This window comes from Hyphobacterium indicum (genome assembly GCF_003129605.1).
Classification (GTDB): Bacteria; Pseudomonadota; Alphaproteobacteria; order Caulobacterales; family Maricaulaceae; genus Hyphobacterium; species Hyphobacterium indicum.
This window is the reverse complement of sequence record NZ_QBDX01000004.1, coordinates 445,166-906,538: the sequence shown is the minus strand read 5'-3', so window position 1 is coordinate 906,538 and position 461,373 is coordinate 445,166. Positions and strand designations below refer to the sequence as shown.

Below are 461,373 nucleotides of genomic sequence, written 5' to 3'. Positions count from 1 at the left end.
GTCCGAAACCGGCGTCCCGGAGCTCGGCTGCAAAAGCGTCCTGATGCGGAAAGCGGCGGATGGATTCGACCAGATACTGATAGCTGTCGCGGTCCTGCGCGATTTTCTCGCCCAGAACCGGGATCGCATTGAATGACCAGGCATCATAGATGCGCTCCAGCGCCCGCGTGGTCGGGCGCGAGAATTCCAGGCACAGGAAGCGGCCGGCCGGTTTCAGGACGCGGCGCATCTCCCTCAGGGCGGCCATCCGGTCGGTTACATTGCGAATCCCGAAGGCAATGGTCACGCAATCGGCGCTCTTGTCGGCAAAGGGCAGGCATTCCGCATTCCCGACCGCCCAGGTCAGATGGCCGGCGTCGCCGCGCCGGAGGCCGGCCAGCAACATCTGCTCGTTGATATCGGTGACAATCGCGGTGGCAGGAGGACCGCCGCGCAGTTTGCGGCGCTGTTCGGCTTTTGCCACGAAAGCCCGGGCGAGATCACCGGTGCCGCCGGCCACGTCGATCAGCTTGTGCCCGGGTTGCGGACTGGCGCGCTCGATTGTCATGTCCTTCCAGGCGCGGTGAATGCCCAGAGACATCAGATCATTCATCAGATCATATTTGCGCGCGGACCGGTCGAAGACGCCGCGGACCAGCGAGGCCTTCTCGGTTTTCGGAACATCCCTGAAGCCGAAGGATGCGGTTTCTGATTGCGGTTCGGTCATGGGAACGGAAGATAGGGCAATGACGAGGTTAGCACTAGCGCGACATCATGCCCGAGCTTCCTGAAGTTGAAACCGTCCGCCGGGGGCTGGCCCCGGTTATGGAAGGGCACGTGATCGAGCGGGCGGAAAACCGCCGCCCGGATCTGCGCTTTCCGTTTCCGGACCGGTTTGCCGGGCGGTTGACCGGTGTGCGGGTCGAGCGACTGGACCGGCGGGCCAAATATCTTCTCCTCCGGCTGGAAAACGGCGAAACCCTGCTGGCCCATCTGGGCATGTCGGGCCGGTTCACGATCCATTTGCCGGACCGGGCCGCAAAGCCCGGCGATTTTGCCCATGCGCCCGGAACGTCGGAAAAACACGATCATGTCGTGTTCGACATGGAGGGCGGTGCACGGATTGTGTTCAATGACCCCCGCCGCTTCGGCTTCATGACACTGTTTCCCACAGAGGCGGAAGAGTCGGTGCCGTTTCTGGCAGGCCTCGGGCCGGAGCCGAATTCCAATGCTTTTTCCGGTCCCTTCCTGCAATCGCGCGTGACGGGCAAGAAAGCGCCGCTGAAAGCTGCATTGCTGGACCAGCGCGTCGTGGCGGGGCTGGGAAATATCTATGTCTGCGAGGCGCTGCACCGGGCCGGTCTGTCGCCGCGGCGCCTGGCCGGGACGCTGGGTCCGAAACGTGCCGACAGGCTCGCTCTGGCGGTGCGGCAGGTCATAGACGACGCCATCGCCGCGGGCGGATCCAGCCTCAAGGATTTCGCCTCGGCGGAGGGCGAGCTGGGGTATTTCCAGCATGCCTTCCGGGCTTATGGCCGCGAAGATGAGGACTGTTTGTCTCCGGCTTGCGGCGGAAAGATCATGCGTATCGTGCAATCCGGGCGGTCGACATTTTTCTGCCCGACTTGTCAGCGATAGGGGGAGACGGCGGTCTGGCTGTTCCCGGTAGGCTTTGTCCGCCAGCAAGGCAATAAAAACCGAAACTGGCCGGAAACGTCTTTCAGGACTGGAGAATGAAATGAAATTGATCGGGACATTTTTGTGCGGATTTGCATCCGCCGCGCTGTTGACGAGCACGGCTGCCGCAGACCCCACGCTATGGCACATCCAGGATGAAGACAGCGATATCTATGTGTTCGGCACAGTGCATATCCTGCGGCCCGGAATCGAATGGCAGACCGAAGAGGTGATGTCCGCCTTTGAAGCCGCTGATACGGTCTATTTCGAAGCGCCTGTGAACGATCCGGCTCAGGCACCTGCCATGCAGCAGGCGGTGTTTGCCAATGCCATGAACCCGGCCGGCGTGACATTGTCCTCACTGGTCAGCGAGGACACCTGGGAGCTGATCGAGACGTTTGCCCCCCAGGTCGGCGCGTCCGCCGCCCAGCTCGAGCCGCTCCGGCCCTGGATCGCGACCATACAGCTCAGTGTCGGCTTCATTATCGCGTCCGGGTTCGACCCGAATTCAGGCGTGGAAGCCACGCTGTGGCCGATGGCAGAATCGGCGGGGAAAACACTGGCCTATTTCGAAACCGTGGACGAGCAGATCGGCTTCTTTGCCGACTTGCCGCAGGATGTGGAAGTCCGTCTGCTGGAGCAGACCATGACGGATTTTGAAACCGCTCCGGGACAGCTCGACACGCTGGTGACGTCCTGGGCCGAGGGTGACCAGAACGCCATTGACGCGGTGATGAATGGCCAGATGCGCAGCGATGCGCCGGAAGTGCATGATATTATCATTGTCCAGCGCAATGAGCGCTGGGCCGAAGAGATCGCCGATATTCTGGATGGGTCCGGCACGGTCTTCATCGCCGTCGGGTCCGGGCACCTTCCGGGCGAGCAGGGCGTGATTTCGCTGCTTCGGGATCGCGGGATCGAGGTGGCCGGACCGTAACCGCAAAGCCGCCATGAAAACCGGACCGGTATCGGGGTGGTGACCCCGGTCCTCCGATGCGTTATAGCGGCGCGCTCGATACCCCGGCGGCGGACAAGCCGCGCTCAGATGGAGGCCTTTCGTGGGCTATAAAACAATTCAGGTGAAGACCGAAGGCCGTGTCGGCGTGATCACGCTGGACCGCCCGGAAGCACTGAACGCGCTGTGCGACGAGCTGACAGCCGAGCTGGCGGCCGCCCTGGCGAAGTTCGAGGCCGATGCCGATATCGGCTGCGTGGTTCTGACCGGATCGAAAAAGGCGTTTGCCGCCGGTGCCGATATCAAGGAGCTGGTCAGCAAGGACTTTGTCGGCCTCTATATGAATGACCCGTTCGAGAAGACGTGGGAGTCGGTTGCGCGCTTCCGCAAACCGATCATTGCCGCGGTATCGGGATATGCGCTGGGCGGGGGCTGCGAGATTGCCATGATGTGCGATTTCATCATCGCCTCCGAAACCGCGAAATTTGGTCAGCCAGAGATCAATCTGGGCGTCATGCCGGGTGCTGGTGGCACGCAACGCCTTCCGCGGGCTGTCGGCAAGGCGAAAGCCATGGATATGTGCCTGACCGGGCGGATGATGGATGCCGAGGAAGCCGAGCGCGCGGGACTGGTCAGCCGCATTGTGGCGGTGGATGATCTGATGAGCACAGCCCTCGAGGCGGCCGAGTCGATTGCTGCCAAATCCCTGCCGATCGCAATGATGACCAAGGAGGCCATCAACCGCTCGTTCGAGCTGGGCCTTGCGGAAGGAGTTCGCTGGGAACGCCGTGTTTTCCAGTCGCAATTTGCGACCGAAGACCAGAGCGAGGGCATGGCGGCCTTTGCCGAGAAGCGGGCGGCCCACTTCAAGCACAAATAGCCTGCGCAAAGAGTTGACGGGCGCGGCCCGGACGAGTATACGCCCCGCCTCACGCGCGATCCGGCTTTCCGGAGCGCGCAGACACAGAATTATAAAGACAACGGACAGACCTTCATGGCGAATACGGCCTCTGCCAAGAAAATGGTGCGCAAGATTGCCCGCCGCACCGCGATCAACAAGTCACGCCGCTCGCGCGTGCGCACCTTCATCAAGAAGGTCGATACCGCAATTGCGGCCGGAGATTCCGGCAAGGCCCGCGAGGCTCTGGTCAAGGCGGAATCGGAAATGATGCGCGCCGTGACCAAAGGCGTGTTCCACAAGAATACCGCTTCGCGGAAAATCTCCCGCATGTCGGCGCGTGTGAAAGCGCTTTCCGCTTAAATCACCGCGCGAAAATGAGAAATCTGGAGACGCTCCGGGCGAGAGGCCCGGGGCGTTTTTCTTTGCCTTTCTGCGAGTCATTTCCGGGGGCAAACCGGCACTGTGTCCGGATAAAAAAGATGCAGATGCCAAATTCCTATCCCGTCACACCTTTTCCCTTGTCAAGGGAAGAATCACGGGAATCAGGGGGAAAGTTCGGTTGACCGGGAAGGGTCTCTGGTTACTCTACGGGACATCAGGTGGTCATTCCTATGCGGATCAAATCATGCGCTGCCGCTGTTCACATGCGTGAATGGCGAACGGGGAAGCTTTGCCTGTAAAAACAATTACATGGCCTGGATTTGACAGGCCCAATGAGAGGGTGTGGGGGACATGTCGATCGTTTCTGGCGGTGCGTTGAAATCCCTTAACAAGGTGGCTGAAGTGAAGACTGCGGGGGCTGTCTGGCGTGAAGTGCGCGCTCATCTTCGCCGCGAATACGGGGATACGGTTTTCTCATCCAACATGGCCCGGCTGCGGGTCCGCGAGGAGGAGGATGGCGGCCTTCTGGTCATCGCTCCCAGCCGGTTCTACCGGGACTGGGTCGAGGATCATGCCGGGGCACGGTTGCAGGCACTCTGGACCCAGTTCGACCCCGAAAACCGTCCGCTCCGGCTGTTGTCGGAAGAAGACGTGGTTCCGCGGCCTGTTGCGGCCGTTCCGATGACAGCGGGGGCGCCGGCTTCGCCGCCGGCCGAGGCCAGCCCGTCCCGTCCTGTCAGCGACCGGTTCACATTCGACACCTTCATGGTCGGTCCGTCCAACGAAATGGCCTCGGCGGCCGCCCGGGCGATCGTCAATGCCTCGCCCTCGCCCTTCAATCCGGCCTTTTTCTATGGCGATTACGGCGTCGGCAAAACCCATCTCCTGAACGCCATCGCGCATTCGGTCGAGCTGGGCGCGGCCCGCCGCAAGGCGCTGTATCTCACGGCGGAGGAATTTCTCTCCGGCTTTGTTTCGGCCATGCGCAAGAAAGACACGATCGGATTCAAGGAATCCGTGCGCCGGGTGGATGTATTGTTGATTGATGATGTCCATTTCATCGCCGGCAAGCCCAAGACCGAAGACGAATTCCTGCATACGGTGGCGTCTTTGATTGCGGATGAAAAACAGGTGGTTCTGGCATCGCACCGGCCGCCGGCCGAATTGAATGTCACGGATCAACGTCTTGCTTCGCTGCTCAAGGGCGGGTTTGCCTGTGAATTGCGCAAGCCCGATCTGGATCTGCGCCGCAAGATCCTCGATTGCAAGATTGCCCAGGCCGGCTGCCATTATCCCGAGTTATCGGTTCCGGAAACAGTGCGGGATTTCCTCGCCGCGCGGATGACGGCGAGCGCCCGCGAACTGGAAGGCGTGCTCAATAATGTCATCGGGCGGACGGCACTTCTGGGGCGGCCGGTGACAATGGAGGCGGTCGAATCCGCACTCCGGGAATTGTCGATCGTTTCGGAGCGCCGCGTCACCGTTGATGTGATCCAGAAAGTGGTGGCCGAGCGCTTTGGCGTCAAAGTGGCCGACATCCTGTCCAAGCGCCGGACAAAGACGGTGGTCAAGCCGCGCCATGTGGCCATGTATCTGGCCAAGACGATGACCACACGGTCGCTGCCGGATATCGGCCGCCGTTTTGGCGACCGGGACCACTCGACCGTGATCCATGCCGTCAACAAGATCAGCGAGCTGATCAAGGCCGGCGATCCGGTGAAGGACGAGATTGAAAGCCTGTCGGCCGAAATCCGCGGGTAGACTTATCCCCGGCTCGCTGCATTCAGGCGAGCCGGGGCGTATTGCACTTTAAAAAATTTCGCTATGCTCGCCTCCCCGGGGATGAGGCGATTCATTATTCTGTCGCGATTTGCCCTCCTTCCGGACAAGAAGGCAGGAAGACGGATACGATATGAAACTCACGATCGAACGCGCAGCTCTTCTGAAGGCTCTGGGCCATGTTCAGGCCGTCGTCGAGCGCCGGAACACCATTCCGATCCTGTCCAATGTGCTGATCACGGCCGGGGCCAATGGCGCAAGTTTCGCCGCGACAGACCTCGATATTGAAATCCAGGAAAGCGCGGCCGCACAGGTCGAGCGTGAAGGCATGGCCACGGCACCGGCCCACACGCTCTATGAAATCGCCCGCAAACTGCCGGAGGGCGCGGATGTGACGCTGGAGCTGGATGGCGAGGATCCACGGCTGAGCCTCAAGGCCGGCCGCTCGGTCTTCTCGCTGCCATCACTGCCGCCGGGAGATTTCCCGATGATGCCGTCGGAAGATTTGCAGCACTCCTTCACGCTGGAAGCGGATGCGCTGGCCCGCATTATCGACAAGACGCGCTTTGCAGTGTCGACCGAGGAAACCCGCTATTATCTCAACGGTATTCATCTGCATGCCGCGGATGAAAAAGGCCGCAAGACCCTGCGCGCCGTGGCCACGGATGGTCACCGGCTGGCGCTGTCGGAATGCGATCTGCCGGACGGCGCGGGCGGTATGCCGGCTGTCATCGTGCCCCGCAAGACGGTCCAGGAAGCCCGCCGTCTGCTCGAAGATGCCGATGATGATATCCGCATCTCCGTTTCCGACGGCAAGATCCGCTTCGGCTTTGGCCGCGCGGTGCTGACATCCAAGCTGATCGACGGCTCTTTCCCGGATTATGAGCGGGTCATCCCGCGCGGAAACGAGAAACTGATGTCGGTGGAGAACAAGCGTTTCGCCGAGGCGGTTGACCGCGTGGCGACCATCTCGATCGAGAAATCGCGCTCGGTGAAGCTGTCGCTGGATGACGGCACGCTGACACTGGCGGTCAACAATCCGGAGTCCGGACAGGCGACCGAAGAAGTCCCGGTCGACAGCAAGGAAGGCGGGTTCGCCATCGGTTTCAATGCCCGTTACATTCTGGACGTGGCCGGTCAGATCGAGGGGGACGAGGCCCGGTTCCACTTTGCCGATCCGGCGTCACCCACGCTGGTGACGGATTCCGGTGATGCGGATTCACTCTACGTCCTGATGCCGCTCCGGGTGTGACGCGAAAGCCATCTGACACCCGGAAAGTGGCGGCGCTGAAACGATTGCGGCTGACGGATTTCCGCAATTTCGAAACGCTGGATCTTGATCTGGACGCACGCCCGGTCTGTCTGGCGGGCCCGAACGGGTCCGGCAAGACCAATATTCTTGAAGCCATTTCCCTGCTGGCCCCGGGCCGCGGCCTGCGCGGTGCCGAAACCGAGGAGCCGCTGCGGCGGCTGGACGGCCATGTGGCACCGGCCTGGGCCGTGTATGCGGAAACCCTGTCGGAAACCGGGGATGATGTGACGCTGGCCTCGGGCCTGCTCGATGGCAGCCGCCGCCAGACGCGCATGGATGGCAAGCCGGCCTCGCGGGGCGATCTGGCGCGGTGCCTGCCGATGATTGTGCTCTTGCCAGAGCATGACCGGTTATTTGCCGGTCCCCGCTCTGACCGGCTCAAATTCTTTGACCGGCTTGTGGCTGCCAGTGACCCGTCGCATGGCGAAACCCTGGGCAGTTACGAAAAACTCCGGTCCCGGCGTCAGCGGCTGCTGGATCAGGGCCGGGCGGATCCGGTCTGGCTGGACGCGCTGGAAACCGATATGGCCGGGCATGGGGTGGCGCTGGCCGCGGGACGCCTGCATGCGCTGTCGCGTTTGCAATCGGCGATAGACATGGCGGGAGACGGCGTTTTTCCGAAGGCGGACCTGGCGCTGGACGGGCTGGTCGAAGCCGCTCTGGCGGAGGGTGCGGAGCTGCGCGATGCAGAGGACCAGCTCATCGCTGCGCTTGCCGAAGGACGCGGCCGCGATGCCGCGGCAGGCCGCACGCTGACGCGCGGTCCGCACCGCAGTGATCTGGGCGCCCGCCATCGCGAGAAAAATCAGCGGGCCGCCCTGTGTTCCACGGGTGAACAGAAGGCGCTGATCCTGCGGCTGGTGCTGGCCCAGGCCCAATCCCTTGCCTCGCGGGGCGGCAAGGTGCCATTGCTCTTGCTGGACGAGGCGTGCGCTCATCTGGACGCAATGCGGCGGCAAGGACTGGCGGGTGCGATCCTGGAACTGGGCGCACAAGCCTGGCTGACCGGTGTGGAGGCCAGCCTGTTTTCAGCTTTTGGCCAGCAGGCGCAGCAATTTTCGGTCGAGCAGGGCCGGGTTTCAGTGCAGACGGCGGCTCATGTCCCCTGATAGCCTGACGCTGTTTGCCGCCGCACTGCTGATCCTGTTTTTTACACCCGGTCCCGGCAATGTCGCCATGGTGGCGCGGACGCTGGATGCCGGCCCGGCGCATGGCTTCATCTACGGGGCCGGCATCATTACCGGTGATATTTTCTGGTTTACCGTCGCTGTGACGGGGCTGACAGCCGTGGCCGACCGGATCGGTCCGGCGGGCTGGATTTTCAAGATTATTGGCGTGGCCATCCTGCTGTGGTTTGCCTGGACGGCCTTCCAGTCCTTCCGGAATCCCCAAGCGGCAAAAATCCGCAAGCCAACACGTATGGGGCTGGCGGCGACCTATCTGGCAGGCATTGCCATGCCGCTGACCAATCCCAAGCCAATCATTTTCTATCTGACCCTGCTGCCCAGTTTTTTCGACCTCAGCCAGGTCGATCTCACCGCCTGGCTGGTGATGGTGTCGATCATGCTGGCCATGTATCTGCTGACCGCCTCGGTACATGTCGGGCTGGCGCACAAGGCCCGCAACTGGCTGCAGGAAAAGGGCGTGAAACGCTGGGCGGATGGTGTCACCGCGCTGGTCATGCTGGGGATTGCGATCCTGCTTGTCCTGCGCTGATTCTGCGGTTTTCAGGCCAAATTTGCCGGCTTTTTTGTAGCTCTCTGCCAGAGGCCCATAAGCCATTGAATATATTTATATAATGCTATCATAATTATGTAGTTGAAGCATGGCGCGACAGCGGCGATTCGGATAGACTGACGGCATGAGCGACGAACCCAATCAGGAATATCTCGCGGGCTCCATCAAGGTCCTGAAAGGACTGGATGCTGTCCGCAAACGCCCCGGCATGTATATCGGTGATACCGATGACGGATCGGGCCTCCACCACATGGTCTATGAGGTGGTTGACAACGCAATTGACGAAGCGCTTGCCGGCCATGCAGACGAGGTGCGCGTGACTCTCCATGCGGACGGCTCGGCCAGCGTGTCAGACAATGGCCGCGGTATCCCGGTTGACCTGCATGAAGGCGAGGGCGTGTCTGCGGCTCAGGTCATCATGACCCAGCTTCATGCCGGCGGGAAATTCGACCAGAATTCCTACAAGGTGTCCGGCGGCCTGCACGGTGTGGGTATTTCGGTGGTCAATGCGCTGTCGGAATGGCTGGACCTGCGGATCTGGCGCAATGGCAAAACGCACGAAATGCGTTTTCTGCTGGGCGATCCCGAGAATGGTGAAGACCTGAAAATTGTCGGCGATGCGCCGGACGTCAAAGGCAAGAAGCTGACCGGGACGGAAGTCCGTTTCATGCCGTCGGACAAGACTTTCACCAATATCGAATTCAAGCGCGACACGCTGATCCACCGTCTGCGCGAGCTGGCGTTTCTCAATTCCGGCGTGCTGATCCTGTTCCGCGACGAGCGCGAAAGCGAGCCGTTCGAGGAAAGACTGTTCTATGAGGGCGGTGTGGCGGCTTTTGTCGAGCATCTAGACCGCGCCAAGACTCCGATTTTCGAGCCGCCTGTGCTGATCGCCGGCGAGCGTGAGGGGGTGACGGTTGAAGCCGCGCTGGAATGGAATGACGGGTATCACGAGAATGTCCTGTGTTTCACCAACAATATTCCCCAACGCGATGGCGGTACCCATCTGGCCGGTTTCCGCGGCGCGCTGACGCGGGTGATTAACACCTATGCAGCGTCCTCCGGACTGGCAGCGAAATCGAAAGTGACGATCACCGGTGATGATGCGCGCGAAGGCCTGACCTGTGTCCTGTCGGTGAAGGTGCCGGATCCGAAGTTCTCGTCCCAGACCAAGGACAAGCTGGTGTCATCGGAAGTGCGTCCGGCCGTTGAGGGCACCTGCTATGAAATGCTGTCGGACTGGTTCGAGGAACATCCCGCCGAAGCCAAGCAGATCGTCTCCAAGATCATCGAGGCGGCGGCTGCGCGTGAGGCCGCACGAAAGGCGCGGGAATTGACACGGCGGAAATCCGCTCTGGACATTGCCTCCCTGCCGGGAAAGCTGGCTGACTGTCAGGAAAAAGACCCGTCCAAGTCCGAACTTTTCATCGTCGAGGGAGATTCCGCCGGCGGTTCTGCGAAGCAGGGCCGTGCACGTGAATTCCAGGCGGTGCTGCCCTTGCGCGGCAAGATTCTGAATGTCGAGCGGGCGCGATTCGATAAAATGCTGTCGTCCGAACAGGTCGGGACGCTGATTACGGCGCTGGGAGCGGGGATTGGCCGGGATCAGCTGGATCTCGACAAGCTGCGCTACCACAAGGTCGTGATCATGACCGACGCCGATGTCGATGGCGCACACATCCGCACCCTGCTTCTGACCTTTTTCTACCGCCAGATGCCGGAGCTGATCACCCGTGGTCATCTCTATATTGCCCAGCCGCCGCTCTACAAGATCACCCGTGGCCGCTCCGAGCGCTATGTGAAGGACCAGGCGGAGATGGACAGCTATCTGATCGAGGAAGGCTGTTCGGAAGCGCTCTTGAAGCTGGCCAACGGGTCCACCATTGGCGGTGCCGATCTGGCCGACCGGGTCGAGAAAGCCCGTCTCGTCAAGCTGGGGCTCGACCGGATTGCGGCGCGCGCTCCGATCTTTGCCGCCGAGGCCGCCGCGCTGGCGGGGGCGATGGTTCCGGACGTGACACAGGCAGCGGCTGACAAGGCGGCTGAAATCCTCAACCGCTTTGCCGAGGAAGGCGAAGACAACTGGACAGCGACACTGACCGACGATCATGCCCTTGTTTTCAAACGGGACGTCCGCGGTGTGACCGAGACAGCCATCCTGGAAGAATCGCTGCGGGTCTCCCCGGAGGCGCGCCGTCTGTCAGACCGTGCCATTGCCATTGCCGGCGACTTTGCCGGACCGGCCAATTATGTCACCAAAACAGTGGACACGCTGATCCATACGCCAAGCCAGCTGATGGCGGCTGTCACGGCGGCGGGGGCCAAGGGCATGAAAATCCAGCGCTATAAAGGTCTGGGTGAGATGAATGCCGAACAGCTCTGGGAAACCACCCTGGATCCGGACGGCCGGTCCCTGCTGCAGGTCAAAATCGAGGAACTGGCCGAGGCCGATGACCTGTTCTCCAAGCTGATGGGCGACCTGGTCGAGCCGCGGCGCGAGTTTATTACCACGCACGCGCTTGAAGCCGAGGTGGATGTCTAGCATCTCTCTTAAAGTCCTGATTACCGTTTCGCGCTAATGTTTGCCATGGGCTGTCATTCCGGCCCGAAGGTGTTTTTCGCGATCAGGAGTCTCGTACGCATGGCAGGTTTTGGAAAACGTGGTCTGGCACAGAATGCGGCAACGCAGCGCCGGAGCGAAGTCCGGAATCCCGGTGACACGACCGGTTTGCGCAATGCCACAACGCCACGAATCCAGACTGGCGGTACGCTGCGATGGAGCCATGCTATCAAGCTTGATCGTGCGAATATCCAGCAGGTTCCCGTTATTCCCGGCGTTTTTGCGCTGGTCGCAGGCATACATGATGAAGACGTCGTCTATATCGGCGGCGCCAAGAATCTGCAGGATGAATTCCTGGAAGAAGTCCGGACACAATCCGCACTCGACATTCCGCGCGCCAATGCCTTTTGCTTTGCGGAAGCCAGTTCGCCTTATGAACAGGCTGACAAGGAAATCCGGATTTTCCGCCGCCGGTTTGGCGAAAAACCGCTCCTGAATAGCGGATTCTGACGTTCACATCCTTCGCTGACGATTATTTAATGCCATGAGCCGTCGCCTTTTGATGGTGACCGGGTTAATGACAGGCTGCGTTTCCCCACGGAGCTGAAACATGAAACTCATGGCCCAGACCGACCGCCCCGCTTATGGAGCGGCCAGTATCCGGTCCGCGCAATGGCGCACGGGCCTGATCGCCGTGGCGACCATCGCGCTGGGTTTTGTGTTTTCGGCCACAGCCCTGGCCAGTGATGTGTTTGATCGCCCCGCGCTTTTGAGTGCCGCCAGTGCCGCGGCCCGTGCTGATATTGCCAGCGCTGACCGCCATATCCTGATCGTCCGCCATGCGCGCAAGGCGGACGAAAGCTGTAATGCGCTGGATTGTCCGCTGGGCGAAAGCGGGCTGGCCATGGTCGAGCGCCTGGATACTCTGCTCGGCGAGCCGGATTTTGATGCCGTCTTCTCCTCCAGCGCGTGCCGGACCTATCAAACCGCCCTGGCTGCGGGCGATGTCTTGCAACATGCCGCCGCCCCCTCGGCTGCGGAAATGTGCGGCGGCGGTGTAGCAGACCGCACACGGGCAGAGGCCCTGGATGCAGCGGTCTCATCCGATGTGCGCTGGACGTTTGTCGCCGAGCATTCCAATACCAGCTGTGGCTGGGTCGCCGGTATCGCCGGACCGGAAATGCTTGAGGGAACACTGTGTGCGGGCGGTCGGCTCGAATCCGGTGATTATGGTGATATTTTCTGGCTTTACCGGACGGACGGAAGCTGGCGTCTCGACGTCCTGGAGGCCGCCTTCGATATTGATGGATAGAGCCGGTCTCCCATGATGCGCCCCGTCATCCCTCCGCCTGTCATCCTGGTTTTCTTCATCGGGATTGTGTTCGGGATAGACGCATTTTCACCACTGGATCTGCTTCTGGGCCGCTCCGGCCTGGTGGCCGCCCTGATCGCCTCCGGAGCGGGTCTTCTGATCGCCGTGACGGGCGTCATGGCATTCCGGCGGCATCAGACCACGATCAATCCACACACGATCGACCGGGCCAGCGCGCTGGTGACCAGCGGTATTTACCGCTTAACCCGGAATCCCATGTATCTCGGCATGTTGCTGGTTCTTTTCGGTGCCATCTTCCTGTCGCGCGATGTCCTGGCGCTGCTGGTTGTGCCAGCCTTTATTGTCACACTGAACCGCTTGCAGATTCTGCCGGAAGAGCGTGCCTTGCGGGCCAGGTTTGGCGCGGCATTCGACGCCTATTGTGCCCGAACCCGCCGCTGGATCTAGATTAGCGGATATTCGGCTTCGATGCGGTAGGGATTATCACCGCGCCCGCCTTTCAATGACGAGTAGAGATAGAAGCGGTCCGCACACCAGTCCGGGCTGCGGTAGAGCGCCAGCCGGCGCTCGAAGGACAGTAGCCGGTCCAGCCGGGTTTCTCCCAGATAGGCCATGGTGACATGCGGGCTGAATCTCCGCTTCTCGACCGGAATACCGATGCGCCGGGCCGCCCTTTCACAGGAATTTGCCAGCAATAGAAGGGATGGATGCGGTTCAACGCCCATCCACAGGACGCGGGGCGCGGCCCGTCCGAAATGGCCCGCCCCCTTTATGGCCAGATCAAAAGGTTTGCAGCGGATCCCGGCCAGCCCGGTATCCAGTTCTTCCGCGGCGGCGTCATCCACCTCTCCGAAAAAGGCCAGCGTGATATGCATGACCTCTGCGCTGCGCCAGTTTGCCCCGGGCACGCCCTTTTGCAGGGCGGTCAGACGCAAGGCGATCGCTTCGGGCACAGGCAGGGCAGCAAACAGGCGTAGCAGCATGGGACAAGAATGCCGGGTTTCGCGGCGCGGATTAACCCCGCGACTGCGAAATATGCAGCAGCAGGGGGATTCGGCGCGCGCCCGTCTCCCCTTGTCAGACGGCCGCAATACACCGATATTCGCGGCAGCGGGTTTTGCCTATGTGGCAAAGGCCCCTTTCGTGTTGAAGGAAAGAGAATTGCTATGAATGACAGCTATCGTGGTTATGGAAATGCCGTCGGTACGATGGACATGTCCGTCGATGCCGGCCTGCGCAGCTTCATGCTCGGCGTCTATAACAAGCTCGGCCTCGGCCTTGTCGTATCCGGCCTCCTGGCCTTGGCGACCTCCCAGGTGCCGGCTGTTCGCGACCTGTTTTTCCAGGTGGTCACGACGCCGGAAGGCTCGGCGATCACCTATACCGGCCTTGGCATGATCGTTTCATTCCTGCCGATTGCCCTGCTTCTGGGCTCCATGTTCTTCATGCGCAATCCCAGCAAGGCCGGTAGCGGCCTCCTGTACTGGGCCGTGGTGGCCTCGATCGGTGCCTCGCTCGGTATCGTGCTGTTGCTTTATACCGGCCAGAGCGTTGCGACGACCTTCTTCGTGACCGCGGCTGCCTTCGGTGGCCTTTCGCTCTTCGGTTACACGACCAAGCGCAATCTGACCGCCATGGGCAGCTTCCTGATCATGGGCGTGATCGGCCTGATCATTGCCATGGTCGTCAACATGTTCCTGCAAAGCGAGATGATGGCCTTCATCATTTCCGCGATCGGCGTGCTGGTTTTCTCGGGCCTGATTGCATACGACACGCAGCGCCTGAAAGGCACATATTACGCTCTGGGCGGTGATCAGGCGCAGATGGCCGTGGCCACCAATTTCGGCGCGCTCTCGCTCTACATCAACTTCATCAACCTGTTTCAGTTCCTGTTGATGTTCCTCGGTTCCCGCGAATAGGTTCCCGAGCGATCACATTGGCAAACCCCGGCTCTCCGGAGCCGGGGTTTTTCTTTGTGCGGATGTCCGGTCATTCGACGACCCGGAACCGCTTCCTGTCGAAGAATTTCAGCAGAGATGCGAGTTCGTGACCGCGCTTCAGTATGGTGCCGCCCGGGGCGAGTATCTTCCAGGCGCCCTGCTTTTTGGCATTCGCCGGGACTTTCTCGATCCGGTAGAGGGGAAATTCGCTGGTGCGGCGGAAGATGGAGAAAACCGCGCGGTCCGCGAGGCCGTCAATCGCGTAATCCTTGCAGTCGCCGCTGGCGACCAGCCGACCATAAACACTGAGGATGGCATCCAGTTCGGGGCGGGCAAACATGACGGTGTCTTCGCGGGCCGAAACGGACATTCCCCTCATAAGCGAACCCTGGCTCCCGTATGTACGCCGGAACGGAATCACCCCGGCTTCGTTACCAAGTATTCACGCATCGCCACAAATCCGTCAAATTTCGGTCTTGCGAAGGCCGCATCCTGAAAACAGCTTGAACGTGTCGGCCGGACGGTTTCGAGCGGCTGCATGATCCAGGTTTCAGACAGCCCCCCCAGCCCCCCGGATCAGCAGCGCAGCCCCCGGCCGACACCCTTCCTTCAGCCATTCATCATTCCCGTCTGGTCAAGCCCGGCGACACAAGTTATCGCTGTAGGCCTCTGCATTCTGGTCTGACGAGGAATATCTTCACGCAATGCTGACCGTTGACTCAGTGGTCAAGACTTTCGGGCGCCGTCCCGCGGTTGACCGGGTCAGTTTCAAGCTGGCGACGGGCGAAGTGCTCGGATTTCTGGGCCCCAATGGTGCCGGCAAGACCACAGTCATGCGCATGATTGCCGGACGGCTGGAGCCGGATTCGGGCAGGGTGCGGGCCGGCGGTCACGATATGATAGAGGCGCGGAGGGCCGGACAACGGCTGGTCGGCTATCTGCCGGAGGGCGCACCCGCCTATGGCACCATGACTCCCCGCGAATTTGTCGGTTTCTGCCTGTCGGTGCGGGGGCATGCCGGACGGGAGCTGCGGATGGCACAGGAACTGGCGCTGGACCGCGCCCGGCTTGGCCGCGAGGCCAATCAGCAGATCGGGACGCTGTCGAAGGGCTATAAGCGCCGTGCCGCGCTGGCCGCCGCGATTGCCCATGATCCGCCGCTTCTGGTTCTGGACGAGCCGACCGACGGGCTGGATCCCAATCAGAAGCACGAAGTGCGGGCATTGATCCGGGAAATGGCGGCGGACAAGGCCATCATCGTTTCCACGCATATCCTGGAAGAAGTTCCGGCAGTGTGCAGCCGCGTCATCGTGATCGACAAGGGCCGGATTCTTGCCGATGAAAGCCCGGACGAATTCTCCGGCCGGTCGCGGTCAGGGCGGCTGGATGAAGCCTTCCGGTCCCTGACCCGGCAGAGCGGCGAGGCGGCCGCATGAGCATATCTCCCGCAGGATTTCTGGCCATTTACCGGCGCGAGATGCGCGCCTGGTTCACCACACCGCTGGCCTATGTCTTCCTGGCCGCCTTTGCCTTTGCCGCCCCGGCCTTTGCGTTCAATGCCGGACGGTTTTTCGACACCAATCGCGCCGATCTGGCCCCACTGTTTGCGTACATGCCCTGGCTTTTGATGATCCTCATGCCGGCCCTTGCCATGCGGGCCTGGGCCGAGGAACGTGACCGGGGTACGCTGGAAATCCTGCTCAGCCTTCCGGTATCGGTGTCATCCATATCGCTGGCCAAATTTGCGGCGGCTTGGACAGTTGCGCTCGGCGCCCTGGTCTCCACCCTACCGATGTGGATCGCGGTCAATTATCTCGGCAGTCCCGACAATCTGGCCATTGCGATCGCCTATTTCGGAACTTTCCTGCTGGCGGGCAGCTATCTCGCTATCGGGCAGGCCCTGTCGGCCGCTTCCGGCAGCCAGGTTACGGCCTTTGTCCTGTCCGTGCTGGCCGCGCTTCTGTTGACCATGGCCGGTCTGCCGCTGGTCACCGAGTCTCTTTCCGGCACCGCCCCGGCCTTCGTGGTGGAGGCGTTGGCCTATATCAGTGTGCTGGAGCGGTTTGCCGCGTTTGAGCGGGGCGTTGTGGGCGTCGGTGATCTTGTCTATTTTCTCTCGCTCATGGCCTTCGGCATCGCCGCTGGTGGATTGCAGGCCGGCGCCAGCCGGGAGGGCGGACGATGATGAGCCGCCGCTGGCATCTCGCCGCTTTTCTTGCCGCCCTCCTTGCCGGGCTGGCCGGTCTCAACCTTCTCGCCTCGGCCTGGCTGTCCGATGTCAGGCTGGACATTACAGAGGGCGGGCTCTACCGGCTGTCCGAGGGCAGCCGCAGCGTTATCCGGGATATTGAGGAGCCTGTCCGCTGGACGTTCTACTATTCGCGCCGCACGGCTGCCGATTATCCGGCCGTGCGGGCCTATGGATCACGCGTCCGGGGTTTGTTGCGCGCCTATGCGGCCGAAGCCAATGGCCGTATTCTCCTGACCGAGATTGATCCGGAGGCTTTTTCGGCCGAGGAAGATGCGGCATTGGCGGCCGGCCTGACACCTGCGCCCGCCGGGGAAGGCGAACGCATCTTTTTCGGCCTGGTCGCCGAGAACGCGGTCGATGACCGGCAGGTTCTGGCCTATTTCTCGCCGGAACGCGAAGCCCTGCTGGAATACGATCTGACGCGGTCACTGGCTGAATTATCGCGTCAGGAAAGTGGGCAATTGGGCGTTCTGACCAGCCTTCCCATCCGTCCAGGCGAAATCGGCGCGCGTCCGAGCCATATCATCGATGAAATCAGCGCGGCCTATGAGCTTTCCTGGCTGAATTCCGGTTTTCGGGAACTGCCGGCGGTCGATGCCCTGCTGATCGTTCACCCGCCGCGCCTGACAGAAGATCAGCTTTATCTGCTCGACCAATACGTATTGGCTGGCGGGAGGCTGATCCTCGCGCTGGACCCGCTGGCGCTTGCCGCTTTCCGTCCCGGTCCTGACGGACTGCCGCCCCCGGGCGCCCGCCGGTCGTCAACAATGCCGGATCTGCTCTCGGCCTGGGGGGTGGAGATTCCCGCCGGCCAGATTGCCATGGACCGCAATCTCGGCCTCCCCGTCCAGATTTCCGAGGGCGGGCGAAACCAGGTTCGAAATTACCCCTTGTGGTTTTCCGCCGGACCCAGGCAATTATCGGCCACTGATCTTGCCACGGCTGATCTGCAGAGAGGGATCAATTTCGGTTCGGCCGGGCTTATCCGGTTGAGCCCTGTTGACGGACTCGGCGTCCGGATACTCGCGCAAACCAGTGATGACGGCGCAATCACCGATACGGAAACCGCGTCAGGAAATCCATCACCGGCGGCATTGCTGTCCGACTATATGCCGGCCCCCTCCCCGCCCGTTCTGGCCGTCCGGTTGAGCGGGCTTTTCCCGACCGCCTTTCCGGACGGGCCGCCGTCCAGTTCCGGTCCGGACACACATCTGGCCGCCTCGCAGCGGTCCGGCGATGTGGTGATCTTTGCCGATGTTGACTGGCTGGATGATCCCTACTTCCTGCGCGAGGATGCCGCGTTTGGCCTGTCGATTGTCTCCGACAATCCGGCCCTGTTGCTCAATCTGGTCGACCTTGCGCTCGGGGACCCGGCGCTTCTGGAGCTGCGTTCGCTGCCATCTTCGGCGCGCCCGATGACTCGCGTGGACGCCTTGCGGGCAGCGGCGGAGGCCGAGTATGCCGAAGAACAGGCAGCGCTTGAGACGCGCACGCAAGACATTCAGGCACAGCTGGATGCGTTGATGTCGGGCCGCCCGCCGGTGGCGGGTATCGAGGCTTCCACCTCGCTCGAAGGCCGGATTGGTGCACTGCGGGCGGAAATGACGACGGCGCGTGCGCGGCTGAGGGCGATCGAACGGGATTTCCGCGAGGACATTGATGCGCTGGAGGCAAGCCTGCGCTTCTGGACAATGTGGATGCCGCCCATTCTTATCCTTATCGCAGGCTTCGCGATTGGCATCTGGCGCCGCCGGAGCACTTTGTCATGAGCGCCCCGGCCAAACGCCGCGGGCAGGTCCTTGCCGCGCTTGCGATTGCCGGTGTGCTGCTGGTGACCGGACTTGCGGCGACTTTCCTGGAGCCGTCCGCAGCCGTGAGCGGGGCCCCGCCTGCCACCTTGACGCCGCTTCTGGCGGCCGCGCCGGAGTCCGTGGCTGAAATTTCGGTGACGACATCGACAGAGACATTTCAGCTTCGCCGGACGCTGGAAGGCTGGGTGCTGGCGTCTCATGATGATTACGAAGCCGATGCCGCTCTTGCCGGCCGGCTTGTCGCAGCGCTGGCCAGTCTGGAGCCGATCGGAAAACGGACGCGCCTGGCACGCCGGCATGTGGCGCTTTCACTGGGCGATCCGGAAAATGGCGGCAATGCGACGCGGGTCACCCTGCTGGATCATAATCAAAGACAGCTGGCAGACTTCCTGATCGGAAGGCAGCGCCCTGACGGACAGATCTATGTGCGCCGGGCCGATGATGACCAGACCTGGCTGGCCGGGGGCTATTTGCCCGAATTCGCGAGCGCGGCCGACTGGATGCAGCTTGAATTCCTGTCTCTGGGCCGGGAGGCGATCCGTGAAGCCTGTATCATGCCGGAAGACGGCCCGGCCTACTGCCTTGAGCGCCGTTTATTATCGTCGCCATCATTTGATCTTGTTTCTCCACGTGGCTGGACATTGGTCTCACCGGGTGCGGGCGACGGGGTTGCAACGGTTCTCGGCCGTCTCCGATTCCGCGATGTACGCCCCTTGCGGGATGTGCGCGGGCCGGATATTGCCGGGCACCGTGTCACCACGATAAACGGGCTGGAGGTGACGCTGTCCATTCGCCAAGCCGACAATCGATACTGGGCCCATATCGTCGCTGTCGCTCATAGCGACGCAGCGCGTCCGGACGCTATCCGGTTGAATGAACGTGCCGACCGGTTTGCTTTCGCATTGAGCGATCTGAGTCTTGACCGCCTGATCCGGCCATTGGCGGACATCGCCATTCCGGATTCCGGGGAGGATCGGCCATGAAACTCAATCAGCTGACGCTGGATGTGAGCGATATTTCCCGGTCGAAAGCCTTTTACCGGAGGCTCGGATTCCGGTTGCTGGTCGACAGTCCGCACTATTGCCGTTTTCTGGCGCCGGAGGGCGGCACAAGTTTTTCGATTCACCTTGCAGAAGAGGTCATTCCGTCGGGCGCGACGCTGTATCTGGAAACCGATCATGTTGATGCCGACAAGGCGCGGCTTGAAGCCGCGGGCATCACGTTTGACAGCGAGGCGGCAGATCAACGCTGGTTGTGGCGGGAGGCTGAATTCCGGGATCCGGACGGTCATCGCTGGAAGCTCTATCATGCCGGGGAAAACCGCCTTGATCCGCCCTGGCGCGTCCGCCCGGACGAGGCGTGAGCGTCGCGATCAGTCCGTCATTGAGCGGCGGAAATCTGCCGCACCATAGATTGGCCCGCCCTGTCCGCCCTGGACGAAGAAGACGCCGGCCAATCCTTCGGGCAAGGCGGCTCCGTAACTGTCCTCGCCCTGCTGCCATTCGCCGAGCTCGAAAATCGCGGTGACCGGGTTGTAGACGCGGATTTCACGTCCGGCATTGCGTCCGCCCTCGACATTGACCGTCCGCCAGCCCGGAACATAGGCCGCGATGTAAATCGTGGCCGGATCGGCTGATGGAACGGAGCCGTCAATATCGATCGTGAAATTGCCTTCACCATGATGCTGGACGGCGATCTCTATGGAATCGGTCATCGTCAGCTGCCGGTTGGTGATTTGCGACAGAATGCCGTCGGGCTCGGATCCGGCGGCTTCGGCTGTGCCGTCGATCACAAATTGCGGCGTATAGACCCGCGCGAGGTCCATACGGGATTTGTACGCCCGCTGACGGTCAACGAATTCCGGGCGGGCATAGGTGTCCTGCCAACCATAGATATCCCAGTAATCAACACTGAAACTGAGCGCGATAATGTCGTCCCTCCGGTCTAGGCGCCCGAGATATTCATTCGCCGCGGGGCATAGCGGGCAGCCCTGGCTGGTATAGAGCTCGACCAGAACCGGGCGTGCAGGTGCGCTGGCCGGCTCATGAGCCGGTCCGGCAAGCAGCGCGGCAAAAACGAGGCTGAGCAATCCGTTGATCATGTCTATCTAGATAGTGCCCCCGCCGCTGACCTGCGAATCACATCGCCGTGACGCGTGTGCCCAGACGTCAAGATTCGGATTGAACCTTTTCAGGGTCAATAGCGGCTTACCGGGAGGCATGGCAAGCAAGCCAGAGTATCAAAAGGCGATCTGGCTGAATATCCGGTCCGGGGCGCGGTCTGCACCGCACCCCGGAGATCCGGATCAGGCTGCGGCCAGGCGCCGGAGAACATAATGGAGAATGCCGCCGCTGCGGTAGTATTCCAGCTCGTTCTCGGTATCGATACGGGCCCGCGCCTTTACGGTTTCGGTGCGGCCATCCGGGAAGGTGATCGTCACGTCCAGCACTTCGCGCGGTTTGAGGGTTTCGATGCCTGCGACCGAGACCTGCTCATCACCGGTCATGCCCAGCGTTTCCCAGTCCGTGCTTTCGAACTGAAGCGGCAGGACGCCCATTCCGATCAGGTTGGAGCGGTGAATACGCTCGAAACTCTGGGCGATCACGGCCTGAACGCCAAGCAGGCGCGTGCCTTTGGCGGCCCAGTCCCGCGAGGAGCCGGTGCCGTATTCCTTGCCGCCGATGATGACCAGTGGCGTATTCTCGGCCTTGTAGTCCATGGCGGCGTGATAGATGTCGGTCTTCTCCCCGCCCGGCCATTTCTTCGTATAGCCGCCCTCGAGACCGTCAAACATCCGGTTCTTGATGCGGATATTGGCGAAGGTGCCGCGCATCATGACCTGATGATTGCCGCGGCGTGAGCCGTAGGAATTGAAATCGCGCGGCGCGACCTGGTGCTCCTGAAGATAGGTGCCGGCCGGGCTGTCCGCCTTGATCGATCCCGCTGGAGAAATGTGGTCGGTGGTGATGGAATCGCCAAAAAGGCCCAGTATTCGTGCATTTTCAATGTTTTGTGGAGCAACCGCATCCATCGTCATGCCTTCGAAATAGGGCGGATTCTGGATATAGGTCGAGCCCATATCCCAGTCATAGGTCTGGCCGCCGGTCACCTCGATATTCGCCCAGATATCGTCCCCTTTGAAGACGTCGCCATAACGCGAGGCAAACATATCCGGCGTCACGGCGGTGCGCACCGCTTCACTGATCTCCGCCGTGGTCGGCCAGATTTCCTTCAGGAAGACCGGCTCGTTCTCCTCATCATAGCCAATCGGATCATTCAGGAGGTCCACATTCATGGAACCGGCGATGGCGTAGGCGACCACGAGTGGCGGAGAGGCCAGATAGTTGGCGCGCACATCCGGGCTGATGCGGCCTTCAAAGTTGCGATTGCCGGAGAGCACGGATGTCGCGACGAGGTCAGCTTCCTTGATGGCTTTCGAGATCGGCTCCGGCAGCGGGCCGGAATTGCCAATACAGGTCGTGCAGCCATATCCGACCAGCTGGAAGCCCAGCGCATCCAGATCATCCTGCAAGCCAGCCCGGGCGAGATAGTCGGTCACGACCTGGGACCCCGGTGCCAGTGAGGTTTTCACCCACGGCTTGACCTTGAGCCCGCGCTGAATGGCATTGCGGGCCAGAAGACCGGCGCCCAGCATGACAGACGGGTTGGAGGTATTGGTGCAGGAGGTGATGGCCGCGATGACGACATCGCCATGGCCGATCGAGTATTCCGTCCCTTCGACCTTGGCCCGCTTGTGGCCTTCCGACAGCTTGTCGAATTCATCGTGCAGGACCTGGGCGAAGGCATCTGAGGCTCCGTCCAGCGGCACGCGGTCCTGCGGGCGCTTCGGTCCGGCAAGGGAGGGCACCACTTCGGACAGGTCCAGTTCCAGCGTGTCGGTGAAGACAGGATCGGTTTCGTATTCCGGACGGAAGAGTCCCTGCGCCTTTGAATAGGCTTCCACGAGTTTGACGCGCTCCGGGTCCCGGCCGGTGTCGGCGAGATAGGCCAGGGTTTCGTGGTCGACCGGGAAGAAGCCGCAGGTGGCGCCATATTCAGGGGCCATGTTGGCGATCGTGGCTTCATCGGCCAGCGTAAGATGGTCGAGGCCCTCGCCATAGAATTCGACGAATTTGCCGACCACACCGCGTTCACGAAGCATCTGCACGACCATCAGGACGAGGTCAGTGGCCGTTGCGCCCTCCGGCAGTTTTCCGGTCAGCCTGAAGCCGATGACTTCGGGGATCAGCATGGAGACGGGCTGGCCAAGCATGGCGGCTTCCGCCTCGATCCCGCCGACACCCCAGCCGAGAACCGACAGGCCGTTGACCATGGTGGTGTGGCTGTCAGTGCCCACCAGCGTGTCGGGATAGGCGATGGTTTCGCCATCTTCTTCCCGGGTCCACACGGTCTGGGCGAGATATTCGAGATTGACCTGGTGGCAGATGCCGGTGCCCGGCGGGACAACGCGGAAATTGTCAAAGGCGCTCGCGCCCCATTTCAGGAATTTGTAACGCTCGCCATTGCGCTCGTATTCGCGTTCGACATTGCGCTTGAAGGCGTCTTCAGACCCGAACACGTCCACCATCAACGAGTGATCGATGACGAGATCGACCGGCACCAGCGGATTGATCTTCTCCGGGTCGCCGCCCAGCTCTTTCACCGCATCGCGCATGGCGGCCAGATCGACGACGGCTGGAACGCCAGTAAAGTCCTGCATCAGCACGCGGGCGGGGCGATAGGCGATCTCGGTCGTGGACTTGCGCTCCTGGACCCATTTGGCCATCGCCTCGATGTCCGACTTCGTCACCGTGGTGCCATCCTCGTTGCGCAACAGGTTTTCGAGCAGAACCTTCAACGAGGCGGGCAGTTTCGAGACCCCGTCCAGCCCGTTGCGCTCAGCCTCCTTCAGATCGAAATACACATAGGTTTTTCCATCCACATCGAGGTTGCGGCGGCAATTGAAGCTGTCGAGTGAAGCCATTGAGAGCATCCTTATCGGTTGGAATGCGAACGAGTATCGCAAACGGGGCCTGTCTGTTTGAGGGGGTTTTAGACCCCGCTGCGTCCGGCTGCAATGCGGTCTGTTAGCCAATCCGCCTTGACCCCGGGGTCAGGCCGGGTGAAATCGCAGAAGATGACACTTCCGGATTTTGACCCCTTGCCGCTGACGGTCAGCGATCTGTCGCTCGAGCGCGGCGGAATCCCTTTGATTTCCGGCCTATCGCTGCGCGTGGAAGCCGGTGAGGCGCTGGTGCTTCTCGGCCGCAATGGCGTGGGTAAGACCACCTTTTTACGCGCACTGTCCGGAATTCTGCGGCCGGCATCCGGCGATATCCGCTATGGGGATGTCCCGGCGATTAAGGCGGCTCCCGCTGTTTGTGCGTTTCTGGGCCATGACAATGCCCTGAAACCGGATGAGAGCCCGCGCCAGTCATTGGCCTTCTGGTCAAAACTGTCGGGAATGACTGCCAATGTGCCCGGTGCAATGGCTGCAATGGGACTGAAAGCGCTGGCCGACCGGCCATCCCGGCGCTTGTCCCAAGGTCAGAAACGCCGCGCGGCGCTGGCGCGAATCCTGGTCCAGAACCGGCCGGTGTGGCTGTTGGATGAGCCGGCCGCCCCGCTTGATGCAGAGGGGCGGGAGAAGCTGTCTTTAGCCGTCACGGCGCATCTGGGCCGCGGCGGACTGGTGGTCGCCGCCACGCACCAGGCGCTGGACTGGCCCGATGCCCGCATTCAAGAGCTGACACGGTGAGGGCGGGCGCGATTTTCCTGCGCGAGGCGCGGCTGGCCTTTGCCGGTGGTGGTGGACCCGCAGCGCCCGCTGCCTTTTTCATCGCCAGCCTGACACTGGCACCGCTCGCCATCGGCCATTCACCGGCCACGCTGCAGGCCGCGGGGCCGGGCGTGATCTGTTTTGCCGCCTTGCTGGCCGTGCTGCAGGGGGCTGAACGGCTGTTCGGTGAAGATGTGGCCGACGGGACGCTCGAGACCTATGGCCTGTCAGGCCTGCCGCTCTCCGTGGTCGCTCTGGCCAAGGTCCTGGGTACAGCACTGGCAACGCTGTGGCCGCTGCCGCTGGTGGGTCTGGGCGGCGGCATTGCTTTCGGACTGCCGGCCGAAGCTGCAGGCATGCTGGCGCTGGCGCTGGCCGCGGCCATACCGGGCCTCGCCTTTCTGGTGGCCATCGCAGCGGCGCTGTCCGCCGGTGCGCGGCGTGGCGGGCTGGTCATCGCCCTGATTGCCGCGCCCCTCGCCATTCCGCTGATGGTCTTTACTGCCAGCGCCGGCCGCGCCGCAGGCCTTGGAGATGCCGCAGCGTCCGCAAACCTGCTTCTGACATGTGCGGTCAGCCTTTTTGTGACGGCTTTGGCGCCTTTTGCGATTTCGGCGGCGCTAAAGGCGCGTCTGGAATAGTATGCCGCCCTGTGCTTCTATTCCGTCCATGAAGAATCTGATGATCAGCGCAATACTGATTGCGGCCATGCCTTCGGCTCTGGCGCAAACAGAGCCGCCTCCGGAAAGTCTACCAACTGCAGAAGTGATCGAGGCCCGGATGCCGGGTTTCTATTCGGCATCGGTAGAGATTGACTCGCGGCTTGCCGAATATCCGGCCATTTTGACCGCGCTACGCGAGGACGAACTCGGCAACATGGGCGAGTTTGCAATGATGGCGCTCGAGGACCACCGGAGCTGGACAGAAGACGCCCCGTCCTGGAGCTGGAATCCCTATTTCAGTGACACCGGGATTGCCGTGACCTTTGCGCATCCGGAGGTTTTGAGCCTGAATCGCAATACGTCCTACTATACGGGCGGTGCACACCCCAATCAGGGGAGCAACCCGATCGTGACACGAACGGACCGGCTCCGCCCGGCCGGACTGGCTGACCTGTTCGAGGACACGGTGACGGATTCGGCCGGGCTAACGGCGCTGTTCTACGCCGTCTACCGCGAGTTGATGGCGATGAAGCGTGAACGTCTCGGTGCCGATTTCAATGAAGCGATGGAGCGTGAAACCTGGCTGGCGCCATTGGCGGCCGAACTGTCAGCCTTTCCCGGTTTCACGCTCATACCCAATCCGTCAGGGGATGCCGCGGGCGGCCTTATGTTCCATTTCGATCCCTATGCCGTCGGATCCTATGCCGAGGGTGGATATGATGTTCCTGTTCCGCTTTCAGTGTTCGAGGAATACCTTGCTGACGCCTGGACCGATGTATTTGACGGCTTCCCCGCGCACGACGTCTTGAGCGAATCCGGCGATGCGTTCGAACCCATGCTTCCGGCCGAAGCGGATTAAGTGCGGCCATCTGGCGCTTGCCCGCCGGATCAGGGCAGGCTAACGGGTGCAAACATCATGTTCAGCTATCTCGCCAACCCCCATCGTTTTGAGACATTTGCGCGCATCGCCATTCCGGTATGCGGCTGGCTGGCTGTGGCGCTGATTGCTGCCGGGCTGTGGTATGGCCTGTTTTCATCGCCCGTCGACCGCTTCCAGGGCGACACAATCCGCATCATGTATGTGCATGTGCCGTCGGCCTGGCTGGCGCTCGCACTCTATTTCGCGATGGGCGTGGCCAGCTTTGTCTACTTTATCTGGCGCCACAATCTGGCGGATGTTGCGGCGGCCTCGATTGCGCCAATTGGCGCAGTTTTCGCAGCGCTGTGCCTGATTACCGGCGCGATCTGGGGCAAGCCGACCTGGGGCGCGTGGTGGGTGTGGGATGCCCGGCTGACCTCCATGCTGATCCAGTTTCTGCTGTTTCTGGGCTATATCGCGCTTCGCGCCGCCATTGAGGATGAACGCCTGGCGGCACGGTCCGCGGCGATTCTGGCCATGGTCGGGCTGGTCAATCTCCCCATTGTCCGCTTCTCGGTGGAATGGTGGGATGGCATTCTGCACCAGGGGGCGACGGTGTTTCGTGCGGATGGCCCGGAAATTCACGGCAGCCAGCTTCTGCCACTGGCCTTGATGGCAATCGGCTTCACCTTGCTGGCCGGCTGGATGGTACTTTACCGCATGCGCAGCGCGATCATGGCGCACAAGGCCGCCAATCTGCAGCGGCTCAGGGAGGCGCGTGCATGAGCGGTGTCATCGAACCCGGTGCCTATATGGAATTCGTCTGGATTTCCTATGCGCTGACAGCGCTGGGTGTGGGCGGATTGCTGCTCTTTATCCTGCAGGAGCGTATGTCCGCCAAACGGCATCTGAAACGTGAGGAAGACGAGGCCGGGGAATGAGTTGGCTCCGGCTCGTCCCCGTCATAATATTGTTCGGCCTGGCCGGCCTTCTGGCCTTCGCCCTCATCACCCGTACCGAAAGTACCCAGACGATGCGGCTGGTCGGTGAGAGTGTGCCGGAATTCGAACTGGAGGCGCTGAACGGGCATTCCGGTTTCACACCGTCCGGCCTGGCGGGCGAAGCCTATCTTCTGAATGTCTGGGGATCCTGGTGTCCACCGTGTGAAGTCGAGCATCCGGTTCTTGTCGATCTGGCGCAATCCGGCATTCCGATCTACGGCATTGCGTGGCGCGACAGCGATGCCAATGCCAATGCCTTCCTGACCCGGCTTGGCAATCCGTTTTCCGGAATCGTGCGGGATCCGGCGGGAGTCGCGGTGATCGAGCTGGGGGTGACGGGAGCTCCGGAAACCTTCGTGGTCGGTGCTGATGGCGTGATCCGCGCGCGTTGGGCCGGGCCCCTGACCGACGATGTCGTGCGCCGGGTGATCCTGCCCGCGCTTGAGGAGGGCCGTTAGGCCTCCTTGTCTTTCTTTTTCTTTTTGGCCTGCTTCTTGGCCTTTTTCTTGGCTTTCTTCTTGGCCTTTTTTGCGGCCTCTTTCAGCTTTTTAAGCTCGGCCTTGGCCTTGGCTTCATCCTCTTCGATGGTCATCGCAATGCGGCGAAGCGTGACGAGGAAGCTGGCGCGCTTGTTCTTGGGCAGGGAGGACAGAATGGCATCATCAGCCAGCCGCGCTCCGGTCAATGCCCGTTCGTAAATGGCGCGCCCGTCATCGGTGAGGAAAATCGCGTTGGCCCGCGCATCGCCAGCGACCGCTTCGCGGCGGATCAGTCCTTTGATCGCCATGCGGGCGACCAGCTCGGCCAGGGTCGAGCGGTCAATGCCGGTTTCCCTGACCAGATCGGTCTGGGTCAGGCCTTCATTGGCCGCTGCGGAGGCCAGAACGGCGAATTGACGTTGGGTGAGCTTGTCTCCGGAGGACAGATTCGTGGCAAACCGTTCCGCTGCAAACTGTTGCGCACGGTGCAGGAGATGACCGGGAGATTCCGACAAATTGAAGGTCTTGTCGCTGCCCATGATCACTCCCCTCCGGTTCACGGATGCGGGCAGCTTAACGCAAGAGTGTCACGGATCAATGACATTGATCCGGATACGGAAGTTGCGGATATCAGGCCGTTCCGGCCGGGGACGGATCATCCTGTTTGTCTTCATCGTCCGGCTGATGCCGGAGCGCGATCGGGATGTTCGCCATCGCAAAAATGAATGTCAGCGCCATGATTCCCAGCTTGCCGTTGGCCCAGACGCTCTCGCTCCAGGCAAGGCCGGGAAACCAGCGCGCGCTCTCCAGAACCACGGAGTCATTGATGTGACGCCACAGGAATTCATTGATCAGCGCGAGAATCTGGAAAAACAGGGCCCAGCGGACCGCCAGAATCCACCAGACCCGGTCCGGCAGGGTAAAGATGGAACCGAAAAGGGCTTTCCAGACATTGAAGCCGAAGGCGAAGCTGCCCAGTATGGCGAAGGAGTAGAGCAGGTTGATGATGGTCGGTTTGACATAGACGAAAATCGGATCCTGCAGCCAGATGGTCAGCCCGCCGAAGGAAAGCACGATCACGGCAGACACGACGAGCATGGGCGGAAAACGCTTCTGCACGATGGCGGCATAACCCAGCGCCAGGCCGACACCCGCCATGAAAACGCCGGTCGCCCAGTAGATGGCCTGATCGCCGACAAAATTCCGACCGATATTATAGACCAGAATGAAGGCAATGACGGGACCGACATCGGTCAGTAATTGTGCGCCCTGTCCCGCGGTTTTCCGTGCCTGATTCATACCTGCCATCTCCGATTCACATCAGCCAACCTGAAGCATTACGAGGCCGGCGGCCAGAAAGATTGCCAGAAGGCTGCGTTTGATCCCGAAGGGTTCTTTCAGGATGAGTGCGGCGAGGATGGCGCCGAATACCACCGATGTTTCACGCATGGCCGCCATCGGCCCTATTGCGGCAATAGAAAACGCAAACAGGGCCAAGCCATAAGACGCAGCACCCAGGACTGCCGCAGGTGCGGCGCTGCCAAACTGCCGCCGGGCGAGGTCCGGCCAGCGCCGCCCGCGCCGGACCAGTGCAGTCACCAGAATCGGCAGGGCCGTAACGAGAGAAAACCATGCCAGATAGGTCAGCGGATTTCCTGTGGCGCGGACGCCGGAGGCGTCGTTGACCGAATACAGAGCGGTCATCAGCGCAGCGAGCGCAGCGAATGCCAGCGCAGTGACTTTTGGTGCCTTGCTGCGATCCGGCCAGGCAAATCCGATAATGGTTGCCGAGGCGAGCGCCAGCCCGCTGATCTGCAGTATGGAAAGAGCTTCACCCAGGATGAGGAAGGCAAAGAGCGCCGCCAATGCCGGTGCGGCACCGCGCATGACCGGATAGACCAGATTCATGTCGCCGCGCTCAAAGGCGGAGATCATCGACATCTGGAAAACGAAATGCAGGCCCATGCCCATGATCAGAAAGGGCCAGGCCTCCGCGGGGGGCGGCGGCAGGAGGAAGAGAAGCGGCAAAAAGAGGATCGCACTCGTCGACATCATCACCGAACGGAAGACCAGCTTGTCCGATGAGGACTTGGTCAGCATGCCCATTACTGCATGGGTCATGGCCGAGCCGAGCATGGCCGCTGCGCCGGCAATTTCGGGCGTCACGCCTCGTCAAGCCCCGCAAGCGCCCGTGCAAAAGCGCGGGCGTCGAAGGGTTGAAGGTCATCAATACCTTCGCCAATCCCGATGGCGTGGATGGGCAGGGCGAATTTTTCGGCGACCTGGACCAGTGCGCCGCCTTTCGCGGTTCCATCCAATTTGGTCATGATGAGGCCGGTGACACGGGCCGCTTCCAGAAAGGCTGCGGCCTGCGACATCGCATTGGAGCCCACCGTCCCGTCCAGAACCAGAATGACCTTGTGGGGGGCGGTTTCATCCATCTTGCCCAGAACGCGGACGATCTTGCGCAATTCATCCATCAATTCGGTACGGTTCTGGAGGCGGCCGGCCGTATCTATCAGCACGGCATCCAGGTGTTCGCGCCTGGCCCGCTGGACCGCATCGAAAGCGAGGCCGGCGGCATCTGCGCCGATTTCCCGCCGTTCGACCGGCGCGCCCGCGCGCTCGCCCCAGACAGCGATCTGCTCAACAGCGGCGGCGCGGAAGGTGTCCCCGGCCACGAGCAGGGGCGACTGGCCGTCACGCACCATGCGGGCCGCAATCTTGCCCAGTGTCGTGGTCTTGCCCGATCCGTTGACGCCAACGAACAGAACGACTTCGGGATCCGAACCGCCTCCGATGTCCAGGGGCGCTTCAAGCGGCCGAAGGGTTTCAGCGATGGTCTCGGCGAGAACGGTTTTCACCTCCTCATCCGTGACCTCCTTGTCGAAGCGGTCCTTTGCAAGGCGTTGGGTGACGCGCAAGGCGATCGGCGCGCCCAGATCCGCGGCGATCAGGGCGTCTTCAAGCGCTTCAAGGGTTTGGCTGTCGAGCTTTTTCTTTGTGAAAACAGCGGTGACGCTTTCCGAGATTCCACTGGACGAGCGGCGCAGGCCGGCGGCCAGCCGGGAGAAGAAGCCCTTTTTCTTTTCCTGATTTCCGCCATCGCTCATACGGGCATCCCCTGCAGCACCTTGCCGTCATGACCGGTGATACGGATCGGCAGTATCGCCCCGGCCCGGGCCGTCATTGTGCTCATGCTGATGCCCGCGAAATTGGGGGCGCGCGCGAATCCGGGCTTTTCCACCAACCCGCTCTGAACCGATCCGGTCATGGTTTCGAGATGGGCGGCCAGCACCTCATCGGCCTTCTGCCGCAAACGCGCGGCGCGGGCCTTGATAAGGGTGCGATCCAGCTGCGGCATGCGTGCAGCCGGTGTTCCGGGGCGCGGCGAATACGGGAAAACATGCAGATAGGCGAGACCGCACTCATCAACCAGCCTCAGCGAGTCTTCAAACATGTCGTCGGTTTCGGTCGGGAATCCGGCGATGATGTCCGCTCCGAAGGCAATGTCCGGGCGCGCGGATTTCAGGCGCTGGCAGAGGTCGATAGCATCGGCGCGCAAATGCCGCCGCTTCATCCGTTTCAGGATCATGTCGGCCCCGGCCTGAAGCGAGAGATGCAGGTGCGGCGCGATGCGTGGCTCGGAGATGATGGCGTCAAACAGGGCGTCATCAATCTCTATGGCATCAATGGAGGAGAGGCGAAGCTGTGGGAGGTCCGGCACATTTTTCAGAATGGCCTGTACCAGGCGCCCCAGTTTCGGCGTTCCCGGAAGGTCGCTGCCCCAACTGGTCAGATCGACGCCGGTCAGCACGATTTCCTGATGGCCGGTGCCGACCAGTGTCTTGACCTGCTCGACGACATCGCCGGCGGGCACAGAGCGGCTGTCGCCGCGGCCATAGGGAATGATGCAGAAGGTGCAGCGATGATCGCACCCGGTCTGGACCTGGACATAGGCGCGGGCCCGCCCGTCCAGCCCGTCTACCAGATGGCCGGCGACGTCCCTGACCTGCATGATATCGGAGACGGAGGTTTTCTCGTTTCCAGCCAACAGGATATGCGGCCGGAAGGTCGCCTCCTTCATCTTGTCGGCATTGCCGATCACGCGGGTGACTTCCGGCATGCGGGCGAATTCATCCGGGTTGATCTGGGCGGCGCAGCCGGTGACGATGATGGGCGCTTCGGGGTTGGCGCGGCGGGCCTTGCGGATGGCTTGGCGGGCAGTGCGCACGGCTTCGCTGGTCACGGCGCAGGTGTTGACGAGGATGGCCCCTTCAAGCCCGGCTGCTCTGGCATGTCCGCGCATGACCTCGCTCTCCCAGCTGTTGAGCCGGCAGCCGAAGGTGAGAATTTCATTCCCGCCGGCTTCCGCCGGAGCTTCCGGCTGCGAGGTATGGGCATCCTGATCAGACATAAGCCTGCCTAAGTGGTGGAAAGGTGAGTTGTGGTCAAGCGCCGGGCCTCAGAGCGTGACTTCGCCTTCCAGCTCGACCGGACCTTCCAGCCAGACATGATTGTCCTCCCGCCAATCAATGGCCAGTTTGCCGCCATCCACTGCGACCAGACACTTCCGGTCGACCAGGCCCTTGCGGTGCCCCGAGACAATGGCGGCTGCCGCGCCGGTTCCACAAGCCTTGGTCAGGCCAGCGCCACGCTCCCACACCCGGAGGCGGATATGCGACCGGTCGCGGATCTGCATGAAACCGGCATTGACCCCTTGCGGAAAAAGCGGGTCGGTTTCTGCCATCGGTCCGAGCACCTCCACCGGCAGGTCTTCCAGCTCCGGAACGTTGAAAACGATGTGCGGATTGCCCATCGAGACGGCACCGGGTTGCGACAGGCGGATACCGCCGCTTTCCAGCGCATAATCCAGCGCCACCGTGCCCATTTCCCGGGCAAGCGGGATTTCCTGCCAGCGGGTCAGGGCCGGGCCCAGATCAACGCTGATGCGGAAATCGCCGGTCCGGCGGGCTTCGGTCAAACCATAGGCGGTGTCGAGAAGCGCCGTGTCCGTGGCGGACTGTTGTGTCAGATACCAGCCGGCACAGCGTGCGCCATTGCCACATGCACCAACTTCGCCGCCATCCCGGTTCCAGATGCGATAGTGCGCAGCGGCCCGTTCGCTGGGCTCGAGCACCAGGAGCTGATCAAATTCATACGCCTCCGCCAGATCGCGCACGCCCCCCGGCGTTACGGCGAAGGCCTGTTCGCGCGCATCAACAAGGAGGAAGGCATTTCCCGTCCCGTTCATCTTCAAGGCGCGCATAACAGCTTCCTTACAGAGGGTTTAACTTGAATCCGCGCGCCCAGGCGCTAGGGATACAGGCAACATTATCCTGGGAGATATCCAGATGCTGCAACGATTTTTGACTGCCACGGCCGCCGGGGCCTTGCTGATGGCCTGTTCTTCGGAATCATCTGACACAAACAGTGCCGAAACGGAAACCGATATGCCGGAAGCGTCCGGGACGATGGAGTCTGCGGACATGACCGAAGAAGCCGATATCGTCCAGATCGATCCGGAAAACGATCCACGCGTCTGGCTCGAAGAGGTCGAGGGTGAGCGGGCTCTGGAATGGGTTGAAGGCCAGAATGAGCGCACATTTGACCGCCTGCAGGGCGATCCGCGCTATGATGAATTGTATAATGCGGCGCTTGAAGTCTATCAGAGCAATGACCGCATTCCCTATGGCTCCTACCAGAACGATTATATCTGGAATTTCTGGCAGGATGCGGACAATACGCACGGTCTGTGGCGCCGGACCAGCCTCGAAAGCTATCTGTCGGATGCGCCCGAATGGGACGTGGTGCTGGATCTCGATGCGCTGGCCGAGGCAGAGGATACGAACTGGGTGTGGCAAGGTTCCAATTGCCTGGCGCCCGAGTACAACCGCTGCATCATAACCCTGTCGGATGGCGGCCAGGACGCTTCGGTCCGCCGCGAGTTTGATCTGGAAAGCCGTACCTTCGTCGAGGATGGCTTCATCTCCCCCGAAGCCAAGGGCGGCATGAGCTGGATTGACGAAGACACGGTTCTGTTCGGCTTTGCCACGAGTGACGAGAATTCAACGACATCGGGCTATCCGTCTATCATCTATCGCTGGGAACGCGGCACGCCGATGGAAGAGGCCACCGAAATCCTGCGCGGTGACCGAGAGGATGTTGGCCTGTTTGCGTTCCGGACCGAGGATAATGCGGGCAATGTCTACATGATGGCGTCGGAGGCCGACACCTTCTTTGAAACGACATGGTGGTATTTGCCGGAAGGTGCCGATCCGGTTGCGCTTCCAATCCCCGCCAAGTCCTCCCTGTCAGGCCTTTATGACAACCAGCTCCTGTTCACCCTGGAAGAGGACTGGACGCGCGAGAATGGCGACAGCTTCCCGCAAGGCGCGCTCTTGTCTTTCGACATGGGTGACTTTGCAGCGACCGGCGAAATCGGCGATGTGGCGACGGTCTTCGTGCCAGGGGCGCGCCAGTCGATCGGCGGGGTCGGAATCTCGCAAGACACGGTGTTGATCCAGATTGACGATAATGTCACCGGACAGCTCTGGCGCTTTGATTTCGATGGCAATGTCTGGTCGTCGTCGCAGATCGACACACCGGAAAACCTTACCCTCGGGCTATTCGGAACGAGCGTTTATCATGACCTTGCTTTTCTGAACGCCGAAGGCTTCCTGACCCCGGATTCTCTTTATCTCGTGGACATCGAGGCCGGAACCGTGGAGCAGGCCAAGTCAACACCGAGCTGGTTTGAGGCCGAAGATCTGGTCGTGGAACAGCTGGAAGCTGAATCCAGCGATGGCACAATGATTCCCTATTTCGTGGTCCGCCATCGTGACACCGTCATGGACGGCACAACGCCGACCCTGCTCTATGCCTATGGCGGTTTCCAGGTGTCGATCCAGCCCAGCTATTCGGGTGTGCGGGGCCGGCTCTGGCTGGAGCGTGGCGGGGCTTATGTGTCCGCCAATATCCGCGGCGGCGGTGAGTTCGGCCCGGCCTGGCACCAGGCGGGTCTGAAAATGGACCGTCAGCGCATCTATGATGATCTGATTGCGGTCGCAGAAGATGTGATCGAGACCGGCCTCACGACGCCGCGCCATCTGGGCGTTTATGGCGGATCGAATGGCGGGCTTCTGACCGGCGTGATGTACACCCAGCGGCCCGATCTGTGGAATGCGGTCGTGTCGGCTGTACCGCTGCTCGACATGTTGCGCTTCAACCAATTGCTCGCCGGCGCGTCATGGATGGGCGAATATGGCGATCCGGCGGATCCGGACGAGGGCGGTTTCCTGCGCTCGATCTCGCCCTATCACAATGTCGATGCCAATGGTGATTATCCGGAGATATATCTCTACACCTCGACCAAGGATGACCGCGTCCATCCGGGCCATGCCCGCAAATTCTCGCACCTGCTCGAGGAGCTGGGTCATCCCTATCTGTATTATGAAAACACGGAAGGCGGACATTCCTCTGCGGCCAATCTTGCCGAGAGCGCGCGCCGTGATTCCCTGCTCTACACCTTCCTCAGCCAGCGGCTGATGGATAGCGAGTAGGCAATAGAATTGACGCAATGAGCGAATTTGAAGAGTCTAAGCAAGTTGGGCGAAAGAGGGCGATAACCTTCGGAGTTGGCGGCCTGATCATCGCCATTTCCATGGGAACGTCACTAATCATTTTGATGCAACCGAGGGCAGTGCCTTGCGGAGAAACCTTGGCGACCGTTGTGGAAGAACGACACAGCGTTGCCAATACAAGTCGCGGCGCTGTTCCCCTTTCGCAGCAAGTCTTGCAGGGAGATGATGGCAATGAGTACGTCTCTGAATACGCTTCGGAATATTTTCGCGTAGGGGAGCGAGTGCGGGTTTATCGGCGCTGCGCGAATGATGGGGATGTGCAAAGCATGCCTGACTTGGTTGAGCGTCTTTCTGCAGATCTCGCTGCAGGGCTAAACTAATCGCTGGAATGAAAAGCCCCCAGTCAGCGCCAGGGGCTTTTATATCACCTCTTTCAGCGATTCAGCGATCAGCCGGGCTTCGGCCTCACGTGCCGAGCCCTTGCGCCAGGCGATGCCGATCTCGCGGCCGATGATGGCCGGGGTGAAGGGCTTGACCACAAGACCCAGCCCGTCGGTCACGCCGCCTTCCACGGCAAGGCGCGGCAGGAGCGTCGCGCCGAGACCGGATTTCACCATCTGGGCCAGCGTGTGCAGGCTGGTCGCAGCAAAATCCGACCGCGATGCGGCGGCCGCGCAGACCGAGAGCGCATGGTCACGCAGGCAATGCCCGTCCTCGAGCATGAGCAGCTTTTCTCCGCCCAGATCACTGACGGACAGCGTGGTCTTGTTCGACAGGGGATGATCAGGCGCGGCGGCAAACAGAAATTCGTCGGCCCCGACAGCAATCGCCTCAATCCCGGCGGCATCATAGGGCAGGGCGATGAGCGCAGCATCAAGATTGCGCGAGCGCAAACCATCCAGCAGCCGGTCGGTCAGGTCCTCGCGCAGATAGAGCTGAAGCTTTGGATGGGCGTTCGACAGCACGGGCAATAGCCGTGGCAGGAGAAAAGGCGCGATCGTCGGAATGACGCCCAGACGGAAAGGACCGTTCAACGGCTCCCCCGCCGCGCGGGCGGCCTGCACCAGATCCTCGGCTTCTGCCAGCGTGGAGCGGGCGCGGTCCAGGGCGGCTTCTCCCGCCGGTGTGAGCGTCGTGCCGCGGGCACCGCGCTCGACCAGAGTCACGCCAAGGGTTGTCTCCAGCTCCTTTATGGCCGCCGACAGGGTCGGTTGGGTGACATGGCAAACCTCCGCTGCACGAGAGAAATTCCCCTCATCAGCAAGGGTGACGAGAAAGCGGAGCTGGCGGAGCGTCGGCAAGGGAATTGTCATGACGATATTGATATAGCCTATGTCTTATCCAAAAACAATTCATTGGATTTATGACGCTCGGCCTCTTATCTCTGACCCTGTCGATTGGGTGAAGAGCCCGAAAATCTGAAAACAAGAAACGAGGTCAGTATCATGATGGGAATAGGCGAAAAGCTCCCCGAATTTGCAATCACAGGCGTCAAGCCCGGTTTCATGCAGCACGAGGAAAATGGTGAGAGTGCTTTCGAACCGGTCAATCAGGACAGTTTTGAAGGCAAGTGGAAAGTGATCTTCTTCTATCCGAAGGACTTCACCTTTGTCTGCCCGACCGAGATCAAGGCGTTTGCCGATCTCAACGAGGACTTTACCGACCGTGATGCGGTGGTTCTGGGCGGCTCTGCCGACAACGAGTTCTGCAAGCTGGCCTGGCGCCGGGATCATCCGGATCTCGAAAAACTGCCGATCTGGCAATTTGCCGACACCACCGGTTCGCTGATCGATGCGCTGGGCATCCGCTCGGATGAAGGCGTTCCGCTTCGGGCCACCTTCATCGTCGATCCGGACAATGTGATCCAGCACGTCTATGTGACCAATCTGAATGTCGGCCGTAATCCGGAAGACACGCTGCGGGTCCTGGATGCGCTGCAAACTGACGAACTCTGCCCCTGCAACCGCGCTGTAGGCGGCGAAACCCTGGCCGCGTAACCCATCGCGACCTGACCGGAGATGCGTCCGCCCGCCTCCCCCGAAGGGCGGGCGCATCTTTCCTCTTTCAAATGGAGAAATATAATGAGCCTTGAAGCTCTGAAGACGGCAGTGCCGGAATACGCCAAGGATCTGAAGCTCAACCTGTCCAGTCTGGCGCGGGAAACGATTCTCGACGACCAGAAGAAATGGGGCACATTCCTGGCTTCGGCGCATGCAGTCGGCGTGCCGGCGGTTGTCAGAGCCGTTGAAGCAGAAATTGCGGACACACTCTCGCCCGAAGCAATTTCCGCTGCCAAGTCTGCTGCGGCGATCATGGGCATGAACAATGTCTATTACCGCTTCGTGCATTTGTCGTCCGCGAAGGATTACAAGACCCTGCCCGCCAAGCTGCGGATGAATGTGATTGCCAATCCGGGTGTGGACAAGGCCGATTTCGAGCTCTGGTCACTGGCGGTCTCGGCGATCAATGGCTGCGGTGCCTGCATCGACAGTCATGAGGCCGAATTGCGCCGGCATGGTGTCAGCGCCGAGCAGATCCAGACGGCGGTGCGGATCGCCTCGACCCTCAATGCCATTGCGGCGGTGCTGAAGGCTGAAAGCGCACTGGCCGCATAACATCCGTACCCGGACTGACATGTTTTTCTCCTAAAAGGCGGCCTCTGGGCCGCCTTTTCACTTTTCATTAGCATTCATTAACCCCTGTAAATACCTCCTTACCTATTGTTTTTTGTGCTTTAATACGAGTTATCCAGAGGGCTTTGACTTTCAAAAAAAAGTCCGTATAGTCACTTTCATGGCAATGTTCCAGAATCCATACGAGGCGGTCGTTTCTCATGATCGAGATGGTCATGATGGCGGCGAAGCTGCGCGTGCCAGCCACTATTTTTCGGCCGGAACGATGCGCCGGGCTCTGGGCTACCGGGATGTCAGCTGGCGCCGCCTTGGCGTCCAGGCGCTGATCGCTCTTCCCTTGATGTCGGCTCCGCTGATTGATGTGATGGGGGATCTTGGCCCGTTTGCCATGATTGCAGGCGCAGCCCTGGCCGGCGTGACCGGCTATGTCGTGCTCGCCAAGCTTCTCGACGCAACACGCGCCCGTTGACGCCGCCCTGAACCGGCCTAGTCTGCCGCCATCATAATGGCCGGGCGGGAGGCGGTTTTCATGTTCAATTTCTGGTTTGGAATCACCTTGTGGAAGCGCGTGCTCGGCGCGCTGGTTCTGGGGATCGGCTTCGGCTTGCTGATTCAGCAGCTCATGGGCGATCAGGCCGAATCCTTCCTTGATGGCTATATCCGCCCCTATGGCGAGATTTTCATCGCGCTGATCCGGATGATGATCGTGCCGCTCATCTTCACCACGCTGGTCGCCGGTGTTGTGGCGATGAAGGAGCCCGCCAAGCTGGGCACGCTCGGCCTGATGACGGTCGGGCTCTATCTTGTCACAACCTTCTTCGCCAATGTCATCGGCCTTGTCTTCGGGACCATTATGCGCCCCGGTGCCGGTGCGGCCGAAGCGCTGGCCGGCGCAACACCGGAAGCGATTTCCCAGGCGCGCCCGTCGGGATGGGACCAGATCCTCGAGATCATCCAGAATCCCGCTGCGGCGATGGCGGACGCCAATATCCTGGCGATCATCTTCTTCGCGCTTCTGTTCGGAATCGGTATTCTTCTGGCGGGCTCGAAGGGCGAGCTGGTTGGCAAATTCTTCGAAAGCGCCTCCGAAGCCGTCCTGAAAGTCACCACCATCGTCATGGAGTTTGCGCCGTTTGGCGTTTTTGCGCTGATTTCCTATACGACGGTGGCTTACGGGATCGAGGCTTTCCAGTCGATTTTCTGGCTGATCCTGACGGTCTATCTCGGCCTTTTCACCCACATGATCCTGATCTATGGCGGGCTGATCAAGGTGGTTTTGCGCCTGCCGGCGATCCGCTTCTTCCGCGGTATTTTCGATGCCCAGGCGGTGGCCTTTTCCACCTCGTCCAGCTCGGCCACCCTGCCGGTGACGATCACCAATGCGCGCCGCAATCTGGGGGTGCCCAAGGGTGTGGCGGGTTCGGTGCTGCCGCTGGGCGCGACGATCAATATGGACGGTACGGCGCTTTATCTCGGCATTCTGGCGCTGTTCGCCTCGCAGGCTTTTGGCATCGAATTGACGCTGATGAATTATTTCATGATCGCGCTCACCGCCGCAGTGGTGTCGATCGGTGCGGCGGGCATTCCCTCGGCCTCGCTTTTCCTGCTGGCGACGGTGCTCAGCACGTTCGGCGCGACGCCGGAGCAGATTGCCCTGGTCGTCGGCTTCATCCTGCCGGTGGACCGGGTGATGGATATGGCGCGCACCGTGGTGAATGTGACCGGCGATGCCGCAGTCGCCACCACGGTGGCGAAATGGGAAGGCGAGCTGGACGAGGAGACGTTCCGCGATCCGGCCACGATCTAGGCCATGAGACTGACGACAACACGTATGATCGAGCTGACCGTGGCGGTCAGCGTGGTGGTGATTTCGGTGGCGTCGCTGTTCGTCGCTGTCGAGCAGAGCCGTGTTCAGCGGCAGACGCTGGAAGCCAGTGTGTTGCCCGTCATCCAGTACGGGACCGGCAATTACAATCTGCCGATGGAGGAGTGGCGGCTGACCCTCAGCTTCACCAATACCGGAATCGGACCGGCCGAAGTCCGATATATGGAGCTGATCTGGGATGGCGAGCCGGTCCGGGATACGTCGGAATTCATCGCCCGCTGCTGCATACCGGATGACATTCCGCCGCAAGACCGGCTGTCTTATGTCCACCAGGCTTTCCGTGACGGGCAGATGGCCTTCCTGTTTGATTCCGTGGAGGGCCGCTTTTTCGCACCGCAGGAAGAGGTGGAATACATTGTCTTCCGCCGGCCGGATGCCGAGGCCCAGCCTGTCGGCTACGCGATCTGGCAGGAACTTGACCGCGCCCGGCAGGATGTCTCGGTCGAGGTCTGTTATTGTTCGGTTTTCGAGGATTGCTGGATGGCGCGGTTTCCGGCGCAAACCCGTGAGCCGGTCGATATGTGCCCGGTTCGCGAACCGGAAGACGGCTGACCGGCCCGGCTTTGCCACAATTTTCCAATTTTCCGGAATTTTGTCTCCTACTACTACTACGATTCCGGTTTTATCCACGATCTCAGCGATGGCGCGGAAACTCACGGGGCGGGGCAGGGGACCGGTCATGCCCGCAGTCTAACCCCGGACGGACGCGTGGGGATTGGTGCGGTCCTCCGGACCCGCGTTTTCACGAGGGCAGGCAAGCCGGGGGAAGGCGGAGGTGGGCCATCCAGATGTCACCCCACCCCGCCGATCCGAACGGATCGCCGACCCTCCCCATCAAGGGGAGGGGAAAATACGCTCAGCGTCGAGACAATTCTTTCCCCTCCCCCCAATGTGGGGAGGGGTAGGGGTGGGGGGTATCCCGCCTTCGCGGGCACAGACGCCCGGCAGGCTTGCCGGATGAAGTCATCGGGCGCATGCAGGCAAACAGCCGCGGATGGAGGACGGACGCAATTGAGTGGCACGGACACCCCTTCGCTGATGACGGCCGCCTGGCGCGGCTTCCGGCGGATCTGTCCGCGCTGCGGACAGGCCAATCTGTTTTCCGCCTATCTGAAGCCGGTCGGGACCTGCCCGGTCTGCGCCACGGATTATTCGGGGATCGAGGCGGAAGACGGCCCGGCCTGGCTGACGGTCCTGTCGCTGGGCCCGTTTCTGGTGCCGCTGGCTTTCGGCGTGGCGGTGTCGGGCTGGCCGGCGGTGATCACCTATCCGGTTCTGGCGGTGGCGATTACCGGTGCCGTCCTGCTCTTGCTGCCGCGCATGAAGGGCCTGTTCCTGGCCGTGCTCTGGGTCAGCCGGCGGGGCCCTCCGATCAAGTCGGAGGGTGACGGGTAGAAGGAAATCCACAGCCCTTATTCAAAGCGCCTTCCTCCGGCCGCGCCGGCGCGGAACCGGAGGATCTCGATGTCAAAGAGCCCCCCTCGTCGCTACGCGACACTCCCCCCGCAAGCAGGGGGAGAAAGAGCGAGCCGGAGGATGACGGCGTGATGACTGATCCATCCCTGCCGCTGCAGCGTAATCATCCCCGGCAGAAAAGGCGGACGGGATGATGATATTGCGGCTACTGACGGCGCTGGGCGGGCTGGGGCTCGGCGTGTTGATCGTGCTCGCGGTGAGCGGCGGGGATTTCGGCGCGGCCGGCAGCTGGCTGATGAGCGACCCGTGGGGGCGGGTGACGCTGTTTGATCTCTATCTCGGCTTCTTCTTTCTGGCCGTGATCATCGCCCTGTTCGAAAAACAGGGCTGGCGCGCCGCGCTCTGGATCATCCCGCTGCCCCTTCTCGGCAATATCTGGGCGGCGGTGTGGCTGGTCTTCGCCCTGCCGGAACTCGCCCGGCGGCTGCGCGCCTAACCGGTTTTCTCCATCAGATAGCCGAGGCAGTCGGCGCGGATGGCCGCTTCATTCGTGGTCAGCATGGCGGGCGTGAAATCCCGCTTCAGAATCAGGCGGTCGCCCTCGCGGGCAAAGCAGAGACCGGTCACGTCCTGGCCGGTTTCGGTGGTCACGCGCACCGGATTGCCGCCATTGAGAATGCGGGCAAAGGTGGAGCCGGCCGGGCGGTCGAAGAAATTCCATTTCTCGAGGCTGGCCGGAAATTCGACATCCCCCTGGGCGCCATGTTCGAAGACCATGCGGGCCTCCGGATCGATCAGGATGCGCCCCATCACGGTATAGACATCCAGCGGCCGGTCCGGCGCGCCGCGCCAGTGGTCGAGATGCAGAATATCCCGCACCAGATTGAAGGCGGCCTCCTCATTGGCGGCGATGCCGGAATGGCCGCATTCCGCGGTGATGGCCGGACAGAAGGCCGACATGGCTTCCGAGCAGGTGCCGGGCGGATTGCGGGTCAGCATGGCATTGGGCGAAAACAGGCTGGTCAGTTGCAGATCTTCCGCCCGGTCATGATGGACCAGCGCATAGTGCGGATTGGCTCCGGTATTATTGTGCAGATCAATGGCGGCAAAGGGTCTGGCACCGCGCACGATCTCCGTGACCTGAGCGGCCAGATCATGTTCGGGCGTCTCTCCGGCGCGCCAGATGCGGTTGTAATCAGGGCGTCCCGGCACCATCCGGGCTTGCCGCTCCGCGGCGCGGACATTGCCGATAAAGATCAGCAGGGAGCGCGGCAGGGGATGATCCGCCAGCCAGGCCTGAAGCCGTTTCAACGCTTCCCAGCCGACGGTTTCATTGCCGTGGATCAGAACAGACAGGAAGAGCGGCTGTGTGTGGCGACCCTCCAGCGCAATCAGCGCGCTTTCCGGAAACACGGAGCGGACATCGCGCGCGGCAATCGCCGACAGATCCGGCAGGGCATCCAGGCGATGGAGGGGCAAGTCTAGATCCGCCATGTATGTACCGGACGCCCGCCCTGCTGATTGCCGTAATAGGCTTCTACCAGACCCTGAAAATCACGGCCATGACAATTGACCCAGCTGCGTTGCCAGGCCGCCCCGTTCTGACCGGATTTGGCCCGCTCGCGAATGGGGCTCAATACAGCTTTTGCTTCATGTTCCGGCACGCCCGCTGCGGTCAGCCCGTCCTGCGCCGCGCCCACCAGCTGATCATAAATCAGGCGTTGGACATCATGCAGATCGCCATCCAGCCACTGCACCGAAGCGCCCAGCCCGCGCCGGGCACAGGCGTAGAAATTCGCGCGCGCGGCTGCAAATTCCATCCGTGTTTCCGGGGGCGTCTCCAGCGCGGCGATAAAGCGCGTCAGGCCGATGAAGAAGGCGGCATTGGCCACCATGTCGATGGCGGTCGGTCCGGCCGGTGTGACCCGGTTTTCGATGCGCAGATGCGGTGTGCCCTCGCAATCGCCGCCAATGATCGGCCGGTTCCAGCGCCAGAGCGTGCCATTCTGCAGCTTGAAATGGCGCAGTTTCTCCGGCGCCGCGGCCTCGATGATCGGCAACAGGGCCTCATGGCCGTCGAGATTTTCCAGGAAAAGCTCCATGAAGCCCTTGCGCAGCCAGCCCGCCCCGAAAGTGACGCGGCCGACCTTGGCGCCATCGCGCGCCCGGAAAGACGGAATGCCGATGGCCTGTTCAAAGGCGGGAATGCGGGTTTCCTCCCACAGGCGGCGGCCATAGAGAAAGGGCGAATTGGCGGAAATGGCGGTGACGGGCCCGGCGGCGATCTGGGCGGCATTATAGAGCCGGGCCTCTTCGCCGGGGTTGACGGTGAGATGGGTCTGCAAGGACGTACAGGCCGCCTCGATCATCAGATGGTTCTGGGCGAGTGCCAGCTGTTCGCGGCGGGCGATCCCGACCTGTGTAGGTTTGCCTCTTACCGCCATGACGCGCTCGTTGAGTGCCTTGTAGCGGTTGGAGGGTGTCATCGTGTCCTCGGACAGCATGTCCTGGATCAGGGTTGGCGGAATACCGATCATCAGCGGTTTCAGGGCATGGCGGCTGGCCGCTTGCGTGCAATCGGCCCAGAGCTTGCCGATCTGGTCTTTCAGCTTCGGCAGGCCGCCGGGCAAAGCGTGCGGATCGAGATTGAGCTCGAAATTGAAGCGGGCGAGCTCGTGCGTGGCGAGCGGATCGTGCAGCGTCTCCAGAAAGGCTTCGTTTTCCGGCGCGGGCAGCCAGTTGTCATCGAGCAGCCAGGCCTCGACCTCGGCACCGATCATGGGCGGGTCAAAGGTTTCAAAGCGCTCGTCCCGGAAACAGTCAGAGACAAGACGGGTTTCCGCCCGCAGGCGTTTCAGGAATTCCCGCTCGTCGACATAGTCGCGATCTTCCAGCTCCTGCCCCATCCGCATCCTCCCTGTGCGCATCCTAGCCGCGGGCCTGACCGGTTTCCAAGTGGCGGATGGCCGCATTTCTTGACATCGGGGCCGCGGGCGCGTAACTCCCGCCGCTCACACGTGCAAGCAGGGATGCTTGCCTTGACCGGTGCTGAGACACCGGCGAGGTCCCGCGGTCGGCGAAGGCTCGCTCACCGGGGTGGTATTTCCCGTGTCTTGTTGGCGTGATCCTTCGAGGCTGACCTGCGGTCAGCACCTCAGGATGAGGTGAGAAACCATACCTCACCCTGAGGCGCGAGCGAAGCGAGCCTCGAAGGGCGGAGCAGAGATTGGAGACCGGCGAACACATGTTCGACGCATTGACAGAACGGCTTTCCGGGGTTTTTGACAGCCTCACCGGACGCGGCGCGCTTTCAGAGAAAGACGTCGAGGCCGCGCTGCGCGAAATCCGCGTGGCGCTGCTGGAAGCCGATGTCGCGCTGCCTGTGGTCAAGGATTTCATCTCCCGGATCAAGGAGCGCGCCGTCGGCGAGGACGTGATCCGCGCGGTGGCGCCGGGCCAGCAGGTCATCAAGATCGTCCATGACGGGCTGGTCGAGCTTCTGGGCGGGACCGGCGAGCCGGAAGGCCTGTCATTGGACGGCGAACCGCCGATTGTCATCCTGATGGCCGGTTTGCAGGGCTCGGGTAAAACCACGACCGCCGCCAAGCTGGCGCGCCGCATCCAGACCCGCGACAAGAAGAAAGTCCTCCTCGCTTCGCTCGATACGCGCCGTCCGGCGGCGATGGAGCAATTGCAGCAGATGGCCGTCCATGCCGAGGCCGGCTTCCTGCCCATCGTCAAGGGCCAGGGCGCGGTGGATATCGCCAAGCGCGCCCTGCAATCCGGCCGCCTTCAGGGCTATGACGTGGTCATCCTCGATACGGCGGGCCGCACCTCCATCGATGAAGAGATGATGGCGGAAGCGAAGGCGATTTCGGACGCCACACGCCCGCGCGAAACCCTGCTGGTCGCCGATGCGCTGACCGGTCAGGACGCGGTCGAAACCGCGCGGCGCTTCCATGAGCGCCTGCCGCTGACCGGCCTCGTCCTGACGCGGATGGATGGGGATGGCCGCGGCGGTGCGGCGCTGTCCATGCGCCATGTCACCGGCCTGCCGATCAAGTTTGTCGGCACGTCGGAAAAAGTCGACGGGCTGGACGGGTTCGATGCCAAGCGCATGGCGGGCCGGATTCTCGGCCGCGGCGACATTGTCGCGCTGGTGGAGCGCGCCGCCGAAGATGTCGACCAGGAAAAGGCCGAACGCCTCGCCCGCAAGATGGCGAAGGGCAAGTTCGACATGGACGATCTCGCCGAACAATTGAAGCAATTGCAGAAAATGGGCGGTCTGGGCGGAATCATGGGTCTTTTGCCCGGCATGAACAAGAAGATGCAGGCGCAGGCCGCCGCTGCCGGCATGGATGACAGCCTGCTGAAAAAGCAGGGCGCGATCATCTCCTCGATGACGAAGCAGGAACGCAAGAAGCCGGAACTGATCAAGGCGTCGCGGCGCAAGCGGATTGCCGCGGGCGCCGGCGTCGGCGTGCCCGAAGTCAACAAGCTTTTGAAAATGCACCGCCAGATGGCCGACATGATGAAGAAGGCCGGCAAGAAAGGCCCGCGCGGCATGATGGCCGGCTTTACCCCGCCGGGGGGCGGCGGACCGGATCCGGCGCTGCTGGAACGCATGAAGGGCAGCGGCAAATCCGGCGGCCTGCCCGGCCTTCCCGGCGCGGACAAGCCGGCGTCCGGCGGCTCCACCCTGCCGGGGCTGGGCGGCAGCGCACCGCAACTCGGCCCGGATGGCCTGCCGATCGGGTTCGGCAAGAAATAATCATCTCAGTTCAATCGTATAACACTCAAGGAAACAAACACATGGCACTTAAAATCCGTATGTCGCGCGGCGGCTCCAAGAAGCGTCCCTTCTACCGTATCGTGATCTCCGACTCGCGCTCCCCGCGCGATGGCCGCTTCATCGACCGTGTCGGCTCCTACAATCCGATGCTGCCGAAGGATGCCGAGCGCGTGAAGCTCGATCTGGAAAAGATCGCCGAATGGTATGCCAAGGGTGCCCGCCCGACCGACCGCGTTGCGCGCTTCATGCATGAAGCGGCGCCGGAGACCTATGCCTGGAAGCATGGCGACAACCCGAACAAGGGCAAGCCGGGCCAGAAAGCCCAGGAACGTCTCGCCGAAAAGGCCGAGAAGGAAGCCGAGCTGAAGGCGGCGGAAGAAGAAGCCAAGGCGGCGGCTGCGGCACCGGCTGAAGAGGCTCCGGCCGAGGAAGCTCCGGCTGAAGAAGCTCCGGCCGAGGACGCCCCGGCTGAAGAAGCGGCTGCAGAAGCTCCGGCCGAGGAAGCCGCTGCTGAAGAGGCTCCGGCCGAAGCGGCAGAAGACGACAAGAAAGAAGGCTAGTTTTCCTCGACGCCATTCTTCCCCTCCCCCTTGTGGGGAGGGGCAGGGGTGGGGGTCGTGGGAACATCACCCCACCCGGCCGGACCTGACGGTCCGTCCACCCTCCCCCTCAAGGGGAGGGGTGGGAGCCACACCGCAAATGGCAGAGAACAAACTCATCACCATTGCCCGGATCAAGGGCGCGCATGGCGTGAAGGGCGAGGCCCGGATACAGTCCTTCACGGCGGACCCGGCGGCCTGTTTCGGCTATGGCCCGTTTCTGGATGAAGCGGGCAAGGTGATACTGACGCCGGTGAAATGGCGGCCGGTGAAGGACGGCTTTGTCGTCACCTTCCGGGAAAGCCTGCAGCGCGAGGCCATTGCCGCCCTGCGCGGCACAAAGCTGTTTGCCCCGCGCGCGGCCCTGCCCGCGCCGGAGGATGACGAGTTTTATGTTACCGACCTCCTGGGCCTCGATGCCGTCTCGCCGGAGGGGGATGCGGTGGGGAAGATTGCCGCGGTGCAGAATTTCGGCGCCGGTGACCTGCTCGAAATCGATACGCCGTCGGGCCGCGTCTTTGTCGCCTTCACACGGGCGGATGTGCCGGAGGTCTCGCTGCGCGAAGGCCGGGTCACGGTGATCCTGCCGGAGGAAGACGCGGCGGAGGGTGCGGATCCGGACGGATCCGGGCCGGATGGCGGAAATCCTGAAAAAAGCTGACACGCCCCGTTCTGTATTGCTAGGGTTGTACTCCAGCACAGGGGAGAGTGTGTCATGGTGTGGATTCTGGGCCTTCTGTTGTCGGCGGCGTTTGTGCCACCGGAGGGGGCGGCCCCCGCGGCCGATACTGTCTATTGCGATGCGGTTTTCCAGACCCGCAGCGGGCGCGCCTTCCGCATTGTTCCCGACTGCCCGGATGTTGAAAACCGCGAATTGATGGAAGACCAGGTGCGCCGCCAGATCAGAGACGCAACGCCCGTCCTGAATGATCTCAGCGTGCGCGGCATGACCGGCCGGGTCTTCTTCCGTCCCGAACAGGTTGATGGCGAAACCGTCTGGCGCGTCCAGCCCGGCGTGATTTCGCGCATCAATGCCTATTATCCGCTGAATGCCTATCGCAGCGCGGTCAGCGGGGCCTGTACGGCGACTTATGACGTGATTGAAGGCGTGCCGGAGAATATCTGCATCCGTTGCCGGGCGAGCGATTTCCGCGGCGAATTCATCCGCGAGATGCGGCGCGCCATCCGCCGTTCGCATTACGTCAATACGGGCACGCCCCTGCCGCAGACCTACCGGGTGGATTTTCCGCATCCCGAAAACCCCTCGCCGGGATTTCCCGATGTGCCGGATTGTGCCGATAGCGGGGAGGATTGATGATGATCGGGACGCTGCCGGCAAGTTTGATGTTATTCGCTTCCTCACTCCAGGGCGTTGGTGTGGAAGGCGATCCCGGCCTTGCATACTGCGATGTCCGCTTTGACATGCTTTACGGGCATCCCGTGCGGATTCGCTCCGACTGTCCGGACGTCGAGAATGCCGAGGCCATGCGTGAACAATCGTATGCCCAGCTTCGCGATGCGCAGCCGGCCCTGATGGACATCAACCGCCGGGACAATGAGGGGCGAGTCTATTACCGCTTTGAAGATCACGGGGATTTTGTCTGGTGGCGCCTGCAGCCCGGAGTGATCACTCAGATAGAACCTGAGTATCCTGACTATGCCCGCCGGATGGGTGTCACGGCGGCCTGTTCGGCATCCTATGATATTGTTGAAGGTCAGCCTCGGAATATCTGTATCAGCTGCCGGGCCAGCGAGATGAGGGGGCGGTTCATTGACGAGATGCGGCGGGCGATAAGGCGGACCTATTACGTCAATCATGATGCGCCTGCAGCCATGACTTATCAGTATTCATTCGAACAGGACCAAGCGGGCGCTCCGGAGTTTCCAGACATTCCCTTCTGTTCGGAGGCCGGGGAGGATTGAATATGATTGAACTGGCCCTTGCCCTGCTATTGCAATCTGCCCAGCCGGCCGAAACGGCCTGTATCCTGGATGTCAAAACGCGCCGCCGGGGCGATGAATACCGCATCATCGAGGTCGATGTCGGCTGTCCGCCCGATGCCGGGGATGCCGCCGCCCTGCAGGCGGTTGCGGAAAGAACGGTCAGCCTCATGGACACGGGCCGTATCCGTCATGCCGGATTGCTGACCGCCCGTGAGGTCCGCTTCCGGCGTGCAGACGATGGCAGCTGGCAGGCCGTACCGGGGCAGATGGTAATTTCCATTCCGGCCACCATGCCGGTGCGCATGATGATGGACGGCTACCGCACCCTGTCCTGTTCCTGGGCCACCGAGCCCGATTTTCGCGGGCGCCCGGCATCGCCGCGCGTAACCTGCTATGTCGATGGCAGCGTCGGACCCGGACACGCCATCCGCGCAGGTGAAAACATGGTTGAGGAGGTGATCCGCAACACGCGGTTTTTGCCGGCACCGGCGGCGTATTGCTTCCAGGACGAGGTCCGCGTCGTCTCGACCGCCATCGATGTGACCGGCGGGCGTTACAACAATGACAACGCAATCACGCCCGATACGCGGCCCCTGCCGCAGCTTTGTGGGTAGGGGCGGGGATGATTGAACTAAGGCGGGAACACACTTTTCGCGCACTAATAAGAGACAACTTCATTCTCTCGTCTAAAATCGCCGACGAATTTAGCACTTCGTGAGCCCAGAGACATGAGAGAAGACGGCTTCAGGGAATGGTTGGACCGCAGAGGCATTGCGCCGAAAGCCGCGCGCACCCGTATCTATGCGGTGCGCACGATCGAGAAAAATCTTGATGCCTTGGGATTTTCCTACGCCGACCTGGGGGAGGCATGGCAGGCCGACGAATTTGAAAGCTTGCGGCAACGCCTGAAGGCCCTGCGGGATGATTTCAAATCGGGCGGCCACGATTTCCAGATTCTGATGCGGGAATCGGAAAAACCGGTCGGCCGATTGACCAGTTGGTCGAGCTGGCTGGCGCAGTATGGCCGCTTTCTGGCCGGCGATCCGCCGGGGCGTCTGAAAGATGCCGACCGGATTCGCCAGTATGTGCTCGATGACATCATCACGCCGGCGCGGCTACGCGGCGAGCGCGAGGCCGAAGTGAGGGTCAGCGAAGTCAACAGCGCGCTGGGCCTGAATGAGGCCTGGCCAAATATCTGTCAGGCGCTGGCCGGTAGAAAATTTCAGGATATCGCGCAAATCCCGGAACCGGAACGCTTGGGCAAGGATCAGAGCTCCGCGACGGTATTCCGGTTCAATCTGGCCGCGGATGTCATTGACCGTGCAGCCCTCGAAAAGATGCGGCGCGCCTTTCTGGCGGAGAGCCCGGATTTCAAGAGTTTCACCAATCCCGGAGAGGGTTGGGCGCGCGGCGAGAAAGCCTACAAACTTGCCGCGATGGACCGTGTGCAGGCCGTTCTGGCCGAAGCGCCGGATGATGAAGACCTCGGCAAACAGGTTTTCGAGATTATGAAAACTGCCGGCAAGGACAGTCCGTTTGTCCGCTGGCAAACTGAAGATTCGGTCGCCAAGGCGGGGCCGGACCAGCTCGGCGAATTCCACCGCATCATCGGGCAGCTTGTGCGGTCGCAAGAGGACGCTGGCGACTCGCTACAGATGGCCTTTGAGGCCCTCGGAGGGCTTGAGACGAAAGGCGGCCGCCACATCACGCAAGGCGAACGGGTCAATATTCTTTTCTCGGCTCTTGCCATGGTCCGCCCCATGGAGGCCGCTCCGGTCAAGGTGACCCGTTTTGATTGGGCATGGCGCTTCCTGACAGGAAATAAGCTGTTTTCCGGCGGCCTGCGAAACATGGCCACAGACTATCAGCGCTTCCGATCCGTTTTTGCGCAGCTGTTTGAAATCATGCGCGATGATTGGGGCTGGGATCCCCAGGACTGGCTGGACATCCAGGGCTTTCTCTGGATCGCCTCTCACCAGCATTTCAGCGCCGGACTCAAACCGGAAGACGCCTTGTCTCTTGAACAAGCGCGGGAGAACGACATGACGACCCGTCCCGAAAACCTCATTCTTTACGGCCCGCCCGGAACCGGAAAGACCTATGCGACCGCCGCTGAGGCCTTGCGCCTTTGCGGGGTGGATGTGCCCGATGACCGCGAGGCGGTGATGGAGGCCTATCAGGAGCTGGTCAAAGCCGGTCGCATCGAGTTTGTGACTTTCCACCAGTCCATGTCCTACGAGGATTTTGTCGAAGGCCGCCGGCCCGAAACCGGATCAAGTGAAGGCGAGGAGACCAACGCGTCCGGATTCAGGCTGGAGACCAAGCCCGGCATATTCAGACGGATTGCGAGGCGGGCGGAGTCCAGTCGCGGACGGCGGCTGGGTGCCGACGCGATAACGCTCGAAGGCAGGCGGGTTTTCAAAATGTCGATCGGTGAGGCGAGCAATCCTGATAACGCGCACCTTTTCGAGGAAGCCATCGATGAGGGCTGCACCATTCTGGGGTATGCCGATATCGACTGGACGGACGAAAAATACGCCGACCGCCACGAGATCATGAAAGCGGTCAAGGAGCAGGCCCCGGAATTCGAAGCAAACAATAACAGCTCTGGCGCGGTTCGAATGCCGGCAACTTTCCGGAACGAAATGGCCGAAGGCGACCTGATCGTTGTATCAAAAGGCAATCACTATTTCCGGGCGATTGGAGAGATCACAGGCGATTACCAGTTCCGGCCCCGGGAAGAAGGCGGGTATGCGCATCGCAGGCCCGTAAACTGGCTTTGGGTTGACCGTGAAGGTGTTCCCGCCACTGAAATTCACGACACCAATTTCACCCAGTCGACCATTCACAGTCTAAAGGCCGGACGGCTGAACACTGCCGCTCTGGAGCGCTATATCAACAGCCAGCGCGAGGATGGCGTTTCATCCGAACCCGAACCCTTTGTGCTAATCATTGACGAGATCAATCGCGCAAACATCTCGAAAGTGTTCGGCGAGCTGATCACCCTGCTGGAGGCTGACAAACGCCTCGGCCAACCCAATGCCCTTAGGGTTCGCCTACCATATTCGGAACAGCCATTCGGGGTGCCTTCCAACCTTCATATCATTGGCACGATGAATACGGCGGACCGGTCAATTGCTCTGCTGGACACCGCGCTCCGGCGGCGGTTCACCTTCAGAGAAATGATGCCGGACCCGTCGATTCTGGACGAAGCTGCAGAGGCATGTGGTCGGAATTTGCCCGTCATTCTCGAAACCCTGAATGCCAGGATTGAATACCTTTATGATCGCGAACATCAGATCGGGCATGCCTATTTCACCGGATGCCGGTCGCGGGCGGAGGTCGATGGCGTCATGCGGCACAAGGTGATTCCGCTGCTTGCCGAGTATTTCTTCGAGGACTGGTCAAAGATCGCCGCTGTGCTGGGCGATCTGGAACCGGGTGAAAACGAAATCCGGGGCGGATTTCTGAACCGGATCATCCTCCATCCGCCGCCCGGATTTGAGGACGTTGATGCCTCTCCGCAATTCAGATGGTCGATCCGCCCGGAGGCGGAGGGTTTTGACTATTCCGGACTGGACGACTCATGATCCGCCGCACTGTTCGTGAGTGGCAGCGGATCGGTTATGGCGACGATGATGCCACGATCCCCGAAACACAGGCCGACCGGCTGGCGGCTGCAGCGCGGCAATCGGGCTTTGCCGGGAAAAGCGGCACGGGCGTACTGGACCACGGTCGGAAATCCCTGCGGGCCAAAGGGGTTGTCGGCGTTATTTCGGCGCCCGGATGCCAGCTGGAAATCCTGCCGAAGATCGAGAGCGGCGGCGAAAGCGAAGTCGCAGATTCGGTTCTTCGCGAGCGGCTGATTCACATGCTGGCTGTGGTTTATGACTTGCCGGTTGAGTCCGGGCCTGTCGCGAAGCTGGGCTGGCAACGCGACACTGTGCTGGAAATTCTGATCCGGTTGTTTGGCCGGAAGTTGATGGACGCCGTCCGCCGGGGCATGCCGCGCCAATATCTAGAACATCAAGATGAATTGCCTGCGATGCGGGGACGGCTCGATATCACCCGGCAGTTCTCGCGGCTGGCCGCCTCGCCGCAGATCCTAGCCTGCACTTTTGATGATCTTTCGCCGGACCACGCGCTCAATCAGGTGATGAAGGCGGTTGTGACCAAACTCTCCCGGCTGAGCCAGTCTCCAGATACGGCGAAAATCCTGCGGGAATTGAGCTTCATCTATTCGGACGTAACAGCCGTTTCCGCTGCGGCGCTGCGGTGGGACAGGATTGTCATTGACCGAACCAATGAGCGCTGGCGTGATCTGCTCTCCTTCGCCCGGCTTTTCCTGACGGACCGGTATCAGCAGACACAGTCGGGTCTGGTTGATGGGCACGCGCTGTTGTTCGAAATGAACATGCTATTCGAAGCCTATATTGCCCGTTTGCTGAAACGTGCGCTGGCTGGAACAGGGTATCGGGTGGCGTCCCAGGGCGGCTTGCGGAATTGTCTCTACGAGGGCGAAAAAGGCCGGTTCCAGACCCGGCCGGACATTCTGGTGTCTCAGGGCCGTCAGATCAGGCTGGTCATCGATACCAAGTGGAAGCGGCTGTTTCCGCAGAGCCAGGATCCCAAGCTGGGCATCAGCCAGTCAGATGTCTATCAATTGATGGCTTACAGCCAGCTCTACGAAGCCGAGCAGGTCATGTTGCTGTATCCACATCATGGCGGACTGCAGGCTGGTCCTGAGGTCCGGTCATACACAATCGGTTCTGCCAATGCCGATGAGCGGCTGAATGTCGCGACGCATGATTTGACCACGCCCCGGGAGAACCAGCGAGCCTGTATCGCTCGAATGATGCTGGGCATTCTTGATGTCGGCGAAGACAAGGTCACCCTGCCACCAGAAATGATGAGCACGGCCGGAGTGCCCTAACACCCCCGACTCGCCAAGCTCACCGCCCTCTGCTAAACGCCGCGCACCATGTTCACCGCCAGCGTTCTCACCCTCTTTCCGGAGGCCTTTCCGGGGCCTCTCGGCGTCTCCCTGATCGGGGCTGCGCAAAAGAAGGGTTTATGGGCGCTAGAAACGGTGGACATCCGGAAATTTTCCCGTCATAAGCACGCCTCCGTTGACGACACGCCTGCTGGCGGCGGGGCCGGAATGGTCTTGCGCCCGGATGTGGCGGCAGCGGCAATTGATGCGGTGGACGCCTCTTTTGAAGAGGAACGGCCGCGGATCTATCTGACGCCACGGGGCCGTCCGTTCAGCCAATCCCGCGCAAGGGAGCTGGCCGCGGGCCCCGGCCTTGTGGTGTTTTGCGGGCGTTTTGAAGGCCTTGACGAAAGGGTCATCAAGACGCGGCAGCTGGAAGAGATCAGCGTCGGTGACGCGGTTCTCGCCGGCGGCGAAGCGGCCGCGCTCTGCCTCATCGAGGCGTGCGTGCGTCTGATCCCCGGGGTTTTGGGGGATCCGGCCTCGGCCGAGGAGGAAAGTTTCGAGGGTGATCTCCTCGAATACCCCCAATATACGCGTCCGCGCGTGTGGGAGGGGGAGGAGATCCCGGAAGTGCTGTTGTCTGGTGATCATGGCCGCGTGGCCAGCTGGCGCCGGGAAATGGCGGAGAAAGTGACGCAGGAGCGACGTCCGGATTTGTGGGAACGCCACATCCGCCGGCAAGGAGACAAGCGATGAACCTCATCGAGAAGATTGAAAAAGACGAAGCTGCACGGGTGATCGGCGAGAAAACCCATCCGGACTTCGATCAGGGCGATACGCTGAAAGTGCATGTCCGCATCAAAGAGGGCGAGCGCGAGCGGATCCAGGTGTTTGAAGGCGTCTGCCTCGGCCGCTCCGGTGCCGGCCTGCAGGAGAGCTTCACCGTCCGCAAGATTTCCTTCGGTGAAGGTGTCGAGCGCGTCTTCCCGCTCTACTCGCCGAATGTCGAGCAGGTCGAGGTTGTCCGCCGGGGTACGGTGCGCCGCGCCAAGCTGTATTATCTGCGCAATCGCCGCGGCAAGTCCGCCCGCATCGCCGAGCGCACGACCGGCCGCAATATGGAAAACGGCCGCGAGAAGAAAGCCGAATAGGTTTTCCGGTACCGCCGCGCTGTTCCGCAGTTGCGGATAACAGAATAGAAAAGCCCGCCCTCACCGGCGGGCTTTTTGTTTTTATGCCCTTGCCGCTATCCGGGGTTTCGGGTTCAGCCCGGCGGGCTCAGAGAATTTCCAGAACCTTTTCCGGCGGCCGGCCCAGCGCCGCCCGCTCGCCATGGATCACCACCGGGCGCTCGATCAGCTTGGGGTGTGCGGCCATGGCTTCGAGCAGTTTTGTCTCGTCCTTGACATGCTTGAGGTCCAGCGCCCGGTAATCGGCCTCCCCGGTGCGCATCCAGTCGCGGGCCGAGGCAAAGCCCAGTTTTTTGAGCACGGCCTTCAGCTCGTCCACGGACGGGACATCCTCCAGATATTCGCGCACATGCGGCTCAACGCCCTTCTGGCGTAACAGCGCCAGGGTTTCGCGGGATTTTGTGCAGCGGGGATTGTGCCAGATTTCAAGTGTCATCCTGGTCCTCAACCTGTTTCAGCATGGCTTCGGCCTCGGCCAGATGCAGGCGCTCGGCCATTGTGCCTTCAAAGGGAATGGCGCCCTTGCCCGCGTTCTCCGGCAGGGCGAAAGCCGCCACCAGGCGGCGGGCGCGGGCGATCTCGTCCGCATCCGGCCCGAAAGCGGTATTGGCACCGGCCACCTGCGAGGGATGGATCAGCGTCTTGCCGGCAAAGCCCAGCGCCTTTCCGGCGCGCGCCTCGGCCATGAAGCCGGCCTCATCTGTATAGGCGTTATAGACGCCATCCAGCGGGACAAGGTCCCAGGCCCGGCCCGCAGCCAGAATGGCGGCGAGATGCGGGATCAGCGCTTCGCGGGCCTTGGCTTTCATCGTCTTGGCGAGGTCATTGGTCCCGGCGATCAGCCCGGCCAGGCCCAGAAGGGCGGCGGCCTCGCCGATCTCGCGCAGGTAAAACAGGGCTTTCGGGGTCTCGATCATCGCCCACAGGGGCGGGCCGTCAGGGATCAGAAGGCGTGCGGCCTGCAGATTGGCTATGGTTTCCACCTTGGGCAGGACGATGGCATCGGCCTCACATGCGGCAGCGATATCCCCACCCTCCAGGCCGGAGCCGATGGCATTGACGCGCACCGCGCGGATCGCGCCGCTGCCGGACCATTGCTCCAGAGCCTCAGAGACGCGGCCGCGGGCTTCGATTTTCTCGTCAGGACCTGCCGCATCCTCGAGATCGAGGATCAGCATGTCCGCGCCCAGCCCGGTGGCCTTTTCAATGGCGCGCGGCCGCGATCCCGGCACGAAAAGGGCGGAGCGGACCGGTCGAATCGGCATCTGGTCAGTCATGAATCTGCCTATAACATGGGGAAATGCCGCACGTCCTGATTCTCTCTTCTCTTGTTGCAGGCAGCCGCGTGGGCGGGCGCGTGGCGGTGTCGGCGCTGGAGGCGCGCGGCATCGACACGGTGTTTGTGCCCACCGTGCTTCTGGGCCGTCATCCCGGCCATGGCGCGCCGGGTGGCGGGGCGGTGCCGGCCGAACAATTCGGCTCGATGCTAGAAGGTGTCGCCGCGCACGGCCTGTTCGGGCAGTTTGATGCGGTTCTGACCGGCTATTTTGCCAGCGTGGAGCAGGTGGAGATCGCCGCGGTCGCGATTCAGGAAATCCGCACGGCGTCGCCTCACCCCCTCATCGTTATCGATCCGATCATCGGCGATGACGGGACGCTCTATGTGCCGGAAGCGGTGGCCGCGGCGATCCGCGATCTTCTGCTGCCGCTGGCGGATATCATCACCCCGAACGCGTTCGAGCTGGGCTGGCTGGGCGGGCGGGAAATCACGACGGCGGAGGATTTCATCGCGGCTGCCGGCGCGCTATCTCCCGTCACCTTCATGACTTCGGCGCGGTTTGGCGGCCGTTTCGGCACGGCCTATCATGCCCAGGGCGAAGCGGCGCTGGCGAGTCATGCCGAGCTGGAGGCGCCGCCCAATGGCACCGGTGATCTTTTCACCGCGGAATTACTGGCCGGACTGGTGACCGGCACGCGCCCGGGCGAGGCGTTCGAGACGGCCGCCCGCAATACGCTCGATACCGTCCTGAAAGCCCGTGACGGGACAGCGTTTGAATTGCCGGACATTTCTGCACGCCAGCATTCCCTTCACCCTGACGCCAGGATTGATCTGCACCCGCTGAAGGACTAGCAAACCGCCATGACCGACACACCCGATATCAGTGGCTATACGGCGCCCGGCCTTGAACCCGTCCGCGAGGTCTTTGCCTCGCTGTGGGAGGGCGCGGATGAAATCGGCGCCGCCTTCGCCATTGAAATGGATGGCAAGCCGCTTGTCGATCTCTGGGGCGGATGGACCAGCAAGAAGCACGAGGCCGAATGGGCAAGGGAGACGATTGTGCCGGTCTTCTCGACCAGCAAGGCGATTACCGCTCTCGTTATGGGCTGGCTGAAGGATCAGGGTCATTTTGCCTTCCGCGACCGCGTCGCCGATCACTGGCCGGCTTTCGCGCAGGCGGGCAAGGGCGAGATCACCATTGCGCAAGCGCTCTCGCATCAGGCGGGCCTGCCGGGACTCATCGAACCGATGGAAGCCAGCGACTGGTTTGACCGAGACTTTATCGAGGCGCGCATTGCCGCCCAGGCTCCGCTCTGGCCACCGGGGCAAGGCTCCGGCTACAGCCCGCTCGTCTATGGCTTCATCGCTGATGCCATTGCCCGGCGCACTGATGGCCGCTCGATTGGCGATATCCTGAAAGACGAAATCGCCGGTCCGCGCGGCATCGATTTTTTCATCGGCACGCCGGAAAGCGAGCATGCGCGCACCGCCGAGCACCGCCTGCCTCCCAAAGCGCCCGATCTGGGCGAGATCAATGACGTAACAAAGCTCGCCTTCCTCAAGCCCTGGTCCAGCCCCGGCCGCCGCGGTGCAGTCGAATGGCGCAAGGCCGAATTTCCCGCCGCCAATGGTCATGGCAATGCCCGGTCCATCGCCACGCTGATGGGGCTTTACGCCAATGAAGGCCGGCTCGGCGGGGACCAGATTGTCTCGCCTGAGACAATCGCCGAACTCATGGCTGAACAGGTGCGCGGACCCGACCGGGTTCTGCCCTTTGAGCTGTCGCTCGGCATGGGCGTGATGCGCAATACGACCAACGGATTTTACGGGCCGGAGACCGCCAGTATCGGTCATTACGGCATGGGTGGATCGTGCGGTTTTGCCGATCCGGTGCGCCACCTCTCCGGCAGCTATACGCCCTGCCAGCTCAGCTTCCACCTCGCCGGTGATCCGCGCGCGGTGAAGCTGATCAATGCGGTTTACGGGTGTTTGTGACGATTTGCGTGCTTCGAGGCGTTGTTTTCCTCCCCCGTTCACGGGGGAGGTGGCAGCGAAGCTGACGGAGGGGGCCAGCCCCCCTCGTCCTGGAGCCTGTCCTCGGGCCGACCAAAGGTCGGACCCGTGGAGGCCACTCCCCCCGCAAGCAGGGGGAGAAAGACTGAGCGTGTGCCCGAGGGTGAGGTTTTCTGTGGCGTTTCCCTCCGACTTGATTGGAGGGTCTCAGGAGATCATCCCGCCCCCTCCACCGCTACGCGGTCCCCCTCCCCCGTAAACGGGGGAGGAAAACGGTCATAGCTTTCACCCAAACCGCCTTGTCACCCATTCCTCGATGAAGGCGGCGAGCTCATCGGGCTTTTCCCACATCGTCCAGTGGCCGCAGCCTTCCAGAACATGGGATTCGAGATCCGAACACAGGGCCGGCATCCATTGCATCAGCATGGGCGGCAGCATGAAATCGGCATCCGCCGCGATCATCAGGCAGGGCAGGGACAGGCGGTGATCGACCCCGCCCATGCGCTCCCAGTTGCGGTCGAAATTGCGGTAGACATGGGTGGGCGTGACCGCCCCGGTTTTCGCATAGGCTTTTGCATAGACGCTGCGATCGGCGGCCGGCACGACCAGCTCCGTTTCCGGGCGGCCGGGGTGTTTTTTGAAATTCCGGATGATGTGGGTGACGCCGGGAAAGAGCCTGTCCAGCATCTCCGCGGGCGGCGGGGCGGCGAAGATGTAGTTGAAGAAGGCCTCCTCCCTGCCTTCAAATGCTTCGCGGACCGTCTCCGGGTCCTGGAAGCGGAGAATGTAGTGATCCTCACCGCCCATCATTTTGAAGGCCTCCGAAGGCGGGGTGGAGGGGCGCGGCAGGTGCGGGGTGTTGACGCCGATCGCGCCGAGAAAGCGCTCCGGTTTGAGGCAGGCGGCCTGCCACATGATGATGCCGCCCCAGTCATGGCCGCACCAGACGGCCTTTTCGATCCCCAGCGTGTCCAGCAGACCGGTCAGGTCCGCCGTCATTTCGTCAATGCCGTAAAGATCCGGATCCTCCGGCGCATCGGAGGCGCCGAAACCCTTGAGGTCGGGTGCGATCACCCGGAAGCCGGCCTTGACCAGATGCTCCCAGACCGGCTTCCAGGAATAGCCGAGCTCCGGCCAGCCATGGATCAGGAGGAGGGGCAGACCGTCCTCCGGCCCGCCGATATGGACGGACAATTCGATATCATGGCTTCTGACACGGACCGGATCGGGAAAAGAGGTCATGAGGGCATTACCTTTCGTCGGCGCAGCATGGAGACGGTGAAACAGCCCAGCCCCGCCCAGATGAAGGCGAAGGTCAGCGCATGTGCCGCCGTGAACGGCTCACCATAGGCGACGGCGACGGCAAATTGCAGGCTCGGCGCGATAAATTGCAACAGGCCGACGGTTGCAAAGTGCAGCCCGCGCGCGCCGATGATGAAGAGGAGGAGCGGGGCGACCGTCATCGGTCCGGCCATGATCAAAAGGAAAGCCTGCAGCCACCCGTCGGTGAAATGCCCTGCCGGCGAGGTCTCGATGAAGGTCAGGACGATCAGCGAGGGCAGGAAGATGACCAGCGTCTCGACAAAGAGGCCGACCCGCCCGTCCACGGCAATCGTCTTGCGGATATAGGCATAGACCGTGAAGGAGCCGGCCAGCGCCAGCGCGATCAGGGGCAGGCTGCCGACGGCGATGATCTGGTTGATGACGCCGATGGCGGCCAGCAGGATGGCGGCGGCGCGCCACCAGCCGAAGCTTTCGCGGAAGACGAGGATGCCGACGGCGACATTCATCAACGGGTTGATGTAATAGCCGAGCGAGACTTCCAGCACCCGGTCGACCTGGACCGCATAGATGAAGAGCCACCAGTTGGCGGCGATCAGGAGGCCGGAAAAGACCAGCAGGCCCAGCGTTTTCGGCCGGGTCAGGACCGAAATCACGGTCCCCCAGCTGCGCGCCAGCCAGATGACCAGCGCCAGGGTCGGCACCGACCAGACGGCGCGGTGGAGCACGATCTCCGCCGCCCCGGCAAAGCCGAGCAGCTTGTAGAAAACCGGCGACAGCCCCCAGATCGTATAGGAGGCGATGGCGGCAGAGGCGGCGCGGACGGTCGAAGTCTCGGAATCAGGCATGCACAGCCTCCGGTCAGGAGAGGCTGTTTAGGCGGCCCGGCCCGATCCGGCGACCCGGAAATTGCGGTCAGGGGATCACATTTCTGCGCGCCCTGTTTCAGGGGCGGCGGCACCTCGCCAGCCCGGTGATGGCCCGGCCTGCCAATGACGCTTAACGCCAAAAAAGGCTTTGATTAAACGGCCTTGTTCTGATCGTGTATGCCGGTCAGCCCGGAAGCCCTGCCCATGACCCTCCCCCAGATACTTGTCTTCGCGATCCTCGCCGCCACGATGGGTCTGTTCCTCTGGGACCGGGTCCGGCATGACATTGTGGCGCTTGCCGCATTGATGGCCTGCGTGGTGGCCGGGCTGGTGCCGACGGCCGAGGCCTTTTCCGGCTTTGGCCATCCGGCGGTGATTACCGTGGCCAGCGTGCTGGTCCTGAGCCAGGGATTGCACAATACCGGCGCCGTCGACTGGCTGGCGCGCACCGTGCTGCCAAACAATGCCGGGCTTCTGGTCAGCATGGGCGCGCTGATCGGGCTGGGCGCGCTGTTGTCGGGCTTCATGAACAATGTTGGCGCCATGGCGCTCCTGATGCCGGTCGCCCTGCAGGTTTCCAAACGGCTGGACATGACGCCCGGGCAGGTGCTGATGCCGCTGGCCTTCGGCACCATTCTGGGCGGCATGACGACGCTGATCGGCACACCGCCCAATCTGATCGTCTCGGGCTTCCGGGCCGAAGCCGGTCTGGGACATTTCGGCATGTTCGATTTCGCGCCCGTCGGAGTGGCGGTGGCCCTGGCTGGAGTGGTCTTCATCGTGCTGGCCGGATGGCGGCTGGTACCCGCGCGCAAGACGACCGGGGCAGAGGGTTTTGACACCGGCACCTATCTGACCGAGGTGCGCGTGCCGGAGGACAGCAAGGCAGTCGGCCAGACCCTGCGCGCCTTTGAGCGCGGCATCGAGGACAGTGAGGCGCAAATCGTCGGACTGGTCCGCAATGAGGTGCGGATGACCGCGCCCCATGGCGGACGGCGTATCCTCGCGGACGATATTCTGGTGCTGGAAGCCGATGTCGAAACGCTGGCCAAGGCCTTGTCGGTCTACGGCATCCGGCTGGAAGAGGAGGGGTCATCCTCGCAAGACAGCGAAACAGATGCGGAGACGGCCGCGAAATCCGCCAGATCCGTAGATGACACCGTAAAAGCCGAGGCGGCGAAAGACGACGACGAGGAGGACGATGCGAAGCGCGACGAGGATATCGTGCTGCGCGAACTGGCCGTCCTGCCCGGGTCCACGATTGTCGGCCGTTCGGCCACCGATTTGCGCCTGCGCACGCGCTACGGACTGAACCTGCTGGCGGTTTCCCGCGAGGATCACCCGCCTAAGGCGCGGCTGCGGACGCTGAAGCTGAAATCGGGCGATCTGTTATTGATGCAGGGTCCGGCCGAGGTCATGACGGACTTCATCAATGACACCGGCTGTGTGCCGCTGGGCGAACGCGAATTGCGCATCCCCGACAAGCGCATGGCGATCATCGCCGGCGCGATCATGCTGGGATCGGTGGGCATCGTCACCGCCGGTTTGTTGCCGGCCGCGGCCGCCTTTGTTCTGGGGGTGATTGCGTCAATGCTCCTGCGCACGGTTCCGCCGCGGCAGGTCTATACCACGATTGACTGGCCGGTGATCGTGCTTCTGGCGGCCCTGATCCCGTTTGCGGGCGCAATGCAGGTCACGGGTGCCGCCGACGTGCTGGCGCGGTTTCTGGTGGAGACCGTCGCGCAGGGCAATGCCATTGCCGCGCTGGCGGTTGTGCTGGTGACCACCATGTTCCTGTCGGACGTGATGAACAATGCCGCCACCGCCGCCGTGCTCTGCCCTATCGCCCTTGGCATTGCCGGCACGTTGGGGGTCAATCCGGACACTTTCCTGATGGCCGTGGCCATCGGGGCCTCCTGCGCCTTCCTGACCCCTATCGGTCACCAGAACAATACGCTGATCCTCGGCCCCGGCGGGTTCCGCTTCGGCGATTACTGGCGGCTGGGCCTGCCGGTCGAGGTGCTGGTGGTCGCGGTCAGCATTCCGATGCTGCTGATCATCTGGCCCTTGTGAGCCTCAGATCAGGCCGCGATTATTGAGCGCTTCGGCGATCTGCACGGCATTGAGGGCTGCACCCTTGCGCAGATTGTCGGCCACCACCCAGAAGGCAAGGCCGTGCTCGACGCTGGGGTCCTCGCGCACGCGGGAGACGAAGACGGCAAATTCGCCGACGCTTTCCACCGGCGTGACATAGCCATCATCCTCACGGCTGTCGATCAGCATCAGGCCCGGGGATTCGCGCAACAGATCGCGCGCCTCCTTGGCGCTGATCGCCTTGCCGAATTCGGCGTGCACGGACAGGCCGTGGCCGACAAAGACGGGCACCCGCACGCAGGTCGCCACCACGCGGATGGCCGGATCGAGCATTTTATGGGTCTCATCGACCATTTTCTGCTCTTCGGTCGTCACGCCGCCTTTGAGCAGATCGCCAATGCGCGGGATGACGTTGAAGGCGATCTGCTTGGTGAATTGATGCTTTTCTACCGGATCATTGACGAAAATGCCGCGCGTCTGCCGCCAGAGCTCATCCATGGCCGCATGGCCCGCGCCGGAGACCGACTGATAGGTCGAGACCGAGATCCGGTTGATGCCGGCCCGATCATGCAGCGGTTTCAGGGCCACGACGAGCTGGATGGTCGAGCAGTTCGGATTGGCGACGATGCGCCGTGTCTTCGCGCCGTCGAGCGCCTCGGGATTCACTTCCGGCACGACGAGCGGTACGTCGTCATCCATGCGGAAAGCCGAGGAATTGTCCACCAGCATCGCCCCGGCCGCGGTGATTTTCGGCGCATATTCGCGCGCGACATCCGCCCCCGCCGACATCAGCACCAGATCGACCTTCGAGAAATCGAAAGTGGCGGCGTCCTTCACCTTCAGGTCGCGGTCGCCATAGGAGACTTCCACGCCCATGGATTTGCGCGAGGCCAGGGCGTAGATCTCGTCGGCCGGGAAGAGGCGCTCTTCCAGAATGGTCAGCATTTCCTTGCCGACCGCGCCCGTGGCACCGAGAACCGCAACTTTCAAACCCATGATGGCCATCCTTGTCTTTGAACATGTGATGCGGGGCATATACCCTTTGCCGGCGTTTAGGGAGAGGCGATGTGAATCTCCTGCCTGAAAGCCTGCATTCCGGCAGGTATTCCGCCGCGCAAGCGCCGGACTGTCCAGACCACGCCGAGGGATGTCTTGCGGCCGGATTCAAACGATACCGCTCCGCCCCGAAGCTGAGGCATTGCGGCCGGCCTGATCCCTGTTTTCCGTATTCCGGATACGGTCTATGATAATGGTATGTCTGTCTGGTCCATTCTCGGTGTGCTTCTGAACGCGGCCATTTTTACCGGCCTGTGGATGATCGACGCCCGCCCGCGGCGCGAGGCGGATGCGGGCTCTGATCCCGGGCCTCACCGCGAAGATGGCGGCTCCGCCTCGTCCTCGTCCTGAGGCCCGGGCCGCGACGAGCGCCACAGCGCCCAGGCGGCATAGATCACAATCACGAGGATGAGCGCCCATTCCAGCACCGAACCGCCAAGCAGGACCGGACGGGTGATGGCGTCCAGACTGGCAAAATTCTGCATCCAGCCGGCTTCCATCCGTTCGGAATCAAAGCCGATGAAGACGGCAATCCCGATCAGAACCGCCGCCACCAGCCCCGCCAGCCGCATCATGGCGGCCGGATTGATCAGATCGCGCGACTGTTTCGCCTTGCGTTCCCGCGCCCTGTAGGTGCGGTCGAGGAAATCCCTGCGGCGGTTCATTTGTCCTCCATCCGGTTCAAAACACAGGACTGGCCAGTCCTGCAAAGTCGCGGGTCAATGCCGGTTTGAGACCTCACAAAGACTTTGATTGCGTTGTCATACATTTTCAGGCATAAGCCGCCTTGCACGGGCGGCCTTGTTTTTAGGCCCGGCGGAAACACAGACTGTCCTATTTGCTTTCCTGAGTCATCAGGCACTTAAGACTTCAGACTTTCCCCGATACAGCATGTCCGTCGCCCCGCCGGGACGCCGGCTGGGCTATGATTGCTAATGTGGTGGACGCACCGCTCGAGGAAGGTCCTCTATTATGGCCCAAGGTACGGTCAAATTCTTTAACCACAGCAAAGGCTTCGGCTTTATCACCCCGGACGAGGGCGGCGCGGATGTGTTTGTTCACATCTCTGCGGTCAACGCATCGGGTCTGCCAGGTCTCGAAGACGGTCAACGTGTCACTTTCGACACCGAGCCCGATCGCCGTGGCAAAGGACCCAAGGCTGTGAACCTGCAATACGCAGAGTAATCACGCCGCCGTTCTGGTTCCAGGACAGGCAAGCGGCCGCCGGATCATCCGGCGGCCGTTTTCTTTTGCGCACCTATTGCTCCGCCATGTCCTGACGCACCTCGACCGGCGTGGCCGGAAAATCGGTGAAGACGGCATCGACGCCGAGCGTATAGAGGGCGCGCAATTCATCCTCCACCGTGTCGCCGACCAGCGGGTCCCGGTCATCGCGCACGGTCCAGACATGCACATCCAGGCCCAGCGCATGGGCCTCTTCCAGCAATCCCGTCGATGCGCCGTCCGGGCCCAGCAGCAGGGCCTTGTTCGCCCCGAGCGCGTCGGCAAACTGCGCGATGGCGTGCAGCGGATAACCGTTCATATTGCCGCCCGGCTCGTCCGGCGCGGAATAGAGCATGGCGAGACGGACGGGCGATGTTGCCTCCATCCGGATCAGGAAAAGCGGATCAAAGGACTGTACGACGACCGGCGCGTCCGCGGAAAACAGATCATGATCCCGCAGCGCCTGATTGAGGAGCGGCAGGGGATCGAGACCGGCGGCGGCGAACCCGGCGGGATGTTTGACTTCCGGTTCGAGGCCGATGGTGCAGGCGCATTCGGCCTCCGCCTCATCGACCAGGGTCAGGATTTCCTCGAAAGTCGGTATATTGAACAGGCCGTTGAATTCCTGGGCCCGTGTCGCAATGGGCTGTATGGCGCGCAGCGTGCGCAGCTCCTCCAGCGTGAAATCAAACACCCACCAGTCCATGCGTCCGCCGAATTCATGCTGGCGGTCCGCAAATTCGGGATGGTCCGCAACATTTGTCGTGGTCGACAGATAGGCGTCATGACGCGCCACAAGCACACCATCGGCGGTGACGACAAGATCGGGTTCAATGACATCCGCGCCCTGTTCAATCGCCAGCGCATAGGCTTCCAGCGTGTGTTCCGGCAAATCGCCGCTGGCCCCGCGATGGGCAATGACGGCGGGCTGAACGCCCGTGCGTGTATTCCATATCACGGGTTGTTCCGAAGATGAATCCGGGCCCGGCGTACAGGCCATCACGCCCAGGCTGACCAGCAAAATTGCGATACGCATGATGGCACTCCCCATTCCTGTGCCAACAGGTTAGCCTGTCTTTATGACGAATGGGAGGCAGAGATGAGTACGCCGACACGTTTTGACACACTGGCACAGGCTGCAGGCCGCTATGGCGAGGCGAGTCTGGAAAATTACGCCCTTGTCCGCTCCCTTGCCGAACGGATCTCGACCGGCTTCTGCAAATATCTCGGCGACAAGAAGAAATGCGTCCATCTGGTGCCGCCCGAAGGGCCCTTCTCGCCGATGGAATACGGGTCCGGTGCCTTTTCCGTTTCCGGCCAGCGCTTTCTGCCCCTGGGGGCCATCGGGTTCGGCCTGGCCGTTCGGGTTTCGCATACCGGCGACTGGATCCGCATCGTATTGTCAGCGGAGAAGGAAGGGCCGGACCTGGATGTGGCCATTGCCGGCGGGCGAAATTTCGCATTCCGCCTGCCGATCAGCGAAGAGCGGCTGGAGGAATTCTTCGCCCTGATGTTCGAGCACCTTACCGACTGGTTCAATGATCAGGCCGACCATTATGCCAATGGCGTTTATGGCGGGGGCGGAATGGGCTTTGAGTTCATCCACGCCGACCAGAGTGCCTAATCGCGCGCCGCCTCCAGCCATTGCGCGGCCCCGGTCAGGCCGGAAACCTGCGACTGGAACCAGCTGACGGCGTCGCCCATTTCGACCGGCTGGACGCCAAGGGCGCTGGCCGCGGCCAGTCCGGTTGAGGCGGCCGCCCCGAGAAGGGCGGTCGAGACGCCGCGGCGGCGCAGGACAAAGCCGACGATATGCCGGAGGCTGTCAAACAGCCATCGCGACCCGAATAACCGTACGGCGCTGCCGATGATCAGCGCGGCGCCGGCCGAAACCAGAACCAGATCCATTTCCGTTGGTAAAAAGGACATGCCTGCCTCCCCTGTTGGTGAAGCCAGACAACATGATGACGCTTGAGCGAAAGCTGAAAACCTTGCTCATCCCGCATTCATGAAAGCGCCGGCCTCAGGGCCAGTCCGGAGGCTCTCCCCCGCCGGGCTGATCGCCCGAACAATAGGGCCAGTTCGGATCACTCGGACCATTGCCTTCGCAGGTGGCGGGCCGGCCCTCATAAGGTGTGATGCAGCCCGAAAGGGCGAGCGCGCCGGACGCTGCCAGAAGAATGACGCTGATACGCTTCAACATGAAATCCCCTCTCAGCTCCTGTTGAAGGAGCTGCAGCCATGGTGGGGCAGGGCTGGCGGACGCGCAAGGGGCGCAGATGATGAATTGCCTTATTCACGCCGCCTTAACGCCGTCAGGCGATCAAGCTTGCAGGAATAATCACGGTGAGTCCTGACAGGAGCCAGACCTTCCTTGAGCGATAACAGAAAACCCCCCGCCCCCTGGCGGCGGCGTCAGAGCCCGCGGCGCAGACCGGCGCGTGGAAACGGTCCGGGCTTTGGCTGGATTCGTCTGGTCCTGTCGCTGGCGGTGATCGGTTTTCTGGCCGTGTCCGCCTTTCTGGTGGCGATTACGCGTGATCTGCCCAATGTCTCGGAAATCGATCTGGCGCAGCCGCGTCTCGGCGGCGAAGTCTATCTCGACCGCGACGGACAGGTGATTTCGCGGCGCGGGGCCAGCCGCGGCGTCTCGTTATCGGTGGACGAGTTGCCGGACTATCTGGTCAATGCGGTGCTCAGCGTCGAGGACCGCCGCTTCTACGAGCATTCCGGCATTGATCTGCGCGGCGTGGCGCGTGCCATGCTGGCCAATCTGCGCGCCGGCCGCGTTGTCCAGGGCGGCTCGACCATCAGCCAGCAGCTGGCCAAGAATCTGTTCCTGACCCCGGAGCGGACATTCGTGCGGAAAATCCAGGAAATGGTGCTGGCCTGGCAGCTGGAGCAGCGTTTTTCCAAGGACGAGATCCTCGCCCTTTATCTCGACCGCGTCTATTTCGGCGCCGGAGCCTATGGCGTCGAAGCCGCCGCCCAGCGCTATTTCGGCCGCTCGGCACGCCATGTCTCGCTCGGAGAGGCGGCGCTGCTGGCCGGGCTGTTGAAGGCCCCCTCCCGCTATTCGCCGGCCAATGATCTGCAACGCGCCGCCGCGCGGGCCACCGTGGTGCTGGATCTGATGTATGAAACCGGCCGCATCACCGAGGCAGAGCGCATCGAGGCGGCGCAAACTCCCATCCGCGTCGCCCGCGCGGCCTCCACGCCGGGCGCGGGATATTTCATCGATTCGATCGAGCAGGAGGCCCGCACGCTGGCCGGTGACCGGGCAGCCGATATCATCGTCTTCACCACGCTGGACATTGACGCCCAGCGCGCCGCGGAAAATGCCGTACGGTCTGTGATGACCGATCCGGACACTGCCCGCGGCGCCGGTCAGGCCGCCCTGGTGGCCCTGTCCGGAGACGGGGCGATCCGGGCCATGGTGGGCGGGGTGGATTATGCCGCCAGCCCCTATAACCGTGCGCTCAATGCCCGGCGGCAGCCCGGCTCGGCGTTCAAGGTTTTTGTCTATGCGTCGGCGTTTGAAGGCGGGTTACGCCCGGAAGATGTGCGCGACGACATGCCGGTGTCCTGGGGCAATTGGTCACCCGCGAATTACGATGGCCGCTATTCCGGTCCGATGACGCTGGAAACCGCGTTTTCAGAATCCTCCAATGTGGTCGCCGCGCGGGTGGCGGAAGAAACCGGGCACGGCTTTATTGCCGCCCTTGCCCGCCGTCTGGGCATTGAAAGCGAAATCCGCGTTGACCGGTCGATGGCGCTGGGCGCGTTCGAGGTGACGCCGATCGAACTGGCGACGGCCTATGCCGCCTTTGCCAATGGCGGGCTGCGCGCGCATTCCCATGCCATCGAGCGCATCGAAACCGTCGAGGGTGAGGTGTTGTGGCAATATGAGGCACCGCCCGCGGAAACCGTGCTCGATCAACGCACCCTGTCCTGGATGCGGCGCCTGCTGGAGACGACGGCGCGCTCCGGCACGGCGCGCTTCGCGGCTGTCCCGGGCACGGTGACCGGGGCGAAGACCGGCACGACGAATGACAATCGCGATGCCTGGATTGCCGGCTATACCGGCGGCCTGACGGCAGCTGTCTGGGTCGGCAATGATGATTTCTCACCCACCGACCGCGCGGCCGGGTCCGGCCCGCCGGCCGCCATTTTCCGGGCTTTCATGGCGGACGCCCCGCCGGAAGCCGGTATCCCGGCCAGCTGGACGCCGCCGGTCGTGGAGGCCGAAGAGGAACGCGATCCGATCTCATCCCTCTTGTCGCGCATCGGTGTGGGCGGCTAACCTTCATATCAGCCTTTTCCAATTGCATGGATGACGCCCGCGCGCGTCTGTGCTTGTCTATCCATCTGAATTTTTCCGGGGACCCTTCATGAAAAATGCCTTGATCATATCCGTATCCGCCCTTGCGCTGGTGGCCTGTAATGATGATTCCGCCAGCAATGGCGATATCGCCATTACGCCGGTGGACGAAGCCACCGCCGCCAGCGCGCTGGAAGCGCTGCACCTGGCCAATTCCGGGGATGGTGTTGTCAGCTGGGACAGCCGCAGTTTTGATGACGGCGTCTACACCTTCACCGGGCTGACCTTTGTCTTTCCTGAAGACGAGGAGAAGCGCGAGGGCGAAGAGGAAGAGGGCGCTTCGGCCGGTGTGGAATTCTCGACCAATACGATGACCGCCGAAAGCATGACGCTGGCCTCGCCGCGCTTTGATGCCGACGGCAATGTGATCTTCGACCGGCTGGCCATCAATGCGATGACGCTGGGCACGGATGATGACGAATTTGACGGCACGATTGACGGGTTTGTCATCGAGCAGCCCAGTGCCGACCTGGTGGCCACGCTCGCCCACGGATTTTCCGGCAATGCTTCGGAAGATGACGGATTTGATGAAGGGGACTGGACCTATGGCCTCTTCGCCGTCGAGGGCGTGAACATTGCCGGGACGGAAGATGGCAACAGTTTCACGGCCCGTCTCGGCCGTCTGGCGATTGACGATCTGACCGAGTTCACGATCGGCCGGTTCGAATTGCTGGATTTCGCCGTTGAAGGCATGGATGACGAGGTCGGTATCATCAATTTCCGCGTCGATGAAATGTCGGTAGACGGGATCGGCGAAGGCATCACCTATCCGTTCGCGGCGCAGTTCGCGATGATGGGCTCGGCTTTCTCGCCGGACACGCCGAATGAGGACGTCACGGCCGGGATGCCGGAAATGCCGGAAGATTTCGATCCGCTGGATGCCTATGACAGCGCCACGATCCGCGGCCTCAATGCCAATATCGGCGGCATCAGGGTGACGCTCGATTCCCTGACCGCCAATGCCGATGATGATGGTGATGAGGTCCGCTATGTCAGCGAAATGACGCCGCTGGTGATCGCTCCGGATGCGAATTATCCGCTGGGCGCGCAAATGCAGATGGGCCTCGGCATGCTGGGCTATCAGCAGCTCGAATTCGTTTCCGAAGGGGCCTCTGTCTATGAGCGCGAAGCCGACCGCGCCTATACCGATGGCGGCAATTATTTCGAGATGCGGGACGGTTTCCGGGTCGAGGTTGAAAGCGACATGTCCGGGCTGATGGCTTATTCCCTCGCGGCCCTGCAGATGGGCTATACGATGGACGAGCCCGATCCGGAGCAGGTGCTGAGCCTTCTGGACCCGCTGGTGCTCAGGAATTTCGTGTTCCGGCTTGAGGATTTGTCGCTTCTGGACCGCGCCCTGACGGCGGCGTCTGCCATGCAGGGCATGCCCAAGGAGCAGCTGCGGATGCAGGCCGGCGCAATGATCACCATGGGCACGATGGCGGCACCGGCGGAAATTCCGCGGGCTCTGCTGACGGAGTTTTCGACCGCGATGACGAACTTCATCGCCAATGGCGGCACGGTCGAAGTGCGGATTTCACCGGATAATCCGGTCCGCATTGCCGATCTTGTGGCGCAGGCGGAAGCCGGCACTCTGGATTATGAAGCGATGGGGATTTCCATCACCTCGGTGGCCCCGGAAGGCGACGCGGAATAGGTTAGCGCGACAGGCGGATGACCGAGCCATTATTGGCGTCGGTCAGCACATAAAGGCTGCCATCGGGTGCGGTGCGGATATCCCGCATGCGCGCGCCGAGATCGCCGAGAATAACGGTCTGCCCCTGTGGCAGGCCGTTTTCATTCAGATCGACGATGCGGATATGCCCTGAAGCGGTGTCCGCATTGCCCGGCTGCAGGGTGGCAATCAGGAGATCGCCCTGCCATTCCGGAAACATGTCTCCGCTATAGAGCGTCATGCCCGCCGGGGCGATGGACGGGTCCCACACCACAATCGGGTCGCGCATGCCGGGATAGGTTTCATAGGGGCTGATAATGGCCCCGGAATAATCAATGCCGAAGGTCGCAATCGGCCAGCCATAATTGACGCCGGGCGCGATGATGTTGACCTCGTCCCCGCCGCGCGGGCCGTGCTCGTGTGAAATAATCCGGTCCGTTTCCGGATCATACAGAATTGCCTGCGCATTGCGGTGACCCCAGGAATAGACGCCGGGTGCGCCATCCTCGATCTCCGGATTGTCTTCCGGGATGGACCCGTCCGCATTCAGCCGCACCGTCGTGCCGAAATGATTGGAAGGGTCCTGGGCTTCCTCGCGATAGTCAAAGCCTTCGCCGATGGTGACGATGAAGGTGCCGTCGGGCAGGAAGGTCATCCGCCCGGCATAGTGGGCGTCGGTATCCTTGGTGATATTGGCCTCGAAAATTGTCTCGACCTCGCTCAGCGCCCCATCGGCATAGCGCCCGCGCGCAATGGCCAGACGATTGGCCCGGCGATGGCCGGACGCATAGGTCAGATAGACCAGGCGATTGTCGGCAAAATCCGGGTGCAGGACGACATCCAGCATGCCGCCCTGGCCGGCGACATAGGGCTCCGGCGCACCGGACACCGGATCGGCCTGAAGACCGTCTTCTGTAATCCGCCGCAAATATCCACCGCGCTCGGTGACCAGCAATTCTCCCTCCGGCAGGAAAGCCAGCGACCAGGGATGCACCAGACCGGAGGCGATCACCTCGATTTCGCCATCAAAGGCGCTGTCGGGCAGCGCGTCCTGTGCCAGTGCCGGCGCGGAAAGCGTCAAAACCATCAGGGCGGAGCGGAACCACATAGTGTCACCTGTCTTTTATCGGGTTACAGTCGGGTTCGAAGATAGCGCACAAAACGGACTTTAACATGCCCGCCCGGATCAGACCTGTTATCGCCTACCTTGCCGCCGTCGTGACGGGCGGACTGGCGACAACCATCCTTTCCACCCAGGTCGTGTTGCAATATCTGGTCAATGCCGGAGCGGCCATGCCTCTGGACGCGCGGCTGGACGCGACGCTGGCGGACCTTGGCGGATTTGCGCCAACGCTGACCTTGCTGACGGCGATCGGCTATCTGATCGCCTTTCCGGTGGCGCGCCTTGTGTCCCGCCGGATCGGTGGCCTGCGCAGTTTCGGTTATGTCCTCGCCGGTTTTGTCACCATCATGGTGATGATCTATGCGATCGAGGTCTTCTACCAGGCCGTTCTGGCGTCCACGATCACGCCGATCGGCTCGGGCCGCGACTTATGGGGCCTGTTGATCATCGGGCTGGGCGGCGCGCTGGGGGGCGCCGTGTTTGCGCAGCTTGCGAAACGGAAGTCCTAGGCCCTGCGGCCCTTTTCAGCCATGAAGGCTTTCATCCGCGGCGCGATTTCGGTTTCAAACCGGCTGCCATTGAAGACGCCGTAATGGCCGACTTTCGGCTGCACCCAGTCCAGCCGGATATCGGCCGGAATGTTCGCGCACAGATCATGCGCCGCCTGGGTCTGGCCGATGCCGGAAATATCGTCATTCTCGCCTTCGACCGTCATCAGCGCGATATCGGTGATTCTTGACGGATCCACCTTGCGGCCGCGATGCTCGAATTCGCCGCGCGGCAGGGTGTGGTCCTGGAAGACGTCCCTGATCGTCTGGAGATAGAATTCCTCGGTCAGATCCATGACGGAGAGATATTCATCATAGAACTGACGGTGCTTGTCGGCGCTGTCGCCGTCTTCCTCGACCAGGTGGTTGAAGAATTGCCAGTGGGCATCGACATGGCGTTCCCAGTTCATCTGCATGAAGCCGGAAAGTTGCAGAAAGCCCGGATAGACGCGGCGCATCGCCCCGGGATAGGGGGCGGGCACGGTGTGAATGGCGTTGTTCTCGAACCATTCGAAAGGTTTTTCTTCCGCCAGCTTGTTGGGCACGGTCGGCGACAGGCGCGCATCGATCGGCGAGCCCATGAAAGTCATCGAGGCCGGGCGCAGCGGATCCTTGTCTTCGGCCATCAGTGCGCAGGCGGCCAGGGTTGGCGGGCCGGGCTGGCAAACGGCCACGACATGCACGCTTTCGCCGGCGGCGCGGATCATGTCGGCCACATGGTCGACAAAATCATTGAGATCAAAACGGCCCTCCGTAACCGGCACGGCGGCGGCATCGATCCAGTCGGTGATATAGACCTCGGCATCCGGCAGGAAGGTCTTGACCGTGCCGCGCAGCAGCGTGGCGTGATGGCCTGACATCGGTGCCACGAACAGAACTTTGGGCTGGCCGGACGGTGCCTTGTCCCGCTTGAAGTGAACCAGATTGCAAAACGGCGAGGACCAGACTGTTTCCGGGGTCACCGCGACGGTCTTGCTGTCAATCTCCGTGGTGGGCAGGGCCCAGTCCGGCTTGCCATAGCGCCGGGTCATGGATTCAAACAGATCGGCCGCCGCCGCAGTCGTGCGTCCCGCCAGCGTGTCGCCCATCGGATTCCACGGCGCGCGCAGTGTGCGGCGCGTGGCATTTGCAGCGGCGCGCCAGGGCGTCATCGCCAGTCTGCTGATCTCGATCATGCTGTAGAGCATGGAAACACCTTTCATGGCCACGCGGAATTATCGCGGGCTTTCCTCAAGGAAGTCTTGCAGCCCTTCAGCCAGCTGTGCCGGCGGCGTGCCATGGGCGTAAACGCTGTGGAATTCACCCTGCCGGTCCATCAGATAGATCAGCGAGGTGTGGTCCATGGTATACGTGTCTTCAGGCGCACCCGGTTCCAGGGCGCGGCGATAGATCACCCGGTATTCGGCGGCGGCCGCCGCAATCTGTTCCGGTGTGCCGGTCAGGCCGACAAGATTGGGGGGAAAGGCCGGGCTTTCGATATATTGCGCCAGCTGCTCCGGCGTGTCGCGCTCCGGGTCCACTGTGATCAGGACGGGCTGGAATTCATTGCGCCGGTCTTCGGGCAATGCTTCCAGCGCGGCGGCCATCACCTGCAGGGAGAAGGGGCAGATGTCCGGACAATAGGTGAAGCCGAAATAGATCAGCATGGGCCGTCCGGCAAAATCCGCCTCGGTGACCGTGGTGCCGGTGTGATCGACCAGTGTGAAAGGACCGCCGATATCGGCCCGTCCCGAGGAGATGACTTCGCCCTGTGCCGGTTGCGGACGCGCATCCAGCGCCATCAGAATGGCGAAGACCAGAACCAGGGCGCCAATTCCCGCTACCAGCGGGAAGACCCACATCGGAATGGCTGAACCTTGCTTCACACGACCTCCAGAATTCGGGACCGGAAGATGAACCCGTCTGCGCCATTGTGCAATGCAGCAAGGTGTAATCTGTCTGGTCACATTTATGCGATGCAGGATATAGAGGCGGTGATGGTGGATTCCTATGATCTGAGCCAGGAGGCGCCGCCGCCCGGCATTGCGCCTTTCTTTGGGCGTGTGCGGCTGCGCACCCTGATCGTATTGCGCTGGCTGGCGATTTTCGGCCAGGCGGCCACACTGCTTTTTGTCAGCCTGGTGCTCGATTTCGAGCTGCCACTGGCCCTGTGCGGCGGCGTCGTTGCGGCCAGTGCCGTACTCAATCTCGGCCTGATCATCACCCGCGATATCCAGAGGCTGACCTCGCATCATGAAGCCTTTGTCCAGCTTGGTTTTGACGTATTGCAATTGTCCCTGCTGCTGTTGCTCACCGGCGGATTGCAGAATCCCTTTGTGGTGATGCTGGTGGCGCCGGTGACGATCGGCGTGGCGGCCCTGCCGCCCCGCCATGCGCTGGGGCTGACCGTCATCGGACTCGCCGGGATGGCGGCGATGGCGGTCTTTGCCCTGCCGATGCCCTGGATACGGGGAGAAACCCTGCATCTGCCGCTGCTCTATGAGGCCGGCCTTGGCGTTGCCTTTGTCATCGCCGTGGCCTTTACCGCCGCCTATGCCTGGCGCATCGGGCGGGAGGCCAAGCGCATGGGCGCCGCCCTCGCCGCGGCGCAGGCCATTCTCGCGCGTGAACAGAAACTGTCCGCCGTCGGCTCGCTGGCGGCCGCGGCGGCGCATGAGCTGGGGACGCCGCTGGCCACGATCCAGCTGACGGCAAAGGAGATTGCGCACGGGGCAAAGGACCCGGCGCTGAAGGAAGATGCCGAATTGCTGGTGTCCCAGGCCAAACGCTGCCGTGACATCCTGCAGCGGCTCTCGGCGCAGCGCGAAGCCCATGACAAGATGCATGACCGGATCGCATTCCGGGACGCGCTGGATGAGGTCTGTGCGCCGCTGCGCGGGCTCGGCACCTCCATCACCCTGCGCGCCGATGGCGAAGGCACGGCGCCGTATCTGGCGCGCCAGCCGGAATTTCTCTACGGGCTCGGCAATCTGGTCGAGAATGCGGTTGAATTTGCGGCCTCGGCTGTCACGGTTGAAGGCGAATGGAATGAAAAAACGGTGCGCATCACCCTCAATGATGATGGCAAGGGATTCGCGCCGGATGTGCTGAGCCGTATCGGCGAGCCTTACATCTCCCGGCGGTCGGGCGAAGTGGGCGGCGGTATGGGGCTGGGCACTTTCATCGCCATCACCATGATTGAACGTCTGGGCGGCAAGGCCCGCTTCGCCAATGGCGGCCCGCTGGGCGGGGCGCTGGTCCAGATCGAATGGCCGCGCAACCGGGTGGAAGCGCCCGCCGAACCGGTCTAGATATTCAACAAAAGATCAAGAGTAAGCGATATGACCGATATTCCGCTCGACCTTCCGGACGACAAATCTCTTCTCATCGTGGATGATGACGCACCTTTCCGCACGCGGCTGGGCCGTGCCATGACCAGCCGCGGTTTCGTCGTTTCGGCGGTCGGCACAGTGTCGGAAGCCTTAGAGATTGCCCGCGGAAATCCGCCGGCCTTCGCAGTCGTGGATCTGCGGCTGGAGGATGGCGACGGGCTGGATGTCGTCCGCGCGCTGCACGCCTCGCGCGATGATTGCCGCGCCGTCATGCTGACCGGCTATGGCAATATCGCGACCGCCGTGGCTGCGGTGAAGTCCGGCGCGATCGATTATCTCGCCAAGCCGGCCGATGCCGACGATGTGGTCAAGGCGTTATTGTCGCCGGGTGAAAAACCGGCCCCGCCGGAAAACCCGATGTCGGCCGACCGGATCCGCTGGGAGCATATCCAGCGCGTCTTCGAGCTCTGCAATCACAATGTCTCGGAAACTGCCCGGCGGCTCAACATGCACCGGCGGACCCTGCAGCGCATCCTCGCCAAGCGCGCCCCGCGCTAGGGTTCCAGCCGCCCCAGCCGCTCTGCCGCGCAGCGGGCAAAGCGCAGCATGACCGATTTGCGCCGCGCCGCATTGACCGGATCGTGCGGGCTTTCGCGGACAATGGCGGCCCCGAATCCGTCGGCGATGATCAGACCGGCCTGCTCCGGCAGGACATCGTGCGGGAAGCGGTCGGACACCGCAAAATAGAGCCGGTCGCACCAGCTCCAGTATTCCATCCACTTGGTATCGGCGCGGAAATCCGCGAGGCCGGACTTGATCTCGACGACCGTCATCTCGCCCTTGGGGCCGAGCGCGAACAGATCGGCGCGGCGCCCGGATTTCAGGGAAAATTCCGGGATCGCCGTATAGCCCATATCATAGAGCAGGCGGGCCGCGCCGCGTGCCAGCAGGCGGGCATCATCAATCGCCGGATTGGCAGCAGAGGCGAGCGGACTATCCATCGGGGGTCTCCTGCCGAAGGGCGCGGCGGCGTTCAGCGAACTGTTCATACTGGGCTTCTGCGTGCCTGTCCGCCTCTTCGCGGGTCACACAGCCCTTATGCTCGAGCACGGGCCGCTCGTTGAATTTCAGGAATTCGGCCAGCTTGGCTGCTGCGGCGGCCATCGTTGTCAACCGGCCCTGGTCGAGCCGGTCCTCGAAGAAATCGAGCAGCATGATGGTCAAACGGTTCTTTTCCCGGATTTCGGAATCACCGAGATAATTATGCGCGACAATGACATCCTGCTTGCGGATGTCGGTTTTGGGCCAGTTGGTCAGACCCATATTCTCGATGCCGGCATTGGCGCGGTCCAGAATGATTTCCGGCGCGGTCAGGCTGGTCACGGCCCACAACAGACGATTCTGCATCATCGCAAAAAAGTCCCGCGCAGATTGCGACCGACCATCGTAATCCTGACACAGGGAACAGATTTTACGGACTTCGCGGAAGACATTGGCTTCAGACGCCCGGATATCACGGATGATGTCCCGGAGTTCGCGGATGCGGTCCTGATCTGCGGCGTCGCGCAGCCGTGGCTGATCTATAACAAAGCCCTTCGTCGCAAACTGAACCAGCTTGTCCGTTGCCCAGCGCCGGAACAGCGTCGCCTGTTTCGAGGACACGCGGTAGCCGACCGAGATGATCATATCGAGGCTGTAGAGGGTTGCAGGGCGGCCCATACTTCTTTGCAATTTATGCAAAGAAGTCGCTTCTTCCAGTTCGCCTTCTTCCAGAATGTTGCCAATGTGCCGGGATATGGTGGCAATATCCCGCCCGAACAGGTCAGCAATCTGGGCCTGGGTCATCCAGAGTGTCCGGTCCGCATAGCGGAATTCGGCAATGGGACCGTCCTTACCCTCATAGAAAAGGATGCGGTCGCCGGTCCGGTCATCCTCGACCAGCCGGACCGGTTCGTCGGGCGCATCGCTCATTTCCATGAGGGCGCTCAGCCTGTCCTGCTCTTTCGTCAAAACTCAGCCCCGGCGCGCAAAAAGAAACCGATTAGCATGTTCCCTGTATGTTCGCAATGGCATGGCCGCCCGTCCAACCTATATGGGCAGGATGAGCCCACACCCGGATATCGATGAATTCGCCGGCCTCGCCGAAGAGGCGCTGAACGAATTGCCCGCAGGCTTCCGCAAGATGTGCGGCAATGTCTCCATCCGCATTGCCGATTTTGCCGACAGGGAAACGCTGGCGCATTTCGGCATCGCCGATCCCTATCAGCTCTCCGGCCTCTATCACGGCATTGATCTGACCCAGAAATCGGTCATTGATCCGGTGACCTTCCCGGATCAGGTCTGGCTCTACCGCAAGCCCATTCTTGCCGAATGGCAGGCGCGCGGCGATGTCAGCCTGAAATTCCTGATCGCGCATGTGCTGGTGCATGAGATCGGCCATCATTTCGGCCTGTCGGACGAGGATATGCACGCCATCGAGGATGCGGCCGGCCCGTAGCTCACCCGCCCACGGTCAGTCCGCATACCCCCAGCGCTCCGCCCAGGGGTCGAGCACGGGGCGGACGGATTGCAGGGCGAAATCATAATCGCGCCAGCGTCCGGCCGAGCTCTGATAGACGGGCTGGACAATCTGCGGCGCCGACGGGGTCGAGATGAAGCGGTCCCGGGCTTTTTCGCGATAGGCTAGAACCTCATCGCTCCACTCCCGCTCCAGGAACGCAATCACCCGCCGGGCCTGCGCTTCGAGATCCGCGACGCAATCTTCATATCGCACCTGCAGGAGCCGGTCGCCGGGCAGGGTTTCCAGACCTGTCAGCCCGGCCTGCATGGCCGCGTCATAATAGGCGGCGGCATCATCCAGACTGAGCATGCGGTACATGGCGGCATTCATGCCGAAGCGCTGTTTGAAGGCTGACAGCACACAATCGCGCGGATCACGCAGGGCCAGCAGGAATTTTGCCTCCGGAAACACCGCCGCGAGTACGGGCGTCCATGCCAGATTGAGCGGCAGCTTGTCGATGAAGACGCGGCCCGCCTCCGGCGCGCCCGCACGCCAGCCGTCCCAATAGGCCTGCCGCAATCCGGCGCGTTTTTCCGGCAATGTCCCGAAAAAGGCGCGCCAGGCGTCCGGGTTGTGACCGGCGGACTCGATCAAGGGTGTCGAGAGCGGCCGCTCGTCACTGGTGTCAATGTCCGGATGCGCGGCGAGCACACTCTCCATCAGGGTCGTGCCCGAGCGCGGGAATCCGATCAGGAAGACGGGGGCTGGTCCTTCAAGCCCCGTTTCGCGGTCAAAGTCCGGCACGTCAAAATCCGCCCATTGCTGCACGGCCGGAAGGGCAAAGCCGGTCTTCACCGCCTCGAAGGCGGGGGCGTAATGTGTGCGCAAGCCGTCATTGGCGCGGGCCCAGGCGGCAAAGGCGCCTTCATACTCGCCGGCGTTCTCGAGCGCCTCTCCCATCTTGCCCAGCGCCAGCGCGGCATTGACCGGCTGGGCATCGGCGGCCAGCCGGGTCGAGACCAGCTCTGCGGCATCGGCATACGCGCCGTCCGCAATCAGGGCCGCGGCCTTGACCGACAAGGCCAGCGGGTCGCCGGGTTGCTGGGCCAGCGCGGCATCGGCTTCCTTGCCGGCGGCGTCGAGATCATGGATCTGCTGCAGGCACCAGGCGAGATTGCGGCGGCTGGGGAGGTGATCGGCTTTCGCTGCGAGCGCCCGGCGATAGGCCAGAATGGCGGTCTTCATCCGGCCGTCATTGGCCAGGGTGCGGCCCAGATTGAAAGCGGCATGGACAAAAGCTGGATTGATCGAGAGCGCCTGTTCGAAGGCGGCAACGGCCTGATCAATCTTGCCAAGATCGGCCTGGCAGAGGCCAATCAGATTGGGAAAATCGGGCACCAGCGGGTGGGTGAGGGCCAGCACCTTGAACGCGCCCAGCGCGGCATCGGTTTCCCCCATGGCGCGCAAGGCCAACCCCTCCAGATACTTGGCATTCGGATCGCCCTCCGCGGCGCGCGCAATTTCCAGCGCTTCCAATGGCCGGCCGGCCTGCAAGCGGGCGAATCCCTGCTGGAGCCTGTCACTCATTCTGCTTCATACCCGTATCGCTCGATCCAGGGTGCCAGCATGCCCTGTACCGGCGCCAGTGCAAACGCATAGGACCGCCATTTCCCGATCGAGGAGGCATAGAGCGGCTGGACCACTTGCGGCGCCGATGGCGTCTTGATGCGTTTGGTTTCCGCTTTCTCGCGATAGTCCTCAATGGCCGGATCCCACTTGAGGCCCAGAAAACGGATCAGGGGCTCCATCACCGCCTTGTAGTCCGCGACCACATCTTCATAGCGCACGGTGTGAACCGGCACCGCATGATCAGACGCCAGAGCGGCCTGACCAGCCTGCATGGCGGCCTCATAGAGCCGGGCACAGTCGGCCATCTCCAGCGTCCGGTACATTTCCGGATTGACGGCAAAGCGCTGCTGGAAGGCGGAGAGCACGCAATCGCGCGGATCCCGCAGGCAGAGAATGATTTTCGCATCCGGGAAAATCCGCATGAGCGGACCCAGCCAGACCAGATTCATCGGGTATTTGTCGATGAAGACCTGCCCGGCCTCCGGCGCTCCTTGCGGCCGGGCGCTGCGCCAGTAGGCGGCGCGCAGGGCGTTGATCTCATCGCCGCCAAGCGAGGACAATCGCGCCAGACGCTCCGGCGTATCGCCGATCGCCTGGATGATGGGCCCGATCGCGTCCTGTTCCTCCAGCGTCTCGATGCCGGGATGGGCATCCAGCATCTGTTCGAGCAGGGTCGTTCCGGAGCGCGGGAAGCCGACCTGGAAGACCGGTGCCGGGCCGGTCAGGCGGGTTGTCTCTGCCGGAGCCGGATCATGCGCGGCGAACCAGTCCGCCAGACGCTGGGCCGAGGCCAGCGAGCGCGGGCCCTCATATCCGGCAAAGCGAACCTCCCAGCTTTGCCGCTGTATCCGGTTGGCCTGCGTCCAGGCCTCGAAAGCCGCGCGATGATCTTGCAGCCTGTGACAGGCCTCCCCCAGCCGGCCCCAGGCGACGGCCAGTGGGGCTGGCGCACCGCCTGCCGTTTGCAGAAAGCCATCCAGACGCGCCCGCGCGCGGGCGGCATCACCTTCGGCCAGGGCCAGCCCGGCCTGCGCCGACCGGACCGGCAGCGCATCGGCCTCAATGGCTTCGGCCCGGGCCAGCCAGGCTTTCGCCCCGGGCAGGTCGCGCAATGACAGGCACAGCGAGGCGGCCAGCGCCGGGGGTTCGGGGTTTTGCGGCTGCAATGCGCCCAGCTTTTCATAGACCGCCAGCGCAGCGTCCGGGCCGGTTTCGGCGAGGAGGCCGGCCAGATTGCCCAGCGCCGGAATGTGCTGCGGGGCCAGTTTGGCGGCCCGCTCGAAATCGCGCCTTGCGCCTGTGGTATCGCCCATATCCCGGCGGCACAGACCGGCCATGTTGATGAGATCCGGCTGGTCCGGCAGGGCCCGGTTCAGGCGGTCGAGAATGGCCAGTGCATCGCCGGACCGGCCCGCCATCCGCAAAGCGGCGGCGCAGAGATAATGTGCGTTGGCGTCATTGGGATTGGCGCGCGCGGCGGCCTGGGCGGCCTGCAGGGCGGCTTGCGCATTTCCGGCATCGAGCGCCGCCCTTGCCTGTTGCAGAAGCGCGCTCATGCTGCAAACGCCCGGGCGATGACCGTCTCGCACCAGTCCGGCACGGTTGCGGTCGCCTTGCCGTAAAGGGTGTGATGGAAATTGTGCCCGCTTTCGCCCGCTTCCAGCGAGAGCTCCCAGGTCTCTGCTCCGGCGCGTGCCGCCTCTTCGGCAAAGCCCGCCGCCGGCCAGACCGCGCCGGAGGTTCCGATGGCGGCGAAATGCGTGGTGCGGCTTAAACGCTCGAATATCTCTTCCATGCCCATCGGCATTTCCCCGAACCAGACGACGTGCGGCCGCAGCCGGCCCTCGCGGCCGCAGGCCTGACAACTCATCGCGATCGACAGATCGGCGGTGCACGCCGTGAGGTCGCCACAGGCGGCGCAGCGGGCCCGCAGGAGCTCACCATGCATGTGAATGAGACGTTCCGACCCGGCGCGCGCGTGCAGATCATCAATATTCTGGGTGACCAGCAGAAATTCTCCGCCCGAGCGCACCCAGGCCGCTTCCAGCGTGGCCAGCGCGGTGTGGGCGGCATTGGGCTGTGCGTCCAGCAATCCCTTGCGGCGCGCATTGTAGAAGGCGTGAACCATCACTGGATCTTCGGCAAAGCCTTCCGGCGTGGCCAGCTTCTGCCAGTCGAATTGTGACCATATGCCGTCCGTATCCCGGAACGTGCCCAGCCCGGATTCAGCGGAAATACCGGCGCCGGTCAGTATGAGAAGCGATGGTGTCATGGGCCGCAGTCTGCCGTCCCGCTGCGGCGAGGCCAACCGCAAGCGGCAGCGGGCTTTCAAGGCTGCCCTGTCCCCGCAAGGGCCGTGTCCGTGGCAGACACATCGGGGAACCGGGTCAGGCCAGCTCGCCCATGGCCCAGTCCGCGGCTTCGGCGACGACCGGGTCGAGGTCGGCGCGGAGCGCTTCCACCAGTGGCGAGAGGTCGGCATCACCGGAATTGCCGGCGGCGATCAGGCAGTTGCGGATGAAGCGGTTGCGGCCGATGCGCTTGACCGGAGAGCCGGAAAACAGGGCGCGGAAGGCGGCATCGTCCAGCGCCAGCAGCCCGGCGAGGGGCGGGCGGTTGAGATCCGCGCGCGCGGCCAGTTTCGCCTCGCTGGCGCTATTCGCAAACTTGTTCCAGGGGCAGACGGCGAGGCAATCATCACAGCCATAGATGCGGTTGCCCATGGGCTTGCGGAATTCCTCCGGGATCGGGCCGTCATGTTCGATGGTGAGGTAGGAGATGCAGCGCCGCGCATCGAGCTGATAGGGCGCAGGAAAAGCATCGGTCGGGCAGATATCCAGACAGGCGCGGCAGGAGCCGCAATGATCGGCTTCCGGCGCGTCCGGTTGCAGCTCTGCCGTGGTCAGCATGACGCCGAGGAAGAGCCAGGAGCCATGGGTCCGGGAGACGAGATTGGTGTGCTTGCCCTGCCAGCCGAGGCCGGCCTTTTCCGCCAGCGGCTTTTCCATCAGGGGCGCGGTATCGACAAAGACTTTGACCCCCTCGCCGGTCTCGCGCGCAAATTGCTGGGCGAGCTGTTTCAGCTTGCCCTTCATCACGTCGTGATAATCGCGGTGGCGGGCGTAGACGGAGATATTGCCGGTGGAGGCGTGTTTCAGATCGTCGAGCGGGTCGGTCTCCGGCCCGTAATTCATGGCGACGATGAGGGCGGATTTCGCCTCCGGCCACATATTCGTCGGCTGTTTGCGGCGCTGGAGCGTTGTTTCCATCCAGCCCATCGTGCCGTGACGGCCTTTTTCGACAAATTCTTCCAGCCGTCCCGCCGCCGCCCATGCCTCATCGGCGCGGCAGATGCGGACCGCATCGAAGCCGAGCGCGGTGGCGGTCTGCTCGAGCGCGGCTCTAGAAGTCGAGATCATCATAATGCTTTGCCGGGGGGACGCCGGGCAAGCGGTCATTGAGCAGGCCACGGAAGGCGGGGCGGCATTTGATGCGGGTATACCAGGCCTTCACCGCCGGAAATTCCTCGAAGGGCGCATCGCCGAGATAATCCGCGCAGGAGAGATGCGCCGCGCCGACAATATCGGCAAAGGTGAAGCGGGGGCCGGCCAGCCCGTCGCGCTCGTCCAGAAGGCCGGTCAGATAATCCATGTGCCAGCGCAGATGATCGCGGCCATCGCGGATCGCCTGCGGGTCGGGGGCGCCGAGCGACTGCGCCCGCTTTTCCAGCTTTTCATGGAGCAGATAGGCATTGACCTCGCCATCATATTTCAGCTCGAACCAGCCCATCAGGCGGCGCACTTCGGCGCGCTCCACCGCACCGCGCGGCATCAGCGGCTGTCCGGGATAGGCGTCTTCCAGATATTCCAGCACCGGGCGCATTTCGGCGATGGCGGCGCCATTGTCCTGCAGGACCGGCAGGCCACCGGCCGGATTGAGGCGGAAGAGCGGTTCCGGCCTGAGCCAGGGGCGTTCTTCCTCGAGATCGAAATCCAGCCCCTTTTCCGCGAGCGCAAATCGCGCCGCGCGGGATCCGGGATCAAGGGGCCAGTGGTGAAGCCGTCGCATGACGTCAGGCTAGGGTGATTTTACGCCGCGATTAAGTGTCTTTGGCTGTATCCGGTTCATTTTCCGAGCGGAAGAAATCCAGACCGTGCGGTTCGGCTCTCCCGTGCGGGTCGGCATGGATGAGGATATCCGCCGCCGGATAGCGTTCCAGCAGGCGTTTTTCCGCCGCGACGACGATTTCATGGGCCGCTTCCAGCGTCAGCCTGGCGTCGAGATCCATATGCATCTGGATGTGGATGAGCGGGCCTGCGGCTCGGGTGCGGACCTGGTGCACGTCGATGACACGCGGATCGTCCTCCGCAATCTCGATGATGCGGCGGCGTTCCCGGTCCGGCAATTCCTGGTCCAGAAGATGAGTGAGCGCACCGCGCCCCACCTGGATAGCGGACCAGAACAGCCAGAGGGCGACACCGGCGCCGATGATCGGGTCAGCCACAGGTATGGACAGGAAGGCGGCTGCGCCGATCCCGGCAATGACGGCAAAATTGGAGGCCAGATCGGCGGCGTAGTGGGCGCGGTCGCCTTTCACCGCGACCGAGCCGGTCTGTTTCACGGCCTGGGTCTGGGCCCAGACAAGGCCGACGGTGAGCACGATGGAAAGCACCATGACGGCGATCGCCCATCCGCCATTCAGCACCGGGCGCGGGTCGACAAAGTGCCGCCAGGCTTCGTGCAGGAGCAATACAGCCGAGATGGCAATGAACAGGGCCTGCAGGAAGCTGGCAAAAGCCTCCGCCTTGCCATGGCCGTAACGGTGTTCGAGGTCTGCCGGTGCCGCGGCATAGCGGACGGCCAGGAAGGTGGTGATCGACGCCGCCAGATCCAGCGCGGAATCCGCGAGGGAGGCCAGAAGGGCGACCGAGCCAGAGGCGATCCAGGCGGCGAGCTTGGTGATGACGAGCGTGGTTGCGACGAGCACGGACAAGGTGGTCGCGCGGCTGGTGATCTTGCGGGCCTCGCCGGGCTCCATGCGCCCCGGACCGGCGTCGAGATGGGAATGATCGTGTGGCATCGCACCTGTTATGACGCGATGTGGATTACAGCGTCAAACGGCATGTTTGCGACGGATACTGATTTACAGCACGTTTTTCTTGCGCCGACCCGGCTTGCTGCGCGAAGATGCCGGTATGAGATATTCCCTACCTGTCCTCGCTCTCGCCCTGGGCCTCGCGGCCTGCGGCTCCACCAATGACCAGGCTCCGGCTTTTCGCGGCGGGGCTGGCGGCGATGCTGCCTATGGACGCGGATTGCGCGCGCTGGACGGTGGCAATATCGAACAGGCGAATGAATATTTTGCCTGCGCGGCGCAGTTTGGCGGCGGTTATGAAGTGGCCTGGTATTATGCCGGCACGACGGCGCTGGACCTGGCCGAGGCTGGAGGACCGGACGCCGGGGATTATCGCGAGGATGGCGAGTTCTATCTGACGACATCGGGCAATGCCGGCTGGGGCGCCTCACAGGCGGCGCTGGCCCGCTATTATCATGATCTCGGCAATGCCGAGGAGGCGGTCTACTGGACCATGCTCTACACCAATAATGTGCGGGAGATGTCGCTGGGCCTGACGCGGATGGAGACCGATCTGATCACCGAGATCCGGGACAGCGTGTCCGCACAAACATTTGCCGAAATCCAGGGCCGCGCCGTGCGGTTTGTTCCGGAACCGATTCCGGCGGGGCGTCCGGGTGAGGAATGCAATGCCGCTATCCAGGGGGATCGCGAGCGCGAGTCGAGCGACCGGCCGCAACGCCCGATCCGTCCGCAGCGCACCTCTCCGCCGGGCTCGCCGCGCCGTCAGCCGGGATCGCCTTACTAGGGCTCAGCCCCGGGCAAATCCGGCTTTCGTGCGGTTGGCGATGGCGACCAGTGACAGCATGACCGGCACTTCCACCAGCACGCCGACCACGGTGGCCAGCGCGGCGCCGGAATTCAGGCCATAGAGACCGATGGCGACGGCCACGGCCAGCTCAAAGAAATTCGATGTGCCGATCAGCGCACACGGCGCGGCGATGGCATGCGGTGATTTCAGCGCCCAGGCTGCGCCATAGGCGAGGAAGAATATGCCATAGGTCTGGATCAGCAGCGGCACGGCGATCATGGCGATCAGCAGGGGCTGTTCCAGAATGACATCGCCCTGGAAACCGAAAAGCAGGACCACAGTCAGGAGCAGGCCGGCGGCCGACAGGGGTTTGATCCGGTCCGAGAAGCGTTCCAGGCGCTGTTCGCCCTGCGTCTTGCCTCCGCGCAACAGCAGGGAACGGGTGGCAATCCCCGCAGCGAGCGGCGCGGCGACGAAAAGCCCGGCCGAGAGAAGCAGGGTTTCCCATGGCACGGTCAGCCCGGTCACGCCGAGCAGGAAGCCGACAATCGGGGCAAAGGCGATGATCATGATGAGGTCATTCACCGTGACCTGCAGCAGGGTGTATTCGGCATCGCCCCCGGTCAGCCGGGACCAGACAAAGACCATGGCGGTGCAGGGGGCGGCGCCCAGAATGATCAGCCCGGCGATATATTGCTCGGCATCGGCGCTCTCCATGAAGGGGGCGAAGACATAGCGGAAAAACACAATTCCCAGCGCAGCCATGGTGAACGGCTTGATGGCCCAGTTGACGATGATGGTGATCAGCAGGCCTTTGGGCCGGTCGCCGATGCGGGCGAGGCTGGCCGGATCGATATTGACCATCATCGGATAGATCATCACCCAGATCAGCACGCCGACGGCGAGATTGACCGAGGCGATTTCCAGCGTGCTGAGGAAAGCGAAAGCGCCGGGGACCAGATTGCCGAGCAGCAGGCCGAGGCCGATGGCGCCGGCCACCCAGACCGAGAGCCAGCCCTCGAACAGACCCATGCGCGTATCCGGCGCGGCAGGTGCGGCGACGGGTTCGGGACCGGGCGTCATGATTTTCCGATCCGGGCTGTGGCGCGGCGCAGGGCGAGCCGGTCGAGCGAGTCCATGGGCAGGTTGACGAAAGCTTCGATGCGGCGGGCCAGAGCCTTGTAGGTATTGAGGAAAGCGACGCGCTTTTCGGCATCGCTGCCGGTCACGGCGGCGGGATCGGGCAGGCCCCAATGGGCGGTCACAGGCTCACCCGGCCAGACCGGGCAGGATTCCGCCGCAGCGGAATCACAGACGGTGAAGACAAAGTCGATATTTGCGGCATCCGCGCCGGCTGCGAATTCATTCCAGTTTTTCGACCGCAGGCCGGACGTGTCATACTCCAGCGAGTCCAGCAATTCGCGGGCGAAGGGGTTGACCTGTCCGGCCGGCAGGGAGCCGGCGGACATCGCATGGAAGCGGCCCTGGCCGAGCCGGTTCATCAGGCATTCGGCAAGGATGGAGCGCGCCGAATTGCCGGTGCAGAGAAACAGAATGGATTTCATCAGACCTTGTCCGTTTGCGCGACGGGGAGCGGTGTGCCGCACAATTCCGGGCGGCCGCGGCAACAATCGCGGACCAGAAAACCGACAATGGACTGCACGGTTTCGGCCCGGACGGAATAGAGAATGGAGCGCGATTCGCGGCGCGACCGGATGAGACCGCTGCGCTGCAATGTCTGCAGATGCGATGTCAGCGTCGAGGGCGGGATGTCCAGTTCGAGCGCCAGCACGCCGGCGCTGATGGCCTCCGGCGCGGACCGCAACAGGCGGCGGAAGAGAGCAAGGCGGGTTTCATGCCCGAGGGCAGAGAAAATTCCGGTGGCGTCTGTCAATTCCATGTTTCGAGTATATTCGAAATATGGAAAGGGAAAAGCGGATTTTCCGGTGTCCCTCGGTCAGCGTCCGGGTCCGGTCAGGCCCTGCGGCGGAAGACGGCGACCTCGCCGGCAATGGTTTCGTCCAGACGCCAGGCCATGTCGTGGCTGAGCTGTCTGAACAGGGTTTTTCCGACCTCGTCATCAATGCCCTCGACAAAAAGCCGGCCACCGGTTTTCAGACGGCTGAGCGCATGGCGGAAATGGGCGGCGAGCACGGCCAGCGATGCGGTTTTCGACAGCCAGACGGTGTCGACTTCGCCGGCGGAACCGGAATGACCAATGCTGGAAAAGACCCTTAGACGCGAGGCGCTGCAGCCGCGCAGCTGGCAGATGGCTTCCACGGTTTCAGCCGACGCGGCCGGGGCGACCAGATGGTGAAAGACGCCGCGGTCGAGAAAGGCCGCCGCGACGCCGTCGGACACGCCCAGCTGCAAGACCTTGTCTCCTGCGTGTGCGGTTTCGCCCAGATAATCCTCGAGTGCGGCATCCAGCGGACCCCGGCGGCGCAGGGCAGAGCGCTGCATCCGGCGCAAGGGTGAAGCGAGGCGGGTCAGGAATGACGGGGCAAAAGCGGTGTCGACAGCGGCCATGATCGTCCCAATCGTGTACAGTGTATTAACGTTGGAACATTCCCTCGCAAGGCGAAGGCCAAGTCTTGCCAAGAGGTTAATGCCGATCCGGCTTGCACGTCCGTCCGGTCGTGCGATGAATACGGGATGGAATATGCCTATGCCCCGCCCAGTGACGATATGAGCCGTCATATCGTGGACCGCCTGATCGAGGAGCGCGCGCCGCGCCTGATCACGCGTCCGCGCCTGTGGGCGGCCATCCGCCAGTTCGGTTTTCCGATGCTGGGCTATAAAAAAGCCGTGGCCATTGCCGATGCCATTGCCGAAAGATCCGGCGACGAGACGCTGCGCTGGGTCAGCGAGTATCTGCAATTGCGGCCGCAGCCGGTGAATCTGGATGTGGTGCCGGACAAGGGCGGGTGTGTGGTGATTGCCAACCATCCCGGCGGGATTGCCGATGGTGTGGCGGTCTGGGACACGCTGCGGGAAAAACGCCCGGATGTCTGCTTCTTTGCCAACCGGGATGCCTTGCGGGTCAGCCCGGGCCTGTCCGACCTGATCATTCCGGTGGAATGGCGGCAGAATTTCCGCAGCCGGGAGAATGCGCGCGAGACGCTGCGTTCAGCGCTGGATGCGTTCAAGTCGGACCGCTGCGTGGTGATTTTCCCGGCCGGCCGGATGGCGGAATGGAACTGGAAGCGCTTCACGCTGGATGAAAAACCCTGGGCCCCGACAGCCGTCAGTTTTGCGCGCCGCTTCAAACAGCCCATCATTCCGCTCGGCGTCGCCCAGCGTATGCCGATCCTCTATTACGCGCTGGCCCAGGTGCATACCGAGCTGAAGGACATGACCGTGTTTCACGGCTTCATGGGCAAGAAGGGCGCGCATTATCCCTTACGATTCGGCGACCCGATTGATCCCGCCACCCTGCCGGAAAGCGAGGCGGAGGCGACGGCGCTGGTCCGGGCAGCATGCGAACAGCTGGCGTGGCAGCGCTAGGCCCGGTGTCCGTCAGGTATCGTCCGGCCCGGTCGCTGGGGTGCGGGGCGACAGGTCGATGTCGTCGCCGTCCGGGATTCCTCTGGTAATCGCCAGCCGCTCGCCTGTGTCTGCATCGTGCATGACAATGGCATCCAGGCCGGGCAGGGTCGCGTAGAGACGGCGGTTCTCAGCGTCCAGCGCCATACCGAGCACAAAACCGCCGAGTGCGATCACCTGCTCGACCTCGCCGGTTTCGATGCTGATCGCCGCCAGATCATGTTCCATGAGGCGCGCCACCCAGACCACATTGCGCACAGGGTCCTCGGCGAGGGCGATGGGAAAGCGCCCCTGCGTTTCGTGACAAAACGCGATGGCCCGCTCCGGCTGGTTAATGGCGCAAAACCGCGCCTCGCCGCCCGCGGCGACCCACAGCCGGCCGGCATCGGACGAGGCGGCCAGAGCCTCCGCGCCATTGCCGACATGGATCGTCGTCACCGTACCATCGGGATCAATGAAATAGGCTTCGCCCGTGCCGGGATTCGATGCGGCCAGTGTTTCGCCATCCGGCATCAGCATGACCTTGTGAACCCCTTCCCCGAGCCGGTGACGCGCAATGACGCTGCCGGTGTCCAATGCGATCTCGATGATGCTGCCGTCCACTTCACACGTCACCCACAGCCGCTGTCCTGCCGGATCAATATCCGCCCCGTGCGGTCTGGCGCAGTTCTCCAGCGGCCGCAAAATCGACTCACCGGTTGCCAGATCGATGGTGAAATAGCCAAGACTGTCGACTGCCCCCCAGCCGGCCCCTGCGCCGGTTTCCGGGTCGCGATCGCGGAAACGGCCGAAATGCGGACTGATCACGGTTTGAGAACCGGGTATGATCTCGACATCATTGACGCCTTGTGCGGCATCGTGCCGGGACCGGACTTCCAGTGTTGCGGCATCCATGACGACAATCTCGCCGCCATAGCGTGAGGCGGCGACCAGTACGCCGCCGCTATCCGGCACAGCACTGGATTGAAGGACAAGGCCAAGAAGTAGCGAAAGCATGAGGCAGCTCCTTTGAGAACCGGCTCAGGCTAGACACCGGTGTCTAGCCGGTCTTGTAAAATCGTGCCCGGGACGTCGTGACCGTGGTCAGCGATGCTGGTCGATCAGGATCGGGTTGCCGTCCGGATCCGTCAGGGTGAAATGCGCCGGGCCTGAGCTTTCGGGATCGATGGGCTCTCCGGTGTCCAGCCCCGCTGCGGCAAACCGTTTCTGCAGGCTGCGCACATCCTCGAAGTCCTCGAGATTCTGCGCATCCTGGTTCCAGCCCGGATTGAAGGTCAGCATGTTCTTTTCAAACATGCCCTGGAACAGGCCGATAATCGTCGGGCCGTTCTTCAGGATCAGCCAGCCTTGTGACTGATCGCCGCCCATTTTGGTGAAGCCGAGGGTTTCATAGAAAGTTTTCGACGCCTCGATATCCTTGACGGTGAGGCTGATGGAAAATGCGCCCAGAGAGCTTTGTGTCATGATGTGTCCTTTCGCGTTTGTGGAGATACGCTAGCGCAAAACGCGCGCAGGACATCACCCGATCGGGTGGAATCGGCACGGATCAGCCGGATTCCGGCGCTTTTCCCTTCAGGCCTAGCCAGATCATCGCGACCACGCCCGGCACCCACAGCAGGGCCACCATCGACCACATCTGCGTTGTCTCGCCGGAGAATACCGGGAAGATCCGCCAGGCCTCGCCCCAGGCGTTGAACCCCTGATGCAGCAGGTGAACCAGCAAGACGCTGCCCGCCGTGCGATTGAAGACGGCGCCCATGATGAATCCGATCGGGATCACCATGGCGATGAAGACGCCGACGCCGTATCCAGCCGGATGACCGCCCGGCATGGCGAACAGGGGCAGGTGAAAGACCAGCCAGATCCCCGTCAGCAGCGCGTTCGCCGGCAGGGGCGCCAGCCGGGACTGCAATTGCGGCAGGGCGTAGCCGCGCCAGGCGATCTCCTCGGTGTTGAACAGGAGATAAAAAACCAGCAACTGGCCCGCTGCGGGCAGTACCACCGAGAGGATGTCGGGCGGGGGAGCCGAACCGCCTGCGAAGCCGCTGACCGGCCAGACGAGCGCCATGACCGCGGCCGGAAGGATCAACACCAGCGCCCACCAGCGCAGGCCAACACTCAGGCGGAAAGCGCGCTTGAGGAAGGTCCAGATGCCGGCGGGCCGGTCATTCCAGGCCAGCGTAATGGCAGCGGCGATCAGCGGTCCGAACAGCATCAACAGTTCCAGGGGGGCGAGGGCGGCGATCCAGCCGGCCTGTGCCCAGCCGGCGCCGGTTTCGGCATGGGCCGAGAGCGCCACGGCGGCGGCGCCCGTCCAGGACAGGCCGAATGCCAGGACAAAAAAGCCGGTCAGCCCGATTGGATGCCGCGCGCGTGGCCGATCAGCGCGTACGATTCCCTCATTGATATTCAGCATTGTCATGTCCTCCGATGAGGCGGCAATGACACGGTTTCAGGTGCCGGGCGTTCGCGGACGCGTATTCGAACCGGCGCGATTGGCCCGCCATTGTGACGGCGTCAGCCCGGTCTCGCGGCGGAAGGCCGTTATGAAAGACGATTTCGACGAGAATCCGCTGTCGAGCATGACTTGCGTGATGGTGTCGCCGGGCCGGTCCAGAAGACGGGCCTTGGCGTCCGCCACCCGCCAGCGGGCGATGAATTCATAGAAGGACTGGCCGAAGTGGCGGTTGAGGGTCTGTGACAATTCCCGCGATGTGAGCGGCAATGGACGCGCCAGCGCCTCGAGGGTGAGCGCCGGATCGAGATGCGGTCTGGCTGCTGCCATGTAGGCGTTGACCGTTTCGGCAAAATCCGTGAGCTGTGCCTCATCGATCCGGTGTTCGCCGTATTTCGCGGCTTCCAGTTCGCCCGCAGGCAGTGGCGCGGCGGCCTGCAGGCTACGGAAGGCGGAAACCAGGAAATAGAGTCCGAGCACAAGCCCGCCGGCGCCCAGGATAAGGGCAAGCGCGAGGGCCAGCCAGGCTACCGGATAGAGGTTGGTAAAGACGTAGTGCGCAATGCTGAGCCCGGCGCCGGCTGCCAGCCCGGCGATCGAGACCAGCAGCCAACGCATTTCCCTTCCGTCGCTGGAAGACCGGGTGGCGCGGGAGGCCTGTTCATAGCGCCGCACCAGCAGCGCGGTCGCGGTCAGATAGGCCAGCGGGTAGGCGAAGATGGCCAGCACGAAAACCGGGCTGTTCAGCCAGCTGCCCGATGCCGCGCCGGTGAGGATGGCGATCTGATCGGCTTCGGGCCGTGCATGGTATTGCCAGATCACGATTGCCGAGATGACCGCCAGCGGTACGAAATGGCGAACGTGCTGCGGTGACAGCCGGAAGCCCTCGGACGCCATGGCATGGGCAAACAGGTAGAGCAGCGGCGCGGCGGCGAGGCCCAGCGTGTTGCCGATGAAGATCAGCCGCGGCTGCATCATTGCGAGGCCGCTATCGACAATGACGAAATTGACGAGGCTGAGGCTGGCGGCGGAGAGGAAGGCAGCAAACAGGCGCTGGCGCAGCCCGCCATGGCGGGCGGTCAGGAAGGCCATGGCCAGGAAAAGGACCGCGCCAATGGCCGCGAGCAGGCCGGCGGGTCCGAAGGTCACCTGGCCGGTCTCAGCTTTCGCGCTCGACCATCAATTGCTTGATCTTGCCAATGGCCTCGGCCGGATTGAGGCCCTTGGGGCAGACCTGGGCGCAATTCATGATGGTGTGGCAGCGATAGAGTTTGAACGGATCTTCCAGATCATCCAGGCGCTCGCCGGTCATCTCGTCGCGGCTGTCGGCAATCCAGCGATAGGCGTGGAGCAGGGCGGCCGGGCCAAGATATTTGTCGCCATTCCACCAATAGGACGGGCAGGCCGTGGAGCAGCAGGCGCACATGATGCATTCATACAGCCCGTCGACCTTGGTGCGGTCCTCTTCGGATTGCCGCCATTCCTTTTCCGGCGCCGGCGTCTTGGTCTGCAGATAGGGCTGCACGAAGGCCTGCTGGGCATAGAAGTCGGTGAGATCGGGGATGAGGTCCTTCACCACCGGCTGGTGCGGCAGGGGCGCGATGGTGATGTCGCCCCTGAACTCGTCCATACCCTTGGTGCAGGCAATGGTGTTGCGGCCGCCGATATTCATGGCGCAGGAGCCGCACACGCCCTCCCGGCAGGAGCGGCGGAAGGCGAGCGAGGAATCGACATTGTTCTTGATCCACAACAGGGCGTCGAGCACCATCGGGCCGCAATCGTCGAGATCAACGGTATAGGTGTCCCAGCTGGGATTGCCGCCGGCTTCCGGATCATAGCGGTAGACCTTGAAGGTGCGGGTGTTCTTCGCGCCTTCCGGCTTGTCCCATGTCTTGCCCTTTTTGGGCTTTGATCCGCGTGGCAGGGCGAGCTCAACCATTTCCGTGTCCTCTTAATAAACCCGCGCTTTGGGCTCAATGTACGCTATGTCGTTCGACATGGTGAAATTGTGGACGCCGCGATAGTCGAGGCGGACATTGCCGGTTTCGTCAATCCAGGCGAGGGTGTGCTTCATCCAGTCCTTGTCATCGCGATCCGGGAAATCCTCGCGGGCATGGGCGCCGCGGCTTTCCTCGCGCGCGACCGCGCCATTCACGGTGACGGCGGCCTGGGCGACGAGATTGTCCAGCTCCAGCGTTTCCATGAGATCGGTGTTCCAGATCAGGCTGCGGTCGGAGACAGCGATATCGGGCAGGCCGGCATAGACCTGCTTGATGCGCTCGACGCCCTCATTCATCACCTCGCCGGTGCGGAAGACGGCACAGTTTTCCTGCATCGCGGCCTGCATCTGGTCACGCAGTTTTGCGGTGGGCGTCTTGCCCTTGGCATTGCGGTATTTGTCGAGGCGGGCGAGGGAATTGTCGCCTGCGCCTTTCGGCAGATCCGGCTGGCTGGCGGCGGCATTCACGGTTTCGCCGACGCGCAGGCCGGCGGCGCGGCCAAACACCACCAGATCGATCAGCGAGTTGGAGCCGAGGCGGTTGGCGCCGTGGACCGAGACGCAAGCGGCTTCACCGACGGCCATCAGGCCCGGCACGGTGATTTCCTCGCCCTTGCCATTCAGGGTCAGAACCTCGCCATGATAATTGGTCGGGATGCCGCCCATATTGTAGTGGACGGTCGGCAGGACCGGGATCGGGTCGCGGGTCACATCAACGCCGGAGAAGACGCGCGCGCTTTCGGAAATGCCGGGCAGGCGCTTGTGGATGATCTCCGGATCGAGGTGATCGAGATGGAGATAGATGTGGTCTTTCTTCGGCCCGACGCCGCGGCCCTCGCGGATCTCGATGGTCATCGAGCGCGAGACGACATCGCGGCTGGCCAGATCCTTGGCGGAGGGCGCATAGCGTTCCATGAAGCGCTCGCCCTCTGAATTGGTCAGATAGCCGCCTTCGCCGCGCACGCCTTCGGTGATGAGCACGCCGGCGCCGTAAATGCCGGTCGGGTGAAACTGGACAAATTCCATGTCCTGCAGGGGCAGGCCGGCGCGCAGCACCATGGCATTGCCATCGCCGGTGCAGGTATGCGCCGAGGTGCAGGAGAAATAGGCGCGGCCATAGCCGCCGGTGGCCAGAATCACGGATTTGGCGCGGAAACGGTGCAAAGTGCCATCGTCCAGCTTCCAGGCGGTGATGCCGCGGCAGACGCCATCCTCGTCCATGATCAGGTCGAGGGCGAAATACTCGATGAAGAATTCGGTCTCTTCCTTGACGCACTGGCCGTAGAGCGTGTGCAGGATGGCATGGCCGGTGCGGTCGGCGGCGGCGCAGGTGCGCTGTACCGAGCCTTCGCCATAATTGCGGGTCATGCCGCCAAAGGCGCGCTGATAGATCTTGCCGTCCTCGGTGCGCGAGAAGGGCACGCCCCAGTGTTCCAGCTCGTATACGGCGGCGGGCGCATTGCGGCAGAGATATTCGATGGCGTCCTGATCGCCCAGCCAGTCCGACCCCTTGACGGTGTCATACATGTGCCAGCGCCAGTCATCCTCGCCCATATTGCCAAGGCTGGCGGAAATGCCGCCCTGCGCTGCGACCGTGTGGGAGCGGGTCGGGAAGACTTTCGAGATGCAGGCGGTTTTCAGCCCGGATTGCGCCGCGCCCAGAGCGGCGCGGAGCCCGGCGCCGCCGGCGCCGACCACAACAACGTCATAGGTGTGATCAATCCACGTATAGTCGGACATGTTGTTTCTCTTCTTCCCGTATCAGGCGGCCAGGGCGAGGCGGAAAAGCGCGTAAACGCCCGCCAGCCACAGCCCGTAAGCGATCAGCGTATTGCCGATCAGCAGGGTGAATTTCAGCCCTGCCCCGTGGATGTAGTCCTCGACCACGACCTGCAAACCCAGCCGCATGTGATAAAGCGCCGCGGTCAGGGTGATCAGCGTCAGCAGGGCGCCCCAGGCGGAGCCGAAGAAGCCGCGCGCGGCATCCGGATCCGGCGCGCCGGAAAAGGCCAGCGCCAGAACGAAGAGCGGCAGGGCGATGGCCAGCGCCACGGCGCTGACGCGCTGGGCGATGAAATGATGGGTGCCGGACTTGGCCGAGCCGAGGCGGTTGGTGCGCTTGGCCGGGGTCATCATCGACTTCATGAGGCGCCTCCGGTGAGGGCGAAGAACCAGATCACCGCCGGCAGGACAATGGACAGGGCGATGATGATCACCGAGCGCTGGTTCGAGCCTTTCGGGTCGAACCCCTTACCGGCATCCCAGATCAGATGACGGAGGCCGTTGAGAAAGTGATAGCTGGCCGACCAGGTCAGGAGGATGAGGCCGATGCGGGTCAGCCAGGCGAGCGATCCGGTGGTCAGGATTTCGACGGCCCCCTCGGCCCCTGTTGCCAGCAGGACCAGCCAGACGGTGAGGGCGATGGCACCGAGATAATTGCCGATGCCGGACACCCGGTGGAGGATGGATGACAGCATGGTCGGATGCCAGCGCCACACCTGCAGGTGCGGCGAAAGCGGCCGGGTGTCGGTATTTCCGCTGGCCATTGAGATATCCCTGATCAGACAAAGCCCTGTTCGGCGCAGACAATAAGCCGCGCCGGGTCAGGGTCAACGCGGAGTGTCGGCTTCGGGCTGTTCCCGGCGCTCTATCCGAATAATTCGATCCCGCACGAAAGACACACGAAGCTCCATCCCACTTTCAATTTCAGAACCATCCGTGAAGCGACCAGTAAATCGGGCATCAACCCGGTTTTCAGTATATTCGAAATTCCGGCCATCAATGGAAAGCCTGATAGTCTTGGGCTCATCGTTGATAACCGTCATAACGGCGATTCCATCGACGGTTCGGAAATGTTCATCGGCAACCGCGGAACGAAGATTGAGATAGCTTATCAAATTAACGGTCACCACAATCAGACCGCCTGTCAGGGTAACTACCAAAAAGGGAAGTCCGATAATTCTGAAAATCCTAACGACGGTTTTTCCGATGAATCTCCTGACGAAATTCATATAGGAACCAAAGAACCAGCCAAAGAAGAATAACCCTGTCAAAAGTCCGGCCGGACCAATCGCCAGATACCACGGAAAGGCATCCCGGAAATCCCAGACAATGATCCAGCCGGTCTCTGTCATGCCTTATTCAACCCGCAAGCTCTCCGGCAGGCGCTCCTCGATGACATTGCCGTCCTCGACGTAAACCACGCCGCCCTTCATCACGAAATCGACGCTCTGCAGGAGGGCGGGATAGGTGAGAAGATCGCCATCCACGGCGATGATGTCGGCATAATGGCCTTCCTGGATGCGGCCCCATTCATCCTGCACGCCCATCAGGACGGACGGCCAGTAGGTGGCCGAGCGGATGACATCCATCACCGGCACGTCCAGCTCGCGGGTCCAGACATCAATCTCGTTCCAGGTGGACTGGCAGTGGAATTTCGTCGGGATGCCCGAATCCGTGCCCACCAGCATGACCACGCCGGCTTCGCGCAATTGCTCGAACTTGCGGCGCAGTGTGGGGCGGCGCAGGGGTGTGAGCTGCATGTATTCCAGCTGGTCAACATGTTCCAGAGAGGCGGCAATGTCGGCAATCGTGTCGGGCTGCAGGCCGCGATGCCAGCAGGTATTGTCCAGACGTTCGGGATTGTCGCGCGTGCGCTCGTAATTCCACAGCCCCTCAATGGTCGGCGTCCAGAACAGCGGCCCGCCCCGGACCCGGCCTTGCGAGGTGCGGCGGCGCAGGGCCTCGATCACTTCGGGCGGATATTCCGGCGCGGTGGTCAGGCCGGTATGTTCGAAATTGTCGACGCCGACGTCCAGCCCGACAAGGATTTCATCGGCGCGGTGGGAGTGGCCCACCACGCGCAGGCCGTGGGCGTGGGCCTCGTCTACTAGAGCACGGACGATTTCCAGTCCGATCTCGTCCTGATCGACCAGCTTGATGACATCCACGCCCGCCTCGGCGAGTTCGCGGACACGTGCGCGGGCTTCACGAACCGAGGAAATGCCCCAGCGGTAATTTTCCGTGCCGGGATAGGGTTCGTTCTGCAGGAAGGGCCCGGAGACAAAGAGGCGCGGGCCGGGCAGTTCGCCGGAATTGATGCGGTCGCGGATCGACAGGCTGATATCCAGCGGTGCGCCGAGATCGCGCGCCGTGGTGACCCCCGCCAGCAGGAGCTGAACCGCCGAGGCCGGCATGATCTCGTCTTCCATGCGATCGGCATAGGTGGGGTGCCAGTGCGAGTAATCGGCATGGCCGGTCAGCATCAAATGGGCGTGCATCTCCCACAGGCCGGGCAGGACGGTCATGCCTTCGGTGGAGATGATCTCATAGCCCTCCGGCACGGCCAGCGAGTCCTGATTGCCGACGGCGGTGATGCGGTCATCCTCGACCAGAATGACCGAGTTGTAGACGGGCGGGCCGCCATTGCCGTCCAGCAAGGTGCCGCCGACCAGCGCCTGACGCTCCTGCGCCATCGCGGTGCCGGTGAATGTCAGACTGACAGCGAGTGTGAGTGTGCGAATCATCATGACGGGCCCCTCCCAAAGCTTTGAATTGACGCTAACCTGTCTGCCAGATTGGTCAAAAGCAATCCTTGCGCCCATGTTGAGCGTATAGAGGTAAAGAAAACCAGCCGGGGAGCTCACATCATGACCCTCACCAAACCTGCCGCCGTTGTCACCGGTGCCTCGACCGGCATCGGTCATGCCACAACGCAAGTGCTGATCGAGAAGGGCTGGCACGTCTTTGCCGGAGTGCGCAAGGATGAGGATGCCGCGCGGCTGAGCCAGGAATTCGGCGACAGTGTCACGCCGCTGAAGATGGAAGTGACGGATTCGGACTCCCTGAACGCCGCCGGGGAAAAAGTGCGTGAGGCGCTGGGCGGAAAGACGCTACAGGGCCTGGTCTGCAACGCCGGTGTCGCGGTGACCGGGCCGATCCTGCACATTCCGGTCGAGGAGTTTGAACAACAGCTCGACATCAATGTGCTGGGTGTGGTGCGCACGGTGCAGGCTTTCGGGCCGCTTCTGGGCGCGGACAAATCCCTGACCGGCAAGCCGGGCCGGGTGGTCACCATGTCGTCCGTCGCCGGGAAAATGGGCATGCCCTTTGTCGGCCCCTATGCGGCGTCCAAACACGCGCTGGAAGGCCTGTCGAAATCCCTGCGCAAGGAGTTGGCGCTCTATGGCATCGGCGTGCACATCATCGGACCGGGCGCGGTCGCCACGCCGATCTGGGACAAGGCGGATGATACCAGCGAGCTCGATAAATACCGCCACACCGATTACATCAAATCCATGGAGCGGGTGTTTCACTGGATGCTGGATCGTGGTCCGAAAGGTCTTCCGCCCCGCCAGATCGGGACACGCGTGCATCACTGCCTGACGGCGGCCAATCCGAAAAACCGCTATGCTGAAGTGCCGCAGCGGTTTGAAAACTGGACCATGCCGCGCCTTCTGCCGGAAAAATTCGTCGACAAGCAGGTCATCAAGCGACTCGGCCTGCGTCCGGAAGACCTCAAGCGCGGCTAGGACGTCCTGACCCTCAGGGCTGACATCTGAAGAATCTGGTCTAGTCTCTCCGGCGAACACTCGGGGAGAGAGACATGCTGCGCGCCATTCTGGTTTCAGGACTTCTTTTTACGGCTCCGGCCCTTGCCGATGATGCCGAGGATTTCGAGGCGCTGATTGCCGACTTCGAAGCGCATGAAAACCGCGATGATCCGGACGAGAATCCGGATGCGGCCGGGCGCTGGGACGATCTCTCGCCGGAACGCTTTGCCGAGGATCGCGCCGCTGATGTGGTGTTCCTTGAGCGGCTGGAGGCGATCGAGGAAGACAATCTGCCAGCCGCGCAGATCGTCAATTTCGCCACGCTGGACTATCTCCTGCGCTTCCGTGTCGAGCTGGCGCAATATGACATGCAGCGCGCGCCGTTTTCCAATGATAGCGGCTTTTTCTCGACCCCGCTTTACGTTGCGTCCTCGACCCGGCCCTCGAATGTTGAGGAGGCGGAGAACTGGATTGCGCGGCTGGAAGACCTGCCGCGTTATCTGGACGAGAACATCTACTGGATGCGCCAGGGCATAGAGGACGGCCATACCCAGCCGGCCAATATCATTGGCGGGGTGCGTGACCAGATTGCGGCGATTGCGGCGATGAGTGTCGAGGACACCGGCATGGTGGCACCGATCGATGCTCTGCCGCGCGGCGTGCCGCAAGCCGAACGCGACCGGTTGCGCGCGGAGGCCGTGGCGGCTGTGGAAGATCATGTCCTGCCCGCCTATCGCGATCTTCTCACCTTCATGGACGAGGAATATGTGCCGGCGGCGCGCGAAGATCTGGGCATTTCCTCGGTTCCGGGCGGGCGCGAGCAATACCAGGCGCTGGTGCGCTATCACACCACGCTGGATACCAGCCCGGAGGAAGTGCATCAGCGGGGTCTGGCCGAAGTTGCCCGGATCCGCTCGGAGATGGAAGCCATCATCGAGGAAGTGGAATTTGACGGCACATTCGCGGAATTCCTGAATTTCATGCGGACCGATCCGCAATTCTATGCCGAGAGCGAGGAAGAGTTGCTGATGGTGGCCGCCTGGATTGCCAAGCGGGCGGATGATGCCATGCCGCGCTTTTTCGGCCGCATGCCGCGCCTGCCCTATGGCGTCCGGCCCGTGCCGGCCTCGATGGCGCCGACCTATACGACGGGGCGCTACTGGCCGGGATCGCTGGAGAATGGCGTGGCCGGCGGATATATGGTCAACACCTATAACCTGTCGCAGCGGCCGCTCTACAATCTGCCGGCGCTGACCGTACATGAGGCCGTGCCGGGCCACCATCACCAGATCGCGCTGGCGCAGGAGCTGGAAAATGTGCCGGAATTCCGGCGCAATACCTATATCACCGCCTTTGGTGAAGGCTGGGGGCTCTATACCGAGTTTCTCGCGGAAGAAATGGGCATGTATTCAACGCCCTATGACCAGTTTGGCCGGCTCACTTACGAGATGTGGCGCGCCTGCCGGCTCGTGGTCGATACCGGTATCCACTATATGGGCTGGACACGGGACCAGGCCGAGGCCTGCTTCCTCGAGAACTCCGCTCTCGCTCCGCACAATATCCGCACTGAAGTCTCGCGCTATATTTCCTGGCCGGGACAGGCGCTGGCCTACAAGACCGGTGAATTGCTGATGCGGGATTTGCGGGCCCGCGCCGAGGCGCGCCTCGGCGAGGCTTTCGACATCCGCGATTTCCATGACGAATTGCTGTCGGAAGGGGCCGTGCCGCTGGGTTATCTGGAAGACCGCACCATGGCATGGATCGAGCAGGCGCAGGCGGAAGCAGAGGCGGCGGAGGAAGGCGAATAACCCAGCTTAATGCTGGGTTTTTAGCAGCAGTAAATTCAACGATTTGGAATCGAATCGCTAACCGTCATGATTCTGTCATGTTGACGCTGATGCCGGGTGTCTTGATATAAAGCAAGTTCCGCGTCCGCGCCCGCCCGGTTCGGGTAGCGCGGGGATCGCAGGATATAAGCTGCTCCGGTATGTTGGCCGGTCATTATCATGTCTTCTCAGTCTTCTGCCGGACTCTCGGATAAAGTCCGGACGCTTCTGACCCAGTCCGACGCTCTGGATATCGGGCAGATGGAATTCATCAATCTGGATGAAGTCCGGGCCGTCTGCGGCGAGAATTGGGGCCATTGGCGCGAACGGATTTTCATCGCCGCGGATTCCATCATTGCAAAACACACAAGTCCGGCGGATCTGGTGATCCGTTGCAATGCCGGCTTCATCGTCATATTTGCCGAGCTTGATCAGGCCGATGTCCGAAAGGTCTGCGATGAAATTGCAGCACGGGTGCGGGCGTTTTTCCTTGGCTCGGAGGAATTTGCGCATCTCGGCCTGCGCATGGAAGCCTCGCGGGTTTCGGCGAATGAGTTCGCGCGGAAAATCCAGCAGGCCCGGGCAGAGATTCTGCCGACGGCGGCGACGGCCCATCCCGAAGATGAATTCCAGGACGCCCATGCCGCCACGCCACAACCGGTTCTGCGGGGGCAGGTCCCGAAAGTCATGATCGCCTTTCTGCCGGTCTGGTCGGCCACAGCCGAGGCCGTTGGCACATTTTTCTGTGTGCCCTACCGCAAGACACGCGATGACGGCCTGATCTATGGTCAGGAGGTCCTGAACGGGAGCGCCAGTCCACAGGACCGCCTGACCCTGAATGTGCATATCGTGCGGCGCGCCATCGAGTCCCTGCACGCCCTTGATGAACGCGGACTGAAGTCCGCCATCGGGCTTTCGATCAGCTATTCCGTACTGGCCATGGCCCGTACGCGCGTGCCGCTGATGCAGGAACTGGCGGCCATTCCGGACCATTTCAAGCGGCAGGTCCTGATCCGCATTGATGGCACACCCGTTGATGCGCCGGCCTACCAGATTTCCGAACTGACCCGGATTACTGCACAATATTGCGGGCAGGTGATCATGGAATTGCCGCTGCGGCCGCCCTCTTTCGAGCGGTTTGCCGGGGCAAAAATCGATGTGGTCGGGCTTCAGCTGCTGAATAGACAGGACACGCTCTATCAGCACCGGCCGGAAATCGAACGGCATGTGCTGGATGCGCGGCGCCGCAACCGCGCACTGTACCTGGCCAATTGCCAGTCCAGAGCGGTGGTGCGGGAAGCCGCGGCGCACGGTCTCAACTTCTTTGCCGGACCGGCGATCGGCGCGCCGCTGGACATGCCGTCGGCGCCTTACAGGCTATCTTGGGATCAGGTCGGACAGTTGCGGGGTGCTGCGGATCAGGCGGGCCGGCATCAGGCGAAGGGCTAACCGCCCGTGCGGCGGGCCTCGTTGATGTGACCGCGGATCAACAGCGCGGCCACGGCCTCTTCATCTGTCGTGGCCAGATCCAGTGCGCGCTGCATATCCGCTTCCGCGGCATTCAGATCCCCCAGCTCGTAACGGGCTTCGGCGCGGGTGCGCCAGGCGTCAAAACTCCGCGGTTCAAACGAGATCGCCTGTGCGGCATCGGCTTCGACCGCTGCCCAGTCACCCATTCCGGCAGCCGCGCGGGCACGCCCCAGCCAGAGCGGCGCGGATTGCGGAGAGAAATCCAGGGCCCGGGCATAGACGCGGCGCGCTTCTTCGGGATGTCCGGCGCTCATCCAGGCTTCACCGGCCTCGGCCAGATAGACGACTTTCATCGCCGTCGGGCCGCCATCCGGGGCTTCGGCCAGCGCCTGCAGGCGGAAAGCGCCTTCCTCTTCCTCGCCCAGCGCAATCAGCGCGCGGGCCACGCAATGGCGGGCGGGCCAGCCGCCACCTTCATAGCGCCATGCCAAAGCTTCCTCATAAGCCGCATCGGCATTGACTTCTATGCCGGTGAGACAGGCTTCATACCGGTCATGATCACGGGCCTGCGCGAAGGCCATGGAGGTGGCGGCCGCGCTGACCGCAGCTGCAAAAACAAGACGCTTCATGTCCGGGACTCCCCAATGCTCAGTGGACCCAGCATAGGCGGGGGCTAGATTGGCGTCCATGACACACACCCGCTCAGCCTTGTTATTGGGTTACGGCTATGTCGCAAAAGCCACGGCACCGCTCCTGCGGGCCCGGGGTTTTGCCCTGTCCGGGACCACGCGGTCGCCGGTAAAGGCCGGCGAAATGACAGAGCGGGGGATCACGCCGCTTATCAATCCGGACGCGGTGGCCCTGCGCACCGCGATGCGCGAGGCGAGCCATATTCTGGTGTCGGTCCCGCCGGGAGAGGGCGGTGATCCGGTCCTCGATATGCTGATGCCTTGTCCTGCCCTTCCGAAGCTGGAATGGCTGGGATATCTCTCCACGACCGGAGTTTATGGCGATGCGGCCGGGGGGTGGGTCGATGAGGACACACTACCCCGTCCCGATGAAGCGCGCTCGCAGCGGCGGCTGGCGGCGGAGCAGGGCTGGCAGGTGTTTTCTGCCCGGACACGCATATTCCGGCTGGCCGGTATTTATGGGCCGGGCCGAAGCGCTCTGGACCGGCTGAAGGACGGGACGGCGCGGCGCATCGTCAAGCCGGGGCAGGTGTTCTCGCGCATCCATGTCGACGATATCGCGGCCGCGCTGATGGCCTCGATCGCGCGCCCCGAGCCGGCCGGCCCCTTCAATCTCTCAGATGACGAACCCGCGCCGCAAGCCGATGTCATCGCTCACGCAGCCGGATTGCTTGGCGTGGATCCGCCACCAGAGGAGGCGTTCGACACCGCTGAGATGAGTGCGATGATGCGCAGCTTCTTTTCGTCCTCGCGCCGTGTCTCGAGTGAGAAAACCCGCACACAGCTGGGCTGGACGCTGCAATACCCCACCTACCGGGAGGGCCTTGCCGCGCTTCACTCCGACTCGACCCGGGCGGCCAGCGCCTCGGCCGTGGCGACCAGCCGGGCCAGTTCCGGACCGGATGACAGGCGGTGATCGCCTGACTTGATCAGGGTGAAGACGCAGTCTTCGCTGGTCAGCACGTCCATGCATTTGCGGGCATGCTCCCAGGGCACGCTCTCATCCAGCAGGCCTTGCAGGATGTGCACCGGGCCATCAAACCGGAGGGGCGCGCCGAGCACGGACCAGTTCCGGCCGTCCTCGATCAGTTTCCGCGTCACGATGAAGGTTTCATCATCATAGGGCGAAGGCTCTTCATAGCGCCCCGTGCTGAGAATCGTCTCGCGGACGGAGTCGGAAAATCCCGGCCACATCAGTTCCGAGGTGAAATCCGGTGCCGGGGCGATGAGCAGCAGGCCGGCCAGCCGGCTGGCGCGCTCGCGGGCGGCGAGCAGGCTGATCCAGCCGCCCATGGAGGATCCGACGAGGATTTGCGGGCCGGTGGCCAATTCGTCGATGACGGCGAGCGCATCCTCGCGCCAGCGGCTGATCGTGCCGTCCTCGAAATCACCGGATGACTGGCCGTGCCCGAAATAGTCAAAGCGCAGAAAGCCGCGGCCCGTCGCTGCCGCCCAGGCGTCCAGCGCGAGGGCTTTCGTGCCGTTCATGTCCGACTTGAACCCGCCGAGCCAGAGAAAGTTGGCCTTGCCGGGCTGCGCGCCGCGCCGGACATAGGCGATCTGTTCCCCGTCCGGGCGGTCAAGATACCGGATGACCGGCGAATTTGTCATGATCCAAGTCCTGTGAAACAAGAATGTCGACCTTTCCCGCAAACCCTATATGCGGGTCAAGACCTGTCACAGGAGAAGCCGATCCGATGAAAGTGCTGCAGGTCATTCCCGGTCTGGACACCGGCGGGGCGGAACGCACCACGATCGAGATCGCACAGGCCCTGGTCCGCGCCGGTCATGGCGCGCTGGTGGCCAGCGAGGGCGGCACGATGGAGGCCGAGCTGGCGGCCGCGGGTGGCGAGCTGATCCGCTTGCCCCTGGCGACAAAGAATCCGGTGACGATGCTTGCCAATGCCGGCCGCCTGAAGAAGCTGATCCGGGAGCGCGGTATAGATATTGTCCATGCCCGTTCGCGCGCACCGGCCTGGAGTGCGCTGTGGGCGGCGCGGGCGGCGGGTGTGAAATTCGTGACCACCTATCACGGCACCTATAATGCCCGATCCGGCCTGAAGCGTTTCTACAATTCGGTAATGGCACGCGGGGACCGGGTAATCGCGAATTCGGAATTTATCCGGGATCATATTGTTTCCGAGCACGGGCTGGCCGCCCGTGACATCACCGTCATCCCGCGTGGCGTGGATGTGGAGCGGTTTGCAATAAATGATGCGGTCAGGCGGCGGAGCCGGGATCTGGTATCGGAATGGGCGCTGCCGGACGCGCGCTTCATTGCCCTGTTGCCGGCCCGGCTGACCCGCTGGAAAGGCCAGCTGGTGGCCATCCGGGCGCTGGGGCATCTGAAAGCCGGCGGGCAGGACCTACCGGTGCTGGTTCTGGTCGGCGGCGATCAGGGCCGCACCGCCTACCGGGAGGAAATCGAATTGCTGATCGGCCGCCACGGGCTGGAGACAGACGTCTGGATCGTGGGGCATTGCGAGGACATGCCGGCCGCCTTTGCGGCTGCGGATGTGGCACTGAATCCGTCGACCGATCCGGAAGCCTTCGGGCGGACGGCGGCAGAGGCCAGTGCGGCCGGACTGCCGGTCATTGTCGCTGATCATGGCGGTGCGCGCGAAGTTGTGGAGGACGGGGTCACCGGCTGGCGGACGCCGCCCGGCGATGCGGCCGCGCTCGCAAAAACATTGCAAGCGGCGATGGAGCTTGATATCGCCGCGCGTCAGGCCATGGGTGAGGCGGGCCGGCAACGGGTTATGAACCGTTTTACGGTCACTTCGCTGCAGACTTCCACCTTGCGGGTCTATGGCGAGCTTCTAGAGTGAGTGCATGAACGACGCGGTCAAAGACATTATCTACGTCCTCCTGTGGGGCGATCTGCCGTCGACGGTGCGCGGACTGGCCTCCTGTCAGCGGATCCGCGAGGCGCATCCGCGCGCGCGGCTGATCCTGCTCACCGCGCCCGACTATGAAGCGCTGCTCAAACACTGCCCCTATTTCAGCCAGATCGAAACCGATGCGGCGGCCACCGGCCCGGCCGGAAAGCTGACGGCCAAGCGCATCAAGGTGACGAAGCCCAAATATGTCTATGACCTGGTGGGCGATGCCGATGCGCGCCGGATCAAGGGCGGGTTGCGGTTTTCGGGCGTCAAATGGATCGATGCCGCGCCGCGCGAAATGGCTGGCGTCCATCCCGTGGAAGCGGCCGCCGCGGCGCTGGGCCGGTCCGGGCTGGGCCGCGAGGACTACCGGCTCGGAGAAGCGCCGGCGCCGGATGTGTCCTGGGTCGATTATCTCGCCCGCACTTCGCGCATGCTGGAACCGGAATATTTCGGCCTGAACGGGCCCTTTGCCCTGCTGGCCCCCGCCGGTGAAGAGGTGAAAGCCAATCTGCGCTGGCCGCGCGAGCGCTGGGCCTCGCTGGCCGCGGCGCTGCTGGAGGTCGGTATCACGCCGGCCATTGTCGGCGGCCCTTCGGCCCGGGATGTCGGGCGTTTTGTCGCCGAGACGGTTGCCAATTCGCGCGATGTGACGGGCAAGGCCAAGCTGGTCCAGCTGGCCGGGCTGGCGCGCCGAACGCGTTTTGTCTTCGGCGAGGACACCGACCTTTTACATTTGCTGGTCGCGGCCGGACCGCCGGCAGCAGCGCTCTATCCGGATGGCGAAGATCCAGTGCTGAAAGCCCCGCGCGGCGCCTCGCCTGTCGTGCTGCTGCACGCGCCGGTGCTGGCGCAGGTGACCGCTGCGGAAGCGCTGCAGGCCATGCGCGTGGCCGGCGGATTCGAGGAATCACCGCGTGCGGCTTGATTTTCTTCGCCCGACCCTCATAACACCTCACCGCTGCAGTGCGGAAAAGGGGGCTGTCTCTTGACCGTCGCCTTTTTCAAAGTCTGTGGTATTTTTCTGTTTCAGGCCATTAGTGGAGAAGTTACATAGCTCGCCGACCATTTGCCGCGCCCGCCCCCAAAAAAGAGGGCCCCCGCATAAACGAAGATATTCGCGTTCCCCGCGTCCTGCTCATCGATGAACACGGTGAAAAGCAGGGAATCATGCCGACTGATGCGGCCATTGAAGCTGCACTGGAGGCGGGGCTTGATCTCGTCGAGGTGTCGCCGAATGCCGATCCGCCGGTCTGCAAGATCCTGGATTACGGCAAGCTGAAATACGCCGAACAGAAAAAGAAGGCGGAAGCCCGCAAGAAGCAGAAGACGCAGGATATCAAAGAGATCAAGATGCGTCCGAACATTGATACTCATGATTATGAGGTCAAGACGCGAGCCATGACGCGCTTTTTCGAAGACGGCGACAAGGTCAAGGTGACGCTGCGCTTCCGGGGCCGTGAAATGGCCCACCAGGATCGCGGCATGGACGTGATGAACCGCGTCAAGGAAGACTTCGCCGACATCGCGAAAGTCGAATTCGAGCCCAAGCTCGAAGGCCGCCAGATGACGATGGTGCTCGCACCGCGCTAGAAAGCCGCATCAATTTCCCGCCACACGCGAATTGTGGCGGGAGTTTGCGGATTTTCCGCCCGTGCGACGATTTTTCCGTTCAACTGGGGTTCACGTATTACCGGGTTTTAATGCTAGTCTCTCTCGCGAGTCTGGAAGGGGAGGACCTTTCCAGTCCGCGCCGCCTCCGATGGTCGGAGGCGGGCGATCAACAGGGGACAGTATCATGCTTCGTAAACTCACACTTTCTGCCGCGGCTTCTGCTCTGGCTGTCTTTGCCATGGCTGGCGCCGCCGAGGCCCAGGACTGGCGTCTCAACCCGTCCTATGGCAGCGTTTCTCTGGTTTCCGGTTTTTCTCCGGACCCGTATCTGGTCAGCCTGCAATCCGGCGGCTCCATTGATGCCTCGCGTTCCATTGGCGGTTCGTGCCGCGGTTTTGTGGCCAATGCGCCTGATTTCCGTCTGCAATACCAGGCCGGGAATGTGCTGCCGCTGATCATCTCGGTCAGCTCGAATGCGGACACCACGCTGGTCATCAACGCACCGGATCAACGCTGGTATTGCGATGATGATGGCGGCCAGGGCCTGAACCCGTCCCTGCGCTGGAACAGCCCGATGACCGGACAGTACGACATTTATGTTGGCACTTACGGTAACGCGTCCTACCAGAATGCGACGCTGTCGATTTCCGAGCTCCGCTCTTACTGATCGGCAATCAAACGGACCGGGGAGGCCCATCATGAAATCCATCCTTCCGGCCCTCGGCGTGGCGGCTCTTGCCGCCGCGTCTGTGGCCGCCCAAGACATCACCCAGCCGCCAAGCTATGGCTCCATCACGCTGGATTCCGGCTTCCTGCCGGATCCGCACAGTGTTCAACTCCGGGCCGGGGGCAGTATTCCCGTCAATGTGAGTGGCAGCGGAGCGTGCCGGGGTCATATTTCCAGCGCGCCGGATTTCAATGTCTATTACACGGCCGGTTCGTTTGATCTTTTCATTTCCGCCATGTCGCAAAGCGATACCACGCTGGTCGTCAATGATCCGCGCGGTAACTGGATCTGCGATGATGATGGCGGCGAGGGGGCCTTCAACCCGGGCGTCCAGATCGAGCGTCCGGCGTCCGGGCTCTACAATGTCTGGGTCGGCACCTATTCCAGTTCCGGCGGTACACCGCCGACAACGCTCTTCGTCTCCGAAATCGGCTTCGGCCCGCGCCCGGTCGGCAGCGGCGGCGGACTCGATTTCACCTTACCGGCCAATTATGGCGGCCAGTCCCTGCAGACCGGCTTCATTCCCGATCCGGTCAATATCCAGATTGCGGCCGGCGGCAATATTGATGTGTCGGAAGCCGGGATCGGCGATATGTGCTGGGGCTATGCATCTGCGGCGCCGGATTACGAGCTGACCTATTCGGCCGGCAATTCGTTTGATCTGTATCTCTCGGCCACGTCCGACAGTGATACCGTCATTATCGTCAATGGCCCTGATGGCCGATGGGCGTGTAATGATGACGGTTCGTCCGGTCTCAATCCGGGCCTGATGTTCGAAAACCCGCAATCCGGCGTCTATGACATCTGGGTCGGGACCTATTCATCCAGCGCGGGCACGCCTCCGGCAACACTGCACATTTCCGAGCTGGGTTTCGGGCCGGATGGCACCGATACGGATGATTTCTACGAGGATTATGAAGGCCCGGGCTCATCCGCCGCGCTCGATTTCTCATTGCCAGCCAATTATGGCGGCCAGTCCCTGCAAGCCGGCTTTGTGCCGGACCCGGTCAATATCCAGATTGCGGCGGGCGGCGACATTGATGTGTCTTCCACGTCCATCGGGGACCGCTGCTGGGGTTATACAACCGCGGCACCGGATTACGAGCTGACCTATTCGGCGGGCAATACATTCGACCTCTACCTGTCGGCGACGTCCGACCGGGATACGGTGATGATCGTCAATGCCCCCGATGGCAGCTGGCATTGCAATGATGATGGTGCAGAAGGCCTCAATCCGGGCCTGGTGTTCGAAAACCCGCAATCGGGTGTCTACGACATCTGGGTCGGAACGTATTCGTCGTCGGCGGGCACACCTGCGGCGACCTTGCATATCTCCGAGATCGAGTTCGGCGGCGCGCCGGTGGCCGACGTCAATCTGCTCGATTATTCACTGACCTCGAATTATGGGTCCGTGTCTCTGCAAAGCGGTTTCACGCCGGACCCCTACAATGTCCAGCTTGCCGCGGGCGGTGATGTGAATGTCCGCGAGAATGGCCCGGACGGATGCTGGGGCTATACAACGGCCTCACCGGACTTCGAGCTGAACTATACGGCCGGCAGTGTGTTCGACCTGTTCATCTCCGCCACCTCCGGCAGCGACACCGTGCTGATTGTCAATGCGCCTGACGGCAGCTGGTGGTGCAATGATGACGGGGCGGAAGGCCTTAATCCGGGGATTGAGTTCACCAGTCCGGACTCGGGTGTCTATGACATCTGGGTGGGGACGTATTCGTCTTCGGCGGGAACACCGCCAGCGACGCTGCATATCTCCGAACTCGCCTTCGGCGACAACTAGACCCGGAACGGATTCCGGCGTGGAAAGGGCGGTCCTGCGGGGCCGCCCTTTTTGCACAGCGAAACGGCAAACAGTGCTTTGAATTCCTGTAATGTTATATTATATCATTTCAGGACAAGGATGAGCACGCCGCCCATGACCCACCGTACCCGATCCCTTCTCGACATGTCCGGCACCGGGCTATCGCTGATCTGCCTGCTGCACTGCCTCGCCTTGCCGACGGCTGCGGTGGCGGCGCCGGCACTGGCTCCGGAACTGGCCGAGCGGCTGTCACTGGTCGATGGCCGGGCGCATCTGATCCTGTTTCTTCTGGCCGCGCCGGTGACCTTGCTGGCCTTTTTCTGGGGCGAGCGGACAATGCGGGCCGGGCGCTGGACGATGGCTTTTGCCGGGCTCGGCCTGGTCCTGATGCTGACCGGGGCCTCGCATATTGCCGCCCAGCCGATGGAAACCGTTCTGACGGTAACCGGTGTCAGCTTCCTTATTGGCGCCCATGTCGCAAACTGGCGCCGCCGCCAGGCTGCTGGTCATAACCACGAACGCGATTGCGGGATGTGCGAGGACTAGTCCAGCCGCCGCCGCGCCATCATCCGTCCCAGCCAGGGGAAAAGCAGGACAAAGCCGAACAGGCTCATGCCGAGGGCAAACAGGCTGGCGAGGATCAGAAGCGGATGATTGAAATCGGTCCGCTCGCTGTAATCCATGATGTGCAGCATCCAGAAGAAATCGAAAATCCGCCACACATCATTGCGCCTGGCCACCACTTCTCCCGTGGCCGTGCTGACATAGAGCCGCGTGCCTTCGCCATCGGCAAAATCCACGCGCCAGGTCGGCATGTCGCGCCGCGATTCCCAAGTCGGTTCGGCAAAGAAGGTGACCGCCCCGATCTCCGCTTCACCGGCATAGTCGGCCCGTGCGGCCGCGATCGCGGCTGCTTCGTCAATGGGTGACAGGACCTCGCCGGAAACGGCATCGACAATCAGCGCGGCTTCGCCGTCGCGGCCGAATTCATAGATGGTCCGCCCCAGCCAGGGCCGCAATTCGGCGCTTGATGGCGTGATGCCAGCGCTTGCTGCCGCATCCTGCGGCGCCATAACGCCAGCCAGATCCAGCGCGGCGTCCGGCTCGGCAATATTATGCTCGCCGCGCACCCGCTCGATGGGGATGGCGCTCATCACCAGACCACCTGCGACCCAGGCGAGCACCTGCAAGCCGATAATCAGCGCTGCCCATTTGTGCAGGCGGACCAGCCAGCGGGTCACCGGGCGCATTATTCCGAAGATTCCGGTTCGGCGGCGATCACGGTCAGGCCGTCAGTGCCCATGACGGCTGTGATCATCAGAGCTGCTCCGGGTTCGAAGAGGGTGATGTCCACCGTGTCGGCCAGCGCAAATTCCATTACCATGGACGGCATGCCCAGCTCCGGCATGGCCTCATGCCGCAACAGGGCTGTGCGCGCTTCCGCATCGACGGTGCGGACATCGGCGGCAACCGTTGACCGGGCCGTTACTTCCCCGGCCTGATGGTGATCATGTCCGTCTGTTCCATGATCCGCGGTGGATACGAACAGGGCAAGCGCAAACAGGATGTGCATGGACAGCTCCTAGTGGCAGCATTTCAGCTGGCGTTTCAAGAGATAATAGTTCACGGGCCAGGCCGCGAGGAAGCCCGCCGGTGCAGCGGCGGCAATACCGGCCCAGAACATCGGCGCGAGAACCGATCCAGCCGTCATGCCGCCCACCGCATAATCAACGCCATTCATGGCAATTTCCATTGCACCGATGGAAATGGCTTCGCCCAGCCAGATGACGGACATGGCCTGTCTGAATGTCAGGCTCTCCCGCTTCATCAGGGGAAAGACGGCGAGTGTGAAACCGGAAATGTAGGCCAGCACAACGGCGAGCACGATGGTCCAGAAGACGCCGATGCCCAGAGTGGTACCGATGGCGAGGCCTGCGACTTCGCCGATGATACAACCGGTGAGGCAGTGCAGGGTGGCATGGGCTGAAGAGACGAGCGTCGTGCTGTCCTGCCCGTCATGGGCGTGATGATCGTGATGCGATGCGGCCATGATGGCCTCCTGAAATCAGCTTCTGCGGTCCGGATTGATTCCGTCACGCTGCAATTCGGCGGCGGTGGCTTCGCGGGCCTGTGTGCCGTCAGGTGCCTGATACCAGCCCGGATCCGTATCTCCGTTCAGGTGATCGCGGACTTTGAGGATGGTGAACATGCCGCCCATGGTGATGTAATCATGGGGTCCGCGCGCGCCGACCATGGGAATGGAATTGTCCGGCACGTCCATATGGCCCATCTCGATATGCGCCCCATGCTCGCCCATACCGTCCTGCCCCATCGTCATATAGCTGGGCAGGAGCTGGCCAACGGCGCGGTCAATGCGCCGGGCATTGACGCCGATCAGGTTGGGCAGGCCGTGTCCCATCTGGTTCATGACGTGATGCGTCATGTGACAATGCATGGCCCAGTCGCCGGGATTGTCGGCAATGAATTCGATTGTGCGGGTGGCCCCGGTCGGCACCAGAACGGTGGTGTCCGGATGCTGTGCGCTCGCGGGGATTTCCCCGCCATCGGTCTCGGTAATGCGGAACGCGTATCCGTGCAGATGGATGGGGTGGTGATCCATGGCCGAGAGATTGCCGATGCGGATGCGGACCCGTTCGTTGCGCTGGGCCAGTAGCGGCGTCGTTCCGGGATAGACGCGCGCATTCATGGTCAACAGGTTGAAGTCCGTCATCTCGTTGGGATCGGGACGGCGCGCGCCCGGCTCCAGCTTCCAGGTCGAGAGCATGATGGCGTAATCGCGGTCCGGAAGCGGTCCGCGCGGGCGGCGCGGATGGACGACAATCATGCCCATCAGACCCATCGCCATCTGGGTCATTTCGTCATGATGGGAATGGTACATGAAGGTGCCGTGCTGGCGGAAGGTCCATTCATAGACAAAGGTTTCGCCCGGATGGATGGCGCGCTGGGAGAGGCCGCCGACCCCGTCCATGCCTGATGGCAGGATGACGCCATGCCAGTGTACGGTCGTCGGCGCGATCAGCCGGTTGGTGACATAGATGCGGACGCGGTCGCCTTCGACACATTCGATGGTGGGACCGTGGGTGCGGCCATTATACCCCCAGGTACGTGCGGTGAGGCCCGGTGCAAATTCATGCTCCACCTCCTCCGCGATGAGGTGAAAGACCTTCACACCGTCGACGATGCGATAATCCAGTGTCGCGCCATCAGGGGTAATGACCGGGCGATAGTCCTCGCCCGGGCGTCCGGGGCGGTATCGTGTGCCGTGATCGACAGAGGTGGAATGGGCGTAGCTGGTACGTGTCTGCGCTGACGCCGATGCCGTAACCAAGGGAGCCGCGACGAGGCCTGTTGCGCCAGCCAGCAATGCGTCTCTGCGCGAAAAGCTCATATCAGTGTCCCTCCGCGCCGGAATTGCCTGCGTCCAGGCCTTGTGATTCTGTCATGCCCATGGGCGATCCGCCCTGCATCAGGGCGGTCAGGGCGATGCGGGCGCGGTGATAGCGCTCCAGCGTATCGACATAGGCCCGCCCGGCCTCGACCTGGCTATTGAACGCGTCCAGCAGGGCATAAACGCCCAGCTGCATGCCATTATACTGTTGCAGGGTTTGTTCGAGCGCGAGCGTGGAGGCAGGTAACCATTCATCGCGTATCAGGGTCAGGCGCGCGGCTGCGCGTTCCATCTCCATCACATGCATGCCCGCCTCGGCGGCGATTTCTGCCTGCAGGGCCTGATAACGGTCAGCGGCTTGCTGCGCACGAATGCGGGCGGCCGCGCGTTGCGGATGGCCGAAGCCGTTTGTGGGGATGTCGAAATGCGCGGAGACGCCGCGTTCGGTTTCGCCATCCTCGATATCGAGCGCGATGCCGAGCTCACCATGGAGCAGGCTTTCAATCCCGGCATATCCGGCGGCCCGGGCGGCAGCTTCGGCGTCGGCACGGGCGGCAGCAAGGAGCAGGCTCGTGCCAATGGCGGTGGTGCGAGCCGAGCCGGGATCGGGCGGGGAGGCCGTGTCCGTGGGCAGGCGGCCGGGCAAGTCCGCGGTGCGGGTCATCAGGACTTCCAGCCGGATACGCGCTGTTTCCGCGGCCTGATCGGCGTCCTCGGCGGCGGCTTGCGCGGCGAGGACGTTTACGCGCTGGCGGGTCAGATCAAGAGGAGGCGCATTGCCCTGATCATCAATTTCTTCGGCGATCAGCAGGGCGGCCTCGGCCGACTGCCGGATGCGGGCATACATGTTGGCGCGTTCGCGGGCAGCGACGGCTTCCACCCAGGCCCGCCGGGTTTCGGCGGAAAAGTCGATCAGACGCTGAAGCGCGCGGGCCTGAGCCGCATCATAACCGGCGCGCGCGGCGGCGCGGCGTTGCGGCCAGCCAATGATGGCGGCGACGGGCGCACGAATGTCGGCATCGAGAATACCGCCAGCCCCTTCCGGATTGAAATATGTCAGTTCGGCGATGAGGTTGGGCGGCAAGATGGCTGACGCCCATTCCGCCCGCGCCAGTCCGGCCTCGGCCAGATCGGCGGCGAGGCGCGGATTGCGCGAGACGGCAATCGCCACCGCCATGTCCTCGGTGATTTCACCCGCGATAGTGTCCGGGGCCGCCAACGGGATTTCGCGTTCGGCGGCCTGCGCCTCGATTTCTGCGCGTTCGGTGGTCATATCCACCGTGACGCAGCCTGCAAGGAGAAGGCTTCCCGGCAAAAGCATGATGGCAGCACGAATTGACATGGCGGGAGCCCTAACATACCCCTAGGGGGTATTCAAGGAGGCGTAATCAGCGATGACGGATGTATGCGAAGGCCATGTGAAAGCCGCGGACCATTCCGCACTTCTGGGCCGGTTGAAGCGGGTGGAAGGTCAGGTCCGTGGTGTGGCGCGGATGATCGAGGACGAGCGCTATTGCATCGATATCCTGACGCAGATCTCGGCGATCAAGGCGGCCCTGACCTCGGTCGAGCGAGAAGTCCTGAAAACCCATGCCGATTATTGTGTCGAGAATGCGCTGGCGGCGGGCGATATCGAGGATCAGCGGCAGAAATTCGCCGAACTGATAGATGTCGCCTTGCGGCGGCCGGTCTGACTTGCAATCGCGCGGCTTTTCCCATATGACGCCCGCTCTTTGAAACACCGGCCACCCGGGCCAGATCGACATGCCCGGCAGCCGACGAACGCAAGGCGGAGTCTATCCCGCCGGAAATGGAGCGAAAATGTCGAAGTTGAAGACCAAGAGCGGCGCCAAGAAGCGCTTCAAGCTCACGGCGACTGGCAAGGTGAAAGCCGGACAGGCCGGAAAACGTCACGGCATGATCAAGCGGACCAACAAACAGATCCGCAACAAGCGCGGCACCACCGTCATGGCGGATGCCGACCAGAAGATCGTGAAAAAGAATTACATCCCCTACGGCCTTTAAGGCCCGGGATTACCCGTTACGGAGCTTGAATCATGGCACGAGTTAAACGCGGCACCGTCTCCCGCGCCCGCCACAAAAAAGTTATTTCCCAGGCCAAAGGTTATTATGGCCGCCGGAAAAATGTTTACCGCGTTGCCGTACAGGCGGTCGAAAAGGCCGGTCAGTACGCCTATCGCGACCGCCGCGCCAAGAAGCGCAATTTCCGCGCTTTGTGGATCCAGCGGATCAATGCCGGTGCGCGCCTGCACGGCACGACCTATTCCCGATTTATGGCCGGCCTCACGAAGGCCGGAATCGAAGTGGACCGCAAGGTGCTCTCCGATCTGGCCATTCGGGAACCCGAGGCCTTCAAAGCCCTGGTCGACCAGGCACAGGCCGCGCTGGACTAACGTCTGATGGCCCTCGAGATGAAGCCCGCTTGCCAGACGTGCGAGCGGGCGCTTCTCCCGGACGGCCCGGCCTTTATCTGCAGCTTTGAATGCTCCTTCTGTGCACCCTGCACCGGGGATGTTCACAAACATGTCTGCCCGAATTGCGGCGGCGAGCTCGTGGCCCGGCCCAAACGCATAAAGCGGTCCTGATCCCCTCGCCATTTCCGTTTCCGGGCGGTAGACCAGCGCACACGCGCTGTGTGATGCGAGGACGAGACCCATGGCCGGACCCGGCGATATCGACGCTCTGAAAACCGAATTGCTGTCCGCGGTGGACGCCGCCGCTGATGAGGCCGCGCTGGAAGCCCTGCGCGTTGAAGCGCTCGGCAAAAAGGGCAAGATCTCCCTGATGATGCGCTCGCTGGGCCAGATGAGCCCGGAGGAACGTCAGACGATGGGGCCGGCGCTCAACGGGCTGAAGGACACGATTGGCGAGGCCATTGCGGCGAAGAAGGCCGCGCTGGAGGATGCCGCACTGGATGCGCGTCTCGCCACCGAGCGCGCCGATGTCACCCTGCCCATCCGTCCCGAGCCGCGCGGCAAGCTGCATCCGGTCACACAGGTGATGGAAGAGCTCGCCGTCATCTTCTCGGATATGGGCTTTACCGTCGCGGAAGGCCCGGATGTGGAAGATGATTTCCACAATTTCACCGCCCTGAACTTTCCCGAAGGCCATCCGGCGCGTGATACGCACGACACCTTCTTCATGAAACCGCGTGAAGATGGCTCGCAGATGGTTCTGCGCACGCACACCTCACCGGTGCAGATCCGCACGATGATGACGCAGAAACCGCCCATCCGGATCATCGCGCCGGGCCGCGTCTATCGCTGTGACTGGGACCAGACCCACACGCCGATGTTCCATCAGGTCGAGGGCCTGGTCATCGACAAGGGGGCTCATATGGGCCACCTCAAGGGCATCCTCATGGATTTCCTCGCCGCCTTCTTCGAGACCGATACGGTCGAGGCGCAATTCCGCCCGCACCATTTCCCCTTCACCGAACCGTCCGCCGAGATGGACGTCAAATATTCCCGCGTTGGTGATGCCGTGAAGATCGGCGAAGGCGAAAGCTGGATGGAGATTCTCGGTTGCGGCATGGTGCATCCGAACGTCATCCGGTCCTGCGGGCTGGATCCGGATGAGTATCAGGGCTTTGCCTGGGGGATGGGTGTGGACCGCCTCGCCATGCTGAAATATGGCGCACCGGATCTGCGCGATTATTTCGCCAATGACACGCGCTGGCTGGCGCATTACGGCTTCTCGCCGCTCTTGCAGGCGAATCTGGCGACGGGGCTGAGCTGATGTGTTTGCTGTACTCTTTCTCCCCCTGCTTGCGGGGGGAGTGCCGCGAAGCGGCGAGGGGGGCAATTCCCCCCTCCACCACTGCGTGGTCCCCCTCCCCCGTAAACGGGGGAGGAAAAGGGAGGCGCTGATGCTCAAGTGGTTCAAATCCAATCATCAGGCGCTCACCGCCATCGGCGCGATGGTCGTCGGTCTCGCGGCGCTGTACGTGGCGTGGGATCAGGCGCGGGTGATGCGCGCCCAGCAACATGGGGCAGTGGTCCCCGCCCTGCAGGTCGATGCCTTCACGCGGACCGTTGACGATCAGCTCACGCTGGGCCTGCGCGTGGCGAATAATGGTGTCGGTCCGGCTTTCATCCGCAATGTCACACCGCTGCAGGATGGTGAGCCGGTCGAGCGCATTGATGGCATGTTCAGCGGCATGCCCGAGGGGCAGGTCGACCGGTCCTGGGTGACGTTGACCGGACGTGTGATCGCGCCCGGCGAGCTGGTCACGCCGATCTCGGCTGCCTGGCCGGCGGACGAGGTGGATGCGGACAATATTGCCGCGCTGTTCGCGGAATGGGAACGTTGGGATGTCGAGATCTGCTACTGCTCGGTCTTCGACCGCTGCTGGGTCGCCACCGTTCAGGTGCGGGACCGGCGGCCCGTCGCTTCCTGTCCCGATCCCGGGGTCGATGTCTTCGAACGTTATGGTTCGGAAGCCTTCATCCCGCCGCCATCACTTCAAGATGATACTCCAGAAACGGCGGGAGCCGATCAATGAAATTCACCCTCTCCTGGCTGAAAGCGCATCTGGAAACCGATGCCTCCATCGATAACATTGTCGAGGCGATGACCATGGCGGGTCTGGAAGTCGAGCATGTCGACAATCCGGCCGAAGCCCTGTCCGCCTTCACTGTCGCGCATGTGATCTCGGCAGAAAAACATCCTGATGCCGACAAGCTGAAAGTCTGCACGGTGGAGACGTTTGAAGGCACCAAACAGATTGTTTGCGGCGCGCCCAATGCGCATGCCGGGATGAAGGCGGTTTATGCGCCGCTCGGCACCTATATTCCGGGCGCGGACTTCGCGCTGGATAAAAAACCCCGGAAGATCCGCGGCATTGAATCCCACGGCATGCTGTGTTCCGCGAAGGAGCTGAATGCCGGCGAGGATCATGACGGCATTATCGATCTGAAAGGTGATTGGCAGGTCGGCGCCCCCGCCGCCGAGGCGCTGGGCGCGAATGATCCGGTGATTGATTTTGAAGTGACGCCCAACCGGCCGGACTGGCTGGGCGTGGACGGGATTGCGCGCGATCTGGCCGCTGCCGGGCTGGGCAAGGTGATCACGCCGGCACCGAAGCAGATCAAGGGCGCTTTTCCCTGTCCGGTCGAGATCCGGCTGGAATGGCCGGAAGCCTGCCCGGTGTTTGCCGGACGCTATATTCGCGGCGTGAAGAATGGTCCCTCGCCGGACTGGCTGAAGCGGCGGCTGGAAGCCATCGGCCTGCGTCCGATCAACATCCTCGCCGATATCACCAATTTCGTATCCTATGACCGCTGCCGCCCCTTGCACGTCTATGATGCCGGCAAGATTGGCCAGACGATTATTGCGCGCCGGGGCAAGGGCGAGGCGGACCGGTTCGAGGCTCTGGATGGCAAACACTATACGCCGTCCGCCGAACACTGCGTGATTGCGGACGAGGAGCACTGTCTCGGCCTGGGCGGCGTGATGGGCGGGGAGATGTCCGGCGTCACTGACGGCACCGTCAATGTCTTCCTCGAATGCGCCTGGTTCGATCCGGAAATCACCCGCGCGACGGGCCGGGCGACCGGGATTGAATCGGATGCGCGCTATCGCTTCGAGCGCGGTGTCGATACCGGTTCCATCGAGACCGGAATCGATCTGGCCACGCAGTTGATCGTCGAATTGTGCGGGGGCGAGGTGTCCGAAATCCGTATGGCGGGTGAAGCCCCATCAGCGCCAGAGCCGATCGAGTTTCCGGTCTCCGAGGTCAAACGCCTGACCGGGCTGGACCTGCCGGGCGGTATCGTCACGAAAATCCTGATGGATCTGGGCTTCGGCGTCGCCGGAAGCGGCGACAAGCTGCATGTGGAAGTGCCGACCTTCCGCCGTGATTGCACGATGAAGGCCGATCTCGTCGAGGAGATTGCGCGAATTCACGGCTATAACCGGATCGAGGCCGTCTCGCTGCCGAAACTGCCGGGGCGGCGCGAGCCGACCGCCACCGAGGGCCAGAACCGGGCGCGGCATGCGCGCCGGGCGCTGGCGGTGCGCGGTTATCATGAGGCCGTCACCTGGTCCTTCTGTCACCGGGATCAGGCCGCCCTGTTTGGCGGACATGGCGAGGGGCTGGAACTGGCCAATCCGATCTCTTCGGATCTGGATGTGATGCGGCCGACCGCGCTTATCCATCTTCTGACCGCGCTGCAGGAGAATGCTGACAAGGGCATCGAGGATCCGCGCCTGTTCGAGGCCGGTCCAATCTATCTGACCGACAAGCCGGACGGCCAGCGCATGGCTGTCGCCGGTGTGCGCTATTGTGCCGCCGGCCGCCACTGGGCCGGGACGCGCGAAGCCGATCTGTTTGACGCCAAGGCGGATGCGATCGCGGCGCTGGAAGCCGCCGGTGCGCCGGTGGAGTCGCTACAGGTTGCAGCCGAGGCGCGCAACTGGTGGCATCCGGGGCGCTCCGGGGTTTTGCGACTGGGGCCGAAAAACGTGCTGGCCGAATTCGGCGAGCTGCATCCGCGGGTGCTGAAGGCGCTGGGCGTCGAGGGCCGCGTCATCGGGTTTGAAATCCTTCTCGACGGCATTCCGTCACCGAAGAAGAAGGCGGAGACCAAGGCACGTCCGGCGCTTGACCGGGCCGGGCTGACACCGGTGAAGCGTGACTTTGCCTTCCTCGTTGATTCCGCCGTGGCCGCGGACACGCTGGTGCGCGCCGCGAAAGGTGCCGACAAGGCGATGATCACGGATGTCTCGGTGTTTGATGTCTATGCCGGCAAGGGCGTGCCCGAGGGCCAGGTCTCACTGGCCATCGAGGCCGTGATCCAGCCGCGTGAGAAAACCCTGACCGACAAGGAAATCGATGCGGTCGCGGCGAAGATTGTGGCGTCGGTTGAAAAGGCGACGGGGGCCGCTCTGAGAGGGTAGGTTTCTCCCCCCGCAGCAGGGGAAGAAATCTTTACTTTGCACGACGCGGCGCGTCAGGCCGAGCGGCGGTTTTCACCATTGGGACGCGGCGAACGGGACTGACCCGGCTTTCCGCCACCGGCTGGTTTGAACTTGCTCTTGCCGAAGCGTTTCGGCGACGCATTGCCATTGCCATTTCCGGCCGCTGCGTTGCCCTGACCGTCCGGACGCGGGCCGCGATTGCGGTTACGGCCGCCGCGGGGACGGGATTTCTTGACCGGCGCCGGACCGCGCGGCTCTTCGGTGAAGGGCTTGGAGGGGTGCTGCTCCACGCCATCCTCATTGGTGACGGCAAGACGATAGCCGATGAGGCGTTCAATATCCTTCAACAGCGGCTTTTCTTCCTCGTCACAGAAGGCGACCGCGATACCGGTATTGCCCGCACGGGCCGTCCGGCCAATGCGGTGGACATAGGATTCCGGTACATTCGGCAATTCGAAATTGATGACGTGCGAGACGCCGTCGATATCAATGCCGCGTGCCGCAATATCGGTGGCCACGAGGATCTGGGTCTTGCCTTTCTTGAAGGCATCGAGGGCCCGCTGGCGCTGGTTCTGGCTCTTGTTGCCATGGATGGCGTCAACACCGAGACCGGCCTTGGCCAGACGCTGGGCCACCTTGTCGGCCCCGCGCTTGGTGCGGGTGAAGACAATGCCGCTGGTCATTTCCGGCACGCTGAGCACGCGCACGAGGCGCTCGAGCTTCTGCGGCCGGTCGAGGAACTGGACGGACTGGGTGATCTGTTCGATCGGACGGGCGACCGGCGCGACCGAGATCTGGACCGGATCGGTGAGGAAATCATGCGCCAGGGCGCGGATCGGTTTCGGCATGGTCGCGGACAGGAGCGCGGTCTGACGGTTTGACGGCGTGGCGGCCAGAATCCGGCGGATGGCCGGCAGGAAGCCGAGATCCATCATCTGGTCGGCCTCGTCGAGAATGACGGTCTTGACGCTGCCGAGATTGATCGCTCCGGTCTGCATGTGATCCATCAGGCGGCCCGGCGTGGCGATGAGGACATCGACGCCGCGCTGCATGGTGCGGATCTGGGCACCGGGTTTCACACCGCCCATGACGACGGCGAGGGTGGGGCGCACATGGCGGCCATAGGTTTTCACCGATTCCGCAATCTGCAGTGCGAGCTCGCGTGTGGGTGCCAGGATGAGGACGGTGCAGGACTTGCCTTGCGCGCGGCTCTTTGATTTCACGATGGCATCAAGGATGGGCAGGGTGAAGGCCGCAGTCTTGCCGGTACCGGTCTGGGCGGTGCCCAGAAGGTCGCGCCCGGCCATCAGCGCCGGAATGGCTTCGGCCTGGATCGGTGTGGGTGTGGTGTAGCCTTCATCTGTGAGGGCTTTGAGAATCGGCTCGGCAAGGCCGAGATCTGTAAACTGGGTCAAAAATTCAACTTTCATGGTCGTATCGCGCCGGAACGGGCCAAGCCGGTTCCCGCGCGGTGCGGTTTTTCAAAATAGGGAGCTTGCGTAGACCAGCCGCCTGATGGCCCCTCATCAAAAGTGAGGGTGGGGCTTACGGCGATCCGGCAACATGCAGGATGGCTCGGCCTATGGCGTACCGCCTGACCGGTTGCCCGGACATCTACGCGCGGCACGAAGACCGGCGCTCTCTCACACGGATTGCCGCCAATAGCAAATGATTTCACTCACAGTTCAAAAGCCGGGTGATAGCGTACAATGCCATGGCCTGCGGGCAGTGGCCGGGGCAGGCGGATCTGGAAGGCCTGCGCCATTTCCGGAATGGAGCCGTCATCGGCGAACCAGCGCCAGCCGCGCTCGATCGCCGGGGTGAAGCCGAAATGGGCATAATAATCCGGCGCGCCCAGCACACAGAAGAAGGCGACGGGATAGGGCAAAAAATGCTCCAGCCCGGCTTCGATCAGGGCGCTGCCGATGCCCCTGTTCTGATGGTCCGGCTTCACGGCGACGGGGCCGAGGCCCAGCCCCCGCAACAGGGTGCCATCGTCGAGATGCGCACTGGCGGGCGAGAACATCACCATGCCGGCAATGTCGCCATGATGATCGGCGACGAGTTCGAGACTGTCGGCATCATCGTTACGCAGGCGCTCGACAATGCGGCTCTCATCGGGCTGATCGAAAGCTGCGTCCAGAACTGCCTTTATGCCGTCATGATCGTCCTCGACGGCGGTCCTGATCTGCATGGGAAAGCCTAGAAAGGCAGCCAGTTGCGGCGGCGGGAATAGGCGAGATAGCCGATATTGGCGCCCGCGCGGAGGCCGACGCCCGAGCGGATCGGGGCCAGCGTGATGCCATCGGCGCGCTGATAATTCACACCCATGCCGCCGACGAAATAGGCCGAGCCCTCGACGCCGGGAAAACGGCGGAAAATCTGGTCCGGATCATTCATGCGGTAGACCAGCACGAAGACGCGGCTGGCATTGCCGCCCGTGTCAAAGCCGATGGAGGGGCCCTGCCAGTAGACATGCTGGCGGCGGCCATCTCGCATGGTCAGATATCCTTCACCATAGCGCAGGCCGACCCCGACGGCGCCGGCCACTTCCTCGCCGGCCACATAGCCCACCGGACGGCCGAGATCGGAGAAGACGCGCTCGACGACGGCGGCGGCCGCTTCGGCAGTGACGCCGAAAAAGTCGGACACGGCATCGACCACTTCTTCCTGGGAATAGCCGTCGACATCTTCGGAATAGCGGCTGGGCTGTCCGTAATCGGTTTCTTCCTGGGCATGGGCGGCAAAGGCGAGGCCGGTGGCGGCCAGCAGGGCCAGGGCGAGGCGGGGCAAGGTCATGGCAATCTGTCTCCTGACAATCAGCGCATATTCGCATATGAATCTGCGCGTCAATTCGGGCAAGACAATGGCGCTTCGGTTAGGGCGAGGTTAAGCGCCGCAAATCAGCGCAAACGGCGCTTGGCGGAACGCTATCCCGATGCTACGTCCCGCCTCATGAACCAGGACCAATCCCTTATCCGGAATTTCTCCATTGTCGCGCATATCGACCATGGGAAGTCCACGCTTGCCGACCGGCTGATCCAGATCACCGGCGGGCTGACCCAGCGCGAAATGAAGGAGCAGGTGCTCGACAATATGGAGCTGGAGCGCGAGCGGGGCATTACCATCAAGGCCCAGACCGTGCGGCTGGAATATACGGCCAAGGATGGCAAGACCTATATCCTGAACCTGATCGACACGCCCGGACATGTCGATTTCGCCTATGAAGTCTCGCGCTCCCTCTATGCCTGTGAAGGCGCGCTGCTGGTGGTCGATGCCGCGCAGGGCGTGGAGGCACAGACGCTGGCCAATGTGTATCAGGCAATTGATGCCGATCTGGAAATCGCGCCGGTGCTGAACAAGATCGATCTGCCGGCCGCCGAACCGGAGCGCGTCAAGCAGCAGATCGAGGATGTGATCGGCATCGAGGCACAGGACGCCGTCGAGATCTCGGCCAAGACCGGGCTGAATGTCGACCAGGTGCTGGAAACCATCGTCACCCGATTGCCACCGCCCAAATATGGCGACCCCGGCGCGCCGCTGAAGGCGTTGCTGGTGGATAGCTGGTATGATCCCTATCTGGGCGTCATCTGCCTGGTGCGCGTGATCGAGGGCCAGCTGAAAAAGGGCATGCGCGTGCGCCTGATGGGCACGGGCGGCAGCTATCATGTGGATGGTGTCGGTGTCTTCACACCGGCCAAGACCAGCGTGGAGGCGCTGGGTCCGGGCGAGATCGGCTATCTCAATGCCTCGATCAAGCAGGTGCGCGATGCGCGCGTCGGCGACACGATCACCGATGAAAAGCGCCCGACGGACAAGATGCTGCCCGGCTTCAAACCGGCCATACCGGTCGTGTTCTGCGGGCTGTTCCCGGTGGACAGTGCCGAGTTCGAGGATTTGCGCGATGCGATCGAGCGGCTGGCGCTGAATGACGCCTCCTTCTCCTTCGAGATGGAGACCTCGGCGGCGCTGGGATTCGGCTTCCGCTGCGGATTCCTCGGCCTTCTTCATCTGGAAGTCATCCGCGAGCGGCTGGAACGCGAATACAATGTCGAGCTGATCACGACGGCGCCATCCGTGGTCTACAAGCTGACCCTGACGGACGGGACCGAGCTGGACCTGCACAATCCGGCGGACATGCCCGATCCGGTGAAGGTGGCCTCGATTTCCGAACCCTGGATCACGGCGACCATTCTCGTTCCGGATGAATATCTGGGCGGTATTCTGAAGCTGTGCGAGGACCGCCGCGGCATCCAGCAGCAACTGACCTATGCCGGGTCCCGCGCCATGGTGGTCTACGAATTGCCGCTGAACGAGGTGGTGTTTGATTTCTATGACCGGCTGAAATCGGTGACCAAGGGCTATGCCTCGTTTGACTATCAGTGGAAGGATTACCGCGAGAATGATCTCGTGAAGATGTCCATCCTGGTCAATGACGAGCCGGTCGATGCGCTCTCCATGATCGTGCACCGCACCCGTGCCGAAGCGCGTGGCCGGTCAATGTGCGAGAAGCTGAAAGACCTGATCCCGCGGCACATGTTCAAAATCCCGATCCAGGCCGCCATTGGCGGGCGGATCATTGCGCGTGAAACGCTCTCGGCGCTGCGCAAGGACGTGACCGCGAAATGCTATGGCGGCGATGCGACGCGCAAGCGCAAGCTTCTGGAAAAGCAGAAGGCGGGCAAGAAGAAGATGCGCCAGTTCGGCCGGGTCGAAATCCCGCAGGAAGCCTTCATCGCCGCGCTGAAGATGGACGGGGATTAGGGGAAGCGCTCGATTCCCTAGCCCTTGAAGCAGTTCTCTCTATGCCAGTGAAGAAATGTCGGGCTCGGTCTGTCTCGCTCTCGATCTGGTACGGTGATCTCACCGCTCATATTGAACAGGCGGTCCACTCCTTCAGGCAGCAATTGGGGAACAGTCAGCAATTTGTAATCATCGTCGATGCTGATTAGTCCTCGATCAAACATCCAATGAACCGTTCGAGATAACGCTAAACCGTTTCGTACGAAATCTGGGCCGCGGTGTTCTACAGGCTGAATGTGCGCAGCTTCCATTTCTGCCCGGCCGCCACCGTTGATGATCTTCAGCCCCGTTATTGCACATCTTGAATCATAGGCATCACGGATATGCTTTGCGAATATCCGGTCGCGAAATTTTCGATTCACAAGGGTTGGAATAGTTGGGCGCTCGAAAGGTGTTTGCTCCTCTTCAAGCGCGGGAAAGGGGTCAATTGGTTCCCCTAAAGATGGATCATACAAACCCGCCTTGAATCCCGCGGCGCAAATGCTGAGAAATTCATCCTCTTTGATGGGCCTGACAGATCTTCGGATAGTGCCTTTGTTTAAGGCGCCGTCATTATCGAGGCGCGACTCCCAAAAACCACTAATTTCCGACTCCAGCGGGACAGGGTTGGTAAATTCAAGAAAATGCTCGAGGTCTGCATAGTAGTGATCGGCTAACGCCGGGTCGGGGCGAATTTCCCGGATAATCGCCGTCGCCCAGTAGGCCATTCGGTGAACCCCGTGGCCGCCTCTTTTGGGTGCATAAAATAGACAAGCATCGCCGACCGCAGAGTTGGCCGCTTTTAAATACGTGGCGGGAAAATGGTATACTTCTCCGGGAACATCCTTGTACCCGCTATCGTCTTTCTGGGTGAGTACAACTTTGGCCAAACAACGCCCCCAAGACCTTCGAGAACTATCGGCAATTCTGTTGTTAAGGTCTAGGTGTTTATTCCAATCGAATAGGAAGGCCCTTCACCCCGTTGGGTCGAGCCCACCGCCGACGCCGGGATTGATGCGGAACCAGCCGGCGAGGCCCAGACGCGGCGTGACCGTTTCGCGCATGGGAAAAGCGCCTCACCCCGCCTGCCGTATCTGAACACCCTCAGGTATGTTAGGGTCTTTCCACACATTCAAAGGACAGAGGCGGGCAGGGAGAGGCAGGCATGCGGTCAGGGAGAGCGCTCTGGATCATCGGCATGGGACTGGCATGGGCGATGGCCTCGCCCGTCCTGGCCAATGAGCCGAAATTCACCCTGTTCGGCGGCGAAGACATCTTGCGCGGCGATCCCTGGCACCATGAAGACATGACCTGCCGGGCGGCGGCCGGCGACGCCAATTGCAGCGGCAATCGCGACACGCACCTCTATCCGGGGACGGGATTCAGCCCGGAAGCCGCCCACGCCATGGCCTGGCATGCCGATTATATCGACAGCTATCTATACAGCCCGCTCTGGTGGGCGCAGGCGGTCAATCCCGGAGGTGTGCTGGACGGCGAATCCGGCATTCTCAACCGGTACAAGGCATCCATGTCGCAATACTGGCATCTGGCCAGTCTGCATTTCGACGATCTCAACTCCGGCGCCGAGGTCGAGGCGACCTGGCAGCGCTATCTGGCCGGTGTGCTGATCGGGCTGAACTGGGCGGCGGACAATGATGATGTCGATGCCGCGCATCACCTTCTGGGCCTGTCGCTGCACGCGGTTCAGGATTTCTACTCGCACTCCACATGGATTGATCATCCTGACCGCCGTGGCCGGACCTATCTCGACACGCCGCCCGTCCAGCGGCGCAGCTTCGCGGTGCTGACCGGTGCCTATGAAGACGAGATCGCGCCGATCCAGCATGGCCAGTTCAACCTCGCCTGCTCGCTCTATGACCGGCCCGCGGCGCGGCGCGCACTCGACGTTCTGTGCACACGCGGCCTGCCGACTTCCAGCATTTCCTTTTGCGAGGCGCACCGCGAATGCCAGCAGTCGGATTCCGAAACCGTGGGCGTTGTTGTGGCCGGACGGGAAACCAATATCGCGGTTCTGGCTCCGCCGGGCATTGCCATGGATACCACCTGGCTGGCGCAGATTGCCGCGGATCAGCGCGGGCTGACCACGAATAGCGGGCGCGACGCCGTCCGCAATCCGGTCAGCCTCGCCGAGCGGGTGGAAGGCGCGCTGCCGGACAGTCCGCTGGACACACGGATCGACCGCCGCACGCAGGAAAGACTCGGCCGCGTGGCCGGCGATATCGAATCCTCCGGTTCAGACCGGTCCGACCGGCCGCCGGAAGCGGCAATGTTCAACCCGCGCGAGATGTGCCGCGATGTGGCCGGCCATGGTGCCGCCTGCGAACGCGAATCCGACTTCCTGTTCTCTGAGGCCAAGCATCTGGCCATCATTTCTTCCCAGCAATGGCTGCGCCTGATCGGTGAGTACATGTCGGACCGCCATCCGGATTTCTGGCGCCAGGTGCGGACCTGCCGCAGCGCGTCCGGCGTGCCGGTCTGCCATGGCGATTTCAGCTATAGCCGCCCGCCGCGGGAGATCACCGGCCAGTTCGAGCATTATGCCCAGCTGCCCTTCCAGTTCCTGACGGGCGGGCATGATGCGCCAGCGGCCAACCCGTTTTCCGATGGCTGGTATCTGCGGGTGCGCATCGACACGGCAAACAGCCGCGGCGCCGGGACCGATGGCGATATCTATCTAGAGGCCGGCGGCGAGCGCTTCCTGCTCGACTATCTCAACACCCGCAATCCCGACAGCCCGGTCCGCCAGTCAATCCTGACCTATAATGATTTCGAGGCGGGCGACTCCCAGGTTTATACCGTCGGTCCGTTTGCCGAGCTCCCGGGCGCGTTTACCCTGTTCAATGACAGCGCCTCGCGGCGGGAGGTCCGACGCGCCTTTTTCCGCAGCTGGGGCAACCGGATTCGCGACCGGCTGGAGGGGCTGCGCCACACCTTCCGCAATGATCAGGACTATATCGGGCACATCATCTGGTCGGTCAGCCGCGACGAGCTGGATGAGCTGATCCGGTCGGGCAATTCGGTCACCTATCGCGGCGAAACGGTCCGCTCGCAGCCCGGTGAAGCCTATGTGCTCATGGATGGCGGGGCGGAAGGGGTTTATCGCATCCGGCTGACCGTCCGGCGCACCGCCTGGGACGGTGACAATACCTACCGGCGCTGGGGCGAATACGAGATCGGCATCCGCGGACTGACCGTGTTGCGGGAATCGCGCGTGGACGGGGCGACCCGCACGGATGAACCCTTCTTCTTCTTCGCGCTGAGCGCCTATGGCATCAGCGAGCCGGAAGCGCGCAGCTTTGGTCCTTATTCGGGTATCGGCACTGATTCCAGAGACCGGCGGCTGGTGTCCCTGTCACATGTCTTTGCGCCCGTCCGCCTGCCGCCGGACGGGATCGTCACGCTGGCGGGTCAGGGCTGGGAAAGTGACAATGAACGGTCAAGCGACCGCGATAATCTGTTCGCCCAATTCTCCACCGGTGTCGATCCCGCCGATGCTGACGATTACAACCAGTTCCTCTACGAATTCGGCCGCACGCTGGGCGGGGATTGGCGGATCGAGAACCTGACCGTTCATGCCTTCTATCGCGGTGAACGCCCGCAATACGGTCCGGTACTGGATGCGCGCATTGCCGGCTGGATCGATGAGGAAGAACGCCGCAGTATTTCACTGGATACAGGTGCGGTCCATTCCATCGGTGTGGACCTTGCCGCCTTCGGCGTGACCCGTTCGCTCAACGGACAGCGCCGCGTTCCGGACTGGACAGCACGCTGGGCGACGCTGCGGCCGCCGCAAGCGACGGCCAACACGCAGCTGTCCCCGCCCGGCCGGCCCGGGCTTCCGGCCGAACCGGCAATATCCGCGCCGGCCCGGACGATTGACCGCGATTCACTTGCGGCCGTCCGCAACACCACACGCCGCTCCTGTGCCGGGCAGGTGCAGGGACAGATCGCCTGGAATGCGCAAGGCACGACGCGCTGGGCATCAGGCAATATTGAACGCCTGTGTGCCGGAGCGGAGAACAGTGGCGCACCGGCCCGGTGTTTCGAGATCGCGCTTGCCGGGCTGAACGGTGAAAGCTGGACCTGGCAGCCGGCGCTCGAATTGTGTGCCGGCACGTTCAATGCCGGGGCGCGGACGGATTGCTATCGTCAGAATCGCGCCGCGGGGCATGATCGCCCGTCGGCTATCGCCGCCTGTACGCCGGACTGATCACCCCGCCGGGTCGAGCACGCCACCGACGCCGGGATTGATGCGGAACCAGCCGGCGAGGCCCAGGCGCGGCCTGACCGTTTCGCGCACGGCATGAGGGATGGTTTCCGACATCATCAGCAAAAGATCGCCGCCGCGCGGCGGCAGAGTGGCGACGGGCGGGTCGGTGTCATCGGGGCCGGACCAGAGATCGAGCTCGCCGCCATCGCCGGCCTGCCAGTCCCTGTTCAGCCAGGCGACGAGCGAGACGACGCGGTCGCGCGGCCGGTCGGCAAAGGCATCGAGATGACGGGCATAATGGCCCCCGGTCGGATAGCGGGCGAAATGCGCCTCGAACTCGAACAGGCCGGCAAAGAGGGTGCGGTTGATCTCCCGGCGCAGGGATTCGCAGCCCTCGAGGAAGGCACGCTCTGCCGGATCCTTGCCCTCCAGCCAGCGGATCTGGGTCCGGCGGATGGCGGCGGCCCGGATCTGGCTGTCACCGCGGCCAATGGCGGCCGGTTTCAGCGCATCTGCGGCGTCCAGTGTTTCCAGCCGCAGGCGCAGGGCATGGGTCAGGGCGTCCGGCAGCGCAGCTTCAGCATGCGCCCAGCCCCTTGCCGCCAGATCCTCGATCAGCGCGGCGGTCCGGTTGTCGCCGAAGAAGGGGGCGGGCGCACTGCCTGCCGGAAGATCGAGAGCCATGTCCGCCATCGCACAAAGGGCCTGCGCTCTAGGGTCAATGCGCTGGTGTGGCAAGTGAAATATAATCGGAAGCGCCTCATCGCATTGCGGACCGGGGCGGGCCCTCGCCAAACCGGCCGCAACGCCTATATTCATAGGCAGAACAAAACGGAGTGACCCCATGTTCCGCACCTTACTTGCCGCCTCGGCAGGCCTGCTTGTCTCTGCTGCCGCCCTTGCCGATCTGGAGCCGGGCGAAGCGGCACCGGATTTCACGGTTGACGGCTTCCAGGCCGGGGAACCGGTCAGCTTCACCCTGTCGGAGGCCCTGTCTGAAGGGCCGGTCGTGCTGTTCTTCTTCCCGGCCGCCTTCACCGATGGCTGCGAGGCGCAGGCTGCGAGCTTTGCCGAAAGCATTGGCGAGTTCGAAGCACTGGGCGCGCGGGTGATCGGCGTCACCGCCGGCAATACCGACCGGCTGGCGGATTTCTCCACACAGCATTGCGCTTCGGCCTTCCCGGTGTTTGCGATCGCCGACGGCATGATGGGCGATTATGAAGTACGCCTGCTGGCGCGGCCGGGCTGGACGGAACGGACCACCTATGTGATCGACCAGAGTTCGAATATCGTGATGACGCACAATGCGCTCAGCCCGTACGAGCATGTCGACCTGTCGCTGGCGGCACTGCGCACGCTCTCCGCAGACGAGTAAAGATGGCTTCACCCCGGGCCGGAATCGGATTTTGCTGCCCTGCAGCGAAACAGGTCCGGCCCGATGAAGACACTCCTGCTTGAAAATGTGCATCCCGATGCGGACGAGGTGCTCCGCCGCATTCCGGGTATCGAGATCGAACGCGCCGGCCATGCGCTGGATGCTGGCGAGCTGAAGGCGCGGCTGGCCGGTGTACAGCTTCTGGGCATTCGGTCGCGCACAAAGATCACCGATGACATCCTCGCCGCGGCGCCGGATCTCCTGGCCATCGGTTGTTTCTGCATCGGCACCAACCAGGTCGATCTGGACGCGGCGGCCCGGCGCGGTGTTGCGGTTTTCAATGCGCCCTTTGCCAATACGCGTTCCGTGGCCGAGCTGACACTGGCCTCGACGGTGATGCTGATGCGCGGCATTCCGCAAAAACTGGCCGCCATCCGCCGCGGCGAATGGCAGAAAACGGCCACAGGTGCGCATGAAGTCCGTGCCAAGAAGCTGGGCATTATCGGCTATGGCAATATCGGCTCGCAATTGTCCGTACTGGCCTCGGGCCATGGCATGCACGTCTATTTCTATGACACGGAGCCCAAGCTGGCGCATGGCAATGCAAGGCCGGTGGCGTCGCTGGACGAGCTCCTGGCGCTCAGCGATGTGGTCACGCTGCACGTGCCGTCCACGCCGCAAACGCGGATGATGATGGATGCGGCGGCGATCGCGAAAATGAAGCCGGGCAGCTTCCTGATCAATCATGCGCGTGGCGATCTGGTGGATGTCGATGCACTCGCGGCGGCGCTGCATTCCGGTCATCTGGCCGGGGCGGCGGTGGATGTTTTCCCGGTGGAGCCGGCCTCGAAAGAGGAAGAGTTTGTCAGCCCGTTGCGCGCCTGCGATAATGCGCTTCTCACCCCGCATATTGGTGGCTCGACCGAGGAAGCCCAGGCCGCCATCGGCATGGATGCCGGCATGAAGCTGGCGCGCTATGCGGTCAGTGGCGGATCGGCAAAATCGGTGAATTTTCCGGAACTGGAGGCCGGCGACCTCGCAGCCGGACGCTCGCGTATCCTCGCGCTGCATGGCAATGCGCCGGGCTATCTCTCGGCGCTGACCCGCATTGTCAGCGAAGCCGGCCTGAATATCGCGGCCCAGTATCTCAATACGGCAGGCGGGCTGGGTTATGTGTCCACCGATGTGGAAGGCGCGGTTCCCGACGGCGTGCTCGATCAATTGCGCCGCGCGCCCGGAACGGTCCGCATCCGCACGATAGCCAGCTAACCCAGCAGCAGGCCACGCAAATCATCCAGTGTTCCGGCATAGTCCGGGGCGCGCTCCACGACCGCGTCGCGGCGGGCAATGCCGCCAAATCCGATGAAGTGATCCGCTGCCCCGGCGGTCAGGGTTTCCAGATCGGTGACGCCATCGCCGACCATCCAGACAGCGGAATACTGCGTGTTCGACCGCAGGCCCGCGAGAATGCGGGGCTTGCCACCATTGTCCGACAGGGGATTGCCGGTATCGATGCCGGCAACGGTTTCACCCTCCCACACAAGGCGGTTGGCGAAAATTTCTTCTCCGGCAAAGCCGAGATCGCGCAGCGCCGGCACCAGAACGTCCGAAAATCCGCCGGACACCGCCCTGACCTGATCGCCGCGCTGGCGCAGATCGCCCAGCAATTGCGCCATTCCCGGCGTCAGATGCTGGCGCAATTCGACCGCCGCGGCGGTAATATCGCTGCGCTTCAAGGGGGTCAGGTCGAGGCGGGCCATCAGCGACTGGCGGAAAGACAGCGTGCCATTCATGCCGCCAGAGGTGAGCGCCTCGATCTTTTCCGCGGCGGCGGGGCCGAGCTTGCGGGTCAGGACGAAGTCAAGGCTTTCCACCGCCAACAGCGTTGAATCCACGTCGAAGCAGACAAGGCGGGGCGCATCAATCAATCAGGCCGGCCTTTCGTCCCCAACCGCTATAATCGCCCTCGCGCCTTGCTTTCAGCTCGTCTTCGGACGGGGCGCTGAAGACCGGCTTGGGGTCGATCCCCGCACCCTCGAGAATGCGGTTCATATAGGCATAGAGCGCTGCCACGGCGACCGCATCATAGAGCGCATCCTCGCTCCAGCCCGCCGCGTAGACGGCCTCGGCCATGGCGTCAGTCGACTTGCCGGGATCGACCGTGACCTGCCGCACATATTCAAGGAGAGGGACCAGCTTCCGGTCAATGATGGCGTCGGCCGGGCCGGATGTAACCAGCGCCTCGATCAATTCCGGATCAACGCCGAAAGCCTGGGCCATCGCCTTGTGCGCGCCATAGCAGAAGCGGCAGGCATTGAGGCCGGAGACATAGGCGGAAATCAGCTCCCGGGTGGCGATGTCGAGCTCCGACGGCTCACGCATCAGCGCGTCATGCAGTTCCAGAAGCGGTTTCACACCGCGTGGAAAGCGCCGGAACAGGGCTTCCAGATAATCATCCTTCCCGAGGCTTGGATAGCGGGGCATGGCGGTCTCCGTCTGGCGACACACTCCGTGCGGCGAGCGGATTGTCAACTCGCCGCACGTCAATGTGATTGGCTAGCGCGACGCCATGGCCGGTGGCGATGCTGACATTGCGTCCAGCACGGCCTGATCGCGCCCGTAGATATCGTTCAGGAAGCGGACGCCCGAGACCTCGTCGGGAACAACCGTGGAATACAGGATATGCACCGGAATATGGCGGGCGAGTGATACCCGCGTTTCGGTGTTCCCGCCCGCAACGGACATCAGCCTTTCCGGCGTCCATCCATCGGCATCGGCAGCGACCCATTGCGCCAGTTCCAGCGGATCCCGTACGCGCACACAGCCGGATGAAAAATTCCGCTGGCGCTGGGCGAAAAGGCCGCGTGTCGGCGTATCGTGCAGATAAACATTGTGCTGATTCGGGAACATGAATTTCACTTCGCCAAGCGCGTTCAATGGCCCGGGAGCCTGTCGTATACGGTAAGGAAAGGGCGATGCCGGAACCGTTGCCCAGTCAATGGTTTCCGAATCTACAATATTGCCCACACGGTCTATGACCTGAAAGCCAAGCCTGTTGACAGCTGATGGATCGCGCCGGAAAGCGGGCAACTTGTCCCTCACGGTCAGGCTTGGCGGAGTCTCCCACCAGGGATTCAAGACGAAATAACTCATATTTCCGGAAAAGACCGGTGTTCGCCGGTAGAGCTGGCCGACAATCACCTCATGTGTGCGCTCGATCGCGCCATTATTCCAAGCTTCCAGCTGATAGTCGGCAATATTCACCCGAATATGCCGGCGGCCCAGATCCTCCGGCAGCCAGCGCCAGCGCTCCAGGTTTGCCTCGATCTGGCGGACCCGGCCGGAGACAGGCGTATTCAGCTGGGCCAGGGTTTGCGCACCAATAATGCCGTCAGCATCCAGGCTGGTGCGATTCTGGAAAACCCGGACCGCTTCGGCCAGAGCTTCATCGTATAATTCGGGTGTCTCGCTCTCAATGGCAATATCACCCGTGGCGGCCAGCCGCGCGCGCAATTGTGCGACACGCGGTCCAATGTCGCCGGGGCGCAAGGTTCCACCGGCCTCGACAGTTGGCCATGAGCCTTCAGCTTCGAGCGCCCGATAGAAAACAAGCGCGTCGCGCAAGGTCTGGTAACCGGGTTGTGCCGGGGCAAGGGTTTCAAGGCTTTCCCTGATAGCGCCATTGCTGACGGCTCCTTGAAGATAAGCTGCCAGATCACGGCCACGGCGGGCGGCGGTCCAGTCCGGTTCAACAGATACCGGATCAAGACGGCCCGCCAGTAGGTGTGCCGCGAGGGTCAGATAGGAATCGGTGGCCAGTTCATCCGCGGCCTGGTCGGCTATTTGCGGATCAATGGCCTCCAGTGACGTCAGATGATAGTCTTCCGGCGACAGACCATGTGTGGATGCGCCTCGGACAGCCTCGACCAGATCTTCAAGAAGGTGGGCATTGGCCGGACCGGTCCAGGCCAGCGCCTCTTCCCGGGCTTCGTAAAACCGTTCAGCTGTTTCACAGGCCCGGCAGTCGAATGACGTGGCCGCGCTACCGGGCGATGAGAGCATGAGAAAGACTGCGCATACGCCCGCCGTCATTTTCAGGGTTTCATGTATCATGTCAGAACTCCGGCTCCGGTTTCCAACACGATACATGTATTCGGCGCTTTCCTGTAAGGAATTCAGGCTCCGGGAGGATGTGGCTCGTCCGCGGCACCCTGTGCCGCCCACTGGCGGCGATTGAGGCCCACGACAAGAAGCCAGCCCGCGAAGACGAATTCCGGCAAGGCGGCGGGCAGAAGCAACAGCCCCCCGACACCGCTGAGCGCCGGTATTCCGAAATGCACTACGCCCAGCGCCAGATAGCTGATGCCGGACAGGCCCATGAGCAGCCCCAGAAAGGCCGGAAAATAGCGGGCGCGGGCCAGCAGGATCCCAAGGGCCCCGCAATGAAGCCCGAACAGCATCAGGCCAAGAATATAGCCTTCATTGTGCAGGCCCAGGAAGATCAGGCTCACCGCGTTTGCGGTGTCTGCATCAAGCTGGCCGGCTATCGGCGTCTCACCCAGAAGCAGGAGCGGAGCTGTTTCCGCCAGCAGCGCCGTGACCATGACGGCGCTCATGACCAGCCGGGCTGACAAGGCGAACAGAGCAACCCCCCGATCGACGGGGGCCAGCAGGCGATAGAAGGTCACTGCCAGCAGGATATCGAGTGCGAAGACCAGAAAGTCGGCCAGCAGGCCAAGCCGGAACAATGTGTCTTGTGACATAATCGCCGCCGCCGTGGCATTGGCGTCCTGCCAGTCGATCAGATTACCGCGCACAACAATCTGGGCAAAAATGCCGCTCAGAATGATTGCGAGATAGGCAAGGCCGGACAGGCGGGCGAGCGTCACCGGGTGACGGGGCAGGGATGAGAGGGGCATGCGGGATCCTTTTTGAATTGGTTCCGGCCACTCTCTCTTTCCCACACTCCGTCGTCCTGCCGATTTGCAAATCGGCGAATTGTTTTTTTGCGAATATGCGGATTCCGCCATTCCGCATCATGTGAAGATGGCTTTGAGCGTTCTTCCACCCGCCGCCGGACCGGGATCACATCAAGGATATCACCGAAAGACACAGGGCCTGTCAGCGGCCGATGGGACATGTCACGCCAGTACCGCCAATGCCGCAATAACCGCCGGGATTCTTGGCCAGGTATTGCTGGTGATCATCCTCGGCATAATAGAAGGGGGCCGCGGGCGCGAGTTCGGTGGTGATGCGGCCGCGGCCGGCCTGCTCGAGCGCTTCGGCATACATGGCCGCGCTGTCCCGTACGGCGGCTTCCTGTGCGGGCGTCGTCCAGTAGATGGCCGAGCGGTACTGGGTGCCGATATCATTGCCCTGGCGCATGCCTTGCGTCGGGTCATGGCTTTCCCAGAAAATCTTCAGCAGGCTTTCCAGAGAGACTTTCGATGGTTCATACACCACGCGCACGGATTCGGCATGGCCGGTGCCGCCGGTACAGACTTCCTGATAGGTCGGGTTTTTCGTGTGGCCACCCTGGTAGCCGACGGCAGTGGAGACCACGCCCGGCGTTTCCCAGAACAGGCGCTCGGCGCCCCAGAAACAGCCCAGGGCAAAGAAGACCACGTCCTCACCCGGCTTCACTTCGGTGAGCGAGGCTCCCGAGACATAATGCGGGCGCGGCGCCATGATGGCCTGATCGCGGCCGGGCAGGGCCTGGGCCGCAGGGATGATGTCCGTTTTCCAGCGCTTGTCGAACCAGGCCATGATCTTTGTCCTCAAAACATAAACCGGCCCCCAAGATAGGTTGCCGGCGGCGCAACACCAGAGTGCCGGGATCACGATTTGCGGCGCGCTGCAGACGGTCAGCGGCCAGTCGTGGCCTGACACGTTTCCGGTTCCGCACCTTCCGGGTTGGCGGGGCCTGTCTCCGGGCCGATCCGCCCGTTTTGCCGTCTGTCAGTGTATCGCCACCGGCTGCGGCGGGACACGCTTGACCCGCAAGGGCGCTTGGCTATTGTGCGCGCCTTCCAGCGGAGAGGTGGCCGAGTGGTCGATGGCGCACGCTTGGAAAGCGTGTAGGCGGGTAACCGTCTCGAGGGTTCGAATCCCTCTCTCTCCGCCACTGCACTCATCGAACCAGTCTCAGAGCTTAGTTCCCGAGCGCCGGGATCCCAAGCCATGCGGGATAATCGGTCGAAACCTTAAGACTCGCCCGTCATGTGCATTGCCGGGGTTCTGGCCAAAATTGCCCTGTTTTCTCAAAACCTGAAGACTCAGAGAATCTCGTACGGCAGCCGGCAAGGGCCATTCAGGACACCGATTTCAAACGGTTTTTCGAATTGCGAGTTCGCCCGGTCTAGCGACGGCCGTTTGAAGTGATCCATTGGGTGGATCGGACACTAGGCTCGAAATTCAGCGGATCAGGCGAACCAGTTGTCCTGTTCTGACCAGTCCAGAGGAAAAGGCTCCAGCGCGGTCTTGAGCGACAGCCCAGCTGGCGGGTTTCCGGCCAAGACGGCTTCAACCAGCTTTGGCGACAGGAGCGTCATCCGAACCACGCGCGCGAGATAGGTCTCGGAGATACGCTCGGCGCGGGCCAGATGGCGAATGGATTCAAATTGCCCGGCGTCGAGCATGGCACGCCACCGATGAGCGCGCGCGATGGCTTTTAGGAGTGTGTGGTCAGGCTCGACGGATGGGGAGTTGGTGCCGGGTGCACGGATCTCCTTGCGGCCCCGATGCTTGCGAAAGCTGACGGGCACCCGGAGGATAAGCCGGTTGCCGATGCGTTCGCCTTCTATCCGGGCCAGGCGTTCCATGGATCATGCAGCCTCGCGTACTTCGCCAGCAAGTCGCTGCAGACCATCAAGGCGCAAAGTGATCTCGACATGCTCGAGATGGACGACGACCTTTTCGACGAGGAGATTGACCAGGCGGGCCTGTTCCTCCGGAAAAAGGTTCTGCCAGATCGGCGTCAGCTCCTCGATTAACTCCGCGAGCTCCTCTTCGCTCGCCGTTAGCCCGATCACTTTCGACGCAGAGCCTGCGCTGAACAGGATCTCCGGTTCATGGAGGAGTCCCTTGATGCGTTCGATCACAAGGCTTTCGATCTCGGTCGCGCTGATGCGCCCGATCGGACAGGCGCCAGCACCATTCGCCAGCACGGTCTGGCTGACGTAATAGCGATAGCGCTTCTTGCCCTTGTTCGTATGGCTGGGGGACATCGGCGCGCCATCAGGTCCGAAGAGGATCCCCTTCAGCAAGGCCGGGGTTTGCGCGCGTGTTCGGGCGGCTCTTTGCCGATTGTCGGTTTTGAGGATGGCCTGAACCTTCGCCCAGGTGATCTCGTCGATAATGGCCTTGTGGCGCCCGTCATAGACCTCACCCTTGTGACGGATCTTTCCGATATAGATTGGGTTGGAGAACATCTTGTAGAGGCGGCTTTTCGCGAAGTCCGGCATCGACGATGATGCCCGTGTTTCTTCGGATAGGCGCTGGACCGAACCGAGTTCAACAAAGCGCTTGAAGAGGTGCCGCACAATCCGCGCTTCCGCCGGCTTTTGCACCAGCTGCTTGTCGCGGCTGATGTAACCAAAGGGCAGGGGTCCACCCATCCACATGCCGCGCCGCTTCGAGGCGTCGATCTTGTCGCGAATACGCTCGGCTGTGTTCTCGCGTTCGAACTGGGCAAAAGACATCAGCACGTTGAGCAAGAGCTTGCCCATCGCATCGCTGGTGTTGATCGACTGCGTTACGGCAACGAAGCTGACATCATGTGCCCGGAAGAGTTCGATGAGATGCGCAAAGTCCATGATCGACCGGCTGAGGCGATCGATCTTGTAGACGACGATGATGTCGACCTCGTCGCGCTCGACGAGCTTGATCAAACGCTGGATAGCAGGACGCTCGAGCGTGCCGGCGGAATAGCCCGGGTCCCGGAACTCTTCGTCGATCGCGACCCAACCTTCATGGCGCTGACTGGCAATGAAGCTGCGGCAGGCTTCGGCTTGCGCATCGAGGCTATTGAACTCCTGATCGAGTCCCTCTTCCCGGGATTTGCGTGTGTAGACCGCGCAGCGTTTCGGGCCAGTAGATTGCGATGCGAAATTCATCGCCGCCCCCGGGAGTCTGAAAGCCCGAAGAAACTCCAGCCATTCCAGCGCGTGCCGGTAATCGCAAAAGCGATGGCTGAAAGGGATTTGTAGTGCTTGGCATTGAACTCATAACCGTCGCGCCGGACCGTCACGAGATATTCGACGCCCTTCCATTCGCGGACCAGGCGGGTGCCGGCAATGGGCTTGTTATCCGCTCGCTTGCGCCGTTTCGTGTGGTCACCGCCATCAAGTTCGTCGGCGAGGGCCAGAAGCCGCTTGTGCGACCGGTCCTTCAGCCCGCCATGCTCGAATTCCTGAATTCGATAAGCGAGGCGCGCTTCGAGCGAGCGCCGATTGAAGACTGGCGGGGGAACTTCAAACAGGGAATGCCAACTTGCCTTCAACTCCGCGAATGAGAGGGCGCCAAGACTTGCGATCGGGGTTCGGGTTTTCGTTTCCATGGGTCATTCACCGTAAACAGCACCGCTCGACGTCGCTCCAATGTCCAGTCGAATTGTCACGTGTCTGTGGGTGTAAAGCCCTGGCGGCTCCGATCGCCAGGAGCTGCCCAATCTCGGTGATCCGTTCAGCAGTTGAAAGCTGTTCGACCGCCAGCGGATTGGTTCCGGTCAATGGTGACGTCAACTTGTCAACGTCAACGTCAACCATTTTGGAATCCTGTGTGTCTGGCGAATTTAAGCGCTTCGCTCCCCCGCATACCGATTTGCCCCAAGAAGGACCCGTGGATTGCTTGTTTTTGATTTGGGTCATTGCGCGGACATCGCTTCGCGAAGAACGGAAAGCGGAACCGGAACGATTAACTTGCCCTCATTTCGCTCCTGGTAGCGCCGCAGACCCCTTGGAGACTTCATCCTGTCCTTGTCGAAGCCCAAAGTCTTGCAGACAGAAAACAGGGTTTTTGACTTCCCGATTTCGTCCAAATACCAGACTAAAAAGAAGCCGTGATAGCCGGGTTTTGGGCATTCCTTCGGATCGTGGAATAGGCGGAATCCCGGTTCGTCGCCGCCTGCGAGAAGGTCGGCTTGTTCACTGTAGCCTTTCTCTCGGACCAACTCCGCGAAGGCCAATTCTGCGTCGACCCCATGCTGACGGTTCAACCTTTCGAGCTCGAGCAAGGCCGTCTCGCAACCATGGTATTTATTGGTATTTCTAGATTCATTAGGGTTCGCAGCGGTCGCGGTTTCGTACCTGTCTGAGCCAACCCCGGGTCTATCGTTATCAATTTCATCCGGCGAGGGATCAGACTGACCCTCGTGTCTTGTCGCCCACTTAGCCTCCAGACGATCAAGCCGGCCCCACTGGATATAATACTTGCTACTGGTTCCGCTCGTGTTGGCAACTCGGAGCAATCCAACGCTTTTCAGGTGGTTGATCGACCTTTTAACCGTGCTGACCGAATAACCACTCTCCCAGGCGATGCGGCGGATTCCAGGATATGCGTATCCTTTTCTTGAATCGACACGCATGGCGATTGTCAGCAACACACATTTGTCGGGAGATCTGATCGACCTCGCATCACGGATGTCGAAGAATGACCGGCGTTTCTCTACTGGCATGACACCTCCTCATTGCCCGTTTCGGGCGATCGCTGAGAACGTCATGGCAAGCTGCGCAGATTCCGATCGACGCCGGTTGCATGACGTAAAGACCAACTCAAATGAAGCAGGGCAGGGAAGGGCGCAAACGCCAAATCCAACCATTAAGGGCGGAGATTTCAGCGGTTGATTTTGTTGGATTGCAGTTGACGCTCAGGATTTAGATCTATGATCCAACCACATAGGCCAATGGTCTTGTCCATACTCAGCGAGAATCTGGGCGTCAGCGTCATATCCTCTAGGTCTCGCGAAATCCGGAAGCTCTTGGTTCCATCGCTGGCTGATCTGTTGGCCGAGCTCGAAACAGATTGCCAGATTCCGGCAATCTCCCTCGGAGAATTCGGAGGCTACTTGGTAGGAAATTGTGGCTTCCAATCGACTGGATCTGATATCCTCGAGCCTTTCACGGATCGCTTTCATGGCTGTTGAGAGGCGTTTCTCAGCTGTCGTGACCGCGAGACTCTTTTCACCCCAAACGCTCCTGATCATTTCGATCAAGAAGGTGCGCCCATAATTCCACCCGCTTGGCATGAACTTCTCGAAGTCGACGCGTTCGTGGCAGGTTGCATCGAGCCAATATACTAACGCTTGCTCAACGTGATGGTCTTTCCAGAATTCCTTATGGTGTCCTTCTGGCAGGTTTGAACTGACCATTTTCTCGGCAGCTACTAACGAAGCGCGAGTTGCAGATAACGAACCATCGAGCGTGTTTTGCCGCGCTGTTCTGGGCCCGGTATTGCCACCGTAATGGCGTAGAAGAGCGTGATCCTCGAAGCTTGGAATATCGTCCGCAATGTGTGCGGACGCTTGCCAGGCTAGAAAATGCCTGCACGCTTCCTGCCAGGTGGTTGGCGCAAAAAGGTTCACGCCATGCGGCGCCTTGCTGCCAACAGCATCCGACAGACCGGAAACAAAGTTGTCGAATTTATCGATGGCTTTTCTGTATTTCTTTCGGAGGTCTTTCAGGCCGCCGTCGCCGAATGCCAGATCGTACCTAGCCCTGTATTCAGAACATTCATCGACATAATCGTCCCAGAATATCTCGAACTCACCACCTGTTTGTTTCTCGACTCTTTTACGGATATCCTCGAGCGACTTGCTTGGTTCGATCTGCCGGCGAATCTCGGCTTTACGTACTTGAACAGCCTTCCCGGCAGATTCGAATACGACGTTGAGATCTGGATGGTCCGCGTACTTGAAGGCGATGCGCCTATGTTGGCTAAGGAATTGGTGCGCCAAACGACGCATTTCCAGAGGGTGTGATGGACGGTCCATTGGTAAGCGAATTTAAGAGGCGATGGAAGTGAACGCTAGCTTCAAGCCTGATCCGTGCGACCAGACTGACAAATTGTCTATTTAATAATGTTTGAATTTCAATGGAGCGTCGGCTTCGCAATATTTTCGCATTATCTTTTTCTGGCCATAGTGACCTGCGCCCCTTGGCTCCCTCGTTTATTTCGAGAGTCTGATCCTTTCATAGTCCATGGTTTAAAGGTTGGCGAGCGTGCCGGGAGCGGAGCCCTCGGTTAGCTCGAGCGACCGGCACGCTGCGGGCGTGAGCCCGCCCAGTGATGAGTGGGGCCGGTTGTGATTGTAGTCATGTCGCCAGTGCGCCAGCACCTTTCTCGCGTGGGCTAAGCTGTCGAACACTTCTTTGTTGAGGCATTCGTCGCGAAGCTTGCCGTTGAAGCTTTCCACAAAGCCGTTCTGCTGGGGCTTGCCCGGCGCGATGTAATGCCATGCAATGCCGGTCTGGTTCTGCCATTCCAGAACGGCGCGGCTGGTCAGCTCTGTGCCGTTGTCGGACACGATGGTCTCAGGTTTGCCGTAGAGCCGGATGCAGCGATCAAGCTCGCGAACCACACGCGCACCTGACAGCGAAATATCTGCCACCAGCGCCAGACATTCCCGGGTATAGTCGTCGATCACATTGAGCATGCGGAAGCGCCGGGCTGGACCGAAGACGTCGGATACGAAGTCGAGACTCCACCGCTTTGTGGGACCATCCGGCACCGGCATTGGCTCCCGGGTTCCCGTTGCCCGCTTGCGGCCGCGGCGGCGGTTCACCGCCAACCCTTCTTCTTTATAGAGCCGGCGAAGCTTCTTGTGGTTCATCGTGATGCCCTCACGTTCAAGCATCAGACCGTTCCGCCGATAGCCGAAGCGGCGGCGTGTGGCCGCGATCTCACGCATGCGAGCACGCACGTCCGGGTTATCCGGCTCGGCTTCCCGCCGCACCGTCTTCAGATCGACGCTGACCAGACGACAGGCCCGGCGTTGGGAGATGGCATAAATCTCCATCACCTTACACGCCGCGTCCCGCTTCATCCGGGGCGTCGTCAGGGCTTTCCCAGCAAGTCCTTCAGGATCGAGTTATCCAGCAGGCTGTCGGCCAACAACTTCTTGAGCCGCGCATTCTCTGTCTCAAGCACCTTCAACCGGCGGGCGTCCGAAACGTCCATGCCGCCGAACTTGGCCTTCCACTTATAAAACGTCGCCGAACTCACCCCGTAACGCCGGCACACCTCCGCCGTCGCCATGCCGCGTTCCTGCGCAGCAAGGATCGCGATGATCTGCTCTTCCGTGAATTTGCTCTTACGCATCGTCTGTCTCCGTATCGACAGACTTTCAATTCAAGTGAGGGACCAAATGGGGCTCAGGTCACCTGACGTTTTGTCATAGGGAATGGTTATTATCATTTCGCGGCTTGCTCCAGGGCGTTCGACAGCTTGCTCAGTACAGTGACCACACGGCTGACCTCTTCCGTTGATATATTAGCAAACACCTCGTCAATCAGCTTGAAGGCAACCTCGGTCAGTTCGGGAGCGATTGCGTATCCCAGATCGGTTGCAAACAAATTCCAGGCCCGGCTGTCTTCGGCGTTCTTGCGGCGCTCGACCAGACCTTCCTTGACCAGATAGGCGCTGATCTCTCCGGCCGCCGCACGTCCGATATCCAGATATTCCGCCAGACGTGACTGGGACAGGCCAGGGTCACGCAGGATGTAGATCAGCGCGCGCCATTTCGTTCGCGTCGCGCCCTCGGCCAGCATGGCAGTGTCGAAGGTCGATTTGAGCAATCGGGATGTGTCCGCAATCAGGAAACCCATCTGAACGCGTGGGTCAGCCAAAATCGCCTCGAAATCATCCGCCATCATCACCACCTAGGGCGTGAAAATTTATATTGTATGGCACCATATTATTGTGTGATACCTCCTGTCGTGTAAATTGCCACGGTAGTTAGAATGCACAAGCCTCTTGTCGACATACTGAATGATTTCTCGGCCATTCGACGCATATTATCTCTATTAGCGTTGGGGCTGATTGTTGGGTGTAGTGATGCGCCTGACACGGCTGAAATCACTGAATCGACAGAGCGGACGCCAGTAATTGCAGCGCCGGTTTCCGTGGTTGTTGGCGTGACACAGCGACAGTCCGTGCTTCGTACGATCTCCGCCACAGGCACGATCACACCGAAACGTACCAGCGACCTCGGCTCGCTGGTTGATGGGGTAATTTCCGAGGTCCTGGTCAATGTCGGCGACCACGTGCAGCAAGGCGATCCGCTATTTCGCACAAGTGATGTGAACTACCAGCATGATGTGGCTTCGGCGGTCGCAGCCCACCAAATGGCTCTGGCCCAGGCGACACAGGCACAACGTGCCTATGAACGCGCCGCGCAGCTGGCCGAGCGCGACATCATTTCTCCGGCGCAACTGGAACAACGCGAAACGGAAATGAGCGTTGCCAATGCGGCGGTGACCCAGACAGAGCAAGCGCGAAATGTTGCCCGTCAACGCCTTGCCGATACCCTGGTAACAGCGCCCTTTGACGGAGCCATCATCGGCCGTTTTGTCGATGAAGGCACCTACATGTCGAGCCGCTTTTCCGGCATGGGATCATCTGCAGTGGTTCGTTTGGCCGAGTGCCAGATCGGTGTCGCCGTTGCACGCTTCCCGGAATCCGAACTAACCAGCGTGCATGAGGGCCAGACCGCACAGCTCTATATTGGCTTCCGGACCGAGCCTATCAGCGCGCCAATCCTGGTAGTGAATGACGCCATTGATGTGCAGACGCGTACAGGTGAGCTACGCGCGCCCTTCCTGAATCCTAATTGCGGCATCCAGACCGGTCAGTTTGTGCGCGTTGAAATCGAAATCACAGATGAGAATATTCTGACCATTCCACAGTCGGCAATCGTCAATACCGGGCTGGGGCAGCGGGTTTTCATCGTCGAAAATGGTCACGCCGTTCGCAGAAGCATCGAAGCAATATCTATCGACGGTGTGCTCTCGCGCGTGGTCACGGGCCTGAACGCCGGTGACGCAGTCATCCTTTCACCTCCCGACACAATGACCGATGGTGTTGTTGTCGAGGTCATTCAGCCATGATGGGGCTTGTCGAAACGTCGCTGAAGCGGCCGGTATTTGCGGTCATGATCATCGCTTCACTGGTTGCCTTGGGTTGGCTTTCCATCGGTCGGTTAGGCGTTGATCTGTTTCCCGATGTCGAGTTTCCTTATGTATCCGTGACAACACCGCTTGAAGGCGCATCCCCGGACACCGTCGAATCCGAGATTAGCGACGTCATCGAAGGCGCGGTCAATACCATATCCGGTATCGAGCAATTACGATCCTCCAGCTCGGACGGGCTATCGCAGGTTTTCATCGAGTTCTCGCTAGATGAAGACATTGATGTGAAGGCTCAAGACGTCCGCGACCAATTGCAGACGATCATCCGCGAATTACCCGTCGGGGTGGAGACGCCGGTCGTAGCCAAAGTCGATCCTGACGCCTCACCCATTCTCTCGATCATCGTCTCCGGTGATTTGTCGATCCGTGAGATTACGCAATACGCCGACGACGTGCTCAGGGAACGCATACAGACTTTGCCTGGTGTGGGTTCGGTCCGCCTTCTTGGCGGGCGCGAACGCGTCATCCGAATCTGGTTGAACAATCAACGCCTGCGCGCCTACGGCCTTACAGCTATCGACGTGCAACGCGCAATCCAGGCAGAGAACTCTGACGTTCCCGGCGGCAGGCTGGAGATTGATAATGAACGAATCGACTACAGCGTCAGAACCATGGCCGAGGTGCAAAACCTCGTTGAATTTCGTGATCTGGTCGTTGCCCACCGCGCCAACGGCGCACCGACCCGCCTGGGTGATGTGGCACGTATTGAAGATGGTCTAGAAGACGAGCGCTCACTGGCCCTGCTCAACGGCCAAACAGGTGTTTCACTGGAGATACGCAGGCAATCGGGACGCAATACCGTGGAAGTCGCCCACACGGTGGTTGCCGCCCTTGATGAATTGCGGGCCAATGCGCCTGAGGGAATAGATATCATCGTTGCGCGCGATGTGACTCGTTTCATCGAATCCTCAATCGAGGACGTTTCCCACGAGATCCAGATGGCAATGATTCTCGTTGTCATCGTTGTCTTCGCCTTCCTGCTCAATTTTCGCGCGACGTTTATCGTCGCCATCGCCATTCCGACCTCACTGGTCGCGACATTCTTCGCCTTTTACATGTTTGGTTTCACCATCAATCTGCTGACGCTGCTTGCGCTGACGGTCGCCATTGGTCTGCTGGTGGACGATGCCATCGTCGTCATCGAGGCCATCGCCAAGGAGCTGGAACATGGTGCAGACCCATTGACCGCTGCCCGCGAAGGCACGCGCAAGGTGGGACTGGCGGTACTGGCCGGGACCTTTGCGACCCTCGCCGTCTTCGTCCCGATTGCCTTCATGAGCGGCATCGTCGGACGGTTCTTTTTCCAGTACGGACTGGCAATTGTGTTTTCGGTATCCGTATCACTAATCGTCGCGCTTACGCTGACCCCGATGCTGACTTCGCGCTGGCTTCGACACTCTGAACCGACTGCTCTGCTCAAGCCCATACAGAGCTTCTGGAACGGTCTGGACCGAGTCTATGGGGGCATCGTCAACTGGTGCGTAAAATGGCGTTATCTGGTCATCGTGCTCGGTTTTGCAACCCTGCCAATCGGCGGATATTTTGCGGCTCTAGTGCCATCAGGCTTTACATCCAACGCGGATCGCAGCGAATTTCAGGGAACACTGGAACTTCCGCTCGGTATCGGCATCACACAAGCGCGCGAAACCGCACAAATCATGTCCGATGCTCTCGCGCAACTTCCGGAAGTTGAAAACGTGTTCGTGACTGCCGGTGCCGGCGCACGCAATGCGCTCAACCAGATTGACTTTCTTGTCTCCATGACGCCCAAACAGTCCCGGGACATGACTCAGGAAATGGTCATGGCACTGGCGCGACAGGCCCTGTCCGAGGCCGTTCCACAAGCACGAGACATAGCCGTGGTGGAAGTGCCCTGGATTTCCGGCGGCGGCATCACCTCCTTTGAGATCGACCTTCGCATGAGAGGCGCCGATCTCGATCGAATTGATGCCTACGCACAGGCTCTGATGGGCGATATGGACCAAACTGATTTCTTCGCCGATACCCAGTCCAGTCTCAATGGCGGACGCCCCGAAGTTCAGGTTCAATTCGACCGGTTACGCGGCGGCGATATGGGCGTGCCTGCGAATGAATTAGCGATGGTCACTCGCATTGCGATCGGCGGGGCGGATGTTTCGACCTTTGAATCGGATGGTCACCGATACGACGTGCGCCTGCAGCTGGAGGATGTGCAGAGGCAGGACCTCGCCGCACTGAGGCAAATCCAGGTGCGTTCAAGGTCAGGCGAGCTGGTTGATTTGGGAAATGTTTCCAATATCGAGATCGTCCAGGGCCTGTCACAGATTGACCGACAAGACCGGTCCCGGATGATTTCAATCCTGACCAATACAGCGCCCGGCGTAGCGCTGGGGGATGCATCTGACGTATTGGAAAGCATAATCGAAGCGCGTCCGCCACCAGCGGGCATAACGCTGACGGTTGAAGGTCAGGCGCGCCGCATGCAGGATTCCATCGAGGCCATCGGCTTTGCCTTCATGCTGGCCCTGATCGCGCTCTACATTGTGCTTTCCAGCCAGTTCAACAGTTTTGTACAACCCCTCCTGATTATGATTACAGCTCCGTTGAGTTTCTCCGGGGCCTTTGCCGCGCTGTATTATGCGGATCAGGAAATGTCGCTGTTCGCCCAGATCGGTATGCTCGCGCTGATGGGGATTGTGATGAAGAACGGTATCCTCCTGGTAGATCGCGCAAACCAGCTACGTGAGGAAGGGCTCGATCCGGTCGCCGCCATCCGCAAAGCTTGCCCGGAACGCCTGCGGCCGGTCTTGATGACGGCGTTTTCTGCGATCTTCGGTTTGATACCCGTCGCTCTGGCCCAGTCCGATGGCGCGGAGTGGCGCAACGCGCTTGGCTTCATCATCATCGGTGGGCTGGCATCCTCAACGGTTTTGACCATGCTTGTTCTCCCATCCGCCTATGCAGCGATGGCTGATGTGGGAAAGGGTGTCAGCGCTATCCGGACGATGTTTGGCGGCCTGATTACCCGACAGCCGAACAAGACATCATGACCGAAACCTCAACCGGCAAAATCGAACTATCACCCTGGCTCGCTGGAGCCCGGCAATTCTTCACCGAGGAGCATCCGCTATTTGCCCGCTTCCACATCTATCCGCTCGATGTCGGCGAAGGTGAAGTCACCATCAGCGCGGTCCTGGATGATGCCTTTTGCTTTCGGCCGGGGTCCAACGAGATTTTCGGCGGAGCCATGGCAATCATACTCGACACCGTTCTCGGATTTTCGGTGCTCACCCGGCTCAAGGACCTCGTTCCCATCGCCACCATAAACCTGCGAACCGAATACTTGGCCAAAGCGGTTTCCGGAACAAAAATACGCTGTCACGCCCATTGTTATTCACGCCGGGATAGCGTGGCATTCGTTCGCGGAGACATCACCGATTTCGAAACAGGCGAAACACTCGCGACCGCCCTTGGTACGTTCATGATCGGGACCCGTGGTCCCAAATATGACGCCATGGCAACGACCAAATCCCAATGACCGATAATCTTGGCAACTGGCTGGGCTTCGACGCCTCCACCGAAAATGTCCGCCGCATCTATTCCTTGACCTTTAGTGAAGAGCATATCGGGAACCCGCTTATCCGAGCTCTGCACGGCGGCGTGCTCGCAACCTTCATGGAGTATGCTGCACTAAGCGAACTCGAACAGCTGTCCGTTAGACCTATCGTGTATAAAGCAATCAATGTCAGCGTCGATTATCTGCGATCTGCAAAAGCCCGAGACCTCAAAGCGAGTGTCGAAATGGTCAAGAAAGGTCGAAACCTCACGGTCGTCGACGTAACCACCTGGCAATCAGACCAGGACAAGCCGATTGCACGGGCTACATGCAGCTTTGTAGGCCGGTTGGCGCCTTCGGGAAACGCATCACAATAGCTGACCCAGCCCCCTGATCCGGGCCATTCGTTAGTAGAGTCTGTTCGCCTTTGAACTTGACCCCGTTTTCGGGCCACGAGGAGTTGGAAGATCCCCGTGTCATGGCGCCAGGGCGGGCTGCGTGAGCCCTGACGCTTTTCGTGCCTCCGCAGGCGTTCGGTAGCCGATGGCGCTGTGCGGACGCTCGAAGTTGTAGTCTCTACGCCATCGCTGGTACTGTCAGATTAAACGCCCCGTTATCGGTTTGCCGGTGAAATGCCGGAATGAACAAGAACCCGTTTCGGTATTTCAAGACATCGCCTGAGATCATCCACCTGGCGGTGATGATGTATGTCCGGTTTCCGCTTTCGCTACGGAACGTCGAAGATCTGCTCCACGAGCGCGGCATTGATATTTGCCATGAGACGGTGCGGTTCTGGTGGAACCGTTTCGGTCCGATGTTTGCGGCGGAGATTCGCCGCAAGAGGGCAGATCGCCTTCGTGCCTGGCCTCAGTGGCAATGGCATCTGGACGAGCTGTTTGTGAAGATAAACGGCGAGACTCACTACCTATGGAGGGCCGTCGATCACGAAGGCGAAGTACTTGAAGCCTTCGTCACCAAGCGTCGGAATCGCCAAGCCGCATTGAAGTTTCTGCGCAAAGCTATGAAGCGCTATGGCCAGCCCAAGACCATCGTGACGGATCGCTTGAAGTCCTACCGCGCGGCAATGAAAACTATCGGCAATGAAAACGATCAGGAAGTCGGGAGGTGGCTCAATAATCGGGCCGAGAACAGCCACTTACCTCTTAGAAGACGAGAACGGGCGATGCTCCGGTTCCGACGAATGCGAAGTCTCCAGAAATTTGCCGCCGTCCATTCTTCCGTCCACAATCACTTCAATTTCGAACGCCATCTCAATCACCGCGACCGGTTCAAGGAGAACCGGCAGACCGCGCTGGAAGAATGGCGTGGTATGGCCTCCTAAAGTACGCTTGTGCTAGAAAACTGAGACCACTTCGCTTTCGTCTGACAGCACCAAAATGAGCGCAAACTTGCTGCTACGATCAGAACGCGCTGCCTTTCGCGCATAATGTTCAATATGAGGATACTCCGTGTCGCGCTTTTCGGCCGCTAGATCTGCCGAGCGTAGGCGAGGTCGTCGTGCTCGAAAGCCGTCGTCATGCGAGCGATCTCAGATGCTGGTGCTTGCCGGCAATTTGCGAACTCTCGCCACTGGCTGACCACGGCTGCGCACTCTCGAATGATCTGATTGCCGTCATCGAGACGAAGAAAGAATTCGGCGACCTGCTGAAGAAGTTGAAGAGACGCGGTGGATTCATCGTAATCAATACGCGTTTTCAGGATGCGTGCGCCGTCCGGCACAGGGTTCAGATCGTAGCAAGGACTTAGCTGCCAGCCTTGGCGACCGGTCCAGAGAAATCCGTGATTGCGCAAATGGTCATCGGTATTGCTGATGAGTATTGTGAAGGCGATCCGACGAAAAAGTTCGATACGATCCCTCTCCGGATAGGCTCCTCGGCTTGTGATGATATCAACGATCTCTAAATAGCTGCCATCGCGGTCGCCATCTTCATGTTCCGTCATTGCCATGGCGCTGATAAACGGAATGCGTTGATCGCCGTTCCGATCGAACCGTTTCGTGACGAATATTGGACCGTGGGCGGAAGGCAGCAGCTCGTGCTCAACCGTCGTGATGCCACATGCTTGCGCCATGTCGAGCGCAATCGCTTCCCATCGCGATATAGAATACTGATCCGTTTCCTTCGGGAATTTCGCGATTGAAAGGCGTCCATGCTGATCAAAGACAGATGCCTTCGGGCGGGCACCGCCCAGGGACGAGCCGGGCGCGAAAATCAGTAACAGATCCTCGTCGGTCTCCTCGCCGTTCAGAATGCGCTGTGACGCTTGGAGCAGATCGCCAAGCGCTACCGTTGTCGGGACGCCCCGTGTTTGCGGAGATAGGAATTCCTCCTGCCCTTGCAGCTTGAACCGTAATGCCCCTAACCGGGTGAAATCAGAGACGCCGAGCAAATAATCCGTTTCGTGCAAGGTTCGAACAGGTCGCCTCTCGCGTTCGGCAGACCTCCGCTCTGCTCGCCGCATGAGCTCTCGGCCCCACGTGTCAGGAGCGCTATCGCCTAGGGTCCCGAACATTTCCCTATTTGCAGGGGGAGTTATTACGCCGGCGACCATCGGAATAGTTGGGTCGAACTGAAATGCCTCCGGTGCTTTGAGCCACAGTTCGTCGTGCTCATAGGTGACCCGCTCTCGGCGGGCTCCTGCGTGACGACGCAATGTTCCCACGCGACGCTGTTGGCCAAACGCGTCCAGATAGACTTCAATATCAGTCACGTTGACGGACTCTCTTTGGAAGTTGTTCAGTGGCAAGGCGTTCTCCGAGTTCATCGTTGAACTCGCCGATGCCATTGAGAATGCCCAGTGCCTGCATGACCAACAGGTAGGCACCTATCCGAACATTCGGATCACCTTTTTCGATCCGGTACAGTGTGCTTCGAGTAGATCCCGCGCGCTTGGCAACGAGCTCCATGGACAATTTACGCAAGATGCGCGCTTTTTTTAAACCGGCGCCCAGTGTCCGGAGCTCCCGTTTGACAGCCGGGGTTACATTCAACGTTGGGGCAACCATTTGTATCATCCATAACTCAATAAGCTTCTTTATGTATCACGTATTATACACTTAAGAAAGTTGATAAAGAGTGCGCTTCGCTGTGGCCTGGGACGGCTCAAAGCTCCGAACGCCAGATCTAGGCTGGTTATATCAAGCGGCCCGCTACCGGTTCCGCCGCGAAGAGTTTGTGATGAGAAAGCCGTCTAGCTACTCCAAGGCGCTGATGTCTTGAAGAAAGCTGCGTGCGCAAATGCCACTGGTATCAGAATTGCCGACAGTTGGCGCATAATATCGAGTATAAGATATGGTTTCGGGGAATGGGATCGGTGCAATAGGCCGGTGCAAATCGGTCTCAGCGGTCTTATGATTTGCTGGCGGCATGAGGGATAATATACTCTAGCCCGTAATCCGTACTCATGCTTACGGTTCGAGAGCGATAGGGCTGAACTCCTACAAATGGCACGGCTGACTTCAAATCTGGCAATTGGCTTGCCCACGCGTTTTTTTACGTGGGTGGTGATTGCCTTGATGGCCCTTCCAATTGTCGGCACTGAGGCATCGGCAAATCAGAACCCGCGCGATGCAACATCGGTCGAGATGCCGATGGAATGCGATCATGACGCGGCTGTGCAAATGACTTGGTCGCATTCGAGCGAGGCGTCGAAGCAAGAACAACCGCCCTGTTGTTCAGATTGCGAAATGCCTGATTGCGCCACAGGTGCGAGCACGCCTGTTTTGACCATTCTTGTGCCTGCTGCGGAGGAGTTACCCTTACCGACTCTCCAAGGTCACGCATTGGCCAGAAACCGTTCTCTGTTTTCCGCAGAGTCCAGCGCCCCGCGAAAACCTCCACGCGTTTGATGGATCGCCCGCCAAGGGCATCCATTCCTGATAACGCCTGGAGAAAACTATGCTTGTGCAAATTCTGGCTCTCGCAGCCTCTTTCGCGGTCGTCGCCGATGACGAGCTGCGCCCGCTCAGCCTACCTGAAGCGGTGCTGATCGCTCAGGAGGCCAGCGAGCCATCATCATCTGTTTTCGATGCACGCGCCGATGCGCTTGAACGCCAGGGGGCTGCCGCCGACACCCTGCCGGATCCGGTATTCTCTGCCGGTATAGCCAATGTGCCGCTCTCCGATCTTGATCCGAACCGCGAACCCATGACACAGGCGCGTATTGGTGTGCGCCAGATGTTTCCACGTGGTGACACGAGACGGCTGACACGTGCGCAGCGTTCGGCAGAAGCCAGAGCCCTGCAGGCTAGCCGTGCCATGACCGACAGGCAGATCACCCTGTCCGTCCGGGAGGCCTGGCTTGAAATTTATTATCTGGATCAATCCGCTGACCTGACGCGTGAGCGCCTCGCCGTAGTCCAAGACCTCGCAGAGGTGGCGTTGTCGGCCTATTCGGCAGGCCGCAATAATAGCCATGATGTGACGCGGGTCGATCTCGAACAAAGCATTCTTGAAGCGCGCTTGATTGATATTGAACGCAGCCGAGATATGGCCGTCGCTGATCTATCGCGCTTTGTCACTTTGCCTGTCGCGCGCCGGCCCCTACCGGATGTTCTGCCCGTGCTCCCACCGGTTCCCGAGAGAGAAACAGCACTGGAACGTCTTGCCGGTCACCCAATGATCCGGTCTCACAATGCACGCATAGACGCTCGTGAGCTGGGTATTGATCTAGCGCTCCAGGAATACCGGCCTGCCTGGGGTGTTGAAGCCGGATATGGCCTACGGGGTAGCCGGTCGGATATCGCCAGCATTGGCGTAAGTGTTCAAATGCCCCTGTTCAGCCGGGATCGGCAAGATGAAACGGTCGCCTCTGCACGTGATCTTCGCCGCGCCGCTGAACTAGAACGCGCCGCAACCCTCATGGACATGGCGCAGCGCCTGGAGCGCGAACTAGCCCAGCTGAACCGGTTGGGAGAAAGCGCACGCCTGTATGAAGAGACAGTTCTTCCGCGGGCCCGGGAAACTGCGGAATCTGTTCTCCTCGCCTATCAGAATGAAAGTGCGGATTTTGCCGAACTGGTTCGGTCCGAACTTGCGCATCTCGATGCCGATCTCGCTCTTTTGCGCATTGAAGTCGACATGTTGTTGGCACAGTCGCGAATTCTCTACCTTACCGGAGATGTCCAATGAAACAGGCCTGGATGATATTTGGAGTCTCGCTGTTCTTATTGGGTTTGCTAGCTGGCATTGGCGCCATGCTGATATTGCACCCCGAAGGCGGGGGGGCCGGTTCGTCGACCGGATCAGCCACCAATAATGAGCCGCGCATTCTATATTGGGTTGCGCCGATGGATCCGAACTTTCGCCGTGACGAGCCAGGCCTTTCACCCATGGGAATGGAGCTCATTCCGGTCTATGAAGGCGAGGAAGGGTCCGGCAGCCATGTCGAAATCAACCCCGCCGTCATCAATAATATTGGCGTGCGTACGGCTCGGGTCCATCGACAAACCTTTTCACAGAACGTGAACGCAGTTGGCTATGTCCGGCTTGTCGACGACCTGACATCGGTTGTCGACGTCCGTTCTGAAGGCTGGATTGAAAGCCTGCCTGTTGCCGCCATTGGTGATCAAGTTGAGGCTGGTGATCTCCTGTTTTCGATCTACGCGCCGGATATCGCAACGGCCCAGAGCGAATACCTTCAAGCGGTCCGAACCGGGCGACAGGCGCTGATTGATGCGTCAGCATCGCGCCTGACGGCACTGGGCATGTCGCGAGGACAGATACAAGCGCTCGCCCGTCGCGGCAGCCCATCGACACAGACCAACATCCTTTCGCCCCGCGCCGGCATTGTGACCGAACTGACCGTCAGGGAGGGAGCATTTGTCCGGCCTGGAGATCACATCATGACCATTGCCGATCTCACGGAAGTCTGGGTGATTGTCGATGTGTTTGAAGACCGGATTGCGCAGATCGAACCCGGTCAATTGGTCCGAATCACAACCGGTGCCCAACGCGGGCGCCAGTGGATTGGTGAGGTCGAATACGTTTATCCTACAGTCGATGCCCAGAGCCGCACAATCCCGGTCAGAATACGTCTGGACAATGCTGATCTGAGCTTGCGTCCTGATACCTATGTCAACGCGGTGATTGAAGCGCAGCCCCGCTCCAATGTCCTGATGGTGCCGCGCGAAGCGGTCATTCGCACCGGCCAGTCAGAGCGCGTTATTATCCAAGATGGCGAGGGTCGGTTTCAGCCCGCCCAAGTCGTTACGGGCGCGGAATCCGATGGTATGGTCGAAATCCTCTCGGGCCTTGCCGCTGGCGAATTGGTTGTCGTTTCCAGCCAGTTCCTCATTGATTCCGAAGCCAGCTTGCAAGGCGTGATGCTTCGCATGTCGCCGCCCGGCGAGATATCCGGTTCAGGCCATCAGACCGACCCATCCTTGCGCGCCATCCCCGTTGAAGGCGTTGGCGTGGTTGAGTCCCTCATGGCCGGTCACGGCATGATCGACATTACGCACGAGCCGATCGAGGCGCTCGACTGGCCAACGATGCGCATGTCCTTCTTAACGCTTGAGGGCGTGTCGCTTGACGGCATCGCGGTCGGCGATCGCGTCGCCTTCTCGCTGAGCCAAGACGGTAGCAACTGGCGGATCAGCGCAATTGCCCCACGTGAAGATGATGCGATGGATCATGGCGCACACCAGATGCCACCCGACGAGGCTGAAACAGAAATCGATCCCCATGCCGGACATGGAGATCACCAATGATTGCCGCTATCATCCGTTGGTCGATCAGCAATCGGCTCATTGTTATTCTTATGGCGGGCTTCCTGACGGCGGGGGGAATTTGGTCGCTTTCACGCACACCGTTGGATGCGATCCCCGACCTCTCGGATGTGCAGGTGATCATCAAGACGACCTATCCAGGCCAAACGCCACAGGTCGTCGAGGACCAGGTGACTTACCCGCTGACGACGGCCATGCTGGCTGTGCCGGGTGCCGTGACCGTTCGCGGTTACTCTTTTTTCAATGACAGCTATGTCTACGTTATTTTTGAAGACGGAACTGACCTGTATTGGGCCCGATCGCGGGTTCTGGAGTATCTCAGTCAGGTCGCGCCCACTCTTCCCGAAGGCGCTGCACCGGCGCTAGGGCCGGACGCGACGGGTGTGGGCTGGATTTACCAGTACGCCTTAGTCGACCGGACAGGCCAGCATGACCTCTCTCAATTGCGCAGCATTCAAGACTGGTTCCTGCGCTACGAGTTACAGACCATTGAAGGCGTTTCAGAAGTCGCAACGATTGGCGGCATGGTGCGTCAGTATCAAGTCATCGCTGATCCCGACCGTTTGCGCGCCTATGGCATTCCGCTTTCCCATGTTCGGATGGCGATTCAGCGCGGCAATCAAGAAACAGGCGGACGCGTCATCGAAATGGCGGAGGCCGAATATATGGTCCGCGCATCGGGCTATATTCAGGGCGAGGACGATTTGCGTGCCATCCCCGTCGGCCTCAGTGACAATGGCACGCCCGTTTTGTTGTCTGATATCGCTGAAATACAAGTTGGCCCGGAACTCAGACGTGGTGTCGGTGAGCTCAATGGCGAAGGTGAAGCTGTCGGCGGTGTCGTGATCATGCGCTATGGCGAGAATGCTATGGCGACAATCGAGCGCGTCGAGGAACGTCTTCACGAGTTACAGGATTCGCTGCCAGAGGGCGTCGAAGTGGTCGTGACCTACAATCGGGCGGGATTAATCGAGCGCGCCATTGATTCCCTGAAAGAAAAGCTCATCGAAGAGTTTTTGATCGTCATCATTGTCTGCGCGATTTTCCTTTTTCACTTTCGCTCGTCATTGGTCGTTCTGTTCAGCTTGCCTGTCGGAATCCTGGCGGCCTTCATTGTCATGTACATGCAAGGCATCAACGCGAACATCATGTCGCTCGGCGGAATCGCCATTGCTATCGGAGCCATGGTTGATGCGGCCATTGTGATGATTGAAAACCTTCACAAGCATATTGAGCGTGAGCCGCTAACACCGGAGAACCGATGGCGAATTGTGAGCGAAGCTGCTAGCGAAGTCGGGCCTGCGCTTTTCTTTTCGCTATTGATCATCACAGTCAGTTTCGTCCCAATTTTCGCGTTGGAAGCTCAGGAAGGGCGGCTCTTTCATCCATTGGCCTTCACCAAGACCTATGCGATGGCCGCAGCGGCCGGATTATCGATCACGCTTGTGCCGGTTCTCATGGGTTGGTTCGTACGCGGCAAGATCACGCCAGAGCATAATAATCCGATCAATCGCGGGCTAATTGCCGGATACAGGCCGTTCATTAACGGCGTACTCAAGCACCCTTGGCTGATGATCGCTGTCGCAGCGATTGCTCTGGCCAGCGCAGTCATTCCCTATTCGCGCATGGGTAGTGAATTCATGCCGGATCTTGATGAGGGTGATCTTCTTTACATGCCGAGTGCTTATCCGGGAGTTTCAGCGAGCGAGGCCGCAGAAATTCTGCAACAGACCAACCAGCTGATCATGACTGTGCCTGAAGTCCTGACCGTCCATGGCAAGGCCGGCCGCGCCGAGACGGCAACGGACCCAGCCCCCTTGACGATGATCGAAACGACCATCCAGCTTCGACCGCGCGACGAATGGCGACCTGGCATTACCATGGACGACATTCGAGCTGAGCTAGATGCGCTCATTGATGTACCCAGCCTGACCGACGTCTGGATCATGCCAATCCGCAACCGCATCGACATGCTGGCGACCGGGATCAAGACGCCCGTGGGCATCAAGGTTTCAGGCCCTGATCTGGATGTCATTGCCGAAATCGGCCAGCAGATCGAGGATGTGATCGGTGATGTGCCAGGCACCGCATCGGTCTATGCCGAGCGCGTCACAGGCGGCCGCTTCATCAATATCGATGTGAACCGGACAGAAGCCGCACGCTTTGGATTGAATATAGCCGATGTCCACGATTTCGTCCGCACGGCGATCGGTGGGATGACCATCACCGAAAGTGTGGAGGGCCTTGAGCGCTATCCGGTCAATCTGCGTTATCCCCGCGATTACCGCGGTTCACCGGATGAATTGCGGGCTCTGCCGCTAATCACGCCGACCGGCGCCGAGATCCCGCTTGGCCGCGTCGCAGACATATCCATCTCCGATGGGCCGGGTGTGATCAGAAGCGAGAATGCGCGCCTGAACGGCTGGATATATATCGACATAGCCGGCGTGGATATCGGAACCTATGTCGCTGACGCCCAACGGGCTGTGACCGAACAAATCGACCTGCCGCCAGGCTATTCGATCAATTGGTCAGGCCAGTACGAGTTCATGCAACGCGCGCAGGCCAGACTTTCTCTGGTTGTACCGGTAACGCTTGCCATTATTGTTCTTCTGCTTTTTCTGAACTTCAAACGTATCGTTCCGGTGATTTTGATCCTGGGTACGCTTCCGCTATCGCTGGTCGGTGGTTTGTGGTTGCTCGATCTGCTTGGCTACAACATGTCGGTGGCGGTTGGCGTGGGCTTCATTGCGCTCGCTGGAGTCGCGGTCGAAATCGGCGTGATCATGATCGTTTATCTCGAACAGGCCCTGAACAAGCGGCGAGAAATCGCTATTGGCGAGGACCGCGATGTCACCCTGGATGATTTGCGAGAGGCGGTTGTTGAGGGAGCTCTGATGAGGGTTCGCCCGATCATGATGACGGTTGCCGTTATAATCGCCGGTCTTTTGCCGATCATGTTGGGGTCAGGCACCGGCTCTGAAGTCATGCGCCGTATCGCAGCCCCGATGGTGGGTGGAATGACCAGTGCGACCGTCCTGACCCTGCTTGTCATTCCGGCAGCTTTTCTGATCTGGCAAAAAATTGTGCTCACACGGACCAAGCGGATCGACCAAGCAGATCCGGATGCCGAAAGGTCGGTCGAATGAATATGAAACAAGCCTCGGGACGTACTGGTTTGCCCGCGAAGACAATCCGCTACTATGAGGATATCGGCTTACTCTCGCCTGCAAGAGGCGAGAATGGCTACCGCAGCTTTTCTGACTCCGATCTGCACAAGTTGACATTCTTGGCGCGATCCCGGTCGCTGGGGTTTTCTCTCGACGACTGTCGGCAACTCCTTTCGCTCTATGACGATGATGAACGTAGCAGCGCCGATGTTCGCGAACTCGCTGTACGGCACATCGCGGATGTTGATCGTAAGCTCGGAGAATTGAAGGATATCCGCCGCGTTCTCTCAAAACTTGTGAGTGCCTGTGATGGTGATCACCGTCCTGATTGTCCGATTATGGACAGCCTTTCAGGGCATGAGAAAACCAGCTGAGCAATCGATGCGGTTCAGACCGAATGCGTCGCTAAAATATGTCCTTGACCTTCCAGCCGCTGGAAGGTGCAGGGTCGCGACCTAAAAGTCGAAACCGTCAGATTCTCGGCGTTGAATCGAGGAGCGCAGATCATGGCACGCGAACACAAACACAAACACGAATGCTGCGGCGGTGAAGGCCTGCCCGACAGTGCTGGACACAAGACGCCAAAGGCCGAGGATCATTCGGGGTGCGCGACAGACATTGAGTCGCCCGTGGCGGCAAAGAACGAAAAATACGATACCGTTCCGGCCGGCCATCAAGGCGTTGTCTATACTTGCCCGATGCATCCGGAGGTCCGCCAGACCCACCCCGGTTCATGTCCGCTGTGTGGTATGGGGCTGGAGCTGGAATCAGCCACCATGGTTGAAGATGGCCCCAATCCGGAACTGGTCGATTTCACGCGGCGCTTCTGGATCGGTACGATCCTCACCATACCGCTTCTTGTGTTGACCATGGGGCCGCTGATTGGCTTTCCTGGTGTTCGCGAGATTCTTGGCGAGCGCGCCACACTCTGGATCGAGCTGATTTTGGGCACTCCCGTCGTCCTCTGGTGTGGTTGGCCGTTTCTTGAGCGCGGCTGGAACTCATTTCGTACGTTGAATCTCAACATGTTTTCGCTCATCGCGATGGGCGTCTCTGCAGCATGGATATTCAGCGTTGTGGCTGTATTGGTGCCGGGCATTTTTCCGGACGGTTTCCGCAGTGCGGACGGTCATGTCGGCGTCTATTTTGAGGCCGCCGCGGTCATCGTTGTCCTGGTTTTGCTGGGCCAGGTGATGGAATTGCGGGCTCGCGAGGGCACCGGCAAAGCCATTCGAGCTTTGATGGATCTGTCCGCCAAGACGGCGTTCGTCATTCGTCCGGATGGTTCAGAAGCTGAAATCCCGCTTGAAGACGTTCAGTTGGGCGACCATTTGCGAGTTCGGCCTGGTGACAAAGTGCCCGTGGACGGCAGGGTCGTTGAAGGGCGCTCTTCGGTCGACGAGAGCATGATTTCCGGCGAGCCGATGCCGGTTGAAAAAACGACCGGCGATGCTGTGACTGGGGCGACGATCAACGGCACTGGCAGCCTGATTGTTGAAGCCACGCGCATCGGCGCAGACACGATGCTGTCCCAGATCGTGGAAATGGTGGCCAATGCCCAACGGTCCCGCGCTCCCATCCAGAAATATGCCGATCAGGTGGCCGGATTATTTGTACCTGCGGTCATCGGTGTTGCGCTTATTGCCTTTGTTTCGTGGGCGATCTGGGGCCCGACGCCTGCGCTCTCCTATGCGCTGATTTCGGCAGTGGCGGTTCTGATCATTGCATGCCCCTGTGCGCTGGGACTGGCGACGCCGATGTCGATCATGACGGCGACGGGGCGCGGCGCCCAGGCCGGCGTCTTGATCAAGAACGCCGAAGCGCTCGAACGGTTTGAGAAAATCGATACGCTGATCGTCGACAAGACCGGAACGCTGACCGAAGGCAAGCCGAAACTGGTCGCGGTTTTGCCCGAAGCCGGACATGACGAAACGGAGGTTTTGCGTCTAGCTGCGTCGTTGGAGCGCGGATCAGAGCATCCGCTGGCCGAAGCCATCGTACGGGGTGCCGAAGAGCGCGACATTTCAATCGCCAAGGCTGATGATTTTGAGGCGATCACCGGCAAGGGCGTTAGCGGCGTCGTCGAGGGCCGCGAAGTCGCGCTCGGTAATGCCCGCCTGATGTCGGATATGGGCCTGGAAAGCTCAAGGCTGGCCGAGACGGCCAATGCCCGTAGAGACGACGGCGAGACGGTCATGTTTGTCGTCGTGGATGGGTTGATCGCTGGTCTTGTCAGTGTTGCTGACCCGATCAAGGAGACCACGCTTGATGCGCTGGACGCCCTGCATCAGCTCGGTTTTCGGATCATTATGGCGACGGGCGACAACGAGCGCACCGCGAAGGCCATTGGAGCCAGGCTCGGCATAGACGAAATCCGCGCTGACGTGCTTCCCGCCGACAAAGCGGAGATCATTCGCGACCTTCAAGCAAAGGGCTGCAAGGTGGCCATGGCCGGAGACGGCGTGAACGATGCGCCCGCGCTGGCCCAGGCCGATGTCGGTATCGCGATGGGCACCGGCGCCGATGTTGCCATTGAAAGCGCCGGAATCACGCTTGTGAAGGGTAATCTCGACGGCATTGTCCGCGCGCGGCGGCTGGCCCGCGCAACGATGGGCAATATCCGTCAGAATCTTTTCTTTGCCTTGATCTACAATACGGCGGGCGTGCCCGTTGCGGCAGGGTTGCTATTCCCGTTCTTCGGCATCCTCATCAGCCCAATGTTTGCGGCTTTTGCCATGAGTGCGTCTTCTATCTCCGTTGTGTTGAACTCGCTGCGGCTGCGAGGGGCGCGTCTGTGACAGACAGCAAAAGCACATACACGCCGCCATTGAGATATAATTGGCTGACGCCAATTTATGATACGGTTATCCGGGCTTTGACGCGGGAGACGGCGTGGCGTTCGGCGTTGATCCAACAGATCGACCCGTCGCCAGATGACAGGATCCTCGATGTAGGATGCGGAACCGGGACGCTTGCCGTCGAATTAAACAAGCTCGTGCCAGAGGCGGAGATCATTGGGATTGATCCCGACACCGCAGCGCTGGGACGTGCTCTCGCGAAGGTCGACCCAAGAACCCAATCCTTGCGCTTTTTGGAAGGGTTTTTATCTGAATCGTCTCTGCCTTTGAACTGGAAGCCGAACAAGATCGTTTCCAGCTTGGTGTTTCATCAGACGCCAGAGACCATGAAACGCGAATTGCTTTTTACGATGCGCGACCTGCTCGCCGAGAATGGCGAAATCCATATCGCCGACTATGGATTTCAAAAGGGCCCTGTCATGCGAGCTCTGTTTCGCATGACGGTCCAAATGCTCGACGGTGTCGCGGACACCCAACCTAATGCTGACGGCATTTTACCCGAACTTATGCGTGAGGTCGAGTTGACGGTCGACGCGGGACGAACATTGCCAACCCCCACCGGTTCGATTTCGCTCTACCGCGCCATGCCGCGCGGCATGCAACAGCCATAAAGGGCTAAATGATGCAGGCATCATACAAAGCAGGCAGTCTGACTCTTGCCGGAGCCGTCGCGATGGGTACCGGTGTCATGATCGGGGCCGGAATATTCGCATTGACAGGTCAGGTTGCGGAGCTGTCTGGCCCGCTATTCCCGTTGGCTTTTCTGCTGGCCGCCGTAATCAGCGGCTTCAGCGCCTACACCTACATCATGGTCTCCAACAAATATCCCTCAGCCGGTGGGATCGCCATGATCCTCAAGAAGGCTTACGGGCCGGCTACCATTACGGGCGGCGCGGCATTGCTTATGGCTTTCTCGATGATCATCAATGAGAGCCTCGTGGCGCGGACTTTTGCCACCTACACGCTACGGCTGTTCGATGTGGGACAAAGCGAAGTGCTGATCCCCATCCTGGCGCTGGGCCTGATCGTCTTTGCCTTTCTCGTAAACATTGCGGGCAATCAGATCATCGGAGGCTTGTCCAAAGTTGCGGCCATCGCCAAGATCGGCGGGATTCTGGTGTTTGCGACGCTCGTCTTGTGGGCAGTAGGATTCAGCTTTCAACCCGCGGATACAGGCGTCGCTGGCGAAACGACTGCGATGGGATTTCTGGCTGGAGTCGCGCTGGCTATTCTTGCCTTCAAGGGATTCACCACAATCACCAACAGCGGCGGTGAAGTGAAGAACCCGAACCGGAATGTTGGCCGCGCGATCATGATCTCCCTGGCGATCTGCCTTGTCGTCTACATGCTTGTTGCTTTCGCGGTGGGGTCGACACTCTCGATCAGTGAAATCGTACAAGCGCGAGACTATTCTCTCGCCGAAGCTGCTCGGCCTGCTTTTGGCGAAGCTGGCATCTGGTTCACCGTCATCATTGCCATCATCGCGACGGCATCCGGGGTGATTGCGAGCATTTTCGCGGTCTCGCGCATGATCGCCATGCTGACAGACATGAAGCTTGTTCCGCACAAGCATTTTGGCATGCCTGGTAACATTCAAACGCACACGCTTGTCTACACCGTTGTCGCGGCGGGCACCCTGGCCGCGTTCTTTGATCTTGGCCGCATTGCCTCCATGGGGGCGATTTTCTATCTCGTCATGGACGTGATCATTCACTGGGGCGTTCTGCGCCGACTGCGGGAAGATGTGGGCGCCAATCCGGTCGTATTGATCTGCGCCATTCTTTTTGATCTCGTTGCGCTGGGGGCTTTCCTTGTGATGAAGGCGATGAGCGATCCGGCCATCATTGTGATCTCAGCGATGGGGATAATCGCCATCTTCGTCTTTGAAAAATTCTATCTGTCACGTCGACGAGAGAAGCGCGAAACCCATGAAACCGGGCACCAAGAATGACAGCATTACAAGTCGTACTGTGGCGTTCCCGGATGCAGTCATTTGCTGACGAGGCTCTGCCGTCCGTTTGAGGGAATGAACCCGTCATTGCGTAATCCTCCATTCCGGTAGTGTGGAGTGATGAGTTGACCATTCGCAGATTTCTGAGCGCGCTGGCGCTGACACTGGCGATAGGGCTCATGAGTCCAAATGCCATGGCCCATCCGCCTGCTGAGCACGATGAAGCCGGGCAAACATCAGAAGCCGCGAGCGATACGCCGCCGAACGCCGTTGAGTCGCATGACGATGCGGGCTCGCCGCCCCATGAGCATGGCGATGCAGTCCCATATGATGACAGCGATAGCACACCGCACGGACACGATGCGTCCGCAACGGCAATTGACTATCATGGTCCGGATCCGGAGGCACGCGCGACTAACGATCACCATGCCGGAGACGAAGGCGGTGCTGTCGATGACCACCATGCCCAGGGTGCAGAGACGGGTGGACATGCGCATTGGGGCGACAACGGTCCACAGACCGATCTGGAGCGCGCCATCGCAAAGGCAGGAGCTCTGCATTCAGTTGCGGTCCACTTCCCCATTGCTCTTGTCCTGGCGGCCGCTCTGGCTCAGGCACTGGGTTTGATGACAGGCCGTGCCGGATATGCCGACATCGTGCGTTTCCTGGTCTGGACGGCAGCCTTCGGCGGACTGGCTGCAGGCTTGCTGGGCTGGGCGCATGCCGGGCCTATCGCTTCAACCGAAGACGGCATCATGTCCATACATCGCTGGCTGGGAACCAGCCTGACTGTCGGTCTCTTTGCTGTGGCCGGCGCGGCGGAGTGGAAGCACCGCAGCGGCCAGCCGGTCGCGGTGATGAGTCTGACTGTACTGCTATTTGGTGCCGCAGCAGCCGTCGCTATCAACGGCTTTCTGGGCGGCTCTCTGGCGCATGGCGGTCTGGCCCATCTGATGGGCAGCTAAATCACAATGTCTGTTTACCCAGCCGATCTTCCATCATTGACCCGGCTCCGCTTTTTTGCGGCGCTGTGGGTGGTTTTCTACCACTGGCGCGAGCCTTGGGCGGTGAATGTCGATGCGGTCACAGATTTTTTTGCGATGGGCCGTTTCGGCGTCGACCTGTTCTTCATCCTGTCGGGTTTCGTGCTGGCGCATGTCTATCTTGCGGCACGTGAAAAAGGGCAATTCGACTTTCCAAAATTCATTATTGCCCGGTTCGCCCGGATTTATCCGTTACATGTCGCCACGATAGCGCTGCTCGCCCTAGTGGCGCTGGGTGCCTGGTTCATGGGTGTTCCGTTCAGCCCACAAGACTTTCCGCTGGCTGACTTGCCGGCCAATTTCCTGATGGTTCACGCATGGGGCTTTGCCCCCAATCCGGGCTGGAATGGTCCTTCCTGGTCAATCAGCGCTGAATGGTTCGCCTATCTGGCATTTCCAGCCTATTTGATGATTGCCATTGCTTTGGCCAAACGACCCATCATCTTGGCCGGGATCGCTATCGCGTCGTTTCTTCTCTTTGATCAGCTACATCAGAGTCTGTTTGGCGAAAGCCTGCCGATGGCGACCGAGCGATTTGGCGTATTGAGGATTATCCCTGAATTTCTGATCGGCATAGCCATTTACCGGCTGGGTTGCCGCTACACCCTTGGCTGGAATACAGCCTTGGCAGGCTTTGCGGTGAGCCTCGTCGTCTATCTGTTGGCGGCGCATTGGGCATGGGACGACCGTGTTATTGCCCTTCTGGGGGCACCGCTCATCTATACATTGGCTGAATTGGATCGGCATGCGCACAGCGTGCCCAAGAGGGACCCTGTGCGGTATCTCGGTGAGATATCCTATGCGATCTACATGCTTCATGTTCCATTCTTCATGATCGCTTTTAATTTGTTGCAGGACGTTTTTGGTCTGATCGACGCAACCGTCGGTACTGTTGCCCTTCTGGCAATGCTCGTGGCCATGCTGGCAGCGTCCAGCGCCACCTATGAATGGCTTGAAAAACCATCAAGACACGTCATCCGCCGTTGGGGCGATACCTGGCTCTCAAACCATCGCGCGAAATCAGTCGCGCGCTCACAAGGAGACTGAAATGATCAAACTTGTTGTATTGACCCTCGCTGGAAGCCTTCTCGCCTCGGCTCCCGCATTCGCTCACGAAGAACATGATATTGAAGCGGCACTTGAGGCCTATTCTGCTGCTCTTGCTGCAGAAGACGTCACAGAAGCCGAAGCCTGGGTATTAGCCGATGGCGAAGACTTCACGATCTTTGAGGGCTCGGGCACCAATATCGGTTGGGCCGATTACCGCGACCATCATCTGGCACCGGAGTTTGCCGCCGAAGGCTTTGATATCGATGTCTATGACTGGCATGGCTACGAAATCGCGATTGATGGCGATCTGGCGGTTGCGACATTCACCATCCGGATGGAATATGTGTCGCATGGCGAAGCCCGTGAACGCGACGCGCATGGCACGGCTATTCTGACGCGAACAGAGAGTGGATGGCGGCTGCGCCATCTCCATACATCCTGAGGGGTTTTAAGACATGACGATGGATCCGATTGATCGACAATTCGAGGAAATGGCCGCGGCGAAACCGGAGTTTGACGAACGCGCCTTTGCCGCTTCGGTCTGGCAACGCATTCACCACCGTCCGAAACGATGGCGCGGATTGATGGACGAACTCCGGTCCGTCAGCCCCGGTGTCGCATGGCGGGCCGCCCCAGCGGCCATGGCGCTTGTTGTCGGCAGTGTCTCCGGCGCGGCTCTGGCGACTGATCGCGATGTCGATGACCTTGCCGTGTTCACAAGCCATGCGCCTTACTCGATTTCGGCGCTTGCAGATTTGCCCAAGGCGGGGTCCTGATGCTTCGTGCTGGTATCGTTGCTGTAACCCTGGGCGTTCTCGGCGGGCTTGCCGGGGTCTGGATGGGTATCACGCTGTTTGCATCCGATCAGGACGATGCCCCCAGCCTCCATGCCATTGTCCATCATGAATTGCACCTGTCACCAGAGCAGGACGCCTTGATTGAGGAGCTGGAAGCCGCCTTTGCCATTCGGCGAAACGCGCTGGAAGCACAAATGGCGGAAGCGCGCCAGGCCATGGGTGAGGCTTTGCTGGAAGATCAGGAGCTGTCCGATCAGGTATCCATACATGCACAGGCAATCCATTCTGCGATGGGCGAGCTCCAGGTTGAGACGCTGAGCCACATTTTGGCGATGCGGGCGGTACTCACCGACGATCAACGCGCATCCTTTGATGCCCGACTGGCAGACGCATTTGATGCCGGACGATGATACCCGTCAGCTTGATGACAATGCCGTTGATGTTGACCTCGTAACACAGGCCCACAATGGCAGGAGTCAGGCCTTCGATCTGCTCATGCGGCGCCACTCGCCCATGGTCGTGCGATATTTGACGCGCCTGCTCGGAAACATGGATGATGCGCAGGATGCCGCACAAGAGACCTTTGTCGCTTTGCATCGCAATCTTCACCGTTTCGACTCAAAGCATCCTTTCGTGGCCTGGCTGTTTCACATTGCCCGCAACAAGGGGCGTGATGCCTTGCGAAAGCGAACGGCCATGCGTTGGCTGGGCGGTGATGAATCCGTGGAGCAGTTCGCAAGCACGGCTCCCGCACCGGATATAGAAGTTTCCGACCGGCAGACGCTTGAGCAGGTCGACAGTGCGATCCAGGACTTGCCGGAAGGGTTGAAGACCCCGTTGCTCTTGTCAGCCATTGAGGGCTTGTCTCATGGGGAAATCGGCACAGTCATGGGCCTGACATCTAAAGCGGTTGAAGTGCGGATCTACAGAGCCCGATCCAGATTGCGTGATTCAAATGCAGTAAAAGGTGAGGGGGTCGAATAGCCCTCACGTAGTCAGACATAGTTTGCGCTTGCTGGTCTCGTCGGTTTCCTCCTTTCCTCCCCCTTTTGGGCAAACCGTTCCGGCAGCGCAAACACCAATTCAAGATTCGGAGTCAGGCCTTGTTTTCACGCCGTCACTTTCTGCAAACATCTGCTGCGTTGGGCGGAAGCCTGGCGGCGTCATCCATGCTGCCGGCCTGGGCCCAACCGGGTCCGGCGGCCAATCTGGCGGGACTTCAGCCTCTGTCGGGCACCGAGTTTGACCTGACGATCGGACGGTCGCAGCTGGCGATTGACGGACGAACGGGCCCGGCCATCACGGTTAATGGTCAGGTGCCGGCTCCGCTGCTGCGCTGGCGCGAGGGTGATGACATCACGCTCAGGGTCCACAATACGCTGGACACAGACACGTCCATTCACTGGCACGGCATCCTGCTGCCGAACGAGATGGACGGCGTACCGGGCGTCACCTTCCCCGGCATACGCCCCGGCCAGACCTTTACCTACCGCTTCCCGGTCACTCAGGCGGGGACCTACTGGTATCATTCGCACTCCGGCCTGCAGGAGCAGATGGGTCATTATGGTCCCATCGTGATCGAGCCGCGCGGCACCGACCCGGTCGGGTATGACCGCGAGTATGTGATCGTGCTCTCGGACTACACGTTTGAAGGGCCGCACCACGTCTTTCAGCGCCTGATGGCGTCGAGCGACACCTATAATTTCCAGCAGCGCACCGTACCGGAATTCTTCCGCGATGCGTCGCAGAACGGCTTCATGACAGCGCTGCGCGACCGGTTGATGTGGGGACAGATGCGGATGAGCCCGACTGACATCTCGGATGTCACGGCGGCGACGCTCGACTTCCTGATGAACGGGCATGGTCCCGGCGACAACTGGACCGGCCTGTTCGAACCCGGTGAACGAGTGCGCCTGCGCTTCATCAACGCCTCGGCAATGACCTTCTTCAATGTCCGCATTCCCGGTCTGCCGATGACGGTGGTTCAGGCCGATGGTCTGGATGTGCAGCCGGTTGAAACCGACGAATTCCAGATTGGCGTTGCCGAAACCTATGATGTGGTCGTCCAGCCTCGCGAGGACCGCGCTTACACGCTGATGTGCGAGACCATCGACCGCAGCGGCTATGTGCGTGCCACGCTGGCCCCGCGCATGGGTATGGTGGCTCCGGTCCCGGCCCTGCGTCCGCGCCCGACGCTGACGATGCGCGACATGGGCATGGATCACGGCTCGATGGCGGGGATGGACCATGGTGCCATGCCTGCGGCGGATCCTCACGCCGCGATGGGTCACGGCCGCCAGCCAGACCCGGACCCGCACGCCGCGATGGATCACGGATCGATGTCCGGCATGGACCATAGCGCGCATGGCGCACCGGCTTCACCCGCATCTGCTGCCAACGATCATGGGGCTCACGGCGGCGGTGAAACGATGACCCGCCACGACCATCCGCAAGGACCGGGGGTGGCGAACGTCGCCATGCAGCCCGTCAGCCGGCTGCATGAACCGGGTGCCGGTCTGGAGGACGTGCCACACCGGGCTCTGGCCTATACCCAGTTGCGCAGCCTGGCTCCCAATCCCGACCAGCGCGCGCCTGCACGCGAGATCGAGGTGCATCTGACCAGCAATATGGAACGCTATATGTGGTCGTTCGACGGCACCCGTTTCAGCGAGGTCGTCGAGCCGATCGAGTTCACTGAAGGCGAGCGCCTGCGTCTGACGATGGTGAATGACACCATGATGGTTCACCCGATCCATCTGCACGGCATGTTCTTCGAGGTCGTGAACGGCGAGACGTCCCACAAGCCGCGCAAGCACACGATCAATGTGAAACCCGGCGAGAAGCTGTCGGTCGATGTGACGCCCGAGCATGTCGGCGACTGGGCCTTCCACTGCCATCTGCTCTACCACATGCATGCGGGCATGTTTCAGGTGGTTTCGGTGCGGCCCGGCGAGGCGCCGCCCGCGCTTTCCGGTCACCATATGCACCACGGAGATCACTGATGCGCGCGACCCTTCTTTTCACCGCCGCTGCCGTGATTGCTGGCTCAGGCGCCGCCCATGCGCAGGATTATGCGCACCAATTTTATCCGCCCGAGGAGATGGAGCAGTCGTTCGAAGAGCTTCGCCATGAAACCGGCGGGCAAAGGCAATTCTTCTTTCAGACCGACCGGTTCGAGTATCAGGTCCGCGACGATGAAGAGACGCTGCTGTGGGACATCAACGCCTGGTATGGCGGCCGTCTGAACCGCCTCTGGATCAAGAGCGAGGCCGAGTATTCTTTCGATCATGGCGCGTTTGAGGAAGCGCGCGTCGAAGCGCTGTGGTCGCGCGCGATCTCGCCCTATTTCGATGTGCAGGGCGGGCTTGCCCATGACTTCGAGGATGGAAACGGACGCACGCATGCCGTTGCCGCCCTTCAGGGGCTGGCGCCTTACTGGTTCGAAGTGGATGTTTCGGCCTATCTGTCCGACCGGGGCGAGCTGACCGGCAGTGCGGAAGCCGAATACGAGCTGCTCTTGACCCAGCGCCTGATTCTGCAACCGCGCGCCGAACTGGCGTGGTCGGCCGAGGATATACCGTCGCTGGAGACCGGAGCGGGGTTCACCAGCCTTCAGGCCGGGCTGCGCCTGCGTTATGAGATTGTCAGGCAGTTCGCGCCCTATGTCGGCGTGGAATGGACGCGCCAGCTTGGCGAGACCGCTGACTATGCCCGCGCGGCGGGTGTCGATCCGGAATCAACCGCCATCGTGGCGGGCGTCCGGGTCTGGTTCTGACGACATTTTTCAACCCACTGGAGTACTGACATGAACAAGTTCACAATCGCATTCGGTAGCGCGACCTTTCTGATCGCTGCGGGATCGGCCTTTGCCGATCACCATGAAGAGGCGCAACCCGCCGCCAATGACAATCCGCAGCACACGGCCTGCATGGAAATGCAAGACTGGATGATGACCCGCCACGAAGCCGGCGAAGACCACGACACCATCATGAATGCCATGTCGGAAGAAGATCAGGCGCTGGCCGAATCCTGCCACGCCATGATGCACGCTGACGGTCACGGTGAAGGCCACGGGGACATGGAGCATGGAGCGGATCACGGCGACATGGACCACGGCGACGGTCACGGCGACGGTCATGGCGATGGACATGGTGATCACGCCGAGACCGATGCCGGCGCTGCGGGTCATGGCAACGAAGACTGATCGCCTCTGAGACAAACGCGATTTGATCCGCCGCGCGCTCCGGTCCGGGCGCGCGGCGGTTTTACGAGGAACTGACCATGACGGCATTGCTGCGCTGGACGATCCGGATCCACAAATGGGTCGCGTTGCTCGTCGGCATCCAGATCGTGCTCTGGGTGACGGGCGGCGTGGTGATGAGCGTCATTCCCATCGAGACCGTCCGGGGCGAACACAATATCGCAGCCCCGGCTCCGGTCCCGATCGAAGCTGCGGCGATCATTCCGATCGGGCAGGCCGCGGAGGCGGTCTTTCCCGGCCAGACGATCCGCGCCGCCACCCTGCAAATCTGGCAGGGACAGGTGGTGTGGAATGTCACCGGACCGAGCGGCAACAGTGAGCTCGTCGATGCGATTACGGGGGAGGTGATCACGCCGATCAGCCGGGAGCGGGCGATTGAAATTGCCGTCGCCGACTATGCCGGTGACCCGGAGATTGCCGAGATCGAGTATTTTGAGGATGCGACATGGGAGTCCCGCCGCCCCGGCCCGGCCTGGCGGGTCTCGTTCGATGATGGCGAAGGCACACGCATCTATGTGTCACCCGACTCGGGACTGGTGACGGCGCGGCGCAACAACGCCTGGCGCTTCTATGATTTTTTCTGGATGCTTCACATCATGGACTATCAGGAGCGCGAAAACTTCAACAATCCGCTCGTAATCACCGCCGCGTTATTTGCGCTGGTGACTGTATTGGCAGGATTGGTGCTGCTCGTTATTCGCATGCAGAGACTGCTCAGGATGGCACTTGCCCAGCGTTCGATTTCACGCGAATAGCTTGCCGGGCATCACTAGCGCCAAGACACTACACCTCTATGTTTCTGAAAGGGCGTCGATAACAGCGCAATCGGGCGAGTTTCCCCGATGGCATTGACGGGTGATCTTTGTCAAATTGCGTTCAAGCTTTTCGAGGTCATTGATTTTCGCCTGAATGGTCAAAATGTGCCGTTCGGCCACCTGGGCAATCTCGTTGCAAGAATAATCACCACTGTTGATTGTCTGGAGCAGGCTACGAATATCGCCGATGGAAAACCCAAGCTGCCTTAATCGCAGAACAAATCGCAAGCGGTCAGCATCGGCTTTGTTGTATAATCTGTGTCCGCTGGCGGAGCGATCAGCAGGCCCGATCAAACCAATGTTTTCATAGTATCGGATTGTTTCAATGTTGCAGCCGAGCGATTGGGCCAACTGTCCGCGTTTGAGGGCGTCTCTCATTTTTGTGATCGATCTTCCAAATTTTACATCTTGCACCTGTACTAACTACAGGGAGTAGGACTCCTTTATGTCAAGGGACACGTCATCTTCGGCCAAAGCCATACCGCTTCTTCACGGCGGCGGTGTGTTCGGCAGTTTTCTGGCCCTGATTGGAGCATCCTGTTGTGTCGTTCCGATCCTGCTGGTAAATCTGGGTGTGGCGACCAGTCTTGTCGCAAAGCTGGCCTGGTTGACTCGGATACAACCTGTCCTGTTCGGCATATCGACAATTATCCTGATCGTTGCTGCTGTGCTGGCTCTCCGTCGTGGCAGCGCCCGATGGATGTTTTGGGCCTGGTGGAGCGTCGGTGCCCTTTTCCTGATCATGACAATGCTCCTTCCACTATATGAATTCCAGATACAACGAGCGCTGCTGGAATGGATGAGAGGATAGATGAGCCAATCATCGCCAACATTCGGGTTTGCGGAGCGCAACACCATTCCGCCACCGGGTCCGATTGGCCAGCTTAATAGGTGGGAGGTCTCAATGAGGTCGGGCAACCGCAATGAGTGACCAGCAGCGTTTGGCGATGGAAATGAATTTCAAGTCAACTCTGACATGCCCTGAATGCGAGACCATTCACCCGGATTTACTCATGCCAACGGACGCATGCCAGTATTTCTGGGACTGTCCCTCCTGCAAGATGGTCATCAAGCCGCTCGCTGGCGACTGCTGCGTGTTTTGTTCCTATGGGAGCGTTGACTGCCCACCCATCCAGTCTGGCACTTGTTGCGAGTAATCGAGCGGTCACAGTCCTTGATCAACCCAAACGGCAGGCTCGACCGTTCATTCCGTTATTTGTGGAAGAATCGATGCAAGGGTACGAAGACGATGGCGATAAACCAGCCGTAGGAGAAGGCCCCGATTGCGCCGAACAGGAACCCTGTTGGGGTCAGCCACTCGAAACCGGGCAATAAGGGCGCCCAGGCTTCATGCATGTGAAATTGTTGTGGAGCGAGCAATCCAAAGCCGACACAAGTCACGAATGTGATCAGCAAGAATGTCGACAGGGTGAGCCCAAGCGGAATAATGCGCATCGGCGCACGAGTTGGTTCAGACATCAGATAAGTCCCCTAATCGCTAAGTTCTCATCCACTTACGAATAGCGGGGCGCGAACCCTCATTCCGCGTGATAACAGTCATCGTGAGGGGTCTTATGCTTGGCGGCGTATTACCTTGTGTCAGCATGTGGGGAGACGGCGTTATAATTACGTCCACAATCGGGAGCGCGTTCACCGGACGCGATAATCGGCTCACTCTGATACGCTTGGTGTTGGCAACAGCCGTTATGATTGAACACATCTTTGTGGTACCGCACGGCATTGCAGGCGGTCCGTTCGTCGCAATTCATGGCTGGTCAATTGGCTATGTTGCCGTGAATGGGTTCTTCATTCTCAGCGGATTTCTAATAGCGGGCAGCCTTGAGCATCGCGCCAATGTAGCGAGCTACACGGCGTCGCGCGTGCTTCGCATTCTTCCGGCTCTGCTGGTACTCGCGATCAGCTCCACGCTGCTGATCGGGCCAGTTGTGACGACCGCAAGCATGCCCGAGTACTGGACCAGCGCACAGACTTGGCTCTATCCGGTCAATGTCATGCTGTTCATGGACACGTCGCAAGGTCCGCTGGGGGTGTTTGGCAACAACCCGGCGCCTGGAGAATTTTCCGCCACACTCTGGACACTGCGCTATGAAGTGCTGGCCTATATTGGCGCGGCCGTGCTGTTTTTTGCCGGTTTTGCCCGTGGCTGGCGGGCCTATCTATTTTTGCTCGTCGTAGCGACGGCCGGATATCTGGTGATCAAATTCTACTCGCCCGATATTCCGGTGATCATAACACTGACCTTGCGGCTCGGAACGGCCTTTCTGCTCGGCATGCTGATGTATTCGGCAAGGCACCGATTACCGCTTCTGCCGATCGTTGCCGTCTTCGCGTTGCCAATCTGGTATTGGATGGGATCATCGCCGCTGGCCGAGACATTTCTGAATCTTGGCCTGGCGTCGATATTGTTCTGGCTAGCGTTTTCAAAGCTGGGGGGGCTGCCGACTTTCGCGAATATGCCGGATTGGTCCTACGGGATCTATATCTGGCACTATCCGGTCATGCAGACGCTCTGGCATTTTGACTTGGCTCGCACGCCATTGGGCCTGTTTCTTTGGTCTGTGCCGCTTACCTTTTTAATCTCGGCGCTGTCGTGGCACTTCGTCGAGAAGCCGGCGTTGTCATGGAAACAAAAGTTTCGAGATCAGAATGCATCGTGTCGGAGGTTATAACATAATGTATTCGTTGCTTGTTACTGTGAATTCACGCGTCGTATACATACGAGTATGAATTTAGGCGTCAAAATTTTGTTGGTCACCGTAGCATTCTTCGCGTTGGCAAGCGAAGTCGCAAGTTCAGCTGCGCCTGACCACGATCATCATTCGGATGAGAGATTTGTCGAGATTGATGTAGGTCAATCTGAACCGGCATCATCGGCACACGCCGCCCATATGTGCGTTGCGTGCCATAACTTGATGGACCCCCGCGCGGGCTTTGAGGCTTCTATTGAAGTTTCATCAACCCCATCATTTGTTTTTCCGGACGTCCGATTCAGGACGCGAGCTCTTGAGCCGCCGTTTCAGCCACCGATTGAGATTTCAGCCTGACAACTTTGTCGAACTGAAACCAACAATCGGAATTACACTAGATGAATTCAACATTTATCGCCCGGCCAAATTGGCTGGGGCGGATGACCATGGCAGCAGTCCTGCTGGCCTGGATCTCCATAAGCTCTGCCGAGGCGCAATCCGCTTCTGCAGTCCCATTCACCTTATCCGATGCGCTGAACCTCGCATTGGAAAACAACCCAATCACCGATGCAGCGCGCGAGGAAATACGCGCCGCCGAATCCGACGCTCTACAAGCCGGGCTGTGGGACAATCCCATCCTGGGCGCAGAAATAGAGGAATTTGGTTCTGATCGTGGAGGTCTCGGCGACGCCGATACCACATTGTCGATCAACCAAACAATCCCGCTAGGCGGCGATCGCGGACGGGCTCGCGATGCGGCGAGCGCTTGGGCGCGAGCAGCAACGGCAGACTTAGCGCTTCAACGTACCCGCCTTTTAGCAAGTACTGCTCAGGCCTACGTTGACGCCCAGGCGGCGTCAGAAACTCTCTCTCTTCGTACAGAGCTTCTGGAAATCGCGAATAATTCCGCAGAGGCAATACGTTCGCGTGTTGACGCCGGCCGCGCGTCTCCAATTGAACGCAACCGCGCCGAAATGCTTGTCGGGTTGGCGACAATCGCTGCCAATGATGCTGAAAGTGCTCAAGCCGCAGCCAACGATCAGCTTGTGGCAATTTGGTCTGGCGACGCCTTCAGTGAAGAGCTCACCTCGCCACTACAATCGCTTGATCTCAGCGCCTTTGCGGACGCAAACCCGGTTGAATGGATTTCGAACAACCCCGGACTCATTCAACTTCGAGCCATAACACGAGCTCGTGGCCTAGAAATTCGACGCGAACGCGCAGAAGCCATTCCTGATGTGACTGTGGGTGCAGGGGTGCGCCGGTTTGGCGCCACCGACGAGACGGCTTTCGTCGCAACGCTTGAAATTCCAATTCCTATCATAAACAGAAACCAGGGCGGTGTCGCTGCGGCAGCCTCGCGAGAGACTGCAGCCCGATTAAACGAAGAAGTCATGCGCCGGTCATTGATCGCGCAATATGCTGCATCAGCTGGTCGCTTTGCACGCGCTCAGTCGACCTACACACAACTCAATCAAAATATCCTCCCGGCGTCTGAAAACGCATTATCAGCAGCTCAAGAGGCCTACCGCGAAGGCGCCATGGATATCCTCAATTTCCTGGATATCCAGCGTTCCTATTTCAATGTTCGAGTTGATCTGATCGCCGCCCGTGCCGAGTTGGCGCGTGCGGCTATCGAACTCGATGCAATAGCTGGTGCGCCTCAACTTACTCGACTGGTCCAAACGACCTCAGAGGAGGCAGCACAATGACCAAACATAAAATCAATCTATTGCTGATTACGGCCAGCGCACTGGCGCTCGCAGCGTGTTCTGCCGAAAGTCCGGGTGAACAAGACCAAAATAGCGAACCATCTGCCGTTGCAAGCAACATCGAAACTGAAACTAGCCACGACGACAATAGCGACGATGATGGGCATACTGATTCAGAAGATGGCGACCATGATGAGGCGGTCGAAGTTCACCTCGACGCAAGCCAGATATCTGAACTTGGTATCGTCGTCTCGGCTGTAACAAGTGGGCCAGTCGATGGGATTTTGGAATTGCCTGCAGAAGTGGGTTTTGATCAAAACCATCTGGCTCATGTTTCGCCACGCGTGTCCGGCATCGTTAGCAGTGTGAACGTAACCGAAGGTGATCGCGTCAATGCTGGCGATATTCTCGCGGTTTTGAATAGTCGGTCACTTGCAGATGCCAAGGCGGCCTATCTTTCGGCGCGGGCAAGATTGGATCTTGCAGAAAGCTCCTTTGAACGCGAAGAGCGCCTTTGGGAACGTCAGATTTCAGCCGAGCAAGATTATCTCAACGCGAGACGGGCGCTCGAGGAAGCACGAATTGAGGTTCGCAGTGCCGGTCAGCAGCTGGACGCTCTTGGTGTTGATGTTGCCACTCTGCCTCGGATGGTTGCGTCGTCAGATATTTCGCTAACCCGATATGAGCTGACTGCACCGATCGCCGGAACAATTATTGAGCGCCATGCTGTTCTTGGTGAGGTTCTTACCGAAGGCGCACAGCCGCCAGCCTTTATTGTCGCTGACACTGATTCTGTTTGGGTCGATGCTGCGATTTACGGCGCCGACCTGGGTCGACTTCGTGCTGGAGCTGCAGTTTCTATTGATCCGGGCGACGGAGGCCGACCAATCGAGTCGACGATTGATTTCGTGAGTCCTCAAATCGGCGAACGAACACGAACGGGTAGAGCTCGAATTGTCATCGACAATCCCGGCGACCGTCTGCGTCCAGGCATGTTTGTAACCGTGATTGCGGCTGCGTCTGACGCGCAGCCTACGTTACGCGTACCGGTGTCGGCGCTTCAAACCGTTGAAGGTGAATCCGTTGTGTTCGTTCGAACCAGTGATGGATTTGAGGTTCGCCATGTTCAGATCGGACGGCGTTCGGATCGGTATGCAGAAATCCTGTCTGGCGTTGCGATTGGCGAAATGATCGCCACGACCGGAACATTTTCTTTGAAAGCCGAATTGCAGAAAGAGGAGTTTGATGATGGACACGCACACTAACTCTTCACAGCAAGTTTCTGGTTTAACCGGCCTGCTACATCGAATAGCGGGGGGAAGACTGCTCGCTGCACTCGCATTTGCATTCGTACTCATTGGAGGGATCGTCACATTCAGGTCGATGCCTGTCGATGCGTTCCCGGATGTCACACCAACACTTGTGCAGGTGTTTACAGAGACGGAAGGCCTCGCCCCGGAAGAAGTCGAACGATACGTCACGTTTCCGGTTGAAACCTCCATGAATGGATTGCCTCGGCTTCGAGAAGTGAGATCGACATCGAACTTTGGTTTGTCCGTCGTCAACATCTATTTTGAAGATGGCGTCGACATATATTGGGCGCGCCAACTTGTCGGAGAACGCCTTCAGCAAGCCCGAGAAGAAATACCCGAAGGGTTTGGCGATCCAGGTATGGGGCCGATCACGACCGGCCTAGGCCAAATTCTCTTCTACTTCCTCGAAACGTCGGATGAAAATCTTGATGGCGTTCAGTTGCGGACGTTGCAGGATTGGCAGGTCAAATTTGACCTTCAAACCGTCCGAGGTGTCACCGAAGTTCTATCGCTTGGAGGTTTCGAACAGCAGTATCAGATCAATGTTCGACCCGAGGCTTTGTTGAGATACGAACTGTCCATCGAAGATATCGTAACGGCTGTTGAGTCCAACAATGCCAATGCCGGGGCTCAGTTTTTGATCGAAAACAGCGAGCAATACACGGTTCGTGCGGTCGGGCTGGCTCAGGGCATCCATGACCTTTCAGATATTATCGTGAAAGTCGAAGACGGTGTGCCGGTGCGTGTTCGCGATATCGCGAACATAGAGATCGGCGGCGCGCCTCGGCAAGGCATGGCGACCATGGATGGTCAAGGCGAAGTGGTTGCTGGGCTGGTTCTCAAACTCCTTGGTGCCAATACCAACGAAGTGATCGCCCGCGTTCATGACCGTCTTGAACGGATCAACGAAACATTGCCGCCAGGCGTGAGGGCTGTTCCCTACTATGATCAGTCAGAATTGGTAGGAGCCGCTGTGGGCACCATGACCACGGCCTTGTGGCAGGGCGCGCTACTTGTCGCCATCATATTGCTCTTCTTCCTGCGAGGATGGCGACCTAGCCTTATTGTCGTGGCTTCAATCCCGTTTTCAGTGGGTTTTGCCTTGCTCGCAATGCAGCTCTTTGGCGTATCCGCCAACCTGATGTCACTAGGTGGAATCGCTATCGCTATCGGGATGATGGTGGATGGTGCGGTTGTGATCGTTGAAAACGCAAACCGTATCCTGACCGCTTCGAAAGAGGGCGACGACAAACGCGCTCTTATCGCTGGCGCATGTGCGGAAGTCTTACAGCCGCTCGTCTTTGCAATCCTGATTGTGGTGATCGTGTTCGTCCCAATTTTGACGTTGGAAGGCGTCGAAGGCAAAACGTTCCGACCACTGGCCTTCTCTGTTGTTTTTGCGATGGCAGGATCATTGGTGTTCGCCGTGCTTCTTGCACCGGCTGCATCCATGCTCGGCTTGAAAATTGGCAAAAAGTCATCGGGTGAGGATGAACCTGATTTCTACGAACGCCGGTTTGCACCTTTGGTACGCTTCTTTGTTCACAAGAGATGGGCAGCACTCACGCTAGCAGCAGCAATGCTGCTTGTTGGCGGTGCGATATTCCCGCGATTGGGCTCTGAGTTTACGCCCCGCATGAACGAGGGTGATTTGCTGGTCCGGCTGACCATGGCGCCATCTATCTCGTTGCCGGAAGCCCGAGAAACGGTAACGCGCTTTGAGCAACAGCTACAATCCAACTTCCCTGAGGTTGAGCGCATCGTCACGCGTATTGGCCGCGGCGAGGTTGGTGCCCACGCAGACCCGGTAAACAGTGCGGAGGCCTTCGTGGCGCTTGCGCCGCGCGGTGAGTGGGAATCTGCCCGGACACAAGATGCGTTGCTCGCGATGATGAGCGAAAGCTTTGAATCCTTTCCGGGGGCTCGCTTTAACTTCACGCAACCGATTGCGGCAGCAACCGACGAATTGCTGACAGGTACTAAAGCGGACTTGGCGATCAAACTGTTCGGAGAGGACATGTCGGTCCTTGAGGAATACGCGGCGCAAATTGCAAATGTCATCCGCGATATTGCCGGTTCGGCGGATGTCCAGACAGATCAGGTGACCGGCGCTCCGCAGCTTAGGATTACCGTCAACAGGGAAGCGATCAGCCGTTATGGCCTGAACGTGGAAGATGTTTTGTCAGTGGTTCGAACAGCGATTGGTGGCTCGCAAGCTGGCCAGGTATTCGAAGGTGTCCGACGCTTTGACATCATCGTCCGTTACCGCGAACAAGATCGGGTGAATGCCGAACGCATCAGTCGTATCGTATTGAATGGCCCCGAAGGAGAAATCATACCCCTCGGCCAGGTCGCAGTCATTGAACGTATCGAGGGGCCTCGGCAGATCACGCGTGAGAATGGCCAACGGTACATTGCCATTCAAACCAATGTCCGCGAACGCGACATAGGCTCGTTCGTCCGAGAAGGGCAAAATGCCGTTGCCGAAAATGTCGCGTTACCGCCAGGGTATTTTATCGAATGGGGCGGTCAGTTCGAACTTCAGCAACAAGCAAATGCGCGTTTCGCCGTCGTCATCCCAGTCACACTGGGTGTCGTGTTCCTCTTGCTACTTTTTAGCTTTGGACGGCTTAAAAGCGCACTCTTGATCATCGCCAACATCCCGTTGGCGCTGGTCGGTGGTATCGCGGCGCTGTGGCTAACCGGTCAGAACCTATCGGTTCCAGCTTCCGTTGGCTTTATTGCTCTCTTCGGCATTGCCCTAGGTAATGGCATGGTTTTGGTCTCATTCCTCGACCGCTTCGCAAAGGAACGCTCGGACGTTGACGTGTTCAGCGTGGAGGCAGCAGTGCGTCGTGCTCAGCCCGTTCTGATGACCGCGACAACTACCGGCCTTGGCTTGATGCCGTTGCTTTTTGCGTCCGGCATCGGCTCGGAGGTTCAACGACCTCTCGCAGCCGTAGTTATCGGCGGATTGGTAACTTCGACCGTTTTGACATTGCTGGTTCTACCGGCGGTCTACAAATGGTTTGCGCCTCATCCGCAAAGACCTGGGCCAAAAGGATCGCTTGGCTAGCAGAAGGCAAGTTTGGAAATGGCAGGAAGATACGCCTGCCATTTCCATTACCGAAGACGGAACCCATTAACTGACGGCGAGTCACTCGCAAAGTAGGCTTTCTCCATGTCGATTTTTAAGACCACAATTTTTTCGCGCCACCGCTTTGGACCAGGCAAAATTCACGGCGGCCTACTGGTTATGTTGCCCGCTATGATCGCTCTCGACCTTTTGGTGAAACTCAAAATTGAGCGATTTTTGACCGAAGTTGGCACGTCGATATCGATTTTTCCTGGCTTTAACCTTACCTTGGGCCACAATCGAGGCGTTAGTTTTGGCATTATGGATAGTTCGCATTGGATTGCGCCCTATCTGCTTTCAAGTTTCGCCATCATCTTGGTTGTTTTTGCTTTAATTTGGGCCGCCCGGCAAAGCTCAAAACTCATCCACGCTGCCAGCACCTTTTTTGCGGCTGGTGGACTTGCAAATGCGATTGACAGGCTCGGCGATGGGGCCGTCACGGACTATTTGGACTTTGGATGGCAGGCGACTCGTTGGCCAACATTCAACCTGGCCGATGTTCTCATATTTGTCGGCGTTGCTCTTTTACTTCTTGGCTGGAGATCGGGCGCTGCAAAGCCAAATAGCGACCAATAATCGTTATGATGCCTTCGATGCTTTCTGTTTGTGGTCAGCCAGGCATTTGGAGTGGTCGAACAGGCTTGTGACAATTTCGCATGTTCCGACTTCTCCGCCGGAACAAGTGTCGATCATGCGTTCTAATTCACGTTCGAGCACCCTTAGCTGCTCAATGCGCGTTTGCGTATCGACGAGGTGCCGCCGGGCAAGTTCATCGGCTTTGGCGCAATCGGTGCCAGGGTTTTCCTGAAGATCGATCAGGTCGCGAATGGCATCGACGGTAAACCCCAAATCACGTGCGTGCCGAATGAAGCCAAGTAAGTCTACGGCCGCTTGCCCGTAGATTCGTCGACCGCTTTCAACGCGGCGCGGTTCGGGCATCAAGCCGACGCTTTCATAATAGCGAATGGTGGTCACTTTGACGCCCGATGTTTTCGCCGCTTGGCCGATGGTGAATTCTTTTTGCATTTTGCTCTTGCTTCTACAGTCGCTGTAGAAATTAGACTCCATCTTGAACTTAGGAGTCAAGAAAATGAGTTGTTGCGAAAACGACCAAAAATTTGATGGTACCTCAGCCGCTTATCGCCGCGCGCTTTGGGCTGTTATTTTTATCAATCTCGTCATGTTTGTCGTCGAGATAACCGCAGGTTTTGCGTCGGGCTCCCAAGCCCTCAAGGCCGATGCACTGGATTTCGCGGGCGATACCATGACCTATTCCATCAGCCTTTTGGTCATCGGCTCTGCCATTGCGGTTCGAGCCAAAGCCGCATTGTTCAAAGGCGGCCTTTTGTTCGCGATTGCGATTTCCGTCCTAGCTATGACACTGATGCGGGCTTTGTCGGGAGAGCCACCTGTTGCAGAAACCATGGGCATTGTTGGCTTTGCGGCGCTTCTCGCCAACGCGGCCAGCGTGCTCATTCTGCTAAAATGGAGAGACGGCGACGCAAACGTTCGCTCCGTCTGGCTTTGCTCGCGCAATGACGCCATCGGCAATGTCGGTGTGATGATTGCTGGCGGTCTTGTGGCCGCCACCGGATCAGCCTGGCCCGATCTGCTACTCGCCTTTGTGCTCGCCGGCATCTTCAGCCGGTCGGCATGGTCGATCTGTAAACAGGCGCTCGATGAGCTTCGTGAACACTCAGCCATGGCCAATACAGGAGACGCGTAATGTCACCCCTGCTCATCGGAGTTATTGCTTATGTGGTCATAACAGCAACGCTTTCGCTTCCCTTTATGCTTAGGGCGAAGGCCGAGTTTAAACACCAAGGCAAATGGTCACCTCAAACCGCGATTATGTCTGGTGTCATCATGCATGGTCATTTCATCGCGACACTCGCGCTATCATGGCTGGATCGCGGCAGCCTATTTGCGCCATCCCCCATCATAGTCGCCATCGGAACAGTGATGTTCATCGGTGGCGCCGCTGTCATCTATCTGGGACGATATGCCTACGGATCGCAACAGCGGGTCTACGGCTTACTTGAAGACGAGCTGATCCAGCACGGTATATACCGTCATACACGCAATCCACAGTATGTCGGTTATGCGGGCATGTTCCTCGGAGCGGCCATCATTGCGGGTTCCGAACTGGCTTTGGCTTCCACGCTCTTTTTTATGGCGATCATCCATGTGTTCATCACATGGGTAGAGGAGCCGCACATGCGTAGAACCTTTGGTGAGGCTTTCAATCAGTATGCGCAGAAGGTGAGGCGATATATTTGATCCGACTAAGCAGTGGCACAATCTTGCTGGAAAAAGCTCGGCACTGGTGGAGCCGTCAGACTAGACCGGTTCGCAAGCTCAGTCTGTCTTGCGATGTTTCCGGCTGTTTATAATGCCTAATTGTCATCACAAGTGCGCATTAGGCGGGTGGAGTAAAAACGGCCGTATCTGATCACAGAACTGCGATTTCGATCTTGGTTTCTCATCCACCGCCACTACACTCATCGAACCAGTCTCAAAGCCAAGTTCCCGAGCGCCGGGATCCCAAGCCATGCGAGATAATCGGCTGGAACCTTAAGACTCGCACTTTCGATAAAGTGGCAGGGTTTGGCCGAAATTGCCCTGTTTTCTCAAAACCTGAAGACTCAGAGAATCTCGTACGGCAGCCGGCAAGGGCCATTCAGGACACGGATTTCAAACGGGTTTTCGGATTGCAAGTTCGCCGGTCAAGCGACGACAGTTTGAAGTGATCCATCGCGTGGATCGGACACATGTCCCGACCTTACGGCGATCAGGCGAACCAGGCATCCTGTTCTGACCAGTCGAGAGGAAAGGGCTCCAGCGCGGTCTTGAGCGACAGCCCAGCCGGCGGGTTTCCGGTCAGGACGGCTTCAACCAGCTTTGGCGACAGGAGCGTCATTCGAACCACGCGGGCGAGATAGGTCTCGGAGATACGCTCGGCGCGGGCCAGATGGCGGACAGTTTCAAACTTACCGCTGTCGAGCAATGCGCGCCATCGATGCGCGCGTGCTACCGCTTTGAGGAGAGCGTGGTCCGGTTTGGCGATTACCGGACCGGCGCCAGCTGCATGGATCTCCTTGCGGCCCCGATGCTTACGAAAGCTGACCGGCACCCGAAGGATAAGCCGGTTGCCGATGCGTTCGCCTTCTATCCGGGCTAGGCGTTCCATGGATCAGGCAGCCTCGCGTGCTTCGCCAGCAAGTCGCTGCAGACCATCAAGGCGCAAAGTTATCTCGACATGCTCGAGGTGGATGACAACCTTCTCGACGAGGAGGTTGACCAGGCGTGCCTGCTCTTCCGGAAAGAGATTCTCCCAGATCGGTGTCAGCTCGTCGATCAATGCGGCGAGTTCCTCCTCGCTTGCCGTTAGCCCGATCACTTTCGACGCACGGCATGCGCTGAACAGGATCTCCGGTTCGTGGAGGAGCCCCTTGATGCGCTCGATCACAAGGCTTTCGATCTCGGTCGCGCTGATGCGCCCGATTGGACAGGCGCCAGCACCATTCGCCAGCACGGTCTGGCTGACATAGTAGCGATAACGCTTCTTGCCCTTGTTCGTATGGCTGGGAGACATGGGCGCGCCATCAGGTCCGAAGAGGATCCCCTTCAGCAGGGCCGGCGTTTGCGCGCGCGTCCGCGATGCCCTTTGGCGATTGTCGGTCTTCAGGATGGCCTGAACCTTTGCCCAGGTGATCTCATCAACGATGGCTTTATGGCGTCCGTCATAGACCGCACCCTTGTGGCGGATCTTCCCGATATAGATGGGGTTGGAAAACATCTTGTAGAGGCGGCTTTTCGCGAAGTCCGGCATCGAAGCCGAGGCCCGTGTTTCTTCCGACAGGCGCTGGACCGAACCGAGCTCTATAAAGCGCTTGAAGAGGTGCCGCACGATCCGGGCTTCCGTCGGCTTTTGCACCAGCTGCTTGTCGCGGCTGATATAACCAAAGGGCAAAGGTCCGCCCATCCACATGCCGCGCCGCTTCGAGGCGTCGATCTTGTCGCGGATGCGCTCGGCCGTGTTCTCACGTTCAAACTGGGCAAAGGACATCAGCACGTTGAGCAAGAGCTTGCCCATCGCATCGCTGGTATTGATCGACTGAGTGACCGACACGAAGCTGACGTCATGCGCATTGAAGAGTTCGACAAGCTTGGCAAAGTCCATGATCGACCGGCTGAGGCGATCGATCTTGTAGACGACGATGATGTCGACCTCATCCCGCTCGACCCGCTTGATCAAGCGCTGAATAGCAGGGCGTTCTAGTGTGCCGGCTGAATAGCCTGGATCCCGGAACTCCTCGTCGATCGCGACCCAACCTTCATGGCGCTGACTGGCAATGAAGTTGCGGCAGGCTTCGGCTTGCGCATCAAGGCTGTTGAACTCCTGATCGAGTCCCTCTTCGCGGGATTTTCGTGTGTAGACCGCGCAGCGTTTCGGGCCAGTAGATTGCGATGCGAAATTCATCGCCGCCCCCGGGAGTCTGAAAGCCCGAAGAAACTCCAGCCATTCCAGCGCGTGCCGGTAATCGCAAAAGCGATGGCTGAAAGGGATTTGTAGTGCTTGGCATTGAACTCATAACCGTCGCGCCGGACCGTCACGAGATATTCGACGCCCTTCCATTCGCGGACCAGGCGGGTGCCGGCAATGGGCTTGTTATCCGCTCGCTTGCGCCGTTTCGTGTGGTCACCGCCATCAAGTTCGTCGGCGAGGGCCAGAAGCCGCTTGTGCGACCGGTCCTTCAGCCCGCCATGCTCGAATTCCTGAATTCGATAAGCGAGGCGCGCTTCGAGCGAGCGCCGATTGAAGACTGGCGGGGGAACTTCAAACAGGGAATGCCAACTTGCCTTCAACTCCGCGAATGAGAGGGCGCCAAGACTTGCGATCGGGGTTCGGGTTTTCGTTTCCATGGGTCATTCACCGTAAACAGCACCGCTCGAGGCATTGTCAGATTAAACCGGTCATTATCGGTTCGTCGGCCAAACTGCCTGGATGAAAAACCCATTTCGCTACTTCAAGACATCACCTGAGGTCATCCGTCTCGCGGTGATGATGTATGTCCGATTTCCGCTGTCGCTTCGAAACGTGGAAGATCTGCTGCACGAGCGCGGTATCGATCTCAGCCATGAGACGGTGCGGTTCTGGTGGAACAGGTTCGGCCCGATATTCGCTGCGGAGATCCGGCAAAGGCGCGCCGATCGGCTACGCGCCTGGCCCCAGTGGCAATGGCATCTGGACGAAGTGTTTGTGAAGATAAACGGTGAGACGCACTATCTCTGGCGCGCTGTCGATCACGAAGGTGAGGTGTTGGAAGCTTTCGTCACCAAGCGCCGTAATCGCCAAGCAGCGTTGAAGTTTCTGCGCAAAGCCATGAAGCGATATGGCAGCCCGGAAGTCATCGTGACGGACCGGTTGCGCTCTTACAAAGCTGCCATGAAGGTCATCGGAAACGAAGACAAACAGGACGTGGGGAGGTGGCTCAACAACAGGGCCGAAAACTCACATCAGCCCCTACGAAGACGAGAACGGGCGATGCTCAGATTCAGGCGAATGCGAAGTCTCCAGAAATTCGTCTCCGTCCATTCGTCCGTCCACAACCACTTCAATTTAGAGCGCCACATCAATGACCGAGACTGGTTCAAGGAGAACCGGCAAATCGCGCTGGCCGAATGGCGGCAACTTGCCGCCTAAATCGACGAAACCCTGCCAATCTGAGACCAGTTCGCTTTCGTCTGACACCACCCCCTGAAGTTCACAGAAGCCGGTCATGTGCATGTGACCGCCCATCCGGGTTTTTGCGCAGCTGGCGGCACCTGCCTGGAGATTGCAGTCGAAGACACCGGGATCGGAATCCCGGAGGAGGCTCAGGCGCGGATTTTCGACCGTTTCATGCAGGCTGACAGCTCCACGACGCGTGAGTTTGGCGGGAGCGGACTGGGGCTCGCAATTGTGAAGGGGCTGGCGGAAGCACAGGGGGGAGATATTGAGGTCCGGTCCGAGCCCGGCAAGGGTTCCTGCTTCACTGTTCATTTGCCGCTTCGCGAAGCTCATCTTGCTGAAACCCGGCCCGCCGAAGGGATGGGGGATGCCGCACAGCTTGGCGATATTTCCGTGCTCCTTGTTGAGGACAATGCGCTGAATATCGAAACCATGAAGCTGTTGCTGGGCGAGTTCGGCATCACCCCCGATATCGCCAAGACCGGGCTTGAGGCGCTCGACAGGGTTGCGGCGCAACGTTACGACGTTGTCTTTATGGACATCCAGATGCCGGAAATGGATGGAGAAATCGCCATCAAACACTTGCGCGAACGGGAATCCGCGGCCGGCGGAAACCCTGTCCATGTCCTGGCCTTTACCGCTGATGTTGTCGGGGAGCGTGTCCGGCATTTCGAGTCCATCGGTTTTGATGGCGTACTGGGAAAGCCGGTGAATGCGCGCAAGCTCTATGAAGCGCTGGTGGCCGTCGCCGGCCAGGATTCGGAAAAGGAAACGGCCTGACCGGGGACTCGCGAATACTGCGCTCGCTCCCGATTCCCGAAAGCATCGCAGGATCGCGGCCGCTTCGCGGCCAAGGCTTGGAACCCGCCCTTGAAAGGCGGGTCCGTGCCGGGTCCGCTATTCTTCGTCTGAAGCCGCCTCGTCCTCACCGGGAATGATGAAGTGCCGGTCGCTGAAGCGGAAGGCCGCCGCCGGCATGGCATCGCTGGCGTCTGACAAATCAAGTTGATAGCGTTGTCCGCGGCATTCGCCGGGCGCAGACGGAATGGATGTGTTCAATACCATCAGTCCGGCATGTTCCCATTCGGCCGGGTCGATGGTGCCGGACTGACCAAGGGGAATGACCTGGATTTCGCCGCCGCGCTGGCCGAGAACAAAGAGTTCAATATTGTCTGCCCGGCTGACCGAGAGATTGGCCGGCCCGTCCAGATCGAGCGCAAAGTAATTGACGCCCAGCTCTTCCACGCTGCCCTTCCCTGAAGTCTGGCCAGTGGTGCCGAGCGTACCTGAAATCTCCACGGTGCGGTTGAAAACCGGCGCCAGATCGTAATCCAGCGCATAATTCCGGGCCCGCCAGCGGGTGATGGCTTCAAGCAGGTGCGAGCCGTCTTCGCGCAGGGCTGTGTCCATGACCTCCAGCCCGTCCATGTGCGCGGCGTTTTCCCAGAAGCGGACGATCATCCCGTTGCCATGACTGTCGGCAATGGATTGCAGCAAGGTCCACTGGCCGTAATCCAGCCCCTCGCCCGATGTGCTCCAGCACCGGCCGGGCCGGGCAAAATCGGCCGACACATAGTCGGTGGCGTCCTGATCATCGCCAACGGTGACGGTCTCGATCCAGGAAGCGGTGGATTCATAAAGCCAGTTCAGTCCTTCGACCGAGTCATACCCGTACTGGACAATGTGATTCAGCTCGTGCGTCGCGGTGGCGCGGATCAGGCTGGACGGGGGGGCATCGCCAAGGCCGACGAAATCATTATCAATGACGAAAATAGCGCGCGACGCCGCTTCCTCCCGGACATCGGGCGTGTAGGGGTTGTCGAACACGGTCTCGACCGGACGCGCAAATCCCAGCGCTCCGCCGACTTCCGACACATAGGCGCGGTAAAGCCCCTCTTCATCGCGGATAGGCTCGGCAAACCCCAGGGCCCGCTGTGCATCGAGGTTTTCCTGCAGGGCCACGCCGACTTCGCGTGCATAGGCTTCGGAGGAGGCATCGCTTCCCTCGAGCGTGTAATAGACAACAAAGTCCTCGGTGCGGATCGACAGGCGCTCCCCGCTCAGCGAGATGTTTTCGCGCAGCGCTCGCAACTCGTCGACGATGCCGGCATCGACCAGCGACATCACGAGGCTGTATTCGCCGGCGCTGTTGCCGCCGCGATAGCGCTCCATGATCACTGTATATTCGGCCGTCTCTTCTACCGTCAGCGCAATGGCGGAATTCAGCGATCCGTCGCCACGGTCATCATTCAGCGATACCGGTTCGCCATCGGGGCCCAGGATGCGCAGTACCGGGTCGAGATCTCCCGACAATGCGTCGGCCAGGACCAACAGGGTCTGACCGGCTTCGAGCGCGACAGGGTATTCGCGGGACGGTTGGTCATTGTCGATCACACCGGAATGACGGGCGATCTCTGTGCCTTCGATCGCCGTAAAATCATAGGGAATTTCCGCGTTCGGATCGATCGCGACCGACACCAGAACATCGCCGGTTTCGGTGCCAGAATAAGACCCGACCACGATGTCATAGCGGCCCGCCGCACCGATCTGCAGGATGATCTGGGAGTTGAGCGTGCCGCCGGCCCGGCTGTCATCATTCTGCGCGATGATGCTGCCCGATGGCGACCGCAGCTCCAGTGTGGTGTCGAGCCCGGGGCTCACCGCATAGGTATTGGCCACGATTATGTCGCCTTCAGCGAAATCCGCACTGACGGACCGCGTCGGATTTGCATTGTCGAGCGTGACAACGTCCTGAACCCGGATTTCGGCCGCGTCCGACAGACCAAAATCCACGCCCTCGCTGACCACCAGTTCGAACGCGCCGAAGGCGCCGCCATATCCGGTGACCGATGCCGTGTAGATGCCTGGCTGCGGCGGCTGGAAGATGATCTGCGACTGCAGGCCGCCGCCGGAATAATCGTCATTCTCGGCCAGCGTGCGGCCATCGGTGCCGGTGACCCGGAGCACGGTGTCGAAATTAGTATCCGAGCGGGTTGTCAGCGTGACCAGCTGGCCGCCGGTCAGATCGATCTGGAAATCGGCGCTGGGCTGATCCTCGCTGACGGTGCCGGGGCGAACATCCTCTGCAGCCGTTTGAGCCATTGCCGACGCTGTCGCGCAGGCCAGAATAAGTGGGAGAAACCCGTAACGCATGAACGCCCCTTTGCCTGGAATATAACAAACCCTGTCCGGAAACGGGTTTAGCCACGGCTGGCGGCGGCGGCAAGGGCGGGGTGCTTGCCGCAGGCGCTGTTTCCGTCATCGTTGGCGTTCAGGGCGTGTCCGCTTGCTGGTTGCACCCCGGGTCTTCTGAGCCGGCTTTTGCAGAATATCTGCCCGCGCCGGGGATTGGAGATGGCCGGTTCCGGCTGAGGGGATGGCTGCCGTGCCGGATCTATTCCTCACCCCGCGCACGGCGCCGGAGAATGATGATTGCGCCGGCGGCCGCACTTGCGAGCGCCAGTCCCAGAATCAGCCAGATAATCCGGCCCTGACCGCTCGAACCAAACCCTTCGCCCCGGACGACTTGCCCGAGCTCGGCGGCCACGCGGTCCGCTTCATCGGCCGCCCGTACGTCCATGCCGAGCGCTTCGCCAACCAGATCAAGCTGAAAAAAGGACGGATTGTCGGTTTCCACGCTGAGCGTAATCAGGCGTCCGGATATCCCGGTGACTGGCTCGATCCGCCGGATTTCCAGTGTCTTGAAGCCGTCCGGTTGCTGTTCGGCCCAGGGCGAGGAATCCGTGACACCCACAAAGACCGGCCCCCTGTCCACGCGGACATAACGCATACCATTCCACCCCCCCGTCCCCGGCGGGCTGACGTAAAGCTCAAGACCGGCCGCATCAACAACGCGGATCTGCGGGCCTTCGTATGGCCCCCGGTTACCCAGAAGCTGGACGCCCAGGATTCCGCTGCCGCCCGGATCGACCCGGAACCAGTCCCAGTCGCCGTGCGACAGGCGGACCAGGCGGTGGAAGGGCAGACCGGCCTGCCATGCCGTATCCGGTGTATCGTTCGGCTCGAACGCGTCATTTGGTGGCAGGAATTGCGGCCGGACCTGTATGACGGTTTCGGTTTCTCCCACCGGCCCGCCTGAGACAACCAGATCGTGACGGCCAGAAGGCAAAACGAGTCGTTGTGCCGGGGTCCTGTCTGCTTCTGCGGCCGGCGCGATGAATACCGCAGTCACCGCCTCCGGACCCGCGAAGACAGGGAGCTGAACCTCTGACGCATGATCCAGATCAATCCGGACACGGGTCTCACCCGCGTCATTCAGCCGTAAAATCGCCACTTCGCCGGCCTCCAGCCGTTGCTGGGCCGCGGCTGAGACGGAAAGCAGGAGGGCGGCGGCGAGCGCTGGCAACAGGGTCCGCATCATCCTTCCTCCGGCTCCGCTGCGCGAACCGCCTGCTCGATCTCCCGCCGTGCCGTGGGAAGATCAACAAGGCCTGCAGCGGCTGCGTTGGCAATGCCCCTTACCCGTAACAGATCGGCCTCGCCGCGTGAGCTGCGGCCTATCAGCGTCTGGCTCTCGCTGGGCTGGCTGTTGATCCCCCATCGCAAGCCCGAGCTTCGCGTGCGTCCGTAATAGACTCCGTATTCACGGGTCTCGAACGAGGCGATGCAGCGCCCGTCGGGCAAGGCGCGTTCGAGATAGACACGTTCCACCAGTGTGATCCGGTCGAGATGCCGGCCGCCATCCCTGACCTCGACCGAATAGCCGGTTCCGGTGGTCGCCCGGCAATCAACGGCGCGCTCCGGAGCGGGTGCCTGTTCCGGTTCCGGCGGCGAGCGATCGGGTGCCCGGTGACGGCTCAACACGGCCTCAAGATCCCGGATCGCGCCGGCGACATTTCCATCGCAGGTTTCAGCGCCATCCGTGAAACTGGCATAGCGCCATTCAGCCGCGCGCGGATCAGCCTGAGACAGGAATATGGCGCGCGCCTGATCATGCGCGGCCGCCAGCGGTGTGCCGGAAAGTGGTGTGATCGATGTCAGGAAGCTGCGGATCGAGTCGGCATCCCGGGTGAAGGTGCGGGTGCTGAAAGATCCGCAATCCTGAAACGCCACGGCGGCAAATTCGATGACCTGGTCTTCCGGCAGGGATTCGAATGTCTGGTTGATGCCGGATCGCGCATTTGCCATCCGGCCGCTTTCTCCCATCGAGCCGGACGCATCAAGAATCACCAGAAGCGACAAGGCTGGCGGTTCGCCGAGCCGGTGCCAGAGGTCTGGCCCGCCATCCGAGCCTTCCGGTCCGCCGCGGCGTTGGTCCAGGCTTGTCCAGTAAATCCTGTTTGACCACTGATCCGGCGGGGCGATGGCTGCAGGTGTGGACGGATCAGCGTCAAGTGCCTGACCGGTCAGCGTCACTGTTATCTGGATATCGCCATTGGCGTCCTGGAGTGACGCTGCCTCTTCCAGATCGAAGCGTGCGCGCCATCGCCGCCCCTCCCCGCTGACGTCTGCGTCTGTTCCTCCGACGCGAATTGCCGGCGCGGTATCCAGTTCAGCGGAAAATTCGAGACGCATCTGACCCGGGCCGCTGGCGGGTGCTGCGCGGGCTTCCGCCACGTCCAGAGTCCGCGCCTCCGGGTCCAGTGCCGCCAGGGTGAGATTGCGCGCGCTTTGATAATCCGGCCCGTCCGTCCAGACTGCGCTATAGATATTCCGGCCGGCACCTCGCACCCCGATGGATTCCAGAACCACAGGAATCCGGTCAAACAACAGAACGGTTTCGCGGTCCGGCTCGGAACCGGGACGTTCCGGATCACCATCCGTCCATGCGCCTCGTTCTGACTGCACATAGACTTCCAGTGTCTGGGCGCCTCGCAAGGCGTTGAAGGCATCCCCTTCCGGAATCGCGCGTTCGCCGCGCCAGTGACGGCGGCTGGTCCATCGGCCTTCCAGAGGGTCGCCACCAAGGCTGATAATCTGCCCGTCGGCATCGCGGTCAATGTCTTCATCAAAGGTCAGTTCAATCACCAGCCGGGCCCCAGGCCCTACGGGCCGGAAGGCCGTATCCGTATCCTCATGCGAGTCTTCCGTGCTTGGCTCGAACAACCAGTCGGCATCCTCGTCCAGGCTGGTAGAAGGTGCGGGTCGCTGCATGAAATAGACGGGCTGATCTTCACCGCGTGCCGTGATTTCGACCTGCACCAAGCGCGGCGGCCGCACTTCCCGCCGGATCACGAACCGCCCGGCACTGGCCTGTCCGGGATCTTCGGCCGCGTCTCCGGACCGGGTGACGAAAACATAGCTGTCGCTGAAACGCTCCACGCTTGCCGCCGACTCGCGAAAGGCCAGCTGGCCGAATTCCGCTTCCACGCGGAAACGGATGCGGGTATCTGTCCAGAACAGGATGTCGCTGATCGGGATGGCGGAGCCGGGCGTCAGGCCGATCGCCAGCTGACCCTGTGTGCTGCCAAAATGCTGCCCGCGGATTTCGAGTGTGTCGCGGGTGTTCTCGATGACGGTCACCACACCTGCTGCACGGAGGTCCTCTTCTTCCTGCGCGTCGATCACCGGAGTCCGGTCGCACCAGTTGGCGACTGACTGGTAAGACAGCTGGGCGTCATCCATCGCAAAAGCGCCGGATTCGTCCGACGCGAAATTCCAGGGAACATAGCCGGGATGCAGGATGTCGATCCGATCGCCCCCGAAGCGTGGCGCGGACCAGGCTGTGGAAGCCAGACGGCAGAGGGGTTCGGTACGCTCGCGCGACCCGTTGAGCATGACGGACGAATATTCTTCCACGTCCGGACTGTCGCCGCGTGCCTCTTCATAAAGCCGCTGAGCCAGTATGCGGCAGGTTGCGCGTTCTGCCTCCTCTGACGAGCCCCGGAGCGACTGAAGCAGCTCTTCGGACCGCGTGCAGAAATAGTCGGCGTGCGCCCGGTTGTAGAAACCGAATACAGTTTCCGCGTCGCGTCCGCGCGGATCGGAATCCGGCAGGGTGGTCAGATCTGCCGGTTCGAAATAGCTGGCGATCGGATAGGTGTCGCCGGTCGGAATGTTTGACAGATTGCCGAGTCCCCCCTGGGCCAGGTCAATCCCGTTGGAATCGCGGAAGGCCGCCAGCCGCGCCCGTACATAGATGCGGGTCAGCGAAAGCGTGTCATTGCGCGTGTAGACCAGGCCCCGCAGCTCCTGCGGCAGCGCATTGCGCGACCCCCGGCCGGACGCCTCGGCGGCATAGGTTCCGATCCGCACAAGTGCCTGGGACAGGGTAGCGATGCCGCCGGCCGCTATGAATTCCGGCCCCATGCCAGCCACCATGGATTCATTGGTCGCCCACATGTCGAAACAATGGCTGCCGAGCGATTCACCGGAGGCCGGGCTGAGCGCGACATCATCAATACCGTACCCGCTTGTGTTCTGCCCGAAGGCGGCGATCACTTCGCGATAGCCGGCTGTCGAACAGGCCAGCAATTCCCGCCGCTGACGCTGAACCGGCAGAGCGGTTTCCGAATTGTATTCCAGCAGATGACCGGCCGCATCGAGGCGCGCGGCATAACGCAGGCGCATCATGTCCCAGGCGCGGTAATCACCGACGCCGGGATGGGTTTCCTCCTCATTGGCGTGGCGCCAGACCGGTATGTAGATGGATGCGGCCGGCGGTTCGGCGTCATCATCGACCAGTCCCACAGCCTGCCCCAGCGAGATCAGTGCCCGCGCTGTGAGATTGGTGAGGGTGGACGTCACCCCGACTTCTGGCGAGGACAGGGCGTCGGGAATGTGGGTCACGGATTGATGGCCGTGAATAATGCCGGTGAATCCGCCCGCCAAAAGGGCCCGGGTCGGATCCCAGCCAATGCCATTGGCGTTGTATTCCGGAGAGCCCCAGCGTTCGAACATATGCCCCATCGCCCACCGGTCCTGGAGAAAATGCTGGGCGTAGGCTTCGTATGCCAGCGCTTGATGCTCGGCTTCCCGGATCACATCACGATAGGCTTCGAGATTGGCCGGCTCTTCCGAAATCCGGCTCCGAAGTCTGCTGGCGCGCGCGGCAAGGGACAGCGCGGTCTGGTGCAGCCGGAGATAGGATCGCGTCGCCTGGGAGCCGAAATGGGAGGCGTTGAAACCACCCCCCTGCCAGTAAGTGTAGTTGTGACAATCGCCGGGCACGCCGCCGGGCATGGTGCCGCCCGGCGCCGGCGGGCAGTCCGTATTGCGGTTGATCCAGTCATAGATTGTGTAGCTGAAATCCGGAATGCCGGCGAAATTGGCCGGACCCGGCAGGCGGCGCCGGGGCAGGCCCATCACATTATCTGGATCCCAGGAGGATCCTGGCCGTTCGCCGATTTCGGGCCGGAAATAGCCGGTCGCCAGATCCCGGACAATCAGGTCATTGTCGGCCGAGAAATTCCATGGCGAGCCGGGGGCTGCACGGTCCAGCGCTGTCTGCGCCAGCCAGGCATGTTCGTTTTCCCGGCAATTATCCAGCGTGCTGCCATGGCAGTAATAGATGGCGTGCCATTTGTCGCGGTCCGCGACATGCCCCGCAAACTCACCGACCCGTGCCGCATCTTTCGTGTCATGGGCGCTGGCAAAGAATGCGATACCTATCACTGCGGCCATGCGAGCGGCGCGGAGCGCATATGCTTTCAGCCGGGCTAGTCCTGTCGCGGTGCGCACCATGCATCCTCCGCTACGAAAATCCGCTCGAATGCAGTGACGGCGGCGTCAAGATCGCCGCCCGCCTGTCCGGCATATCGATCCAGACAGGCCTGCGGGCATTCGGCCCCGGCCACGCAGGCGCGCAACCGGCCGGCACGCTCTTCTGCGCTGGCGTTATCCGGCGGCCCGAGACAGGTGAATACGGTGTCCATGCAACGCCCCCATTGGGCGATGGGGTCATCCAGATCCGGGTATGTCACCAGGGAGATCGCCGGGCCGCTGCCGTCCGAGCCATGGCCGGCCGGGACGGGCGGCAGGAGTATATCGCATCCGGCTGTTTCCGGATCACACTCGGGGTCCGCCGTGACAGTGGCTTCCGCCCAGAGATCATCCGGCGGGGCATCCGCCTTCTGAAAATACAGGAATAACCCGGCAATGAGCGCACTCACAGCCACCAGTATGGCAAGGCCGGCAAGGACGGGAACACGCCAGCCACGGCTTCCGCCGGGCGCGGTGCCATCTGCTTCCGGTGTTTCTTCCTTTGTCTTCATTTGCACTCCCGGCAATGAAGGCAGGCGACGATTGCGTCAACCTAACAGCAAAATGCGGCTTTGACAGTAAAACCATTATTCGAATGTATTTCTCCGGGGACAAATGTATGAGCGAATCGCGCTCCGGAATTGGCTTTTCCGGAACATTAAACATGACGGTGGCGCAGGCCGGGCTGTCGCTCAGGCCTGAGCGGCGGCATGGGCGCTGGCCCAGGCCCACTGGAAATTATATCCGCCCAGCCAGCCGGTGACATCGACGCATTCGCCGATGAAATAGAGCCCCGGAACCCGCCGGCTTTCCATCGTTTTCGATGACAGCTCCTGCGTATCAATGCCGCCTGCCGTGACCTCGGCCGTGCGCCAGCCTTCGGTTCCCGCGGGTTTGATCCTCCAGTCTGACAGACGCGCCACAATGTCTTCAATGGCGGTATGGGACAGGTCAGCGAGGCGCGGAACGCCGGGAATTTCGCCGCGCTCTGTCAGCAGGGCGACGAGCCGGTTCGGCAGAAGGGTTTCAAGGGCGCTGGCCAGGGATTTCTTCGGGTGCTCTGCCTTGAAGGCGGTCAGGGCCGCAGCGGCATCCCGGCCGGCGAGCAGGTCCAGGGAGAGCGCTTCGCCTTCCGACCAATAAGAGGATATCTGCAATATGGCCGGACCGGACAGGCCGCGATGGGTAAACAGCATGGCTTCCTCGAAAGCGGCGCGGTCATTGCGCGCCTGCACCGGACAGGCAAGGCCGGCGATGGAGGCAAAATCGCTCTTGTCGCGTCCTTCAAATACGAAGGGAACGAGGGCCGGGCGCGGGGCAATGATGTTATGCCCGAACTGGCGGGCGACATCATAGGCAAAACCGGTTGCGCCCATTTTGGGTATGGAGAGTCCGCCACTGGCGATCACCAGCCGGCCGGTCTCGAACACGCCGCCCGCCGTGCTGACGCGGAAACCGTTACCGGTCCGGGAGACGTCCTGGACAGACGTGCCCAGGCGCAATTCTCCGCCGGCGCCGTGGAGCTCGCCGAGCAGCATGTCGATGATCGCACCCGAACGGCCATCGCAAAAGAGCTGGCCCAGCGTCTTTTCATGCCAGGTGATATTGTGCCGCGCGAGCCGGGCGATGAAATCCTGCGGGGTGAAGCGCGCCAGAGCCGACTTGGCGAAATGCGGATTGGCGGAAATGAAATTTCCGGGGGCCGTGTGAATATTGGTGAAATTACATCGTCCGCCGCCTGATATCCGGACCTTCTCGGCGGGGCGGGTGGCATGATCAATGACCAGCACCCGCAAACCTGCTTCGCCGGCGCGTGCGCCATAGAACAGGCCGGCCGCACCGGCCCCGATGACCAGGGCATCAAAATGGTTTTCTGAATCTGCGGCGATCGACATGGACCTTGCTGTCGAGTGCCGGGCGCGCCGCGTCAAGAGCGCATTGCCGGATTGTCAGATCAGACGCGGGCGGATTCGCGATGTCCAGCCTGCCACAGGCCGGAAGCCTGTGACCTGAACGGGCTTTCAACAGGCAATATGAGCCCGCTTCGCATTCTTCAGCCGGTCATCAGGTATAGCCGATCCAGACCGCAACCATCAGCGCTATTGCTGCAGCAATCGTCAGCTTGATCATCAATGGAAACACAAAGCGGAACCAGCGGTCATAGGGAATGCCGGCGAGGCCGAGAATGCCCATGAGCACCGCATTGGTCGGCACGATCATGTTCGAAAAACCGTCGCCAAATTGATAAGCCAGCACGGTGACCTGGCGGCTAACACCCACCAGATCGCCAATCGGCGCCATGATCGGCATTGTAGCAAAAGCCTGGCCGCTGCCGGATGGCACAAACAGGTTGAGCAGGCTTTGCAGCAGTAACATGCCAACGGCAGAGAATTCCGCGCGCACCTGTTCCAGCGGCATCGCCAGAGAATTGACGATCGTATGCAGCACCATCCCGTCTTCGAGGATCAGCGAGATCGAGCGGGCGAAGCCGACCAGCAGCGCGGTGGCCGTCAATTGTGCCGCACCGGCGATAAAACTCTCCGCTGCGTCATCGAGCCGGAGACGTGCAAAAACAACAGCCGCAACGGCGAGGCCGAGGAAAACGGCTGCCAGTTCTGTCAGCCACCAGCCTTGCAGTGTGACTCCGAGCACAAGGCCGACCACGGTCGCGCCGAGCGCCAGCAGGACCAGCCGGCGCGGCCAGTTCATCGGGGGGTAGTCTTCCGGAGGCGGCGCGACCGCGCTCGGAATTCCTGCCACCAGACTTCTGGACGGATCGGCTCGTACCTTCTTTGCATAGCTGTAGACGTGATGAAAACCGATGGCGAAAATCGGGCCAGCGATCAAAAGCCGGTACCACCAGCCGGAAAGCGGCTGAAGCTCGGCAATGTCCTGAGCGACCATCACCGTAAACGGGTTCATGAAGGACACCCCGTAGCCGACACCATAGCCGACCACCATCATCCCGACTGCCGTCATGGAATCCAGCCGCAGCGCGGCACACAGCGCCACCAGTATACCGACAAAGGCAATGTATTCTGCTGCCATCCCGAAGGCGGCGGAGAATGTGCCGAAGACAAACATGGAGGCCAGGACAAGAAGGGCAAGCCGCTCCCGGAAATGCTGCAACATGCCGCCGATCGCGGCATCAATCGCGCCTGTCGAACGGACCACGCCCAGAACACCGCCAATCAGGAAGACGAAGAAGATCACGTCAGCGGCTGATGCCATCGCCCTCGGCACTACGCTGAGAAGGTGCCAGGGAGCCAGGACCGGTGCGTCCTCGACAACCTCATAGGTTCCGGGCACCACCATCATCCGGCCGGCCTCGTTCGGACGCATCTCGAAATTGCCAGCCGGCAGGATCCAGGTCATGGCCAGGGCCGCGGCCATCATGATGACCATCAATACGAGCGTGTGCGGTATCCGCAGCCAGGAACGCCGGGTCCCCTTTTCCTGTCCGGCCATCAGCCATCCCCTGTCGCCAAATTCTCCCGGGTGCCATTGGTGATATCCGGACGCGCAAGGTCAAGTCCCTGATGTCGCGGTCCGCTTGAAACCAAACGATCCCAAGCCATGGCTTACAATCCCGGTCTGGCGGTCGGGCAAATCCCGGCGTTGCGCTCATGGTATGAGTTCGAGGCCTGACGCGCTTACCGGCCCGCCTCATCGGACGGAGCGTTGGCATTGTGCAGTATTTCGGGATCGAAGGGTTGCGGCCCGCCCGAACGGATCACTGGCCAGAGCAGCGGCAGATAGAGTAGCGCCAGCCCGATGAGGGCTGCCGCCGGAAGGCTGAACACGCCGCGCGCCATCATCAGTGTCCCGCCACCGGCAATAATGGACATCGCCAGCACACCCACGATGCAGGTCGCAATCCATTCGTTCCGGCCCGGCCCCGTCTCGAAAACGGCATTTGGATTGGCTTTTTTCAGCCGCCGCGCCAGAGTAAATGTCAGGCCCCGGAATGTGGCCGTGCGCCGCTCGTGATGACCGAAACGATGGCGCTCCTGCGGTGTCCATCGCCACCAGTAGCGATCCGATATTTTGTGCCGGAGCCCGGATTTGCTGACCAACACGCATTGTGCGGTTACCGCTTTTCCCCCTTCGGGAAGATAAAGGCGCAGGGCGCTGATTTCCGAGAGTGGAAGGTGCCCTGACTGATTGCCGATGCGCCAGTGGAGCACGGCCCCGTCAAGCCAGTAGGCCCGGTGCCTGTGAAACGGTCCGGGGCGGAAGACGTGGCCGTGTTTGCTGTTTTCGCGGGCGTTGACCATTCCGGACCCCGGTCTGTCAGTTTGAATTTGCCAGCTTGCGTAATATTGCACACCCCCTGTTCAGGGGATGCCTGGGCCGCTGCGGCCCTCATATTGCTGCCGGATTTTGCCTGTGGCCGGTCCGGGCGGCTGCATTATAGTGGTGATAAGGAAACAGGGGCAGGTGAGAGTGCGCATGGCAGACGCGGCATGGCAGACGCGGCAGGGCATTCCTTCTGCAGTATTGTTCGGTGTGCTGGCGGGAGCCATCATTGTGGCAACGGCCGTGGCCGTGCTTGCTCCACTCGACCTTTTCGTGCAGGGGCCGGAGGCCCTGCTGGCGCTTGATGTCCGGATCTGGCCCTGTCTGGTCACCGGGCTGACCGCGGCCCTGCTATCGGCCTGGATCCTGATCCTGCGGCCTGCGGACTGGACGGTCCGGATTTTTGCGGCCGGAGGGCTTTTCACCTATCTGTTCTGCATGGGCGCGGCCGGATTTTTCCTGCCGCTGGATTTCAGCCCGGCGACGGTTTCCACCCTGGCCATGGTCAATTCGCTGGGCGCCACCGCTTTCGGCCTGGCGATGATCGCCCTGTTCTCACTCTACCCCAGGCGCTTGCCGGGGGCCGCCGCCATAATCGCCTCAAGCCTGGTGATTTTCGGCGGATGGGCGCTGCTGTCGGTGTTCGGGCCGCTGGATGCCTTTATCCAGGTGCACAGGGTCACGCTCGCCGAAATGGTTCTCATTATCGTGCTGACCCTGGTCCAGATTCTTGCAACACGGAACGATCCGGTCCGGCGGGCCATCGCCGTGTGGCTGGGGGCTTGTGTCGGCTTTGGCGCCGGCGGATTCATCGCACTGGTTGCGGCCCCATCAGCCTTCGGCCTGAACCCTTTCATTCCCAACCAGTTCGGATTCCTGTTCTTCATTCTGGTCTATGCCGGGCTTGCAGTGGGTCTTTTGCGGTATCGGGTTTTCGGCCTTGGCCGCTGGGCTTTCCAGATCCTTTTCAATGTCGCCGCGGCGCTATCCGTTCTGGTGCTGGATGCGGTCCTGATCCTCACGCTGTCACTTGATCCGGGGCGGGCCATCGGCGTGTCACTTTTCCTGGTCGCGCTGGCGTATCTTCCCGCCAGGGGCTGGGTCTGGCACCGCTTTTCGAGCCGCGCCCGGCCGGACGAGGCCCGGCTGTTCCGGGCGGTGATCGATGTCGCGCTGCAGCCGACAGGTGACCAGCGCGAAGCTGCCTGGCGCAAGCTGCTGCGCGACATGTTCGCACCGCTGGAAGTCGTGCCGCTCGGTGAAAAGGATGTCTCGCCCGGCACGGAGAAGGATGGCCGCGCCATGCGCGTCCCCGGCCCGGAAGGATTCGCAGACCTTGTCCTCCATGACCGCGATCAGGGCCGCTCCCTGTTCTCACCGGAAGATGTCGAGACCGCCCGGGAACTCGCCGCGCTCGTGGCGTATCTCGGCGAAAGCCGCACGGCCTATGATCGCGGTGCAGCCTTTGAACGTTCCCGGATTGCCCGCGATATTCATGACAATATCGGGGCCCAGCTGCTGACGGCCCTGCATGCGCCTCCCGGGAACCGCAAAAACGAACTGATCCGCGCGACGATCGGTGATCTGCGTGATGTGATCCGCAATGCCGAAGGCGAGCCGGTCGGTCTGGACGCCATGCTCGCCGATCTGAGAGCCGAGACGGCGGATCGCGTCGAAATGGTGGATGTGACACTGGACTGGCGGGCGGACTTTATCCGTACCGATCCGCCGCGCCGGGTCAGCGTCCAGGTGCTCCGCGCGGTGGTTCGCGAGTCGGTCAGCAATACGCTGCGTCATGCCGGGGCGTCGCGGATTTCCGTGAAAGTGGGAACGGCGGGCGACCAGATCCGTCTGGAGGTCGCGGATGACGGTCGCGGCTTTGATACCCGGCCGATGAAAGAGGGGCGTGGTCTCGCGAACATGAAAACCCGGGTCGAGGCGCTCGGCGGGTCGTTTTCCATTACATCCGGGCCGGCGGGAACCCGGGTCGAGGCTGTCTTCCGCGCCTTCGAGCCGATGCCGGATAGGCCAGTGTCCTAAAGTCCCAGGCGGGCGGCATGCCAGGCGGCTTCCGCGCGCGACGAGATGTCGAGTTTCCGGTAAACAGACTTGATGTGGGCGGCGACGGTGTGCTCGCTGATACCGAGCGCGGCCGCGGCTTCATGGTTTCGCAGACCGCGTCCGATCTGTGCGAGCACGTCGCGCTCGCGGCTGGTCAATTCCGCATCCGGTGCCGCCGGGCCGGTCTTGCGGAAGTGATCCATGATGCGGCGTGCGATTGCCGGTGACAGCGCGGGCAGCCCGTCGAGAATCTGGCGAATATGGCGGGCCAGAAGATCACCCGGCTGGTCTTTCAGCAAATAGCCATCTGCACCGGCCGCGAGCGCCCCGACAATGGAGGCATCATCGCCCAGTATGGTCGCGACAACACAGAGTGTTCCCGGGCTTTCCGCCTTGATCGCCCGCAGGACATCAAAGCCCGACCCGTCTGGCAGGCCAAGATCCACAAGTGCGAGATCGTAGGGCTCGCGGCCCAGGCGGGCCCGGGCAGAGCGGGTGTCGGCAGCGGTTTCGATCCGTGCGTCCGGACAGGCGCTGATCATGACGTCAGACAGCCAGGCGCGTACATCCGCAATGTCCTCGACGATCAATACGCGCGTCATCGCTTCTGTTTTCCTCTCCGATCCGGCCCGAAGTCTGGCGGAACCGGCCCCCGGGCTGCGGTTTTGCCATATGCCCATGCTTTCCGGAGGAAGATTATCACCGGCCTGACGGAGCCGCCAGAATCAGACTGTCAGGGGCAAAGACCGCCATGACGATCAGAAGGATGATGCTGACGGTTCCGAATATCAGATCCGGGAGATGGTTGCAGATCGTCTTCATGGCTTCGCTCCATAGAGGGCAACTGCCGGGACGGTCCCGGCTGCACCCGGCAACAGGTCAGGAGCATGGTCCGGATTGACCGGCTTTCCTCTCCCCCGATCAGGGGATGACAGGCTCGCGCTGCCGCGGTCTCAGACGCTGACGGAATGACGGACCGCTGTGCCCTGCGGCAAACGGTCATCGAAGCGGGCGGCCACGATCCGGGCCAGCAGGCGGCAGTCTTCGGCCAGAGCGATGTGCGAGCCGTCTCTGCGGATAATGCCGTCGGCTTCGAGATCCGCCATTGCCGGAAGGTCCAACCGGGCTTCAAAGCGGGCCGCCACAGCCTCGACATCGACTTCCAGTTCGCACATCAACCGCTCAATGATCTCCCCGCGCAACCGGTCTTCTGCGGTCAGGGCGATGCCGCGCGCCGTGGCGGGCCCGCCGGCCCCGATCGCCGCGGACCAGGCTCTCACATCCGGTGTATTCTGGGCGTAGCCGGCGTCGAGCTTGCTGATGGCGGAGGCGCCGAGACCGATCAGGAAGCCGGCCTGATCCGTGGTATAGCCCTGGAAGTTGCGCCGCACCTTTCCGTCTCTGGCCAGCCGGTCCATCTCATCCCCATCGCGTACATAGTGGTCGATCCCGACCGGCCGGTATCCGGCCGCCTCTGCCGCCGCAGCGATCGCCATGGCCTGTTCGACCCGCGCTTCGGGTCCGGGCAGATCGTCTGTCCGGATCAGTTTCTGATGGCGCTTCATGTGGGGGACGTGCGCATAGCCGAATACGGACAGGCGGTCGGGCTTCAGCGTCAGGGCGGCCTCCAGCGTTTCGAGACAGCTGCTGCGTGTCTGTCCGGGAAGCCCGTAGAGAAGGTCGAAACTGATATTGGCGATCCCGGCCGCCCGGAGATGGTTGACGGTGTCTGCGACCACCGGCAGGGGCTGGATGCGGTTGATCTTTGCCTGAACGCCGGGATCGAGCGTCTGGACGCCGATGCTGGCCCGGTTGATGCCGTTCGCCGCCAGGTGCTCTGCCATGGCGCGGGTAAAGATGCGCGGGTCGATCTCAATGGCGATCTCCGCGGATTCCGGCACACTGAAATGTTCGCGCAGCCGGGTCATCACCGCTGTGAACTGGTCCTGCGTCAGAATGGTGGGCGTTCCACCCCCAAAATGGATATGGTTTACGCGCGGCTTGCCCGGCAATAGGCCGGCGGCCAGATCGATTTCCCGGAGCAGGGTTTTCACGTAGGCGGCGACGGGTTCATCGCGCTGTGTTGCCCGTGTGGAGCATCCGCAATACCAGCACATTTCCCGGCAATAGGGGATGTGCAGATAGAGCGAAGCGGACTGTTCCGTATCCTGTGTGCCGAGCCAGGCCGCATAGACATCAGCATTCACACCGTCATGAAAATGCGGGGCTGTCGGATAGCTAGTGTAGCGGGGCGTGTTTCGCCCGGCATAGGCGAGCTGGGTGGATGAAAGCGTCATGATAGCGTCCCGGGGTGTGCGGATATGCGCATTGACAATAATCAATTCCTGTCCGGATAACGCATATCAGATAGAGGCCGTATCAGAAGGTGGCATGGTGCCGCAGGCGGCCTCCACAGATGGCTGCGGAGGGACGTTTTTGGCGGAGTTCATGGAAACGGGGCCATGGGCGGTCTGGCGCCTTGGTGGCCGGTCGCGGCCTTTCTGCCGACCTGAATTTGCCAAGGGCTCTTGAAGGAGACAGTCGTGTCCACACGCAATATCTGGAATGAAAGCGCCTATTTTCTCGGACCCAAATCCGAGAATGCCGCCTGGTTCCGCGCCGAATTCCAGTCCATTCTTGACCAGTGGTTCGACTGGCGGCGGGCGCTGTTCGGCTCGGACCCTTCGCCGATTCCGCCGGACATGCGGCTGACGGCCGGTTTTCTCGCCGAACGGGAGCTCATTTCCCAGAAAGTGCACGAACTTGGCGTGCTGATGACCGGTGAAGTGCCGAAATATACCCCCCGCTATATCGGCCACATGGTGTCGGAGTTGTCGATACCGGCGCTGTTGGGGCATTTTGCGACCCTGCTTCACAATCCCAACAACACCTCACGCGATGTGTCGCGGGTCAGCGGCGTGGTCGAGGATGAGGCCATTGCCATGCTGGCCTCGATGGTCGGATATGATCCGTCACAGGCCCAGGGGCATTTCACCAGCGGCGGAACGCTGGCGAATTTCGAGAGCGTGTGGCGCGCCCGCTACCGGATGGACCATTTCCTGGCCATGGGGCTGTGTGTTGCGGAGACAACGGGACAGCCCCTCGATCCGGTCGGGGCGGCGCATATGGGATGGGAAGCATACGCGCAACTTTCCGCCGCGCACTCGATTGCGGAATCCGATCTTCGTTCCGCCAGCAGCGTTCTCGGCAATCCGTTCGAAATTGCGGCGCGCATCGGTGCTGCAGCGGGACGCGAATGGCGGGGCCCCGTGTTGCTGGTTCCGGGCAACAAGCATTTTTCATGGCTCAAGGCGGCCAATGTGTTCGGGCTGGGCGAAGAGGCATTCTGGCCGATTGCGCTGGATGCGCAGGGACGGCTCAGCATCCCGGCCCTGAGGGCGGCCATTCACCGGGCGCACGAAGCAGGACGGCCCGTGCTCGCCGTGGTGAGTGTCGCCGGGACAACGGAGGCCGGCGAGATCGACCCGGTTGATGCGGTCTGCGACGAGCTGGAGGAGTGGCGGGTGTCCGGTGTGGATATCTGGCATCATGTCGATGCGGCCTGGGGTGGGTTTCTGTGCGCAATGCTCGGGGACGAGGCAGAGTCTGTGCTTGAGACACATGGCCGCCGTGCGCTGGCCGCAATCCGGCGTGTCAATTCGGTGACCCTGGATCCCCACAAGCTGGGCTATGTGCCCTATGCCTGCGGTGCCTTTCTTGTCCGCGACAAATCCAATTATGCCAATTCGGCCTTTGCCGCGCCCTATATTGACCGTGCGGCGTCCAATGACCGGTGGATGATGACGCTGGAAGGGTCGCGCAGCGGCGTCGGAGCGGCTGCCATCTGGCTCACCGGGAAAACGCTGACCTTCGGGCCGGACCGATTTGGCGGGATCATGGCGGGCACCATTGAAAGCCGCCGGTTTTTCTCGGAAGCCCTGGAAGCGGGCGAGGATCTGGTCCGTGTCCTCGAACCGGCTGATTCCAACATTCTGTGTTTTTCCCTCGCCCGGCACGGTGAACGCCTGAGCGACTCCAACGCCCGAACCGCAAAAGCGTTCCAGGGGTTCGCCGCCGATCCCGAGTTCTCGGTTTCAAAAACGGTTTTGTCGCGGGAAAATTACGGCGAATTGATTAACGCGCATGTGGGCCGTTACGGGGGGGAATGTGACACGGATTCGCTGGTGCTCTTGCGCTGTGTTTTCATGAACCCGTTCTGGCGCAACAAGAAAATCCGGGCCGCTCTGATGCCGCAATTCATAGCCCGGCTTCAAACTCACATAGATTGATAAATGTCAAGTCATTCCGGGTGCGTCCTGGAGCCGCGCGGCAAGCCGCCGCGATGACGGATTTATCCAAAAAGCACAATATGTGGCCTGTTTTGAAACCAGCACCACAATATGTCGTGCAATTGAGGGCGGGCAAATGGATTCGGCGGAAGCGGACTGGCAGAGATCAAACGAAGGTCCCGTGATCCCCCTGCAGAAAATCTCCACCGATATCTGGGACATGAAATACCGCTTCAAAAGTGCGGATGATGCACGTTCCGACGAGACGATCGAAGATACATGGGACCGGATTGCCCGTGCGTTATCGCGTTGTGAAGGCAAGAAGGCCGGTCATTGGCAACGGCACTTCAGGCACGCGCTGGATGATTTCCGCTTCCTTCCTGCCGGACGTATCCTGTCCGGAGCCGGAACCGGCCGCAATGTGACGCTGTTCAACTGCTTTGTCATGGGGACGATCCCCGACAGTCTGAGCGGCATTTTCGATATGCTCAAGGAAGCCGCTCTGACCATGCAGCAGGGCGGCGGGATCGGCTATGACTTCTCGACGATCCGGCCGAAAGGCAGCCGTGTGGCCGGTGTGGATGCTGATGCCAGCGGTCCTTTGAGCTTCATGGATGTCTGGGATGCGATGTGCCGGACGATCATGAGTGCCGGCTCCCGCCGCGGTGCCATGATGGGGGTGATGCGGGACCATCATCCCGATATCCTGTCCTTTATCGAGGCCAAGCGTGAACGTGACCGCCTGCGGATGTTCAATCTCTCCGTCCTTGTCAGTGATGCCCTGATCGACGCCGTGGATCAGGATGCAGACTGGCCGCTTCACTTTGATGGCACGGTTTATGACACCATAAGCGCGCGTGAGCTGTGGGATGCGATCATGCGGGCGACCTACGATTTCGCGGAACCCGGCGTGATCTTCATCGACCGCATAAACCGGTCAAACAATCTTGCCTGGCTGGAAGATATTGCGGCGACCAATCCTTGTGGTGAACAGCCCTTGCCGCCCTATGGTGCCTGCCTGCTGGGGTCGGTCAATCTCAGCCGCTTCGTTGCCGAGCCATTCAGCCCATCCGCCCGTCTCGATCTGGATGCCGTCAGGTCCTGCGTGGCGACGGCCGTGCGGATGATGGACAATGTCATCGATGTCAGCAATTTTCCGCTCCGCAAACAGAAAGAGGAAGCCGTGAACAAGCGGCGGCTCGGGCTCGGCGTGACCGGGCTGGGTGACGCCCTGATCATGAGCGGAATCCGCTACGGGTCACCGGAAGCTGTGGAAGCGGTCGGGGCGTGGCTGGGCGCGATCACGAACGAGGCTTACCGGACCAGCGCGATGCTGGCGTCAGAAAAGGGAGCCTTCCCTCTTTTTGAAGCCGAACACTATCTCAAGACGCCGATGGTCCAGGCGCTGGATGCAGATGTGCAGGCGCTGATCGCCGAGCATGGTATCCGCAACAGCCATCTGACATCAATTGCGCCCACCGGGACAATCTCATTGCTGGCGAACAATACCAGTGGCGGCGTCGAACCGGTGTTTGGCTACACGTTCAACCGGAGGGTCCGCCAGACTGACGGAACCCATGTTGACGAGGAAGTTCAGGACTATGCCTATCTGGTCTTCCGTGAACTGTTCGGCAGCGACGCCGAACTGCCGGACTATTTTGTGGAAGCCGATGGCCTCACCCCGCGCGAGCACGTCATCATGCAGGCCGCGGCGCAAAAATGGATCGACAGCTCGATCAGCAAGACCATCAATCTGCCGCACGACATCGATTTCGACGCCTTCAAGGATGTCTACCGCCTGGCTTATGATCAGGGCTGCAAGGGTTGCACCACCTACCGGCCGAATGACACGACGGGTGCGGTTCTGTCCAAGCCGGCCCCACCGCCGGCAGAGGAGAAAACCGTTGCAAAGGAGGAGTCTGCCGCTGTCGCCCCCCGGCCCGAGGAATTGCCCGGACAGACCTACAAGATCCGCTGGCCGCACAGTGAACATGCCATCTATGTGACCATAAATGACATTGTGGAGGAGGGCGTTGATGATGCGGGCGAACCGGTCCGGCTGCGCCGCCCCTTCGAGATTTTCATCAACTCGAAAAACATGGATCACTATGCCTGGACACTGGCGCTGACGCGGATGATCTCGGCCGTCTTCCGCCGTGGCGGAAATGTGAGATTCGTCGCCGAGGAACTCGGAGCGGTCTTCGATCCGCAAGGCGGTGCATTCGTCAATGGCCGCTATGCGCCCAGTCTTCTGGCCGTGATTGGCGGTGTCATCGAGCGCCATCTCAACGCGCTGGTAGACGGCAGTCCAGAGGTGAAAATCCTGCCAGACCAGGACCGGATAACCGCCAGCCGGGCCGAGGTGGCGGAGATCACATCACCGCCCGCGGGATTGATGTGCCCCAAATGTCATCAACCGTCGATCATGCAGCTGGAAGGCTGCAACACCTGCACCAGCTGCGCCTTCTCCAAATGCAGCTGACCGCCATAACGGGGCGGATTTCGCCAGACAGCGCAGCACCACCGGCGTGGCAATGCGTCTCATATGCAGAAGGGTTGTCACTACTAGACTTAAAAAATATCAATTAGCGGGACGCCCCTGTCATGACCGAATCTCTGGATCGCGGCGCAAAACGCCGCTCCGCTCCACCTATTCTGCAGAATGCCTTCCGCCCGTTTTTCCTCGGCGGCGCGGTCTGGGCGGCTTTGCTCGTGCCCCTGTGGATATCCGAATATCTCGGCTGGACCGGATTCCTGCATGGCATGACCGGCCATGCGCATGAAATGCTCTATGGTTTTCTGGCCGCTATCATTTGCGGATTTGCACTCACCGCGATTCCGAACTGGACGGGACGGGCACCGGTCGCGGGGGCCGGGCTGGCGGGACTCTTCGGGCTATGGCTGGCCGGACGGGCCGCGTATCTGGCAGATGGCGGGCCGTGGGTCAGCTGGCTGGACCATGCCTTTCTGCCGGTCCTGTCTGCGGTTGTTATTCGTGAAATCCTCGCCGGGAAGAATTGGCGCAACCTGCCGATCGCAGTGCTGATCGGCCTGTTCACCCTGTCCCATCTGGCCTTTCATTTTCCGGAATTCAGCGGCGCGGCCATTCGGGCGACATTTGCGGTGACTGTGCTTCTGATCGCCCTGATAGGCGGCCGGATCGTGCCGAGCTTCACGCGCAACTGGCTGGCCCAGCACCAACCGGCAGCGGTAGAGGGTCTCGCTCCTCCCATGCAGAGGTTCGACATGCTGGTGATCGGTCTGACGGCCATTGCCGTGACCGGCTGGACAGTCTTTCCTTGCGCCGCCCCTACCGGGCTGGTGATGATGGTGGCCGGTGCCGGACAGTTTGCGCGGCTGGCGCGATGGAAAGGCTTCCGGACGTTCGGTGAACCGCTGGTGTGGTCGCTGCATACCGGCTTTCTCTGGCTGCCGGTGTCGCTGGCGCTGACCGGAGCCAGCATCGTCCTGCCCGGTTATGTGCCGGCCGCGGCGGGTCTTCACGCCATTGCGGCGGGATTGATTGGTAGCATGACGCTGGCGGTGATGACGCGTGCCAGCCTGGGCCATACGGGCCGGCCGAGGACTGCCGGCCGGCTGACAACACTGATCTACGGGCTGGTCCATGCGGGGGCTGTGCTGCGCGTGATCTCCGCTTTTCAGGCAAATGAGCCCGTATTGTTGATTTCTGCTGCTGTTTTGTGGAGTAGTGCCTTTGCGCTGTTTGCCGCCGGATATGCCCCCATGTTGTGGGGCGCCAGACCGCCCGTTCGCGCCCCCGGCTAATTGCGCCGGTGTCTGGCCTCATCTGCAATCAGAGTCCGGCAGGTTTTTACGAAGTGATGTGAGATACAGGCGGTTAACGTAGAATTCGGGCGGCAGATTCGTCAGGCTGTAGACCGGCACCTTCCGCCCGGCGATGCGGCGATGCTGAGCGGCCCGACCGCTAGCCGTTTTTCCGGAACAGCCGGGCGACGCGGCCGGTCAGCCCGCCCGATGCGCCGCGTTTCGCTCCGGCGTGGTGACCCTGTTCATCGATCAGCTCCAGCGAGCAAGGGCACTGGCGTGTGAGGCATCCCGGGAGAGGCAGGATGGGGAGATCAGCCAGAGCATACACCTGACCATCACAATCGAGACTGTCGACACAGGACGAATCCGCAGCGTGCAACCGGACCGACAACCTTCGTGTTGCGGTATCGTTCCGGCGTCCGAGCGCCCGTAGCAGAATGCAGCGGTAGCGGGTTTGCAATTGCGAGAATATCTGACCGATAAAGCGGATCGCCATAACGCCCCGAAGGTCGCGCACAGTGCTGGCAAAGGCCGACCCGACCGTTATGCCCACACCCAGGCCGAGCCGGCGGTTCTCCTCCGCGGCCGCAGGCGGGCCTTCCATTATGACGGCCTCGACCGTTGGTTGGACCAGTATTGATTCCGCGATCACCTGTATCGCAGCCGGTTTGAAAATCTCCGAATGGCGGACCCGGTCATCAATAATCAGCTTGATCTGCCGATCCGCCTCGGCGCATTCGGCCTCGGTCAACCGCCGACGTATCTCCGCCGCCGGCGTGTGCTCGATGCCCGGATTGATCCTGCGCCGCTCCGGTTTCTGGTTTTCAGCAATTGCCAATGTAAAGATCCTCAATGCCCTTGGCCGGGATAGACAATCGGTGTTTATATTTGACTAATATCAATTATGACGGCCGGGTGGACGCGGGCGGCTCATGACGAATAAGCCGCAGAGCGGTAGAATGACAGCTTGGATGAGCACGGCATGCGGCGGCGCGCCGAGCTGTAGAGAGATAGCAAACACGGCAATCAGCGAGGCCAGCCCGAGTATTTTGGCGCGCCGGCTGATGGCGCCATAGCGCCGCCAGTTCTCGATCAGCGGTCCGAAAATGCGATGGCGGAGCAGCCAGTCATACACGGGTTTTGATGAGCGCGCGAACGAATAGGCTGCGAGCAGAATGAAGGGCGTGGTCGGCAGTAAAGGCAGGACGATACCGAGCACGCCAAGGGCAAGTGCAGAACAGCCGAGCAGCGCCCAGAAGATGCGTACGGAGTGCCGGATCACTTCAGAGGCCTGACGCCCGCCAGAGCAGGCGGACCGAGACGAAAAGTACAAGCAATGCGGTCAGGCGGATCAGCCAGGTTTCCGATGTCCGCGTCCGGCCCAGCCAGACGCCGATCTGCCCGCCAATCAGTACCGCAGGCAGAAGTGGCCAATAGCTGATCACCGCACCCAGATCGCCGGAAGCGGAAAGGCGCTGGATCTGGCCGCCGAGCCCCGCCACTGAATTCACCAGAATGAAAACAGAAGCCGCCGCCGCAATCTCCCGCGCCGGACCCCAGCGCAGGAAGTGGAGGACCGGTGCCAGGAATATGCCGCCGCCAATTCCGACCAGACCGGCGAGGAATCCGATGCCGCCACCCAAGGCAGGCCCGGACCAGACGGGCAGATGTTCCGGCTGGCCGCCAGGGGTGGGTCTGCGGAAAACGAGCGCGGCTGCAGAGGCCAACAGGGCCAGTCCCAGAAGCGTAATGAAGAGGCGTTCGGGAATTTCCATCCGCCCGCCCAGCCAGGCCATGGGGACCGAGAGGGCCGCGAGTGGCAGGAGCCGTTTCCAGCGGATCAGCCCGGACAATCCATACTGGATGACGGAACCGGTCACGACGGTGATATTGCAGGCCAGAGAGATGGCGGGAAGAATGCGGTAATCTGTGTCTGCCAGCACCAGCAGGGCAGTATAGGTCGACCCGCCGCCAAAGCCGACCATGGCATAGGCCAGCGCTGTCAGAAAGAACAGCGCCGCCAGTCCCGCCAGCGCGGTCATCCGGCATCCAGCGGCAGGAAGCTGACGCTCTCGCCGGCCGCAGCGGCAGGGGCATTGGCTGGACGCCGGATCAGGGCGTTGGACGCCACCAGGGCAGACAGGGCCGAAGAATCCTGATTGTCCAGAGGCGCTATCTGTCCTGTCACTGCATCGAAATGCGCGCGGATCATGTTCTCGCGCGGACCATTCGCGGGCAAATCAATGCCGAGCTGCGCGCTGAGGAAGAGCGCCGGATTTTCCGATCCCAATAGACGGTCCATCGCCGGTTTCAGACAGAGCCGGGCCATGACCATGGCCGAAACCGGATTTCCCGGCAGGCCGAGGACCAGCGTGGATCCAAGTCGGCCGAACCAGGTCGGCTTGCCTGGCTTGATGGCGATTTTTTCGAACACCAGTTCGCCGCCCAGCGCCGCGAATTCCCTGCGCAAGTGGTCGTGATCGCCGACCGAGGCGCCGCCAATGGTGACGAGGAGATCAAGCCCCTCCGCCGCCCGCAGTTTTTCGCGGACATCTGCCACATCGTCGAGGGCAATACCGAGGTAGCGGGGCAGGCCGCCCCATGCCTGGACCAGGGCGGTCAGTCCCGGGCCGAGTGAATTGATGATCTGGTCCGGTCCGGGTGCCGCGCCGATCTCGACCAGCTCGTCACCGGTCGACAGAAGACCGACCTGTGGCCGGCGGTAGACGGATACGGTGCTCAGGTCGGCGCTGGCCACAAGCGACAGACCTGCGGCAGACACTTTGCACCCGGCATCAAGAAGTCTGTCACCGCTGGAAAAATCGACACCCGCCTTGCGGATATTGGCGCCCGGGCGGGCCGGTTCAGCGGTGATGATGTTATCTTTGTCACGCTGGCAGTTTTCCTGGATGACGACCTGATCAGCGCCCTCAGGCACAGGCGCGCCGGTGGAAATCCTGAAGGCTTCGCCCGCGCCGACACGGGCCGGACTGGCATGACCGGCCGCGGATTCGCCGCTCAGGCGCAAGTTGACGGGTCGTCCTGTCAGGCTGGACGAACGGACGGCATAGCCGTCCATGGCAGACGCGGCGAAGGGCGGCTGGGTGCGGGCGGCGATGACCGGCGCGGCCAGTGTGCGCTCGTGCGCTTCGGCCAGAGGCAGTGCTTCCGCCTCCACAGACTCGAGGCCGGTCCGGATGAGGTGCAGGGCTTCGTCCAGGCCGATCATGTGCCGGACGGTGCCCAGGTGTAATCGCCGGATCGTCCGCCACTCTTTTCCAGCAGGCGGATGGCGCTGATGGTCATGGCCTTGTCGAGTGCCTTGGTCATGTCATAGAGCGTCAGCGCGGCAATAGAGGCGGCCGTCAGCGCTTCCATTTCAACGCCGGTTTTGCCGTCGCATTCGACCGTGGCGCGGATATCAAATCCCGTTCCGGCATTGTCCGGCTCGATGACCAACTTGACCGATGTGAGCGGCAGGGGATGGCAAAGCGGAATGAGTCCGGCGGTTTGTTTTGCGGCCATGATGCCGGCCAGCTCGGCCGTGTGCAGGGCGTTGCCCTTGGGGCCCTGACCTGCACTTATCGCCGCAAATGCGGTTGCGGACATGGCGATATGGGCACCGGCGACGGCGCGGCGTCCGGTGACCGGCTTGTCCGCGACATCGACCATATGAACACGGCCGTGTGCGTCCTGATGGGTGAGGGCGGGGCTCATCTCATGTCTCCGTCAGCCGGGGGATCAGTTCGACCAGATTACACGGTCCGTGTGTGCGGTCGAATTCATCACGCAAGACGTGGTTCCAGGCATCGCGGCAGCCGCCCGAGGAGCCCGGTATGGCAAAGAGATAAGTGCCACCGGCAATGCCGGCGATGGCCCGCGACTGGATGGTGGAGACGCCCACGGATTTGAAACTGACCTGATGGAAAACGGCCGCAAACCCGTCCATTTCCTTATCGAATAGCGGGCGGAAGGCTTCCGGCGTCACATCGCGGCCGGTCAGGCCTGTGCCGCCGGTGGCGATAATGGCATGAATACCGGGATCGGTGATCCAGGCTTTCAGCTGGGTCTGGATGGCGGAGATGTCATCGGGAATGATCGCATGCCCGATCACGGCATGGCCTTCGGCGGTGATCTGTTCGCGCAGCCAGGGCCCGGTCTTGTCGGTTTTGGCATCGCGTGTGTCCGACACGGTCATGACGGCAAAGCCCACGGTTTCGGGAATTCCGGTCATTGCATTGCTCCCAGCCATTGTGCGGTCTTCTCATGGTCTTCTTCGGTCGGCTCGATCCATTTGCCGGTGTCACCCTGCCATTCGCGTTTCCAGAACGGGGCCCGGGTTTTGAGAACGTCAATCGTGTAGCTGACAGCGTCGAGCGCGGCGCGGCGATGCGGGGCCGCTGCGGCAATGTGGACAATGGGTTCGCCAACGGTCATGCGCCCGAAGCGGTGCGCAATCAGCAGGGCCAGGAGGTCGAAGCGTTTCATGGCTGTCTCACCGATCACGTTCAGGGCGGACAGTGTCAGGACCGGGTGATGCTGCAATTCCAGAGCGGTGAGTGCGCCATTGCCGCGGACCAAGCCTGTGAAAGTTGAAACCGCCCCGGTTCCGGCGGTGGCCGGCAGACGCGCATTCAGCTCGGCGGGATCCAGTGGTGCGCCGGTGAGAAGGATATCTGCCGTGGGCATCATCCGCCCGAAAACGGTGACAGAATGGCAATCCGGTCTCCATCACCGAGCGTGATTTTTCCGTCCGCCGTGACCAGCTCGTCATTGATGGCGAACCGCAGATGGGGGTCGCGCAAGACGCTGCCATTCTCCAGCCGGTCTTCGAGCATCAAGATCAGTGCGTCAAATGTGTGTGGCACGGGATCAAGGGTCAGCGTGCCGGGGCTGTCGCTCATCCGGTCGCGGACAGGTCCGAAAAATTCCAATATCACCTTCATGTCCTAGCCTCCGGTCCGGGCCATGTCGCGGGTGACAGTCGAGGTGGCGCCCGGCGAGACATCGAAATCATGCTGCAAGGGTTTGGTGGCCATGGCCCGGTCGAGCGCCCGGTCAACGGCATCCGGGCCGCCGTCACGGATGGCCGCTCTCAGATCCACTGATCCGTTCTGACCGAGGCACATGAAGAGCTCCCCCGTACAGGTCATGCGGACACGGTTGCAGCCGGCACAGAAATTCCCGGTGAGCGGCGAGATGAAGCCGAGCCGCCCGCCGGTTTCCTGCACCCGCACATAGCGGGACGGACCGCCGGTATCATCGGGCAGGTCGGCGAGCGTCCAGCGTGTTTCCAATGCCTTGCGGACATCCAGTAGTGACAGGAACTGGCTGGCGCGGTTCACGCCGATTTCCCCGACCGGCATGACCTCGATCAGCGAAATGTCATGGCCTTGCCCATGTGCCCAGGCGATCAGATCGGGCAGATGCGCGCCATTGGTGTCATTCAGGGCGACGGCATTGATCTTGACGTGAAGTCCGGCAGCCGTGGCGGCTTCGATCCCGTCCAGTGTCTGCCGGAGCTTTCCGCCCCGTGTGAGCTGGCTGAAGATATCCGGATCAAGCGTATCGAGCGAGACATTGAGGCGGCGGATGCCGGCGGCCGCCAGCCGGTCTGCATATTTCGGAAGCTGGGTGGCGTTGGTGGTCAGGCAGAGCTCTTTCAGACCGGGCTTGCCGATGCGCGCGCCCAGATTCTCGATCAGGGTGAGGATATCCTTGCGCACAAGGGGCTCGCCGCCGGTGAGGCGGATTTTCTCAACGCCGCGGGCAATGAAGGCATCGCACAGGACGGTCAGCTCTTCCAGGGTGAGCAATTCCGACTTGGGCAGGAAGTCCGGCCGGGCCTTCATGCAATAAACGCAACGCAGATCGCAGCGGTCGGTCACGGACAGGCGCAGATAGGTGATGTGCCGCCCGAACTGGTCGATCAGCTTTGGCTTGTCAGAAAGTTGGATCGTGCGGTCCAAAACCGGCTCCGTGAATTGCGTGTTTCTTGACAAACATCAAATCTGTGCACTTGCCAAGTGACGTCTCGTCGCACGTCACTCCGAACGCGGCAGGGATGTCAAATCCGCAGGCGAATTGATATTGCTGAATCGCCCGGCCTGTTCAGCGTGCGGCTTCAGCCAGGTCGCGTCAAACCGGGCGAGGAGACTTTTTACCGAACGGATTTCTGCCTGAGCCGGCATTATTGTGCCGGCCGGAAGATAGGCGGGCAATGGATGGCCGGCCCATGCGCAGGCCCGCGCCGGATTGTTTGTCATCAATGGCAAGAGATCGTCCGGCTCGAGGAGGGGCATATCGACGGGAATAAACAACGCGCCGGATGATGTGTCCGATATCTCGGCCAGCGCGTCCAGTATGGCCCGGGCCGGACCCTGGCCGGGTTCCCGGTCGGGGATTCCATCCGGCAAATCCGGCCGCCCGCTCACCCGCACAGGATTGCAGCCGGTTGCGTACAAAAGGGCCGTAGCGCGCTCCAGAAAAGTCTGGCCGCGATAGCCGATGTCCGCTTTGTCCTGACCCATGCGCCGCGATTGTCCGCCGGCCAGAATGATACCGGCGGTGTTGGCGGGGTCAGCTGCGCGGGTCATCAATGAGCGGATTCGGTTTGCAGATGGCTTCGAGCGCGGCGCGGTCCGTTATCTCGATCCGCGCACCATCCATCAGGATACCGTGTGACTGCAGGGCACCGAAAGCCCGGGACAGATTTTCCGGCGTCATGCCGAGAATGGAAGCGAGATTCCTTTTCCCGAAAGGCAGCTCGACAATGTCGGCGTGACCGGATTTGTCATGCAGGCGCACAATATAATTGCCGACCCGCTCGATTGCGGTCCGGAGTTTGAGATTCTTCATGGACTTCACGACGCCGCGGTAACAGGTCGCCAGCTCGGTCACGATCGCCCGCGCGAAGGCGGGATCATGATCGAAGGCCTCACGCACATTACCGGATGGCATCAGAAGCAGTTTCGACGGCGCGATGGTCCGCGCCGACATCAGATAGGGCGCGTCCTTGATGGTTGCCGCGAGGATGAAGGTGGAAACAGGCGTGACGATCGCCAAGGACGATTCGCGCCCATGGCTTGCTGAAAACAATTCCACGCAACCTTCCAGCACCACATACAGAAAGTCGGCGGGTTCACCTTCCCGGATGAGATCAACATGGGCCGGAAACTGCTGGGCATAAGCTGCGGTCAGAAGCGCTTCGAAGCGTTGCGGCTGCATGTCACAAAACAGGTTCAGATTCCTGATGATGTCCCGGTCAGAGTCTCGCATCGTGATCCCGCAGCTGTTTCCAATGCGTCGTTACACTGCCGATTGATCAATATCAATGTATGAATTGCAAATTGGGTTTTATAGTAATGACATAAAACAAATCATAACAAGAAATTGTCGATAACTTCAATTATATGTGCGTATATTTGCCGCGCGACATGTAATCATGTTTCGAGGGTCAGTTATTATCGCTATCAATTATTCATCGCTTGTATCGGCAAGCTTTGAAATTGGGGGCGATCATGCACTCGCTGGAAGGCGTCACACCCGGACAACAACACCGAGCGCTCGGAATGAGCCTCCTGGCCTTTACGGTCTGTTTCGCAGTCTGGACCATTTTCTCGATCATCGGCGTCCGCATCAAGCAGGAGCTGGGCCTGTCGGAGACCCAGTTCGGATTGCTGGTGGCGACGCCGGTTCTGACCGGCTCCATCAGCCGCGTGTTTCTCGGTATTCTGACGGAACAATATGGCGGCCGGATCATGTTCCCGATCCAGATGGTCACGACAGCGGTCGCAGCCTTCCTCCTGTCGATGGCGGACACCTACCCGATGCTCCTTCTCGCCGCGCTCGGCGTCGGGCTCGCAGGCGGTTCCTTCATTATCGGTATCGCCTATGTGTCGCGGTGGTATGAGGCCAAGGCACAAGGCACGGCGCTGGGTATATTCGGCGTCGGCAATATGGGCGCGGCGGTTACCAATTTCGGAGCGCCCTTCCTTGTTGTCGCGTTTGGCTGGCAGCAAACCGCGCAAATCTATGCCGGTGTCCTGCTGGCGATGGCGGTGATATTCTGGGTGTTCACCAAGGACGACCCTGTGCTGGTTGCGCAGCGCAAGTCCGGTGGCAAACGTCCGTCCGCCCTGATGCAGCTGGAGCCGCTGAAAGACCCGCAGGTCTGGCGGTTTGCGACCTATTACTTCTTTGTTTTCGGCGCCTTCGTTGCGCTCGCTTCCTGGCTGCCACGCTATTATACCGGTGCCTACGGGCTGGACCTGCAAACGGCCGGCATGCTGGCCGCAGCCTATTCGCTGCCCGCCTCGATTTTCCGCGCTCTGGGCGGCTGGATGTCGGACAAGTGGGGCGCACGTTTCGTGATGTACCTCACCTTCATCATCTCCCTGGTTTGCCTTTTCGCGCTCAGCTATCCGGAAACCCGCTATATTGTCAGCGGTATCGAGGGGCCGATCGAGTTCAGCTTCGGCATAGGTGTCGTGCCGTTCGCCATCCTTACCATCGGGCTCGGTTTCGTGATGTCCCTTGGCAAAGCGGCCGTCTACAAACACATCCCCGTCTATTATCCCCATCATGTCGGATCCGTCGGCGGGCTGGTCGGCATGATTGGCGGCCTTGGCGGATTCGTTCTGCCGATCAGCTTCGGCATCATGAATGATCTCACCGGCGTCTGGACCAGCTGCTTCATGCTGATGTTCCTGATCGTCCTGGTTTCGACGATCTGGATGCATCTGGCGATCCGCCGGATGGAACGCCGCAAATATCCGCAACTGGCAGATGAGCGACATCTCAGCGACATGCCTGACGCGCCTTTTCCTGCGAGCCAGGCCCGCTGAGACAGGGCTGTGGTGGCCCGCAACCCCCTGCCGGTGCCACCACGGCCAAACTGACAACAAGGACGACCCGAATGGCCAAAGACCTCTTGAACTGGAACCCCGAAGATCCCGCCCAATGGGAATTGACGGGCAAAGCCATCGCCAACCGCAATCTGTGGATCTCGATCCCGGCGCTGCTTTGCGGCTTTGCGGTATGGCTCTACTGGGGAATCATCACCGTCCAGATGATCAATCTGGACTATGGTTTCAGTCAGACCGAATTGTTCACACTGACGGCGATCGCCGGATTGTCGGGCGCAACACTCAGAATTCCCTCCACCTTCTTCATCCGGTTGGCGGGCGGGCGGAATACGATCTTTTTCACGACCGCCCTGCTGCTGATCCCATCTGCGGGAACGGCGATCATCCTGCAAAACCCGGACACTCCCCTCTGGCAATTCCAGCTGATGGCGCTTCTGTCCGGCATTGGCGGCGGGAATTTTGCCAGCTCGATGTCGAATATCAGCTTCTTCTTTCCGAAAAAGGTGCAGGGCTATTCGCTGGGCATGAATGCCGGTCTGGGCAATTTCGGCGTCACGACCATGCAGATCCTGATCCCGCTGGTCATGACGGTCGGCATGTTCGGCGGAACCTCGATGGTGTTGCAGAACACATCCGGCACGCTGATCGGGCGCATTCCTGCCGGCACCGAAACATTCCTGCATAATGCCGGATTTATCTGGGTGGCTATCCTGATCCCGGTCGTTGTGGCCACCTGGTACGGGATGAACAATATCCGTGACGAGCATGTCTCGCCGAATATCGGTTCCCCCATTGCCTCTTTCGGGAAAATTGCGGGCATGCTGGGCATCGGCCTGGTCATGGCGGCCGCCGGCCTCTGGCTGATGCTGCCAGCGGATGCCGGTGGTTCGGGCTGGGGCGTATCGAAATGGATCGTGCTTCCCGCCGTGATCGCGGCGACGGTGTTTGCGCTGAAGGCCATACCCGGCGCGATCCGGAAGAGCCTCGACCGGCAGTACCGGATCTTCCGCAACAAGCACACCTGGGCGATGACGGTCATCTATACGATGACCTTCGGTTCCTTCATCGGCTATGCAGCGGCCTTCGGGCTCGCCATCAAGGTCATATTCGGTTTCCAGCATATCGAGGTCGACGGGGTGATGACGCATGATGTCATCAATCCGGACGGTCCCAGCGCCCTCATGTTCGCCTGGACCGGTCCCTTCATCGGCGCGCTGATCCGGCCGATCGGCGGCAAGCTGGCCGACCGGTTCGGCGGGGCGCTCGTTACCCAGACCATCTCTGTTGTGATGGTCATTTGCGCACTCGGTGTCGCCTGGTTCATGAAGCTGGCCTATGGATCGGCCACGCCGGAGATTTTCTTCACGCCTTTCCTGATCCTGTTCCTGATCCTGTTTGCCGCTTCGGGCATCGGCAATGGATCAACCTTTCGTACCATTGCCGTTGTGTTCGACCGCGAGCAAGCCGGGCCGGTGCTGGGCTGGACGTCCGCGGTTGCAGCCTATGGCGCCTTCATCATCCCGCAAGTGTTCGGCGAGCAGATCCGCGCCACCACGCCCGAATACGCCCTCATCGGATTTGCCATTTTCTATGCCGTCTGCATCGCCATCAACTGGTGGTTCTATCTGCGTCCGGGCGCAGATGTGAAAAACCCGTAAAGGATTGTTATCATGAGTCATCTTCTCGACCGCCTCACCTTCTTCACGCGCCCGTCTGAGCGTTTCTCCGATGGTCACGGCATCACCACCACCGAGGACCGGAAGTGGGAAGATTCCTACCGCAAGCGCTGGCAGCACGACAAAGTCGTCCGCTCGACCCATGGCGTGAACTGCACCGGGTCCTGCAGCTGGAAAATCTATGTCAAGGGCGGGCTGGTCACCTGGGAAACACAACAGACGGACTATCCGCGCACGCGCCCTGATCTGCCCAATCACGAACCACGCGGCTGTTCGCGCGGGGCCAGCTATTCCTGGTACATGTATTCGGCCAACCGGCTGAAATATCCGATGATCCGTTCGCGCCTGCTGAAAGCCTGGCGCAAGGCGCGGGAAACGATGACACCCATGGCCGCCTGGCGGTCCATCCAGGCCAATCCCGAGACGCGGCAGTCCTATGTCTCGAAGCGGGGTGCGGGCGGGTTTGTCCGCGGTGACTGGGATGAAGTCAACGAAATCATCGCCGCCGCCAATGCCTATACGGCCAAGGAGTACGGACCGGACCGGGTGTTCGGCTTCTCGCCCATTCCCGCCATGTCGATGGTGTCCTATGCGGCCGGATCGCGCTATCTCTCGCTTCTCGGCGGCGTGTGCATGTCCTTCTATGACTGGTATTGTGACCTGCCGCCGGCGAGCCCGCAAACCTGGGGCGAGCAGACCGATGTGCCGGAATCGGCGGATTGGTACAATGCGGGTTTCCTGCTGATCTGGGGCTCGAATGTCCCTCAGACCCGGACGCCGGATGCGCACTTCTATACCGAGGCCCGCTATCGCGGTGCCAAGAGCGCGGTGATCTGCCCGGATTATTCCGAGGCCGCAAAATTCGGGGATATCTGGCTGAATCCGAAACAGGGCACGGATGCCGCGCTGGCGATGGCGATGGGGCATGTGATCCTGCGCGAATACCATCTAGACCGGCAGGCCGAATATTTCGAGCGCTATGCCCGCGAGAATACCGACATGCCGAATCTGGTGCGGCTGGAGATGAAGGACGGCCGGCTGATCCCCGGACGTTTGCTCCGCGCCTCCGACTTCGATGACAGCCTGGGCGAGGACAATAATCCCGACTGGAAGACCATTGCCTATGACTGCAAGAGCGGCCGCTATGTTGCACCGCTGGGATCGGTGGGCTTCCGCTGGGGTGAAACCGGCAAGTGGAATATCGAGCAGAAGGATGGAAAGGGCGGCGATGTCGAGCTGGAATTATCCTTCATTCTCGATGACCGCCATGACGAACAGGTCGATGTCGGATTCCCCTATTTCGGCAGCCGGCATCATGATCATTTCGCGGGGACGGATCACCCGGATGTCGTCACCCGCAAGCTGCCGGCGCGCCGCGTCACGCTGAAGGATGGCGAGGCTCTGGTCGTCACCGTTTTCGATCTTTTGTGCGCCAATTACGGCCTGGACCGGGGGCTGGGCGGAGACAATCTGGCCGAGAGCTATGATGATATTGCGCCCTACACGCCGGCCTGGGCGGAGCAGATTACCGGCGTTGACCGCAAGAAAATCATCGCCACAGCCCGGGCGTTCGCAACCAATGCCGAAAAGACCGAAGGCAAGTCCATGGTCATCCTCGGGGCGGGGCTGAACCACTGGTACCATATGGACATGAATTACCGGGGGATCATCAATCTTCTGGTGATGTGCGGCTGTATCGGCCAATCCGGCGGCGGATGGGCGCACTATGTGGGGCAGGAGAAATTGCGGCCGCAGACCGGCTGGCAACCCCTGGCCTTCGCGCTCGACTGGAACCGGCCGCCCCGGCATCAGAATTCGACGTCCTGCTGGTATGCGCATACGGATCAGTGGCGCTATGAAACCCTCGATGTGAAGGAAATCCTCTCTCCGACCGCGCCGGATGGCGACTGGTCCGGGACGATGATCGACTGGAATGTCCGTGCCGAACGCATGGGCTGGCTGCCGTCTGCACCGCAGCTGCAGACCAATCCGTTCGAAGTTTCAAAGGCCGCCGCCGCCGCCGGTCGGGATCCGAAGGACTATGTTGTCGAGGGCCTGAAATCCGGCGATCTGCGCATGTCGTGCGAGGCGCCCGACAATCCGGCAAACTGGCCGCGGAACCTCTTTGTCTGGCGCTCCAACCTGCTGGGCTCCTCGGGCAAGGGGCACGAATATTTCCTCAAACATCTCGTCGGAGCCACCAACGGGCTGATGTGTGATGAAGTCGGCCCCGAGCACCGGCCGGACGAGGTTGAATGGACGGACAAAGCGCCGGAGGGAAAGCTCGACCTTCTGGTGACGATCGACTTCCGGATGTCAACGACCTGCATGTATTCGGACATCGTTCTGCCGACAGCGACCTGGTATGAAAAGGATGACCTCAACACATCGGACATGCATCCCTTCATCCACCCGCTGACGGCGGCGGTTGATCCCTCATGGGAGGCGCGCAGCGACTGGGACATTTTCAAGGGTCTGGCGAAAAAGCTCTCCGAGATTGCGCCGGAAGAGATCGGCGAGGAAACCGATATCATCCTCTTGCCTATCCTGCACGATACGGCGGGGGAAATCGCGCAACCCTTTGATGTCAAGGACTGGAAGAAGGGTGAAGTCGAGGCCATTCCGGGCGTCACCATGCCGCAAATCCTCACGGTGAAGCGGGATTATGCGAACCTCTACAAGAAATTCACCTCGCTCGGCCCGTTGATGGATACGCTCGGAAACGGGGGCAAGGGCATCTCCTGGAATACGGAGCACGAGATCGAACACCTTGCCGCGCTGAACGGTGTCGTGCTCGAGGACGGGGTCTCCCGAGGGCGTCCGAAAATCAATACGGCCATCGATGCCGCAGAAGTCATTCTCATGCTGGCTCCGGAAACCAATGGTGAAGTGGCCGTCAAAGCTTGGCAGGCGCTGGAGAAAAACACCGGTCGTGAACACGCCCATCTGGCCCTGCCCAAGGAAGACGAGAAAATCCGGTTCCGCGATGTGGTCGCCCAACCCCGCAAGATCATTTCTTCGCCCACATGGTCGGGAATCGAGAGCGAAAAGGTCTGTTACAATGCCGGTTACACGAATGTGCATGAGCGCATTCCGTGGCGGACACTGACCGGCCGCCAGCAGCTTTACCAGGATCACAAATGGATGCTGGCGTTCGGGGAGGGGCTGTGCGTCTACCGCCCGCCGATCGATACCGCGACCATCGCGCCGGTGATTGATTCCAAGCCGAATGGCAACCAGCAGGTGGTTCTGAATTTCATCACACCGCACCAGAAATGGGGCATTCACTCCACCTATACCGACAATCTCCTGATGCTGACATTGTCCCGGGGCGGGCCGATTGTCTGGCTGTCGGAAGATGACGCGGCTGCCGCCGGCATCGTCGATAATGACTGGGTGGAAGCCTACAATTCCAACGGTGCGCTCGTGGCGCGGGCCGTGGTGTCCCAGCGTATCAAGCCGGGCACGCTGTTCATGTATCACGCCCAGGAAAAGATCGTGAATGTGCCGGGGTCGGAAATGACCGGCCAGCGCGGTGGAATCCACAACTCCGTGACGCGGGCAACGCTGAAGCCGACCCACATGATCGGCGGCTACGCGCAGCAATCCTACGGATTCAATTATTACGGCACGGTGGGGTCCAACCGCGACGAGTTCGTGATTGTCCGCAAGATGGACAAGATCGACTGGCTCGAAGGTCCCGCCGCCGACGCTCTGGAGGCAGCAGAATGAAAATTCGCGCGCAAATCGGTAAAGTTCTCAATCTCGATAAATGTATCGGCTGCCATACCTGCTCGGTGACTTGCAAGAATGTCTGGACCAGCCGCGAAGGCGTTGAATACGCCTGGTTCAACAATGTCGAAACCAAACCCGGTGTCGGCTATCCCAAGGACTGGGAAAATCAGGGCCGCTGGAATGGTGGCTGGAAACGCTCCGGCAATGGCAGCCTGCACCCCAAAATGGGCTCGAAATGGCGGATTCTGGCCAAGATCTTCGCCAATCCGGACCTGCCGCAGATTGATGATTACTACGAACCTTTCACCTTCGATTACAACCACTTGCACACCGCCGGTGAATCGCGCGCTTTTCCAACGGCGCGGCCGCGCTCGCTGATCTCCGGCGAGCGGATGGAGAAGATCGAGTGGGGTCCGAACTGGGAGGAAATCCTGGGAGGAGAGTTTTCCAAGCGGGGTGAGGACTACAATTTTGAAGGCATACAGAAGCAGATCTATGGTGAATTCGAAAACACCTTCATGATGTATCTGCCGCGCCTGTGCGAGCATTGTCTCAACCCGACCTGTGCGGCGGCCTGCCCGTCCGGTGCCATCTACAAGCGCGAGGAAGACGGCATTGTCCTGATCGACCAGGAAAAATGCCGCGGCTGGCGGATGTGTGTCTCCGGTTGCCCGTACAAGAAGATCTATTTCAACTGGGCGAGCGGCAAATCCGAGAAATGCACCTTCTGCTATCCGCGGATCGAGGCGGGGCAGCCGACCGTCTGTTCGGAAACCTGCGTGGGCCGTATCCGCTATCTCGGCGTGATGCTTTACGACGCTGACCGGATCGAGGAAGCGGCCTCGATGGAGGATGAAAAGGACCTGTATCAGGCCCAGCTCGATATTTTCCTCGATCCGCATGATCCGGAGATTCAGGCACAAGCGCGCAAGGATGGTGTGCCCGAGGCCTGGCTGGAAGCGGCAAAACAATCACCGGTCTACAAGATGGCCATTGACTGGAAAGTCGCCTTCCCGCTGCACCCCGAATACCGCACCCTTCCCATGGTCTGGTATGTGCCGCCCCTGTCACCGATCAATAATGCGGCCGAATCCGGTGCGCTGGAAATCGACGGCGACATGCCGGATGTCCGCTCTTTGCGCATCCCGCTGCGCTATCTGGCCAATCTCCTGACGGCCGGAGACGAGGCACCGGTTGCCGTTGCCCTGGAACGCATGCTGGCGATGCGAGCCTATATGCGGGCGAAAACGGTCGAGGGCGTGATTGATCCGTCGATTGCCGAACGGGTGGGACTCACCCGCGAGCTGATCGAGGACATGTATCACATCATGGCGATTGCCAATTATGAGGACCGGTTCGTGATCCCGACCTCCCACCGCGAGGAGGCGGAAGAAGCCTTCGATATCCGTGGTGAGTGCGGCTTCAGCTTTGGCAATGGTTGCTCGGACGGCTCCAGCAAGGCGTCACTCTTCGGTGGCCCGCGCCGCCGTGCCCAGGTCACACCCATGGAGAAAAGCTGATGGCCAAGACCTTCAAAATCCTTGCAGCGCTGCTCAGCTATCCGACGCAGGACATAGCGGATGCGGCCGGCGAGTTCGCCGGCGTTCTGGAGGCCGAAGCCCTGTTGCCGCGGCGCGACCAGACTGCGGTCAACCGGCTGGCGGCCCAGCTGGCTTCCCGCGATCTCTACGATCTTCAGGAGCGCTATGTTCAGCTCTTCGACCGGTCGCGGACCCTGTCGCTTCATCTGTTTGAACATGTTCACGGCGAGAGCCGGGACCGCGGGCAGGCCATGGTCGATCTGCTGGCGCTTTACGAGCAAAGCGGTCTGGAAATGGTCGCCGGCGAATTGCCGGACTTCCTGCCGCTTTTCCTGGAATACCTGTCGACCCGGGATGTCGGCGAAGCGCGCGCCTTTCTGGGTGAAACCTCGCATGTCCTTGATGCGCTGGCGGAGCGGCTCCGCAAGCGCGACAGCATCTATGCCAGTGTGTTCCGGGCGCTGGGCCAGCTGGCGGACCGCTCGGCGGCCGTCGATGGCACGGTCGAAACACCGGCCTCGGAAGACACCTCGCTGGAGGCCATCGACAAGGCCTGGGCGGAAGAACAGGTGGTCTTCGGACCGGATCCGGATGCGGGCTGCCCGGCCGCAAGCGACATGCTCGGCCGCATGGCCGTGCCCCCTGAAACCGGTCTCAACAAGGGAGACCAGCCATGAGCGATTTCCTTCATACTGCCGTGTTCGGATTCTATCCCTATATCGCCCTGACCGTGCTCGCGGTCGGCTCCATCATCCGCTATGACCGGGAGCCCTATTCCTGGCGGGCCGGCTCGAGTCAGCTTTTGCGCCGCAAACAACTGATCTGGGGTTCGGTGCTGTTTCACCTCGGCGTTCTGGTGATTTTTTTCGGCCATCTCGTCGGCCTTCTGACGCCGATTGCGGTCTTCGATGCGCTGGGTATCGGACATGGAGCCAAGCAGGTGCTTGCGATTGTCGCAGGGGGTGTGGCCGGCGTGTTCGCGCTGATCGGGGCGAGTCTGCTGCTTCACCGGCGGCTCTTTGATGCCCGGATCCGTTCGACCACCAGTTTTGCGGATATGGTGATCCTGCTCCTGCTCTATGCCCAGCTTGTGTTGGGTCTCGGCACCATACCGGTCTCCATGACTCACCTGGATGGCCATGAAATGGTGACTTTCATGAACTGGGCGCAGGGCATCTTCACCTTCCAGGCGGATGCGGCCCAGTACATCACGGGTGCGCACTGGATTTTCAAGCTGCACATCTTCCTCGGATTGACGATCTTTCTCGTCTTCCCGTTCACGCGGCTGGTCCATATGTTCAGCGCGCCGGTGCGTTATGTGTTCCGCAGCGGGTATCAGATTGTCCGCCGTAAACCCGCCAAGGGGGCCGGCAAATGACGTCTGCCTCACTGATCTCCAACATGCCCGGCAAGGCCGTTCCCGTTTCGGTGAATGGCGTTGAAATCGCCGCCAAGGCCATTGCGGATGAAGCCCAGAACCATGATGCCGACCGGCCGGAGAAAGCCTGGGCAGCGGCCGCTGAGGCGCTGGTCATCCGCGAGGCCCTGTTGCAGAATGCGCGCGCTACAGGACTGACGGCCCAGCCACACTCTGACGAAGCCGGGCGGACCGAAACGGATGATGATGCCCTGATCCGTCAATTGCTCGAGACGCAGGTCTCGACACCGGAGCCGGACGAGGAGTCCTGCCGCCGCTATTTCGAGAACAACCGGAAACGCTTCCGGACCGCCGACCTCTATGAGGTGGCACATATCCTGTTGCAAGCCGACAAGCGGGATGCGCTGGTCTTTTCCCGCACAAGGAAAGAGGCGCAGATTCTGGCCAGCGAGCTTCAGAGGCGGCCGGGTCAATTCGAGAAAATGGCGCGGGAGCGCTCCGATTGCGCGTCGGCCAATGAAGGCGGGCGTCTGGGACAGATAACGGCAGGTCAGACAACCCCGCTCTTCGAGGCCGCACTGGCCGATATGTCGCCGGGCGACATCACGCCTGACCCCGTCGAAACGCCTTACGGATTCCATATCATCCGGCTGGACGAAAAAGCCGATGGTGCGATTCCGGAATTCGAGGCGGCCCGGCCGCTGATCGAGGAATTCCTCCGGGATGCCAGTTGGCGGCGCGCTGTCTCCCAATTCATTTCGCTGGTCATTGGCGAGGCGAAAATCACCGGTGTCAATCTCAACGGCGCGACATCGCCGCTGGTTCAATAGCGCTAACGGAAGGGTGTGGATTATGCAGGGTGTTGTCAGAGGGCTGGTTCTTCCCGCAAGCATGGTGACGCTTCTGGCGTCATTCACAGCGCCGGTTGTTGCCGACCCCGCTTTCACGCTGGATGCGCGTTTGCGCTATGAGGCAGTTGATCAGGATGGCTTCGCCGAGACCGCGCAAGCCCTGACCCTGAGGACGCGTTTCGGCCTTGATAGCGGACCGGTGAATGATTTCCGCTTCCTGATCGAAGGCGAAAATGTGCTGCACCTGGTTGACGACTTCAATTCAACCGCGAACGGGCAAGCGGCCTATCCGGTGGTCGCCGACCCCGAAGCCACCGAACTCAACCGTGCACAAATCGCCTATAGCGGTTTTGAAGGTGCCACTCTGACGCTGGGCCGCCAACGGGTGATTCTGGGCGATGCGCGCTATATCGGCAATGTCGGATTCCGGCAGAATGAGCAGACTTTCGACGCGTTCCGCGCAACATTCGACGGTATCGAGAACCTGACCGTCAACTATCTCTATCTTGACCGGGTCAACCGGATTTTCGGCCCGGATCACCCGGCTGGCGACTGGGATCTCGACGGGCATGTTTTCTCTGCGGATTATCAGGCCCCCGCCGGGCAATTGTCGGGCTTTGCGTTTCTCATCGACAATCAGGATGCCGCGGCCCAGTCATCAGCAACCTATGGACTGCGCTGGCAGGGCGCGATTGCCACCGAAGGTGCGCCGACCTTTACCTATTTTGTCGAATATGCGCACCAAACAGACTATGGCGACAATCCCGCCAGCTTTGACCTGGGCCTGTTCCGGGCTCGCGCGAACATCGCCCGGAATGGGCTTTCCGCCGGGATCGGGATCGAGAATCTGGAGGGGAATGGTGTTGTCGGTTTTTCAACGCCGCTGGCCACGCTTCACGCTTTTCAGGGATGGGGCGATGTCTTTCTCGGCACGCCGGGAAACGGTGTGCGCGATATCTATCTGACAGGCGGCTGGAATGTGCCGGAGCCACCTTTCGGGCAAACGCTGTCACTGGCGGCTTTCTTTCATGACTTCGAGGCAGAAAACGCTGGTGGATCACTGGGATCCGAATTTGATCTCGTCGCCACGTCGCGGCTGACCGAGCATGTCTCGCTGCAGTTCAAGAGCGCTTTCTATGATGGCCCGGCCGGCGGGCCCGCGGATCGCAACAAATTCTGGTTTGCCATCACGGTAAGCCGATAAAACAGGAGGCCGGACAACCGGGCAGGCCGATGATCAGCGATCTTCTTGAGAACAATCTGGCCTGGGCGGAGTCCAAGACCCGGAAAGACCCGGACTTCTTTCACCGCCTGGTCCGTCAGCAGCATCCCGATTATCTCTGGATTGGCTGTTCCGACAGCCGTGTGCCGGCGAATGATATCGTCGGGCTCGACCCGGGTGAGTTGTTCGTACACCGCAATGTGGCAAATCTCGCACCGGCGCAGGATGCGAATTTCCTGTCAGTGCTCCAGTTTGCTGTGGAAACGCTGAAGGTCCGGCACGTCATCGTATGCGGTCATTATGGCTGTGGCGGGGTTGCTGCAGCGATGTCCGGCGACCGGCATGGTCTTATCGATCACTGGCTGCAGCCTATTCGCGATGTGTCGGATGAAATGGCCAGCCATCTGTTGCGGATCAATGATCCGGTTCAGCGTCTGAATGCCTTGTGCGAGGCCAATGTCGCGGCCCAGGTCCGCTCTGTTGCCTGCAATCCGATCATCCATGATGCGTGGGCGAGGGGGCAGGCAGTCACGATTCACGGCTGGATCTATGCGATTGAAAACGGGCTGATCTGTGATCTCGACCTGTCGGTCTCAAATCGCCGGGAGGCGTCGCAGCAATTTCCGGACCGGTTGTCGGTCTGGCTGGGTGCGGGTTTCGGGGATTGCGCGGAGATGTGCCCGCACACGGCATGATGGCCGCCGGCGGTTCTGCCGGGGCTGGAAATGCGCCGCCAACGGTGTTTGTCTGTCGCTGTAGTGATACGACAGCAGGGGCAGGCGAATGCACAAGGATTTTGCACCGGATTCCCCACGGGCGGACGAGATCGGATTTGACGACTTTCTGAAGGTCGATATCCGCGTTGGAGAGATTGTCCGGGCTGAAACATTTCCGGAAGCCCGTAATGCCTCCTACAAGATATGGATCGATTTCGGGCCTGTCATCGGCGAAAAGAAAAGTGCGGCGCAGATCACCGTGAATTACACGCTGGATGAGCTCGCCGGCCGCCGCGTCATGGCGGTGGTCAATTTTCCACCCCGCCAGATCGGACCAGTGCGGTCCGAAGTCCTGGTCCTGGGATTTGCCGACAAGGACGGAGCCATCCGGCTGGCGCAGCCGGATGGCGATGTGCCGCTTGGCGCCCGATTGGCCTGATCAGGTCGCGAGGTGATAGAGCCATTGCAGGTGGCGCTCATACTGGCGTAGCACGTCGCGGATCACCTGAAGCTTGGAATAGCCGTATATATCATAGTGTTGACCGCCTTCTGACAGGAAGACCTCGGCGCGGGCAAAACTGTCCTCGGACACCTGGTCGGTCGGCTGGAAGTGTGGCTGGTCGAATTCCCGCCTTTCGACGCGATAGATGAAATAGGGCTCTTCATATCCCTCGACCTTCATCTCGGCCCAGCCGATTTCATCGGTCAGGGTGACATTGTACCCGTTGTTTTCGAGTTCGTCGCCGACCTCGCGAAGGGCGGGAACGACCGATTGCCTTATGTAATCATTGACCTCTTTGACCTTTGGCCGGGTGAACATCAGCTTCAACCGTGTTTTCCACGGCACGCTGGTGCCATCGACCGGAATCTGGGCCGCGGTCTTGAATCCGGCCCGCCGCGCCGTTTCCATCGAGAAGGCGCGGAGCAGACCGACAAAGGCCAGTATCACGACGATCGTGAAGGGCAGGGCGGCGGCGATCGTCACCGATTGCAGCGCTGCCAGGCCGCCCGCGACCAGAAGCGTTGCCGCAACGACGCCTTCCAGCACAGCCCAGAAGAAGCGTTGCAATAGCGGGGGTTCGAGCGATCCGCCTGATGCCAGCGCCGATTTCACCAGCGAGCCGGAATCCGACGAGGTCACAAAAAAGGTTGTCACCAGAACGATGGCTGCCACCGAAGTGATCGTCGAGAAAGGCAGCGTGTCCAGCAGGCCGAACAGCGCCAGTTCGCTGGTCCCGCTGCGCACGGCCTCGACCATGGGCTGCGCCATGTCCATGAGAGCGAGGCGCAGGGCCGAGTCGCCATAGATGGTCATCCAGGCAAAGGTGAACAGGGTTGGCCCGATCAGCACGCCGAAAATGAATTCGCGAATGGTCCGGCCACGCGAGATGCGGGCTATGAACATGCCGACAAACGGCGACCAGGAAATCCACCAGCCCCAATAGAAAAGCGTCCAGTCATTGACCCATGCGCCGTCGCCAAAGGCGTCGACATTGAAGGTCAGGGTTGCGATCTGATCCAGATAGTTGCCGATATTCTGCACATAGGCGCTGATCAGATACATGGTGGGGCCGAACATCAGGACAAACACCATAAGGCCGATGGCCAGGTAGAGATTCCATTCGCTGAGCCGTTTGATTCCGGCATCAAGGCCGGCCAGCACTGACAACGTCGCCATGCCCGTGATCACAACAATCAGGACAAGCTGGACATTGGTGTCAATGGGTATGTCGAAGAGCGTGTTGAGCCCGGCATTGATCTGCGTCACACCGAATCCAAGCGAGGTGGCGACACCGAAAAGCGTGCCGAGAATTGCGATCGTGTCCACGGTATGCCCGATCCAGCCATGGATCCGGTCTCCGATCAGCGGATAAAGCGCCGATCGAATGGTCAGCGGAAGACCGTGCCGATAGGTGAAATAGGCCAATGACAGGCCGACGACGACGTAGATTCCCCACGCATGAATGCCCCAGTGGAAAAAGGTGAGAACAATCGCCTGGCGCGCAGCTTCCAGCGTTTCGCCTTCGCCAACCGGCGGGTTGATGTAGTGAGTCAGCGGTTCGGCGACACCGAAAAACATCAGCCCGATGCCCATGCCGGCCGAAAACAACATGGCAAACCAGGGCATGAAGCCATATTCGGGGCGTGAATCGTCCGGTCCAAGGCGGATCCGGCCCCAGTCCGAAAACGCCACGATCAGGAGGGCGACGAGGAAACCTCCCACGCTGACGGAATAGAGCCAGCCCATTGAATCGGTAATGGCCTCACGGATCTGGGTGAAGACTGTCTCGGCCTGATCTCCCGCGAACACTGCATACCCAACCCCCACGGCAACCAGAATGGCGGCAGGAAAAAACACGGCAGGTTCGATGCGTTTCATAGAGGCAGTCTCCTCAGGTCTTAACGAGTTCCGGCCCCAGCGCGCTTTTCAACGGGTCGAGCCAGGGTTCGAAATGACGCCATTGTTCAACGCCATCCTTGTAGATGGGCTGCCGCACCTGCTCGGATGATGCGGTGCGGACAGCGCGCCGGGTTTTGTGAAAATCTACGCAGGCCTGCTCGAAGGGCAGTCCGCAAAATTCCAGGATGCGGCGGACCTGGGTTTCAAGATCATTGACCACGTCCTCGTGATTCACACGCAGGATCTCTCCGGGCAGGACATTGTCCCAATGTTCCATCAGCCGGACATAGGCTCTGTAATAGCGTCCGATTTCATCAAGCCCGTAGGTGAATTCCTGGCCTTCGGCGAAGAGTTGCTTGAAACCGGAAAAACAGCAGGCCATCGCGCCGCGCCGCGCATCAATGATTTTCGCATTCGGCAGGATCAGCTTGATCAGACCGATATGGCGGAAATTGTTCGGCATCTTGTCGGTGAAAAAGGGCGCGCCCTGGCGGTGAATACGCGTGTTTTCGATGTAATCCTCACCCAGCGCCTGCAGTTTTTCCGCGTCCAGATCATGCAACACGCGCGGGTAGAAAGTCCGGTCACTCACCCGTTTGCGGCCGCGCAGCCGATGCGACAGCGCCAGGATGTTGGGCAGTTCCAGCGTGCCATCGACCAGGCTGTGGGAGGCGAGAATCTGTTCGATCAGTGTGGAGCCGGCCCGCGGCAGGCCGACGATGAATATCGGATCCGGAGCCGGACATCCCTTGCCCGCCTGTTTTTCAAACAGATCCGGCGTGCAGATGCTGGCCTGTGCCTGTAATTCCTCTTCCATCTGATCGGATTTATAGCGCGTCTGGACCCGTTTGAGATCATTTCCGCGCTCATAATATTCAAACGCCGTGGCGTATTCCTTGCGGTCCTCGAACGCCTTTCCGAGCGCAAAGCAGAGATAGATCCGGTCCTGAAAACCAAGATCGGATCCGGCTTCCCGAGCTCGCATCGTGGCCAGCTCGTCATCGGAAAAGGCATAGGTCTTGAGATTGGCCAGGGCATACCAGGCGTCGCCATGATCCGCCTTGATACGGGCGGCTTTCCGGTAGGAGGCAATGGCCTCGTCTTGCTCGCCCAGCGTTTTCAGCGCATGGCCGCGCGAGGTCAGCGTGGCGGCGTCATCGGGCAATTTTTCGAGAATGGTGCGGAACAGGGCGAGGGCTTTTTCGTAATCGCCCGTCTGCATGGATTCGATGGCGAGATGGGACTGGAAGAGCGGATTGTCCGGCTCGCGGTCATAAAGCAGTGTGGCCTGGGTGAGCGCGGCCTCGAATTTCTGACGCTTGCGGAGCACATCAATGAAGTCAAGGCGCAACTGGATATTGTCCGGATCCAGCTCGAGCGCGGTCTCCAGCAAAAAGTCCGCATCCTCCAGCACACCAAAGCGTGTGCCGATGGCCGCCAGCAGGCGCATGCCCTCGATGTCGTGCGGGTTTTTCTGCATGTAGGCACGGCAGAGTTGCTCGGCTTTCAGCAGTTTGCCCTCATGCAGCAAGTGCGTGACGGCGACCAGGTCATTCGGCAGGCTTTCCAGCCGGCGTGCCTGGGCTTCGGCCTGTTCCGCCTCTGCCTCTTTTCCCAGTGACCGGAATGCGGCGGCCTGGCCTTTCCAGCTGGCCAGCAGGGCCGGATTAAACTGGCAGGCACGCTGATAGGCAAGGAGGGCGCGCGACCAATCGCCGGTGTCACGGTAAAGATGGCCTTCTTCCTGATAGGCCCGGCCGAAATCGGGCACGATCCGCTTGAGTGCATCGAGATCGGCGCGGGCTTTTGCCGGATCTTTCAGATACCGGAAACAGACCGCCCGCATATAGCGGGCATCAACCGAGTCCTCATCCTCTGTGAGGACCTGGTTCAGCGCTTCGATTGCCGCGCTGAAATCGCCTGCATACATGCGGGATTGCGCGGTTTCGAGAGGAGCGGTTTCGGTTGCGGTTTCGCTGGGCAAGTGATTTCCGTCCGATGAAAGTGAGCGCCCCGCAAATATTTGCGAGGCGCCCACCTTAAGCATCAGCTGAGTTCAGCCAAGGTCCGGGTCAGTATTGAACCCGCACACGCACGCCCCATGTCCGCGGCCGGGCGATTGTTACCCGTTCCCGGTCATAGACAAAGTTGTTGCTCAACTCGGCGCGTTCATCCGTGAGATTGTCGACGAAGGCCTCGATGCTCCACTGATCGCCGGTCAGGCCGGTCGAAAAGCCGACCATTGTATAGCCCTCAAGGTCGATCTTGTTGATCTCGACGACGTCGCTGACCGAGTCGCCGGACACCATGAGCTGCGGCATGACATGCGCCCGGAGCCCGTTTTCCAGGTCCCATTCATACCGGGCCCGGATATTGCCCTGGAAGCCCGGCGCAAACGCCAGCTCCGATCCGACCAGCACATCATTGGTGGGCGTCAACACTTCCGTGATTTCAGTGTCAAGGAAGGAGAAGGCGCCGGTGACAGTCAGGCCCGGCATGTCCGACGGAGCCCATGTGACATCACCTTCTACGCCGCGGATTTCCGCGTTGGCAGCATTATCCGAGAAGAAGAGATTGGTGATCGACGGGTCGAAAATCGTCGTCTGCAGATTCTGCACATCCACGAAGAAGGCATTCCCGTTGAAGCGCAGCTGATTATCCAGAAGGTCCAGCTTCCAGCCGAACTCATAATTGGTCACTTCGTCGGTATCGAGGGCGAAGGGAACCGTAAATCCGTTCGGTCCGGCGGCACCGCCAGGGCGGTTCAGGAGGCCCGGACGGAAACCTTCCGAATATGTTGCGTAGAGAAGGATTCCTTCACGCGGTGTCCATTCACCGGTTGCCTTGTAGATCACGCCATCCGTCGATGCTGTATCAGGTGCACCCAGCGCCGCCGCTGCGGCTGCCGGGATTCCCGGCGCATTCGGGTCGGTGTAGGTGATGCGGGCCGCGTCATTACACGTTCCGATAAAGGTGAAGGACCCGTCTCCGTCATAGAGATCGGAAATATTCGTGCCGAAGGCGTTTTCATCAACACCGCTCGAATTACAGAAAGACGAATTGGCACCGCCTTCCATATCCACCTCGATATCATAGGCACGGGCACCCAGTGTGAGGGCGAACTGCTCATTCAGATCGAAAGTCACCTCACCGAAGAGACCCATTTGCAGGTCCGTGCGCAGAACATCGTTGCGGAAAATCACCCCTGCCGGGAATGGTCCCGGGTCGGAATTGTATACGCCCGGGAAGGGGAAGTTGTCCGGGAAGCCGTTCAGGCCGAACAGGTTGATGTTTTCAGAACCCGGATAGGTAAAATCATTCCGTTCCGCGAGTTCAAGATCGCTGTAGAATCCGCCGAAAGTTGCACGAACCCGGCGATCTTCCGGCGTGGTGAAGCGGAGCTCCTGTGTGAAGACGGTGGTTTCGGTCGTGGATCGCACATACAGATTCGGGGCCTGGCATGTGCCCGTCGGGTTATTGCCCGCGCCCGGATAGGATACCGAGCCGTCACAGATATAATAGGGCAGGTACTGGCCGACGAAGAGATAGTCGGAATAATCGACGCGCTGGTCGGTCTGCCGGTCGGTATAGGCACCGGTGTAAACCGCATCGAGCATGCCGAGGCGGCCTTCCAGCGTCCAGGCCGTATTGTGGAAGGAGTCTTCCAGCTCATCCTGCTCATAGCGCTGGATTTCGAGATCGCCGAGCGTGGGGTCAGAGAAAAAGACGCCATCGCTTTCCAGGCTTTGCTGGGTATGGGTGACCCGGAGGCTGAAGTCGGCGTTGATGTCCCACAGGCCGCTGACGCGGAAGCCCTGATATGTCGTGTCGTTGAAATCTTCCTCGACTAGGCCGGAATTGTCGGCGGTCAGGAAAGTGACTCCGGTCAGATCGGATGCGGCCTGGAAGCCGGCCCGGTTGTTGTTCACCGGTACACCGTTGGCGCGCATGGTTCCAGCAGGGCGGAAGCGGGCGCTTTCCCGCGCGGTTCTCGTTCCGGCGACATTGTCGATATAACCGCCCTGGTTGTCAGCATAGACAACCCCGCGGAGGGCGAAATTGTCGGCAACCGGGAAGTTGACAACGGCTTCGACATTATTGCTCATCTCACCATTCTCGGTGAAGGATGTGCCGAAGCTGGCCGAGGCTTCGAACTCGCCGATGACCGGCTCGTTCGTGATCATCCGGACGGTACCGGCCTGCGAGCTGGCGCCGTATAGTGTGCCCTGCGGTCCGGGCAGAACCTCGACACGATTGATATCGGCAGCGTAGACGTCCAGATTCCGGCCAGGTTGGGCGAGCGGCTGTTCATCCAGGTAGAAGGCGACATTGGGGGCCAGGCCCGCAACGCCAGCGGTTGTCAGGTTCGGCGTCGTGGAGGCGAGGCCGCGAATATAGATCGTGTTCTGACCCGGGCCGGACCCGCCTGCCGTCACGCCGGGCAATTGCTGGAGATAATCGGTAAAGACATCGACGCGGAGCTCATCGAGTGTGCGCTCGCCCAATGCATTGACCGCTATCGGAATGGTCTGGGTGCTGGATTCCCGCTTGGTCGCGGTCACGGTGATGGTTTCCACCTGCGCGGCGGCCAGGCCGCTCGCGGCCGTCGCCAGGGCGGCGGAAGATAGAATGGTTGTCGCAAGCGCGCGCTTTTTCAGCATGGCTCTCAATTACCTCTTGTTTTTGCTAGACGGGCGGGGGTTTAGGCGATGGCGCGCGGCATGGCTAGACAAGGTTAGTCATCAAAGTAATTCAAGGTGCGGCCATCAGAAATGAGTGATCAAAAAGATCGCTTAAACCATATTAATAACAGTAACATGAGGTAGTTGTTGTAATTTCGCAACGATTTTCACGCGTGTTTTTTCACGACTTCACAGAGATGGGTGTGGAAAGACTTTAGATAACTAAAGATGGATCGGGCATGTTCCGGTTTTGCAAAAACCGCTAGTCTGCAGGCGGACAACAGGGTGCGGAGACAGCAGATGAGCCGGGAAGATGATGTGCTGATTGCGGTCCGCCGGATTGTCCGTGCGGTTGATCTGCATTCCAAGAAACTGATGAAGGCCAGTGGCCTGACATCGTCGCAACGGATTGTGTTGCAAACGCTGGCCCGAAATGGACCGGCCACACCGAGTGTGCTCGCGCGCGAAGTGTCACTAAGCCAGGCAACGGTGACGGTTATTCTCGACCGGCTTGAGCAACGCGCCCTGATTTCGCGGCACCGCAGTCAGTCGGACCGCCGCAATGTCGTTGTTGATATCAATGATGCCGGCCGGGACTGCCTCGCAGCGGCCCCGCCTGCGCTACAGTCCGGCTTTGTGAAGGCGTTCGGTGAGCTGCCCGACTGGGAGCAGCAAATGCTGATCGCCTCCCTGCTCCGGATTGCAGAGCTGATGAGTGCGGAGGATGTCGATGCCGCGCCGATTCTGGATGTTGGCGATGTCGGGCGGACCGGTGAAGTGAATGATGACAGCGATCCGCCGGTGTGAAGATACGCCTCACAACCGGCTTGATTGATCATCGCAGCAACCAGCCTGCCCGGCAATCAGGACCGCCCCGGACGTGGCCCCTTGCGCTTCACGCGTTTGAAGGATTGTTGACCGTCATCATAGTTGGCGCGGTGTGGTTTGGGCTTGCCCTTGTATTTCCCGCCTGGTGAGGCGGTGGCAGGCTTTGCCGGAGTCTGGCGGCCCGATGGGCGGGCCTCATCTGCCGCAGGTTTCCTGAAACCGGGCTTTGCCGCTGCCGGACGCTTGGCGGCCCCGCCTTCGGCGCGGTATTCCGGTTTGCTGCCATAAGCCTTGCGGGGCCGGTCCTTGCCGGTTTGTGCGTCTGATGGCTTGCCGGTCTTGCGGAATGGCGGCTTGCCGCTTTCGGGACGTTGCGCTGCTGCTGAAGCGCTTTGCGGAGCGTCTGCTATTTCACGCGGCGCACCATCGTCAGGATCATAGCGGGGTGCGCGCGATTGCGACACCTCGTCATTGGCCCGTGGTTTGCGGAAAGGCCTGTCGGGCCGGCCTTCCGGCTTGCCCTCGAATTTGCGCTTGGGGCGCTCTTCACGTTTGCGGTCCTGCGGCTTGTTCGCCGGAGCGTTGGCCGGATGGATGTAGATCGAGCCTTCCGCGCCGCCGGATGCCTTGACGTGGGCGGCGAAGCGCTCGGCATGATCAGCGGAAATTTCAAACAGAGTTTCACTGTCGGCAATCTCGATAGCGCCGACCTCGTTGCGGGTGACATCGCCCATGCGGCAGATCATCGGAAGCAGCCAGCGCGGCTCGGCGCGCTGATTGCGGCCTGCGGTCAGCTTGAACCAGACACCGCCGGAAAACGGCTCGCGGCGGGCGGGCCTGGCGCGCTCACCGGCGGCGGGCATGGCCATGAGGTCTTCTGCGGAGGGCGTTGTGGCTTGCATGCGGTGAAGGAAGGCCGCGGCTATCTTTTCCGGACTGTGCAGGGCGAGAAGTTCGCGGGCCCCGGCCAGGGCGTCTTCATCATAATCCTGATGCAGGCTGGGATCATTCAGCAAGCGTTCCCGGTCGCGCTCTTTCACATCATTCAGGCTGGGGGCTTCGCCCCATTCGGCCTCGATATTGGCGCCGCGCAGGAGCCGGTTGACGCGGCCGCGCTGGTTTTGCGGCACAATCATCACGCAGACACCCTGCCGGCCTGCGCGTCCGGTGCGGCCGGAGCGATGCTTCAGGACATCGCTATTGGTGGGAAGGTCGGAATGCACCACGAGTTCCAGGCCGGGCAGGTCCAGCCCGCGTGCGGCCACATCGGTGGCGATACAGACACGGGCGCGGCCATCCCGCAGCGCCTGGAGTGCATGGGTGCGCTCTTTCTGGGACAGTTCTCCGGACAACGAAACCGCGGCGAATCCGCGATTGCCAAGCCGTGCGGCCAGGCGATTGACGCCTTCGCGGGTGGCGCAGAACACCAGCGCACGTTCGGCCTCGTAGAAGCGCAGAACATTGATGAGCGCATTCTCGCGATCTGCCGGTGATACGGTCAGGGCGCGGTATTCAATATCAGCATGCTGCTCGCGTTCGCTGACGGTCGACAGGCGCACAGCATTGTTCTGATAGCGCCGTGCAATGTCGGCAATGGATTTGGGAACGGTGGCCGAAAACAGCAGGGTCCGCCGGTTTTCCGGTGCGCCTTCGAGGATGAATTCCAGATCCTCCCGGAAGCCGAAATCCAGCATTTCATCGGCTTCATCCAGAACAACCGCGCGCAGCGAGGACATGTCCAGGGATTTGCGTTCGATATGATCGCGCAGCCGCCCCGGCGTGCCAACGACGATATGACAGCCCCGCTCGAGCGCCTTGCGTTCAGAGCGGGCATCCATGCCGCCAACGCAAGAGACGATGCGGGCACCGGCCTCGCCATAGAGCCAGAGCAATTCACGCTGGACCTGAAGCGCCAGCTCCCGCGTTGGAGCGACGACCAGCGCCAGCGGCGCGGCGGCATAGTCGAAACGATCTTCTTCGCCCAACAGGGTCGGCGCAATCGCAAGGCCGAAGGCGACGGTCTTGCCCGAGCCGGTCTGGGCCGAGACCAGAAGGTCGGCGCCATCGGCTTCGGGGGCCAGTACGGCCGTCTGGACTTCGGTCAGCGTTTCATAGCCCTTGCCTTCAAGAGCGCGCGCCAAAGCCGGCGCGATGCGGGAATTCATGGTCATTACGGTCATTTTCCAAATGGGCGCGGCGCATTGATCCTTTGTCGGATCAAGGCTCCGGTGTGTTGTCAAAGTGCGCTCTTCAAGCGTCACCCCATACCGAAGCTCTCTCGCGCGGGGGGCGTCTAACACAGGCTTGCGCCAAAGGCGATAGACCTTCGCCGGAATCGAATTATCCAGTGACCATGTCAAAACTCTACTTCACCTACAGCGCCATGAATGCCGGTAAGTCTGCCATCCTGCTGCAAGCGGCGCACAATTACCGCGAATGCGGGATGGACGTCATGCTGTGGACGTCTGTGCATCACGCAAAACATGCGGATGCGGAAACCGGCGAGATTGAATCGCGGATCGGCCTGAAGGCTCCGGCGCATCTGTTCCGGCCGGAAACCGACCTGTTCGAGGCGGTTCTGCGCCGCAAGACGGAGGGGCAGCTGGATGCCGTTTTCGTCGATGAAGCCCAGTTTCTCTCCCGCGGCCATGTCTGGCAATTATCGCGCGTGGGTGACGAGCTCGGTGTGCCGGTCCTGTGCTATGGCCTGCGAACCGATTTCCAGGGGCGGCTTTTTGAAGGATCGGCCGAGCTTCTGGCCATTGCGGATGATTTGCGAGAGGCGCGGACGATCTGTCATTGCGGCCGCAAGGCAACGATGAATTTGCGTCATGATGCCAGCGGTGAAGCGGTGACAGAGGGCGCGCAGGTGGGCGTGGCGAAATCGGATTATGACTCCCTGTGCCGCAAGCACTGGCGGGAACGGGTCGAGCGTCACCAGGCCGATCGTGCCTGAACAGGCCGGGCCCGCTCCCTTCGTCTACACGCCGCCGCCCAAGGGTGAGTTGCCGGTGATCTTTGCGGATGAGCACATTCTGGTGCTCGACAAGCCGTCCGGTTTGCTGACAGTTCCGGGCAATCATCCCGGCCGCGCCGATTGTCTGGAATCCCGGGCAAGGGAGGTTTTCCCGACCGCCCGCATCGTTCACCGGCTGGATATGGATACCTCCGGTGTCATCGTTCTGGGACTGACCATTCCGGCCCATGCCGCGCTGGGCCGGCAGTTTGAAAACCGTCAGACCGGAAAGCGGTATATCGCCCGGGTCTGGGGGGAGATGAAGGTGGCGGAGGGGCGTGTGGAGCAGCCCATCATCACCGACTGGCCCAACCGGCCCAGACAGATGATTGACCCTGTCAGGGGCCGCTCCGCTGTCACAGACTGGCAGGTTCTGGCCATTGAGGGTGGTCACAGCCGTGTCGCTCTAATGCCGCTAACCGGCCGCTCGCATCAGTTGCGGGTTCATATGGCACATCTGGGGCATCCGGTGCTGGGCGATAAATTCTATGCCCATGCCGAGGCGCGGGCCGCCAGCGGCCGTCTATGCCTGCATGCGCAGTCGCTTGGCTTCCGCCATCCTGCCACCGGTGAGAAGATGTCATTCGAGAGCGCCGTTCCGTTCTAGAACAACCGATATAAAGCCCGCCTTCGGGTGAAAATATTAGGCGGCTACCTGACCGCGAGAATCGCACGACGTCCTGATCCAGCATATAGATTCCCGATGTCTGACTCTGACCCCTTTGAAATCTTTCTGACCGTACCGCCCGGCCTTGAACCGGTTCTCGCCGGGGAGATGCGCGAGAAGGGATTTGCAACACCCAAAATCGTGGCGGGAGGCGTGACGATAGAAGGGACATGGCCCGAGGTCTGGCGCGCGAATCTGGAAATCCGCGGGGCCAGCCGGGTTCTGGCGCGGATGGCGCAATTCCGCGTCGTCCATCTGGCACAGCTCGACAAGAAAGCCCGCGCCATCGACTGGCGAAATACGCTGCGGCGTGATGTGCCGGTCAAGGTGGACGCTTCGGCGCGGCGGTCGAAACTCTACCATGCCGGCGCGATCGCCCAGCGGGTTGAGACCGCAATTGCCGAGACATTCGGCGCGCCGGTTTCGAAGGACGCAGACGTGCGTGTCCTGGCGCGCATCGATGACAATGTCTGCACGATCAGTGTCGATACATCCGGCGGTTTGCTGCACCGGCGCGGATTCAAGGAAGCGGTCGCCAGGGCCCCGATGCGCGAAAACCTCGCCGCGCTTTTCCTGCGCCAGTGTGGCTATACCGGCAGCGAGCCGGTCTATGATCCGATGTGCGGGTCGGGGACTTTCGTGATCGAAGCTGCAGAGATGGCGGCCGGGCTGGCGCCCGGGCGTGAGCGTCGCTTTGCCTTTGAAGCGCTGGCCGGCTTCGATGCCGAATCTTGGCAAACACTGAAAGCGGATGTGCCATCGTTGACCCCGTCTGTCCGCTTTGCCGGATCTGACCGGGATGCCGGGGCGGTCCGGGCCAGCCAGGCCAATGCCGCGCGGGCCGGTGTTGCCGCGTTCACGGCTTTTGAACAGAAGGGTGTGGCGGATATCACGCCGCCAGAGGGAGTGCCGGGTCTGGTGATCGTCAATCCGCCCTATGGCGGGCGGATCGGGAATCTGAAAGGCCTTTACGGCGTTTATCATGAACTGGGGCAAAGCCTGCGGGAGCGGTTTCCTGGCTGGCGGGTCGGGCTGATCACCAGTGAGGACAGGCTCGCGCGGGCCACACGCCTGCCCTTCGGTGCGCCCTCGCGGCCGGTGGATCATGGCGGCATCAGGGTCCGGCTTTATCAGGCCCGGATCGGCGGCTAGGTGCAATCAGGCCGCCTGATCAACCCGGGTTGCGAATCAACTGGCTTCGAAACCGCTTTCGCAGCCGCGGCCAGTATGTCTTGCCAACCGGAAACACCTCCCCGTTCTCGAGTCTGACCTGATGGCTGTGCCGCGTCGTATTCCTGACTTCACGAATACGACGCGCGGGGACGATGTGCGAGCGGTGAATTCGGACAAAATCTTGCGCATTGAGCTCATCCTCGAGTGTTGCAAGTGTTGCGCGAACCAGCAGCGACGCGTTCGGCAGTTCGATGATAGCGTAATCCTTGTCAGCCGATATCGAGCGGATTTCATTCAGAGAAATCCTGCGTTCTGCATAGCCTTGGCGCACCCAGATATCTCCGGGCAGCTGCGAGGCTCCGGACTTCGGTCCCCGGTATTTCCGGGACGGATCAGCCAGATATGCCAGAAACCTGGTTATCGTAGCGCGGATCTGGTCGAAATCCCGCGATATCAGGATAAATTCGCGCGACGCCAACTCGAACAGAACTTGTGCGGAGCCGCACTGTCCCAGTGCGAGCATGTAGGGAATATCGAGCGTATCCACATGTTTCGCCAGACCGATTGTGTCGCTGTCCGCTTCGTCGGCGAATATCAGCACACCGTCCACATTGCCGGACCTGGCCATTGTCTCGGTCAGTTCACGAGCCAGACGTGGAGGTGTTGTCGTGACCTCACTGACACTGGAGATAAAGCCCGTCAGCTCGCGGCGGATATCGCCGTTGGACGACAGGATTACATTCAGGCGTGGCGACGGCATGGTCTAATCCCATTCTGACACCACATTTCCCCGCTGCAGACATAGGCCCTGTCCACGGACACACAAACTCAAAAAGCGCTGCCAATAAACACAAAAACGTGAATACGCTTGGCCACTGGACAGCAAAATTCGCCATTCAACGCATTATTCCATGCGTTCAACGCATCCCGTCCCGACATCGTCGCTACGCGGTTCAGAGCTGTTTTTCTCTCCCGTATGACTTCGGCTTCGTACGCCTTCCCGGCGTCCGGAGGGGAAAAATGGAGACTCTAATGAAGATGAATGAACGGCGCTTACGCGTCTCTTTGAAAACATTGACCTTATCGTCTTGCGCGGCGATGGCTCTCACAACGGCCCTGGGGGGCGGCGTTGCCTTCGCTCAGGATGGCGCGTCGGAAGACCGCATCATCGTGACCGGTTCACGGATCGGCCGCAGCGAGCTGACCTCGGTCAGCCCGATCACAGTCGTCAGCCAGGATGACCTGAATGTTCAGGCTGTCCGGACGCTGGAAGACTTTGCCGACCAGATCACATTCGCACCGGGTGGGGAAACCTCTTCGCGGATGAATAACGGTTCGGGTGGTCAGGCGACCATCTCGCTGCGCGGCCTTGGCCCGCAGCGGACACTGGTCCTCGTCAATGGCCGCCGTACAACCCCGGCGAATACCGGCGGTACGGCTGACCTCAACCTGATCCCGGTCTCGCTGATCGGCCGTGTTGAAGTGCTGCGTGACGGCGCCTCGACGGTTTACGGTTCCGACGCGATTGCCGGCGTGGTCAACATCATCACCCGTGATGATGTCGAGGGCTTTGAAGCCTTTGGCCAGTATGATGTGACGGGGGAAGGCGATGGCCAGATCTATCGTTACGGCCTGACCTTCGGCCGCTCCTTCGATGGTGGCCGTTTTACCGCCAATCTCGAATATTTCGATCGTGGCACGATCATGCAGGGTGACCGTCCGTTCTCGGCCTGTCCGTGGACTGAAGTCGGTGGCCAGTTGATCTGTGGCGGTTCGGGCACATCCTATCCGGGCCAGATCTTCGGTAATGGTGCGGCCTCGCCCAACTTTACTGCTCAATTCGGCACTGCCGGTGCGATCCTCGATCCGGCGACGGGCGTTCTTCGCGCCTTCACCCCGGCCGATGGCTATAATTTTGCTGCCGTGTCCTACATGGTGACGCCGCAGGAAGTCTTCTCCGGCTTCTTTGATGCCGAGTATGATGTTCTGAACTCTGACCGCTTCGGTCAGGCGACGGCCTATGGTGAATTCATGTTCGCCCAGCGGTCCTCGCAGCAGCAGCTCGCCCCTGTGGGCACGTTCTGGTTTCCGCTGGTTCCGGCCTTCCACCCGAACAACCCGACCGGTGAGGGCGTCTTTGTCGCCCGCCGCCTGGCGGAGCTGGAAAGCGGCCGTTTCTCTACCCAGGACGCGACCTCCTGGCGGTCGATCTTCGGTCTTGAAGGCATGCTGCCGGCCGGTATCTTCTGGGATACGTCGCTGTCCTATGGCCGCTATGTCGATGCCCAGGTGGTCGATGGGCAGGCCAATCCGGTCCGTGCGGCCCAGGTGCTGTGTAATGACCCGGCGTCTCTTGCGGCCGGTTCGTGTCAGACCCCGGCCAATCTGATCTGGGACCCGTTCCGGACGGATACGCTGACCGATGCCATTGCCAACTACATGCTGGTGCGTCACTCACCGGTGTCCCGTCAGACCCGTTTGTCCTTCCAGGCCAACCTGTCGGGTGATCTGGGTGGCCTGCAGCTTCCGGGCGGTGAAATCGGCTGGGCTGTGGGTTATGAGCGCCGCCGGGATACCGGCGAGTTCATCCCCGATGGTGCGGCACAGATCGGTCAGATCTTCTTTGTCTCCGGCAATGCCACGCAAGGTGAAACCACGTCGCAGGAATTTTATGGTGAGGTCCGCCTGCCCATCCTGTCCGGCGTTGAATTTGCCGAGATTCTGGCGGTTGAGCTTTCGGCCCGTTCGTCCAACTATGACGTGACCGGCACGGGTGTGAACTCGTCCTTTGATGCCAATACCTATGCCATCAAGGCCGAGTGGGCACCGAATGACCAGGTTCGTTTGCGCGGGTCGTTCTCGACCGGCTTCCGGGCTCCGTCGATCGGCGAGCTCTTCGCACCGCAGGCACAGTCCGCTGTTCAGTACACGGATCCGTGTACGAATTACGGTACCAATGCCTCGGCCAGCGCCGCGCTGGTGGCCAACTGTCAGGCTGATGGTCTGCCGGGCAATTTCACCCTGACCTCGACGCAGGCTTCGGGTGTTGTGGGTGGTAATCCAAACCTGACACCGGAAGAATCGGAAGGGTATACCTTCGGTGTGGTGTTCACGCCGTCGGGGACGCCGATCCTCGAGGACTTCACCTTCTCGGCGGATTACTTCTCCTTCGAGATCACGCAGGCTGTGGGTTCGGCTGATGTCAACACGATTGCCAATTCGTGCTACAACTCGCCGAACTTCTCGGATCCGCTCTGTGCCCTGATTGCAGGCCCGGGTTATTCGGGCGTCGGTGGAACGCCTCTGGCCGCTCCTTTCCCGGGACCGGGCGGGGCGCGCCGTTCAGCGGTTGGTGTTCTGGCCGGCGTGCTGCTGACCAATGCCAACCTGTCGACCTATGAGACGTCCGGTGTCGATGTCGGAATTGATTATTCCGGTCCGACCTTTGATATCTTTGAGTCGACGGCACAGTTTGTGGCCGGCCTGGACATCACCTATCTGGAAAGCTTCGCCTATCAGGTGCTTCCGGGTGGTGCGGTGTCTGAATATGCTGGCCGGTTCGCTCAGGATCCGTTCACCACGACTCCTGCCGCCTTCCCGGAAATCACCGCCCTGCTGCGTCTGGGCGTGGTCTCGGATAACTGGCAGTTCAACTATGTTGGCCGCTATATTGACGAAGTCACCGACTTCTCGTCGAACCCGGCCAATGTGTCGAACACGGCAGAGCGTGTCTTCTATCATGACGTCCAGGCTGCTTACGACTTTGTCGACAGCGGTGTTGGCCTGACCTTCGGTGTGCGCAATCTCGCCAATGAGACGCCGCCTTATGTCACCAATAATGATGACATGAACACACTGAACCAGACCTACGACACGGCTGGCCGCTACTTCTACGGCCGGGTCACGATCCGCCGCTAGGCCGGTCTGAACAGAGGAATACGCGACACTCAGGAGCTGGTTTCCGGAGCTTCTCTGAGTTCTCCGCTCCGGATGCTGGCTTCGCCCTCCGAGTACAGTGTCACGTATCTGGGGGCGGGTCTTCGGACCCGCCCCTTTTTTATTGTGCCCCTTATTGTTTTCCGGAATACCGTTGTCGCAATTCGCGCTTCAGCACCTTGCCATTGGCGTTGCGCGGGAGTTCGTCAATGAAGTGTGCGCCGCGCAGTTTCTGCTGCTTGCCCAGCCTGCCATTGGCCCAGCCGATCAGGGTGGCCACATCGGGCCGATGGCCATCTGCGGGAACAATGATCGCGACGGGAGTCTCGCCCCATTCGGGATCGGGGACGCCGATAACGGCCACATCGGCCACATCGGCGTGTTCGATCAGAACGCTTTCAAGGTCGCGCGGATAGATATTCTGGCCGCCGGAGACGATCATGTCTTTCTTGCGGTCGACGATATAGAGGAAGCCGTCCTCGTCGAGCTGTCCGATATCGCCGGTGCGCAGCCAGGCCTGTCCGCCATCGTCAATCCAGGTCGCTTCTGCGGTTGCGTCTGGCCGGTTATGATAGCCGGGCATGGCGATGCGGCCCCGTCCGACGATTTCTCCGGCCGTGCCGGGGGGGCATTCCCGGTCAGTATCGTCAAGGATTTTGATGTCGGTGCCGGCGACGGGCTTGCCGACGGAGGCCAGCCGTCCCGGCGCATCCTCGGGATCGAGCGTGGTGATGAGCCCTTCGGTAAGCCCGTAAAGCTCGATGACGCCGGGGCAGATTTCCAGCCAGGCGGATTTGGTGTGGGCCAGAAGCGGTGCGCCGCAGGACATCACATATTGCAGCGATGCGAGTTTTTCCGGATCGAAGGCCGGATCGTCGAGAATGCGCTGGTATTGTACCGGGACCATGGCGGTGTGGGTGATGCCATTCCCGGCCGTCTGTTCCAGCACATCCTCGGCCGAGAAGCTTTCGCGGATGAAAAGCGTGCCGCCGCACAACCAGGTGCAGAGCATCATCACCCAGCTGATATTGGAATAGAGGCCGAGCGTGACCAGCGTCCGTGCGCCGGAATGATAGCGCAGGGCAATGGCAAGATCATAGGCCCAGTCCAGACGTGTCCCGTGGGTGTGGAGAATGCCCTTGGGCATGCCGGTCGTGCCCGAGGAGTAAATGATGTTCAGCGGATGGTCGCGGTCCGGCGTCCAGTCCGGCTCGGCCGGATCAGATTCTTCAATCAGGCTGGAAAGCGGCCGCCACCCGTTCAGGCTTCCCCTGTCCAGCAGACGGAGCGGAGGCAATTCGCAGTCTCCGCCGGTGGCTGACGATTCGAGCGCTTCCGCGAAGCCGGGAGAGGCGATCACCGCTCTGGCGCCGGCATCCCCGATCATGCTGATCATGGCGGAGGGCAGAATGCTGGTATTCAACGGGGCTGTGACCAGACCCGCCTTGATGGCGGCGGCGATAACCACAGCCATATCCACGCTGTTCGACATGACCAGAGCGATGGCATCGCCGGGTTTCAGTCCGCAGGCAGCAAAACCGTTGGCCAGCGCATTGGTGCGGCGGTGGAATTCTGCCCATCTGAGTGTTTCATGGTCTGAAACAAGCGCCGGTGATGTGCTGCGCCAGCGCGCATTCAGGCGCAAAATCTCCGGCAGAAGCGGAGAGGGAGAGGTCAGGCCGGGCTGCATTCCTGTCGTCAATTCCCTGCAATCGGACCTGCAGGGGAGCGAAGGAAATCGCCGCCGTCAACAAAATTTATACAAGCGTTGAAATTAAATCGCTCAGTTTTTGGGACCACCGGTCTCGCACAAACGCCGGAATCCGGCCGCAATGAAGGGCGGCATGCGCAGTTGCACGGCGTCCAGATCGCTGGAATGGACCTTGCCATCGGAAAGATTGTCGATGCGCCCGGTTTCCGCGTAGGTCAGCACCAGCGCGCCGGAAAAGAAATGATAGCTCCAGTAGATGTCTTCCTCGCGCGCCTCGGGCAGTGCCCGCTTCAGGGCGGCGATGAAGCGTCGGACCAACGGATCGAAATACTCGGTCATCAGCTTGCCGCCCCATTCCGGCGAGTTGTTGATCTGGGCAATGAGCGCAAAATAGCTTTTCCACCCCGGCCCGCCGCGCTCGGACCGGTCCAGGAGCGGGTGCGAGAAAGCGTCGATAATGTCCTCGAGGCTGGCGACGCCGTTTTCAGCGGCCGCCTCGATCTCTTCCAGTTTTTCCAGCCTGACCTTGTTGAGCTCTTCGGCGCGCCGCAACAGAACCGCATCAAACAGGTTCCGCTTGCTGCCAAAATGGTAGTTGGCCAGCGCCGTATCCACTTTCGCGTCTTCGGTGATCTGGCGGATGGTGACGCCGTGATAGCCGCGCCTGGCGAAAAGCTTTTCCGCCGAATCGAGGATTTTCTGCCGGGTCTTCTCACCACGCTTCGCCAAATTGTCTCCCCCAATCAGCGATTTGAAACAAGCCTTGCACCGTAGACGCGATCGGGCAAGCGCGTTCACGCACTGTTGCATTCCTGCCCGGACATGAAACTTATTTCAACGTTCATTGAATTTCATTTGACATTTCAACCAGCGTTGAATTTGTTGTGCCGCATCACAAAGGAAATGACCTCGAATGGAGGCGGGCCGGATCGCGGAAAATCCGCGGTAACGGCAAGTCCGGAAAGGTCAAAGGGAGAGCACCATGACCATACGTAACCGTTCCGCACGGCTGACCGCACTGTTGGCCAGCGCATCTATGCTGCCGGTACTTGCCGCACCAATGGCGGTGGCCCAGGACGAATCAGCCAGCACACCGATGCAACAGGACGTCATCACGGTGACGGCCCGCCGGCGCGAAGAATCCATCATGGATGTGCCCTTGTCGGTGACGGCGATTTCCGGTGACCAGCTGGAAACCCAGGGCTCTCCGGACATCACCTATGTTGGCCAGACCACGCCGAATGTGACGCTGGAAGTGTCGCGTGGAACGAACACAACACTGTCGGCCTTCATCCGGGGTGTGGGCCAGCAGGATCCGGTATCCGGGTTTGAGTCGGGTGTCGGCCTCTACCTTGATGATGTCTATCTCAACCGCCCGCAGGCTGCTGTTCTGGATATCTATGATGTCGAGCGCATCGAGGTGCTGCGCGGACCGCAAGGCACGCTGTACGGCCGCAACACGATTGGCGGCGCGGTCAAATATGTGACCCGGCGGCTGGACCCCGATGCGCCGACCCTCAATGCCCGCCTGAATGTCGGCAGCTATGAGCAGATCGATGCCATTGTGTCCGGCTCGGTGCCGCTCAGCGACACCTTCCGAGTCGGCGGTGCGGTTGCCAGCCTCAATCGCGGCGGTTACGGGACCAATCTCACCACCGGTGAGGACAATTACAACAAGGATGTTCTGGCCTTTCGGGCGTCGGCAGAGTTCGAGCCCAATGATCAGTGGTTCTTCCGGCTTTCAGCGGATACGCTGGAAGACAATTCCGCACCGCGCCAGGGGCATCGCCTGATCCCGGGCGCGCTGAGCGGCGCACCTGTGCTGAATAATGAGTTCGACACACGGGCCGGACTGAATGTGATTAGCCAGAACGTCGAGGCGTCGGGTGTCTCCTTGCTCGCCGAATATCGTCATAATGATCAGTGGACCTTCCGCAACATCCTGTCCTACCGGGATGATGAATCTGCCACCCCGATCGATTTTGACAGCCTGCCAGCAGCCGATCTGGATGTGCCGGCCATTTACACGAATGACCAGTTCTCCGAGGAATTCCAGGTCCTTTATGAAGGTGACCGGATCAGCGGTGTGGCCGGCTTCTATTATCTGGATGCCAATTCCAGCACGGTGTTCGACGTGCTTCTGGGCACCACCGGTGCGCTGATCAATCTGCCGGGCCTGAACGCGCAGACCTTCGGCGATGTCTCGACGGAAACCTGGTCGGTGTTCGCGGATGTGAGTTTCGACCTCAATGACTGGGTGAGCGCATCCATTGGCGGCCGTTACACGAATGACCAGCGGAGCTCGACGGTTTTGCGGCGGACCTATATCGGCGGGTTCTCGGAATTCTTCGGCGGAAATCCGACACTGATTGCGACAACGTCGAACTTCACCGGAACAAATGAGTGGACCGATTTCAGCCCGCGCGCGTCGCTGAATTTCACGGTCAATGACCAGAACAGCGTGTATTTTTCCTACAGCCAGGGCTTCAAGGGCGGCTCATTCGACCCGCGTGGCCAGACATCTGCCGCTCCGGACTTCGACAATAGCGGTGCGGTTACAGCCGACGAAGTCTTCCGCTTCATGAGCTTTGATCCCGAGGAAGTCGATTCCTATGAAGTTGGCTGGCGTCTGGACAATGGCCGCTACCGGCATGCTGTCGCCGTGTTCTTCATGGACTATCAGGATGTCCAGATTCCCGGTTCGGTCGGTGTCGATACCAATGGAGACGGCATCAACGATACCTTCACAGGGGTCACCACCAACGCCGCAGCCGCCACCATTCAGGGCGTGGAATATGAGGGTTCTGTTCTGATTGCCGATGATATGAGCGGCAACGGAGACACGCTCTCACTGAACTGGGCCGTGGGTCTTCTGGACGGGGAGTATGACAGCTTCATCAACGCGTTCGGTGTTGATATCTCCAATCAGGTCCAGATCCAGAACACGCCCGACATGACGGCATCCGCCACCCTGACCTATACGGTGCCGGTCCGGCAGGGAGAGCTGACGATCCTGAACACGCTGTCGCACCGCGGGGACTCCAGCCAGTTCGAGATTCCGTTCGCGGCCATCGACCAGGAAGCCTTCACATTGTGGAATGCCAGCGTGGTCTGGGATTCCGATGACGGGCGCTGGCAGTTTGGTGTTCACGGGCGCAATCTGACGGATGAGCGTTACCGGGTTGCCGGGTATGACTTCGTCAACAATGCCACCCTCGCACCTGAGCTCGGCCTCGAAGGCACATTGACGGCCTTCTATGGCGATCCCCGCACGGTAACCGGCACCATCGCCTTCCGTTACTGATGCAGCACCTCGCGGCTCTGGCCTCCGGGCCAGAGCCGTGTAGGGTAATTCCATGCGCGCGATTCTCATTCTTGCCGGCGTCTTGCTGGCTTTCATCGCCCTCGTTCTCGGAGCGGGGTATGTCTGGTATCTGAATGCCACGGGCGGTGAAGCGGCGGATGCGCTGGAAGCCGAATACATGACGGCCAGTGACCGTTTTGTCGATGTCTCCGGGGCCCGCGTGCGGGTACGTGAAGAGGGCCCGACAGACGGCGAAGTCATCATCCTGATCCATGGGTTCAGTTTCTCGCTGGAAAGCTGGGATGGCTGGGCGGAGCGCTTGTCAGAAGACTATCGCGTCATCCGTTATGACCTGCTGGGTCACGGCCTGACCGGGCCCGATCCGCAGGAGCGCTATGCGCCCCAGGCGAGGGCGGAGTTTCTGGCCGAGCTGATGGATGCGCTGGACATTGAACGTGCCACTCTGGCCGGCAGTTCACTCGGGGGCACGATTGCCTGGCGATTTGCGGCGGCCTTTCCGGATCGCGTTGATCACCTGATCCTGGTCGACCCCGGTGTCTTTCCGTTCAACGAGGTGGGTGACACGCCGGTCGAGCCGCCGGCTGCCATCCAGGCCTTCCTGCAGCTGGCGCCTGAAGCAGGTGTGCGCCAGAGCCTTGCTTTCAGCTATGCCGACCCTTCGGCGGTCAGCGAAGCCCGGGTTCAGACCATTATCGACATGATGCGGCGCGAGGGAAACGGGGACGCCTTCATTGCGCATATCCGCCAGTTCACCATGCCTGATCCCACCGAATTGCTGTCGCAGATTACCGCGCCGACATTCATCCTCTGGGGTGGCCGCGATCTACTGATTCCGGCCAGTCATGGACCGCGCGTTGCCGCTGCCATCGCGAATTCACAGCTGATCGTCTATGACGAGCTCGCCCATGCGGCGCATGAAGATGATCCCGAGCGCACGGTTGCCGATGTGCTGACCTTTCTGGAGACAAGCGAATGAATGAAGCCACGGCTCCGGCCCGACCGCCAGCAGCAAGCGAGACGACGGCAGGCTATCGCGCCTGGGTGCTGGTCATGTTGTTCATTGTCTATGCCTTCAATTTTCTTGACCGGCAGATCATTTCCATTCTGGCGATTCCGATTCAGGACGAGCTGGGCCTGTCGGACCGGCAACTCGGCCTTCTGGGCGGGATCGCCTTCGCGGCGCTATATTCGACACTCGGTGTGCCGATTGCCTGGCTGGCCGACCGGAAAAGCCGAACCTCGATCATTACGGTTTCTCTGGTGGTCTGGAGCGGGTTCACGGCGGTTTGCGGTATGGCGCAGAGTTTCTGGCAGCTCTTCCTCGCCCGGGTTGGCGTTGGTGTAGGTGAAGCGGGGGGCGTGGCGCCATCCTATTCGCTGATTGCTGACTATTTTCCGCCCGAAAAACGGGCTCGCGCTTTGGCGCTCTATTCGCTTGGTATACCCATCGGCTCGGCCTTTGGGGTGATCGCCGGGGCGCAGATCGCCGGCGGCAATCTGGGCGAAAGCCTCGACTGGCGCGCCGCCTTCATCATCGTCGGGCTTGCCGGCATTGCGATCGCGCCGATTTTCAAGCTCACCCTGCGCGAACCCAAGCGCGGCGGACTCGACGTGAAACCGCAGACGCAAGCGGCGAAGCTCCAGCCCGAACCCGGCGAAGCGGCGAGCGCCGCGGTGCCGGCCGAGGCGGCCGACGAGAAAAAGCCCGGCTTTTTCGGCGTGTTCGCCGTCCTGGCGAAGAAGCCAAGCTTCTGGTTTCTGGTGTTCGGCGCGTCGTGCTCATCCATGATGGGCTATGGCGTGTTTTTCTGGGTCCCCAGCTTTTTTGCGCGCAGCTTCGAGCTGGACATCATCACCACCGGCTGGCTGTTCGGCGGCGTGCTGTTCGTGGGCGGTTCGCTCGGGATCATCCTGGGCGGCGTTCTTGGCGATCTCATGGGCAAGGGGTCGAAGAAGATGTACGCCATCGTGCCTGCAATCGCCTTCTTCTGCACCTTCCCGATGTATATCGCCGGCACGATGGCCTCGACGCCTCTGATTGCGGCGTTGCTGTTCGTCATTCCCACCGGTCTGGGCCTCGCCTGGCTCGGGCCGACGCTGTCGGCCTTCCAGCATCTGGCGCCGGCGAACATGCGCGCCATGGCGTCCGCCGTCTTCCTCTTGATCAACAATCTCCTGGGGATCGGGGTCGGGGTGTACGTGCTGGGCGAATTGTCGACCCTGCTTACCCCTGCATTCGGCGCCGACGCGCTGCGCTATTCGATCATGATCGGCGCGTCGCTCTATCTGGTCGCGGGCCTGTTATTCCTGCTGGCGTCCCGGACGCTGGCCAATGACTGGGAGAAATAGTCCATGGCAGGCGGCTTTTCCGATCAGATGTTCGAGACAGCGGACGGGCTGAAGCTGCATTACCGGATCTATCCGGCGACAGCGGAAGAGACCGGGCCGCCGGTTCTCTGCCTGCACGGGCTGACACGCAATCTGAAGGATTTCGAGGAACTGGCCCCGAAGCTCGCCGCGCTCGGCCGCAAGGTCATATCCGCGACCCAGCGGGGGCGGGGCGGATCGGACCATGATCCGCAGCATGAGCGCTATAATCCGGCCGTCTATACGCAGGACATGATTGGCCTGCTGGACCATCTCGGCATCGACAAGGCGGTTTTTGTCGGCACGTCCATGGGCGGGCTGATGACGATGATTGCGGCGACCATGGTGCCGCAGCGCATTGCGAAAGCGGTGCTGAACGATATCGGTCCCGAGCTTGGCCCGGCGGGCATTGCCCGCATCCGCACCTATGCCGGAAAAACCGATGGCCGGTTTGCCAATTGGAAAGCGGCCGCGGACGCGATCCGCGCTATCAATGGCGTTGCCTTTCCGAAAGAGACCGGCAATGCCTTCTGGATGGATTTTGCCCGGAAGACCTGCCGCGAAGACAATGGCGTTGTCGTGCTCGACTATGACCCAGCCATTGCCAAATCGGTCGCCGAAGGCGGGGATGTCGATGTCGACCTCTGGCCGTTGTTCGATGCCTTGAAGGATATTCCAACTCTGGTCGTCCGCGGCGGCATTTCAGACCTTCTGATGATGTCCACGGTTGAAGAAATGCAACGCCGCAAGCCGGATCTCGCCTTTGTCAATGTCCCGGATGTGGGCCATGCGCCTTTCCTGACCGAGCCAGAAGCCTGGGCCGCGATCAAGGCTTTTCTCGACTGACCGAAGGCTTGCGCGCGCGTCCCGCCCTGAATAGGACAGAGACGATCTCTGACCGCTGAAGGACCGTTGTGCCATGCCCGCCTTCCGCATTGCCGCCTTTTACAAATTCACGCCCATGGAGGCCGGAACGGCGCTCCAGAAAAGACTGTTTGACATTTGTTCGGACAATGCGGTGATCGGCACCATCCTGATTGCACCGGAAGGCATAAACGGAACGATTGCCGGTCCGGCGGACGGGATGGAGCGGGTATTGGAGGCCATTCGCGCCCTGCCAGGTTGCGCCGATCTCGAGCACAAGGAAAGCTTTGCTGACGAGCAGCCCTTTTTCCGGCTGAAAGTAAGGCTGAAAGAGGAAATCGTGACGCTAGGGGTTCCCGGAGTTGATCCCAACAAGGCGGTTGGCACCTATGTGGAACCCGAGGCATGGAATGATCTGATCTCTTCGCCGGATGTTGTGACGATCGATACCCGCAATGATTATGAAGTCCGCATCGGCCAGTTCAAAGGCGCGATCAATCCGGAAACCGTCAGCTTCCGCGAGTTTCCCGGCTGGTTCCGCGAGTTCAGAAAGACGCGCCCGAATGCGCGGATCGCCATGTATTGCACCGGCGGGATCCGATGCGAGAAATCCACCGCCTTTGCGCTGGCCGAAGGCGAGCCGGAGGTCTTTCACCTCAAGGGCGGGATTCTGAAATATCTGGAGACCATCGCTGAAGAAGACAGCCTTTGGCAGGGCGAATGCTTTGTTTTCGATCGCCGCGTTGCGGTCCGTCACGGGCTGGACGTCGGCGAATATGTTGCCTGTCATGCCTGCCGCGAACCGCTGGCACCCGAAGATCTGAAATCACCGCTGTTTGTGAAGGGGGAATCCTGTCCCCATTGTCACGACCTGACCAGCGAAGCGCAGCGCGCCAGGTTTGCCGAGCGGCAGCGCCAGCAGGAGTTGGCAGCGGCACGGGGCGAGGTGCATCTGGGCGCAAGATACACGGAGGAGGCAAAGGATTGAGCGGACCCCGCCCCATCCTCTACTCTTTCCGGCGCTGCCCCTATGCGATGCGAGCCCGGATGGCGCTGAAAGCTTCCGGCATTGCCTGTGAACACCGCGAAATCCTGCTGCGCGACAAACCCGCCTCGATGCTCGCAGCTTCACCCAAGGGCACGGTGCCGGTGGTCATTTTGCCTGATGGCGAAGTGATTGATGAAAGTCTGGATGTCATGCGCTGGGCGCTGGCGCGGAATGATCCGGAAAACTGGCTGGCACCGGGTGACATCATGTTTGATCTCGTCGCGGAAAATGACGGCCCGTTCAAACACCATCTCGACCGCTATAAATATTCCAACCGGTATGAAAATGCCGATGCAGCAGTCCATCGCGCGGGCGGTCTGGACTTTCTGAAAAAACTGGATGACCGGCTGACGGGACAAAGCCAGCTCTTCGGCGATGCGGTCAGCCTTGCCGATATCGCCATCTTTCCCTTTGTCCGCCAGTTCGCGAATGCCGACCGCTCATGGTTTGACGCGCAGGACCTGCCGCACCTTCAGGCATGGCTGTCGGCGCATCTGGCATCACCACTGTTTACCGCCATCATGGAAAAGCATGAATTGTGGAGCGACGGAGCGGCGTGAGTTCGCCGATGGCGGACATTGCGCCGCGCCGGAAAATCCTCAAACTGTGCGCAGCTGGCTGACCGCCTCCGGCTGGAAGGGACAAGAGCCCGCGTGACGCAGAATGCCTTTACCACGAAGAATCTCACCAAGGTCTATGGTGAAGGCGAGACGGCTGTACATGCGTTGCGCGGCGTTGATCTGGACATTCCGGCAGGTGAATTTGTCGTGCTTCTGGGGCCATCGGGAAGTGGAAAGTCGACCCTTCTGAACATTATCGGCGGACTGGACCGTGCGAGCGGCGGGCAGGCCTGGTTTCTCGACCGGGAATTGACGGCGATGAGCGACCGCCAGCTGACCCGCTACCGGCGGGACCATGTCGGTTTTGTTTTCCAGTTCTACAATCTCATGCCCAGTCTTACCGCGCTCGAGAATGTCGAACTGGTCACCGAAGTGGCCGAAGACCCGATGACGGCCGAGGCGGCGCTCGCCATGGTGGGCCTTTCCAATCGCGCCGATCACTTTCCATCGGAGCTTTCCGGCGGGGAGCAGCAGCGTGTCGCCATTGCCCGAGCGATCGCAAAAAACCCGACGGTTTTGTTCTGTGACGAGCCAACCGGCGCTCTGGATTCCGAGACCGGACGGACCGTCCTGACCGCATTGCGCGATGTGAATGAGCGGCTGGGTGCGACCGTGCTGATTGTCACCCATGCGGCTGCCACAGCCAATATGGCCGACCGCGTCATCTATTTTTCGGACGGCAGCATTCGGGAGGTCGTCCGGAACCCCACCAAGCTCTCGCCGGACGAAATCGAATGGTAAGCCCGCTGGACCGCAAGTTGCTGCGCGATCTCTGGCGGATGAAGACGCAGGCCCTGGCGATCAGCCTGGTCGTCGCTGTGGGCGTCATGCTGCTGGTGATGATGTCGGGTCTGGTCAACTCCCTCGATGAGACGCGGCGGGCCTATTATGAACGCTATCGGCTGGCGGACGTCTTTGCACCGGTTGTGCGTGCGCCTGACCGCGTGCTGACCAGCCTGGCGGGCATAGAAGGGGTGTCGGCCGCCGAAGGGCGTATCACCGGGAGCGCTCTGATCGATATGCCCGGGAGCGATCTGCCGGTGCAGGCGCGTGCCGTTTCGCTGCCCGATTTCGGCCAACCGCGGCTGAATGCGGTCTATCTTTCGGCTGGCCGCTGGATCGACCGGCGGCGGTCCCATGAAATCCTGTTGCTCAAGAGTTTTGCGGATGCCCATGGTCTGGAGGCCGGCGATATCCTGTCAGCCACAATGCATGGCGCGCGGCGGAGTTTTGAAATCGTCGGCATCGCCCAGTCTCCCGAGTTTCTCTACACGACCGCGCCGGGCGAACTGGTGCCGGATGATTCCCGTTTCGGTGTGATCTGGATGAGCCGGACGGCCATGGAGGCGGCCTATGATCTGGACGGGGCCTTCAATGAGGCGCTGCTGGACATTGGCCGGGAAGAAGATCTGCCGTCGGTTCTGGCAGCGGCAGACCGGATTCTCGATGATTACGGGGCCGTCGGCGCTTACGGGCTCGCGGATCAGTTCTCGAACCGCTTCGTGGCAGAGGAAATTGCCGGATTGCGCGCCTCCAGCGCCGGCGTGCCGCCGATATTTCTGGCGGTGGCCGCCTTTCTGCTGAACATTGTGATCTCGCGGCTTTTGCAGGCCGAACGCCAGCAAATCGGCCTGATCAAGGCGTTCGGCTATACCAATGCAGAGGTGACGGCTCACTATTTCAAACTCATCCTCACCATCGCGGCCGGAGGTGCCGTGCTGGGTTGTCTACTCGGGCTGGCGGCCGGTGCAGCGCTCATCGGTGTTTATGTCCAGTATTACAAATTTCCGTTTCTGGTCTTCGAAATCGACCCCGCTTCGTTCATCATTGCGGTATCTGCAAGTGTGGCGGCCGCCGCGTTCGGTGGCCTCTTCGCACTGCGCCGGATTTTTGCCCTGACGCCCGCCGTTGCCATGCGGCCGCCCACACCGCCGGACTATAGCGGGACAGGCCGTTTTGGCGGCTTGCTGAAGCGGGTGCTGGATCAGCCGACCCGCATGGTGCTGCGCCGCTTTGTCCGGCATCCGGGACGCAGTCTGGGGGCGATTGCCGGGGTTTCCGCCGGCATGGCGCTTTCAGCGGGGATGATGACGGTGCTGGCCGGATTTGACGAGGCGGTCGAGACCACATTCAGCGTCATCGACCGCAGCGACATGTCGGTTAGCTTCATCGAACCCTTGCCGGACAGAACCCTGCACGCGCTTGCACAGCTCGATGGAGTGATCGAGGTGGAAGCCTCGCGGACAATCCCGGTTATCCTGAGGAATGGTGTTCATTCCTATCGGGGCGGGGTGTCCGGTATTACGTCCGGTGCCCGGCTCCAGCGGGCGGTTGATGCAAACGGTCAGGCACTGACACTGCGCGGGGATGGCATCATTCTCACGCCTGCCCTGGCAGATATTCTGCAGCTTCAGACCGGAGACCGGCTGCGCGCTGACATCCGGCAAGGACGGCGTCCGCAACTGGACCTCGTTGTCACGGGTATTGCAGAATCCCTTCTGGGCGCGCCCTCCTATATGGAATTGTCGGCATTGAACCGGGCGCTGGGCGAACCGAATCGCGTATCAGGTACCTATTTGCGGATCGATCCGCTGCGGCGAGATGCGATCTATGCCGCACTGGATGCCATGCCGGTGGTTGCGGGCATCTCCGTGAAGCAGGATGCGCGCGAAGCTTTCCAGCGCATGATGGACAATGGGGCCGGTGCCATGCGGTTCGTGATGGCAGCGATTGCGGCATTGATCACATTCGGCATCGTCTACAATACGGCCCGTATCGCCTATGCCGAAAGTGCGCATGATCTGGCCAGCCTGCGCGTGATCGGATTTTCCAAGGGAGAGGCGGCTTTTGTGTTACTCGGTGAGCTTGGCCTGATCGTCCTGCTGGCATTGCCAGCCGGCGCGGTCCTTGGCTATGGGCTGAGCCATGCGATTGCCGCGGGCTTCAGTACGGATCTTTATCAGGTGCCGGCCATTTTCTCGCCGGACAGTCTGGGTGTGGCGGGATTGGCGGTACTGGCCGCTGCGATATTTTCCGGATGGATGGTCAAGCGCGAGAGTGATCGCGCCGATCTGGTTTCCGCGCTAAAGTCGAGGGAATAGGGGTAAATGATCAAGAAATATTCGCGCACCATACTCGTCCTCTTGGCCGCCATTCTGCTGGTGGCCGTGCTGGCATTTGCCTTCTGGCCGCGCCCTGTCCCGGTTGATATCGGAGAGGTGGTCCGGGAGCCCATGCTGGATACGGTCACAGAAGAAGGGCGGACACGGGTTCATGATGCCTATGTCGTCTCAACACCGGTGTCGGGCCGGTTGCGCCGTGTCGAGGTCGAGCCCGGTGATCCGGTGGAGCGCGGCGAGGATATCGTGGCCTATATGGCACCGTCCAATCCGGCTGTGCTGGACGTAAGGACGCGCGAGCAGGCCCGCGCCAATGTCAGCGCTGCAGAGGCCGCTCTGCGGCTGGCGCAGGCTGAACGCAACCGGGCGGTTGCTGACCTTGAACTGGCCGAATCGGAGCTGGAACGGCAGCGCTATCTGCGGGAGAATGACGTCGCCAGCGAAGCCGCGCTGGATCGTGCGGTCCGCGAGGCGCGTTCGGCAAGTGCGGCACTCGATTCCGCTGATGCTGCAGTCTCGGTCCGGCAAGCCGAGCTGGCGAATGCGCGTGCCATGCTTGATGGCATCCGCGGAGATCGCGAGGATGCGCCACAGCTTATTGCGGATATTCCGATACATGCGCCGGCTTCCGGACGGGTGCTGCGCCTGATCCAGCAAAGCGAAACCACTTTGCCGGCCGGGTCCCCAATTCTGGAAATCGGCAATGTCGAACATGATCTGGAAATTCTGGTCGAGCTCCTGTCTACCGATGCTGTCCGGGTTTTGCCCGGTCAGAGGGTTTTGATCGCAGACTGGGGTGGTGAAACCGATCTCGACGGCGTGGTTGAACGGGTCGATCCGTGGGGATTTACGAAATTCTCGGCCCTGGGCGTTGAAGAACAACGCGTCAATTCGGTGATACGCTTTGCCAATCCCGGCGAGCGACCGCAAGGGCTGGGCCATGGTTATCGCGTCGTGGTCCGCATCGTGATCTGGGAGAATGATAATGCACTGGTCGTGCCGTCCAGTGCGCTCTTCCGGGATGGTGATGACTGGGCGGTCTTTGCCGTCCGCTCCGGCCGCGCCCGCCGAGTGCGGGTAGAGATCGACCGGAATAACGGCCTGCAGGCCCATATTGTCTCGGGCCTGGAAGAAGGCGATCGCGTCGTGCTGTATCCATCGTCGGCAATATTTGAGGGAGCCGCCGTTGTGGCCCGGAATACGATCGAGCGATAATCGCAGGGTCGCGATCCTGTCACGCCGGATCACGTCTGATCACAAGTTTTGAAGGCGGCGGGACACGCGTGCTCATCGTGCTATGTCCATGATGAGTGAGAACTCATCGAAGGGATCAACATGCTGATCAGGAAACCGCCACTGGCGGGCGTGACCGAAAATGATGTGACGCCCAGACACCTCTATCTCAACCGCCGGGCCATCATGGCAGCGGGCGGTGCACTTGCATTGACCGGCATGACGTCTGCCTGTTCGGCCCAGGAGCCGGAGCAAACGCCGGCGTCCGGCCGGGTGACCGGCGGACCGCTGGAATTCTCTGAAACATCCTATCGCGTCACGGATGGCGATCTGACGCCATATGATGCGGTGACAGGATACAATAATTTCTATGAGTTCGGTACGGGCAAGGATGATCCGGCGCGTTATGCCGATGCGATGACGACTGACCCCTGGTCGGTCCGGGTCGATGGCCATGCCGAGCGTAGGGGCACATTCAATGTCGAGGACCTGATCGATTTCAATGCGCTGGAAGAACGCATTTACCGGCTGCGCTGCGTGGAAGCCTGGTCGATGGTCATCCCCTGGATCGGCGTGCCCCTGAGCTCGGTCCTGAACCGCTTCCGGCCGACATCCGAGGCCCGCTATGTGGCCTTCGAGACTTATCTGAACCAGTCGGAAATGCGCGGCACACGCTTTCCGGTGCTGGATTGGCCCTACAAGGAAGGTCTTCGCATGGACGAGGCCATGCACCCGCTGACATTGATGGCCGTCGGGCTCTATGGCGAAGTCCTGCCCAATCAGAATGGCGCGCCGATGCGGCTGGTGGTGCCGTGGAAATACGGATTCAAGTCGATCAAGTCGATTTCACGGATCAGCTTTGTCTCCGAACAGCCGCAAACCAGCTGGAAACAGTCGGCGCCGCGTGAATACGGTTTCTATTCCAACGTCAATCCGAACCGGTCTCATCCCCGGTGGAGCCAGGCGAGCGAGCGGATTATCGGCGCTGGTCCCTTTGCCCGGCGCGATACGGAAATGTTCAATGGCTATGACGAGGTCGCCTCGCTCTATGCCGGCATGGATCTGGAAGAAAACTACTAGAGCCAATGACGCAAAGATCCGCTTTTCTGCGCAGCTTCGCCCGGCACTGGCTGAAGCCGGTGACGCTGTTTCTGCTGGTCTTGCCGTTCGCCTGGATTGCCAGCCAGTGGGCCTTGCTGTTCGCCGGGATGGAGCATGATCTCGGCTTCGAGCCAGTGGCCGCGACCCATCATTTTCTCGGACAGACCGCCTTGCGCATCCTTCTGATCTCGCTGGCGGTGACGCCGTTCCGGGATATCACGCGCTGGGCTCCGATCCTGCAGGTGCGGCGGCGGATCGGGCTGGCGGCCTTCTGGTATGCCCTGATGCATCTGTTCGCCTATTTCGGGGCGGACCTGTTTTTCTCGCTGCCGGCACTGTGGGAAGATATCGTTGAGCGCACCTATATAACTTTCGGCATGGCGGCGCTGATCCTGCTGGTGCCGCTGGCGGTGACATCGTTCAATTCCATGATCCGGCGGCTCGGCGCGCAGCGCTGGAAACGCCTTCACATGCTGGTCTATCCGCTGGCCATTCTGGCGGTGACGCACCATTTCTTTGCCGAGAAGGGCCTCCAGCCGGGACCTTTGATCCATGCCGGTATCCTCGCCCTGCTTCTGGGCTGGCGGATATGGCGGCATTGGGGACATAAGCTGGTGCCGCGAAAACCCAGGATATAAGTAAACGGCTAGGCAGGCCCTGTAATTCGTGGCCTATTACTGTCATGACCGGACCCGCCAATCCTGTTTTGATGAGCTTTGAAGCGGCTGAAGCCCTTTATGACACGCTGGAAGCTGTCCCGACCGACTTCATGCTGGGCGAGTGGTGGGGACGCGAAGTGTCGACCGGTCACAATATGGATGGTTCGCTGGCCCTCGCGCGCTGGTATGGCAAGACGTTTCTGGATGAAGAGAACGTCCATCCGCTGGTTCATCTTGATGGTCAGGGCCGCAAATACTTTGCGGATCCTGGCAAAATGCCGATGGGACCGCGCATGAAGACGCCTCGCTATCCGGACTGGATGTTGCCGGTCCTGCGCCAGGGCATGAAGGCGTATATGCAGACCACAAAAAGCCGGGCGCGTCTGCGGATGACCGAGTATCGCGGCAAGGTGTCGGCGACCATGTGTTATGATCAGCTGCCGATTCACGATGTTTTCCGCAAGCTGGATGACGACAATGTGCTGGGCTTCATGGATATGAAGCGCATGTCGCGGCCCTATGTTTTCACGCTGACGCGCGAGGGCAGAACCGGCTTTGATTTTCCGGCCTGACTTTTGCGCGCCCGGCTGAGGCGACAGGGCCAAATCGGCCTGCTAGTCTCCCCGCAACAATTCGGGGGAGAATGACATGAATTCGATCAGATTGAGCCTTCTGGCCGGCGCGGGCCTTATGCTTGCGGCCTGTTCACCGGCAGCAGAGGACCCGTCAGCGACGACGCCGGCGACAGATTCGCAAACGGCTGGGTCAGGGGCGGAGACGGCACAGATTGCCGAAGCCGATGTCTTTACCATCATGGTCGGTGGCACCGTGATTGGCGCGCTGGAGATCAGCGAGATCGAGGATGGGTATTCGGTCGAATACGAATTCCGGAATAATGGCCGGGGCCCGACCATCAGTGAGCGTGTGCTGCTCGATGAAAACGGGTTGCCGGTCAGCTGGACGGTTGCGGGCAATACGACCTTTGGCAATGCCGTCAACGAGACCTATGGCTATACTGACAGCCAGGCGAGCTGGACGGATGCAACCGGTTCGGGCGAGGCGGTGATGGAATCGCCGGGCTTCTACGTTCCGCAAGATGGCAGCCCCTACTGGCTGGCAATTGCCGCGCGTGCCCTGATTGCGGACGAGGATGGCGTCTTGCCGGCCATTCCGGGCGGTGAATTGCGGATGACCCCGATCGAGACGCTGACGCTCTCGAATGGTGAAGCGACGGTCGAGGCGACAAGCTATGCGATGTCCGGCACGAGCCTGAACCCGACCTATTTCCTGATGGCCGGCGAGGCCTTCATGGGGCTGATGACGCCGCGCTTTGCCATTCTCTCGGAAGGATTTGAAGGCGAGGACGAGCGGCTGCGCAATCTGTCCGCCGATTATGGCGCGCGCCGGTTCGAGGAGATCCAGTCGCGGGTGATCCGTGATTATGATGCGCCGGTGCTGATCCGGAATGTCCATGTTTTCGACGCCGAAACGGAAACCAGAGGCGACGCGGCGTCGGTACTGGTCGAGGGCAACCGGATTGCCGCAATCGGAGCCGCCGACATGGCGGCGCCGGCCGATGCCGTCGAGATTGACGGGGCGGGTGGGACATTGCTGCCCGGCTTTTTCGAAATGCACGGCCATATGGGCGAAACCGCCGCTTTCCTGAATATCGCGGCCGGCGTGACCTCCCTGCGCGATATGGGCAATGACAACGAAGTGCTGGATGCGCTGGTCGAGCGGATTGAATCCGGCGAGCTGGCGGGCCCGCGCATTCACCGCTCCGGTTTCATTGAGGGGCAGAGCGATTTCAGCTCGAATAACGGCATCATCGTTTCCAGTGAGGAAGAGGCGGTCGCGGCGGTCGATACCTATGCTGATGCGGGAATTTTCCACCAGATCAAGATCTACAATTCAATGACCCCGGAATGGGTGCCGGCCATGATTGCGCGGGCGCATGAGCGCGGCCTGCGTGTGGCCGGGCACGTGCCCGCCTTTACCAATGCCGACGCCATGATTGCAGCCGGTTATGATGAGATGACACACATCAACCAGGTCATGCTGGGCTGGGTTCTGGAAGAGGGTGAGGACACTCGGCAACTGCTCCGTCTGACGGCTCTGCGGCGTCTGCCGGCGCTGGATCTCGACAGTGCGCCGGTTCAGGCGACGCTGGATGCGATGGTGGAAAATGGTGTGGCGATCGACCCGACCTTTGCCATTCACGAGGCGCTATTGCTTTCACGCAATGGCGAGATATCGCCGGGAACGGTCGATTATATCGACCATCTGCCGGTCGACGCACAGCGGCAGGCCCGTTCGGCCTGGGCGGCGATCGAGACGGAAGAGGATGATGTCAATTATCGCGGCGCGTTCGACCAGATCACCGAGACGCTGCGGCGCATGCGTGATCGCGGCATTTTCATCGTGCCGGGCACGGATCTGGGGGGCTCCTTTACCTATCACCGCGAGCTGGAGCTGTATCAGCGGATCGGCATGACGCCGCCGGAAATCCTCGCCTGGGCCAGCCATGGCATGGCGGAATATCTGGGCGTGGGGGATGAGGTGGGCCTGATCGAGGAGGGCTATCTCGCCGACTTCCTTCTGGTGCCGGGCGATCCGACACAGGATCTGCGCGAGATCAAGACGATTTCGATGGTGATGGCGGATGGGCGGGTCTATTTCCCGACCGAAATCTATCCGGAATTCGGCATCCTGCCCTTCACCGAGGTGCCGAATGTGACCGAACCGGCCGAGTAGAGAGAGACTGATGAAAACACGCGCTGCTGTTGCCTTCGAGGCCGGTAAACCGCTGGAAATTTGCGAGGTCGATCTTGAGGGCCCGAAGGCCGGAGAGGTCCTTGTCGAGATCAAGGCGACCGGGATTTGCCACACGGACGAATTCACCCTGTCGGGTGCGGATCCGGAGGGGGCTTTTCCGGCCATTCTCGGCCATGAGGGTGCAGGCGTCGTGCTGGAGGTTGGGCCCGGCGTGACCGGTCTGGAACCGGGCGATCATGTCATTCCGCTCTATACGGCCGAGTGCCGGGAGTGCGAATACTGCCTCAATCCGAAGACCAATCTCTGCCAGAAAGTCCGTGCGACACAAGGCCAGGGCGTGATGCCGGACGGGACCAGCCGGTTTTCCTACAGGGGGCAGAAACTTCTGCACTATATGGGTTGTTCGACCTTCTCGAACCATACGGTCCTGCCGGAAGTCTCGCTCGCCAAGGTCCGCAAGGACGCGCCCTTCGACAAGATCTGCTATATCGGCTGCGGGGTGACGACGGGCATTGGTGCGGTGATGTTCACCGCCAAGGTGGAGCCCAATTCCACCGCCGTTGTCTTCGGGCTCGGCGGGATCGGGCTCAATGTCATCCAGGGGCTGAGACTGATCGGAGCGCGCCAGATCGTCGGCGTTGATTTGAATCCCAAGCGCGAGGCGATGGCACGCCAGTTCGGCATGACGGACTTCGTCAATCCCAAGGAGATTCCCGGTGGACATGACGGGCTGGTCGGTCATCTGGTCGAGCTGACTGGCGGCGGGGCGGACTATTCGTTTGAATGCATCGGCAATGTCGATGTCATGCGCGCGGCGCTGGAATGCTGTCACAAGGGCTGGGGCGAGAGCGTGATTATCGGTGTGGCCCCGGCGGGGGCCGAGATATCCACGCGGCCCTTCCAGCTGGTCACCGGCCGGGTCTGGCGAGGCTCGGCCTTTGGCGGGGCGAGAGGGCGTACGGACGTGCCGAAAATCGTCGACATGTATATGGATGGGCGGATCGATATCGACTCGCTGATCACGCACAGGCTGGACCTCGAAGACATCAACACCGGCTTCGACCTGATGCATGCGGGCGAGAGTATTCGAAGCGTGGTGGTTTATTGATGGAGGCCGTTTCCACCTTCCGCTCCTTTGGCGGCACGCTGTCCGTCCATGATCACGACTCGGCGGTGACCGGGTCGGCGATGCGGTTTGCCGTCTATGTACCGCCTCAGGCGGAGAACGGCCCGGTGCCGGTGCTATGGTATCTGTCGGGCCTCACCTGCAACTGGTCGAATGTGATGGAGAAGGGCAATCTCCAGGCTGCGGCGGCGCGCCATGGGGTGATCGTCGTTGCGCCGGATACGAGCCCGCGCGGCGAGGGGGTTCCCGACGATGAGTCTTACGATCTCGGGCAGGGGGCGGGCTTCTACCTGACCGCCACGCAGGAACCGTGGTCCAGGCATTTCGCCATGGATCGCTATATCACTGAAGAACTGCCGGCTATCATCGCTGCGAACTTCCCGGCGGACATGAGCCGTCAGGGCATTTTCGGGCACTCCATGGGCGGGCATGGCGCGCTGACCTTGCATCTGAAACACCCCAAGACCTACCGGAGCTGTTCCGCCTTTGCGCCGATCGTGGCACCGGCGCAGGTGCCGTGGGGGATAAAGGCCTTCGCCGCCTATCTGGGCGAGGACCGCTCCGGCTGGGCGCAATATGATGCCTGCGAGCTGGTGCGGAAACAGGTGTCAGGCGCCCACATCCTGATCGATCAGGGACTGGCGGACAATTTCCTGGAAGAACAGCTGAAGCCGGAATTATTCGAGGCGGCCTGTGCAGAAGCCGGTCAGAAACTGACCCTCCGGCGGCAGGCCGGGTATGATCATTCCTATTATTTCATCTCCACCTTCATGGACGATCACATCGCCCATCATGCAAGAGCGCTGGGCTGATCCGTCGCGAAAGCGTCATCGCGCTGCGATGAAAGCGACACAGCCAGCGGGCAAAAAGGCCTTGCGCGATGTCTCCCCAAGAGTCTCCCATTTCGCGTCTGACCGGGCGAGTCTCCGGGCCCGCCCGCTTTCCCTGATTTTATTTCGAGACAGGAATGGGCGGTGCTGTTAGCCCGCCGGGAGCTGTACGCCGGAGGGCCGGTTCTGGCGGCGCAGCATGGCACGAATACGGGGCCAGTAGGTCCGGCCGACCGGAAAGGCCCGCCCGTTCTTCAGCCTGATCTGGTGACGGTTCGGACCCAGCGTCCGCACTTCACGAATGTCGTCTGCCGAAACGATATGCGATCTGTGAATGCGGACGAAATCGTTATCCGGCAGTTCTGCTTCCAGTGACGACATGGTCGCCCGGACGAGCAGGGATGTGTCGTCGAGCTCGATAATGGCATAATCCTTGTCCGCCGAAATCGATCTTATGGCGGAATGCAGGACTTTCCGCTCGGCATGGCCGGTTCTGACCCAGATCGCGTTCGACTCTGTCATGAACGATGCGGTGCCATTTGCTGCGACCGGGCTTTGGTCCGGAACAAGGCTTTTCAGAAACCGGATGAGTGCATTTCTGATATGATCATCGGGCATTTTCATCAGCACATAGTCGCGCGCGGTCAATTCAAACATCAGATGTGCCTGGTGTTCCGAGTTCACTGCGAGCAGGTAGGGGATGTCGGCTTCCTCCAGCCGGGCGGCGAGTTGCCTTTCCGTCCGTCCGACCTGATGCGCAGCCAGTAATGCTCCGGCCGCACCGCCGTCCCGGATCAGCTCATCAAGTTCACGGGGTGTACTGACGTTTGAAATACGCAAGAGCTTGCACCTGTCAGCAATGAAAGATTGCAGACGGACGCCGAGCGCATCAGGCGCACACATCACCAGAACGGGACGGTCTCCACACATACTCATCGTATTAAACTGGCGTCCTCCCATAACTTCCAATGGTTGAGAATTCCGGGCTTCAAAGGAAATCACGATCGGCTGAATTCCGGTAACAGAAACGTGATATGTGGACTCTTTTTAATATGAAATATCAGTAAGATAGCGTTCATTTATTACGCTTCGTCGTGCTTTTTCTACGGTTCATCGCTCGGGTCTTTTGATCCTGTTCCCACTCGTTTAGGGGGATCAGTTCCTGCGTCGTCATGACGTTCGGAGGGGAAAAATATGGAGACTCAGATGAAAGTGTTTGAACGGCGCACACGCGTCTCGTTGAAGACTCTGGCTCTGTCGTCCTGTGCGGCAGTGGCTATGGCTTCAACTTTTGGGGGCGGCGTTGCCTTCGCTCAGGATGGCGCGTCGGAAGACCGCATCATCGTGACCGGTTCACGGATCGGCCGCAGCGAGCTGACCTCGGTCAGCCCGATCACAGTCGTCAGCCAGGATGACCTGAATGTTCAGGCGGTCCGGACGCTGGAAGACTTTGCCGACCAGATCACATTCGCGCCGGGTGGGGAAACCAACTCGCGCGTCAATAACGGTTCGGGTGGTCAGGCGACGATCTCGCTGCGCGGCCTCGGCCCGCAGCGGACGCTGGTCCTCGTCAATGGCCGCCGTACAACCCCGGCGAATACCGGCGGTACGGCTGACCTCAACCTGATCCCGGTCTCGCTGATCGGCCGTGTTGAAGTCCTGCGTGACGGCGCCTCGACGGTTTATGGTTCCGACGCGATTGCCGGCGTGGTCAACATCATCACCCGTGATGATGTCGAAGGCTTTGAAGCTTTCGGCCAGTATGATGTGACGGGGGAAGGCGATGGCCAGATCTATCGTTACGGCCTGACCTTCGGCCGGTCCTTCGATGGTGGCCGCTTTACCGCCAACCTCGAATATTTCGACCGTGGTACCATTATTCAGGGTGCGCGTCCGTTCTCGGCCTGTCCGTGGGCAGAAGTTGGTGGCCAGCTGATCTGTGGCGGTTCGGGTACGTCCTATCCGGGACAGATCTTCGGAAATGGTGCGGCTTCGCCCAACTTTACTGCTCAATTCGGCAGTGCCGGTGCGATCCTCGATCCGGCGACGGGCGTTCTTCGCGCCTTCACCCCGGCGGATGGTTATAACTTCGCGGCACGCTCCTACATGGTGACACCGCAGGAAGTCTTCTCCGGCTTCTTTGATGCCGAGTATGACGTTCTGAACTCTGACCGCTTCGGTCAGGCGACGGCCTATGGTGAATTCATGTTCGCCCAGCGCTCGTCGCAGCAGCAGCTTGCCCCTGTGGGCACGTTCTGGTTCCCGCTGGTTCCGGCCTTCCACCCGAACAACCCGACCGGTGAAAGCGTCTTTGTCGCCCGCCGTCTGGCGGAGCTGGAAAGCGGCCGTTTCTTCACCCAGGATGCGACCTCCTGGCGGTCGATCTTCGGTCTTGAAGGCATGCTGCCGGCTGGCATTTTCTGGGATACGTCGCTGTCCTATGGCCGTTATCTCGACGCTCGGGTGATTGATGGTCAGGCTAATCCGATCCGCGCGGCTCAGGTGCTGTGTAATGACCCGGCGTCCCTCGCGGCCGGTGCGTGTCAGACCCCGGCCAATCTGATCTGGGACCCGTTCCGCCGCGATACGCTGACCGATACCATCGCCAACTACATGCTGGTGCGTCACTCACCGGTGTCCCGTCAGACCCGTTTGTCCTTCCAGGCCAACCTGTCGGGTGATCTGGGTGGCCTGCAGCTTCCGGGCGGTGAAATCGGCTGGGCTGTGGGTTATGAGCGCCGCCGGGATTCCGGTGAGTTCATCCCCGATGGTGCGGCACAGATCGGTCAGATCTATTTCGTCTCGGGCAATGCCACAGAAGGTGAAACCACGTCGCAGGAATTTTATGGTGAGGTCCGCCTTCCCATCCTGTCCGGCGTTGAATTTGCCGAGCTTCTGGCGGTTGAGCTTTCGGCCCGTTCGTCCAACTATGACGTGACCGGCACGGGTGTGAACTCGTCCTTTGATGCCAACACCTATGCCATCAAGGCCGAGTGGGCGCCGAATGACCAGGTTCGTCTGCGCGGGTCGTTCTCGACCGGCTTCCGGGCGCCGTCGATCGGCGAGCTCTTCGCACCGCAGGCACAGTCCGCTGTTCAGTACACGGATCCGTGTACGAATTACGGTACCAATGCCTCGGCCAGCGCCGCGCTGGTGGCCAACTGTCAGGCTGATGGTCTGCCGGGCAATTTCACCCTGACCTCCACGCAGGCATCGGGTGTTATTGGTGGTAATCCAAACCTGACACCAGAAGAATCGGAAGGGTATACGTTCGGTGTGGTGTTCACGCCGTCGGGGACCCCGATCCTCGAGGACTTCACCTTCTCGGCGGATTATTTCTCCTTCGAGATCACGCAGGCTGTCGGTTCGGCAGATGTCAACACGATTGCCAATGCGTGCTACAACTCGCCGAACTTCTCGGATCCGCTCTGTGCCCTGATCGCAGGCCCGGGTTATACCGGTGTGACTGGCACGCCGCTGGCCGCTCCCTTCCCGGGACCGGGTGGAGCCCGCCGTTCCGCGGTCGGTGTTCTGGCCGGTGTTCTGCTGACGAATGCCAACCTGTCAACCTATGAGACGTCGGGTGTCGATGTCGGAATTGATTATTCCGGTCCGACCTTCGACATCTTCCAGTCGACGGCGCAGTTCGTGGCCGGTCTGGATGTGACCTATCTGGAAAGCTTCGCCTATCAGGTGCTTCCGGGTGGTGCGGTGTCTGAATATGCCGGAACGTTTGCTCAGGATCCGTTCACCACTAATCCTGCCGCCTTCCCGGAAATCACCGCCCTGCTGCGTCTGGGCGTGGTCTCGGATAACTGGCAGTTCAACTATGTTGGCCGTTATATCGATGAAGTCACCGACTTCTCATCGAACCCGAACAATGTGTCGAACACGGCAGAGCGTGTGATGTATCATGACATCCAGGCTGCTTACGACTTTGTCGACAGCGGTGTTGGCCTGACCTTTGGTGTGCGCAATCTCGCCAACGAGACGCCGCCTTATGTCTCCAATAATGACGACATGAACACGCTTCAGCAGACCTATGACACGGCTGGCCGCTACTTCTACGGCCGGGTCACGATCCGCCGCTAGGCAGATCACAACGGAGTAATACGCAGCACTCAGAGGTTGGCATCCGGGACTTTGGTGAGTTCTCGGTTCCGGACGCCGGCCTCGCCCTCCGAAAACAGTGTTATGCGTATGCTGGGCGGGCCTTCGGGCCCGCCTTTTTTTATCCGGACGTCAACTCTGCCAGGATTTCGGCCCGGTGTTCATCCAGCCGAGGCGAGGGTTTGTCGAGCGCAAGTTCGCTGCCGGTAAAGGTGATGGGTGTCCGGACCCCTGGTACGCCGTCGACAAGGATAGCCATTTCGCGCGCAATCGTCTGGGGGTCGTTGAAGACTTCTGCGAGGGTGTTGATCGGGCCGGCCGGAATGGTGTGATCCTCGCACGCTTGCAGAAGATCGGCACGTGACCATTTGCGTGTCTGCTCCGCGATCAGCGGGACGAGCCGGGCGCGATGCTCGACCCGGCCGGAATTCGTTGCAAACTCCGGCGCGCGTCCGGCCTCGAGCTCGAGCAGTTCGACCAGCCGCTGATACTGTCCATCATTGCCGACCGCGATGATGAGATATCCGTCCGTAACCGGAAACGCCTGATAGGGCACGATGTTGGGATGGGCCGGACCCATCCGGCGCGGGCTTTTCTTCGTCACCAGATAGTTCATGGCCTGGTTGGAGAGGACGCCGGTCAGGCAATCCATCAGCGCCATATCAATATGGCGGCCCTTGCCGGTTGTCCCGCGCGCGGCCAGCGCGGCCTGAATGGCGATCACCCCGTAGAGACCGGTCAACAGATCGGCGATGGCGATACCGATTTTCTGTGGCGCGCCATCGGCTTCACCGGTCAGATCCATCAGGCCGGACATGCCCTGGATGATAAAGTCGTATCCGGCATAGTCAGCATAGGGTCCGGTATGGCCGAAGCCGGTCACCGAGCAATAGACAAGCCGTGGATTGAGGGCGCTGAGTGTCGCATAATCAAGCCCGTACTTCGCCAAACCGCCATGTTTGAAATTCTCGACCAACACGTCGGACCGCGCCGCCAGCTTCCGGACGAGTTCGCGGCCTTCTTCCGTCCGGAAGTCGGCCGTGATCGAGCGCTTGCCCCGGTTGCAGGCATGATAATAGGCGGCGGCCCGCTCGCCCTTGTGGTCAATCCAGGGCGGACCCCATTGCCGCGTATCATCGCCTTGCGGGGCTTCGACCTTGATCACGTCGGCCCCCAGATCGGCCAGCGTCTGTCCGATCCACGGACCGGCCAGAACACGGGCCAGTTCCAAAACCCTTAAGCCTTTGAGGGGCGCTTCGGTCATCTGAGTCTAGTCTCCCTGTCGTGCAGTCTTACGGGCCACGGCGGTCTGCCAGATCATGATCAGGGGAAGAGCGAGCTCGATCCCAATGCCGGCCACCATTTCCGGTGCTGGCGCGCCGACATTCAGGTAGGAATACAACCGCGCCAAACCGCCCAGAAAGATTGCCAGCGTGACAGGGCGAAACAGCCAGACATGGCGGTCGACATTGGGAATGAACCACCAGATGATGGCGGCAAACCCAATATAGAGGCCCGAAAGGTAGCGGAACTGACTGTCGATCTCCGGTGTCACATCGCCCGGAGGCATGAGGCCTGCCGCCCCGAAGAAGACGCCGGTAATCCCGAAATACAGTGGGGCGAGGCTGAAGACAGCGAGGAAAATCTGAAGTCCGCGTTTCATGTCTGGTCCTTTTCTGACCGATTGAAATCCGGCGTGCGTTTTTCGAGGAAAGCACGATAGCCCTCAGCGAAATCGGCGCTGTCGAACGCCTGACGGAAGAGCGCCCGGCTTTCGGGCGTGTCATTCCTGACCCCTCCGGCAATCTGGCCGAGGATCAGCTTGAGGCCATGCAGGCTTTCCGCAGAGCGTGAGGCGATCATATCCGCCATTTCCCCGACCTTGCCCCCGAGCGTCTCTGCCGGGAAACAGGCATTTACAAGGCCTGTTGCGGCCGCTTCATCTGCCGTCAGGTGACGGGCAGAAAACAGCATGTCGCGGGCGACAGCCTGGCCGACTGCATCGACCAGCCGCCGCGTATCATTCAGCGGGTAGAGCAGGCCGAGCTTGGCCGGCGTGATCCCGAATCTGGCTCCATCGGCCGCGTAACGAAGATCGCAGGCCAGCGCGAGTCCGCATCCTGCGCCGATACACGCCCCCTCGATCCGGGCGATGGTGGGCAGCGGAAAGGCGGCGAGCGCATCCAGGGCTGTAGCCACTTCCTGCGAAAAAGCATCGGCGCTTTCCGGCGTGGCATAGATATCGGCAAATTCTGCAATGTCGGCTCCGGAAGCAAAACTTCCACCTTCACCCCGTACAACCAGCACACGCAGGGCAGTATCGGCTCTGGCCTCATCCAGAAGCCCGGGCAGAGCCTGCCACATGGCCCGGGTCAGCGCATTGCGCTTGGCGGGGCGGTTGATGACCAGTTCACCCGTCTGCCCATTGCGGTGAAAAAAGAGCGGCTGATCCATGGTGTCCGCCGATCAGTAGTCGCCACTTGGCGGCGTGATCAGGCGGGAAAAGAAGACCGCATTCATGAACATGCGCTCTGTACCCCGAAAGGTTGCGCGGAAATTGGGATTGTCGGCGAACAATACAATCGTGCCGCGGCCCATACGTTGAGCGATGACCGCCGGTGTGCCGCCGATTTCCTCGCGACGGCGCTCCGAGGCATAGCCTGACAGGAGCGGATCATCGGCATAGCGGACAACGACGGCAAACGGATCCTCCTCCGGCCATTCCAGTGTCTCCACCATGTTGCGGTGCAGGGCGATAAAGCGATCCGGATAGCCAAATCCGATCGGGTGGGTTGGATCAAGATCGCCTTCGAAAATGGCGCCGCCGATAATGTGTTCGGCATCATCCACGGAGAGATCGGCATAATTGCGCCGGTCCGGTCCGCTATCATCGTCCGCGCCGTCCGCGTTCTCCTCGCTGTCCCCCTCGTCCGGCTCGACGCCAAGGAAGACGGACTGCGCCATCAGCGCGGCCTGGCGGCTGGCGATGATCACACCGCCATCCTCGCGCACCCATTGGCGGACACGTTCAGCATCGCTCTCTGACAGGCGGGTATTGCCGCCGCCGACAATCACCAGATGTGTATAGCGCGACCAGTCGAGACCACCGAGCTCGTCCTTGCGCCGCAGAGTGACCGGTATGTGCATGCGATAATCGAGCTGGTGCCAGACCTCGCCGGCATCATAGGAGGACAGGCCATCGTCAAACAGGACGAGTATCTGTGGCTGCTCCACGGAGCGGAACCCACGGCTATCGCCCAGATCGGGCGTATTGCCCGGCGTTGATCCGGACACCACAGCATGAACGGATACACCATCGTCGCGGGCCGCTTCGGCAACCAGTTCGTAAATCCGGTCGGCGGAGACATCCTGGCCCACCAGCGGCACAAAGACGGCCCCCGGTCCGAATGATTGCGGCCCGCCCGTGACCGGAATGGTCACATCCTCGGTAGCGATGCGGACGCGGACCTCATGGTCGAGCAGGCGATACAGGCTGCGCGGGGCATAATAGTCAGACCAACGCAGGACATATCCATAGCTGGAACGTTGCGGCGGCGCTGAACCGGGACGGCGGGGTGCGACTGCTTCGCCAATCAGGTTTGCGGAAAAAGCCCGGCCCAGAGCGGCATATTCGAGATCGTAAGCCAGCGGCAGGGTCCAGCCGGAGACGTCGTAGAAGATGTTTTCCTCGAAGTCGGTAACGCGATCGAACAGGCTCCGGATCATGATATATTGCGGCTGATCGAGGCGGACGATCATGGCTTCGCCAGCGCGGTAGTCGCGGCCACCGGCACTGACATCACGCGCCAGCGCATTTACGGTTATGTCATGCCGGTCCAGCAGATCGACGAAATGGTTGAGCCGTTCCGGATCTCCTTCGGCCGTGAAGACATAGGCACGGTCGGCATCGCGTGCCGCCCGGGCCGCGGCCTCAGCGAAGAACTGGCGCTGATAATCCGCGATGGCCTGCCGCTGCGCCAACGCGCCTTCTATTGTGGTCAGGCTGGTGCGGAAATGCGTACGCACATTCTCGGCATGGCGGACGAGACCACGTTCGGCCTCGATCAAACCGCCGCGCGCGGCTCCGATTTCAAACAGAATGCCGAGTGACCCATTGACCTGCGGGTAGGTTGACCCCTTGCCGACATAGAAATTGTCAAAGCCTTCCGCGGAGGTATAGAGCCGCGCCTCACTGTCGAGAAACCGCACATGGTATTGGGCAATTCCCTCGGTGAGTTCACGCGCGCGCTCGGGAATCAGCGGGTTGCGGCGCAGTGGCTCGCCCGGATGGAAATAGAAAGTGGCTTCGGTCTGCATTTCGTGGAAATCCGCCGAGACCTGCGGCTTCCAGCGATGCCATTGTTCCAGCCAGGCTTGGCTTTCCGGCTGGGTCTGGAGCAGCCATTGGCGGTTCAGGTCAAACCAGTAGTGATTGGTGCGCGCTTCGGTCCAGAGTCTGTGCTGTTCGTGGCCGGGGTCCGTGACCGGGACTTCCGACCCGAATGTCTCGACATGATTGACGCGTCGGGAATGACCATCCGGATTGAAAACCGCGGTTATCAGAATGACGCTGTTGGCCAGCGTTTCCTCAATATCCGTCCCTTGAGCGGCCGCGAGATGGTAGAGTGTGGGAATGGCGGCATCCATGCCGGCACTTTCCGCGCCGTGGACGCCGTAATTCAGCCAGATGATGGCGGGTCCGGTTGCTGCAGCCGATTGCGGGCTCAGCGAGGCCAGGTGCTGCTGGCGTATATCCTCGATGCGGGCGTGATTGTCCGGCGCCGTGACGGTGAAGAAGAGAATCGGTCGATGTTCATGGGAATAGCCGATGGTCTCGACAGAAATGCGGTCCGATTGCCCGGCGATTTCGGTCAGATAGGCGACCATGGCCTCATGCCGTACCGGGCGGTCGCCAACACCGAAACCGAGCCGGTCTTCAGGTGCGGGAATCGATTCGTCATAGGTGACGCCCTCGACCTGGAAATAGGCAATCGGATCGGCCAATGCCGTCCCGCCGAGGCCCAGGATGGCACATATTGCCAGAAGATATTTCTGCATGATTCGTCCCCCACTCTGATGCTGTCAGACTTATCGCGCCGTCAGCGCGAATCCAATGCATTGGCAAATATCCGCTGTGTCCTGCCGCCGATGCGCGTCAATAATTCATAGGCCGAGAGCCCGGCTGATGCCGCCTGGGCATCCACTGTCAGATCCGGGCCATATATTTGCGCCAGTTCATGGACCAGGCTTTCCGGATCGGGATGTGCCGAAATATCGGCGGCCAAAGAGTCCATAGATATACGCCCGATAATGGGCGCTTTTATGCCTCCGAGCCAGATATGCCCCCGGTTTGACAGGCAGCGCGGCACGCCATCCGCATATCCGGCGCCAATGGTTGCGGAACACCCGCCGGACTTTGCGCTATGCGTGCCGCCATAGCCGAAGCTTTCGCCTTCGGAAAAGCGCCGGACCTGCAGTACAGGCGCCTCAAAGCGATAGGGAGTGGCCAGATCTACCCACCTGTCAGAGACAGGTTGCGCGCCATAAAGCGCAAGACCCGGACGTGCGACGTCAAACCGGTATTCCGGCCCGAGAAAACATCCGGCGGAATTCGCGAAGGATTTCGTGATGTCGCCGAATGCAGCAGCGCGTTGAACAAATCGGGACAGCTGAGCCCGGTTTTCCGCCCGCTGTGGCTCGTCAGCGCAGGCAGGGTGGCTCATCAGGTGGATCAGGTTGAGGCCGTCAGTTTTCAATTCCAGGACCGCCGCGTCATGCGAAGCTGGCAGGCCAAGCCGGTTCATACCGGTATCCAGATGCAAGCCAGCAGGTGCGCCCCCGGCCTCCCGTGCCCAGTGACGTGTTTCTTCCAGCGTGTTCAAAACCGGAATGATGCCGGCTTTCAGAAAGGCATCAACCGGATAGAGGCCCGTGCCATTCAGCGTAAACATTGTACCGCCCGCCTGATGGATTTCGGGTGCCAGCTCGAGCGCTTCGGAAAGGTGTGCGAAAAAGAATGTACGGCAGCCCTCTGCCAGCAATCTGCGGCCAATCGCGTTCGCGCCCAGGCCATAGGCGTTGGCTTTTATGACAGCAGCGCATTCTGCCGGAGCCACTGTTTCCTGCAGCAGGCGGTAATTGGCGGCTATGCCATCCAGATCAATGGTGAGGCGGGGTTGCGCAGACATTTGCCGAGTGTTTCAGGCTGCACAGCGGCAAGCAATCGGCAAATCCACCCGGGATGCAAATTCCCGGGCGTGGCAGGCCGTCTGCAAGCCGGTCCGGTCTGCTTCAGGTGAAGGCCTGTATGCCGGTCTGGGCCCGTCCGAGGATGAGCGCATGGATGTCGTGCGTCCCCTCATAGGTGTTCACGGTTTCCAGATTCACGGCGTGGCGCAGGACATGATATTCCTCGGCGATACCATTGCCGCCGTGGATGTCCCGGGCCTCCCGGGCAATCGCGAGGGCCTTGCCGCAATTATTGCGCTTCATCAGGGAGATGGTTTCCGGGATCCACGCGCCTTCATCGAGCTGCCGGCCCAGCCGCCAGGCGCCCATCAGACCGAGCGAAATTTCGGTCTGCATGTCGGCGAGCTTCTTCTGGACAAGCTGGGTGCCGGCAATCGGCTTGCCGAAGACGACACGCTCCAGCGCGTATTCCCGGGCCGCATGCCAGCAAAAGGTTGCGGCGCCCATGGCGCCCCAGGCAATGCCATAGCGCGCCTTGTTGAGACAGGAGAACGGGCCGCGCAGGCCTTTTACATCCGGCATCAGTGCGTCTTCACCGACCTTGCAATCACTCAGGGTGATCGAGCCGGTGATGGAGGCGCGCAGGCTCATCTTGCCTTCGATCTTCGGCGTGTCGAAACCGGGCGTCCCGCGCTCGACGATGAAACCGCGGATGGCGCCATCCAGCTTGGCCCAGACGACGGCGATATCGGCGATCGGCGAATTGGTGATCCACATTTTCGAACCGTTGAGGATGTAGCCATCCGCAACTTTCGTCGCCGTGGTGCGCATGGCACCCGGATCGGATCCGCCATCCGGCTCGGTCAGGCCGAAACAGCCAACCCATTCGCCGGTGGCCAGTTTGGGCAGATATTTCCGCTTCTGTGCCTCGGAGCCGAAAGCGTAGATCGGATACATGACCAGCGATGACTGGACCGACATGGCCGAGCGATAACCGGAATCAACCTTTTCGACTTCATGCGCGATCAGGCCGTAAGCAACATGGTTGAGCCCGGCCCCGCCATATTCCTCCGGCAGGGTGGCGCCCAGAAGTCCCAGCTCGCCCATTTCGGTCATGATGTTGCGGTCGAATTTTTCCTCGCGGGCCGCATCAATGACGCGCGGCATCAGTTTTTCCTGCGCATAGCCCCGCGCGGTTTCCTGAACCATGCGCTCTTCCTCCGTCAGGAGGCCGGTCAGATCCAGCGGGTCTTCCCAGTTGAAACTCTTGGCATCGACGGTCTGGTGCGTGTTCATGGCGGTCGTCCTGTATTCGTCCGGAATATGGAGTGTCTGATGGCATTTTCACGCGCAGGCGTCCATTGGCGAGGGCACTATTCGCATCGGGAATGCCGCGCTAGGGTCGGCGCAGGGGAGACACCATGAACACCGATACGCTGATCATTGTTGTGACACTCATTGTCTACAAGCTGGCGCTGATCGGCATTGGCCTGTGGGCGTCGCGGCGCAACAGGACCGAGGATGATTTCTTCCTGGGCGGCCGCGGTCTCGGGGCCTGGGTGGCCGGGCTATCCTATGCCGCATCGACATCATCAGCGTGGGTGCTTCTGGGCTTTACCGGCTTCGTTTACACCAACGGTCTCAGCGCGCTCTGGATGGTGCCGGGTATTCTGGGTGGATATGTCGTGGTGTGGCAGGTCTTTGGACAACGCCTGCGGGAAGAGACGGTGGCCCGGAATCACATGACGCTGACCGACTTCATGACCGCCGAAACCGGCGGGAGCATGAAAACTGTGATCGCCATGACCAGCGCGATCCTGATCATCTTCTGTTTCATTTTCTATATCGCCGCCCAGTTCGGCGCGGCGGGGGCCGCATTTGAAACCCAGCTCAACCTGCCGCATTTCGAGAGCATTCTGATCGGCGCGGCGGTCATCCTTATCTATGCCCTGCTGGGCGGGTTCTGGGCGGTCAGCGTGACCGATATGCTGCAGGGCGCATTGATGGCTCTGGTCGCAATCCTGTTGCCAGCTGCCGCACTGATCGCGGCCGGCGGTCCGGGCGGTGTGTGGGAGACGCTCGGCACGTCGGCTCCCGAGGGCTATCTGTCCTGGACCGGGCCGCATGCCGGCTTCATCTTCATCGGGTTCGTGCTCGGCATTGCCGCGATCGGACTGGGGCCGTTTGGCCAGCCGCACCTCATCGCCCGGTTGATGGCGGTCAAGAATGAAGTGGCGCGCAAGCAAGGGTTCCGGATCGCCATCGGCTGGGCCGTTATCGTCTATACCGGCATGATTACACTGGCCTTGTCCGGGCGGGCGCTGACGGGCGGGATGGCAGACGGCGAAAGCCTGCTCTATCTGCTGGCCGGCGATCTCTTCCCGGCGATGATCGCTGGCCTGATCATCGCTGCGGTGTTGTCAGCGGTGATGTCGACGGTGGATTCACTGCTGGTTGCGACCTCGGCGGCGGTGGCACACGACATGGGCGTGGCGCGCCAGTTTCCCGGCCGTGAAGTGCTGATCTCGCGCATCGTCATGGCGGTGCTGGTCGCCCTGGCGGTCGTGTTGGCCCTGGCTTTGCCGGCAACCATATTCAGCCGGGTCCTGTTCGCCTGGTCGGCACTCGGGGCCGCATTCGGACCTGTGGTTCTTGTCCGGGTCTTCAAGCGGGAACCAGCCGGATGGGCGATTCTGGCCGCCATTCTCTCCGGTTTTGCGATGACGGTTTTCTTCTATCTTGCCGGTCAGACCGGAGGAGACAGCTGGGCCGGAATGTTGGCGCGTCTGCCGGGCGATCCGTTCGAGCGCATTGTGCCGTGGGTGTTGCCGCTCATCCTGCTGGCCGCAGGGTCGCGTGGCGTGCGTCCGGCCATTAAAACCACGAGTGCGCCATGAGTTGCCGGAAAATCAGACTTCGCCTACACATGGATTGATGGCGGATCCTGTTGCCCTTCTCGAGACGGCTGGCTTGCGTATCACGCAGCCACGAATCCAGATTGCCCGGATGCTGTTTGCAGACGGTCAGGACCGGCATGTCACAGCTGAAAATGTCCACGACCAGCTGGCAAGCGAGGGTGTGACGATCGCACTGGCGACCGTCTACAACACGCTGGGCCATTTCGTGGATGCGGGCCTGTTGCGGCCAATTTCCTCCAGCCGGTCGGAGGCAACGCTGTTCGATACCAACACAGGTCCGCATCATCATTTTCTGAACGAGACGACGGGAAAACTGACGGATATTCCGGCGGGTGCCATTCCGCTGGATCTGCTGCCGCAACCGGCTGATGGCAGCGAAATTGTTTCCTGCGAGCTGGTGATCCGGACCCGCTCCAAATGAGAATAATTCTCATTTTTTAGAATGATTCTAAAATGTTGACTTCGCCTGAGGGGCGATTAGGTTCGGCCTCATATTCATGCCGGATATCCGGTTCACAGGGAGGAAGATCATGTCGCTCAAGGGTTCGAAGACCGAGGAAAACCTCAAGGAAGCATTTGCCGGTGAAAGCCAGGCCAACCGCCGCTATCTCTATTTCGCGCAAAAGGCCGACATTGAAGGCTATAACGATGTGGCATCGGTTTTCCGCTCCACAGCGGAAGGCGAAACCGGCCACGCACACGGTCATCTCGAATATCTCGAAGAAGTCGGTGATCCGGCCACGGGTGAGCCGATCGGCAATACCGAAGCCAATCTGAAATCCGCGATTGCCGGTGAAACGCACGAATACACCGATATGTATCCGGGTATGGCACGCACGGCCCGCGAAGAAGGGTTTGACGAAATCGCTGACTGGTTCGAGACGCTGGCCAAGGCCGAGCGCTCTCACGCCGGAAAATTCCAGAAAACGCTGGACGAACTGGCCAGCTAGGCCACCATTCCGACAGTAATACAATGCGCCCGGGCTGGCCAGACGGCGGGCTCGGGCGTTTTTATTCGGGACAGGCCGGGGAGGCACAGGCTTGAGCGAGACACCGACACAACCGCGCGAAGGATCTCTGGATGCACCGGTCCGGCATCCGGTCGACTGGCAGAACCCGGATTTCTACGATGAAGAAAAATTCGATGCCGAATTCCGGCGTCAGGCAGAAGTCTGTAATTCCTGCCGGCGTTGCTTCAATCTGTGCGACAGCTTCCCGACACTTTTCGATGCGGTCGATGAATCAGAGAGTTTCGAAGTCGACGATCTGACCGCCAATGACATCAAGGCCACGGTCGATGGCTGCACGCTTTGTGACATGTGCTTCCTGACCAAATGCCCCTATGTGCCGCCGCATGAATTCAATATCGATTTCCCCCATCTGATGCTGCGCTATCGTGCCATTCAGCAGGAAAAGGGCGAGATTCCCTTTGCCGACAATCAGCTGGTCAAGACCGACCGCAATGGCACGCTCGCCCGGCCTGTCGCCGGTGTGATCAACTGGGCGACAGACAAGAAGAACACGGGTGTTCGCACGCTGATCAATACGCTGGGTGATATCAGTCCGGACGCCGAGCTGCCGAAATTCAATACCCGCACGCTGACCAGCCGGGCGAAAGCCAAGCGGGACATCAACGCGGATGCACCCGCTTACGGCAAGCGCAAGGTCGCGGTCTATGCGACCTGTTTCGGGGAATACAACAAGCCGGAAATCGGAGAGGCGACCCTCGGCGTGCTGGCAAAGAACGGTATCGACGCAAAGGTGGTCTATCCCGGATGCTGCGGCATGCCCGAGCTGGAACACGGCAATCTGGCAAAAGTCGCGGCCAATGCCCGCAAGGTTGCCAAAGCGCTGCGCCCGCTGGTCGATGACGGCTATACGATCATGGGGCTGGTACCGTCCTGCTCACTCATGCTGAAATTCGAGTGGCCGCTGATTCTCCCGGAGGATGACGACGTCAGGGCGCTGGCAGCCGCGACAATGGATTTTGATCAACTGATCGTCGATGTGGCCAAAACCGAAGGGCTTGCCGAAGGGCTCAAGCCGCTCAAGGGCGGTATAACGCTGCACCTTTCCTGTCATTCACGCGCCCAGAATATCGGCCAGAAATCGACCGAGCTCCTGAAGATGATTCCCAACACCGAGCTCAATGTCATCGAGCGGTGCTCGGGACATGGGGGCACGTGGGGCATCAAGAAGGCCAATCACGACACGGCCATCAAGGTAGGAACGCCGGTTTTCCGCAAGGCACTCGACCATCACAATACCTTTGTGTCGTCGACCTGCCCGCTCTCCTGCGATCACATCAAGACCGGGATCAATACGATTCAGTCTGATTCCGCCCCCGCACGGACCTGGCATCCGATTGAAATCTTTGCGAAAGCCTACGGACTCTAGAAGGACCAGAATGATGGGAAATATCGTCAATCTATCCGAAGCCCGGCTCCGGACCGAGGTGAAGGCCAGCGATCTCATGGACATGGCCGAGTATGGCAAGGTCCGGAAACAGAAACGCGCCGAGCTGGTACCGCACAAGAAATCGCGCCGCGTACCCATCGGGCCGCATGCGACCTTCTATTTCGAGAGCTATGAGACCATGTGGCTTCAGATCCATGAAATGCTCTACATTGAGAAGGGGGGCGCGGAACAGATTCCCGACGAGCTGGCAGCCTACAATCCGTTGATTCCGAAAGGCCGCGACCTGTCAGCGACCCTGATGTTCGAAATCGATGATGAAAAACTGCGCAAGAGCGTGCTCGGCCGGCTGGGCGGTGTCGAGGAGACCATTTTCCTCAAATTCGGGGATCACGAGATTCAGGCCCGCGCGGAAACCGATGTCGACCGGACGACGGCCGAAGGCAAGGCCTCTTCCGTCCAGTTCATCCATTTCGATTTCAGCGATGAACAGGCCGCCGCTTTCAAGGGATTTGAGGGGGACGTCATGCTGGGAATCCGGCATGAGAATTATCCCCATATGACGATGCTCTCGGCTGAAACCAAAGCCACGCTGGCGGCTGACCTGGTCTAGCCAAAACCAGTTCAGGCCTCCCCATTTCCCGCTTTGTGTGATTGTCTGGCGCAGACGGTTTCGGGGAGGCTTCGGTCCATGAAAATTGCCTGCATTGGAGGCGGCCCTGCGGGGCTTTATTTCGCCATCGCGATGAAATTGCGGGACCCGTTCTGCGAGATCGATATCTATGAGCGCAATGCGCCGGGCGATACGTTCGGCTGGGGCGTGGTCTTCTCCGATCAGACGATGGCCAATCTGTCGGCAACCGATCCGCAAAGCGCCAAATCCATCGCCGACTCGCTGGCTCACTGGGACGATATCGATGTCCATTTCAAAGGCACGGTCGAAAGCTCGGGCGGCCACGGATTCTGCGGCATTGGCCGCAAGCGCCTGTTAAGCATCCTGCAGGAAAGAGCGGCCGAACTCGGCGTCAACCTGCATTTTGAAGCCGAGATCGACCCGGCGAACCTGCCCCCTGCGGATATCGTGATTGCGGCGGACGGGATCAATTCCCGCATCCGCGAACAATATGCCGATGTGTTCAAGCCTGACATTGATGTGCGGGCCAACAAATTTGTCTGGCTTGGCACGAAGAAGGTTTTTGATGCCTTCACCTTTGCCTTCAAGGAAACCGAACATGGCTGGGTATGGGCGCATGCCTACCGTTTTGATGATGACCTCTCGACCTTCATTGTCGAATGTTCGGAAGAAACCTGGCGCGGGCTGGGTTTTGACCAGATGGATCAGGACGAGACCTGCCGGGCCTGTGAGGCCCTGTTTGCGGACCAGCTCAATGGCAACGCCCTGATGAGCAATGCGCGGCATCTGCGCGGCTCAGCCTGGCTCAATTTCCGGCGTGTCCTGTGTGAAAGCTGGACGCACAAGAATATCATCCTGCTCGGCGATGCAGCCCATACGGCGCATTTTTCCATCGGCTCCGGCACCAAGCTGGCGTTCGAGGATGCGATCATGCTGGCCGAGGTGCTGACCTCTACGACCAAGCCGGTCGAGGAGGGGCTGAAAGACTATCAGGACGTGCGCACGGTCGAAGTGCTGAAACTGCAATCGGCGGCCCGCAATTCGACCGAATGGTTCGAAACGCTGGAGCGCTATCTCGATTTCGAGCCGATCCAGTTTGCCTATTCACTGCTGACTCGCTCGCAGCGCATCAGTCATGAAAACCTGCGCGAACGCGATCCGAAATGGATGGCGCGCATGGAGGACTGGTTTGCGAAGAAGCACGGCGTATCGGTGCGGCCGCCGATGTTCGTGCCCTATGCCCTGCGCGGGATGGAGCTCAAGAACCGCGTCGTGGTTTCGCCGATGTGCATGTATTCGAGTGAAGATGGGCTGATCAATGATTTCCATTTCGTCCATTATGGATCGCGCGCCATGGGCGGGGCCGGACTGATCTATACCGAAATGACAAATGTTGCTGCCGATGCGCGGATTTCACCGGGATGCGCAGGCATCTATACGGATGAGCATGTCGCGGCCTGGAAGCGGGTTGTTGATCATGTGCATGCCAATAATGCAAAGATGGCCATCCAGATCGGGCATGCGGGCCGCAAGGGTGCTACGAAGCTGTCCTGGGAAGGCAATAACGAGCCGCTTGAACATGGCAGCTGGGAGCTGATCGGGCCGTCTCCCATTCCCTGGTCAGAGAATAACCAGATTCCGCGCGAGATGACCCGCGAGGATATGGACCGGGTGAAGGATGAATTCGTCACGGCGACGAAGCGGGCGCTGGAGGCGGGATTCGACATGGTCGAGATGCACGGCGCGCATGGCTATCTCTTCTCCTCCTTCATCACGCCGGTTTCGAACCAACGCACGGACGAGTATGGCGGCTCGCTTGAAAACCGGCTGCGCTATCCGCTGGAAGTGTTCACCGCCATGCGCGCGGTCTGGCCGGCGGACCGGCCGATGGCCGTGCGCCTGTCGGCAACGGACTGGGTGGGTGCAGACGGCATTACCCCGGACGATACGGTGCAGGTGGCAGAGGCCTTTGCCAAGGCTGGTGCCGATCTGATCGATGTTTCTGCGGGGCAGACAACGCCGGCGGGCGAGCCTGTCTATGGCCGCATGTTCCAGACGCCGTTTTCCGATCAGATCCGCAATACCTTGCATTGTTCCACCATGGCGGTCGGCAATATCTATGAGGTCGATCACGTCAATTCGATTCTCGCTGCGGGCCGGGCCGATCTGGTGGCGCTGGCGCGGCCCCATCTCTCCGATCCCTACTGGACGCTGCGCGCGGCGGCGGAGCTGGGCTATCGTGGTGTGGACGTTCCGAACCAGTATATTGCCGGTCATGTGCAGCTGGCGCGCAATCTGAAACGTGCCGCGGAAATGCAGGAGATGAAGGTATGAATCCCGCCACGCACAATCCGGAACATTTCCTGTGGTCGTTTGATAATGGCGTCGGGACGGTCACGCTGAACCGGCCCGAGAAGAAAAACCCCCTGACATTTGAAAGCTATACCGAGCTGCGTGAATTCTTCCGTGCGCTGGTTTATGCGCCGGACGTCAAGGCCATCATCCTGACCGGCTCTGGCGGGAATTTCTGTTCCGGCGGCGATGTGCGGGAGATCATCGGGCCGCTGACCGAAATGGACATGCCGCAACTCCTGGAATTCACCCGGATGACCGGTGATCTGGTGAAGGCCATCCGGCATTGCCCGCAACCGGTCATTGCCGCGGTCGACGGGGTCTGTGTCGGGGCCGGGGCGATCCTTGCCATGGCATCGGATCTGCGCATCGCCACACCGGACGCCAAAACCGCCTTCCTGTTCAACCGGGTTGGACTGGCCGGATGTGATATGGGTGCTTGCGCCATTCTGCCCCGCATTATCGGGCAGGGACGGGCCAGCGAATTGCTGTTCTTTGGCCGTTCCATGAGCGCTGAAGAAGGCCAAAGCTGGGGTTTCTGGAATGCGCTGGTGGCTGCCAATGAGTTGATAAACGAGGCCGGGAAGTGGGCTGAGCGGATTGCCACCGGACCGACTTTTGCCAATGGGATCACCAAGACCCAGCTGAATGCGGAATGGGATATGGGGATCGATCAGGCGATCGAGGCCGAAGCGCAGGCACAGGCCATCTGTATGCAGACCGAGGATTTCCGCCGTGCCTACCGGGCCTTCATCGCGAAAGAGAAGCCTGTCTTCGAGGGAAATTGACCATGGCGGACCGGACGTTTCTGGACTGGCCCTTCTTCGAGGATCGGCATCGCGATCTGGCTCATGCCGCCCGCGGCTGGTGTGCTGCAGAGATCGGGACAAGCGGCTTTTCCGAACATACCGATATTGATGAGGATTGCCGGATGCTGGCCCGGAAAATGGGTGAGGCTGGCTGGCTGAAAAATTGCGTACCCGGCGAATACGGCGGAACCAACGCGACACTGGATCTCCGTTCGCTCTGCCTCATGCGCGAGACGCTGGGCTATCATTCGGGGCTCGCCGATTTCGTCTTCGCCATGCAGGGGCTGGGGTCGGGAACGATTTCTCTTTTTGGCTCTCATGAGCAGAAAGACGAGTGGCTGCCGAAAGTCGCGTCCGGCGAGACGCTGGCCGCTTTTGCCCTGACCGAACCGGCAGCAGGATCGGACGTTGCCTCGCTGGCCATGAGTGCGACACGCGATAGCGATAGCTACATTCTCAATGGCGAAAAGACCTATATTTCCAATGGCGGGATTGCCGGTTTCTATGTCGTCTTTGCCCGGACCGGCGAGGCGGGTGCGCGCGGTATTTCCGCCTTTGTCGTTCCAGCGGATACGCCCGGCCTGTCGGTTGCCGAACGGATCGAGGTGATCGCCCCGCACCCGCTGGCGCGGCTGAAATTCGAGGATTGCCGCATCCCGGCTTCGGCGCTGATCGGGGAGGAAAATGCCGGGTTCAAATATGCGATGGGAACGCTGGATGTGTTCCGCTCTACAGTCGCTGCGGCTGCGCTGGGCTTTGCCCGACGGGCGATGGATGAAGCCCGGTCGCGGGCGCAGTCGCGAGAGTTGTTCGGTGCCACGCTGTCCGACATGCCGGTCGTGCAATCGCAACTGGCCGAGATGGCGATTGATATCGATGCCAGCGCCTTGCTGATCTATCGTGGGGCCTGGATGAAAGATTCAGGCGTTGGCCGGATATCGCGCGAAGCGGCGATGTCCAAATTCTACGCGACGGAAACTGCACAACAAACGATCGACAAGGCAGTACAGATTTTCGGTGGGCAGGGCGTCACCAAAGGTTCGGTTCCCGAAGCGCTCTATCGCGATATCCGGGCTTTGCGGATCTATGAAGGGGCATCGGAAGTGCAAAAACTGATCATTGCCCGCCACATCCTGTCGGAGACGGCCTCATGAAAGTGCTCAATCCGGAAAACTGGCCGCGCCCGAAAGGCTATTCCAACGGGATCGAGGCGACAGGCCGGCAGATCTTCGTCGCCGGCCAGATCGGTTGGGACGAGACAGAGACGATCGTCTCGGGTGATTTCGCCGATCAGTTCGAACAGGTCCTGAAAAACACGCTCGCGGTGCTGGCTGAAGCCGGGGCCGGGCCGGAGCATATCGCACGCATGACCGGCTATATCACCGACCGGCAGGCCTATCTGGATGCCGCGCCGAAACTTGGCGCGATCTGGAAAAAGCTGATGGGGAAAAATTATCCTGTCATGGCCTTTGTTATCGTCGCCGGGCTCATTGAGCCGCGTGCGCTGATCGAGATCGAGACGACAGCGGTGATGCCGGACTAAACCCGCTCCAGCACCATGGCCGCGCCCTGGCCGACGCCGACACAGAGGGTGACGAGGGCATAGCGCCCGCCCGTTTCCTTCAATCGATGTGCGGCTGTGAGCACGAGCCGAGCACCGCTCATGCCGAGGGGATGACCCAGAGCAATCGCTCCGCCCCAGGCATTCAATCGCTGATCATCATCGGCGATGCTCCAGCTGCGCGTGCAGGCCAGAACCTGTGCCGCGAACGCCTCGTTGAGCTCGATCACGTCCATGTCGCTCAGAGTCAGACCCGCCAGCGCAAGCGCCTTCCGGGTTGCCGGGACCGGACCGATGCCCATGGTGCGCGGCGGCACACCTGCCGTGGCATAGGAAACGATCCGCGCGAGTGGTTCGAGGCCGATCCTCTTGCCTGCGGCTTCATCCCCTATGATCAGAGCTGCCGATCCGTCATTCACACCCGACGCATTCCCGGCGGTCACGCTGCCACCCTCCCGGAAAGCGGCGGGCAGTTTCGCAAGACTCTCCGTGGTGACGTCCGGACGCGGGTGTTCATCCTCGCTCGCGATAACCGGATCACCCTTGCGCCGGGGACTGGCGACTGGCGTAATCTGATCTTCAAGCTGAGGCGCGGCTGCACTTGCCAATGCTTGCGACCGGGCGGCAAACGCGTCCTGGTCCTCGCGGGAAATGTTGAATTCCTCCGCCAGATTTTCGGCGGTTTCCCCCATGGAGTCGACACCGTAGAGCCGCTCGATCCCGGGATTCACAAAGCGCCAGCCGATCGTTGTGTCTTCCAGTTTTGCCGATCGCGAAAAACCGGTATCGGCCTTGGCCATGACAAAAGGCGCACGCGTCATGCTCTCCACGCCGCCAGCAACAATACAAGATAGCCCCCCACTCCGTATACGGAATGAAGCCTGGGCCACTGCTTCGAGCCCGCTGGCGCAGAGCCGGTTCACAGTCACACCGGGCACGGTCTCGCCAAGACCCGACAGGAGCACGGCCATTCGGGCGACATTGCGATTGTCCTCACCGGACTGGTTAGCGCAGCCCAGAACGACTTCCTCGACGACTTCCGGCAGCTCCGGATGGCGTTCGGCCAAGGCCCGTATCGGCAATGCCGCAAGGTCGTCCGTGCGGACAGATGACAAGCCTCCGGCATATTTGCCGATGGGCGTTCGCAGGCCAGTGTAGAGAAAAGCTTCCGTCATGGGGGTGTCCTCGTGCACAATAACCGCAATGACAGCGCGGCGACTCGAAGCGAGACTAAACAGCTGCGCGGCAAATGGGGAGAGATGCCATGCCGATGGCGCCATCAGGCTATGCGGACGGATTTGCGCGTGACAGCCTGCCAGCGGAAAGTGACTGGCCGGATTTCCGTTTTGACACTCCAGCCGTTGATTATCCTGAACGCCTGAATGCTGCCGCCGAATTACTGGACGCCGCGCTCGCGAAGGGCTGGGGGGACCGGGTTGCGGTCTATTCCGAAGCGCGAAGGCTGACTTATGCCGAGCTGGCGGCCGAGGCGAACCGGCTAGCCCATGTGCTTGTGGATGATCTCGATCTGGTCAGCGGTGAGCGTGTTCTGATCCACGGCCCCAATTCCATCGACATGATGGTGGCCTGGTATGGCGTGCTCAAGGCCGGAGGTATTGCGGTGATGACCATGCCGCTTCTGCGCGAGCCCGAAATCACCAAGATTGCCAAGAAAGCGAAAATCCGTCTGGCACTGTGTGCCGCGCCGCTTAAAGAGGCGGTGGAGAAATCAATGGCCACTGGCAGCGGCCTTGAGCGCCTGGTCCTGATGGGCAAGGGCGAAGAGATGGCTGTGCTCATGGCCACAAAGCCGGACAGCTTCGATGCGTGTGATACGGCGGCAGATGACATTGCCCTTCTGGCTTTCACATCTGGAACGACGGGCGAACCGAAGGCCTGCGCGCATTTCCATCGCAGCGTGCTGGCGATGGCCGACACGTTCGGCGCGATGCTGGAACCAGAAAAGGGCGATATCTATGCGGGCACGCCACCCTTTGCCTTCACGTTCGGGCTTGGCGCTTTCGTGGTCTTTCCAGCCCGGGCCGGTATCGCGGTTGCGCTGGCGCCCAGACCGGGTTTCGAGGCGCTGTGCGAAACGATTCAGCGCTTTGGTGTGACGCATACCTTCACCGCGCCGACCGGCTACAGGGCGATGATCGCGCTGAAAGACGCCTACGATCTGTCTTCGCTGCGTAGCGGCGTTTCGGCGGGCGAGCATTTGCCGGAAGCGACCTGGCGGGCGTGGAAAGATGCCACCGGTGTCCGTCTGGTTGACGGTATAGGCGCTACCGAAATGATCCATATTTTTATCTCCGCCACCGGGCGGGATATCCGGCCCGGTGCGACCGGAAAGGCCGTTCCCGGGTATGAGGCATGTGTCATTGGCGAGGACGGTGAACCCGTACCGGATGGCGAAATCGGAAAACTTGCCGTGCGGGGTCCGACGGGCTGTCTCTATCTCGCGGATGACCGGCAAAAAACATATGTCAGGAATGGCTGGAATATTACCGGTGATCTCTATCGCCGCGATCCGGATGGATATTTCTGGTATGTCAGCCGGGCTGATGATCTGATTGTGGCCTCCGGCTATAATATTGCCGGGCCAGAGGTCGAACAGGCTTTATTGATGCATGAGGCCGTAGCTGAATGTGCGGTCGTTGGTCAGGCCTGTGACAATCGCGGCACCATTGTCGCCGCGCATGTCGTTCTGAAACAACCGCTTCTCGCGGGGGAAGAAATGGCAAAGGAGCTGCAGGATTTCGTCAAGCTGACCATTGCGCCGTACAAATATCCGCGGGCGATTCATTTCACTGATGCCCTGCCGAAAACCCAGACCGGCAAGATTCAGCGTTTCCGGCTGCGAACCTAATCGTATTCTGTCCGCCAGCGCAGCGCGATGGACGCCTGGGTGTCGCCGGTCAGACGTGAGAGCAGCGTGAAATCCGGGGTCAGCGTCCATTCGAGACGCGCAGACGATAGCGCCGAGCCGCTGCTTTCCAGTTCCAGATAGACATCATCGGTCAATTGCTGGCCCCCGGTAATGACGATCTCGCCATTTTCACCGGCCGCAAAGTCCAGCCGGTCGAGCCCGGCTGCGCGCCGTAAACCGCCGACAATGCCGAACAGGTTCTGGCCGGAGAGCTGGGCGGCGATTGTCGCGGTTTCCAGCGGGCTCAACTGGCCGGAGTTGCGGTCGAACAACAGACGCGCGAGGATTTCATCCTCGGGCAGGGATGGCTCGCTCGAAAGCGTTAATTGCGGTGCGGAAACCGGTCCGGAAATACGGGCATCAACCGTCAAGCCTTCCCGCTGGTGCCGGGCCAGCAAGTCTATTTCCGCCGAACTGACGGGACCGGACAGCGCGACCCGCCCTTCCTGAAAACGGAATGCCCGATTGAGCAGGAAGGCCCGCCCGTTGACGAGAATGGCATCGCCATTGATATGCGGTGCGGACGGACTGCCTGTGACATGCCAGCTGCCGCGCCACTCCGTCGAGAACGCTTCGCCAGAAACAAAAATACTGTCATCGGCACGAACGCGAATATCATGGGTGACCGGAATGCGGCGTGCCGGTTGGCCGCTGCTGCCGTCCGGCCGGTTGATCTCGGTGACCTCGATTTCTGAAAAGGACGGCGCAGAGGCTTCCGGCGGGCGGGCATTGACGCGGTCGAGCACGACATCCCCGGTAATGTCTATCCCATTTCGCGATAGCACCACATCAGATGTGCCAGAGGCAATAACGGACAGATCCGGGCGTTGCACGGCGTTGAACCCGGAAAATTCGGCGCGCGCCGATGCTTCCCAGCCATTCTGACCCAATCCGCCTTCTCCTGAAACACTGAGCTCGCCGCCGGCAGGGCCCGTTGCGGTAAACTGCTCAATCCGAAAGCGGTCATTGTCCCATCGGGCGATTGCCGCGACATTCTCGATAGCCACGCCCAGTTCTTCAGAGACATAACGGCCGTCAGAAATAATTGTCTCGCCACGCAATTCCGGACGGAAAACGGTTCCGGACACGGCGAGATCCGCGCTAACTCTTCCGGCGAGCTGGCGGGAATCGGCGATGACCAGCGCCAGCAGTGGTTCGATGGCACCGGACATTGTCATCGTGCCGGACAGCGGCGCATCACTGCCCAGTTCCCGGAGATCGCCAATTGTGCCAGTCCGGGCCAGGTCCGCTTCGCCCGTCAGATCTACTCCTGCCACTGTGATCGCCAGATCCAGATTGTTGCCGAGCCGCCCGGTCAGGCCCAGATCAACAGCTCCGCTTTCCGCAAAGCGGCGGACAATTAGCTGGGTGGCACTGGCTTCCAGCGTCCCTGTCCAACGCCGGTCTGCGTAACCGAGGGCCAGATCAAGATCGATATTACCATCCAGCGCCGGCAGCGCTGCGGCCGTGGCGACAATCCCGGCGGGCAGATCCCTGATGGAGACCCGCAATTGCTCTTCTGCTGTCCAGCGGATGCGCGTCTCGCCGCCGCCTGTGATCAAATTGCCGGTCAGGGAGGGCGTGTCTCCGCTGAACCGGTAGATGACCGGCCCGGACGTCGAGATCGCGATACCGGCCCAGTCGGCTATCAAACGGGTTGCGACCTGATCTTCCGTCACTCTTGCCTCGGCCGAGAGGTTAAACGGGTCGCGGAACTCGCCGTTCGCTTCCACTGTGATCGCAATATCGCCAGAGCGGTTGGAAGCTGTCAGATCGACCCGGCTCAGCTCGCCACTCGAAAAACGCCAGTCGCGGCCAGCCACGGAAGCGGTGAAACCTTCGTCATCGAGCCGGGCACCGCCGGTAAAGCCGAAGCGGTCCAATTGCCCCTGGTCCAGGGTCAGAACCACAGTGCCGCTGCTGCGGAGCGCTGTGCCGGTGGCTTGCAGGTCCCCATGACCGGACCGGGTCTCCAGCTGCCAGTCCGCGGTCTGCTGGTCCGGACTATAGGCAAAGTCCAGACCAAGGCGCGGTTCGGCGAAAGCCTGCCCGGCCAGTTCGAAGCGTGGTGTGGAAATGACAATATTTCCCGTGGCGTTCTGGCCTTCCCCCGCTATTTCGAGCGCAAAGGCCGCGCCGCCGCCAATCACGGCATTTGCCAGGGCAAGGTCAGTATTGACCGCTGCGTCCAGAGCGGCGGTCCAGCTTTCTCCCGCGCCGCTGGCCTCACCCCGGAGGACGGTTTCTGTGCTCTCCAGGCCCAGATTTCCGATTTGCCAGGCGGTATAATCGCTGGTTATGCGAAAGGATGCCTCGGCATCGTTCAACAGCGCGGCCAACGTCTCCTGCCGCCATTGAATGTTTCCGCCATGAAGTTCTGCGCCGAGCGCCAACCGGTTGCGCGAAAGGTGTTCAATACGCAGATCTGCCGTTGATGTGCCGGAGGCCTGATCGGTCAAAGCGCCAATGTCGAGCAGAGCCAGCCGGGCATCGCCAGCCAGCACCCAGCCGTCCGGATCGAGTTGCACATCGCCGGTCACTTCCAACAGATCAGACGTCAGATTCAGTGCTTCGAAGACATAGAGTCCGTCATTCTGCCGGATTTCCGCCGAGAGGCCGGCCCAGGACAGTGAATCGATTTGCGGATTGTCCGGCAGTGCGACCTGCGAGGCCGTCAGGTCCGCAAAGATGGCGTTTTCGCCCTCGCTCCGCGTGAACAGGAGCGATCCGCCAATTTCCTCGATGGCCGTTCCGCCTGCACGGATATTGCCCGCCCGGAGAAGACCGTCTGCTGTGATGCCCGAGGCATAATCAACGATTCCTGACCATTCTGCCTGTTCAATCGCGACGCTGTTTCCGGCCAGTGCCTGCCAGACCGGCTGTGACAGTTCGAGGCTGGCGGAGACCCGTTGCGGCCCTGCCGGCGTCATATTGACCCGCCAGCCTTCGCCTCCTGCATCCACAAGGACCGGGCGGAATGGCGAGAGCGTGCCTTCGGCACGGATGCGGGCCTGCGGGTCGAATGGCAGGCTGCGGATGGCTTCAAAAACGCTTCCATCTGCATCTATGCGTGAGGTCCAGCGTTCTTCCTGCCAGTCAAAAGCGGCACTGGCGGCGTCTTCGCCAGCCAGTGTCAAACGAGCTTCGCCTGTCCCCTGATTCAGGGTGCCGCTCATCCGGCCCGCCAGCCGGGCATCGCGCCCTCCCAGATTCAGAAATGCAGCAATCGGCCCGTTGCCGGAAATAAAAGCGTCAGCTTCGCCTTCTATTCCGCCATCGTCTGTCCATGTGATTTCGCCGGCGACGCGGTCTCCCTCGACATCAGTGCGGACAATACTGACCGCCAGGCGGCCGCTGTCGCGAAGCCGCGCTTCGCCTTCTATCGAAAAGACTGCAGCTTCGCCGATAACGCTTTCACCAAGCGCGAGCTGCTGGATGTTGATGGCACCTGCCCTGATGGACGGCAAGCGGCCACCGCCCCCGGATGAGGCGGCCAGCACAGGACGGCGGTTCAATTCGATCTGTGCCGCAACAATCCGGTCAATGCTGATTTGGCCACCAAGAAGCGCCAGGGAATTCCAGCGGAGCGCAACTGTTTCGGCGGTGAGGAAAACCCCTTCGGTATCGCTGACAGAAATGCGTTCGACCCGGGGATTGCTTAGTATATTGCCGCTCAAGCCCTCGATATCGAGCACCAGTCCGCGAGGCAAATCGCGTTCATCGGCAAAATGCATCACCGCCCAGCGGCCTGCCGGTCCGGAGGCAGCCCAGATCAGACCCAACAGGAGGGTGAGCACTACGCCCAGCGCAATCAGGGACCGGATCAGCCAGCGTTTCAGCAAGGGGCGGTCTGAAAGGGTCAAAAGGCTTGCCCGATACTGATATAGACATGGACCGGGTCTTCACCCGAGCGGCGGTCCAGCGGCGTGGCCAGATCGAAACGCACAGGGGCGAAGTCGAAATAATAGCGAAGACCGAGGCCGATTCCGGTGCGGAGATTATCAAATTCGGGTGTCTGGTTTGCGCCTGCGAAAGCTGTATCAACAAATGCGACTGCACCCCACCTGCCTTCGCCACGCCAACGCAATTCAGCATTCAGTTCGGTCACCGAAAGACCTCCAGCCGGCGCGCCATCCGGTCCGAGCGGCGATAGTGTTTGATATTCAAATCCACGCGCTGACCCCCCTCCGCCGGCATAAAAGCGTTGGTCTGCCGCGATGTCGGTAGCCGCTGCGCCAATGATTGAGCCGAGCCGGATACGCGCTGCAGCGGTTAAGTGGCGCGATAAAGGGTAATAAGTACTGGTGCGGATTTCAGTCTGGAAATAGGCGGCTTCTGCGTCGCCAAAACTGTATCCAGGATTGACGATCAAGGCCGCCTGGACACCGGACTGCGGATCAAGCGGGTTATCCCGCTGGTCGAAAGCAAGTGCTGAGGTTAACCGCAGGGAATTGATATCCCGCTCGCCCGAGGCATCTGTTACGCGGGAGATGTCTGCGAGCGCACCCAGCCGCAAATCGAGATGTTCAGTCAATTCCCGGAACAGTGTGACCCCGGCGGTGAATTCATTCTGCTGGAATGCGTCGGTGTCTTCTGATTTAAGTCCGGTGGTCAACACCAGACGTTGATCAATGCGCCGCCAATATGGCACGGATAAGTCAGCCTGAAGTGACTGAACGAGTGTCGCCAGCTCTCCGCTGAGGCTCAAGGATTCGTCTCCGCCAAACAGGTTCCGCCGTGTCCAGGAGGCGCCGATGCCAGCGCCTTCGGTGGTCGACAGGCTTATTGTGGCTTCAACAGCATGGCGTGGTGCCGGGGTTAGTGCGACATTTACCTCACGAATGTCATCGCCATTCTCCGATGGGCCGAGACTGACAAGGGCGCTGCGCACGCTGGTGAGTCCCTCGAGGCGGCTCTCGAACGCGTTGAGCCCGGACAGGCGGGCGGGAGCGCCAGGTTCGAATGTGGCCAGTCTTTGAACGAAGGCAGGACGCCAACCCCGCGTCTGCAGCTGGACATTTCCATAGCGGGTAAAGGGCCCGGTGCGGAAGTGAAAGCGCACATCCCCTACTTGTTGCGCATGATCAACCACGACATCACGGGGCAGAGCCTCGGCTTCAGGCCAGCCTTCGTTTTCCAGCGCTGCCTGGGCCGCTGCCTCTGCTCCCAGCACCCATTCGGCGGTCAGTGCATTGTCTGCCGGGCGCTCAATGGCATTGCGGGCAATGGCGTTGGCAGCGCCCGAGCCGGTTTCGACCGATACATCATCCAGTGCAAATTGTGCTCCTGTGGAAATGCGGAGCAGAGGCAGGCCTGTCTCATCTACCTCAGCCAGAATCTCGGCGGCGTAATATCCCTGCGCCCGAAGGAAGCGGGACGCCCGGTCCTGAGCTGTGCGCAGCTCTCTCCGGATCGCAATTTCGTTGCTCAGGGGCGCTTTTGACGTGCCGAGGATTTCATAGATTCTTTCCTCAAGCGCTGCATCGCCAATGCCTTGCAGACGTGCCAGCGGCTCCTCGCTGAAAACGGGAGGTGCCAACGCCACAAGAATTGTCAGTGCGAGTCTCAACATTCGTATTTCAGTCCAGCCAAGTGACCCTGTTCAAGCTTTTCAGCCTACAAGCTGCTGTCCCGCATGAATACTTCTGGCTCGTAGTCAGAATGTGTGGCGGGAATTTGTTGATCTCTGCCAACTTCGATCAATTCAGGCGTTCTGGCGGCGATACGTCCGGTATGTCTTTTTCACGCTGCAATTGGGTCGCGAAAATGAAAACACCCGGCACGAAGTCCGGGTGTTTCAAAAATGGTAGCGGCCGGCAAGGCCCGATCCCGCAGGACGGGGGTCATTCAGACCCGGCCGGCGCTACTCTGCGCTATAACGGTGTTGATCAGACACCGTCATCCCGGGCTGCCAGCTCGACGCTGCCAACCGAGCCTGTTGCCCGCTCATGCACCGCTGCCAGTGCCGGGCTGTCAAATTGTTCGACGACGGCCGCAAGGACCTGAATGTGACAGGTTTCAAGTTGCGGCGCGTCCACGAGATCAGCGCAATAGTCCAGAACCGCCGTGTCCAGCCGCTCATATAATTGCGCGACACTCTGCGTATTTTCGAGGTCAGAGGTATTTGCGGCAAACTGGAATATTTCGCCTGCCCCGAAGGCTGGCGCAGCCAGAACGCCTGCGGCAGCGATTGCGAGAATTGTTTTCTTCATTTCGGATCTCCCCTGATTGTGTCGGGATCGTTATGCTAGTGTCACCGGATTGTCATATATTTGTAAACGATTTGAGTACGGACAAAAAGCGGATTTTTGTGACAATGACAGATACGTAAATAACACATTAAATAACAATGGGATAAAAAGTTTGCGTCAGGTGCGTTTGATCTGATCCTGTTTGTGAATTGGTGAAGTTCTCCCGAATTTCAGCTTGAACCTTCCTGGTTTGTCCACATAGCGGAGTCGATTGCCAGATTCGCCGCTTGCTTTAGTGTGGCTGTCAAAGCCACGTACCGGAAAGGGGCGGGCGAAGGGGGAGAACTTATGGCCGATCAAGCTGTGGCCGGCGCTGCGCGCCTGCAAAGCCCGGGCTATGCCCGATATGTCATTCTGGCCCTGTTTGTGGTCTATACTTTCAACTTCATCGACCGCCAGATCGTTGCGGTCATGCAGGAGCCGATCAAGGCCTATTTCGGTCTTTCGGACTTGCAGCTGGGTCTGCTGACCGGCCCGGCCTTTGCCTTGCTCTATGCTGTGTTGGGGTTGCCGATTGCCTTTCTGGCTGACCGGTGGAACCGGGTGTCGATCATCTCCATATCGCTGGCGGTCTGGAGCGCGTTTACCGCGCTGTTCGGACTGGTAAACTCCTATCTCATGCTGTTCCTGATGCGGGTGGGTGTCGGGATCGGCGAGGCCGGGTGTTCGCCGCCCGCTCACTCGCTCATTTCTGACTATGTACCGCCGCGCAAGCGTGCCGGTGCACTCTCTGTCTATTCGCTGGGCATTCCGATCGGATCGGTGCTGGGCATTCTCATTACGGCGATCCTGTACCGCTGGGTTGCCGACTATTACGAAGTCCATGGTGCGCCTCAGTATCTTGCGGTCATCGGCGCAGATGTTGCCTGGCGTGTTCCCTTTCTGATCATTGGCATTCCCGGGGTCATCCTCGCCATCATCCTGAAGCTGACTGTCAAGGAGCCACCGCGTGGACGCTTCGACGGTGCTGCGCAGGATGGCAGCAAGTCCTCGCTGGGAGATGTTGTCCGGGCGCTCTCGAAAAAGCCGTCTTTCTGGTACCTTGCTTTCGCGGCCGCCATTGCGTCGCTCGTAGGCTATGGCCTCTTTCCATGGCTGCTGAGCTATTTCATACGCATCTCGCTGGCGGCCGGCGTGGCTCCGCAGGATGCACTGGCGAATGCCGCCATCCCTTATTCCTTTGTTATCGGTGGCGGCGGGTTCATCGGCACGCTGGCAGGGGGATATCTGACCGACAGGTTTTCGGGAAAATGGCTGGGGGCTTATACGGCGATTCCAGGCACAGCCTTGCTGATTTCATTGCCGCTCTATTTTGCGTCGCTCTCCATTCCGCCCAACTGGATGGCTTTCCTGCTCCTGGGTGTCGCCAGCGCGCTGGGATCGATGTGGTATGGTCCGGTCTGGGCAGTCGCGCAAAACCTTGTGAAGCCTTCGATGCGGGCCATGGCACCCGCTGTGCTATTATTCATAATCAACATTATCGGGTTGGGGATGGGGCCACCGGCGGTGGGAGCGCTCAGTGACTATTTCCGCGAAGCTTACGGTGATCAGGCGTTACGGTATGCCATCATGGCGATTGCCGGAATGATTATTCCTGCGGCGGCGCTATTCCTGCTGGCATCAAGATCTGTAGCCAGAGACTGGGAGGCAGGCGAATGAGAATATCCGGCAAACTCCTGATCTGCATTGCAGGCGGTCTGGCCATGCTCAGTGCGCCGGCTGCAGCGGCCCAGCAGGCGTTTTCAACCGGACCGGTGATCGAGAATTTCGGGCCGGTGGCAGACATTCCGGGCGCACAAGTTCTGTCGCCGGATACACGGTTACGTGTGGCGTTCGATACAGCAATGCCTGCAGAAAACGGCGAGTTGAACCGGACGCTGGTATCCGCGGCGCGTTTTCTGAATATGCATGCGCGAGCCGGTCTTGATCTCGAGAATATCGATCTTGCGATTGTCGTTCACGGGCGTGCGGTTCTTGATGTTGCGGATGTGGAAGGGGGACAATCCGGCCTCAACGCGGCGCTTGTCGAGGCGCTCACCGGGCACGAGGTCGAGATTTTTGTCTGCGGTCAGTCGGCGGCCCATTATGGCGTTGCGGCAGAAAGCCTTCTGCCAGGGGTTACAATGTCACTGTCTGCGATGACAGCGCATGCTCTGTTGCAAGAGGATGGCTATACGCTGAACCCGTTCTGACGACTGCAAAATTTCACCCACATACGGCCCGGCTTCCGTATAAGCTGCCTATTCTGAAATGCTGGAGGAGCGGGGGCTCTTTTGCTGACAATAACAACCAAGTTGCTGATTGATGTCCTGATTGCGCTCGGGGCATTTGCGGGCGGCTGGTTTCTGGCCTCTCCCGGCAGCTTGCCGTCAGGCGGCTACGGGGCGTGGTTTGCAAACGGGCTGGTTTTCGCCATCCTAATCATCATTGCGCAGCTGCCGGCGCGCGTCTACCGGCATTCATGGCGTTATGTATCCCCGCCGGACCTGCTCCGGATCGTCCAGGTTACCTTGTTTGCAACACTGGGGCTGGCGGCCATCAATTACCTGATTTTCCGTCAGGCCATGGGGTCTGGCGAGTTTTACGGTTTTGCCTGGATGCTGGCGACGGGCGGAATGATGCTGGTCCGGTCTGCTGTCCGCGCGGCGCGGGAGCAGAGACTGTCGGAATTGCTTCTGCCGTTTCCGGTCAAACCTATCCATGCGGGCAAGCCCCGTATGATTCTGATCGGTACACCTGCGGATGTGGAAGCGACACTGCGCGAAGTGAGTGACCGGCCTGACTTTGGATATGAGCCGGTTGGCATAGTCCTCGACGAAGACAGTCTGTCCGGGCAGGGCATAAGAGGCATTCGCGTACTCGGCAGCACAAAAGTGCTGGAAGCGATTGCCGATGCGCAGACAGACGGCGCCGAAAGCGATATTGCGTTGGTATTCACTGCGCCGCCGACATCGCTCAAGGGCATCGACCGTGCGGCAATCGCGCGTTTACGCAAACGTGACTTTCGAATCCTGACATTGCCGCGGACAGCCGAATTGTCGGAAAGCGATCATCGCCGTTTCCGGTTACGCAAGCTGAAGCTGGAAGACTTGTTGTCGCGGCCGCCGGTCACACTGCCACTTGAGCCCTTGCGTACCGGATTCCGCGGGCGCCGGGTAATGGTCACCGGAGCCGGGGGCACGATCGGTGCCGAACTTTGCCGCCAAGCGGCGGCTCTGGGCTGTTCAGAGCTGGTGATGTTGGATTTTGCGGAGACTCCACTTTTTGATATTGATCGCGAGATTTCGGAAAAATTCACTTCGGTCAAACATCGCGCTCTGTTGCGTGATATTCGTGATGGCGAAGCCATCAGGGATGTCATCGAAACGACCCGTCCGCAGGTCATTTTTCACGCTGCAGCACTCAAGCATGTCTCGTTGATGGAGGAGCATCCGCGGCAGGCTGTGGAGACGAATGTCCTTGGGACCGCGAATGTTGCCCGCGCCGCGCGCGAATTCGGTGTCGCACAAATGGTACTGATCTCGACGGACAAGGCCGTGGCACCGGTTAACGTCATGGGGGGAGCGAAACGGCTCGCCGAGGCCGTCATTCACAGGATGGCCGAGGAGGCTGATGGACCAACACGCTTTGGTGTCGTGCGGTTCGGCAATGTGCTGGGTTCAAATGGTTCGGTGGTTCCGATTTTCCGATCCCAGATTGAGGCTGGCGGTCCGGTGACGATTACACATCCGGATATGGAGAGATATTTCATGACTGTGCCGGAGGCCGTACAGCTGGTCCTCCATGCCACGCTTGAAGCGGCGAAGAATGGCGGTGACCCTGCAGTTTATGTGCTGGATATGGGTGAGCCGGTCAAAATCATGGATATGGCCCAACGCCTGATCGAATTATGTGCGCCCGCGGGCTCGGAATCCGACATTGAAATTGAAGTCACGGGGTTGCGTCCGGGCGAGAAAATACGGGAATCTCTGATTGACGCCGGTGAGGAACTCATTTCGACGATGGACGGACTGCAAAAAGTCAGGCCAAATCCGGCGAGCCGATATGGCTGGGCGGATGTTGAAAGCCTCATCGAATTTTCTCGAACCCACAGTGCTGTAGAGCTTTCTGACCAGATTCGATCCGATGTCGGACGAATTCGTGAAAATTGAAACAATTTGTCGTACATCAATAAGTTGTAATTTCAGGCATTTGTTTGTTTACGGACGTTTCATTTGCCCTTGCCAATCTTCCTAAAAAGCGCACATCGTGCATCATGTTGAAAGCCAGACCAGCTCCCGTGTCTGAAGTGTCCAGAAGGTTGAATGAATGACTCCTGATGACTCCATCATTGCCCGCTCTGAAGCGATACTGAAAAATTGGCGCACGCTGGACTGGGCCAGCGTTTTCTCGGCGATTGTCTACCCGGCCCTTGGTGTTCTGGCGCTGCTGGCGGCCATCATTACCGGACTCATTTTTGAAGGTGTGACGCTGCACTGGTGGTATGCTCCTCTGGCCATAGCCGCGACAGGCATGGCCATCTTTATCTGCAATATGGGCATTGGGCCCCTTCACAGAGTGCTGCAACACCGCGCAGGCCAGCTGGCCGTGCCGGCGCAGATCATGGTGATGGTCAATTGCATCATTGCGATGCAAGGCCGAATGAAGGACTGGGTAAATTATCATACCCAGCACCATCATTGGGCCGACCGTGCCGGCGACCCGCATAATCCGCATGAAAGCAAGCTATGGGCCTGGGTTGGCTGGTTAATGTGGCGTGACGCAGCCGATCTCGAGCGCCCGACGGCGCGATGGCTGGACCGGTATTCTGTGGTTCGCTTCCACGACAAGCACTTCCTCTGGCTTTATCTGATCGCCCACCTTCTGGTGCCACTGGCTGCATATGCCATCACCTATATGCTTGGCGGGCCGATTGTTCTCATCGCAATTCTTCACGCGTCTCTGGTGATTGGCCGCGCTATCCAGTTTCATGCGACCACCCTTGGCGTCAATGTGTTCGGCCATCTGAATACGCCTAAATGGTTTGATTATTTCCTGGCCTTCCTGACAGGTGGCGAAGCGCTCCACGGGCACCATCACGAGTTTCCGCGTAGTGCTCTGCACTTGCCCAAGCGGGGATTCTGGAACCGCATTGTCGATTATAACGGCACGGCCCTGCTGATCATGAACAAGCTGAAGCTGGCCAGAGACCTCAAGATTGCACCGCAATTCCTGCCAGCGCCTGTGCCGGTGAGTCGTTAGGCAACTCGTTGCTGTGCCGCATTGTGCGGCAGGAATACAGTAAAGGTCGAACCGGACTGCGGCCGGGTATCAACAGATATCCGGCCGTTTTGCCGATCGACAGCCTGGCGGACAACAGCCAGACCGATACCGGCACCTTCATATTCACCGCGGGGGTGCAATCGGCGGAATGGTTCGAATATCTGGGCGGCGAATTTGGGATCGAAGCCAATCCCGTTATCCGTGACCGAGATTGACCAGCCTTCGGGCGCCCTTTCCATTTTGATGCTGATTTCAGGTGCCTTCAGCGACCGGTATTTGATGGCGTTGGAGAGAAGGTTTTGCAGGATCTGTGTCAGCAGGAACCGGTCGGCGAATATCTCGTCTTCACCGGTTACGGTAACCTTGGTTTCCGTCTGTGTAATCCGTGTTGATAGCTGAGCTTCAATTTCCGCCGTCAAAGCCCTCAGCGACAGTTGCTCCGGCTTGACCGGACGAATTTCAAGCTGGGAATATTCGAGAAGGTCGTCTATCAGCTTTTGCATCCGTGATGCGGCATCAGCAAGAAATTCCAGACACCTGATCCCGTCAGTGTCCATCTGTCCGGCATAGCGGTTCCGGAGCATGGCGGCAAAAGCGGTAATTTTCCTCAGCGGTTCTTGCAGATCATGAGAGGCGATCGTCGCAAAGCGGTCCAGTTCCCGGTTGGAGCGTTCCAGATCGCGATAGGCTTTGCGAAGTTGTGTGACATCCGTGATGACACCATAGCCGACGCGTTCGCCAGTTTCAGGGTGGGTTTCGAGATAGGCATTCATCAGCCCGTCGATCACCTCACCATTCTTTTTGCGGAATTGCAGCGCGACGTCTCTGGCCCTACCGTTGACCATAAAATCCGAAAGAGCATGATTTGTGGCATATATGCGTGATTCTTCCGTCAGGAATTCCACAGACGGGCGGCCGATCACTTCGTCGCGAGTATAGCCCATATGGCTGAGCCAATAGGCGCTGACATCTGTCACGATCCCGTTGGAATCAATCTGGTGCAGCATGGCCGGCGTGTTTCTGAAAATGGTCTCGAACCGATAACGCTCTGCTTCCAGCCGCTCATGCAGTCTTATCGTCTCGGTTTCGTCCTTGATGATGCCGTTGGCAACCAGTCCCCGGCCATCCTCCGAATGACGTGTGACCCCGCCAATTGAGCGAATCCAACGCCAATCGCCATTCTTGTCCTTCAGCCGATAGGCGACATTGACCTCATTTGTCCGGCCTTCGGCCATGTTGGCTGTCTTGCGGATAACATTCCCGACGTCTTCACGATGCAATAACGAACACCAATAGGCGCCGGTAAACTCCTCGTTGGGCGTCCGGAGCTTCACATGACGTGCCAGCGGACCGCTGAGCCGGCAAACATTGTTGACAAGGTCAAAACGCCAGGCACCGAGATCCGCTGCTTCCAGTGCTGCTGACAAATAAGTCCCCGTTTCTGCATGCCGGAGTTCAAGCGCCTTGTGCTGGGACACATCCGTCAAAAGGCCGGCTGCGATCAACGGGTTTCCGCTGGCATCCCGCCGGATGAGGCGGCCTGTGTCGATTACGAACACCTCTGATCCATCTAGCGATTGAAAGACGAGGTCCGCCCGGCCTTCTCCACTAGCGAGTATGTCAGCGATCAGGGCATCGCAAAATTGCCGGCTATCGCCGATCAGGCGGCTTTTCCATTTCTCGAGGCTCATGGTCAGTTTTCCGTCTGCCGCGCCGAAAACCGTGCGCGCCACAGGCCCCGCGACTTCGATTTCACTGGCGGCAATATTCAGCCGCCACGCAGTCTCACGGCTGGATTCCAGAGCATCCAGATAGATCCGATCGGCTTCCGATGTCACTCTCTGATGAATCTGCTCGCACGTGACGTCCCGCACGATGGCCATAAAACCGGTGATGCGGCCATTTTCATCCCGTAAAGGAATTCCGACGGTCTCGCATATGATTTCGCGACCGTCCTTTCGGGCGTAGGACTGGATATACGGCTTTGAAATAAAGCGGCTGGAAGCCTCGTCCCGGACTTTCCAGACTTGTTCGAATGCGGCCTTGTCAGGATAGAAGGTTTCTACAGACCGTCCGATGAGCTCCTCGCGGGAATAACCCATCAGCTTCACAAAAGCCGGATTGATGTCCTGGACTTCACGATTTGCGCCAGTCACGATCACCGCATCGGGAGAGGTCTCGAACAAAGATTCCAGTGCGGCCGTGATTGGACGAATGCTCATCTGTCATTTCCCTGGCGAATCGCAGCGCAGGATACGAAATCCCCACCAATTCGTAACCTTCTTCGCATTGCTGTTACCGGCCTGATGTGAATGCTGGCCAAAATGGTCGCGGGCTTTATCCTCGCGATGTTGGCATAACCAAGGATGTTCCCTCGTGACGCAGCAGCCCAGCACCGGTTCCGCCCCCATTCTCTCGGTAGAGGATCTGGCGGTGACGTTTTCGACGCCGGATGGCGCGGTCGAAGCCGTCAAGGGTATCAATCTCCACATCAATCCCGGCGAGTGTCTGGCGGTTGTGGGAGAGTCAGGATCCGGCAAGAGCCAGACCTTTCTGTCAGCCATGGGCCTGTTGGCCTCCAATGGGCGCGCGACCGGATCAATCAGGTATCGCGGTACCGAAATCCTGAATCTGCGCCCGGGCAAGCTCAATCGCATTCGCGGGAAGTCAATGACGATGATCTTTCAGGATCCTCTGACCTCACTGACCCCGCATATGCGCGTCGGTGACCAGATGCGCGAAGTCTTGAAAAAACACATGAATTTGAAGGGTGATGCGGCAGACAAGCGCGCACTCGACTGGCTGGAACGCGTCCGGATTCCGGAAGCGAAAAGCCGTTTGAATCAGTATCCGCACGAGTTGTCCGGCGGAATGCGGCAGCGTGTAATGATCGCCATGTCGATGCTGTGCGAGCCGGACCTGTTGATTGCTGACGAGCCGACAACGGCGCTGGATGTGACCGTCCAGGCCCAGGTGCTGGACATCATGGATGATCTGAAGCGCGAGACCGGTGCTGCCATCGCGCTCATCACGCATGATATGGGCGTGGTGGCGCGCATGGCGGACCGTGTCGAGGTGATGCGCCATGGTGTATATGTGGAAAGCGGTCCGGTAGAGCAGATTTTCCACAATCCGGAGAATGACTACACGCGGATGCTGCTGGATGCGATGCCGCGAATCGACCAGCCCGACAAGCTCGGCCATGTCGCCTTGCCGACCTATGAGGAAGTCTCGGGCTCGGAGCCCATGTTGGAAGTGGACGATGTAAAGGTTCACTTCCCGATCAATGTCGGCGGCGGTCTGATTCCGAAACGCAAGCCTTTGAAAGCGGTTGATGGCGTCAGTTTTGATTTGCGCAAGGGGGAGACGCTGGGGGTTGTCGGTGAATCCGGTTGCGGTAAATCGACTTTGGCCCGCGCTGTCCTTCAACTGGTGCCAACGACCGCTGGCACGGTTGCCTGGCTTGGCAAGGACCTGACGTCGATCCGCAAGAACACACTGCGCAAAACCCGCCGCGACCTGCAGATTGTATTCCAGGATCCTCTTGCATCGCTCGACCCTCGCATGACGGTTGGATCGTCGATTGCGGAGCCGTTGCTCACCTATGAGCGTCAACTAAACCGGTCACAACGGCAGGACCGGGTCCGGAATATGATGGAAAAAGTCGGTCTCGATCCAGACATGATCAACCGCTACCCGCACGAATTGTCTGGTGGCCAGAATCAGCGCGTCGGTATTGCCCGTGCCATGATCCTGAGTCCGAAACTGGTGATCTGTGACGAGGCCGTTTCTGCTCTGGACGTCTCCATTCAGGCGCAGATCATCAAATTGCTGATTGACCTCCAGAAGGAGATGGATCTGTCGATGATTTTCATCTCCCACGACCTGTCGGTTGTGCGCGAAGTCTCTCACCGGGTCATGGTGCTCTATCTGGGGCGCGTGGTGGAGCTGGCCGACCGCAAGGCGATCTATGATGATGCCCGCCACCCCTATACACAGGCCCTGATTTCGGCTGTACCCATTCCTGATCCCGATGTTGAAAAATCCCGGAAGCGGTTGAAGCTGGAAGGGGATCTGCCCTCACCGATGGACCCGCGGGCGCAATTGCGTTTCCTCAAATCGCGGCTCATTGACGACCCGGAAGCCGAGCAATACCGGCCACAGCTTCAGGAAGTATCGCCGGGGCATTTTGTCGCCGAACATGATCCGATCGAAACGGTTCTCGCGACCGACTAGGCTGAGCGGTATTCTGACTTTTATTTTATTAAGTGAAATGCGGCGGGACCTGTAGGGTCCGGCCCAAAGGCAATTTTCCGGAAGGATATAACATGTTCCCAGATATTCGCGTGCTACGCCGTCCGGCTATGGCCATTATCGCCGGGCTGGCGATGGTCATGTTGCCTGCGGTGGCGGCTTCCGCATTGCAGGGCGATGGTTTTGCCCAGGACAGAAGCGATATTCCGGCGGACCCGGGGGTCCGGTATGGCCAGCTGGAGAACGGTTTGCGTTACGCGATCATGGTGAATGATACGCCTCCGGATACCGCATCAATCCGTATGGCGTTCAATGTCGGCTCCATGGTCGAGGAAGATGATCAGCGCGGCCTTGCCCACTTCATCGAACACATGGCCTTCAATGGCACTCTGAACGTGCCTGAAGGCGAAATGGTCGCCTTGCTGGAGCGCTATGGCCTGCAATTCGGCCCTGACACAAATGCGGGTACAAATCGCGAATATGTCGTCTATCAGCTCGACATGCCGGAAGTCGATGACGAGACGGTTGATACCGGTCTGTTCATCATGCGCGAGACGGCGTCGAACATGTCGCTGGATATCGAAGCGATTGACCGGGAGCGCGATATCATCCTGTCAGAAGAGCGGGTCCGAAATACGCCTGTCCGGCGCTGGAGCAATGCGCTTATGGAGTTTCGCTATCCGGACTCCCTGGTGGCCCGGCGGGATGCCATCGGTATCCCGGAAGTGATCCGGACCGCTCCGCGCGAAGCCTTCACGCGCTATTATGATGCCTATTACACGCCTGACCGTGCGATGCTGGTCATTGTCGGTGACATCAATCCCGACCGGGTTGAAGCCGAGATCGCGGAAATCTTTTCTGACTGGTCACAATCGGAATCGGAGCCCGAACCTCCTGTAGCCGGCGCTGTTGATATAGAACGCGGTTTCGAAACCGGATATTTCCACGATCCTGAATTTTTCACCGTATTGACGGTGGAATCCGTACAGCCCGACACAATTGAAGCCGATACGATCGCGAGCCGCTTTGACGGGCTCCTGGATTCACTGGCGACGTCGATCGTGTCGCGCCGCTTTTCGACGATTATCAATACCGGGACGTCGCCGCTGCTTCAGGGCGGTGCCGGCTATTCAACAGACGAATACGGTTTCGCGGCGCGTGCCAATATTCTGGCCGTTGCCCAGCCGGATCGCTGGGAAGACGGCCTCGCCCTCGTCGAGCAGGAATTGCGCCGGGCGCTGGAACACGGCTTCACCCAGGCGGAGCTGGACGAACAACTCACCAATCTGCGGACGGCTCTCGAAACCGCTGTAGAGCAGGCTGATACGCGTGCCTCATCCTCGCTTTCGAATGCTCTTTGGAGTTCCTGGAGATACAATCAGGTTTTCAATCACCCTGCCGACACGCTGGCGCGGTATAATGGCTTGGAAGACAACATTACGCTTGAGGCCGTCAATGCGGCCTTCCGCGCGCAATGGGCCGGAAACGGGCCGCTGGTCTTCCTCGCGACCTCGCTCGAGATTGATGAGGCCGAAGCGCGTATTGCCGAAGTCTGGAATGAGAGTGCGCAGACAGACGTTGAAGCGATGGAAGAGGCCGAACTGGCAGCCTGGGCGTACGAGGATTTCGGCGCTCCGGGTGCAATTGTCGAGCGGACCGAAATCGCGGATCTGGGCGTTACACGTCTGGTCTTCGAAAACGGCGTGCGGGCCTCACTCAAGGCGACGGATTTCGAAGATGATGTCATCCGGATCAACATGACGTTTGGCCGGGGCGATATCGAACCCCGGCAGGAGGCAGTGGTCGATACGGTTGCCAGCAGCGTGTTCACATCCGGTGGCCTGGAAGCGCATTCCTTCGACGATCTGTCCCGCATTCTGGCCGGACGCAATGTCGGCGGTGGTTTCAGTGTGGGGGCAGGGTCTTTCACGATGTCGGCGACCACGACACCGGCCGATCTCGGCCTGCAATTCCAGCTGTTGGCGGCCTATATGACAGCGCCGGGCTACCGGCCGGAAAGCCTTGCGCAATTCCGGGCATCACTGCCGGAGCTGCGCCGCAATCTGGGCTCTACCCCGGCGGGGATACGCTCCCGGGATGTTGCCCGTATGCTGCGTTCCGGCGATACGCGCTATGGTTTCCCGACGGAGTCCGAAACCGATGCCGTCGATCTGGGCGATGTGCGCGCCTTCCTGACGCCGGCACTGCAAAATGCGCCGATCGAGATCACTGTCGTTGGCGATTTTGAAGAGCAGGCTGTCATTGATGCAATTGCGGGTACGATCGGTGCCTTGCCGCCGCGGGCCGATGATTGGCCGGACTATGCTGAAAACCGCATTCTGGAATTCCCGGAAGCCACAGATGAACCGATCCGCCTTACCCATAATGGCGGGGATGACCAGGCGCTGGTGAATGTCTATTGGCCGACCACGGACGACAGCGACATCCGCAGGTCACGGGTCATCCGCCTGATGCGTGCCGTCATGGCGCTCAAGCTGACGGAACAGCTACGCGAAGGGGCAGCCTTCACCTATTCGGCGTCGTCCTCGAATGTCGAAAGTTTCTACCATCCCGGTTATGGCTATCTCTATGTCGGCGCCGACATCCGAGTCGAGAATATCGATCCGGTTTATGAGGCGATCGGGCAGATCGCAGCTGATATGGCCAATGGCGAAATTACGGATGATGAGCTCTTGCGCGCGAGACGGCCGCTTCTGGAGCAGATCCAGAACGCGTTCGAGAGCAATCCGGCATGGCTGGGCTGGTTGTCCCAATCATTTGAATATCCCGAACGGCTCGACCGCATCCGGACGATTACAGACGACTATTCGGATATCACTTTGGAAGAGATTGTGACCGCTGCGCGCACCTATCTGGTTGATGAGACGGCTTACCGCGTGACCATCCTTCCGGCTTCGGCTGAATAGCTTGCTGTGTAGGACTGTCACAGAGATATGCATCGCGGTTACCACGAGGATGTCGTAGTATCGCGCGTATCGCTATTTCGCGGGAGATCTGGATGTTTCGGGTTCTGGTTTTCATTATCCTGTCGGGAGCGCTGTTCTCTGCGCCGGCGCTCGCCACCAACCGGATTATTGTGGCGTCTGTCGAGGTGGAGGCGACGCCGGGAGAAATCTGGGAGATGTGGACGACAGAGGAGGGCCTGGCCTTCTTTGCCCCGGCATCCCGTATCGATCTGCGTCCGGGGGGTGATTATGAGGTCTATTTCCTTCCTGACGCGCCGGAAGGCCAGCGCGGGTCAGAAGGCACGACTGTGCTCGGCTTTCAGGAAAACCGGATGCTGACAGTGACCTGGGCCATGCCACCTTACATGCCGGAGGTGCGGCCGCATCTGACGCCACTGACCATCGAAATCATGCCGGTGTCTGACACCCTGACGTCCGTGACCCTGACGCATACCGGCTGGGGCGAGGGCGGCGAATGGGACGAGGCCTATGCCTATTTCCAGCAGAACTGGCCACTGGTCCTGACGGCGATGTCAGAGGCATTGACCGATGCTGCCGAATAGGCTGCGATGGGCTCGTCCAAAGAGAAATCAAGACCGCTTCCGGAGTCCGCCATGCGTTTTACTGCCCTTGTCCCGCTTGCCCTCCTGACCGCTTGCACAAGCGCGCCATCCGAACCTCCTGTACCCGCGGACCCCTCTGACCCCGCGTCAATTGTGGCGGCGGCACGTCAATGTGATCCGGCTGATTTTGACGGCATGGATGTGCCTGATATTGGCGAGCCCAGATTCGAGGGAAATCCCAGCACTGCGGAGCGCAATCAGGTTGAGGGCTCGCTCTATCTCGAGCGGATGAATTTTCAGCCTTGCGTCTATGCGCTGCCATCAGGCCTGCAGTTCCGTATCCTGCGGGCTGCCGGGGAGGAGGGGCTGACCCCGGAAGGCGGTGAAATCGTCCGCGTTCATTATCAAGGCACGAGCATTGATGGGGAGGAGTTTGACTCCTCATATTCCCGGGGTGCGCCTGCTGAGTTTCCTTCGGACCGCCTGATCCGTGGCTGGGTCGAGGCACTGGGCCTTATGCGGACAGGAGAGGAGTGGGAACTCTTCATACCGGCCGAGCTCGGTTACGGCGCGCGCGGAACACCCGGCGGCCCGATCGGTCCGGAACAAACTTTGTATTTCCGGATGGAACTGATCTGCTTGCCGGGCCGCGAAGATGGCAACTGCGGAGATTAACGCGACAGACGCAGATTGACGAGATCGCCCGCGATCAGCTCGAAAGCATCGCGCAGGGCTTCGTTTGACGGGCTGTCGAAATAGAGGCTGGGATGGGAGGCGCAATCGCGCATCATGTCCCGCGTCGAAGTCGAGCTGACCTGGAAGGTGATAGTATAAACTCGGATGCCCTGTTCGCGGGCATAGGCGCAGGCTGCGGCCGTTCGCTCGTCCAGGGCATTGCCGAGCGCCCACGAGCTCGACGTGATGAGACCCAGCCGTCCCTCACGGATATAGCCATAGCCGGAATAATCCGAGTAATTGATATTGCCACGCCCATTGATGACATTCTCGCCGTCGGTGAGGATCACCATGGCCTTGATATTCTCGTCATCATCATACGCATTTCCCTCGGTAAAGGGTTCTTGCGGAGAAAGTACGCGGACGCCCCAGCTGATGCCGATCGGGATATTCGTCGTGCCACTGGCGATCATGTCGCCAATGGCGTTATCAATCACCGACCGGCTCCGGGTCAGCGGTGTGATCGGACGGGCTGTGCAGCCCCAGTTGGATGCCGCCCCGGATGGATTAACACCTGCATATTTATAGGAGTTCATCAGGCGGAAAAGCTGGTTTGAACTGCCCGTCCCGTCCGACATGTAACTGTTGCTGTAACCCGAATAATAGCTGGGTTCGTCCGGGGCAAAATAGGGCAGGAAAAGTGTATCCGGATCCCCGGGAGATGGCGGAACATCCTCGATATCCAGTGGAATATCGCGGGCCTCCACACATCCATCCCAGCTTTCATACTGCATGGAATCAATCACGTCCCAGCGATTGGCGTCCGGGTAGAAATTGTTGGAATGGTTCGGCGCGATCCCGTCCGGGTCCAGCCACCAGGCCCGCTCAAATTGGCGGCCGACATTCACAGTCGATGAGAAAGGCACGAGGCCGATCTCGAGCATGTCCGGATCATCGGCATTGTCGTGCAGGATGTCGGTGAGCATCAGGGCGGCATCGCGCAGGGCGCTGATCTTCGAGCCCGACATGGAACCGGTATTGTCCAGCACCATGACGAGCTCGAGCGCCGTGCGGGCGCGGCGGACTTCAGTCTCCCAGTCGACGGTCAGATGATCAATGCCGATCAGCCCGAGAAACGCCGTCTGAACCCGCGATGTGCCGGAGAGGATGACAATATTATTGGTATCGTCGATCTCGACATTGACGGGGCCAAGATCACCGATCTCGTAGGCAGGGTAATTGGCCGTTACGATGGCCTGGGCCAGAGACACCGCGTCCTGTGGCAAAAGGCTGGGTGAGGACCCGACAGCGAGTGCGGCCGCGTCCAGCGATTCTGCAAGGCGCGCCCGGGCATTCATCGCCTGATTGAAGTCCACCGCTCCGCCCCCCATGACGACGATCGGCACGAGCATGAGCGAAAACAGCATGGCGACATTGCCGCGTGTATCGCGGCCAAACGTCCTGAGCCCTGAAAACTTCATTGCAGGCCATCCCTGTTCCAACGGGAAACAGGAATCCGCAAATGAAAACCCCGCGCACGGACTTCCTGTGCGCGGGGTTAAAAATCGGTCGCCATATCGTCTCAGATTTAGCGCGAAATCCGTAGATTGGCGAGGTCACCGGCGATCACCTCGAACGCCTCTTCAAGCGCTTCATTCGACGGGCTGTCGAAATAGAGGCTGGGATGAGACGCACAATCACGCATCATGTTCTGCGTCGCAGAATTCCGTACCTGGAATGTAATCGTATAGATGCGGATACCCTGATCGCGCGCATAGCGGCAGGCTGCCAGCGTGCGTTCATCCAGCGCATCCGACAGACGGTTGCTCGACGAGGTCCGGATGCCCAACCGGCCATCTGCAATGTATCCATAGGCATTATATCGCGACATCAGTGCGGAATTGTGCCCGCTGAGGACATTGTCACCATCGGTCAGGATCACCATCGCCTTGATGGTTTCGCGATCGCCATAGGCAGTGCCCTCGGTAAACGGCTCCTGCGGCGAGATCAGGCGGATGCCCCAGCCAATACCATTGGGAATATTGGTGTTTCCACTCGCGCCCATCGCTGAAATGGCGTTCTCGACCGTGCGACGGTCATGTGTCATCGGCGTGACCGGCGTGGTGGTGCAGCCATCATTGGGCCCGCCACGGTTCGGTCGACCAGATTCGTATTTCGCAAGATTCCTGAGGCGTTCGAATATACCGCCGCCGATGTCGTCGTCGAGATAGTCATTATAGAAGTTCGAGATATCCGGCTCGTCCGGCGCAAAAAAGGGCAGGAACAGGGTTTCCGGATTGGCCCGGCTGGGCGGTACGTCCTCGATGTCCAGCGGCACAGCCCGCGCCTCGACACACCCTGCCCAGCTGGTATTGCGCAACTGATCAAAAAACTCCCAGGCATTGGGCACAATGGTTTCCGTTGTGCAGGTCCTGCGGCGACCACGTCCTGTACAGGTTTCGATTTCCTGTGCGCCCCCCGCCCATTGCGCATGCAGCGGGCTTTCGGCATCGGGATCCAGCCACCAGGCGCGCTCGAATTGTGTTCCGACATTCACTGTCGCGGCAAATGGCACCAGTCCAATCCTGACATCGTCGGGCTCCTGTGCGCCGTCAAACAGGATATCGGTGAGAAGGGCAGCGGCATCCCGCAGGGACCGGATTTTCGATCCGCTCATGGAGCCGGTATTGTCGAGCACCATGACGAGTTCGAGATTTTGCTGGGCCCGACGGACCTCGCTCATCCAGTCCACATTGATATAGTCCATTCCCATGATGCCGAGCAGCGTCGTTTCGACCCGTGACTGGCCGGAAATCTGTACGATGCCATTTACGTCATCAACGCTCACCGAGATCGAGTGGACACTGCCGATTTCGCGCGCCGGATAATTGGCCTCGATATAATCGAGCGCCATCTGTTCGGCCTGTCCGCGGGACAGGTTGGGTTGCGAGCCGACTGCGAGTGCAGCGGCATCCAGCGCTTCGGCGAGCCGTCCGCGGGCATTCATGGCCTGTGCAAAATCAACCGCACCGCCTCCCATGACCGAAATCGGCACCAGAGCGATTGCGAATACCGTTGCGACATTACCGCCGGAAGCCCGGAGGAAGTGTGCGAATTTTGAAATAATTCCGCGCATTGTTGCAGGCCTTTATTCACCATTCCTGAGCGGAAAATGCCTGAAACGTCTTAAAATCACGTGGAAAGAAAGGGTTTCCCGAACCTTAAGGGCGGGCTAGGGAGATGGACCCTGAAGGATGGACTTCCGTGACCGCTCACACTCTTGACTCCGTTAAGGCCTGCATTGCCGATCTGATCGGGATCGCGACCGTCTCCCGCGACAGCAATCTGAAACTCATCGACTATATTGAAGCCCGCCTTTCAGCTCTCGGGGCCGTTTGTGAGCGGACAGTGGATGCCTCCGGTACGAAAGCCAATCTGCACGCCGTGCTCGGGCCAGAGGTGGATGGCGGCGTGGTCCTGTCCGGTCATACCGATGTCGTTCCTGTCGATGGGCAGGACTGGTCCACAGACCCCTTTGTGATGACCGAAGCCGATGGGCGTTTGTATGGACGCGGCACGTGCGACATGAAGGGCTTTATCGCCTGCTGCCTGGTTCTGGCGCGGGATTATGCGCGCCAGGCGTTGAAGCGCCCGGTCCATTTTGCGTTTTCCTATGATGAAGAAGTCGGGTGCCTGGGCGCGCCGGACATGATCCGTGAAATGACCGCGAACGGCCCGCAGCCCGCGATTGCCATTATCGGCGAACCGACCGGAATGAAAGTGGTGACCGGGCATAAGGGCCTTTATTCGGTGCGCGTGGAAATCGAGGGCCTGGAAGCACATTCCTCCAAGGTCGAGGACGGGGCTTGCGCTGTCACACATGCTGTCCCGCTGATGCAATATCTGGTCGATCAGGCCGAAGCCTGGCGGCAAGCGGCTCCGGCTGAGAGCCCGTTTGACCCGCCCTATGGCACGATCACGATTGGTCAGATGGAAGGCGGGACGGCAACAAACATCCTGGCCCGCAAGGCCTGGTTTGAAAGTCTTATGCGGCCTGCCCCGTGGGATGATGCCCGCGCCGCCGGCGAGGCTTTGCGGGAGAAAGCGGCCGAGGTGCAAGCCCGGATGCGGCGTTATGCGCCCGGCGCCCGGGTCGATGTAATCCAGCGATCGGATGCGCCGCCGCTCCGGCCCGAAGAGAACGGCGCGGCTGAAGAGCTGGCGCGCCGTTTGACAGGTGATAATGCCCGGCGCTTTGTGGCGTTCGGAACCGAAGCCGGATTATTCCAGACAGCAGGCCTGTCGACTGTGGTGTGCGGCCCTGGCTATATCGAGCAGGCGCACAAAGCTGACGAATTCGTGGAGCTGAGCCAGCTGGAGGCGTGTATCGGTTTTCTCACCCGCCTCTCGGCATGGCTGACGGAATGATGCACCATGTATGAACGTTCCGAACCGCTACATGTGTTGACCGGGCCGCCGGAAGGTGAAGGCCGGGGCATTTTCGTTTTCGGCGCGCCGCGTGGCGGCACATCAATGGTGGCAGGGGCCCTGCGGATTCTGGGTGCCGATATGGGCGCGCGGCAAGGTGTCGGGAATAATGAGGATCTTGATATTCAGGAAGCCCGGGGCAGTGTTACGGAATTGGCGGATCCGCACAGCGGAGCTTTCCGGACGGCCCTGTCACGGATGCGGCCGCTGATCGAAAGGCGGGCAGCAGCCGGCACGGCCTGGGGCTGGAAAGATCCGCACGGCGTCCTTTATGCGGCGCAGGTGCAGGATTTGCTGCCGGCACCCCGGCTGATATGTGTTTTCCGGGATCCGCAGGCGGCGGCAGAGCGGGTGCATTTACTGACGCAGAAACCGCTTCTGACGGCAATGGAAGAAACGCTGACGCTCTATCAGCTTTGCCGCAATTATCTGGAGCGTTGCACGCTTCCGGCTGCACTCGTCAGCTATGAAAAATCACTGGTCCGGCCGGAGCGCTTTGTCGAACAGCTGATCGATTTTTGCGGCCTCAGCCCCACCGGCACGCAAACAGAAGCGGCGATTGCCTTCTGCTATCCCGAGCGCGGGCATGGCAGCCCGAATGATCCGGGCTGGCCGCGTCAGGGTGCGCTTTAGGATACCGCTTTCAGCTTGGCGTCTTTCTGCGCGGCTTCGCGGTCCTTGTTCCAGTAGGAAACGGACGGCACTTTCGACAGATCGCAGCGATCCTTGTATTTACGTGCAATTCCCGTGACTTCGTCCATCAAACCGGCTTCCAGCGTGATCGGATTGAGGCCGAGTTTCAGGAAAGTGGCATTCTCCACATGAAGGTCGTTCTCGTCGGCTTCATTGCGAGGATTGGGCAGATTGGCAATCTCTGCACCGGTCAGATTGGCGATCATGTCGGCCAGCTCTCTGACCCGGTGCGTTTCGGTCATCTGGTTCATGATGTGCACCCTATCACCGGTTTTCGGACGGTTTTTCAGTGCCAGCTCGATGCAATGCACAGTGTCCTGGATGTGGATGAAGGCGCGGGTCTGGCCACCGGTGCCATGAACCGTCAGCGGGTGCCCGATCGCAGCCTGCATCAGGAAGCGGTTCAGCACGGTGCCATAGTCGCCATCATAGTCGAAGCGGTTGATCAGCCGCTCGTCCTTGCGGGTCTCCTCAGTCTGTGTTCCCCATACGATCCCCTGATGCAGGTCGGTGATCTTCATTCCGTCATTCTTGTTGTAGAAGTGGAAGAAGAGGGCATCCTGCGTCTTGGTCATGTGATAGATGGACCCCGGATTGGCCGGGTAGAGGATTTCGGTGTCGATCAGGCCCTGTGGCGTCTCGATCTTCACATTGAGATAGCCTTCGGGAATCTTCATTCCAGCCGTGCCGTATCCATAAACCCCCATGGTGCCGAGATGAACGAGGTGGATGTCGAGGCCGGAATCGACGATGGCGGCGAGAACGTCATTGGTGGCGTTCAGATTATTGTCGACCGTGTAACGCTTGTGCTTGGCCGATTTCATCGAATAGGGCGCGGCACGCTGTTCGGCAAAATGAACAATGGAGTCGGGCTTTTCCTTGAGGATGAGGTCGAGCAGTTCCTGATAATCCTTGCCAACATTCAGATCGACAAAGCGGATATCCTTTCCCGAAACTTCTTTCCAGGCGGCGAGACGAACACTCATGGGCTGGATGGGTGTCAGGCTGTCGACTTCCAGCTCGATGTCGATCTTGCGGCGCGACAGATTGTCGACGATGACCACATCATGGCCGAGATTGGAAAGGTGGAGGGCGGTTGGCCAACCGCAAAAACCGTCGCCACCGAGAACGATCACCTTCATAATGAACACCTGCGCTGTAATAATGAATTCCGGATTGGTCAGCCTTGTCGCAAGGTGAAGCTCTGATGACAAGGCTTTGCTGCTCTAGACGCGCAGATAGTATATATCCCGTTGCTTGCGAGCAGGAGCCCCAATTTGCCAGAATTTGAACGTTTCGGACCTTTCGAGGATGCGTTTCTGATCGAGCCCCGGCGGTTCGGCGATGAGAGAGGCTGGTTCGAAGAGGTCTGGAATGCAGAGCGGTTTCAGTCTCTTACTGGCATCAATACCGATTTTGTGCAGGATAACGCCTCGCGATCCAGTGCTGCGGGCACGGTGCGCGGCCTTCATTTTCAAGCCCCGCCCAGGGCACAAGCGAAACTCGTGAGGTGCCCACGCGGCGCCATTTATGATGTGATTGTCGATATCCGGCATGGTTCGCCCACCTTCGGGCAATGGGCCGGGGCCAGTCTGACGGAGGAAAACGGATTGCAGCTCTGGGTGCCTCGCGGCTTTGCGCACGGATTTGCCACGATCGAGCCGGAGAGCGAAATCGCCTACAAGGTCGATAATCCGTATTCCGCCGAGCACGATGGCGGTATTTTCTGGAATGACCCTGCGATCGGCATTCGCTGGCCGTTGGATACAGAAAATGCGGTGGTGTCGAAGAAGGATCGCGATGCACCAAAACTGGCGGAGATGCCAAAGCTGTTCGAGTACAAGTCATGAAGATTCTGGTGATCGGTTCGACGGGGCAGGTGGCCAGAGCGTTGGCGCGGGAGGCCGGGGCTCACGAAGTTGTCCGTATCGGCCGGCCACAGATTGATCTCGCGCATCCGACCGGTATTGCCGATATCATCGGCCAGATATCGCCTGACGCCATCATCAATGCGGCCGCCTATACCGCCGTAGACCGGGCCGAGGATGATATTGAGGCCGCGCGGGCCCTGAACGAAACCGCTCCGGCCGTCTTGGCGCGGGCTGCCGGAGCGCGCGGCATCCCCTTCCTTCATCTCTCGACCGATTATGTCTTCAACGGATTGGGTGGTGCGCCCTACGCGGAGACCGCCGCGACCGCCCCGCTGAACATTTACGGTCAGACAAAGGCTGACGGCGAGCAAGCCGTGATGGGGGTGAATCCGGATGCGCTGATTGTCCGGACGAGTTGGGTCTATGCTCATGAAGGCACCAACTTTGTGCGTACCATGTTGCAGCTGGCAGCCGGGCGCGATGCCCTGAATGTGGTTGATGACCAGATCGGCCGCCCGACCGAAGCCCATGCGCTGGCCGACGCCTTGCTGGAACTGGTGGAGCATTTACGCGGCGGGGCGGCAGGCGGATTGTTGCATGTCGCCAATTCCGGCGAGGCGAGCTGGAAAGATCTCGCGGAAGCGTCGATTTCGGGGGCGGGGCTCTCCACGCCTGTGACCGGTATTCCCACAAGCGCCTATCCAACGCGCGCGCGCCGTCCGGGTGATACGCGCCTTGATCTGTCCAAAGCGCAGGCGGTCTATGGTATCACCCTGCCGGACTGGCAGGAGTCGCTGGAAAGATGCCTTGAAATGATGGGTATGAGTGGACGTCGCGTTTAAGAGCGGCTAAACGGCGCGCGACTCTGTTTCAGGCGGGCCTGCGGGGCTCGCACCTACCTGCTCGAGAGGAATTTTGCATGGCTGTTCGGGTTGCTATTACGGGATTTGGCCGCATCGGCCGTCTGGCATTGCGCGCGGTTCTGGAAGAAAAGCGCTGGGACGAAATCGAGGTGGTTGCCATCAATGATTCCTCGACCCCGGAAACCAATGCTCACCTGCTGACCTATGACAGCGTGCATGGCCGCTATCCGGGAAAGATTACCGTCGGCGATGACTGGATTGATGCCGGGTTCGGCAAGATCCAGAAAGTCTCGAACCGCGATCCGTCGCAATTGCCCTGGGGCGATATGGGCGTTGATCTGGTCCTGGAATGCACGGGGAAATTCAATTCCAAGGAAGCCTCGATGGCGCACATCGAAGGCTCAGGTGCCAAGAAAGTGCTGTGCTCGGCGCCGGCCAAGAATGCCGACAAGACCATTGTCTATGGTGTGAACCATGATCAACTGGCCGCCGGCGATTTGGTGGTTTCGAATGCCTCCTGCACCACGAATGGTCTCGCGCCGGTCGCGAAGGTACTGAACGACGCGGTCGGTATCGAGCGCGGCCATGTCACCACGATCCATGCCTATACCGGCGACCAGCCGACGCTGGACCGGAACCACAAGGACCTGCATCGTGCCCGGGCGGCGGCGATGTCCATGGTGCCGACCTCGACCGGCGCGGCCAAAGCCGTCGGACTGGTGCTGCCGGAACTGGCGGGCAAGCTGGACGGGGCAGCGGTTCGCGTGCCGACCCCGAATGTCTCCCTGATTGATCTGGTTTTTGTGCCTTCGAAGGAAACGAATGCCGAAGAGATCAACGCCGCCATTCGCGCCGCCGCCGATGGCCCGATGAAGGGTATTCTCGGTTATGATGACATTCCGCTGGTCTCGATCGACTATAATCATGACAATCGTTCCTCGATCGTTGCCATTGACAAGACCAATGTGATCGATGGCCGTCTCGCGCGGGTCATGACATGGTATGATAATGAGTGGGGCTTTGCTTGCCGCATGATCGATACGGCCGTGGCCATGGGCCGGTTCCTCTAAGCTGCCGAATACAAGGGATTTGTGATGGGATTGCGCCGGATCGAAGACGCGGACGTGAAAGACAAGCGGGTTCTGGTCCGTGTTGATTTCAATGTGCCGATGAAGGATGGCGTGGTCACGGATGCGACCCGGCTGATGGCGGCGATGCCGACGATCAGCTATCTGAAATCGGCCGGTGCGAAAATTGTCCTGCTGGCGCATTTCGGCCGACCGAAAGGCCAGCGCGTGGCGAACGCCTCGTTGATGCCGGTGGTTGCGCCGCTGGCGGATATGATCGCCGCGCCCGTCGAGTTTGCCGAAGACTGCATCGGCCCTGTGGCCGAGGCGGCTGTCGAAGCCCTCAAGCCGGGCGGTGTGCTGCTGCTGGAAAACACCCGCTTTCATGCCGGTGAGGAAAAGAATGATCCCGAATTTGCCGCGGCCCTGGCGAAGCTCGGTGATATCTATGTGAATGATGCATTCTCGGCCGCCCATCGGGCGCATGGCTCGACGGCGGGCGTGGCGGCGTATCTGCCGGCCTATGCCGGGCATGCCCTGCAGCGGGAGCTCGACCATCTTTCGCAGGCGCTGAAAGATCCCCGCCGTCCGGTCATCGCGCTTGTCGGCGGGGCCAAGGTCTCGACCAAGATCGACCTTCTGGAAAACCTCGTCAGCAAGGTCGACCGGTTGTTTGTCGGCGGGGCGATGGCCAATACCTTCCTGGCGGCGCAAGGTCATGATGTCGGAAAGAGCCTCTATGAAGCGGAGTTCGCCGATACCGCCCGCGCCATTCTGGAGGCCGCCCGCAAACATGGCTGCGAGATGATCCTGCCGGTCGATCTGGTCTGTGCGCGGGAGTTTGCCGCCAATCCGGACACGGTGACGGTCCCGGTGGATGACATTCCGGCTGGCATGATGGCGCTCGATTGCGGACCGGCGACCGTGGATGCGCTTGCCGATACGATTGATACCTGCCGGACCCTGATCTGGAATGGCCCGCTGGGGGCCTTTGAAACACCGCCTTTCAATACGTCCACTGTCGAGGTCGCCAAATATGTTGGCCAGCGCGCCCGTGCGAACAAGTTGATTGCGGTCGCCGGCGGCGGCGATACCGTCGCGGCGCTCAATCAGGCGGGTGCGGCGGGTGATTTCACCTTTGTTTCCACTGCGGGTGGCGCTTTCCTTGAATGGATGGAAGGCAAGGCCTTGCCGGGCGTGGAAGCGGTCACCGATTAACGCTAGACTTTTCACACATACCGATCTGCTGGGGACAAGACGATGGATCTCGAACAACTCAACGACATTGCCATTCAGATGGTGGCGCACGGCAAGGGCATTCTGGCGGCGGATGAATCCACCGGCACGATCAAGAAGCGCTTTGACACGATCGGCCTGACCTCGACCGAGGACAGCCGCCGCGACTGGCGAGAAATGCTGTTCCGCACGCAGCCGGCGATGAATGAGCATATCTCCGGCGTCATTCTCTATGACGAGACGCTGCGCCAGAAAGCGGCTGACGGCACGCCGCTGGCGAAGCTGATTTCCGATGCCGGCGCGGTTCCGGGTATCAAGGTCGATATGGGCGCCAAGGATCTGGCTGGTGCCCCGGGTGAGAAGATCACCGAGGGCCTGGATGGCCTGCGGGACCGCCTGAATGAATATCATGAGCTGGGTGCGCGCTTTGCGAAGTGGCGCGCCGTGATCGAAATGGGCCGCGAGGGCGATGACAGCATGCCCTCGCCCTATTGCGTGGATGTGAACATGCACGCGCTCGCCCGCTATGCCGCCCTGTGCCAGGAAGCGGGCATTGTGCCGATTGTCGAGCCGGAAGTCCTGATGGATGGCGATCACTCCATCGAGCGCTGCTATGAAGTCACCGAATACGGGCTGAAAAAGCTCTATGAGGAGCTCTATGCCCAGGGCGTGCAGCTGGAAGGCACCATCCTGAAGCCGAACATGATCGTGCCCGGAAAGAAATGTCCGGATCAGGCCAGTGTCGAGGATGTGGCTGATCTGACCGTCCAGTGTCTGGCCAATTGCGTGCCGTCGGCGGTGCCGGGAATTGCCTTCCTCTCGGGCGGTCAGTCGGACGAGGACGCGACCGCGCACCTCAATGCCATGAATGCGGCCTATGACCTGCCGTGGGCGCTGACTTTCTCCTATGGCCGCGCTTTGCAAGCGGCCCCGCTGAAAGCGTGGAAGGGCAAGGATGTTGCCGCCGGGCAGAAAGCTTTCAATCACCGGGCCCGGATGAATGGCCTGGCGTCGATCGGCGAATGGACGCCCGAATTGGAAAAACAGGGCTGATGCCACGCCCGCCAGCTCGCCCGCCGGCGGATTGGCCGGAGTGTTGGAAATTGCGGGGATAAAACCGGAATCGGCGTTTTGTCTCCTACTACAACTCCGACTCCAATTCCGGGGCGCTGACGGGCGGATAAGCGTGTCTGGCAAAGCGATTCCGGTCATGTCATGGCTCCAATTCTGGCCCCGGCCGGACTCCGGTGAGTCTCCAGCTGACTCCGGTTTTCCGGGTTTATCCCCGTAATTTCCGGAAACGGCGCAACGGGCCTGCCCGGGCGCGCGGGCCCGAATGCGGGCAGGGAGTGTAAGCGGAACAGGGCCGCCGGGGATAAGGGGGGCCGCGCGGCTCCGCCCTCTCCGATGGATGCCCGTGTGCCAGGAGCGCACCAGGCCGCGCATGGCGGGCACGCTGTGAGGCTTCGGGTTTAGAAGCCCTGATTCATTTTCAGTGACGCCGGAATATCGGAAGTCTGATAGGCCCCGCTGAGGCCTGGCCTATGGAATGCGACCGATTGCGCATTCGCCAGCAATTGTGCGCTTGCCCGGAAGGTGTACTGCCGTAAGGTGCAGATGGGGGAAGCGATCATGGTGAATATTACGGCAGATGCCCGTTTCATGCGCAATACGGGTATCGTGTTGCTGCTCCTGGCAGTTCTGGCGTTCGCACCTCGATATTTTGTGCCCCTGGTCTCCGGTTCCTATGCGCCTCCAAGTCCGTGGATGCACCCGCACGCCATATTTGCACTTATGTGGACGGCAATATTCGTGGTTCAGCCCTGGCTGATCGTTAGCGGGAATGTTCACTGGCACAAGCGTGTCGGATATCTCGCTTTGCTGGTCGCAATAGGCAATGTCATCAGCGGTGTTGCCTTGCAATTGGACGTGCTTCCCACGTCTGCGGATGATTTTTCCAATGTCGTGGGCGGCGGATTCCGTCTGTTTCATTCAACGCCAGCATTCGTCCTGTTTCTCTGCCTCGCGATTGGGATGCGGAGACGCACCGACTGGCATTTGAGATTCATGTATCAAACCGCCATCGCGGCTATCGCAACCATTCTGGGACGCATTTACCTGTTCTACGGACACTTGCCCGAGAACATTATCAGCCCCCTGATTCCGATCGGAAACCTGGCCTTTGTCCTTTTGCTGCCGGTCTATGATTTTCTGAAATACCGGAGGGTTCACCCGGCAAGCTGGATTGGGTTGGCGGCCTTTGTCGTCTTTCAGGCCATTGCCTCGCCGATCGTCTTTTCCGATTTCTGGATAAACATCGCGACGGGCGGCGGATAGGTTGAACAACAACCGTCTTCGAAGACGTGGTCTACAAGCGATAGTGACCCATTCGACACCTTGTAACCTTCGGGATAAAAAACAGGGACACACACCATTTTCGGATTTATTGTTTTAATACAATGAAACGAAATAACTAACGGAGCTATTTGAGGCTTCGGACTTTGTGCGTTTTCGGAACTGTTTGCGTTTTCGGAGCGGTGGGGGTCGTCGGAGCCGCATCGTCCGGGCATGGATGCGCCGCTGGCACATTATGACAGCACGTCGGCCTCCACCGGCACATTCGGCTGCGATACGGTTTATGCCATCACCGGGTATATCGCGGATGAGCGCGGCTCTGTGTTGGCCGAGACCGGCCCTTCTCCATTGCCATTGTTTTAAAACATTAAAAGAAAATAGACGCGGCAAGGCCGGAGGCATGGTCTGGCAGGACAAGCCGCGCAATTGGAAGGGGGTAGGGCGGCGTCAATATTCAGTCTGTGCCGGCGATTATGCCCGTTCCGGCCTTTTGCCGATGCGCTCGATCAGGGGGCGGTCGTTCAGGGCGTCGACGGCCTTTACCGCCATGTCGGCCAGATTGCAGCCCAGCTCTTCATACAGCGCCTCCATGGCCGCCCGGATATGGCCGAGCATATCCATCATTCTGGCGTATTGCGCCTGACCCTCTGCGGTGAGCTCCAGAACCTTTCTGCGGCTGTCGGTGGCATGGGGCCGCTTTGTAACAAGGCCCAGCTCGATCAGCAGGGCGACGCGCTGGGACGCGAGCTGGTGCGGCTGATCCAGGGCGCCGGCAATGTCCGCCGCAGTGACGTCTTTCAACTCGCCGATCATCAGCACGGTCGAGATGGCGCGTGGCGGAATCTGGATGCCATCTGATTTCAGCAGCTCCTCCCCCTGATCCGCGATCGTCTCGACCAGCCGCAGAAGCTTGTTCGACAGGAAGGCCCCGCTCAGCGGATGCGTGTCCATGATGTTGCTGTTTTGCATGCCTTAAATATTCCACAATTAATTGCACAATTGATTGTGTATTTATAGATATCGCGACCGGTCCGGTCAATCCGGAACAGAGACGCAGGAGGAATAAGGCCATGGATACACACGCGACTGACAAACGATCAACCTTCGCAACGCTCGGCCTGTTTCTGGTGATTCTGGCGATATCCAGCGCTGTGGCACATTTTGCGATCGTGCGCCTGGTGCCGACCTCGCTCTATGTCGGGACGCTGATGATGATGCCCGCCCTGTCGGCGTTTGTGACGCTGAAGCTCCGGGGCCGGAATATATCGTCATTGCCCTGGCGCTGGGGCGGGTGCGAGGCCAATTGGGCCGGTTATCTGATCCCGGTTTTCTATGTCTCGGCCGCCTATGGCCTTATCTGGGTGTTCGGCTTTGGCGGTATGGGCAATCCGGAGACTCTCGCCGACTGGCGCGCGCAACTGGGCCTTCCCGAAGCGTCCACCTGGATGGTGATCACCCTGATGGTGGTCCTTATGGCGGTGGTTCAGTTCGTGAAATCGCTGGGCACGATTGCGGGTGAGGAAATCGGCTGGCGCGGCTTTCTGGTCTGGGAGCTCCGCAAGTTGATGTCGTTCGAGGCGACCTGCCTTGTCAGCGGCCTGTTATGGGCGGTCTGGCACTATCCGGTCATCATCGCCTATGGCGGCGGCAATACGCTGTTTCAGCTGGCCTGTTTCACTTTGATGATCGTCGCCATGTCGGTGATCATGACGTATTACACCTTCCGTTCGGGCTCCCTTTGGCCCGCCGTCATGTTCCACGGGGCGCATAATATCTTTATCCAGAAGATCTACACGCCGCTGACGCTTGAGACAGAACAGACCGGGGTCTGGATCGACGAATACGGATTGATGGTGCCGCTGGTCGTCACGGTGCTGGCGCTGATCTACTGGCGCAAGGCGCGCGCCGAAGGCCTCTAATGGCTGGTCCTTTTTGACACCACCGCCAGAGGCCCTACCCTTAAGGGCCATGACCCGAATGACGTTACAGACATGGGCGGGTCTGGCCATTGCTGTCAGCGCCCTCCTCCTCGTCCAGTGTTCCGGCCCCGCCAATGAGGACGCGACGTTCAACGCGGTCGTTGACGGCGGCGAGCTGGTGGTGCTGACCCTGCCGGGTGAGACCATCTATGAGCGGCGGAATGGCGAGCCGGACGGTTTTGAAGTGGACCTCGTATCGGCATTCGCGAGCGACCACGGGCTGAGCGTCCGCTTTCGCGAGATGCGCGATATCGGCGCGTTGATTGAGGCGCTGGAAAATGGCGAAGGCCATCTGGCCGCCGCCAATCTGACCATCAATGAGGTCCGGTCGGAGCGGATCAGTTTCGGCCCGGCCTACAAGAATGTCCGCGAGCGGCTGGTCTGCCGCCGCGGCGGGGAGCGCGCCCGCTCGCTTGAAGAGCTGGCGGGCCTGCGTCTTGCCGTGGTCGCGGACTCCTCCCATGCGGAGACCCTGCGGCGCCTGCAGCAGGATCATCCCGGCATTGAATTCGACGAGCGGCCCGCAGGATCGGCGCTGCCGCTGCTGGAGGCGGTCGATCGCGGCCGCATTGATTGCACGGTGGCCGACTCGCACATCGTCGCCTTTGCGCGCCAGCGGCATCCCGAACTGATCACCCCGCTCAACCTGTCGGAAGAATCGACGCTCGCCTGGGCCCATTCCGGGCGGGTAGACGGTCTGGCCGAAGCCCTCGATCAATGGTTTGCCGAGGCGCATGCCTTTGGTCTGATCGAGGAGATCGAGGAGGACTGGTTCGGGGATTTCGGCGCGTTCGACTATGTCGAGACCGCGCGCTTCGTGCGGCGCATCGAAAATCGCCTGCCCCGGTTCCGCCGTTACTTCCGTGACGCGGCGGAGGAGACCCCGTTTGAGTGGGAATTACTCGCCGCACAGGCCTATCAGGAATCGCACTGGGACCCGCATGCCGAAAGCCCGACCGGCGTTCGTGGCCTGATGATGCTCACCCTGCCGACGGCGGAACGCGTCGGTGTCACCGACCGGCTGGATCCCCGGCAGTCGGTCGAGGGCGGTGCGGCCTATCTCGCCGATCTTTATGACCGCCTGCCCGAGACCATTGAGGGCGAAGACCGGATCTGGTTCGCGCTGGCTGCCTATAATGTCGGTATGGGCCATATCTATGATGCCCGCCTGCTGGCCGAGCGCCAGGGCCGCGACAAGGATTCATGGGAGGTGATGGAGCAGGTCCTGCCGCTGCTGACCCGCCCGGAATATTATTCGACCGTCCGCTACGGCTATGCGCGCGGGCATGAGCCGGTCCGTTATGTCGAGCGTATCCGCACCTATCGCGCCATGCTGGACGCCAATTTGCGCTGATTGACCGGCGTTGGCGCCGGCCACGCTCACCGCCGCTCTGATGGCGGCATACGCATTATCGAGCGCTTCTTCTGGGAATCCCGCGGCGAGGACGGCGTCAACATCATCGAAGACGTCTAGCCCTCGCACGCTTCCGGCAGGCGTCCGCCATCTTCCAGCAGGGATTTGCCGGTGGCGTCGCAGAGCGCGTCGATGCGGTAGCTGACAGCGTGTTCGCGTGGCCCGCCGGCATAGCGTGCGACCAGCAGGACCTCGCCCGCTTGCGGCACAATGCCGGTGCAGGCATAGACCTCGTCATAATCCTCGCGCACGTCCGCGCCCTGCGCCGTAACCGGCCCAAAGCCGGGCAGCGCTGCCCAGGCCGCCGCACAGGCTTCATCAGCCATGGCGGCCCGTTCCTGCATCGAAAGTGTGATTGTGCCGGCGCTTGAAGCCGGACCGCTCAGAAAGAAAGAGGCCGCCCAGATCGCCAATCCGCCCAGGATCAGCATATTCAGAATACGCAGCATTCTTCTTGTCCTCCCCACCCGGTGGTCAAGGTCTCTGACACTTAACGGTTTCGCAACCCCTTTCTCGTGGCGGGCGAGTCGCTTCGCTTCAGGCTTTCTTCGGGCCAGGGAAAGGGTTATGGGGCTCTCCATGACCTGCCAGCTTTATCTGATCACGCCGCCGCGCCTTGAGGCCGGTTTTGAAGACACGCTCGCCGGGGCGCTGAATGCCGGTGAGGTGGCGGCTTTGCAGCTGCGCCTGAAGGATCACTCTCCGGAAGAAATCAAACGCCTCGCGCCGCCGCTGATCCGTCTGGCGCAATCGCGCGGTGTGGCCGTCATCCTCAATGATGATCCGGAGCTGGCCGTGGCGCTGGGCTGTGACGGCGTGCATGTCGGGCAGGGGGATGTGCAGGCCAGACAGGCGCGCGCGGCCATTGGCCCGAACCGCATGCTGGGCGTGACCTGTCACAATTCCCGCCATCTGGCGATGCAGGCGGGAGAGGCGGGGGCCGATTATGTCGCCTTCGGGGCCTTCAATCCGACATCGACCAAGGACGCGCCAACCCGTGCCGATCCGGAAATTCTGGAATGGTGGTCGGACCTGTTCGAACTGCCCTGTGTGGCCATTGGCGGCATCACGGTGGACAATGCCCGGCCGCTGATCGAAGCGGGGGCGGATTTCCTGGCCGTGTCATCGGGTGTGTGGTCGCATGTGGACGGACCGGCCGCAGCCATTATAGCGTTCAATGCATTGATGCGGGGCGAGTAGACGAGGTTGACCATGGTCTGTCGCGTATTGGCCGCGCTGTTTTTATTCCTTCTGGCTGTGACCGGACAAGCGGCGGCGCAGGAGGATACCCCGTCTGTGGAGACGCCTGCGGATGCCGGCGATGACGCGCCCGCGCCGCCCCTGCGGGGATTGCAGCTCATTGATGTCGACCGCCAGAATGACGCGCTCTCGATCGAGGATGCGGACGCGGACACGCCGGTCACGGTCGCGCCATCCGGTCAGAGCAGCGTGGCGGAGATATTCGACGAGGCGCAGCTGGCCTATGCGACCGGGGAATTTGAAACGGCCTTTCTTCATGCCCGCAGCGCGGCATCCGGGGGTCATGCGCGGGCGGCCACCCTGGCCGGTTTGCTGCACGAAAACGGACAGATTGAAGAAGCCAGTGATGCGCAGGCCGTGCGCTGGTACCGCCGGGCGGCGGATCAGAACGAACCCGTTGCGCTCTACCGGCTTGGCCGTATGGCCGAGGCGTCGCGCGGCAGCCTGCTTCCCAATGAGGCGCGCAATTATTTCCAGCGGGCCGCGCAGGCCGGAAACATAGAGGCGATGCTGGCCTATGCCCTGATCCTGAAAGCCTCGCCCGTGCCGCAGGATGCGCCTCTGGCCATGGAATGGGCTGAGCGGGCGGCCAGTCAGGGCAATGCCGAAGCCATGTTCCAGCTGGCACAGATGCACGATATCTGGGCGCGCGGGCCGCAAAATCCCGCCGCCGCCCGGCAGTGGTATTTGCGCGCTGCCGAAGCCAATCATGCCGAAGCCGCCCTGCAGGCGGGCCTGATGGCCAATTCCGGCGAAGGCGGTGCTGAAGATGCTGCGCTGGCGTTCGATCTGATCCGGCAATCGGCAGAGGCCGGCTTTGCGCCCGCCATGGGGCAATATGGCCTGATGCTGCATGCCGGCGGGCCGGACCGGGCCCCCGATCCGGTGCTCGCGGCGGAATGGTTTGCGCAGGGCGCGGTCGGGGGGGATGCGGAATCCCGCTATCTCTACGCGCTCGCCCTGGCGACCGGCGATGGCGTCGATCGTGACCTTGTGCGGTCCTATTACTGGGCGCTGATGGCCGAATACGAAATGGATGGCTCGCTGTCAGCCAATACCGACCGGACCCGGCTTCAGGCCCAGCTGGAAAACCATCTTTCCCAAACAGAAGCTGAACAGATCCGGTCCGAAATTGCCGCATATCGGGCGCGATAACCCTGATTGGGTCCTTTTGATGCCTTGACCCGCCGCCAGCCTGCGCCCTGTCAGACAACAACAGGGGAGGCTGACATGACCACTCATTTTGATACCGCTCTGGAACACATTCTCCAGTTTGAAGGCGGCTATGTGGACCATCCGTCCGATCCCGGCGGGGCCACCAATATGGGCATCACCATCGGCACGCTGGCCGAATGGCGCGGCACGCCGGTGACACGGGAGGATGTCCAGCATCTGACGCTCCAGGAAGCGGCCCAGATCTACAAGGCGCGATACTGGGATGCCTGCCGGTGCAGCGATATGCCGAAGGGGGTGGGATTCATCCTGTTTGATGCGGCCGTCAATCACGGGCCCTACCGCGCGACGCTTTTCCTGCAACAGGCCGCCGGCGTGACCGATGACGGCATTATCGGCCCGCAAACGCTGGGCGCGGTCATTGCCGCCGACGCCACAGCCCTGATCGAGGAATATGCGGCCCGGCGCATGCATTTCTACGGCAAGCTGTCGACCTTCTCCGTCTTCGGTCTTGGATGGTCGCGCCGCCTGATGAGCGCGGTCTCGCTCGCGATTCCGAAGCCGGAAGCGGCCGGCTGGACCGATCCGCCGCCGCCATTCGATACGTCCGATCTTCCTGACAATTCAGCCAATGGAGCCTGGGTATGATCAACCGCAGACGCAATCAGGCCCGCGAGCTTCTGTTGCTGGCGGGATTCGATGACCGGATGGCGCGCCGCGTGCGCTCCGGTCACCAGGGGCAGCAGGTCCTGTCACTGGCCGCCACAGCGACCGGCGAAGACGAGCCCGGCCAGATCGGGACCCGCCTGCTGGAAAGCCCGGAACTGCGTGAAGCCGTGCGCAATGTGATGCGCGAGGCGGACAGAAGGGACCGTTTCGGCACCGCCCGCCGCCGGGGGCGCCGCAAGGGCTTCATCCTGGCGCTGGCCTGGGTGGGCGCAGCGGTCCTCGCGGTGATGCTTCTGGGGCAGTTCTTCCCGGACATCGAGGCGCAATTACCCGCCTTTCTGCAAGGCGGGGCGAGCCGTGATGCCGCGATTGCGGCGCTGGGCGGGGCCAGCTTCATCGTCAAGGACGTGTTCGACTGGCTGTTTGGCGGATACCGCCTGCCGGCCCGCGACGATCCCTAGGCTGACAGTGCTTGCCGCCCGCCGCGCTGCCTGATAGGACGCGCGCAACTTTCCGGCCTCCGCCTGTTGCGGGCGGAGGCCGGTTGACATCGTGAAGACAGCGAACGGGATGATCGTCCATGAAGATCAACGGGAATGAAGTGAAGCCGGGCATGGTGCTGCAGCACCAGGATACGCTCTGGACGGTTGTAAAGGCCGATGCCGTGAAGCCGGGCAAGGGCGGGGCTTTCGCCCAGGTCGAGATGAAGAACATCCTCGACGGCCGCAAGCTGAATGAGCGTTTTCGCGCCGCCGACAAGGTGGAGCGCGTGCGTCTGGAGCAGAAGGACTTCCAGTTCCTGTTCAAGGACGACACGATGGCGACCTTCATGGATCAGGAAAATTACGAGCAGATCGAATTGCAGATGGATTTCGTCGGCGAGGAGACCGCGGCCTTTCTGACGGACGGCATGACCGTCGTGCTGGAATTCTACGAGGACCGGCCCATCGGCCTGACGCTGCCGCAATTTGTCGAGCTGGAAATTGCCGATACCGAGCCGGTGGTCAAAGGCCAGACCGCGGCCAATTCCTACAAGCCGGCGGTGCTGTCGAATGGTGTGCGCACCTCTGTTCCGCCTTTCGTCGGCGTCGGTGAGCGGGTGATCATTTCCACCGAAGACGGCAGCTATCAGAAGCGGGCTGACTAGTGGGACGCGTCACCGCCCTCATGGAAGTCATGCAGAATGCGGCCCGCAAGGCCGGCCGCGGACTGGCACGCGATTTCGGCGAAGTGGAACATCTGCAGGTTTCCCGCAAGGGACCGGCGGACTTTGTGTCTGCCGCCGACCGCAAGGCCGAGGATGTCATCTACGAAGCGCTGGATGCGGCACGGCCGGGCTATGGCTTCCTGATGGAAGAACGCGGCGAGGTCGAAGGCACGGACAAGACCCATCGCTGGATTGTCGATCCGCTGGACGGGACGACGAATTTCATTCACAGCCAGCCGCATTTTGCCGTGTCCATCGCGCTGGAACGGCTCGGCGAGATCGTCGCCGGGGTGATCTACAACCCGGTCAATGGCGACATGTTCCACGCCGAAAAAGGCTATGGGGCCTGGCTGGATGAGCGCCGCTTGCGGGTCTCGGGACGGCGCGAGCTGACGGAATGCGTGATTGCCACCGGCACCCCCTATTTCGGAAAGCGCGGTCATGCGCGTTTCCTGAAAGAGCTGCATCAGATCATGCCGGGCGTGGCCGGCATCCGCCGTTATGGCGCCGCGTCGCTGGATCTGGCGTGGACGGCGGCCGGGCGGTTCGATGCCTTCTGGGAACGGGATCTGAAAGCCTGGGATATCGCCGCCGGAATCATCATGGTGCGCGAGGCGGGCGGCTATCATATCGAGGCGGATGGCGCAGGCGATCCGCTGGAGACCGGCAATATCATCGCCGGCAATGAAAACATCTCGCGCCAGATCGCCGAAAAGCTGAAAGCGGCGGCCTGACCGGTCAGCGTGCATTCATGTAAGGTGTGGCTTCCTGTGATCCGGGGAGGTGCACCATGATTGAATTACTGGCTCTGGCGGCTTTCGATATCAGCGAAGATTGCACCTGGAACGGCATCCCGCTTTATGGCGAGGTGCAGGTCGTTGAAAGCTTCGCCGATATTGATGTCGAAGTGGTCACCAGCTTTCCCGATCTGAAGGTGAAAGTCGTGGACAGCTTCCCCGATGATTGCGGCGAATGGGAGTTTGTGGAGAGTTTCCCGGACTTCACCATCCGCTTTGTCGAAAGCTTTGGCGATATACAGATCGAATTTGTTGAGAGCTTTCCCGGCATCGACTAGCGTCACCTCATGTCATTCTACAACCGTGTCATTCTGCCCAATCTGATCGGAACGGCGTGCAAACAATCGCCGATCATGAAGCAACGCGCCAAAATCGTACCCGAAGCGGACGGCGTGGTCGTGGAAATCGGCATGGGAGCGGCTCCGAATCTGCCGCTCTATGATTCGAGCAGGGTGAAGGCGGTCATTGGAATCGAGCCAAATGCCGGCCTGCGCAAAAAGGCGGCGCGGTCAATTCAGCAATACTCCCTGCCGGTCGAGCTGGTCGATGCGGTCGCCGAAGACCTGCCTCTTGAAGCGGCGACAGCGGATACGGTGGTTTTGACCTACACGCTGTGTTCCCTGCCGGATGTTGCGGGAGCGATGGCGGAAATCCGAAGGGTCTTGAAACCCGGCGGGCGGCTGCTCTTCTGCGAACATGGTGCGGCCCCCGATGCCGGTGTCCTCAAATGGCAAAGCCGGATCGAGCCGGTCTGGAAAGTCTTTGCCGGCGGGTGCCATCTGGCCCGGCCGATTGACCGCCTGATCACAGAAGGCGGTTTTTCCATCGATAAGCTGGAGGCGGGCTATATGCCCAAAACACCCAGAATCGTGGCGTATGACTATATCGGCGCGGCGAAAGTGGCTTAGGCACAAGCCGAACAGCGCGGCGCGGCCGGGTCGCTGTCCAGGCGTTTGGGCACAATTTCCTCACCACACTCCACGCACCAGCCATATTCGCCTTCATCCATGCGGATGAGCGCGGCGTCTATCTGGCGGATGGCCATGGCGCGGCGCGCATCGGCGGCCCTGGCCATGGCCTGCACCTGCATGGAATCCAGACGCGACAGGCGGCCGACCGATTGCTGATCCAGCACCACCGGCTTGCGGTCATCCTGGCCGCTGCGCGACAGGGCCAGCAATTCCTCTTTCAGGTCCAGCAGGCGCTGGCGGGCGGCGGTCAGATCAATAGCCATGCCGCCCCTCTAGCACTGCTGCCGGGCGCGAGGCTACTCGTCTTCACGCAGGTGGGCGAGCGCCTCGATCCGGATACCGATTTCGGACCCCACCAGCGCGGACGCTGTCGTGTGACCCCAGTCGCTGCGGTCAATCATGCCGGTCAGGGTAAAACCGGCCGCTTGCCGCTGGGTGGCCGGATCGCGGGCAAGCTGGTTCAGCGTCACATCAAAAGTGACTTCCCTGGATTCGCCCCAGAGGGTCAGCATGCCGGTGACTTCGGCCGTGTTCTCGCCGGTCACAGACACGCGGGTTGAGTCAAATGTCAGCTGTGGATTGGCTTCGGCATTGAGCCAGTGCTGACCGGCGACATGCTGGTCCCGGGTGGGATGACCCAGGAAAACGGAGGCTGTTTCGACCTGAGCCGTCACGCTGGAGTTTTCCGGGTTTTCGGCATCGAGCAAAACCGTTCCGCCCGCATCCATGAAGCTGCCGAAAATGGTCGTGAACCCGAAGCGGTCCACCGAAAAGACGACCTGGGTGTGGGAGGGATCCAGCTCATACGCATCCTGCGCCAGAACCGGCGTTGCGGCGATGATCAGAGCGGTTCCGATAATTATCGATTTCATGCGGCTTCCCCTTTTTTCTACGCAATTTCTGAAACACTGTGAGCGGGGAAACAAATGACAAACCGGAAGGGTCGAGCACAAATGCGTGATCACTTTCTGCGCCTTGCGGCCTATAATGCCTGGGCCAATGATCGCTTATACGATGCCGCTGCAGCGTTGCCGGAAGACCGGCTGACCGAAAACAATGGCGCATTCTTCGGCAGCCTGTTCGGCACGCTCAGCCATATCCTGATCGCCGACCGGATCTGGATGCACCGTCTGACCGGTGAGGGCCCCACCCACACAAATCTGCGGGACAGGCCTTTTGAAACACTGGGCGAATTGTGGATGGCGCGGGAAGCCATGGACCGGCGGATCGAGGGATATGTGTCTGAATTGCCGCAAGACGCCTATGACGGCGAGGCGCATTACACCAATACGCGCGGTGATCCGCATCATCTGCCGCGGACGGTGATCCTGACGCATGTCTTCAATCACCAGACCCACCACCGCGGCCAGGCGCATCACATGCTCTCGGCATTCGGGCTGGAGCCGCCGCCACTCGATCTGCTCTATTTCGTTCTGCCGGCGGCTTAGGGTCAGGACCCTGGGGCCTGACACCGGGAGAGACAGGCCCGCCGCAGGTCCCGCTTTCATTGAAAGCGCGCACGGTTATGGTGCGGCGCAAATCGCGCAGACAGGGACAGTTATGACCGAGACAATTTTATCGCTGGAAGGCGTCAGCAAGCGCTATTCCGGCCAGACGGCTGTTTCCGGTTTCGATCTTGCGGTCAATCGCGGTCAGATTACCGGATTTCTCGGCCCCAACGGTGCCGGAAAGACCACCTCTCTCCGTATCGCGCTGGGCATCATAAAGCCGGATGACGGCAAGGTCCGGCTCTTCGGTCAGCCGCCGAAGGCTGCCGTATTGCAACGCGTCGGCTTTCTTCCGGAAGAACGCGGCATCTACAAGAAAATGAAGGCCGAGGACGTCATCATTTTCTTTGGCCGGATGAAGGGCATGAGCATGCCTGCCGCACGCAAGGCCGCGCGGGAGGGTCTTGACCGCTTCGGGCTGGGCGACGAGGCGAAAAAGAAGATCAAGGAAATGTCCAAGGGGATGGCGCAGAAGGTGCAAATCATCGCCACGCTGGCCCACGATCCCGAATTCATCATCCTGGACGAACCGTTTTCCGGGCTCGACCCGGTCAATCAGAAAATGCTCGAAGAGATGATCCGCGACGAGGCGAAACGCGGCAAGACCATCCTGTTCTCGACCCATGTCATGGAACATGCCGAACGTCTGTGTGACCAGATCGTCCTGATCTCGAAGGGCCGGAAGGTGTTTGACGGGGATGTGCCGCAGGCGCTGTCGCAGGTGCCGCGCCGTGTCATCATCGAAACGGCCTCGGATCATGACCTCAAACCGATTGTCGGCGCGCTGGGCGCTGTCGAGGCGCAACCGGCACCCGAGGGCCTGAAAGGCTGGACGATCGAGCTGGCGGCCGGCTCAGACGCCCAGGACGTGCTGAAAGCCTGTGTTGAAGGCGGGGTGCGTCTGGCGCGTTTCGAGCCGATGCGGGCCCATCTCCATGATGTCTTTGTCGAACTCGTCGAGACGTCCAACCGGGAGACCGTATAATGCGTGCTATCTATCTCATGGCCCGCCGCGAATACCTGTCCTATGTCGCGACCTGGGGTTTCTGGCTGTCACTGCTGGCGATGCCCTTCATCATGGCGGTCTTTATCGGAATCTCCATCCTGGCCGAGAATGCCCAGCCGACCCGTTATTATGTTGTGCTCGATGAAACCGGTACCGGCTTTGAAGCGCTGATCGACGAAGAGCTGAATGACGGAGCCAAGGAAGAAGCCATCGCAGCCTTGCGCGGTGTCGCCGAGGCGGCGGGACGCGCAGATGCCATTCCGGCGATCGAGGCGGCGATCAATGCCGAGCCGGGTCTGGAAGGCTTTCCGGAAGCGGTGAATGCGCTTGGCGTGCCGGTCGATATCTCGGCCGCGCAATTTCGCAGCAATTATGTGCGGGTGGACCCGCCGGCCGAAACGATTGACGGGCTGCGGCCCTATTTGCTCGGCGAACAGACGCTCAGCATCGACGGGGAACAACACCCGCTGTTTGCGGCCGTGCGGTTCCTGCCCGGTGGCGAGTACGGCATTACGGCGGAATACTGGAGTACCAACCGGACCAGTGGCGGCTTGCGGACCAGTGCCCGCGATGCGCTCCGCAATCATGTGCGCAGCAATGCCCTGGCCGATGCCGGCATTTCCGAAGCGGTCCTGGGGCGGATCTATGCGATGTCGCCGGGGATCACCGAGAATTCCCCCGAGCGCGGCCGGGAATCGTCCGAGGTCAATCTCGCGGACCGGCTGCCTTTTATTGTCGGCATCGCCTTTTCCATCGGCCTGTGGATGATGATTTTCTCGGTCACCAACATGCTGCTGACGGCGATGATCGAGGAGAAGGGCAACAAGATCCTCGAAACCCTTCTGGCGACGGCCCGCTATCATGAAATCCTGATCGGCAAGCTGCTGGGGCTGGCTGCGGTCTCCGCGACCTTCATGCTCGTCTGGGGCGGAATCGGCTCGGGCGGACTGGCCGGGCTGCAGGCTTTTGCCGTGGCCGCGGACCTGCCAGCCGCCGATATCCTGTCGGCGGTGTTTGATCCCGGCCTGCTGATTCCGGCCATCGGCTATTTTGCGGTCGGCTATCTGATGTACGGGACGGTCTATCTGGCCATAGGCTCGCTCTGCGACACGCTGCAGGAGGCACAGTCACTGATGAGCCCGATGATTCTGGTCATGATGGTGCCGTTCGTGATCATCATGGCGACCATCGAGAATCCGGATTCGCTTTTCCTGCAATATGCCTCATGGGTGCCGATCTGGACGCCTTTCCTGATGATGGCGCGGTTGCAGACGGATCCCGCCCTGATCGAGATGATTGCGACCTCGATCGGCATGCTGGTGACGGCGGCGGCCATCATCTCGCTCGCCAGCTATGTCTTCCGGCAGGGCTCGATGGGGCGCGCGAACGCCTCTTCCATCAAGCGTCTGCTGAAATTCGGAAAATCGGGAAATGCATAAGAAAACGCCGCGCTGGGATAAGCGCGGCGTTTGATCTTAAACCTGTATCGGCTTGAACCTGCGGCTATGGCCGGCGCGGCTTCGGTCCTGCAATCAGACCTTCGCGCTGGGCGCGCTTGCGGGCCAGCTTGCGGGCACGGCGGATGGCCTCTGCCTTCTGGCGCGCGCGCTTCTCCGAGGGCTTCTCGAAGTGATTGCGACGCTTCATTTCGCGGAAAGTGCCTTCCCGCTGCATCTTCTTTTTCAGCGCGCGGAGCGCTTGCTCCACATTATTCTCGCGCACAATAATCTGAACGATGGTCCGCTCTCCTGGGTTCGTGTCAATCTGTTGCGCAGCCGCACCAGATTCGTACGACCGCAGGTCTCTTGCCGAGAGGCGCGGCTATTAGCAGAGCTGGCGCACCCTGTCCACACCCATAAACGCCTGTGACGACATGCACATCGACGTGGCGGCGCGGGTGTTCTACATAAGCGGCATGAAGCAGAATTCACACCCTTCCGATCCCGACCGGCTGTTGCAGGCTGCCTTGCGCCATGCGGCGTTTGACGGATGGACGGACGAGATGGTCCGGCAGGCCGGGACTGACGCCGGATTGAGCTCCGGGGCCATCCTGCTGGCGGCGCCGCGCGGGGCGCTCGATCTCATTGCGCACTGGTCCCGACAGATGGACCAGCAAATGCGGGAGACAATGGCGGCCGCGGACCTCAAATCCATGAAAATCCGGCAGCGGGTGACATTCGCGGTGCAGGCGCGGCTGGACGCGATCGGTCCGCATGAGGAAGCGGCGCGCCGGGCACGGGCGCGGCTGATGCTGCATGATGCCGCAAGCCTGGGGGCGGAACTGATCTGGGCGACATCGGATGACATCTGGCGCGCGCTGAACGATCCGTCGACCGATTTCAACTGGTATTCCAAGCGCGCCATATTGTCGGCCGTCTACACGTCCAGCCTGGCGGTCTGGCTGAATGACGAGACGCCGGACAAGATGAAAGCCAAAGCCTTCCTCGACCGGCGAATCGAGAATGTCATGGAGTTCGAGAAAGCCAAGGCCAGCTGGCGCAAGCTGACCGCGGATCTGCCGGATCCGGCGCAGATCCTGTCAGGATTGCGATATGGCGGCCGCCGCCGCGCCTAGGGAAAGCGCGGATGCGGGAACCAGTCCCGCTTGGCCCTGATCTGGACGATTTCCTGTTCCGGCCAGCGCAGGGCGGTCAGCTTGTGGCCGTAGACGCAGCCCGTATCGAGGCACCAGACATTATTCTTCCGGCGGACTTTCTTTTCCGCGACATGACCATGCACCACGGTGGCTTCGCCGCGATAATTGCGGGCCCAGTCGCGCCGGATCGGAAAGCCAAGATCATCGGTCTGTCCGGTTGTTTCCCCGAACATGGCGAAGGTGCGGGAGGCCCGGTTTTCAATGCCGTGATATTTTTCCGGCAGACCGGCATGGGCAATGAGCAGCCGCCCGTGATCGAGAATCAGATGGCTGGGCAGGGCCTCGAGATAGTGGCGGACATCCTCCAGGAATTTCGGTTTCTCCGCATCGGCCTCGTCGATCGTGGTCTGCAGGCTTTTTGTGATCCGCACCTCGCGGCCCTTGAGCCAGCGCAGGAATTTATCGTCATGATTGCCGATGACACAGCTTACCGTGCCGTCTTTTTCGCCCTGCATGGCAAAGCGGAGCACATCCATGGAGGCCGGGCCGCGGTCCACCAGGTCACCGACCAGAACCACCTTGCGGTTCTGTTCATGGGTGATGCGGGTGGTCCGGCGGCCTTTCGGACCGCGGGACTGGAGGTGATATCCCAGTTTTTCGAGCAGTTTCTCGAGTTCACGCGCGCAGCCATGGATGTCCCCGATGATGTCAAAGGGGCCAGTTTCCTGTCGCCAGATATCGGGGCGCTGAACCGTCATGTGTTTCCCATACCGGCAGGAATGCAGAGCGCAAGGGTGTATCAGTCCGAAATCGGGGAAAGCCGGTTGATATGGCCCATTTTCCGCCCGGGCCGCGCATCGCGCTTGCCATAGAGATGCAGGCAGGCCGTTTCATCTGCGGCGAGATCCCTCCAGGGCGCGGCATCCTCGCCAATGAGATTGGTCATCTCGCACGCCGAATGGGGTTGCGTGCCGCCCAGAGGCCAGCCGGCGACGGCGCGGATGTGCTGTTCAAACTGGCTGCACATGCAGGCATCCATGGTCCAGTGACCGGTATTGTGCACCCGGGGAGCAATTTCATTGACGACCAGCTCGCCATCCATGTCGAACAGTTCGACCGCGAAGACGCCTATATGATCAAGGCCGGTTCCAATGGCATGGGCAATGGAGATGGCGCGGGCCTCGGTTTCCGGCCGGACAGCGGCCGGGGCTGTGGATGTTCTGAGGATGCCGCCTGAATGGGTATTTTCGGCCAAGGGATAGACGGCCATCTGTCCATCCGCCGCCCGGGCGGCGACGACTGACAGCTCCCGCTTGAAGGGGGCAAAGGCTTCCAGAATGGCAGGTTGCTCCCCGATTGAAGCCCAGGCGCCGGAAAGATCCGTCCCGTCGCGGATGACGGCTTGCCCCTTGCCGTCATAGCCAAAGCGGCGGGTCTTGAGAATGGACGGGCGGCCGAGACGGGCCACGGCCGCTTCCAGGTCGGCCACAGAATTGACCTCCGCAAAATCGACCGTATTGCAGCCGGCGTCGCGGATGAAGCGCTTCTCGATGAGCCGGTCCTGCGTGAATTCCAGGGATTTGCGGCCCGGCCTTACGGGCGCGGCGCTTTCGGCCGCCGCCAGCGCGGAGGCCGGAATATTCTCGAATTCAAAGGTCAGGACATCGCAGCGGGCGGCAAAGGTCTGCACCGCGCCGTCATCCTCCCAGGGCGCCGCCCAGCTGCGCGCGGCAACCCGTGCGGCGGGGCCATTGGCCTGGGTATCAAAGACATGAATGTCGAAACCGAGGCGGGCACCGGCGAGGGCCAGCATCCGGCCCAGCTGGCCGCCGCCGAGAATGCCGATGACAGAGCCGGGCGCGAGCGCTTCAGTCATGCCGGGTCAGTCTTCCACCGTGTCTGGAACCGAATCGGACTGGGCTTTCCGCCACTGTTGCAGCCGGGCGGCGAGCGCATCGTCCGACAGGGCGATGATGGATGCGGCCAGCAATCCGGCATTCTTTGCGCCGGGCTTGCCGATGGCGAGCGTGCCGACCGGAACGCCTCCCGGCATCTGGACGATGGAAAGCAGGCTGTCCATGCCGTCCAGGGCCTTGGATTCCACCGGCACGCCGAGGACGGGCAGCGGGGTCATTGCGGCCACCATGCCCGGAAGGTGGGCTGCGCCCCCCGCGCCGGCAATAATGACCTGAACGCCCTTGTCCTTCGCGGTTCTGGCGAATTCCGCCATGCGGTCCGGCGTGCGATGGGCGGAGACAACACGGGTCGAATAATCGGCTTCCAGCGTATCAAGAATGTCGGCAGCCGCCTTCATGGTCGGCCAGTCGGACCGGGATCCCATGATGATGGCGATGCGGGGCGCTGTGGCGCTCACGGTAAGCCTCCTCGGCCTTCAGGAAGCGCGGGAACATACGCAGATGCCGGGCGGCGTCAAGGAAAAGGGCAAAACCGGTCATTAACCTTGACGCTTTCTTAACTGCCCTTCGCCAAGTTTTGCACAGGATCAGATAATCCGGGCTGTCGACATGCGAATTCGTCCTTTTGATGCGCTGAACAAGATGAAGCCGGCGGGAGATGCCTCAAAAGCGTCCGCGAGCGGCAGTACAGGTTCGGCGTCTTCCGCCTCTGCACCGCGCGATGCTGCGCAGATCATGGGTGTGCCGGAAAACGAGCTGACGCCGAATGTACAGCGCGCGCTGCTCGGCCTGATGGGCGAGGTGGACCAGCTCCGCAAGGATACGGAGCGCTTGCGCAACCGGGTGCGGGAACTGGAATCGCTGGCGGATCATGACGTGCTGCTGCCTGTGCTCAACCGCCGGGCTTTTGTGCGCGAAGTCTCCCGCGCCCTGGCCCTGGCCGAGCGCCACGAAGCGCCTTCGGCTCTGGTCTATTTTGACCTGAACGGTTTCAAGGACATCAATGACAGTTTCGGCCATGCGGCCGGTGACGCTGCCCTGCATCATGTGGCGGCAACCCTGACCGCCAATCTGCGTGAAACCGATTCTGTCGGACGGCTGGGCGGTGACGAGTTTGGCGTCGTTCTGACGCTCACCACCGTCAGCCAGGCCGAACACAAGGCGCGTGGCCTGGCGGACGAAATCGAGAGCAACCCGTTCATTCATGATGGCCGTGAGCTCTATATCAATGCCGCCTGGGGCGTTCACCCGCTGCAGCCCGGCCTCAATGTCGATGCCGCGATGGCCCAGGCCGATGCCGCCATGTATGCGCGCAAGCAGGAATTGAAGTCCGCCGCGACCGGCTAGATCTAAGCGATAATGTCGGGTGTGAGGCGGTCTTCGAGCTCGGCGATCCGGTCCTTGAGCTGAAGCTTTTCCTTCTTCAGGCGTGCCAGTTTCAGCTGGTCGGTGACGCCGGTTTCCTGCAGCGCCAGAACTTCGGAATCCAGCGACCGGTGCCGGAATTTCAGCTCGTCAATCTTCGCCCTTATGGTGGATTGCTCGAGGAATTCTTCTTCGCTCATCGCTGTTTTTATTTCTTTATTGTTGCTCTGGATTCGCCCGCCACGCGCAGCGAAAGCGTGTCTTACACTTTTTTGACGGTAGAGAAAACGGCTTTCAATAGCGGGGTAAAATCGGGCTGAACGCCCCGTGTCCGGGCATATCCGTCCAGCGCCCGCGCCGCCGTTTCTTCCTTATTCCATGGACTTGCCGGAAGATCCGCCGCGAGTTCGAACAATATGTCCTGCTCGACCTGTTCGGCATCGAGCTCACAGGCCAGAACCGATCTGTATAGCGCCCCGGCCCGCGGCTGGTCCTTCAGCTTGCGGCGGATGTCGCGGATGGCGGCGGTGATTTCGCCGTTCCAGGGTTTCAGCGCGTTGATGGCCTGTGCAATGGCCGGTCCGGCCGTGCGGCCTTCCTCGGCCAGCCAGCAGCACCACAGGCAGATATTGATGTTCAGCCCGTGCTGATCCTGCAGGTGGAGGCAGGCAGAGGCCACAGCCGGCCGGTCATAGCACTCGAGCGACCAGTCCCAGAAGGCATGGCTCATCGCGCGGCAGACGGGCGCTTGCCGCCTTCCAGATCCTCGCCCCATCTCCGTGTCGGCGTCCAGTCGAGGCCGAACATGTCCAGCGCCCGGCCCACGGACTGGTTGACCAGATCGTCAATTGTCGCGGGATTGGTGTAGAAAGCCGGCAGGGGCGGATGAATGACGGCCCCCATCTCGGTCAGCGCGGTCATCGTGCGCAAATGGCCCAGATGAAACGGCGTTTCGCGGACCATAAGGACCAGCCGGCGGCGCTCCTTCAATGTCACATCGGCGGCCCGGGCGATCAGGCCGGACGTCACGCCGGTGGCGATTTCCGACATGGACCGGACCGAGCAGGGGGCGACCAGCATGCCCCTATTGCGGAAAGATCCGGAGGCGATGGATGCGCCGATATCGGAGGGCTTGTAGACGTAATCGGCCAGCGCCCTGAGCGAAGCTGGCGTATAGTCGGTTTCATAACCCATTGTCATCTCGGCAGCTTTCGACGCGATCAGGTGTGTTTCAACATCCAGCTCGCGCAGCGCCTGCAGAGCGCGAATGCCGTAGATCACGCCTGAAGCCCCGGAAATTCCGACGATTATCCGTCCGCGTTCAGACATTTTTTGCTCCGATACGAATTGTGAAGTGACACATAGGCCAGACGGTGTTTCAATTCATTATTCCGTCGTATTTAACGCAAGGAGGCGACTTATGACGATTGAAGCGCACATCCGTGAACTGGACGCTCGTCACAATCAACTGGACACCAAGATCGAACACGAAAGCAAGCGCCCCGGCTCCGACACGCTTCAGATTGCCTCACTCAAGCGGGAAAAGCTCAGACTTAAGGAACAGATAGAGCTCTTGCGACGAAGTCACTAACGTCTATTTGATCAAATTCACGGTAGGGCGGCCTTGCGAAAGGCCGCCCTAATTGCATGATCAAACCGGAATGTATTTGGAGCCGACGCATGTTTCGAGCTTTTCTTGTCTTTGCTCTTGCCGCCACCGCACCGGCATGCGCCCAGAAAACCTCAAATGAGGCCGCCGCGAATGATCCTTGCCAGGCGGGCGAGGATTCACTGACCGCTGGCGATGCCGCTGAAGCGATTGTCCAGTTCGAGGCCTGTCTCGAGACCGCCGCTCTGGAACCCGGTGAAGATGCCATCATTCATACCCGTCTCGGCGGGGCCTATCTGTATGAACAGCGGTTTGAGGAGGCGCTTCAGGCGTTCAACATCGCCTATGCCATCGCTGAAACACAGGGCGTGGAATTCGACAATTCCTATGTCCGGCGCAATCGGGGCATTGCGCGTCTGGCGACAGAAGATATTGACGGAGCGTTGAGCGATCTTGAAGCGGCCGTTGCCGATCTGCCGGACGATATCATGACCCATCTCAATCTTGGCCGCGCCTATTCAGCCTCGGGCCGCGAAGCCGAGGCGGTGGTCGCGTTTGAAACCGTCACACGACTGGAACCGGAATGGCCGGGTGGATGGATCAATCTGTCGGCCTCTTTTCTGGAGCTCGGAATGAGAGCCCAGGCGATTGACCATGCGCGCCGTGCCGTCGAGCTCGAGCCGGAGAGCGGCTTCACGCTGAATGCGCTGTGCTGGTCCCTGATCGTCGATGAACAGTTTGCCACGGCCCTGCCCCTGTGCGATCAGGCCGTCGAGGCCGAGCCTGACAATGGCGCTATTGTCCACTCGCGGGCGGCGGCGCTCGAGGGCGTCGGACGGATGGATGAAGCGCGCGAGCTGTATGCAAGGGCCTATGAGCTGGCGCCTGATTCAGAGACGATAGAGTCCGATTACCGGCGCACCCGCGCCGGCGACGAATAGAACGGATCCGGAAATGGCCCAGTCAGACCGCGTTGTTATCGTTACCGGCGGAGCCAACGGAATTGGCCGTGCCTGCGCGCGGCGTTTCGCCGAAGACGGTCTGAAAGTCGTCATCGCCGACCGCGACCGGGATGCGGGCAAGGCGCTGGCGGATGAGCTGGGTGCGGACAAGGACCGCGCGCTGTTTGTGGACTGCGATGTTTCGGACAAATTGTCGGTTGCCAATCTGATGGCGGAAACACGCTCCGCTTTCGGCCGTCTGGATGTGCTGGTCAATAATGCCGGAATCATCGCCAAGGGCGATGTGCTGACGCTGGAAACGGACGATTTCGACAAGGTGATGTCGGTCAATCTGCGCGGGGCCTTTCTGGTGGCCCGTGCGGCGGCCAGGCAGATGGCCGAACAGATCGAGCAGGATGATGAACGTCCGGATGATTGCCGGAAACGCTATGCCATTATCAACATGTCTTCGGTCAATGCGGTCGTCGCAATCCCGGATCAGCTGGCCTATTGCGCCACCAAGGGGGCGATCAACCAGATGACGAAATCCATGGCGCTGGCACTTGCTGCGCGCGGTGTGCGCGTGAATGCGGTCGGCCCGGGCAGTATCAATACCGATGTTCTGAAAGCGGTCATGGATGACCGCAAAGCGATGACCAAAATCCTGTCGCGCACGCCGGTCGGGAAAATAGGCGACCCCGACGAGATCGCCGGGGTCGTCGCATTCCTCGCATCGAAGGATGCCAGCTACATCACCGGCGAATGCATTTACGCCGATGGTGGCCGCCTGGCCCTCAACTATTTGTCGTCATCATCCGACTGAGACTTCTTGCCGCCGCCGAACAGGGTTTCGAGATTGACCTCGTCCATGCTGGTGGCGGTTTCATGCTCTTCGGGTTCAGCATCAGCCGGTCCGGCAATCGGATCCTGACCGGACGCCTTCCGCTCTTCTTCCAGCTTTTCGCGGCGTGAAGATGCCTTGCGGACCTGTTCGTCCAGATCGATCTGGGTTGTCAGGCCCAGCGTGACCGGATCGGTCGGTTTGATATTGGACGAATTCCAGTGTGTGCGCTCGCGAACGGCTTCAATCGTGGTCTTCGTCGTGCCGATCAGTTTGGAAATCTGGGCATCCGTCAGCTCCGGGTGATTGCGCACCAGCCAAGCAATGGCATCCGGGCGCGACTGACGGCGCGACAGCGGCGTATAGCGCGGGCCGCGTTTCTTGCGCGGCTGATGCAGATCATCATAGCGGTGTTTCACCGCCGTCATCCGGTAATCCGCATCGGCTTCGGCCTTGGCGATTTCCTCGCGGGTCAGCTGGCCGTTGGAGACGGGGTCGGAGCCACGCACACCCACGGCGACATCGCCATCGGCAATGCCTTTGACTTCCAGGCGGTGCAGGCCACAGAAATCGGCAATCTGCTCGAAGGTCAGCGCGGTATTGTCGACGAGCCAGACAGCCGTGGCTTTCGGCATCAGAATTTCGGTCATTTCTTCGTCTCCAGACGCAATGTGTTCCAGCCATAGAAAAACCCGGCACGGATGCCGGGTTGGATGGCTTTCCGACGCTGGCTCAAGTCTAAGGCGATCCAGCGATTTGCGCGTCTTATAGCGCGCGACGAGGACGCTGAAAAGGGATCAGCTTCAGGGCGTCAGCAGGATTTTGCCGTAATGCCCGCCGGACTCCATCAACCGGTGTGCCTCGGCCGCATCCGAGAGCGGGAAGGTGCGGAAGATTTCAGGACTGATTTGACCCCTGGAAATCCAGGGCCAGACGTTGCTCTCTATGGCGCTGGCGAGCGCGGCCTTCTCCGCATCCGGGCGGGCGCGCAAGGTGGAGCCCGTCAGGGTGAGCTGTTTCAGCATCAGACGCATGAAATCGGCTTCAATGCGCGAGCCCTGCAGGAATGCGATCTGGATGATGCGCCCCCGGAATGCCGCGCAATCGATATTCTTCTGCAGGTACGGACCGCCAACCATATCCAGGATGACATCGGCCCCGCCGGCGTCGCGGAGGATTGCTGCAAAGTCTTCCTCGCGATAATTGATGGCCCTTTCCGCGCCCAGCCGCTCGCAGATCGCGCATTTGTCCGCCGAGCTGGCTGTCGCAAAGACGCGTGCCCCCGCCGCCCTGCCCATCTGGATGGCGGTCGTGCCGATGCCGCCCGCCCCGCCATGCACGAGCAGTATCTCGCCGGCTTTCAACTGCCCGGCCTCGAACACATTGGCCCAGACGGTGAACACGGTTTCCGGCAAGCCGGCGGCCGCGGCCAGATCCATTCCGTCCGGTGCGGGCAGGGTGCTGCCGACCTTGGCGATCACATAATCGGAATAGCCGCCTCCGGTGACCAGCGCACAGACCGGATCTCCGGGCTTGAAACGGTCAACGGACGATCCGGCTGCCTCGACAATGCCGGCGGCTTCCAGCCCCAGGCCGTCCGGCGCTCCGGGCGGGGGCGGGTAAAATCCCATCCGTTCGAACGTGTCCGGCCTGTTCACACCGCATGCGGCGGTCCGGATCAGGATCTCGTCCGGTAACAGCTCCGGCAGCGGGCGTGCGACAATCTCGATCGCTTCGGGCCCGCCGGGGTGTGGGACGATGGCAATCCGGTGTGTTGTCGGGACGGGCATGATCCGGCTTTCATTCAGAGGGGCGACAAGCTCAATGGTGAGCGCTAGTGTGGCAGACCGCAAGAGAGGGAGGCTGACATGTTTGACGAAGATGCACCCCTGAAAAAGAGGTCGAACGTCATTGTTCCGGGCGAGGACCTTTCGGAGTTTTCGATTGCAGACCTTCAGGAAAGGCGGGCCGCTATCGAAGGCGAAATCATCCGCATTGACGAGATGATTGCGTCCAAGCAATCCGGACGCGCGGCCGCCGAGTCGATCTTCCGGCAGGGTTGATGAATATGGCCCGCCAATTGCAGACTCTCCGGCATGTGGATCGAATCAGGCAGGTATGAGTGACGTGGTAAGTGATACCGGTTTTCAGTCGGGCAATCCGGCAGAGCGCGTGGCGGAATTTGCCGGCAGCGAACATTTTGCGCGCCTGTTCCGCGATGGCATGGACATGGTGGAAGAGACCGCATCCTATCTCGACGGTCCGGGGCGGGAGGATGCCAAGGCGCTCGGGCGCGCCGGAGCCCTGGCCTATGCCGCCGAAAGCATGAAGCTGACCACCCGTCTGATGCAGGCGGCCTCATGGCTGCTCGCGCAGCGGCAGGTGGCCGAGGGCGATCTGCCGGCGGATCAGCTGGTGACCGGCCAGTACCGCTTGCCGGATGATGATGATGTCGAGGATTTGTGGCCCGCCGATGGCGATCCCGTTCCCGGCGTGCTGGCCGACCTCGCAGCCCGGTCGCGTCAGCTTTATGCGCGCCTCAAGCGGATTGACGATTCCCTGTTCCTGGAGACCGGGGCGCCCAATGGCAGCAGCCCGGTTGAAGACCAGTTGAACCGTCTGAAAAACGCTTTCAGCTAGACGCCGTTTGCGGACATGAAAAAGGCGCGGGACCGGGGTTCCACGCCTTTTCGATTCCGATATCCTTGAAAAGGATCAGGCGAAACCCTTGAACTTGTCCTTGAAGCGCGACACGCGGCCACCGCGGTCCATCAGCTTCTGGTCGCCACCGGTCCAGGCCGGGTGCGTGGTCGGGTCGATATCCAGGTTCAGCGTGTCGCCTTCCTTGCCCCAGGTCGAACGGGTCTGGAAGGTCGTGCCGTTGGTCATGGTCACATTGATCATGTGATAATCGGGATGAATGTCTTTTTGCATCATGGTGCTCCGGCACGTCAGGCTGTCTTGCGGATCACTCCGCCAAATGAGCGGCGGCTTATAGCGGAGGGTGTCTCAAAGGGCAAGCGGGTTTGCCGCTAGCGGCTGGTCAGTTTCAGTTCAATGCGGCGGTTGCGGGCATAGGCGGCTTCGGATGTGCCTTCGGCAATCGGCTGGTGCTCGCCAAAGCCTGCGGCGACGAGGTGTTCCGGCGGCACGCCCAGATCCTCGAACCAGTTGACGACGGAGATCGCCCGGGCGGCCGAGAGGTGCCAGTTGGAGGGATAGGTGGTGCGGATCGGCCGCGGGTCGGTATGGCCGTCGATCCGGATAATCCATTCGATATCATCCGGGATTTCATCGGTGAGCTGGATGATCGCATCGGCGATCGGGCGCAGGCTTTCGCGGCCATCATTCGACAGCGCCGCAGACCCGGAGGCGAAAAGGACATCGGTCTCGAAGACAAAGCGGTCTCCCACAATGCTGACACCGGACCGGTTGCCGAGGATTTCCTGCAGCCGCCCGAAGAAGTCCGAGCGGTAGCGGGCCAGTTCCGCCGCACGGCTGGCCAGTGCGGCATTCAGGCGTTCGCCGAGATTGAAGATCTGGCTTTCCAGATCGGCTTCGCGGGCTTCGGCAGCTTCCAGGAGGCCGTTCAGCTCGGACAGCTGGTCGCGCAAGGCCTGCATCTGGAGGTTCAGCGCGGTGAGCTGATCCATCTGGCTGGCGGTAATCTCTTCCTCGAGGATCAGCCGGGACTGGACATCCTCGATCTGACCGAGGACGACAACCAGCTGATCGGACAATTCATCGCGCTCGGCCCGGACATCGGAGAGCGTGGCGCGAAGGGTTGTCATTTCCTGCTCCAGGCGCGTGTTTTCACCTTCCGCCAGGGCCAGCTCGTCGGTCAGGGATGCCAGCTGCTCGTTCAGCGAGGCGAGTTGTTCGTCGCGGCCGGTGAGGGCGCGGCTGAGAGCAAACTGGCCAGCCACAAAAATCGACAACAGGAAAACGATGACCAACAGCAGCGTGGCCAGAGCGTCAACGAATCCTGGCCAGTAATCGCCGGAATCATTCTCCGTGAACCGGGAAAGGCGCGGCGCGAAACTCATCTTCTAGCCGCCCCGTGACCGGTTCTGGGCTTCGATCGCGCGGACCAGAACGCGAATCTCGTCGCGCAAGGCCCGGGCCGCTTCCTGCTGGCCGGAGGCATTCTCCTCGGCGACCCGGCGCAATGTCGCATCCAGATCGCGCGTGTGTTTTTCCAGCGTATGCGACAGCCGGTCGAGAGTCTCGGCGGTCTGTTCCAGCAAGGCGCCGACATAGGCAGGTGACATCTCGCCATCCGTCGTCGTCGCGGGGCCGGCTGCGGCCACGCGCGAGATGGATGACAGCCATTCCTCGATCTCGTTGAAGAAGCGGTTATGGGCGCGGCTGGCCTGCAAATCGAGAAAGCCGATGATCAGGGACCCGGCGAGGCCGAAAAGCGAGGAGGCGAAGGCTGTGCCCATGCCTTGTATCGGGTTTTCAATCGCCGCCATCAGGCGCAGAACGTCGGCCTCTCCCCCTGTGGACGAGGCGGTGACAGCGCGGACGGCTTCGCCCACTTCGGAGACAACCGCCAGCAGACCCCAGAACGTGCCCAGCAGGCCGAGAAAGATCAGCAGCCGTCCGAAATAGCGTGTGAATGCGCCGGATTCGGCCATGCGCGCCCCGACGGAGTCGAGAACCGTGCGCACCGAGTTCGTCGAAATGCGCGCGCGCGCGCCGGCATCGCCCATCATGGAGGCCATGGGCGCGATCATGCTGGGCGGGTTGGGAAGGGTGCCGGGATCATCCGATGTCCGGAATCGCACCAGCCAGCGCGCCGCGGGGGCGATCGCGAGCGCCTGCAGATAAGTGTAAAGGATACCGATCAGCAGGACAGCGATGATCAGGCCATTAATGGCCATATTGGCCATGAAGGCGTCTTCGAGGGGGCCGATCAGCAGGACGGCGATGACACCGACCGCTGCCAGAAAAACGGTCATCCAGAAGAGATACCGTCCCGGCCCGGTAAACTTCACCGAGTGGACAGGCTCACTGTCTGTTGCTTCAAAACGTGAGGGCATGCCCGAAATCCTTCCCGTCCGCCTGACATGAAAAAGCGTGATGCCTGCCTATCATGACCATTTGAGGGCGGCCAGTTACAGCTTTTAAAACACAGGTAAAGCGGAATCGGAATCTCATTCCGAATCCGGAAAACTGAATCGATTCAGATGGTTGAATTGATTCCGGATTTGACCCCTTAGATGACGCCGAGTTCCAGGCCGCCAGGTCCGCGTGTCACGCGCCAGCGGCTGTCAGAGCCGGGCGTGTATCCGCGGCGCCGGATGGTGGAAACGGTGACGAAGTCGGCCTCGACGGCTTCCGGCGTCACGGTGACCCGGATGAAGCCCTTGGCGCGATCATTGTGGCGGATCACGTCGGGATTCTTCTCTTCTATGAGCCGGGAGAAGGACACGCCCGGCGCCGGGACCCGCTCGAAGGGCGAAGGCGAGGTGATCGAACTGGTTCCGAATTCAAAGCCGATCTGACGGCCCGCATCATCAGTCAGCCGGTTGGTCCAGAAATTGTGGCTGTCACCGGCGAAGGCGATCATGTCGCCGCCACTGGCCCGCACCGCGTTGTACAGACGCTCGCGCTCGGCGACATAGCCGTCCCACGCATCCAGATTGAAGGGAATGTCGAATTGCGACCGGGTGATATAGCCCCAGGCCAGATCATCGGTCTGTGCGACAATGAATTTCAGCCAGCCGGGCAGGGCCTCGATCATGTTGGGGGTTTCAACCCGGCCCATGATCACCTGGCCGCCGAGCAAGCGCCAGGGCTTGCTTGCGGCGGCTTCGAAGGCATCGGCAATCTGTGCAATCTGGGCCGCGCCCAGCATTTCGCGGTCGTCCCGTCCGATTTCATTGGCGCGCCATTCGGCGATGGCCTGCTGATTGGCGGGATCATCAGGGTCGGCATCATCTGCGATCGGGAAGGTGGAAAAATCCATCGGCTCATCCCGCGCCACAAGGCGGGATTCCGTCATCACCAGGGTGGCGAGATCGCCAATCTCGGCAATACGCGCGGTTCCGATCTGATCTGCCGGCTCCCGCGTCGGGTTCCAGTCATGATAGGCGCGCATAGCGCTGTAAACGCGCGCATCATAGGCCCCTTCGCCTTCATTGTGATTTTCCGCGCCCTGCGTCCAGGAATCATTGGCGACTTCGTGATCATCCCACATCATCAGCCAGGGGGCCGCCGCATGAGCGGCCTGCAGGTCCGGATCGGTCTTGTAGAGCGCATGGCGGCGGGCATAGTCGCCATAATCCACCAGCTCGTGCAGCGGATCGACCACCCGGCCCATGTTTTCAGCCTCGTCCGAGGCATAGCCGTCCGCGCTGTATTCATAGATATAGTCGCCCAGATGCAGCACCAGATCGAGGTCGGGCGTATTGGCGAGTTCGCGATAGGCATTGAAATAGCCCGCCGGGTAGTTCGAGCAGGAGCATACGGCCATATTGAAACGCTCGACCGCGCCCGCCGGAAGGGTTTTGGTGCGGCCAACAGGTGAGGAAATGCCATTGAACAGCATACGATAGAAATAGACGGTGCCGGGTTCCAGCCCGGTCGCAATCGTCTTGAAGGTCGAGATGGCGTTGCTGGTCACATAGGTGCGCTCTTCGCGCTCCTCGAAAATGATCGTTTCGAAACTCTCGTCTGCCGCCAGCTGGAAGACATATTCGCCACCGGCATCATCGGTGATCGCCGTCCAGAGCACCACGCTGGTCTGGTCCGGCTCTCCCGATGCCACACCATGACGGAAGGGACCGGTCTGGGCTTCGGGTTCCGGCCGCCGCGGGCCGGACGAACAGGCCGCCGCCGCAAAGGCCAGACCTGTGGCGCCAAAAAGTGCGCCCCGGCGGGTTATCCGGATCGGCATGACACGTCTCCTAGTTTGCGGGTGTCAGGGTGAGAGTGCGCGCGCCCTCCGGTGCGTTCTCCGGTGTCCAGTCCGTGCGCATTTCAAACGTCTCGCCGGCGGCCCACAAGGGCGCCAGATCGCGATAGTGGTCCGACCAGGGGTGGCCGGACTGTCCGGGCGCATGCATGAAGCGCGAAGCGTCCAGATCGGAAAGGTCGTAGATCGCGCGCAGGGACGGGCCGTGGAACACGTCGAACGATCCGGCGCGAACCGAATAGACCGCGACATTCACCGTCGAGCTGTCGCCGCCCACCGGCTGGCGCACGGTGAACCAGTCTTCGAGCAGCGGAAGGCCGGAGCCGGTAAAGACCGGGTGATCGAAGACGGCCTGGTGGGCCTGGCCCCAGGTCCAGTTGGCAATGTCCGGGCCGTAGGTTTCAATGCCCCGCGCCATGGCGGCATCCAGCGCCGCGCCCAGTATCTCCGGGCAGGTTTCAACCGGGTCCGTCGTGACATTGTCGCACCAATGCCCGTCATCGCCGATGAGGACATTTTCGGTGAAGACCCGGCGCGTGGAGAGGTGGCGCAGGAAATCATCCCCGAGTTCGTCGGCATAAATGCCTTCCTGTATATCGCGATACCAGAGCGAATAGATCAGCGGTTCCGCCAGAAGGGCATCCATATCGCCATTCCAGCCCTGGATGCGCTGCAGAGCCTGCTGACCCTGAACGGTTTGCGGTGAAGCGGCGGTCAAGGCCGGCAGGATGCGCTGGATCTGGGCCGAGACCTGGTCCATCTGGATATCGTGGAAAGTGTCAGGCGTGTGGGCATCGGTCTCGTCAAGGCGTTCCTCGATGCGCATGGCCCGGTAGGCCGCATAGCTGCCCGGCGTATCGTATCCATAATTGTCCGGAACAATGCGGTTATTGCCGGAGGCGATCCGGCCGGAGACGGGGTTTTCAACGCGCGGCAGGTCCTCATAGGGGACATAGCCGGTCCAGTTCCCGTCCTCATCGCGGATGGGCAGCAGGCCGGGCGTCGTATAACCGATTGTTCCGTCGACATGAGCGTAATGCATGTTCTGCATGGGCGCCGTGAAGCCCTCACCGGCTGCGACGAATTCGTCAAAGGATTGCGACAGCATCAGATTGTATGACACGCTCGCGACCTGGTTGGAGCGATCCAACGCGGTCGAGACCAGCACCACATCCTGGTTCCCGAAGACATCAAGAATGAAATATTCCGGGTCGAGGACGGGGCCGTTTTCCGCATCGCGCATCGTGATGGCAATATCGGCACCGCCGCGGACCTCGATCACCTCGACGCGCTCGGTCGTGGACAGACTTCCCGGCGCGTGTGGCACCATGTCGATGACATCGAAGCCGGTATTGGTGAAACCCCAGGCCGAGACCTGGTTGCGGCCCAGCACAACCAGCGGAGATCCGGCAATGGTCGCGCCGACAACGGCGCCTTGCGGCAGGTTGAGGCGGGCGAAATACCAGATGGCCGGTGCGCCGAGCGCCAGATGCGGGTCATTGGCCAGGAGGGGCTCGCCGGTGGCGGTATGCTCGCCGGACAGGACCCAGGCGTTGGAGCCATCATCAAAGTCGGGCTGGGCTTCGGTCGTGGGCTCAACCGGTGCTGGCGCGGGCGCAAAATCCTCGGCCTGCAGCATGTTGGGGGCCCAGTCGGGATATGCCGGCAGGAATTCGGACAGCTGAACCGGATCAAGAATTTCAGCCAGTTCGCGGCGGGCGACTTCCTCGCCTTCTCCGGCGGCCAGACTGTCCGCCATGTAGACCACAACGGCCATGGAATCGTGCAATTCCCAAGGTTCCGGCGTGGCTTGCAGGATCAGGTATTCCGGCGGGTAATGGCCTTCGGCGAGGCGGGCATTGACGCCGGCCACATAGGCCTCAGCCGCGCCGCGGAATTCCGGCGAGAGATTTTCAGCGGCGGCATTGGCCACCAGATGATAGCCACGATTGCGGCTACGGGCGTCTGCGGTGACGGTGGCCGGATTGAGATGGCCGAGCAGGGCCGAAAGCTCGCCATGCACATAGCGGCGCATCATGTCCATCTGGAAGAAGCGATCCTGCGCGTGGGCATAGCCGATGGCGAAGTAGATATCCTCGCCGGTCCCGCCGAAAATATGCGGGACGCCGTATTCATCGCGGACAATCTGCACTTCACCGGAAATCCCGGCGACCTCGACCGTGCCTTCGGTGCGCGGCAGGGAGGAGGAAAAGCGCCAATAGCCGTAACCGAGGCCCACAGCCACAACCAGAATGCCAAGGCCGAGAATGGCCGCAATACCGCGAATAACCCAACGCATGAAACGTCCCCCAATGATGTCCCCCCGTTTCGTGAACGGCGTTCACAGGAAATCTAGCAGGGTTTGCGCGGATGGGGAGTCGCTAATGCCCGACGGAAGGAGCTGGAGTTATCATTTTTTGCGAATATCCAGCCTTGCTCTTTGCTGCGCTTCTTTTGTGGGCGATCAAGCCCCCAAATTGGAGGCCTATTTATGAAATATATGATTACTTGTCTGGCGCTTCTCGGAGTTGTTGGATGCGCTGAACCGACAATCAATGGTCCTGAACTTGAAAATGGCCAAGTAGTTGAATTTACGGTCTCCACATCTGCTTATGGTGAATTGACCGCGTTGCTAGATGTGGTTCGAGATGGTAACAATCTGCAATTGCGGAGCCGAAGTAATTCGTCTGCCTATTTGGCGACGCTTCCCACTCAAGGAAGTTGGTTTTCCGAGGGAGACCTGCTGGTTATGGAAGTGCGCCATCAACACCGGCGTTCTGCCGACGAATGCCCAACTGGAAACATATATGCCGGGCGTCTAGCAAGTTTTACGGGAAATTTGAGATCAGGGTTCGGTCGCTTAAGAGTCTGTTTTGACGGTGAAAGTATCGTCGGTGATGTTGCCGACGGGCATCCCTTTTCCGGCCATGTTTCGGGGCGGATTACAAGTGAACAGCTCGCGCGCGACTATGCATATATACGCGACCGCATTGATGTTTTGTTGGAGCAACATCTATTTGATCCACGCCTCATTGCGGGCAACGAATTCGAGCGGGCGAGGGCCATAATCGATACCGCGACAATGGCGGCTCTGGATGATTTCGATTTTTCCATTGGCTATATGTTCGCTGAAACCGTAATGCCCTTCTCGCACTTTCAACTCTACCGACCGGATGGCGGGCTTGATGCTTTGCTGCAATCTCGGGCCGCGCGAGGCGTTCAGGGTGAAGCCCTGTCGTTGGAATTCGACGGTGGTATTGCGATTTTGACAGTAGATTCGTTTCTGGGTGAGCATATTGGCGGCCAAATAGACGATGCTTTCGCCGAAATAATTGAGTCTGGCGCTGACAAATTGATTGTTGATCTGCGAGCAAATTCCGGAGGTTCTACTGCTGGAGCCGTATTAGCAAACCACTTGGCACCGGTTCCTGGAACCGTTGGTGCTTTTGTATCCGCCGATTGGTATGCGGAGAACAATCATGCACCCACCGCTCGCCAGATATCAGCGGCACCAGAATGGCAAGGCGGAACATTGGATGATTTCTATGCGCAGGTCGAGCGCGAGCCCATATTCGGCGTCGCTATTCAACCATCCCCGGTTATGTTCGACGGTGAAATAATCGTTCTAATTGGGCCGCATTCTTCGAGCATGACAGAATTGGTGGCAGCAGCGCTCAGGGAATTCGATCATATCACCCTTGTCGGTGAAACGACGGCGGGAGAAATGCTGTCCAGCCGTTTTTTTGATGCCGGTGGGGGTTATGTGGTCAGGATTCCAGTCGCTGACTATTTCACGCGGGATGGTGAGCGGATCGAGGGAAATGGGGTTGAGCCGGAAGTCGAAGTGCCGGTGGACGACGCCATGGGTCGGGCTCTCGAAATGTTGCGGTAGTTAATTTTGATCCGCGTGGGCGAAGTTTATTGGCGATATGCCGTGAACATTCTTGAAGGCACGGGAGAATGACGAAACATTTTTATACCCGACTTGGTGAGCAACATCCGAGACGGGAAAATGTGTAAGGAGTTCAGCGGCGTGGTACATTCTGCGTGACAGGTGATAATTCCGCGGAGACGTACCGAATGCCCTCGTAAAAAGTGTCGTAAAATGAAATCTGGACATCCCGCAATCTGCGGCGACGCTGTCCAGATTCACCGCGCGAACGGCTCTCTGATCAATGATTGATTTTGCGTTCTTTAGTTGCTCGGTCAATCGTTTGCGCGTCGTCGGCCTTTTGACGTCAAGCCGATCCGCAAGCTCTGACTCGGCCAATAGCGTGTCCTGAAGGGCGCGCGCAATACAGGCCTGATTCTGGCGTGCTTCATTGACGCGGCCATCGGGTGATGCGGATATTTCTAAGAGGCGTTTTATCTGAATTTCGCAACCGTCCAACCAATCCCGCGTCATCTGGATTGGTGAGCCGGATAGTCCTTTCAACAAGTCCGGGCACAACTCGTCATCCGAAAAATAAATGGAAAGGCCGCAGGTCTTTCGTCCGCTTGGCGTTGAGTTGTAATTTCTTGTGCCGGCGGCGATAAAAACCGCATTGTTGGGATTGAGGCTCCATTTCCCCCATTGCGATTCGAAATCTGATCGCCCGTCGAAAACAATCCGCAATGACGAACGCTCTGCTATACTTTCGAAAGCGCAGCCATCGGTTTCCGAATAAGAAATGCCTGGCGCATACAAGCCGGAAATGGATTTCTTCTGAAAGTTGCGGATGACATACTCTGCCGCCGGTGCGCTCATCATGTTAGCTCGACACGGTTTACCATTTAGTCCTTCGCACCATTGATATCGGTGATCTCGCCTACCGCTACTCAATCGACCCAGTACACCAATGCTGCTGATTGTGGAACGGGGATTTGCGATATCGGCGTTCACAGGAAATCTAGCAGGGTTTGCGCGGATGGGGAGTCAGCTCAGCGCATAAAGCTCGCGCCATTGATGTCGATCACCGAACCTGTTGCCGATCCGCACTGGCCGGACAGAAGGAAGGCCGCCATGGCGGCGATCTCCTGCGGCTGGGCGACCCGTCCCAGCGGAATATCGGCGACCGCGGCGGCGCGCGCTTCAACCCGCGAGGGGGCCATGTCGGTCTCGATCCAGCCCGGTGTCAGCGTGTAGATCAGCGCATTGTTGTGGGCATGAGCCCGGGCCAGCGTTTTGGATGCGGCGACCAGCGCGGCTTTTGACGCCGCATATCCGGCATGATCCGGCCCGTCACCGCGATAGGCGGCGCGGGATGCGATATTGACGATGGCGCCGCCCCCTGAACCCCAGTCATTGATGGCGTTGCGCATCAGTTCGCACGGGGCCATGATATTGACTTGGAGTTGCTCGATCCAGTGCCGGTCCCAGCTTTGCGCGTTGTGCAGCGGTGTTTCGCGGTAGACGCCCGCATTGTTGACCAGGGCATCGACCTTTCCGGCCATGTTTTTTGCCTGCAGCCAAAGCCGGTCGGCCGCCCCCTTTTGCGACAGGTCGGCGGCAATGCAGCCAACCGCATCAATCTCTTTTGCGAGCTTGATCGCGGCATCCTGATTGACGTTGAAATGGAGGATGACTTTCGCCCCCGCCTTGGCGCAGGCGCGGGCCGTTTCCTTGCCGACGCCGCGGGAGGCGCCGGTGATCAATACCGTCTTGTCTGTCAGCATGGTCTATTTGTTCGCAATCATATCGAAGAGTTTGCCATAGGGCGGGGCGATCAGGCGTGACGGATGCCAGACCGGCACTTCGAGCACGCTGCGCGCATGGGTGAAGGTCTCGAAGCCGGCCTCGCCATGATAAGCGCCATAGCCGGAGGCGCCGACCCCGCCAAAGGGCAGATCCTCGACCGAATAGTGCAGCATCGTGTTGTTCACGACGGCGCCGCCGGAGATGGTGCCTTCCAGAACGCGCCGCGCGGCCTTTTTGTCTTTCGAATAGACGTAAAGGGCGAGCGGGCGGTCCCCGGCATTGACCCGTTTCATGGCATCATTGAGCCCGTTGTGCGCGAGAATGGGCAGGACGGGTCCGAAGATTTCCTCCTGCATCAGTTTGGAATCCTCGGGCGGATTGAGCACCACGGTCGGGGCGATCTTGCGCGCATTGCCGGGATCTCCGCCGCTGGCCTGAAGGATTTCCGCGCCGCCGGATCTTGCTTCCTCGATCATGGCGTTGAGGCGGTCATAATGACGGTCGGAGACGATGGCCGTGTAGTCTTCGTCTGTTGCCCAGTCCGGATAGCTTTTCTCGGCCTTGGCGATAATCGCTTCCCCAATGGGCCGCGCCTGGTCTGCCGGTGCCAGGACATAATCGGGTGCGATACAGGTCTGACCGGCATTCATGAATTTGCCGAAGCTGAGCGAGGCGGCCGCATCTTTTGCCTTGAAGCCCTGGTCGATAATCACCGGTGACTTGCCGCCCAGCTCGAGCGTGACGGGGGTGAGGTTTTCCGCGGCGGCCTTGGCGACCAGCCGGCCGACATGGGTCGAGCCCGTGTAGAGCAGGTGATCGAACGGAATTTTCGTAAAAGCCTCTCCCACAGCCGGCCCGCCCAGAAGCACTGCGACGTGGCTTTCGTCAAATTCCTCGGCCAGCATGTTGCGCATCAATTCCGACATGTTGGGCGTCAGTTCCGATGGCTTGAGCATGACCCGGCACCCGGCAGCCAGTGCGGCGAGAATGGGTGAGAAGGCCAGCTGGAAGGGATAATTCCAGGGCGAGATGATGCCGGCGACACCTCTCGGTTCGCGGCGGATATAGGCCTTGCCCGGTGCCAGATTGCCCGGAATGGAGACCTTCCTGTTCTGCATCCAGCTCCAGAGATGGCGGCGCGTGTGTTTCACTGCCGTGGTCATATAGGTGACTTCGGTGAGCTGGGTTTCGCAGCGCGAGCGTACGCCGAAGTCGGCGGCGGCCGCGTCCTTGATGGCGTCGGCATGCTTTTTTGTCAGCGCGCCGATGGCATCGATATCGCGCAGACGATCCTTGTAGCTGCGGTGGCGTTCGGCCTCGAAAGCGGCTTTCTGCGCACGGAAAACATTGTCCATGCGCTCGATCTGCCGGTTGTCCAGATCACTCATTTTTCTCTCCCTCAAGCCAGATCGCGGATCATTTCAGCGGCCTTGTCGGCCAGCATCATGGTTGGCGCATTGGTGTTTCCGCCCACCAGGCGCGGCATGGCCGACGCATCGACCACGCGCAGGCCGGTCACGCCCCTGACGCTGCAGTCCGCATCGAGCACCGCCAGTTCGCCAGCCCCCATCGCGCAGGTCGAGGTCGGATGGTAAAGCGTTTCGGCCCGCTGTCGAATATCCGCGACCAGATCGTCCCGGGAGCCGATGCTTTCAGGGTGAACCCATTCCACGAACTCGTCGCGGAACGCCGGCGCGCGCAGGATCTCGATCACCTTCTCATAGCCATCGACCAGGGCCGTCAGGTCGAAATCGGTGGCCAGATAATTGGGGTCGATGGCCGGATATTCCGCCGGATCATCGCTTTTGATCCGGATTTCGCCACGGCTTTGCGGATAGAGATGGCAGACATGCAGTGTCATGCCGTGACCCATTTTGGTCTCCTTGCCGTGATTGAGCGAATAGCCGGGAATGAAGACCAGTTGCAGATCGGGAATATCCTCCGCAACGGATGATGAAATGAAAGCGCCTCCCTGTACCGGGTTGATGGTGAAATCGCCATCGCCGCGGATCATCCAGCGCAGCACATCATAGATGTTTTTCGGCAGGCGCTGCATTGAGAGGCCAATGGCTTGCGAGGTCTTCACCGTCGCAACGGCGGCGATATCGAGATGGTCCTGCAGATTGCGTCCGACGCCGGGCAGGTCGACCTCGGGCGTGACGCCGGCGGCGCGAAGCCAGTCCGCATCGCCGATGCCGGACAGCTGCAGCAATTGCGGTGAATTGATTGCGCCGCCAGACAGGATCACCTCCTTGCGGGCCGTCAGTTCGGTCAGTGCTCCCCTGATATCAACGAGCACGCCGGTGGCCCGCTTGCCGTCGAGCCGGACCCTGTGGGCGAGCGCCTCGGTGATGACGGTGATATTGCCGCGCTCCAGTGCCGGACGCAGGAAGGCATCGGCTGCGCTCCACCGGCGCGGACCGTTCATGGTCACCTGATAGGGACCAAAGCCATATTGCTTTTCGCCGTTGAAGTCGTCGTTCTCCGGGTATTGCAGCTCGCCACCGGCTTCAAGGAAGAGCCGGGTCAGGGGGTTGAGTTTCGGGATGGACTGGACGTGAAGCGGTCCGTCATTTCCATGCAGCGGGCCGGAGAAGGCATTATTGTTTTCCTGCCGTCTGAAACGCTCCAGCGCGTCGGCCCAGTTCCAGCGCGGGTCGCCGATCATCTTGCCCCATTCGTCGAAATTTTCCGGCGCGCCGCGCATATAGTGCATGGCGTTGATGGAGGAGGATCCGCCCAGAGTCTTGCCACGCGGCCAGAACAGGCGGCGGTTGTTCAGCCGCTGCTGCGGCTCGGTTTCATAATTCCAGTTGAAGGGGCCGCCGGAGACGACCTCCTTGAGCAGCATGGGCGTGCGGATGTTGGGATGATTGTCCGACTTGCCGGCTTCGAGAATGCAGATGGTGACATCCCGGTCGCGCGACAGGTGTTCGGCCACAACACATCCCGCCGAGCCCGCGCCGACGATGATATAGTCGAATTCTGTTGCATGGTCCGTCATGACTATTCTCCCGCCACTTCAGCCGCGATGGCGCGGAAGGCGGCAAACGTCTCGGCGGTGTTCGGCCCCCATTGCGGGTCGGCGGCAAAGCGGGAAATCACCAGATTGCGTGAGGGATCGACCCAGATGTACTGGCCATAAATCCCGGCCGCAAAAAATTCGCCGCGATCGGTTTCCGGGAACCAGAAATGCAATCCATATCCCCGCAAGGGATAAGTGGCATCGGCCTCCTGGAAGGGCGCATTGGCGCGCGTGGCCATCTCGACCCAGCCTTCGGGCAGAAGGCGTTCGCCGTCCCAGACACCGTCACTGAGATAGAGCAGGCCAAGGCGGGCATAATCCACCGGCCGGGCATTGAGACAGCAATAGCCCAGCGCGACACCGTCTTCGCCCATAATGTTCTGGTTCCAGTAGGCATCACTTTCCATGCCCAGCGGCGTCCAGATCTTTTCCTGAACGATCTGATGAAGCGGCTGATCATAGATGCCGCGCAGAACAGCCGACAGCACATGGCTGGCCGAGGAGATGTAGTCGAGTTCCGTTCCGGGGTCCGTCACGCGCTCGAACTGCAGCAGGGACTGGTCGATATCGCTGCCCCAGACAAAGGGATCCGCGAACAGAACGCCGACATCCGAGTCGGGATCATCATAATCCTCCACGAAATCGATACCCGTCGACATCATCAGCAAATGCCGAAGGGATGTCTCGCCAAACGCCGATCCTTCGAACTGCGGTGCAAATTCCCGGGCCAGCTGATCGAGGCTGTCGATCCGGCCTTCCTGCAGTGCCATGGCGATCAGCGTGGCAACAAAGCTCTTGGCGACGGACCAGGAGGTCGGCCGGCTCATCTCGTCCGCCCCATTGAGATACTGCTCGTGCACAATGACCCCGTCGTGCACGACGACCAGACCCAGCGCACTGGTGAGTTCAAGATACTGGCCCAGCGACCGCGTTTCGCCGTCGAATTCGTAGGATACATCCAGCGGGCGTGTTTCGCGCGGCAGGGGATCGGGATCAGTGGCCTCGAGATCCGCATACGGGAAGTAGCTCGCCATGTTCAGCGAGACATCGATAATATTCTCCGGCTGGAAGGCCGCCTGCACTCTGGCGGGCGAATAATCCGACCAGGGCCGGAAAAACCAGCTGGCCGCAATCGAGACCAGCGCCACAATCAGCAGCAATACGCCGCCCAGAATTCTCAAAACCATAGCGGTATCATTTCCCCCCTGTTAACCCGTATCAGGCACATGACTTGCAGGTGCCGATGCATTCGGATGCTCGCCTGTTGCGCGTTCGCTACTGACAAGAGCATCGAAGTTTGATCTAGTAGGCGCAATAAAAGCTCAAGCCGCAAGAGAAACGCGGTGATCCAGGGGGAGAAATATGCAGAAATCCATTCGCGAACTGGCACTCGGTTCGACTGCGCTGGCGATGGCCGTGATTGCGGCAGCTCCGGTCTATTCACAGACAATGGACACCATTACGGTGACCGCACAACGGCGTGAAACCACGCTGCAAGACACGCCTGTGGCCGTAACGGCTGTTTCGGGCGATGTGCTGGAACAATCGCAATTGCGCGATGTACGGGACCTCCAGACACTCGTGCCGTCATTGTCGGTTTCCCAGAATGCGTCGTCTTCGAACACCAGCTTCTCCATCCGGGGCGTCGGGTCTTCGACCTTCAACTTCGGTATCGAGCCCTCGGTCGGCGTTTTTGTGGACGGCGTCTACCGTTCCCGCAACGGGGCCTCGATCGGTGACTTCCTTGGCGTGGAACGGATCGAAGTTCTGCGCGGCCCGCAGTCAACCCTGTTCGGGAAGAACACCTCTGCCGGCGTGATCAATTTCGTCACGCAGACCCCGTCGGACGATTTCGGCTATGAAGCCGAAATGACGCTGGGCGAGTTCAATCAACGGACGTTCCGCGGCATGATTGAAAGCGGTCTGGGCGAAGGCATTGCCGGCCGCCTCGACGTCAACATCAACCAGCGTGATGGTTTCATCGTCAATGTTCCGGATGGCCGGGATGTGAACGAGCGGGATCGCTGGGGCTGGCGCGGCCAGTTGTTCTTTGAACCGAATGACCGCCTGTCGCTGCGGATTATCGGTGACATGCAGCAGATTGAAGAAAATTGCTGCGCGGCTCCGTTTACGCGGGTGTCTCCTCAGAACGCCGGTGCTTTCACCATTCTCGGCGTGACCCAGTTGCCGGTGAATCCCTATTCGGGACGAATCGCGATTGATGGCAGCGTTCTGTCAGTGGTCGATAGCGGCGGTCTTTCAGCCGAGCTGAATTACGAGTTTGACGGATTTACCTTCACCTCGATCACCGCCTACCGGGCCTATGATGAAGAGCAGGATATTGACCCGGACTGGGTGGATCAGCCCTTCAACCAGCGCCGTTTCCTGGATCAGGATTACCAGACGACGACGCAGGAATTCCGGATGACCTCGACCGGTGACCGGAATGTGGATTACCTGTTCGGTGCCTATTTCTTCCACCAGAACCTGAACACGACAAACATTACCCGCCAGGGGCCGATGATCCGGCCTTTCGCCGACCTGTTCTCCGATCTGGACGGCAATCCGTTCACACCGGGCAGTGCTGTCGGTCTGGTGGAAGCGCTGTGTAACGGCCCGCAAGGCCCGTTCATTGGCGGCTGTGTGCCGGGTCAATATCTGGCGGCCGGCTCGGGTCAATCTTCGACCTTCTGGCAGAATAATGACAGCTTCGCCCTCTTTGGTCAGCTGGACTGGCATGTGAATGACCGCCTGACGATCACGGGCGGCCTTCGCTACACCAATGACGAAAAAGATGCGCGTTCGGACATCTCGATCCAGGACCCGTTTGCGGCGCTGGATTTCGTGCAGATCGGCTTCAATGCGCTGATCTTCCCGGCGGCGTTCACACAGGCAACCGGCCTGCCGTTCACGCCGGCCAACGTCAATTTCGTCCAGACGGCCAACCCGGCCGGGTTTGCGCAAATTGTTGCGGGCGCCCAGGCGGCCGCCGTGGACCCGAATGTCAATACGCTGCTGGGTCTCGGAGCCTTGCAATTCTTCCCGCCGGCTCCGGACTTCAATTCCTCGCGTTCGGACTCGAATCTCTCGGGGACGCTGATTCTCAGCTATGATGCGACGGATGACGTCAACCTCTATGCGTCCTACACGCAGGGTTACAAGGGCGGTGGTTTCGCACTCGACTCTGCCGCGGCCCGCGTGGGCAGCTTCACCTTTGACCCGGAGACGGTTACGGCCTGGGAAGTCGGTGTGAAATCGACCATTGGCGACGTGCTGATGCTGAACGCTGCTGCCTTCCGTCAGAATGTCGAGGACTTCCAGACCAACGTCTTCACCGGCTCGTCCTTCGTTCCGGACAATGCGGGCGAAATCCAGATCACCGGTCTGGAACTGGAAGCCCTGTTCCAGCCCACCGAGAGCCTGACCTTTACCGGCGGCCTGATCTGGCTGTGGGAAGACAAGTATGTCACCTTCACCGACGGTCCTTGCCCGGTATCGGATACGTCCAACTGTAACTTCCGTCCGAGCGCGACGTCACCGGCACTGGTTCCGGTGCAGGATTTGTCGGGCCGTGACCGCGGCAGCCCCGAGCTGACAGGGAACGTGACGGCGCTTTATCAACGGCCGATTTCCGACAATCTGGACTTCTTCCTGCGTGGTGAAGTCTATTTCCGCGATGACGCTTTCCTGACCACCCAGCTTGATCCGCTGCAGACGCAGGATGCCTTTACTCTGCTGAATGGCAGTGTCGGGCTGACGGCAGATGACGGCCGCTGGGAAGTTCAGGTCTGGGGCCGCAATCTGGCAGATGAGGAATATCTGCAAGGCTCCTTCGACTCGACCTTGCCAGGCAATATCAATGGCTATCCGGGCGATCCCCGGACCTATGGTGTGACCTTCCGTATCCGGAACTAGTCACGGCCTGCGACAAAAGGGAAAGGGCGGAGGTCTTGCCTCCGCCCTTTTTCATGCAGAAAATCCGGATATGACCTCGCTGATCATCATACTGGTTTCGGCCGTCGCGATTGCCGCGCTCATCGGGCTCAATGTCTGGATGGGTGGATGGACCCCGTCGCGGGTGGAGTCGCTTGAAGAGGCGGCGGCCCGGCTGAAGCAGGATTTACTGGCGTTCGAGCCTGCAGACGGGATCATCGCCAAAGATCATCGCGCTGCCATCGTTCTGGAGAAAAATACGGACAGGATCGGCCTGGTGGCCGCGCAGGGCGATATCCTGGTAACGCGGTTGATTGCGCCGGCCGACATTGCACGGGCCAGGGTTGACGATAATGTCCTGAGCCTGCGCTTTCACGATTTTACCTTTCCGGATACAAGATTTGCCTTTGATGATGCGAGTGCGGCTGCGGAATGGCAGGCGCGGCTGACGGGAGACAGATAGCGCCATGACCGACCTTCCCGATCCCATTCAGTACGCGATCCCGTTTTTCATCCTGCTGATTATTGCCGAGCTGATTTATGCGCGGCATACGGGCAAGGCGAAATTCGAACCCCGGGATTCCGGTGCCAGCCTGGCCATGGGGCTTGGAAATACGGCCGCCGGCATTGTGTTTGCCGCCGTCGGTGCCACCTGGCTGGCCTTTCTTGTGCCCTTTGCCCTCTTTGATCTGGGCTGGGCCTGGTATGTCTGGATCGTGTGCTTCGTACTGGACGATTTCGTCTATTACTGGTCACACCGCTTTGCCCATACCGTGCGCTGGTTCTGGGCGGATCACGTCACCCATCATTCCTCGCAGCATTACAATCTGACCACGGCATTGCGGCAGCCCTGGTTCAATATCTTCACCCTGAAATTCATCTGGTTCGGTGCCTGGATGATCCTTCTCGGCTTTCCGCCGGCCATGGTCGCCTTCTGTGGCGGCCTCAATCTGATCTATCAGTTCTGGATTCATACCGAAGTGATCCGGCGTCTGCCGGCCCCGATCGAGGCGGTGATGAATACGCCGTCGCACCACCGGGTCCACCATGCGACAAATCCGGTCTATCTCGACCGGAATTATGCCGGCGTCTTCATCATTTGGGACCGGATGTTCGGGACGTTCCAGGCGGAGCTGGATGAGGAGCCCTGCCGCTATGGCATTGTGCGCAATCTGGGCACTTACAACCCGCTGCGCATTGCCGTTCACGAATGGTGGGGCATCATCAAGGACGTGGCGTCCGCAAAATCTTTCAGGCATGCGCTTGCCTATATCTTCGCGCCGCCGGGCTGGTCGCCGGACGGATCCCGGCTGACGACCAGGGCGATCAAGAAAATGGCCGGCGTGGAGAAGCCGGTCCGGCCGCGCCGCGAAGCGCCGCAGGATGCCACGCCTGCGGAATAGCCGCCCCTTGCGTTTTTCGTAAATTTCGCTCACTCTCCGTGGAAGTGAACAGCGTTTACTTTCGTGAAATGCTGCACGGACCGGGGAGATTGATATGAGCCTACGCGACCTTTACCCGCTTCCGGATATCGACCCAAGCTGGACGGTTCCGCAGGAATTCGATGCGATTTTTGACTGGGAGTTTGATGAGGGCCGCAAGACCCTCATGCACCTCTATCAAAAGGGCAAGGATATGCAGTGGGATGCGGTCAACCGCATCGACTGGACGCAGGAACTCGATCCGGAAAATCCGATGGAATTGCCGGTTGAGGTGGGCGGTCTTTACGGCTCTCCGCTCTGGGAACGGATGAGCGAGAAAGACCGGATCGAGCTGACCCGGCACTCCCAGTCCTGGAATATCTCGCAGTTTCTCCAGGGCGAGCAGGCCGCGCTTTTGTGCGCAGCAAAAATCGTTCAGCAAGTGCCTGACCTGGACGCGAAATTCTATGCTGCGACCCAGGTCATGGACGAGGCGCGGCATGTTGAAGCCTACCGCATGCTGCTGAAGAAATTCGATCTTGCCTATCCGATGACCCATCCCTTGCAGGAACTGGTCGACCAGGCGCTGCGCGACAGCCGCTGGGATATGACCTATCTCGCCATGCAGGTGGTCATTGAAGGGCTGGCCCTGGCCGCATTCGGGGCGATCCGCGACATGGCCCAGAATCCGCTCGCCCGGATGGTGAACGCCTATGTCATGGAGGATGAAGCCCGACATGTGGCGTTCGGCCGGATCTCTCTTAAGGATTATTATCCGCAGTTGACGCAAGCCGAACGTGATGAGCGCGAGGAGTTTCTGGTCGAGGCGTGCTGGCTCATGCGCGGCCGGATGACCGATGCGCGCGAGGTCTACCGGGCTCTGGACCTGCCCGAGCAGGAATGTGTCGAGTATTCGGAAAACTCCGAGATCGTTAAGCTATACCGCCAGATGCTGTTCCAGCGCATTGTGCCGATCGTCAAGGATATCGGCATCTGGGGCAAGGACATACAGAAGACCTATGAAGAGATGGGGGTCCTCCAGTACGCCAATCTCGACCCCGAAGAGCTGCAACGCGATGACGAAGCCAAGGCGAAAGAGTTTGACGCAAGGCGTGCCTATGTGGAGGCCGTCGCCAAGGCCAGCGGCGAGGGCAATGTTTCAGCCGTGGGTCACGCCGAATAGCGGACTGTTTGATGAGTGATGCGCGGCCTGTCTGGCTGACGTCGAGTGACGGGCTTCGTCTCTTCGGGCGGTATTCTCCCGGCGAAAAGTCGAAGCCGCTTTGCCTTTGCCTGCATGGACTGACACGGAATTCGCGGGATTTCGAAGACTTTGCGCCGCTGCTTGCGCAGCAAGGATATCCGGTCCTCGCCGCTGACATGCGCGGCCGCGGCGAGAGCGATTATGCGGCTGATGCATCGACATACCGTCTGGACGTCTATGTCCGGGATTGCCTTGTCTGGCTCGACGAACTCGATTCCGGTGCCGCGATCTGGATCGGGTCGTCCATGGGCGGTGGCATTTCCATGTATGCCGGGGCCACCGCGCCTGAGCGCGTGAAGGGGCTGATCCTGAATGATATCGCGCCGGAGATTGATCCGCGTGGCGTTGAAAATATCCGCAAGATTGCCGGAAAAGGGGGCGTCATTCGGTCATGGGCGGATGCCGCGCAGCGCTGCCGCGACGTGAACGGTCATGTTCATCCGAAAGAGACATCGGATGAATTCTGGCTGGCCTTTGCCCGCCGCACACACCGCCAGACCGGACCGGAGGCTTTCCGGTCCGACTATGACCCGGCCATTCTTTCGGCGCTATCGGCCGGGTCTTCCCCTGAAGACCGGTGGAATGCCTTTGATCTGTTGCGTGAAATCCCCACACTTCTGGTGCGGGGGGCGCTTTCAGAACTCGTCACGCGCGAAATTGCGGACAGGATGCGGCGCCGGAAGCCGAATCTCGACCATGTCGACGTGCCGGATACGGGTCATACGCCGCTTTTGACCGAAACCGAGGCCCTGGATGCGATTTTCAATTGGCTGGAAGGGCAATAATTCACCTTACACGCGAAGTGTGCCGGGATTCCATGTCAAAAATGGGGAAAACATTAATTTTAGCTTAACTCGCGGCCCCGGCGGGTATACGGTCTGGTCATCGAAATCTGATTTTGGGGGAATGTATCCAATGCTTCGTCGTCTTCTTCTTCTCAGCGGCAGCGCCGCTTTAATCGCCGGACCTGCAGCAGGTGTTGCAGTTGCTGATGACATGTCCTGGTTCCCGTCCGAACCGCCGGCCAATGCCACGCCGGGTGAATGTTATGCGCGGGTTCGCGTCGAGCCGGTCTATGAGCCCTACACGGAAACCATCACGTCTTCGGACGCCTATGAGACCTATGATGTGGCCCCTCCGCGCCTTGAAGAGCGGATCGAAGAATATGTCCGCCGCGACGCCGGTGTCCGTTATGTTGTCCATCAGCCGGTTTATGAAACGGTGACAGAGAATGTTCTCGTCCGCCCGGCCTATACCGAATATGTCGTTCGTCCGGCCGTTCATGAGACGGTGACCGAGCAGGTTCTCGTTCGTGAACCCCGCATGGTGTGGCAGCGTGGCCGTGTGCCCGGCGCCCAGATCACCCGCTATGATCCGGAGACCGGTGAAGTCTGGTGTCTGGTTGAAGAGGCTGGCGAATATCGCACCGTGACCCGCAATGTCGTGGTGCAGCCAGCCCGGATCGACGAAATCGAGACACCGGCCGAATATGCCATGATCTCGCGTGAGGTTCTGGTTGAACAGGGCCGCGTCGAGGAAATTCCGATTCCGGCCGAGTATGATACCTATTCGGTTGAAGTCCTGACCCAGCCGGCAACGGTTGAAAGCCGTACGGTTCAGGGACGGTCTGAAACCATCACCCGCTATCGCCTCGTATCGAGCGAGCGTTATGAGTGGCGTATGATGGACTGCGAAGAAATCGAACTGCCGAATTTCGATGCACCGACTGTTGAGCGTTCACGCACACCGATGTCCTATCAGGATCATTCCGGTGGCGTCGATTTCGACAGCCATAATGACGATTACAATGGCGCGGCTCAAAGCCGTATTCTTGGCCGTCAATAGGATCTGACCCGGGCCTTCCGGCCCGGACAGTTTCAGCGCCCCGTCCGGCTTGTCCGGGCGGGGCGTTTTTCTTGCAGGTTTGTGTGTCAGCCTGCTGGCGTGATGATCCGGACCCGTGACAGGGCCGACCGGCCGCTCCCGTCTACGGCACGTACAGCATAGAAACCCGGACCTTCCGGCCGCCAGACCGGTTCTCCGGCCGCATTGGCGGGAACCGGCTGGCCATCGACATACCAGCGAAGCGGTGACCCCGCCCGCCCGGCCAGGACATAATCGCGCCCGCCCGCTTCCATCCAGACTTCGGCTTCATGCGGCGGAAAAAGGATTTCCGGGGCGGGGTCGCGATTATACCGGGCGAGCGGTTCGGGCGTTTCCTGCGCCAACAGCCACGGTTGGCGATCTTCACGCGGGGTTTCCTGCTGCGGCAGCATATCGAAGACATCAAACAGGACCGGCAAGGCGGCTTCGCGGCCCGTCTGGCCGGTGCGCGGGCGGGCATCCGCCCGGCCAACCCAGACGACGACCGTATATCCGCCGGCAATTCCGGCCGCCCAGGCATCCCGATAGCCCCAGCTTGTTCCGGTCTTGAACGCGATGGAGGGGGCGGCGCTGGTCAGGCTCGCAGGCGCCCGGCCTGACGGTTGGGGTGCGCCGCGAAGAATGGTGAGAATCTCTTCTGCCGATTCCGTGCTGACAATCTGCATACCCGGAGCATCGGTGCCGAGATCGCCCGCATTCCAGATCAGCGGACGCACTTCGCCGCCATTGGCAAGTCCCGTGTAAAGTGTTGCCAGATCCCGCACGGTCAGACCGGCTCCCCCAAGCGCGATGGCCAGCCCGGTCTCTTCGCTCGCCCCCGCGGATATGGATGGTGAGGCGCCGGCAAACCGCAGGCCGGCGGCAAAGCGGCTGGCGCCCACCGCATCGAGCGTTTCAACTGCCGGGACATTCAGTGAATGCTGCAGGGCCTCGGCGACGGTGACCTCGCCCCGGAACATGCGGTCAAAATTTTCCGGCATATAGCTGTCAAAGCGGCGCGGCGCATCGGTCAGCCGCGTCTGCGGTGTGGCCAGCCCGTCGTCGAAGGCCATGCCATAGATAAAGGGTTTGAGCGTCGATCCCGGCGAGCGGGGCCGGTTTGACAGGTCGATCCACCCGCCCGCGCGGGCGCGGCTTGCCGAGCCGACGGCCGCGCGAACGGCCCGGTTTTCATTCTCAACGACCAGAATGGCCAGTTGAACATCCGGCCCTGCGGCTTCAGCAGCGCTCGCTGCGAGACGCTCCGCTTCCAGCTGAAGTGTGTAGTCGAGCGTCGAGGTGATAACGGAGGATGATCCGTCAGATGCCGTGCGCAGAGACTGGCTGGCATGCCAGGCCAAAGCGGGAAAATCATGACGCGAGGGCACCGGTTCAGCAGCGGATTCGATTGCGATGTCGCTGGAGATGACTCCGTAATTCGCCAGTCTTTGCAATATCCGCTCTCTTCCCCGCCGGGCGTTCTCCGGCCGCAGATCCGGGCGGCGGGCTTCGGGCGCTTGCGGCAGCGCAATCAGCAAGGCGATCTGGGCCGGGGTCAGCCGGTCGGGCGCATGACCGAACCAGGCCCAGCTGGCCGACGTCACACCCTCCAGATTTCCGCCATAGGGGGTCAGGGTCAGATAGGTCTCGAGGATTTCCTGCTTGGAATACCTGGCTTCCAGCTGGAGGGCGCGCCAGACTTCCATCAGCTTGGAGCCAAGATTGCGCTGCGGCCGCGGCTCCAGCAGGCGGGCCGTTTGCATGGTCAAAGTCGAGGCGCCCGAGACGATTTCCCCGGCACGCAAGGAGTTGGCGCTGGCGCGCAGGATGGCCAGGGGGTCGACGCCCCGGTGGATTTGAAAACGTTCGTCCTCGATGGCGATCAGGGCCGCAATGAAAGCCGGGTCAATGCCGTCGAGATCGGCTGCCAGCCGCCAGCGTCCGCCCTCGACCGGGAAGGCGCGGAATATCTGACCGCGTTCATCGGTAATGATGACCGACCGGTCGGACAGCGACGGCGGGGGGAAGAGCCGATCCAGCCCTACCACTGCCATCATGGCGATCAGTGCGGCTCCCGCCGTCCAGCGCCAGGCCGTCAGGATCCGGTCCATCAGCGTTCCCGGATGACGACCTCACCTGCCGCCGTGCGGGCAAAGACATCTGTGCGGTACATGTCCTCGACCACAACGCCGGGAATGGTGAAGCGGCCCGGCGTGACGGCGCGAACCGTATAGGCATAGCGCTCCGTGCGGCGGCCATAGACCTCGATCGCGGCAACATAGCGATCGTCGCGCGCTTCCTGGATGCGAGCCGATTCGATCGTGCCCAGCCAGCTGTAGACGCCATTGGGACCGCCTTCATCCGGTTGAATAATCGACTCGATCTCGAAACCGGCGGGAAGCAGATCCGCGAGGATGAGCGGTGCGCGGCGGGATTCCGGATTGATGATCTCGAAGGAAATCACAAGCCGGTCGCCCTGCGAGATGTTCGCCAGATCCGCTTCCGACCCGTCCGTATTGCGGATCCGCTTGCTGACGAGCAGACGCGCGGCCTCCGCTTCCGGGGCCTCGGCCGGTGTGCCGCGCGCAACACGCGTCAGCCAGACCGGATTGCCGGCCTCATTGGTGAAGCTGGCACCCTGGGCCAGATCCTCCGGACTCATCGAGAAACTGCGGTCTTCAGCCTCGACGGTCACGGCGCCTTCGGCGGCAATATCGACATCGTCGCCGTCCTGCGTGAGCGCATTTGCCGCGAGCAGGAGATAGGCCATTTCCTGGGTCGTCAGGCTGTCAATCGCTGGGATTTCTGTTGCAACGCGGTCACCCAGCCTTTGTACCCGGTCCATGTCCCCGGCTTCGGCGGCAAGGGCCAGAACACCGGCCAGATCGCGGCGCGGTGTCTGATAGTAATCGCCCTCATTATTGTAGCCCAGAACGCGTTCAGCGAGATCGAAGGCATTCTGGCTGCGGGCGCGATCGCCGACCAGCGCCAATGCGGCGGCCACATGGGCCCGGGCCAGCGGGCTGGAGATCTGGTCAATGCGCTGATCGTGGAAATAACGCAGACGTCCGACATCGGCCCGGCCGGCGCGGGCCAGCACATAGAAGGCATAGGCCTGGCTGCGATCGTTCAGTCGTTGCTGGGTGTCCCGCTGCCAGGGACCGCGGCGGATATCGGTGTCATAGCCACCGGCGCGGTAGAAATCACCGCGCGAGATATGATCCAGAACCGTATATGCGCGGTCCAATGCTGCCGCCGGCACATCGTATCCGGCTGCATCGGCCCGGGCGAGGAAGTCGGTGGCATATGCCCCCAGCCAGCCGTCGGCATAGCGATCGCCCATACGCCACTGACCGATGGCGCCATCGGCGCTTTGACGGTTCAGGAGGGTCTCGACGGTCTCCCTGACGCGTTGGTGGCTCTCGGCATCGGCTTCCAGACCGGCGAGCGCCGCCATCTGCCCGGCATAGAGCAGGGGCAGGGCGCGGCTGGTCTGTTGCTCGGTACAGCCGAAGGGATAGCGGCTGAGATTCTCGTAAATCGCTGCCGCGTCCATCGGGATGGCCGAGAAGCTGAGCTGAAGCTCGGCATCGCCGGGATTGAATTCGGACAGAAGCGCCGGGTCCGGCGACCAGCTTTGGCCTGGAGTCAGAGCAATACGTTCGAAATCAGCCTGCGGCATGAAGGCCGACCGCACCTGGATCGGATAGCTGGATTCGAGTTCGATTTCCGGGCCGATCACTTCCATGGACAGTTGAGCGATACCGATATCCCCGGCAGTGATGCCGACCGTATCATCGCGGCGTTCGCCCGGTTCCATGGCCGCACCATTCTGTGGCTGGTCGAAACTGACCGGCCCGTCGCTGGAGAACATGGCGATGTAATCACCGGATTCGCCTTCGACATTGTCAATGGTCAGCGTGGCTTGTGCCTGATCTCCCGGAGACAGGAAACGTGGCAGAATGAGTTCGGCCGGGACGGGGTCGCGCACGGTCAGTGGCTGAGACGCCGACCCCAATGCCGTGTCCGACCAGGCGACCGCCATCAGGCGCAACTCGCCATTGAAGTCCGGCACCTCGATATCAACCGATGCAGTACCGTTCCCGTCAAACTCGACCGGTCCGGAAAACAGGGCAACGGTTTGGGTGGGGACGACCGTTAGACCGGCGCCGCCAATCTGGTCACCGCCGGAGCGAACCGGAGCCGCGGCACCCTGATTGGGATCCAGCAGGCGCCCGTAATCATCATATAGCGACACATCGAGCGCGCGCTGTCCGAAATACCAGTCAATCGGATCCGGCGAGTCGAAGCGCGTGAGAAGCAGAATGCCTTCATCGACCGCTGCGACCGTGACATAGGCATTGCGTGTGTTCTGGCTGGCCTCGAGATCGACACTGACGGTCTGGCGCGGCCGCACCAGCTCCGGCATGTCGAAGGCGAGATCAATCGTGCGGTCTTCAGCGCTGACCGGAATATACGCCACGCCCACGGCGCGCCGCGGCCGCGGTTGTTCGACCACGTCACGCGGTGTGTAGACCGTGACCATGACATAGGCGCCGGTACCCCAGTCATCCGTGACGGGCAGAGTGAAGCCGGTGCCGCCTTCGGGCAGGCTGATGGAATAGTTGGCGATCACACGGTCCGTGGCGACCACGATCTCGGCTTCCCCCGCATAGGGGGCTTGCAGGCTGATCTGGGCTGTATCGCCCACGGAGGGAGAGTCTTCCGGTGTGGCAATCCGCACGCGGTCCGGCGCTTCCACGCCATCCTGCGCAACACTGCCCCAGCCGACCCAGAAGCCGTAGCTGGAGGCGGCGCCATCCGGTCCTGAAACCTCCAGCCGGTAATTGCCCCAATCCAGCGGCGGTGTATTGACCGCCGTGATCTCGCCACCGGTCTGGATCACACCATCTTCAATCGGAACGGTGAAGCTGGTCCGGCGCCAGCGCCAGTTGCCGCCGCTTTCGCGATACCAGTCATAGCGGTAATCCTGCCGGGTCAGACGCCATTCCAGGCGCGCATCAACCTGTTCGCCGGCAGCATTGACGGAAACGACATTGAATGAGGTCTCTGCATCCTGGTCCGGGCGGCCTTCGAAATCCGGCTCGACGCCGATATAGAGATCGCGGGGACGATAGGGGATGCGGACATCGTCACGCACCGGCCGGCCACCGGGTTCGATGGCGGACACGACGACACGTGCGCGCAGGGGCTGGGTCGCGTCTGCACCACGATCACCGGCATTGAGGCCCAATACGGCTCTGCCCGCACCATCCGTAACGGCATCCGGCAGGTCATAGGCGATCTGCTGGAAAGCCTGATCGTGCAATCCGAAACGGTATCCGGAAAAAGCGTCAAAGGGTGACGGGTCGACTTCCAGGCGGACCTCCCCCTCGACCGGCAGACCCGCGCCCGGCGCACCATAAAGGAAGCGGACACTGGCTTCGATGCCGCGGCTTTCATTGGCTTTCAGCGGTGTTGTGTCGTCGGCGTCGAGCTCCAGCTCGATGCGCTGCGGCACAAAGTCCTCGACCGAAAAACTGGCCCGGCCAACGACGCCGAGGCCATCCAGCTCGAGTGCCAGACGCCAGATGCCGCGGGCGGCAGCGGCAGAAATATCGAAATCATGCTGAATGGCTCCCGCCATCTCCGCGTCATCAAAGCGCAGGCGGTCTGATTCAATTCCGTTTGGCGCATAAAGGATGAAGCTGCCCGCGCGATCATCAATGGCATTGGCTTCGCGGTCACGGATGAGGGCCGTTGCGTGCACGGTCTCGCCGGGGCGGTAAATGCCGCGATCCAGATAGAGGAAAGCGTCCGCTCCCTCTGGTGTGTTGCGGCCGTTGATGTTGTGTTCGGACAGATCGACGGGGGAGCGATTGAAATCGAGCACCGCAAAATCGCCATCCGGACCATAGGCGGTCAACAGGCGCGGGGCGTTTGCGCCTTCCCCATTGGTCAACGGATCGTCAAAGCGGACCCGGCCATTGGCGTCGCTTTCCACCGCCGCCAGAATTTCATTCGACTGGGCGAGGAGTTGAATCTCGGCCCCCGCCACCGGACGGCCGGTCTGGAGAGAACGGACGGTGACATCGATACCATCCTGGCCGACATAGGAAGTCAGAGCGAGATCGGTGATGATGAACCAGCGTTCGGAACGCGCAGGCTGGTTTTCATTCTCGTCCACCGAAGCATCCCGGACGCGCAGGAAATAGGCACCGGGTTCCAGAACGCCGATGGTTTCGGCCAGCGGCATGACGGTGATGACCGGCGCGTTGGGCGCTCCGGATGTATCCATCGTGCCTTCCCAGACAAGGCGGCCGACCTCGTTCGGGCTCTCTTCACCATAGAGATAGCCCCATTCATTTTCGGAGGCGGTATAGCCCTGCGTGATTTCACGGAAGACCAGGGCGCGGTCGGTGATGCGAAGGACCTCGATCTCGACCTCGTCCACATTGACCGTCTCGATCGGGATGCCATCGGCATCGATCCGCGGCAGAATCACGCCGTCACCGGAAAAGCCGACATAGGACGGCCGGTCGCCGAATTCGATGGTCGTGGTTTCTGTTGTTTGCAGAGTATCGCCCTCTGCGGAGGGCAATCCTTCCAGCAGGGCAACCTCCGGAGACTGTCCGAAGGTCAGACCGCCAAGGCAGAGCGAGGACCCGTCGATCTGCAAGGCGACATTCGCGGGCGGGTCCAGTTCGACATAGGGCGCATAGTCCACCCCGGGATCCAGGGCCTGCGAGAATACGAAACAGGCGGCGGGCTGGGCGGCGGAGACATCAATCCGGTAGCGCAGATAATCAAAACGGTCAGGATATTCCGGTTCCGGGCGGGGGGCAGACGCAGACCGGTCGGACAGTTCGATGCCCTCGCGGGCGGGTCCGCTGGCACCCGGCTCCCGTTCTCCGCAAGCGCTTAACACCAGGGCCAATGCGACGGCACCAAGGCCCAGACGGCTAAAACCGGTGGTCATGCTGAAATCTCCCTATCCCTTCCCCGAGTCCCCATACTCTCACGAGTAGAGACAAACTGCATCCCCCTGATTTATGTCATTCTGCGGGCGCAAAACGGGTCATTCGATGCCGGTTGGCTTGCAGCAGTCGATTTCCGGGCTAGTGTCCGGCGCAAATACGAGGAGGTCTCAATGTCAGGCAAGGTTATCGCGATAACAGGCGGTTTCGGCATTCTGGGGGAAGCCGCTGTCAGGCTGGCCAAAAGGCAGGGCTGGACCGTTGTCGCCATCGACCGGGCGGAAAAACCGCGCGAGACGTATCCGGACGGCGTGGACCAACGCGGCGGTGTGGATCTGACGGATGCCAAGGCTACGGCAGACCTGTTCAACGCCATTGTCGAAAAGCATGGACGCCTGGATGCGCTGCTCAACATTGCCGGCGGGTTCCGGTGGGAGACGCTGGAAGACGGATCAATCGAGAGCTGGGATTTTCTCTACAATATCAATGTAAAAACGGCGGCGACAGCGTGCAAGATGGCGTTGCCCTATCTCAAGGCCGCGCCGTCCGGCCGGATCGTCAATGTCGGCGCGGCCGGTGCCGTCAAGGCCGGTATGGGCATGGGGGCCTATGCGGCCTCCAAAGCCGGTGTGATGCGCCTGACGGAAGCTCTGGCCGAAGAGTTGAAGTCCACGGCGGTCACCGTGAATGCGGTTTTGCCGTCCATCATAGATACGCCGCAGAACCGGCAGGACATGCCCGATACCGATCCAGACATCTGGGTGAAGCCCGATGATCTGGCTGCCGTCATGCTGTTTCTGGCATCGGACGATGCCCGGGCGATCACCGGGGCGCTGCTGCCGGTGACCGGAAAGGTCTAGACGGGCAGATTCCTATTTTGTCAGTTTCGGCCGTCCTGCCTATTGCACCCGGGACCGGCATATCCACTTATACGGCATTCATCCCGCACCGGGCGTGATGTGGTGGAAAGAACAGGCGCATGGCGTCTCATCATCAGGCTTCGCAGAGTCCGTCCCAAAAACCTGCACATTTTCGAAAAAGCCTTTCAATTACAGCGCTCGCCTCAGTGATCACCGTAACCCTGCTGGTCGGGTCGGAGGCGTTTGTCGTGGCTTTCGCTTCCGCCTGGGCCATGATCGGTCTCATGCATCCCGCCGGCGCGGTCATCTGGACCTTGTATGGTCTCGCATTCATCGTCGCGATGCTGGCCACGGGCTGGTTTGCCCGTCTGGCCTGGACGTCGGAGATGCAGTCCATGCCCGCGGATGGTTCCGAAACCGGGACCGGCTAGAACGCCTGTTTCAGATCAAAGCCGGTGTCGGCGGCCTGTGCCGGCGTCAGCGTACGTGCGTCATTGGCGAGGATGCGGCGGGCTGCCATATGATCGGCGGGGGCGTTGATGGAATCGGCCGCTATCAGCTTTCCGCTCCTGAAGTAGAAGATGGAAAAACTTCTGTCCGCCTTGTTACCGCGCATGGCGGTGGTGTCGGCGCCGCCGGAAAGCCCGGCCATTTGCAGCTTGATATCGAACTGGTCTGACCAGAACCATGGCACGGCCCTGTAGGGCTCGAGCGTGCCGGTCAGTGTCCTGGCGGCGATCTTGGCCTGGTCGATCGCATTCTGAACGGATTCAAGCCGCAGGGTCTGTCCGGTCAGATAATTCGGATGCGCGGCGCAATCGCCAATGGCGACAATATCGGGATCCGATGTGCGGGCAAATTCATCGACCCGAATACCGTTTTCACAGTGCAGACCCGACGCCATCGCCAATTCCTGGCAAGGGGCCACACCGGTACCCATGACAACGAGATCGGCCGGGATCATGTCTCCATTTTTCAGCCGGATACCGCCGGGCGTGATTTCCTCCGTCAGGGTTTCAAGCAGGACCGTGCTGCCATGCTCGCGATGCAGCGCTTCGAAAAAGCGCGAAACAGGCTCGCTGACCGCGCGTTTCATCACCCTGTCGAGCGCTTCGATGATGGTGACGGTCTTGCCCGTTTTCCGTGCTGAAGCGGCCACTTCCAGACCGATGAAGCCGCCACCGATCACCGCGACACTTTGAGCGCCGGCGAGGGCTGTCTTCAGCTGCTTGGCGTCGGCCAGGGTCCGCAAAGCCAGGACATGCGGCAGATCCGTTCCGGGAATCGGGGGAATGAACACATTCGCCCCGAGACACAGCGCCAGCCTGTCATAGGGCAGGGTTTCGCTTGTATCGAGGGTGACGGTCTTGTGGGCGCGATCTATCGCGGTCACCGTCGCGCCGAAGCGTGTTTTTATATCGCGCTGCTCGTAAAAAGCATCGGGCCGCAAGGGCAGGCGGCTTTCGTCCAGCTGATCCAGAAGAAAAGCCTTTGACAGGGGCGGGCGCTGATAGGGTGCTTCGTCTTCTGTGCCGATCAGGGTGACCGGGCCTTCATGGCCTTCGCGGCGCAGGCTGTCGGCGAGCTGGATTCCGGCCTGACCGGCTCCGATAATGACAATCTGATCGCTCATTGTGCGGCCTGCACCTTTCCATCGCTGATCAGGGTGCTGATCTCGTCTTCAGAATAACCGGCCTCGGTCAGAATGGCGCGGGTATGTTCGCCCTGGAAAAAGGCGCTCGACGGTATTCCGGCCGCTGTGCCGGAAAACCGCGGCGCCGGGGCCGGCTGGGCAAAACCATCAATCTCGACAAAGGTCTGCCGGGCCGCATTGTGCGGGTGGGAGGGGGCTTCGGACATATCCAGCACCGGCGAGACGCAGGCATCGGTGGGTTCAAACACTGCGGTCCATTCCTCACGTGTCCGGCACGCAAAGGCGCGCTCGAATTCGGCCTGCATATCCGGCCAGCCCGCCGCCTCATATTGCCGGGCACACCAGCTTTCATCCAGCCCCAGCCCGCGGATCAGCTCGGCAAAGAATTGCGGCTCGATCGCGCCCACCGCCATGAATCCGTTATCGGCGGTTTCATAGCAGCGGTAGAAGGGCGTTCCGCCGTCAATGATGTTGGCTTCGCGCCGGTCCTGCCAGATGCCGGAGGCGCGCAAGGAATGAATGAGGCTCATAATGGCGGCGGATCCATCCGTCATGGCGGCATCGACGATCTGGCCCTTCCCGGTGGACTTGGCGGAGATCAGCGCCGCCATCACACCGTAGACCAGCATCAGCGAACCGCCGGCATAATCCCCGACCAGATTGAGCGGCGGGACCGGGCGATCCTTCTCGCCAATGGCGGCGAGCGCACCGGTAATCGAGATATAATTGATGTCATGCCCGGCGCGGTCCGCCAGCGGCCCGGTCTGCCCCCAGCCGGTCAGGCGGCCATAGACCAGCGCCGGATTGATGGCGTGAACAGCATCCGGACCCAGCCCGAGGCGTTCGGCCACGCCGGGCCGGAAGCCTTCAATCAGGATATCGGCCGATTCACAAAGCTTCAGGATGATACCGCTGGCACCATCTGCTTTCAGATTGACGGCAATGGACCGCTTGCCACGGCGATTGGCGTCTTTCGGGCGCACCGGATTCGGCGTTTCGGCCTTGCGGTCGACCGAAATGACGTCTGCGCCCAGATCGGCGAGCAACTGCCCGGCTAGCGGACCGGGGCCAATACCCGCCAGCTCGATGACGCGAATGCCGGTCAGCGGCCCGCTCATGACAGCTCCGGCAGCGTTTCAGGGGGCTGGTTCCAGAAGAGGGGGGTCCAGCCCCGTTCGGACAGGCGCGCTGCACAGATATGGCCGGTCTTCACTTTGGCGTCCCCCTTAAATCCGATGGCATTGTGGAAATATCGCAGAATGCCGTTCGATGTGAGGACGAGGGCCGGAAATCCGCCCGATGTCATGCCGCCCAGAACACCCAGAGCATTGGATTTCAGGGTCTGGTCATCTGGTGACCAGCCCGCATTTTCCGGCCGTTTGTGACGCTCACGCCAGTCAGGAATGGCATCGGGGCCGAAGGCCGCGCTGATTTCGCCGTCCGTCTTTCCGCCCCACTGGCCATAGTCGATCTCAGTCAGGCGGGCATCAATCTCGATGTCCGCATCCGACATGGTGATCGCCTTGACGATCTCCGCGGCGCGCCGTGTCCGCTTCAGCGGGCCGGACACAAGCCGGGCCGGGGCGACGCTCTGCTCGCGCAAGGCTTCGCCAAAAGCTGCAGCCTGCGCCTCGCCGGATTTCACCAGAGGCAGATCTTCTTTCGCGCCCACCCAGACGACCGGGTCCTCCGGACCGAATGTATTTCCGTGACGGGCCAGAAGCAGCAGGCTCATGGGACGAGTTCACCTTCGCGGGCAATGATGGCTTCGACCTCGGCGACATCGGAGGGCGCATCCACCGACCAGGCCGACCGTCCGCGATAATCCACCTCGACAATGCGGATGGGAATGCCGTTTTCCAGGGCACGCAACTGTTCCAGGCTTTCGGCCTGCTCCAGCGGGCTGGGCTCCAGCGATACGAGCCGGCGCAAGGTTTCAGCACGATAGCCATAGAGGCCGATATGCTGCCAGGTCGGCGTGCCGGCCTCCGGATTGCGCTGAAAGGGAATGACGGTTTTGGAAAAATACATGGCTTTCATATCTTTATCGAAAACGACGGTGGTGCCGCCGACTTCGCCGGCCGCTTTTGAAGCCCGGAATCGGGCCTCCGTTTCCGGGGGCATTCTGACGGCGGGCGTGGCCATTTCGATGGAGGCATCCGCGCGCATCACGACCGGCACGGCTCCGATGACCCAGGGCGGAGTCAACACGGCGTCTCCCTGCACATTGATAATGATGTCCGCCTGGCTTCCCAGGGCGTCCAATGCGGCGAGCGCGCGTTCGGTGCCATTACGGCAGGTTTCAGGCGTCATGACGGCCTTGCCGCCAAAGCTGGTGACGGCATCGGCAATGCGCGCATCATCGGTGGCGACCACGACCTCATCGACCCCCTCGGCCGCCGAGGTGTGACGCCAGACACGTTCGATCATCTGGCGGCCGGCAATGCGGGTGAGCGGCTTGCCGGGAAAGCGGGTGGAACCGTAGCGGGCGGGTATGACAGCGAGAACGGACATGAGGGCCTATCGGATAATGGGCCTCCGTTTTGGGGCAATCCGTCCGGGCGATCAACAATTCTTGATTTGAACCGTGAACGGCCTTGTGGAAGCCTTCACACCATCACGAGTGGGGGAGATGACATGCGATATCTTCTTATTGTTGCGGGGGCTGCGATTGTTGCGGCCTGTGCGACGACGGATGACACCGGAAATAGCGCCGCCGTTTCGGGTCAAACACCAATAATTGTTGAGCAAAGCGCGGATATTCGACCGGAAAACAATGATATTGTCTGCCGGATTGAGGCGCCAACCGGCACGCGGATGCGGGAGCGTATCTGCCGGACCCAGGCTGAATGGGAAGCCATCCAGGAAGCTGGCCGTGAGACGATCCGGCACCGGCAATCCACGGGTTATATCCGCAATTGACGCCTGATGGGCCGCGAGGTCAAACCGGGGCAACTGCGGAAATTACAATTTCGTACTTTGACAGGGCTTCTGAATTATTGAAGGCTGACGCTCAAAGGTTGCGAATTATACATTCGCTCCATTTTTCCAGACAAAGCGTGTTTATGCAGGAGGGGTAAAGTGAGAACATTCTTGATTTTGATTGCCGGGCTGGCACTGGCATCTTGCGCGACCACGTCGGAAGACGGCGATATGGCCAGCAATGACGCGCCGGCACCGGCCGAGGCGCCGCAGGAAACGGCACCGGCGGAAACCGACACCGCATCCAATGATGATGATCCCAACCGCATGGTTTGCCGTGCCGAGCGTGTGACCGGCCAGCTGCGCCGCGAGCGTATCTGCCGGACCGCGGCACAATGGGCTGCGATCCAGGAAGCCGGGCGGGATGCCATTGGCCGGAACCAGGCCACCGGCTATCAGACCAGCCCTCAATAGGGCTTGGTGCGCCGCTGATTTTGCCGGGCATGACTGATCCGATAAAGGAGGAATTATGAGGCTGATATTTGTGTTTATCGCCGGGCTGGCACTGGCATCTTGCGCGACCACGTCGGAAGACGGCGATATGGCCAGCAATGACGCGCCGGCACCGGCCGAGGCGCCGCAGGAAACGGCACCGGCGGAAACCGACACCGCATCCAATGATGATGATCCAAACCGCATGGTTTGCCGCGCCGAGCGTGTGACCGGCCAGCTGCGCCGCGAACGTATCTGCCGGACCGCGGCACAATGGGCCGCGATCCAGGAAGCCGGGCGGGATGCCATTGGCCGGAACCAGGCCACGGGCAATCAGTATCGTTCTGGCGAAATCAACAACTGATCACTTGAAACTGCCTGAGTCCGCTTGCTTTCATGCTGGCGGCCAGATGTTATGAAAGCCCGGCTCGGTGAGCCGGGCTTTTTGTACGGGATTCAGGTAATGCGCCATTTTCTGACCACTGAAGACTGGAAACAGGACGAATTGCAATCGATTCTGGATCGCGCCCGCGCGTTAAAAGCCGGAGCGTCCAGTTCCGCGTTGACGGGAAAATCCGTGGCGCTGGTCTTTTTCAATCCCTCGCTGCGTACGCGCACCTCGTTTGAAATCGGTATTGCGCAACTGGGCGGGCAGGGCATTGTGCTGGACGCCCGTGCCGGGACATGGCCGATGGAGTTCGAGGACGGGGTCGTCATGGATGCCGATGCGGAGGAGCACGTTGTCGAGGCGGCGAAAGTGCTTTCACGTTATGTCGACATGATCGCCATCCGGTGTTTCCCCAAATTCCAGAACTGGCAGGCAGAGCGCGAAGATCCACTGATTTCGGCCTTCGCAAGGCATGCGACCGTACCAATCGTCAATATGGAAACCATTGTTCATCCCTGTCAGGAGCTGGCGATGATGCTGGCCCTGCAGGAAAAGCATGGACGTGTTGCCAACAAGACCTTTCTTTTGACCTGGGTTCCTCATCCAAAGCCGCTGAACACCGCGGTGGCGAATTCCGCGATTCTGATGGCGTCCAAGTTCGGCATGAATGTGCGCATGCTGGTGCCGGACGAAGTCTACCGGCTGGATGAAAGATACATGTCGGCGGCTCAGGAAAACTGTGCCGCACACGGGACATCCTTCGATCTCCTGACCGATATCGAGGCCGCCTATTCCGGTGCCGATGCCGTCTATGCAAAAAGCTGGGGGGCGTTGCCATTCTATGGCCAATGGGAGGGCGAGGCCCCCTATCGGGCCAAGGGCCGGGACTTCATGGTGGACGATGCCAAGATGGCTTTGACCCGTAATGCCTCGATCAGCCACTGCCTGCCCATGCGCCGGAATGTGAAGATTGCTGACAGCGTAGTGGATTCTTCTGCTTTTCTGGGAATTGAGGAGGCAGAGAACCGCCTGCATGTCCAGAAAGCCATGCTGGAAGCCCTGGCACGGGACATGGATCTCCGGGCATGAGCACAACCGGCACCCGCTCGACCATTATCCGCCTGCTGTCGCATATGCGCGATGGCAAGGAAGTGCGCGACTATCTCAACCGGTTTTCGCGCCTGGATCAGTCGCGCTTTGCGGTGGTGAAGGTTGGCGGCGCGGTGATCCGCGACGATCTCGACGGACTCGCTGCCGCACTGGCTTTTCTGCAAACGGTCGGCCTGTCGCCCATCATTGTTCATGGTGGCGGGCCACAACTCGATGCGGCGCTGGATGAGGCGGCGATCCGGAGCGAGCGCATAGACGGGCTGCGTGTGACGCCGGCAGAAGCCATTCCCGTTATCCGCAAGGCTCTCAGCGCTGCCAATATCGCGATTGTCGATGCCATCCGGGAAAGCGGCGGCCGCGCGGCCAGCATACCGACGGGCGTGTTCGGGGCCCGGCTGCTGGACGAAGCCATCTATGGCCGCGTGGGCGAGCCGGCAGAGGTCAATCTGGACCTTGTCGAGGCCGCCGTGCGCGGAGGAGAAATTCCGGTTCTGGCCTGTCTGGGCGAAACCGGCGACGGGCGCCTGGTCAATATCAATGCCGACCATGCGGTGGCGGCCCTGGTGAAGACGCTGCAGCCCTACAAGATCATTTTCCTGACCGAGACAGGCGGATTGCTTGACGACAAGGGAGAGGTGATTTCAACGCTTAATCTTGCCAGCGATCGCGACCGGCTGATGTCCGCAGGATGGATCACCGGCGGAATGCGCGTGAAGATCGATCAGATCCAGGCCCTGCTGGATGATTTGCCGCTCACCAGTTCGGTGTCGATTACCTCACCGGAAGGCCTCAGCCAGGAATTGTTCACCCATGCCGGGGCCGGTACGCTGATCCGGCGCGGCGAAAAGCTGTTGACCGAGACTGACAAGGCGGCCGTTGACTGGCCGCGGCTGGAGCAGTTGATCGCCGCGTCGTTTGGACGCAAGCCGGTGGCCGATTTCTGGACGTCACTGGACTTTGACCGGCTATTCGTAACGGAAAACTATCGCGCCGGAGCGGTGATCAGCCGCCTGGACGGAATCGCCTATCTCGACAAGTTCGCGGTTCTCGAAGAGGCGCGCGGCGAGGGGCTGGCGCGCGCGGTCTGGCAGGCGATGATCGATTATGCGCCCTATCTTTACTGGCGGTCCAAGTCCTCCAATCCGGTCAACAGCTTCTATTTCCAGGAGTGTGACGGGTCGGTGAAAGCCGGGCCCTGGACCGTGTTCTGGAAAGGCGAGAACGACCTGTCGCGTATCCCCGGCATGGTGCGCAAGATTGCGGCCCTGCCCGAGACGCTGGAGCGGTCCGGATGACGGCGCGTGTCGGGCTGATTGGCGGGCGTGGCTATACCGGGCGCGAAATCCTCCGCCTGCTCTCGCGCCGCGAGGATATGGAACTGGTCCTGGCCAGTTCGCGCGAGCTGGCCGGACAGAAGGTGCGCGATACCGCGCCGGAGCTTGAGACCGGCCTGTCGTTCGAGGCGGTTGCTCCGGAGGCCATCGCCTCGCATGATCTGGACGCCATCATCCTTGCTCTTCCCAACGGCGCGGCGGCCGCTTTTCTCGAACATATCGATGCGCAAACCATCGTCGTCGATTTGTCGGCGGACGGGCGGTTTGATCCGCACTGGGTGTATGGCTTGCCGGAAATTCATGGCCGGCACGATTTGAGAACGGCGAAACGCATTGCCAATCCGGGCTGTTATGCCACCTGCGGACAGCTGGCGATCGCACCGTTCCGCGAGATGGTTTCGGGGCCGGTTCATGTCTTCGGTGTATCTGGCTATTCCGGTGCCGGAACGACGCCATCGCGGAAGAATGATCTGGCGGCGCTCAAGGACAATCTGATGCCTTATGCGCTAACGGGGCATATTCATGAGCGCGAGATGGCGGCGCATGCGGGCGTGGATATTCATTTCACCCCCCATGTTGCGCCCTTCTTCAGCGGTCTGGTGACGACGGTCCACATCCCGATCACCGGTATGTTGACGGCCAAAGGATGCCTGGAAACATATCAGGCCTATTACGATGGTGAGCCACTGGTTGACGTGACGGAGGAAATTCCCGAGCCCGCCATGATTTCGGGCCGGCCCGGAGCCATCGTCGGTGGATTTGGTCTTGCCGGAGATGGCCGGCATCTGACCGTTGTTTCGGTGCTAGACAACCTTCTCAAAGGGGCGGCCGTGCAAGCGATGCAGAATGTGTCGCTGGCGCTGGGTCTGCCGGAGGGTGAGTACACAAACACCCCGGACTGATGCCGGGGTGTCCGGTTTTCAGCCGGGTGAAAGCCTAATTGTCGCCGTCTTCGGCCGCCTGAAGCGCATTGACCAGGGCCTGCAAATCCTGCTGCGCACGGCGCGTGGCTTCGGCCAGGGCCGCCTGCGTTTCCGGATCCAGCTCATAGTCGTCCCCACTTGTTGTGGCAGGTTCGCTGGACGGTGAAGCCGGAGCCGCTGTCAGTGCTGTTGTCTCTTCCGTGTTGCTGGTGGCCGCCCCGGTTTCCTCGGCCTCGATCAGGGGCTGAACCTGGCGCGCCAGCAAGTCACTGACACGTTCGCCATCTTCCTCGCTTACCCCGGCGGGAAGTCTCTCAACCGTGAGACGCTGGCTTTCGTCGGGCGCATCCCCCGCCCGGCCGGACAGGAGAACGAGACGTTGAAGCTCCCCACTGGTTTCGGGTGTCTCTCCATATACCAGGGCGTAATCGAAACCCGACAGCAGGCGTGCCAGCACATCGCCGAGTGATCCCGACACCTCGATTGTTACCGCGTGATCATCAATCAGCCGGTCCGCGCCGACCAGCCGGAAGCCGGCCTCCTCCCGGATAGCAGAAAGCACTTCCGATAGCGGCTCGCCCGCTGCGGTGACCGTCCAGATGTCGTCGTTCTGCCCGACTTCGATATCGGCAAAGACCGCTGCCGATGTCAGTGAGGCGATAGCAGCCGGTATCAGGAATTTCGAAAAGACACGCATGCTTTTCACCTATTGCGTCCGGACCGCTACACTGGTGGCGCCGCGGGGTGCGCTGCCCTCATTGAAGCGGATGAAGATACGATTGCGGGCCGGGTCGTCAGCTATAGCTGCGCCGGTTCCGCGGACAAAGACGGCAAAGGTGGCGGTTGCATTCGCATTGAGCGCGAGCGTTGCCGATGGTCCGCGCGTGGTGATGCATGTGCCCGAACTATTGGTGGCGCAGATTTCGATTTCCGAAATGGCCATTGAGCGTCCGCCCGTGTCAGCAGAAGCGGTAATCACTGCGCCCGCACCGACATTGGAAACCGCCACTGAAGCCACGCCGACAAATGGCGTGGTTGTTGGCACATTGATGCGTCCGTCATTATTGATCGTGGCGGCCAGTGCAATCACATCCGCAGGAGCTGTTGAAAGCGACAGGAAGGTCAGCGAGTTCAGACCCAGCGTGAACTCTGCCGAGCGCCGGTTCGAACAATTGGCTTCGATAAAGAGATCGGTCTCAACATTTCCGCTGGGACGCCCGGTCTGGTTGACATTATCACTGAAATCATTGGCCGATGTGACCGAGAAAACGAAATTCTGTGCGGCCCCCGCTGCGATATCGACGGGCGTATTCGCCGTGCCGGTCAGAGCATTTGCAGCTGTTGTGGTCTGGTAAGAGAAGCTGCTGGCGTCAGATCCGGCCAGACGCAGACCGCAGGCCGTTGCCGTGGAGCCCGTTGAGGCCGGATTGATGATTGTCGCAAACGCGGTCGCCGTGGCGCCATTCTGCACAGATCGCGTGATGGGCAGAACCGAGGATACAACACGCGGAGCCTCGCTGCGGAAACCGACAACATTCTTGCCTTCTTCACGTGCGGCCCGGGCATTGTCTGCAGGGTCCTGATTGTCGGCCAGCGGTACAGAAAGATCGGATGCCGGAGCAGCGATACCACACGCCGCTCCACCCTCACACAGATTCAGATCCGGGTTCGAGAAATAGGGCGATTCGGCTTCATTCCGGCCGGTGCCGGGGCAGGTGACATCGCCATCGGAACCATAGGCCATGATGGTGGTGAAAGAACAATCGACCCGGTGGCCGTGGGCGAAGCTGCGGACGCCAGATCCGAGAGTTGTGTCTTCCACATTGTGGGAGAAGCCGAGATTATGACCGATCTCATGCGCGAAAGTGAAATCGGAACAGAATCCGAAGCCATCGAGAAGATTGGTATCATTGCCGTTGATGAAATCGCTGACCACAGCGACACCATTCACCGCATTGGCCGGACCGATTGTCTTGGCGCTGCCGCCATTCACGAAAGCCACACCGCAGGAGCTGCCGGACCGGTTGACCGCGCCTGAACCGCTGTAATGACGGCGGACGATGGATACCAGATCCGCGCCCACAGCATTACGGATGGCGAGCAGGGAGCTGAAATCCTGACCCGCACCATCCGGAGAATTATCCGAGGGCTGCCCGTCGCCGGCGCCGTCCTGCAAATCGTAAAGGGTTGGCGTGTTTCCGGCTGTTTCGCTTGCGTTCAACTGGTCCAGATAAACGAGGCGCGCGCGCATTCCGGTGTCGCTGTCAATCAAGGCCTGATCCAGCAGGGCGACAAGATACTGAATGCGTCCGCCAACGGCGAGCCCCCACGTATCCACCATGCTTTGCGTATACAACACCATCAGATCGACAGTGCCGTTGGACCCGACGGCCAAGGCCTCGGCGGTCGATTCCTCGGTACTGCCGGACGATATTTCCTGTGTCTCGGCGATGATGCTGTCCAGAGAGGGAATGATCGCATCATCTCCCCAGTTTTCGCGAACGGCATTTTCCGGATACTGGAAAATGCGATGACCGCCATTCTCGCCCGGAATGATGTTCCAGACACCGTCCGCAGTCGCGATCCGGCCAAAGGTAAAACCGTTCAGTTCCGAGATGATGACACGGTCCTGAATGCCGCCGCCTTCAATCCGGCCAATCCAGGTGCGGGCGCCCATGGCTTGCTGGTCAATCCGGTCAAGCTCGGCCACATAGCCGGGACCAAAATTGAGATCGATCCGTTCGCCGACATTCATTTCCATGACGTCCGGAGCGAGCGAAGTAAATCTTATTTCGTCCCCGGACCCGCCAGAAAACGCAAGTGTTTCAACGCCATGAAACATGTCATCCGCCATGGCGGCTGGGCCGGACAGAGCGGATAGCGCCAATGCCGAAATAAGGATTCTGTGCATGCTGTACTCCGTGAACGCCACTAATAGAGTGGTAGCTTCCTCGCCTGACTCACACCATAGCGCTTAATAGCAAGCCCGCAATGCTTCAGGCGCTGACGGGACTGGCATTTCCGGGCGGATACGGTTGCTATTCTGGCTCTCCGATAGATAGCCGGAAGCGGTCGCCATTTTGTGACACTTCGATGCCGGATCCGGAGATCGTGTCGATGCGCCAGCCTTCGACCGTGTCGCCGACATAGGCGCGCAGGGTTTCATTCCCGCTGCGAATGGTGGCGACACCGCCATCAGGGCCGGTGACCGTACCAACCACAACAAATTCCGGCGCGGTTTGCGGTGCAGCGCCGGCAGGCTGTGCGGGTCCCTCTACGACCGCGTCGGGTTCCGGCCGCCGGTCCGGCCGAAAGACCGGCCGCTCAGAAATGGCCGAAAATGCCGGGAAGGGTGGCAGAAACTCCCCGCTTTCCGCGCGGATGGTGATATTGGCTTCTGGTGGCGGAGCCGGCTGGATCACGGCGGAATGTCCATTATCCCCCCACACCGTGTAGCGCAAAATGACGAGCACGGTCAGAACCGCGGCTATGGCGATCAGAATGATGGAGCGCGGGTTCATGACGCGCCTCCCGGCTCGCGGCGGGCGCGGATCGTCGCGGTGAGTTGAAGCCGCTGGCTGTTGCGCAGCGGCGTCAGACGCGCGTCCTCGACAATCAGGGCGGGCAGGGTGGATTCGATGCTGTGGAGCAGGCGCGCAATATTTTCCAACTCGCCTTCAGCCTGGAATTCCAGCACGATGGCCAGGGGGTCGCCCGCATCGGCCGGGGCAATATTCACCCGGCCCGTGGTCAGACCTGACTGCCGGGCCGCCTCATTCAGGCGGGTTTGAAGATTTGAGCCTGCCACCGCATGATTTTCTCCCGGGGAAAGGTAACGCGCCGGGTCCGCTGCCGGCGGCACAGCCTGTTCGGAAATGGCTGCATCGATGTCGGATTGCATGCGAAACCATCCGGAGAACGAGAAAGAAAAACCGGCCATCACACCCAGCAGCACAATGCCGGCGGCCAACAGGGAGAGGCGGCGGCGAAAGTCCGGCGTCATGACCCGTTCTCCCGTTGCGAAATACGGTGCCGCGCTGTCAGTTCAAAGCGTTCCCGCCCTGTTTCCTCATCGCGGACAGTGGCCCCGTCAAATGCAGCGCCAGTGAATTCATCCGCTGCATCCAGCGCCCGCAACGCTGCGGCCGCGTCCCAGGCCAGGCCCGAAATCCGCACATTGCCATTATCATAGGCAAAGCTGGTGACATACGCCCCGTCGGGCAAGCGGCGGCTGAGATCGGCAAGGGCTGCCGTCACGGATCCGGACCGGGACTTGTCTTCGGCATGGGTAATGGCCGCTTCGAGCCTGGCCTCCAGGCTGGCAGGCCGCCGGGCCTCTGCATAGGCCGGATCAAGGCGAACGGCCTGATCAACAAGCAGCGCGGCTGTGGCGGCGATCAGAATCGCGCACACAATGCCGGCGAATGTAAAGGCTGACCGGCCCGCCGCGGGGGCGGATCGTCCGTCGCGCAGATCGAGCGCAGGCGCATTGTCCTCCCGGCCATTGTCTTCGAGATCCACAGCGGCCGGTTCGAGCCCCAATTCATTTGCCCGGGCGAGTGCGGTTTCAAGCGTGCTGCGGCGAATAATGGAAACGGGAAGGCTGATGCGCCCATCTGTCTCTTCGAGCTGTGTCCGGTCTGCTGCGAAAACGATGTCGGACGCCGGCAGAGGAGACAGGCGCGGCAAAGCCAGTTCAATGGCCTCATCCAGATGCTTGCGGGCGGCGACCGGAAAGCTCGCAATCCGGCGAAATCCCAGCGGGCCGGCGATCCGCAAGACCAGCGGACCCTTCCTGCCCAGGCGCGCGATTTCGGCGCTGGCAATTGCCGCCTCCTCGGCGGCGGGAATATCAAGGCTGTCGCCCGCCGTATTGGTATAGGTGACTTTTCCCGTCTCGAACCGGAGGACGCGCCAATCGCGGGCAAACAGGCCGCCAACGATGGGTAATTCAGCGGCTGCGTGATCGATATCGTCCCGCCACCCGGCCAGTCCGCGCCCTATCGCATCAAGGAAAGTCGTCACGGTTCAGGCTCCGGCTCAAGAAAGTCAGCATATCCGAATACATGGCTATGCCGGGAGAGGGTATCATACAAGCCTTCCGAACCGGGCAGGCTGATGATGATTTCGCGTAAGAGGCGCGCCCCCGACCCGGCTTCGGCTTCGACAAAAATCGCATAGGCTGCGGGTTGGGCCGGATCAAATTGTGCTGAGTCTGTGGTTTCCGGGAGATCGCTATTATTGTTCCGGGCCGCCAGAATGCGCCGGGCGTCGCCAGCAGACACACCGGCCGCCCGGATCAGACGCGGCGGTGCATATCGCCCGGCCACGGCTTCGGTGCCATGAAGGGTGAGGTAGGGTTCGGCGGCGGCATATATGGCGGCATCGACCCCCAGAACCTGACGAAATTCCTCAACCGCAATGAAAGGCCGGTTGCCTGGTGATGGTCGGTTTGCGGCCCGATAGGCCGCCGCCTCGGCACCATTGTCGCCGCTAACGTCGTCCCCATCGCGCCAATCAGAGACCGCACCGGCAATCCGCCGCGCCGCGAGCGGCGGGACATTCAACGCTTCCAGCAATGCGGCAAGTGTTTCGACATTGCCGGAATTGAGGTCAAAGCGGGCGGGTTCTGCCACGGCGCGGATGCGCAGATGGACATCTCCCGCTTCTGTCTCGTAGAGACGCCCGTCGGCGATCCATCGCGCCTCTTCATCAGCGAGCTTTACAGCCGTACGAGCCACCGCAGTTTCGATGGCGGTCCTGAGCTCGACGCGCTCCAGGCTGGCGAATGCGGACGCAGCCGAAACACGCGTGGCCAGCGCCGTCATGCCCGCCGCCATGGCCAGAACGCCGAGCAAGGCAACAACGATCAGCAAGGCCATGCCGCGGCGCGATGTCATTGTGTTGCCTCCCCGTTCGCCGGATCGCCGCCTGTTTCCCGCCGGATGCGCGGCAGGCGCACGGACAGGGCGGGCGCTTCGCCTTCGTCTGCTGAAAGCGTGACGAGGGAGGGATAGCGGGCCGCGTCGCGCCAGGCGGCTGCAGGTGGCGAATCCGGTCCGGCGTATCCAAAGACAAGGGGTTCGCTCAATGGCAATGTCCAGCTGCGGGCGTCGTCCGATGCCCGGCCAAAATCCGAAAGGTCTGTCAGCGAACGGCGGATCAATATGAGTTGCGGCGGTGCGGGCGCGTCAACGTCCTCGTCATCACCACCGGTCAGCACCAGCGTGTATTCATAAACGCCTGCGGCCGACGGATAACCGGGATCCGCCGACAGGAAGACGATGCGGCGGGGCTGACCTTCAAACAGGATCCCGGTTTCGTCACCGGAATCTGTGCGTTCCGCCGGCACCAGCTGTTCCAGACGGGCGCGGACGGCTTCCAGTGTTGCGGTCCGGGTTTCGCGAGCCTCGCGGACGGACTGGAGCTGTCCTTGAAAGCCAATCGTCTGACGCACGCCTTCGGAAATGATGGCGATGGCGATGGCCGTCAATGCCAGTGCGACCAGCATTTCTGTCAGGGTAAAGCCGTGTTTCATCGGGACGTTCCCGAGGCGGCGGGCCGGTCCAGCTGCCATTCGAATTCCCGGCCGGATGGCGCGGCCATCCGCAGGGTCAAAGTCTCCAGACCTGTCCAGTCCGGATTCCGGGAGGCCTCCATCGTCCAGACGAAACCCTCGATTTCTCCGGTCGTGCCGGCTTCGGACGTCAGAAGGAGAAACTCGGCCAGGCGTGCGGCTGTTTCGGTTTCTTCCGCAATCTGTTCGGCACGCGCGGATGATGCATAGACCTGGTAGACAGCGGCGATCCCGGCGCTGGCCAGAGCTATGGCCACGACCGTTTCAAGCAGTGTGAATCCGGCCCTATTCGACTTCATCAGCTTCCAGCCTCTCCGTCTGGCCGGTCAGCCAGCTGATGCGGACGGCGCGCTCGTTTTCGTCCAGTGTGAACAGGAAAACCCCGCCGGTCGTCGCGCCTTCCGGGAAGAACCGGACAGAGGCGATGTTTCCATCGAGTTCCTGATCGGCAACGGTCGCGCGCAATTCGATGCTTCTGACGAGCTGAAATCCACGCTCACTTGGCAAAATGGTCACTGTGCGGGCGTCCAGATCCACACTCAACACTGTATCCCGGCCTGACAGGCGGGCTTCGGTCCGTGCCATGCGCGCCGCTGTCTCGAAGACCTCGACCGACTGCCGCAGGTCGCGCGCCGGGCTGTTGCGGAACAGCATGGGTGCCACCAGCGCTACGGCGAGACCCAGCACAATGAGCGCGGCAAGAAGTTCGGTAAGCGTGAAGCCGGCGCGATTACTGGAGGTTCCGGAAGATGTCTGCATCTTCGCCTTCGCCGCCTTCCTCTCCGTCCCGCCCATAGGTCCCGATCCGGGCTCTGCCCGGGCCGATATACTCATAGACATAAGCACGGTCCCAGGGATCATCCGGAACCGGCTGACCATCTTCCAGAACGAGTGCAGACAGGCCCTGAGCACTGTCCGGATAGTCACCATTTTCCAGCCGGTAGAAGCTGAGCTGCGTCGATATGCTCTCGATTTGTGCTTCGGCCGTATCGCTGTTCGCGCGTCCGACAAAGCGGAACAGCTGCGGGCCGACCAATGCCACCAACAGGCCGATGATGACCAGAACCACCATGATTTCGGTCAGTGAATATCCGGCGCGGCGGTCTTTCGGGGCGGTTTGATTGCGAGGCATTCTGACCCTCTAGAAGTCGATTTCGTTGATGCTGACCAGAGCCGACAGAATCGACACGATCACACTGCCAATAGCAAGGCCGGCAAACACGATAACCGCTGGCTCGACAATGCGCGAGACAAGCCGGGCATTTTGTTCAAACTGTGTCTCGTAGAAGGACGCAAGCCGGCCGGAAGCTGCGCCCAGATCGCCCGTCTCCTCCCCTACCGAGAGCAATTCCGCCGCCAGAGGGGGCAATACGTCTGAGGCCTCGACGCGATCGGAAAACCCCTTGCCCGTGCGCACCTCCGCCAGGGCTTCGGTCAGGCGGCGAACCGCCCAGCGATTGCCGGCGGCCCGTGACGCCAGCCGCAAGGCGGGAACCGCGGAGAGTCCGTTTTCCAGCAGGAGGGACAATACCCGGCAGAATCGCGCGGCAATCATGGTGCGCAGTGCCGGTCCCAGAATCGGCAGGCTTAACAGCCAGCGGTCATACGCCTCGCGAAAAGCGGGCCGGGCCAATGCCCAGCGCCAGGCAAGGATCGACACGGCGAGGATGGCCAATACCCACGGTCCGTAGGTTCCAATGAAATCTGCTGCCCCAAATACAAAAGCCGCCTGCGGCGGAATTTCGCGCCCGATCTGGTCAAACAAGCCTTCAAATCGCGGAATGACAAAAACCAGAAGGCCGGAAATGGCGCCTATGGCCATAATCATCAGAAAGGCCGGATAAGCCAGTGCGCCGCGGATATTCGCCTCGACAGCCTCCCGCCTTTCGCGGGCATCGGCCAGCTGGCCCAGTGCCTTGCCAAGCGCCCCGCCCGCCTCACCCGCCTCTGCGATTTCCGGAAACGGAGAGGGGAACAGCTCCGGCCGCCTGGCGAAGGCTTCCGACAGGGACGCGCCGCTGCGGATATCTGCCAGCAGCACATCCGCCGCGTTTTTCAGCTGCTTTTCCGCGGCATGACGGGACAGGGCCGCAAGCGCGGGTTCGATGCTGAGCCCGGCCGCGGTGAGGACGGATAATTCGCGGGCCAGGCGCGTTGCCATTTTCCGGGCGCGGCCGGACGCCTGTTTCTGTGGCGCTTCCCGTGCGGGTCTGACGCGGATCGGCGTCAGGCCCCGTGCGGAAACGGCCGCCGCTGCGCCTGCCGTGTCGGCGGCTTCAATGCGGACAACTTCCTCGCCGCCATCAGGCCGGATTGCGGATACGGCGAACAGCGCCATCAGATCACACCGAGGACGCGATCGACTTCTTCAGCGCTGGTAATGCCGGCTTCGATCTTCTGGCGCGCATCGTCCCGGATGGAGGCCATCTTCTTCTTGCGGGCGAGTTTTTCGATTTCGGATGAGGCCACGCCCGGCTTCAACGCATCGGCCAATTCATCCTTCATGTCGATAAACTCAAAAACACCGATACGGCCCAGATATCCGGTCTGCGCGCAATGATCACAACCCACGGCTTTCCAGGCGGATTTGAGACCGGCCGGCGGGGGGGCCGGAGCGCGGCATTCCGGGCAGAGCTGGCGCACCAGACGCTGGGCAATGGACAGGCGCAGGGTGGAGCGGAGCAGGGCGGGATCCACGCCCATGTCAATCAGGCGCGGCGCGGCTCCCGATGCCGTATTGGTGTGAACGGTTGCGAGCACCAAGTGGCCGGTCAGGGCGGCATTGACGGCAATTTCGGCGGTCTCGCCGTCGCGCAATTCGCCAACGACGATGACATCCGGATCATGGCGCAGGATCGAGCGCAACACGCTGGCGAAAGTGAGGCCGATTGGCGCATTCACGGCGATCTGGTTGACGCCCTCGATCTGGTATTCGATGGGGTCCTCGATCGAGATCAGTTTTCGGTCGGACGTGTTCAGCTGATCCAGCGCGCCCGCAAGCGTCGTCGTTTTCCCCGAGCCGGTCGGGCCGGTGACCAGAATCAGCCCGTATGGCGCCGCGAGATGGGCGGTCAGATGATCGCGCTGGGCCGGTGACAGACCCAGATCGTCCAGCTTTACCTGTGTATCCCGGTCTTCCAGCAGGCGGATTGTCACGCTTTCGCCATGGGCGGTCGGTGCGGTCGCCACACGCAAATCCAGGGCGCTGCCGGCAATGGTGACGCGTGCCCTGCCGTCCTGTGGGCGGCGCCGCTCGGCGATATCGAGGCTGGCGAGAATCTTGATGCGGCTGGTGACAAGGCGCGTCAGGGCGGCTTTCGGCGACGGGCGGTTGTGCAGCACGCCGTCGATACGAAAGCGGATCCGCAGCCGGTCGCGGAAGGGTTCGACATGAATATCCGATGCGCGCGATTTGAGCGCGTCCGCAAACAGGTCGTTCACCAGACGTACAACGGGGGCTTCACTTGCGAGGTCTTTCAGCTCCTCGCCGTCGCCGAAATCATCATCAACAATGTCGGCCAGTACTTTTTCTGCGCCGTAGAGCCGGGCATGCGCTTCCTCGATGTCGGCGAAAGCCGCGACTTTCAATGCCACCGGTTTTCCCGAGGCCAGCCGGACCCCCTCGACGGGCGACATGTCGGTCGGATCCGCAACGGCCAGCACGATGGCGTTGTCATCTTCGCTGATGGGCAGGGCCGATGATTCCAGGAGGAATTGCGTGGAAATGCCGCCCGCTGTCACCGGTTGAGCCGGAAATCCGGAGGTGCCAATGCGTTCCAGGCCTGTGAAAGCCGCCAATGCATTGGCGATCGCGATGTCGGAGGCCGCGCCGAGACGTTTCAGGGATCGCGCCAGCCGTTCGCCGGTCTCGGCGGAAAGGCGCCGCGCGCGGCTGATATCGGCTTCGGACAAGCCTGCAATCGTCTCGATCCAGCCTGTGTCCGCCGGCTGATCCATCACACCACCCGGTTTTTCGAAATGGCCCGCAAATGCCGGACGATGGTCTCGGGGTCATAATGGCCTGTCTCAGCGACCACATCGCTCCATTCATAAAGCCGCGGCATGCCAATCGGGTTTCGGGTCAGGACCTCCCTTTTGAGATAGGGGAAGCCGTCGGAGATCAGCTGATCCCAGAAAAAGTGACAGGGATTCATCGGTGCCCCGCCATCGGCGAGTTCAAGCATCCGCTCCAGCAGAACACGATGCGGCTTTGCCAGGTTTTCGTCGGTCAGGATTTCCTGGCCGCGGACTGTCGCAGCGAATTTTGTAACCTCATCGCGATAGGGAAAGAGCGCGGCACAGGCGAGACCCGCTGTCTCGAGCTTTCCGGTCAGGCCGATCTCCAGCTTGTTGACGACCCAGGATTTGGACTGGACATGATTCCATCGCGCCCACATTTCGCGGACCTTCGCATTTTGCAGGGCCGGTTTGTGGAATAACAGGAAATAACTCTGTAAATGCCAGCGTGTGTCCCAGCTGTCGGTCATGCCCCAGACATCGGCTTTTGCGGCGTTCGCCTTTTTCAGAAGCGGCCGCAGGGGCTGGAAGGGACCGTATATGCTGTCATTGATGAAAATCACCGAATTCAACGCGTCATAATCAGGCACCAGCAGAATGCCGTCACGATAAGCGCCAAAATCATATCCGCGATTATGGCGCCAGGCGATCAGCGTACAATGCGGCCTGGCCCGTTCGACCTGGTCATCCGGAAACTTCGGGCTGTTTGAAACGAGAATAACGGTGCGGCCCGCGGCTTTCAGGGCCCGCATGTGTTCGATCAGGAAGTCGTGCACGCGGCCTTTGGCATCCCAGGTGACGAGAATGGCGATGTCATTAACGCCATCCAGCGTTCCGCTTCCCGCCCAGGTCTGGCGAACCATGGATTTCGATCCGATGATTGCGGCAATGCCCCGGGAAAATGCCTGAGCAATATAGTCCTTGCGCTCGCGTTGATCGAAAACCCACCGCCACGGCCACTTGATCCACCGAATATACCGCCGCCAGCTCACGTGGTTTTCTCCATTGACCCGTTCTCCAGCCTATACCTATCGGTTAACTCCTTGATCCGCGACCCCAAATCGCTGCTTTCCGGTGTCGCGATCTCGAGCTGGTGAATCAGGTCCGGCAGAATTTTCGATCTCCGGCCGGCCGGAAGGCGGTCTGCCGCCAGGGCAAGATGCAGTTCGGCTTCCAGCCGCGCGTCGCCTTCTGCAAGTTCGGCTGCGCGGGCGAACCATTTGACGGCGCTTGCGGCGTCGGGCCGGACGTTGAGCGTATACAGGCCGAGCGCAAAGGCGACCGGCGCATCAAGTTCAGGATCTGTGACAGGAATGTTCAGCAAGGCGTCGCCAACCGGTTGGGCGGTCTCCGGGGCATCAGAGTTGAGTGCCGCAATCAGCCTTGGTCCGAGGTCCGGTTTCCCGGATTTCAATTCTGCGGCCTTGCGTCTGAAAATGTCTGCCTCGGCGGGGTCCGTCATCCCTCTTTCGGCGGTTTCAAACCAGGAAACAGCCTGATCAGCGCATCCGCCGCTCTGCAGTTTTTCGCCGATACCGCCTGCGGCATAGGCTTCTCCCGGATTCAGTGCTCGCCCCTCGTCTTTTGCACTTTCAAGCCATCCGCGCACATAGGGCTCGATTGCCGCCACTGCCGTGTGCTGTCCTGACAGCGCGCCTGCAGCATAGACCTGGCAGGCAACCCGCCGCCATTCCGGCAAAACCGGGCCTTCAGCCTTGCCGGCAACAGATAACAATGTGTGGCTGGCATAGGCCGGGTCTCGCGAGGCACTGATTTCGGCGGCGGCAATTGTGGCCCGCAATCCGGCGTCTTCGGTTTCGCGGCATGCGGCGTACATGGCATTGAACACAGCCTGAAGCGTTATGGCGATACGGGCTGCCGACCGGAAGGCCTCTGCCGCCTGAGCGGTCTTGCCGTCGTGCTGGTCGATCCGCGCTGAGTAATAGAGCGCGATGGCAAGCGAAAAGGGATGGTTGGCGGCAAATTTGCGCAGCCTTTGCCGCTGGCCGGTCTCGATGGAGACAAATTCCGGCTTGAGACCATCGGGAAGATTCAGGTTGAATCCATAGTCATCCAGCCATCGGCGGGCGATGCGGTCGCGGACGACGCCTGCCGCCTTCCACTGGCCGGTATGCACATATTCTTTCAACAACCGGACGGCGAACGCTGAAAAAAGCGCATGATCCCGGCCCAGCGCTTCCAGCCGCCCCGAGAGATAGGATTGCAGCCGGCTCCGGTCCGGGCGGGCGTCGAAATCAACGTCGAAAGCGGCGCGTGACGCCGCGGCATGGAGGGTCACGCCTTTTTCCTCGATGAAGATGTGCGAATATCCGGCGCGGCGCAGCACCGCCTCCAGCCCGGCTTTCGAATAGATGACCAGATGATGGCCGGCCGTGATGACGGGAAGAAGAGTTTCGAGGCTCGCCCCCTTTGCCACTCCGGCGGCATTCGGTGTCGTCAACAGAAGGACACCGTCCGGAGCGAGCGTGGCCGTGAGGGACGCGATGAAATCGTCCGGGTCCTTCACATGTTCGATCACTTCCGACGACAGAACACGATCGAAGGATTGATCCGCCAGTTTGTGATCCGGCGTGAGATAATCGGAATAATGGGTGTGGCCGAGATCCGACGCGCCCGCCCGGGCAAGGAATGACGGGTCGATATTGGCGGCTTTCCAACCCAGTTCACGGCTCGCGAAGTCAACAGAAAATCCGTATCCGCCACCGACTTCCAGAAAGGTTCCAACCTCCCCGCGGGCTGCCCAGGCGAGCGGTGCAATCATGGCATCCAGCCCGGCGCCGACTTCCAGATAGAATTTGCGCGCCAGGTCCGCATCACGGCGGCTTTCATATTCGAAGACTTCAGCGTCCGGATAATGGAGGGTCTGGCAGGATTCGCACTGGAACAGATTGTAGCGTTCACGCGGCTTGTAGGGCGGATTGGCGTCGAGGCGCTTGGGCATCAATCCGGTTGTCAGGCAGGCCGGGCAGGTCAGTTCGCGCCAGGCATTTTCCCGCCAGACCATCCATGGCTCTGCCCACAAGCTGCGCGGCTTTCGATGTAGCCTGCGGCTGGGGCCAATCTGCAGAGCCTGCCGGTTAAACACGCGAAATCCCTTCTAGGTCAGTGGCTGCACCAGAGACGGCAAACAATAGGCCAGATAACATCCCGCTGCGAGGCCGGGCCCCAGCGGAACCGCGGTATCGGCAGTGGCCTTGCGGCCCAGAACATGACCGATGGCAACAATGAATAGCGTCGCGCCCGCGCCCAGCATGACAATCCATGGCAGCGCAAACGGTCCCGCCCACGCGCCGCCGGCGGCCAGAAGCTTGGCGTCTCCCAAACCCAGGCCGTCTCGGCCGCGAAGGCGTTTATAAACCGCGCTGATGACCGCCAGGCTGGCAAAGCCGATCAGAGCCGCAAGGCCGTTGAGCGAGACCGCTTCCAGCCCTCCCGCCAGATAGCTGACTCCGAGGCCGGCCGGGATCAGCCCCAGGGTCACGACATCGGGCAAGAGAAAGGTCCGGATATCAACCAATGCCCCGAACAGAAGTATCCAGCCGAACATGGCGGCAGCGAACGTCCAGCCGCCATCGAATGCGAGCACGGCGAGGATGCCGGCCAGAAGCGCCAGCAACTCGCCAGCGGGATGTATCCAGGAGACCGGTGCGCCGCAGGACCGGCATTTGCCGCGCTGAACCAGAAAGCTGACCACCGGTATGAGCTCGAGCGGGGAGAGACGCCGCCCGCACGCATCACAGGATGACCGGCCGGAGGCGATCCGGATCCAGTCGGGCCAGCTGCGTGATGACGCGGTGATAAAGCTCCCGATGAAGGGGCTCGCCGCCAGAAGAAAAACGTCGAGATAGAAACTGATCAATTTGTTTCCGGCCGCAGGAGCTCCATGCGCTGACGGATCTCGTTGGTAATCGCAGCGGCATCCTCATCACTGTCGATGACGCGCGGTGTCAGGAAAATCAGCAATTCGGTGCGTGTGGTCGAGATGTTGGTCTGGCTCAGGGCATCGCCGATGAAAGGAATACGGGCAATGCCCGGAATGCCGTCGCGGCCACTGTCGCGGCTTTCATCGATCAGGCCGCCCAGTATCACCGTCTGTCCCGACCGGATGGAAACAGTGGTCGAGAGTGAACGGGTGGAAATGGTCGGCGTCAGGGAGGTGGCCGAGCCGCTGGCCACATTGGAGACTTCCTGTTCGATTTCCATGGTCACCATGCCGGTCGACGAGACGCGCGGCGTCACGGTCAACAGGACGCCGGTGTCGCGGAATTCAACATTATTGACCACTGGTGAGTCCGGGTTGATCACGGAATTGGACTGGCGCGTGACAATGGGAACTTCGTCACCGACCTGAAAGTTTGCAGTGTGATTGTCGCGGACCAGAACGGTCGGTGAGGACACCACGGTCAGATCGGTGACGCGTGACAATGCATCCAGCGCCACGCGGGCATCGCCGCCGGTTTCAAGCAGCATGTTGAAGCCGGGAAAATTGCCGTTTGCATCAAAACCGTCGACGCCAAATCCGCCCCGGCTGGTGTCTGCTATGCCGTCAACACCATCGCCTTCAAAGAAGAACTGGACCCCATAGCGCAGCGTGTCGTTCAGGGTGACCTCGGCGATCACCGCCTCGATGACAACCTGGACAGGGGTGCGGTCAATGGATTCCAGTGCGCGCTCGACCAGTGCCTGACCCGGTTGGTCCGCAAGAACAAGGATGGCGTTATTGATGGTGTCAGCGATAACGCGAATGCTGCCATTGGCGTTGCCCGTTCGCGATGCGCTGCCAGACGAGGACGCCGTGCCTGATTCCAGATCGGGGGCGACTCCGCCGAGTACGCCATCGCCCAAGAGTTCGGTTAACAGGGCCGCTGTCGCCTCGGCCTCTCCGTTTTCAAGAAAATAGGCGCGGAGCGTGGAACCGTCAGCTCCGCCTGTATCCAGTGTCGCAATCCACTCGCGCGCCTGGTCGAGAAGTTCGCGGCTGGGCGCAATGACGAGAATGGCATTCAGGCGTTCGATGCGTTGCAGGCGCAAAGCGCCCGAACTCCCGTCGGTGCCCGGCGAATAGATTGAACGGATTTCCTGGATGACGTCATCGGCGCTGGCATTGATCAATGGCACCATTGCCACTGACATGCCGGCCATCCAGTCGACGTCGAAGGCTTCCGCCGCTGCGGCCATGTTCCTGCGCTCCGGCGCGGAGCCGAGGATCAGGAGGAGGTTGCGGGCCGGATCCGCGCGCAGGGCGCCAGGACGCGTGACGACTGATTCCATCAGTGTCCGGATTTCGGTTGCAGAGACGAAGCGGAGGGGGATGGCTGTGACACCCCAGCCGGGCTGGCTGGCCGTCGCAAAGCGGGCGAGGCCGGATGTCTGCGCCTCACCTGCGGGCATGACGCGATAGGCCCCGTCGGCAAACACCAGCGCGGCGTTGTTGATCGAGAGGCTGGCTTCGAACAGCGACAGCAGCCCTTCGCGGGATACGGGCCGGGGTGTATTGACGGTTACACGGCCCTGGACGCGCGGGTCGATATTATAGGATTCGTCCAGCAGATCGCCGAAAATGGTCTGCGCGGCTTCATCGACCCGCGCATCGACAAAATTGACGGTATAAACGCCGCTGGGCAGGGAGTTGGAGCTGAGTTGGCCCGGCCGGATGCGCACGCCGTCGCCATAACGCACGGTCTCGGTGAGCTCGCGGCTTTCGCTGGCATCCTGGATGGTCTGGCTGGACTCAGCGCGCCGCTCGCCCTGATTGGTCGACGGGGTGGTGTCGGGCAGGCGTGTCAGCGGCCCGCCGCCGAGATCAATCGCCGGACGCGATGCTGTCTCGCAGGCTGTCAAAGCGGCAAGCAAGGCGATGAGCGCCAAGCCGCGGACGATCCTGATACCTGACATATACGCTACCCTTCAAAAACAACACGCCCGCTAGTTAAACCGCTGATAGCGTTCCGGCCAAGCGTTTCCTGTCAGTTGCCGGGCTGACGCGCAGCGTCGATGGCGGCCTGGGCCGCCTCATAGGCTTCGGTGCGGGGGACACGCTGATAGCCGCGTCCGGCATACAGGGTCAGGCGGCGCTCGCGGTGACCGCCCGTCGCAATGGCGATTTCGCCCAGCGGTTCGACGGTTTCAAAGTCCGCCAGCAGACGGTCACGCTCCCATTCGCGCTCGGAAACGATCAGAACAGGTCCGTCTGTACCCTCAGGGAGCGCCCAGATATCTTCGGCATGATTGTGCGGCGCATTAAAGCGTTGCCACATACGCAAGGGTGTTTCCAGCTGGCGGCCATAGCGCTGCATCTGATGGAATATGTTGCGGTCATCGAAGACGAGTGCGTCATAGGTGCCCCGTTGCTCGGCCTCATGCAGGGCGGCTGCGGTTTCCGGCCAGGACTGAAGGTGCCGCAGCCCGCGGAAGGCGTTGACCCCGCCGACCAGAGCCGGGTTGACAGAGAGCGCGGCCATTACCGCGGAAGCGGTCAGCCCCAGAGCGATCGACGCGGTCAATATGTGGCGGCGCCACTGCCCGCCGCGAAGCAGATACAACACGACCAGCAGCGATCCGGCGACATAGGCGGACGCGGCCCAATTGGCATGGGCCCGGCTGATGAAGGATTGCACGAGCACAACCAGCAGGGCCGGGACGATAAAGAGCGTCAACAAGCGATCAATCTGGCGGTCCGGGTCCCGCCAGTGACGCCATGCCTGAACGCAGGCCACGGCGAGCACCGGAAACAGCAATACGCCAAAGACACCGAACTGACCGCCGAGGAATTCCAGCATCTCGCCAAAATTGAAGAGATTGCCCTGCCAGTTGGCATTGGCGGCTGTGTGCTGGACGGTCGCAAAATCATGCGACGCATTCCAGGCAATGTTCGGCGCGAGGATGGCGGCCAGAATGACGGCCGCCAGAATTCCCCGCAGCGACAGAAGGGCCCGCCTGACGGGCGGATCGATGACAATCGCCAGCCCGGCCGCAAGCAGAAAATATATGGCGGCATACTTCGCCAGAAATGCCAGTCCCAGCAATATTCCAAGGCCCGCTGCAGAGAACCAGCGGTCCGGTTGATCACGCAACCTCAACAGCATGTAAAGCGCTCCGGCCCAGAGCGGCAGCAGCAGCGCGTCAGTCGAGATAACGCCGGCCGAAATGCCGATCCCCGGCATGGACAAGTAGACAAGCGCGGCCCACACGCCGGCCCAACCGGATTTCAGCTGATGCGCGCTGAGAAGCAGAAAGCCGGCCCCCATGGCATGGAATACAAGTGACGGCAGGCGGATGGCAAAGTCCGTATCGCCGAAAAGGGCTGTTGATGTGGCAATGGCCCAGGCGATGAGCGGCGGTTTCGAGAAATAGCCCCAGTCAAATGTCTGCGACCAGATCCAGTACTGCGACTCATCCGGATAAAGCTGAAGCCGGGTGTTTGCGAGGAGGATCAGGCGCGCCAGGGTGATGAGCAGAATGGCCGCAAATCCCCAATGCAGGGGCGTCAGGGAATCGGTCTTGAAGGCGCGCGAAGACATGACCGCTTCCTGCCCCAGAGGAGTGTAACATACAAGCCGCACTTTTGCGGAAATGTAGGCCGCCTTTAGAATGCGCCCGACGCAGGCGAATTCCGTCTGTGGATATTATTACCGCATTTGCGCGCCTGAAATTCTTTTGTGTTTTCAGCCGATTTCACATTTACGTTACCGGGTTCTCAAATTCGGATTGTGCGGCGCAACATATCGGGCGCGCGGACGGTCACATAAGTGTCATGAATTAGTCATTGATCCTTTTCGCGGGAGGCGTATTGCCCGCCTCGTGTTTCACCGGGGGCCGCTACAGTCCCCATTCCGTCGACTCGTGGGGATTGGAAGAACCATGTCTTTCTCAAGAAAACTTTCCTACAGCGCAGCCGCTGCTGCTCTGTTCGCACTCGCAGCACCGGCTGCCGTATATGCGCAGAATACATCATCGCAAATTCGCGGCTCGGTGCTAGCCGAGGACGGTAGCGCCATCAATGGTGCTACCGTGACGATCATTCACATTCCGTCCGGCACGGTCTCGACCACCGTGACTGCCGGCGACGGTAACTTCTTCCAGTCCGGTCTGCGGGTGGGTGGCCCCTACCGTCTGGCCATTCAAGCGGAAGGCTATCAGGCGGACATCATCGAGGACATCCGCCTCGATCCAGGTTCGAACACGCCGATCCGCGCCACGCTGCAAGGCGAGCAAGGCGATACGATCGTTGTTCTGGGTCAGCGCATCCAGTCGCTGGACATCAATAATGGTGCCGGTTCGACCTATACAGCGCGCGACATTGCCAACCAACCTTCAACCAATCGCGATGTGATCGCTACGCTGCTGCGCGACCCGCTCGCTAACTCCAGCGGCGAAGGCAACCTCTCTGTCGCCGGTATCAACCCGCGCTTTAACGCGCTGGCCATTGACGGCGCACTGCAACAGGACAATTTCGGTCTGGGTTCCAACACCTATGCTACCAGCCGTTCGCCGATCAACCTCGACGCCATCGAGTCCGCTTCGATCGTGGCATCGGATTATTCCGTCACGGCCGGTAACTTCACCGGCGGCCTCGTCAATATCGTGACCCGTTCGGGTACCAACGAATTTGACGGCTCTCTCTTCTACTACCGTTCCGACGAAGATTTCCGCGGCGATGTCGTCGATGGTAATATCGTGGGCAACCCGCCGTTCACCGAAGAAGAGTATGGCGTCACGCTCGGTGGTCCGATCATTGAAGATACGCTGTTCTTCTTTGTTTCCTACGACGAGTTTGAATCCGGTTCGAGCACCGACTTCTCCGTTTCTGATGCTGCAAACGGCCGTCAGGCAGGCTTCTACAATGCTCTGAACACACTGGTTCAGAACGAGCTCGGCTTTGACATGGGTGGCCGCCCGACCTCCGTCTCAAACCCGGTGACATCGGAACGCTTCCTGGGCCGTCTCGACTGGAACATCAATGAAGACCATCGCGCGTCCTTCACCTATCAGAGCACGAAGGAAGCCGGGACCAGCACAGGCGGTACGGAATTCGTTTCTGCCTGGTATGATATTCCGGTTGATGTGACCGCTTACACCGGTCAGGTCTTCTCGGACTGGAACGCGAATCTCTCGACGACCTTCCGTGTGAACTACACCGAATTCGTCCGCGGCCAGAATTGCCGTGCCGGTGCCGGTCAGCCGCATCTCGAATTCCGCCTCAGTGCGGCCGATGTGGCCGGAACAGCTCTGGATGGCCTGCTGACCAATACCAGCGAAACCACATTTGTTGGTGGTTGTGACCGCTTCCGTCACGCCAATGAATATGATGATACGCGCCTGACCCTGTTCGGTTCCGCGGACTATGTCGCCGGAAATCACGTTCTGACGGTTGGTGGTGAGTACGAGCAATTCGAACTGCGCAATGTGTTCATTCCAGCCTCGAACGGCCGTTTCATCTTCAACAATGTCCAGGACATCATCAACGGCACCGCCCGGATCGAATATGTCAACGTTCCGTCAAACGATGCATCGACCGGCGCTGCAGAGTGGGGCGTTGATCGCTTCACGATCTTTGGTCAGGACACTTGGCAGATCCTGCCGGAACTGGAACTGCAAGGCGGATTCCGCTGGGAGTTCTTCAGCCAGGACGACACGCCGCCCAATGATCCTGCAATTCAGACCAATTTCGGCCAGTCGTCGCAGGAAAATCTGGATGGCCGTGACGTGTTCATGCCGCGTCTCAGCGCCCGCTGGACGCCGCTTGACCGCACAACGGTTTCGGGTGGCTTCGGTCTCTTCTCCGGCGGCAATCCGATGGTCTGGATTTCCAATGCCTTCCAGCAATCGACGGTCTTCACCTCGGCCAACAATGTCACGCTGAACGGTTTCGGAATTCCGCAAAACCTGCTGAACAATGTGGCGAACGGCACTCCGTCCGTCATTGACGGCATTGACCCGAATTTCGAAATCCCGTCCGACTGGCGGGCCTCCATCCGGGTTGATCAGGAGTTTGATGCAGAGCTGGGCGACATGTTCGGTCTGCCGGAATTCCTCAATCTCGGTACCGATTACCGCTTCACTTTCCAGTATCTGTACAATCGGACCAACAATGGCTTCCAGTGGCGCAATCTGGCGCAAACGCAGCTGCCGGCGGCTCTGCCGACGGGCGTGGCTCCGGACGGCCGGACCATCTATGCCGACCTTGATGCACTCGGTATCGGCAACTTCACACAGCTGACCAACCACTCCGAAGGAGAAAATCACATCTTCACCTTCACTCTGGCCAAAGAGTTCGAGAACGGCCTCGGCTTCCAGTGGTCCTATGCTTATCAGGACGTCGAAATGGGCTCGGAAGGTTCGTCCTCCCGCGGTATTTCGAGCTGGCGTGGTATTGTGGATACGGACCGGAACTTCCCGTCGGCCCGGACCTCCATCTACCAGGTTCAGGACCGGTTCGCGCTCAGCTTCTGGTATGAGCAGGAATTCTTCGGTGAGCTGACCACCCGCTTTGACCTGTTTGGTGAAATCACCTCGGGTGCGCCGTTCACCTACACGTTCGATATCAACAATTCGAATTCGCTGTTCGGCCGTGCCGGTCTGGGTGAAGGTCCGTTTGACAATAGCCCGCTCTACATTCCGACGGCTGGCGATGCACGTGTTGTCTATGCCTCGACCTTCAATCAGACGGCTTTCGACGCCCTGATCAACAGCCGTGGCCTGGCTCGCGGGCAAATCCATGAAGTCAACTCCGACTTCGGTCCGTGGAACCAGCAGTGGGATCTGCGGATCCAGCAAGAGCTGGGCAGCCTGCCCTTCGTCGAGGAGTTTGTCGGTGACAACCGCTTCAACTTGGTGGTTGATATCGAGAACGTCCTCAACATGCTGAATGATGAGTGGGGCACCCAGTACAATGCTCCTGGCTTCGGTCAGGTCGCTCTGGTCCAGGCCGATCTCGTCTCAACGGCTGATGTGGCTGCCAATGGCGTCAATGGCGCCACGGCTCTGACCGGTGACAACATGCGCACTGCCTGTACGACGGCAGGCTCCTGCGTTTACCGTTATAACCGCTACCAGTCCTTCCGTGAGCCGACCGGCTTCCTGAGTTCCGGCAGCTCGGTTTACAATATCCGCATCGGCCTGCGTTACGAGTTCTAAGTCCTCGTATCCGGACCAACCGGGTAAGGATCGGGGCGGCCTCAGGGCCGCCCCTTTTCTTTTGCGCGCATCCCGCTGGCAGGGGGCCATTCTTCATGCTAGCGGGAGGACATGACACACACTGTTTCCATCCCCCACGAATTTGCGCTCCAGGACCGGATATTCACCTGCTGGCCGGCAGACCGCGAATTATGGGAAGACGATCTTAAACCGGCCCAGGCTGAATTCGCACAATTTGTCCGGTTGCTTGCCGGTGGCGGCGAGACCGCCCAGCCGATCACCATTCTGGCGTCCACACGGCAAGCGGAGGCTTCTGCAAAAACGGCTCTTGGCAATCGCGCGACCGTGGTTCGTGCCGCCTATGGCGATGTCTGGGCGCGCGATACCGGGCCGGTCTTCCGGTTGCGGAACGGCGACAGGGAGGCTGTGCAATTCCGCTTCAATGGCTGGGGCGGAAAATATGAATTGCCCGGTGATGACGAGGTGGGCGGCGTGATCGCCGATCTGGCGGGTGTGCCTTTGAAGAAGGTCGATCTGACCTGTGAAGGCGGCGCGCTGGAATTTGATGGCGCTGGCGGTGTCCTGACCACCCGCCAGTGTGTGCTGAGCGATTTTCGCAATCCGGGGCGTTCAGAAGCCGATATCGAGGTGCTGCTGCGGGAAACGCTGGGCGTTGAGACGATCTACTGGATCAATCGCGGCCTGCATTTTGATCATACTGACGGGCATATCGACAATATCGCGCGCTTTCTGGCACCCGGCGTGGTGGTTTGCCAGGCACCGAACGGAAAAGATGATCCGCAAGCTGACGTCCTGACAGAGATTTCCAGCCAGTTGCGGGCGATGAAGCAGCCTGATGGAGCGCCGTTTCAGGTGATCGAAATCCCGTCGCCCGGCCGTGTGGAGGGGGAAGACGGCAAGCCGATGCCCGCGTCACATATGAACTGGGTTGCGGCGTATGACCGTATCATAATGCCTGTCTACGACGAAAAACCGGGAAAATCGGCGGCCCGGGCCTTGCAAGACGCCCTGCCCGGTAAGAGAGTGTTAACGAGTCCGGCCCGGGCGATCCTGACGGGTGGCGGCGCATTTCACTGTGTAACGTGTAATCTGCCCCGTCATTGTTGAGTGAGTCTCCGGGCTGCAGATGAGGGGAAGAGCATGCGTGGCCTGAGTGTCATACTGGGTCTGTTATTCCTTGGAACCGGAACCGCTGTTGCCGGTCAGAGCCCCGCATTTGTGGTTCAGGTGTCGCCGGCAATTTACGCTGCGCTTGAGCCAACGCTCATGTTGCACCCGCCGCGACGTCCGACCGGGCTGGATTATCTTGACCCCTTCCGCCGCCGCGTCGAGGAAGTGGCGGGCCGCGATTACATGGCGGGGCTGGCAATTGCCGTGATCGAGAATGGCGAGCCGGTATTCGTCTATACGTCAGGTGAAGAGGCCATCGGATCCGGCCGGCCGGTCACGGAAAACACCCTGTTCCGGGCGGCCTCTGTGTCCAAGGGCATGACGGGAACATTGATGGCTTTGCTGGAATATGAGGGGCGCTTGAACCTGCTGGATGACGTCCCGCGCGAATTGCTGCCCTTGCCGAACGGGCGCGCCGCGACCGCAGAGCAGGTGTTGGCGCAGCGCACGGGTTTGATACCTCATGCGCTCGACCGGCAGATGGAAGCGGGAATAGATCTGTATGATTTGCGCAACCGATTCCGTTCGCAAAGGACAGTGTGCCGCCCCGGCCAGTGTTACAGCTATCAGAATGTCACCTATGCGAGCCTTGAGACCCTTGGGGCCCAGGCCGCCGGATTGCCGTTCGAGCTGGCGATGCGGGCGTGGTTGTTCGAACGCATCGGAATGAATGATGCCACGATTGGCGTCGATGATCTGGTCACAGCAGACAGCTGGGCCCGGCCGCATCGCCGCCGGGACCGTGTGGACGGTCAGCTTGTGGCGGGGGATCCGGAATCGGCCTATGACACAACGGTATCAGCTGCCGGCGTGAATGTTTCGCTGAGCGACATGATTGCCTATGCGAGGGCGCATCTTGGGGTCAGCCAGCGATTGCCGCGGGCCGTGCTCGACCGGGTCCATGCCAGTGCGGGTGATACCCCGGAGCAGACCCGCCGGCTTTATCGTCTTTCGGACCGGATTGAATCGACCGGATACGCGCTGGGCTGGCGCACCTATAACTGGAACGGGCGCGAGCTTCTGACACATTCCGGCTATCTTTCCGGCTATGGTGCACAAATCTATCTGGAACCCGCGACCGGATTTGCTTATGTGGGACTATGGAATGCGGATGGTGATGCGCCTTGGTGGCTGTTTCCGACGCTGATGGATTTGCGGACGGGCGATGGCCCCGGCGACTGGCTCGACCAGCTCGACGAATAGAACGGACACTTTCATGCCCGATCAGAAACTGACCGTTGCGGCGCTTCAGGCGTCCTTCGGGAATGATATCCACGCGAATATCGAGACCGTGGCCGGCCTGATCCGGCAGGCCGCGGATGCGGGGGCGCACGTCATCTTGCCGCCCGAATTGTTCCAGGGGCCGTATTTCTGCAAGACACAGGAAGAACACTGGTTTGCGCACGCTTTCCCGGCGCTGGAGCATCCCTGCGTGACCGCATTGCAGCCACTGGCCAGGGATCTGGGCGTGGTCATTCCGGTCTCGATCTTCGAGAAGGACGGTCCCTGTTATTATAACTCGCTGGTCATGCTGGATGCGGATGGCGCGGCACTTGGCGTCTATCGCAAGAGCCATATTCCGGATGGTCCCGGCTATCAGGAGAAATACTATTTCCGCCCCGGTGATACCGGTTTCAAGGTCTGGACGACCCGGCACGGCAGGATCGGCGTGGGCATTTGCTGGGACCAGTGGTTCCCGGAAAGCGCGCGCGCCATGGCGCTGATGGGCGCAGATGTCCTGATGTATCCGACGGCGATCGGTTCGGAACCGCATGATGACAGCCTCGACACGGCGGCGCGCTGGCGCCGGGCCATGCAGGGCCATGCCGTTTCCAACGTCATGCCCGTGGTTGCAGCCAACCGCGTCGGGGATGAAGACGGACAGGTTTTTTATGGAACGTCCTTCATTGCCGATCATGCCGGGGCGATTGTCGCGGAACTGGACCGGGCCGAAACCGGTTTCATTACCGCAAGCTTCGATCTCGAATTTCTCAATCGCCATCGCGCGGCCTGGGGTTTTTTCCGGGACCGCCGCCCCGAATTCTACAAATAGGATGATTCATGCCCGCAGCTGATAATGCGCACAAAAAGTCCGCGCGCCTGGTCATCCGCAATGCGGAGGCCGGCGATATAGACGACATTATCGCGCTGCAGAAACGGGCTTTTCCGAAGCTGGAGCCGGATGCGCCGGGCATGATCAAGGGCCGGCTGGAACGTTTTCCGGAAGGCCAGTTCGTGGTCGAGCTGGATGGCGAGCTGGCGGGATGGGCCTCGACCTTCATCGTCGACGAGGCGCTGGCATTCGAGGACCATACGCTCGACAGCATTACCGGCCATGGCTATGGCACGCTGCATAATCCGGATGGCGACTGGCTGTATGGCGCGGAAGTCTGTGTCGACCCCAATGTGCGCCGCATCCGGCTGGGGCAACGCCTGTATGATGCACGACGCGGTCTGTGCGAGGACTGGGGTCTGAAGGGCATTGTCTATGGCGCGCGCTTCCCGTCGCTGCGCCGCAAGGTCAAGGAATACGGCACGCCGGAGAATTATCTGGAGGCGGTGAAGGCCAAGAAGGCCCGGGACCCGGTCTATGCCTTCCAGGCGCGGCAGGGCTTCGAGCCGGTGCGGCTGATGAAAGGGTATTATGACGAGGACAGGGATTCCCTCGGCTATGCCCTGTTGATGGCCTGGCACAATCCGTCCTGGGTCGAGGATGAAAAAGCGCCGGTCCGGCCGGAGCCGCGCACGGTGCGTGTGGCCGCGGTGCAGTTTCAGGCGCGGGCGGAAGACAGTCTTGAAGCGTTCGAGCGCAATATCGAGTATTTCGTGGATGTCTGTTCGGACTACCGGGCGGATTTCTGCGTGTTTCCGGAGATGTTCACCGTGGCTTTGCTGGCGCTGGAAAAGCGCAAGCTGACGCCGGAGGAATCCATCCAGGCGCTGACGAAACATACGCCCGGCTTCATTGAATTCATGCGCAGCCTGGCGGTGGGATACAATATCAACATCATAGGCGGATCGCATCCGACCCAGACCGATGACGGCGACATCCAGAACGTGGCCTATGTCTTCCTGCGCGACGGCTCGGTGCATGCGCAGGAGAAGATCCACCCCACCCCGAACGAGAAATTCTGGTGGGGGATCAAGGGCGGCAATGAGGTGCGCACCATCCAGACCGATTGCGGGCCGATCGGGGTGCTGATCTGTTACGACGCCGAATTCCCGGAGCTGGCGCGCAAGCTGGCGGATGAGGGGGCGGGCATATTGTTCGTGCCCTATGCGACGGATGACCGGACTGGGCATTTGCGGGTGCGCTATTGCGCCCATGCGCGGGCAATCGAGAACCAGGTCTATGTGGTGACGGCGGGCAATGTCGGCAATCTGCCGGATGTTGAGAACATGGATGTGAATTACGCCGAGAGCGCCATCATCACGCCCTGTGATTTCCCGTTTGCGCGCGATGGTCTGGCGGCGGTGGCGGCGGAGAATGTCGAGACCATTGTGGTCGCCGATGTGCGGCTGGATGATCTGACGGCGGCGCGGCAATCGGGCACGGTGCGCAATCTGCGCGACCGGCGCTTCGACCTTTACCGCGTGGTCTGGAACAAGCGCTAGGTCCGCTGCCGGCCCGGCATGGCGATGCCGAGCACCAGGGCGATGGCGAGGGCGGGCCAGAGGAAGGCGATGCCGGCGTCGATATGGCCGTGTGAAAAGGCCAGCGCACTGGCGGTCACGCCGGTCAGAACCAGCCCCAATACTGTCAGGAATACTGCGAGCCGTACCATCGCCTCACCCTTTCCAACCGCGGCCACCCTAGCAAAAAGTCTTTAAAAAACGCTTGCGGCGAAATTTTGACGCCGCCGCGGCCCTTATCCGCCCAGCAGCGCCCCCCGGATACCGTCGAAGATGAATTGCGCGGCGAGGGCGGCGAGGATGACGCCGAGAATGCGGGTGATCATCGCGGCCAGCGTATCGCCCATCAGCCGCATCAGCGGACCGACGGCGAGGAAAATCAACAGGCAGGCCAGCAAGTTGGCGCCGAGGCCGAGGAAAATGGCGGCCTGGCCCATGACCGATCCGCCATCCCCGGACATGAACAGCATGATGGAGGCAATCGCCCCCGGCCCGGCCAGCATCGGAATGGCCATGGGGAAGACGGAGATGTCCTCATTCGTGCCGGCAATGGTCGGGTCCTCATGGGACATTTTGTCGGCACGTTCCTCGCGGCGTTCGGTGCGCTTCTCGAAAATCATCTCCAGCGCGATGAGGAACAAGAGAACGCCCCCGGCGGCGCGGAAAGCGTCGAGGCTGATATGCAGCGCGCCCAAGAGCCATTCGCCGCCATAGGCAAAGGCGATCAGAACCCCGGTGGCAATGGCGACCGACTTGACCGCCATGGTGCGGCGGTGGGCGGGGGTGGAGCCATCGGTGAGGGCGGCAAAGATCGGGGCCACGCCGATCGGGTCGATCACCACGAAGAAGGTGACGAAGCTGGCGGTCAGAAGGGCGAGGTCGAAAGCGTCCATGTCAGGCTCCGGCGATTGTCTGCTTGCGCCCTAGCATGCGGGCCCCCGCCTGGCGATACCCGCTTTTGCATTCCCGGTATGAGCGGGCCGGTTCGCCGAAGAAGCGGGGATAAAACTGGAATCGGGACAATTTGTCTCCTACTACAACTCCTACAACTGCGCAGGCGCTGGCGGGGCGGAGGGGCGTGTGGGGCAAGGCGATGACGGTCATTAGAGCGATTCCAGTTTTATCCCCGTAATTTCCAGGACCGGCGGTGCGGGGCCGCCCGGGCGCGCAGACTTGGGCGCGCGGAGACGGGCAGGGAGTGTAAGCGGAAATGCGGGGGTGGGGATAAGGGGGAAGGCCAAGTCCCGAAGGAACTTCCCATGTTGGAATGTATCAACACAGATGATTGAAGCCACTACAAGTAGATGTTCGCATTCAGATCAGAGCATCTTTGCCTTTCGAAACTCCATGCACATCAGCTTCCGAGAAGCCAATCGTTATGTGAAAATCCCTATCTCCAATGGCAAGCTGCTTCCTAAGAGCATCAGCTTCGCTTGATTCAAGAACCACGAAAAAAGCTTCATCATCGTTATGTACAGCACGACCTACGCCCAATATCTCAAAGCGAATTAATTTTCCTACGAACGGTATAAGGTTATTTTTCTCACGTTCCACCAGTTGTCGGTACTCTTCCGGACTCAAGATTGTCACATGATAATCTACCCCATCGCGATCGCGACGATTATTTTCAAAATACTGAAAGTCACTGCCTAGAATGTCCGATACCTGCTCAAGGTATTGCTTAATATTCGCTTTTTCAAGCTTGCAGCCGAGATATGGTTTTCCCGATTTGTTCGAAATTATCGAAGTCTCTAAATCCAAATATGTCGCCCTTTTCTTATTCATAGATCGACTAACTCTAAATTTTTCATCGTGTTTATTTAAAGTGTAGCGCACATTTTTGACTATAAACCCTAAAATCTTGGATAAAAAAGTTTCACCAAAATCCATATTGTTTTTTACCGGCAATTTTTTTGAAACGCGATGTAAGCGTACTTTCCCCTTTGTCGACGGATTTCGGTCTGTAAAATAGTAGTCCTCCAAAGAAATTTGATCGTCATGATTTCGGATATCAATCAATGAAACACCCCGAAACTCTTCATGGAAATTTTTGTCTGGGTCACGCGTTTTTGTTCTGCTCGACCAGTAGTTCACTAAATCAAAATTCCTACGCGTTTCATCTGTTAGGAAGGTTGCGCAGACGCTATTTCCTTTGGAATTTTCGCTATTTGTTTGAATCGAAATTTTTGTATAGGTTTGAAACACTCTTAGCTCAAAACGATGTGGATTGTTCTCACCCAACCGATTCACATCACCGACCCAGACGCCGTTAATATCAGGCAATTCTGAAATGCCCAGACGTCGAAAAACATCCATTTTCCAAAAATACTGGTCAAATAAAAACCAAAATAAGCCTACTATGGAAGTTGATAACCCTAAATTAAGAAATGTTGATGCGCCAAACGCAGAAAAAATCCATGAAGTAAGCCAATTTGTAATAATTGCTATAACGGCAGATATGGCGATAAATTTTTTAATATCATATCTATAAGGTTGCATCTTTATATCTCTCTTATATTCTTGCTATCTATACCTACTGTAAATAACTCAAAAATAGCGAAGTGGCGCTAGACCTAATCCCGGCATCCAGCCGATATATACGATTTTTTAGAAGCGCTTTAGGTTGCGTGCAAATCAATTCTTTAACCATAGAAACACAGAGGCGGCGATGATGTGGAGTGAATGCTTGAGGCGAATTTATGTGTCGCATCGTTTGTGAGTCATGTTCAAAATCATGCCGGACAATTAGATAAACCGACTTCAGTGCAAAATAAGCTATGTCTTCCTCGGCAAGCGAAAGGAAAAGTGGCTTCGGGAAGGTAATTACTTTCTTGGATAAATTATCCCGAACACTCACGGGATCTTCTATATGCTCAGTTTGCCAGTCCCAAATTAGCCGATCACTTTCGTGAAAAAAACTTTCCAATGTTTCTGCCAAGTTTCCATTTTTGCCAATAGGGATTACATCAACAAACTGGCCGACCGGCAGTGAAATTTTGGGGTTGCCATAGTGATTCAGCGAAAACTCTGCATTAAAAGACTGAAGGTGACGCACAATTTCTCGTCGGTCACATTTCACGATCACGTCGACGTCGTCCCAGACCGTGAAGCTATTAAGTATAATACTGCGAACCGCGCCCTTGGTAAGATATTTATCAAACTGCTTCGGTAAGAAAGGTTCAAGCGTGCTTTTCAGACATTGCTCAGTCGAGCCGGTTCCTATCTGATTTGTGGGCCAGTTTTTATCAAGGGTTTCAAAATATTGCTCCTCGAAGCCGTTGGTAGCAACAAACTCTAAGCCGTAGTGGCATTTCATTTCGTGCCAAGTACGGAGAACTGAAAGAGGCCGTTGCCCCTCCATTTCAGCGTTCGGATTAACCCGAAAATTTCTTTCGAGTATGTCGCGTTCACACTGCTCGGTGAAAGTATATTTCCCGGTGCCAATGTCGATCGCACACGCGTTTACCGAAAACGTTTTCCTGGATAGGAAAGCTTTTAGCGAGAGCTTCTTTCGCCGGAAGTATAGTGAGTTCGCATCGATAAAATTCCCATCGGCGAGTCTGATGCGTAATATGTCGTTTAAACGAGTGCCCGTTTTGACTCCCAAGGAAGCTAATGCATCGCTCAAATCAGATAGAGGTAACTCCGTTACTATATCAATATCGCCGAAGTACGGTTTACTCAGCAGTGCAGAAAGCACCCAACCGCCATAAAGGTAAACTTTAACACCTAGGGCTTGCTCTAGGCCGTCAAGCAGATTGACGTAATCTGCGGGAAGTAGGTTGCCAATTGAAGGACGAGGCTCGGCCATACAAAAAAATTGGTTCAAGGGCCAATGTAATTTACGATCTACATGATAATTTAACCTGCGATACAATGGTTATGAAATCAAGCCTAAGTTCCTGACTTTCTACGCCGAAGGGGCGGTCAAGTGTTTTTGAAGCAATTTAAAAAACTGTTCAAAAAATTGCATTGGCAATAGGTTCCATATAAGCTGTATCAGAAACTACGTGATTGGGCAGAAAAGTTGCGTACAATTATATTTGATATAGATGGCACTCTAGCTAACATAGACCATAGGCGTGAAGTCCTTGCAAAGCAGCCGATAAACTGGGAACTATTTTTTAGTAGAATGATCGACGATAAACCGAATACAGAAATCGTTGAGTTGTACAAGTTAATTCATGGCACTAAGCTATTTAATTCTATAATTGCTACAGGGCGACCAGAAAGGTACCGCCCGGTTACAGAAAAATGGTTGGCTTCAAATGAAATAGAGTTTGATCATCTAATGATGCGGCCCGATGGTGATTATCGTCCAGACTATAAGATCAAGGCCGAGATGTTAGCAAAATTATTACGAAAAGGTAGCGATATTGCATTTGTTGTTGACGACAGAAAGTCTGTTGTAGATATGTGGCGTAGCAACAACATACTGTGTCTACAGTGTGCAGATCATTCTGATTAAACCATAATTATTTAAAATAAAATTAATATGTCAGAACAGTTACCGAATTATTATTATAAATAATTCTTTGATTATAAAGTACTTGGAAATTCTATGCTGCAATGATCGAAGTCAAGGTCACCCCCTTTGCCGCCCCAGATAAAACACCGGCACGCCGGCGGCGAGGAGGAGGGCGCCCCAGGCGAGGACTTCAAGGCCCGAGCCGAGAATGGCAAACACCGAATAGAGCGCTCCGGCGACCGCCACCGCGGCCCAGCCTCTGGCCGACGCCCAGGAGTGTTTGAACTCGGCCAGGGCGCTGATCAGCATGGGGATGAGGGTGGTGAGCGTGCTCATCATCAACAGGAAGGTGAAGGCGCCGACCAGGCCGCGCGAGAAGTTCAGCAACAGCAATATGGACGAGACCGAGGTGGCGAGGATGAGCGCCCAGTAGGGCGCATGGCCCTTGTTGCGGATGGCGAGAAATTTCGGCGCGAGCCGGTCCAGCGCTACGGCCAGTGGCATCTGCCCCGAGGTGAAGATATTGCCGTTGAGCGAGCCCGCCGTCGAGACCAGCGCGCCGATGGCGACCAGGGGCGGCCCCCATGTGCCGAGCACGCGGGCGGCATCGGAAAAGGGCGAGGTGGAGGCGGCGAGCTGATCTGCGGGCACCAGCATCATCACTGCGGCGGTGGAGCCGATATAGACCAGCGCCACGGTGAGGACGCCGGTAAAGATGGCGCGCGGCATGGTCTTTTGCGGATTGGCGACCTCGCCCGCCGGGATGACGCCGGCCTCCATGCCGGCGAAGGCCCACATGGTGAGCAGCGCCGTGGTGGCGAGGATAGCCAGAGGGTGGCCGCCCGTGGGGTTGAGCTCCGGCAGGTTGTCGGCCGAGCCGAAGGCCAGCCCGGCGATGATGATGAGAATCAGCGGGATGAGCTTGAGGAAGGTCATGACCAGCTGGACGAGGCCCGCCTCCCGCACGCCGCGAATGGAGATGAGGGTGAGCGTCCATAACAGGCCGAGCGCGATGGCGGCCTGTGCCACCGGCGCGTCATTCAGCTGCGGGAAGAAGACGCCGAGATAGCCGACAAAGGCGAGGGCGATGGTGGGCGTCGCGATCCAGACCGAAGCCCAATAGCCCCAGGCGATGAGAAAGCCCGGCAGATCCCCGAAAGCATCGGCCGCATAGGCATAGGGGCCGCCGGTGCGCGTTGTGCGTCCGGCGAGGCGCGCCAGCACGAGGGCGAGCAGGATGGAGGATCCGCCGGTCAGCAGCCAGCCGCCGAAACTCATCAGACCATAAGGGGCGAGCACGGTGGGCAGGAGGAAAATGCCCGAGCCGATCATCACCCCGACGGTCAGCGACCAGCAGCCCCAGAAGCCCAGCGGCTTGAGCGCGGGATTGGGCAGGGGCGGGAGGCCGGTGTCTGTTTCGCCGGGGGTTTCTGTGGTCATGGGATCAGGCCTTATCCGCGCCATAGGCGCGCCGGAGGAGGTTGTGAAAATGCCAGACGGCCGATTCCTGTGCGGGGGAGAGGCGGCCGGGCGTATAGGCGCCGGAGGCGAGGCCCTGCTGGACGCGCTCGCAGATCATGGCGTCCTCTGCCTGCACCTCGCTGGAAAAGGCATCGTCGGCGTCGGCGCGGGCCTCTTCGCCCGGCAGGTAATAGTAGGAAAACTCCACCGCGCAGCTGTCCGGCCCGGTGGCGATGACGCGATTGGTCTGCAGGCGGCCGGGCAAGATATTGAGCATGGAATTGGGCCAGAGCGTCACATAGCGCGCCTCGCCCGTGCCATAGAGGCCGGCATCATCCATGGGCGATCTCTGCACCGAGGCCCATTGCGACAGGTCGATGCGATAGTCGCCATAATCAATAATCGCGTTCAGCCCGTCATGCACGACGGGGACGTGATAACCTTCCAGATAATTGTCGAGATAGACTTTCCAGTTGGCGGCCACGGTGTAGGTGCGCGAATGCGACCAGCGCATTTTCGCGATGTGGTCCGGCGCGCAGAAGGGGGCGATATCGGCGATGAAGTCGTCGAAGGCGGGGCCGCTGCCGACGCGGGCAAAGACAAGGCCGCACCATTCCGCCACCTCGATGGGGGCGAGGCTTATGCCGGAAATGTCGAAATCCTTCGCGCCGTCCATTTGCGGCGTCACTTTCAGCTGGCCGTCGAGATCATAGATCCAGCCATGATAGGCACAGCGCAGGCGTTTCGCGCCCCTGCCATCGCACAGCGCAATCGGTCCGGCGCGGTGGCGGCAGACATTGAAAAAGCCGTTGAGGCGGCCTTGCGTATTGCGCACGATGAGGACCGGCTTGCCGCCGATCTCCCGCACCACATGATCGCCGGGCGCGGCCACAAGGGCGGCGGGGGCGATGATCTGCCAGCCGGGGGCGAGGATGTGCTGCTGGTCAAAATCGTGGGCGGCCTGTCCCAGATAGAAGGACGGATCCAGCGCGCGCGCCTCGTTGAGCGGGCGGACCGGATCATTGGCGCCGATGTGATAGTCCCCGTTCCCCATGGCCGGACGCTACGCCGGTTTCCGCGCCGGCGGCAAGAAAAAGCTGGGCCGTGCAGGGCTGCATTGTCAGCCGCGCCGGGCCGGGGTTAGCCTGCACGCCCGGCCTGCTGGAGAGATGCCATGAAACATGAGGATTTGAGCCCCGCCGAACAGGATGCCGTGGATGCGGCGGCTTTCCGCCGGCTGATCGCGCATCTGGATAGCCGCAAGGATGTGCAGAATATCGATCTGATGATCCTCGCCGATTTCTGCCGGAACTGCCTGGCGAAATGGTACCGCGCCGCCGGTGAGGCAAACGGCCTCGACATTTCCGATGCCGAGGCGCGGGCGCGGATCTACGGGATGACGTATGAGGACTGGAAAGCGAACTTCCAGACGCCGGCGACGCCGGAACAACTGAAGGCGATGGAGACGCGGAAGCGGGGGTGAGGCTTGAGGTGAGGGGTCTTTTTTCTCCCCCCGCCTGCGGGGGGAGTGCCGCGCCCGGCCCCGCGAAAGCGGGGCAAGCGGCGAGGGGGGCGTCCCCCCTCCACCACTTCGTGGTCCCCCTCCCCCGTGAACGGGGGAGGAAAACCTATATCGTCCATGGACCACGGGGACTTCGCCCTGTGGTGATGCGACAGGAAGTCCGAAAACCCTAGTCTTCAAACATGTCCGCAAACCGCCGCTTCTTGCGGCCCTTCCAGGCCTCGCGGTGATAGACGTCGGAGACGATGAGCGGGGCCACGGTGGTGGCTTCGGCAAATACCATCTGTTCCAGCGTCACATCGACCTTGCCCCACGAGCAGGCCTCTTTCAGCGTCGAGGAGGAACACGCCCCGTCGCGCACATCGGCGACGGTGATCTGCACCGCATAGGCGTGCATCGGTACTTCATGGCCGAGGATTTCCGCACAGACGACGGTGTCCTGGGCGAAATTCTTCGGCACGCCGCCGCCGACCATGAACAGGCCGGTCACACCCGCCTTGATCTTGATGTCGGTCAGCTCGCGGAAATCGGCCACCGCGTCGATGGAAAGATAGGGCTTGTTCGCCTTCATGCGCTCGACCTGGTGCTTAACCAGGCCGAAACCGGCGGAGCAATCGGCAAAGGCCGGCACGAAGATCGGCACACCATGCTCATAACAGTCCTGGATCAGCGAGCCTTCTTTCTTGGCATTGCCATCGGCCAGCCATTTGCCCATGGCGTGGATGAAGGCGCGCGAGGAGATCGGCTTTGCGGGCAGGCTGTCGGCGATTTCACCAATGGTGTGGTCGCAGGCCTGCAGCTCTTCCTCGTCGATATAGGTGTCGTAGATGCGGTCGATATAGAGGTCGCGCAGGATGCGGTCGTCCGGGATGTCCTTGGCCTGGTAGTGCTTGAAGCCGAGAGCCTCGAAGAAATCCATGTCGACGATGGAGGCGCCGGTGGCGACGATGGCATCGACCATGTTGTTGCGCACCATGTCGCGCCAGACATGCATGCAGCCGCCCGCCGAGGTGGAGCCGGCGAGAGTGAGAATCACCGAGCAATCGGGATCCGACACCGCGGCATTGAGGATGCGCGCCGCACGGGCGGCATCGCGCGAGGTGAAGGACATCTTCTCCCAGGCATCGATAACCGGGCGGGCATCGAATTGGGTGATGTCGATATGCTCGATGGGGGACGACAGAAGCTCTGCCTTCCGGTTGGTCTTGTCAGTCATGTAAAACCCGTCTTCTGATTAGCGGCGGCGCAACCGCTCGCGGCGGCGTTTTGTGCGCGGAAAGGCGACGATTTCGGCTCCCTCGGAGATCCGGCGGGCCGGGCGGGCAACATACAGGCTTTCCCAAGGAAAATCACGGACCGCTGCCCAGGTATAGTCCCCGAAGCCGTTGAAGCGCGTGGCCATGGCTTCGCCATAGGCGCCCAGCATGCCGATCTCGATGACATCGCCTTCGCGGATATCGGCCGGCAGATCATACGGTCCGGGCATGGAATCGATCGAATCGCAGGTCGGGCCGAACAGCCGGAAGGGCGAGACCTCGCCTTTCACCTCACCGCTCTCGCGGAAGACGCGCATAGGGAAGGGCCATTTGGCGTGGGTGGCGTCAAACAGGCTGCCATAGGCGCCGTCATTGAGATAGAGCGCATCGCCCTTGCGCAGCTCCACCCGGGTGAGGAGGGAGCTGGCCTCGGCGACCAGGGCGCGGCCGGGCTCACACCACAGATCGGCGTTCTCCAGCACCATCATTTCCTCGAACGCATCCTCGATGGCGTCGATATAATCGTGCAGCGGCGGCGGGGTTAGACCCGGATAGACGGACGGGAATCCGCCCCCGACATCGACAATGTCGACGGTGACTCCGGCGCGCGCGATCAGGCGGCTGGCTTCCATCATGGCGGCGCGATAGGCCATCGGATCCATGCACTGGCTGCCGACATGGAAGCTGACACCCAGCTCGTCGGCGGCATGGCGGGCCTTCTCGATCAGGGCCGGCGCGTCGAACGTGCTGGCGCCGAACTTGCCGGCCAGCGGCAGGACGGCTCCGGCATTGGAGACGCCGAGACGCACGATCAGCGTCAGGTCCTGGGCATTGTCCGTGGACTCGAGAATCTTGGCGAGCTCATCCTCGCAATCGAGGGCGAAAATCCGCACGCCGTATTCAAAATAGGCGGTACGAATCGCATGACGGCTCTTGACCGGGTGCAGGAAGGCCATGACGGCCTCCGGGCAGCGTTCCGCGATCAGCCGCACCTCTGGCAGGGAGGCGACATCGAACCAGCGTTGTCCGGATGCGTACAGGCCATCAATGACCCATGCGGAAGGATTGGCCTTCACCGCATACAGCACTTCGCCACTAAAGTTGTCCTGGAACCAGCGAACCGCTACGGACAGTCGATCCTGACGAACACAAATGTTCGGGACCTCGACGGGCCGATTGCGGACCAGGTCCAGGGGCGTATTGAACGTGTCCAACGCACGAAACCCCCTGACAGCTATTAACCCAATCCGGCATCGTCACCTCCGCCGGGAAGACGCATTTATTTCCAAATAATCCGGCTGTAAAGCGGAAAATATGATGCCGTCTCCAGGTGGCGATCCGCATAACACGGCAGAGGCCTGTCACACAAATTTAATAGAAGCTCCTGCAGTGCGCGGCTTCACCGCCACACAGTATAAAAACACTTATAATTCAATATATAAGTCCGAGCGCAATCCGTCCGCCCAGCGGATTCCCTGACGCTCGGGCGCGCTGACAAAAAACCGATGCAGAACCGTCATCGGTTTGTTGCAACTCTCCGATTTGGTCCGCCCCGATCACGTGCGTGGGTAATGAGGCCTTCGTGCGACCTGTTTGTACTGCGCTCTTCATTGGGGGTCTTTCATGTCCTTGGGCATCTCTTTCAAAAAGCTGTTGCTGATTGCAGCGGCCGGCACACTCGCCGCCTGTTCGCAGGGTTCCAACATCGCGTCACCCGGCACCACCAATCCTGGCACCCCTCCCGGTGGCGGCGGTGGCGGTGGCGGCGGTACGGGGGGCGGCGGTGCCGCCACCTGTCCGGCCGGCTTCACCTGTGCCGCGACTCCGGTGGCCGGCAATACGGTGGCCCTGCTGTCCGGCGCGGTTCTCGCCAATCTGACCATTCCGGCGGTGCAAGGCGTTGCCTACCGCATTGATGGCCGGGTCGATATCGGTTCCGATGTCGGCGCTGACGGAAATGCCGGCGGCACAGCTGCCCGCCTGACGATCGAGCCCGGTGCCGTGCTCTTCGGCAATAGCGGTGCCGACTATCTCGTCATCAACCGCGGCTCGCAGATCGAAGCCAATGGCACAGCGGCCAATCCGATCGTGATGACCAGCCAGGCTGATCTCGAGCGCCGCGCCGACAATGACCCGTCGAATGATGACGGTGGTTCGAATATCTCGGAATGGGGTGGCCTTGTGATTCTCGGCCGCGCGCCGATCAACCGCTGCCGTGATGCGGCGACGCCGGGTACGGCCCAGTGTGAAAACATCATCGAAGGCGTGACCAATCCGGACGCGATCTATGGCGGCGGACTGCCGAACGACAATTCCGGCATTCTGCGTTATGTCCGCGTCCAGTTCGCCGGCTTTGCCATCAACACCCAAGGCAATGAGCTCAACGGTATCACCATGGGCGGCGTCGGCGACGGCACGACCGTGGAAAATATCCAGGTCCACAACAATTCCGATGATGGCGTTGAAATGTTCGGCGGTACGGCGAACCTCCGCAATGTCGTGCTGACGGGCAATGATGACGATTCGCTCGACACCGATAATGGCTGGCAGGGCGCGTTGCAGAATCTGATCATCGTTCAGCGGGCCGATGGCGGCGACAACGGCGTCGAAGCCTCTTCGGCCGGTAATGGTGTGACCCCGCTGTCCAACGCTTCGATCTCGAACTTTACCATTGTGGGTAATCGTTCGAATGCCATGCGTCTGAACACCGGCACGGTCGGCCTCTATATGAATGGCGTGATCGATTACGGTCAGGAATGCTTCCGCTACCAGTCGAGCGCCGGTGACGGCGTGGCCGGTTATGGCGGCGTCGGCGTGGATCCGAGCTTCCAGTCCGTTCTGTTTGATTGCGACGGTGGTCTCTCCACGGGCAATTCGGATGCGGCCGCTGCGACCGGTGCGGTCAATGCGAATGCGAACAATGTGGTCGGTGCCAGCTCGCTGGCTGCCCGCCTGTTCCCGGGGCCGAATGAAAACGGCATGACCGCCACCGATCCGTCGGCGGTTGACGGCTTCCTGCAAAATCTCGGCTATGTCGGCGCTTTCGGCCCGAATGATACCGAGACCCAGAACTGGGCTGCCGGCTGGACCTTCGCCCTGTTCCCGGACCCGGTCTGCCCCGTCGGCACGACCGATACGAGCATTGAAATCAACGGCACGAATGTGTGCCGCCTCAGCGGTATCATCACGGACGATATCCGCCTCACCCGCGGCAATCTCTACGAGATCGCCGGCCGTATTGATGTCGGCATCGATGTCGGTGCTGATGGCACGGCCGCCGGTGGTGACCCGGCGTCGCTGACCATCGAATCGGGCGTGACGCTCTTCGGTGACAGCGGTGCTGACTACATTGTCGTCAATCGCGGTTCGCAAATCTTCTCGAACGGCACAGCGGCCGCTCCGGTCATCATGACGTCTGAAAATGACGTGACCAATGCCGCCGGGGACCGCATTGATGCGATCTCCGAATGGGGTGGTCTCGTCATCCTCGGCCGGGCCCCGATCAACCGCTGCCGCGATGCCGCCACACCGGGTACGGTCCAGTGTGAAAACATCGTCGAAGGCGTGACCAATCCGGACGCGATCTACGGTGGTGCCACCCCCAATGACTCCTCGGGTTCGCTGACCTATACCCGGGTCCAGTTCGCGGGCTTTGCCATCAATACGCAAGGCAATGAGCTGAATGGCATCACTTTCGGCGGTGTCGGCAATGGCACGACGGTCAACAACATCCAGGTGCACAACAACTCGGATGACGGCGTCGAATTCTTCGGCGGCAACGTCAATGTCCGCAACCTGGTACTGTCTGGCAATGACGATGACTCCATCGACACCGACAATGGCTATCAGGGCAACATCCAGTTCGCGATTGTGGTCCAGCGCGCCAATGGCGGGGACAATGTTGTCGAGGCCTCCTCGGCCGGTAATGGCGTCACGCCGCTGTCGAATGCCAATGTGTCCAACTTCACCTTCGTTGCCCGCGCCGGTGGCGGTAACGGCTTCCGCCTGAATTCGGGTACGGTTGGCCGCTACATCAACGGTGTGCTGAACGAGCAGGGCGATGCGTGCTTCCGCTACCAGAGCTCTGCCGGTAACGGCACGGCCGGGTATCAGGGCATTGGCCAGGATCCGAGCTTCGACTCGGTGCTGTTCGACTGTGCCGGTGGTATCGAAACCGCCAACTCGGAAGCGGGAACGGCCCAGGCTGCCATCAATGGCGGGACCAACAATGTGGTCGGTGCCAGCTCGCTGTCCGCGACCTTCATCAACGGTGCCAATGAAGCAGCTGTCACGGCGATTGACCCGGCGACTGTCAATGCCTGGTTCCAGCCGGCGACCTATGCCGGTGCGGTACAGAACAACCAGGACCGCTGGTGGGCGGGCTGGAGCTGTGGCCTCGAGGCCGCAACTCCCTGCTAGGCGACAAGGCGCGCCGGTCATGCTGGCCGGCGCGCCCCGTCATCCGCCCCACACGCTCTCGAATTTCAAAGGTTGAAGCCATGAAAACCGTCCTAAAATTCAGCGGTGCGCTTCTCGCAAGCACGATGTTCCTCGCGCCTTCGGCCGCGATGGCACAGCAAGCGGAAGCTGCCGCAGAACAGACCGAAGGCGATACGATTGTCGTCCGCGGCCAGTTCATCCCCGAGCCCCAGCGCCAGACGGCGCAGGTGGCCAGTTTCGTCACCAATGAGGACCTGCAACGGTCCGGAGACAGCTCGGCAGCCATTGCGCTGACCCGCGTGTCCGGCCTGTCGATTGTCGGCGGCCGCTTTGCCTATGTCCGCGGACTGGGCGACCGGTATTCCGCGGCCCTCCTCAACGGCTCACCGCTGCCCAGCCCGGAACCCCTCCGCCGGACCGTGCCGCTGGATCTGTTCCCGTCCGGTGTTCTGGACCGGATTGCCGTGCAGAAAACCTATTCCGCCAACTATCAGGGCGAATTCGGCGGGGGTCTGATCGATCTGCGCACGCTGCGCCGTCCGATCGAGAACTTCACCAATATCTCGGCCAGCACCAGCTTCAATACGGAAACGACCCATGAAACCGGTCTTTTCCATTATGGCTCTGACGAGGACTGGACCGGCTATGACAGCGGCGTCCGCCGTTTGCCAAGCGGCATCCGAAACCTGATCGTCACCAATCAAACCCTGTCCTCGCAGGACCCGGCGATTGTCGAGCAGATCGGCGAATCGTTCACCAACACGCCGGTTTCGGTGATCCAGTCGGGCCGTTTGCATCCCAACACGTCCTTCTCCTTGGATGCCGGCCGGGCTTTCCGCCTGGGCGACTGGGATGTGGGCGTGATCGGTGCGGCCGGTTACAGCCATAACTGGGAAACCCAGCGGGCGACCCGCCAGTTTGTGCTGGGCGACATTATCGGCAGTGAATTCCAGACCACCGAAACGACGCTCAACATCCAGAGCAATGCGCTGGGTTCGGTGTCGTTCGAGAATGGTCATCACCTGCTGCAAGCCACGGGCTTCTATGTCCACAGCACGGCCAAGGAATCGCAGATTGATACGGGCCGGGATTTCAACGCCCCGGGTCAGACCGGTCAGGTGCATGACGAATCCACCGGCTGGTATGAACGCGATCTGCGGATGTTCCAGCTCTCTGGCGAGCATCTGCTGGGCGATTTCGAGATCGACTGGCGCGGCTCGATTGCCCGGGCCACGCGGGATGCGCCATATGAGCGCTCACTCCGCCGTTTCCCGGATGCGGCGACGGGCGTTCCTTCCTATGAAGTGGCCAACAACTATGCCATCCGCTTCTCGGATCTGACGGACGACCTCAACAATATCGGTCTTGACGTGCAGCGGAGATTCGATCTGGCGAATGGCCGCGAACTGGTCCTGGCGGGCGGCTTTGATGTTTCGCGGACAGAGCGGGACTATAATTTCTACGCCTTCCGTTTTGCCGGCGGCAACTCGTTGCCGGATGACGTGAAAGTGGCCCGTCCCGACTTCCTGTTCGGACCGGACAATATCGATCCCAACCGGTTCGTGCTGACGGAAATCGTGACACCGAACGATTCCTACCGGGCCAATCTGGATGTCGATGCCTTCTACGTGCAAGCCGATTTTGACGTGACCGACTTCATCCGCCTGACCGCGGGGGCCCGTTACGAGGAAGCCGAACAGAATGTGCAGACCTTCGACCGTTTCGGTACACAAGGTGCCGGTTCGGCGCTGGCCAATGACTATGTCCTGCCGGCTCTGACCGTGACCTGGAACTTTGCCGACGATCTGCAATTGCGCGCCGGTTATTCGGAAACGATTGCCCGTCCGCAATTCCGCGAGCTGGCCCGTTCGGCCTTCTTCGATCCGGAATCGGAGCGCCTCTATCGCGGTAATGCCGGGCTGGTGGATTCCACCATCCAGAACTTCGATGCCCGTCTGGAATACTATATGGGCCGCGATCAGTTCATTACCGGTGCGGTCTTCTACAAGCGGCTGGAAAACCCGATCGAGGAAGTGCAGTTCTCGACCTCGACCTTCGTGTTCGAGACCACTTTCATCAACTCGCCGGAAGCCATCGTGCAGGGTGCGGAGCTGGAATTCCGCCGGTATTTCACCATTCCGGTCGAGACGGGCTATTTCGCGCCCTTCTTCTCGGATCGTGATTTCCGCTTCTCGGTGAACTACACCTATACCGACTCCGAAGTGCAGGCCGGGGCCAATGACGTGGTGTTCGATCCGATCACCCAGACCTTGCGTGCGGCCTCGCTCTTCAATCTCGACGGTTCGGTTCTGCAGGGGACTCCGGAAAACATCGTCAATGCCCAGATCGGCTGGGAAAGCGATGTGGAACAGCTGACCCTGCTGCTGAACTGGGTGGATGAGCGCGTGCTTCAGCGCGGTCTCAGTCAGCCGGGTGCGGAGCTGCCGGATGTGCTTGAAGATCCGGGCTTCCAGCTTGATCTCAGCTACAGCCGGGATTTCGATCTCTTCGAGCAGCCGGTGACATTCGGACTGAATGCCCGCAACCTGCTGAATGAGGATCACATCGAATTCCAGCGTAACCCGACGATTGGTGTGACGAATTTCAACACCTATGAGCGCGGCACGACGATCTCGATGAGCCTCACCGCCCGCTTCTGATACGTGCGGCATAAATGAGACGGCCTGCCCCTTGCGGGCGGGCCGTCACATTAATGAATCAAAACTGACGCAAAGCCTGAAAAATACTGTCGTAAACGCGGGGCAGTCCGGGCCTGCCCCGGGCATCGCAACCCCCGTCGTGGATGACCATGCTGACCGTTTCCACCTCCCGTCCGGAAAACACCCGCCCGCTGATGCGGGCCGTGGTGACGGCTGTGGAGCTGTTGGTGCTGGCGGTTCTCGCTTTCCTTCTGGCGAAGGCGCTCTGGTTCATCGCCTATGGCGCCTATGCCGAGCCGTTCGACTTTGCCGAGCCGGATGACCGGCCGGCGATCCGCGACACCCGTCTGCAAGCCACACCGCAATCCTTCGAAGGGCTGTTTTCCGGCCGCGCCGGTCCGGCGGTTCTTGCCGATATCGACACGCTGCCGGAGACAAGGCTGCAGCTGCGCCTCTTCGGGGTGCGCACCGGGGCGGATCCCGAGACCGGCACGGCGATTGTCGAAGCCGGTGCCAATGGCCAGCGCACCTATGCGGTGGGGCAGGAGATCACCGGCGAGGCGGTGCTGGCGGCGGTCTATGCCGACCGCATCGTGATCCGCCGCGGCGGGGTGCGCGAAGTACTGTTTCTGCGCGAGGAGGCCGAACGCACAGCCCTGACGCCGCCCAGTTCCGGCGCGGTGGTCTATCCGGACACGCTGATCACGGATCTGTCGCTGCAGCCCTATTTCGAAAGCGGCAATCTGATCGGCTTCCGCGTCAATGCGGCAGACACTGCGCCCGCCCTGTCCGCTCTGGGTCTGGAGCGCGGCGATATCATTCTGGAAATCAATGGCCGCCCCCTGCCGCAGGATGCCGAGGCGGCCGCCCGGCTGTTCCCGCAATTGCGCCAGACCACTTCCCTTCAACTTACCGTGCGCCGTGAAGGTGAACGGGTCACTCTGGATGTCTCCCGATGATCACCCAACCTCTCCGCGTTCTGAGCCTCGCCGCGGCGCTTTTGATGGCGCTGCCCGGGGCCACGCGCGCCCAGCAGGAAAGCACGCTGAACTTCGTCGATGCGGATATCCGCGCCTTCATCGACGATGTCTCCATCCTCACCGGATACACGTTCATCGTCGATCCGGATGTGCGCGGCGTGGTCAATATCACGTCACAGACGCCGCTGACCGATGAAGGCGTGTTCGAAGTGTTTCTCTCGGTCATGCGGGTGCAGGGCTATGCGGTGATCCGTTCCAGCAGCGGGGCCTATCAGATCGTGCCCGAGCAGGACGGCACGCGCACGGGCGGGGCCGGGCCGGCCTCCGGCGACCAGATCGTCACCAGCGTGATCCGGCTGCAGCATGCCAGTGCGCGCGAGGCGCAGGATATATTGCGTCCGCTGACCAGCGCGCAGGGCATCGTCAATGCGATCGATTCCGGCAATGCGGTGGTGATTGTCGATTATGCCTCGAATGTGCAGCGCGCCCGCTCGGTGCTGGCCAATCTCGACCGCGACAGCTCGGTGTTCGAGATGCTGGCGCTGGAAAATGTCTCCGCCGCGGACATGGCCCGCATCCTCGATGCCTCGCGCCCCGGATCACAATCCGGCGAGAGCCAACGCAGCCCGGCCGTCACCATTGTTCCGGTCGCCTCGTCGAATTCGCTGCTGTTTCGCGGCGATGAGGGCCAGATCGCCGAGATGATGCGGCTGGCGCGGCAGATCGATGCGGTCAGCGAGTCCAATCAGGATTACCGCGTGATCTATCTCAGCCATACGGATGGCGAATCCATCCTGCCGATTCTGGAAGATGTGGCGGCGTCGCTGGCCCCGGGCGGAGAGGCGGCCACGGGCGGGCCGATTTCGATCTCCCACCACGCGCCGACCAATTCGCTGATCATCAATGCCCCGGCCGATGCGCAGCGGCAGATCGAACAGGTCGTGCGTCAGCTCGATATCCGCCGCCCGCAGGTGCTGGTCGAGGCGATCATCGTGGAAATCTCCGACACGGTGGCCGAGGAGCTGGGCGTGCAATTCCTGTTCTCCGGCGACCAGGACGGCGATGCGCCGCTGGTGATGAGCCGTTTCAACCGCGCCAATCCCGACATTCTGGCGCTGACCGGCGCGATTGCCGAAATCGATGATGGCAGCGGCGATGGCGTCACGCCCTCGCTGCGGTCGCTGGCGCTCAATTCGCTGCTCGGCGCAACCGGGATCACCGCCGGGTTCGGCGGGCAGGATTCCAGCGGGAATCTGTTCGGCCTGGTGCTGAATGCGGTGGAGCAGGACCAGAATTCCAATGTGCTGTCGACGCCGCAATTGCTGACGCTGGACAATGAGGAAGCCTATATTCTCGTCGGTCAGCAGATCCCGGTCACCACCGGCGAGGCGCTGGGTGCCAACAATGTCAATCCGTTCCGCACCATCGAGCGCCGCGATGTCGGCGTGCGGCTGGAAGTCCGGCCCCAGATCAATGATGGCGATACGATCCGCCTGGCCATCCGGCAGGAAGTCTCCAGCGTGGCGGGAACGGTCAGCGCTTCCTCGAACGAGCTGATCACCAATCAGCGCGAGATTTCCACGACGGTTCTGGCGGATAATGGCGAGATCATCGTGCTCGGCGGGCTGATCGAACAGGACCGGCAGACCACGGCCAGCGGTGTGCCGGGGCTGGGCCGCCTGCCCGGTGTCGGCCGCCTGTTCCGCTCGGAGGGCGAGTCGGTGGTGCAGCGCAATCTGATGGTCTTCATCCGTCCGACCATTGTCCGCAATGAAGCCGATATGCGCGATGTCACAGGGCGCAGCTATGGCCGTATCCGCGGCCCGCGCGGCGATGAACGCACGGGCGTCAATGATCTCGACGCGATTGCCGACCTTCTCACCGGTTCAGCCGGAGCGCCGCGCCCGCAATGACCGAAGCGCCGGACCGTCTCGCCTATGGCTTTGCCAAATCCCGCGGCATTCTTTTCCGTGGCGGGGAGACGCCTGCCTTCCTGATCAAGCGTGGCGGCGACCGGCTGGCGCTGCTGGAAGCGCGGCGCGCGGTCGGGCGGACCTGGCCGGTCGAAGAGGTGGACGGGCCCCAGTTCGAACGCGCGCTCTCGGACATCTATGCATTTTCCGATGCCGAGGCCGGCAGTCTCGGGGACCAGGCCGAAGGCGAGAGCCTGTCGAGCATTATAGATGAAATCCCGCCCACCGCGGACCTGCTGGATTCGGCGTCCGATGCGCCCATCATCCGGCTGATCAACGGGCTGATTGCCGAAGCGATCCGCACCGCCGCGTCGGATATTCATGTCGAACCCTATGAAGACCGCGTTTCGGTGCGCTACCGGATTGATGGTGTCCTGTCCGAACGCGCCAGCCTCGCCCCGGCGCTGGCCTCGCCGCTGGTGTCGCGGATCAAGGTGATGTCGCGTCTCGATATTGCCGAAAAACGGGTGCCGCAGGATGGCCGCCTGTCCCTGACGCTGGGCGGCAAGGGGGTGGATGTGCGGGTCGCCACGCTGCCATCGCGCTTTGGCGAGCGGGTGGTCCTGCGTCTTCTGGACAAGGATCAGGCGCGTTTCACGCTGGATCAATTGGGCATGGGGCCGGCCAATCTGACGGCGATGAAACAGGCGCTGGCTCAGCCCAATGGCATTATCCTCGTCACCGGTCCGACCGGGGCGGGAAAGACGACGACGCTATATGCGGCGCTGAACCTGCTCAATGATTCCTCGCGCAACATCCTCACCGTCGAGGACCCGGTCGAATATGCGCTCGACGGGGTCGGCCAGACCCAGGTCAATGCCAAGGTCGGCATGACGTTCGCTGCCGGGTTGCGGGCCATTCTGCGGCAGGACCCGGACGTGGTGATGGTCGGCGAGATCCGCGATGTGGAAACCGCCGGCATTGCAGTGCAGGCCAGCCTGACCGGCCATCTGGTGCTGTCGACCGTGCACACGAATTCCGCCGTCGCGGCGGTGGCGCGCCTGCGCGATATGGGCATTGAGAGCTTCCTTCTGGCCTCCACCCTGTCGGCGATTGTCGCCCAGCGCCTGGTGCGGCGGCTCTGCGGTCATTGCCGGGAGAGCTATTCTGCCAGTGCGGCTGAACGCAGCGCGATGGGGATCACGGCAAACGGTCCGGTCGTGCTGTATCGCTCCACGGGTTGCCCGTCCTGCAAGGGGCTGGGATATTCGGGCCGCGTCGGTCTGTATGAAGTGGTGACGGTGGATGAGGGCCTGCGCGCGCTGATCCATGACAATGCGTCCGAAAAGGCGCTCTACGATCATGCTTTCCGCAATCGCAAACATCTTTTCCAGGATGGAGTCTCTGCGGCGCTGAACGGTGAAACCAGCCTGTCAGAAGTGCTGCGGGTCTGCCGCGAGGAGGGCGAGCGTCATGCCGGCGTTTGAATATGTCGCGCTCGACACCGGCGGAAAGCGCAGCCGTGGCTATCTGAATGCGGATTCGGAAGTCGCCGCCCGCCGTGAATTGCGCCGCCGCAATCTTGCACCGCTGAAAGTCGGACGCGCGGAAGGCAAGCGGGTCCGCTCCGCCGGCGTGTCGCTGAGCCTGTCCCGGCCGCGGAATCTGGGCCGGCGCGATCTGATGGTGTTCACGCGGCAGCTGGCCAGCCTCATCGAGGCCGGTATTCCGGTTGAAGAAACCCTGGGCCTGTTGTCGCGGCAGGCGGAAACACCGGCGCTGCGCCGTGTGCTCTCCTCCGCCCGCTCGCGGGTACAGGAAGGGGGCAGGCTGGCCGATGCGCTGGGGGATCATCCGCACTCCTTCCCGGCGGTCTATCGCGCCATGGTTTCAGCCGGGGAGAGCGCCGGCGGCCTGGGCCGGGTGCTCAACCGGCTCGCCGACTATCTGGAAAAAGCCGATGTCATCCGCCGCAAGATACAGGCGGCCCTGATCTATCCGGCGGCGCTGGCGGTGACAGCGATTGCGGTTGTCTCCGCCCTGCTGGTCTTCATTGTGCCGCGCATTGCCGAGCAGTTCGAGGGTACAGGTGTTTCCCTGCCCCTGCCGACCCGGCTGATGATCAGCCTGTCCGGCTTGCTGCAGGAGTATGGCGTTGTGCTGCTGGCCGGCCTGGCGATGTGTGTCCTGCTGGCGCTTTTCGCCTTGCGGTCCGAACCGGCCCGGCATCAACGCGACCGCCTCCTGCGCGGCCTGCCCGTGACCGGCGGATGGACGCGCGATATGGAAGCGGCGCGCTTTGCCCGGACCATGGCCATCCTGATTCAATCCGGTGCCGTGCTGCCCGATGCCTTGCGGGCGTCCGGGCGCGCGGCCGGCAATCGCGCCTTCGCCGGAACCCTCGAGGCGGTGGTTGCGGATGTCGAGACCGGAACCGGTCTTTCGGAAGCCTTGCGCAAGAGCGACTGGTTTCCGGGTCTGCTGGTTCACATGGTGGCGGCGGGCGAACGCTCCGGTGCACTGGGCGACATGTTCGACCGCGCTGCCCATCAGCTCGAGCAGGATGTGGATGGCCGCACCGCCACCGCCATGAACCTTCTGGAGCCTGCCATCATCATCACCATGGGCGCGATCGTCACGGGGATCATTCTGTCGATCCTGTTGCCGATCCTGCGCCTCAATACGCTTGCCCTCGGATAGGAGATGCCGACATGAAAACACCGTCTGGAAAAGCCTCGAACAAGGCCGGTTTCTCGCTGCTGGAATTGATGGTCGTCATTGTCATCATGGGCATTCTGGCGACGGTTGTGGTGCTCAATGTGCTGCCCAGCCAGGACCGGGCAATGGTCGAAAAAGCGCGCACGGATATCAGCACGCTGGAACAGGCGGTGGAGCTCTATCGCCTCGAATTGCTGGCCTATCCGACCACGGATGACGGGCTGGAAGCGCTGGTGGAAGGCCCGTCGGATGCGGCCCGTGCCGCGCGCTTTCCGGCCAATGGTTTTATCCGCCGCCTGCCAGCCGATCCGTGGGGCAATCCCTATCAATATCTGCATCCCGGCGAACACGGAGAGTTCGATATTTTCACGCTGGGCGCGGATGGCCGGGCCGGTGGCGAGGGCCTCGATGCCGATATCGGCAATTGGGAAGAGTGATCACCGGCGCTGATACAGGCCGTGCCGGGCTCTCTCTGGTCGAGGTGCTCGTGGCGCTGGCCATTACCGGTCTGATGACCGGCGCGGTGTATCTGACGATGCGGCCTGCCCACGATCCTGCGCGTGTGGCGGCCGAACAGATGCAACTGGATCTGGCGCGCGCCGAAACCCTGGCGGTGACGCGCGGCAGCTTTATCGGCCTGCGCACGCATGCGCACGGCTATGATTTCCTGATCTACGAGGGCGGCACATGGGTGCCGATGGAGCGGCGGTCTGCCCTTGCGGCGCGGGTCCTGCCGGACAGTGTGACCCTGCTGGCCTCGTTTGCACCGGTCTCCGGGCGTGAGGGTCAGGCTGTTGTGCCGGATTACTGGTTTGACCCGACCGGGGCGAATGATGCGGCCCGTTTCACCCTGCAATCGGGCGAGTCGCGCTGGCAGGTGTCCGCGGGCGGGCTCGGTGGCACGCGGATGTCCGGAGGCGCAAGCTGATGTCTGCCCGCGCCGGATTTTCCCTCATCGAAATACTGGTCGCCCTGTCGATCCTGGCGATTGCCGGCATGGCACTGATGGCCGCCACCCAGCAATCGACGCGGGGGGCTCAAATCATTGCCTCGCGCAGCGTGCTGGCACTGGCGGGCGAGAATGTGCTCAATTCGGAACTGATCGAACAGTCCGGGCATTCACTGGTGTCCACCAGCGGCCGGTATGAAATGGCCGGTCAGGTCTTTGACTGGTCGCTGAGCGTCCTGCCGACGCCGGATGCCGGCCTGCTGCGCGTCCAGCTCGACATTGCCGAGACGCCCGGCGGACGTTCACACCGGCTCGTGACGTTCCGGAGGGCGTCATGATGGTGGCGCGCGCCGGCTTCAGCCTTGTCGAGGTGCTCGTCTCGGTGATGATGTTCGCGATTATCGGCGTCATCGCCACGGGCATGCTGAATGCCTCGCTGACCGCGCGCGAGATCAATATGGCGAGTGCGGGCCGGGCCGAAATGATCGACCGTGCGCGATTGCTGATGCGCGAGGATTTCGGCCAGCTCGTCAATCGCCCGGTCCGGCAGATGGATGGCCGCGCCAGCGAGGCGGGGTTTGCCGGATCCGGTTCGGGCGTAACCAGTCCGGCCGGTTCCGGGCAAACGCTGATCGCGTTTACACGGGCCGGGCGGCCCAATCCGGGCGCTGTGCAACCGCGCGGCTCGCTGCAATATGTCGAATATGTCCGTCTGGACGACCGCCTCATCCGCCGCAGCTGGGCCTATCCGGACCGGCAGTTTGACACCCCGGCCAGCGAATTTGTGCTGTTGTCCGGTATCGACGAGATCGAGGCCGGTTTTCTCAGCCTCAACAGCTGGGTGACGGGCCTTGTGTCCGGTCCGGCAGAGGGGCAGGCGTCGCGCCTCCCGCGTGCGGTGCGCTTGCGCGCGGTGATGCGTGACCAGACGGATCTGGAATTTATACTGCTGACGCCGGAGTTTCCGTCATGACGCACCGGTCGGACAAGCGCGGCACGGCCCTGATCACGGCGCTGATGATCACGGCGGTGATGTCGACGGTGGCGGTCGGCCTGTCGCAATCCCTGTTCTTTGCCATTGGCCGCAGCGGCCATATCGCGGACCGTGACCAGGCCTACTGGTATGCGGTGGGCGCGCGCGATTTCGCCGAAAGCGCCCTGCTGCGGTCCTTGCCGCCCTCGGGCGAGCCCATGCGCCCCACCGATGCCTGGGCGCAGGGGGCGCGCCGGTTCGAGATCGAGAATGGCGCGCTGACCGGCGAGGTGCGCGATGCCAATAATTGCTTCAATCTCAATGCGCTGGTGACGCAGGCCGGGCGTAGTGGCTACACGGGTGATGAAGCGGCCGCAGAGGCGTTTATCGCCCTGATGCAGGCGCTGAACATTCCGGCGGGTGAGGCGCAGGCGATTGCCGCGCAGGCCACGGACTGGATCGATTCCGACACACGTCCGGAGGCGCGCGGCGCGGAAGACATGCAATATGCCCAACGCCCTGTGCCGCATCGTGCGGCCAATACGCTGTTCACCGAGGCCGGGGAAATGCTCGCCCTGCCGGCGATGAATCCGGCCTATTTCACCCTGCTGGCGCCGCTGGTCTGTGCGCATCCGGTGACCGAACAGATACCGCTCAATCCCAATACGCTGCGCCCGGACCAGGCGGCCCTGCTGGCTGCGGCGCTGGACAACCGCCTGTCCCTGTCAGACGCGGCGCTGCTGATTTCCCGGCGGCCAACAACGGGATATGCGGATTTGGAGGCGGTCTGGCAGGAGCCCTTGCTGGCTGATCTGGAGCTGGCACCGGACGCGCGCCCGCTCTTTACGCTGACCAGCCGCTTTTTTGAAATCCATGTCGATGTCCTGCAGGGGGAAACGCGTTACCGCCTGCGGGAATCGGTCGAACTGGACAGCACAGGCCGCCTGACCCGGCACAGCCAGCGCTTCGGAGTGTTTTCATGAGCCGTGACCTTGTTCTCTTCGCTCCGGCGCAGGACGGCGGCCCGATACGCTGGGCGCGCGTGGAGGCGGGCCGGCGCAAGCGGTCCGGCGAGGGCCTGCCGCCCGTGCCGGAGGAGGCGTTTGACCGCCTGATCGTGGTATTGCCATCGAGCGAATTGTTCGTGTCCCGGATTCACCTGGCGGCGCGGTCGGACCGGGAGGCGCGGCAGGCGGCCCCCTTTGTCATCGAGGACGAGCTGGCCGCCCCGGTCGAGGCGACGGCGTTTGCCGTGGGCCCGGCGGCGGAGGATGGCATGCGCTGGATCTATGCTGCCCGCAGGCCGCTGGTGGATCACTGGCGCAGGCTGGCCGAGCCGCTTCCGGCGCGCCGCGTGTATTTTGTTCCCGACGCTTTTGCGGTTCTCGAGGCGGCAGAGGATCTCGTCATATTCGGCGAGGATGGCGATCTCCTGCTCTGCCGCCCGCGGCATGACCGGCCCGCTATGCGGCTGGATTCCGATATGCTGGCCGAAACGCTGCCGGTGCTGCTGACGGCTTCGAATCCGGACACGCTGGCGGTCAGTGAAAATGTCGAATGGACCGAGATTGCCGGTGTGCCGCTGCCCCGGCCGCGGCGGTTTGCAGCGTTTGACCTGGCCGTGCAGATCGCCGGGCTGGCCCCGGAGACGCTGGCGAAACTGCCGGGCTTCATGGAAAAATCTACATCCGCGGCGCGCTGGGTGGCGTTCATCACCCCCTTCCGCCGGGCCGGACTTCTGGCCCTGGCGGCGGCTGTCGTGGCCGGTCTGATGATGGCGGGGGAGGGGATTTACTACCGCCAGCAGCGCAGCGCCATCGATGATGCCGGGACGGCGTTGTTTGCCTCGGCTTTTCCGGAGACGCGCATCGTCAATCCGGAAGTCCAGCTGCGGCAGAGGCTGGCGGCGCAGGAAGGCACGGGCGGATCGGATTTCCTGGTGCTGGCGCGGGCCGTGGCGGAGCTGGGCCGGCAGGTCGAGACCGTGCAGATCGACACGCTGCGCTTTGACCGCTCCCTCAACGTGCTGAACGTGTCGGCGACCTATTCCGACTTTGCCGATTTCGAGGCGCTGAATGCAGCCGCGGCTTCAATCGGCGTGACGCTGGAGGATGGCGGTGTGCGCCAGAATGGCGATGTGCTGAATGGTGATTTTGCGGTGAGGCTGCCATGACGTCTTTCTTGAGTCTTCTGGGTACGGCCTGGGCCGGGCGCAGCCCGCGCGAGCAGATCCTGCTGGGCGCATTGTCGCTGGTGATCGCGGCGCTGGTGCTGTGGTCGCTTGTGGCCGCGCCGCTGATCGAGTTCCGCAATACATCACGCGCGGCCTATGTCGATTCGGTCGAGCGCTATCGCGAGCTGAGCGTGGGGCTGGCCCGCTATCAGGCGGTTGCGGGCGAGGCGGGCCGGGCGGCCTCTGCCGATGACCGCCCCTTGCGGACCCTTGTTGCCGAGCGGGCCGCAGCGATGGATTTGCCGCTGTCGCGCATGGTGCCGGATGAGGCGGGGCGTCTGAATGTCTGGACCGGCAATGCCGATGCCGGGCAGTTGATGGACTGGCTGGCCGATCTGGAACAGCGTCATGCCATTACCGCCATCCGCGCCAATATCGACCGCGAGGGTGATGGCCGGGCGCGGGCACAGATCGTGCTGGAACGGAGCGGCGGATGATGTCCTGGCGATGGATGCTGATGGTAGGTGCTTTGCTGCTGATGGCCTTTGCCCTTGCGCTGATGCCGCTGGCCCTTGTGCACGGGCTGGCCGGGGGCCCGCTGGGGCGTGACGCCAGTGCGTTCGGCCCGGTGTGGAATGGCCGCCTCTATACCGCTTCGGCGGGGCCGGCACGGTTCGAACGTGTGGACGTCGCCCTCCTGCCGGGCGCGTTGCTGACCGGGCAGGCGGTGTTTGACTGGCAGGTCTCCGATTCCGGGGCGCGCGGCGCAGGTGTGGCCTATGCCGGCCTGGCATCGGCCGGGCTGCGCGAGACGCGCCTGAGCGGGACCTTCCACGCGCTGGGGCTGCCGCTGCCGGGCGTGGGGGCGGACGATACGCTATCGCTGGAGATTGGCACGCTTGCGGTGACCGATGCGGGCTGTGTGCAAGCCGAGGGCGAGGTCCGGACATCGGCGCTGATCGGCATCGCTTCCCGCTACGAGGTGGACGCGCCGCTCCTGCAAGGGCCGCTCTCCTGTGATGGCGGCGTGCTGTTTGCCGACCTGTCCGGGGCCAGCGCGGACATGGAACTCCGCCTGACTGTTTCTGTGACCCCGTCCGGGCTTTACCGCTGGTCGGCGGAGGCGGTTCTGATTGACGCCTCCCTGACTCCGGTCTTCTCTGCCGCCGGTTTCACGCAGGACGGGCCAGTCTGGCGGCATCGCGGCGAAGGGCAATTGGCATGAACAGGCTGGCTTCAAAAGGCTGCGCGGCGCTCGTCTTTCTTCTGGTTCTGCCTGTCATGGCAAAGGCCCAGGACGCGGAACCGGGATTGCCGCCGCAGGACCTGCCAGCCGGAGAGTGCGGCGCGTTTTTCTGGGACCGGGCCGAACCCAATCCACTACGCCTGTTCGAGAATGAGAGCCGCGGTCAAGCGCGCCTCTGGCGGGCAGGGGAAATCCTGGAACTGGGCACGACCGCGCGCTCCGGTCCCTATGCTGCCGGGCAGCGCGTTTCGAGGGCCTACCGGCTGCCATCGGGTGAGGTCATTTCGATCGAGGGCGAGATCACGGCTGCGCGTGAGGGCGAGGCGGTGATCGGCCGCGCACTATTGCGGCGGACTCTGCCGGGTGGTGCCGAAGAGGTTTCTCCGCTAATGGGGCTGATAAGTTGCCGGGAAGCTGCTGACAGGTGAGGGGATTTCACAAAACTGTCACGCAAGACCGGCAAGGGAAAATGGATCGCAAACAGGGGCTTTGCCTTCATGTCTGACTCGGCACCGGCACTTCTGGCCGAAAATATCAGTGTGACCTTCGGGACGACTCAGGCGCTGAAAGGTGTCTCGCTGACCGTTGAAAAAGGCGAAATGGTCGCCCTGATCGGGCCGTCCGGCTCGGGCAAATCGACGCTACTGCGCGTCGGGGCCGGCCTGCAGATCGCGGATTCCTCGTCCGGGGTCACGCGCCTGTTCGGTGACCGGGTGCAGGAGGCGGGCAAGCTGTCACGCGGCGTCCGCCGGGCCCGCGCCCAGGTCGGTTTCATTTTCCAGCAATTCAATCTGGTCAAGCGCATCAGCCTCTATTCCAATGTGCTGCTGGGTGCGCTGGGCCGCATGCCGCAATGGAAAGGTGTGCTGGGACGCTTTTCTCCGGCCGACCGCAAGAAGGCGATGGATTCGCTCGAACGCGTCGGCATTGTCGAATATGCCGGTAATCGCGCCGCCAATCTGTCCGGTGGCCAGCAGCAGCGCGGCGCCATTGCGCGCGCCATGGTCCAGGGCGCGAAGGCGATTTTCGCCGATGAACCCATTGCCTCGCTTGACCCGGTCTCGGCCCGCAATGTCATGCGGCTCCTGTCCGAATTGAACGCGGAAGACGGCATCACCGTGGTGGTGACGCTCCACCAGGTTGATTATGCACTGAAATATTGCCGCCGCGCTGTGGCACTGAAAGCCGGCGAAATCATTTATGACGGTCCGACAAACGGGCTGACCCGTGAACGGCTGATCGAGATCTATGGCGATGAATATATCGGCGTCATGGATGAAGAAGGAGAGCTGGCATGATGATCCGGTGTCTGGCCCGCCTTCTCGCCGGCCTGGCCGTTCTTGGCCTGGCTGCGGCCGCTTCTGCACAGGACGAGGGAAACCGGATTGTGTTCGGCGTTGTGGCGACCGAGCAGTCGGAAAACGTGCTGGCCCTGTGGGAACCGTTTGTCGAGGATATGACCCGGGATACGGGCTATGATATCGAATTGCGCTCGGCCGGGGATTATACCGGCGTGGTCGAGGCGATGCGCGCCAATCAGGTGCATATTGCCTGGCTGACCAACCGGTCCGGCCTTGAAGCGGCCCGCCGGGCCAATGCCGAAGTCTTTGCCAAATTCATCTATCCGGACGGACAGCTCGGCTATCGTTCCATCATCATCGTGCCCGCCAACAGCCCCCTGCAGACTCTGGATGATCTGCTGGTGTGCGATGGCAGCATCGATTTCGGCTTCGGCGATCCCTTGTCGACATCCGGCACGCTGGTTCCCAACGCCTATGTCTTTTCGCCGCGTGGAATCGATCCGCAGGACTGCTTCAACCAGGTCACCCGCGCCAGCCATGAATCCAACCTGCTGACGGTGGCGAATGAACAGCTGGATGCGGCCACCAATAATACGACGAATATCGAGCGCCTGTCGCGGACCCGTCCGGAAGTGCTGGAAAACATCCGGATCATCTGGCGCTCGCCCCTGATCCAGACCGATCCGATCATGTGGCGCACCGACCTTCCCGCCGAAGCGCGCGCCCGCATCCAGGAATTCTTCCTGACCTATGGCTGGCGCGGGGATGCCGAGCAGCGGGCCCGCGAACAGGCGGTGCTGCGCGAGCTGGAAATGGGCGGCTTCCTGCCAGCCACAAATGACCATTTCCTGCCGATCCAGCGGCTCGAACTGATCGACCGGCGTGCCAGCACGCTGGCGTCGATCGCGAGACTTCAGGCCGATACGGATATGAATGACGTGCTCCGCGAGGAAGAGCTGACGGCGCTTGGCGACCGGCTGGCGGAGATCGAGACCGAGCTGGCAGAGGTCGCGCTCCAGGAGCGGGCCATTGCGACGCAGGAAGTCTCGCTGGCGATTGAATCCGCCCGCGCCAGCATGCTGGCCAATCCGGGCCAGAACCAGGATGCGGTCAGCGATCTGGTCAGCACATTCCTGCAGGACCAGGGCGTGCCGCCGCCGCAATCGGTCCAGCTCATGGGCAACCGGGACGCAGAAGCCGACCCCACCCTGCGCCGCGCCTTTATCGGCCTGCTGGTGGGCCTCCTTGTTTTCGGCCTTGTGCTGTTTGTCAGCCGCCCGCCCCGGCACGCGCCGGCGCGGCTGTTCACCGACCGGCTGATTGATGCGGTGATCTGGGGCGGCTTCTTCGGCTTGCTGATCTGGAGCTTCTGGCCGGCGGAAGTGTTCAAATTCCCGCTGCTCGGTGCCAATGCGGACCGCATGGGCGAATATCTGGCGGGTTTTGCGCGGCCGGACTTCACCGAATGGCAGACCTATATGGAGCAGATCCTGGTCACCATCCAGATCGCGCTGTGGGGCACCTTCTTCGCCGTCGTTCTGGCCATTCCGCTCGGCCTTCTGGGGGCGTCGAATATCGCACCCTTCTGGATCCGGCGTCCGGTGCGGATCGTCATGGACGGGCTGCGGGCGATCAATGAACTGGTGGTCGCGGCGGTGTTTGTTGCCGCTGTGGGACTCGGCCCGTTTGCCGGTGTTCTGGCCCTTGCCTTCCACACGGCCGGCGTCCTGGGCAAGCTGTTCTCCGAGGCCGTGGAATCCATTGATGAAGGCCCGGTCGAGGGGGTTCGCGCCACCGGTGCCGGTCCGATGAACGAGGTCACCTGGGCGGTGGTGCCGCAAGTCATCCCGCTGTGGGCGTCCTATGCGCTCTACCGGTTCGAATCGAATACGCGCTCGGCGACGATTCTCGGCCTGATCGGGGCTGGCGGTATCGGACAGGTTCTGATCGAGAACATCCGGTCCTTCGAATACGGCAAGACGGCGGTCATCATCGGCATCATCATCATTGCCGTGACGCTGGTCGACATGCTGTCACAGGTTCTGCGCAAGCGCCTGATGTAGGGTTTCGTGATTTTGGATGCCCGGAGAGCGGGCCGGCAAGAGGCCGGTCCGGCCTCTGGCGTTGTCACAAAAGCTTCGCGCATCCGTCAAAAATATGCAGTCAAACCTTCATAGAGCGGCGGCGAATTTGTCGTCGTTCTGATACCGAAGTGTCATGGAAGGGCGACGCAGCCTTGAAGGATTGCTCCATGTTCCGTCTTGTTTCGCTTCTCGCGCTTCTCGCGCTTCTGGCATCGGCCGGCCCTGCCGTGGCGCAGGAAGCTTTCACCATTGAAGCGCGCGGCCGCATTTTTGTGGATGTCGCGAGCTTCGAGGAAGATTTCGCGGCCCGCCAGAACAGCGCGGAGGATTCCACACTTCGCGCGGCCCGCATGGGATTGCAGGGCGGATGGGATGATTTCAGCTTTGTCGCGGAACTGGACTTCGGCGGCGACAAGGTGTCGTTCAAGGATGTCCGCCTGCGCTGGAGCGGTGAGAATTTCCGCATCACTTTCGGCAACCAGAAAACCCCGAACTCGATCGAGTATATCACCTCCTCGACCGTCAATACCTTCATGGAACGCGCGCAGCCGGCGCAGGCGTTCCGCTATGACCGGCGCATCGGAATTCTGGTCGATCATTCGGGCGAAAACTACTCCGTCGCCGCCGGCGTGTTCGGCGGATCAATCGGTGACAGCACGGCCGATTTCGATATTTCGGACTCCACGGTCATTGCCGGGCGTGCCACATTCGCGCCGATCAATGAAACCGGCCGCGTCCTGCACCTGGGCGTGCATGCACGCCAGTATCATCGCGATGCCGGCGAGCCGCAGAGCATCCGGTTCCGTGCCCGTCCCGGGGCAAGCCTCGCGGATCGCTATGTCGACCAGCGCACGACGGCGGAGAACTCGACCCTGATCGGCGTTGAAGCGCTTTACATCAACGGCCCGTTTCACGTGCTGGCCGAGCTCGCCACCGAAGATGCCGAGGGCGCGGCCGATGCCACGGCCTGGGGGGTGTCAGGGGGCTGGATGCTGACCGGTGAGAGCCGCGTCTACCGCGCCTCCGATGGTGTCATGCGCGGCGTGACCCCGGCGCAATCGCTGAGCAATGGCGGTTGGGGGGCGTGGGAAATCGTGGGGCGAATCGACCAGCTCGATACCGACAGCGCCGGTCGCCAGACCGCCTATACAGCCGGCCTGAACTGGCAGGTGGAACGCAATGTCCGCGTCATGGCCAATGTCATCCTGGCGGATGTTGAAGGCCCGGCCCGCTTCGGTGAAGGCGACTTCCAGGGCTTCCAGATGCGCTTCCAGCTGACCTGGCCATAAAAAATTCACACACCGCCACACGGCAGACAGTCTAAACATCGCAAAAATCCGGTCCCAAACAGAAAACGGGAATTCACACCATGAAAAAACTCCTTCTTACCAGCGTCATCGGCTCGGGCCTTCTGGCCCTGGCGGCCTGCTCGGATGCCGGCACCGGCTCATCCGGCACGGCATCCGCCCCGGCTTCCAGCGGCGGGGCCGGATCCGGCTCGCGCAATGTGGTGCGCATTGTCGGGTCCTCGACCGTGTTTCCGTTCACCACGGCGGTTGCGGAAAGCTTCGGCGCGCGCACCGATTTTCCGACTCCGGTTGTCGAATCGACGGGCACGGGCGGTGGTATGCAGCTTTTCTGCTCGGGCGTCGGTGTTGACCGCCCGGACCTGACCGGCGCGTCGCGGCGGATGACGCCCAGCGAATATGCGTTGTGCCAGACCAATGGGGTCCGCGATATCGTCGAATTGCCGATCGGTTTTGACGGCATTGTCATCGCCAATGTGTCGACCGGCCCGCAGCTCGATATTTCCCGGAGCCAGATATGGCGCGCCCTGGCTGCGCAAGTGCCGGCGGATGACTGCACCATGATCGACAACCCCTATGTCAGCTGGTCGGACATTGATGCGTCGCTGCCGGATCTGCGGATTGAAGTCTTCGGACCGCCGCCGACTTCCGGCACGCGCGATGCGTTCGTGGAACTGGGCATGGAAGCCGGGGCCGAGGACGTGACCGCCGAGACCGGTTGCGAGATTTCCGATGAGGCGGCAGCGCGGATCCGCGAAGACGGTGCCTGGATTGACAGCGGCGAGAATGACAATGCCATCGTCCAGACGCTGGTGAACACACCGACCGCCTATGGCGTGTTCGGCTATTCCTTCCTGGCGCAGAATGGCGACCGCATCCAGGCGGCGCGCGTTGATGGCGTGGCACCGGAATTCGATGCCATCGCAAGCGGCGAATACCCGATTTCGCGCTCCATGTTTGTCTATGCCAAGGTCCAGCATGTCGGCGTGGTGCCGGGCATCCAGGAGTATCTGCAGGAATTTGCCTCGGACGAAGCCTGGGGAGAATTCGGCTATCTGACCAATCGCGGCCTGATCCCGCTGCCGGAAGCCCGGCGCATGGAATTGGTCGAGCGCGTCAATGCGCTGGAGACGATGACGGAAGCGCCGGAAGGGCATTAGGACGCTTTCAGGGACTTGTGCTGATCTTCCTCCTTCCCCTCCCCTTGATGGGGAGGGAAGACGGCGCAGCCGTCAGGGTGGGGTGATGATGGCAAATGCCATGCCGGTAATTACCCCCCCACCCCTGCCCCTCCCCACCAGGGGGAGGGGAAAGCGCTCTTATCTTACAAAATCCATTGTGACCCTCCGGCTTGACCGGAGGGTCTCCGGAAGCGGAGGGTTTCTCCGGTCCGGCCCCTAGAAAAGCGGTTTCTGTTCCCGGCGGCCGAGACGGCGCAGGCGGCGCCAGAAGCGCCGGCCCTCCGGCTTGGGCTGGGGTTTGAGGTTTTTCACGAATTCTTCGGCACAGGCTTTCCAGGAGAAGGTTTCCGCATATTCGCGGCAGCGTTCGCGCTTCATCTTCAGCGCTTCCAGACAGGCTTCCTGCAAATCTTCCGAGACGGCGCCCGCCCCTGTTCCGGGGATGAGGTCTTTCGGGCCCGGGGCCGGGAAAGCGGCGACCGGCGTGCCGCAGGCCATGGATTCCAGGATCACCAGGCCGAATGTGTCGGTCAGGCTGGGGAAGACGAAGACGTCAGCGTCGGCAAAATAGCGGGCGAGCTCGTCGCCATATCTGGGTCCGAGGAACTGGATGTCCGGGTATTCCTTGCGCAACTGGTCGAGCTGCGGGCCGGGGCCGATGACGACCTTGGTGCCGGGCAGTTCGCAATCGAGGAAGGCCTCGATATTCTTCTCGACCGAAACGCGGCCGACATAGACCCAGATGGGCCCTTCCAGCTCCTGATAGACGCCGCCATCAATCCCGCGTTTATCAGGATTGAAGAGCACGGTATCCACGCCGCGCGCCCAGGGCGTGATGTTCTTGAAACCGCGCGCCGCCAGATCATCGCGCATGGAGGGCGTGGCGACCATCAGCCGGCCCCCGGCATTATGGAACCAGCGCATGAAAGCATAGCCCGCCGACAGCGGAATGAAGGGAAAGCGGGCATGCACATATTCGGGGAATTTGGTGTGGTAGCTCGTGGTGAAGGGCAGCTTCCATTTCAGGCAGACCGCGCGCGCGGCCATGCCCAGCGTGCCTTCGGTGGAGATGTGAATGGCTTCCGGCTCGAACGCCTTGAAGCGCTCCTCGATATCCTTGCGGGCGCCGAGCGCCAGCTGGATTTCCGGATAGGTCGGCAGGGGCCAGGTCTTGTAGCCGAGGCCGGGATGGATGACTTCCACCTCATGGCCCATGGCCCGGCACTCCTCTGTGGTGCGGGTGAGGGTGCGGACAACGCCATTGACCTGCGGCTCCCATGCGTCGGTGACCAGCATGATGCGCTTGGGCTTGTCCTCGAAGCCGGCCTCGATCTCCTCGTCCGGCTCAATTTCGTTCAGATCTTCGCTCATACCGATCTCCATAAACCATAATACGCACATGGCGAAGAGGCGTTTCAGCCTCTTGCCAGCAGGCCGCTTGCATGGTGAATGGATCGGGATTGTGGTCTGGCCGCTGCGGAGATTTGCCATGCCTGATACCGCCCCCATCCGTCTCGACTGGGACCGGATCGACGCGCTCAAATTTGCTGACGAATCAGAAGCGGCGCGCGCGCTGGCCGGCAAGATCGGCTTTGACGAGGCTGATCGTGCGGAAGCCCGCAAACAGGCCGTTGATCTGGTGGAGCGCGCCCGCGCCTCGACCAAGGTTGCCGGGCTGATGGAATCCTTCCTCCAGGAATTCGGCCTGTCCAACAAGGAAGGCCTGGCGCTGATGTGCCTGGCCGAAGCGCTTTTGCGGGTGCCGGATGCCGAGACGGTGGACAAGCTGATCGCCGAGCGGATCAGTTCCGGCGAGTGGGGCGGGCATGTCGGCAAGTCGGAACACTGGCTGGTCAATGCCTCGACCCTGGGGCTGATGCTGACCGGCTCGGTGGTCGGGGTGGACCGCGAGGCCAAGAAGAATCCCGGCGTCTATATGAAGCGCCTGACCCAGCGCCTGGGCGAACCGGTGATCCGCGCGGCGACGATGCAGGCGATGAAAATCCTGGGCGAGCAATTCGTGCTGGGCCGCACGATTAATGCCGCGATCAAGCGCGGCCACCGGACGGAAGGCCGCCTGCACTCCTTCGACATGCTGGGCGAGGGCGCCCGCACGCATGACGATGCGGCGCGCTATCATTCCCGCTATCTGGAAGCCATTGCGGCGGTCGGCAAGAATCGCGGCGAGGGTCCGATCGAGCTGGTGGACGGTGTCTCCGTCAAGCTCTCGGCGTTGCATCCGCGCTATCATGCGGTGAAGGAAAAATCGGTCTTCGAAGAGCTCTATCCGCTGGTTCTGGAGCAGGCCGAAGCGGCGAAATCCGTCAATATCGGGCTCTGCCTTGATGCCGAGGAAACCGACCGGCTGATCATCTCGCTGAAGATTTTGGAACGCCTGGCGCGCGAACCCTCGCTGGCCGGATGGGACGGGCTGGGCCTCGCCATCCAGGCCTATCAGAAGCGCTGCGAAGCGGTCATCGAGACGGTGATCGCGCTGGGCCGCGAAACCGGGCGGCGTTTCCTCGTGCGTCTGGTGAAGGGCGCCTATTGGGATACCGAGATCAAGTTTGCGCAGCAGATGGGCTGGCCGGATTTCCCGGTCTGGTCGACCAAGCCGGCCACCGACCTCAATTATCTGGCCTGCGCGAAACTGATGCTGACCGCGCCGGACGCGATCTATGCCCAGTTTGCCACGCATAATGCCTTTACCCTGTGCGCGGTGCGCCTGCTGGCGCAGAAAGCCGGCGTCGAACGTTATGAATTCCAGCGCCTGCACGGCATGGGCGAGCCGCTCTACAAGGCGGCCGAGGATGCGTATGGCGGCAATCCGGTGCGCATCTATGCGCCGGTGGGCAGTCATGAAGACCTGCTGCCCTATCTGGTGCGGCGGCTGCTCGAGAACGGGGCCAATACCTCCTTCGTGCACTCCTTCCTCGACAAGGATGTGCCGGCCGAGGACGTGGCCAGCGGTCCGTTTGACGGGGCCGACATTATCGACCGGCATCCCTTCATTCCCACGCCGCCCCGGCTTTATGGCGAACACCGCGCCAATTCCGCCGGTGTGGATCTGAGCCAGGCGGCTGTCCGCAAACGGCTGGCGAAAGTCCAGGCAGAGCTGGACGAAAAATTGCCGCTGCCCGCCGGGCCCATCGTCAATGGCAAGATGTACAAGACCGACCCGTTCAAACATGCCAGCCCGATCAACCAGCACGAGCTGGTTTCGATCATCAGCAATGCCGATGACGAGCTGATCGAGACGGCTTTCGAGTCGGCGCAGGAGGCCCAACCCGGCTGGGACAAGCTCGGCGGTCCCCGGCGCGCTGAAATCCTGCGCGCCATGGGCGATGCGCTGGAGGCGGATACCGACCGTCTGATCGCGATCATGACCCGCGAGGGCGGCAAGACGCTGGCCGATGGTGTGGCCGAAGTGCGCGAAGCGGTGGATTTCTGCCGCTATTACGCGAACGAGGCCGAGACGCGCTTTGCCGGCCCGGTCCGCCTGCCGGGACCGGCGGGCGAGACCAATCATCTCGAATTGCGCGGCCGCGGTGTTTTTGTCTGTATCAGCCCGTGGAATTTCCCGCTGGCGATTTTTACCGGACAGCTGGCCGCAGCGCTGGCGGCCGGGAATGCCGTGGTCGCCAAGCCGGCGGAACAGACGCCGCTGATTGCGTGTGAAGCGGTCAAGCTGTTCCAGAAGGCCGGCCTGCCGAAAGATGTGCTGCATCTGATTACCGGCGATGGCCGCGCCGGCGCCGCGCTGGTCAATGATCCGCGCACGGGCGGAGTGTGTTTTACCGGTTCGACGGAAGTCGCCCGCATCATCAACAAGTCGCTGTCGGAAAAGGACGGGCCGATCGTGCCCTTCATCGCCGAGACCGGCGGGCTGAACGGCATGTTTGTCGATACCTCGGCCCTGAAGGAACAGGTCATCGACGATGTCATCGTGTCGGCCTTCGGCTCTGCGGGCCAGCGCTGTTCGGCCCTGCGCATTCTTTTCCTGCCGGAAGACACGGCGGATTCCTTCATCGAAGGGCTGATGGGAGCCATGGATGTGCTGGCGCTGGGCGATCCGGCGGATGCCTTCACCGATGTCGGACCGGTGATCGACGAGGAGGCCAAGGGCGTGCTCGACCAGCACATGACCCGCATGCGGGTGAATGCGAAAGTGCTGAAGCAGGCCAATCCCGGCCCGCTGGCGGCGGACGGGCATTTCTTCGCGCCGGCCATGATCGAGCTGCCATCGCTGGACCTGATGGAGAGGGAAATCTTCGGACCGATTCTCCATATCGTCCGCTACAAGCGCAAGGATGTCGGCCGGCTGGCGGCCGAGCTGGCGGCAAAAGGCTACGGGCTGACGCTGGGCATTCATTCGCGCCTGTCGCGCTTCCACGAGGAGATCATGGCGGCGGTGCCGGCGGGCAATGTCTATGTGAACCGGAATATCACCGGTGCGATTGTGGGCGTGCAGCCGTTTGGCGGAGAGGGGCTGTCCGGCACCGGGCCGAAGGCGGGCGGGCCGAATTATGTGCCGCGTTTTGCCACAGAGCGGACGGTCACCGTTAACATTTCGGCACAGGGCGGCGATCCGGAATTGCTAAGTCTTTGACGTTTCAGGGGGTCAAAAAACCCTACTGTAAAAAGCATTACCGGAGTTTGTCAGTGAGCACAGGGCATTAGCGGTTCGTTAACCAAAAAATCCGTTTTCGGACCATTATCCGTGTTGACCATGGCGGCTGTCTTGAGCACTATATGTTGGGTCGGCTGAGACAGCGGACACACCATCATGGGATTTTCAGAGCAGCGGCGCGAACGCGCGCGTTCCGCGCGACCGGCAAGCTGCGCTCTGATTTCCGGGGGGAGACGAGTTAAAAATGACGCCTTATGACGCTGCAGCATTGGCCAAGAATCCGATGGAAACCAACCCGGAAGAGACATTGCGCCCGGGCAAGCCCCGCGCCCAGAAACCGGATCTGAAACTGGTCAAGCAGGTCGAGATCGACCCGTCGCGCGACGCCTTGCTGACCGATTTCGGCAAGAAGACGCTGGTGGACCGTTATCTCCTGCCAGGGGAATCCTATCAGGACATGTTCGCGCGTGTGGCGAAAGCCTATGCCGACGACACCGACCATGCCCAGCGTCTTTATGACTACATCTCGAATCTGTGGTTCATGCCGGCGACGCCGGTCCTGTCGAATGGCGGCGCCACCCGGGGCCTGCCGATCTCCTGCTTCCTGAACACGGTTGGCGATTCCCTGAATGACATCGTCAACACCTGGAACGAGAATGTCTGGCTGGCATCGAATGGCGGCGGTATCGGCACCTATTGGGGCGAAGTCCGCTCGATCGGCGAGAAAATCGGCCAGAATGGACAGACCTCCGGCATCATTCCCTTTATCCGGGTGATGGATTCGCTGACCCTGGCCATTTCCCAGGGCTCGCTGCGCCGCGGTTCGGCCGCCGTCTATCTTGATGTTCACCACCCGGAAATCGAGGAATTCCTCGAAATCCGCAAACCGTCCGGTGATTTCAACCGCAAGAGCCTGAACCTGCACCACGGCCTCAATGTCACCGATGCCTTCATGGATGCCGTCCGCAGGGATGACGAGTACGAGCTCAAATCCCCGCGCACGGGTGAGGTGGTCCGTTCGGTATCCGCCCGCAAGATCTGGCAGAAAATCCTTGATCTGCGGCTGCAGACCGGCGAGCCCTATATCATCTTCTCCGATACCGTGAATGAAGCGCTGCCGGCGCATCAGAAAAAGCAGGGGCTGAAAGTCCGCCAGTCCAATCTGTGCGCGGAAATCATGCTGCCGACCGGTGTCGACAAGCATGGCCGCGACCGCACGGCGGTGTGCTGCCTGTCCTCGCTCAATGCCGAGAAATTCCTCGAGTGGAAAGATGATCCGCGCTTCATCGAGGACATATTCCGCTTCCTCGACAATGTTCTGGAAGACTTCATCGAGCGCGCGCCGGACGAGATGGCGCGGGCGGTCTATTCCGCCCAACGCGAGCGCTCTGTGGGTCTGGGCCTGATGGGGTTCCACTCCTTCCTGCAAGCCATGAATGCGCCGTTTGAATCACCGATGGCCAAGTCGTGGAATCTGAAAATGTTCCGGCATATCCGCCAGGAAGCCGACAAGGCGTCGGTGCGGCTGGCGGAGGAGCGCGGGGCCTGTCCGGATGCCGAGGAAGCCGGCGTGAAGGCGCGCTTCTCGCACAAGCTGGCGATTGCACCGACCGCGTCGATTTCGATCATTTGCGGCGGTACGTCCGCGGGCATCGAGCCGATCCCGGCCAATTTCTATGTCCACAAGACGCTGTCGGGATCCTTCTCGGTGAAAAACCCGCAATTGACGAAAGTCCTGCAGGCAAAAGGCATGGATACCGAAGAGGTCTGGATCTCGATCCTGGAGCATGAAGGCTCGGTCCAGCATCTCGATTGCCTGGACCAGAACGAGAAAGACCTGTTCAAGACCGCTTTCGAGATTGACCAGCGCTGGGTGATCGAGCATGCGGCGGACCGGACCCCCTATGTCTGCCAGTCGCAATCCCTCAATATTTTCCTGCCCGGTGATGTCGACAAATGGGACCTGCACATGCTGCACTGGACGGCGTGGGAGAAGGGCGTGAAGTCGCTCTATTACTGCCGGTCGAAATCGATCCAGCGGGCCTCCTATGCCGGATCGGCCGACAAGACGGACGCCGAAACGTCGATGATCGAGGCGGCCAAGACCGATTACGAGGAATGCCTCGCCTGTCAGTAGTGCGCGTAGCTGTCCAGCGGCAACATTTGCGGGCGTAGCGCATCGGGGTCCAGGATCCAGATGCGCGCCCCGCCGTCGTCGGCGACTTCATCATACGCAATCGTGCCATCGGGACCGATGCTGGAAAAGAAGCGGGTATTGCCCTCAAACGACAGGAGCGGGGCGGGCCGATGGCGCGCGACGGCGTGTTCGTCCAGCGGCAAGCTGTAGAGATCGCGCGTGCCGCCTTCGATTTCAGCGGAAAATGTGACCCGCAAGGAATCCGGCGTGATGCCGAGATAGCCTTCATCCCAAGGCGTTTCGGAAATCTGCCGGATCGCACCGGTCGCCAGATCCAGTGCGTAGATGTCGGCGGCGTCTGCATCGGGCGCGGTGTTGAGAAACACCAGGGATTGCCCGTCCGGAGTCGCTTGCGGGATGGAATTGCGCCCTTCCGGCAGCCGGTTGGAAACAAGGTGCCCCACGCCATTGATATCTGCGCGCCAGAGACGATCGCCGTCGACATGGCGCTCAAAGAAAAAGAAAGCCTGCCCGTCTGCCGACAGGCTTGCCGGGCCGGTGACGCGCAACCCGAAGGGTACGGAATGGGTTGTGCCGGTCGCGATGTCCGCCATCCGGAACGCCAGCCGCCGCATGCTGATTCCGGCCGGAAACGCCAGTTGCGTGCCATCCGTTGACCAGAAAGGCTCGATTTCCCAGAGCTCCGGTGTGTCTGTCAGCTGGCGAATCTCGCCTGTCTGGCGGTCAAACACATAAATATCGGGCAATCCGTTGCGGTAGGAATAATACGCGATGGACCGTCCATCGGGTGAAAGGGCAGGCGCATGATCGCGGATGGCAGCGCCGTCCGTTTGCACGGTTGCGAACAAGGCCAATAACATAAAGCTTGAGATCATATCAGCTTCTCCTGCGGCGCTCATTGCACGCCGGTCAGGGAAATCAAATCACGTGGGCGTGAGTGAAATTGTTGCGCCGCAGCATGTGGGTTTCGAGTCACGCTTTCAAAAAATCCTTTACCACGACCAGAAGGAAAGCCGGTTTTAACGCGTATTTCTGTATATGGTGGCCGAAGCCGTGCTAGTCTGGCATGACGTGAATATACCGGAGACAGTCTGTGACGCGCATTGACGGAATTTCTGCAATAGCCCTGCTGGCGGTTCTCGGAACCACCGCTGCGGCCATGGCGCAGGATGACGGACGCGCTCCGGCGATTTTCGATGTCGATCTCGCCATCCGGACGCCCTTCATGAATGAGGCGGCGGAAAACCCGTTTCCCGATGCCGATAATGCCGCGGTTGTGGCTTCCGGCGTGCTGAGCGAAACCGGTCTCAACATCGGCGCGCTGACTGCCTTTTCCGGCTATTCCGCATCGGTCAGTCAACTGGATGACGCGTCACGGATCGAGGTCCGGGTGTTTGACCCGGCGCTGCCGTCCCGGGCCAATCGACTGTTTGATGCCGAATCGGATGTTGATTCGGCCATTGTGCGGCCGGTCCGGGAAACCCGGTCATCGGTTGCGGTCGATTATGTCACCCGTTTTGATTCGCCGGGCGGTGCGGACGGGCTTGACCTGTCATTCGAGCCGCGCGCGGGTCTGAGTTTCGGACCGGACGGTTCGGGCGCCGGAGCCGGGGCTGAAGTCCGCATTGGCCGCTATCTGCAGGATGCCGGCGTCCGGCCATCCTGGTATTTCTTCGCCGGAGCGGAGCGTCATGCCCTGCTCTATGATCCGCGCGAGGGATTCAACATGCAGGGGGCGATGACGTTCGAACCCTATGCGGTTGTCGGGGATGCGCAGGCCGGCGTGGCCCTGCGGCTCGGCGACAATGATCTCTCCTTCGCCTATGTCCGCCGCGAACGTAATGCCCGGATCGGCATTGACGATTATGATGCAGCCGACGATTTCGCCGCCTTCTCGCTCAGCCGGCGCTGGTAGTTTTCCACAAAACGCCATTTTCCTGTGAAGAGTGTGCCTACCAGCACTGGACGTTCAGGGCGCTTTAACCCCAATATGTAGTGATAGGGCTCCGCCATCCGGGCGAGTCGCTCTAACAGTCATTCCGGGGTTATCCATGTCCGATTCTGCTTATCTTCCAGGCCTCATGACCTCCAGTCATTCCTACAAGCCGTTCCGCTATCCGTGGGCGCACGACTTCTGGAAGAAGCAGCAGCAGGTTCACTGGATGCCGGAAGAGGTGCCGCTGGGCGAGGACTGCAAGGACTGGGCGACCAAGCTCAATGATCAGGAGCGCAATCTCCTGACCCAGATCTTCCGCTTCTTCACGCAGTCGGACGTGGAAGTGAATGACAATTACATGGAACGCTATGCGCGCGTCTTCAAACCGACCGAGGTGAAGATGATGCTGTCGGCGTTCTCGAATATGGAAACCATCCATATCGCCGCCTATGCGCTGCTCCTGGAAACCATCGGCATGCCGGATTCGGAATTCTCCGCCTTCATGGAATACGAGGCGATGAAGGCGAAGCATGACTACATGCAGGAATTCGGCGTCGAGACGAATGAGGACATTCTGCGCACGCTGGCCATGTTCGGGGCGTTCACCGAAGGCCTGCAGCTGTTTGCCTCCTTCGCCATGCTGATGAATTTCCCGCGCTTCAACAAGATGAAGGGGATGGGGCAGATCGTATCCTGGTCGGTGCGCGATGAATCGCTGCACTGCGAGGGCATGATCCGCATGTTCCACGAATTTGCCGACGAGACCGGTGCGCTGACCGATGCGGTCAAGGCCGACATTGTCGCCAATTGCAAACATGTCGTGATGCTGGAAGACAAATTCATCGACCTTGCTTTCGAGATGGGCGATGTCGAGGGCATGACGCCGGACGATATCAAGCGCTATATCCGCTATATCGCCGACTGGCGGCTGCGGCAGCTGAAGCTGGAGCCGATCTACGGGATCGAGAAACACCCGCTGCCCTGGCTGACGGAAATCCTCAACGGGGTGGAGCACGCCAATTTCTTCGAGGCGCGCGCGACGGAATATTCCAAGGGTGCGACCAAGGGCGAATGGCATGGCGAAGAGGGCGTGTGGTCGAATTTCGACAAATGGCAAAAGCACAAAACCGCCAACGATCTGCCGGCGGAATAGGTTTCGTCTTGCCCGCACCTGCCGTTTCCGGCATTAGCTGGCCATGAAAACGTTTGAAATCGCAGAAACGCCGGCGGAGGCTGTTGACCGGCTGGCCAGCCTTCACCGGAAATCCGTCGCCGCGCTTCGTGACGCCTTGCGCGCCTATCTGGACAAGGGCATTGCGCCCGATGCGAAGGCCCGCGAGGCCGGGGCCTTTGCCTATCCCGAATTGCGCGTCCGCTATGAGCCGGAAGGCTCGCCGCCGCCGGTCAGCCGCGCTTTCGGCAAATTTTCCGAACCCGGGCTTTATGCCACCTCTATCACCGAGCCGGAGCTCTTCCGCGATTATCTGATCGAGCAGCTGACCCTGCTGGATGACCAGTATGATATCACCATCGAGACCGGACCGTCATCGGACGAAATCGCTTTCTCGACCGTGCTGGACGGGGCCGAGGATCTTGACCTCGATGCGGCCTCGGTGGCCGATCTGGTACGCAATTTCCCCTATGCGGATCTGGCGAGAATCGACGATGCCCTGCCCAATGGCGAGCGCACGCCGCAACCCGGCGCGCCGAAACCGCTAACCCTGTTTGATGCGCCGCGGGTGGATTATTCGCTGCAGCGGCTGAAGCATTATACCGGCAGCCCGTATGAGGATTTCCAGCAATTCATCCTGTTCACCAATTATCACCGCTATGTGGATGCCTTCGTGGCCTGGGCGATCGGGCAGCTGAAGGCGGATAATGAGTACGAATCCTTTTCCGCAGCCGGGTTCGTCGAGGTTGACGGCTCGAGCCGGAATGCCCGCGCCGATGTCGAGGCTGCGCCCTGGCGGCGCTACCAGATGCCGGCCTATCATCTGAAAGCCCCCGGCGGACGCGGCATCACGCTGGTCAATATCGGTGTCGGCCCCTCGAATGCGAAAACCATCACTGATCACCTCGCCGTGCTGCGTCCGCAATGCTGGCTGATGATCGGCCATTGCGGGGGGCTGCGTCATTCCCAGCGTCTGGGCGATTATGTGCTGGCGCACGCTTACTTGCGTTATGACCGTGTGCTGGACCGCGATCTGCCGCTGGAAATTCCGGTGCCGCCGATTGCCGAGATCCAGATCGCGCTGGCGGATGCGGTGAAGCGCGTCTCCGGCGACAGCCGCGCCGATATCAAGCGGCGCCTGCGCACCGGCACGGTGGCGACCTATGCGGACCGGAACTGGGAGCTGCGCTATCACGCCGAGGCGCGCCGCATCAACCAGTCCCGGGCGATCGCGGTGGATATGGAATCGGCGACGATAGCGGCCAATGGCTTCCGCCTGCGTGTGCCCTATGGCACGCTGCTCTGTGTTTCGGACAAGCCGCTGCATGGCGAGCTGAAACTGCCGGGCGCGGCCAATCTCTTCTATCAGAAATCGGTCTCCGAACATCTGATGGCGGGGATTGAAACCGTCGAGATCTTGCGCAGCAATGAGGCGAACGCCCTGCATTCGCGCAAACTGCGCAGCTTTGACGAACCGCCGTTCAGGTAGGGCAATCCAGATTTCGGAGTGCTGTTTTCGTTACACAACGGGGTGATCGCTTACGGTTCGTCTTGCCCTTTCTTCCCCCTTCCGATAGCAGACTGGCATGAGCCGTGTTCTGCCCTTTGAAGGTATTCGCAATTTCCGCCATTTCGGGGATTATACCGCGCTGGATGGCCGCCGTGTGCGCTCCGGGCTCTACCGGTCAGGGCATTTTCACAATGCCACCGAAGCTGACCGGGCGCGGCTGAAAGAGCTGAAAATCTCGGTGGTTGCCGATCTCAGGCGGCCGCGCGAACGCGACAATGAACCCTCGAGCTGGGGTGAGGGCTTCCGCATCCTGCAATCGGATGTGGCCGGCCATGCCGAGCCGCCGCATATGCGGTTTTTGCGCACGGGCGATATGAGTGCGGACGGGGTCGCCGCCTTCATGCGCGCCACTTATCGCCGGCTTCCGAACGAAAAGGGCAATCAGGAGGTTTTCGCCGCCGGATTGCGCGAACTGGCTATCCATGGCAGCGAAGAAGGCTTCGTTGTCCATTGCGCCGCCGGAAAGGACCGTACCGGGCTTTTCTGTGCGCTGGCCCTGTCGCTGGCAGGGGCGTCAAAGGATGACATCTATGATGATTATCTGATGACCAATACCGCAGTCGATTACGACGCGCTGGTGCCGCTGATCCACAAGCGGATCGAGGACACCTACGAACGCAAGGTGCCCGAGGAGTCGATGCGGGTCTTTCTGGGCGTGGAAGCCGATTATCTCGACGAGGCGTTTGACGAAATCGGTTCTGCGGAAAGCTATGCCGCTGATGTTCTGGGACTGACCGAAGCGGAAATCGAGGCGGTCCGGGCCAATCTGATAGCGGCGTGAGCGACATAGTCCCGGAACAGCTGGACTGGATCGAACCTGAAAAAGCCTTTGCCGTCTTCCGGATGCAGGACAGCGCGCTCTTGCTGCATGGCGGACTGAGATCACAATCCCGGCTCTATGCTCTGGCGACGGACTGGCTGGAATTCCGGCCGGGCGATGATCTGGATGTTTTTCTGACCCAAGCCCGCGCGGCGCTGGCGGCAGGGCATCAGCTGGCCGGTCTGTTTTCCTATGAATTCGGTCATGTTCTGGAAGCCAAACTGCCGCCTCCCCACAAATGGTTTCCGCTGGTGCAACTGGGCGTCTATCCGGCCTGGGCGGTGTTTGATCCGTCCGGCAGGACGCTGACGCTTCATGGCGATGAAGCGGGCCGCGCGCGGCTGAAAACCGGGCTGCATACCGGCAGACCGCCGGCCCAGCCGGCCAGTGCGCAGATCACGGCCAACTGGCCGCGGGAGCGCTATCTCGACGCTTGCCGCACGCTTGTCGATCATATCCGCGCCGGTGACATCTATCAGGCCAATCTCTCGCAGGGCTTTTCGGGCCGGCTCCGGGGCGATCCCTGGACGGTCTTCCTGCGGCTGATCGCGCGCAGCGATGCACCACACGCCGCCTGGTTCCGGTCCGGACAGGATCATGTGGTTATGACCAATTCGCCTGAACGTTTCCTGCGGCTGGAAAACGGGCGGGTGGAGAGCCGTCCGGTCAAGGGGACGCGGCCGCGCCGCACTGATCCGGCAGAAGACCGGGCAGAGGCTGAAGCGCTTTTTGCGAGCGCCAAGGACCGGGCTGAAAACCTGATGATTGTCGATCTGGTGCGGCATGATCTGTCGCGCGTCTGCCAGCCCGGCAGTGTGAAGGTGCCGCGTCTCAATGCTCTGGAAAGCTATGCCAATGTCCACCATCTGGTTTCGACCGTTGAGGGACAATTGCAGGCGGGCCGGGATGCGCTCGATCTGATCCTCGCCGCCTTCCCGCCCGGCTCGATCACCGGGGCGCCGAAAATCCGGGCGATGGAGTTGATCGCGGCGGCGGAGGAGGAGCGGCGCGGACCCTATTGCGGGGCGCTGGGATGGATTGGCGAGGGCGGTCAGGCGATGGACCTGAATGTCATGATCCGGACGCTGGACCTGATCCGCACCGATGCTGACTGGCATGTGACGGCGCGGTCGGGCGGGGCCATCACCATCGATTCCGATCCGCAGGCCGAGTATGAAGAGACGCTGCAAAAACTGAGCGCGCTGGAAGCGGCGCTGAAAGGATAGGCATGTTCCGGCGGGATCAGGATGGCTGGACAGCGGCCGGCACGGCGGCGCGCCTGCTGGAGGATCGCGGTCTCCAGCTCGGCGACGGGGTGTTCGAGACCTTCCGGATCGTGAACGGATCCATCCGGCATTCCCGCCTGCATCACAGACGTCTCGATGCGGCGTGTGCCGCCCTTCAACTCGCACCGCCGGACTGGGACGACATCGAGCGGGCGGTGGCCAGGCTGGCAGCTGGTCCGGACGCGGCAATCGGAAAAGTGCAGGTCACGCGGGGGGCGGGCGGGCGCGGCCTTGCACCTGTGACGGCGCCGCAGGAAGCGCTCTATCTGCAATTCTCGCCCTTTCCGGACGTGCCGCAGGCGCTTCGCCTGTCGACCGCTACCATCCGAAGGTCGGCTACCAGCCTTTCGGCTCGGTTCAAGACACTAAGCTATGTTGACAATCTGGCGGCCCGGCGGGAGGCGGCGAGCCGGGGCGCGGACATGGCGCTATTGCTGACCGAAAGCGGGCTTGTGTCCGGCGGTGACAGTGCCAACCTGTTCTGGCGTACGGGCGGAGAGGTGCAGACGCCGTCCCTGGCGTGCGGTATCCGCAATGGCGTGATGCGTCAGCAGGTTCTGTCCTGGCTGGATGGCCAGGCCCTGCCGGCCGTGGAGGTCGCGGCTGGTCCCGGCGCGCTGGAAAAGGCCGATCTTGTCTGGGTGACCAATACGGTGATTGGCGTAGTGCCGGTCTCGGAGATTGACGGGCGCGCCCTGCCGGTCGCAGATTCGCTGTATGAAAGAATGCGGGCGGCGGCGCTGTGATCAGTCGCGGCTGACGACCAGCGACTGACGCGGGCGCAGGAAGAATTCTTCCTCGATATTGAAATCGCCGGTGACTTCCCGGAAGGGCGCTTGATAGGCATAGGCGACTTCCACCCAGATGATCGAGCGTCCATTGGTCAGAACACCGGCCGGAAGGGTTGGCTGGGAGCCCGGGGCCCGGGCCAGCGTGCCGCGCGCATCGCTCCAGTCGACTTCGACATCGCCGGTCAGATCCATCGAAACACTGGAGATGCGGACGGAGAAATTGGCCACATCGAAGGGCGCGATGATCGCGCCGCTGGCGTTCAGGATATCGACCATCTCGTCATCGGTAATGACATCATCCTGAGCAATGAGATCGGCGATGGCGCTGGCAGCATTGGTGACCTTGCGGTCGACCGACAGGGCCAGCGAGATTTCGACCATGCCCAGATACAATAGCACCATGACCGGGGCGATCAGCGCGAACTCCACGGCGGAGACGCCCTCGCGATTGCCGGCCAGACGGCGGAGGAAATGGCGCACGGACCTAGTCATCGAAAGGCTCGTTGCGGAAGACGGTGGAGGACTGGATGAGCCGGCGATTGTCCGGAAGGTTTCCGACCGAGCCGAACATGTCGGGCAGGATCAGCGGATAGCTGTAATAGACCCGCACCAGAACGATATCGCCCGCGCGGCCGGGGTCGAAGCCCATATTGCCGCCGTTCAGCGTGCCATCCTCGGCGATGGGCGGGGTCGGGTTGACATCGTCAAAATCCTGGAAAACCGCGACCTCGAAGACCATCTGGTCGCAATCGGCAATCACCTCGATGCGATCGCAGACTTCGGTGCGGAAGCTGGCGGCACCTCCGCCACCACCCTGGAGCTGGCCAGTGCGGATGAGGCGGGCGGATTCCAGGACCGCATTCTCGATCACCGTTCCGGCGAAGAACACGGCGGCGACCTCGATCAGCGCCATCAGGAAAAAGAAGAAGGGACCAGCGATCAGCGCAAACTCGACGGCGGTCGCGCCATCGCGATTTTTTCGGAAGGATTTGAAAAAGCCTGCCCTGCGCATGATCCGGCTCCGGAAATCAGGCTCTCTCTATAAGGGCCAAGCGCTTAAACCCGCGTGAAGAGGCACGGTTAACAGGACGCTACCGGCCCTATTCCCGGCCGCCTTCGAGCGCGCGCGGGCTTTGCGAATCCTCGGTGATGGCCGCCGCTTCGCCGGCGATACCGATGCGGGCGCTCTGCTGGCCGGTCAGCGTGTCAAAGGTTTCAGAATCATCGCCCACGGTCGGGCTGGCAGCGCAATTGGGGGTGCAGGTCATGGTCGTGCGGGCCGTGCCGCGTTGCAGTACCAGCTGGCCTGACGTTGACGGGCCGACGACAAAATCCTCGGCGAAAATCACGCGGCCCTGGCGATCCATGGCGATGATATTGGTGCGGCCGAACAGGCGTCCGGTGACGATCAGTGTGCGGCGGTCGTGGATCACGGCGTCGGCGATGGCCGGATTGCCGACGATCACGGTCGAGGCCGATGATGGCAGACGGACCACATCGGCATGTTCGACTTCCAGCATCTGGTCCGCAGCGGCCAGGGCCGGAGCGATCAGCAGACAGGCTAGGGCGGTGAGGGCGTTACGCATGGGCGTGCTCCACAGGTGTCACATTCACCTCTTATAAGAGCGCGTCCGCGTGAAGACTTTCTAAACAGAATGGTTCGAAGATCATAATTGAGTTACACTTGTTTTGTTTAGAGCTTGTTAACTATAAGACGCAGGAATTTCCATTAGTACATAATTAATCATGAGTATTCACCTCTTTTAAAGGCTCCTGTGGTTTATTCATTGCACACGACAAGAGAGGTCGGGACAAACAAGCCTCCTTGAAGTGGATGTGTGTGGCTAGCAACACGGGAGTAGACCCAATGCAAATCGTATCTCGCTTTTTCAAAGACGAATCTGGCGCAACGGCTATCGAGTATGGCCTGATCGCTGCCCTGATCGCCGTGGTCATTATCGGTGCCGTGACGGCGCTGGGGACCGGCGTTCGTGACAACATGCAGACGGTTGCCGACGCGATCTAGTCGCGGCCAAACGTCAAGGCATTCAAGGGGCTGCCCAGCGGGCGGCCCCTTTTGCTTTCCGGACGCAGTCCGGCCGGGCCAACCGATTGTTAAGCCTGTTGCGCTATACAGACCGGAAATCATCCGGAGTGAAGAGATGGCGGGTCAGATCACTATATTGGTCTTTGTGTTCTTCATGCTGCTGGCGGCGGCCCGCGATGCCATGAGTTTCACCATTCCGAACTGGCTGTGCGGCACCCTGGCGCTGATCTTTCCGCTCGCCGCAGCTGTGCTCGGCCTCAGCTGGATGGATTTCGGTCTTCACCTCCTGGTGGGCGTGGTGGCCCTGCTCATCGGAATGGCCCTGTTTGCGCCGGGATGGATCGGCGGTGGCGATGCCAAGCTGGTGGCCGCGGCGGCGCTCTGGTTCGGCTGGCCGGATGCCATGATTTTCCTCGGAAAAGCGGCGCTGATGGGCGGATTGCTGGCCGTGGCACTGATCATGCTGCGCCGCGCGGCACCCGCAACGGGATTACCGCAGCGCTGGATGAGCGGGACCTTGCTGGCCGATGGCGCGCCGGCACCTTACGGGATTGCCCTTGCTGCAGGCGCTTTGTGGACCCTGCCGGAGAGCCAGATCTTCCTGCTCGCCGCGCTTTGATTTGGCGGTTTGTGAAGAAATCTTCCCAATAGGTTGCAATGACATTTGAATCTTAACTCCCCTTTTGGAAATTACAGGTGAGATGAGCGCGTAACCCGAGGGGATTCGCGCCGATGAACGCCGCAAGAATCATAGTTCTGATCGCCGCTGCACTGGCCGCTGCTGCTGCCGCCTACTTTGTCTACCAGTCGTCTTCCAGCGAACCGGTGACCACCGAGCCGCAGGTCGTTGAGGCGGCGACGGTTGAAGTTCTGGCCGCGCGCCGCGATCTGCCGATCGGCTCCCGCGTGCAGGCCAGCGATCTCTACTGGCAGGCTTGGCCGCAGGATGCCGTCAATCCGTCACAAGTGTTGCGAGACCGCAATCCGGATGCCGCCGAGAGCTTTGCCGGTTCGGTCGTCCGTAGCGCGGTTTCGGAAGGCGAGCCGGTTTCGGCGCGCCATCTTCTGCAGGCCGGAGAGGCCGGCTTCATGTCGGCCGTACTCGGACCGGGCATGCGCGCCACATCGGTTCCCATCAGTGC

427 protein-coding genes, 1 tRNA gene and 1 pseudogene (2 of these 429 only partly in view) are annotated in these 461,373 nt (G+C 60.8%); 246 read left to right on the top strand and 183 right to left on the bottom strand.

Annotated elements, in window-relative coordinates:
• Positions 1-706, bottom strand: the 5' portion of a protein-coding gene (locus tag DBR16_RS12320) for a class I SAM-dependent methyltransferase (protein ID WP_109261529.1). 62 nt of this gene lie to the left of the window's left edge; 706 of the gene's 768 nt are visible here — the first part of the coding sequence; it begins with the start codon at positions 704-706; its stop codon lies beyond the left edge, outside the window.
• A 47-nt stretch (positions 707-753) separates the two neighbouring features.
• Here DBR16_RS12320 and mutM point away from each other — a divergent pair, with 47 nt between their 5' ends.
• The 12 genes from mutM to DBR16_RS12260 all read left to right on the top strand — a co-directional run bounded on the left by mutM (position 754) and on the right by DBR16_RS12260 (position 13,061).
• Positions 754-1,617 (top strand): bifunctional DNA-formamidopyrimidine glycosylase/DNA-(apurinic or apyrimidinic site) lyase, encoded by an 864-nt coding sequence (mutM, locus tag DBR16_RS12315; RefSeq protein WP_109261528.1) that lies wholly within the window; start codon positions 754-756, stop codon positions 1,615-1,617.
• Between the two features lie 100 nt (positions 1,618-1,717).
• Positions 1,718-2,593 carry a TraB/GumN family protein gene (locus DBR16_RS12310; RefSeq protein ID WP_125184566.1) on the top strand — a complete coding sequence of 292 codons (876 nt, stop codon included), beginning with the start codon at positions 1,718-1,720 and terminating at the stop codon, positions 2,591-2,593.
• A gap of 121 nt (positions 2,594-2,714) precedes the next feature.
• Positions 2,715-3,491 carry an enoyl-CoA hydratase gene (locus DBR16_RS12305; protein ID WP_109261526.1) on the top strand — a complete coding sequence of 259 codons (777 nt, stop codon included), beginning with the start codon at positions 2,715-2,717 and terminating at the stop codon, positions 3,489-3,491.
• A gap of 114 nt (positions 3,492-3,605) precedes the next feature.
• Positions 3,606-3,872 carry a 30S ribosomal protein S20 gene (gene rpsT / locus DBR16_RS12300; protein WP_109261525.1) on the top strand — a complete coding sequence of 89 codons (267 nt, stop codon included), beginning with the start codon at positions 3,606-3,608 and terminating at the stop codon, positions 3,870-3,872.
• A 372-nt stretch (positions 3,873-4,244) separates the two neighbouring features.
• The gene (dnaA, locus tag DBR16_RS12295; protein ID WP_109261524.1) at positions 4,245-5,654 is read left to right on the top strand and encodes a chromosomal replication initiator protein DnaA; all 1,410 of its coding nucleotides are present in this window, start codon (positions 4,245-4,247) and stop codon (positions 5,652-5,654) included.
• A gap of 151 nt (positions 5,655-5,805) precedes the next feature.
• On the top strand, positions 5,806-6,924 hold the full coding sequence (gene dnaN, locus DBR16_RS12290) for a DNA polymerase III subunit beta (RefSeq protein WP_109261523.1): 1,119 nt from the start codon (positions 5,806-5,808) through the stop codon (positions 6,922-6,924).
• A complete protein-coding gene (gene recF, locus DBR16_RS12285; RefSeq protein WP_233347819.1) occupies positions 6,921-8,093 on the top strand; it encodes a DNA replication/repair protein RecF in 1,173 nt (390 codons plus the stop codon). The genes dnaN and recF overlap by 4 nt, the downstream gene beginning before the upstream one ends.
• Complete coding sequence (locus DBR16_RS12280; RefSeq protein WP_109261521.1) at positions 8,083-8,700, top strand: LysE family translocator; 618 nt, start codon at positions 8,083-8,085, stop codon at positions 8,698-8,700. The genes recF and DBR16_RS12280 overlap by 11 nt, the downstream gene beginning before the upstream one ends.
• A 145-nt stretch (positions 8,701-8,845) precedes the next feature.
• Positions 8,846-11,263, top strand: coding sequence for a DNA topoisomerase (ATP-hydrolyzing) subunit B (gyrB, locus tag DBR16_RS12275; RefSeq protein WP_109261520.1), 2,418 nt, complete (start codon positions 8,846-8,848; stop codon positions 11,261-11,263).
• Between the two features lie 99 nt (positions 11,264-11,362).
• Positions 11,363-11,791 (top strand): hypothetical protein, encoded by a 429-nt coding sequence (locus DBR16_RS12270; RefSeq protein ID WP_125184565.1) that lies wholly within the window; start codon positions 11,363-11,365, stop codon positions 11,789-11,791.
• Between the two features lie 100 nt (positions 11,792-11,891).
• Positions 11,892-12,593, top strand: coding sequence for a histidine phosphatase family protein (locus DBR16_RS12265; RefSeq protein ID WP_109261518.1), 702 nt, complete (start codon positions 11,892-11,894; stop codon positions 12,591-12,593).
• A gap of 12 nt (positions 12,594-12,605) precedes the next feature.
• The gene (locus DBR16_RS12260) at positions 12,606-13,061 is read left to right on the top strand and encodes a methyltransferase family protein (protein WP_109261517.1); all 456 of its coding nucleotides are present in this window, start codon (positions 12,606-12,608) and stop codon (positions 13,059-13,061) included.
• Here DBR16_RS12260 and thpR read toward each other — a convergent pair.
• Complete coding sequence (thpR, locus tag DBR16_RS12255; RefSeq protein ID WP_109261516.1) at positions 13,058-13,597, bottom strand: RNA 2',3'-cyclic phosphodiesterase; 540 nt, start codon at positions 13,595-13,597, stop codon at positions 13,058-13,060. The genes DBR16_RS12260 and thpR overlap by 4 nt on opposite strands.
• 183 nt (positions 13,598-13,780) lie before the next feature.
• On the opposite strand from thpR, the gene DBR16_RS12250 reads away from it, so the two are divergent.
• A complete protein-coding gene (locus tag DBR16_RS12250; protein ID WP_109261515.1) occupies positions 13,781-14,533 on the top strand; it encodes a Bax inhibitor-1/YccA family protein in 753 nt (250 codons plus the stop codon).
• Between the two features lie 70 nt (positions 14,534-14,603).
• Here DBR16_RS12250 and DBR16_RS12245 read toward each other — a convergent pair whose 3' ends face one another.
• A complete protein-coding gene (locus DBR16_RS12245; RefSeq protein WP_233347818.1) occupies positions 14,604-14,933 on the bottom strand; it encodes a DUF2794 domain-containing protein in 330 nt (109 codons plus the stop codon).
• Between the two features lie 325 nt (positions 14,934-15,258).
• Between DBR16_RS12245 and DBR16_RS12240 the strand changes: the two genes are divergently transcribed.
• From DBR16_RS12240 to DBR16_RS12220, 5 genes are read left to right on the top strand one after another with little or no spacing between them, the layout of a single operon-like run.
• Positions 15,259-15,990: an ABC transporter ATP-binding protein gene (locus tag DBR16_RS12240; RefSeq protein ID WP_109261513.1), complete on the top strand. Its 732-nt coding sequence runs from the start codon at positions 15,259-15,261 to the stop codon at positions 15,988-15,990.
• A complete protein-coding gene (locus DBR16_RS12235) occupies positions 15,987-16,739 on the top strand; it encodes an ABC transporter permease (RefSeq protein WP_109261512.1) in 753 nt (250 codons plus the stop codon). The genes DBR16_RS12240 and DBR16_RS12235 overlap by 4 nt, the downstream gene beginning before the upstream one ends.
• Positions 16,736-18,574 (top strand): GldG family protein, encoded by a 1,839-nt coding sequence (locus tag DBR16_RS12230; protein WP_109261511.1) that lies wholly within the window; start codon positions 16,736-16,738, stop codon positions 18,572-18,574. Before DBR16_RS12235 ends, DBR16_RS12230 begins: the two co-directional genes overlap by 4 nt.
• Entirely contained in the window at positions 18,571-19,599 is a 1,029-nt protein-coding gene (locus DBR16_RS12225) for a DUF4340 domain-containing protein (RefSeq protein WP_109261510.1), read from the top strand. Before DBR16_RS12230 ends, DBR16_RS12225 begins: the two co-directional genes overlap by 4 nt.
• Entirely contained in the window at positions 19,596-19,979 is a 384-nt protein-coding gene (locus DBR16_RS12220; RefSeq protein WP_109261509.1) for a VOC family protein, read from the top strand. The genes DBR16_RS12225 and DBR16_RS12220 overlap by 4 nt, the downstream gene beginning before the upstream one ends.
• A 9-nt stretch (positions 19,980-19,988) precedes the next feature.
• On the opposite strand, the gene DBR16_RS12215 is transcribed toward DBR16_RS12220, so the two are convergent.
• Positions 19,989-20,717 carry a DUF1223 domain-containing protein gene (locus tag DBR16_RS12215; protein WP_109261508.1) on the bottom strand — a complete coding sequence of 243 codons (729 nt, stop codon included), beginning with the start codon at positions 20,715-20,717 and terminating at the stop codon, positions 19,989-19,991.
• A 204-nt stretch (positions 20,718-20,921) separates the two neighbouring features.
• Positions 20,922-23,600, bottom strand: coding sequence for an aconitate hydratase AcnA (gene acnA, locus DBR16_RS12210; protein WP_109261507.1), 2,679 nt, complete (start codon positions 23,598-23,600; stop codon positions 20,922-20,924).
• Positions 23,601-23,738: 138 nt separating this feature from the next.
• On the opposite strand from acnA, the gene ccmA reads away from it, so the two are divergent.
• The 6 genes from ccmA to DBR16_RS12180 are packed head-to-tail and all read left to right on the top strand — an operon-like array spanning position 23,739 to position 27,375.
• Positions 23,739-24,374 (top strand): heme ABC exporter ATP-binding protein CcmA, encoded by a 636-nt coding sequence (gene ccmA / locus DBR16_RS12205; RefSeq protein ID WP_161539506.1) that lies wholly within the window; start codon positions 23,739-23,741, stop codon positions 24,372-24,374.
• Positions 24,371-25,036: a heme exporter protein CcmB gene (locus DBR16_RS12200; protein WP_109261505.1), complete on the top strand. Its 666-nt coding sequence runs from the start codon at positions 24,371-24,373 to the stop codon at positions 25,034-25,036. Before ccmA ends, DBR16_RS12200 begins: the two co-directional genes overlap by 4 nt.
• Positions 25,037-25,076: 40 nt before the next feature.
• Complete coding sequence (locus DBR16_RS12195; RefSeq protein WP_145959653.1) at positions 25,077-25,916, top strand: DUF3298 and DUF4163 domain-containing protein; 840 nt, start codon at positions 25,077-25,079, stop codon at positions 25,914-25,916.
• A gap of 57 nt (positions 25,917-25,973) precedes the next feature.
• Complete coding sequence (locus tag DBR16_RS12190) at positions 25,974-26,702, top strand: heme ABC transporter permease (protein WP_109261503.1); 729 nt, start codon at positions 25,974-25,976, stop codon at positions 26,700-26,702.
• Positions 26,699-26,857: a heme exporter protein CcmD gene (gene ccmD / locus DBR16_RS12185; RefSeq protein ID WP_109261502.1), complete on the top strand. Its 159-nt coding sequence runs from the start codon at positions 26,699-26,701 to the stop codon at positions 26,855-26,857. The genes DBR16_RS12190 and ccmD overlap by 4 nt, the downstream gene beginning before the upstream one ends.
• Positions 26,854-27,375 (top strand): DsbE family thiol:disulfide interchange protein, encoded by a 522-nt coding sequence (locus DBR16_RS12180; RefSeq protein WP_109261501.1) that lies wholly within the window; start codon positions 26,854-26,856, stop codon positions 27,373-27,375. Before ccmD ends, DBR16_RS12180 begins: the two co-directional genes overlap by 4 nt.
• Here the strand turns inward: DBR16_RS12180 and DBR16_RS12175 are convergent.
• The 6 genes from DBR16_RS12175 to dapF all read right to left on the bottom strand — a co-directional run bounded on the left by DBR16_RS12175 (position 27,372) and on the right by dapF (position 32,665).
• A complete protein-coding gene (locus DBR16_RS12175; RefSeq protein ID WP_109261500.1) occupies positions 27,372-27,935 on the bottom strand; it encodes a MarR family winged helix-turn-helix transcriptional regulator in 564 nt (187 codons plus the stop codon). The two genes, DBR16_RS12180 and DBR16_RS12175, sit on opposite strands and share 4 nt — an antisense overlap.
• A 91-nt stretch (positions 27,936-28,026) precedes the next feature.
• A complete protein-coding gene (locus tag DBR16_RS12170) occupies positions 28,027-28,695 on the bottom strand; it encodes an inner membrane-spanning protein YciB (RefSeq protein ID WP_109261872.1) in 669 nt (222 codons plus the stop codon).
• A 21-nt stretch (positions 28,696-28,716) separates the two neighbouring features.
• Entirely contained in the window at positions 28,717-29,562 is an 846-nt protein-coding gene (locus DBR16_RS12165; RefSeq protein ID WP_233347816.1) for an EamA family transporter, read from the bottom strand.
• The gene (gene ftsY / locus DBR16_RS12160) at positions 29,559-30,509 is read right to left on the bottom strand and encodes a signal recognition particle-docking protein FtsY (RefSeq protein WP_109261499.1); all 951 of its coding nucleotides are present in this window, start codon (positions 30,507-30,509) and stop codon (positions 29,559-29,561) included. Before ftsY ends, DBR16_RS12165 begins: the two co-directional genes overlap by 4 nt.
• A complete protein-coding gene (gene mtaB / locus DBR16_RS12155) occupies positions 30,506-31,813 on the bottom strand; it encodes a tRNA (N(6)-L-threonylcarbamoyladenosine(37)-C(2))-methylthiotransferase MtaB (RefSeq protein WP_109261498.1) in 1,308 nt (435 codons plus the stop codon). Before mtaB ends, ftsY begins: the two co-directional genes overlap by 4 nt.
• Before the next feature lie 48 nt (positions 31,814-31,861).
• On the bottom strand, positions 31,862-32,665 hold the full coding sequence (gene dapF / locus DBR16_RS12150; RefSeq protein ID WP_109261497.1) for a diaminopimelate epimerase: 804 nt from the start codon (positions 32,663-32,665) through the stop codon (positions 31,862-31,864).
• 85 nt (positions 32,666-32,750) lie between these two features.
• On the opposite strand from dapF, the gene DBR16_RS12145 reads away from it, so the two are divergent.
• A complete protein-coding gene (locus tag DBR16_RS12145; protein ID WP_109261496.1) occupies positions 32,751-34,958 on the top strand; it encodes a prolyl oligopeptidase family serine peptidase in 2,208 nt (735 codons plus the stop codon).
• A gap of 17 nt (positions 34,959-34,975) precedes the next feature.
• The gene (locus DBR16_RS12140; RefSeq protein ID WP_109261495.1) at positions 34,976-35,359 is read left to right on the top strand and encodes a hypothetical protein; all 384 of its coding nucleotides are present in this window, start codon (positions 34,976-34,978) and stop codon (positions 35,357-35,359) included.
• 39 nt (positions 35,360-35,398) lie between these two features.
• Here the strand turns inward: DBR16_RS12140 and DBR16_RS12135 are convergent, their stop codons facing one another.
• Entirely contained in the window at positions 35,399-36,292 is an 894-nt protein-coding gene (locus DBR16_RS12135; RefSeq protein ID WP_109261494.1) for a hydrogen peroxide-inducible genes activator, read from the bottom strand.
• 132 nt (positions 36,293-36,424) lie between these two features.
• On the opposite strand from DBR16_RS12135, the gene DBR16_RS12130 reads away from it, so the two are divergent.
• The 7 genes from DBR16_RS12130 to DBR16_RS12100 all read left to right on the top strand — a co-directional run bounded on the left by DBR16_RS12130 (position 36,425) and on the right by DBR16_RS12100 (position 41,409).
• A complete protein-coding gene (locus DBR16_RS12130) occupies positions 36,425-36,976 on the top strand; it encodes a peroxiredoxin (RefSeq protein ID WP_109261493.1) in 552 nt (183 codons plus the stop codon).
• An 84-nt stretch (positions 36,977-37,060) separates the two neighbouring features.
• Positions 37,061-37,594 carry a carboxymuconolactone decarboxylase family protein gene (locus tag DBR16_RS12125; protein WP_109261492.1) on the top strand — a complete coding sequence of 178 codons (534 nt, stop codon included), beginning with the start codon at positions 37,061-37,063 and terminating at the stop codon, positions 37,592-37,594.
• A 184-nt stretch (positions 37,595-37,778) separates the two neighbouring features.
• Complete coding sequence (locus DBR16_RS12120) at positions 37,779-38,081, top strand: hypothetical protein (RefSeq protein ID WP_125184563.1); 303 nt, start codon at positions 37,779-37,781, stop codon at positions 38,079-38,081.
• Positions 38,082-38,141: 60 nt separating this feature from the next.
• Positions 38,142-39,419: a dicarboxylate/amino acid:cation symporter gene (locus DBR16_RS12115; protein ID WP_109261870.1), complete on the top strand. Its 1,278-nt coding sequence runs from the start codon at positions 38,142-38,144 to the stop codon at positions 39,417-39,419.
• A 3-nt stretch (positions 39,420-39,422) separates the two neighbouring features.
• The gene (locus DBR16_RS12110; protein ID WP_125184562.1) at positions 39,423-40,049 is read left to right on the top strand and encodes a hypothetical protein; all 627 of its coding nucleotides are present in this window, start codon (positions 39,423-39,425) and stop codon (positions 40,047-40,049) included.
• Between the two features lie 459 nt (positions 40,050-40,508).
• Complete coding sequence (locus DBR16_RS12105) at positions 40,509-40,892, top strand: DUF983 domain-containing protein (protein ID WP_161539505.1); 384 nt, start codon at positions 40,509-40,511, stop codon at positions 40,890-40,892.
• 211 nt (positions 40,893-41,103) lie between these two features.
• Positions 41,104-41,409, top strand: coding sequence for a hypothetical protein (locus DBR16_RS12100; protein WP_109261488.1), 306 nt, complete (start codon positions 41,104-41,106; stop codon positions 41,407-41,409).
• Here the strand turns inward: DBR16_RS12100 and DBR16_RS12095 are convergent.
• Positions 41,406-42,392 (bottom strand): M14 family metallopeptidase, encoded by a 987-nt coding sequence (locus DBR16_RS12095; RefSeq protein WP_161539504.1) that lies wholly within the window; start codon positions 42,390-42,392, stop codon positions 41,406-41,408. The genes DBR16_RS12100 and DBR16_RS12095 overlap by 4 nt on opposite strands.
• 2 nt (positions 42,393-42,394) lie before the next feature.
• The gene (locus tag DBR16_RS12090) at positions 42,395-43,825 is read right to left on the bottom strand and encodes a glutamate--cysteine ligase family protein (protein ID WP_161539503.1); all 1,431 of its coding nucleotides are present in this window, start codon (positions 43,823-43,825) and stop codon (positions 42,395-42,397) included.
• Positions 43,826-44,157: 332 nt separating this feature from the next.
• Here DBR16_RS12090 and ffh point away from each other — a divergent pair, with 332 nt between their 5' ends.
• The 10 genes from ffh (at position 44,158) to rplS (ending at position 54,335) form a co-directional block, all read left to right on the top strand.
• A complete protein-coding gene (gene ffh / locus DBR16_RS12085) occupies positions 44,158-45,684 on the top strand; it encodes a signal recognition particle protein (RefSeq protein ID WP_109261485.1) in 1,527 nt (508 codons plus the stop codon).
• Between the two features lie 41 nt (positions 45,685-45,725).
• Entirely contained in the window at positions 45,726-46,265 is a 540-nt protein-coding gene (gene rpsP, locus DBR16_RS14225) for a 30S ribosomal protein S16 (protein ID WP_109261484.1), read from the top strand.
• A 139-nt stretch (positions 46,266-46,404) separates the two neighbouring features.
• Positions 46,405-46,965 carry a ribosome maturation factor RimM gene (rimM, locus tag DBR16_RS12075; protein WP_109261483.1) on the top strand — a complete coding sequence of 187 codons (561 nt, stop codon included), beginning with the start codon at positions 46,405-46,407 and terminating at the stop codon, positions 46,963-46,965.
• 54 nt (positions 46,966-47,019) lie between these two features.
• Positions 47,020-47,619 carry a hypothetical protein gene (locus DBR16_RS12070; RefSeq protein ID WP_109261482.1) on the top strand — a complete coding sequence of 200 codons (600 nt, stop codon included), beginning with the start codon at positions 47,020-47,022 and terminating at the stop codon, positions 47,617-47,619.
• 29 nt (positions 47,620-47,648) lie between these two features.
• Complete coding sequence (locus tag DBR16_RS12065; protein WP_125184561.1) at positions 47,649-48,227, top strand: hypothetical protein; 579 nt, start codon at positions 47,649-47,651, stop codon at positions 48,225-48,227.
• A 2-nt stretch (positions 48,228-48,229) separates the two neighbouring features.
• On the top strand, positions 48,230-48,862 hold the full coding sequence (locus DBR16_RS12060) for a hypothetical protein (RefSeq protein WP_109261480.1): 633 nt from the start codon (positions 48,230-48,232) through the stop codon (positions 48,860-48,862).
• A gap of 114 nt (positions 48,863-48,976) precedes the next feature.
• Complete coding sequence (locus DBR16_RS12055; RefSeq protein WP_233347811.1) at positions 48,977-51,838, top strand: AAA family ATPase; 2,862 nt, start codon at positions 48,977-48,979, stop codon at positions 51,836-51,838.
• Positions 51,835-53,181 carry an McrC family protein gene (locus tag DBR16_RS12050; protein WP_109261479.1) on the top strand — a complete coding sequence of 449 codons (1,347 nt, stop codon included), beginning with the start codon at positions 51,835-51,837 and terminating at the stop codon, positions 53,179-53,181. Before DBR16_RS12055 ends, DBR16_RS12050 begins: the two co-directional genes overlap by 4 nt.
• Positions 53,182-53,229: 48 nt before the next feature.
• Positions 53,230-53,940 carry a tRNA (guanosine(37)-N1)-methyltransferase TrmD gene (gene trmD / locus DBR16_RS12045; protein ID WP_109261478.1) on the top strand — a complete coding sequence of 237 codons (711 nt, stop codon included), beginning with the start codon at positions 53,230-53,232 and terminating at the stop codon, positions 53,938-53,940.
• A complete protein-coding gene (gene rplS, locus DBR16_RS12040) occupies positions 53,937-54,335 on the top strand; it encodes a 50S ribosomal protein L19 (RefSeq protein WP_109261477.1) in 399 nt (132 codons plus the stop codon). The genes trmD and rplS overlap by 4 nt, the downstream gene beginning before the upstream one ends.
• A 127-nt stretch (positions 54,336-54,462) precedes the next feature.
• Here the strand turns inward: rplS and arsC are convergent, their stop codons facing one another.
• Together arsC and DBR16_RS12030 are read right to left on the bottom strand one after the other, a co-directional pair.
• Positions 54,463-54,810: an arsenate reductase (glutaredoxin) gene (gene arsC, locus DBR16_RS12035; protein WP_109261476.1), complete on the bottom strand. Its 348-nt coding sequence runs from the start codon at positions 54,808-54,810 to the stop codon at positions 54,463-54,465.
• A complete protein-coding gene (locus DBR16_RS12030; protein ID WP_233347809.1) occupies positions 54,800-55,639 on the bottom strand; it encodes an HpcH/HpaI aldolase/citrate lyase family protein in 840 nt (279 codons plus the stop codon). Before DBR16_RS12030 ends, arsC begins: the two co-directional genes overlap by 11 nt.
• Before the next feature lie 35 nt (positions 55,640-55,674).
• On the opposite strand from DBR16_RS12030, the gene DBR16_RS12025 reads away from it, so the two are divergent.
• Together DBR16_RS12025 and DBR16_RS12020 are read left to right on the top strand one after the other, a co-directional pair.
• Positions 55,675-56,505, top strand: coding sequence for a PfkB family carbohydrate kinase (locus tag DBR16_RS12025; RefSeq protein ID WP_109261474.1), 831 nt, complete (start codon positions 55,675-55,677; stop codon positions 56,503-56,505).
• Between the two features lie 9 nt (positions 56,506-56,514).
• Positions 56,515-57,648, top strand: coding sequence for a serine hydrolase domain-containing protein (locus DBR16_RS12020; RefSeq protein ID WP_109261473.1), 1,134 nt, complete (start codon positions 56,515-56,517; stop codon positions 57,646-57,648).
• Positions 57,649-57,951: 303 nt separating this feature from the next.
• Here DBR16_RS12020 and DBR16_RS12015 read toward each other — a convergent pair whose 3' ends face one another.
• Positions 57,952-58,908, bottom strand: coding sequence for an alpha/beta fold hydrolase (locus tag DBR16_RS12015; RefSeq protein ID WP_109261472.1), 957 nt, complete (start codon positions 58,906-58,908; stop codon positions 57,952-57,954).
• Positions 58,905-59,795 (bottom strand): EamA family transporter RarD, encoded by an 891-nt coding sequence (rarD, locus tag DBR16_RS12010; RefSeq protein ID WP_109261471.1) that lies wholly within the window; start codon positions 59,793-59,795, stop codon positions 58,905-58,907. The genes DBR16_RS12015 and rarD overlap by 4 nt, the downstream gene beginning before the upstream one ends.
• A 225-nt stretch (positions 59,796-60,020) precedes the next feature.
• Here rarD and DBR16_RS12005 point away from each other — a divergent pair, with 225 nt between their 5' ends.
• A complete protein-coding gene (locus DBR16_RS12005) occupies positions 60,021-61,889 on the top strand; it encodes an SLC13 family permease (protein ID WP_109261868.1) in 1,869 nt (622 codons plus the stop codon).
• A gap of 3 nt (positions 61,890-61,892) precedes the next feature.
• Here DBR16_RS12005 and DBR16_RS12000 read toward each other — a convergent pair whose 3' ends face one another.
• Positions 61,893-62,906: an aspartate-semialdehyde dehydrogenase gene (locus DBR16_RS12000; RefSeq protein WP_109261867.1), complete on the bottom strand. Its 1,014-nt coding sequence runs from the start codon at positions 62,904-62,906 to the stop codon at positions 61,893-61,895.
• Between the two features lie 258 nt (positions 62,907-63,164).
• Between DBR16_RS12000 and DBR16_RS14025 the strand changes: the two genes are divergently transcribed.
• Positions 63,165-63,317, top strand: a complete 153-nt coding sequence (locus DBR16_RS14025) for a hypothetical protein (RefSeq protein ID WP_161539502.1) — start codon at positions 63,165-63,167, stop codon at positions 63,315-63,317.
• Here the strand turns inward: DBR16_RS14025 and DBR16_RS11995 are convergent.
• Positions 63,278-63,631, bottom strand: a complete 354-nt coding sequence (locus tag DBR16_RS11995) for a hypothetical protein (RefSeq protein WP_109261470.1) — start codon at positions 63,629-63,631, stop codon at positions 63,278-63,280. The two genes, DBR16_RS14025 and DBR16_RS11995, sit on opposite strands and share 40 nt — an antisense overlap.
• Positions 63,632-63,938: 307 nt before the next feature.
• On the opposite strand from DBR16_RS11995, the gene DBR16_RS11990 reads away from it, so the two are divergent.
• Complete coding sequence (locus tag DBR16_RS11990; protein ID WP_109261469.1) at positions 63,939-64,151, top strand: cold-shock protein; 213 nt, start codon at positions 63,939-63,941, stop codon at positions 64,149-64,151.
• A 73-nt stretch (positions 64,152-64,224) separates the two neighbouring features.
• Here DBR16_RS11990 and DBR16_RS11985 read toward each other — a convergent pair whose 3' ends face one another.
• Positions 64,225-65,226, bottom strand: coding sequence for a glycerophosphodiester phosphodiesterase family protein (locus DBR16_RS11985; RefSeq protein WP_233347807.1), 1,002 nt, complete (start codon positions 65,224-65,226; stop codon positions 64,225-64,227).
• A gap of 63 nt (positions 65,227-65,289) precedes the next feature.
• On the opposite strand from DBR16_RS11985, the gene DBR16_RS11980 reads away from it, so the two are divergent.
• A complete protein-coding gene (locus DBR16_RS11980; RefSeq protein WP_109261468.1) occupies positions 65,290-65,814 on the top strand; it encodes a hypothetical protein in 525 nt (174 codons plus the stop codon).
• On the opposite strand, the gene DBR16_RS11975 is transcribed toward DBR16_RS11980, so the two are convergent.
• Positions 65,811-66,119 (bottom strand): hypothetical protein, encoded by a 309-nt coding sequence (locus DBR16_RS11975; protein WP_109261467.1) that lies wholly within the window; start codon positions 66,117-66,119, stop codon positions 65,811-65,813. The genes DBR16_RS11980 and DBR16_RS11975 overlap by 4 nt on opposite strands.
• Before the next feature lie 94 nt (positions 66,120-66,213).
• The gene (locus DBR16_RS11970) at positions 66,214-66,393 is read right to left on the bottom strand and encodes a hypothetical protein (RefSeq protein ID WP_109261466.1); all 180 of its coding nucleotides are present in this window, start codon (positions 66,391-66,393) and stop codon (positions 66,214-66,216) included.
• A gap of 171 nt (positions 66,394-66,564) precedes the next feature.
• Here DBR16_RS11970 and DBR16_RS11965 point away from each other — a divergent pair, with 171 nt between their 5' ends.
• Together DBR16_RS11965 and DBR16_RS11960 are read left to right on the top strand one after the other, a co-directional pair.
• Positions 66,565-68,493 carry a transglycosylase domain-containing protein gene (locus DBR16_RS11965; protein WP_233347805.1) on the top strand — a complete coding sequence of 643 codons (1,929 nt, stop codon included), beginning with the start codon at positions 66,565-66,567 and terminating at the stop codon, positions 68,491-68,493.
• 88 nt (positions 68,494-68,581) lie between these two features.
• Positions 68,582-70,228, top strand: a complete 1,647-nt coding sequence (locus DBR16_RS11960; protein ID WP_109261464.1) for a hypothetical protein — start codon at positions 68,582-68,584, stop codon at positions 70,226-70,228.
• 1 nt (position 70,229) lies between these two features.
• On the opposite strand, the gene DBR16_RS11955 is transcribed toward DBR16_RS11960, so the two are convergent.
• Positions 70,230-71,354 (bottom strand): PQQ-dependent sugar dehydrogenase, encoded by a 1,125-nt coding sequence (locus DBR16_RS11955; protein ID WP_109261463.1) that lies wholly within the window; start codon positions 71,352-71,354, stop codon positions 70,230-70,232.
• Positions 71,355-71,419: 65 nt separating this feature from the next.
• On the opposite strand from DBR16_RS11955, the gene DBR16_RS11950 reads away from it, so the two are divergent.
• The gene (locus tag DBR16_RS11950; protein WP_109261462.1) at positions 71,420-71,878 is read left to right on the top strand and encodes a hypothetical protein; all 459 of its coding nucleotides are present in this window, start codon (positions 71,420-71,422) and stop codon (positions 71,876-71,878) included.
• On the opposite strand, the gene DBR16_RS11945 is transcribed toward DBR16_RS11950, so the two are convergent.
• Both DBR16_RS11945 and DBR16_RS11940 read right to left on the bottom strand, forming a co-directional pair.
• Positions 71,875-73,104: a polyhydroxyalkanoate depolymerase gene (locus DBR16_RS11945; RefSeq protein WP_109261865.1), complete on the bottom strand. Its 1,230-nt coding sequence runs from the start codon at positions 73,102-73,104 to the stop codon at positions 71,875-71,877. The genes DBR16_RS11950 and DBR16_RS11945 overlap by 4 nt on opposite strands.
• 27 nt (positions 73,105-73,131) lie before the next feature.
• A complete protein-coding gene (locus DBR16_RS11940) occupies positions 73,132-73,782 on the bottom strand; it encodes an SCO family protein (RefSeq protein ID WP_233347803.1) in 651 nt (216 codons plus the stop codon).
• Positions 73,783-73,809: 27 nt separating this feature from the next.
• Here DBR16_RS11940 and DBR16_RS11935 point away from each other — a divergent pair, with 27 nt between their 5' ends.
• Both DBR16_RS11935 and DBR16_RS11930 read left to right on the top strand, forming a co-directional pair.
• Positions 73,810-75,207, top strand: coding sequence for an ActS/PrrB/RegB family redox-sensitive histidine kinase (locus DBR16_RS11935; RefSeq protein ID WP_233347801.1), 1,398 nt, complete (start codon positions 73,810-73,812; stop codon positions 75,205-75,207).
• Positions 75,208-75,237: 30 nt separating this feature from the next.
• The gene (locus DBR16_RS11930) at positions 75,238-75,786 is read left to right on the top strand and encodes an ActR/PrrA/RegA family redox response regulator transcription factor (RefSeq protein WP_109261460.1); all 549 of its coding nucleotides are present in this window, start codon (positions 75,238-75,240) and stop codon (positions 75,784-75,786) included.
• Here DBR16_RS11930 and DBR16_RS11925 read toward each other — a convergent pair.
• Positions 75,783-76,229, bottom strand: coding sequence for an MmcB family DNA repair protein (locus DBR16_RS11925; RefSeq protein ID WP_109261459.1), 447 nt, complete (start codon positions 76,227-76,229; stop codon positions 75,783-75,785). The genes DBR16_RS11930 and DBR16_RS11925 overlap by 4 nt on opposite strands.
• Positions 76,222-77,238 carry a RhuM family protein gene (rhuM, locus tag DBR16_RS11920; RefSeq protein WP_233347799.1) on the bottom strand — a complete coding sequence of 339 codons (1,017 nt, stop codon included), beginning with the start codon at positions 77,236-77,238 and terminating at the stop codon, positions 76,222-76,224. Before rhuM ends, DBR16_RS11925 begins: the two co-directional genes overlap by 8 nt.
• A gap of 61 nt (positions 77,239-77,299) precedes the next feature.
• Between rhuM and DBR16_RS11915 the strand changes: the two genes are divergently transcribed.
• On the top strand, positions 77,300-77,725 hold the full coding sequence (locus DBR16_RS11915; RefSeq protein WP_109261457.1) for a metallopeptidase family protein: 426 nt from the start codon (positions 77,300-77,302) through the stop codon (positions 77,723-77,725).
• A 15-nt stretch (positions 77,726-77,740) separates the two neighbouring features.
• Here DBR16_RS11915 and DBR16_RS11910 read toward each other — a convergent pair whose 3' ends face one another.
• The 6 genes from DBR16_RS11910 to DBR16_RS11885 all read right to left on the bottom strand — a co-directional run bounded on the left by DBR16_RS11910 (position 77,741) and on the right by DBR16_RS11885 (position 84,437).
• Entirely contained in the window at positions 77,741-79,315 is a 1,575-nt protein-coding gene (locus DBR16_RS11910) for a tetratricopeptide repeat-containing sulfotransferase family protein (protein ID WP_109261456.1), read from the bottom strand.
• Complete coding sequence (locus DBR16_RS11905; RefSeq protein ID WP_109261455.1) at positions 79,312-80,913, bottom strand: tetratricopeptide repeat-containing sulfotransferase family protein; 1,602 nt, start codon at positions 80,911-80,913, stop codon at positions 79,312-79,314. The genes DBR16_RS11910 and DBR16_RS11905 overlap by 4 nt, the downstream gene beginning before the upstream one ends.
• The gene (locus DBR16_RS11900) at positions 80,910-81,629 is read right to left on the bottom strand and encodes an NAD-dependent deacylase (RefSeq protein ID WP_109261454.1); all 720 of its coding nucleotides are present in this window, start codon (positions 81,627-81,629) and stop codon (positions 80,910-80,912) included. The genes DBR16_RS11905 and DBR16_RS11900 overlap by 4 nt, the downstream gene beginning before the upstream one ends.
• A gap of 115 nt (positions 81,630-81,744) precedes the next feature.
• The gene (queG, locus tag DBR16_RS11895; protein ID WP_109261453.1) at positions 81,745-82,779 is read right to left on the bottom strand and encodes a tRNA epoxyqueuosine(34) reductase QueG; all 1,035 of its coding nucleotides are present in this window, start codon (positions 82,777-82,779) and stop codon (positions 81,745-81,747) included.
• Entirely contained in the window at positions 82,760-83,425 is a 666-nt protein-coding gene (fzlA, locus tag DBR16_RS11890; protein WP_109261452.1) for an FtsZ-binding protein FzlA, read from the bottom strand. Before fzlA ends, queG begins: the two co-directional genes overlap by 20 nt.
• A 31-nt stretch (positions 83,426-83,456) precedes the next feature.
• Positions 83,457-84,437: a cation diffusion facilitator family transporter gene (locus DBR16_RS11885; RefSeq protein ID WP_109261451.1), complete on the bottom strand. Its 981-nt coding sequence runs from the start codon at positions 84,435-84,437 to the stop codon at positions 83,457-83,459.
• A gap of 115 nt (positions 84,438-84,552) precedes the next feature.
• Between DBR16_RS11885 and DBR16_RS11880 the strand changes: the two genes are divergently transcribed.
• Entirely contained in the window at positions 84,553-85,239 is a 687-nt protein-coding gene (locus tag DBR16_RS11880; protein WP_125184560.1) for a hypothetical protein, read from the top strand.
• Positions 85,240-85,242: 3 nt separating this feature from the next.
• On the opposite strand, the gene arsB is transcribed toward DBR16_RS11880, so the two are convergent.
• The 4 genes from arsB to DBR16_RS11860 all read right to left on the bottom strand — a co-directional run bounded on the left by arsB (position 85,243) and on the right by DBR16_RS11860 (position 87,771).
• Complete coding sequence (gene arsB, locus DBR16_RS11875) at positions 85,243-86,325, bottom strand: ACR3 family arsenite efflux transporter (RefSeq protein WP_233347796.1); 1,083 nt, start codon at positions 86,323-86,325, stop codon at positions 85,243-85,245.
• Positions 86,322-86,807: an arsenate reductase ArsC gene (locus DBR16_RS11870; RefSeq protein ID WP_109261449.1), complete on the bottom strand. Its 486-nt coding sequence runs from the start codon at positions 86,805-86,807 to the stop codon at positions 86,322-86,324. The genes arsB and DBR16_RS11870 overlap by 4 nt, the downstream gene beginning before the upstream one ends.
• Positions 86,807-87,142: an ArsR/SmtB family transcription factor gene (locus tag DBR16_RS11865; protein ID WP_109261448.1), complete on the bottom strand. Its 336-nt coding sequence runs from the start codon at positions 87,140-87,142 to the stop codon at positions 86,807-86,809. Before DBR16_RS11865 ends, DBR16_RS11870 begins: the two co-directional genes overlap by 1 nt.
• Positions 87,143-87,216: 74 nt before the next feature.
• On the bottom strand, positions 87,217-87,771 hold the full coding sequence (locus DBR16_RS11860; protein WP_109261447.1) for a hypothetical protein: 555 nt from the start codon (positions 87,769-87,771) through the stop codon (positions 87,217-87,219).
• A 126-nt stretch (positions 87,772-87,897) separates the two neighbouring features.
• On the opposite strand from DBR16_RS11860, the gene DBR16_RS11855 reads away from it, so the two are divergent.
• Entirely contained in the window at positions 87,898-88,749 is an 852-nt protein-coding gene (locus DBR16_RS11855) for a 1-acyl-sn-glycerol-3-phosphate acyltransferase (protein ID WP_233347795.1), read from the top strand.
• A gap of 12 nt (positions 88,750-88,761) precedes the next feature.
• Here DBR16_RS11855 and DBR16_RS11850 read toward each other — a convergent pair whose 3' ends face one another.
• The 10 genes from DBR16_RS11850 to DBR16_RS11805 form a co-directional block, all read right to left on the bottom strand.
• On the bottom strand, positions 88,762-89,784 hold the full coding sequence (locus tag DBR16_RS11850) for a YncE family protein (RefSeq protein ID WP_109261446.1): 1,023 nt from the start codon (positions 89,782-89,784) through the stop codon (positions 88,762-88,764).
• Positions 89,785-89,871: 87 nt separating this feature from the next.
• Complete coding sequence (locus tag DBR16_RS11845; RefSeq protein ID WP_109261445.1) at positions 89,872-90,252, bottom strand: VOC family protein; 381 nt, start codon at positions 90,250-90,252, stop codon at positions 89,872-89,874.
• An 82-nt stretch (positions 90,253-90,334) separates the two neighbouring features.
• The gene (locus DBR16_RS11840; protein ID WP_161539501.1) at positions 90,335-91,204 is read right to left on the bottom strand and encodes a CPBP family intramembrane glutamic endopeptidase; all 870 of its coding nucleotides are present in this window, start codon (positions 91,202-91,204) and stop codon (positions 90,335-90,337) included.
• A 36-nt stretch (positions 91,205-91,240) separates the two neighbouring features.
• Positions 91,241-92,392, bottom strand: a complete 1,152-nt coding sequence (locus DBR16_RS11835; protein WP_109261443.1) for an AraC family transcriptional regulator — start codon at positions 92,390-92,392, stop codon at positions 91,241-91,243.
• Between the two features lie 10 nt (positions 92,393-92,402).
• Positions 92,403-93,182: a succinate dehydrogenase iron-sulfur subunit gene (locus DBR16_RS11830; protein WP_109261442.1), complete on the bottom strand. Its 780-nt coding sequence runs from the start codon at positions 93,180-93,182 to the stop codon at positions 92,403-92,405.
• A 12-nt stretch (positions 93,183-93,194) separates the two neighbouring features.
• Complete coding sequence (gene sdhA, locus DBR16_RS11825; RefSeq protein ID WP_109261441.1) at positions 93,195-94,982, bottom strand: succinate dehydrogenase flavoprotein subunit; 1,788 nt, start codon at positions 94,980-94,982, stop codon at positions 93,195-93,197.
• Positions 94,983-95,003: 21 nt separating this feature from the next.
• Positions 95,004-95,387 carry a succinate dehydrogenase, hydrophobic membrane anchor protein gene (sdhD, locus tag DBR16_RS11820; RefSeq protein WP_109261440.1) on the bottom strand — a complete coding sequence of 128 codons (384 nt, stop codon included), beginning with the start codon at positions 95,385-95,387 and terminating at the stop codon, positions 95,004-95,006.
• Entirely contained in the window at positions 95,384-95,788 is a 405-nt protein-coding gene (gene sdhC / locus DBR16_RS11815) for a succinate dehydrogenase, cytochrome b556 subunit (RefSeq protein ID WP_109261439.1), read from the bottom strand. Before sdhC ends, sdhD begins: the two co-directional genes overlap by 4 nt.
• Positions 95,789-95,851: 63 nt before the next feature.
• The gene (locus tag DBR16_RS11810) at positions 95,852-96,376 is read right to left on the bottom strand and encodes a hypothetical protein (protein ID WP_109261438.1); all 525 of its coding nucleotides are present in this window, start codon (positions 96,374-96,376) and stop codon (positions 95,852-95,854) included.
• A gap of 3 nt (positions 96,377-96,379) precedes the next feature.
• Positions 96,380-97,771: an amidohydrolase family protein gene (locus DBR16_RS11805; RefSeq protein WP_233347794.1), complete on the bottom strand. Its 1,392-nt coding sequence runs from the start codon at positions 97,769-97,771 to the stop codon at positions 96,380-96,382.
• A gap of 120 nt (positions 97,772-97,891) precedes the next feature.
• Between DBR16_RS11805 and DBR16_RS11800 the strand changes: the two genes are divergently transcribed.
• The 3 genes from DBR16_RS11800 (at position 97,892) to DBR16_RS11790 (ending at position 102,069) form a co-directional block, all read left to right on the top strand.
• The gene (locus DBR16_RS11800) at positions 97,892-98,773 is read left to right on the top strand and encodes an SDR family NAD(P)-dependent oxidoreductase (RefSeq protein WP_109261437.1); all 882 of its coding nucleotides are present in this window, start codon (positions 97,892-97,894) and stop codon (positions 98,771-98,773) included.
• A 74-nt stretch (positions 98,774-98,847) separates the two neighbouring features.
• Positions 98,848-100,602, top strand: a complete 1,755-nt coding sequence (locus DBR16_RS11795) for a DUF885 domain-containing protein (RefSeq protein ID WP_109261436.1) — start codon at positions 98,848-98,850, stop codon at positions 100,600-100,602.
• Positions 100,603-100,800: 198 nt separating this feature from the next.
• Complete coding sequence (locus tag DBR16_RS11790) at positions 100,801-102,069, top strand: hypothetical protein (protein WP_109261435.1); 1,269 nt, start codon at positions 100,801-100,803, stop codon at positions 102,067-102,069.
• Here the strand turns inward: DBR16_RS11790 and DBR16_RS11785 are convergent.
• Complete coding sequence (locus DBR16_RS11785) at positions 102,066-102,719, bottom strand: tetratricopeptide repeat protein (protein ID WP_161539500.1); 654 nt, start codon at positions 102,717-102,719, stop codon at positions 102,066-102,068. The two genes, DBR16_RS11790 and DBR16_RS11785, sit on opposite strands and share 4 nt — an antisense overlap.
• 58 nt (positions 102,720-102,777) lie before the next feature.
• Between DBR16_RS11785 and DBR16_RS11780 the strand changes: the two genes are divergently transcribed.
• Positions 102,778-103,695, top strand: a complete 918-nt coding sequence (locus tag DBR16_RS11780) for an SDR family oxidoreductase (protein ID WP_233347792.1) — start codon at positions 102,778-102,780, stop codon at positions 103,693-103,695.
• Here the strand turns inward: DBR16_RS11780 and DBR16_RS11775 are convergent.
• Positions 103,614-104,390, bottom strand: a complete 777-nt coding sequence (locus tag DBR16_RS11775) for an alpha/beta hydrolase (RefSeq protein WP_109261433.1) — start codon at positions 104,388-104,390, stop codon at positions 103,614-103,616. The two genes, DBR16_RS11780 and DBR16_RS11775, sit on opposite strands and share 82 nt — an antisense overlap.
• 86 nt (positions 104,391-104,476) lie before the next feature.
• Between DBR16_RS11775 and DBR16_RS11770 the strand changes: the two genes are divergently transcribed.
• From DBR16_RS11770 to DBR16_RS11740, 6 genes are all read left to right on the top strand, one after another.
• Complete coding sequence (locus tag DBR16_RS11770) at positions 104,477-105,607, top strand: glycosyltransferase family 4 protein (protein WP_109261432.1); 1,131 nt, start codon at positions 104,477-104,479, stop codon at positions 105,605-105,607.
• Between the two features lie 4 nt (positions 105,608-105,611).
• On the top strand, positions 105,612-106,589 hold the full coding sequence (locus DBR16_RS11765) for a glycosyltransferase family 9 protein (protein WP_109261431.1): 978 nt from the start codon (positions 105,612-105,614) through the stop codon (positions 106,587-106,589).
• Positions 106,590-106,714: 125 nt separating this feature from the next.
• Positions 106,715-107,254 (top strand): translation initiation factor IF-3, encoded by a 540-nt coding sequence (infC, locus tag DBR16_RS11760; RefSeq protein ID WP_109261430.1) that lies wholly within the window; start codon positions 106,715-106,717, stop codon positions 107,252-107,254.
• Positions 107,255-107,459: 205 nt separating this feature from the next.
• Positions 107,460-107,942, top strand: a complete 483-nt coding sequence (locus DBR16_RS11755; protein ID WP_109261429.1) for a peptidase S1 — start codon at positions 107,460-107,462, stop codon at positions 107,940-107,942.
• Positions 107,943-107,973: 31 nt separating this feature from the next.
• Positions 107,974-109,797 (top strand): hypothetical protein, encoded by a 1,824-nt coding sequence (locus tag DBR16_RS14060; RefSeq protein WP_199288389.1) that lies wholly within the window; start codon positions 107,974-107,976, stop codon positions 109,795-109,797.
• 135 nt (positions 109,798-109,932) lie between these two features.
• Complete coding sequence (locus DBR16_RS11740; RefSeq protein ID WP_161539499.1) at positions 109,933-110,364, top strand: MerC domain-containing protein; 432 nt, start codon at positions 109,933-109,935, stop codon at positions 110,362-110,364.
• Here DBR16_RS11740 and DBR16_RS11735 read toward each other — a convergent pair.
• The 5 genes from DBR16_RS11735 to DBR16_RS11715 are packed head-to-tail and all read right to left on the bottom strand — an operon-like array spanning position 110,361 to position 114,569.
• Complete coding sequence (locus DBR16_RS11735) at positions 110,361-111,068, bottom strand: PepSY domain-containing protein (RefSeq protein ID WP_109261427.1); 708 nt, start codon at positions 111,066-111,068, stop codon at positions 110,361-110,363. The genes DBR16_RS11740 and DBR16_RS11735 overlap by 4 nt on opposite strands.
• On the bottom strand, positions 111,068-111,391 hold the full coding sequence (locus DBR16_RS11730) for a copper-binding protein (RefSeq protein WP_109261426.1): 324 nt from the start codon (positions 111,389-111,391) through the stop codon (positions 111,068-111,070). The genes DBR16_RS11735 and DBR16_RS11730 overlap by 1 nt, the downstream gene beginning before the upstream one ends.
• A 9-nt stretch (positions 111,392-111,400) precedes the next feature.
• Positions 111,401-111,868: a DUF4396 domain-containing protein gene (locus tag DBR16_RS11725; RefSeq protein ID WP_109261425.1), complete on the bottom strand. Its 468-nt coding sequence runs from the start codon at positions 111,866-111,868 to the stop codon at positions 111,401-111,403.
• 15 nt (positions 111,869-111,883) lie between these two features.
• Entirely contained in the window at positions 111,884-113,227 is a 1,344-nt protein-coding gene (locus DBR16_RS11720) for a multicopper oxidase family protein (protein ID WP_109261424.1), read from the bottom strand.
• A 1-nt stretch (position 113,228) separates the two neighbouring features.
• A complete protein-coding gene (locus DBR16_RS11715) occupies positions 113,229-114,569 on the bottom strand; it encodes a TolC family protein (protein WP_109261423.1) in 1,341 nt (446 codons plus the stop codon).
• Positions 114,570-114,621: 52 nt separating this feature from the next.
• On the opposite strand from DBR16_RS11715, the gene DBR16_RS11710 reads away from it, so the two are divergent.
• The 7 genes from DBR16_RS11710 (at position 114,622) to pheT (ending at position 120,148) form a co-directional block, all read left to right on the top strand.
• Positions 114,622-114,921, top strand: a complete 300-nt coding sequence (locus DBR16_RS11710; protein ID WP_109261422.1) for a metal-sensitive transcriptional regulator — start codon at positions 114,622-114,624, stop codon at positions 114,919-114,921.
• Between the two features lie 127 nt (positions 114,922-115,048).
• Positions 115,049-115,252, top strand: a complete 204-nt coding sequence (rpmI, locus tag DBR16_RS11705; protein ID WP_109261421.1) for a 50S ribosomal protein L35 — start codon at positions 115,049-115,051, stop codon at positions 115,250-115,252.
• A 32-nt stretch (positions 115,253-115,284) separates the two neighbouring features.
• Positions 115,285-115,641 carry a 50S ribosomal protein L20 gene (rplT, locus tag DBR16_RS11700; RefSeq protein ID WP_109261420.1) on the top strand — a complete coding sequence of 119 codons (357 nt, stop codon included), beginning with the start codon at positions 115,285-115,287 and terminating at the stop codon, positions 115,639-115,641.
• A gap of 6 nt (positions 115,642-115,647) precedes the next feature.
• Positions 115,648-115,833 (top strand): DUF1272 domain-containing protein, encoded by a 186-nt coding sequence (locus DBR16_RS14220; protein WP_109261419.1) that lies wholly within the window; start codon positions 115,648-115,650, stop codon positions 115,831-115,833.
• 70 nt (positions 115,834-115,903) lie between these two features.
• Entirely contained in the window at positions 115,904-116,986 is a 1,083-nt protein-coding gene (gene pheS / locus DBR16_RS11690) for a phenylalanine--tRNA ligase subunit alpha (protein ID WP_109261418.1), read from the top strand.
• A gap of 130 nt (positions 116,987-117,116) precedes the next feature.
• Complete coding sequence (locus tag DBR16_RS11685; protein WP_109261417.1) at positions 117,117-117,752, top strand: hypothetical protein; 636 nt, start codon at positions 117,117-117,119, stop codon at positions 117,750-117,752.
• A complete protein-coding gene (pheT, locus tag DBR16_RS11680; protein ID WP_109261416.1) occupies positions 117,749-120,148 on the top strand; it encodes a phenylalanine--tRNA ligase subunit beta in 2,400 nt (799 codons plus the stop codon). The genes DBR16_RS11685 and pheT overlap by 4 nt, the downstream gene beginning before the upstream one ends.
• 53 nt (positions 120,149-120,201) lie before the next feature.
• On the opposite strand, the gene DBR16_RS11675 is transcribed toward pheT, so the two are convergent.
• The 3 genes from DBR16_RS11675 to DBR16_RS11665 all read right to left on the bottom strand — a co-directional run bounded on the left by DBR16_RS11675 (position 120,202) and on the right by DBR16_RS11665 (position 122,968).
• The gene (locus tag DBR16_RS11675) at positions 120,202-121,599 is read right to left on the bottom strand and encodes a DEAD/DEAH box helicase (protein WP_233347790.1); all 1,398 of its coding nucleotides are present in this window, start codon (positions 121,597-121,599) and stop codon (positions 120,202-120,204) included.
• 248 nt (positions 121,600-121,847) lie between these two features.
• Positions 121,848-122,363, bottom strand: a complete 516-nt coding sequence (locus DBR16_RS11670) for a GNAT family N-acetyltransferase (protein ID WP_109261415.1) — start codon at positions 122,361-122,363, stop codon at positions 121,848-121,850.
• A gap of 8 nt (positions 122,364-122,371) precedes the next feature.
• Positions 122,372-122,968: a DUF1134 domain-containing protein gene (locus tag DBR16_RS11665; RefSeq protein ID WP_109261414.1), complete on the bottom strand. Its 597-nt coding sequence runs from the start codon at positions 122,966-122,968 to the stop codon at positions 122,372-122,374.
• Between the two features lie 156 nt (positions 122,969-123,124).
• Here DBR16_RS11665 and lepA point away from each other — a divergent pair, with 156 nt between their 5' ends.
• A complete protein-coding gene (gene lepA, locus DBR16_RS11660) occupies positions 123,125-124,933 on the top strand; it encodes a translation elongation factor 4 (protein WP_109261859.1) in 1,809 nt (602 codons plus the stop codon).
• Positions 124,934-124,950: 17 nt separating this feature from the next.
• On the opposite strand, the gene DBR16_RS14110 is transcribed toward lepA, so the two are convergent.
• On the bottom strand, positions 124,951-125,841 hold the full coding sequence (locus DBR16_RS14110; protein ID WP_233347788.1) for an HNH endonuclease: 891 nt from the start codon (positions 125,839-125,841) through the stop codon (positions 124,951-124,953).
• Positions 125,842-126,116: 275 nt separating this feature from the next.
• Here DBR16_RS14110 and DBR16_RS11650 point away from each other — a divergent pair, with 275 nt between their 5' ends.
• On the top strand, positions 126,117-129,182 hold the full coding sequence (locus tag DBR16_RS11650) for a hypothetical protein (protein WP_125184559.1): 3,066 nt from the start codon (positions 126,117-126,119) through the stop codon (positions 129,180-129,182).
• On the opposite strand, the gene DBR16_RS11645 is transcribed toward DBR16_RS11650, so the two are convergent.
• The gene (locus tag DBR16_RS11645) at positions 129,183-129,875 is read right to left on the bottom strand and encodes a 2OG-Fe(II) oxygenase (RefSeq protein WP_233347786.1); all 693 of its coding nucleotides are present in this window, start codon (positions 129,873-129,875) and stop codon (positions 129,183-129,185) included.
• Positions 129,876-130,026: 151 nt separating this feature from the next.
• On the opposite strand from DBR16_RS11645, the gene DBR16_RS11640 reads away from it, so the two are divergent.
• Both DBR16_RS11640 and serA read left to right on the top strand, forming a co-directional pair.
• Positions 130,027-130,557, top strand: coding sequence for a peroxiredoxin (locus DBR16_RS11640; protein WP_109261412.1), 531 nt, complete (start codon positions 130,027-130,029; stop codon positions 130,555-130,557).
• 63 nt (positions 130,558-130,620) lie between these two features.
• The gene (gene serA / locus DBR16_RS11635) at positions 130,621-131,826 is read left to right on the top strand and encodes a phosphoglycerate dehydrogenase (protein WP_109261411.1); all 1,206 of its coding nucleotides are present in this window, start codon (positions 130,621-130,623) and stop codon (positions 131,824-131,826) included.
• Here the strand turns inward: serA and DBR16_RS11630 are convergent.
• The 5 genes from DBR16_RS11630 to msrA form a co-directional block, all read right to left on the bottom strand.
• Positions 131,823-132,485: an HAD-IB family phosphatase gene (locus DBR16_RS11630; protein ID WP_233347785.1), complete on the bottom strand. Its 663-nt coding sequence runs from the start codon at positions 132,483-132,485 to the stop codon at positions 131,823-131,825. The genes serA and DBR16_RS11630 overlap by 4 nt on opposite strands.
• On the bottom strand, positions 132,478-133,041 hold the full coding sequence (locus tag DBR16_RS11625) for a carboxymuconolactone decarboxylase family protein (RefSeq protein ID WP_109261410.1): 564 nt from the start codon (positions 133,039-133,041) through the stop codon (positions 132,478-132,480). Before DBR16_RS11625 ends, DBR16_RS11630 begins: the two co-directional genes overlap by 8 nt.
• A 72-nt stretch (positions 133,042-133,113) precedes the next feature.
• A complete protein-coding gene (locus tag DBR16_RS11620; protein ID WP_161539498.1) occupies positions 133,114-134,670 on the bottom strand; it encodes a L,D-transpeptidase family protein in 1,557 nt (518 codons plus the stop codon).
• A gap of 62 nt (positions 134,671-134,732) precedes the next feature.
• Positions 134,733-135,476, bottom strand: a complete 744-nt coding sequence (locus DBR16_RS11615; protein ID WP_161539497.1) for a DUF4386 domain-containing protein — start codon at positions 135,474-135,476, stop codon at positions 134,733-134,735.
• Between the two features lie 202 nt (positions 135,477-135,678).
• Positions 135,679-136,323 (bottom strand): peptide-methionine (S)-S-oxide reductase MsrA, encoded by a 645-nt coding sequence (gene msrA, locus DBR16_RS11610; RefSeq protein WP_109261407.1) that lies wholly within the window; start codon positions 136,321-136,323, stop codon positions 135,679-135,681.
• A gap of 268 nt (positions 136,324-136,591) precedes the next feature.
• On the opposite strand from msrA, the gene DBR16_RS11605 reads away from it, so the two are divergent.
• Positions 136,592-136,681: transfer RNA gene (locus tag DBR16_RS11605), tRNA-Ser, on the top strand.
• A gap of 298 nt (positions 136,682-136,979) precedes the next feature.
• Here the strand turns inward: DBR16_RS11605 and DBR16_RS11600 are convergent.
• The 7 genes from DBR16_RS11600 to DBR16_RS11570 form a co-directional block, all read right to left on the bottom strand.
• Complete coding sequence (locus DBR16_RS11600; protein WP_109261406.1) at positions 136,980-137,378, bottom strand: hypothetical protein; 399 nt, start codon at positions 137,376-137,378, stop codon at positions 136,980-136,982.
• 3 nt (positions 137,379-137,381) lie between these two features.
• Positions 137,382-138,671, bottom strand: a complete 1,290-nt coding sequence (locus DBR16_RS11595; RefSeq protein WP_109261405.1) for a recombinase family protein — start codon at positions 138,669-138,671, stop codon at positions 137,382-137,384.
• On the bottom strand, positions 138,668-139,114 hold the full coding sequence (locus DBR16_RS11590; RefSeq protein ID WP_109261365.1) for a DUF2924 domain-containing protein: 447 nt from the start codon (positions 139,112-139,114) through the stop codon (positions 138,668-138,670). The genes DBR16_RS11595 and DBR16_RS11590 overlap by 4 nt, the downstream gene beginning before the upstream one ends.
• 306 nt (positions 139,115-139,420) lie before the next feature.
• Positions 139,421-140,230, bottom strand: a complete 810-nt coding sequence (locus tag DBR16_RS11585; protein ID WP_109261404.1) for a helix-turn-helix domain-containing protein — start codon at positions 140,228-140,230, stop codon at positions 139,421-139,423.
• 192 nt (positions 140,231-140,422) lie between these two features.
• The gene (locus tag DBR16_RS11580) at positions 140,423-141,517 is read right to left on the bottom strand and encodes a hypothetical protein (protein WP_125184558.1); all 1,095 of its coding nucleotides are present in this window, start codon (positions 141,515-141,517) and stop codon (positions 140,423-140,425) included.
• A 240-nt stretch (positions 141,518-141,757) separates the two neighbouring features.
• Positions 141,758-142,872 (bottom strand): IS3 family transposase gene (locus DBR16_RS11575; RefSeq protein ID WP_109261402.1). Its coding sequence is split into 2 segments (ribosomal slippage): positions 141,758-142,614 and positions 142,614-142,872, totalling 1,116 coding nucleotides; the frame shifts between segments, so codons are not numbered across the junction.
• A 92-nt stretch (positions 142,873-142,964) separates the two neighbouring features.
• Entirely contained in the window at positions 142,965-143,423 is a 459-nt protein-coding gene (locus DBR16_RS11570; protein ID WP_161539496.1) for a MarR family winged helix-turn-helix transcriptional regulator, read from the bottom strand.
• Between the two features lie 90 nt (positions 143,424-143,513).
• Here DBR16_RS11570 and DBR16_RS11565 point away from each other — a divergent pair, with 90 nt between their 5' ends.
• The 4 genes from DBR16_RS11565 to DBR16_RS11550 are packed head-to-tail and all read left to right on the top strand — an operon-like array spanning position 143,514 to position 148,652.
• Positions 143,514-144,659: an efflux RND transporter periplasmic adaptor subunit gene (locus DBR16_RS11565; protein WP_109261400.1), complete on the top strand. Its 1,146-nt coding sequence runs from the start codon at positions 143,514-143,516 to the stop codon at positions 144,657-144,659.
• Entirely contained in the window at positions 144,656-147,769 is a 3,114-nt protein-coding gene (locus tag DBR16_RS11560) for an efflux RND transporter permease subunit (RefSeq protein ID WP_109261399.1), read from the top strand. The genes DBR16_RS11565 and DBR16_RS11560 overlap by 4 nt, the downstream gene beginning before the upstream one ends.
• Positions 147,766-148,257 (top strand): PaaI family thioesterase, encoded by a 492-nt coding sequence (locus DBR16_RS11555; RefSeq protein WP_109261398.1) that lies wholly within the window; start codon positions 147,766-147,768, stop codon positions 148,255-148,257. Before DBR16_RS11560 ends, DBR16_RS11555 begins: the two co-directional genes overlap by 4 nt.
• Entirely contained in the window at positions 148,254-148,652 is a 399-nt protein-coding gene (locus DBR16_RS11550) for a PaaI family thioesterase (protein ID WP_109261397.1), read from the top strand. Before DBR16_RS11555 ends, DBR16_RS11550 begins: the two co-directional genes overlap by 4 nt.
• 99 nt (positions 148,653-148,751) lie before the next feature.
• Here the strand turns inward: DBR16_RS11550 and DBR16_RS14215 are convergent.
• Positions 148,752-148,862 (bottom strand): annotated as a pseudogene (locus DBR16_RS14215) (integrase core domain-containing protein); the annotation flags it as partial.
• 53 nt (positions 148,863-148,915) lie between these two features.
• Here DBR16_RS14215 and DBR16_RS11540 point away from each other — a divergent pair.
• Entirely contained in the window at positions 148,916-149,617 is a 702-nt protein-coding gene (locus DBR16_RS11540) for an IS6 family transposase (protein ID WP_109261396.1), read from the top strand.
• A 146-nt stretch (positions 149,618-149,763) separates the two neighbouring features.
• Here the strand turns inward: DBR16_RS11540 and DBR16_RS11535 are convergent, their stop codons facing one another.
• Together DBR16_RS11535 and DBR16_RS11530 are read right to left on the bottom strand one after the other, a co-directional pair.
• Positions 149,764-151,005 carry a type II toxin-antitoxin system HipA family toxin gene (locus DBR16_RS11535; RefSeq protein ID WP_109261395.1) on the bottom strand — a complete coding sequence of 414 codons (1,242 nt, stop codon included), beginning with the start codon at positions 151,003-151,005 and terminating at the stop codon, positions 149,764-149,766.
• Complete coding sequence (locus DBR16_RS11530; protein WP_233347781.1) at positions 150,998-151,309, bottom strand: helix-turn-helix domain-containing protein; 312 nt, start codon at positions 151,307-151,309, stop codon at positions 150,998-151,000. The genes DBR16_RS11535 and DBR16_RS11530 overlap by 8 nt, the downstream gene beginning before the upstream one ends.
• Positions 151,310-152,192: 883 nt before the next feature.
• Between DBR16_RS11530 and DBR16_RS11525 the strand changes: the two genes are divergently transcribed.
• From DBR16_RS11525 to DBR16_RS11445, 17 genes are all read left to right on the top strand, one after another.
• The gene (locus DBR16_RS11525) at positions 152,193-153,425 is read left to right on the top strand and encodes a TolC family protein (RefSeq protein ID WP_109261394.1); all 1,233 of its coding nucleotides are present in this window, start codon (positions 152,193-152,195) and stop codon (positions 153,423-153,425) included.
• Between the two features lie 65 nt (positions 153,426-153,490).
• Positions 153,491-155,005, top strand: a complete 1,515-nt coding sequence (locus DBR16_RS11520) for an efflux RND transporter periplasmic adaptor subunit (protein ID WP_161539494.1) — start codon at positions 153,491-153,493, stop codon at positions 155,003-155,005.
• Positions 155,002-158,172, top strand: coding sequence for an efflux RND transporter permease subunit (locus DBR16_RS11515; protein WP_109261392.1), 3,171 nt, complete (start codon positions 155,002-155,004; stop codon positions 158,170-158,172). Before DBR16_RS11520 ends, DBR16_RS11515 begins: the two co-directional genes overlap by 4 nt.
• A complete protein-coding gene (cueR, locus tag DBR16_RS11510) occupies positions 158,169-158,567 on the top strand; it encodes a Cu(I)-responsive transcriptional regulator (RefSeq protein WP_109261391.1) in 399 nt (132 codons plus the stop codon). The genes DBR16_RS11515 and cueR overlap by 4 nt, the downstream gene beginning before the upstream one ends.
• A 132-nt stretch (positions 158,568-158,699) precedes the next feature.
• Positions 158,700-160,991 (top strand): copper-transporting P-type ATPase, encoded by a 2,292-nt coding sequence (locus tag DBR16_RS11505; RefSeq protein WP_109261390.1) that lies wholly within the window; start codon positions 158,700-158,702, stop codon positions 160,989-160,991.
• Positions 160,988-161,662 carry a class I SAM-dependent methyltransferase gene (locus tag DBR16_RS11500; RefSeq protein ID WP_161539493.1) on the top strand — a complete coding sequence of 225 codons (675 nt, stop codon included), beginning with the start codon at positions 160,988-160,990 and terminating at the stop codon, positions 161,660-161,662. Before DBR16_RS11505 ends, DBR16_RS11500 begins: the two co-directional genes overlap by 4 nt.
• A gap of 8 nt (positions 161,663-161,670) precedes the next feature.
• A complete protein-coding gene (locus DBR16_RS11495) occupies positions 161,671-163,002 on the top strand; it encodes an APC family permease (protein ID WP_109261388.1) in 1,332 nt (443 codons plus the stop codon).
• A 125-nt stretch (positions 163,003-163,127) separates the two neighbouring features.
• The gene (locus tag DBR16_RS11490) at positions 163,128-163,967 is read left to right on the top strand and encodes a DUF2231 domain-containing protein (protein WP_109261387.1); all 840 of its coding nucleotides are present in this window, start codon (positions 163,128-163,130) and stop codon (positions 163,965-163,967) included.
• Between the two features lie 6 nt (positions 163,968-163,973).
• Entirely contained in the window at positions 163,974-165,092 is a 1,119-nt protein-coding gene (locus DBR16_RS11485) for an acyltransferase family protein (protein WP_109261386.1), read from the top strand.
• A gap of 1 nt (position 165,093) precedes the next feature.
• Complete coding sequence (locus tag DBR16_RS11480) at positions 165,094-165,537, top strand: YybH family protein (RefSeq protein WP_161539492.1); 444 nt, start codon at positions 165,094-165,096, stop codon at positions 165,535-165,537.
• A 13-nt stretch (positions 165,538-165,550) separates the two neighbouring features.
• Positions 165,551-165,871 carry a hypothetical protein gene (locus DBR16_RS11475; RefSeq protein WP_109261384.1) on the top strand — a complete coding sequence of 107 codons (321 nt, stop codon included), beginning with the start codon at positions 165,551-165,553 and terminating at the stop codon, positions 165,869-165,871.
• On the top strand, positions 165,871-166,302 hold the full coding sequence (locus DBR16_RS11470; RefSeq protein ID WP_109261383.1) for a Spy/CpxP family protein refolding chaperone: 432 nt from the start codon (positions 165,871-165,873) through the stop codon (positions 166,300-166,302). The genes DBR16_RS11475 and DBR16_RS11470 overlap by 1 nt, the downstream gene beginning before the upstream one ends.
• Positions 166,265-166,876: an RNA polymerase sigma factor gene (locus DBR16_RS11465; protein WP_109261382.1), complete on the top strand. Its 612-nt coding sequence runs from the start codon at positions 166,265-166,267 to the stop codon at positions 166,874-166,876. Before DBR16_RS11470 ends, DBR16_RS11465 begins: the two co-directional genes overlap by 38 nt.
• Before the next feature lie 119 nt (positions 166,877-166,995).
• The gene (locus tag DBR16_RS11460) at positions 166,996-168,894 is read left to right on the top strand and encodes a copper resistance system multicopper oxidase (RefSeq protein ID WP_109261381.1); all 1,899 of its coding nucleotides are present in this window, start codon (positions 166,996-166,998) and stop codon (positions 168,892-168,894) included.
• Positions 168,894-169,667, top strand: coding sequence for a copper resistance protein B (locus tag DBR16_RS11455; protein ID WP_109261380.1), 774 nt, complete (start codon positions 168,894-168,896; stop codon positions 169,665-169,667). The genes DBR16_RS11460 and DBR16_RS11455 overlap by 1 nt, the downstream gene beginning before the upstream one ends.
• Before the next feature lie 30 nt (positions 169,668-169,697).
• Entirely contained in the window at positions 169,698-170,096 is a 399-nt protein-coding gene (locus DBR16_RS14055) for a hypothetical protein (RefSeq protein ID WP_199288388.1), read from the top strand.
• Positions 170,097-170,173: 77 nt separating this feature from the next.
• The gene (locus DBR16_RS11445; RefSeq protein ID WP_109261379.1) at positions 170,174-170,908 is read left to right on the top strand and encodes a PepSY domain-containing protein; all 735 of its coding nucleotides are present in this window, start codon (positions 170,174-170,176) and stop codon (positions 170,906-170,908) included.
• A gap of 36 nt (positions 170,909-170,944) precedes the next feature.
• On the opposite strand, the gene DBR16_RS11440 is transcribed toward DBR16_RS11445, so the two are convergent.
• On the bottom strand, positions 170,945-171,346 hold the full coding sequence (locus DBR16_RS11440) for a MerR family transcriptional regulator (protein WP_109261378.1): 402 nt from the start codon (positions 171,344-171,346) through the stop codon (positions 170,945-170,947).
• A 67-nt stretch (positions 171,347-171,413) separates the two neighbouring features.
• Here DBR16_RS11440 and DBR16_RS11435 point away from each other — a divergent pair, with 67 nt between their 5' ends.
• A complete protein-coding gene (locus DBR16_RS11435) occupies positions 171,414-171,779 on the top strand; it encodes a hypothetical protein (protein WP_109261377.1) in 366 nt (121 codons plus the stop codon).
• 112 nt (positions 171,780-171,891) lie between these two features.
• Positions 171,892-172,125: a GDCCVxC domain-containing (seleno)protein gene (locus tag DBR16_RS14180; protein ID WP_407657716.1), complete on the top strand. Its 234-nt coding sequence runs from the start codon at positions 171,892-171,894 to the stop codon at positions 172,123-172,125.
• 55 nt (positions 172,126-172,180) lie between these two features.
• On the opposite strand, the gene DBR16_RS11425 is transcribed toward DBR16_RS14180, so the two are convergent.
• Complete coding sequence (locus tag DBR16_RS11425) at positions 172,181-172,447, bottom strand: hypothetical protein (RefSeq protein ID WP_199288387.1); 267 nt, start codon at positions 172,445-172,447, stop codon at positions 172,181-172,183.
• A gap of 95 nt (positions 172,448-172,542) precedes the next feature.
• Here DBR16_RS11425 and DBR16_RS11420 point away from each other — a divergent pair, with 95 nt between their 5' ends.
• From DBR16_RS11420 to lspA, 5 genes are all read left to right on the top strand, one after another.
• A complete protein-coding gene (locus DBR16_RS11420) occupies positions 172,543-173,658 on the top strand; it encodes an acyltransferase family protein (RefSeq protein WP_109261375.1) in 1,116 nt (371 codons plus the stop codon).
• 416 nt (positions 173,659-174,074) lie between these two features.
• The gene (locus tag DBR16_RS11415) at positions 174,075-175,388 is read left to right on the top strand and encodes a TolC family protein (protein ID WP_109261374.1); all 1,314 of its coding nucleotides are present in this window, start codon (positions 174,075-174,077) and stop codon (positions 175,386-175,388) included.
• Positions 175,385-176,653, top strand: coding sequence for an efflux RND transporter periplasmic adaptor subunit (locus DBR16_RS11410; protein WP_109261373.1), 1,269 nt, complete (start codon positions 175,385-175,387; stop codon positions 176,651-176,653). Before DBR16_RS11415 ends, DBR16_RS11410 begins: the two co-directional genes overlap by 4 nt.
• Positions 176,637-179,777, top strand: coding sequence for an efflux RND transporter permease subunit (locus DBR16_RS11405; protein ID WP_109261372.1), 3,141 nt, complete (start codon positions 176,637-176,639; stop codon positions 179,775-179,777). The genes DBR16_RS11410 and DBR16_RS11405 overlap by 17 nt, the downstream gene beginning before the upstream one ends.
• Before the next feature lie 105 nt (positions 179,778-179,882).
• Positions 179,883-180,413 (top strand): signal peptidase II, encoded by a 531-nt coding sequence (gene lspA / locus DBR16_RS11400; protein ID WP_109261371.1) that lies wholly within the window; start codon positions 179,883-179,885, stop codon positions 180,411-180,413.
• A 3-nt stretch (positions 180,414-180,416) separates the two neighbouring features.
• On the opposite strand, the gene DBR16_RS11395 is transcribed toward lspA, so the two are convergent.
• The gene (locus DBR16_RS11395; protein ID WP_170108337.1) at positions 180,417-180,863 is read right to left on the bottom strand and encodes a MerR family transcriptional regulator; all 447 of its coding nucleotides are present in this window, start codon (positions 180,861-180,863) and stop codon (positions 180,417-180,419) included.
• A gap of 64 nt (positions 180,864-180,927) precedes the next feature.
• Between DBR16_RS11395 and DBR16_RS11390 the strand changes: the two genes are divergently transcribed.
• Positions 180,928-181,563, top strand: coding sequence for a cation transporter (locus DBR16_RS11390; RefSeq protein ID WP_109261369.1), 636 nt, complete (start codon positions 180,928-180,930; stop codon positions 181,561-181,563).
• A complete protein-coding gene (locus DBR16_RS11385; protein WP_109261368.1) occupies positions 181,563-182,117 on the top strand; it encodes a PEMT/PEM2 family methyltransferase in 555 nt (184 codons plus the stop codon). The genes DBR16_RS11390 and DBR16_RS11385 overlap by 1 nt, the downstream gene beginning before the upstream one ends.
• Positions 182,118-182,628: 511 nt before the next feature.
• On the opposite strand, the gene DBR16_RS13905 is transcribed toward DBR16_RS11385, so the two are convergent.
• From DBR16_RS13905 to DBR16_RS11370, 3 genes are read right to left on the bottom strand one after another with little or no spacing between them, the layout of a single operon-like run.
• Positions 182,629-183,027: a hypothetical protein gene (locus DBR16_RS13905; protein WP_125184557.1), complete on the bottom strand. Its 399-nt coding sequence runs from the start codon at positions 183,025-183,027 to the stop codon at positions 182,629-182,631.
• A 3-nt stretch (positions 183,028-183,030) separates the two neighbouring features.
• Entirely contained in the window at positions 183,031-184,320 is a 1,290-nt protein-coding gene (locus DBR16_RS11375; RefSeq protein WP_109261366.1) for a recombinase family protein, read from the bottom strand.
• Entirely contained in the window at positions 184,317-184,763 is a 447-nt protein-coding gene (locus DBR16_RS11370; RefSeq protein ID WP_109261365.1) for a DUF2924 domain-containing protein, read from the bottom strand. Before DBR16_RS11370 ends, DBR16_RS11375 begins: the two co-directional genes overlap by 4 nt.
• An 82-nt stretch (positions 184,764-184,845) precedes the next feature.
• Between DBR16_RS11370 and DBR16_RS11365 the strand changes: the two genes are divergently transcribed.
• Both DBR16_RS11365 and DBR16_RS11360 read left to right on the top strand, forming a co-directional pair.
• Entirely contained in the window at positions 184,846-185,544 is a 699-nt protein-coding gene (locus tag DBR16_RS11365) for an IS6 family transposase (protein ID WP_109261364.1), read from the top strand.
• Positions 185,545-185,598: 54 nt separating this feature from the next.
• Complete coding sequence (locus tag DBR16_RS11360; protein ID WP_267894813.1) at positions 185,599-186,351, top strand: ATP-binding protein; 753 nt, start codon at positions 185,599-185,601, stop codon at positions 186,349-186,351.
• A gap of 117 nt (positions 186,352-186,468) precedes the next feature.
• On the opposite strand, the gene DBR16_RS11355 is transcribed toward DBR16_RS11360, so the two are convergent.
• The 7 genes from DBR16_RS11355 to DBR16_RS11325 form a co-directional block, all read right to left on the bottom strand.
• Complete coding sequence (locus DBR16_RS11355) at positions 186,469-188,724, bottom strand: pre-peptidase C-terminal domain-containing protein (RefSeq protein ID WP_109261362.1); 2,256 nt, start codon at positions 188,722-188,724, stop codon at positions 186,469-186,471.
• Positions 188,725-188,965: 241 nt separating this feature from the next.
• A complete protein-coding gene (locus DBR16_RS11350; protein ID WP_125184555.1) occupies positions 188,966-189,952 on the bottom strand; it encodes a hypothetical protein in 987 nt (328 codons plus the stop codon).
• A complete protein-coding gene (locus DBR16_RS11345) occupies positions 189,949-194,154 on the bottom strand; it encodes a vWA domain-containing protein (protein WP_161539490.1) in 4,206 nt (1,401 codons plus the stop codon). The genes DBR16_RS11350 and DBR16_RS11345 overlap by 4 nt, the downstream gene beginning before the upstream one ends.
• 35 nt (positions 194,155-194,189) lie before the next feature.
• A complete protein-coding gene (locus DBR16_RS11340) occupies positions 194,190-194,744 on the bottom strand; it encodes a hypothetical protein (protein ID WP_109261359.1) in 555 nt (184 codons plus the stop codon).
• A gap of 180 nt (positions 194,745-194,924) precedes the next feature.
• Positions 194,925-196,127 (bottom strand): BaiN/RdsA family NAD(P)/FAD-dependent oxidoreductase, encoded by a 1,203-nt coding sequence (locus DBR16_RS11335; RefSeq protein ID WP_109261358.1) that lies wholly within the window; start codon positions 196,125-196,127, stop codon positions 194,925-194,927.
• Between the two features lie 169 nt (positions 196,128-196,296).
• Positions 196,297-197,700: a YfcC family protein gene (locus DBR16_RS11330; RefSeq protein WP_109261357.1), complete on the bottom strand. Its 1,404-nt coding sequence runs from the start codon at positions 197,698-197,700 to the stop codon at positions 196,297-196,299.
• Positions 197,701-197,885: 185 nt separating this feature from the next.
• Complete coding sequence (locus DBR16_RS11325) at positions 197,886-198,509, bottom strand: hypothetical protein (RefSeq protein WP_109261356.1); 624 nt, start codon at positions 198,507-198,509, stop codon at positions 197,886-197,888.
• A gap of 175 nt (positions 198,510-198,684) precedes the next feature.
• On the opposite strand from DBR16_RS11325, the gene DBR16_RS11320 reads away from it, so the two are divergent.
• Positions 198,685-200,571, top strand: a complete 1,887-nt coding sequence (locus tag DBR16_RS11320) for a sensor histidine kinase (RefSeq protein ID WP_161539489.1) — start codon at positions 198,685-198,687, stop codon at positions 200,569-200,571.
• Here the strand turns inward: DBR16_RS11320 and DBR16_RS11315 are convergent.
• The 3 genes from DBR16_RS11315 to hemN form a co-directional block, all read right to left on the bottom strand.
• Positions 200,568-201,194, bottom strand: a complete 627-nt coding sequence (locus tag DBR16_RS11315) for a response regulator transcription factor (protein ID WP_109261354.1) — start codon at positions 201,192-201,194, stop codon at positions 200,568-200,570. The two genes, DBR16_RS11320 and DBR16_RS11315, sit on opposite strands and share 4 nt — an antisense overlap.
• A 97-nt stretch (positions 201,195-201,291) precedes the next feature.
• The gene (locus DBR16_RS14150; protein ID WP_267894810.1) at positions 201,292-201,414 is read right to left on the bottom strand and encodes a hypothetical protein; all 123 of its coding nucleotides are present in this window, start codon (positions 201,412-201,414) and stop codon (positions 201,292-201,294) included.
• 131 nt (positions 201,415-201,545) lie between these two features.
• Entirely contained in the window at positions 201,546-202,889 is a 1,344-nt protein-coding gene (gene hemN / locus DBR16_RS11310) for an oxygen-independent coproporphyrinogen III oxidase (protein ID WP_109261853.1), read from the bottom strand.
• Positions 202,890-203,135: 246 nt separating this feature from the next.
• On the opposite strand from hemN, the gene DBR16_RS11305 reads away from it, so the two are divergent.
• From DBR16_RS11305 to DBR16_RS11295, 3 genes are all read left to right on the top strand, one after another.
• Positions 203,136-204,881, top strand: a complete 1,746-nt coding sequence (locus DBR16_RS11305) for a pyridoxal phosphate-dependent decarboxylase family protein (RefSeq protein ID WP_109261353.1) — start codon at positions 203,136-203,138, stop codon at positions 204,879-204,881.
• A gap of 136 nt (positions 204,882-205,017) precedes the next feature.
• On the top strand, positions 205,018-207,363 hold the full coding sequence (locus DBR16_RS11300) for an adenosylcobalamin-dependent ribonucleoside-diphosphate reductase (RefSeq protein WP_109261352.1): 2,346 nt from the start codon (positions 205,018-205,020) through the stop codon (positions 207,361-207,363).
• 122 nt (positions 207,364-207,485) lie between these two features.
• Positions 207,486-208,667, top strand: coding sequence for an NnrS family protein (locus DBR16_RS11295; RefSeq protein WP_109261351.1), 1,182 nt, complete (start codon positions 207,486-207,488; stop codon positions 208,665-208,667).
• 160 nt (positions 208,668-208,827) lie between these two features.
• Here DBR16_RS11295 and DBR16_RS11290 read toward each other — a convergent pair whose 3' ends face one another.
• The 11 genes from DBR16_RS11290 to DBR16_RS11240 all read right to left on the bottom strand — a co-directional run bounded on the left by DBR16_RS11290 (position 208,828) and on the right by DBR16_RS11240 (position 215,948).
• Positions 208,828-209,508, bottom strand: coding sequence for a hypothetical protein (locus tag DBR16_RS11290; protein WP_109261350.1), 681 nt, complete (start codon positions 209,506-209,508; stop codon positions 208,828-208,830).
• A gap of 60 nt (positions 209,509-209,568) precedes the next feature.
• Entirely contained in the window at positions 209,569-209,952 is a 384-nt protein-coding gene (locus tag DBR16_RS11285; protein ID WP_233347775.1) for a YbaN family protein, read from the bottom strand.
• 1 nt (position 209,953) lies between these two features.
• The gene (locus DBR16_RS11280) at positions 209,954-210,712 is read right to left on the bottom strand and encodes a sulfite exporter TauE/SafE family protein (RefSeq protein ID WP_109261349.1); all 759 of its coding nucleotides are present in this window, start codon (positions 210,710-210,712) and stop codon (positions 209,954-209,956) included.
• Positions 210,709-211,899, bottom strand: coding sequence for a molybdopterin molybdotransferase MoeA (locus DBR16_RS11275; protein ID WP_109261348.1), 1,191 nt, complete (start codon positions 211,897-211,899; stop codon positions 210,709-210,711). The genes DBR16_RS11280 and DBR16_RS11275 overlap by 4 nt, the downstream gene beginning before the upstream one ends.
• Positions 211,896-212,387, bottom strand: a complete 492-nt coding sequence (gene moaC, locus DBR16_RS11270; protein WP_109261347.1) for a cyclic pyranopterin monophosphate synthase MoaC — start codon at positions 212,385-212,387, stop codon at positions 211,896-211,898. The genes DBR16_RS11275 and moaC overlap by 4 nt, the downstream gene beginning before the upstream one ends.
• A gap of 1 nt (position 212,388) precedes the next feature.
• Positions 212,389-212,904 (bottom strand): molybdenum cofactor synthesis domain-containing protein, encoded by a 516-nt coding sequence (locus tag DBR16_RS11265; RefSeq protein ID WP_109261346.1) that lies wholly within the window; start codon positions 212,902-212,904, stop codon positions 212,389-212,391.
• Positions 212,901-213,359 carry a molybdenum cofactor biosynthesis protein MoaE gene (locus DBR16_RS11260; protein WP_161539488.1) on the bottom strand — a complete coding sequence of 153 codons (459 nt, stop codon included), beginning with the start codon at positions 213,357-213,359 and terminating at the stop codon, positions 212,901-212,903. The genes DBR16_RS11265 and DBR16_RS11260 overlap by 4 nt, the downstream gene beginning before the upstream one ends.
• Positions 213,359-213,616: a MoaD/ThiS family protein gene (locus DBR16_RS11255; protein WP_109261344.1), complete on the bottom strand. Its 258-nt coding sequence runs from the start codon at positions 213,614-213,616 to the stop codon at positions 213,359-213,361. Before DBR16_RS11255 ends, DBR16_RS11260 begins: the two co-directional genes overlap by 1 nt.
• A 3-nt stretch (positions 213,617-213,619) precedes the next feature.
• Positions 213,620-214,639: a GTP 3',8-cyclase MoaA gene (gene moaA, locus DBR16_RS11250; RefSeq protein ID WP_109261343.1), complete on the bottom strand. Its 1,020-nt coding sequence runs from the start codon at positions 214,637-214,639 to the stop codon at positions 213,620-213,622.
• A gap of 75 nt (positions 214,640-214,714) precedes the next feature.
• Complete coding sequence (locus tag DBR16_RS11245; protein WP_109261342.1) at positions 214,715-215,266, bottom strand: molybdenum cofactor guanylyltransferase; 552 nt, start codon at positions 215,264-215,266, stop codon at positions 214,715-214,717.
• A complete protein-coding gene (locus DBR16_RS11240) occupies positions 215,250-215,948 on the bottom strand; it encodes a helix-turn-helix domain-containing protein (protein WP_109261341.1) in 699 nt (232 codons plus the stop codon). Before DBR16_RS11240 ends, DBR16_RS11245 begins: the two co-directional genes overlap by 17 nt.
• A 242-nt stretch (positions 215,949-216,190) precedes the next feature.
• On the opposite strand from DBR16_RS11240, the gene DBR16_RS11235 reads away from it, so the two are divergent.
• The 10 genes from DBR16_RS11235 to DBR16_RS11190 all read left to right on the top strand — a co-directional run bounded on the left by DBR16_RS11235 (position 216,191) and on the right by DBR16_RS11190 (position 229,095).
• Positions 216,191-217,516: an MFS transporter gene (locus tag DBR16_RS11235; protein WP_109261340.1), complete on the top strand. Its 1,326-nt coding sequence runs from the start codon at positions 216,191-216,193 to the stop codon at positions 217,514-217,516.
• 71 nt (positions 217,517-217,587) lie between these two features.
• Positions 217,588-219,195 carry an MFS transporter gene (locus DBR16_RS11230; RefSeq protein ID WP_109261339.1) on the top strand — a complete coding sequence of 536 codons (1,608 nt, stop codon included), beginning with the start codon at positions 217,588-217,590 and terminating at the stop codon, positions 219,193-219,195.
• Positions 219,196-219,207: 12 nt separating this feature from the next.
• Positions 219,208-222,945 (top strand): nitrate reductase subunit alpha, encoded by a 3,738-nt coding sequence (locus DBR16_RS11225; protein WP_109261338.1) that lies wholly within the window; start codon positions 219,208-219,210, stop codon positions 222,943-222,945.
• Positions 222,942-224,468, top strand: coding sequence for a nitrate reductase subunit beta (gene narH / locus DBR16_RS11220; RefSeq protein ID WP_109261337.1), 1,527 nt, complete (start codon positions 222,942-222,944; stop codon positions 224,466-224,468). The genes DBR16_RS11225 and narH overlap by 4 nt, the downstream gene beginning before the upstream one ends.
• Positions 224,468-225,166, top strand: a complete 699-nt coding sequence (narJ, locus tag DBR16_RS11215; protein ID WP_109261336.1) for a nitrate reductase molybdenum cofactor assembly chaperone — start codon at positions 224,468-224,470, stop codon at positions 225,164-225,166. Before narH ends, narJ begins: the two co-directional genes overlap by 1 nt.
• The gene (narI, locus tag DBR16_RS11210; RefSeq protein ID WP_109261335.1) at positions 225,163-225,867 is read left to right on the top strand and encodes a respiratory nitrate reductase subunit gamma; all 705 of its coding nucleotides are present in this window, start codon (positions 225,163-225,165) and stop codon (positions 225,865-225,867) included. The genes narJ and narI overlap by 4 nt, the downstream gene beginning before the upstream one ends.
• Positions 225,864-226,697 carry a peptidylprolyl isomerase gene (locus DBR16_RS11205; protein ID WP_109261334.1) on the top strand — a complete coding sequence of 278 codons (834 nt, stop codon included), beginning with the start codon at positions 225,864-225,866 and terminating at the stop codon, positions 226,695-226,697. Before narI ends, DBR16_RS11205 begins: the two co-directional genes overlap by 4 nt.
• Before the next feature lie 22 nt (positions 226,698-226,719).
• A complete protein-coding gene (locus tag DBR16_RS11200; protein ID WP_145959651.1) occupies positions 226,720-227,922 on the top strand; it encodes a hypothetical protein in 1,203 nt (400 codons plus the stop codon).
• A gap of 29 nt (positions 227,923-227,951) precedes the next feature.
• Positions 227,952-228,635, top strand: a complete 684-nt coding sequence (locus DBR16_RS11195) for a carbonic anhydrase (RefSeq protein ID WP_109261332.1) — start codon at positions 227,952-227,954, stop codon at positions 228,633-228,635.
• Positions 228,636-228,723: 88 nt separating this feature from the next.
• Entirely contained in the window at positions 228,724-229,095 is a 372-nt protein-coding gene (locus DBR16_RS11190; RefSeq protein WP_109261331.1) for a tRNA-binding protein, read from the top strand.
• Here the strand turns inward: DBR16_RS11190 and DBR16_RS11185 are convergent, their stop codons facing one another.
• The 3 genes from DBR16_RS11185 to DBR16_RS11175 are packed head-to-tail and all read right to left on the bottom strand — an operon-like array spanning position 229,096 to position 235,718.
• Positions 229,096-231,036 carry a BCCT family transporter gene (locus DBR16_RS11185; RefSeq protein ID WP_109261330.1) on the bottom strand — a complete coding sequence of 647 codons (1,941 nt, stop codon included), beginning with the start codon at positions 231,034-231,036 and terminating at the stop codon, positions 229,096-229,098.
• 13 nt (positions 231,037-231,049) lie between these two features.
• The gene (locus DBR16_RS11180; RefSeq protein ID WP_407657715.1) at positions 231,050-233,104 is read right to left on the bottom strand and encodes a tetratricopeptide repeat-containing sulfotransferase family protein; all 2,055 of its coding nucleotides are present in this window, start codon (positions 233,102-233,104) and stop codon (positions 231,050-231,052) included.
• 25 nt (positions 233,105-233,129) lie between these two features.
• The gene (locus DBR16_RS11175) at positions 233,130-235,718 is read right to left on the bottom strand and encodes a TonB-dependent receptor (protein ID WP_109261329.1); all 2,589 of its coding nucleotides are present in this window, start codon (positions 235,716-235,718) and stop codon (positions 233,130-233,132) included.
• A gap of 321 nt (positions 235,719-236,039) precedes the next feature.
• On the opposite strand from DBR16_RS11175, the gene DBR16_RS11170 reads away from it, so the two are divergent.
• On the top strand, positions 236,040-236,546 hold the full coding sequence (locus DBR16_RS11170) for a MarR family winged helix-turn-helix transcriptional regulator (RefSeq protein ID WP_109261328.1): 507 nt from the start codon (positions 236,040-236,042) through the stop codon (positions 236,544-236,546).
• A gap of 56 nt (positions 236,547-236,602) precedes the next feature.
• On the opposite strand, the gene DBR16_RS11165 is transcribed toward DBR16_RS11170, so the two are convergent.
• Complete coding sequence (locus DBR16_RS11165) at positions 236,603-238,738, bottom strand: DEAD/DEAH box helicase (RefSeq protein ID WP_109261327.1); 2,136 nt, start codon at positions 238,736-238,738, stop codon at positions 236,603-236,605.
• Between the two features lie 182 nt (positions 238,739-238,920).
• On the opposite strand from DBR16_RS11165, the gene DBR16_RS11160 reads away from it, so the two are divergent.
• The 3 genes from DBR16_RS11160 to DBR16_RS11150 all read left to right on the top strand — a co-directional run bounded on the left by DBR16_RS11160 (position 238,921) and on the right by DBR16_RS11150 (position 241,402).
• The gene (locus DBR16_RS11160; RefSeq protein WP_109261326.1) at positions 238,921-239,523 is read left to right on the top strand and encodes a thymidine kinase; all 603 of its coding nucleotides are present in this window, start codon (positions 238,921-238,923) and stop codon (positions 239,521-239,523) included.
• Complete coding sequence (locus DBR16_RS11155) at positions 239,516-240,190, top strand: RluA family pseudouridine synthase (protein WP_233347767.1); 675 nt, start codon at positions 239,516-239,518, stop codon at positions 240,188-240,190. Before DBR16_RS11160 ends, DBR16_RS11155 begins: the two co-directional genes overlap by 8 nt.
• A gap of 96 nt (positions 240,191-240,286) precedes the next feature.
• A complete protein-coding gene (locus DBR16_RS11150; RefSeq protein ID WP_109261324.1) occupies positions 240,287-241,402 on the top strand; it encodes a THUMP domain-containing class I SAM-dependent RNA methyltransferase in 1,116 nt (371 codons plus the stop codon).
• Between the two features lie 19 nt (positions 241,403-241,421).
• On the opposite strand, the gene DBR16_RS11145 is transcribed toward DBR16_RS11150, so the two are convergent.
• Complete coding sequence (locus tag DBR16_RS11145) at positions 241,422-242,183, bottom strand: LytR/AlgR family response regulator transcription factor (RefSeq protein WP_109261323.1); 762 nt, start codon at positions 242,181-242,183, stop codon at positions 241,422-241,424.
• Positions 242,184-242,521: 338 nt separating this feature from the next.
• On the opposite strand from DBR16_RS11145, the gene DBR16_RS11140 reads away from it, so the two are divergent.
• Positions 242,522-245,341: a TonB-dependent receptor plug domain-containing protein gene (locus DBR16_RS11140; RefSeq protein ID WP_161539487.1), complete on the top strand. Its 2,820-nt coding sequence runs from the start codon at positions 242,522-242,524 to the stop codon at positions 245,339-245,341.
• A 151-nt stretch (positions 245,342-245,492) separates the two neighbouring features.
• Here the strand turns inward: DBR16_RS11140 and DBR16_RS11135 are convergent, their stop codons facing one another.
• A complete protein-coding gene (locus tag DBR16_RS11135; protein WP_109261321.1) occupies positions 245,493-247,049 on the bottom strand; it encodes a class I adenylate-forming enzyme family protein in 1,557 nt (518 codons plus the stop codon).
• A 93-nt stretch (positions 247,050-247,142) separates the two neighbouring features.
• Complete coding sequence (locus tag DBR16_RS11130) at positions 247,143-247,799, bottom strand: TetR/AcrR family transcriptional regulator (protein ID WP_233347766.1); 657 nt, start codon at positions 247,797-247,799, stop codon at positions 247,143-247,145.
• Between the two features lie 253 nt (positions 247,800-248,052).
• On the opposite strand from DBR16_RS11130, the gene DBR16_RS11125 reads away from it, so the two are divergent.
• From DBR16_RS11125 to fghA, 15 genes are all read left to right on the top strand, one after another.
• Positions 248,053-250,374: a TonB-dependent receptor gene (locus DBR16_RS11125; protein ID WP_109261319.1), complete on the top strand. Its 2,322-nt coding sequence runs from the start codon at positions 248,053-248,055 to the stop codon at positions 250,372-250,374.
• Between the two features lie 52 nt (positions 250,375-250,426).
• On the top strand, positions 250,427-251,371 hold the full coding sequence (locus DBR16_RS11120; RefSeq protein WP_109261318.1) for an alpha/beta fold hydrolase: 945 nt from the start codon (positions 250,427-250,429) through the stop codon (positions 251,369-251,371).
• Positions 251,368-252,744, top strand: a complete 1,377-nt coding sequence (locus tag DBR16_RS11115) for a spinster family MFS transporter (protein WP_109261317.1) — start codon at positions 251,368-251,370, stop codon at positions 252,742-252,744. Before DBR16_RS11120 ends, DBR16_RS11115 begins: the two co-directional genes overlap by 4 nt.
• A gap of 3 nt (positions 252,745-252,747) precedes the next feature.
• Complete coding sequence (locus DBR16_RS11110; RefSeq protein WP_109261316.1) at positions 252,748-253,608, top strand: alpha/beta fold hydrolase; 861 nt, start codon at positions 252,748-252,750, stop codon at positions 253,606-253,608.
• A gap of 73 nt (positions 253,609-253,681) precedes the next feature.
• Positions 253,682-254,614, top strand: coding sequence for an oxygen-dependent tRNA uridine(34) hydroxylase TrhO (gene trhO / locus DBR16_RS11105; protein WP_109261315.1), 933 nt, complete (start codon positions 253,682-253,684; stop codon positions 254,612-254,614).
• Positions 254,611-255,234 (top strand): glutathione S-transferase, encoded by a 624-nt coding sequence (locus DBR16_RS11100; RefSeq protein ID WP_109261314.1) that lies wholly within the window; start codon positions 254,611-254,613, stop codon positions 255,232-255,234. Before trhO ends, DBR16_RS11100 begins: the two co-directional genes overlap by 4 nt.
• A 93-nt stretch (positions 255,235-255,327) precedes the next feature.
• The gene (locus DBR16_RS11095) at positions 255,328-256,035 is read left to right on the top strand and encodes an ABC transporter ATP-binding protein (RefSeq protein ID WP_109261850.1); all 708 of its coding nucleotides are present in this window, start codon (positions 255,328-255,330) and stop codon (positions 256,033-256,035) included.
• Positions 256,029-258,395: an FtsX-like permease family protein gene (locus DBR16_RS11090; RefSeq protein WP_109261313.1), complete on the top strand. Its 2,367-nt coding sequence runs from the start codon at positions 256,029-256,031 to the stop codon at positions 258,393-258,395. Before DBR16_RS11095 ends, DBR16_RS11090 begins: the two co-directional genes overlap by 7 nt.
• A 6-nt stretch (positions 258,396-258,401) precedes the next feature.
• Positions 258,402-259,628: an efflux RND transporter periplasmic adaptor subunit gene (locus tag DBR16_RS11085; protein ID WP_109261312.1), complete on the top strand. Its 1,227-nt coding sequence runs from the start codon at positions 258,402-258,404 to the stop codon at positions 259,626-259,628.
• 120 nt (positions 259,629-259,748) lie between these two features.
• On the top strand, positions 259,749-260,726 hold the full coding sequence (gene msrP, locus DBR16_RS11080) for a protein-methionine-sulfoxide reductase catalytic subunit MsrP (protein WP_109261311.1): 978 nt from the start codon (positions 259,749-259,751) through the stop codon (positions 260,724-260,726).
• A 5-nt stretch (positions 260,727-260,731) separates the two neighbouring features.
• On the top strand, positions 260,732-261,385 hold the full coding sequence (locus DBR16_RS11075) for a protein-methionine-sulfoxide reductase heme-binding subunit MsrQ (RefSeq protein WP_109261310.1): 654 nt from the start codon (positions 260,732-260,734) through the stop codon (positions 261,383-261,385).
• Positions 261,386-261,429: 44 nt separating this feature from the next.
• Positions 261,430-261,978, top strand: a complete 549-nt coding sequence (locus tag DBR16_RS11070; protein WP_109261309.1) for a DUF4334 domain-containing protein — start codon at positions 261,430-261,432, stop codon at positions 261,976-261,978.
• Positions 261,979-262,054: 76 nt separating this feature from the next.
• A complete protein-coding gene (locus DBR16_RS11065; RefSeq protein ID WP_109261308.1) occupies positions 262,055-264,160 on the top strand; it encodes an amidohydrolase family protein in 2,106 nt (701 codons plus the stop codon).
• A gap of 10 nt (positions 264,161-264,170) precedes the next feature.
• Positions 264,171-265,289, top strand: coding sequence for an S-(hydroxymethyl)glutathione dehydrogenase/class III alcohol dehydrogenase (locus DBR16_RS11060; RefSeq protein WP_109261307.1), 1,119 nt, complete (start codon positions 264,171-264,173; stop codon positions 265,287-265,289).
• On the top strand, positions 265,289-266,119 hold the full coding sequence (gene fghA / locus DBR16_RS11055) for an S-formylglutathione hydrolase (RefSeq protein ID WP_109261306.1): 831 nt from the start codon (positions 265,289-265,291) through the stop codon (positions 266,117-266,119). Before DBR16_RS11060 ends, fghA begins: the two co-directional genes overlap by 1 nt.
• A gap of 168 nt (positions 266,120-266,287) precedes the next feature.
• Here fghA and DBR16_RS11050 read toward each other — a convergent pair whose 3' ends face one another.
• The gene (locus tag DBR16_RS11050) at positions 266,288-267,073 is read right to left on the bottom strand and encodes a LytR/AlgR family response regulator transcription factor (protein ID WP_161539486.1); all 786 of its coding nucleotides are present in this window, start codon (positions 267,071-267,073) and stop codon (positions 266,288-266,290) included.
• A gap of 270 nt (positions 267,074-267,343) precedes the next feature.
• Here DBR16_RS11050 and DBR16_RS11045 point away from each other — a divergent pair, with 270 nt between their 5' ends.
• Positions 267,344-270,229, top strand: coding sequence for a TonB-dependent receptor plug domain-containing protein (locus DBR16_RS11045; RefSeq protein WP_161539485.1), 2,886 nt, complete (start codon positions 267,344-267,346; stop codon positions 270,227-270,229).
• A 139-nt stretch (positions 270,230-270,368) separates the two neighbouring features.
• On the opposite strand, the gene DBR16_RS11040 is transcribed toward DBR16_RS11045, so the two are convergent.
• The 6 genes from DBR16_RS11040 to DBR16_RS11015 form a co-directional block, all read right to left on the bottom strand.
• Positions 270,369-271,511: a CaiB/BaiF CoA transferase family protein gene (locus tag DBR16_RS11040; RefSeq protein WP_109261303.1), complete on the bottom strand. Its 1,143-nt coding sequence runs from the start codon at positions 271,509-271,511 to the stop codon at positions 270,369-270,371.
• A gap of 6 nt (positions 271,512-271,517) precedes the next feature.
• Complete coding sequence (locus DBR16_RS11035) at positions 271,518-271,910, bottom strand: DUF4345 domain-containing protein (protein ID WP_109261302.1); 393 nt, start codon at positions 271,908-271,910, stop codon at positions 271,518-271,520.
• Positions 271,907-272,701 (bottom strand): enoyl-CoA hydratase/isomerase family protein, encoded by a 795-nt coding sequence (locus tag DBR16_RS11030; RefSeq protein ID WP_109261301.1) that lies wholly within the window; start codon positions 272,699-272,701, stop codon positions 271,907-271,909. Before DBR16_RS11030 ends, DBR16_RS11035 begins: the two co-directional genes overlap by 4 nt.
• Before the next feature lie 12 nt (positions 272,702-272,713).
• Positions 272,714-275,305 carry a M14 family zinc carboxypeptidase gene (locus DBR16_RS11025; protein ID WP_109261300.1) on the bottom strand — a complete coding sequence of 864 codons (2,592 nt, stop codon included), beginning with the start codon at positions 275,303-275,305 and terminating at the stop codon, positions 272,714-272,716.
• 41 nt (positions 275,306-275,346) lie between these two features.
• Entirely contained in the window at positions 275,347-276,435 is a 1,089-nt protein-coding gene (gene alr / locus DBR16_RS11020) for an alanine racemase (protein ID WP_109261299.1), read from the bottom strand.
• Between the two features lie 103 nt (positions 276,436-276,538).
• Positions 276,539-277,732, bottom strand: coding sequence for an acyl-CoA dehydrogenase (locus DBR16_RS11015; RefSeq protein ID WP_109261298.1), 1,194 nt, complete (start codon positions 277,730-277,732; stop codon positions 276,539-276,541).
• A 125-nt stretch (positions 277,733-277,857) separates the two neighbouring features.
• Between DBR16_RS11015 and DBR16_RS11010 the strand changes: the two genes are divergently transcribed.
• The 9 genes from DBR16_RS11010 to DBR16_RS10970 all read left to right on the top strand — a co-directional run bounded on the left by DBR16_RS11010 (position 277,858) and on the right by DBR16_RS10970 (position 287,107).
• The gene (locus tag DBR16_RS11010; RefSeq protein WP_109261297.1) at positions 277,858-279,333 is read left to right on the top strand and encodes a sodium/proline symporter; all 1,476 of its coding nucleotides are present in this window, start codon (positions 277,858-277,860) and stop codon (positions 279,331-279,333) included.
• A gap of 37 nt (positions 279,334-279,370) precedes the next feature.
• A complete protein-coding gene (locus DBR16_RS11005; protein ID WP_109261296.1) occupies positions 279,371-279,775 on the top strand; it encodes a Fur family transcriptional regulator in 405 nt (134 codons plus the stop codon).
• Between the two features lie 109 nt (positions 279,776-279,884).
• The gene (locus tag DBR16_RS11000; protein ID WP_109261295.1) at positions 279,885-280,304 is read left to right on the top strand and encodes a rubrerythrin family protein; all 420 of its coding nucleotides are present in this window, start codon (positions 279,885-279,887) and stop codon (positions 280,302-280,304) included.
• Between the two features lie 91 nt (positions 280,305-280,395).
• Positions 280,396-281,751, top strand: coding sequence for a (Fe-S)-binding protein (locus DBR16_RS10995; RefSeq protein WP_109261294.1), 1,356 nt, complete (start codon positions 280,396-280,398; stop codon positions 281,749-281,751).
• Between the two features lie 13 nt (positions 281,752-281,764).
• Positions 281,765-282,382: a DUF3501 family protein gene (locus tag DBR16_RS10990; RefSeq protein WP_109261849.1), complete on the top strand. Its 618-nt coding sequence runs from the start codon at positions 281,765-281,767 to the stop codon at positions 282,380-282,382.
• Positions 282,383-282,460: 78 nt separating this feature from the next.
• Positions 282,461-284,737, top strand: a complete 2,277-nt coding sequence (locus tag DBR16_RS10985; RefSeq protein ID WP_109261293.1) for a bifunctional salicylyl-CoA 5-hydroxylase/oxidoreductase — start codon at positions 282,461-282,463, stop codon at positions 284,735-284,737.
• Positions 284,734-285,543, top strand: a complete 810-nt coding sequence (locus DBR16_RS10980) for an enoyl-CoA hydratase family protein (RefSeq protein WP_109261292.1) — start codon at positions 284,734-284,736, stop codon at positions 285,541-285,543. The genes DBR16_RS10985 and DBR16_RS10980 overlap by 4 nt, the downstream gene beginning before the upstream one ends.
• A gap of 2 nt (positions 285,544-285,545) precedes the next feature.
• Entirely contained in the window at positions 285,546-286,718 is a 1,173-nt protein-coding gene (locus DBR16_RS10975) for an acyl-CoA dehydrogenase family protein (RefSeq protein ID WP_109261291.1), read from the top strand.
• Entirely contained in the window at positions 286,715-287,107 is a 393-nt protein-coding gene (locus DBR16_RS10970; RefSeq protein ID WP_109261290.1) for a RidA family protein, read from the top strand. The genes DBR16_RS10975 and DBR16_RS10970 overlap by 4 nt, the downstream gene beginning before the upstream one ends.
• On the opposite strand, the gene pcaF is transcribed toward DBR16_RS10970, so the two are convergent.
• A complete protein-coding gene (gene pcaF / locus DBR16_RS10965) occupies positions 287,104-288,300 on the bottom strand; it encodes a 3-oxoadipyl-CoA thiolase (protein ID WP_109261289.1) in 1,197 nt (398 codons plus the stop codon). The genes DBR16_RS10970 and pcaF overlap by 4 nt on opposite strands.
• Positions 288,301-288,395: 95 nt before the next feature.
• On the opposite strand from pcaF, the gene DBR16_RS10960 reads away from it, so the two are divergent.
• Positions 288,396-289,994, top strand: coding sequence for an AMP-binding protein (locus DBR16_RS10960; RefSeq protein ID WP_109261848.1), 1,599 nt, complete (start codon positions 288,396-288,398; stop codon positions 289,992-289,994).
• On the opposite strand, the gene DBR16_RS10955 is transcribed toward DBR16_RS10960, so the two are convergent.
• The 3 genes from DBR16_RS10955 to DBR16_RS10945 all read right to left on the bottom strand — a co-directional run bounded on the left by DBR16_RS10955 (position 289,991) and on the right by DBR16_RS10945 (position 296,266).
• The gene (locus DBR16_RS10955; protein ID WP_125184554.1) at positions 289,991-293,917 is read right to left on the bottom strand and encodes a translocation/assembly module TamB domain-containing protein; all 3,927 of its coding nucleotides are present in this window, start codon (positions 293,915-293,917) and stop codon (positions 289,991-289,993) included. The genes DBR16_RS10960 and DBR16_RS10955 overlap by 4 nt on opposite strands.
• Positions 293,914-295,626: an autotransporter assembly complex protein TamA gene (locus tag DBR16_RS10950; RefSeq protein WP_109261287.1), complete on the bottom strand. Its 1,713-nt coding sequence runs from the start codon at positions 295,624-295,626 to the stop codon at positions 293,914-293,916. Before DBR16_RS10950 ends, DBR16_RS10955 begins: the two co-directional genes overlap by 4 nt.
• A 316-nt stretch (positions 295,627-295,942) precedes the next feature.
• Positions 295,943-296,266 carry a UrcA family protein gene (locus DBR16_RS10945; protein WP_109261286.1) on the bottom strand — a complete coding sequence of 108 codons (324 nt, stop codon included), beginning with the start codon at positions 296,264-296,266 and terminating at the stop codon, positions 295,943-295,945.
• Between the two features lie 327 nt (positions 296,267-296,593).
• On the opposite strand from DBR16_RS10945, the gene DBR16_RS10940 reads away from it, so the two are divergent.
• The 4 genes from DBR16_RS10940 (at position 296,594) to DBR16_RS10925 (ending at position 301,546) form a co-directional block, all read left to right on the top strand.
• Positions 296,594-297,964: a spinster family MFS transporter gene (locus DBR16_RS10940; RefSeq protein WP_109261285.1), complete on the top strand. Its 1,371-nt coding sequence runs from the start codon at positions 296,594-296,596 to the stop codon at positions 297,962-297,964.
• Positions 297,961-298,497 carry a DsrE family protein gene (locus DBR16_RS10935; protein WP_233347763.1) on the top strand — a complete coding sequence of 179 codons (537 nt, stop codon included), beginning with the start codon at positions 297,961-297,963 and terminating at the stop codon, positions 298,495-298,497. The genes DBR16_RS10940 and DBR16_RS10935 overlap by 4 nt, the downstream gene beginning before the upstream one ends.
• Positions 298,498-298,578: 81 nt before the next feature.
• The gene (locus DBR16_RS10930; protein WP_109261284.1) at positions 298,579-300,456 is read left to right on the top strand and encodes a nucleoside-diphosphate sugar epimerase/dehydratase; all 1,878 of its coding nucleotides are present in this window, start codon (positions 298,579-298,581) and stop codon (positions 300,454-300,456) included.
• Positions 300,457-300,613: 157 nt separating this feature from the next.
• Positions 300,614-301,546, top strand: a complete 933-nt coding sequence (locus tag DBR16_RS10925) for an acyl-CoA desaturase (protein ID WP_109261283.1) — start codon at positions 300,614-300,616, stop codon at positions 301,544-301,546.
• Here the strand turns inward: DBR16_RS10925 and DBR16_RS10920 are convergent.
• The gene (locus DBR16_RS10920; protein ID WP_109261282.1) at positions 301,543-303,789 is read right to left on the bottom strand and encodes a PAS domain-containing sensor histidine kinase; all 2,247 of its coding nucleotides are present in this window, start codon (positions 303,787-303,789) and stop codon (positions 301,543-301,545) included. The genes DBR16_RS10925 and DBR16_RS10920 overlap by 4 nt on opposite strands.
• Positions 303,790-303,943: 154 nt before the next feature.
• Here DBR16_RS10920 and DBR16_RS10915 point away from each other — a divergent pair, with 154 nt between their 5' ends.
• From DBR16_RS10915 to DBR16_RS10900, 4 genes are all read left to right on the top strand, one after another.
• Positions 303,944-305,803: an ABC transporter ATP-binding protein gene (locus DBR16_RS10915; RefSeq protein ID WP_109261281.1), complete on the top strand. Its 1,860-nt coding sequence runs from the start codon at positions 303,944-303,946 to the stop codon at positions 305,801-305,803.
• Between the two features lie 92 nt (positions 305,804-305,895).
• Positions 305,896-308,748, top strand: coding sequence for a M16 family metallopeptidase (locus DBR16_RS10910; protein WP_109261280.1), 2,853 nt, complete (start codon positions 305,896-305,898; stop codon positions 308,746-308,748).
• Positions 308,749-308,840: 92 nt separating this feature from the next.
• Entirely contained in the window at positions 308,841-309,350 is a 510-nt protein-coding gene (locus DBR16_RS10905) for an SRPBCC family protein (protein ID WP_109261279.1), read from the top strand.
• A 51-nt stretch (positions 309,351-309,401) separates the two neighbouring features.
• The gene (locus tag DBR16_RS10900; protein ID WP_161539484.1) at positions 309,402-310,025 is read left to right on the top strand and encodes an FKBP-type peptidyl-prolyl cis-trans isomerase; all 624 of its coding nucleotides are present in this window, start codon (positions 309,402-309,404) and stop codon (positions 310,023-310,025) included.
• Here DBR16_RS10900 and DBR16_RS10895 read toward each other — a convergent pair.
• Together DBR16_RS10895 and DBR16_RS10890 are read right to left on the bottom strand one after the other, a co-directional pair.
• Positions 310,022-311,506, bottom strand: coding sequence for a pilus assembly protein (locus tag DBR16_RS10895; RefSeq protein ID WP_109261277.1), 1,485 nt, complete (start codon positions 311,504-311,506; stop codon positions 310,022-310,024). The genes DBR16_RS10900 and DBR16_RS10895 overlap by 4 nt on opposite strands.
• A gap of 107 nt (positions 311,507-311,613) precedes the next feature.
• Entirely contained in the window at positions 311,614-313,161 is a 1,548-nt protein-coding gene (locus DBR16_RS10890; RefSeq protein ID WP_109261276.1) for a pilus assembly protein TadG-related protein, read from the bottom strand.
• 128 nt (positions 313,162-313,289) lie between these two features.
• Between DBR16_RS10890 and argE the strand changes: the two genes are divergently transcribed.
• Positions 313,290-314,453 carry an acetylornithine deacetylase gene (gene argE, locus DBR16_RS10885; protein WP_233347761.1) on the top strand — a complete coding sequence of 388 codons (1,164 nt, stop codon included), beginning with the start codon at positions 313,290-313,292 and terminating at the stop codon, positions 314,451-314,453.
• 6 nt (positions 314,454-314,459) lie between these two features.
• Positions 314,460-315,146 carry a sulfotransferase gene (locus DBR16_RS10880; RefSeq protein ID WP_109261274.1) on the top strand — a complete coding sequence of 229 codons (687 nt, stop codon included), beginning with the start codon at positions 314,460-314,462 and terminating at the stop codon, positions 315,144-315,146.
• Here the strand turns inward: DBR16_RS10880 and DBR16_RS10875 are convergent.
• Entirely contained in the window at positions 315,143-316,348 is a 1,206-nt protein-coding gene (locus DBR16_RS10875; protein ID WP_109261846.1) for an NAD-dependent epimerase/dehydratase family protein, read from the bottom strand. The two genes, DBR16_RS10880 and DBR16_RS10875, sit on opposite strands and share 4 nt — an antisense overlap.
• A 135-nt stretch (positions 316,349-316,483) precedes the next feature.
• Here DBR16_RS10875 and rfbC point away from each other — a divergent pair, with 135 nt between their 5' ends.
• From rfbC to DBR16_RS14020, 7 genes are all read left to right on the top strand, one after another.
• Positions 316,484-317,056, top strand: coding sequence for a dTDP-4-dehydrorhamnose 3,5-epimerase (rfbC, locus tag DBR16_RS10870; protein ID WP_109261273.1), 573 nt, complete (start codon positions 316,484-316,486; stop codon positions 317,054-317,056).
• Positions 317,053-317,919, top strand: coding sequence for a dTDP-4-dehydrorhamnose reductase (gene rfbD, locus DBR16_RS10865; protein WP_109261272.1), 867 nt, complete (start codon positions 317,053-317,055; stop codon positions 317,917-317,919). The genes rfbC and rfbD overlap by 4 nt, the downstream gene beginning before the upstream one ends.
• Before the next feature lie 77 nt (positions 317,920-317,996).
• Positions 317,997-319,010, top strand: coding sequence for a type I glyceraldehyde-3-phosphate dehydrogenase (gap, locus tag DBR16_RS10860; RefSeq protein ID WP_109261271.1), 1,014 nt, complete (start codon positions 317,997-317,999; stop codon positions 319,008-319,010).
• A gap of 24 nt (positions 319,011-319,034) precedes the next feature.
• On the top strand, positions 319,035-320,225 hold the full coding sequence (locus DBR16_RS10855; RefSeq protein ID WP_109261270.1) for a phosphoglycerate kinase: 1,191 nt from the start codon (positions 319,035-319,037) through the stop codon (positions 320,223-320,225).
• A gap of 42 nt (positions 320,226-320,267) precedes the next feature.
• Positions 320,268-321,296, top strand: a complete 1,029-nt coding sequence (locus DBR16_RS10850; RefSeq protein ID WP_109261269.1) for a class I fructose-bisphosphate aldolase — start codon at positions 320,268-320,270, stop codon at positions 321,294-321,296.
• 579 nt (positions 321,297-321,875) lie between these two features.
• Positions 321,876-322,580 carry a hypothetical protein gene (locus tag DBR16_RS10845; RefSeq protein WP_109261268.1) on the top strand — a complete coding sequence of 235 codons (705 nt, stop codon included), beginning with the start codon at positions 321,876-321,878 and terminating at the stop codon, positions 322,578-322,580.
• Between the two features lie 231 nt (positions 322,581-322,811).
• The gene (locus DBR16_RS14020) at positions 322,812-322,961 is read left to right on the top strand and encodes a hypothetical protein (RefSeq protein WP_161539483.1); all 150 of its coding nucleotides are present in this window, start codon (positions 322,812-322,814) and stop codon (positions 322,959-322,961) included.
• Between the two features lie 108 nt (positions 322,962-323,069).
• Here DBR16_RS14020 and DBR16_RS10840 read toward each other — a convergent pair whose 3' ends face one another.
• Entirely contained in the window at positions 323,070-323,567 is a 498-nt protein-coding gene (locus DBR16_RS10840) for a MarR family winged helix-turn-helix transcriptional regulator (RefSeq protein ID WP_109261267.1), read from the bottom strand.
• A gap of 101 nt (positions 323,568-323,668) precedes the next feature.
• On the opposite strand from DBR16_RS10840, the gene DBR16_RS10835 reads away from it, so the two are divergent.
• Positions 323,669-324,517: a CPBP family intramembrane glutamic endopeptidase gene (locus DBR16_RS10835; RefSeq protein ID WP_109261266.1), complete on the top strand. Its 849-nt coding sequence runs from the start codon at positions 323,669-323,671 to the stop codon at positions 324,515-324,517.
• A gap of 58 nt (positions 324,518-324,575) precedes the next feature.
• A complete protein-coding gene (gene mltF, locus DBR16_RS10830) occupies positions 324,576-325,931 on the top strand; it encodes a membrane-bound lytic murein transglycosylase MltF (protein ID WP_233347758.1) in 1,356 nt (451 codons plus the stop codon).
• 116 nt (positions 325,932-326,047) lie between these two features.
• Here mltF and DBR16_RS10825 read toward each other — a convergent pair whose 3' ends face one another.
• Positions 326,048-326,440, bottom strand: a complete 393-nt coding sequence (locus tag DBR16_RS10825; protein WP_109261264.1) for a hypothetical protein — start codon at positions 326,438-326,440, stop codon at positions 326,048-326,050.
• A 130-nt stretch (positions 326,441-326,570) separates the two neighbouring features.
• On the opposite strand from DBR16_RS10825, the gene thiE reads away from it, so the two are divergent.
• From thiE to DBR16_RS10785, 8 genes are all read left to right on the top strand, one after another.
• Positions 326,571-327,191 (top strand): thiamine phosphate synthase, encoded by a 621-nt coding sequence (gene thiE, locus DBR16_RS10820; RefSeq protein ID WP_109261845.1) that lies wholly within the window; start codon positions 326,571-326,573, stop codon positions 327,189-327,191.
• Between the two features lie 12 nt (positions 327,192-327,203).
• A complete protein-coding gene (locus tag DBR16_RS10815; protein WP_109261263.1) occupies positions 327,204-328,406 on the top strand; it encodes a tetratricopeptide repeat protein in 1,203 nt (400 codons plus the stop codon).
• Positions 328,407-328,481: 75 nt separating this feature from the next.
• The gene (locus DBR16_RS10810) at positions 328,482-329,072 is read left to right on the top strand and encodes a glycoside hydrolase family 108 protein (RefSeq protein ID WP_109261262.1); all 591 of its coding nucleotides are present in this window, start codon (positions 328,482-328,484) and stop codon (positions 329,070-329,072) included.
• Positions 329,069-329,554, top strand: coding sequence for a hypothetical protein (locus DBR16_RS10805; protein WP_109261261.1), 486 nt, complete (start codon positions 329,069-329,071; stop codon positions 329,552-329,554). The genes DBR16_RS10810 and DBR16_RS10805 overlap by 4 nt, the downstream gene beginning before the upstream one ends.
• Positions 329,555-329,673: 119 nt before the next feature.
• Positions 329,674-330,240: an elongation factor P gene (gene efp, locus DBR16_RS10800; protein WP_109261260.1), complete on the top strand. Its 567-nt coding sequence runs from the start codon at positions 329,674-329,676 to the stop codon at positions 330,238-330,240.
• Positions 330,241-330,260: 20 nt separating this feature from the next.
• The gene (locus DBR16_RS10795) at positions 330,261-331,034 is read left to right on the top strand and encodes an inositol monophosphatase family protein (protein ID WP_109261844.1); all 774 of its coding nucleotides are present in this window, start codon (positions 330,261-330,263) and stop codon (positions 331,032-331,034) included.
• 56 nt (positions 331,035-331,090) lie between these two features.
• Entirely contained in the window at positions 331,091-331,375 is a 285-nt protein-coding gene (locus DBR16_RS10790) for a hypothetical protein (protein ID WP_109261259.1), read from the top strand.
• Positions 331,376-331,384: 9 nt separating this feature from the next.
• Positions 331,385-332,005, top strand: coding sequence for a class I SAM-dependent methyltransferase (locus DBR16_RS10785; protein ID WP_109261258.1), 621 nt, complete (start codon positions 331,385-331,387; stop codon positions 332,003-332,005).
• Here the strand turns inward: DBR16_RS10785 and DBR16_RS10780 are convergent.
• Positions 332,002-332,331, bottom strand: a complete 330-nt coding sequence (locus tag DBR16_RS10780; protein ID WP_109261257.1) for a TraR/DksA family transcriptional regulator — start codon at positions 332,329-332,331, stop codon at positions 332,002-332,004. The two genes, DBR16_RS10785 and DBR16_RS10780, sit on opposite strands and share 4 nt — an antisense overlap.
• A 33-nt stretch (positions 332,332-332,364) precedes the next feature.
• Complete coding sequence (locus tag DBR16_RS10775) at positions 332,365-332,940, bottom strand: YceI family protein (protein WP_109261256.1); 576 nt, start codon at positions 332,938-332,940, stop codon at positions 332,365-332,367.
• Between the two features lie 81 nt (positions 332,941-333,021).
• Here DBR16_RS10775 and DBR16_RS10770 point away from each other — a divergent pair, with 81 nt between their 5' ends.
• The 3 genes from DBR16_RS10770 (at position 333,022) to DBR16_RS10760 (ending at position 336,021) form a co-directional block, all read left to right on the top strand.
• A complete protein-coding gene (locus DBR16_RS10770; RefSeq protein ID WP_109261255.1) occupies positions 333,022-333,516 on the top strand; it encodes a DinB family protein in 495 nt (164 codons plus the stop codon).
• Between the two features lie 112 nt (positions 333,517-333,628).
• Positions 333,629-334,561, top strand: a complete 933-nt coding sequence (locus DBR16_RS10765; RefSeq protein ID WP_109261254.1) for an ABC transporter ATP-binding protein — start codon at positions 333,629-333,631, stop codon at positions 334,559-334,561.
• Positions 334,561-336,021 carry an ABC transporter permease gene (locus DBR16_RS10760; RefSeq protein WP_109261253.1) on the top strand — a complete coding sequence of 487 codons (1,461 nt, stop codon included), beginning with the start codon at positions 334,561-334,563 and terminating at the stop codon, positions 336,019-336,021. The genes DBR16_RS10765 and DBR16_RS10760 overlap by 1 nt, the downstream gene beginning before the upstream one ends.
• A gap of 64 nt (positions 336,022-336,085) precedes the next feature.
• Here DBR16_RS10760 and rpsU read toward each other — a convergent pair whose 3' ends face one another.
• Positions 336,086-336,346 carry a 30S ribosomal protein S21 gene (gene rpsU, locus DBR16_RS10755; protein WP_109261252.1) on the bottom strand — a complete coding sequence of 87 codons (261 nt, stop codon included), beginning with the start codon at positions 336,344-336,346 and terminating at the stop codon, positions 336,086-336,088.
• A gap of 109 nt (positions 336,347-336,455) precedes the next feature.
• Between rpsU and DBR16_RS10750 the strand changes: the two genes are divergently transcribed.
• Positions 336,456-337,157 (top strand): COQ9 family protein, encoded by a 702-nt coding sequence (locus tag DBR16_RS10750; RefSeq protein ID WP_233347754.1) that lies wholly within the window; start codon positions 336,456-336,458, stop codon positions 337,155-337,157.
• Here the strand turns inward: DBR16_RS10750 and DBR16_RS10745 are convergent.
• The 3 genes from DBR16_RS10745 to purE are packed head-to-tail and all read right to left on the bottom strand — an operon-like array spanning position 337,154 to position 339,519.
• Complete coding sequence (locus tag DBR16_RS10745) at positions 337,154-337,936, bottom strand: metallophosphoesterase (protein ID WP_109261251.1); 783 nt, start codon at positions 337,934-337,936, stop codon at positions 337,154-337,156. The two genes, DBR16_RS10750 and DBR16_RS10745, sit on opposite strands and share 4 nt — an antisense overlap.
• A gap of 41 nt (positions 337,937-337,977) precedes the next feature.
• Complete coding sequence (locus tag DBR16_RS10740; protein WP_109261250.1) at positions 337,978-339,054, bottom strand: 5-(carboxyamino)imidazole ribonucleotide synthase; 1,077 nt, start codon at positions 339,052-339,054, stop codon at positions 337,978-337,980.
• A gap of 6 nt (positions 339,055-339,060) precedes the next feature.
• Positions 339,061-339,519: a 5-(carboxyamino)imidazole ribonucleotide mutase gene (gene purE / locus DBR16_RS10735; RefSeq protein WP_233347855.1), complete on the bottom strand. Its 459-nt coding sequence runs from the start codon at positions 339,517-339,519 to the stop codon at positions 339,061-339,063.
• 184 nt (positions 339,520-339,703) lie between these two features.
• On the opposite strand from purE, the gene DBR16_RS10730 reads away from it, so the two are divergent.
• A complete protein-coding gene (locus tag DBR16_RS10730; RefSeq protein ID WP_233347753.1) occupies positions 339,704-340,441 on the top strand; it encodes a GGDEF domain-containing protein in 738 nt (245 codons plus the stop codon).
• A gap of 2 nt (positions 340,442-340,443) precedes the next feature.
• Here DBR16_RS10730 and DBR16_RS10725 read toward each other — a convergent pair whose 3' ends face one another.
• From DBR16_RS10725 to DBR16_RS10715, 3 genes are all read right to left on the bottom strand, one after another.
• On the bottom strand, positions 340,444-340,659 hold the full coding sequence (locus DBR16_RS10725; RefSeq protein WP_109261248.1) for a YdcH family protein: 216 nt from the start codon (positions 340,657-340,659) through the stop codon (positions 340,444-340,446).
• A 62-nt stretch (positions 340,660-340,721) separates the two neighbouring features.
• Positions 340,722-341,189 (bottom strand): TIGR02444 family protein, encoded by a 468-nt coding sequence (locus DBR16_RS10720; RefSeq protein WP_161539482.1) that lies wholly within the window; start codon positions 341,187-341,189, stop codon positions 340,722-340,724.
• Positions 341,186-341,788, bottom strand: coding sequence for a UbiX family flavin prenyltransferase (locus DBR16_RS10715; RefSeq protein ID WP_109261246.1), 603 nt, complete (start codon positions 341,786-341,788; stop codon positions 341,186-341,188). Before DBR16_RS10715 ends, DBR16_RS10720 begins: the two co-directional genes overlap by 4 nt.
• Positions 341,789-341,879: 91 nt before the next feature.
• Here DBR16_RS10715 and DBR16_RS10710 point away from each other — a divergent pair, with 91 nt between their 5' ends.
• The 3 genes from DBR16_RS10710 to DBR16_RS10700 all read left to right on the top strand — a co-directional run bounded on the left by DBR16_RS10710 (position 341,880) and on the right by DBR16_RS10700 (position 343,832).
• Positions 341,880-342,050 carry a YdcH family protein gene (locus tag DBR16_RS10710; protein ID WP_109261245.1) on the top strand — a complete coding sequence of 57 codons (171 nt, stop codon included), beginning with the start codon at positions 341,880-341,882 and terminating at the stop codon, positions 342,048-342,050.
• 89 nt (positions 342,051-342,139) lie between these two features.
• Positions 342,140-343,009, top strand: a complete 870-nt coding sequence (locus DBR16_RS10705; RefSeq protein WP_161539481.1) for a tetratricopeptide repeat protein — start codon at positions 342,140-342,142, stop codon at positions 343,007-343,009.
• Between the two features lie 13 nt (positions 343,010-343,022).
• The gene (locus tag DBR16_RS10700) at positions 343,023-343,832 is read left to right on the top strand and encodes an SDR family NAD(P)-dependent oxidoreductase (protein ID WP_109261243.1); all 810 of its coding nucleotides are present in this window, start codon (positions 343,023-343,025) and stop codon (positions 343,830-343,832) included.
• Here the strand turns inward: DBR16_RS10700 and DBR16_RS10695 are convergent.
• Positions 343,808-344,500, bottom strand: coding sequence for a DUF1013 domain-containing protein (locus tag DBR16_RS10695; RefSeq protein WP_109261242.1), 693 nt, complete (start codon positions 344,498-344,500; stop codon positions 343,808-343,810). The two genes, DBR16_RS10700 and DBR16_RS10695, sit on opposite strands and share 25 nt — an antisense overlap.
• Before the next feature lie 153 nt (positions 344,501-344,653).
• Positions 344,654-345,640, bottom strand: coding sequence for an NAD(P)H-quinone oxidoreductase (locus DBR16_RS10690; protein ID WP_109261241.1), 987 nt, complete (start codon positions 345,638-345,640; stop codon positions 344,654-344,656).
• 78 nt (positions 345,641-345,718) lie between these two features.
• Here DBR16_RS10690 and DBR16_RS10685 point away from each other — a divergent pair, with 78 nt between their 5' ends.
• Positions 345,719-345,913 (top strand): DUF1192 domain-containing protein, encoded by a 195-nt coding sequence (locus DBR16_RS10685; protein WP_109261240.1) that lies wholly within the window; start codon positions 345,719-345,721, stop codon positions 345,911-345,913.
• A gap of 55 nt (positions 345,914-345,968) precedes the next feature.
• Complete coding sequence (rcdA, locus tag DBR16_RS10680; RefSeq protein WP_109261239.1) at positions 345,969-346,490, top strand: protease adaptor protein RcdA; 522 nt, start codon at positions 345,969-345,971, stop codon at positions 346,488-346,490.
• A 75-nt stretch (positions 346,491-346,565) separates the two neighbouring features.
• On the opposite strand, the gene rpmE is transcribed toward rcdA, so the two are convergent.
• From rpmE to DBR16_RS10655, 5 genes are all read right to left on the bottom strand, one after another.
• The gene (gene rpmE / locus DBR16_RS10675) at positions 346,566-346,784 is read right to left on the bottom strand and encodes a 50S ribosomal protein L31 (RefSeq protein ID WP_109261841.1); all 219 of its coding nucleotides are present in this window, start codon (positions 346,782-346,784) and stop codon (positions 346,566-346,568) included.
• A gap of 98 nt (positions 346,785-346,882) precedes the next feature.
• Positions 346,883-347,896: a peptidoglycan -binding protein gene (locus tag DBR16_RS10670; RefSeq protein WP_109261238.1), complete on the bottom strand. Its 1,014-nt coding sequence runs from the start codon at positions 347,894-347,896 to the stop codon at positions 346,883-346,885.
• A gap of 3 nt (positions 347,897-347,899) precedes the next feature.
• Positions 347,900-348,895: a hypothetical protein gene (locus DBR16_RS10665; RefSeq protein ID WP_109261237.1), complete on the bottom strand. Its 996-nt coding sequence runs from the start codon at positions 348,893-348,895 to the stop codon at positions 347,900-347,902.
• Between the two features lie 176 nt (positions 348,896-349,071).
• Positions 349,072-350,754, bottom strand: coding sequence for an alkaline phosphatase D family protein (locus DBR16_RS10660; protein WP_109261236.1), 1,683 nt, complete (start codon positions 350,752-350,754; stop codon positions 349,072-349,074).
• A gap of 10 nt (positions 350,755-350,764) precedes the next feature.
• Positions 350,765-353,071, bottom strand: a complete 2,307-nt coding sequence (locus DBR16_RS10655) for a penicillin acylase family protein (RefSeq protein WP_109261235.1) — start codon at positions 353,069-353,071, stop codon at positions 350,765-350,767.
• A gap of 192 nt (positions 353,072-353,263) precedes the next feature.
• Here DBR16_RS10655 and DBR16_RS10650 point away from each other — a divergent pair, with 192 nt between their 5' ends.
• Complete coding sequence (locus DBR16_RS10650; RefSeq protein ID WP_109261234.1) at positions 353,264-354,664, top strand: S41 family peptidase; 1,401 nt, start codon at positions 353,264-353,266, stop codon at positions 354,662-354,664.
• Here the strand turns inward: DBR16_RS10650 and DBR16_RS10645 are convergent, their stop codons facing one another.
• From DBR16_RS10645 to DBR16_RS10625, 5 genes are all read right to left on the bottom strand, one after another.
• Positions 354,665-355,522 (bottom strand): helix-turn-helix transcriptional regulator, encoded by an 858-nt coding sequence (locus DBR16_RS10645; protein ID WP_109261233.1) that lies wholly within the window; start codon positions 355,520-355,522, stop codon positions 354,665-354,667.
• A 170-nt stretch (positions 355,523-355,692) separates the two neighbouring features.
• Positions 355,693-356,427 (bottom strand): SDR family NAD(P)-dependent oxidoreductase, encoded by a 735-nt coding sequence (locus DBR16_RS10640; RefSeq protein WP_109261232.1) that lies wholly within the window; start codon positions 356,425-356,427, stop codon positions 355,693-355,695.
• A gap of 3 nt (positions 356,428-356,430) precedes the next feature.
• Complete coding sequence (locus DBR16_RS10635; RefSeq protein WP_109261231.1) at positions 356,431-357,837, bottom strand: coniferyl aldehyde dehydrogenase; 1,407 nt, start codon at positions 357,835-357,837, stop codon at positions 356,431-356,433.
• A gap of 11 nt (positions 357,838-357,848) precedes the next feature.
• Positions 357,849-359,453: a GMC family oxidoreductase gene (locus DBR16_RS10630; protein ID WP_109261230.1), complete on the bottom strand. Its 1,605-nt coding sequence runs from the start codon at positions 359,451-359,453 to the stop codon at positions 357,849-357,851.
• Positions 359,454-359,455: 2 nt separating this feature from the next.
• Positions 359,456-360,661 (bottom strand): serine hydrolase domain-containing protein, encoded by a 1,206-nt coding sequence (locus DBR16_RS10625; protein WP_109261229.1) that lies wholly within the window; start codon positions 360,659-360,661, stop codon positions 359,456-359,458.
• A 175-nt stretch (positions 360,662-360,836) separates the two neighbouring features.
• Here DBR16_RS10625 and DBR16_RS10620 point away from each other — a divergent pair, with 175 nt between their 5' ends.
• From DBR16_RS10620 to DBR16_RS10595, 6 genes are all read left to right on the top strand, one after another.
• Positions 360,837-363,389, top strand: a complete 2,553-nt coding sequence (locus DBR16_RS10620) for a TonB-dependent receptor (protein ID WP_109261228.1) — start codon at positions 360,837-360,839, stop codon at positions 363,387-363,389.
• Positions 363,390-363,459: 70 nt separating this feature from the next.
• Positions 363,460-363,870 (top strand): hypothetical protein, encoded by a 411-nt coding sequence (locus tag DBR16_RS10615; protein WP_109261227.1) that lies wholly within the window; start codon positions 363,460-363,462, stop codon positions 363,868-363,870.
• A 4-nt stretch (positions 363,871-363,874) separates the two neighbouring features.
• The gene (locus DBR16_RS10610; protein ID WP_109261226.1) at positions 363,875-364,810 is read left to right on the top strand and encodes a sterol desaturase family protein; all 936 of its coding nucleotides are present in this window, start codon (positions 363,875-363,877) and stop codon (positions 364,808-364,810) included.
• 94 nt (positions 364,811-364,904) lie between these two features.
• Positions 364,905-366,011, top strand: coding sequence for a diiron oxygenase (locus tag DBR16_RS10605; RefSeq protein ID WP_109261225.1), 1,107 nt, complete (start codon positions 364,905-364,907; stop codon positions 366,009-366,011).
• 11 nt (positions 366,012-366,022) lie between these two features.
• Positions 366,023-366,877, top strand: a complete 855-nt coding sequence (locus DBR16_RS10600) for an alpha/beta fold hydrolase (RefSeq protein WP_109261224.1) — start codon at positions 366,023-366,025, stop codon at positions 366,875-366,877.
• Between the two features lie 130 nt (positions 366,878-367,007).
• Positions 367,008-367,937, top strand: coding sequence for a hypothetical protein (locus tag DBR16_RS10595; RefSeq protein ID WP_109261223.1), 930 nt, complete (start codon positions 367,008-367,010; stop codon positions 367,935-367,937).
• Between the two features lie 86 nt (positions 367,938-368,023).
• On the opposite strand, the gene pbpC is transcribed toward DBR16_RS10595, so the two are convergent.
• Both pbpC and DBR16_RS10585 read right to left on the bottom strand, forming a co-directional pair.
• Positions 368,024-370,066 carry a penicillin-binding protein 1C gene (gene pbpC / locus DBR16_RS10590; RefSeq protein ID WP_109261222.1) on the bottom strand — a complete coding sequence of 681 codons (2,043 nt, stop codon included), beginning with the start codon at positions 370,064-370,066 and terminating at the stop codon, positions 368,024-368,026.
• Positions 370,066-374,934 carry an alpha-2-macroglobulin family protein gene (locus DBR16_RS10585; protein ID WP_109261221.1) on the bottom strand — a complete coding sequence of 1,623 codons (4,869 nt, stop codon included), beginning with the start codon at positions 374,932-374,934 and terminating at the stop codon, positions 370,066-370,068. Before DBR16_RS10585 ends, pbpC begins: the two co-directional genes overlap by 1 nt.
• Positions 374,935-375,105: 171 nt before the next feature.
• Between DBR16_RS10585 and DBR16_RS10580 the strand changes: the two genes are divergently transcribed.
• Positions 375,106-375,792 carry an SDR family NAD(P)-dependent oxidoreductase gene (locus DBR16_RS10580; RefSeq protein WP_109261220.1) on the top strand — a complete coding sequence of 229 codons (687 nt, stop codon included), beginning with the start codon at positions 375,106-375,108 and terminating at the stop codon, positions 375,790-375,792.
• A gap of 206 nt (positions 375,793-375,998) precedes the next feature.
• Positions 375,999-376,223, top strand: coding sequence for a hypothetical protein (locus tag DBR16_RS10575; RefSeq protein ID WP_109261219.1), 225 nt, complete (start codon positions 375,999-376,001; stop codon positions 376,221-376,223).
• Here DBR16_RS10575 and DBR16_RS10570 read toward each other — a convergent pair.
• From DBR16_RS10570 to kdsB, 4 genes are read right to left on the bottom strand one after another with little or no spacing between them, the layout of a single operon-like run.
• Complete coding sequence (locus DBR16_RS10570; RefSeq protein WP_109261218.1) at positions 376,220-377,425, bottom strand: NAD(P)/FAD-dependent oxidoreductase; 1,206 nt, start codon at positions 377,423-377,425, stop codon at positions 376,220-376,222. The two genes, DBR16_RS10575 and DBR16_RS10570, sit on opposite strands and share 4 nt — an antisense overlap.
• Entirely contained in the window at positions 377,422-378,564 is a 1,143-nt protein-coding gene (locus DBR16_RS10565) for a CaiB/BaiF CoA transferase family protein (protein ID WP_109261217.1), read from the bottom strand. The genes DBR16_RS10570 and DBR16_RS10565 overlap by 4 nt, the downstream gene beginning before the upstream one ends.
• Complete coding sequence (locus tag DBR16_RS10560) at positions 378,561-379,181, bottom strand: histidine phosphatase family protein (protein ID WP_109261216.1); 621 nt, start codon at positions 379,179-379,181, stop codon at positions 378,561-378,563. Before DBR16_RS10560 ends, DBR16_RS10565 begins: the two co-directional genes overlap by 4 nt.
• A complete protein-coding gene (gene kdsB / locus DBR16_RS10555; RefSeq protein WP_109261215.1) occupies positions 379,178-379,960 on the bottom strand; it encodes a 3-deoxy-manno-octulosonate cytidylyltransferase in 783 nt (260 codons plus the stop codon). Before kdsB ends, DBR16_RS10560 begins: the two co-directional genes overlap by 4 nt.
• A gap of 123 nt (positions 379,961-380,083) precedes the next feature.
• Between kdsB and DBR16_RS10550 the strand changes: the two genes are divergently transcribed.
• The 6 genes from DBR16_RS10550 to argC all read left to right on the top strand — a co-directional run bounded on the left by DBR16_RS10550 (position 380,084) and on the right by argC (position 384,594).
• Complete coding sequence (locus DBR16_RS10550) at positions 380,084-380,368, top strand: hypothetical protein (protein ID WP_109261214.1); 285 nt, start codon at positions 380,084-380,086, stop codon at positions 380,366-380,368.
• A 159-nt stretch (positions 380,369-380,527) separates the two neighbouring features.
• Positions 380,528-380,842, top strand: a complete 315-nt coding sequence (locus tag DBR16_RS10545; RefSeq protein WP_125184553.1) for a hypothetical protein — start codon at positions 380,528-380,530, stop codon at positions 380,840-380,842.
• A gap of 55 nt (positions 380,843-380,897) precedes the next feature.
• A complete protein-coding gene (locus DBR16_RS10540) occupies positions 380,898-381,224 on the top strand; it encodes a hypothetical protein (RefSeq protein WP_109261212.1) in 327 nt (108 codons plus the stop codon).
• 99 nt (positions 381,225-381,323) lie between these two features.
• Positions 381,324-382,337 carry an N-acetylornithine carbamoyltransferase gene (locus tag DBR16_RS10535; RefSeq protein ID WP_109261840.1) on the top strand — a complete coding sequence of 338 codons (1,014 nt, stop codon included), beginning with the start codon at positions 381,324-381,326 and terminating at the stop codon, positions 382,335-382,337.
• Entirely contained in the window at positions 382,334-383,653 is a 1,320-nt protein-coding gene (locus tag DBR16_RS10530; protein ID WP_109261211.1) for an acetylglutamate kinase, read from the top strand. The genes DBR16_RS10535 and DBR16_RS10530 overlap by 4 nt, the downstream gene beginning before the upstream one ends.
• Complete coding sequence (gene argC / locus DBR16_RS10525) at positions 383,650-384,594, top strand: N-acetyl-gamma-glutamyl-phosphate reductase (protein WP_109261210.1); 945 nt, start codon at positions 383,650-383,652, stop codon at positions 384,592-384,594. Before DBR16_RS10530 ends, argC begins: the two co-directional genes overlap by 4 nt.
• Before the next feature lie 34 nt (positions 384,595-384,628).
• On the opposite strand, the gene DBR16_RS10520 is transcribed toward argC, so the two are convergent.
• From DBR16_RS10520 to DBR16_RS10440, 17 genes are all read right to left on the bottom strand, one after another.
• Positions 384,629-385,312, bottom strand: a complete 684-nt coding sequence (locus tag DBR16_RS10520) for a hypothetical protein (RefSeq protein WP_109261209.1) — start codon at positions 385,310-385,312, stop codon at positions 384,629-384,631.
• Between the two features lie 9 nt (positions 385,313-385,321).
• Entirely contained in the window at positions 385,322-387,526 is a 2,205-nt protein-coding gene (locus tag DBR16_RS10515; RefSeq protein WP_109261208.1) for a reprolysin-like metallopeptidase, read from the bottom strand.
• A 127-nt stretch (positions 387,527-387,653) separates the two neighbouring features.
• Positions 387,654-388,136: a hypothetical protein gene (locus tag DBR16_RS10510; RefSeq protein WP_109261207.1), complete on the bottom strand. Its 483-nt coding sequence runs from the start codon at positions 388,134-388,136 to the stop codon at positions 387,654-387,656.
• Positions 388,133-388,618: a GspMb/PilO family protein gene (locus DBR16_RS10505; RefSeq protein ID WP_109261206.1), complete on the bottom strand. Its 486-nt coding sequence runs from the start codon at positions 388,616-388,618 to the stop codon at positions 388,133-388,135. The genes DBR16_RS10510 and DBR16_RS10505 overlap by 4 nt, the downstream gene beginning before the upstream one ends.
• The gene (locus DBR16_RS10500; protein WP_109261205.1) at positions 388,615-389,640 is read right to left on the bottom strand and encodes a PilN domain-containing protein; all 1,026 of its coding nucleotides are present in this window, start codon (positions 389,638-389,640) and stop codon (positions 388,615-388,617) included. The genes DBR16_RS10505 and DBR16_RS10500 overlap by 4 nt, the downstream gene beginning before the upstream one ends.
• A complete protein-coding gene (locus DBR16_RS10495) occupies positions 389,637-390,515 on the bottom strand; it encodes a type II secretion system minor pseudopilin (RefSeq protein WP_109261204.1) in 879 nt (292 codons plus the stop codon). Before DBR16_RS10495 ends, DBR16_RS10500 begins: the two co-directional genes overlap by 4 nt.
• On the bottom strand, positions 390,512-391,153 hold the full coding sequence (locus tag DBR16_RS10490) for a prepilin-type N-terminal cleavage/methylation domain-containing protein (RefSeq protein ID WP_161539480.1): 642 nt from the start codon (positions 391,151-391,153) through the stop codon (positions 390,512-390,514). Before DBR16_RS10490 ends, DBR16_RS10495 begins: the two co-directional genes overlap by 4 nt.
• Positions 391,150-391,491, bottom strand: coding sequence for a type IV pilus modification PilV family protein (locus DBR16_RS10485; protein ID WP_109261202.1), 342 nt, complete (start codon positions 391,489-391,491; stop codon positions 391,150-391,152). The genes DBR16_RS10490 and DBR16_RS10485 overlap by 4 nt, the downstream gene beginning before the upstream one ends.
• The gene (locus tag DBR16_RS10480) at positions 391,478-391,951 is read right to left on the bottom strand and encodes a GspH/FimT family pseudopilin (RefSeq protein ID WP_161539479.1); all 474 of its coding nucleotides are present in this window, start codon (positions 391,949-391,951) and stop codon (positions 391,478-391,480) included. Before DBR16_RS10480 ends, DBR16_RS10485 begins: the two co-directional genes overlap by 14 nt.
• Positions 391,923-392,324 carry a type II secretion system major pseudopilin GspG gene (gene gspG, locus DBR16_RS10475; RefSeq protein WP_109261200.1) on the bottom strand — a complete coding sequence of 134 codons (402 nt, stop codon included), beginning with the start codon at positions 392,322-392,324 and terminating at the stop codon, positions 391,923-391,925. Before gspG (DBR16_RS10475) ends, DBR16_RS10480 begins: the two co-directional genes overlap by 29 nt.
• A 9-nt stretch (positions 392,325-392,333) precedes the next feature.
• Positions 392,334-393,530 carry a type II secretion system F family protein gene (locus DBR16_RS10470; protein ID WP_109261199.1) on the bottom strand — a complete coding sequence of 399 codons (1,197 nt, stop codon included), beginning with the start codon at positions 393,528-393,530 and terminating at the stop codon, positions 392,334-392,336.
• A complete protein-coding gene (locus tag DBR16_RS10465) occupies positions 393,530-395,149 on the bottom strand; it encodes a GspE/PulE family protein (RefSeq protein WP_109261198.1) in 1,620 nt (539 codons plus the stop codon). The genes DBR16_RS10470 and DBR16_RS10465 overlap by 1 nt, the downstream gene beginning before the upstream one ends.
• A complete protein-coding gene (locus DBR16_RS10460; RefSeq protein WP_109261197.1) occupies positions 395,149-396,201 on the bottom strand; it encodes a rhamnan synthesis F family protein in 1,053 nt (350 codons plus the stop codon). The genes DBR16_RS10465 and DBR16_RS10460 overlap by 1 nt, the downstream gene beginning before the upstream one ends.
• On the bottom strand, positions 396,198-398,234 hold the full coding sequence (locus tag DBR16_RS10455; RefSeq protein ID WP_109261196.1) for a class I SAM-dependent methyltransferase: 2,037 nt from the start codon (positions 398,232-398,234) through the stop codon (positions 396,198-396,200). The genes DBR16_RS10460 and DBR16_RS10455 overlap by 4 nt, the downstream gene beginning before the upstream one ends.
• 93 nt (positions 398,235-398,327) lie before the next feature.
• Positions 398,328-399,089 (bottom strand): prepilin peptidase, encoded by a 762-nt coding sequence (locus DBR16_RS10450; protein WP_109261195.1) that lies wholly within the window; start codon positions 399,087-399,089, stop codon positions 398,328-398,330.
• Entirely contained in the window at positions 399,086-401,125 is a 2,040-nt protein-coding gene (gspD, locus tag DBR16_RS10445) for a type II secretion system secretin GspD (protein ID WP_109261194.1), read from the bottom strand. Before gspD (DBR16_RS10445) ends, DBR16_RS10450 begins: the two co-directional genes overlap by 4 nt.
• A gap of 71 nt (positions 401,126-401,196) precedes the next feature.
• Complete coding sequence (locus DBR16_RS10440) at positions 401,197-402,750, bottom strand: ArnT family glycosyltransferase (RefSeq protein ID WP_109261193.1); 1,554 nt, start codon at positions 402,748-402,750, stop codon at positions 401,197-401,199.
• Positions 402,751-403,090: 340 nt separating this feature from the next.
• On the opposite strand from DBR16_RS10440, the gene DBR16_RS10435 reads away from it, so the two are divergent.
• The 5 genes from DBR16_RS10435 to DBR16_RS10415 all read left to right on the top strand — a co-directional run bounded on the left by DBR16_RS10435 (position 403,091) and on the right by DBR16_RS10415 (position 411,172).
• Complete coding sequence (locus DBR16_RS10435; protein WP_109261192.1) at positions 403,091-406,366, top strand: TonB-dependent receptor; 3,276 nt, start codon at positions 403,091-403,093, stop codon at positions 406,364-406,366.
• A gap of 111 nt (positions 406,367-406,477) precedes the next feature.
• On the top strand, positions 406,478-407,494 hold the full coding sequence (locus DBR16_RS10430; RefSeq protein ID WP_109261191.1) for an agmatine deiminase family protein: 1,017 nt from the start codon (positions 406,478-406,480) through the stop codon (positions 407,492-407,494).
• Between the two features lie 33 nt (positions 407,495-407,527).
• On the top strand, positions 407,528-408,760 hold the full coding sequence (locus tag DBR16_RS10425; protein WP_109261190.1) for a serine hydrolase domain-containing protein: 1,233 nt from the start codon (positions 407,528-407,530) through the stop codon (positions 408,758-408,760).
• A gap of 13 nt (positions 408,761-408,773) precedes the next feature.
• Entirely contained in the window at positions 408,774-409,610 is an 837-nt protein-coding gene (gene aguB / locus DBR16_RS10420) for an N-carbamoylputrescine amidase (protein WP_109261189.1), read from the top strand.
• An 8-nt stretch (positions 409,611-409,618) separates the two neighbouring features.
• Positions 409,619-411,172, top strand: coding sequence for a carbon-nitrogen hydrolase family protein (locus DBR16_RS10415; protein ID WP_109261188.1), 1,554 nt, complete (start codon positions 409,619-409,621; stop codon positions 411,170-411,172).
• Here the strand turns inward: DBR16_RS10415 and DBR16_RS14015 are convergent.
• From DBR16_RS14015 to DBR16_RS10395, 4 genes are all read right to left on the bottom strand, one after another.
• A complete protein-coding gene (locus DBR16_RS14015; protein ID WP_161539478.1) occupies positions 411,169-411,342 on the bottom strand; it encodes a hypothetical protein in 174 nt (57 codons plus the stop codon). The genes DBR16_RS10415 and DBR16_RS14015 overlap by 4 nt on opposite strands.
• A gap of 84 nt (positions 411,343-411,426) precedes the next feature.
• Positions 411,427-412,083, bottom strand: coding sequence for a MarC family protein (locus DBR16_RS10410; protein WP_109261187.1), 657 nt, complete (start codon positions 412,081-412,083; stop codon positions 411,427-411,429).
• Positions 412,084-412,504: 421 nt separating this feature from the next.
• On the bottom strand, positions 412,505-413,689 hold the full coding sequence (locus tag DBR16_RS13900; RefSeq protein WP_125184551.1) for a Cap15 family cyclic dinucleotide receptor domain-containing protein: 1,185 nt from the start codon (positions 413,687-413,689) through the stop codon (positions 412,505-412,507).
• A gap of 34 nt (positions 413,690-413,723) precedes the next feature.
• Entirely contained in the window at positions 413,724-415,001 is a 1,278-nt protein-coding gene (locus tag DBR16_RS10395) for a hypothetical protein (RefSeq protein WP_109261184.1), read from the bottom strand.
• A 183-nt stretch (positions 415,002-415,184) separates the two neighbouring features.
• Here DBR16_RS10395 and DBR16_RS10390 point away from each other — a divergent pair, with 183 nt between their 5' ends.
• Positions 415,185-415,658, top strand: a complete 474-nt coding sequence (locus DBR16_RS10390) for a phosphatase domain-containing protein (protein WP_325050350.1) — start codon at positions 415,185-415,187, stop codon at positions 415,656-415,658.
• Positions 415,659-415,775: 117 nt separating this feature from the next.
• Here the strand turns inward: DBR16_RS10390 and DBR16_RS10385 are convergent, their stop codons facing one another.
• On the bottom strand, positions 415,776-417,098 hold the full coding sequence (locus DBR16_RS10385) for an APC family permease (protein WP_161539477.1): 1,323 nt from the start codon (positions 417,096-417,098) through the stop codon (positions 415,776-415,778).
• A gap of 4 nt (positions 417,099-417,102) precedes the next feature.
• Positions 417,103-418,173, bottom strand: a complete 1,071-nt coding sequence (locus DBR16_RS10380) for an aromatic ring-hydroxylating oxygenase subunit alpha (protein ID WP_109261181.1) — start codon at positions 418,171-418,173, stop codon at positions 417,103-417,105.
• A 120-nt stretch (positions 418,174-418,293) separates the two neighbouring features.
• Between DBR16_RS10380 and DBR16_RS10375 the strand changes: the two genes are divergently transcribed.
• Positions 418,294-418,602 carry a DUF1244 domain-containing protein gene (locus tag DBR16_RS10375; RefSeq protein ID WP_109261180.1) on the top strand — a complete coding sequence of 103 codons (309 nt, stop codon included), beginning with the start codon at positions 418,294-418,296 and terminating at the stop codon, positions 418,600-418,602.
• A gap of 208 nt (positions 418,603-418,810) precedes the next feature.
• Here the strand turns inward: DBR16_RS10375 and DBR16_RS10370 are convergent, their stop codons facing one another.
• On the bottom strand, positions 418,811-419,857 hold the full coding sequence (locus DBR16_RS10370) for a 1,9-bis(guanidino)-5-aza-nonane synthase (protein ID WP_109261179.1): 1,047 nt from the start codon (positions 419,855-419,857) through the stop codon (positions 418,811-418,813).
• A gap of 18 nt (positions 419,858-419,875) precedes the next feature.
• Entirely contained in the window at positions 419,876-421,111 is a 1,236-nt protein-coding gene (locus DBR16_RS10365; RefSeq protein WP_109261178.1) for a type III PLP-dependent enzyme, read from the bottom strand.
• Between the two features lie 409 nt (positions 421,112-421,520).
• On the opposite strand from DBR16_RS10365, the gene DBR16_RS10355 reads away from it, so the two are divergent.
• The 19 genes from DBR16_RS10355 to DBR16_RS10265 all read left to right on the top strand — a co-directional run bounded on the left by DBR16_RS10355 (position 421,521) and on the right by DBR16_RS10265 (position 443,801).
• Positions 421,521-424,316, top strand: coding sequence for a hypothetical protein (locus tag DBR16_RS10355; RefSeq protein ID WP_161539476.1), 2,796 nt, complete (start codon positions 421,521-421,523; stop codon positions 424,314-424,316).
• An 80-nt stretch (positions 424,317-424,396) separates the two neighbouring features.
• Positions 424,397-426,997, top strand: a complete 2,601-nt coding sequence (locus DBR16_RS10350; protein WP_233347752.1) for a TonB-dependent receptor domain-containing protein — start codon at positions 424,397-424,399, stop codon at positions 426,995-426,997.
• Between the two features lie 149 nt (positions 426,998-427,146).
• On the top strand, positions 427,147-427,956 hold the full coding sequence (locus tag DBR16_RS10345; protein WP_161539475.1) for a type II secretion system protein N: 810 nt from the start codon (positions 427,147-427,149) through the stop codon (positions 427,954-427,956).
• Positions 427,953-429,890, top strand: a complete 1,938-nt coding sequence (gspD, locus tag DBR16_RS10340; protein ID WP_233347750.1) for a type II secretion system secretin GspD — start codon at positions 427,953-427,955, stop codon at positions 429,888-429,890. Before DBR16_RS10345 ends, gspD (DBR16_RS10340) begins: the two co-directional genes overlap by 4 nt.
• Positions 429,887-431,377, top strand: a complete 1,491-nt coding sequence (gene gspE / locus DBR16_RS10335) for a type II secretion system ATPase GspE (protein WP_109261174.1) — start codon at positions 429,887-429,889, stop codon at positions 431,375-431,377. The genes gspD (DBR16_RS10340) and gspE overlap by 4 nt, the downstream gene beginning before the upstream one ends.
• Positions 431,364-432,590: a type II secretion system inner membrane protein GspF gene (gene gspF, locus DBR16_RS10330; RefSeq protein WP_109261173.1), complete on the top strand. Its 1,227-nt coding sequence runs from the start codon at positions 431,364-431,366 to the stop codon at positions 432,588-432,590. Before gspE ends, gspF begins: the two co-directional genes overlap by 14 nt.
• A gap of 11 nt (positions 432,591-432,601) precedes the next feature.
• Complete coding sequence (gspG, locus tag DBR16_RS10325; protein ID WP_109261172.1) at positions 432,602-433,045, top strand: type II secretion system major pseudopilin GspG; 444 nt, start codon at positions 432,602-432,604, stop codon at positions 433,043-433,045.
• Positions 433,042-433,536, top strand: coding sequence for a GspH/FimT family pseudopilin (locus tag DBR16_RS10320; RefSeq protein ID WP_161539474.1), 495 nt, complete (start codon positions 433,042-433,044; stop codon positions 433,534-433,536). The genes gspG (DBR16_RS10325) and DBR16_RS10320 overlap by 4 nt, the downstream gene beginning before the upstream one ends.
• Positions 433,536-433,895, top strand: a complete 360-nt coding sequence (gene gspI, locus DBR16_RS10315) for a type II secretion system minor pseudopilin GspI (RefSeq protein ID WP_109261170.1) — start codon at positions 433,536-433,538, stop codon at positions 433,893-433,895. The genes DBR16_RS10320 and gspI overlap by 1 nt, the downstream gene beginning before the upstream one ends.
• Positions 433,892-434,530, top strand: a complete 639-nt coding sequence (gene gspJ / locus DBR16_RS10310; protein ID WP_109261169.1) for a type II secretion system minor pseudopilin GspJ — start codon at positions 433,892-433,894, stop codon at positions 434,528-434,530. Before gspI ends, gspJ begins: the two co-directional genes overlap by 4 nt.
• Positions 434,527-435,513 carry a type II secretion system minor pseudopilin GspK gene (gspK, locus tag DBR16_RS10305; RefSeq protein ID WP_109261168.1) on the top strand — a complete coding sequence of 329 codons (987 nt, stop codon included), beginning with the start codon at positions 434,527-434,529 and terminating at the stop codon, positions 435,511-435,513. Before gspJ ends, gspK begins: the two co-directional genes overlap by 4 nt.
• Positions 435,510-436,703: a type II secretion system protein GspL gene (gene gspL / locus DBR16_RS10300; RefSeq protein ID WP_109261167.1), complete on the top strand. Its 1,194-nt coding sequence runs from the start codon at positions 435,510-435,512 to the stop codon at positions 436,701-436,703. The genes gspK and gspL overlap by 4 nt, the downstream gene beginning before the upstream one ends.
• A complete protein-coding gene (gspM, locus tag DBR16_RS10295) occupies positions 436,700-437,200 on the top strand; it encodes a type II secretion system protein GspM (protein ID WP_109261166.1) in 501 nt (166 codons plus the stop codon). Before gspL ends, gspM begins: the two co-directional genes overlap by 4 nt.
• A complete protein-coding gene (gene gspN / locus DBR16_RS10290; protein WP_109261165.1) occupies positions 437,197-437,928 on the top strand; it encodes a type II secretion system protein N in 732 nt (243 codons plus the stop codon). Before gspM ends, gspN begins: the two co-directional genes overlap by 4 nt.
• Positions 437,925-438,377, top strand: coding sequence for a hypothetical protein (locus tag DBR16_RS10285; protein ID WP_109261164.1), 453 nt, complete (start codon positions 437,925-437,927; stop codon positions 438,375-438,377). The genes gspN and DBR16_RS10285 overlap by 4 nt, the downstream gene beginning before the upstream one ends.
• 69 nt (positions 438,378-438,446) lie before the next feature.
• Positions 438,447-439,247 (top strand): phosphonate ABC transporter ATP-binding protein, encoded by an 801-nt coding sequence (gene phnC, locus DBR16_RS10280; RefSeq protein WP_109261163.1) that lies wholly within the window; start codon positions 438,447-438,449, stop codon positions 439,245-439,247.
• A complete protein-coding gene (gene phnE, locus DBR16_RS10275) occupies positions 439,244-441,313 on the top strand; it encodes a phosphonate ABC transporter, permease protein PhnE (RefSeq protein WP_109261162.1) in 2,070 nt (689 codons plus the stop codon). The genes phnC and phnE overlap by 4 nt, the downstream gene beginning before the upstream one ends.
• Positions 441,314-441,501: 188 nt before the next feature.
• Positions 441,502-442,623, top strand: coding sequence for an OprO/OprP family phosphate-selective porin (locus DBR16_RS10270; protein ID WP_109261161.1), 1,122 nt, complete (start codon positions 441,502-441,504; stop codon positions 442,621-442,623).
• A gap of 80 nt (positions 442,624-442,703) precedes the next feature.
• Positions 442,704-443,801 carry a substrate-binding domain-containing protein gene (locus tag DBR16_RS10265; RefSeq protein WP_109261160.1) on the top strand — a complete coding sequence of 366 codons (1,098 nt, stop codon included), beginning with the start codon at positions 442,704-442,706 and terminating at the stop codon, positions 443,799-443,801.
• Positions 443,802-444,038: 237 nt separating this feature from the next.
• Here DBR16_RS10265 and DBR16_RS10260 read toward each other — a convergent pair whose 3' ends face one another.
• Positions 444,039-445,118, bottom strand: a complete 1,080-nt coding sequence (locus tag DBR16_RS10260) for a glycosyltransferase family 4 protein (protein ID WP_407657724.1) — start codon at positions 445,116-445,118, stop codon at positions 444,039-444,041.
• Between the two features lie 193 nt (positions 445,119-445,311).
• On the opposite strand from DBR16_RS10260, the gene putA reads away from it, so the two are divergent.
• Entirely contained in the window at positions 445,312-448,431 is a 3,120-nt protein-coding gene (putA, locus tag DBR16_RS10255; protein WP_109261836.1) for a bifunctional proline dehydrogenase/L-glutamate gamma-semialdehyde dehydrogenase PutA, read from the top strand.
• Positions 448,432-448,735: 304 nt separating this feature from the next.
• Positions 448,736-450,589, top strand: a complete 1,854-nt coding sequence (locus tag DBR16_RS10250; protein ID WP_109261835.1) for a ribonucleoside-diphosphate reductase subunit alpha — start codon at positions 448,736-448,738, stop codon at positions 450,587-450,589.
• Here DBR16_RS10250 and DBR16_RS10245 read toward each other — a convergent pair.
• Positions 450,583-451,485, bottom strand: coding sequence for a TolB family protein (locus DBR16_RS10245; RefSeq protein WP_161539473.1), 903 nt, complete (start codon positions 451,483-451,485; stop codon positions 450,583-450,585). The genes DBR16_RS10250 and DBR16_RS10245 overlap by 7 nt on opposite strands.
• 218 nt (positions 451,486-451,703) lie before the next feature.
• Here DBR16_RS10245 and DBR16_RS10240 point away from each other — a divergent pair, with 218 nt between their 5' ends.
• The 6 genes from DBR16_RS10240 (at position 451,704) to DBR16_RS10215 (ending at position 458,139) form a co-directional block, all read left to right on the top strand.
• Complete coding sequence (locus tag DBR16_RS10240) at positions 451,704-452,525, top strand: lipid A-modifier LpxR family protein (protein WP_109261158.1); 822 nt, start codon at positions 451,704-451,706, stop codon at positions 452,523-452,525.
• 136 nt (positions 452,526-452,661) lie between these two features.
• Positions 452,662-453,699, top strand: coding sequence for a ribonucleotide-diphosphate reductase subunit beta (locus DBR16_RS10235; protein WP_109261157.1), 1,038 nt, complete (start codon positions 452,662-452,664; stop codon positions 453,697-453,699).
• A 43-nt stretch (positions 453,700-453,742) separates the two neighbouring features.
• The gene (locus tag DBR16_RS10230) at positions 453,743-455,206 is read left to right on the top strand and encodes an AMP nucleosidase (protein ID WP_109261156.1); all 1,464 of its coding nucleotides are present in this window, start codon (positions 453,743-453,745) and stop codon (positions 455,204-455,206) included.
• 97 nt (positions 455,207-455,303) lie between these two features.
• The gene (locus DBR16_RS10225; protein WP_109261155.1) at positions 455,304-456,068 is read left to right on the top strand and encodes a tyrosine-protein phosphatase; all 765 of its coding nucleotides are present in this window, start codon (positions 455,304-455,306) and stop codon (positions 456,066-456,068) included.
• Positions 456,065-457,333 carry an aminodeoxychorismate synthase component I gene (gene pabB / locus DBR16_RS10220; protein WP_233347746.1) on the top strand — a complete coding sequence of 423 codons (1,269 nt, stop codon included), beginning with the start codon at positions 456,065-456,067 and terminating at the stop codon, positions 457,331-457,333. The genes DBR16_RS10225 and pabB overlap by 4 nt, the downstream gene beginning before the upstream one ends.
• Before the next feature lie 2 nt (positions 457,334-457,335).
• Positions 457,336-458,139, top strand: coding sequence for an aminotransferase class IV (locus DBR16_RS10215; protein ID WP_109261154.1), 804 nt, complete (start codon positions 457,336-457,338; stop codon positions 458,137-458,139).
• Here the strand turns inward: DBR16_RS10215 and DBR16_RS10210 are convergent, their stop codons facing one another.
• From DBR16_RS10210 to DBR16_RS10200, 3 genes are all read right to left on the bottom strand, one after another.
• Positions 458,140-458,664 carry a TadE/TadG family type IV pilus assembly protein gene (locus tag DBR16_RS10210; RefSeq protein WP_161539472.1) on the bottom strand — a complete coding sequence of 175 codons (525 nt, stop codon included), beginning with the start codon at positions 458,662-458,664 and terminating at the stop codon, positions 458,140-458,142.
• Between the two features lie 4 nt (positions 458,665-458,668).
• Positions 458,669-459,196 carry a TadE/TadG family type IV pilus assembly protein gene (locus tag DBR16_RS10205; protein WP_109261152.1) on the bottom strand — a complete coding sequence of 176 codons (528 nt, stop codon included), beginning with the start codon at positions 459,194-459,196 and terminating at the stop codon, positions 458,669-458,671.
• An 88-nt stretch (positions 459,197-459,284) separates the two neighbouring features.
• Positions 459,285-459,770, bottom strand: a complete 486-nt coding sequence (locus DBR16_RS10200; protein WP_109261151.1) for a pilus assembly protein N-terminal domain-containing protein — start codon at positions 459,768-459,770, stop codon at positions 459,285-459,287.
• Between the two features lie 281 nt (positions 459,771-460,051).
• Here DBR16_RS10200 and DBR16_RS10195 point away from each other — a divergent pair, with 281 nt between their 5' ends.
• From DBR16_RS10195 to cpaB, 3 genes are all read left to right on the top strand, one after another.
• Positions 460,052-460,210 (top strand): Flp family type IVb pilin, encoded by a 159-nt coding sequence (locus DBR16_RS10195; RefSeq protein WP_109261150.1) that lies wholly within the window; start codon positions 460,052-460,054, stop codon positions 460,208-460,210.
• A gap of 136 nt (positions 460,211-460,346) precedes the next feature.
• The gene (locus DBR16_RS10190; protein WP_109261149.1) at positions 460,347-460,850 is read left to right on the top strand and encodes an A24 family peptidase; all 504 of its coding nucleotides are present in this window, start codon (positions 460,347-460,349) and stop codon (positions 460,848-460,850) included.
• Positions 460,851-460,963: 113 nt separating this feature from the next.
• Positions 460,964-461,373, top strand: partial view of a Flp pilus assembly protein CpaB gene (cpaB, locus tag DBR16_RS10185; protein WP_109261148.1) — the 5' end (the start) only. The gene runs 439 nt beyond the window's last position; only the first 410 of its 849 coding nucleotides appear in the window; the start codon lies at positions 460,964-460,966; its stop codon lies beyond the right edge, outside the window.

Coding starts and splice junctions, on each gene's coding strand:
- DBR16_RS11525 (WP_109261394.1), top strand. CDS start 152,193: ATGCTTGTGCAAATTCTGGCTCTCGCAGCCTCTTTCGCGGTCGTCGCC.
- DBR16_RS11410 (WP_109261373.1), top strand. CDS start 175,385: ATGACCAAACATAAAATCAATCTATTGCTGATTACGGCCAGCGCACTG.
- DBR16_RS10570 (WP_109261218.1), bottom strand. CDS start 377,425: ATGAGCGATCAGATTGTCATTATCGGAGCCGGTCAGGCCGGAATCCAG.
- ftsY (WP_109261499.1), bottom strand. CDS start 30,509: ATGAGCGATGGCGGAAATCAGGAAAAGAAAAAGGGCTTCTTCTCCCGG.
- DBR16_RS10650 (WP_109261234.1), top strand. CDS start 353,264: ATGAAATATATGATTACTTGTCTGGCGCTTCTCGGAGTTGTTGGATGC.
- DBR16_RS10380 (WP_109261181.1), bottom strand. CDS start 418,173: ATGGGGAACGGGGACTATCACATCGGCGCCAATGATCCGGTCCGCCCG.
- DBR16_RS11295 (WP_109261351.1), top strand. CDS start 207,486: ATGACCGAATCTCTGGATCGCGGCGCAAAACGCCGCTCCGCTCCACCT.
- DBR16_RS10620 (WP_109261228.1), top strand. CDS start 360,837: ATGCAGAAATCCATTCGCGAACTGGCACTCGGTTCGACTGCGCTGGCG.
- DBR16_RS12140 (WP_109261495.1), top strand. CDS start 34,976: ATGAGCGAATTTGAAGAGTCTAAGCAAGTTGGGCGAAAGAGGGCGATA.
- DBR16_RS10935 (WP_233347763.1), top strand. CDS start 297,961: ATGAGAATATCCGGCAAACTCCTGATCTGCATTGCAGGCGGTCTGGCC.
- DBR16_RS10480 (WP_161539479.1), bottom strand. CDS start 391,951: ATGCAGACATCTTCCGGAACCTCCAGTAATCGCGCCGGCTTCACGCTT.
- DBR16_RS11585 (WP_109261404.1), bottom strand. CDS start 140,230: ATGCCAGTAGAGAAACGCCGGTCATTCTTCGACATCCGTGATGCGAGG.
- DBR16_RS14025 (WP_161539502.1), top strand. CDS start 63,165: ATGTCTGTCTGGTCCATTCTCGGTGTGCTTCTGAACGCGGCCATTTTT.
- DBR16_RS10980 (WP_109261292.1), top strand. CDS start 284,734: ATGAATCCCGCCACGCACAATCCGGAACATTTCCTGTGGTCGTTTGAT.
- DBR16_RS10905 (WP_109261279.1), top strand. CDS start 308,841: ATGTTTCGGGTTCTGGTTTTCATTATCCTGTCGGGAGCGCTGTTCTCT.
- DBR16_RS12130 (WP_109261493.1), top strand. CDS start 36,425: ATGATGGGAATAGGCGAAAAGCTCCCCGAATTTGCAATCACAGGCGTC.
- DBR16_RS11025 (WP_109261300.1), bottom strand. CDS start 275,305: ATGCAGAAATATCTTCTGGCAATATGTGCCATCCTGGGCCTCGGCGGG.
- DBR16_RS10560 (WP_109261216.1), bottom strand. CDS start 379,181: ATGAGCCTGCTGCTTCTGGCCCGTCACGGAAATACATTCGGTCCGGAG.
- DBR16_RS12215 (WP_109261508.1), bottom strand. CDS start 20,717: ATGATCAACGGATTGCTCAGCCTCGTTTTTGCCGCGCTGCTTGCCGGA.
- DBR16_RS12170 (WP_109261872.1), bottom strand. CDS start 28,695: ATGAATCAGGCACGGAAAACCGCGGGACAGGGCGCACAATTACTGACC.
- DBR16_RS11725 (WP_109261425.1), bottom strand. CDS start 111,868: ATGGCCGCATCGCATCACGATCATCACGCCCATGACGGGCAGGACAGC.
- DBR16_RS12220 (WP_109261509.1), top strand. CDS start 19,596: ATGAAACTCAATCAGCTGACGCTGGATGTGAGCGATATTTCCCGGTCG.
- DBR16_RS10615 (WP_109261227.1), top strand. CDS start 363,460: ATGACCTCGCTGATCATCATACTGGTTTCGGCCGTCGCGATTGCCGCG.
- DBR16_RS11975 (WP_109261467.1), bottom strand. CDS start 66,119: ATGTCCTTTTTACCAACGGAAATGGATCTGGTTCTGGTTTCGGCCGGC.
- DBR16_RS11195 (WP_109261332.1), top strand. CDS start 227,952: ATGATCAGCGATCTTCTTGAGAACAATCTGGCCTGGGCGGAGTCCAAG.
- DBR16_RS12115 (WP_109261870.1), top strand. CDS start 38,142: ATGTTCAATTTCTGGTTTGGAATCACCTTGTGGAAGCGCGTGCTCGGC.
- DBR16_RS11070 (WP_109261309.1), top strand. CDS start 261,430: ATGACCGGACCCGCCAATCCTGTTTTGATGAGCTTTGAAGCGGCTGAA.
- lspA (WP_109261371.1), top strand. CDS start 179,883: ATGTCGATTTTTAAGACCACAATTTTTTCGCGCCACCGCTTTGGACCA.
- DBR16_RS11200 (WP_145959651.1), top strand. CDS start 226,720: ATGCAGGGTGTTGTCAGAGGGCTGGTTCTTCCCGCAAGCATGGTGACG.
- DBR16_RS14060 (WP_199288389.1), top strand. CDS start 107,974: ATGAAATCCATCCTTCCGGCCCTCGGCGTGGCGGCTCTTGCCGCCGCG.
- DBR16_RS11455 (WP_109261380.1), top strand. CDS start 168,894: ATGCGCGCGACCCTTCTTTTCACCGCCGCTGCCGTGATTGCTGGCTCA.
- DBR16_RS11230 (WP_109261339.1), top strand. CDS start 217,588: ATGGCCAAAGACCTCTTGAACTGGAACCCCGAAGATCCCGCCCAATGG.
- ccmD (WP_109261502.1), top strand. CDS start 26,699: ATGAGCGGTGTCATCGAACCCGGTGCCTATATGGAATTCGTCTGGATT.
- DBR16_RS11495 (WP_109261388.1), top strand. CDS start 161,671: ATGATGCAGGCATCATACAAAGCAGGCAGTCTGACTCTTGCCGGAGCC.
- DBR16_RS12090 (WP_161539503.1), bottom strand. CDS start 43,825: ATGCGGATGGGGCAGGAGCTGGAAGATCGCGACTATGTCGACGAGCGG.
- serA (WP_109261411.1), top strand. CDS start 130,621: ATGAAGACACTCCTGCTTGAAAATGTGCATCCCGATGCGGACGAGGTG.
- DBR16_RS10715 (WP_109261246.1), bottom strand. CDS start 341,788: ATGTCTGAACGCGGACGGATAATCGTCGGAATTTCCGGGGCTTCAGGC.
- DBR16_RS12100 (WP_109261488.1), top strand. CDS start 41,104: ATGATGATATTGCGGCTACTGACGGCGCTGGGCGGGCTGGGGCTCGGC.
- DBR16_RS10470 (WP_109261199.1), bottom strand. CDS start 393,530: ATGGCGCTGTTCGCCGTATCCGCAATCCGGCCTGATGGCGGCGAGGAA.
- DBR16_RS11190 (WP_109261331.1), top strand. CDS start 228,724: ATGCACAAGGATTTTGCACCGGATTCCCCACGGGCGGACGAGATCGGA.
- DBR16_RS11970 (WP_109261466.1), bottom strand. CDS start 66,393: ATGTTGAAGCGTATCAGCGTCATTCTTCTGGCAGCGTCCGGCGCGCTC.
- DBR16_RS12065 (WP_125184561.1), top strand. CDS start 47,649: ATGTTATTCGCTTCCTCACTCCAGGGCGTTGGTGTGGAAGGCGATCCC.
- DBR16_RS10785 (WP_109261258.1), top strand. CDS start 331,385: ATGTCATTCTACAACCGTGTCATTCTGCCCAATCTGATCGGAACGGCG.
- DBR16_RS11265 (WP_109261346.1), bottom strand. CDS start 212,904: ATGACCGGAATTCCCGAAACCGTGGGCTTTGCCGTCATGACCGTGTCG.
- DBR16_RS12230 (WP_109261511.1), top strand. CDS start 16,736: ATGATGAGCCGCCGCTGGCATCTCGCCGCTTTTCTTGCCGCCCTCCTT.
- mltF (WP_233347758.1), top strand. CDS start 324,576: ATGACGTTACAGACATGGGCGGGTCTGGCCATTGCTGTCAGCGCCCTC.
- kdsB (WP_109261215.1), bottom strand. CDS start 379,960: ATGTCCGTTCTCGCTGTCATACCCGCCCGCTACGGTTCCACCCGCTTT.
- efp (WP_109261260.1), top strand. CDS start 329,674: ATGAAGATCAACGGGAATGAAGTGAAGCCGGGCATGGTGCTGCAGCAC.
- DBR16_RS10850 (WP_109261269.1), top strand. CDS start 320,268: ATGGATCTCGAACAACTCAACGACATTGCCATTCAGATGGTGGCGCAC.
- DBR16_RS11955 (WP_109261463.1), bottom strand. CDS start 71,354: ATGTGGTTCCGCTCCGCCCTGATGGTTTTGACGCTTTCCGCGCCGGCA.
- DBR16_RS11740 (WP_161539499.1), top strand. CDS start 109,933: ATGACCCACCGTACCCGATCCCTTCTCGACATGTCCGGCACCGGGCTA.
- DBR16_RS11880 (WP_125184560.1), top strand. CDS start 84,553: ATGAGATATTCCCTACCTGTCCTCGCTCTCGCCCTGGGCCTCGCGGCC.
- DBR16_RS10745 (WP_109261251.1), bottom strand. CDS start 337,936: ATGACGGTTCAGCGCCCCGATATCTGGCGACAGGAAACTGGCCCCTTT.
- DBR16_RS11520 (WP_161539494.1), top strand. CDS start 153,491: ATGCTGATATTGCACCCCGAAGGCGGGGGGGCCGGTTCGTCGACCGGA.
- DBR16_RS10960 (WP_109261848.1), top strand. CDS start 288,396: ATGGCGCCATCAGGCTATGCGGACGGATTTGCGCGTGACAGCCTGCCA.
- DBR16_RS12145 (WP_109261496.1), top strand. CDS start 32,751: ATGCTGCAACGATTTTTGACTGCCACGGCCGCCGGGGCCTTGCTGATG.
- DBR16_RS10205 (WP_109261152.1), bottom strand. CDS start 459,196: ATGCGCAGGGCAGGCTTTTTCAAATCCTTCCGAAAAAATCGCGATGGC.
- DBR16_RS11755 (WP_109261429.1), top strand. CDS start 107,460: ATGCTTCGTAAACTCACACTTTCTGCCGCGGCTTCTGCTCTGGCTGTC.
- DBR16_RS11730 (WP_109261426.1), bottom strand. CDS start 111,391: ATGCACATCCTGTTTGCGCTTGCCCTGTTCGTATCCACCGCGGATCAT.
- DBR16_RS10225 (WP_109261155.1), top strand. CDS start 455,304: ATGAGCCGTGTTCTGCCCTTTGAAGGTATTCGCAATTTCCGCCATTTC.
- DBR16_RS12110 (WP_125184562.1), top strand. CDS start 39,423: ATGAGACTGACGACAACACGTATGATCGAGCTGACCGTGGCGGTCAGC.
- argC (WP_109261210.1), top strand. CDS start 383,650: ATGACGGCGCGTGTCGGGCTGATTGGCGGGCGTGGCTATACCGGGCGC.
- trhO (WP_109261315.1), top strand. CDS start 253,682: ATGCCCGCCTTCCGCATTGCCGCCTTTTACAAATTCACGCCCATGGAG.
- DBR16_RS13900 (WP_125184551.1), bottom strand. CDS start 413,689: ATGCAACCTTATAGATATGATATTAAAAAATTTATCGCCATATCTGCC.
- DBR16_RS11065 (WP_109261308.1), top strand. CDS start 262,055: ATGAATTCGATCAGATTGAGCCTTCTGGCCGGCGCGGGCCTTATGCTT.
- DBR16_RS11085 (WP_109261312.1), top strand. CDS start 258,402: ATGATCAAGAAATATTCGCGCACCATACTCGTCCTCTTGGCCGCCATT.
- DBR16_RS11995 (WP_109261470.1), bottom strand. CDS start 63,631: ATGAACCGCCGCAGGGATTTCCTCGACCGCACCTACAGGGCGCGGGAA.
- DBR16_RS10200 (WP_109261151.1), bottom strand. CDS start 459,770: ATGCGTAACGCCCTCACCGCCCTAGCCTGTCTGCTGATCGCTCCGGCC.
- rplT (WP_109261420.1), top strand. CDS start 115,285: ATGGCACGAGTTAAACGCGGCACCGTCTCCCGCGCCCGCCACAAAAAA.
- DBR16_RS11275 (WP_109261348.1), bottom strand. CDS start 211,899: ATGATCGGCCTGGACGAAGCCCTGCACCTCATCCGGACCGGCCTCGAG.
- DBR16_RS12260 (WP_109261517.1), top strand. CDS start 12,606: ATGATGCGCCCCGTCATCCCTCCGCCTGTCATCCTGGTTTTCTTCATC.
- DBR16_RS11625 (WP_109261410.1), bottom strand. CDS start 133,041: ATGCCCCGCTATCCAAGCCTCGGGAAGGATGATTATCTGGAAGCCCTG.
- DBR16_RS10665 (WP_109261237.1), bottom strand. CDS start 348,895: ATGCCCTCACGTTTTGAAGCAACAGACAGTGAGCCTGTCCACTCGGTG.
- DBR16_RS11015 (WP_109261298.1), bottom strand. CDS start 277,732: ATGAACACGCACCAGACCGTCGATGCCAAGAGTTTCAACTGGGAAGAC.
- DBR16_RS12070 (WP_109261482.1), top strand. CDS start 47,020: ATGGTGTGGATTCTGGGCCTTCTGTTGTCGGCGGCGTTTGTGCCACCG.
- DBR16_RS12235 (WP_109261512.1), top strand. CDS start 15,987: ATGAGCATATCTCCCGCAGGATTTCTGGCCATTTACCGGCGCGAGATG.
- DBR16_RS11870 (WP_109261449.1), bottom strand. CDS start 86,807: ATGAAATCCATTCTGTTTCTCTGCACCGGCAATTCGGCGCGCTCCATC.
- DBR16_RS11255 (WP_109261344.1), bottom strand. CDS start 213,616: ATGAAGGTGATATTGGAATTTTTCGGACCTGTCCGCGACCGGATGAGC.
- DBR16_RS11935 (WP_233347801.1), top strand. CDS start 73,810: ATGAACCCGTCTGCGCCATTGTGCAATGCAGCAAGGTGTAATCTGTCT.
- DBR16_RS10840 (WP_109261267.1), bottom strand. CDS start 323,567: ATGCAAAACAGCAACATCATGGACACGCATCCGCTGAGCGGGGCCTTC.
- DBR16_RS12005 (WP_109261868.1), top strand. CDS start 60,021: ATGACCCTCCCCCAGATACTTGTCTTCGCGATCCTCGCCGCCACGATG.
- DBR16_RS11090 (WP_109261313.1), top strand. CDS start 256,029: ATGGTAAGCCCGCTGGACCGCAAGTTGCTGCGCGATCTCTGGCGGATG.
- DBR16_RS11515 (WP_109261392.1), top strand. CDS start 155,002: ATGATTGCCGCTATCATCCGTTGGTCGATCAGCAATCGGCTCATTGTT.
- DBR16_RS10580 (WP_109261220.1), top strand. CDS start 375,106: ATGTCAGGCAAGGTTATCGCGATAACAGGCGGTTTCGGCATTCTGGGG.
- msrA (WP_109261407.1), bottom strand. CDS start 136,323: ATGGCCTGGTTCGACAAGCGCTGGAAAACGGACATCATCCCTGCGGCC.
- DBR16_RS10710 (WP_109261245.1), top strand. CDS start 341,880: ATGACGATTGAAGCGCACATCCGTGAACTGGACGCTCGTCACAATCAA.
- DBR16_RS11830 (WP_109261442.1), bottom strand. CDS start 93,182: ATGGTTGAGCTCGCCCTGCCACGCGGATCAAAGCCCAAAAAGGGCAAG.
- DBR16_RS11960 (WP_109261464.1), top strand. CDS start 68,582: ATGAAAAATGCCTTGATCATATCCGTATCCGCCCTTGCGCTGGTGGCC.
- DBR16_RS10760 (WP_109261253.1), top strand. CDS start 334,561: ATGCGTGCTATCTATCTCATGGCCCGCCGCGAATACCTGTCCTATGTC.
- DBR16_RS10415 (WP_109261188.1), top strand. CDS start 409,619: ATGCCCGCAGCTGATAATGCGCACAAAAAGTCCGCGCGCCTGGTCATC.
- DBR16_RS10720 (WP_161539482.1), bottom strand. CDS start 341,189: ATGAGCCATGCCTTCTGGGACTGGTCGCTCGAGTGCTATGACCGGCCG.
- DBR16_RS11235 (WP_109261340.1), top strand. CDS start 216,191: ATGCACTCGCTGGAAGGCGTCACACCCGGACAACAACACCGAGCGCTC.
- dnaN (WP_109261523.1), top strand. CDS start 5,806: ATGAAACTCACGATCGAACGCGCAGCTCTTCTGAAGGCTCTGGGCCAT.
- fghA (WP_109261306.1), top strand. CDS start 265,289: ATGGAGGCCGTTTCCACCTTCCGCTCCTTTGGCGGCACGCTGTCCGTC.
- DBR16_RS10610 (WP_109261226.1), top strand. CDS start 363,875: ATGACCGACCTTCCCGATCCCATTCAGTACGCGATCCCGTTTTTCATC.
- DBR16_RS10895 (WP_109261277.1), bottom strand. CDS start 311,506: ATGAAGTTTTCAGGGCTCAGGACGTTTGGCCGCGATACACGCGGCAAT.
- DBR16_RS10990 (WP_109261849.1), top strand. CDS start 281,765: ATGGGAAATATCGTCAATCTATCCGAAGCCCGGCTCCGGACCGAGGTG.
- DBR16_RS10370 (WP_109261179.1), bottom strand. CDS start 419,857: ATGACTGACAAGACCAACCGGAAGGCAGAGCTTCTGTCGTCCCCCATC.
- rpsT (WP_109261525.1), top strand. CDS start 3,606: ATGGCGAATACGGCCTCTGCCAAGAAAATGGTGCGCAAGATTGCCCGC.
- DBR16_RS11840 (WP_161539501.1), bottom strand. CDS start 91,204: ATGCTGAATATCAATGAGGGAATCGTACGCGCTGATCGGCCACGCGCG.
- DBR16_RS11435 (WP_109261377.1), top strand. CDS start 171,414: ATGTCAAGGGACACGTCATCTTCGGCCAAAGCCATACCGCTTCTTCAC.
- DBR16_RS11865 (WP_109261448.1), bottom strand. CDS start 87,142: ATGGAATTGACAGACGCCACCGGAATTTTCTCTGCCCTCGGGCATGAA.
- DBR16_RS12280 (WP_109261521.1), top strand. CDS start 8,083: ATGTCCCCTGATAGCCTGACGCTGTTTGCCGCCGCACTGCTGATCCTG.
- DBR16_RS12240 (WP_109261513.1), top strand. CDS start 15,259: ATGCTGACCGTTGACTCAGTGGTCAAGACTTTCGGGCGCCGTCCCGCG.
- DBR16_RS11790 (WP_109261435.1), top strand. CDS start 100,801: ATGTCTTCTCAGTCTTCTGCCGGACTCTCGGATAAAGTCCGGACGCTT.
- DBR16_RS11315 (WP_109261354.1), bottom strand. CDS start 201,194: ATGACGCGCGTATTGATCGTCGAGGACATTGCGGATGTACGCGCCTGG.
- DBR16_RS12190 (WP_109261503.1), top strand. CDS start 25,974: ATGTTCAGCTATCTCGCCAACCCCCATCGTTTTGAGACATTTGCGCGC.
- DBR16_RS11135 (WP_109261321.1), bottom strand. CDS start 247,049: ATGCAGCCCGGCCTGACCTCTCCCTCTCCGCTTCTGCCGGAGATTTTG.
- DBR16_RS10945 (WP_109261286.1), bottom strand. CDS start 296,266: ATGAAGAAAACAATTCTCGCAATCGCTGCCGCAGGCGTTCTGGCTGCG.
- DBR16_RS12060 (WP_109261480.1), top strand. CDS start 48,230: ATGATTGAACTGGCCCTTGCCCTGCTATTGCAATCTGCCCAGCCGGCC.
- DBR16_RS11855 (WP_233347795.1), top strand. CDS start 87,898: ATGGAATATGCCTATGCCCCGCCCAGTGACGATATGAGCCGTCATATC.
- gspL (WP_109261167.1), top strand. CDS start 435,510: ATGAGCCGTGACCTTGTTCTCTTCGCTCCGGCGCAGGACGGCGGCCCG.
- DBR16_RS10950 (WP_109261287.1), bottom strand. CDS start 295,626: ATGTTGAGACTCGCACTGACAATTCTTGTGGCGTTGGCACCTCCCGTT.
- DBR16_RS11005 (WP_109261296.1), top strand. CDS start 279,371: ATGGCGGATCCTGTTGCCCTTCTCGAGACGGCTGGCTTGCGTATCACG.
- gspJ (WP_109261169.1), top strand. CDS start 433,892: ATGATGGTGGCGCGCGCCGGCTTCAGCCTTGTCGAGGTGCTCGTCTCG.
- DBR16_RS10770 (WP_109261255.1), top strand. CDS start 333,022: ATGCGTGATCACTTTCTGCGCCTTGCGGCCTATAATGCCTGGGCCAAT.
- DBR16_RS10835 (WP_109261266.1), top strand. CDS start 323,669: ATGGATACACACGCGACTGACAAACGATCAACCTTCGCAACGCTCGGC.
- DBR16_RS10635 (WP_109261231.1), bottom strand. CDS start 357,837: ATGAGTGATCTGGACAACCGGCAGATCGAGCGCATGGACAATGTTTTC.
- rpmI (WP_109261421.1), top strand. CDS start 115,049: ATGTCGAAGTTGAAGACCAAGAGCGGCGCCAAGAAGCGCTTCAAGCTC.
- DBR16_RS11550 (WP_109261397.1), top strand. CDS start 148,254: ATGACCGATAATCTTGGCAACTGGCTGGGCTTCGACGCCTCCACCGAA.
- thiE (WP_109261845.1), top strand. CDS start 326,571: ATGACCTGCCAGCTTTATCTGATCACGCCGCCGCGCCTTGAGGCCGGT.
- DBR16_RS11280 (WP_109261349.1), bottom strand. CDS start 210,712: ATGACCGCGCTGGCGGGACTGGCGGCGCTGTTCTTTCTGACAGCGCTG.
- DBR16_RS11925 (WP_109261459.1), bottom strand. CDS start 76,229: ATGGATAGTCCGCTCGCCTCTGCTGCCAATCCGGCGATTGATGATGCC.
- DBR16_RS12250 (WP_109261515.1), top strand. CDS start 13,781: ATGAATGACAGCTATCGTGGTTATGGAAATGCCGTCGGTACGATGGAC.
- DBR16_RS11900 (WP_109261454.1), bottom strand. CDS start 81,629: ATGACACCATCGCTTCTCATACTGACCGGCGCCGGTATTTCCGCTGAA.
- DBR16_RS11650 (WP_125184559.1), top strand. CDS start 126,117: ATGCGGTCAGGGAGAGCGCTCTGGATCATCGGCATGGGACTGGCATGG.
- sdhC (WP_109261439.1), bottom strand. CDS start 95,788: ATGGCCAGCGGAAATACCGACACCCGGCCGCTTTCGCCGCACCTGCAG.
- DBR16_RS11060 (WP_109261307.1), top strand. CDS start 264,171: ATGAAAACACGCGCTGCTGTTGCCTTCGAGGCCGGTAAACCGCTGGAA.
- rfbD (WP_109261272.1), top strand. CDS start 317,053: ATGAAGATTCTGGTGATCGGTTCGACGGGGCAGGTGGCCAGAGCGTTG.
- DBR16_RS11615 (WP_161539497.1), bottom strand. CDS start 135,476: ATGCCCCTCTCATCCCTGCCCCGTCACCCGGTGACGCTCGCCCGCCTG.
- DBR16_RS12225 (WP_109261510.1), top strand. CDS start 18,571: ATGAGCGCCCCGGCCAAACGCCGCGGGCAGGTCCTTGCCGCGCTTGCG.
- DBR16_RS11075 (WP_109261310.1), top strand. CDS start 260,732: ATGACGCAAAGATCCGCTTTTCTGCGCAGCTTCGCCCGGCACTGGCTG.
- DBR16_RS11665 (WP_109261414.1), bottom strand. CDS start 122,968: ATGACCTTGCCCCGCCTCGCCCTGGCCCTGCTGGCCGCCACCGGCCTC.
- DBR16_RS11570 (WP_161539496.1), bottom strand. CDS start 143,423: ATGGCGGATGATTTCGAGGCGATTTTGGCTGACCCACGCGTTCAGATG.
- DBR16_RS11715 (WP_109261423.1), bottom strand. CDS start 114,569: ATGTCAATTCGTGCTGCCATCATGCTTTTGCCGGGAAGCCTTCTCCTT.
- rimM (WP_109261483.1), top strand. CDS start 46,405: ATGGCAGAGAACAAACTCATCACCATTGCCCGGATCAAGGGCGCGCAT.
- DBR16_RS10810 (WP_109261262.1), top strand. CDS start 328,482: ATGACCACTCATTTTGATACCGCTCTGGAACACATTCTCCAGTTTGAA.
- DBR16_RS12125 (WP_109261492.1), top strand. CDS start 37,061: ATGAGCCTTGAAGCTCTGAAGACGGCAGTGCCGGAATACGCCAAGGAT.
- DBR16_RS11945 (WP_109261865.1), bottom strand. CDS start 73,104: ATGCTCTACAGCATGATCGAGATCAGCAGACTGGCGATGACGCCCTGG.
- mutM (WP_109261528.1), top strand. CDS start 754: ATGCCCGAGCTTCCTGAAGTTGAAACCGTCCGCCGGGGGCTGGCCCCG.
- DBR16_RS10510 (WP_109261207.1), bottom strand. CDS start 388,136: ATGAACCCGCGCTCCATCATTCTGATCGCCATAGCCGCGGTTCTGACC.
- DBR16_RS11000 (WP_109261295.1), top strand. CDS start 279,885: ATGTCGCTCAAGGGTTCGAAGACCGAGGAAAACCTCAAGGAAGCATTT.
- DBR16_RS11425 (WP_199288387.1), bottom strand. CDS start 172,447: ATGTCTGAACCAACTCGTGCGCCGATGCGCATTATTCCGCTTGGGCTC.
- DBR16_RS11440 (WP_109261378.1), bottom strand. CDS start 171,346: ATGAGAGACGCCCTCAAACGCGGACAGTTGGCCCAATCGCTCGGCTGC.
- DBR16_RS10670 (WP_109261238.1), bottom strand. CDS start 347,896: ATGAGTTTCGCGCCGCGCCTTTCCCGGTTCACGGAGAATGATTCCGGC.
- DBR16_RS11180 (WP_407657715.1), bottom strand. CDS start 233,104: ATGCTTAAGGTGGGCGCCTCGCAAATATTTGCGGGGCGCTCACTTTCA.
- hemN (WP_109261853.1), bottom strand. CDS start 202,889: ATGACGCTTTCATCCACCCAGCTCGCCTATGCCGGGCGAAACACGCCC.
- DBR16_RS10765 (WP_109261254.1), top strand. CDS start 333,629: ATGACCGAGACAATTTTATCGCTGGAAGGCGTCAGCAAGCGCTATTCC.
- DBR16_RS12270 (WP_125184565.1), top strand. CDS start 11,363: ATGGCAGGTTTTGGAAAACGTGGTCTGGCACAGAATGCGGCAACGCAG.
- DBR16_RS12025 (WP_109261474.1), top strand. CDS start 55,675: ATGCCGCACGTCCTGATTCTCTCTTCTCTTGTTGCAGGCAGCCGCGTG.
- DBR16_RS10385 (WP_161539477.1), bottom strand. CDS start 417,098: ATGACCACAGAAACCCCCGGCGAAACAGACACCGGCCTCCCGCCCCTG.
- gspN (WP_109261165.1), top strand. CDS start 437,197: ATGATGTCCTGGCGATGGATGCTGATGGTAGGTGCTTTGCTGCTGATG.
- rarD (WP_109261471.1), bottom strand. CDS start 59,795: ATGCCTGATTCCGAGACTTCGACCGTCCGCGCCGCCTCTGCCGCCATC.
- DBR16_RS10740 (WP_109261250.1), bottom strand. CDS start 339,054: ATGACTGAAGCGCTCGCGCCCGGCTCTGTCATCGGCATTCTCGGCGGC.
- pheS (WP_109261418.1), top strand. CDS start 115,904: ATGGCCGGACCCGGCGATATCGACGCTCTGAAAACCGAATTGCTGTCC.
- DBR16_RS12265 (WP_109261518.1), top strand. CDS start 11,892: ATGAAACTCATGGCCCAGACCGACCGCCCCGCTTATGGAGCGGCCAGT.
- DBR16_RS11175 (WP_109261329.1), bottom strand. CDS start 235,718: ATGCTGAAAAAGCGCGCGCTTGCGACAACCATTCTATCTTCCGCCGCC.
- DBR16_RS10630 (WP_109261230.1), bottom strand. CDS start 359,453: ATGACGGACCATGCAACAGAATTCGACTATATCATCGTCGGCGCGGGC.
- DBR16_RS11035 (WP_109261302.1), bottom strand. CDS start 271,910: ATGAAACGCGGACTTCAGATTTTCCTCGCTGTCTTCAGCCTCGCCCCA.
- DBR16_RS14180 (WP_407657716.1), top strand. CDS start 171,892: ATGAGTGACCAGCAGCGTTTGGCGATGGAAATGAATTTCAAGTCAACT.
- DBR16_RS10195 (WP_109261150.1), top strand. CDS start 460,052: ATGCAAATCGTATCTCGCTTTTTCAAAGACGAATCTGGCGCAACGGCT.
- sdhA (WP_109261441.1), bottom strand. CDS start 94,982: ATGTCCGACTATACGTGGATTGATCACACCTATGACGTTGTTGTGGTC.
- DBR16_RS10260 (WP_407657724.1), bottom strand. CDS start 445,118: ATGCTGGTCACCGACGCATGGGAGCCGCAGGTCAATGGCGTTGTCCGC.
- rcdA (WP_109261239.1), top strand. CDS start 345,969: ATGAGTGACGTGGTAAGTGATACCGGTTTTCAGTCGGGCAATCCGGCA.
- DBR16_RS10495 (WP_109261204.1), bottom strand. CDS start 390,515: ATGACATCGCGCCGCGGCATGGCCTTGCTGATCGTTGTTGCCTTGCTC.
- DBR16_RS11420 (WP_109261375.1), top strand. CDS start 172,543: ATGCTTGGCGGCGTATTACCTTGTGTCAGCATGTGGGGAGACGGCGTT.
- DBR16_RS11260 (WP_161539488.1), bottom strand. CDS start 213,359: ATGCCCACGGCAGATATCCTTCTCACCGGCGCACCACTGGATCCCGCC.
- DBR16_RS11600 (WP_109261406.1), bottom strand. CDS start 137,378: ATGGAACGCCTGGCCCGGATAGAAGGCGAACGCATCGGCAACCGGCTT.
- gspK (WP_109261168.1), top strand. CDS start 434,527: ATGACGCACCGGTCGGACAAGCGCGGCACGGCCCTGATCACGGCGCTG.
- DBR16_RS11385 (WP_109261368.1), top strand. CDS start 181,563: ATGTCACCCCTGCTCATCGGAGTTATTGCTTATGTGGTCATAACAGCA.
- DBR16_RS10595 (WP_109261223.1), top strand. CDS start 367,008: ATGCTTCGTCGTCTTCTTCTTCTCAGCGGCAGCGCCGCTTTAATCGCC.
- gspG (WP_109261172.1), top strand. CDS start 432,602: ATGAAAACACCGTCTGGAAAAGCCTCGAACAAGGCCGGTTTCTCGCTG.
- DBR16_RS10430 (WP_109261191.1), top strand. CDS start 406,478: ATGACACACACTGTTTCCATCCCCCACGAATTTGCGCTCCAGGACCGG.
- DBR16_RS10425 (WP_109261190.1), top strand. CDS start 407,528: ATGCGTGGCCTGAGTGTCATACTGGGTCTGTTATTCCTTGGAACCGGA.
- pcaF (WP_109261289.1), bottom strand. CDS start 288,300: ATGACGGAAGCTTTTCTCTACACTGGCCTGCGAACGCCCATCGGCAAA.
- DBR16_RS11795 (WP_109261436.1), top strand. CDS start 98,848: ATGCTGCGCGCCATTCTGGTTTCAGGACTTCTTTTTACGGCTCCGGCC.
- DBR16_RS11530 (WP_233347781.1), bottom strand. CDS start 151,309: ATGATACAAATGGTTGCCCCAACGTTGAATGTAACCCCGGCTGTCAAA.
- DBR16_RS11335 (WP_109261358.1), bottom strand. CDS start 196,127: ATGTCGATCGCCGCAGATTCAGAAAACCATTTTGATGCCCTGGTCATC.
- DBR16_RS11390 (WP_109261369.1), top strand. CDS start 180,928: ATGAGTTGTTGCGAAAACGACCAAAAATTTGATGGTACCTCAGCCGCT.
- DBR16_RS11620 (WP_161539498.1), bottom strand. CDS start 134,670: ATGATACATGAAACCCTGAAAATGACGGCGGGCGTATGCGCAGTCTTT.
- rplS (WP_109261477.1), top strand. CDS start 53,937: ATGAACCTCATCGAGAAGATTGAAAAAGACGAAGCTGCACGGGTGATC.
- DBR16_RS11330 (WP_109261357.1), bottom strand. CDS start 197,700: ATGGCCGGACAGGAAAAGGGGACCCGGCGTTCCTGGCTGCGGATACCG.
- DBR16_RS12020 (WP_109261473.1), top strand. CDS start 56,515: ATGACCGACACACCCGATATCAGTGGCTATACGGCGCCCGGCCTTGAA.
- gspE (WP_109261174.1), top strand. CDS start 429,887: ATGACCGAAGCGCCGGACCGTCTCGCCTATGGCTTTGCCAAATCCCGC.
- DBR16_RS10805 (WP_109261261.1), top strand. CDS start 329,069: ATGATCAACCGCAGACGCAATCAGGCCCGCGAGCTTCTGTTGCTGGCG.
- DBR16_RS11845 (WP_109261445.1), bottom strand. CDS start 90,252: ATGACACAAAGCTCTCTGGGCGCATTTTCCATCAGCCTCACCGTCAAG.
- DBR16_RS11860 (WP_109261447.1), bottom strand. CDS start 87,771: ATGGCCGCTGTCGACACCGCTTTTGCCCCGTCATTCCTGACCCGCCTC.
- DBR16_RS11505 (WP_109261390.1), top strand. CDS start 158,700: ATGGCACGCGAACACAAACACAAACACGAATGCTGCGGCGGTGAAGGC.
- DBR16_RS10605 (WP_109261225.1), top strand. CDS start 364,905: ATGAGCCTACGCGACCTTTACCCGCTTCCGGATATCGACCCAAGCTGG.
- gspF (WP_109261173.1), top strand. CDS start 431,364: ATGCCGGCGTTTGAATATGTCGCGCTCGACACCGGCGGAAAGCGCAGC.
- DBR16_RS10815 (WP_109261263.1), top strand. CDS start 327,204: ATGGTCTGTCGCGTATTGGCCGCGCTGTTTTTATTCCTTCTGGCTGTG.
- DBR16_RS11915 (WP_109261457.1), top strand. CDS start 77,300: ATGGCCGCCCGTCCAACCTATATGGGCAGGATGAGCCCACACCCGGAT.
- DBR16_RS12195 (WP_145959653.1), top strand. CDS start 25,077: ATGATCAGCGCAATACTGATTGCGGCCATGCCTTCGGCTCTGGCGCAA.
- DBR16_RS11145 (WP_109261323.1), bottom strand. CDS start 242,183: ATGCCGTCGCCACGCCTGAATGTAATCCTGTCGTCCAACGGCGATATC.
- DBR16_RS10900 (WP_161539484.1), top strand. CDS start 309,402: ATGCGTTTTACTGCCCTTGTCCCGCTTGCCCTCCTGACCGCTTGCACA.
- DBR16_RS11670 (WP_109261415.1), bottom strand. CDS start 122,363: ATGCAGATCAGGACCGCCGTCGAGGACGATCATGACGGCATAAAGGCA.
- DBR16_RS10985 (WP_109261293.1), top strand. CDS start 282,461: ATGAAAATTGCCTGCATTGGAGGCGGCCCTGCGGGGCTTTATTTCGCC.
- gspD (WP_109261194.1), bottom strand. CDS start 401,125: ATGTCAGGTATCAGGATCGTCCGCGGCTTGGCGCTCATCGCCTTGCTT.
- DBR16_RS10690 (WP_109261241.1), bottom strand. CDS start 345,640: ATGCCCGTCCCGACAACACACCGGATTGCCATCGTCCCACACCCCGGC.
- DBR16_RS14055 (WP_199288388.1), top strand. CDS start 169,698: ATGAACAAGTTCACAATCGCATTCGGTAGCGCGACCTTTCTGATCGCT.
- DBR16_RS11560 (WP_109261399.1), top strand. CDS start 144,656: ATGATGGGGCTTGTCGAAACGTCGCTGAAGCGGCCGGTATTTGCGGTC.
- DBR16_RS10725 (WP_109261248.1), bottom strand. CDS start 340,659: ATGAGCGAAGAAGAATTCCTCGAGCAATCCACCATAAGGGCGAAGATT.
- DBR16_RS11365 (WP_109261364.1), top strand. CDS start 184,846: ATGAAAAACCCATTTCGCTACTTCAAGACATCACCTGAGGTCATCCGT.
- DBR16_RS11780 (WP_233347792.1), top strand. CDS start 102,778: ATGACACACACCCGCTCAGCCTTGTTATTGGGTTACGGCTATGTCGCA.
- DBR16_RS11030 (WP_109261301.1), bottom strand. CDS start 272,701: ATGGATCAGCCGCTCTTTTTTCACCGCAATGGGCAGACGGGTGAACTG.
- DBR16_RS11985 (WP_233347807.1), bottom strand. CDS start 65,226: ATGCGTATCGCAATTTTGCTGGTCAGCCTGGGCGTGATGGCCTGTACG.
- DBR16_RS11555 (WP_109261398.1), top strand. CDS start 147,766: ATGACCGAAACCTCAACCGGCAAAATCGAACTATCACCCTGGCTCGCT.
- DBR16_RS10270 (WP_109261161.1), top strand. CDS start 441,502: ATGTTCCGTCTTGTTTCGCTTCTCGCGCTTCTCGCGCTTCTGGCATCG.
- purE (WP_233347855.1), bottom strand. CDS start 339,519: ATGGGATCCCGGTCCGACTGGCCGACCATGAAGGCGGCTGCCGACATT.
- rpmE (WP_109261841.1), bottom strand. CDS start 346,784: ATGCAAAAAGACATTCATCCCGATTATCACATGATCAATGTGACCATG.
- DBR16_RS11735 (WP_109261427.1), bottom strand. CDS start 111,068: ATGCGCCCGGTGACCCGCTGGCTGGTCCGCCTGCACAAATGGGCAGCG.
- DBR16_RS10825 (WP_109261264.1), bottom strand. CDS start 326,440: ATGCTGCGTATTCTGAATATGCTGATCCTGGGCGGATTGGCGATCTGG.
- DBR16_RS11685 (WP_109261417.1), top strand. CDS start 117,117: ATGCTCAAGTGGTTCAAATCCAATCATCAGGCGCTCACCGCCATCGGC.
- DBR16_RS11355 (WP_109261362.1), bottom strand. CDS start 188,724: ATGCGTTACGGGTTTCTCCCACTTATTCTGGCCTGCGCGACAGCGTCG.
- DBR16_RS11185 (WP_109261330.1), bottom strand. CDS start 231,036: ATGAAACGCATCGAACCTGCCGTGTTTTTTCCTGCCGCCATTCTGGTT.
- putA (WP_109261836.1), top strand. CDS start 445,312: ATGCCTGATACCGCCCCCATCCGTCTCGACTGGGACCGGATCGACGCG.
- DBR16_RS10875 (WP_109261846.1), bottom strand. CDS start 316,348: ATGAAGGTGATCGTTCTCGGTGGCGACGGTTTTTGCGGTTGGCCAACC.
- DBR16_RS10435 (WP_109261192.1), top strand. CDS start 403,091: ATGTCTTTCTCAAGAAAACTTTCCTACAGCGCAGCCGCTGCTGCTCTG.
- DBR16_RS11445 (WP_109261379.1), top strand. CDS start 170,174: ATGACGGCATTGCTGCGCTGGACGATCCGGATCCACAAATGGGTCGCG.
- DBR16_RS12030 (WP_233347809.1), bottom strand. CDS start 55,639: ATGCCGATTCGACCGGTCCGCTCCGCCCTTTTCGTGCCGGGATCGCGG.
- DBR16_RS10550 (WP_109261214.1), top strand. CDS start 380,084: ATGCGATATCTTCTTATTGTTGCGGGGGCTGCGATTGTTGCGGCCTGT.
- DBR16_RS10285 (WP_109261164.1), top strand. CDS start 437,925: ATGAACAGGCTGGCTTCAAAAGGCTGCGCGGCGCTCGTCTTTCTTCTG.
- DBR16_RS10660 (WP_109261236.1), bottom strand. CDS start 350,754: ATGCCGATCCGGATAACCCGCCGGGGCGCACTTTTTGGCGCCACAGGT.
- ffh (WP_109261485.1), top strand. CDS start 44,158: ATGTTCGACGCATTGACAGAACGGCTTTCCGGGGTTTTTGACAGCCTC.
- DBR16_RS11675 (WP_233347790.1), bottom strand. CDS start 121,599: ATGAAAGTTGAATTTTTGACCCAGTTTACAGATCTCGGCCTTGCCGAG.
- DBR16_RS11040 (WP_109261303.1), bottom strand. CDS start 271,511: ATGACCGAAGCGCCCCTCAAAGGCTTAAGGGTTTTGGAACTGGCCCGT.
- DBR16_RS10925 (WP_109261283.1), top strand. CDS start 300,614: ATGACTCCTGATGACTCCATCATTGCCCGCTCTGAAGCGATACTGAAA.
- DBR16_RS11370 (WP_109261365.1), bottom strand. CDS start 184,763: ATGGAAACGAAAACCCGAACCCCGATCGCAAGTCTTGGCGCCCTCTCA.
- DBR16_RS10705 (WP_161539481.1), top strand. CDS start 342,140: ATGTTTCGAGCTTTTCTTGTCTTTGCTCTTGCCGCCACCGCACCGGCA.
- DBR16_RS14220 (WP_109261419.1), top strand. CDS start 115,648: ATGGCCCTCGAGATGAAGCCCGCTTGCCAGACGTGCGAGCGGGCGCTT.
- DBR16_RS11850 (WP_109261446.1), bottom strand. CDS start 89,784: ATGCTTTCGCTACTTCTTGGCCTTGTCCTTCAATCCAGTGCTGTGCCG.
- DBR16_RS11800 (WP_109261437.1), top strand. CDS start 97,892: ATGACCCTCACCAAACCTGCCGCCGTTGTCACCGGTGCCTCGACCGGC.
- DBR16_RS10585 (WP_109261221.1), bottom strand. CDS start 374,934: ATGACCACCGGTTTTAGCCGTCTGGGCCTTGGTGCCGTCGCATTGGCC.
- DBR16_RS13905 (WP_125184557.1), bottom strand. CDS start 183,027: ATGGAACGCCTAGCCCGGATAGAAGGCGAACGCATCGGCAACCGGCTT.
- dnaA (WP_109261524.1), top strand. CDS start 4,245: ATGTCGATCGTTTCTGGCGGTGCGTTGAAATCCCTTAACAAGGTGGCT.
- gspG (WP_109261200.1), bottom strand. CDS start 392,324: ATGCCTCGCAATCAAACCGCCCCGAAAGACCGCCGCGCCGGATATTCA.
- DBR16_RS12180 (WP_109261501.1), top strand. CDS start 26,854: ATGAGTTGGCTCCGGCTCGTCCCCGTCATAATATTGTTCGGCCTGGCC.
- DBR16_RS10490 (WP_161539480.1), bottom strand. CDS start 391,153: ATGAAACACGGCTTTACCCTGACAGAAATGCTGGTCGCACTGGCATTG.
- DBR16_RS11245 (WP_109261342.1), bottom strand. CDS start 215,266: ATGACCCGCGCAGCTGACCCCGCCAACACCGCCGGTATCATTCTGGCC.
- pheT (WP_109261416.1), top strand. CDS start 117,749: ATGAAATTCACCCTCTCCTGGCTGAAAGCGCATCTGGAAACCGATGCC.
- DBR16_RS11805 (WP_233347794.1), bottom strand. CDS start 97,771: ATGATGATTCGCACACTCACACTCGCTGTCAGTCTGACATTCACCGGC.
- DBR16_RS11480 (WP_161539492.1), top strand. CDS start 165,094: ATGATCAAACTTGTTGTATTGACCCTCGCTGGAAGCCTTCTCGCCTCG.
- gyrB (WP_109261520.1), top strand. CDS start 8,846: ATGAGCGACGAACCCAATCAGGAATATCTCGCGGGCTCCATCAAGGTC.
- DBR16_RS10845 (WP_109261268.1), top strand. CDS start 321,876: ATGGTGAATATTACGGCAGATGCCCGTTTCATGCGCAATACGGGTATC.
- sdhD (WP_109261440.1), bottom strand. CDS start 95,387: ATGAAGTCGATGATGACCCCGGCCAAGCGCACCAACCGCCTCGGCTCG.
- DBR16_RS12120 (WP_125184563.1), top strand. CDS start 37,779: ATGTTCCAGAATCCATACGAGGCGGTCGTTTCTCATGATCGAGATGGT.
- DBR16_RS12015 (WP_109261472.1), bottom strand. CDS start 58,908: ATGACCTCTTTTCCCGATCCGGTCCGTGTCAGAAGCCATGATATCGAA.
- arsB (WP_233347796.1), bottom strand. CDS start 86,325: ATGACGCCCGGTCCCGAACCCGTCGCCGCACCTGCCGCGCCGGATACG.
- DBR16_RS11950 (WP_109261462.1), top strand. CDS start 71,420: ATGCCCGCCCGGATCAGACCTGTTATCGCCTACCTTGCCGCCGTCGTG.
- DBR16_RS11980 (WP_109261468.1), top strand. CDS start 65,290: ATGAGTACGCCGACACGTTTTGACACACTGGCACAGGCTGCAGGCCGC.
- narJ (WP_109261336.1), top strand. CDS start 224,468: ATGGCCAAGACCTTCAAAATCCTTGCAGCGCTGCTCAGCTATCCGACG.
- DBR16_RS11120 (WP_109261318.1), top strand. CDS start 250,427: ATGCGCGCGATTCTCATTCTTGCCGGCGTCTTGCTGGCTTTCATCGCC.
- DBR16_RS10855 (WP_109261270.1), top strand. CDS start 319,035: ATGGGATTGCGCCGGATCGAAGACGCGGACGTGAAAGACAAGCGGGTT.
- narI (WP_109261335.1), top strand. CDS start 225,163: ATGAGCGATTTCCTTCATACTGCCGTGTTCGGATTCTATCCCTATATC.
- DBR16_RS10245 (WP_161539473.1), bottom strand. CDS start 451,485: ATGATCTCAAGCTTTATGTTATTGGCCTTGTTCGCAACCGTGCAAACG.
- DBR16_RS11345 (WP_161539490.1), bottom strand. CDS start 194,154: ATGGCCGCAGTGATAGGTATCGCATTCTTTGCCAGCGCCCATGACACG.
- DBR16_RS10970 (WP_109261290.1), top strand. CDS start 286,715: ATGAAAGTGCTCAATCCGGAAAACTGGCCGCGCCCGAAAGGCTATTCC.
- DBR16_RS14020 (WP_161539483.1), top strand. CDS start 322,812: ATGGATGCGCCGCTGGCACATTATGACAGCACGTCGGCCTCCACCGGC.
- DBR16_RS11350 (WP_125184555.1), bottom strand. CDS start 189,952: ATGATGCGGACCCTGTTGCCAGCGCTCGCCGCCGCCCTCCTGCTTTCC.
- DBR16_RS10515 (WP_109261208.1), bottom strand. CDS start 387,526: ATGCACAGAATCCTTATTTCGGCATTGGCGCTATCCGCTCTGTCCGGC.
- DBR16_RS11810 (WP_109261438.1), bottom strand. CDS start 96,376: ATGACAGAGACCGGCTGGATCATTGTCTGGGATTTCCGGGATGCCTTT.
- DBR16_RS11395 (WP_170108337.1), bottom strand. CDS start 180,863: ATGCAAAAAGAATTCACCATCGGCCAAGCGGCGAAAACATCGGGCGTC.
- DBR16_RS10750 (WP_233347754.1), top strand. CDS start 336,456: ATGCACATCGACGTGGCGGCGCGGGTGTTCTACATAAGCGGCATGAAG.
- DBR16_RS11415 (WP_109261374.1), top strand. CDS start 174,075: ATGAATTCAACATTTATCGCCCGGCCAAATTGGCTGGGGCGGATGACC.
- DBR16_RS11775 (WP_109261433.1), bottom strand. CDS start 104,390: ATGACAAATTCGCCGGTCATCCGGTATCTTGACCGCCCGGACGGGGAA.
- DBR16_RS11990 (WP_109261469.1), top strand. CDS start 63,939: ATGGCCCAAGGTACGGTCAAATTCTTTAACCACAGCAAAGGCTTCGGC.
- DBR16_RS11765 (WP_109261431.1), top strand. CDS start 105,612: ATGAACGACGCGGTCAAAGACATTATCTACGTCCTCCTGTGGGGCGAT.
- queG (WP_109261453.1), bottom strand. CDS start 82,779: ATGATGATCTCGACTTCTAGAGCCGCGCTCGAGCAGACCGCCACCGCG.
- phnC (WP_109261163.1), top strand. CDS start 438,447: ATGTCTGACTCGGCACCGGCACTTCTGGCCGAAAATATCAGTGTGACC.
- trmD (WP_109261478.1), top strand. CDS start 53,230: ATGTTCACCGCCAGCGTTCTCACCCTCTTTCCGGAGGCCTTTCCGGGG.
- DBR16_RS11885 (WP_109261451.1), bottom strand. CDS start 84,437: ATGCCACACGATCATTCCCATCTCGACGCCGGTCCGGGGCGCATGGAG.
- DBR16_RS10775 (WP_109261256.1), bottom strand. CDS start 332,940: ATGAAATCGATAATTATCGGAACCGCTCTGATCATCGCCGCAACGCCG.
- DBR16_RS10975 (WP_109261291.1), top strand. CDS start 285,546: ATGGCGGACCGGACGTTTCTGGACTGGCCCTTCTTCGAGGATCGGCAT.
- DBR16_RS10685 (WP_109261240.1), top strand. CDS start 345,719: ATGTTTGACGAAGATGCACCCCTGAAAAAGAGGTCGAACGTCATTGTT.
- DBR16_RS12135 (WP_109261494.1), bottom strand. CDS start 36,292: ATGACAATTCCCTTGCCGACGCTCCGCCAGCTCCGCTTTCTCGTCACC.
- DBR16_RS11930 (WP_109261460.1), top strand. CDS start 75,238: ATGACCGATATTCCGCTCGACCTTCCGGACGACAAATCTCTTCTCATC.
- alr (WP_109261299.1), bottom strand. CDS start 276,435: ATGTCTGCGCAACCCCGCCTCACCATTGATCTGGATGGCATAGCCGCC.
- DBR16_RS10655 (WP_109261235.1), bottom strand. CDS start 353,071: ATGCGTTGGGTTATTCGCGGTATTGCGGCCATTCTCGGCCTTGGCATT.
- DBR16_RS12245 (WP_233347818.1), bottom strand. CDS start 14,933: ATGAGGGGAATGTCCGTTTCGGCCCGCGAAGACACCGTCATGTTTGCC.
- DBR16_RS11640 (WP_109261412.1), top strand. CDS start 130,027: ATGTTCCGCACCTTACTTGCCGCCTCGGCAGGCCTGCTTGTCTCTGCT.
- DBR16_RS11910 (WP_109261456.1), bottom strand. CDS start 79,315: ATGAGTGACAGGCTCCAGCAGGGATTCGCCCGCTTGCAGGCCGGCCGG.
- phnE (WP_109261162.1), top strand. CDS start 439,244: ATGATGATCCGGTGTCTGGCCCGCCTTCTCGCCGGCCTGGCCGTTCTT.
- narH (WP_109261337.1), top strand. CDS start 222,942: ATGAAAATTCGCGCGCAAATCGGTAAAGTTCTCAATCTCGATAAATGT.
- DBR16_RS11475 (WP_109261384.1), top strand. CDS start 165,551: ATGACGATGGATCCGATTGATCGACAATTCGAGGAAATGGCCGCGGCG.
- DBR16_RS11485 (WP_109261386.1), top strand. CDS start 163,974: ATGTCTGTTTACCCAGCCGATCTTCCATCATTGACCCGGCTCCGCTTT.
- DBR16_RS11905 (WP_109261455.1), bottom strand. CDS start 80,913: ATGAGCGCGCTTCTGCAACAGGCAAGGGCGGCGCTCGATGCCGGAAAT.
- DBR16_RS10640 (WP_109261232.1), bottom strand. CDS start 356,427: ATGCTGACAGACAAGACGGTATTGATCACCGGCGCCTCCCGCGGCGTC.
- DBR16_RS11320 (WP_161539489.1), top strand. CDS start 198,685: ATGGCAGACGCGGCATGGCAGACGCGGCAGGGCATTCCTTCTGCAGTA.
- DBR16_RS14015 (WP_161539478.1), bottom strand. CDS start 411,342: ATGGTACGGCTCGCAGTATTCCTGACAGTATTGGGGCTGGTTCTGACC.
- DBR16_RS11050 (WP_161539486.1), bottom strand. CDS start 267,073: ATGAGTATGTGTGGAGACCGTCCCGTTCTGGTGATGTGTGCGCCTGAT.
- DBR16_RS11465 (WP_109261382.1), top strand. CDS start 166,265: ATGCCCGACTGGCAGACGCATTTGATGCCGGACGATGATACCCGTCAG.
- DBR16_RS11405 (WP_109261372.1), top strand. CDS start 176,637: ATGGACACGCACACTAACTCTTCACAGCAAGTTTCTGGTTTAACCGGC.
- DBR16_RS10695 (WP_109261242.1), bottom strand. CDS start 344,500: ATGACCGAAATTCTGATGCCGAAAGCCACGGCTGTCTGGCTCGTCGAC.
- DBR16_RS10880 (WP_109261274.1), top strand. CDS start 314,460: ATGTATGAACGTTCCGAACCGCTACATGTGTTGACCGGGCCGCCGGAA.
- DBR16_RS14150 (WP_267894810.1), bottom strand. CDS start 201,414: ATGAAGACGATCTGCAACCATCTCCCGGATCTGATATTCGGAACCGTC.
- DBR16_RS11205 (WP_109261334.1), top strand. CDS start 225,864: ATGACGTCTGCCTCACTGATCTCCAACATGCCCGGCAAGGCCGTTCCC.
- DBR16_RS10790 (WP_109261259.1), top strand. CDS start 331,091: ATGATTGAATTACTGGCTCTGGCGGCTTTCGATATCAGCGAAGATTGC.
- DBR16_RS10625 (WP_109261229.1), bottom strand. CDS start 360,661: ATGGTTTTGAGAATTCTGGGCGGCGTATTGCTGCTGATTGTGGCGCTG.
- DBR16_RS11325 (WP_109261356.1), bottom strand. CDS start 198,509: ATGGTCAACGCCCGCGAAAACAGCAAACACGGCCACGTCTTCCGCCCC.
- DBR16_RS10355 (WP_161539476.1), top strand. CDS start 421,521: ATGTCCTTGGGCATCTCTTTCAAAAAGCTGTTGCTGATTGCAGCGGCC.
- gspD (WP_233347750.1), top strand. CDS start 427,953: ATGATCACCCAACCTCTCCGCGTTCTGAGCCTCGCCGCGGCGCTTTTG.
- DBR16_RS11125 (WP_109261319.1), top strand. CDS start 248,053: ATGACCATACGTAACCGTTCCGCACGGCTGACCGCACTGTTGGCCAGC.
- DBR16_RS10535 (WP_109261840.1), top strand. CDS start 381,324: ATGCGCCATTTTCTGACCACTGAAGACTGGAAACAGGACGAATTGCAA.
- DBR16_RS10910 (WP_109261280.1), top strand. CDS start 305,896: ATGTTCCCAGATATTCGCGTGCTACGCCGTCCGGCTATGGCCATTATC.
- DBR16_RS11110 (WP_109261316.1), top strand. CDS start 252,748: ATGGCAGGCGGCTTTTCCGATCAGATGTTCGAGACAGCGGACGGGCTG.
- DBR16_RS12055 (WP_233347811.1), top strand. CDS start 48,977: ATGAGAGAAGACGGCTTCAGGGAATGGTTGGACCGCAGAGGCATTGCG.
- DBR16_RS10700 (WP_109261243.1), top strand. CDS start 343,023: ATGGCCCAGTCAGACCGCGTTGTTATCGTTACCGGCGGAGCCAACGGA.
- DBR16_RS11010 (WP_109261297.1), top strand. CDS start 277,858: ATGAACACCGATACGCTGATCATTGTTGTGACACTCATTGTCTACAAG.
- DBR16_RS11240 (WP_109261341.1), bottom strand. CDS start 215,948: ATGCGAGACTCTGACCGGGACATCATCAGGAATCTGAACCTGTTTTGT.
- DBR16_RS10350 (WP_233347752.1), top strand. CDS start 424,397: ATGAAAACCGTCCTAAAATTCAGCGGTGCGCTTCTCGCAAGCACGATG.
- msrP (WP_109261311.1), top strand. CDS start 259,749: ATGCTGATCAGGAAACCGCCACTGGCGGGCGTGACCGAAAATGATGTG.
- DBR16_RS10540 (WP_109261212.1), top strand. CDS start 380,898: ATGAGGCTGATATTTGTGTTTATCGCCGGGCTGGCACTGGCATCTTGC.
- fzlA (WP_109261452.1), bottom strand. CDS start 83,425: ATGCGACGGCTTCACCACTGGCCCCTTGATCCCGGATCCCGCGCGGCG.
- DBR16_RS10795 (WP_109261844.1), top strand. CDS start 330,261: ATGGAAGTCATGCAGAATGCGGCCCGCAAGGCCGGCCGCGGACTGGCA.
- moaC (WP_109261347.1), bottom strand. CDS start 212,387: ATGAGCCCCGCCCTCACCCATCAGGACGCACACGGCCGTGTTCATATG.
- DBR16_RS11580 (WP_125184558.1), bottom strand. CDS start 141,517: ATGCGTCGTTTGGCGCACCAATTCCTTAGCCAACATAGGCGCATCGCC.
- DBR16_RS11590 (WP_109261365.1), bottom strand. CDS start 139,114: ATGGAAACGAAAACCCGAACCCCGATCGCAAGTCTTGGCGCCCTCTCA.
- DBR16_RS10920 (WP_109261282.1), bottom strand. CDS start 303,789: ATGAGCATTCGTCCAATCACGGCCGCACTGGAATCTTTGTTCGAGACC.
- DBR16_RS10215 (WP_109261154.1), top strand. CDS start 457,336: ATGTTCCGGCGGGATCAGGATGGCTGGACAGCGGCCGGCACGGCGGCG.
- DBR16_RS11470 (WP_109261383.1), top strand. CDS start 165,871: ATGCTTCGTGCTGGTATCGTTGCTGTAACCCTGGGCGTTCTCGGCGGG.
- DBR16_RS12050 (WP_109261479.1), top strand. CDS start 51,835: ATGATCCGCCGCACTGTTCGTGAGTGGCAGCGGATCGGTTATGGCGAC.
- rpsP (WP_109261484.1), top strand. CDS start 45,726: ATGGCACTTAAAATCCGTATGTCGCGCGGCGGCTCCAAGAAGCGTCCC.
- DBR16_RS11375 (WP_109261366.1), bottom strand. CDS start 184,320: ATGAATTTCGCATCGCAATCTACTGGCCCGAAACGCTGCGCGGTCTAC.
- gspI (WP_109261170.1), top strand. CDS start 433,536: ATGTCTGCCCGCGCCGGATTTTCCCTCATCGAAATACTGGTCGCCCTG.
- DBR16_RS10530 (WP_109261211.1), top strand. CDS start 382,334: ATGAGCACAACCGGCACCCGCTCGACCATTATCCGCCTGCTGTCGCAT.
- DBR16_RS10395 (WP_109261184.1), bottom strand. CDS start 415,001: ATGGCCGAGCCTCGTCCTTCAATTGGCAACCTACTTCCCGCAGATTAC.
- gap (WP_109261271.1), top strand. CDS start 317,997: ATGGCTGTTCGGGTTGCTATTACGGGATTTGGCCGCATCGGCCGTCTG.
- DBR16_RS11340 (WP_109261359.1), bottom strand. CDS start 194,744: ATGAAGACAAAGGAAGAAACACCGGAAGCAGATGGCACCGCGCCCGGC.
- DBR16_RS10345 (WP_161539475.1), top strand. CDS start 427,147: ATGCTGACCGTTTCCACCTCCCGTCCGGAAAACACCCGCCCGCTGATG.
- DBR16_RS10565 (WP_109261217.1), bottom strand. CDS start 378,564: ATGAGCGGGCCGCTGACCGGCATTCGCGTCATCGAGCTGGCGGGTATT.
- DBR16_RS10780 (WP_109261257.1), bottom strand. CDS start 332,331: ATGGCTATTGATCTGACCGCCGCCCGCCAGCGCCTGCTGGACCTGAAA.
- DBR16_RS11645 (WP_233347786.1), bottom strand. CDS start 129,875: ATGGCGGACATGGCTCTCGATCTTCCGGCAGGCAGTGCGCCCGCCCCC.
- DBR16_RS11565 (WP_109261400.1), top strand. CDS start 143,514: ATGCACAAGCCTCTTGTCGACATACTGAATGATTTCTCGGCCATTCGA.
- DBR16_RS11540 (WP_109261396.1), top strand. CDS start 148,916: ATGAACAAGAACCCGTTTCGGTATTTCAAGACATCGCCTGAGATCATC.
- thpR (WP_109261516.1), bottom strand. CDS start 13,597: ATGCTGCTACGCCTGTTTGCTGCCCTGCCTGTGCCCGAAGCGATCGCC.
- DBR16_RS10730 (WP_233347753.1), top strand. CDS start 339,704: ATGCGAATTCGTCCTTTTGATGCGCTGAACAAGATGAAGCCGGCGGGA.
- DBR16_RS10940 (WP_109261285.1), top strand. CDS start 296,594: ATGGCCGATCAAGCTGTGGCCGGCGCTGCGCGCCTGCAAAGCCCGGGC.
- DBR16_RS11710 (WP_109261422.1), top strand. CDS start 114,622: ATGACGGATGTATGCGAAGGCCATGTGAAAGCCGCGGACCATTCCGCA.
- DBR16_RS12310 (WP_125184566.1), top strand. CDS start 1,718: ATGAAATTGATCGGGACATTTTTGTGCGGATTTGCATCCGCCGCGCTG.
- DBR16_RS11115 (WP_109261317.1), top strand. CDS start 251,368: ATGAATGAAGCCACGGCTCCGGCCCGACCGCCAGCAGCAAGCGAGACG.
- dapF (WP_109261497.1), bottom strand. CDS start 32,665: ATGCGCGCCTTGAAGATGAACGGGACGGGAAATGCCTTCCTCCTTGTT.
- DBR16_RS10410 (WP_109261187.1), bottom strand. CDS start 412,083: ATGGACGCTTTCGACCTCGCCCTTCTGACCGCCAGCTTCGTCACCTTC.
- acnA (WP_109261507.1), bottom strand. CDS start 23,600: ATGGCTTCACTCGACAGCTTCAATTGCCGCCGCAACCTCGATGTGGAT.
- DBR16_RS10485 (WP_109261202.1), bottom strand. CDS start 391,491: ATGAAGTCGAATAGGGCCGGATTCACACTGCTTGAAACGGTCGTGGCC.
- DBR16_RS12000 (WP_109261867.1), bottom strand. CDS start 62,906: ATGGGTTTGAAAGTTGCGGTTCTCGGTGCCACGGGCGCGGTCGGCAAG.
- DBR16_RS10235 (WP_109261157.1), top strand. CDS start 452,662: ATGTCCGATTCTGCTTATCTTCCAGGCCTCATGACCTCCAGTCATTCC.
- DBR16_RS11160 (WP_109261326.1), top strand. CDS start 238,921: ATGTCAAAACTCTACTTCACCTACAGCGCCATGAATGCCGGTAAGTCT.
- DBR16_RS10375 (WP_109261180.1), top strand. CDS start 418,294: ATGAAACATGAGGATTTGAGCCCCGCCGAACAGGATGCCGTGGATGCG.
- mtaB (WP_109261498.1), bottom strand. CDS start 31,813: ATGTCTGATCAGGATGCCCATACCTCGCAGCCGGAAGCTCCGGCGGAA.
- DBR16_RS11170 (WP_109261328.1), top strand. CDS start 236,040: ATGAGCCGGGAAGATGATGTGCTGATTGCGGTCCGCCGGATTGTCCGT.
- DBR16_RS10890 (WP_109261276.1), bottom strand. CDS start 313,161: ATGCGCGGAATTATTTCAAAATTCGCACACTTCCTCCGGGCTTCCGGC.
- DBR16_RS10455 (WP_109261196.1), bottom strand. CDS start 398,234: ATGGTCTGGCGGGAAAATGCCTGGCGCGAACTGACCTGCCCGGCCTGC.
- lepA (WP_109261859.1), top strand. CDS start 123,125: ATGAACCAGGACCAATCCCTTATCCGGAATTTCTCCATTGTCGCGCAT.
- DBR16_RS11595 (WP_109261405.1), bottom strand. CDS start 138,671: ATGAATTTCGCATCGCAATCTACTGGCCCGAAACGCTGCGCGGTCTAC.
- DBR16_RS11785 (WP_161539500.1), bottom strand. CDS start 102,719: ATGAAGCGTCTTGTTTTTGCAGCTGCGGTCAGCGCGGCCGCCACCTCC.
- DBR16_RS12175 (WP_109261500.1), bottom strand. CDS start 27,935: ATGGGCAGCGACAAGACCTTCAATTTGTCGGAATCTCCCGGTCATCTC.
- DBR16_RS10505 (WP_109261206.1), bottom strand. CDS start 388,618: ATGACGCCGGACTTTCGCCGCCGCCTCTCCCTGTTGGCCGCCGGCATT.
- gspM (WP_109261166.1), top strand. CDS start 436,700: ATGACGTCTTTCTTGAGTCTTCTGGGTACGGCCTGGGCCGGGCGCAGC.
- DBR16_RS11225 (WP_109261338.1), top strand. CDS start 219,208: ATGAGTCATCTTCTCGACCGCCTCACCTTCTTCACGCGCCCGTCTGAG.
- DBR16_RS10250 (WP_109261835.1), top strand. CDS start 448,736: ATGGAAACCAACCCGGAAGAGACATTGCGCCCGGGCAAGCCCCGCGCC.
- pbpC (WP_109261222.1), bottom strand. CDS start 370,066: ATGGACCGGATCCTGACGGCCTGGCGCTGGACGGCGGGAGCCGCACTG.
- DBR16_RS10440 (WP_109261193.1), bottom strand. CDS start 402,750: ATGTCTTCGCGCGCCTTCAAGACCGATTCCCTGACGCCCCTGCATTGG.
- DBR16_RS10190 (WP_109261149.1), top strand. CDS start 460,347: ATGGCGGGTCAGATCACTATATTGGTCTTTGTGTTCTTCATGCTGCTG.
- DBR16_RS11770 (WP_109261432.1), top strand. CDS start 104,477: ATGAAAGTGCTGCAGGTCATTCCCGGTCTGGACACCGGCGGGGCGGAA.
- DBR16_RS10600 (WP_109261224.1), top strand. CDS start 366,023: ATGAGTGATGCGCGGCCTGTCTGGCTGACGTCGAGTGACGGGCTTCGT.
- DBR16_RS11045 (WP_161539485.1), top strand. CDS start 267,344: ATGAAAGTGTTTGAACGGCGCACACGCGTCTCGTTGAAGACTCTGGCT.
- DBR16_RS10465 (WP_109261198.1), bottom strand. CDS start 395,149: ATGGATCAGCCGGCGGACACAGGCTGGATCGAGACGATTGCAGGCTTG.
- aguB (WP_109261189.1), top strand. CDS start 408,774: ATGCCCGATCAGAAACTGACCGTTGCGGCGCTTCAGGCGTCCTTCGGG.
- DBR16_RS10520 (WP_109261209.1), bottom strand. CDS start 385,312: ATGCGTGTCTTTTCGAAATTCCTGATACCGGCTGCTATCGCCTCACTG.
- DBR16_RS11300 (WP_109261352.1), top strand. CDS start 205,018: ATGGATTCGGCGGAAGCGGACTGGCAGAGATCAAACGAAGGTCCCGTG.
- DBR16_RS10265 (WP_109261160.1), top strand. CDS start 442,704: ATGAAAAAACTCCTTCTTACCAGCGTCATCGGCTCGGGCCTTCTGGCC.
- DBR16_RS11720 (WP_109261424.1), bottom strand. CDS start 113,227: ATGAGCTTTTCGCGCAGAGACGCATTGCTGGCTGGCGCAACAGGCCTC.
- DBR16_RS10645 (WP_109261233.1), bottom strand. CDS start 355,522: ATGATGAGCGCACCGGCGGCAGAGTATGTCATCCGCAACTTTCAGAAG.
- DBR16_RS11165 (WP_109261327.1), bottom strand. CDS start 238,738: ATGACCATGAATTCCCGCATCGCGCCGGCTTTGGCGCGCGCTCTTGAA.
- DBR16_RS11140 (WP_161539487.1), top strand. CDS start 242,522: ATGGCTCTCACAACGGCCCTGGGGGGCGGCGTTGCCTTCGCTCAGGAT.
- DBR16_RS10230 (WP_109261156.1), top strand. CDS start 453,743: ATGAAAACGTTTGAAATCGCAGAAACGCCGGCGGAGGCTGTTGACCGG.
- arsC (WP_109261476.1), bottom strand. CDS start 54,810: ATGACACTTGAAATCTGGCACAATCCCCGCTGCACAAAATCCCGCGAA.
- DBR16_RS11150 (WP_109261324.1), top strand. CDS start 240,287: ATGTCTGACTCTGACCCCTTTGAAATCTTTCTGACCGTACCGCCCGGC.
- cueR (WP_109261391.1), top strand. CDS start 158,169: ATGAATATGAAACAAGCCTCGGGACGTACTGGTTTGCCCGCGAAGACA.